Annotated in this window: 360 protein-coding genes, 1 riboswitch and 1 other annotated feature (2 of these 362 cut by a window edge); of the genes, 252 read left to right on the top strand and 108 right to left on the bottom strand. The window is 44.9% G+C overall.

Annotation, left to right across the window (positions count from 1 at the left end; all coding sequences use genetic code 11):
• The 9 genes from FLK61_RS17880 to FLK61_RS17840 form a co-directional block, all read left to right on the top strand.
• On the top strand, nt 1–310 hold the 3' end of the coding sequence (locus FLK61_RS17880) for a flagellar hook-basal body protein (RefSeq protein WP_176010710.1). 506 nt of this gene lie to the left of the window's left edge; the window shows 310 of its 816 coding nt (coding positions 507–816); its start codon lies off the left edge, out of view; it ends in the stop codon at nt 308–310.
• Between the two features lie 13 nt (nt 311–323).
• Nucleotides 324–1,154, top strand: a complete 831-nt coding sequence (locus FLK61_RS17875) for a flagellar hook-basal body protein (RefSeq protein WP_176010709.1) — start codon at nt 324–326, stop codon at nt 1,152–1,154.
• Nucleotides 1,155–1,182: 28 nt separating this feature from the next.
• Nucleotides 1,183–1,551 (top strand): DNA-directed RNA polymerase subunit beta, encoded by a 369-nt coding sequence (locus tag FLK61_RS17870; protein ID WP_176010708.1) that lies wholly within the window; start codon nt 1,183–1,185, stop codon nt 1,549–1,551.
• Nucleotides 1,552–1,901: 350 nt separating this feature from the next.
• Nucleotides 1,902–2,336, top strand: coding sequence for a 3-hydroxyacyl-ACP dehydratase FabZ (gene fabZ, locus FLK61_RS17865; RefSeq protein WP_176010707.1), 435 nt, complete (start codon nt 1,902–1,904; stop codon nt 2,334–2,336).
• 88 nt (nt 2,337–2,424) lie between these two features.
• On the top strand, nt 2,425–2,664 hold the full coding sequence (locus tag FLK61_RS17860; RefSeq protein WP_176010706.1) for a hypothetical protein: 240 nt from the start codon (nt 2,425–2,427) through the stop codon (nt 2,662–2,664).
• A gap of 246 nt (nt 2,665–2,910) precedes the next feature.
• Nucleotides 2,911–3,171: a hypothetical protein gene (locus FLK61_RS17855; RefSeq protein ID WP_176010705.1), complete on the top strand. Its 261-nt coding sequence runs from the start codon at nt 2,911–2,913 to the stop codon at nt 3,169–3,171.
• Nucleotides 3,172–3,234: 63 nt separating this feature from the next.
• On the top strand, nt 3,235–3,555 hold the full coding sequence (locus FLK61_RS17850) for a hypothetical protein (protein ID WP_176010704.1): 321 nt from the start codon (nt 3,235–3,237) through the stop codon (nt 3,553–3,555).
• A gap of 290 nt (nt 3,556–3,845) precedes the next feature.
• A complete protein-coding gene (locus tag FLK61_RS17845; RefSeq protein WP_176010703.1) occupies nt 3,846–4,118 on the top strand; it encodes a hypothetical protein in 273 nt (90 codons plus the stop codon).
• 669 nt (nt 4,119–4,787) lie between these two features.
• Nucleotides 4,788–7,043, top strand: a complete 2,256-nt coding sequence (locus FLK61_RS17840; RefSeq protein ID WP_176010702.1) for a C40 family peptidase — start codon at nt 4,788–4,790, stop codon at nt 7,041–7,043.
• A gap of 42 nt (nt 7,044–7,085) precedes the next feature.
• On the opposite strand, the gene FLK61_RS17835 is transcribed toward FLK61_RS17840, so the two are convergent.
• Nucleotides 7,086–7,916, bottom strand: a complete 831-nt coding sequence (locus tag FLK61_RS17835) for a YusW family protein (RefSeq protein WP_176010701.1) — start codon at nt 7,914–7,916, stop codon at nt 7,086–7,088.
• A gap of 1,057 nt (nt 7,917–8,973) precedes the next feature.
• On the opposite strand from FLK61_RS17835, the gene FLK61_RS17830 reads away from it, so the two are divergent.
• From FLK61_RS17830 to FLK61_RS17805, 6 genes are all read left to right on the top strand, one after another.
• Nucleotides 8,974–9,759, top strand: a complete 786-nt coding sequence (locus tag FLK61_RS17830; RefSeq protein ID WP_176010700.1) for an SDR family oxidoreductase — start codon at nt 8,974–8,976, stop codon at nt 9,757–9,759.
• Nucleotides 9,760–10,096: 337 nt separating this feature from the next.
• Nucleotides 10,097–10,645 (top strand): hypothetical protein, encoded by a 549-nt coding sequence (locus FLK61_RS17825; protein WP_176010699.1) that lies wholly within the window; start codon nt 10,097–10,099, stop codon nt 10,643–10,645.
• Nucleotides 10,646–10,760: 115 nt separating this feature from the next.
• Nucleotides 10,761–11,156, top strand: coding sequence for a hypothetical protein (locus FLK61_RS17820; RefSeq protein WP_176010698.1), 396 nt, complete (start codon nt 10,761–10,763; stop codon nt 11,154–11,156).
• A gap of 431 nt (nt 11,157–11,587) precedes the next feature.
• Nucleotides 11,588–12,352, top strand: coding sequence for an IclR family transcriptional regulator (locus tag FLK61_RS17815; protein ID WP_176010697.1), 765 nt, complete (start codon nt 11,588–11,590; stop codon nt 12,350–12,352).
• A 96-nt stretch (nt 12,353–12,448) separates the two neighbouring features.
• A complete protein-coding gene (locus FLK61_RS17810; protein WP_176010696.1) occupies nt 12,449–14,440 on the top strand; it encodes a YjhG/YagF family D-xylonate dehydratase in 1,992 nt (663 codons plus the stop codon).
• A complete protein-coding gene (locus FLK61_RS17805; protein ID WP_176010695.1) occupies nt 14,440–15,354 on the top strand; it encodes a dihydrodipicolinate synthase family protein in 915 nt (304 codons plus the stop codon). Before FLK61_RS17810 ends, FLK61_RS17805 begins: the two co-directional genes overlap by 1 nt.
• A 1,072-nt stretch (nt 15,355–16,426) precedes the next feature.
• Here FLK61_RS17805 and FLK61_RS17800 read toward each other — a convergent pair.
• Together FLK61_RS17800 and FLK61_RS17795 are read right to left on the bottom strand one after the other, a co-directional pair.
• Nucleotides 16,427–17,950 (bottom strand): gluconokinase, encoded by a 1,524-nt coding sequence (locus FLK61_RS17800; protein WP_176010694.1) that lies wholly within the window; start codon nt 17,948–17,950, stop codon nt 16,427–16,429.
• Between the two features lie 17 nt (nt 17,951–17,967).
• On the bottom strand, nt 17,968–18,825 hold the full coding sequence (locus tag FLK61_RS17795; RefSeq protein ID WP_176010693.1) for a MurR/RpiR family transcriptional regulator: 858 nt from the start codon (nt 18,823–18,825) through the stop codon (nt 17,968–17,970).
• Nucleotides 18,826–18,991: 166 nt separating this feature from the next.
• Here FLK61_RS17795 and gnd point away from each other — a divergent pair, with 166 nt between their 5' ends.
• Entirely contained in the window at nt 18,992–19,891 is a 900-nt protein-coding gene (gene gnd, locus FLK61_RS17790; protein ID WP_176010692.1) for a phosphogluconate dehydrogenase (NAD(+)-dependent, decarboxylating), read from the top strand.
• Nucleotides 19,892–21,031: 1,140 nt separating this feature from the next.
• Here gnd and FLK61_RS17785 read toward each other — a convergent pair.
• A complete protein-coding gene (locus FLK61_RS17785) occupies nt 21,032–23,044 on the bottom strand; it encodes a methyl-accepting chemotaxis protein (protein ID WP_176010691.1) in 2,013 nt (670 codons plus the stop codon).
• 509 nt (nt 23,045–23,553) lie between these two features.
• On the opposite strand from FLK61_RS17785, the gene FLK61_RS17780 reads away from it, so the two are divergent.
• Nucleotides 23,554–25,992, top strand: coding sequence for a bifunctional 2',3'-cyclic-nucleotide 2'-phosphodiesterase/3'-nucleotidase (locus tag FLK61_RS17780; protein ID WP_176010690.1), 2,439 nt, complete (start codon nt 23,554–23,556; stop codon nt 25,990–25,992).
• A 610-nt stretch (nt 25,993–26,602) separates the two neighbouring features.
• Nucleotides 26,603–26,830 (top strand): hypothetical protein, encoded by a 228-nt coding sequence (locus tag FLK61_RS17775; protein WP_176010689.1) that lies wholly within the window; start codon nt 26,603–26,605, stop codon nt 26,828–26,830.
• Nucleotides 26,831–27,164: 334 nt separating this feature from the next.
• Here FLK61_RS17775 and FLK61_RS17770 read toward each other — a convergent pair whose 3' ends face one another.
• Nucleotides 27,165–28,211, bottom strand: coding sequence for a hypothetical protein (locus FLK61_RS17770; RefSeq protein WP_176010688.1), 1,047 nt, complete (start codon nt 28,209–28,211; stop codon nt 27,165–27,167).
• Nucleotides 28,212–28,360: 149 nt separating this feature from the next.
• Here FLK61_RS17770 and FLK61_RS17765 point away from each other — a divergent pair, with 149 nt between their 5' ends.
• Nucleotides 28,361–28,597, top strand: a complete 237-nt coding sequence (locus tag FLK61_RS17765) for a hypothetical protein (protein ID WP_176010687.1) — start codon at nt 28,361–28,363, stop codon at nt 28,595–28,597.
• Between the two features lie 626 nt (nt 28,598–29,223).
• Here FLK61_RS17765 and FLK61_RS17760 read toward each other — a convergent pair.
• On the bottom strand, nt 29,224–30,054 hold the full coding sequence (locus FLK61_RS17760; RefSeq protein ID WP_176010686.1) for a hypothetical protein: 831 nt from the start codon (nt 30,052–30,054) through the stop codon (nt 29,224–29,226).
• A 295-nt stretch (nt 30,055–30,349) separates the two neighbouring features.
• Between FLK61_RS17760 and FLK61_RS17755 the strand changes: the two genes are divergently transcribed.
• Nucleotides 30,350–30,898 carry an RNA polymerase sigma factor gene (locus FLK61_RS17755; RefSeq protein ID WP_176010685.1) on the top strand — a complete coding sequence of 183 codons (549 nt, stop codon included), beginning with the start codon at nt 30,350–30,352 and terminating at the stop codon, nt 30,896–30,898.
• On the top strand, nt 30,888–31,709 hold the full coding sequence (locus FLK61_RS17750; protein ID WP_176010684.1) for a hypothetical protein: 822 nt from the start codon (nt 30,888–30,890) through the stop codon (nt 31,707–31,709). The genes FLK61_RS17755 and FLK61_RS17750 overlap by 11 nt, the downstream gene beginning before the upstream one ends.
• Nucleotides 31,710–32,309: 600 nt before the next feature.
• On the opposite strand, the gene FLK61_RS17745 is transcribed toward FLK61_RS17750, so the two are convergent.
• Entirely contained in the window at nt 32,310–33,749 is a 1,440-nt protein-coding gene (locus FLK61_RS17745; protein ID WP_176010683.1) for a DHA2 family efflux MFS transporter permease subunit, read from the bottom strand.
• Between the two features lie 6 nt (nt 33,750–33,755).
• Complete coding sequence (locus FLK61_RS17740) at nt 33,756–34,574, bottom strand: TetR/AcrR family transcriptional regulator (protein ID WP_176010682.1); 819 nt, start codon at nt 34,572–34,574, stop codon at nt 33,756–33,758.
• A gap of 575 nt (nt 34,575–35,149) precedes the next feature.
• Between FLK61_RS17740 and FLK61_RS17735 the strand changes: the two genes are divergently transcribed.
• The 11 genes from FLK61_RS17735 (at nt 35,150) to FLK61_RS17685 (ending at nt 49,068) form a co-directional block, all read left to right on the top strand.
• Nucleotides 35,150–35,926 carry a MerR family transcriptional regulator gene (locus FLK61_RS17735; protein WP_176010681.1) on the top strand — a complete coding sequence of 259 codons (777 nt, stop codon included), beginning with the start codon at nt 35,150–35,152 and terminating at the stop codon, nt 35,924–35,926.
• A 69-nt stretch (nt 35,927–35,995) separates the two neighbouring features.
• Entirely contained in the window at nt 35,996–37,243 is a 1,248-nt protein-coding gene (locus FLK61_RS17730; RefSeq protein ID WP_176011294.1) for an MFS transporter, read from the top strand.
• 261 nt (nt 37,244–37,504) lie between these two features.
• Nucleotides 37,505–37,933, top strand: coding sequence for a MarR family winged helix-turn-helix transcriptional regulator (locus FLK61_RS17725; RefSeq protein WP_176010680.1), 429 nt, complete (start codon nt 37,505–37,507; stop codon nt 37,931–37,933).
• Nucleotides 37,934–38,048: 115 nt separating this feature from the next.
• Nucleotides 38,049–39,992, top strand: a complete 1,944-nt coding sequence (locus FLK61_RS17720) for an ABC transporter ATP-binding protein/permease (RefSeq protein ID WP_176010679.1) — start codon at nt 38,049–38,051, stop codon at nt 39,990–39,992.
• Between the two features lie 1,190 nt (nt 39,993–41,182).
• Nucleotides 41,183–42,571 (top strand): N-acetylmuramoyl-L-alanine amidase, encoded by a 1,389-nt coding sequence (locus FLK61_RS17715; protein ID WP_176010678.1) that lies wholly within the window; start codon nt 41,183–41,185, stop codon nt 42,569–42,571.
• 401 nt (nt 42,572–42,972) lie between these two features.
• On the top strand, nt 42,973–43,113 hold the full coding sequence (locus FLK61_RS17710; protein WP_176010677.1) for a hypothetical protein: 141 nt from the start codon (nt 42,973–42,975) through the stop codon (nt 43,111–43,113).
• A 372-nt stretch (nt 43,114–43,485) separates the two neighbouring features.
• Complete coding sequence (locus FLK61_RS17705; protein WP_176010676.1) at nt 43,486–44,217, top strand: hypothetical protein; 732 nt, start codon at nt 43,486–43,488, stop codon at nt 44,215–44,217.
• Between the two features lie 356 nt (nt 44,218–44,573).
• Complete coding sequence (locus tag FLK61_RS17700) at nt 44,574–45,101, top strand: RNA polymerase sigma factor (RefSeq protein WP_176010675.1); 528 nt, start codon at nt 44,574–44,576, stop codon at nt 45,099–45,101.
• A complete protein-coding gene (locus tag FLK61_RS17695) occupies nt 45,098–46,015 on the top strand; it encodes a hypothetical protein (RefSeq protein WP_176010674.1) in 918 nt (305 codons plus the stop codon). Before FLK61_RS17700 ends, FLK61_RS17695 begins: the two co-directional genes overlap by 4 nt.
• Nucleotides 46,016–46,424: 409 nt before the next feature.
• Complete coding sequence (locus tag FLK61_RS17690; protein ID WP_176010673.1) at nt 46,425–46,718, top strand: hypothetical protein; 294 nt, start codon at nt 46,425–46,427, stop codon at nt 46,716–46,718.
• Nucleotides 46,719–47,037: 319 nt separating this feature from the next.
• Nucleotides 47,038–49,068 carry a flagellar assembly protein A gene (locus FLK61_RS17685; RefSeq protein ID WP_176010672.1) on the top strand — a complete coding sequence of 677 codons (2,031 nt, stop codon included), beginning with the start codon at nt 47,038–47,040 and terminating at the stop codon, nt 49,066–49,068.
• A 38-nt stretch (nt 49,069–49,106) separates the two neighbouring features.
• On the opposite strand, the gene FLK61_RS17680 is transcribed toward FLK61_RS17685, so the two are convergent.
• Complete coding sequence (locus tag FLK61_RS17680; protein ID WP_176010671.1) at nt 49,107–49,583, bottom strand: GNAT family N-acetyltransferase; 477 nt, start codon at nt 49,581–49,583, stop codon at nt 49,107–49,109.
• A 510-nt stretch (nt 49,584–50,093) separates the two neighbouring features.
• Between FLK61_RS17680 and FLK61_RS17675 the strand changes: the two genes are divergently transcribed.
• Together FLK61_RS17675 and FLK61_RS17670 are read left to right on the top strand one after the other, a co-directional pair.
• Entirely contained in the window at nt 50,094–52,406 is a 2,313-nt protein-coding gene (locus FLK61_RS17675) for a S8 family peptidase (protein ID WP_176010670.1), read from the top strand.
• A gap of 564 nt (nt 52,407–52,970) precedes the next feature.
• Nucleotides 52,971–53,489 carry a GNAT family N-acetyltransferase gene (locus tag FLK61_RS17670; RefSeq protein ID WP_176010669.1) on the top strand — a complete coding sequence of 173 codons (519 nt, stop codon included), beginning with the start codon at nt 52,971–52,973 and terminating at the stop codon, nt 53,487–53,489.
• Between the two features lie 64 nt (nt 53,490–53,553).
• On the opposite strand, the gene FLK61_RS17665 is transcribed toward FLK61_RS17670, so the two are convergent.
• The 4 genes from FLK61_RS17665 to FLK61_RS17650 form a co-directional block, all read right to left on the bottom strand.
• A complete protein-coding gene (locus FLK61_RS17665) occupies nt 53,554–55,587 on the bottom strand; it encodes a methyl-accepting chemotaxis protein (RefSeq protein WP_176010668.1) in 2,034 nt (677 codons plus the stop codon).
• A gap of 509 nt (nt 55,588–56,096) precedes the next feature.
• Entirely contained in the window at nt 56,097–56,252 is a 156-nt protein-coding gene (locus FLK61_RS17660; RefSeq protein ID WP_176010667.1) for a hypothetical protein, read from the bottom strand.
• Between the two features lie 64 nt (nt 56,253–56,316).
• Entirely contained in the window at nt 56,317–56,802 is a 486-nt protein-coding gene (locus FLK61_RS17655; RefSeq protein WP_176010666.1) for a hypothetical protein, read from the bottom strand.
• 180 nt (nt 56,803–56,982) lie between these two features.
• Nucleotides 56,983–58,005: a C40 family peptidase gene (locus FLK61_RS17650; protein WP_176010665.1), complete on the bottom strand. Its 1,023-nt coding sequence runs from the start codon at nt 58,003–58,005 to the stop codon at nt 56,983–56,985.
• Nucleotides 58,006–58,529: 524 nt separating this feature from the next.
• Between FLK61_RS17650 and FLK61_RS17645 the strand changes: the two genes are divergently transcribed.
• The 13 genes from FLK61_RS17645 (at nt 58,530) to FLK61_RS17585 (ending at nt 75,733) form a co-directional block, all read left to right on the top strand.
• Nucleotides 58,530–61,382, top strand: coding sequence for an S-layer homology domain-containing protein (locus FLK61_RS17645; protein ID WP_176010664.1), 2,853 nt, complete (start codon nt 58,530–58,532; stop codon nt 61,380–61,382).
• A 417-nt stretch (nt 61,383–61,799) separates the two neighbouring features.
• A complete protein-coding gene (locus tag FLK61_RS17640; RefSeq protein ID WP_176010663.1) occupies nt 61,800–62,003 on the top strand; it encodes a hypothetical protein in 204 nt (67 codons plus the stop codon).
• Nucleotides 62,004–62,464: 461 nt separating this feature from the next.
• A complete protein-coding gene (locus FLK61_RS17635) occupies nt 62,465–65,563 on the top strand; it encodes a DEAD/DEAH box helicase (protein ID WP_176010662.1) in 3,099 nt (1,032 codons plus the stop codon).
• A gap of 64 nt (nt 65,564–65,627) precedes the next feature.
• The gene (locus FLK61_RS17630; protein ID WP_176010661.1) at nt 65,628–66,212 is read left to right on the top strand and encodes a hypothetical protein; all 585 of its coding nucleotides are present in this window, start codon (nt 65,628–65,630) and stop codon (nt 66,210–66,212) included.
• 385 nt (nt 66,213–66,597) lie between these two features.
• Nucleotides 66,598–67,095: a hypothetical protein gene (locus tag FLK61_RS17625; protein WP_176010660.1), complete on the top strand. Its 498-nt coding sequence runs from the start codon at nt 66,598–66,600 to the stop codon at nt 67,093–67,095.
• A 146-nt stretch (nt 67,096–67,241) separates the two neighbouring features.
• The gene (locus tag FLK61_RS17620) at nt 67,242–67,916 is read left to right on the top strand and encodes an NAD(P)H-dependent oxidoreductase (RefSeq protein ID WP_176010659.1); all 675 of its coding nucleotides are present in this window, start codon (nt 67,242–67,244) and stop codon (nt 67,914–67,916) included.
• A 490-nt stretch (nt 67,917–68,406) separates the two neighbouring features.
• A complete protein-coding gene (locus FLK61_RS17615) occupies nt 68,407–69,090 on the top strand; it encodes a response regulator transcription factor (protein WP_176010658.1) in 684 nt (227 codons plus the stop codon).
• Between the two features lie 11 nt (nt 69,091–69,101).
• Nucleotides 69,102–70,169: a sensor histidine kinase gene (locus tag FLK61_RS17610; RefSeq protein WP_176010657.1), complete on the top strand. Its 1,068-nt coding sequence runs from the start codon at nt 69,102–69,104 to the stop codon at nt 70,167–70,169.
• A gap of 122 nt (nt 70,170–70,291) precedes the next feature.
• A complete protein-coding gene (locus FLK61_RS17605) occupies nt 70,292–71,059 on the top strand; it encodes an ABC transporter ATP-binding protein (protein ID WP_176010656.1) in 768 nt (255 codons plus the stop codon).
• Between the two features lie 5 nt (nt 71,060–71,064).
• Entirely contained in the window at nt 71,065–72,972 is a 1,908-nt protein-coding gene (locus FLK61_RS17600; protein WP_176010655.1) for an FtsX-like permease family protein, read from the top strand.
• A gap of 15 nt (nt 72,973–72,987) precedes the next feature.
• On the top strand, nt 72,988–73,308 hold the full coding sequence (locus FLK61_RS17595; RefSeq protein ID WP_176010654.1) for a YxeA family protein: 321 nt from the start codon (nt 72,988–72,990) through the stop codon (nt 73,306–73,308).
• Nucleotides 73,309–73,434: 126 nt separating this feature from the next.
• A complete protein-coding gene (locus tag FLK61_RS17590; protein WP_176010653.1) occupies nt 73,435–74,259 on the top strand; it encodes a copper amine oxidase N-terminal domain-containing protein in 825 nt (274 codons plus the stop codon).
• Between the two features lie 277 nt (nt 74,260–74,536).
• Entirely contained in the window at nt 74,537–75,733 is a 1,197-nt protein-coding gene (locus FLK61_RS17585) for an S-layer homology domain-containing protein (RefSeq protein WP_176010652.1), read from the top strand.
• Between the two features lie 422 nt (nt 75,734–76,155).
• Here the strand turns inward: FLK61_RS17585 and FLK61_RS17580 are convergent, their stop codons facing one another.
• Nucleotides 76,156–76,890, bottom strand: a complete 735-nt coding sequence (locus tag FLK61_RS17580; protein ID WP_176010651.1) for a Crp/Fnr family transcriptional regulator — start codon at nt 76,888–76,890, stop codon at nt 76,156–76,158.
• A 295-nt stretch (nt 76,891–77,185) separates the two neighbouring features.
• Here FLK61_RS17580 and FLK61_RS17575 point away from each other — a divergent pair, with 295 nt between their 5' ends.
• From FLK61_RS17575 to FLK61_RS17560, 4 genes are all read left to right on the top strand, one after another.
• A complete protein-coding gene (locus FLK61_RS17575) occupies nt 77,186–77,473 on the top strand; it encodes a hypothetical protein (RefSeq protein ID WP_176010650.1) in 288 nt (95 codons plus the stop codon).
• A 624-nt stretch (nt 77,474–78,097) separates the two neighbouring features.
• Nucleotides 78,098–78,919 carry a copper amine oxidase N-terminal domain-containing protein gene (locus FLK61_RS17570; RefSeq protein ID WP_176010649.1) on the top strand — a complete coding sequence of 274 codons (822 nt, stop codon included), beginning with the start codon at nt 78,098–78,100 and terminating at the stop codon, nt 78,917–78,919.
• Between the two features lie 59 nt (nt 78,920–78,978).
• Nucleotides 78,979–79,374: a hypothetical protein gene (locus FLK61_RS17565; RefSeq protein WP_176010648.1), complete on the top strand. Its 396-nt coding sequence runs from the start codon at nt 78,979–78,981 to the stop codon at nt 79,372–79,374.
• 228 nt (nt 79,375–79,602) lie between these two features.
• Complete coding sequence (locus FLK61_RS17560; protein ID WP_176010647.1) at nt 79,603–80,544, top strand: Abi family protein; 942 nt, start codon at nt 79,603–79,605, stop codon at nt 80,542–80,544.
• A gap of 171 nt (nt 80,545–80,715) precedes the next feature.
• On the opposite strand, the gene FLK61_RS17555 is transcribed toward FLK61_RS17560, so the two are convergent.
• Nucleotides 80,716–81,441: an urease accessory protein UreH domain-containing protein gene (locus tag FLK61_RS17555; RefSeq protein ID WP_176010646.1), complete on the bottom strand. Its 726-nt coding sequence runs from the start codon at nt 81,439–81,441 to the stop codon at nt 80,716–80,718.
• Between the two features lie 224 nt (nt 81,442–81,665).
• Here FLK61_RS17555 and FLK61_RS17550 point away from each other — a divergent pair, with 224 nt between their 5' ends.
• From FLK61_RS17550 to FLK61_RS17505, 10 genes are all read left to right on the top strand, one after another.
• On the top strand, nt 81,666–83,552 hold the full coding sequence (locus FLK61_RS17550) for a BglG family transcription antiterminator (protein WP_176010645.1): 1,887 nt from the start codon (nt 81,666–81,668) through the stop codon (nt 83,550–83,552).
• A complete protein-coding gene (locus FLK61_RS17545) occupies nt 83,549–84,004 on the top strand; it encodes a PTS sugar transporter subunit IIA (protein WP_176010644.1) in 456 nt (151 codons plus the stop codon). Before FLK61_RS17550 ends, FLK61_RS17545 begins: the two co-directional genes overlap by 4 nt.
• Nucleotides 84,005–84,036: 32 nt before the next feature.
• Nucleotides 84,037–84,309 (top strand): PTS sugar transporter subunit IIB, encoded by a 273-nt coding sequence (locus FLK61_RS17540; protein WP_176010643.1) that lies wholly within the window; start codon nt 84,037–84,039, stop codon nt 84,307–84,309.
• A gap of 117 nt (nt 84,310–84,426) precedes the next feature.
• Nucleotides 84,427–85,692, top strand: a complete 1,266-nt coding sequence (gene ulaA / locus FLK61_RS17535) for a PTS ascorbate transporter subunit IIC (RefSeq protein ID WP_176010642.1) — start codon at nt 84,427–84,429, stop codon at nt 85,690–85,692.
• A gap of 659 nt (nt 85,693–86,351) precedes the next feature.
• Nucleotides 86,352–87,203, top strand: a complete 852-nt coding sequence (locus FLK61_RS17530) for an HAD family hydrolase (RefSeq protein WP_176010641.1) — start codon at nt 86,352–86,354, stop codon at nt 87,201–87,203.
• A gap of 249 nt (nt 87,204–87,452) precedes the next feature.
• Nucleotides 87,453–87,758: a PadR family transcriptional regulator gene (locus FLK61_RS17525; protein WP_176010640.1), complete on the top strand. Its 306-nt coding sequence runs from the start codon at nt 87,453–87,455 to the stop codon at nt 87,756–87,758.
• Between the two features lie 707 nt (nt 87,759–88,465).
• On the top strand, nt 88,466–89,659 hold the full coding sequence (chrA, locus tag FLK61_RS17520; protein ID WP_176010639.1) for a chromate efflux transporter: 1,194 nt from the start codon (nt 88,466–88,468) through the stop codon (nt 89,657–89,659).
• A 97-nt stretch (nt 89,660–89,756) separates the two neighbouring features.
• Nucleotides 89,757–90,023 (top strand): hypothetical protein, encoded by a 267-nt coding sequence (locus FLK61_RS17515; protein WP_176010638.1) that lies wholly within the window; start codon nt 89,757–89,759, stop codon nt 90,021–90,023.
• Between the two features lie 535 nt (nt 90,024–90,558).
• Nucleotides 90,559–91,194, top strand: coding sequence for a hypothetical protein (locus tag FLK61_RS17510; RefSeq protein ID WP_176010637.1), 636 nt, complete (start codon nt 90,559–90,561; stop codon nt 91,192–91,194).
• Nucleotides 91,195–91,294: 100 nt separating this feature from the next.
• The gene (locus FLK61_RS17505) at nt 91,295–92,020 is read left to right on the top strand and encodes an STAS domain-containing protein (RefSeq protein WP_176010636.1); all 726 of its coding nucleotides are present in this window, start codon (nt 91,295–91,297) and stop codon (nt 92,018–92,020) included.
• Between the two features lie 829 nt (nt 92,021–92,849).
• Here FLK61_RS17505 and FLK61_RS17500 read toward each other — a convergent pair.
• From FLK61_RS17500 to FLK61_RS17485, 4 genes are all read right to left on the bottom strand, one after another.
• Nucleotides 92,850–93,800, bottom strand: a complete 951-nt coding sequence (locus FLK61_RS17500) for a LolA family protein (RefSeq protein WP_176010635.1) — start codon at nt 93,798–93,800, stop codon at nt 92,850–92,852.
• A 536-nt stretch (nt 93,801–94,336) separates the two neighbouring features.
• Nucleotides 94,337–95,341 (bottom strand): sensor histidine kinase, encoded by a 1,005-nt coding sequence (locus FLK61_RS17495; protein WP_176010634.1) that lies wholly within the window; start codon nt 95,339–95,341, stop codon nt 94,337–94,339.
• Nucleotides 95,338–96,012, bottom strand: a complete 675-nt coding sequence (locus FLK61_RS17490; RefSeq protein WP_176010633.1) for a response regulator transcription factor — start codon at nt 96,010–96,012, stop codon at nt 95,338–95,340. Before FLK61_RS17490 ends, FLK61_RS17495 begins: the two co-directional genes overlap by 4 nt.
• Nucleotides 96,013–96,036: 24 nt before the next feature.
• Nucleotides 96,037–96,426: a DUF5367 family protein gene (locus FLK61_RS17485; protein ID WP_176010632.1), complete on the bottom strand. Its 390-nt coding sequence runs from the start codon at nt 96,424–96,426 to the stop codon at nt 96,037–96,039.
• Nucleotides 96,427–96,956: 530 nt separating this feature from the next.
• Here FLK61_RS17485 and FLK61_RS17480 point away from each other — a divergent pair.
• Both FLK61_RS17480 and FLK61_RS17475 read left to right on the top strand, forming a co-directional pair.
• On the top strand, nt 96,957–97,199 hold the full coding sequence (locus FLK61_RS17480) for an AbrB/MazE/SpoVT family DNA-binding domain-containing protein (protein ID WP_176010631.1): 243 nt from the start codon (nt 96,957–96,959) through the stop codon (nt 97,197–97,199).
• Nucleotides 97,199–97,588, top strand: a complete 390-nt coding sequence (locus tag FLK61_RS17475; RefSeq protein WP_176010630.1) for a type II toxin-antitoxin system death-on-curing family toxin — start codon at nt 97,199–97,201, stop codon at nt 97,586–97,588. The genes FLK61_RS17480 and FLK61_RS17475 overlap by 1 nt, the downstream gene beginning before the upstream one ends.
• A gap of 173 nt (nt 97,589–97,761) precedes the next feature.
• On the opposite strand, the gene FLK61_RS17470 is transcribed toward FLK61_RS17475, so the two are convergent.
• The 3 genes from FLK61_RS17470 to FLK61_RS17460 all read right to left on the bottom strand — a co-directional run bounded on the left by FLK61_RS17470 (nt 97,762) and on the right by FLK61_RS17460 (nt 102,835).
• Nucleotides 97,762–99,216, bottom strand: a complete 1,455-nt coding sequence (locus FLK61_RS17470) for a carbon starvation CstA family protein (RefSeq protein WP_176010629.1) — start codon at nt 99,214–99,216, stop codon at nt 97,762–97,764.
• 1,113 nt (nt 99,217–100,329) lie between these two features.
• On the bottom strand, nt 100,330–101,094 hold the full coding sequence (locus FLK61_RS17465; protein WP_176010628.1) for a LytR/AlgR family response regulator transcription factor: 765 nt from the start codon (nt 101,092–101,094) through the stop codon (nt 100,330–100,332).
• A complete protein-coding gene (locus tag FLK61_RS17460) occupies nt 101,078–102,835 on the bottom strand; it encodes a LytS/YhcK type 5TM receptor domain-containing protein (protein WP_176010627.1) in 1,758 nt (585 codons plus the stop codon). Before FLK61_RS17460 ends, FLK61_RS17465 begins: the two co-directional genes overlap by 17 nt.
• Before the next feature lie 91 nt (nt 102,836–102,926).
• Between FLK61_RS17460 and FLK61_RS17455 the strand changes: the two genes are divergently transcribed.
• Together FLK61_RS17455 and FLK61_RS17450 are read left to right on the top strand one after the other, a co-directional pair.
• The gene (locus tag FLK61_RS17455; RefSeq protein WP_176010626.1) at nt 102,927–103,127 is read left to right on the top strand and encodes a hypothetical protein; all 201 of its coding nucleotides are present in this window, start codon (nt 102,927–102,929) and stop codon (nt 103,125–103,127) included.
• A gap of 190 nt (nt 103,128–103,317) precedes the next feature.
• Complete coding sequence (locus FLK61_RS17450) at nt 103,318–104,676, top strand: copper amine oxidase (RefSeq protein WP_176010625.1); 1,359 nt, start codon at nt 103,318–103,320, stop codon at nt 104,674–104,676.
• A gap of 990 nt (nt 104,677–105,666) precedes the next feature.
• On the opposite strand, the gene FLK61_RS17445 is transcribed toward FLK61_RS17450, so the two are convergent.
• The 3 genes from FLK61_RS17445 to FLK61_RS17435 form a co-directional block, all read right to left on the bottom strand.
• Complete coding sequence (locus FLK61_RS17445) at nt 105,667–106,995, bottom strand: TrkH family potassium uptake protein (RefSeq protein WP_249777630.1); 1,329 nt, start codon at nt 106,993–106,995, stop codon at nt 105,667–105,669.
• A 1-nt stretch (nt 106,996) separates the two neighbouring features.
• Nucleotides 106,997–107,665 (bottom strand): potassium channel family protein, encoded by a 669-nt coding sequence (locus tag FLK61_RS17440; protein WP_176011292.1) that lies wholly within the window; start codon nt 107,663–107,665, stop codon nt 106,997–106,999.
• Nucleotides 107,666–108,679: 1,014 nt separating this feature from the next.
• Nucleotides 108,680–110,209 carry a WG repeat-containing protein gene (locus tag FLK61_RS17435; protein ID WP_176010624.1) on the bottom strand — a complete coding sequence of 510 codons (1,530 nt, stop codon included), beginning with the start codon at nt 110,207–110,209 and terminating at the stop codon, nt 108,680–108,682.
• 1,098 nt (nt 110,210–111,307) lie between these two features.
• Between FLK61_RS17435 and FLK61_RS17430 the strand changes: the two genes are divergently transcribed.
• Nucleotides 111,308–114,964: a pullulanase gene (locus tag FLK61_RS17430; RefSeq protein WP_176010623.1), complete on the top strand. Its 3,657-nt coding sequence runs from the start codon at nt 111,308–111,310 to the stop codon at nt 114,962–114,964.
• Between the two features lie 1,010 nt (nt 114,965–115,974).
• Here the strand turns inward: FLK61_RS17430 and FLK61_RS17425 are convergent.
• Nucleotides 115,975–119,082 carry an S-layer homology domain-containing protein gene (locus FLK61_RS17425; protein ID WP_176010622.1) on the bottom strand — a complete coding sequence of 1,036 codons (3,108 nt, stop codon included), beginning with the start codon at nt 119,080–119,082 and terminating at the stop codon, nt 115,975–115,977.
• A 1,088-nt stretch (nt 119,083–120,170) separates the two neighbouring features.
• Between FLK61_RS17425 and FLK61_RS17420 the strand changes: the two genes are divergently transcribed.
• Nucleotides 120,171–121,538: a serine hydrolase domain-containing protein gene (locus FLK61_RS17420; protein ID WP_176010621.1), complete on the top strand. Its 1,368-nt coding sequence runs from the start codon at nt 120,171–120,173 to the stop codon at nt 121,536–121,538.
• 999 nt (nt 121,539–122,537) lie between these two features.
• Here FLK61_RS17420 and FLK61_RS17415 read toward each other — a convergent pair.
• The gene (locus FLK61_RS17415; RefSeq protein WP_176010620.1) at nt 122,538–123,416 is read right to left on the bottom strand and encodes an SDR family oxidoreductase; all 879 of its coding nucleotides are present in this window, start codon (nt 123,414–123,416) and stop codon (nt 122,538–122,540) included.
• Between the two features lie 1,102 nt (nt 123,417–124,518).
• On the opposite strand from FLK61_RS17415, the gene FLK61_RS17410 reads away from it, so the two are divergent.
• Complete coding sequence (locus FLK61_RS17410; protein ID WP_176010619.1) at nt 124,519–125,859, top strand: serine hydrolase domain-containing protein; 1,341 nt, start codon at nt 124,519–124,521, stop codon at nt 125,857–125,859.
• A 915-nt stretch (nt 125,860–126,774) separates the two neighbouring features.
• Nucleotides 126,775–133,053, top strand: a complete 6,279-nt coding sequence (locus tag FLK61_RS17405; protein ID WP_176010618.1) for an S-layer homology domain-containing protein — start codon at nt 126,775–126,777, stop codon at nt 133,051–133,053.
• 566 nt (nt 133,054–133,619) lie between these two features.
• Here FLK61_RS17405 and FLK61_RS17400 read toward each other — a convergent pair.
• Complete coding sequence (locus FLK61_RS17400; RefSeq protein WP_176010617.1) at nt 133,620–134,837, bottom strand: helix-turn-helix domain-containing protein; 1,218 nt, start codon at nt 134,835–134,837, stop codon at nt 133,620–133,622.
• Between the two features lie 143 nt (nt 134,838–134,980).
• On the opposite strand from FLK61_RS17400, the gene FLK61_RS17395 reads away from it, so the two are divergent.
• Nucleotides 134,981–137,266, top strand: coding sequence for a glycoside hydrolase family 3 C-terminal domain-containing protein (locus FLK61_RS17395; protein ID WP_176010616.1), 2,286 nt, complete (start codon nt 134,981–134,983; stop codon nt 137,264–137,266).
• Between the two features lie 446 nt (nt 137,267–137,712).
• Here FLK61_RS17395 and FLK61_RS17390 read toward each other — a convergent pair whose 3' ends face one another.
• Complete coding sequence (locus tag FLK61_RS17390; RefSeq protein WP_176010615.1) at nt 137,713–138,237, bottom strand: DUF3221 domain-containing protein; 525 nt, start codon at nt 138,235–138,237, stop codon at nt 137,713–137,715.
• Nucleotides 138,238–138,740: 503 nt separating this feature from the next.
• Here FLK61_RS17390 and FLK61_RS17385 point away from each other — a divergent pair.
• A complete protein-coding gene (locus FLK61_RS17385; RefSeq protein WP_176010614.1) occupies nt 138,741–139,832 on the top strand; it encodes a hypothetical protein in 1,092 nt (363 codons plus the stop codon).
• 401 nt (nt 139,833–140,233) lie between these two features.
• Here FLK61_RS17385 and FLK61_RS17380 read toward each other — a convergent pair whose 3' ends face one another.
• From FLK61_RS17380 to FLK61_RS17370, 3 genes are all read right to left on the bottom strand, one after another.
• Nucleotides 140,234–140,437 (bottom strand): hypothetical protein, encoded by a 204-nt coding sequence (locus FLK61_RS17380; RefSeq protein WP_176010613.1) that lies wholly within the window; start codon nt 140,435–140,437, stop codon nt 140,234–140,236.
• A 154-nt stretch (nt 140,438–140,591) separates the two neighbouring features.
• On the bottom strand, nt 140,592–140,825 hold the full coding sequence (locus FLK61_RS17375) for a hypothetical protein (protein WP_176010612.1): 234 nt from the start codon (nt 140,823–140,825) through the stop codon (nt 140,592–140,594).
• A gap of 196 nt (nt 140,826–141,021) precedes the next feature.
• Complete coding sequence (locus tag FLK61_RS17370) at nt 141,022–141,486, bottom strand: competence protein ComK (protein WP_176010611.1); 465 nt, start codon at nt 141,484–141,486, stop codon at nt 141,022–141,024.
• 332 nt (nt 141,487–141,818) lie between these two features.
• Between FLK61_RS17370 and FLK61_RS17365 the strand changes: the two genes are divergently transcribed.
• Complete coding sequence (locus FLK61_RS17365; RefSeq protein ID WP_176010610.1) at nt 141,819–142,745, top strand: sigma-70 family RNA polymerase sigma factor; 927 nt, start codon at nt 141,819–141,821, stop codon at nt 142,743–142,745.
• Nucleotides 142,746–142,813: 68 nt separating this feature from the next.
• Here the strand turns inward: FLK61_RS17365 and FLK61_RS17360 are convergent, their stop codons facing one another.
• Nucleotides 142,814–143,764: a nuclease-related domain-containing protein gene (locus tag FLK61_RS17360; protein ID WP_176010609.1), complete on the bottom strand. Its 951-nt coding sequence runs from the start codon at nt 143,762–143,764 to the stop codon at nt 142,814–142,816.
• A gap of 325 nt (nt 143,765–144,089) precedes the next feature.
• On the opposite strand from FLK61_RS17360, the gene FLK61_RS17355 reads away from it, so the two are divergent.
• From FLK61_RS17355 to FLK61_RS20360, 5 genes are all read left to right on the top strand, one after another.
• A complete protein-coding gene (locus FLK61_RS17355; RefSeq protein WP_176010608.1) occupies nt 144,090–144,323 on the top strand; it encodes a hypothetical protein in 234 nt (77 codons plus the stop codon).
• A gap of 76 nt (nt 144,324–144,399) precedes the next feature.
• A complete protein-coding gene (locus tag FLK61_RS17350; protein ID WP_176010607.1) occupies nt 144,400–145,698 on the top strand; it encodes an S-layer homology domain-containing protein in 1,299 nt (432 codons plus the stop codon).
• 1,167 nt (nt 145,699–146,865) lie between these two features.
• A complete protein-coding gene (locus FLK61_RS17345; protein ID WP_176010606.1) occupies nt 146,866–148,662 on the top strand; it encodes an S-layer homology domain-containing protein in 1,797 nt (598 codons plus the stop codon).
• Between the two features lie 1,113 nt (nt 148,663–149,775).
• Nucleotides 149,776–156,489, top strand: a complete 6,714-nt coding sequence (locus FLK61_RS17340; protein WP_176010605.1) for a pullulanase — start codon at nt 149,776–149,778, stop codon at nt 156,487–156,489.
• A 40-nt stretch (nt 156,490–156,529) separates the two neighbouring features.
• On the top strand, nt 156,530–156,787 hold the full coding sequence (locus FLK61_RS20360) for a hypothetical protein (RefSeq protein WP_430708772.1): 258 nt from the start codon (nt 156,530–156,532) through the stop codon (nt 156,785–156,787).
• Nucleotides 156,788–156,983: 196 nt separating this feature from the next.
• On the opposite strand, the gene FLK61_RS17330 is transcribed toward FLK61_RS20360, so the two are convergent.
• A complete protein-coding gene (locus FLK61_RS17330) occupies nt 156,984–158,228 on the bottom strand; it encodes an IS256 family transposase (protein WP_176008377.1) in 1,245 nt (414 codons plus the stop codon).
• Between the two features lie 340 nt (nt 158,229–158,568).
• Nucleotides 158,569–159,522 (bottom strand): nuclease-related domain-containing protein, encoded by a 954-nt coding sequence (locus tag FLK61_RS17325; protein ID WP_176010603.1) that lies wholly within the window; start codon nt 159,520–159,522, stop codon nt 158,569–158,571.
• A gap of 145 nt (nt 159,523–159,667) precedes the next feature.
• Between FLK61_RS17325 and FLK61_RS17320 the strand changes: the two genes are divergently transcribed.
• The 38 genes from FLK61_RS17320 to FLK61_RS17135 all read left to right on the top strand — a co-directional run bounded on the left by FLK61_RS17320 (nt 159,668) and on the right by FLK61_RS17135 (nt 208,762).
• Entirely contained in the window at nt 159,668–161,452 is a 1,785-nt protein-coding gene (locus tag FLK61_RS17320) for a sigma-54-dependent Fis family transcriptional regulator (RefSeq protein WP_176010602.1), read from the top strand.
• A gap of 156 nt (nt 161,453–161,608) precedes the next feature.
• Nucleotides 161,609–162,592, top strand: a complete 984-nt coding sequence (locus FLK61_RS17315; protein WP_176010601.1) for a 2-keto-3-deoxygluconate permease — start codon at nt 161,609–161,611, stop codon at nt 162,590–162,592.
• 66 nt (nt 162,593–162,658) lie between these two features.
• Nucleotides 162,659–163,951 (top strand): four-carbon acid sugar kinase family protein, encoded by a 1,293-nt coding sequence (locus FLK61_RS17310; RefSeq protein ID WP_176010600.1) that lies wholly within the window; start codon nt 162,659–162,661, stop codon nt 163,949–163,951.
• Nucleotides 163,948–164,952 (top strand): 4-hydroxythreonine-4-phosphate dehydrogenase PdxA, encoded by a 1,005-nt coding sequence (pdxA, locus tag FLK61_RS17305; RefSeq protein WP_176010599.1) that lies wholly within the window; start codon nt 163,948–163,950, stop codon nt 164,950–164,952. Before FLK61_RS17310 ends, pdxA begins: the two co-directional genes overlap by 4 nt.
• Before the next feature lie 654 nt (nt 164,953–165,606).
• The gene (locus FLK61_RS17300; protein WP_176010598.1) at nt 165,607–166,407 is read left to right on the top strand and encodes a hypothetical protein; all 801 of its coding nucleotides are present in this window, start codon (nt 165,607–165,609) and stop codon (nt 166,405–166,407) included.
• Between the two features lie 142 nt (nt 166,408–166,549).
• Nucleotides 166,550–167,686, top strand: a complete 1,137-nt coding sequence (locus FLK61_RS17295) for a DUF2812 domain-containing protein (RefSeq protein ID WP_176010597.1) — start codon at nt 166,550–166,552, stop codon at nt 167,684–167,686.
• A 669-nt stretch (nt 167,687–168,355) separates the two neighbouring features.
• Nucleotides 168,356–169,186 (top strand): hypothetical protein, encoded by an 831-nt coding sequence (locus FLK61_RS17290; protein ID WP_176010596.1) that lies wholly within the window; start codon nt 168,356–168,358, stop codon nt 169,184–169,186.
• Between the two features lie 129 nt (nt 169,187–169,315).
• On the top strand, nt 169,316–170,440 hold the full coding sequence (locus FLK61_RS17285) for a DUF2812 domain-containing protein (protein WP_176010595.1): 1,125 nt from the start codon (nt 169,316–169,318) through the stop codon (nt 170,438–170,440).
• 199 nt (nt 170,441–170,639) lie between these two features.
• Nucleotides 170,640–171,008: a hypothetical protein gene (locus FLK61_RS17280; RefSeq protein WP_176010594.1), complete on the top strand. Its 369-nt coding sequence runs from the start codon at nt 170,640–170,642 to the stop codon at nt 171,006–171,008.
• A 327-nt stretch (nt 171,009–171,335) separates the two neighbouring features.
• Nucleotides 171,336–177,386 carry a SpaA isopeptide-forming pilin-related protein gene (locus tag FLK61_RS17275; protein ID WP_176010593.1) on the top strand — a complete coding sequence of 2,017 codons (6,051 nt, stop codon included), beginning with the start codon at nt 171,336–171,338 and terminating at the stop codon, nt 177,384–177,386.
• A gap of 5 nt (nt 177,387–177,391) precedes the next feature.
• Nucleotides 177,392–178,105 (top strand): class A sortase, encoded by a 714-nt coding sequence (locus FLK61_RS17270; protein WP_176010592.1) that lies wholly within the window; start codon nt 177,392–177,394, stop codon nt 178,103–178,105.
• A gap of 903 nt (nt 178,106–179,008) precedes the next feature.
• Nucleotides 179,009–179,533: a VanZ family protein gene (locus FLK61_RS17265; protein ID WP_249777629.1), complete on the top strand. Its 525-nt coding sequence runs from the start codon at nt 179,009–179,011 to the stop codon at nt 179,531–179,533.
• The gene (locus FLK61_RS17260; protein WP_176010591.1) at nt 179,499–179,777 is read left to right on the top strand and encodes a hypothetical protein; all 279 of its coding nucleotides are present in this window, start codon (nt 179,499–179,501) and stop codon (nt 179,775–179,777) included. The genes FLK61_RS17265 and FLK61_RS17260 overlap by 35 nt, the downstream gene beginning before the upstream one ends.
• Nucleotides 179,778–179,911: 134 nt before the next feature.
• Nucleotides 179,912–181,966: an S-layer homology domain-containing protein gene (locus tag FLK61_RS17255; protein ID WP_176010590.1), complete on the top strand. Its 2,055-nt coding sequence runs from the start codon at nt 179,912–179,914 to the stop codon at nt 181,964–181,966.
• A gap of 113 nt (nt 181,967–182,079) precedes the next feature.
• Nucleotides 182,080–183,201, top strand: a complete 1,122-nt coding sequence (locus FLK61_RS17250) for an S-layer homology domain-containing protein (protein WP_176010589.1) — start codon at nt 182,080–182,082, stop codon at nt 183,199–183,201.
• Between the two features lie 27 nt (nt 183,202–183,228).
• Complete coding sequence (locus FLK61_RS17245; protein ID WP_176010588.1) at nt 183,229–184,098, top strand: hypothetical protein; 870 nt, start codon at nt 183,229–183,231, stop codon at nt 184,096–184,098.
• Between the two features lie 147 nt (nt 184,099–184,245).
• A complete protein-coding gene (locus FLK61_RS17240; protein WP_176010587.1) occupies nt 184,246–184,980 on the top strand; it encodes a YveK family protein in 735 nt (244 codons plus the stop codon).
• A complete protein-coding gene (locus tag FLK61_RS17235) occupies nt 184,970–185,680 on the top strand; it encodes a CpsD/CapB family tyrosine-protein kinase (protein ID WP_176010586.1) in 711 nt (236 codons plus the stop codon). The genes FLK61_RS17240 and FLK61_RS17235 overlap by 11 nt, the downstream gene beginning before the upstream one ends.
• A 122-nt stretch (nt 185,681–185,802) precedes the next feature.
• Nucleotides 185,803–186,567, top strand: a complete 765-nt coding sequence (locus FLK61_RS17230; RefSeq protein WP_176010585.1) for a tyrosine-protein phosphatase — start codon at nt 185,803–185,805, stop codon at nt 186,565–186,567.
• A gap of 664 nt (nt 186,568–187,231) precedes the next feature.
• Nucleotides 187,232–189,052: a nucleoside-diphosphate sugar epimerase/dehydratase gene (locus FLK61_RS17225; protein ID WP_176010584.1), complete on the top strand. Its 1,821-nt coding sequence runs from the start codon at nt 187,232–187,234 to the stop codon at nt 189,050–189,052.
• A 159-nt stretch (nt 189,053–189,211) separates the two neighbouring features.
• Complete coding sequence (galU, locus tag FLK61_RS17220) at nt 189,212–190,096, top strand: UTP--glucose-1-phosphate uridylyltransferase GalU (protein ID WP_176010583.1); 885 nt, start codon at nt 189,212–189,214, stop codon at nt 190,094–190,096.
• Between the two features lie 214 nt (nt 190,097–190,310).
• Nucleotides 190,311–191,387 (top strand): DegT/DnrJ/EryC1/StrS family aminotransferase, encoded by a 1,077-nt coding sequence (locus tag FLK61_RS17215; RefSeq protein WP_249777747.1) that lies wholly within the window; start codon nt 190,311–190,313, stop codon nt 191,385–191,387.
• A gap of 5 nt (nt 191,388–191,392) precedes the next feature.
• A complete protein-coding gene (locus FLK61_RS17210) occupies nt 191,393–192,037 on the top strand; it encodes a sugar transferase (RefSeq protein WP_176010581.1) in 645 nt (214 codons plus the stop codon).
• Nucleotides 192,034–192,651 (top strand): acetyltransferase, encoded by a 618-nt coding sequence (locus FLK61_RS17205; protein ID WP_176010580.1) that lies wholly within the window; start codon nt 192,034–192,036, stop codon nt 192,649–192,651. Before FLK61_RS17210 ends, FLK61_RS17205 begins: the two co-directional genes overlap by 4 nt.
• A 2-nt stretch (nt 192,652–192,653) precedes the next feature.
• On the top strand, nt 192,654–193,766 hold the full coding sequence (locus FLK61_RS17200; protein WP_176010579.1) for a glycosyltransferase family 4 protein: 1,113 nt from the start codon (nt 192,654–192,656) through the stop codon (nt 193,764–193,766).
• Nucleotides 193,750–194,859, top strand: a complete 1,110-nt coding sequence (locus tag FLK61_RS17195) for a glycosyltransferase family 1 protein (RefSeq protein WP_176010578.1) — start codon at nt 193,750–193,752, stop codon at nt 194,857–194,859. Before FLK61_RS17200 ends, FLK61_RS17195 begins: the two co-directional genes overlap by 17 nt.
• A 53-nt stretch (nt 194,860–194,912) precedes the next feature.
• The gene (locus FLK61_RS17190; protein WP_176010577.1) at nt 194,913–196,019 is read left to right on the top strand and encodes a glycosyltransferase family 4 protein; all 1,107 of its coding nucleotides are present in this window, start codon (nt 194,913–194,915) and stop codon (nt 196,017–196,019) included.
• Nucleotides 195,964–197,283, top strand: a complete 1,320-nt coding sequence (locus FLK61_RS17185) for a hypothetical protein (RefSeq protein WP_176010576.1) — start codon at nt 195,964–195,966, stop codon at nt 197,281–197,283. Before FLK61_RS17190 ends, FLK61_RS17185 begins: the two co-directional genes overlap by 56 nt.
• A gap of 49 nt (nt 197,284–197,332) precedes the next feature.
• Nucleotides 197,333–198,673: a lipopolysaccharide biosynthesis protein gene (locus tag FLK61_RS17180; RefSeq protein ID WP_176010575.1), complete on the top strand. Its 1,341-nt coding sequence runs from the start codon at nt 197,333–197,335 to the stop codon at nt 198,671–198,673.
• A gap of 59 nt (nt 198,674–198,732) precedes the next feature.
• Nucleotides 198,733–199,941, top strand: coding sequence for an asparagine synthase-related protein (locus FLK61_RS17175; RefSeq protein WP_176010574.1), 1,209 nt, complete (start codon nt 198,733–198,735; stop codon nt 199,939–199,941).
• A 189-nt stretch (nt 199,942–200,130) separates the two neighbouring features.
• A complete protein-coding gene (locus FLK61_RS17170) occupies nt 200,131–201,489 on the top strand; it encodes a UDP-glucose dehydrogenase family protein (RefSeq protein ID WP_176010573.1) in 1,359 nt (452 codons plus the stop codon).
• On the top strand, nt 201,482–202,513 hold the full coding sequence (locus FLK61_RS17165) for a GDP-mannose 4,6-dehydratase (RefSeq protein WP_176010572.1): 1,032 nt from the start codon (nt 201,482–201,484) through the stop codon (nt 202,511–202,513). Before FLK61_RS17170 ends, FLK61_RS17165 begins: the two co-directional genes overlap by 8 nt.
• A gap of 189 nt (nt 202,514–202,702) precedes the next feature.
• Nucleotides 202,703–204,835, top strand: a complete 2,133-nt coding sequence (locus tag FLK61_RS17160; protein WP_176010571.1) for an S-layer homology domain-containing protein — start codon at nt 202,703–202,705, stop codon at nt 204,833–204,835.
• Nucleotides 204,836–204,883: 48 nt separating this feature from the next.
• Nucleotides 204,884–205,426, top strand: coding sequence for a hypothetical protein (locus FLK61_RS17155; protein ID WP_176010570.1), 543 nt, complete (start codon nt 204,884–204,886; stop codon nt 205,424–205,426).
• A 213-nt stretch (nt 205,427–205,639) separates the two neighbouring features.
• A complete protein-coding gene (locus tag FLK61_RS17150) occupies nt 205,640–205,798 on the top strand; it encodes a hypothetical protein (RefSeq protein WP_176007611.1) in 159 nt (52 codons plus the stop codon).
• 177 nt (nt 205,799–205,975) lie between these two features.
• Nucleotides 205,976–206,602, top strand: a complete 627-nt coding sequence (locus FLK61_RS17145; protein WP_176010569.1) for a hypothetical protein — start codon at nt 205,976–205,978, stop codon at nt 206,600–206,602.
• 109 nt (nt 206,603–206,711) lie between these two features.
• Nucleotides 206,712–207,521: a hypothetical protein gene (locus FLK61_RS17140; RefSeq protein WP_176010568.1), complete on the top strand. Its 810-nt coding sequence runs from the start codon at nt 206,712–206,714 to the stop codon at nt 207,519–207,521.
• A gap of 194 nt (nt 207,522–207,715) precedes the next feature.
• Nucleotides 207,716–208,762 (top strand): hypothetical protein, encoded by a 1,047-nt coding sequence (locus FLK61_RS17135; RefSeq protein WP_176010567.1) that lies wholly within the window; start codon nt 207,716–207,718, stop codon nt 208,760–208,762.
• Nucleotides 208,763–209,509: 747 nt separating this feature from the next.
• Here the strand turns inward: FLK61_RS17135 and FLK61_RS17130 are convergent.
• Nucleotides 209,510–210,361: a LysR family transcriptional regulator gene (locus FLK61_RS17130; protein WP_176010566.1), complete on the bottom strand. Its 852-nt coding sequence runs from the start codon at nt 210,359–210,361 to the stop codon at nt 209,510–209,512.
• Nucleotides 210,362–210,479: 118 nt separating this feature from the next.
• Here FLK61_RS17130 and FLK61_RS17125 point away from each other — a divergent pair, with 118 nt between their 5' ends.
• The 5 genes from FLK61_RS17125 to FLK61_RS17105 all read left to right on the top strand — a co-directional run bounded on the left by FLK61_RS17125 (nt 210,480) and on the right by FLK61_RS17105 (nt 216,407).
• Nucleotides 210,480–211,037 (top strand): flavodoxin family protein, encoded by a 558-nt coding sequence (locus FLK61_RS17125; RefSeq protein ID WP_176011290.1) that lies wholly within the window; start codon nt 210,480–210,482, stop codon nt 211,035–211,037.
• 29 nt (nt 211,038–211,066) lie between these two features.
• Nucleotides 211,067–211,870 carry a DMT family transporter gene (locus FLK61_RS17120; RefSeq protein WP_249777628.1) on the top strand — a complete coding sequence of 268 codons (804 nt, stop codon included), beginning with the start codon at nt 211,067–211,069 and terminating at the stop codon, nt 211,868–211,870.
• A gap of 327 nt (nt 211,871–212,197) precedes the next feature.
• Nucleotides 212,198–213,325 (top strand): S-layer homology domain-containing protein, encoded by a 1,128-nt coding sequence (locus FLK61_RS17115; protein ID WP_176010565.1) that lies wholly within the window; start codon nt 212,198–212,200, stop codon nt 213,323–213,325.
• 434 nt (nt 213,326–213,759) lie between these two features.
• A complete protein-coding gene (locus tag FLK61_RS17110; RefSeq protein WP_176010564.1) occupies nt 213,760–215,283 on the top strand; it encodes a nucleotidyltransferase family protein in 1,524 nt (507 codons plus the stop codon).
• A 2-nt stretch (nt 215,284–215,285) separates the two neighbouring features.
• A complete protein-coding gene (locus FLK61_RS17105; RefSeq protein WP_176010563.1) occupies nt 215,286–216,407 on the top strand; it encodes a DGQHR domain-containing protein in 1,122 nt (373 codons plus the stop codon).
• Between the two features lie 399 nt (nt 216,408–216,806).
• Here the strand turns inward: FLK61_RS17105 and FLK61_RS17100 are convergent, their stop codons facing one another.
• Nucleotides 216,807–217,637, bottom strand: a complete 831-nt coding sequence (locus tag FLK61_RS17100) for a hypothetical protein (RefSeq protein ID WP_176010562.1) — start codon at nt 217,635–217,637, stop codon at nt 216,807–216,809.
• Between FLK61_RS17100 and FLK61_RS17095 the strand changes: the two genes are divergently transcribed.
• Both FLK61_RS17095 and FLK61_RS17090 read left to right on the top strand, forming a co-directional pair.
• Nucleotides 217,630–218,193 carry a helix-turn-helix domain-containing protein gene (locus FLK61_RS17095; RefSeq protein ID WP_176007880.1) on the top strand — a complete coding sequence of 188 codons (564 nt, stop codon included), beginning with the start codon at nt 217,630–217,632 and terminating at the stop codon, nt 218,191–218,193. The two genes, FLK61_RS17100 and FLK61_RS17095, sit on opposite strands and share 8 nt — an antisense overlap.
• Entirely contained in the window at nt 218,157–219,023 is an 867-nt protein-coding gene (locus FLK61_RS17090) for an IS3 family transposase (protein WP_176010561.1), read from the top strand. Before FLK61_RS17095 ends, FLK61_RS17090 begins: the two co-directional genes overlap by 37 nt.
• Here FLK61_RS17090 and FLK61_RS17085 read toward each other — a convergent pair.
• From FLK61_RS17085 to FLK61_RS17065, 5 genes are all read right to left on the bottom strand, one after another.
• Nucleotides 218,977–219,336 (bottom strand): hypothetical protein, encoded by a 360-nt coding sequence (locus FLK61_RS17085; RefSeq protein WP_176010560.1) that lies wholly within the window; start codon nt 219,334–219,336, stop codon nt 218,977–218,979. The two genes, FLK61_RS17090 and FLK61_RS17085, sit on opposite strands and share 47 nt — an antisense overlap.
• A gap of 214 nt (nt 219,337–219,550) precedes the next feature.
• The gene (locus FLK61_RS17080) at nt 219,551–220,600 is read right to left on the bottom strand and encodes a hypothetical protein (RefSeq protein WP_176010559.1); all 1,050 of its coding nucleotides are present in this window, start codon (nt 220,598–220,600) and stop codon (nt 219,551–219,553) included.
• A gap of 236 nt (nt 220,601–220,836) precedes the next feature.
• On the bottom strand, nt 220,837–221,760 hold the full coding sequence (locus FLK61_RS17075; RefSeq protein ID WP_176010558.1) for an alpha/beta hydrolase fold domain-containing protein: 924 nt from the start codon (nt 221,758–221,760) through the stop codon (nt 220,837–220,839).
• Nucleotides 221,761–222,649: 889 nt separating this feature from the next.
• Nucleotides 222,650–222,859: a hypothetical protein gene (locus tag FLK61_RS17070; RefSeq protein ID WP_176010557.1), complete on the bottom strand. Its 210-nt coding sequence runs from the start codon at nt 222,857–222,859 to the stop codon at nt 222,650–222,652.
• A gap of 51 nt (nt 222,860–222,910) precedes the next feature.
• Nucleotides 222,911–223,090: a hypothetical protein gene (locus FLK61_RS17065; protein ID WP_176010556.1), complete on the bottom strand. Its 180-nt coding sequence runs from the start codon at nt 223,088–223,090 to the stop codon at nt 222,911–222,913.
• A gap of 296 nt (nt 223,091–223,386) precedes the next feature.
• Here FLK61_RS17065 and FLK61_RS17060 point away from each other — a divergent pair, with 296 nt between their 5' ends.
• A complete protein-coding gene (locus tag FLK61_RS17060) occupies nt 223,387–225,687 on the top strand; it encodes a bifunctional diguanylate cyclase/phosphodiesterase (protein ID WP_176010555.1) in 2,301 nt (766 codons plus the stop codon).
• 165 nt (nt 225,688–225,852) lie between these two features.
• On the opposite strand, the gene FLK61_RS17055 is transcribed toward FLK61_RS17060, so the two are convergent.
• The gene (locus tag FLK61_RS17055; RefSeq protein ID WP_176010554.1) at nt 225,853–226,692 is read right to left on the bottom strand and encodes a nuclease-related domain-containing protein; all 840 of its coding nucleotides are present in this window, start codon (nt 226,690–226,692) and stop codon (nt 225,853–225,855) included.
• Between the two features lie 393 nt (nt 226,693–227,085).
• Between FLK61_RS17055 and FLK61_RS17050 the strand changes: the two genes are divergently transcribed.
• Nucleotides 227,086–228,615, top strand: a complete 1,530-nt coding sequence (locus FLK61_RS17050; RefSeq protein ID WP_176010553.1) for a hypothetical protein — start codon at nt 227,086–227,088, stop codon at nt 228,613–228,615.
• A gap of 972 nt (nt 228,616–229,587) precedes the next feature.
• On the opposite strand, the gene FLK61_RS17045 is transcribed toward FLK61_RS17050, so the two are convergent.
• The 4 genes from FLK61_RS17045 to FLK61_RS17030 form a co-directional block, all read right to left on the bottom strand.
• Nucleotides 229,588–230,313, bottom strand: coding sequence for an SIS domain-containing protein (locus tag FLK61_RS17045; RefSeq protein ID WP_176010552.1), 726 nt, complete (start codon nt 230,311–230,313; stop codon nt 229,588–229,590).
• 112 nt (nt 230,314–230,425) lie between these two features.
• Complete coding sequence (locus tag FLK61_RS17040; protein ID WP_176010551.1) at nt 230,426–231,856, bottom strand: FGGY-family carbohydrate kinase; 1,431 nt, start codon at nt 231,854–231,856, stop codon at nt 230,426–230,428.
• A gap of 12 nt (nt 231,857–231,868) precedes the next feature.
• Entirely contained in the window at nt 231,869–233,347 is a 1,479-nt protein-coding gene (locus FLK61_RS17035; RefSeq protein ID WP_176010550.1) for an FAD-binding oxidoreductase, read from the bottom strand.
• 88 nt (nt 233,348–233,435) lie between these two features.
• A complete protein-coding gene (locus FLK61_RS17030) occupies nt 233,436–234,227 on the bottom strand; it encodes an SDR family NAD(P)-dependent oxidoreductase (RefSeq protein WP_217706297.1) in 792 nt (263 codons plus the stop codon).
• An 875-nt stretch (nt 234,228–235,102) separates the two neighbouring features.
• Here FLK61_RS17030 and FLK61_RS17025 point away from each other — a divergent pair.
• Both FLK61_RS17025 and FLK61_RS17020 read left to right on the top strand, forming a co-directional pair.
• Nucleotides 235,103–235,297 carry a hypothetical protein gene (locus tag FLK61_RS17025; protein ID WP_176010549.1) on the top strand — a complete coding sequence of 65 codons (195 nt, stop codon included), beginning with the start codon at nt 235,103–235,105 and terminating at the stop codon, nt 235,295–235,297.
• A gap of 636 nt (nt 235,298–235,933) precedes the next feature.
• Nucleotides 235,934–237,142 carry an MFS transporter gene (locus FLK61_RS17020; protein ID WP_176010548.1) on the top strand — a complete coding sequence of 403 codons (1,209 nt, stop codon included), beginning with the start codon at nt 235,934–235,936 and terminating at the stop codon, nt 237,140–237,142.
• A gap of 55 nt (nt 237,143–237,197) precedes the next feature.
• On the opposite strand, the gene FLK61_RS17015 is transcribed toward FLK61_RS17020, so the two are convergent.
• Nucleotides 237,198–238,442 carry an IS256 family transposase gene (locus FLK61_RS17015; protein ID WP_176008377.1) on the bottom strand — a complete coding sequence of 415 codons (1,245 nt, stop codon included), beginning with the start codon at nt 238,440–238,442 and terminating at the stop codon, nt 237,198–237,200.
• 423 nt (nt 238,443–238,865) lie between these two features.
• Complete coding sequence (locus tag FLK61_RS17010) at nt 238,866–239,615, bottom strand: DeoR/GlpR family DNA-binding transcription regulator (protein ID WP_176010547.1); 750 nt, start codon at nt 239,613–239,615, stop codon at nt 238,866–238,868.
• Nucleotides 239,616–239,792: 177 nt separating this feature from the next.
• On the opposite strand from FLK61_RS17010, the gene FLK61_RS17005 reads away from it, so the two are divergent.
• The 6 genes from FLK61_RS17005 (at nt 239,793) to FLK61_RS16980 (ending at nt 245,263) form a co-directional block, all read left to right on the top strand.
• Nucleotides 239,793–240,497, top strand: coding sequence for a ribulose-phosphate 3-epimerase (locus tag FLK61_RS17005; RefSeq protein ID WP_176010546.1), 705 nt, complete (start codon nt 239,793–239,795; stop codon nt 240,495–240,497).
• Nucleotides 240,498–241,058 (top strand): 6-phospho-3-hexuloisomerase, encoded by a 561-nt coding sequence (gene hxlB / locus FLK61_RS17000; RefSeq protein WP_176010545.1) that lies wholly within the window; start codon nt 240,498–240,500, stop codon nt 241,056–241,058. It abuts the gene before it with no gap.
• A gap of 27 nt (nt 241,059–241,085) precedes the next feature.
• Nucleotides 241,086–242,255 (top strand): mannitol-1-phosphate 5-dehydrogenase, encoded by a 1,170-nt coding sequence (locus FLK61_RS16995; RefSeq protein ID WP_176010544.1) that lies wholly within the window; start codon nt 241,086–241,088, stop codon nt 242,253–242,255.
• 28 nt (nt 242,256–242,283) lie between these two features.
• Nucleotides 242,284–242,721, top strand: a complete 438-nt coding sequence (locus tag FLK61_RS16990) for a PTS sugar transporter subunit IIA (RefSeq protein ID WP_176010543.1) — start codon at nt 242,284–242,286, stop codon at nt 242,719–242,721.
• A gap of 25 nt (nt 242,722–242,746) precedes the next feature.
• Nucleotides 242,747–244,195: a PTS mannitol transporter subunit IIBC gene (locus FLK61_RS16985; RefSeq protein ID WP_176010542.1), complete on the top strand. Its 1,449-nt coding sequence runs from the start codon at nt 242,747–242,749 to the stop codon at nt 244,193–244,195.
• Between the two features lie 456 nt (nt 244,196–244,651).
• Nucleotides 244,652–245,263, top strand: a complete 612-nt coding sequence (locus tag FLK61_RS16980) for a gamma-glutamylcyclotransferase family protein (RefSeq protein ID WP_176010541.1) — start codon at nt 244,652–244,654, stop codon at nt 245,261–245,263.
• Here the strand turns inward: FLK61_RS16980 and FLK61_RS16975 are convergent.
• Complete coding sequence (locus tag FLK61_RS16975; RefSeq protein WP_176010540.1) at nt 245,260–246,150, bottom strand: hypothetical protein; 891 nt, start codon at nt 246,148–246,150, stop codon at nt 245,260–245,262. The genes FLK61_RS16980 and FLK61_RS16975 overlap by 4 nt on opposite strands.
• Before the next feature lie 498 nt (nt 246,151–246,648).
• Nucleotides 246,649–246,837, bottom strand: a complete 189-nt coding sequence (locus tag FLK61_RS16970; protein WP_176010539.1) for an SE1832 family protein — start codon at nt 246,835–246,837, stop codon at nt 246,649–246,651.
• Nucleotides 246,838–247,009: 172 nt separating this feature from the next.
• Between FLK61_RS16970 and FLK61_RS16965 the strand changes: the two genes are divergently transcribed.
• Nucleotides 247,010–247,213, top strand: a complete 204-nt coding sequence (locus FLK61_RS16965) for a DUF6440 family protein (RefSeq protein ID WP_217706322.1) — start codon at nt 247,010–247,012, stop codon at nt 247,211–247,213.
• A 77-nt stretch (nt 247,214–247,290) separates the two neighbouring features.
• Here FLK61_RS16965 and FLK61_RS20265 read toward each other — a convergent pair whose 3' ends face one another.
• Together FLK61_RS20265 and FLK61_RS16960 are read right to left on the bottom strand one after the other, a co-directional pair.
• Nucleotides 247,291–247,413, bottom strand: coding sequence for a hypothetical protein (locus FLK61_RS20265; protein ID WP_283811863.1), 123 nt, complete (start codon nt 247,411–247,413; stop codon nt 247,291–247,293).
• Between the two features lie 459 nt (nt 247,414–247,872).
• Entirely contained in the window at nt 247,873–248,679 is an 807-nt protein-coding gene (locus tag FLK61_RS16960) for a histidinol-phosphatase (protein WP_176010538.1), read from the bottom strand.
• Between the two features lie 174 nt (nt 248,680–248,853).
• On the opposite strand from FLK61_RS16960, the gene FLK61_RS16955 reads away from it, so the two are divergent.
• From FLK61_RS16955 to FLK61_RS16930, 6 genes are all read left to right on the top strand, one after another.
• A complete protein-coding gene (locus tag FLK61_RS16955; RefSeq protein WP_176010537.1) occupies nt 248,854–249,873 on the top strand; it encodes an extracellular solute-binding protein in 1,020 nt (339 codons plus the stop codon).
• Nucleotides 249,874–249,896: 23 nt separating this feature from the next.
• Entirely contained in the window at nt 249,897–251,045 is a 1,149-nt protein-coding gene (locus FLK61_RS16950; protein WP_176010536.1) for an ABC transporter ATP-binding protein, read from the top strand.
• Nucleotides 251,032–252,687, top strand: coding sequence for an ABC transporter permease (locus FLK61_RS16945; protein ID WP_176010535.1), 1,656 nt, complete (start codon nt 251,032–251,034; stop codon nt 252,685–252,687). Before FLK61_RS16950 ends, FLK61_RS16945 begins: the two co-directional genes overlap by 14 nt.
• An 85-nt stretch (nt 252,688–252,772) precedes the next feature.
• Entirely contained in the window at nt 252,773–254,494 is a 1,722-nt protein-coding gene (locus tag FLK61_RS16940; RefSeq protein WP_176010534.1) for a sensor histidine kinase, read from the top strand.
• A 2-nt stretch (nt 254,495–254,496) separates the two neighbouring features.
• Entirely contained in the window at nt 254,497–254,637 is a 141-nt protein-coding gene (locus FLK61_RS16935) for a response regulator (protein WP_176010533.1), read from the top strand.
• Nucleotides 254,638–254,654: 17 nt separating this feature from the next.
• A complete protein-coding gene (locus FLK61_RS16930) occupies nt 254,655–255,248 on the top strand; it encodes a response regulator transcription factor (protein ID WP_176010532.1) in 594 nt (197 codons plus the stop codon).
• Between the two features lie 137 nt (nt 255,249–255,385).
• On the opposite strand, the gene FLK61_RS16925 is transcribed toward FLK61_RS16930, so the two are convergent.
• Entirely contained in the window at nt 255,386–256,432 is a 1,047-nt protein-coding gene (locus FLK61_RS16925) for a type II TA system antitoxin MqsA family protein (RefSeq protein WP_176010531.1), read from the bottom strand.
• Between the two features lie 58 nt (nt 256,433–256,490).
• The gene (locus FLK61_RS16920; RefSeq protein WP_176010530.1) at nt 256,491–256,841 is read right to left on the bottom strand and encodes a type II toxin-antitoxin system MqsR family toxin; all 351 of its coding nucleotides are present in this window, start codon (nt 256,839–256,841) and stop codon (nt 256,491–256,493) included.
• Between the two features lie 509 nt (nt 256,842–257,350).
• On the opposite strand from FLK61_RS16920, the gene FLK61_RS16915 reads away from it, so the two are divergent.
• The gene (locus tag FLK61_RS16915) at nt 257,351–257,866 is read left to right on the top strand and encodes a MarR family winged helix-turn-helix transcriptional regulator (RefSeq protein ID WP_249777626.1); all 516 of its coding nucleotides are present in this window, start codon (nt 257,351–257,353) and stop codon (nt 257,864–257,866) included.
• Between the two features lie 11 nt (nt 257,867–257,877).
• Nucleotides 257,878–258,085 (top strand) — a binding site (T-box leader).
• Nucleotides 258,086–258,130: 45 nt separating this feature from the next.
• On the top strand, nt 258,131–259,420 hold the full coding sequence (gene tyrS / locus FLK61_RS16910) for a tyrosine--tRNA ligase (protein ID WP_176010529.1): 1,290 nt from the start codon (nt 258,131–258,133) through the stop codon (nt 259,418–259,420).
• Between the two features lie 564 nt (nt 259,421–259,984).
• On the opposite strand, the gene FLK61_RS16905 is transcribed toward tyrS, so the two are convergent.
• Nucleotides 259,985–260,254 carry a DUF3006 domain-containing protein gene (locus FLK61_RS16905; RefSeq protein WP_176010528.1) on the bottom strand — a complete coding sequence of 90 codons (270 nt, stop codon included), beginning with the start codon at nt 260,252–260,254 and terminating at the stop codon, nt 259,985–259,987.
• Nucleotides 260,251–261,624 (bottom strand): MBL fold metallo-hydrolase, encoded by a 1,374-nt coding sequence (locus FLK61_RS16900; protein ID WP_176010527.1) that lies wholly within the window; start codon nt 261,622–261,624, stop codon nt 260,251–260,253. The genes FLK61_RS16905 and FLK61_RS16900 overlap by 4 nt, the downstream gene beginning before the upstream one ends.
• A gap of 327 nt (nt 261,625–261,951) precedes the next feature.
• Here FLK61_RS16900 and FLK61_RS16895 point away from each other — a divergent pair, with 327 nt between their 5' ends.
• The 6 genes from FLK61_RS16895 to rbsB are packed head-to-tail and all read left to right on the top strand — an operon-like array spanning nt 261,952 to nt 267,639.
• Entirely contained in the window at nt 261,952–262,944 is a 993-nt protein-coding gene (locus FLK61_RS16895) for a LacI family DNA-binding transcriptional regulator (protein ID WP_176010526.1), read from the top strand.
• Entirely contained in the window at nt 262,937–263,824 is an 888-nt protein-coding gene (gene rbsK, locus FLK61_RS16890) for a ribokinase (RefSeq protein ID WP_176010525.1), read from the top strand. Before FLK61_RS16895 ends, rbsK begins: the two co-directional genes overlap by 8 nt.
• Nucleotides 263,821–264,219: a D-ribose pyranase gene (gene rbsD, locus FLK61_RS16885; RefSeq protein WP_176010524.1), complete on the top strand. Its 399-nt coding sequence runs from the start codon at nt 263,821–263,823 to the stop codon at nt 264,217–264,219. The genes rbsK and rbsD overlap by 4 nt, the downstream gene beginning before the upstream one ends.
• A gap of 13 nt (nt 264,220–264,232) precedes the next feature.
• Entirely contained in the window at nt 264,233–265,732 is a 1,500-nt protein-coding gene (locus tag FLK61_RS16880) for a sugar ABC transporter ATP-binding protein (protein ID WP_176010523.1), read from the top strand.
• Nucleotides 265,719–266,663, top strand: a complete 945-nt coding sequence (locus tag FLK61_RS16875; protein ID WP_176010522.1) for an ABC transporter permease subunit — start codon at nt 265,719–265,721, stop codon at nt 266,661–266,663. The genes FLK61_RS16880 and FLK61_RS16875 overlap by 14 nt, the downstream gene beginning before the upstream one ends.
• A 16-nt stretch (nt 266,664–266,679) precedes the next feature.
• Nucleotides 266,680–267,639, top strand: a complete 960-nt coding sequence (gene rbsB, locus FLK61_RS16870; RefSeq protein ID WP_176010521.1) for a ribose ABC transporter substrate-binding protein RbsB — start codon at nt 266,680–266,682, stop codon at nt 267,637–267,639.
• Nucleotides 267,640–268,094: 455 nt separating this feature from the next.
• Here rbsB and FLK61_RS16865 read toward each other — a convergent pair whose 3' ends face one another.
• Nucleotides 268,095–268,421, bottom strand: coding sequence for a hypothetical protein (locus FLK61_RS16865; RefSeq protein WP_176010520.1), 327 nt, complete (start codon nt 268,419–268,421; stop codon nt 268,095–268,097).
• Nucleotides 268,422–268,789: 368 nt separating this feature from the next.
• Between FLK61_RS16865 and FLK61_RS16860 the strand changes: the two genes are divergently transcribed.
• The 4 genes from FLK61_RS16860 to FLK61_RS16845 all read left to right on the top strand — a co-directional run bounded on the left by FLK61_RS16860 (nt 268,790) and on the right by FLK61_RS16845 (nt 272,917).
• Nucleotides 268,790–269,815, top strand: a complete 1,026-nt coding sequence (locus FLK61_RS16860; RefSeq protein ID WP_176010519.1) for a LacI family DNA-binding transcriptional regulator — start codon at nt 268,790–268,792, stop codon at nt 269,813–269,815.
• Between the two features lie 206 nt (nt 269,816–270,021).
• Nucleotides 270,022–271,266 carry an extracellular solute-binding protein gene (locus FLK61_RS16855; protein WP_249777625.1) on the top strand — a complete coding sequence of 415 codons (1,245 nt, stop codon included), beginning with the start codon at nt 270,022–270,024 and terminating at the stop codon, nt 271,264–271,266.
• 696 nt (nt 271,267–271,962) lie between these two features.
• Nucleotides 271,963–272,508, top strand: coding sequence for a GNAT family N-acetyltransferase (locus FLK61_RS16850; protein WP_176010517.1), 546 nt, complete (start codon nt 271,963–271,965; stop codon nt 272,506–272,508).
• On the top strand, nt 272,489–272,917 hold the full coding sequence (locus FLK61_RS16845; protein ID WP_249777624.1) for a GNAT family N-acetyltransferase: 429 nt from the start codon (nt 272,489–272,491) through the stop codon (nt 272,915–272,917). Before FLK61_RS16850 ends, FLK61_RS16845 begins: the two co-directional genes overlap by 20 nt.
• 741 nt (nt 272,918–273,658) lie before the next feature.
• On the opposite strand, the gene FLK61_RS16840 is transcribed toward FLK61_RS16845, so the two are convergent.
• Both FLK61_RS16840 and FLK61_RS16835 read right to left on the bottom strand, forming a co-directional pair.
• On the bottom strand, nt 273,659–274,840 hold the full coding sequence (locus FLK61_RS16840; RefSeq protein ID WP_176010516.1) for a tetratricopeptide repeat protein: 1,182 nt from the start codon (nt 274,838–274,840) through the stop codon (nt 273,659–273,661).
• A 36-nt stretch (nt 274,841–274,876) separates the two neighbouring features.
• Entirely contained in the window at nt 274,877–276,064 is a 1,188-nt protein-coding gene (locus FLK61_RS16835) for a tetratricopeptide repeat protein (protein ID WP_176010515.1), read from the bottom strand.
• A 137-nt stretch (nt 276,065–276,201) separates the two neighbouring features.
• Here FLK61_RS16835 and FLK61_RS16830 point away from each other — a divergent pair, with 137 nt between their 5' ends.
• From FLK61_RS16830 to FLK61_RS16815, 4 genes are all read left to right on the top strand, one after another.
• Nucleotides 276,202–276,888 carry a hypothetical protein gene (locus FLK61_RS16830; RefSeq protein ID WP_176010514.1) on the top strand — a complete coding sequence of 229 codons (687 nt, stop codon included), beginning with the start codon at nt 276,202–276,204 and terminating at the stop codon, nt 276,886–276,888.
• A gap of 836 nt (nt 276,889–277,724) precedes the next feature.
• Complete coding sequence (locus FLK61_RS16825; protein WP_176010513.1) at nt 277,725–278,183, top strand: hypothetical protein; 459 nt, start codon at nt 277,725–277,727, stop codon at nt 278,181–278,183.
• Complete coding sequence (locus tag FLK61_RS16820) at nt 278,183–278,728, top strand: Rossmann-fold NAD(P)-binding domain-containing protein (protein ID WP_176010512.1); 546 nt, start codon at nt 278,183–278,185, stop codon at nt 278,726–278,728. Before FLK61_RS16825 ends, FLK61_RS16820 begins: the two co-directional genes overlap by 1 nt.
• A gap of 211 nt (nt 278,729–278,939) precedes the next feature.
• Nucleotides 278,940–279,386, top strand: a complete 447-nt coding sequence (locus FLK61_RS16815) for a hypothetical protein (RefSeq protein ID WP_176010511.1) — start codon at nt 278,940–278,942, stop codon at nt 279,384–279,386.
• 333 nt (nt 279,387–279,719) lie between these two features.
• Here the strand turns inward: FLK61_RS16815 and FLK61_RS16810 are convergent, their stop codons facing one another.
• The 4 genes from FLK61_RS16810 to FLK61_RS16795 form a co-directional block, all read right to left on the bottom strand.
• Nucleotides 279,720–280,265 carry a hypothetical protein gene (locus tag FLK61_RS16810; RefSeq protein ID WP_176010510.1) on the bottom strand — a complete coding sequence of 182 codons (546 nt, stop codon included), beginning with the start codon at nt 280,263–280,265 and terminating at the stop codon, nt 279,720–279,722.
• 39 nt (nt 280,266–280,304) lie between these two features.
• Nucleotides 280,305–280,505, bottom strand: coding sequence for a hypothetical protein (locus FLK61_RS16805; protein WP_176010509.1), 201 nt, complete (start codon nt 280,503–280,505; stop codon nt 280,305–280,307).
• 198 nt (nt 280,506–280,703) lie between these two features.
• The gene (locus FLK61_RS16800; RefSeq protein WP_176010508.1) at nt 280,704–281,339 is read right to left on the bottom strand and encodes a DUF1349 domain-containing protein; all 636 of its coding nucleotides are present in this window, start codon (nt 281,337–281,339) and stop codon (nt 280,704–280,706) included.
• Nucleotides 281,340–281,492: 153 nt separating this feature from the next.
• Nucleotides 281,493–282,203 (bottom strand): GntR family transcriptional regulator, encoded by a 711-nt coding sequence (locus FLK61_RS16795; RefSeq protein ID WP_249777623.1) that lies wholly within the window; start codon nt 282,201–282,203, stop codon nt 281,493–281,495.
• 137 nt (nt 282,204–282,340) lie between these two features.
• On the opposite strand from FLK61_RS16795, the gene FLK61_RS16790 reads away from it, so the two are divergent.
• Both FLK61_RS16790 and FLK61_RS16785 read left to right on the top strand, forming a co-directional pair.
• Nucleotides 282,341–283,690 (top strand): 6-phospho-alpha-glucosidase, encoded by a 1,350-nt coding sequence (locus FLK61_RS16790; protein WP_176010507.1) that lies wholly within the window; start codon nt 282,341–282,343, stop codon nt 283,688–283,690.
• Between the two features lie 79 nt (nt 283,691–283,769).
• Nucleotides 283,770–285,323, top strand: coding sequence for a PTS transporter subunit EIIC (locus FLK61_RS16785; RefSeq protein ID WP_176010506.1), 1,554 nt, complete (start codon nt 283,770–283,772; stop codon nt 285,321–285,323).
• A gap of 580 nt (nt 285,324–285,903) precedes the next feature.
• Here FLK61_RS16785 and FLK61_RS16780 read toward each other — a convergent pair.
• Entirely contained in the window at nt 285,904–286,371 is a 468-nt protein-coding gene (locus FLK61_RS16780; RefSeq protein WP_176010505.1) for a DinB family protein, read from the bottom strand.
• Nucleotides 286,372–286,477: 106 nt separating this feature from the next.
• Here FLK61_RS16780 and FLK61_RS16775 point away from each other — a divergent pair, with 106 nt between their 5' ends.
• From FLK61_RS16775 to FLK61_RS16695, 17 genes are all read left to right on the top strand, one after another.
• Nucleotides 286,478–286,993 carry a DNA topology modulation protein gene (locus FLK61_RS16775; RefSeq protein ID WP_176010504.1) on the top strand — a complete coding sequence of 172 codons (516 nt, stop codon included), beginning with the start codon at nt 286,478–286,480 and terminating at the stop codon, nt 286,991–286,993.
• Nucleotides 286,990–287,430 carry a metallothiol transferase FosB gene (fosB, locus tag FLK61_RS16770; protein ID WP_176010503.1) on the top strand — a complete coding sequence of 147 codons (441 nt, stop codon included), beginning with the start codon at nt 286,990–286,992 and terminating at the stop codon, nt 287,428–287,430. The genes FLK61_RS16775 and fosB overlap by 4 nt, the downstream gene beginning before the upstream one ends.
• Nucleotides 287,427–287,888 carry a DinB family protein gene (locus FLK61_RS16765; RefSeq protein ID WP_176010502.1) on the top strand — a complete coding sequence of 154 codons (462 nt, stop codon included), beginning with the start codon at nt 287,427–287,429 and terminating at the stop codon, nt 287,886–287,888. The genes fosB and FLK61_RS16765 overlap by 4 nt, the downstream gene beginning before the upstream one ends.
• 148 nt (nt 287,889–288,036) lie before the next feature.
• Nucleotides 288,037–289,131 carry a Fic family protein gene (locus tag FLK61_RS16760; RefSeq protein WP_176010501.1) on the top strand — a complete coding sequence of 365 codons (1,095 nt, stop codon included), beginning with the start codon at nt 288,037–288,039 and terminating at the stop codon, nt 289,129–289,131.
• A 67-nt stretch (nt 289,132–289,198) separates the two neighbouring features.
• Complete coding sequence (locus FLK61_RS16755) at nt 289,199–289,489, top strand: transposase (protein WP_176010500.1); 291 nt, start codon at nt 289,199–289,201, stop codon at nt 289,487–289,489.
• A gap of 856 nt (nt 289,490–290,345) precedes the next feature.
• The gene (dcuS, locus tag FLK61_RS16750) at nt 290,346–291,992 is read left to right on the top strand and encodes a DcuS/MalK family sensor histidine kinase (protein WP_176010499.1); all 1,647 of its coding nucleotides are present in this window, start codon (nt 290,346–290,348) and stop codon (nt 291,990–291,992) included.
• Nucleotides 291,989–292,708 (top strand): response regulator, encoded by a 720-nt coding sequence (locus tag FLK61_RS16745; protein WP_176010498.1) that lies wholly within the window; start codon nt 291,989–291,991, stop codon nt 292,706–292,708. The genes dcuS and FLK61_RS16745 overlap by 4 nt, the downstream gene beginning before the upstream one ends.
• 938 nt (nt 292,709–293,646) lie before the next feature.
• Nucleotides 293,647–294,840, top strand: a complete 1,194-nt coding sequence (locus FLK61_RS16740) for an NAD(P)-dependent malic enzyme (RefSeq protein ID WP_176010497.1) — start codon at nt 293,647–293,649, stop codon at nt 294,838–294,840.
• The gene (locus FLK61_RS16735) at nt 294,827–296,155 is read left to right on the top strand and encodes a 2-hydroxycarboxylate transporter family protein (protein ID WP_176010496.1); all 1,329 of its coding nucleotides are present in this window, start codon (nt 294,827–294,829) and stop codon (nt 296,153–296,155) included. Before FLK61_RS16740 ends, FLK61_RS16735 begins: the two co-directional genes overlap by 14 nt.
• 772 nt (nt 296,156–296,927) lie before the next feature.
• Nucleotides 296,928–298,625, top strand: coding sequence for a methyl-accepting chemotaxis protein (locus tag FLK61_RS16730; protein ID WP_176010495.1), 1,698 nt, complete (start codon nt 296,928–296,930; stop codon nt 298,623–298,625).
• 947 nt (nt 298,626–299,572) lie between these two features.
• A complete protein-coding gene (locus FLK61_RS16725; RefSeq protein WP_176010494.1) occupies nt 299,573–301,093 on the top strand; it encodes a response regulator transcription factor in 1,521 nt (506 codons plus the stop codon).
• On the top strand, nt 301,090–302,874 hold the full coding sequence (locus FLK61_RS16720) for a sensor histidine kinase (RefSeq protein WP_176010493.1): 1,785 nt from the start codon (nt 301,090–301,092) through the stop codon (nt 302,872–302,874). The genes FLK61_RS16725 and FLK61_RS16720 overlap by 4 nt, the downstream gene beginning before the upstream one ends.
• Before the next feature lie 176 nt (nt 302,875–303,050).
• Complete coding sequence (locus FLK61_RS16715; protein WP_176010492.1) at nt 303,051–304,358, top strand: ABC transporter substrate-binding protein; 1,308 nt, start codon at nt 303,051–303,053, stop codon at nt 304,356–304,358.
• Nucleotides 304,359–304,567: 209 nt separating this feature from the next.
• On the top strand, nt 304,568–305,443 hold the full coding sequence (locus tag FLK61_RS16710; RefSeq protein ID WP_176011284.1) for a carbohydrate ABC transporter permease: 876 nt from the start codon (nt 304,568–304,570) through the stop codon (nt 305,441–305,443).
• Complete coding sequence (locus FLK61_RS16705; protein WP_176010491.1) at nt 305,436–306,260, top strand: carbohydrate ABC transporter permease; 825 nt, start codon at nt 305,436–305,438, stop codon at nt 306,258–306,260. Before FLK61_RS16710 ends, FLK61_RS16705 begins: the two co-directional genes overlap by 8 nt.
• A 39-nt stretch (nt 306,261–306,299) precedes the next feature.
• Nucleotides 306,300–309,374, top strand: a complete 3,075-nt coding sequence (gene lacZ / locus FLK61_RS16700; protein ID WP_176010490.1) for a beta-galactosidase, LacZ type — start codon at nt 306,300–306,302, stop codon at nt 309,372–309,374.
• Nucleotides 309,375–310,192: 818 nt separating this feature from the next.
• The gene (locus FLK61_RS16695; protein WP_176010489.1) at nt 310,193–310,693 is read left to right on the top strand and encodes a ferritin; all 501 of its coding nucleotides are present in this window, start codon (nt 310,193–310,195) and stop codon (nt 310,691–310,693) included.
• Between the two features lie 53 nt (nt 310,694–310,746).
• Here FLK61_RS16695 and FLK61_RS16690 read toward each other — a convergent pair whose 3' ends face one another.
• Entirely contained in the window at nt 310,747–311,619 is an 873-nt protein-coding gene (locus tag FLK61_RS16690; protein ID WP_176010488.1) for a cation diffusion facilitator family transporter, read from the bottom strand.
• 405 nt (nt 311,620–312,024) lie between these two features.
• On the opposite strand from FLK61_RS16690, the gene FLK61_RS16685 reads away from it, so the two are divergent.
• Both FLK61_RS16685 and FLK61_RS16680 read left to right on the top strand, forming a co-directional pair.
• On the top strand, nt 312,025–312,438 hold the full coding sequence (locus FLK61_RS16685; protein WP_176010487.1) for a hypothetical protein: 414 nt from the start codon (nt 312,025–312,027) through the stop codon (nt 312,436–312,438).
• 334 nt (nt 312,439–312,772) lie between these two features.
• Complete coding sequence (locus FLK61_RS16680; protein ID WP_176010486.1) at nt 312,773–313,057, top strand: hypothetical protein; 285 nt, start codon at nt 312,773–312,775, stop codon at nt 313,055–313,057.
• Nucleotides 313,058–313,503: 446 nt separating this feature from the next.
• On the opposite strand, the gene FLK61_RS16675 is transcribed toward FLK61_RS16680, so the two are convergent.
• The 5 genes from FLK61_RS16675 to FLK61_RS16655 all read right to left on the bottom strand — a co-directional run bounded on the left by FLK61_RS16675 (nt 313,504) and on the right by FLK61_RS16655 (nt 318,013).
• Nucleotides 313,504–314,814: a globin-coupled sensor protein gene (locus tag FLK61_RS16675; RefSeq protein WP_176010485.1), complete on the bottom strand. Its 1,311-nt coding sequence runs from the start codon at nt 314,812–314,814 to the stop codon at nt 313,504–313,506.
• A 159-nt stretch (nt 314,815–314,973) separates the two neighbouring features.
• Nucleotides 314,974–315,867 carry a macrolide 2'-phosphotransferase gene (locus FLK61_RS16670; protein ID WP_176010484.1) on the bottom strand — a complete coding sequence of 298 codons (894 nt, stop codon included), beginning with the start codon at nt 315,865–315,867 and terminating at the stop codon, nt 314,974–314,976.
• Between the two features lie 151 nt (nt 315,868–316,018).
• Complete coding sequence (locus tag FLK61_RS16665) at nt 316,019–316,552, bottom strand: NUDIX hydrolase (RefSeq protein ID WP_347338971.1); 534 nt, start codon at nt 316,550–316,552, stop codon at nt 316,019–316,021.
• A gap of 393 nt (nt 316,553–316,945) precedes the next feature.
• Nucleotides 316,946–317,215 (bottom strand): hypothetical protein, encoded by a 270-nt coding sequence (locus tag FLK61_RS16660; RefSeq protein WP_176010483.1) that lies wholly within the window; start codon nt 317,213–317,215, stop codon nt 316,946–316,948.
• Between the two features lie 135 nt (nt 317,216–317,350).
• A complete protein-coding gene (locus tag FLK61_RS16655; protein WP_176010482.1) occupies nt 317,351–318,013 on the bottom strand; it encodes a YesL family protein in 663 nt (220 codons plus the stop codon).
• A gap of 243 nt (nt 318,014–318,256) precedes the next feature.
• Between FLK61_RS16655 and FLK61_RS16650 the strand changes: the two genes are divergently transcribed.
• The 13 genes from FLK61_RS16650 to FLK61_RS16590 all read left to right on the top strand — a co-directional run bounded on the left by FLK61_RS16650 (nt 318,257) and on the right by FLK61_RS16590 (nt 333,400).
• Nucleotides 318,257–319,186 carry a carbohydrate ABC transporter permease gene (locus FLK61_RS16650; RefSeq protein WP_249777622.1) on the top strand — a complete coding sequence of 310 codons (930 nt, stop codon included), beginning with the start codon at nt 318,257–318,259 and terminating at the stop codon, nt 319,184–319,186.
• 69 nt (nt 319,187–319,255) lie between these two features.
• Complete coding sequence (locus tag FLK61_RS16645) at nt 319,256–320,044, top strand: carbohydrate ABC transporter permease (protein ID WP_176011281.1); 789 nt, start codon at nt 319,256–319,258, stop codon at nt 320,042–320,044.
• A gap of 25 nt (nt 320,045–320,069) precedes the next feature.
• Nucleotides 320,070–321,419 carry an ABC transporter substrate-binding protein gene (locus tag FLK61_RS16640; protein WP_176010481.1) on the top strand — a complete coding sequence of 450 codons (1,350 nt, stop codon included), beginning with the start codon at nt 320,070–320,072 and terminating at the stop codon, nt 321,417–321,419.
• A gap of 145 nt (nt 321,420–321,564) precedes the next feature.
• Nucleotides 321,565–323,367 (top strand): sensor histidine kinase, encoded by a 1,803-nt coding sequence (locus FLK61_RS16635; RefSeq protein WP_176010480.1) that lies wholly within the window; start codon nt 321,565–321,567, stop codon nt 323,365–323,367.
• Between the two features lie 3 nt (nt 323,368–323,370).
• A complete protein-coding gene (locus FLK61_RS16630; protein ID WP_176010479.1) occupies nt 323,371–324,948 on the top strand; it encodes a response regulator transcription factor in 1,578 nt (525 codons plus the stop codon).
• Nucleotides 324,949–325,005: 57 nt separating this feature from the next.
• Nucleotides 325,006–326,820 carry a beta-glucuronidase gene (gene uidA, locus FLK61_RS16625; RefSeq protein ID WP_176010478.1) on the top strand — a complete coding sequence of 605 codons (1,815 nt, stop codon included), beginning with the start codon at nt 325,006–325,008 and terminating at the stop codon, nt 326,818–326,820.
• 164 nt (nt 326,821–326,984) lie between these two features.
• Entirely contained in the window at nt 326,985–328,403 is a 1,419-nt protein-coding gene (gene uxaC / locus FLK61_RS16620; protein ID WP_176010477.1) for a glucuronate isomerase, read from the top strand.
• Nucleotides 328,404–328,420: 17 nt separating this feature from the next.
• The gene (locus tag FLK61_RS16615; protein WP_176010476.1) at nt 328,421–329,467 is read left to right on the top strand and encodes a mannonate dehydratase; all 1,047 of its coding nucleotides are present in this window, start codon (nt 328,421–328,423) and stop codon (nt 329,465–329,467) included.
• Entirely contained in the window at nt 329,464–330,312 is an 849-nt protein-coding gene (locus FLK61_RS16610) for an SDR family oxidoreductase (protein ID WP_176010475.1), read from the top strand. Before FLK61_RS16615 ends, FLK61_RS16610 begins: the two co-directional genes overlap by 4 nt.
• 31 nt (nt 330,313–330,343) lie before the next feature.
• Nucleotides 330,344–330,973: a bifunctional 2-keto-4-hydroxyglutarate aldolase/2-keto-3-deoxy-6-phosphogluconate aldolase gene (locus FLK61_RS16605; protein ID WP_176010474.1), complete on the top strand. Its 630-nt coding sequence runs from the start codon at nt 330,344–330,346 to the stop codon at nt 330,971–330,973.
• A 1-nt stretch (nt 330,974) separates the two neighbouring features.
• A complete protein-coding gene (locus tag FLK61_RS16600) occupies nt 330,975–331,985 on the top strand; it encodes a sugar kinase (RefSeq protein WP_176010473.1) in 1,011 nt (336 codons plus the stop codon).
• Between the two features lie 504 nt (nt 331,986–332,489).
• Nucleotides 332,490–332,924 carry a disulfide oxidoreductase gene (locus FLK61_RS16595; RefSeq protein ID WP_176010472.1) on the top strand — a complete coding sequence of 145 codons (435 nt, stop codon included), beginning with the start codon at nt 332,490–332,492 and terminating at the stop codon, nt 332,922–332,924.
• 2 nt (nt 332,925–332,926) lie between these two features.
• Nucleotides 332,927–333,400 carry a thioredoxin family protein gene (locus FLK61_RS16590; protein WP_176010471.1) on the top strand — a complete coding sequence of 158 codons (474 nt, stop codon included), beginning with the start codon at nt 332,927–332,929 and terminating at the stop codon, nt 333,398–333,400.
• Between the two features lie 54 nt (nt 333,401–333,454).
• Here FLK61_RS16590 and FLK61_RS16585 read toward each other — a convergent pair whose 3' ends face one another.
• The 7 genes from FLK61_RS16585 to FLK61_RS16555 all read right to left on the bottom strand — a co-directional run bounded on the left by FLK61_RS16585 (nt 333,455) and on the right by FLK61_RS16555 (nt 340,011).
• Nucleotides 333,455–334,258: a Cof-type HAD-IIB family hydrolase gene (locus FLK61_RS16585; RefSeq protein ID WP_176010470.1), complete on the bottom strand. Its 804-nt coding sequence runs from the start codon at nt 334,256–334,258 to the stop codon at nt 333,455–333,457.
• 19 nt (nt 334,259–334,277) lie between these two features.
• Nucleotides 334,278–335,069: a phosphonate ABC transporter, permease protein PhnE gene (gene phnE, locus FLK61_RS16580; RefSeq protein ID WP_176010469.1), complete on the bottom strand. Its 792-nt coding sequence runs from the start codon at nt 335,067–335,069 to the stop codon at nt 334,278–334,280.
• Nucleotides 335,069–335,917: a phosphonate ABC transporter, permease protein PhnE gene (gene phnE, locus FLK61_RS16575; RefSeq protein ID WP_176010468.1), complete on the bottom strand. Its 849-nt coding sequence runs from the start codon at nt 335,915–335,917 to the stop codon at nt 335,069–335,071. Before phnE (FLK61_RS16575) ends, phnE (FLK61_RS16580) begins: the two co-directional genes overlap by 1 nt.
• A gap of 14 nt (nt 335,918–335,931) precedes the next feature.
• Nucleotides 335,932–336,729 (bottom strand): phosphonate ABC transporter ATP-binding protein, encoded by a 798-nt coding sequence (gene phnC / locus FLK61_RS16570; RefSeq protein WP_249777621.1) that lies wholly within the window; start codon nt 336,727–336,729, stop codon nt 335,932–335,934.
• A gap of 89 nt (nt 336,730–336,818) precedes the next feature.
• A complete protein-coding gene (locus FLK61_RS16565) occupies nt 336,819–337,799 on the bottom strand; it encodes a phosphate/phosphite/phosphonate ABC transporter substrate-binding protein (RefSeq protein WP_176010467.1) in 981 nt (326 codons plus the stop codon).
• Between the two features lie 142 nt (nt 337,800–337,941).
• Nucleotides 337,942–339,201 carry an MFS transporter gene (locus FLK61_RS16560; RefSeq protein ID WP_176010466.1) on the bottom strand — a complete coding sequence of 420 codons (1,260 nt, stop codon included), beginning with the start codon at nt 339,199–339,201 and terminating at the stop codon, nt 337,942–337,944.
• A gap of 309 nt (nt 339,202–339,510) precedes the next feature.
• Entirely contained in the window at nt 339,511–340,011 is a 501-nt protein-coding gene (locus FLK61_RS16555; RefSeq protein WP_176011279.1) for a peroxiredoxin family protein, read from the bottom strand.
• A 188-nt stretch (nt 340,012–340,199) separates the two neighbouring features.
• Here FLK61_RS16555 and FLK61_RS16550 point away from each other — a divergent pair, with 188 nt between their 5' ends.
• Nucleotides 340,200–340,820, top strand: a complete 621-nt coding sequence (locus tag FLK61_RS16550) for a flavodoxin family protein (RefSeq protein WP_283811862.1) — start codon at nt 340,200–340,202, stop codon at nt 340,818–340,820.
• Between the two features lie 78 nt (nt 340,821–340,898).
• Here the strand turns inward: FLK61_RS16550 and FLK61_RS16545 are convergent, their stop codons facing one another.
• On the bottom strand, nt 340,899–341,534 hold the full coding sequence (locus FLK61_RS16545; RefSeq protein ID WP_176010465.1) for a hypothetical protein: 636 nt from the start codon (nt 341,532–341,534) through the stop codon (nt 340,899–340,901).
• A 107-nt stretch (nt 341,535–341,641) separates the two neighbouring features.
• Here FLK61_RS16545 and FLK61_RS16540 point away from each other — a divergent pair, with 107 nt between their 5' ends.
• From FLK61_RS16540 to tenA, 21 genes are all read left to right on the top strand, one after another.
• Entirely contained in the window at nt 341,642–342,199 is a 558-nt protein-coding gene (locus tag FLK61_RS16540) for a DUF2087 domain-containing protein (RefSeq protein WP_176010464.1), read from the top strand.
• A gap of 674 nt (nt 342,200–342,873) precedes the next feature.
• Complete coding sequence (gene cpaB / locus FLK61_RS16535; protein WP_176010463.1) at nt 342,874–343,713, top strand: Flp pilus assembly protein CpaB; 840 nt, start codon at nt 342,874–342,876, stop codon at nt 343,711–343,713.
• A gap of 11 nt (nt 343,714–343,724) precedes the next feature.
• Nucleotides 343,725–344,870, top strand: a complete 1,146-nt coding sequence (locus FLK61_RS16530; protein WP_176010462.1) for a CpaE/TadZ family protein — start codon at nt 343,725–343,727, stop codon at nt 344,868–344,870.
• A gap of 16 nt (nt 344,871–344,886) precedes the next feature.
• Nucleotides 344,887–346,221, top strand: a complete 1,335-nt coding sequence (locus FLK61_RS16525) for a TadA family conjugal transfer-associated ATPase (protein WP_176010461.1) — start codon at nt 344,887–344,889, stop codon at nt 346,219–346,221.
• Nucleotides 346,218–347,144 carry a type II secretion system F family protein gene (locus FLK61_RS16520; protein WP_176010460.1) on the top strand — a complete coding sequence of 309 codons (927 nt, stop codon included), beginning with the start codon at nt 346,218–346,220 and terminating at the stop codon, nt 347,142–347,144. Before FLK61_RS16525 ends, FLK61_RS16520 begins: the two co-directional genes overlap by 4 nt.
• Nucleotides 347,145–347,166: 22 nt before the next feature.
• On the top strand, nt 347,167–348,096 hold the full coding sequence (locus FLK61_RS16515) for a type II secretion system F family protein (RefSeq protein ID WP_176010459.1): 930 nt from the start codon (nt 347,167–347,169) through the stop codon (nt 348,094–348,096).
• Between the two features lie 65 nt (nt 348,097–348,161).
• Complete coding sequence (locus tag FLK61_RS16510; protein WP_176010458.1) at nt 348,162–348,362, top strand: hypothetical protein; 201 nt, start codon at nt 348,162–348,164, stop codon at nt 348,360–348,362.
• A gap of 116 nt (nt 348,363–348,478) precedes the next feature.
• Entirely contained in the window at nt 348,479–349,873 is a 1,395-nt protein-coding gene (locus tag FLK61_RS16505) for a vWA domain-containing protein (protein WP_176010457.1), read from the top strand.
• A gap of 127 nt (nt 349,874–350,000) precedes the next feature.
• Nucleotides 350,001–351,419, top strand: a complete 1,419-nt coding sequence (locus tag FLK61_RS16500; RefSeq protein ID WP_176010456.1) for a hypothetical protein — start codon at nt 350,001–350,003, stop codon at nt 351,417–351,419.
• 3 nt (nt 351,420–351,422) lie between these two features.
• A complete protein-coding gene (locus FLK61_RS16495; RefSeq protein WP_176010455.1) occupies nt 351,423–352,229 on the top strand; it encodes a hypothetical protein in 807 nt (268 codons plus the stop codon).
• A gap of 29 nt (nt 352,230–352,258) precedes the next feature.
• Nucleotides 352,259–352,642, top strand: coding sequence for a TadE/TadG family type IV pilus assembly protein (locus tag FLK61_RS16490; protein ID WP_176010454.1), 384 nt, complete (start codon nt 352,259–352,261; stop codon nt 352,640–352,642).
• Entirely contained in the window at nt 352,639–353,319 is a 681-nt protein-coding gene (locus FLK61_RS16485; protein WP_176010453.1) for a flp pilus-assembly TadE/G-like family protein, read from the top strand. Before FLK61_RS16490 ends, FLK61_RS16485 begins: the two co-directional genes overlap by 4 nt.
• 20 nt (nt 353,320–353,339) lie before the next feature.
• Nucleotides 353,340–354,020, top strand: a complete 681-nt coding sequence (locus FLK61_RS16480; protein WP_176010452.1) for a hypothetical protein — start codon at nt 353,340–353,342, stop codon at nt 354,018–354,020.
• A gap of 14 nt (nt 354,021–354,034) precedes the next feature.
• Nucleotides 354,035–354,235 carry a hypothetical protein gene (locus FLK61_RS16475; protein WP_176010451.1) on the top strand — a complete coding sequence of 67 codons (201 nt, stop codon included), beginning with the start codon at nt 354,035–354,037 and terminating at the stop codon, nt 354,233–354,235.
• A 251-nt stretch (nt 354,236–354,486) separates the two neighbouring features.
• Nucleotides 354,487–355,857 carry a vWA domain-containing protein gene (locus FLK61_RS16470; protein WP_176010450.1) on the top strand — a complete coding sequence of 457 codons (1,371 nt, stop codon included), beginning with the start codon at nt 354,487–354,489 and terminating at the stop codon, nt 355,855–355,857.
• Between the two features lie 316 nt (nt 355,858–356,173).
• Nucleotides 356,174–357,130 (top strand): nuclease-related domain-containing protein, encoded by a 957-nt coding sequence (locus tag FLK61_RS16465; RefSeq protein WP_176010449.1) that lies wholly within the window; start codon nt 356,174–356,176, stop codon nt 357,128–357,130.
• Nucleotides 357,131–357,617: 487 nt separating this feature from the next.
• The gene (locus FLK61_RS16460; protein WP_217706295.1) at nt 357,618–358,433 is read left to right on the top strand and encodes a pyruvate, water dikinase regulatory protein; all 816 of its coding nucleotides are present in this window, start codon (nt 357,618–357,620) and stop codon (nt 358,431–358,433) included.
• Complete coding sequence (gene ppdK / locus FLK61_RS16455) at nt 358,430–361,072, top strand: pyruvate, phosphate dikinase (protein ID WP_176010448.1); 2,643 nt, start codon at nt 358,430–358,432, stop codon at nt 361,070–361,072. The genes FLK61_RS16460 and ppdK overlap by 4 nt, the downstream gene beginning before the upstream one ends.
• 810 nt (nt 361,073–361,882) lie before the next feature.
• A complete protein-coding gene (gene egtB / locus FLK61_RS16450) occupies nt 361,883–363,139 on the top strand; it encodes an ergothioneine biosynthesis protein EgtB (protein ID WP_176010447.1) in 1,257 nt (418 codons plus the stop codon).
• Nucleotides 363,136–364,071 carry an L-histidine N(alpha)-methyltransferase gene (gene egtD / locus FLK61_RS16445; RefSeq protein ID WP_176010446.1) on the top strand — a complete coding sequence of 312 codons (936 nt, stop codon included), beginning with the start codon at nt 363,136–363,138 and terminating at the stop codon, nt 364,069–364,071. Before egtB ends, egtD begins: the two co-directional genes overlap by 4 nt.
• 828 nt (nt 364,072–364,899) lie before the next feature.
• A riboswitch (TPP riboswitch) is annotated at nt 364,900–365,005 on the top strand.
• Nucleotides 365,006–365,230: 225 nt separating this feature from the next.
• A complete protein-coding gene (tenA, locus tag FLK61_RS16440) occupies nt 365,231–365,917 on the top strand; it encodes a thiaminase II (protein ID WP_176010445.1) in 687 nt (228 codons plus the stop codon).
• 21 nt (nt 365,918–365,938) lie between these two features.
• Here tenA and FLK61_RS16435 read toward each other — a convergent pair whose 3' ends face one another.
• Nucleotides 365,939–366,877: a DMT family transporter gene (locus tag FLK61_RS16435; protein ID WP_176010444.1), complete on the bottom strand. Its 939-nt coding sequence runs from the start codon at nt 366,875–366,877 to the stop codon at nt 365,939–365,941.
• Between the two features lie 410 nt (nt 366,878–367,287).
• Between FLK61_RS16435 and FLK61_RS16430 the strand changes: the two genes are divergently transcribed.
• From FLK61_RS16430 to FLK61_RS16420, 3 genes are all read left to right on the top strand, one after another.
• Entirely contained in the window at nt 367,288–368,166 is an 879-nt protein-coding gene (locus FLK61_RS16430; RefSeq protein ID WP_249777620.1) for a metal-binding protein ZinT, read from the top strand.
• A 405-nt stretch (nt 368,167–368,571) separates the two neighbouring features.
• Complete coding sequence (locus FLK61_RS16425) at nt 368,572–372,297, top strand: S-layer homology domain-containing protein (protein ID WP_176010443.1); 3,726 nt, start codon at nt 368,572–368,574, stop codon at nt 372,295–372,297.
• 291 nt (nt 372,298–372,588) lie between these two features.
• Entirely contained in the window at nt 372,589–374,547 is a 1,959-nt protein-coding gene (locus FLK61_RS16420; protein WP_176010442.1) for a stalk domain-containing protein, read from the top strand.
• 713 nt (nt 374,548–375,260) lie between these two features.
• Here the strand turns inward: FLK61_RS16420 and FLK61_RS16415 are convergent.
• The 5 genes from FLK61_RS16415 to FLK61_RS16395 form a co-directional block, all read right to left on the bottom strand.
• On the bottom strand, nt 375,261–376,550 hold the full coding sequence (locus FLK61_RS16415) for an NAD(P)H-dependent oxidoreductase (protein ID WP_176010441.1): 1,290 nt from the start codon (nt 376,548–376,550) through the stop codon (nt 375,261–375,263).
• 15 nt (nt 376,551–376,565) lie between these two features.
• On the bottom strand, nt 376,566–376,931 hold the full coding sequence (locus tag FLK61_RS16410) for a PTS glucitol/sorbitol transporter subunit IIA (protein ID WP_249777619.1): 366 nt from the start codon (nt 376,929–376,931) through the stop codon (nt 376,566–376,568).
• Nucleotides 376,932–376,994: 63 nt separating this feature from the next.
• Nucleotides 376,995–378,011, bottom strand: a complete 1,017-nt coding sequence (gene srlE / locus FLK61_RS16405) for a PTS glucitol/sorbitol transporter subunit IIB (RefSeq protein ID WP_176010440.1) — start codon at nt 378,009–378,011, stop codon at nt 376,995–376,997.
• Nucleotides 378,012–378,024: 13 nt separating this feature from the next.
• Nucleotides 378,025–378,573 (bottom strand): PTS glucitol/sorbitol transporter subunit IIC, encoded by a 549-nt coding sequence (gene srlA / locus FLK61_RS16400; protein WP_176010439.1) that lies wholly within the window; start codon nt 378,571–378,573, stop codon nt 378,025–378,027.
• A 27-nt stretch (nt 378,574–378,600) separates the two neighbouring features.
• Nucleotides 378,601–378,972, bottom strand: coding sequence for a transcriptional regulator GutM (locus FLK61_RS16395; protein ID WP_249777618.1), 372 nt, complete (start codon nt 378,970–378,972; stop codon nt 378,601–378,603).
• A gap of 183 nt (nt 378,973–379,155) precedes the next feature.
• On the opposite strand from FLK61_RS16395, the gene FLK61_RS16390 reads away from it, so the two are divergent.
• From FLK61_RS16390 to FLK61_RS16365, 6 genes are all read left to right on the top strand, one after another.
• Nucleotides 379,156–380,139: a thiamine pyrophosphate-dependent dehydrogenase E1 component subunit alpha gene (locus tag FLK61_RS16390; protein ID WP_176010438.1), complete on the top strand. Its 984-nt coding sequence runs from the start codon at nt 379,156–379,158 to the stop codon at nt 380,137–380,139.
• Between the two features lie 14 nt (nt 380,140–380,153).
• Nucleotides 380,154–381,164 (top strand): alpha-ketoacid dehydrogenase subunit beta, encoded by a 1,011-nt coding sequence (locus tag FLK61_RS16385; RefSeq protein ID WP_176010437.1) that lies wholly within the window; start codon nt 380,154–380,156, stop codon nt 381,162–381,164.
• Nucleotides 381,157–382,569, top strand: a complete 1,413-nt coding sequence (locus FLK61_RS16380) for a dihydrolipoamide acetyltransferase family protein (protein WP_176010436.1) — start codon at nt 381,157–381,159, stop codon at nt 382,567–382,569. The genes FLK61_RS16385 and FLK61_RS16380 overlap by 8 nt, the downstream gene beginning before the upstream one ends.
• A 14-nt stretch (nt 382,570–382,583) precedes the next feature.
• Nucleotides 382,584–383,939, top strand: coding sequence for a dihydrolipoyl dehydrogenase (gene lpdA, locus FLK61_RS16375; RefSeq protein WP_176010435.1), 1,356 nt, complete (start codon nt 382,584–382,586; stop codon nt 383,937–383,939).
• Between the two features lie 33 nt (nt 383,940–383,972).
• Nucleotides 383,973–384,944 (top strand): sugar-binding transcriptional regulator, encoded by a 972-nt coding sequence (locus FLK61_RS16370; RefSeq protein WP_176010434.1) that lies wholly within the window; start codon nt 383,973–383,975, stop codon nt 384,942–384,944.
• 87 nt (nt 384,945–385,031) lie between these two features.
• Complete coding sequence (locus FLK61_RS16365; protein WP_176010433.1) at nt 385,032–385,376, top strand: bh protein; 345 nt, start codon at nt 385,032–385,034, stop codon at nt 385,374–385,376.
• A 549-nt stretch (nt 385,377–385,925) separates the two neighbouring features.
• On the opposite strand, the gene FLK61_RS16360 is transcribed toward FLK61_RS16365, so the two are convergent.
• The 8 genes from FLK61_RS16360 to FLK61_RS16325 all read right to left on the bottom strand — a co-directional run bounded on the left by FLK61_RS16360 (nt 385,926) and on the right by FLK61_RS16325 (nt 391,868).
• Complete coding sequence (locus FLK61_RS16360) at nt 385,926–386,114, bottom strand: hypothetical protein (RefSeq protein WP_176010432.1); 189 nt, start codon at nt 386,112–386,114, stop codon at nt 385,926–385,928.
• Nucleotides 386,115–386,127: 13 nt separating this feature from the next.
• Nucleotides 386,128–386,682, bottom strand: a complete 555-nt coding sequence (locus FLK61_RS16355) for a Pathogenicity island protein (protein WP_176010431.1) — start codon at nt 386,680–386,682, stop codon at nt 386,128–386,130.
• Nucleotides 386,683–386,847: 165 nt separating this feature from the next.
• A complete protein-coding gene (locus tag FLK61_RS16350) occupies nt 386,848–388,440 on the bottom strand; it encodes an ABC transporter permease (protein ID WP_176010430.1) in 1,593 nt (530 codons plus the stop codon).
• Complete coding sequence (locus FLK61_RS16345) at nt 388,437–389,330, bottom strand: ABC transporter ATP-binding protein (RefSeq protein ID WP_176010429.1); 894 nt, start codon at nt 389,328–389,330, stop codon at nt 388,437–388,439. The genes FLK61_RS16350 and FLK61_RS16345 overlap by 4 nt, the downstream gene beginning before the upstream one ends.
• Before the next feature lie 10 nt (nt 389,331–389,340).
• Nucleotides 389,341–389,964 carry a TetR/AcrR family transcriptional regulator gene (locus tag FLK61_RS16340; RefSeq protein WP_176010428.1) on the bottom strand — a complete coding sequence of 208 codons (624 nt, stop codon included), beginning with the start codon at nt 389,962–389,964 and terminating at the stop codon, nt 389,341–389,343.
• 266 nt (nt 389,965–390,230) lie between these two features.
• Complete coding sequence (locus tag FLK61_RS16335; protein WP_176010427.1) at nt 390,231–390,818, bottom strand: hypothetical protein; 588 nt, start codon at nt 390,816–390,818, stop codon at nt 390,231–390,233.
• Entirely contained in the window at nt 390,805–391,302 is a 498-nt protein-coding gene (locus FLK61_RS16330; protein WP_176010426.1) for a signal peptidase I, read from the bottom strand. Before FLK61_RS16330 ends, FLK61_RS16335 begins: the two co-directional genes overlap by 14 nt.
• Nucleotides 391,303–391,304: 2 nt before the next feature.
• Nucleotides 391,305–391,868, bottom strand: coding sequence for a COG1361 family protein (locus FLK61_RS16325; protein ID WP_176010425.1), 564 nt, complete (start codon nt 391,866–391,868; stop codon nt 391,305–391,307).
• A 229-nt stretch (nt 391,869–392,097) separates the two neighbouring features.
• Between FLK61_RS16325 and FLK61_RS16320 the strand changes: the two genes are divergently transcribed.
• The 4 genes from FLK61_RS16320 (at nt 392,098) to FLK61_RS16305 (ending at nt 399,212) form a co-directional block, all read left to right on the top strand.
• Nucleotides 392,098–392,706 (top strand): hypothetical protein, encoded by a 609-nt coding sequence (locus FLK61_RS16320; protein ID WP_176010424.1) that lies wholly within the window; start codon nt 392,098–392,100, stop codon nt 392,704–392,706.
• A gap of 382 nt (nt 392,707–393,088) precedes the next feature.
• Complete coding sequence (locus FLK61_RS16315; protein WP_176010423.1) at nt 393,089–393,772, top strand: response regulator transcription factor; 684 nt, start codon at nt 393,089–393,091, stop codon at nt 393,770–393,772.
• A 72-nt stretch (nt 393,773–393,844) separates the two neighbouring features.
• The gene (locus FLK61_RS16310; protein ID WP_176010422.1) at nt 393,845–394,780 is read left to right on the top strand and encodes a transglycosylase SLT domain-containing protein; all 936 of its coding nucleotides are present in this window, start codon (nt 393,845–393,847) and stop codon (nt 394,778–394,780) included.
• Nucleotides 394,781–395,456: 676 nt separating this feature from the next.
• Nucleotides 395,457–399,212, top strand: a complete 3,756-nt coding sequence (locus FLK61_RS16305; RefSeq protein ID WP_176010421.1) for a S8 family serine peptidase — start codon at nt 395,457–395,459, stop codon at nt 399,210–399,212.
• Nucleotides 399,213–399,401: 189 nt separating this feature from the next.
• Here the strand turns inward: FLK61_RS16305 and FLK61_RS16300 are convergent, their stop codons facing one another.
• The 3 genes from FLK61_RS16300 to htpG all read right to left on the bottom strand — a co-directional run bounded on the left by FLK61_RS16300 (nt 399,402) and on the right by htpG (nt 403,324).
• The gene (locus FLK61_RS16300) at nt 399,402–399,839 is read right to left on the bottom strand and encodes a hypothetical protein (protein ID WP_176010420.1); all 438 of its coding nucleotides are present in this window, start codon (nt 399,837–399,839) and stop codon (nt 399,402–399,404) included.
• A gap of 175 nt (nt 399,840–400,014) precedes the next feature.
• A complete protein-coding gene (locus FLK61_RS16295; protein ID WP_176008377.1) occupies nt 400,015–401,259 on the bottom strand; it encodes an IS256 family transposase in 1,245 nt (414 codons plus the stop codon).
• Nucleotides 401,260–401,440: 181 nt separating this feature from the next.
• Nucleotides 401,441–403,324 (bottom strand): molecular chaperone HtpG, encoded by a 1,884-nt coding sequence (htpG, locus tag FLK61_RS16290; RefSeq protein WP_176010419.1) that lies wholly within the window; start codon nt 403,322–403,324, stop codon nt 401,441–401,443.
• Nucleotides 403,325–403,561: 237 nt separating this feature from the next.
• Between htpG and FLK61_RS16285 the strand changes: the two genes are divergently transcribed.
• The 4 genes from FLK61_RS16285 to FLK61_RS16270 all read left to right on the top strand — a co-directional run bounded on the left by FLK61_RS16285 (nt 403,562) and on the right by FLK61_RS16270 (nt 406,222).
• Nucleotides 403,562–404,458 carry an ROK family protein gene (locus FLK61_RS16285; RefSeq protein ID WP_176010418.1) on the top strand — a complete coding sequence of 299 codons (897 nt, stop codon included), beginning with the start codon at nt 403,562–403,564 and terminating at the stop codon, nt 404,456–404,458.
• Nucleotides 404,459–404,802: 344 nt separating this feature from the next.
• Entirely contained in the window at nt 404,803–405,105 is a 303-nt protein-coding gene (locus tag FLK61_RS16280) for a hypothetical protein (protein ID WP_176010417.1), read from the top strand.
• 274 nt (nt 405,106–405,379) lie between these two features.
• Entirely contained in the window at nt 405,380–405,580 is a 201-nt protein-coding gene (locus tag FLK61_RS16275) for a hypothetical protein (RefSeq protein WP_176010416.1), read from the top strand.
• A 6-nt stretch (nt 405,581–405,586) separates the two neighbouring features.
• Nucleotides 405,587–406,222 carry a GAF domain-containing protein gene (locus FLK61_RS16270; protein WP_283811909.1) on the top strand — a complete coding sequence of 212 codons (636 nt, stop codon included), beginning with the start codon at nt 405,587–405,589 and terminating at the stop codon, nt 406,220–406,222.
• A gap of 726 nt (nt 406,223–406,948) precedes the next feature.
• On the opposite strand, the gene FLK61_RS16265 is transcribed toward FLK61_RS16270, so the two are convergent.
• Nucleotides 406,949–408,397, bottom strand: coding sequence for an aldehyde dehydrogenase family protein (locus tag FLK61_RS16265; protein WP_176010414.1), 1,449 nt, complete (start codon nt 408,395–408,397; stop codon nt 406,949–406,951).
• A 248-nt stretch (nt 408,398–408,645) separates the two neighbouring features.
• On the opposite strand from FLK61_RS16265, the gene putP reads away from it, so the two are divergent.
• The 12 genes from putP (at nt 408,646) to FLK61_RS16205 (ending at nt 428,581) form a co-directional block, all read left to right on the top strand.
• On the top strand, nt 408,646–410,127 hold the full coding sequence (putP, locus tag FLK61_RS16260; RefSeq protein WP_176010413.1) for a sodium/proline symporter PutP: 1,482 nt from the start codon (nt 408,646–408,648) through the stop codon (nt 410,125–410,127).
• A gap of 346 nt (nt 410,128–410,473) precedes the next feature.
• Entirely contained in the window at nt 410,474–410,653 is a 180-nt protein-coding gene (locus tag FLK61_RS16255; RefSeq protein WP_176010412.1) for a hypothetical protein, read from the top strand.
• A gap of 186 nt (nt 410,654–410,839) precedes the next feature.
• The gene (locus tag FLK61_RS16250; RefSeq protein WP_176010411.1) at nt 410,840–412,144 is read left to right on the top strand and encodes a Zn-dependent hydrolase; all 1,305 of its coding nucleotides are present in this window, start codon (nt 410,840–410,842) and stop codon (nt 412,142–412,144) included.
• Between the two features lie 274 nt (nt 412,145–412,418).
• Nucleotides 412,419–415,175, top strand: coding sequence for a phosphoenolpyruvate carboxylase (gene ppc, locus FLK61_RS16245; RefSeq protein WP_176010410.1), 2,757 nt, complete (start codon nt 412,419–412,421; stop codon nt 415,173–415,175).
• A 557-nt stretch (nt 415,176–415,732) separates the two neighbouring features.
• A complete protein-coding gene (locus FLK61_RS16240; RefSeq protein ID WP_176010409.1) occupies nt 415,733–416,734 on the top strand; it encodes a BMP family ABC transporter substrate-binding protein in 1,002 nt (333 codons plus the stop codon).
• Nucleotides 416,734–418,533, top strand: a complete 1,800-nt coding sequence (locus tag FLK61_RS16235) for a sensor histidine kinase (protein ID WP_176010408.1) — start codon at nt 416,734–416,736, stop codon at nt 418,531–418,533. Before FLK61_RS16240 ends, FLK61_RS16235 begins: the two co-directional genes overlap by 1 nt.
• 19 nt (nt 418,534–418,552) lie before the next feature.
• Nucleotides 418,553–419,230, top strand: a complete 678-nt coding sequence (gene pxpB / locus FLK61_RS16230; protein WP_176010407.1) for a 5-oxoprolinase subunit PxpB — start codon at nt 418,553–418,555, stop codon at nt 419,228–419,230.
• Complete coding sequence (locus FLK61_RS16225) at nt 419,223–419,960, top strand: LamB/YcsF family protein (RefSeq protein WP_176010406.1); 738 nt, start codon at nt 419,223–419,225, stop codon at nt 419,958–419,960. Before pxpB ends, FLK61_RS16225 begins: the two co-directional genes overlap by 8 nt.
• Nucleotides 419,957–420,898 (top strand): 5-oxoprolinase subunit C family protein, encoded by a 942-nt coding sequence (locus tag FLK61_RS16220; RefSeq protein ID WP_176010405.1) that lies wholly within the window; start codon nt 419,957–419,959, stop codon nt 420,896–420,898. Before FLK61_RS16225 ends, FLK61_RS16220 begins: the two co-directional genes overlap by 4 nt.
• 382 nt (nt 420,899–421,280) lie before the next feature.
• Nucleotides 421,281–425,063, top strand: a complete 3,783-nt coding sequence (locus tag FLK61_RS16215; protein ID WP_176010404.1) for a chitobiase/beta-hexosaminidase C-terminal domain-containing protein — start codon at nt 421,281–421,283, stop codon at nt 425,061–425,063.
• Nucleotides 425,064–425,917: 854 nt separating this feature from the next.
• Nucleotides 425,918–427,090: a DUF418 domain-containing protein gene (locus FLK61_RS16210; protein WP_176010403.1), complete on the top strand. Its 1,173-nt coding sequence runs from the start codon at nt 425,918–425,920 to the stop codon at nt 427,088–427,090.
• A 759-nt stretch (nt 427,091–427,849) separates the two neighbouring features.
• Nucleotides 427,850–428,581 carry a sulfite exporter TauE/SafE family protein gene (locus tag FLK61_RS16205; protein ID WP_176010402.1) on the top strand — a complete coding sequence of 244 codons (732 nt, stop codon included), beginning with the start codon at nt 427,850–427,852 and terminating at the stop codon, nt 428,579–428,581.
• Here the strand turns inward: FLK61_RS16205 and FLK61_RS16200 are convergent, their stop codons facing one another.
• A complete protein-coding gene (locus FLK61_RS16200) occupies nt 428,582–429,379 on the bottom strand; it encodes a carbon-nitrogen family hydrolase (protein ID WP_176010401.1) in 798 nt (265 codons plus the stop codon).
• A gap of 98 nt (nt 429,380–429,477) precedes the next feature.
• Here FLK61_RS16200 and FLK61_RS16195 point away from each other — a divergent pair, with 98 nt between their 5' ends.
• Entirely contained in the window at nt 429,478–430,923 is a 1,446-nt protein-coding gene (locus FLK61_RS16195) for a DASH family cryptochrome (protein WP_176010400.1), read from the top strand.
• A gap of 43 nt (nt 430,924–430,966) precedes the next feature.
• Here the strand turns inward: FLK61_RS16195 and FLK61_RS16190 are convergent, their stop codons facing one another.
• Nucleotides 430,967–431,650 (bottom strand): YqjF family protein, encoded by a 684-nt coding sequence (locus FLK61_RS16190; RefSeq protein WP_176010399.1) that lies wholly within the window; start codon nt 431,648–431,650, stop codon nt 430,967–430,969.
• 1,158 nt (nt 431,651–432,808) lie between these two features.
• Here FLK61_RS16190 and FLK61_RS16185 point away from each other — a divergent pair.
• Nucleotides 432,809–434,500, top strand: a complete 1,692-nt coding sequence (locus FLK61_RS16185) for a methyl-accepting chemotaxis protein (RefSeq protein ID WP_176010398.1) — start codon at nt 432,809–432,811, stop codon at nt 434,498–434,500.
• Nucleotides 434,501–434,941: 441 nt separating this feature from the next.
• On the opposite strand, the gene FLK61_RS16180 is transcribed toward FLK61_RS16185, so the two are convergent.
• Entirely contained in the window at nt 434,942–435,265 is a 324-nt protein-coding gene (locus FLK61_RS16180; protein WP_430708770.1) for a metal-sulfur cluster assembly factor, read from the bottom strand.
• A gap of 106 nt (nt 435,266–435,371) precedes the next feature.
• Between FLK61_RS16180 and FLK61_RS16175 the strand changes: the two genes are divergently transcribed.
• From FLK61_RS16175 to FLK61_RS16150, 6 genes are all read left to right on the top strand, one after another.
• Entirely contained in the window at nt 435,372–435,839 is a 468-nt protein-coding gene (locus tag FLK61_RS16175) for an MgtC/SapB family protein (protein ID WP_176010396.1), read from the top strand.
• A gap of 1,328 nt (nt 435,840–437,167) precedes the next feature.
• Nucleotides 437,168–438,379: an ROK family transcriptional regulator gene (locus tag FLK61_RS16170; protein WP_176010395.1), complete on the top strand. Its 1,212-nt coding sequence runs from the start codon at nt 437,168–437,170 to the stop codon at nt 438,377–438,379.
• Nucleotides 438,380–438,591: 212 nt separating this feature from the next.
• Complete coding sequence (locus tag FLK61_RS16165) at nt 438,592–439,971, top strand: ABC transporter substrate-binding protein (protein ID WP_176010394.1); 1,380 nt, start codon at nt 438,592–438,594, stop codon at nt 439,969–439,971.
• 122 nt (nt 439,972–440,093) lie between these two features.
• Nucleotides 440,094–440,987, top strand: coding sequence for a carbohydrate ABC transporter permease (locus tag FLK61_RS16160; RefSeq protein ID WP_176010393.1), 894 nt, complete (start codon nt 440,094–440,096; stop codon nt 440,985–440,987).
• Nucleotides 440,980–441,819 carry a carbohydrate ABC transporter permease gene (locus FLK61_RS16155; RefSeq protein WP_176010392.1) on the top strand — a complete coding sequence of 280 codons (840 nt, stop codon included), beginning with the start codon at nt 440,980–440,982 and terminating at the stop codon, nt 441,817–441,819. The genes FLK61_RS16160 and FLK61_RS16155 overlap by 8 nt, the downstream gene beginning before the upstream one ends.
• A 16-nt stretch (nt 441,820–441,835) precedes the next feature.
• Nucleotides 441,836–443,851, top strand: coding sequence for a beta-galactosidase (locus tag FLK61_RS16150; protein WP_176010391.1), 2,016 nt, complete (start codon nt 441,836–441,838; stop codon nt 443,849–443,851).
• A gap of 112 nt (nt 443,852–443,963) precedes the next feature.
• Here the strand turns inward: FLK61_RS16150 and FLK61_RS16145 are convergent, their stop codons facing one another.
• On the bottom strand, nt 443,964–445,994 hold the full coding sequence (locus FLK61_RS16145) for a putative bifunctional diguanylate cyclase/phosphodiesterase (RefSeq protein ID WP_176010390.1): 2,031 nt from the start codon (nt 445,992–445,994) through the stop codon (nt 443,964–443,966).
• Between the two features lie 202 nt (nt 445,995–446,196).
• Nucleotides 446,197–446,982, bottom strand: coding sequence for a flagellin (locus FLK61_RS16140; RefSeq protein ID WP_176010389.1), 786 nt, complete (start codon nt 446,980–446,982; stop codon nt 446,197–446,199).
• A gap of 188 nt (nt 446,983–447,170) precedes the next feature.
• On the opposite strand from FLK61_RS16140, the gene FLK61_RS16135 reads away from it, so the two are divergent.
• The 3 genes from FLK61_RS16135 to floT all read left to right on the top strand — a co-directional run bounded on the left by FLK61_RS16135 (nt 447,171) and on the right by floT (nt 449,682).
• A complete protein-coding gene (locus FLK61_RS16135; RefSeq protein WP_176010388.1) occupies nt 447,171–447,467 on the top strand; it encodes a hypothetical protein in 297 nt (98 codons plus the stop codon).
• Nucleotides 447,468–447,552: 85 nt separating this feature from the next.
• Nucleotides 447,553–448,083 (top strand): NfeD family protein, encoded by a 531-nt coding sequence (locus FLK61_RS16130; RefSeq protein ID WP_176010387.1) that lies wholly within the window; start codon nt 447,553–447,555, stop codon nt 448,081–448,083.
• A 36-nt stretch (nt 448,084–448,119) separates the two neighbouring features.
• Nucleotides 448,120–449,682, top strand: a complete 1,563-nt coding sequence (gene floT / locus FLK61_RS16125) for a flotillin lipid rafts scaffold protein FloT (RefSeq protein ID WP_176010386.1) — start codon at nt 448,120–448,122, stop codon at nt 449,680–449,682.
• Between the two features lie 45 nt (nt 449,683–449,727).
• Here the strand turns inward: floT and FLK61_RS16120 are convergent, their stop codons facing one another.
• From FLK61_RS16120 to FLK61_RS16095, 6 genes are all read right to left on the bottom strand, one after another.
• On the bottom strand, nt 449,728–449,871 hold the full coding sequence (locus FLK61_RS16120; RefSeq protein ID WP_176010385.1) for a hypothetical protein: 144 nt from the start codon (nt 449,869–449,871) through the stop codon (nt 449,728–449,730).
• A 627-nt stretch (nt 449,872–450,498) separates the two neighbouring features.
• Complete coding sequence (locus FLK61_RS16115) at nt 450,499–452,091, bottom strand: stalk domain-containing protein (RefSeq protein ID WP_176010384.1); 1,593 nt, start codon at nt 452,089–452,091, stop codon at nt 450,499–450,501.
• An 18-nt stretch (nt 452,092–452,109) separates the two neighbouring features.
• The gene (locus FLK61_RS16110; protein WP_176010383.1) at nt 452,110–453,489 is read right to left on the bottom strand and encodes a M14 family zinc carboxypeptidase; all 1,380 of its coding nucleotides are present in this window, start codon (nt 453,487–453,489) and stop codon (nt 452,110–452,112) included.
• 507 nt (nt 453,490–453,996) lie between these two features.
• Nucleotides 453,997–456,078 carry a 5'-nucleotidase C-terminal domain-containing protein gene (locus tag FLK61_RS16105; protein WP_176010382.1) on the bottom strand — a complete coding sequence of 694 codons (2,082 nt, stop codon included), beginning with the start codon at nt 456,076–456,078 and terminating at the stop codon, nt 453,997–453,999.
• Nucleotides 456,079–456,678: 600 nt separating this feature from the next.
• Nucleotides 456,679–458,733 carry a 5'-nucleotidase C-terminal domain-containing protein gene (locus tag FLK61_RS16100; protein WP_176010381.1) on the bottom strand — a complete coding sequence of 685 codons (2,055 nt, stop codon included), beginning with the start codon at nt 458,731–458,733 and terminating at the stop codon, nt 456,679–456,681.
• Between the two features lie 542 nt (nt 458,734–459,275).
• Nucleotides 459,276–460,421 carry an acyltransferase gene (locus FLK61_RS16095; protein WP_176010380.1) on the bottom strand — a complete coding sequence of 382 codons (1,146 nt, stop codon included), beginning with the start codon at nt 460,419–460,421 and terminating at the stop codon, nt 459,276–459,278.
• Between the two features lie 90 nt (nt 460,422–460,511).
• Between FLK61_RS16095 and FLK61_RS16090 the strand changes: the two genes are divergently transcribed.
• Nucleotides 460,512–461,373 carry the 5' portion of an S-layer homology domain-containing protein gene (locus FLK61_RS16090; protein ID WP_176010379.1) on the top strand. Its footprint extends 608 nt past the window's final position, so 862 of the gene's 1,470 nt are visible here — the first part of the coding sequence; it begins with the start codon at nt 460,512–460,514; its stop codon lies off the right edge, out of view.

The following is a 461,373-nucleotide window of genomic DNA, read 5'->3' as shown; positions in this document are numbered from 1 at the left end:
TATTGATGAGGACGAAAATATCGTTGGACAAATAAACGTAGTTGTTATCTCAGATACAGCACAGCTAGTTAAAGAGGGACAAGGCTTCCTTCGCTATGATGGGGATGAGGACATTGTCACTGCTGTAGGTAATCCAGACACGACATATCAACTACAACAAGGCTTTGTCGAAGGCTCAAATGTTAATCCAGAGCGCTCTATGACAGAAATGATGGCAACACTCCGTTCATTCGAAGCGAACCAGAAGTTTTTACAAGCATACGATCAAAGTTTAGAACGTACCGTCAATGATGTCGGTCGAATTGGCTAAGGGGGCATAATACATGAATCAATCGATGATTAACTCATCCGTTACAATGGGACAGATTCAGCATAAGCTTGATACAATCGGTAACAACCTTGCAAACGCCAATACGACTGGCTTTAAACGTAGGGAAGCATCATTCTCAGATTTGTTATTCCAACAGGTAAACAACCAGCGTGTTGGACCTTACGAAGCTGGCAGAGAGTCACCAGAAGGAATTCGCCGCGGTAGTGGTGCGGTTATCTCTCAAACGGCGTTACGTTTTGAGCAGGGTGATATGCAAATGACAGAGCGAGACCTGGATGTCGCACTAACGGCTCCTGGCTACTTCTTCGAGGTTTCACCCACAGAGAATGGAGAAAGACGCTTTACGCGCTCTGGATCCTTCTATTTAAGCCCTGTACCAGGGGTAGAAGGGCAGAATAATCTTGTGAATCAGCAAGGAGAGTTCGTACTTGGAGCTGATGGCAACCCAGTTGTCCTACCAGCAAATCCGTTCCAGCTACGTATCAACGAATCAGGTGTAATCTCAACGGTTGATATCGATGGTAACGAAGAAGAGGTAGCAACACTTCAACTTGTAAACATTACGCGACCTCAGCTTCTTACTAGCCTTGGAGAAAATTATTATACGTTTCCTAACCTAGACGATTTAAACCTCGCGATGGAAGATGTGATGGAGGAAGGTGTCGATGCACAGGTTGTGCAACAGGGAGCACTTGAAATGGCCAACGTAGACACGGCTCGTCAGATGGCAGACATGCTATCGGCACAACGTTTTTATCAGTTTAATTCAAGCGCGATCCAAATGACGGATCAAATGATGGGTATGATTACGAATCTGCGCTAATAGCTTGAGGCAAGGGGACGGAATGCATATGTCAAATGAGACAGAGAAGAACTCACGCAAGGCGCGCCGCCTAGAGCGTGAGGCGGAAGAGAAGCGTAAAAAGAATAATAACGAAGCTTCTATAGAAGAAAGCGGCGATGAAGAGGTTGAGGAGTCTAAAGGCTCTAAAAGCAAAAAGAAGCCTCGTAAACGAAAAGGCCGCTTTCGCATCATCCCAATTTGGATTCGTATTATTCTAGTCATCGCAGCGCTTTTAGGTAGCTTAGTTGTCGGTGCAATGGTGGGATATGGCATTGTTGGTGAAGGAGATAATCCAACTGATGTTTTAAATCCAGAGACATGGTACCACATCTACGATATTATCTTTGACGGCACGCAGTTTGAGCGTGAAAGATAGTACAATGTCAAAACAGCTTACTTCTATAGAGGAGTAGGCTTTTTTGTTTTTGAGTGGAGAAAGGGCGAGGGAGGTGGAGGACAAACCAAGTGCCAGCAGGCGCAAATTAGGCTAAATTAATGCATCCTTCAATTGATTCCATGTAACAGCCCTTACGAGTGACGCACTTTTTCTTTGGATTGATGCAAGCAGCACTCGAAGTGATGCATGGGGACCTTCACTTGACGCAAACCAAGTTGCTTGTAGCAAATATATCTACATAAACGCACTCGCATTTCTTTCTCGCACTTCCAAAATCATATGGTACAATTAACACCAGGTACTAAATGTTCGAAGGAGGAGTTATAAACATGCTTTCAATTGAAGAAATCAAAGATATTATTCCGCACCGCTATCCATTTTTACTTGTGGACCGTATTTTAGAAGTGGAAGAGGGGAAGCGCGCAGTCGGCATTAAGAACGTGACGGCTAACGAGGAATTCTTTAACGGACACTTCCCGGATTATCCGGTTATGCCTGGCGTACTCATCATCGAAGCCTTGGCTCAGGTGGGAGCTGTTGCGATGCTCAAAAAGGAAGAAAACCGTGGCAGACTAGCATTTTTTGCAGGGATCGACGGATGTCGCTTCAAGGGACAGGTGAAGCCTGGTGATCAGCTTCACTTAGAAGTCGAGATGACGCGTTTACGTGGGACAATTGGCAAAGGTAAGGCGATTGCCAAAGTGGATGGCAATATCGTTGCTGAGGCAGAGCTTATGTTTGCTCTAGGCGAAAAACAAGCTTAATGCGTGACAAAAAACAGATGAGGCTTTTGCTTCGTCTGTTTTTTCTGTGTATACTTATTGTAATCATTGGAAGAGAGGATGATGAAGGATGGCCCGGTCACATGCGCAAAAGGTACGTATGAAACAGGTTCGAGAAGGAAAGTTTGATCCAGAAAGAATGCGCAGTCCATATATAAATAGGGATCTGCGAACGAGAAAGACGAAGACTAAACAGGATAAGCTGCGACAGCAAAAACATAAGAACGATCATCTTCGATATGGAGACGATGGTTCTTTTTTGTTGTCCACGTATATTGATAAAAAGGTTGGTCATACTAATATGGCGTAAAGAATCGCAAAGCACGAAGTACCGAGTTACCACACGTTACCCATATGAGGCCATGATAAATCGCGATTTTTGCGTGAGTTTGTGACAAGAAAATGGGAGGGTGTGTATAAAATGTGGTACTTCCTCTAAAAGGGTCATAATATGTTTTGGTTAGGTCGAATCGTGTAATAGACACAACAGAACAGTTGCTAAGAAAGTTTTTAGCGAGTGTCAAAAAATCAACGAGAGTCTCAGGAGGTAGTAATCATGAAGAAAAAGTTTCTTGTCTCTGCATTGTCGAGTGTATTCGCGATTGGCGCATTAGCGGCATGCGGAAACGCAGAGAATGATCCGGCAGGAAATACTGGCATCAACGATCCCGTAATTAATGAGGATACGACAGAGCCAGCTAATGATCCAATGGAAGAAGAGCCGATGAATGAGCCGGCAGATAATGGCATGGAAGATGAACCAGTGAACGACGGTATGGGAAATGATGATTTAACTGACAATGAGTCAAACATGTAAGCAATTGTTCGGCCTGTACCGATAAAATAAAAACTTTTAAAAAACCCTAGGAGGAATTTAATCATGAAAAAGAAACTAATGGTAACAGCACTTTCAGGAATGTTCGTAGTAGGTTCACTAGCAGCGTGTGGAGATAACACAGAAAACGACCCAATGAACGCACCAGCAAATGATCCAGCAACTACAGACAATGGTATGGAAGATAACACAATGAACGATGGTATGGAAAACGACACGATGAATGATGGCATGGAAAATGATACAATGAACGACGGTATGGAAGACGATACAATGGAAGATAATACAATGAACGATGATATGGAAGATGACACGATGGAAGACGATACAATGAACGATGACATGAACGACGACACAGACATGTAATTTCGGTTTTACCCAAATATAGTATAAACATTTCCCCCTCAGAATTGTTTATATCGACCGCACCTATTCAGGTGCGGTTTTTAATATTCCTGTAATAAACCTGTTACACAATATTTACACACGATTTGACAACATTATGAGAAAAAATGGAATAGTTTCTAAAAGCAGCAGATACTATTGTCCCAATTAGTTCGTCGCGGTAAGATGGTCACAGCTCAGAAAGAGCAAAAAAACTGTTTGCCGAATGTTGAAGTTCGCAAACAAATGGAGTTTCACAGGAGGATTTTCTAATGAAAAAAGTTACTTTATCTTTACTAACAAGTGTATTTGCACTAGGTATGCTAGCAGCATGTGGCGGAAACGACGCTGACAACACAACTAACGTAGAAACAAACAACGGAACTGAAAACGTAGAAGTAGACGTTAACGACAACACTTCTAACGACGTTGATGTAGAAGTTGACGAAGACACTGATGCAGACGCAGACGCAGACGCTGAAAATACTGATGCTAACGCTGAAGTAGACGTAGACGTAGAAGACAACGAAGAAGCTGCTGAATAATTTAAACTTCTAAGCCGACCCTTGGGTCGGCTTTTTATTATGACTGAATATAAAAGGAGTGGGTATTTTGGGGAGGGGCACTCTCTTATGGACTTGCGAATTCCATAACTCTGAAACACGAAACATAAAATTAGAATGGGGAACATAACTTCAGAATGAGGCACATAACTAGCGAAAGCTCAGGCACGAAGTCCATAACTCCATAATGCGGAACATAACTCCAAGACGGTGCACATAAACTCCTCCATAAGGAACATAACGCGATAAACCACTCTCACTATGTCCACAATCCCGAACTCCAAATTGCGAAAACCACACGCGGAACGAGCTTTTCACAGCACGACACTACATTATCCTTGATCACTAAAAGCAAACGTATTTATTTTCACGTTCTATCTTCGTGTAAACCCAACGACAGCTAGATGATAAAAATAATCAATAAAAGTACTGATTATAGAATCCTCTAAATGGAAAGAACACTTCTATACCCTCCTGTTCTACTGACAAAACCTCTAAAACTTCATCAAATGTCCTTAATAATTTTCTGAAAAAATGATCTAAAAGTACCTAGCACCTAATCTCAAGTCGAACGATAATGGAAGAGTATTCGTTTAAATGGACGTATTTTAAGCAAAAATTCTCCAAATTGCGCGAGGAGGCGAGTCTATAGTGGTAAGGAAGTCATATGTACGTACCGCACTTGTATCAGCATTTGCAGCAACGGGGGTATTCGTAGCAACACCAACCTTAGCAGAAGCAGCCTTTGGTGATCGTACTCTTTCACTTGGGACTAATCATCAGGATGTGACAACACTCCAGGAAATCCTAAAGGAAAAAGGGTATTACACGCACCATACCATCACAGGAATATTCGGAGACCAAACAAAGCTCGCGGTCGAAGCATACCAGCGCGACAACGGACTCGCGCCGGATGGAGTAGTAGGACCTAAAACGTTCTCCTTATTGAACGGCTCGGTGATTGAATCACAAGAAGTCGCAAACGAAACTATCTCGGTCGCAAGTCAATCTGCCCAAACAATGAATGCTCAACAGATTTTACGAGCTGGTGCAACTGGAGTGGAAGTGACGAAGCTACAGACAGCACTTGCGCAAATCGGCTTCTATTCTTCAGCAACAACGGGAAGCTACGGAGATGCAACAGTTAACGCCGTTCGCAACTTTCAGCGCGCAAGAAGTCTTACAGCAGACGGAATCGCAGGTCCACAAACACTCACGCAACTTAACAGAGAAATCTCCGCTAGTCAGACAGCGCAAACCGTAGCGTCTAATCCAACTGTCTCAACATCCAGCACGGTTCTCCGTCTCTGGTCAGAAGGGGCACAGGTAAGAACGCTTCAAAATAGACTGCGTCACCTTGGTTTCTATACTGGCGGATTAACAGCGATCCTTGGTCCAAAAACGCAGGATGCGCTAAGGAGCTTCCAACGCTCAGCAGGCATAACAGTTGATGGACTAGCTGGCCCTCAGACGTTTGCAGCGATTGAGCGGGCAGTCTCTGGACAAGCCCCTGTAGCGACGCCAACGCCAACTCCGGCCCCATCGCAGCCGGCTAGCCAGCTCCTACGCATGTGGTCAACTGGAGAAGCGGTTAGAAGCCTGCAGACGACGCTACGTGATCTCGGGTACTATAAGGACGGCATAACCGCTACCTTTGGACCGAAGACAGAAGCAGCCGTCATGGCCTTTCAGCGTGACAATAATATTCGTGCTGACGGAATCGCTGGTCCAATGACCTTCCGAGCGCTCGAAAACGGCACACCAGCCGTGACAACACCGCCGCCGACACAAACGAACTCACAGACGCTATTGCGAATGTGGACGACAGGCGAGGCAGTAAGAAGCCTTCAAACATCCTTAAAAAACTTAGGCTATTACAATGCAGGTATTACCGGCACATTCGGCCCGATTACCGAAGCGGCCGTGATAGCGTTCCAACGCGACAATAACATTCGTGCCGACGGAATTGCTGGTCCAATGACCTTCCGAGCACTCGAAACAGGCACACCAGCACCAAACGTGCCAGCACCGCCGCAGGTCGATTCCTCCCAGCTCATCAGCATTCTACGCGAAGGCTCGACAGGCGACGAGGTCCGGCTGCTACAAACACGACTCAAAGAGCTCAACTATTACGCAGGCCAAATATCCGGGATCTTTGGGGCAGAAACAACGTCAGCAGTCCGCCAGGCTCAACAAGCCGCTGGAATCAAGGTCGATGGCGTAACTGGACCACAAACATACCGAGCACTCGAAACGCTGGTTCCGCGTACAGGAAATGCAACACCAGCTCCTAGCACTCCAACGCTACGTCACGGAGTTAGAAGTAATGAAGTGCGTGAGCTACAAAATATGCTGAAATCACTTGGACTCTTTTCAGGTACAGCAACAGGATTTTTTGGAGATGTTACGGAAGCAGCAGTCAAACGATTCCAGTCACAGTGGAATTTAGTAGCCGACGGTCTCGTCACGCAATCAACGTGGTTAAAGCTCGAAGAAGCCTCCTCTGTACATATTGGTCAACCGACAAATCCGGTTGGAGGTGGAAGCTTTAACGTTATTAATTTGATCGCCAACGCTTCTGAATTAATTGGCATCCCATACTTATGGGGTGGCACAACAGTTAGTGGGTTTGACTGTAGTGGATTTATTCAGTATGCCTTCCGTATGACGGGGAAACAGCTTCCGCGTACGGTCGCGGAGCAGTGGAACGCTACATCACCAGTGAGCGATCTACGCGTAGGGGACATCGTTTATTTCGAAACGTATCGAACAGGTCCGTCACATAACGGCATCTACATCGGTAACAATCAATTTATCCATTCCGGCAGCTCGACAGGTGTCTCCATAGCAAGCTTAGATAATTCATATTGGAAGCCTCGTTACCTTGGCGCACGCCGTGTAAACTAAAAATTGCCCTGCTCTCCGTTTAGAGAGCAGGGCAAATATTTATTATTGAACGTCGTGTTTAAACTTGATTTCTTCTCCATCTTCAAACTCAACGTCTACATCAAAATCCTCCACGTCACCTTCATCAATGCCGACCGCAGCCAGAATCTCCGATTTCATTTCTCCAATCGATCGGTCCATGGAAATATCAATTTGACCTAGTAAATTTTCGATCTCCTCTATAGCTTCTTGACCAGTAGTGACTGACTCATCACCATTTTCTCGCTCAATTTCCGCCTCCATATCTGTGCGATCATAGTCATAATCCCACTCTTCACCGGAGAATAATTCAATGTCTAGTGTAAATTCAAGAATATCTCGAGATCCTTCTTGGAGCATAGTCTCATGGTCAAAGACAATCTCCTCGCCAGACATATATTTAACCTCTAAATCAAACCCTTCTACATCCTCTGAGTTAACACCGAGAGTGGTAAGCACTTCATCCTTCATCTCTTGAAGTGGTCGCTCCGTGTTGATCGTTAATTCTGTAAGAAGTGTCTCAATTTCTAATGTCGCATCTTCTCCGACGACAGTTTCCGCTCCGCTTCTCTCGATTTCAGAGTCAGTCGGATCATTACTTTCATAATCAAACTCCCATTCCGAGCCATCGATGAATTCGATGTGAAGATCAAATTCGTCTACTGCCTCCGTATCGGCGTCGTTACCTGATGAGTTGGAAGTGTTTGTATTGTTCTCTGTTGTATTATTGGATTCGTTTGACACCACATCACCAGAAGACGCTGTATTAACCTCTGTAGATGTCGTATTATTCGCTGTGCCACAAGCTACTAAAAATAATGATGTGGCAGCCATTAATCCTACTGTGCGTTTCATAATAAAATCATCCTCCTGTGTTTTTGTTATATCTATACCCTACATGAACCAAATGAAAATGTTCTGATAGGAAAATGAGAATTTGATTAGAATTTTTAAGTGGAGTATGTGAATAAAATCACAAAAAAGTAAAAAAGACATGGAAAAAGCGATGAAGCCTTGGGACGGAGGCTAACATCGCTTATTTCCATTTGTTTGGAAACTAGTTTCCGAACATTTCTATCAATAATGATAGGGGGGAGAGATGAAAGTGGTGGTTTCAACTCTTAGTAGAAGTATACCCATGCCCAAAATTAACTAAACATGTTAAACCGAAAAAAATAAAAAAAGTTTTAAACAAATAAAAAACCAGTTCGATTCTGCTTCTAGTAGCAGTGCCGAACTGGTCCACGCAAATACCATTTATCTACCGAATAAAAGGAGGAACGGTAGACAAGCTTTCAACCAATTACGTTTATTATACTAGTAATATCGAGTGATGGAAAGCTTTTACTGAAAAACTACTTATTTTCTTTTAAAAATTGATCAAATTCCACTTTTTCAATTGCTATAGCTCTCGCTGTCAGCCCTCCGGACACTCTACGACATCCATAGACCGTGTGAACGAACACGGTCTGAAAAGCATCACAAAAAGATTGCGGTCTTTGCAAACTTTTTTAGCTAGCCTTGCCGCTGATTTCAGGCTAGCGGTCGATGCTCTATTAATTTGCGCCTCCTGTGGGATCCGGGAGACCTCTTTCCCCTATGGATTGTCTCCGAACGTCCTCCGGGTCGGTAAGCTTGCGTTTGATTTTAAAAAAGTATAAGTAATGTTTGGGCAATTAAGCTTTTATGAACCGTGAACCATGTTTAAATGCCATTCCATTAGTAACTTATAAATAATGGGAAGTTGAGATGCAAAAATCGTTTCCCCTCCAAGCCTTTCATGAAAGCACCGAAGATCAATGACTATTTGTAGGTGTTCCATCTACATTTTCCTTCGATAATAGAAATGTTTTGAGCTGGCTTTTAATGGGAAGAGCGGAAAATACATTGTATATTTGAAGGAGGAAGATGCATGAGTAAAACGATTTTTATCACAGGTGCAGCGAGTGGTCTCGGTAAAGGTACAGCTATTGGGCTCGCGAAGAACGGACATAAAGTGATCGCATCGGTAGAGACGATTTCGCAGGTGACGAGTCTACGCGATGCAGCGCAAGAGGCTGGCGTGGAACTTGAGGTCATTAAGCTGGATATTACAGATAAGCGCGATCAGGAGCTAATCGGCACATATGACTACGACGTGTTTGTAGCTAACGCAGCTATCGGCGAGGGTGGTCCGATCTCTGAGATCCCGGTCGATCGCGTCCGTGCTATTTATGAAACAAATGTTTTTAGTACGCTTGAAAATGCTCAGATTGCTGCAAAGAAATTCGTAGAGAAAAAATCAGGTAAGATCATCTTCCTAAGCTCGGTTGTTGGAATCGTATCGCTCCCTCACTTAGGCGCATATAGTTCATCTAAACATGCGGTAGAAGGCATTGCGAAAGCGATGAAGGAGGAGCTCGAGGAACATGGCGTGCAAGTTGCAACCATCAATCCAGGTCCATTTGAGACAGGCTTCAATGATCGTATGTTTGAGGAAAAGTGGAAATGGTACAGCGAAGACAGCAATTTCACTCCAAAATCATCTATCGAAGAATCGGAAAAAATTCTGGACGAGCAGTACGACCCTCAGGACATGATCGACAGAATGGTGGAGGTCATTGCGTCAGACAGTCATGCGTTCAGAACGGCGTATCCTAAGGATGTTGAAGATCAGATGAAGGATTATGAGCGTGAGACGTGGGAAGCGAAGGTGTAGGTTGCTTAAGTGCCAATCAGTAACTTGAATCAGCTCTCCGAGCTGTCAGCCCTCCAGACACTCTACGACATCCATAGGGTCAGTGTCTGAGCCTACTCGTCAGGAAGATCGCCTTCCTGCGTGGTCTCAGCCGCTGCCTATTCCTATGGATTGTCTCCGAATGTCCTCCGGGTCAGAAAGCTTGCGTTTGATTTAAATTATGCGCAGCTAAACCTCACTAAATTATAAGTTGAGAACTAGAAGGCGGTTTTTCTAAATTGGAAAAATCGCCTTTCTGTTTCTTGTAAAACGGTAGGATAATAGACGGTTAGGATTATCACTACAAGGAGTGGTATGGATGAGTAAACTGTTTGTGGGAGCAGGTGCCACTGTTCTTCTTATGATGAGTGCATGCCAAAATACAGAAGAAACAAGTCCGCCTGAGAATAACAATGAGGGGAATAATGACGTATTCAATTCTACCCCTGAGAATAATGAAGAGGATACTAACCTATTAGGCTCTGCATCTGAAAATGATTTTCAGCTTGATGCTTACGAAAGTGAAGATGATCCGAATATGATAAGAATAGAATTTAGTTATATTGGAGAAGAAGAGCAGATAGAAATCTATCACTATTCACGTATTATGAATGTTGCCCTTGAGCAAAATGACGAAGTGGTGCTTGGAGTTCCCCTCTCTTTAGATGATCTTGTATCTAGTGAGCTGAATAGAGGAGAGCCACTAGTAGAAAGTGTTGCTGCAGATTCTTTTGAACAAGACACTCCTGAACCCGATCAAGAATATACGTTAACTGTCGAGCCTTATTATTATTTAGATGGTAGTGAATCACGAGAGGCGATCAACACTCCAACATTAGAGGTGGATGTTACATTCGACAACGAATAGTATCCCTGTGTGATGTGAGAAAAGGATAATGTAACAAGTATAGAAACTACAAACTACGTTTGAACATAATAGAGTAGGCGCTTATGTTAAATAACTTGTTAAAAGGAGTTGCGATATGGGGATATTCGATTTTCTTAAGAAAAGTTTTCGGCAGGAAGAATCTACAAAAGAAAAATACTGGTCTCTTTCAACGAACGAAGAGGAGATACTCGATCCAACCTGGGAACAAGTGAAACAAGCAGTAGAGGAAGCGACTCCAGAGAAAGCAGTGTTTGCTTCGCTCGGGTACCTTCATTCAGGTAATGAAATCGAAGTAATTCAGGCGATACAGCTGACCGAAGGGAAAAACGGATTTCGATTTGAAGCACTCCCACCAGGCAACTCCTATGACGCGGGAAACGCCTACATTAAAAATGACTTGTCTCTGGACGAAACACTGAAGCTCTTCGAAGAATTCTATCGTTCTAAGAAGGTTTTGGGGTATAAGAACTGGCTCACGGAAAAGATTTAAGGTAGCTACTTTGAAGAGAAACCTCATTATGTTTGCAGTGCTACTTTTTTTCTCATATGCACTACTAGCTCCTTCAGGTGTACGTCGTTAAAGCTCTTTCAAAGCTAGGCAACGACCTAGCGCCTAGTAACCTATAAATAAAGAGTAGTTGAGGTACAAAAACCGTTATCCTCCGGGCCTCCGAAGCGAAGGCTGGCGTCTCCTAGAGGAGCCCTTTCGCGCACCGAAAATCCTTTCAGGCGGCCACTGGACGACTGAAATAGTTGAGGAAGCTCCTCAGGAAAGCGCCAGCCTGGAGCGCAGGAGGACCGGAGGTCCTGCACTTGACCTTGACCTTAATCACTTGACCTTGAATTCAATCACTTGACCTTGAACTACCCCCACTATGGTAAAATAAACTACCAGAACCCTTAACAGAAAGTGGGATACATATGCCACAACCTAAAAAACTCATCAACTCCCTGCACCGCGCCATGACCATCGTCGACCTCTTTACCGAAAAGCAACCAGCATGGAAGCTATCTGAAATCAGCCGTGAACTCGAGCTCAATAAAAGCACTGTCCACGGACTCTTAAAAACGCTCATGCACCATGGTTATATTGCACAGGATCCAGAGAGCGAAAAATATAAACTGGGACTACGCTTTGCTGAAAAAGGTCATCTTGTAATGGCGGGTCTTGATGTGCGGAGAGTAGCCACCCCTTTTCTCCAGGAAATCACGGATAAGTACGGCGATGCGACGCACTTGGCTGTATTGGACGGCGGAGAAGCGGTGTACATCGAGAAGATCGAGGGTCGCTCGGCTATTGGCATGTACTCGCGAGTTGGCAAGCGTGCGCCACTATACTGTACGGCGGTCGGGAAGGTGCTTGCGTCTGGTGAGAGTGAGCGCGTGATCCAGGAGCTTGCCACTCATCAAACGTACACGACGCACACCGAACATACGATAAAAAATATCGAGGAATTCATCACAAGCATTCATCATGTCGCCAAACAAGGCTATGCGCTTGATGACGAAGAGCTAGAGCTCGGTCTGCGTTGCATGGCCGTGCCGATCTATGACCGCGACAAACGCATCCTCGCTGCAATGAGCATCTCCGGCCCGATCGCGAGGATTACCAAAGCGGATCTTCCGACCATCATATCCGATCTAAAAGCACAGGCACAGAAAATATCCGTACAACTAGGCTATTAAGCAAACCCCGTCTTTACTTAGGTGGGGTTTTGTTATACGCTTACACTAATAAGAGAACACAGTTTGATAATATCAAACAAAACAATGAGGAGGCACATGATGAAGCAGCTTGATGCGATGATGGAGATGGATAAGCAGGTGTTTGATCATATACAAACGAGTGCGAAAGGCGCAGACGGGGCACTACCATTAACGGAGGAGATGCTAACGAACTGGTCGAGCGGAGATTTATTTGGGCTTTCACAAAACGTTGGGATGGGCTGGAAGCCAGATCAGCTGATTGGACAGGAAATCCTGATTCTTGGTACGCAGGGTGGCATTAAAAACGAAGATGGCTCGCCGCTTGCACTAGGCTATCACACGGGTCATTGGGAAGTGGATATCCTTATGAAGGAGGCAGCCTCTGAGCTCCGAGAGGGTGGTAATATTCCGTTTGCAGGCTTTGTGAGTGACCCATGTGATGGACGTTCGCAGGGGACGAAAGGGATGTTTGATTCACTTCCGTACCGAAACGACGCGTCAATGGTCATGCGCAGACTCATGCGATCACTCCCGAGACGAAAAGGCGTTATCGGCGTTGCCACATGCGACAAAGGTCTGCCGGCCATGATGATGGCCCTGGCTTCTTCGCATGACTTACCGACGGTGATCGTACCAGGTGGTGTCACGCTCCCCCCAACGAATGGGGAGGACGCTGGCAAAATTCAAACGATTGGTGCTAGATTTGCTAAACAGGAGATTTCGCTTCGTGAAGCAGCGGAGCTCGGGTGCAGGGCGTGTGCAACTCCGGGTGGAGGCTGTCAGTTCCTCGGTACGGCAGCAAGTGCGCAGGTAGTAGCAGAGGCGCTTGGGATGACTGTGCCGCACGGTGCTTTAGCGCCGTCTGGTCAAGATATTTGGAAGCAGATGGCGCGGCAGTCTGTGCGTGCCCTGATGGGAGCTGTTGCTTCTAAGCTAACAACAAGAGATATCATTACCGATGCGTCGATCCGAAATGCGATGGTCGTTCACGCGGCGTTCGGAGGCTCGACGAACCTTCTCCTGCACATTCCTGCATTAGCGCATGCGGCCGGCTGCCGTGTGCCGGACATTGAGGATTGGAAAGAGGTCAATAAACAGGTACCACGACTTGTGAGTGCCCTGCCGAATGGACCGTACGATCATCCAACGGTGCGCGTGTATCTCGCAGGAGGTGTGCCGGAGGTGATGCTGCACCTGCGTGATCTCGGGCTGCTTGATTTAAATGTGGTTTCTATCACAGGGGAGAGGCTTGGGGATACGCTCGACTGGTGGGAGCAGTCGGAGAGGCGCAAGCTGGTGCGTGAGCGTCTTAGAGCGGATGGTATTGATCCGAATGACGTGATCATTCCGCCAGAGAAGGCAAAGGAGATTGGCATGACGTCGACGATCACGTTCCCGAGCGGCAACATTGCGCCGGAGGGGGCGATCGTCAAATCGACGTCGATCTCGCGCGATATGCTCGACGAGTCGGGAGTGTACTATCACAAGGCGCCGGTGAAGGTATTTGCATCGGAGAGCACCGCGATCAACGCGATAAAGTCTGGTGGTATTGAAGCTTATGACATCATGATTTTAGCAGGCTGTGGACCGTCCGGGACGGGCATGGAGGAGACGTATCAGGTCACCTCGGCCCTGAAGCACCTGCCGTTCGGCAAGCACGTCACGCTCATCACCGACGCGCGCTTCTCCGGAGTCTCGACCGGCGCCTGCATCGGTCACGTTGGCCCCGAGGCGCTCGCGGATGGCCCGATTGGCAAGCTCACTGACGGCGATATCGTTGAGGTCACGATCGACTGCGACAACCTCGATGCCTCCATTCACTTCTTGGGGAGAAAAGGGAGTGAATGTACGGTAGAAGAGGGAGCGCGCCTACTAGAAGAGCGCGTGATGAATCCAATCTTAGCACCGCATCAGGACCTGCCGGACGACACAAGACTTTGGGCAGCCTTGCAGGCGGTCAGTGGAGGTACGTGGAAGGGCAGCGTCTACGACGTCGATAAAATTATTGCAACACTCGAAAAAGGCATGCAGGCAGAACCTCGCGAACTCGCAAAGGAGGAGAAATAATGGTACAGACGAATTCGTTTAAAGGTGTTATCCCACCAGTTTCGACAATCGTTGACGCACAAGGGCACTTGGACAAGGTTGGAATGAAGCGGCTGATCGATAATCTGATTGAACGGGGCGTAGACGGTCTTTTTTTCCTCGGAACGGGCGGAGAATTTAGTCAAATGACGCTAGAAGAGCGTAAAGATATAGCAGAATTTACGGTCTCAGCAGTAGACGGTCGGGTGCCAGTCCTCATCGGCACAGGCGCAACAAGCACAAGCGATGTGATTGAGCTCAATAATCACGCTTCAGAGGTCGGAGCGGACGGTGTTGTTGTTATCAATCCTTATTACGTCAAGCTTTCTGACGAAAACTTGTACCAGCATTTTAGCGAAGTGGCGCGTGCCGCTAAGCTGCCGGTGTTTCTCTATAATTTCCCAATTCTGACGGGGCAGGATTTAAGCGCAGATATGGTGCTCCAGCTCGTGAACGAGCATGACAATATCGTTGGGATTAAAGAAACGGTGAAGGATATCGGACACATCCGTGACATGATCGTCACGGTTAAAGAGCAACATCCAGACTTTCGTATTTTATGTGGCTTTGAGGACCTGTTCCTAAATACGTTAAGTCTTGGCGGTGACGGTATTATTGGCGCAACGGGGAACTTTGCGCCGGAGGTGTCTATTGATCTGTATCAAGCTTTCACATCGGGTGATTTGCATAAGGCACTCGAATTGAACGCGACGCTGGCGTATTTACCGGAGATTTACGGACTCGACTCGCCGTTTATGAATGTGATCAAGGAGTCCATTGTGCTATGTGGATTGGATGTTTCTACGGCGGTGCTTGCACCGTCGAGAGATCTTTCTGTGGATAAGAAGGAGAAGCTTCGTACTATATTGACGAAGTGCGACCTGCTTAAAAGCTAACTAGTTCTAAGAGTAGCCCTTCGGGCTAGATTGATTAAGGGCAAACTAGTTTAAATCAGCTCTCCGAGCTGTCAGCCCTTTGGACACCCTACGACATCCATAGGGCCGGCCTTTGAGCTTCCTCGTCAGCAGGAGTCGACTGCCGTCTCCTCCTAAACGCTTCCTGCGGGATCTCAAAAACCTCTTTCCCCTATGGATTGTCTCCGAATGTCCTCCGGGTCTGCCAGCTCTCTGAGCGGGTTAATGAAGTACTGCTTGTACAAAATCAGTTACATATTATATGTATGAACGAGAACTCTTCTACTTTTAGGAGGGTTCTTTTTTTGTTGGGCAAGATATGCATACGGACAAGGTGGAAATGCAGACGGTCAAAATAAATGCACACAGACGAGGGGGAAATGCAGACAGCGCGAAGGGAAATGCACAACAGTAAGATGAAAATGCACGTCGCGGATGTGGAAGTGCAGACGGACAAAATAAATGCACACGAACGAGGATGAAATGCAGACAGCGTGAAGGAGAATGCACACCAGCAAGGTGGAAATGCACGCCACGGATGTGGAAATGCAGACGGACAAAATAAATGCACACGAACGAGGATGAAATGCAGACAGCGAGAAGAAGAATGCACACCAGCAAGGTGGAAATGCACGCCACGGATGTGGAAATGCAGACGGACAAAATAAATGCACACGAACGAGGATGAAATGCAGACAGCGCGAAGAAGAATGCACACCAGTAAGGTGGAAATGCGCGCCGCGGATGTGGAAATGCAAACAGCCCAAATATCTGCACAAAACTACACTGAAATCAGAGGGTCTAGCACATCGAACTTACAGCAAGCCCTTTAGCAATTAGAGTTTATAAACAGAATAGAAGAGAAATGAACAATATACAAGTGCAAAAATCGTTCTCCTCCGGGCCTCCGGAGCGAAGGCTGGCGACTCCTAGAGAGCCCTTCCGCGAAGCGGAAATCCTTTCGAACGGCCATTGGTTTGGCCGATCGAAAAGCCATCGCAAGCCCTCTCAGGAAAGCGCCAGCCGATAGCGCAGGAGGACCGGAGGTACTGCACTACACCCGCTGGAGCTTCCTAACAGAACCCCCTACAACTCCATACATCTCCCGGAACACTTCAAACATCTTCCTATACACCTCATGCTTCTCCATATCCGGCACCACAACACCCTTCATCGGAATCGACTGCTTGATCGCACGCAAGTCTGTCACTTCACCGACCGCATACAAACTCACCCACGCCGCACCCCATGCCGAGCTCTGGTGGGATACCGGCAGGTGAACCTCTCTGCCGAACATATCGGCGAGCATTTGCACCCATATCTCGGAGCGAGCGAAGCCGCCGTTTGCGTAGAGCTTCTCTGTTTCACCCGTTAAAGCTTCAAGTGATTCTGCGACGCTTAAAATCGCATAGAGCACGCCTTCTAAACCAGCTCGAGCCATGTGGTGGCTTGTGTGCGTGCTACATAGGCCAATAAATGCGCCTCTAGCAGATGCGTCCCAGTGAGGCGCACGTTCGCCGTTTAAATAGGGGAGAAACAAGAGTTGATCCGCCCCAGGCGCCACTTGGTTTGCGGCATCAATTAATACGTCAAAGGGGTCTTGCTGTGTTTCTAAAGCGGCAGTCAATTCGGCGTGGCCGATAGTGTTTTTAAGCCACTCTAATACGTTGCCACCGTTGTTTGTTGGACCGCCGAGCACCCAAAGATCGTCGGTAAACGCGTAGCAGAAGACCTCTTGACGAGAGTCGGTGTGAGGAGCGGCGGACATTTGTCGGATTGCGCCACTCGTGCCGATGGTGATGGCTGTTTCACCCGGGTTAATCGCGCCAATGCCGAGGTTTGCAAGCGGACCGTCGCTACCGCCAGCCACAAATGGCGTGTTTGGATCAAGTCTCATTTGTTCTGCTATATCGACATCAAGACCTGTGAAAAGGTGGGTAGCTGGGACGGGACGCGATAGCTGATTCTCCCGAATGCTCGCTAGCGAGAGCGCCTCCTCGTGCCACTGCCTCGTATAAATATTGAATAGCCCCGTTGCCGACGCGATCGAATAATCGACGGCATCCTCGCCAAACCAGCGCGAGGTGAGAAATTCCTTAATAGAAAGAAATTTTGCTGCCTTCAAATAAGGCTCGTACTTATTTTCCTGCATCCAAAGAAGCTTTAGTAACGGGGACATGGGGTGGAGCGGTGTCCCGGTTGCAAGATAAATGCGTTCGCCTATATCGGTCGCGCGTAGCTCATCCGCGAGGGCCGCGCTACGCCCGTCAGCCCATGTGATAGAAGGGGAGAGGGGCGTGTTGGCGGCATCGACGCAGATGAGCGAGTGCATCGCTGAGGAGAGGCCGACCGAGATGATCGCCTCTTTATCGATTGCGCTACGCGTCATCGCGGTATGAATCGCCTCAATCGCTGCGGCCTCGATCTCGAGCGGATCCTGCTCGCACCAGCCTGGCGCTGGATGCAAGGTAGCATAGCCCACTTCTGCTTCTGAAACCACATCGCCGTGCTTCGTAAAAATAACGGCCTTTGCGCTTGTCGTGCCTATATCAAGTCCCATTACATACTGTTTACTCATAGCTACGTCCTTTCCCTTTACATTCTGGTTCGTGAAATGGCTTGTCGCATTTTCGTAACAGATTCTTGCATTTGTTCCTTTTTGCGAATGCTAACGTTCACATAGAGTGCGTCGATTAAACTGAGCTGCGCAAGGCGCGAAGCGAGTGCTTCGGAGCGGTACTCGGTTTCCTCAGAAAGAGTGAATAGGGCTACGTCGACTTGCTCGCTTAATGGTGATTTGGCGAGCGAGGTGATCCCGATTGTAGGGACACCGTGCTCCTGCGCAACTTCTAGCGTTTGTAAAATGTCGCGATTGGCACCCGAGTGTGAAATGAGTACGACCGCATCCTTGCTTGTAAGCTGCGACGCAGACATCATTTGTAAGTGGGAGTCGCTGTAAGCCGCTGACGGGATGCCCGTGCGAATAAATTTGTGATGAGCGTCCTGCGCGATCACGCCGGAGCCTCCGTTCCCGTAAAACTCGATACGCTGTGCGTTGCATAAAATATCGACGGCTTGCTTCATCTTATCGGCGTCCATCACCGATAGCGTGTCCTCAAGCGTGCGAATGTTTGATTTAAATACTTTTTCTGCAATGCTCTTCTCATCGTCATCCTCATGAATCTTTTCGTGAATATCCTTCACATCATTCACGACCTCAGAGGCGAGCGCGATCTTCATCGCCTGATAGCCCTTAAATCCGATTCTTTTACAGAAACGAAAGACGGTAGCTTCCGCAACATTCAGGTTGTCGGCTACTTGACTAATGCTCGAGTGAATTATTTTTTCAGGATGCTCCATGATGTAGTCGGCAATCACCTTTTCTTTTGCACGAAACTCATGGTATGAGGCCTTAATACGATGTTTACAGAGGCCTTGATCGAACTGTGACATAGCACATCCTCCTATACTTTCAATGTATTTTCTATCAATAGTATAAGTCATTTGAAGAAATAAAAAAATATTTTTTCTTAAATTAGTATTGAAAAAGAAAATTTTTATCCTATAATAGGTCGTAGAGGAAATAATATTTCATTTAATGGACACGAGGAGTGAGCTTATGAAAATTGGATTAATCGGACTCGGCAAAATGGGGTTTAATCTCGGATTAAATCTACTCGATCACAAGCACGAAGTCGTCGCAAACGACGTCAACGAAGCCCAAGTACGAGCGCTTCAAAGCGAGGGAGCAATTCCGGCAGCAAGTATAGAAGAAACGGTGCAACAGCTAGAAAGCGGCAAGCGTGTACTCTGGCTCATGGTACCTGCAGGAGAGATCACGGAGGATCTTGTTTTACGTTTAAATGATCTGTTGGACGCAGGGGACATCGTCATTGACGGCGGAAACTCGAACTACAAAGACTCGCTCCGTAGAGCAGAGCTATTAAAGGAAAACGGCATACACTTTGTCGACGTTGGTACAAGCGGTGGCGTAAACGGCGCTCGCGAAGGAGCCTGCATGATGGTTGGCGGCGATACGGACGTTATCAAGCAAATCGAGCCTATCTTCAACGATGCCACTGTTGAAAACGGGTACCACCACGCTGGCGCACCAGGAAGCGGACATTTCCTAAAAATGATCCACAATGGTATTGAGTACGGCATGATGCAATCCATTGCAGAAGGCTTTGATATTTTAGAAAAGAGCCAGTTTGACTTCGATTACGAGCAGGTCGCAAAAGTATGGAATAACGGATCGGTTATCCGTTCATGGCTCATGGAGCTTACGGAAAACGCATTTTCCAAAGATCCAAAGCTCGATCAAATTAAAGGCGTCATGAACTCATCGGGAGAAGGCAAGTGGACGGTAGAGACGGCACTAGATCTTGAAGTACCAGCGCCAGTCATCGCGCTTTCGCTTATGATGCGCCATCGTTCATTAGAGGACGATACGTTTACAGGTAAGGTAGTGGCGGCGTTGCGTAATGAGTTTGGTGGGCATGCGGTTGTGAAGAAGTAGAGTTAATCAAGAGCTAACTAGTTAGTGCAGCTCTACGAGCTGTCAGCCCTTCGGACACTCTACGACATCCATAGACCGTGTTGTCTTCGCGATCTGAAAAGCATAACAAAAAGATTGCGGTTTGTTGCGAGCTTTTTGAGCTAGCCTTGCAGTTAGAAAGCAGTGGGTGATATTCCCGCTGATTTCATGCTAGCGGTGGATGCTTAACTTTAAAGGAGAATCTTAGCTCTTCGAGCTGTCAGCCCTCCAGACACCCTACGACATCCATAGGGTCAGCGTCTGAGCCTACTCGTCAGGCAAGTTCGGCCTTCCTGCGTGGTCTCATCCACTGACTATTCCTATGGATTGTCTCCGGATGTCCTCCGGGTCTGCCAGCTCTCTGAGCGGGTTGATAAGGTACTGCTTGTTTAAAACTAGTTATACGTTATATGTACGGACGGGAGCTCTTCTATTTTTAGGAGGGTTCTTTTTTGTGTTGGGGAAGGTATGCATACGGACAGGGTGGAAATGCACGCGGAGGACCATGAAATGCAGACGGTTAAAATAAATGCACATGGGCAGGGTTGAAATGCAGGTAGCGTGAGCGTGAATGCACACCAGCAGGGTGGAAATGCACGTCGCGAGCCTCGAAATGCAGACGGACAAAATAAATGCACACGACCGAGGGTGAAATGCAGACTGCGCGAGCGTGAATGCACACTGGCAAGGTGGAAATGCACGTCGCGAGCCTCGAAATGCAGACGGACAAAATAAATGCACACGACCGAGGGTGAAATGCAGACAGCGCGAGCGTGAATGCACACTGGCAAGGAGGAAATGCACGCCGCGGACCGAGAAATGCATATGGTCAAAATACATGCACAAAACTACACTGAATTCAGAGAGTCTAGCACATTGAACTTGCAGCAAGCCCTTTAGCAATTAGGTTTTAAAACGGAATGAGAGAGAAATGAACCGCCTAAATGAGTGTGAAACTTATAGGAGAATGAAGAAGCTTTCTCCTCCGCTTCTACAAATTGAAGAAGCGGAGGAGGGCCTGTCCTTGACCTTGATTTTGACTTCGGTTCGCCGTCGGACTTAACCCTACAGCATAACAAACCGTTCACCTCAAGGAAGGTACCTTTTTCATTCCATTACTAACTAAGACTTAAACTGCTCAATTTGCTGCTTTAGTTGCTCACTTGATTCCTGTAGATCTTCTGCAGAATAGGCAATTGTTTTCAACGCGTTCAGCTGTTCTTCAGCGGATGCACTTACTTCTTCAGATGCTGCAGCACTTTCCTCTATGACTGCAGCAATATCAGCAATAGATGCCAACACTTCTTCTTTATTTTGTTCAATGCTTTTTATCCCGTCAGTCATTTGTGTAACAAGTAGATTCATTTCATCATTGCGTGAGGCAATTTCTTCGAAGGAAGCAACCGTGTTTTCTGTAATAGTAAACTGCTCGGTAGAAAGCTTTCTAGCACTTGCCATTTCCGAAGAGGCAGTAGTCGTTTTCCCCTGAATCTCTTCCATCGAACTGCGGATATGACCAGTAGCATTGGAGGTTTCTTCTGCAAGCTTGCGTACTTCATCTGCTACGACTGCAAATCCGCGGCCGTGCTCACCGGCGCGAGCAGCTTCAATAGAGGCATTTAATGCTAAAAGATTTGTCTGCTCTGAAATAGAAGCTATTGTTCCAACAATGGAGGAAATTTCGTCCATACGTGCTGATAGCTCCTTTACGACATCCTCTACACGACCGATCATGCTATCTGTTTGTTTAGCTTTTATTTGCAATAGAGATGTCTGTTCACTGCCAGCTTGATTTGTCGTGTTTACTTCCTGTGCTTGCTTATTTAATGAGACTGTAATGGCGACAAGTCCAGAGAGCTGATCGGAAAGCTCTGCTGTTTTTTGTGCAGACGATTCTGCTGAGCTCGCTGCATTTGTTGCACCACTAGCGACATCCTGAATCGCGCGGGAGATTTCTTCGCTAGATGCCATCGTTTCTTCAGAGACCGCACTCAGCTGAGAAACAGCATCTGCAGAAGTATGCACCGATTTGCGGACAGAATCCACCAGTGCGCGCAAATTAGTAACCATCGCGTTAAAGCTTGCGGTCAGTTCTCCGGTTTCATCATTGGCTTTTATAGAAAGATGTCGCGATAAATCACCTTTGGCTACGTGTTTCACTTCTTCATTTAGTGCAAGAATCGGCTTCGTAATTCTTCCAGCCAATAGGAACATAGCAGCCGCAGTAAGTAGTAAGAGGATACCTGCAATGATCGCGATATTGCGGAGCAACGAGTTTAATCCGGCATATACTTCTGATTCTGGTAGAACGAGACCGAGCGTCCAACCGTTTTGATCAAGTTGGCTGTGAGATACAATAGCATCTCCCTCTAAAAAAGAAGCTTGTACAGTACCATCATTGATGAAGTTACCACTTATTTGCTCAAGAACAGGATCATCAGCAAGTGTCGTAGCCTCCGGATGAGCGAGAAACGCTCCTGTATCATCCATTAAAAATGCCCAGCCATCCTCTCCCACTTCAAGAGTTTCGGCTATCTGCTGAATTTGCGCTGCGTCCATGTCGGCAGAAATAACTCCGCTAAGTGCTCCATCAGGACCGTAAAAAGGAATGCTCGTTGTGACCAAAACTGTATCCAATGCTTCATCGTAATAAGGCGTTGTCCAAGAAGCTTGACCTGCTTCTGTACCAGTTGTATACCAATCTTGTGAAGGGTAGTCATATTCGGCTGTGTTATATTCATCTGTATAGACAATTGTTTCCCCGTCTTCATAGCTGTAAGGACCAAAATATTCAGTCTCTTCCTCATACGTAAACGGCTCAAACCAGACACCGATGCCAAACGTCGCTTCGTTTAATTGCAACAAACGCGCCTGCAACGCTGCATAGTCTGCTTCTTCGAGCTCAGAGCCTTCCTCTCCGATTATTTGGGCGAGTGTTTCCCCCAGTCGCTGATGTTCTGCAAGCTCCCGCTCCATTTGTCCAGCGGTTTCACCTGCCTGACGCGCAAGGCGCTCCTGAATCTGGTCCTCAATTTCTCCTTTAGCAAAGCTATAGCTTATGGCTGTTATAAAAAGCACCACCACGATCATAAGCGGAATAAAACTAAGTAGCTTCGTTCGAATCGATAGCCTCATGACTCACCCTCCCCGATATTCGTTCTTTTATTTATATCGGAAAAGTGGTGGTAAATCTTGATGGACTTTGTGAGGCCTTAATTGGGTAATAAAGGTTTTTAAAGATAATTTTAGTGGCATTTAAATTAATCCTCTTTTTTAAGGTGTTAAAGAAAATGAGTGCGAGCAAATTTTTCGATATATCAACATTGGATTTCCCCAAAGTCTATTTAAAAAGTTATAAGCTTTAAATTTCTTTCAAAGCTATGCAACGCTCTAACGCCTAGTAACCTACTAATAAAAGAGTGGTTAGTTGTATAAACCGTTCCACTCCGGTGCTGCACCTGCCCTTGACCTACAAAATGGGAAGACTGTTCTCTTTAGGGCAGTAAGTCCTGCACTCGACCTACAATATAAATGAAACCCCTTACTAAAAAAGCTTATCCTCCTATTCCCACCTCTACTACCAAATGGTAAACTATACTTCGGGTACCAAAGTATCCGACAACTAACAACCTTGGAGGGATTGGATGAAGAAGCTTACCATGGGTGCCATGTCAGCCGCGTTACTCGCAGCTACGGTCGTACCTACAGCAGCATCAGCAAACACCGAAGTGACGCCTCAAGATGACACGCATACACTTGCGATCATGGGGACAACAGACATTCACGCACATCTTATGCCGTATGATTACATGACAGATGAGCCCAACAATACATATGGACTCTCTAAAGTCATGAGCGTAGTGGAGGAGCAACGCGAGAAATTTGCTAACACACTCCTTATTGACAACGGAGATATCGTCCAAGGAAGCATTCTAGGAAACATGGAAACAATCTTAAATGACCTGCCAGAGGGCGAGGTTAATACAATCATTCAAGCGATGAACTATATGGACTATGATGCAGCAGCGCTTGGGAATCACGAGTTCAACTTTGGTTTACCGATTTTAGACCAAATGATTGAGACTTCCGACTTCCCGTGGCTTGGTGCAAACGTTTTTGATGCAGATACAGATGAACATGCTTATGAGCCTTACGTGCTACTTGACCGGGAAGTCGACGGCGAGCAAATTACCGTTGGTGTTACTGGTTTTGTCCCTCCACAAATTATGATTTGGGATAAGATCCACCTCGATGGCAACATTTACGTGGATCCGATCGTGGAGACGGCGGAGCGCATTATCCCTGAAATGAAGGAGCAAGGTGCCGATATTATTATCGTCGCGGCTCACTCAGGACTATCTGAATCCGATACGTCGGGAGAAAATGCTGCGCTTGAACTGACCAAAGTAGAAGGCATTGATGCTCTAATTACGGGACATTTACATTACGACTTCCCAGGAGATACAGCTAGATTTGCCGATTATGAAGGGGTAGATCTCGAGAAGGGTACGATCAACGGTGTACCGACCGTGATGCCTAGCTCGTGGGGGCGCTTGCTCGGAATGATCGAGCTTGAGCTTACGCACGACAACGGGGAGTGGGAGGTTGTTGATGGCATGGGCTACAACATCTCGACTGCTGACTATGAGCCGCACCAGGGGATTGTGGATATTGCGCAGGACTTGCATGAGCGCACGATTGAGTACGTGAATGGTCCTGTGGGTGAAACCGCGCGTGAGATGAACACATATTTCGCTCGCGTGATGGATAATGCCGTTGTACAACTTGTAAATGAGGCGCAAATCGATTTTGCCAACACGTTTGTGTCCGGCACGGAGTACGAGTCGATGCCGATTCTTTCGGCAGCAGCCCCATTCCAGGCCGCACGATTTGGTCCAGACTATTACACGAATGTCCAAGATACGCTTGCGATTCGTGACGTAGCGGACATTTATATTTACGATAATACGCTTCACATTGTGAAGGTCAATGGCGCTGACGTGCGTCGTTGGTTAGAGTATTCAGCTCGTCAGTTCAATCAAATTGATCCGACTGAGACGGATGCACAAAACTTAACAAACTTAGATTTCCGTGGCTTTAACTTTGATGTCATTGAAGGTATTGAGTACGAGATTGATGTAACGAAGCCTGTGAACGAGCGTATTGTAACGCTTAACTACAATGGCGAAGCAGTTGATACAGACGACGAGTTCCTTGTTGTAACGAATAACTACCGTGCTTCTGGCGGTGGGGATCACCTTCTTGGCGCAGAAAGCGTAGAGGCTGTGTATGAGGGTACAGAGGAAAACCGTGAAGTTATTATTGAGTATATCCGTAACGAAGGCACAGTAGATGTCCTGCCTTCAAACAACTGGCAGATTAAGCCGTTTGAAGCAGCGGGTCCTGTGACGTTCCAATCGTCTCCTGATGCAGAAGCGTACATTGCGCGCGCTGGTAAGGAAGACTTTATCACGTACTTAAGCGAGGACGCGCAAGGCTTTGGCGTGTATGAGTACAACACGCTTGCGTCTCACTTTGATAGTGAGCCTGCGCCAGGTCCTGGAGTACCAAATCCTTTCTCTGATTTGGAAGAAACAACGTCTGGTTTTTCTTCGATGATGTGGGCGTATCAAGCTGGCATTATTAACGGACACGAAGACGGCACGTTCCGTCCAAACGCAAGCGTATCTCGTGCTGAGGTTGCTACGATGCTAACGCGCGCGCTTGAATTACCGTTTGATGGTGACAAGCAATTCCGTGATGTCGTTCCTGGATCGTTCTTTGAGGACTACATTCAGGCAACGGTTGCAGCTGGTGTCTTCAACGGCATCTCTGACACAGAGTTTGCACCACGTAACCCAATCCTTCGTGGACAGGTTGCAGCGACATTAGTACGTGGTTTTGATTTAGAGGGTACGTCTGAGACTCCGTTTACGGATATCGACGGTTCGTTCTATCAGGACTATGTAGAGACGTTGTATGCTGCTGGTGTAATAAGTGGGGTTTCGGCTGCGGAGTTTGGGACGTATCAAGAGTTGACGCGTCGTGACTTTGTGGTGTTGCTTGATCGTTTGATGAACTAAATGGGTGAGGCTTCTCCTTTTGGAGGGGCCTTTTTTATTTTGTAGGTCAAGGGCAAGGTCAAGTGCGGTCACCTTTCGGTGCCCCTGCGCGGCGTGCGCTACTACCTGTGGATGCTAGCTCAACTATTTTGCCCGTCCAGGGGACGTGCAAAAGGATTTTCGCTGCGCGGAAGGGCTACCACTGGTAGTACGCTCCCGCCGCTTCGGGGCACCTACGGTTACAGTGAATTAGTTGTTAAAGCTCCACTTTTTTGTTGAGGGGCACGAGGCGAGAGGTCGTTGCCTCGCTTTTTAAAAGCTTGAAAGGAAGTAACGCATAAATTATTTATAGGTCAAGATCAAGAGCGGGCACCTGCGGTTACGGTATATTGTAGGTAAAGCCCTACTTTTATGTTGAGGGGCACGAGGCGAGAGGTCGTCGCCTCGCTTTTTAAAAGCTTGAAAAGAGGTAACGCACAAGTTAGGAGAAGTAATCGGCAAAAGAAGTAATGTGTAATTATGAGAAGTAAGGCGGATGTTGCTAAAACGAACGCGGAACGGGCGGGAAACAGCACGGAAGTTGGTTAAAGTAATGTGTAAAAAAGAAGTAACGTAGAAATGTGGAGAAGTAATGTGCATACGGAGAGAAGTAATACGATACCAATTAGAAGTAACGCACAAACTAGGAGAAGTAAGACGGAAGTTGCCAGAACAAACGTGGAACGATCGGAGAACAGCATGGAAGCTGAATTTTACCGATCAGCTTTCACTAATTAATGAGCGGTTTTTAGAAAAGAAACTAAAGCAGGCAGACTCGGAGGACATTCGGAGACAATCCATGGGGGAGAGAGGTCTTTGAGATCCCGCAGGAGGTGCTTAGGGGGAGGCGACAGCCGCTCCCTGCCGACGAGGAAGCTCAAAGACCGGTCCCATGGATGTCGTAGAGTGTCTGCAGAGCTGACTGCTTTTATTAACTGAGGCTCGGAGAGCTGATCTAGACTAGTTGGCAATTGATAAATTTGCTCAAAGTACTGTTTGGAGCTAGATGATACTTAAAATGTTTCGCCATCTATCCAAAGAATGCCTAGAATTATTGCTAATATGAGAAGAATACTCACCAACATTCCTAATAGAAAAAGCATACCGTTCCTTACTTTAGCGTTCATAAACCCCCCTCTCAAATATTACTCCTATTAAATCTCCAACCTTCCGGGTTGAAGCTCGGCCTCGTCTTTGAATATTTCGATGATTATATATACTGGGCCGGCTGAAAACAACACGGTATGATAGTCCGTTTTTAAAAGAATGTTTGTAGGGTCTTGGCTATATGGTTTTCCCTCTGTGTGAGGTAGATGAAATGAGTATAGCTTCATTTCATTAACATCTCCAAACGTATTAAGACTAGCAGTTTGGATATGGTGAGTAGCATAGTAGACTTCTTCAAAAGGTGATCGAGAAGGAGAATAATGATGGTTTTTATTAAACGGCTTCTCTGCGTAATTGACAACAAACGTGTCTACTCCATTGTGATCTTCGTCGGGCTGAAGGAGCACGAATGTTTCTTCGCCAGTATTAGGGTCATATAAATGTATTTCGACATCTGCATAGGAAGTTGCTTCTACGTAACTATCTTGTCTTTGGATGTTCATCAGATCAGAGTAGACGCCTTGTACGCGCAGTCCTTTTAAGTCTTTTAAGCGCATAGGGTCCTTCGGTTTTTTTAGAAGCTTGCTGTCTTCAGTTAGTTGCTTATGTATGGTAGCTCCGAGCTCAACTAAGCTGTCGTTTGAGGAGAGTTCGTTCTCCTTTTCTGAAATGGTGACTTGGAGGTTGACGGGATAGGCGTTGATGGTGATGATCGATTCGGTTGTTCGCAGCACGATGGTTGTTGGGACTTCTGTAGGTGACTGCTTGTATTTGTAGAGGTGCACGTCGACGATTGGATCGGTTACATCCAATCTCGAATCTAGGATGTGATAGTAGGGGAACCGATCGTAGGCCGTATTAAGATTATGCGTGAATGGTGACGTGTTAAAACGAATGCTAAACTCGTCGTCTCCGTCCGCATTTTCGTTGTACGAAATGAGCGCAAAATGCTCTTCCTTTGTCGCGGTGTCCAACCAGTGAATCTCCAAGCTATCCGTTAGTAATCGCACCGACTGATCCTTGTTAATCTCGATCGCGATCGAGTTCGAGTAAATACCTTGAATGTGCTTGCCAATCATGTTTTTTAAACTCATCCTACCCCTTCTTTCTGTGAAAATATGAGATTAGTTTGACTATTGGGTTTGACCATTGTAACATAAAAAGCACAAATAAGTAAAAAAGAGGAATAAGAGTTTAGTAGAGTATTAGCGTGATTTTCTGTCATAGAGAGGGGTTTTGAGAGATGGACTTTTATGAATCAAGGGCGGCGGCGCTCCGCGATCAGGATAAGGCGACGGAAGGGATCGAGATCGGGCCGGGCGAGCTGACGGTGAGATACTTACGGAACGGAGCGAAGATCACGTCGTTGCCGGGCGGAACGCGTGTGGTTGTGCGGCCGAGTAAAAGTAATCCGGACGTGTGGATGTTGGAGTATTATAAGGCGGGTGTGTTGAGCGATCGGATTCGGTATGTGGATTAAGGTCAAGAGCGGTCACCTTCCGTGTCAGACTTTTTACTATGTAGGTCAAGGTCAAAAGAGGTCACCTTCCGGTGCCCCTGCGCGGCGGTCGCAACTACCTGTGAGGCTAGCTCAACTATTTTGCCCGTCCATGGGACGTGCAAAAGGATTTTCGCTGCGCAAAAGAGCGACACTGGTAGTAGGCTCCCGCCGCTTCGGGGCACCTCCGAAATACATATAGTCACTTGACCTTCTATTAAGTTGGGAAGAGCACTAGGCGAAAGGACATTGCCTAGTTTTTTTAGGTTGTCGTGATGGAAGGTGGGGAGTCACTTTCATAGGTTAAATGCTTTTTGTGGGAGAAATAACGTGCAAGTTGCCAGAACGAACGCGGAACGGGCGGGAAATAGTGCGGAAGTTTGTTAAAGTAATACATAAAAAAGAAGTAAGGTAGGAATACGGAGAAGTAATGCGCAAATGGAGAGAAGTAACATAAAATCAAATGGAAGTAACGCGCATTTTGTGAGAAGTAAGTCGTTAAAGAAGAAATGCCTAACGTGAAAAAGTAATACAGAAGATGATAGTAGTAGATTACACATAGATACAAACAAAAAAGAGCTACAACTGAAGTAGCTCTGCGAAAGGATTTATCCTAATGATTTTTGGAGTTCTATAACTCTCTCGAAGGATAAGTTTGTATAAAACGCTACTTTTTCGGGAGCCTCTTTATTGAGAAGCATTTTTTTAGCGATTTCCTCTGTGCGACGAGTTTCAGCTTCCTCTTCTACGAGTTTAATGACTTTCATATCACCAAGCCTCCTTTTGTAAAAATCAGCGTCGTCATCATCTAAAAACTTGTTTGTTACGACAAGAAGTGAAGCGACCAGACGTGCTTGTTGATCTTTATTTGAAATTTCTAGAGCGAGGTTTGCCGCACGTAATGAACGTTCACGCCGAGCATAAACAGAATCCATCAGCGGTAACATGCTAAGTTCCATTTCTTGTTTTTTCGTTAAGGGTGCACCTGCCACGATTTGTTCCTCTAGCTCTTTAAATAACCGATCTCCATCCATGTTCGCTAAATAAATATTTTTTACATAAAAGCTTGAGAGAACCGAATAAGAAAGCTCGCTTTTGGCATGCTTCACACCAGCGCCGTACACGACATAGGTCTCGCACGGCTTGTTAAATCGCTTAAAAGCTTTTATTGAGTATTCGAGAAACCGCACTAAGTCTGCTTGACTACTAGCAACTGTTTGAAACTCGATGTGCAAAAGTGTGTGATTCTCAAGCTCAAATAATACATCAATTTCTTGATCAGTCGTTTCTACAGCAGGAAAATCTGTCGGTAAGCTTCTAACAATAGGAGCTGACTGAATACCGATTGATTTTAAAACCTCTTCCGTAAAGACCTCCTGTAAGCTTTGACGAAAAAAGATATCATAGTTATTACGCGAAATGTTCCGTCCTTTCTCCATAACTACCCTCCTGATACAAATGTCAGGCTTAATTTCAAATTAGGATCAAGAACGAACGCTGTAAAAGGTACCTGCAATATAGCTCTATTATACAACAGACATTCTTTAACCTGCACAGAAAACAAGTCAAAAAATCATCGTCAAGCTTGCTTTTATATAAAAACAAAAGCAGGCAGATTAGAAGGGCTGATTGAAAGCTAGTTGGCACTTATTCACCTAAAATCTTTTCTAAAAAAACGCCTCCTCGCTGAACCCCTTTACGTCTAATAGCGCAGAAATAAAAAGAGGTGATCCGATGACAGATGAAGAGCTCATTACACTTGCCCTCGATGACAACGAGGACGCATTAAAAAGCCTCCATGAGAGGTACTTTGATGTGATATACAACTACGTCTACCTACAAACGCGAAATCACCACGACACCGAGGAAGTCGTGCAGGATTGCTTCTGTAAAATGGCCTTTAATTTGCATTCCTTCGATAATAAATCTACCTTCAAAACGTGGTTTTTCACGATATGTCGGCACACATTACTCGATTTTCATCGTAAGAAAAAGAAGAAAAGCGCTGCACCAACGACGGGGTTATATACCAATATCGCGTCTAATTCGCGGTCGGCGGAGGATGAAGCGTTCCGACATAAAAGCCCCGTGATCGATGCCATCTATGTATTGAAAAAGGACTATCAGGACGTGTTGCTACTTAGATTTGTGCAGGATTTGAGCTTGGCAGAAACCGCGGAAGTCATTGGGAAATCCGTATTTGCGGTCAAATCCCTGCAAAAGCGCGCCGTCAAAAAACTACTGACAATCGTCAACGAAAGGGTGGAGGACTATGGAGAATGAGGAAAAGCGCATTAAACGAGAGCTCAACAACGTGGACGTGCACGCCGACCCGAAGTTTAAACAGCAAAGCTATCAAAAGACCTTAGAGGCGCTGCGAGAGTCGAAGCAAGCGAAGCCGCGCCGCTCCAATAAATCTCGCTACGCTAAGGCAGGCGCAGGCCTCATCGCCGCAGCCGCCATCGGAGGCCTCTTGGTCATAAGCAACCCAGAGCTGACCAACCTTTTCACCTCTAACGGGGAAAATGGGGGAACGCAGCAAACAACGGACAACGTAGCCATCGAGGATTTACCGCAGTATATCGACGTCGAACACGGCGACGACACCATGACATTTGAGCTGTACGACGAACCTGAGCTACTGTTTGTGACGTACTTGCCGAAAGACTTTGAAACATATTACATGTCACTAGAAGACGACAAATACCAATGGATCTCTTTTCATATAGGATGGGAGGAGTTAGAATATGGAGGAAATAATCCAGATGCATCAGGAGTCTTCCAAGGTGGTATTAGCCTCATCCATGATACCGACCTAGAAACTCATTTAGAAGAAATCACTAACGAACCAATGGACAACTCGGAAGAGATACAATCATTAATTGGAGAAAATAATGATTGGTTTCTAAGAAGCTTTTTAAGTGAAGATGTACCTGGTGTAATGTCTGAAACAATAATTGGTGAAAAAGATGAGGATTTATTTATGATAAATGGTGTTTATCACGCTGATGACGTAGAAGAATGGCAAATGATGAGAATGACATTTATAAGAGAATGGAGATGGAGGGATACAGGAGAAAAGCTGATGAAATAGCGATTAAGTCGTATAAAAAGCCGACCAGCAATGTTACTTGCTGATCGGCTTTTTCGTTAATTAGAGTTGTTTTCAAAACAGTAAGCAGAGACTTAAAACTTAACACAGTGGAAGTAATGCGCAAATTGATAGAAGTAACGCGGAAGTTGCCAGAAATAAAGCGGAATGGACGAGAAACAGCACGGAAGTTTGTTAAAGTAAGGTGCAAAAAAGAAGTAACTCGAAAACTTGCAGAACTAATGCGTAAAGTGGAGGAACTAAGGCGAAATGAGCTAGAAGTAATGCACATCCTAACAGAAGTAAGCCACAAAAATAAGTGAAAGCTAACTGTCATTCAGTCAGCTTTCACTTTTTCATTAATCTTTCCTTTAAAGCATAACGAGAGCAGGCAGACTCGGAGGACATTCGGAGACAATCCATGGGGGAAAGAGGTCTTTGAGATCCCACAGGAGGCGTTTAGGGGAAGGTGACAACCGCCCCCCTGCCGACGAGGAAGCTCAAAGGTCGGCCCCATGGATGTCGTAGAGTGTCCGCAGAGCTGACTGCTCTTATTATCTAAAGCTCGGAGAGCTGATCAAAACTAGTTGGCACTTGGGCAATTTAAGAAGCTTCTTCCCGAACTTCTGTATTCGCTGCCTGTTTACCTGGCTTTAAGAAGAAACTCAACACAAGCGCAGCTGCTGCCATGATTAAACTTCCCGTAAAGCCCCACTGGAAGCCAGTCAGCTCTGCCATCTGTGCAACGTCAGCCGAACCAGCATTATTGGAGCTATACAGCTGTGTACCAATACCAACAAACGTAATTAACAGTGCCGTACCGATAGAAGCACTAATCTGCTGCAGCGTATTCGCCATGGCAGAACCGTGTGCGTACCAATACGAGGGAATCTGGTTTAACGCAGCTGTCATGACAGGCATTAGCGTTAGCGAGAGACCGAACATACGGATGGCATAAATCGTTGTTAGGAACGTAAACGACATGTCCATCGACAGTTGTGTAAAGAAATACGTCGTCGCGACGACGATCATAAATCCTGGTATTGCAAGACGCTTCGCCCCGTATTTATCAAACAAGGAACCCGCAATCGGCGACATAATCCCGATGACAATCGCCCCTGGCATCAGCATGAGACCAGACTGAAGCGGCGTGTAGCCGAGCACGTTTTGGACGAACAACGGTAACATTGTTTCTGCCCCGATCAAAGAGACCATGGAGACGAGCGTAATTCCGATCGAGAGCGTGAAAATTGGATAGCGGAAGATGCGGAATTCGAGTATTGGTCTTGGTAGCTTGAATTGGCGGCGGACGAACAGCGTGATGATGACTGCGCCGACGACGACAAGTCCGATGACGAGCGGGCTCGTGAAGCCTTCCTTCGATGCGACTCCGAAGCCGTAAAGAAAGGCGCCGAAACCGGTCGAGGAGAGCACGATCGATAGGAAATCAAACTTTGGATTAGAGAGCTCTGTAACGTTTTTCATAAAGATAAATGCGATCGTCATTGCAAGTGCGACGAGTGGTAGCACGGCGATGAATAGCGAGCGCCAGCTGAAGAATTCTAGCAGGACGCCGGATAGCGTTGGGCCGATCGCCGGTCCGAAGGCGATCACGATCCCAAGTAGTCCCATCGCGCGACCGCGTCGTTCAGCTGGGATGAGGATGAGCAATACCGTCATGAGTAGTGGTAGCATGATCCCCGAGCCTGATGCCTGCACGACTCGTGCGATTAGGAGCATTGGGAAATTTACTGCGAGGGCCGCGATGAGTGTCCCAAGCCCGAAGAGGCTGATCGCCGTCAGGAACAGCTTGCGCGTCGAGAATCGTTCGATCAAGTACGCGGAGATCGGGATCATAATCCCATTTACCATGAGAAACACCGTCGTGAGCCACTGCACCTCGCCTTGGGTCACGCCAAATACTCCTTGAATTGTTGGTAATGCCGTTGCGAGCAAGGTCTCATTGGTGATACCCATGAATGCTCCGATGAGGAGCGCACCTATCATGGCATATTTTTGTTTTTTGCTTAAGTTTTGTGTCATAAGTAATCACTCCTTGTTTGTTTTTATTTGTGATGTATAGCGTCTCCATTGGAGAGATAGACGTTGCACAAAGTCACAGATGTGAAGCGTTTGAACGCGTTCGAGTAAGGCGTCGATAATGATGATGGACGGCTCATCTGTGCTTAATTGTTTGTTCATTTCGTGTAATAACGTTCTCGTATCACGCGAAAGTGATGTGGCTTGTAAAATGTGTTGAACAGTTTCACGTAAGTTGTCTACAGTTACGGGATTCGTTGTTTTAGGCAAAGACAGGTCCGCTTCGACGAGTGCTTCCGCCGCTTTTGTAATGAGGACGCTACTATCGTAAGGAGATAGCTGATCGTCCTGCCACATCATTCGTTGGAGATAGCTGTGAAGCATGCCGTCGAGTAGCATTTCTAGATGATCAAGTGAATTAGTCACTTTTGATGGGAATGTGCGCAAAATAGCATCCTGTCGCCATCGTTTGAGACGCTCGCGGTTTGTACGGAATACCTGGTTCATGGCCTCATTCGTCCCGATTGGATAGAGGGCAAATACTTCGTAAATAAAGCTTCGTTGCTTCAGCACGTAGGTGATTTCCCATTCCATTCTCGCTTGAAGAAGGTTGGCTGAGGTGGGGTGAGTCGGCTCGTTTTCGAAAAGAAGCTGATAAAAGCGATCCATCGTGGCAATGACAAGGTCGTCCTTCGTTTTGAAGTGCTGGTAGAACGCACCCTTTGACATGCCGGCGCTTTTAGTCAACATCTCAATGGATGATTTAGTGATGCCAGCCGACTGAAACTGCTGGAGCGCGGCGTCAACAAGTAGCTCGCGTTTTTGCATATGGGTCCTCCTTTGAGTCTGTGTATAGGGTGTTAATGGGTTGATTTATGTTGGTTGACTGATTAGTCATTATTATGACTTAGCAACCAGAATAGTGTAACACTGTGTGGAGGGTAGGGCAAGAGGGAGTTCAAGATCAAGATCAAGTTCAAGTTCAAGTGCGGTCACCTCTCGGTGCCCCTGCGGTTACGGTACATGATTGGTTGACCCTTTTCTTTTTTGTAAAGGGACGAGGCGTATGGGCGTTGCCTCGCTTTTAGGTCAGAAAAGAAGTAACGCATAAAATAGGAGAAGTAGTGCGGAAGTTGCCAGAACGAACGTGGAACGGTCGAGAAACAGCGCGGAAGTTGGTTAAAGTAATGTATAAAAAAGAAGTAAGGTAAAAATCCCAAGAAGTAATGCACAACAAGGGAGAAGTAACACGAAACCGAATAGAAGTAACGCGCATTTCAGAAGAAGTCAGCCGAAAAAAGAAGTAACGCGCAGAATACAACTGCTATAATGACTGTTATCTAGCAACTAACGGATATATATAAGCATGACAAAAACGACAGAGAAGGAGAGGGATACCCTACATGCGACTGACGGTGAGTAAGTTTGCACAGATTGCGGATACGACTGTTCGGACGTTAAGACATTATCGGCAGCTTGGGATTTTAGTGCCTACTGAAAAAAATGAGCAAGGTCAAATGGTTTATACAACAGAAGAGTTTAAAGCCTTTCATTCGATTAGATTACTTCAAAGCTTAGGGCTTTCATTAAAAGAAATAAAGGAGCGGTCTGAGAAGCCGGGCTATTCGTTTGAGAAAATGATTGATGTGCAAGAGCAGGTATTAATTAGAAAGAGGGAGGCCATTGATTATTCGCTCCAGATGATTAATCGAGTTAAATCCATTAAGGGTGGAGAAAAGGAAGAGCTGGACGAAGAAGTCTTGATGCTTTTGATGAACTCGATGCTTTATGAAGAGGCACAAAGAGACATAATGAAGGATTATTACGATAAAGAAGTCGTCGATCGTATTTTCCCCAAAGATATGAGGAAGCAAAAAGAGATCGATAGGCAAACGCTACAAGTGTTAACCATTGCGAATCGGGCGGTAATGAATGGTGATGCGCCAGAGGATGCGCGAGTGCAGGGGCAGCTTAGAGAATGGATGGACGCGAGCTATGTGAAAGAGTGGGAGGTAGATGAGGCGAAATTGGAAGAATTAACTGCAAGACTTGAGCCGTATACATCGATATTGCCAGCCCATCTTGTGACGTTTTTAAGTGAAAGCTTTGCTATTTTAGCTGAGGAAACGGAGACAGAAAGTTTGCACGTCGAAAAAACCACCAAGAAAATAGATAAATAAACTACTTGCGAGAGACGTTACGTCACACGGTAACATAACATTCATCAAAAGAAATTGAGGTGAATGATGGTGACGCAACAATCTATCTTTAAAAACAGAACGTTTATTTTTATCATGGTCGCAGGATTTTTAGCCATTATGGGGTACACCATGTTTTTTATGACGACTACATGGTTTGTCATATCCGATTTAGGCTCCTCTGAATCATTAGGGATTGTCCTTATTGCGATTACGGTACCGCGACTAGGAATGATGGTTTTTGGCGGTGTACTTGCTGATCGGTTTAAAAAATCGACTATTATGTTTAGTACGAGTCTTTCGCAAGGGATAATGTTACTAGCTATTTATTTATTGAGTAGCACAGACAGTATGACAATGACGTATTTACTCGTTTTCGGCATGTTGTTTGGTACGCTAGATGCATGCTCTGGACCAGCGGGTGCGTCTCTCCTTCCGAAGGTAGTGGCAACGTCTCAAATTCAACAGGCTAATGCATTTTATCAGGGAGCGGCGCAGATTGGTGTCATTGTTGGACCCATATTAGCGGGTGCAGTGATGGAAGCCTCCGGTGTAACAGCTAGCTACCTTATTGCTACGATAGTCGTTCTACTATCTGCTTTCTTCATGTTCCCACCTTTCTTAAAGGAGGGAGACGTGGAGAATACGATCAAGCAAACGCCTTTTAAAGACTTACGAGAAGGCTTCTCGTACATTAAATCGAGTGCTTTCTTAACAACGGGTATTCTCGTTTTGATTACGTTAAACTTCTTTGCATTTGGCGCGATTCAGATTGGCATACCAATTTTAGTCGATTTGCATGGTGGCTCACCGATCAATTTGAGCTATATAGAAGTGTCCTTAGGAATAGGGATGCTACTAAGCTCAGGCTTAATAGGGTCTATAAAAATCAAGCGGCGAGGCGTTACATCCATCGTTGGATTAGTGGCTACGCTCGCTGTCGCCGTAGCGTTCAGCCAAGTCCCTAATCTCTACATCTTAACAGGGCTTGCCTTCTTCATTGGATTCTCCATGACCTTTGTATACATTCCATTCTTTTCTTCGGCTCAAGAAAAAACAGATGCACGGATTATGGGCCGCGTGATGAGCGTTATATTCCTTGCGATGAATGGGTTTGATCCGCTAGCCTATGCAGGCGTGACACTTTTTGTCTCAAACGGTTATAACATTCAACACATTATGCTAGCCTTTGCTTTAACAGGCTTAGTGATTGCCATGATTATTTCTTGGCGAGGAAAATCATATCGACAGGACTATTCAGACGTTCAGGAAAATGAAGTCGAGAGAAAAGCGCTGTAAATAAGGAACTGTCTCTTCTTTCGAGTGGTAACGGGTTGCTGTTGCCACTTGGAGGAGGGGATGCATCCAATAGTAAAAGAACAAAAATTGAAGCTGTGAATAAAATAAACGTTTTGAGTATAGTATTAGAGGCATGCTTTTAATGTGTAATTATCCAAATGAAGATAAATAGTGTTGCATAAAATCATACATAGTGATAAAGTCTAAATATAGTTAGTTTGCCTAACTAACACTTTATTCTTATGAATGGAGGTTGGTAGTATGGATCAACACTTGTTAGGCTTTGTAAACGCCATTGATGCCTCTTTTAAGAAGTTAGTTCAAGAGTCAGTGACGACAGAGGGCATTGCGAAGTTGAGTGTGAATCAGATCCACTATATCGAAGCGATTTCGAAGCTTTATAATCCTACTGTAACGGACATTGCGAATGCGATGAACTTATCCAAAGCCTCTGTTACTGCAGGTATTAACAAGCTTGTAGAGTCAGGCTACGCGAAAAAGATGCAGTCCACAGAGGATAAGCGGGTGTTCTACGTGTCTCTTACAGATAAGAGCGCATCCTTTATTCAAGCGAAAACATTTGCTGCTCAATCGTTTGGTAAAAAGATTGAAGAAACGTTAACACCAGAAGAAGCAGAGCAATTTAAGACAATCCTAATCAAGCTTACACGTGCCTTCAAGGAGAAGTAAGCTTGTAGGTTATCATGTAGTTAGTTTGCCGAACTAACATAAACCAACCCTTTATAGTTAGTTTGTCTAACTAATATATTTTCTGTCCAAACATCAAAAGTGGGAGTGATGATGTATGTCATTTATTAAAGTCAATCAGGTTAAAAAATCGTTTAAGTTAGGGAGGGGGCAGGTGCAGGTATTGCACGGAATTGATGCGTCCTTTGAAAAGGGAGAACTTGTATCGATTCTCGGGGAATCTGGAAGTGGGAAGTCGACACTCATGAATATTCTTGGTGGGATGGATCGCGACTATCAAGGTGATGTGAGCGTGGATGGCGAGTCGCTGAGTACGATGAGTGAATCGCAGTTAGACGATTATCGGAAGGCGCGCATCGGCTTTATCTTTCAGAGTTTTAATCTCATAAGCCACTTAACTGTGCTAGACAATGTGTTAGTGACGATGGAAATGACGAAATTAACGAGAGAGGAGAGGACTCGCAGGGCAACGGACATCTTGACCGACATAGGTTTAGGCGACCACCTGCATAAGCGACCGAATCAGCTGTCGGGCGGGCAAAAGCAACGTGTGGCCATTGCTCGTGCACTTTCTAACGATCCGGATATTATCTTAGCCGATGAGCCGACAGGTGCTTTAGATCAAGAAAATTCCGAGCAAATTATGGATCTGTTAGAGTCGATTGCAAAGCGTGGGAAGCTTGTTATTACGGTGACGCATTCCGAGAAAGTGGCAGCGCGGAGTACGCGTGTCATTACAATGGCGGATGGGAGAGTAATTGACGTCACTCAGAAACAGGTGGCGTATGAGCATACGAGTGAGACGACGCAGGTTGCATCAAAAAGCTTAAACCCATTGACTGCACTCAAAATGGCGGCAAACAACGTGCGTATTAATATAAAGCGTAATCTGCTCGTGAGTTTTGGAGGGGCAATCGGAATTTTGAGCGTTATCTTGATGCTCGCAATTGGCTCGGGTGTAACGGATTATATAAACGACCAAATTAATGAGAGCTTAAATCCGACAACGATCCAGGTGACGAGCGCGTCCTCAGATTCGTCTGATGCAGCGGAATCATTTGTTCCTAATCCTTTACCTGAAACTGTCGCCATTTCAGAGGAACAACGAGAGATTGCGCAGAACTTAGATCATGTCGTTGCGGTTGAAGATGTGTACACAGCGATGCTATCAACGAGTGTCAATTTAGATGAGACTACCGTTGATATCGTATCGTTTGAAACAGTAAGTGAGACAACATCAGAGGATCAGCTAGTAGCAGGAGCACTGCCCGCAGACGATGAACTCCTCGTATCTGAAGGGGTTGCTCAAAAGCTTGTTGAGGACTCAACAGATTTAATTGGGGAAACGGTATTCTTCTATTTAAATACAACAGATGATCAAAATCGTCCTCAAGTGTTAGAAGCGGAATTCGTTGTTTCTGGCCTGAGTGAAGCGCGCTTGAATCAAGACACGGCCTACGCAACATACGCGGATGTGGAGGCGTTATTTGGGGATGAGGCCACACTTCTGCCGACGCAGCTAAATATCGAGGTCGATGATGTAGCGAACGTGGATGCGGTAACCGAAGCATTAGAATCGGAGGGCTTTACAGGCACTGGCGTTGGCAATATCCTGTCGCAGGTGACCATGTACTTGCAGATGGCGACGATGCTACTTGCTGGTATTGCAGCGATATCCCTCATCGTATCAGCCATCATGATCATCGTTGTGCTATACATCAGCGTCGTCGAGCGCACAAAAGAGATCGGGATTTTACGAGCTATCGGCGCGAGGAGAAAAGATATTAAACGAATCTTCTTTGCCGAAGCGGCGATACTCGGGACGATCAGCGGAATTATCGGGGTTGTCGGAGCCTACATTGTCTCTATTTTAGGCAACAACGTCATGGAGCAAACATTTGAAGCAAGTTTGATCAGCATGAACCTCGGCTATGCCGTAATCGGAATCGTAGTTAGCATCATCATCAGTATCATCGCTGCCATGATGCCAGCAGCAAAAGCATCCAAGCTCGATCCAATCGAATCGTTGAGGTATGAATAAAAACAGGGGAGAGGGGGCCACTTTTAGTGGTCCTCTTTTGTATGGGGAAAGTAGAAATGGGAGAAGTAAGCCCGGAAAGAAGTAGTGCGCAAATTGAGAGAAGTAAGGCGGAAGTTTCCAGAACGAACGCGGAACAGTCGGGAAACAGCACGGAAGTTGGTTAAAGTAAGGTATAAAAAAGAAGTAACGTAGAAATATGGGGAAGTAACGTGCAAATGAAAGCGAAATAACACGAAAGCAAATAGAAGTAACGCGCATTACAGTAGAAGTAAGCCACAAAAAAAGAAGATAGCAACCCAGTAGTAACACGCACCCAAACAAAACCCCCCACCATAACCTGACCAACAATCAACAAAAATCTCGCCGCACGTTCAACAAAGTGTCACAATCTGCAAAATACGATGCCAGCTCCAAAAACAAGCACGACACTTCAAAAAGCACCGTAAACCATGCGACAAATTGCCTCACAGCGACCGCAGTCGCACCTAATATTTCCATTGTGTTACAAAAAACATGTCGAACGTAGCATAAGAAAGTTTCGATAATTATGGTAAACTGACGATGCATCATGGAAAGCAATGTAATTGTATGGAACAGAGCACAAGGTTTACACACATATAAATTAGGTTATAGCTCATTAAGAGCGTCTAATTTTTTCAACAAAGGACGGTCAACTGTTGCGCGTCAAAAGGCGGCACCGTCCGGATTTTGTCACTTGTACCGTGGGGACGGCGCGGGTAGCGGATATGATTCGCACACACATCTAAGATATATCCTCTTTGAAATGCCCAAATTGCCCCTATACATACAAAAGACCGGACCACCGCAGCAAGTACGATGAGTCGATCAACAGAGATCGTCCTTCACACGTACACTGACGCTCGGCCACTCATGATCGAGAGATAGCAGTGACCGCTCGCCGATACACACACCTGAATGCAGCCCGGACCGCGTATTGCCCAATAACCTGCAGTTTGACGACAAACGCACCGGACCGCAGCATCGTAGCACTCACTAAAGCTAGCAATCAAGACGTCACGTTATCCTCTATCGTGAACCACTACTAATGTTTACCATTCAAAGCTACTTAGCACAAGCCTCCGTAGCATAATTGCAAAGCGCTATTCCATGGTGCGCTGACTTTTTTCGTTTAACAACGAAGAAGCAATTACATGAAGACGGAGGGTACTATGCGAAAACTTACATTATTAATGGTGGCTCTCACCATGCTGTTTTCACTCGTTGGACTTAGCTTTGCTCCGCAGTCTGCCGAAGCGTCTCGCTTCAGTGATGCGAATCAAGTAGAAGTCCTAAGGCTCGCAGAAGACGGAATCGTGAGAGGCGTTGCGCCAAATCAATTTGGACCACAGCAAAACGTAACACGCGCAGAAGCAGCAGTCATGATTGCTCGCGCACTAGGAATCGAAGGACGAGCAGGTGGAAACTCCTTCTCTGACGTCCCATCGACACATTGGGCAGGACCACAAATTGCGGCAATGGCTGAACGTAACCTTATCGGAGGTTATTCTGACGGAACGTTCCAACCAAACCGTACACTATCTCGCCAGGAAATGGCGGCCATTTTAGGACGTACGTTTAACTACGAAAGTGTTCGTAGCTCATTCTTTACTGACGTACCACCATCACATTACTACTATCAAAGCATCCGCATTTTAGGTGACAGCGCTATTACTGGCGGTTACCCAGACGGAACATTCGGACCAACTCGTACAATCAACCGTCTAGAGTTCTCTCTTATGATGGCTCGTACACTTTATCCAGAATACCGTCCAGAGGTTGCTTCTGTAGGACTATCTGGATCCATTGCAAAAGGAACAGTTATTAATTCAGACACGTTAAATGTTCGACCAGATCCATCTACATCGCACGCTCCTCTAGGTGCAATCACAAGAGGGACGGAAGTAAACATTCACGAGTTCGTAGGCACTTGGGCCCTCGTTTCGAACGATAATATCCGAGGCTACGTCTCTACAAGCTATTTGTCGGTTACATATCCACCGGGCTCAGGCTCGCTAGCTGGTCGTGTAATTATGCTTGATCCAGGCCATGGCGGCTCCGATCCAGGTGCTGTTGCAAATGGTTTACAGGAAAAAGAGATCAATCTTGATGTCAGCCTGCGCACAATGCGTAAGTTACAAAACGCTGGTGCGACAGTACTCATGACTCGTACAACAGACGTATTCCCATCCCTACAGGATCGTGTACGTATGGCAAACAACTCAAACGCAGACATCTTTATCAGTGTCCATGCAAATGCAGCGGCATCGACGTCTGCTCGTGGATCAGAAACATTTTATGATACGACTTACCGTGCAGCGGACAGCCGTCGCCTAGCGCAGGAGCTTCAAGTAGAAATGCTTGATAAGCTTAATACGGTCAATCGTGGCGTAAAAACGCAAGGCTTCTACGTTATCCGTAACACGCGTATTCCTTCTGCATTAGTGGAACTTGGATTTATGACAAATCCAGCAGAAGCAGAGCGTATGAAGACTTCCGCATTCCGCGAAGCTTCAGCCGAAGCGCTGTACCAAGGTATCGTAAATTACTACAGAAGATAAGTAAGCCAAAGCACCCTCGCAAATCGCGAGGGTGCTTTCTTCATCGTTATAGACCGGAGTGGGAAGTCCATAAATCCTCAATAAGGCACATAAAACTAAAATGTGGAACATAACTTTCAAACAGGGAACATAACTCCAGTATTAGGAACATAACCTCCAAGTAAAACTCATAAGTTAGCTGCTCATACACACCCACAAATAAAAAGTGTCACATAGAGGCAGCCGGCACTTCATACTCTTGCTCTCAAGCACCAATGAAAGGTCAATATCATTACTATAGAAGAAAAAAACTAAGCGAATCAAAAGCCAGCCATTAATAAACCTTTTGACAAATAACCAAACCCTCCAGCAACTATCGCCAAAACATGTTAAAATGGGAGTAACTAGGAGGGTTTATACGAATGAATATCATAGATAACCGTGGAGAAGCTCACGAATGGATGCTCGTTATAACAGCGATTCTTTCTGTCATTACGATTCGTAAAATTACAAAACTAGAACGATACAAAAAACGATTAGCTGGCACATTTAAGCCATACTAAACCTTCCTTTTTAGGGAGGTTTTTTTCATCTACTGTAGCTTCATTTAAGTTGGGACTTGGTTTTCGTACATTACGCATTACTTCTCTACTAATGCGTGTTACTTCTATTTCTTTCCGTTCAACTTCTTCTACTTTTCGCTTTGTTTCTCCACACTTCTGCATTAATTCTTTTTTGCGACTTACTTTTACTAGTTTTCATGCTGTTTCTAGCTCGTTCCACGTTAATTTGAGCAATTTACGTGTTACTTCACACTATTTACGCACTACTTCTTTTAAGGCAGACTTCTCGAATTTCCATATACTTTCTAAAAACATGTATCTCATGCCCAGTAATAACGTCTAAGTAGGTGATAGGTTAAAGGGGGACAATACATGCTACATCATAAAACAAATAATAGAAATAAGGTCGTGATCGGAGTAGGTGTAGTTACAATAGCGTTGCTAGCTGGATTAGCAGTTGAAAAAGAGTTTGATTCCACAAGCGAGGTAGCAGAAGAAACCTATATAGAGGAGAATTTACTGGTAGTTGAAAACGAGTTAGTAGATGATAACTCCGAGAACGCTATGAACTTAGAAGAAGCTCACGATGCACCACCTTTTCAAGAAATTGAGGCGCTAAGAGATGGGGTGCCTATTATGTACACGTTTAAACGTCTCGCTCCTGAAACGGCTCCATTCATTACTTATCTACCAGAAGAGTATGAAGGGGAATTCACCTATGATGAAGAAGAGGGAATCACGATTGGAGCGTTCTCAACGAATGAAAGTGACTTCTATAGAGAGGTTACACTCACGTACGTAGAAGAGCCACTTACGGAGGAAGTCTTTCACACTTACCATGAAGAGATACGTAAGAATAATGTCGGAGGAGAAGTCAACGTTTCGGAGTTAAATGAAGATGACTGGACCGACTACCATATTTGGACTTGGTCAGAAGATGGGTGGTCATCTTCCACGTATATTAGCTCTCACAAAGATAATCATGTCGTTATCCATGGTTCATTTCCATCAATGGGCTCGGAAGAATGGGGAAATAGAGAGCGAAATTCACTAGTCAACGAATGGATCTGGACCGATACGGGAGAAAAGTTGCGACCCTTATAGCAATACGTAAACAGAGAAGTCAACAAACGCTTCTCTGTTTTATTCATTCTATACCCGTCACTGAAGGCGCTCCGGAGCGGCGGGAGTGGTCTCCTAGAGGGGAACTCGCGTATCTGAAAATCCTTTCGCACGGCCTATGGCCGGGCGAAATAGTTGAAGTAGCGCCTCAGGAAAGACACTCCCAGAGCGCAGGGGCGCCGGAGGTGCTCGCACTTGACCTCCAGAATGGAAGTAATGGCGCCCGCACTTGACCTTATCCTTGAACTTAACCTTAAAAAAACAACGACTCCTTTCCAAATCCTAAGCGTCTAATAAAGTGAATGAAAAGTGAGGTGACGATGATGGAGGATGAACAATTGGTTAAACTCGCACTTGATGGCGACGACGACGCACTCCGCGAGCTACACGGACGCTACGTGCAGCACATCTACAGCTACGCGTACATGCAGGTCCACAACCATCATGATGCAGAGGAGATTCTACAGGACGTCTTTTGGAAAATGGCGCGAAGCCTGCACCAGTTTAAAGGTAAGTCCTCATTTAAAACGTGGCTGTTTACCATTAGTCGTAACGTAACAACCGACTACTTACGTAAAAAGGCGCGAGATAAAACCGTTGCAACAGATGAAATAGAAGCAAAAACAACCGCATATGCCCAGTCAGCTGAAGAGGAAGTGTTAGCGGGAGATGACGATCTAAAAGAAGCAATGAAACTGTTAAGCGAGGATCATCGTACCGTGCTGTCACTCCGTTTTATCCATGGCTGCTCGTTAATGGAGACCGCAAAGGTGATGCGTCGGACCGTATTTTCTGTCAAGGCGATGCAGTCGAGGGCGAGTAAGAAGCTTGCGGAGATTTTGGCTAGAAAGGTGGGAGAGGCATGACGAAAAAGATCGAGAAGGAGCTCAAAAACATGCAGATTCGCGTGCCAAAACGTGCGCACGACAGGAGCTTGGAGCGGGCGATGGCTGGCATCAGCGAGGCGCGTAAGCACGGCAGCGGTCAGAAGGGCGGCAAAAAGATTGCCGCAGGCGTCGCGGGCACCCTCGTCGCAGCGTCGATCGGCGGCATCCTCGTCTTGAGCGAGCTCGGCGGCGACACGACGCCAGTGCCTGGAGATAATGAGCCGGGTGAAAATAATGTAGACGTGGAGAATGAGGCGATGGAGGATAACGGGGTAGAGAATGAAGTCGTTGATAATGAAGGAATTGACGATGCCAACGAGCCAGAAGTGGAGGATACGGAGCCCGCGGTCGAAATCGACGCGCCAGAGACGAAGGAAATCGTGACGATGCAAGAAGGCATGGAGCAGACGGATACGTATCAGTTGGTCAGCTCCGAAATGGCGCCATTCATTACGTATGTGCCGGAGGGGTTTGAGGGAGAATTTGAATATATAGAGGAAGAGGCTGCGACTGTCGGAACGTTTTTGCGTGAGATGGATGGTGTGCTGATTCGAGCAACCATAACCTACGTAGAGGAGCCTTTAACAGACGAGATCTTAAGTAACCATGGCGAGCAGTTTGCACAATGGGAAGGCGATATTCAGATGACCTATTTAGGCGATGATTACTTAGCGAACGCTGCGGCTTGGATAGAGGAGCTTCAAGTTGCAGCGTCAGATGAGGATAATTTAGGTTCAGAAACGTATTTCGGCAAGCATGAAGACAACTATTTTATGATTAACGGTACATTTACTCAGGAAGCTGCCGAAGGATGGGCATCAGTAAGAGACGTCATCTTTGATGAATGGATATGGACGGATACGGGAGAAGGATTGGAAGGACAAGAGGATTAACTTATCTATTAAGTACCATCTAAAACGCGAAGAGAGGAGGACTCTTCGCGTTTTTTGTTTAACTAGGGTGTCACACTAGGCGAAAGTTCTGTCTATCGGAGTAGCGAAGTCCATAACTCCAAAATGCGGCACATAACTCTCAAATAGGGAGCATAAAACCAGAACGAGAAACAAAACTCTACCTCAAACCTATACCTCCCATTAAATATAAGTGTTACGCGGAGACAGCTGGCACTTGGTTACCTTGTTTTATAAGTACTTCAATACACGTATGATATTTCTAATGAAAGTACGTTTACGCTATTACTATCCCAATCACTCCCCCTAATAACAACCTAAATATTTCTATCTTTTTCCTTCTCTAGCGACTATACTAAAGTCAAATAACTCTTTGTAGGGGGCTCCCACAGTGGATAATAACACTAAGTTTTACGCTTTTCTCAGTGTTTTGACATCATTAATAGGCATCATTTTACTATTCTCTAGTGTCTATTATGGAATTATGCTAGCGGACTACGTGATCCTTAGTCCATACAGCTCTATAGACATGTCTATTTATGAGATCGCGGTTGGTAAATATACGAATGCCTTTTTCAGCGTCGGCCTGGTAACTCTTATCGCTGGCTTAGTGGCACTATTCCTTCTCTTCTTCAAACGTATTACAAATGCGGATAAGCAGACAACAAATCATGAGAATGCTTAACCCTTATCTTCGAGAAAAACGAGAGCCTTTTTTAAATCAAGGTAGCTCTTTTTTTTTTTGCATCATGATCCTGTTTATTATCAATAAAATTCCCAGTTAAATAAACCTAATAATAATTAGCTCAATATTCTGAAAAATAGTACTATCTATCTAGACAGGATACATGCTGAAGAAGTAAGATGAAGGTGAGCATCTAAATAAGATTATTAATTTCATGACTACTATTATTCAGTTGCATAATTCTATATACATGAATGTACCATTAACCGTCTCACATTATCGTAAAGTATTTTAGGAGATGTAAAAGGAGGGGGATAAAATGGCTACTAAAACACGTTTAGATATATTCGAAGGTGACACAGTCGCTCAAGCTATTCAACTCGGCTTAGCAGAGCTTGACATTAATCAAAGTGAAGCTGATATTGTTGTTATTCAAAATGAATCGACTAAATATTGGGGAGTTAAAAAGCAAAAGGCAAAGGTTAAAATAACAAAAAAGCAACGGGATAATTGGGAGGATTGGATTTTAGATAAGGTTGGAGTTGGCTCGGGAGAAGTCGATCCTATTAAACGAGAAACTCACACTCATTTAACAGGTAGGGTGTGGATAAAAGACGGACACATCCAGTTCCAAGCATCGCCTACCGTTAAACCAATTCTCGTCGTTCCAGATGAGATCACTGTTTATAAAAATGACAAGCAAGTAAAAGGGAGAACAGCTTTAACAGAAGGAGACAGGATTACGTTTGATCTCTCACCAACTGCCGTTGAAACGACCTGGAGCGTTCGTTTAGATGAGGCAAAGCAACAAGTCTCCCTCCGTGTTAACCCAGGTAAGTATTATATACCAAGTCTTAAAGATGAGTTACCAACTCACACGCTTAACCTATCCATTCATCAGAACGAACAAGTAAATAATCAGCTTTCAGAGAACGATGTATGTAAACAGTTAGACTTGATGGGAATTGTACATGGAATAAATCACGATGCCATTAAACAGGCCTGCGCAGCGACTTTATCTCTCACGATTGTTATTGCAGAGGGAGAGCAACCTAAGCATGGTAAGGACGGGGACGTCACGTTTTTAATTGATATGTCTGAGCGCTCTCTACCTTTCTTAGAAAATACAGACGGGACGGCTGATTTTAGAGAGTCCTCATATATCCCATCTCTAAAAGAAGGAGAAGTATTAGGTACGGTTGTTGAACCGACAAAAGGAGAGGACGGGCGCAGTCTTTATGGAGATGTCTTAAAAGCTAGCGATGGTCATCCCGTCATCGTAAAGCCAGGTAACGGCGTCGAATTTGTGGATCAAGAACAAAAGGTAGTTACGACACAAAGTGGTAGACCTCACATCGAAAGACTCGGAAGAACGGTTAAGATATCAATCATGCCAAAGCTGACGCACCGAGGTGATGTGGAGGTCTCTAGCGGAAATATTCATTTTATTGGAGATGTAGAAGTGTTAGGAAGCATTAACGAGGATATGCTCGTCCATGCAGAAGGACAAGTTGCCATTTATCGTCATGTGATGCAAGGAATCATACAAGCAAAAAGCGATATTACCATCAACGGGAATGTAATCAGAGGCTCTCTTGTGGCAGGTAAGGATAATTCCTCTTATGCTGAATTAAACAAGCAACTACAACCTTTTGTTGATCATTATGTGCTATGCCTTCAATCGATCAAGCAATTGGCTAAAAATCAAAAGTTTATTGAAATTATGAAGCAACACGGAAGTTTAAATCCTGTGATCAAGTTGCTATTAGAATCATCTAACAAAAAATTACTTCATTCATCTGCCAAGCTTGTAGGAACCATCTATTCTCTAGAACATAAAATAGACAAAAGGTGGAAAACATTTGCGAACCAAATTGAAATGGGTCTTCTTAAATTTCATTCAAAAGGATTTCAGACGATTCAAGAAATGGAAGAGCTTCATCAGGAAGCCGCGGCACTGCTAGATTATATCTCGGTGCCGTCTCAATCTTCTGCTCATGTGAAAATTAATTACGCAATGAATAGTACTATCACCGCAAGAGGCGACGTGATAATTCTAGGCAAAGGTTCTATTCATACGAATGTGGAGGCTGGAGGTAAAATAAAGGTTAATGGGAAAGCAATTGGGGGGCGCCTAATTGGCAAGAAAGGAGTGGAGCTTGAACAGGCAGGCTCTCCTGCAGGAGTTCCAACGATTGTTCAAACTGACGATGAGGGTGTCATTGAGATCGCTACCTGTCATCCTGATGTAGTGATTATAGTTGGTAAGCACACGTTTAAAATAGTGAAAGAGGAAGTAAACATACGAGCCAGGCTAAATACGCAGGGTGAGCTCGTTTTATATCGATAGACACGGACAAACAACGCCGTCAAACGGCGTTGTTTGTTTTAAGTGACCGCCTTTTTAAACAAGACGCGAGATTGTCCTTTGCCATCATAATCAGTAAAGACAGACACACCGTTATCCGTCGCATCCCCCTTTTCGACCTCAAAGCCTATTCGTGTATGAAACGCGATAGAGGCTGTATTAATAGGAGAGGTAACAGCTCGCACAACAGTAGCCCCTTTTGCTTGAACTGTTTTAAAAAACTGCTCATAGAGCTGTTTGCCGACTTGACCGCGCCTGGCATTCGGGTCCACTCCGATAAAATGAACGTACGCCTCCTCAGGATATAATTGAGACATAAATCCACATAAGAACCCCTGTATCTCACCGTTTTCCTCCATAATAAAGCTCGTATCAGTAAAATGAATGAAAAAAAGCTTCGGAAGCATGTCGCTCATTTGCCTTCCACCCCACCACGCATCCATAACAGAGTGAATGGTTTGGTAGTCGGCAGGCTGGATATTGCGTATCTTTTGCATAGTGGCCTCCTAATTGGAATTAGTTAGGTTATTATAACATAAACATTAGTTGCTAAACCCACGCGGAACGGGCATGTAACAGCACGGCATTTGGTTCACTGAGGGTTATAGAGGCTGGTAATGGATAACCAGTAGGGAAAAACGGATAATCAAGCACGATTTTCGGATAATGTAGTAGCGTAAACGGTTAACCGAAGCCAGATCCCGGTTAATCGAGCAATGATTCCGGTTAATTAAAGCGCCATTCCGGTTAATCAAACCCATAATCCAGTTAATCACCCCACACCCCTCCACCCCAAAAACTTTCTCCACATAATTACAGATTCCATATACCTTTTTGCCTAGAATTCCTTTAGAATGAAAGGTATACAGCAATAAAAAGGAACCTTTTGGAATCTACATCGTACGTTTTATTGATGATACATATGAGAATAAAGCGTCACACCGCACCGAATCGCACCGAAGTAACCAGCCACTACCACTATCACCACGGGGGAGCGTGAAGACAAAATGAGGGACACTACCATCTTTACACGAAGTATTGCACTTATCTTAGCTTTACTACTAGTACTACCAGGGGGATTCACAGCATTCGCAGAGTCCGACTTTGATTCCGATCTGCAACAAGCGCCAACAGAAGCGTCAACCCAAGCACAAACAACGGATGCCACACTACTCACATCCGAAACGCATCTCATCAGCTTCACCGAAGATATTCGCACGGACGTCATTACCGCTTACGGCGGCACGATCACCGATGAACTCGATGCAACTGGCATCGTCATTGCAGAGCTCACGCAACCAACCGCCGACCTGATCGCAAGCCATCCAGCTATCAATGCGGTCGAAGAGGACCACCCTGTCGAAATCGACAACGCAAGCTCTCACACTACAACTACACGCACTTATGGACACACAACGATTCGCGCTGACATTCCTCGTGACGTTGGACTTACTGGTCAAGGCGTCAAAGTGTCGATCATCGATACAGGCGTATCAACGACGCATCCCGACCTAACCGTCACAGACGGCTACAATTTTCTGTCTAATAACTCGAACTATGATGATGACAACGGCCATGGCTCGCACGTAGCTGGTATCCTCGCAGGGACAGGGGATCCAGCAGCTAACGGCGTTCGCGGAGTCGCGCCAGGCGTTGAGATTTATGCCGCAAAGGCGATGGATTCGACTGGTGGGGGGAATCACTCGACACTTGTTCGCGCCATCAACTGGTCGATTGAGAAGAACGTCGATATTATCAACCTCAGCCTCGGTAGCCCGCGCACGAGCTCTGTCCTAGAGCAGGCTGCTCAAGCAGCGACAGATCGAGGGATTCTACTCGTTGCTGCGGCAGGGAACTTCGGAAGCACGACAGCAGGCACGACGACGGTCGATTTCCCGGCGCGATACAGTAACGTCATCGCAGTAGCGGCAACCGATCAGCAGGATAATCGTGCAAACTTTTCTGGGTACGGACCAGAAGTAGAGATTGCCGCACCAGGCGTACGTATTTACAGCGCAGACCGCAATAACACATACCGATTACGCGACGGCACATCGATGGCAACGCCGTATGTAACGGGTATGCTTGCGATTATGAAGCAACAGGATTCCACCAAAACAGCAAGACAGCTTCGCCTGCAACTAAGAGACTGGGCAACGCCACTAGGTACTTCCCAGCCAAATTCAGCAACAGGCTTCGGACGCATCCAGTTCCCGACCAATCTACAAGGACCACTTCAAGGTGTCCTTACAGTTGACGCTGAAGTGACAGCGCGCACGACACAGCAGGCAACGGTCAACATTACGTGGACGGACCGCGATCGCACGCAGAGCGTTCTCTACGAAGTACGACGTAATGGCACGGTTATTTATGAAGGACGTAACCGAAGCTTCCAGGATACAGTCAGACAAAACGGCGACTATACGTATGCGGTTCGCACAAAACGTAACGCTAACACATCGGCACCAGTAACGAAAACGATCCCTGTTCAGCTAGAGGACCGTGAGCTCGCACCGAGTCAATTGACGGCGACACTCACAACGATCTCCAAAGAGGAAGCGGTCATCGAGGTAATCTGGACGGACGATCCACGCAGTCAGCAAGTTGACTACATTTTACGCCGTAACGGTCAGATCATATACACGGGCATGGGCACGCGCTTCGTTGATCGCGTCAACGCCGACGGTGATTACACGTACGATATTCGCGCCAGACGCTCGCCCACCAATATCTCCGAGCCACGCGTCGCTACAGATCTGCGCATTCGCCTAGCCGATCAGTACGCCGAGATTTTAGGGCGTTATAGTGATGTGGCGGAAAATGCGTGGTATCTGCAATATTTAGGACCGCTCAATCAGCAGAATTTGATCCGTGGCTATCAGGATAATACAATCAGACCGACGCAAGCGATCACGCGAGCAGAGGTAGTAACGATTCTAGCAAGACAGCAAAACTGGGGAGCAGGGACGACCACGACGACGTTCAGTGACCTACCAGCTACTCACTTTGCACGAGGTACCATCGCTGAAGCGGCACGCCGCGGAATCATTAGTGGCTATAGTGACGGCACCGTACGACCAAACGCACCTGTTACACGTGGAGAGCTCGCGGTCTTCCTAAGTCGCGCGTACTCATACCCAGCAGTTCAGCCAGTAGGTACGTATCCAGACTTACGTCCACAGGCCTTTTATACAGGAAGCGTTAACCAACTAAACGCAGCTAACATTATCGGAGGCTATCCGGACGGTACGATCCGTCCAGACCAAGCTGTAACGAGAGCCGAATTCGCAGCGTTCTTGCAGAGAACATTGCTTCAGTAATCGCGCGCTCTTTGCGCGATTAGAAACCTGTTGATGCTCTTTTTCACTTTGTAGGTCACGTGCGGCACCTTCGGCGCCCCTGCGCGTCGGTTGCAACTACCGGTAGTGGCTTACTCAACTATTTCGACCGGCCAAACCAATGGCCGGTCGAAAGGATTTTCGTTGCGCGAATGTGTTACCACTGGTAGTACGCAACCGACGCTCCGGATCGCCTTCAGTGACGGTTATATCGTACAATTGCTAGGCTTTTTATAGGAAGTACTCACAAAAAACGAGGCGAAGATTCTTTGCCTCGTTTTTCTTATGGAGAAAGGTAAGTATGAGATGTTTATATTTTTGTGGCTTACTTCTCCCAAAATGTGCATTACTTCTATTTGGTTTCGTATTACTTCTCCGCATTTCCACCTTACTACTTTTTTATGCATTACTTTAATCAACTTCCGAACTGTTCCAAGTCCGTTCCGCGCTTTTTCTAGCATTTTGCGTGTTACTTGTGTAAACTTGCGACATACTTTCAAATCAAACACGCCTACAAAATCACAGTCCCAACCAAGGAGGCTCCCCGTGGAGATCAGACAGCTTACTGCGAAAGACGCAACAATCTACCAATCTTTAAGACTTGAAGCACTACAATCTGCACCAGAAGCTTTTGCCTCAAGCTACGAAGAAGAAGTCGACTACTCAAACGAATTAATCGAACATAGGCTCACACAACAAACATCCTACACACTAGGTGCCTTCGAAAACGATCACCTCGTAGGAATGGTCACATTGATTTTCAGTCCCAAGCGTAAGATAGCTCACAGAGCCTCGATAGTAGGCATGTACGTCGATGCAACCGCGCGAAAAAAGGGAGTAGGGGATCAATTAGTAAAAGAAATCATGGTAAAAGCAAACTCCCTTCCTCAAATTGAAAGCCTGCATCTATCCGTCACAGCAACAAATGAGCCGGCAAAAGCACTCTACAAACGCCACGGATTCACCACCTACGGTTTAGAAGAGAAGGCACTTAAAATAGACGACGTGTATTACGACGAAGAATTAATGATCAACTACCTTCCAAACAAAACAATAGAGCGTTAAAAGGGATCAACGAGACTTCCTCGTTGATCCCTTCGTTTACTTGTCCAATCCATTCGAGTCCAATTTAATACCTAAAATGCTCGACTTTCTCCTGAAGCTCCTCCGCCATCTTAGATAGCTCCTGTGCAGCAGCTGCCACTTCTTGCATGGTCGCCGCTTGATTCTCGGAGGCATGCGCTACTGACTGAGCTTGAGTAGCAGTATCATCAGACAACGCCACCATCGAAGCATTCGAGGCTTTCACAACCTCTACATTTGACTCCATGTCGCGAATAGAGTGTTGTACAACTGACATACGCTCTTGGACAACCGTCATATCCTGCGTAACCGTGCGAATGACATCACCGACATCGTGTACAATTGTCGCTGTATCTGTAGCTAAGTGGTTGCTAGATTCAATCATTTCTACAGACTCCATTGTTTGCTCTTGCGTTTTTCGAATCAAGGAACTAATCTGTTTCGAGGCTTTACTCGTGCGATCCGCAAGCTTATTTACCTCATTTGCAACAACGGCAAAGCTTTTACCATGCTCCCCAGCACGAGCAGCCTCAATGGATGCATTAAGCGAGAGTAAGTTCGTCTGCTCCGCAATATCTGTAATAAAGGTCACAATGTCACTGATCTCCTTCATATGATTATCAAGGCTTTTAATAGACGTAGCAGATTTATTCGTCTGCTCTCGCAAGCCTTCCATTCTCTCAACAGCCTGAGACATTAACTCCGCGCTCTGCTCTGTGCGCTGCTTCGAATCGCTAACCTCTCGCTTCATTTCCTCCATCGATTTGCCAGCCTTTTGCATACCAGCAACAACCTTTAGCGTTGCGTCATTCGACGCCTTAACCTGCTCAGCTTGTTCCTCTGCACGCTCGTGAACAATTTGAACGGATGCTGTCACATCGTCTGCTTGTGTGGTCACTTCGACTGTACTAGCCGTTAATTCCTGCGACGTAGAGGCAACAGTCTGAGATTTTTCAAAGACATCAGCGATCAAGCTCGACAGTGCGTTAGACATTTGTCTAACAGAAAATTGGAGCATCTTCACTTCATTATTTGACTCTTCCTTACCATTATCAGACTCGAAGCGCAAATCTCCAGCCGCAACACGAGCCACCGCACTGGAGGCTAACCCTATTGGTTTGGTGAAAGAGCGGGCAACAAAAGTAGCTAGCACAATGATGAGAATAATACTTCCAACCACAATTCCCCAAAATAGTATGCTATAAAAGGATTGTAAGTCGTTTGCTTCTCCAAGAGCGACGTCCTCTGGTACCTCTAAAACAAGTCCCCAATCTAAGCGAGGAATATAAACAAATCCTGCTAAGACAGTAGTTCCATTTTCGTTTTGATAAACAGTAGTCCCACTCTCATTAGCCTGCACGCGCTGCGCTACTTCGGTTTCGAGTGGAGGTGTCTCTTCGGCTAATTCATCAATGAGACTGCCTTCCATATCAAGGAAATAAGCTTCTATCACTTCTGTGTTTAAGGAGGCTACACGTTCAAAAATCGTACCGAGTAAAACGGCGCCTCGAACGACTGCAACAATCTCACCTGATTCATCCACCACAGGCGTGGCAACAGTGATAACAAAATTTCCAGTTGCCCGTGAGACAAGTGGCTCGGAATAAGAAGGCTCGCCACTACTAGCTTGTTGAAACCAATCACGATCAGCAACATCAAATTCATTTGCCGCAGTTTCGGATAAGACAGTTGTGTTTCCGTTCTCATAAGTTACACCGGCAATACCTAAACCATCTGTACCTACAACGTAAATCGTATCATAAATAGGCTGCTCTTCAGCTAAAGCTTCTAAATACATACTCATACTGTCAAAATCAAGAGCGGCGGTCTCCTCCAAAGAGGCGATATAGCTCATGTCATTCATCCTAGAATCGAGCCATGCCCCTATAAAATCTGCGTTTGCTTCGCTAATCTCGCCAAGATGTTCTAGTTCTGTTTCAGCAATAAATCCTTGTGTAGCCTGCATTTGAGCATTGCTCGTGATACTTAAGGATAAAATCGGAATAAGGGCAATAATCATAAACCATACCAGTAATTGTAGGCGAAGTGGAATTCCACTTTTCTTCTTTTGAGCCGACATCGTAACCCCTCCTAATGCAAATGGATGAAAACTTTCCTAGGCTTTCTGGTGAAAATCAATAATGAACACAATACTTTATAACCATGAATTAGAAAAAACCAAATAGAATACCCGTCTTTATATGTATATTATCGATATATTTCGACAAAACATTAATACTTTATTGAAAATTCTTTAAATTTATCGAAAGTACTTTAAGAACATATAATAAAAAACTCGCGTATAGATGATTGAATCTGTCAATATAGTAAACCTGTACGTTTCGATCTGGGAATCTCAATAGTAGAGGGAGTAACCCATCATAGTAATGAAAAAAGCCAAAAGGCAGGAGACAACTCCTCTCCACTTTTGGCTTTACCTCTGTTTATACACTAGCGAGCAATTCTATTGATAACCCATAAGTTTAGTACACACGCATTTACTATGGTAGAAACTCGATACAAAATAGTTAATTAAAATGAATAACCACATATAAAACACGATTACCTAATCAATTAAAGAACCTCAACTCAGCCCCTAGCCATTCTACCTTTTTTAGAAACGGCATACAAAACTAACACAACAATAAATACACCCAAAGTAAAGTAATTCGGCCACGCTGCATCTGCGAAAGCAAAATGAAAGAGTGCAGAGAGACCGATCAATACGAGAAGAAGACCAAACATCTAATCTACCTCCAAATCTATGTAATAGATACGTTCGATATATGGGATCCTGTTTAGTTAGTGTTCAACACTCTTCATGAGCAACACTGATCTCCAATAGATGATCCTTCCAACCGATCTCCACATAATTAAGACCGACCATTGCAGTAATCTTCATAGCATGGCGCTTTGTTTTCAAAATAATGGTGTTACATTTATCAGGAGGAGTCGTTTCATATCGATATAATGCCAGCTCCTTAACATCGTCAAATAAAGAAAAACATTCATCTCGAATGTGGTAAGTGAATTCATTGGGCTTTAAATCTTTATTAGTCGTGAAGTTGGAGGTGAAAGGAGTACTAGCATAAGAGACAAGAAAATAATCGTCGCCTTTGGAGTCCTGCTCTTGTTGAAGTAAAACGAAATGTTCATCACGAGTATCCGTATCTAACAAATGAACCTCGATATCTCCCGTTCCTAATCGATAAATCCCACTCTTTTCTCGATACGTATTTAAATAACTGGTGTACATACCAATTATCTTGTTCCCAAGCATTTCTTTTAGCTTCATCCTATCCCTCCTTGCAGGCTAGCAGTCTGCTCATCAACTAAACGAGTATATCCGTAATTTTACCATTTCAATTCTCATTACCCAAATTGCACGTTTACCATCGACTCCCAAAAGGTAAAGAACCTTAACATATAAAAAAGACGACCACCGATTGGTGACCGCCTTGTCATACGAATTTAGTTAGTTCATCACACGGAACAGCATAGACGCTGCTTCTGCTTTTGTTACATCATTACCTGGACGGAACGTGTTGTCCTCATAGCCACCGATGAATTTATTGCCAGCCATCGCACGAATAGAGGAGTATGCCCAGTTGCTCGCATCAACGTCTGTAAATGTCACAGTAAATGCCGCGCGATCATGAATGCCGAATGCTTTCGATAATGTCGCTGCAAGTTCTGCACGAGTCACAACTCGGTTCGGATGGAATAATCCATTACCTACACCTGACATAATGCCAGCTTCGTTTACTGCAGCAATCGCGCTAACGTTATCACGACCAGCTACAACATCTTTGAACGCGTTAGTATTAGAAGTCTTTAAACCCTTTGCCGCAGCAATCATTTCTGCAACCTCTCCACGTGTCATCCCTTTACTAGGAAGAAAGCGTGACTGTTCGTCGCCTTTTACAATACCTTTCATTGTAAACGTATGAATCGCTTGGTGAGCCCAGTGACCAGGCTTCACATCATGATATTCTCCTTTAGGCAAAACAGGTAGCACGTCCGCTGTCTCTGCCTTTACCTCAACAAGATTATCTTCAAATACTCTTCTTGCTCCTATGTATCGAGAACCCCAATAGTAAGGATCATTTATGTCTGAGATGATAATTCCTCTAGATGAAGAAGCGTGAATAAATTGATTCCCACCCATATAAATACCTGAGTGACTAACTCCGCGACCACTTGTATTGAAAAAAACTAAGTCGCCTTTTTGTAAATTTGATTTTGCAACGTGTTGACCAGTACTGTATTGCTCACCAGTTGTACGTGGCAATGAAATACCTGATTCATTAAAGACGTAGCGTGCATATCCAGAGCAATCGAAGCCTGCTGGAGTGGTACCACCGAATAGGTAAGGTACACCGATGTGCTTTTTTGCGTTGTTGACAATGTCGTCTGCTGTAGAGCCTGCGGATGCTGTTGCTGGAAGTAGACTAAAGATCATAACGAGCGCTAAAAACCATGTTCCTAACTTCTTCAAGCTAAATTCCCCCTGCGATATGTACTAGTTTATTGGATAAAACCGTGTCGTTTTTGCAACATAAACAGAATCTTACCACATAAATTGTGCGAAAATTATTACAGTATGGTAACAAAGTATGAATCCATGAAAATAAGTCTGTCGAATAGTTGTGTAGAATAGTGAGATAATAAGAAAGATTTCGAGAGGCATTATATAGAAGCTATAGGAAAAACTCTATTTTTACACAATTAAATCGTAAAATCTCTATGCATACTTTGCCAATTAGTGTAGAATTGAGACATTAATTGCCTAATAAACCCATGACTCTCACAGCAATCTATGGAAATCTCTCAATCTTGTTGTCAATTCACGCATAACAATGGTTGACAAGACTTTTTGTGGAAATTATACTTAGTCTTGCAGGTTAATATTGGGCAAAGCTAGATTATGAGGCTTTATCTCTATTAAAAAGGGGTACAGCTTACATGAAATAGCAAACCCGTACATCTAAATGTACATAACTAAAAGGAGGAATTACGAACATGGCTTATCAACCAAAGTCTTACCGTAAGTTTTTAGCAACATCAGTTGCTACAGCGCTAGTAGCTACAGCAGTAGCTCCAGCAGCAAGTGCAGACACATCACAATTCAGTGATCTAGTAGAAGGTGCATGGTACCAAGATGCAATCAGCTACGTAGTATCACAAGGTTACTTCCAAGGTTTCCCAGATGGAACTTTCCAACCAGGAGCTTCTTTCACTCGTGCTCAAGCGGCATCAGTATTTGCTAACATTTTAGATTTAGATACTACTGGAAACGCTGACGGATTCCCAGACCTAGTAGACGGAGCATGGTACCAAGGTGCTGTAGCTGCAACTGTAGAAGCTGGAATCTTTAACGGTTATCCAGATGGAACTTTCCGTCCGAATGCAGACATCACTCGTGGTGAATTTGCTGCATTAATGGTTCGTGCTTACGGACTTGAAATGGATGAGGATGCTGAAGGAATGACATTCCCAGACGTTTCTGCAAACTACTTTGCAGCTGACGATATTGCAATCCTTGCTTCTCTAGGAATCGTTCAAGGTCTTCCAAACGGAAACTTCGGACCACAAGAAGATGTAACTCGTGCTCAAGGTGCTGCATTCATTTACAACACTGAGATCATGGAAGATGAAGTTGAGCTTCTAGAAGTAGCTAACGTTACTGCTAACAGCACAACTGAATTTGACATCACTTTAGCTGAAGCTTTAGCTGAAGGCGTAACATTAGAAGAAGCAGCTGGACGTCTTGACATCAGCGTAGTTCTTGCTGACGGAACTGTTGTAGTACCAACCGCAACTGACATCTCTTTAAGCGAAGATCGTACAGTTATCACTGTTGAGCACGCTGAAGATGATCTAAACGGACTTGCTGGTACTTTAGTAGTTAATGGCTTTGAACTTGAGTTTGATTACACAGCTCTTGCATTAGTAAACGTAGCTGCAATGACTATGAATGGTGTAACTACAGTATCTGCTGACGTTACTGGTGGTAACGCAGAAGGAACTGAAGGAATGATCGAAATCTTCGCTAATGGCGATACTGATGCAGATGCAGCTGCTTCTGTTGACGTTGAAGTTGAAGACGGAATGGTTGAAGCTATGTTCCGTGAACTACCAATCGGTGAGCACGTAGCACGTGTTACTGTTGGCGACGTTACTGAAGATGTAGAATTCGAAGTAGTAGCAATCGAAGTAGAAGAACTAGTAGGAACTACTGAAGTTGTCGACAACGACACTGAAGAGCAATTCCTTGAGTTCACTACAAATGGTGAAATGCTATCTGTTGCATACCTAGAAGCATCTGGTTACGATGTAGAATTCCTAGCATCTGAAGATGTATTTGAAGGTGGAAACGATACTAGCGAAACTGGTGAGCTAGCAGATGATTTAGGAACACTAACTTCATTTGATTATCAAGTAACAGCTACAAAAGACGATGAAACAATAACTTCTGCTGTTCAAACAGTACAAGTTCGTGACTTCGAAACAACTGTAGCTCAAATTGATTCTGCTGAAGTAGTATTCGGAGCAGGTGTTACACTTCAAAGTGGAACATTGACTACATCTGATGAGAATGTTTCAATCGTAAACATTGCTGGTCAATTTGAAGATGGTGGCGAGTTTGAAGCTGCTGGAAACGAATTAGATTTCGAATTTACAACTTCTAATCCTAACGTTGCTCTAGTTGACGAAGATGGAAACATTGTTCCTGTATCTGCTGGTAATGTTACCATTACTATCGAAATGGACGATGTAGAATATGATCTAAATCTTACAGTTGCAGATGAAGACCGTATGGTTGATTCTGTTACAACTGAAAAAGAAAACATTGGCCTAGTAATTGGCGCAACTGATAACTTCATGATCGAAGTTACTGACCAATTCGGCGATGCAGTAAGTGGTTTTGAAGCGTCATTCGCAGACGTAGAAAACGCTGATGACGACGTTATTTTGACTGCTGCTAATGCAACTACAAATAACGAAGGTACTGTTACAGTAAATGTTGCAGCGGATGCAACAAACGAAGGTTCTGGAACTCTAGAACTAGTAGAAGCTGGCGATTTAGATGAAGAAGTTCTTCTATCACTTGATGTTTTAGTTGATGGAGATACAGATGTTGCAACTCGCCGTATTGAGCTAGATGATTCTAGTGAAGACCTTCAGCTAGATGTTAATACTTTTGCTGAAGATCAAACTGTTACACTTGTTCTTAACGAATACAACGCTGCTGGATTGAAGATTGGTGGATTTGACTTTGATGCTAACCCTCAATTCGCTATTTCTTCTTCGAACACAAGTGCTGCAACTGTATCTGCCGGTAATGCAGACGGAGAATTCACTGTGACTGCTGGAACTCAAGCTGGAACAGCAAACATCCGAATTACAGAAGGTGCAATTACTCGTTACCAAACTGCTGTAACAGTAGTTAATACTACTCCAGCAATCACTGGCTTTACGTTTGCTTCTAACTTAGAGTTAGTAGATGAGCTTACAGGTCTATCATTTGCTGATATCGTTGGCTCTGTAGCATACTCTGGAGTACGTGGAGACTCTGAACCAACTTACACTGTTGATGGAGATGGACGTCTAGTTGTAGAATTAGTTTCTGAAGCAGATGATACTCAAAGAGTACTTGTAGGTAGATTTGATGCTATTTCTACTGACGTTTCTGGAGCAGAATTTATCGAAGTTGATCCAGTAGATGGTGAAGCAACTGATAGAGATAACTTTGCTCTTGTTGCAGACGCTGGTGAAGAAGGAACTGTTGTTCTTCGCTTAACTCGTCTTAACAACGATGGATCTTCTAGAGGCGTATTTGCTACAACTACAGTCTCTGTAGATCTACCATAAATCGTTAATTCTCTTTAACCTTTAGCCACCGCATAGCGGTGGCTTTTCTTGTTGTTTAGAAAACTATAAAACTCTATTTCTTTGAATAACTTTTCAGTAAAATAGATGGTAAGTGGAATGGATGATGAAAAAGTTTTCAGATGTTATCGAAAAAATCTATCGGATCATTTTGATGGCTTTTGACCACTTCATTTTGATCGCTTCTCAGAGAAGTACTGTGCAGATATAAAGAAAATTCACGGTGCCAGTCACTTGTCGAATTATGTAATTAAGGTCGGATAATCTTGCTATCTTATTACAAAATCAATGACTCCCTTCCTAGGATTGTATTATTCATATCTCGTGCAAAGAGTTTTTATTTTGGTTTCTCAGCAGAAGAATTGGCATAAGGGAGTGAGTAGGCAGGTTAATCTTTATATGACGAGGTTTGGGCTTTATGTTTATCAGGATGAAATGCGTCTGTCGATTGATCAGATTGACGGTGATTACTGTATTAACGAGAAGCTCAGGGCGATGGCGATTGTTTATACAATTAGGGGGAGATCGGCTAGTATGCTACTTGTAAAAAAGTCCGTCCGAGCCATGTTTACTCTCACCTTCGTATACCATCTAGTCGTATGACATCACTTGTGAATGAACTAAGTTGTACCGATAGTCGGAGTGTTTGAGCTAGAAATCGTTAAGCTAAAGCAGAGAGAGGTCGTTCAGTTAGAAACTCTACATGATGAGGAGATACAACATTTCTGTGATTTGTATACGTTCTATGTGACAAGAAAGCGTGAGTAAAATAAAGATACACATAATGCATGAAGTCTTCTTTGCCAATTGGCCAGGAGGCTTTTTATTATGGGTTAATAAACGTGAATGTTTAAGTCTTAGCAGATTTTTTATAAGTTGAGCAAGAATGAAGGCTTCACAGATAAATAGGCTAGTAGCTATGACGCTAGATTAGGTCATTAATATTATATATTGTATTAAAATTAACAATTAGTAAGTCTATTAGTCTATAATAAATAATAGATACACACGAAACTATTACTACTAATCAATTAATAATTCTAATGATATAAAGGAGACGTTATATGTCTGAATTAAACGTAAATATATTAAAAGCTTGGCATTTCATTGAATCATTACACACGCCAATTGTACCAAAGAAGAAAGGGACTTGGTCTAAAGAGATTTTTACAGACAACACAAGCAGAAATAAACTTCGGAGATTATATGAGAACGAACAAACATGGCAACCTGCGGAGTTACATGAATCAAAAAAAGAAATCTCTTATCGCTATTATAGACACATTTTTAAAGAATTCCGTTTGATTGAGTTAATAAAGACGAAGCTTGGTGATGAAGAAAAGCTTATTAACAGAGGTATCGAAGAGCTTTTTAGTTTAACGTTTTCCGTGGATCAAAAAGGTCAGTACATAGCCGATTCACTCTTTGTCCCATTCTCCCTATTTTTCATCACCAAAATCAATCAAGCAGATGTAGTTTATGACTCTTTAGCAAATGAGTTTAAAGAAGCCCTCAATAACTTTGAAGAAGGATTGAAGGAGCTATTATTAGATGGTGTTACCAATGAAACGATGAATAAAATTGATGTACTTTTTGCAAGGTATTTCTTTGTCATGCCCCAACTGGAGAAATGTAACTACTTGGAATACGTTATTATAAGAAAAAATCAGCAACAACCAATTGATTATTTTAATAGCTTTTATTTAGATGATCTTGAACAGGCAATGACCAAGGTCAATCAAGAGCCACTCCAATCCTATTTAACAGGCAATAGCTCAAATAATCGCATTGATATCGATGAAAATAGATCATTTATCGAAGAAATCACTCGACCAGCGTTAATTCCCAATGGGCGTTGGCCTTCACCTGTTGCCCATAAACTCTCTCTTATGCAACAGGTTGCTGTAAACACAGTATTAGATAAAAAACTACCTATTAGTTCCGTTAACGGCCCTCCAGGAACAGGAAAAACTACTTTGCTAAAAGATATTTTTGCAGATCTTTATGTACAGCGTGCCGAGGCGATGATTTCCTTTTCTCATCCCCTTAATATGTTTACAAAAGTGGGAGAAACAAGGGGGTTAGGACCTAACAAACGATCCATGTATTCACTTCATCAAAATGTTGCAGCATTCAATATGGTAGTTGCATCTAGTAATAATGGGGCGGTTGAGAATATTTCATTAGAGCTACCCATGCTTACTCAAATAGGCGGGTGGAAGAAAGACGAAGATAAACTTCATGAGTTTGAGAAACGATACATAGAAGAAGTGAAACAGATTAATATGTTTACAGCTACAGCGGAATCATTATTAGATAGTAAGAAGGCGTGGGGAGTATTTGCAGCGAAGCTAGGTAGATCTAAAAATATAGACGACTTTGCTAATGCTATAGGAGATAAACAAAACCCATCTTCACTTAAGGCATTATTAGATAGTGAGAATGCTTCAGTTGAGGATTGGAATGATGCAGTTAAGGAGTTTAATGTAGTACGTAATCAGATTCACGTTCATAAAACAAAGTTAGAGCAGTTTAATGAAACGCACCATAATAACGCTGACTTATCTATGTCTATTGAACAGCTAGAGAAGGACCAGCAAGGACTTGTTGAAGAAAAGAAGACAGTTGTAGAAGAGTTGAGAACTTTTGAAAGAAAGCTCTTAGAATTAAATGAACAAATCAAACAAGCTCCCGCTCAAACCTGGTGGAAGAGGGCGTTGAAGTTAAAGAATAAAGCACTCGATGATCTTCTTATCAAAAAACAAATTTTTGTTCAGCAAGTGACAGACTCAGGCAAAGAATTGCATTCTCTAGAAGGCAAAGAAGCTCATCTACAGATCTTATTAAATGTGCAAAGACAAAAATTTAAAAGTTATGAGAGTGAACTAGCCAAGCTAAGTAGGGAAAAGGTTGCCTTTCCCAACGATGCATTTTGGGAAGAAACTCCAAGTGCATATGATACAAGACAAAAGGAGTCGCCGTGGATTAGCGATGAATTGAATTATTTAAGAGGATTACTTTTCATTAAAGCTGTAAAAGTTCACAAGATAGCTATTCTTTTATCAAAAGGACCCATTTTTAGTGCCATTGACACGATTAGGAATCGTAAAAACTTGAATGTTAATATTCCTGAAAACAGAGCTTTTTTAGCTAATATGTGGGATATCTTACACCTCGTAACTCCTGTTATAAGCTCAACGTTTGCAAGTATACAAAGAATGTATAAGGGAATTGAAGGGAAGCCAATTGACTACTTATTCATAGATGAAGCTGGACAAGCTAGCCCTCAACAAGCAGTGGGTGCAGTCATGCGAGCGGGACGCGTCATCGCTGTCGGAGATCCCGTTCAAATTGAACCGGTTGTCACGATGGACGAGGTACAGATTGAGGATATTCGAGCGCATTTTGAAATAGATGAAAGGTATGTTGGATCAAAGGCATCTGTGCAAACATTAGCCGACGAAGCAAACCCTTATGGCATGTATAAAAAGGCAGCAGATCTATGGATTGGTATGCCGCTATGGGTGCATCGACGTTGTTTAGATCCAATGTTCTCTATTGCAAATAAGATGGCATATGAGAATAAAATGGTGCTAACAAATAGCGAAGCTGGAGTGACAAGCTGGATAAATTGTGTTGGAAAAGCTAAAAATGCTCAGTTTGTAGAAGAACAAGCAAATTACGTCGCGCAAAAAATAGTAGAAGCATTTACTGAAGCTGGTGCGCCAGTCTGCAAGGAAGATAAATTTCCAAACATTTATGTTATTTCTCCATTTACAGCTGTAAAATTTGAAACGATTAAGATAGTGAAAGCAAGACTGAAGGAGTTATTTAAGGACTCCGAAGAAAACATGAAAAAAAGCATAGAATTCTGGATCGCTAAGTCAGTCGGAACCGTTCACACATTCCAAGGTAAAGAAGCAGATATCGTTTACTTCATAACTGGCACAGATGAGAATACGGACGGAGCAGCAAACTGGTCTTGTTCTTCAGTAAATATTCTGAATGTGGCGGTAACGAGAGCTAAAAAAGAATTTCATTTAGTCGGGGATTATGAGAGGTTTGAGAATAAAGAATTTTATCGAGTGATTGCTGAGCATGCGGAGGTAGTGGAGAGTAAAAGAGAGTCTCTAACTAGTGAAGACAATTTGTTAAAGGTTTAAAATCCTTCCCGAAGTAACCTAACACGACAACATAATTATAAGAAAGGATTGAGATTGCATTATAATGAGTGAAACTGATAGTTTAAAATTGAGTCCATCGTATAAGCACAAGGTTATTCAAGGATCATACAGTCGAGCTAAGATATACAGAAAATTGCGAAAGATAGCTAATGAGAGATATAAATTAATTAACTATCGATTAAAAGGTGAACGTAAAGCCCTTTTTAAAACTGATATAAATAAAGATATATTTTTCAAAGAATTTTTACAAACTAATTTAAATTTATATGAAATGGAAGAAATAAGAGATTACTATGATTCTTTTTCAAAGATTTATAAAATTAGTGGTAAACTGGTTTCATCATATATGATGGTTTTATTAACATCGATAGTGTCGTTAACATTAGCTGTCTTCACACCTTTAATTTCTGGGCATGTAAATATAGACATTGAAGTCACAAAGAATTTAGATCAATCAGTAGCGTTGGTAAATGAGCTGGTAAATGACTTTGGAAGCAGAGTTTTGATAATATGGAGCATCATTTTTATAACTAGTTCTATTTTAATGCAGTTTCACATTAATACAAGGGCGAAAGTAAAGACACTCAATTCTCTAATCGAGAAAAAAATTAAAAGCATTAAACAGTAGTTTCGAGTGCCTATCTATTTTCTAATTATGTAAATGTACATGGGGTAATCTTGCTGTCTTATTATAAGACCAATGACTCCTTTCACGGGAGTATACTATTCTTATCTCGTGAAAGGAGTTATTGCTGTGGTTTTTGAACAGAGGAATTGCATAAGAGAGTGAGAAGGTAGATTAATAAATTTGTGACGAAGCATGGGCTTGAACGTTATCGGGATGCGATGCATCTGCTGATTGATCAGATGGATGATGAGCAGTGTGGGAGTAAAAAGTTGTGGGCGGCGGCGATTGCGTATGCGATTGGCGAGGAGACGGGTTGGTACACGACTAGTAAAGAACATGTTCGTCCGCGTAACGTTCACTCTCACTTTAAAGTGTCAGCTAGTCGGTGCAATCGAGTATGCACGACCTGCGTCGGATCGATACTGTTGGAGTGTTTGAGCTAGAGGAGTATGAGATCTTTGAGCGTGAGAATGAGGAGATCGACATAGACTTCAAATCGTTAGAGCAGTCTATAAAGCTAGAAAACAAGCTTAAGCGCTGCTTTCGACTAGAGTTTGACATTCATACTCCTCAGGCTGATATAGACCATGAAATTTATCGTTATGATGAAGCTCGGGAAGGAGCTTTTTATCAAGATATTAGACGAATCGCACATTCTAGGATGAGAGTACTTACATCTGAATCAGCAGTTTATGAAGGGCTATTTTCTATGGTGATGGCGGAGATCGTCGATATCGTGGAGGTGGGGAACGGGAAGATAAAGCAAAGAGAGATCGGTCATTTGGAGGCTTTAGAAAGCGACGAGCTAAAGCAACTGTGTGAGTTGTATGCGTTTTATGTGACAAGAAGGCGTAAGTTAAATATTGAGGTAAGTAATGAGTAGAGCTCTCTGACCTGTTGGTGAGGGGGCTTTTTGTTTTGTCGTCGCGTAGGTGGTGGCACCTAATTAGTTGACTCGGCGTATTAGTCGAATGATAAAATGACACATAGCAAACCAATCTATTAATATAAAAAGTGAGGTTTTCATAAATGAGCAACGTAGAAACAACCAAACAACAAATCCTAGATGCATTTCATTTTCGTCACGCGACTAAGAGCTTTGATGCAAGCAAGAAAATCTCTGAAGACGACTTTAATATGATCTTAGAGACTGCTAGACTATCGCCAAGCTCTGTGGGATACGAGCCGTGGAAATTTTTAGTCGTGCAAAATATGGAGCTACGCGAGAAGATCCGGGAGGTAAGCTTTGGTGCGCAGGGACAGTTTCCGACGGCTAGTCATGTCGTGATCATCCTTGCTCGCAAAGGATTAACGGCTACCTCTGATTATGTACAAGACTTGCTTAAGAATAAGAAGAGCGTGCCCGAGTCCATGGTGGATGACATCACGAGAGCCTATGAGAACTTCCAGAAGGTCGATCTGAACCTGTATGAAAGCGATCGTGCGCTCTTTGACTGGGCGAGCAAACAAACGTATATCGCTCTAGCGAACATGATGACTTCCGCTGCGATGATAGGCATCGATTCGTGTCCAATAGAAGGGTTTAACTTAGAGAAGGTAACCGAGATCTTATCGGAGGAAGGACTGCTCGATACAGAGGAGTTTGGTGTCTCTGTTATGGCCGCGTTTGGCTACCGAGAGAAGAATCCGGAGCGTGCGAAGGAACGGTTGGATATGAAGGAGATCGTGCAGGTAGTGGAATAAGTAAAAGAGATTTGAAAAAGCCCTATGCTCTTAATTAGAGAGCGTAGGGCTTTTTGTGCGTGCGAGTATGTGCTCAGGAAGCTATTCATCTTAGTGGTTAATGCTTCTATCTGCATGAGCGTATGCAAGCCTCTACCGACATCGCGCTCCATTCATGACCTCCTTCTATATTGCAGATAAAAAAAGAGGCTAATTAACAAGGAAGCAACAAAGGCACCTATCTGAATTTCATTCGGGTTAAGAAAAGATAGCACAAGGAAAACGACTCCGACTACCAGCATGACGATTGATAACAGTAAAGAAACGTTCATCTTCTCATTCCCTTCTAATACGCTAGTTTGATGTTCTCCGTTACTAGTTATATAACCTATCAACATATGAGTAAACCTACACGCATCAGCCTATCCGACTTACACAGTTACACCCTCTGTTGTTAATTCACTGGAATAACTATAGAATTAAACCAAGAAGGTAAAAAGGGGAGGCACGTATGGACAAGAGCATTTTTATTATCGAAGACGATATGCTTCTATTACAAGCCTTGAAGGAAACGTTGACGCAATGGTCGTATGAGGTGACTAGTCCTACCGACTTTGGAGAAGTGATGAAATCCTTTACAGAAGAGCGCCCACATTTAGTCATCATCGATATCCAGCTTCCGAAGTACGACGGCTTTCACTGGTGTAGGGAGATACGTGCGGTATCGAAGGTGCCGATTATTTTCTTATCCTCACGTGATCATCCGATGGATATGGTGATGGCGATGAATTTAGGGGCGGATGATTATATTCAAAAGCCGTTTAATAAGGATGTTCTCCTTGCTAAAATACAGGCAACCTTGCGCCGAACGTATACATATGAAGAAGCGTCCGCCGATTTCATCGAATGGAATCAGGCGATTCTTGACCTGAAGACTGGTGGGGTCAAGAAGGGTGGACAGACGATTGATTTAACAAAAAATGAATTTTTTATTCTATCCGTTTTAGTGAAGGCGACGAATACGATTGTTTCTCGCCACGAGCTCATGAGAATGCTTTGGGATGATGATCAATTTATTAATGATAATACGCTGACGGCCAACATGACGAGGCTACGGCAAAAGCTATCTACGCTTGGCCTTGCGGATGCGATTGTGACGAAGAAAAGTCTTGGATATATGGCGACGACTCTTTAGGAGGACAAAGCATGTTTTTTGCGTACCTACTTTATAAAAAAAGCTGGATAGCGATGATTGGATTCCTGCTCCTCCTTACGAACGGGTTACTATACTTCGATGCGGGGATTCGCGTGGATGATCAGTCGCTTATCTACTTAAATGGCTTATTTATTATGACTTGCACCGTGTTTTTCTTCTGGCGATATACTCGAGAGGTGCGCTACATACGGTCGCTCGCTCTGAGTACGCAGGAGGTGGAGGATGACTGGGCGGAGGCACTTCCGGAGCCACGGAGCGCATTTCCTGACAAGTACCTGCATGCTAGTTTGCTACGAGTGGCAGAGCATCATAACGAGAAGCTTGAACGTCATCAATCTGCACATAGGATGCAGACGCAGGATGTCGCGTCCTGGGTGCATGAAGTAAAGGCGCCTCTGACGGCGATGAAAATTACGCTTGATGCGAATCAGTCACATGAGTTGGCGCAAAAGCTACAGCCGTCATGGCTGCGGATACACCTGCTTATTGATCAACAGCTGTACCTGTCACGGTTAGTTGATTTGGAGAAGGATTTGCTACCAGCCAAACATCACGTCATCGACATCGTCAAAGAGGAGATTCGGGAGCTTGCGACGTGGTGCTTTGAGAAGGATGTAGCGATTCATATAGAAGAACAGGACGAAGCAACGGCCTATACGGATAAAAAGTGGTGTGGATTTGTCATCAGACAGCTGTTAACGAATGCGATTAAATATAGTCCAACTGGTGGCGAGATAACTATTACAAGCGAATATGACCCGGAACGAAAGAGTACGCGAGTGACGATAAGCGATCAAGGACCTGGCATTGCTGCGCATGATCTTCCTCGTATATATGATAAAGGCTTTACTGGAGAAAATGGGCGAGTCCAACATGCCGCAACGGGGATGGGGCTTTATCTTGCAAAGGAAATCAGTGACAAGCTTCATGTGAAGCTACAGGCTGACTCGGCGGTTGGAGAGGGGACCTCGATGTCGATTCGCTTTCCACCGGATAATCAACATGAACTACTTAGACGTTCAACGGGATCTACGAAGCAGTTAGGCGAGCATGCCTGATTGCTTTTTTTGCAAGGTGACAAAATCATCACATTGGCGCGTGATTTATCACCTGAAGCATGCGACTGGAACGAGTCGGTCAGCTACACTTAATGTAGATCAACAGTAATGGAGTGATACGCATGGTAAACGAAGCAAAGGCATCTGTCCTAGTGGCAGAAGACGTTCATAAATACTATGGATCAAGGGTGAACGTCCAGCACGTTCTAAAAGGGATTCATTTACGCGTTAGTGAGGGAGAATTCGTTGGCATTATGGGACCTTCAGGCTCTGGTAAAACGACGTTATTGAATCTGTTAGCAACGATTGACCGTTTTTCGAAAGGGAAGATCCAAATTAATGAGCATGACTTAGCGACATTAAAAGCGAAGGAGCTCGCAGACGTGCGTCGGAAGCACTTAGGCTTTATCTTTCAGGACTACAATTTGCTCGATTCGTTAACGGTGAAAGAGAATATAATGCTTCCACTATCCTTGACTAGCATGAGTAAAAGGCAGGCGCAGACAGAGTTTCATACTCTGGCAGAAATGCTTCAGATCAACGAGCTACAAGATAAGTATCCGACGGAGATATCGGGAGGACAAAAGCAACGCACCTCCGCAGCAAGAGCGCTTATCCATTCCCCATCTATCGTATTTGCGGATGAGCCTACAGGCGCACTTGATTCAAAGGCCGCATCAAATTTATTAGAGAACCTCCACACGATCAATCAAGTAAGGGACGTCACGATCGTCATGGTGACGCACGATCCACTTGCATCAAGCTACTGTAATCGCGTCGTGTTTTTAAAGGACGGAAAGGTGTTCTCGGAATTATACAAGGGAGATAAAACGAGAGAAGCCTTTTTTAAGGACCTCCTTGATATGCAAGCCGTTTTAGGGGGAGGGTGAGCCACATGAAAACATCTACCTTAGTGTTGCGTAGCATGAAAAAGAATATCAGCATGTACTACCTCTACTTTTTTGCGATGATCTTTAGCATCAGCCTCTACTTTATTTTTGCCACGCTACAAAACGATCGCACGGTCATGAACATGGTGCAGGCGAGCACGAACTTTGCGACAAGCTTCCAAGTAGCCGGATTTCTTCTTATTAGTATTACAATCGTGTTTACGATCTACGCGACAAATATCTTTATTAGACGGCGTAGCCAAGAGATTGGTCTTTATCAGCTAATAGGCTTGTCGAAGGGCTGGGTCGCGCGCGTCCTCATTCTTGAGCACACTCTGTTAGGGATCGGCGCGCTGCTCGTAGGGCTTCTAGTTGGTGCACTCTTATCGCGGCTCTTCCTTGTTCTGTTTGTTACGATGATTGGTCTTGAGGTGACGTTTGGACTCACCTTTTCTGTCCAAGCACTCGTGCAAAGTCTCGCGGTGTTTACGTGTCTGCTCGCTGTGACCGTCGTACAAATTACGTGGACTGTCTATCGTAGCACGCTTTTACAGCTCTTCAAGGCGAATCAGCATGGGGATGCCATCGTCAAACGTCCAACGATTGTATCAGCACTACTTGGTGCAACCGGGCTAGCCTTGATTGTGCTTGGCTACTTTCTTTCTACCTTCATGGTCGAAAATGCGGATGACTTGCTTTTATTTATGCTTGCTGTTATTGCTAGCACGATAGGTGGGACGTATCTCGTTTTTCGTACATCCATCGGATGGCTGTTATCGATGTTTCGTCAAAAAAAGAATGGAGATCTTGGACTCTACAACAGCCTCTCGGTCGCGCCACTCATGCATCGGATGAAGGGCAACGCCAATTCGCTCACGCTTATCACGGTCCTGTCGGCGATGACGATCACGATGATCTCACTCTCCTTCTCGCTCTATTACAACACCGAGGAGGACACGAGGATCGCCATGCCCTATGACTTTGCGGTCGAAAATATGGGGGAGGAAGCGGCAACGATAGCAGAGCAATTGAACGATGTACAGATCGGTTTTGAGTCTGGTCAGATAGAGGCAGTAAGGTTCCTCGGGGCATGGGAAGAAGGTGCGAGCACCGTGTTTTTACTGCTTCCAGCGGAGCAGGTGGTAGAAGCCGGATTAAACGTCGCCATTCCGAATGAAGGAGAAGCGATTTACTTTAACTCTCGCGCTGTTATTGAGCAAACGGACGTAAGTCTGCCTATTGGCGTGCAGGTTGGTGACGGAGGTGCGGAGGCCTTTACGGTAACGGACTTTAAACTTGAGAATGCGATGAACTATCGCTTTTATGGGAATCAGATGGTGGTGAATGAGGAGACGTTTGAGCAAGTGAGAGGAAGCTTGCAGGAGGAGGCTGCGGTCGAGTCAGAGGAGCTTGTGTACGATACGTTTCAGGTCACGGACGAGGAGCGATCAGATGTGGCGTCTGCCATCTTTTTATCCAACGTAGAGGACGATGCGTTTTTAACGGACTTTTACTCTGATTACGAGAGCGCGCGCCAAACGTTTGGACTGCTTATCTTTATCGCCGGTATTTTAGGCTTTGTCTTTATTTTATCGACGGGGAGCATTTTGTACTTTAAGCAAATGACGGAAGCGGAGCAGGAGAGATCGTATTATGTCACGATGCGTCAGCTCGGATTCCAGGTCAGTGACATGATGAAGGGCATCAGAAGGAAGCAATACGTCGTGTTTTTACTACCGCTTGGAATCGGAATTCTGCACGCAGCGTTCGCGCTTAAAGTCGGCTCCGTTCTGATGGCCGCAAGCATGCTTACGCCTATTTTAATCAGCATGGCTGTCTACATCTTGATCTACTTGATCTTTATGATGATTACAATTCAGTACTATAAAAAAATCGTGCAGGACGCACTTTAGGAGGGAGGAGTTACTATGAAAAAGTGGATTATTGTAGCGGGAGTTGTGGTCATGGTGTTTGCGAGTGTGTACGTTATTTTCGCCGAGACAATCGATCGCTTTAATCCATTTATCTCGGAGGAATTTGTGTATGTGCAGATTCAGACTGAAGACGAAGCGAGGGATGATGATGGACGATATAAATATGATGTGGAAGGCGTGAATGCAGACGGGGAAGAGAAGCGCGTTGTATTTAGCACAAGCATCGAACTCGAGCCCGGTGAATACGTACGTGTGCTTGCGAAGGGGCGACACGCGAGTGAGTATACGTTTATTGAGGAGGGGGAGATGCCTTAGGAGTGATAGGTTAAAGGTTGACTATAATGAACTAGTAAATAAACAAAATATTCTAATTATTTATACGTTTATTCCTCTCTCAGGTGATATAATGATAAAAATAAGTACGATGAGGGAGGTCTTTTTGTGGGGAAACGATTATTTGCTGTAGTAAGTTTTGTTTTAATTGTAGTAGCTTTTTGGTCAATAAATACGGTATCAGCAAGTGCCGCCTCAGTCGTGATTGACAATCAAGTGCAACGCTATGATCAACCACCGGTAATTATGAATAACAGGACGATGGTGCCTATGCGAGGGATATTCGAGTCGCTTGGTGCAACGGTGGAGTGGGATTCACGAACACGAATTATTGTTGGACGGAAAGGACCGAATCAGATTGTTTTGCAAGTAGGACGTAATGAAGCGATTATAAACGGTAGAACTGTTAGACTTGAAGCACCTCCTATCGTAACTAGTAATGGACGGACGCTCGTCCCGTTGAGATTCATAGGTGAGACCTTAGGCGCGAGTGTGAATTGGCAAAGTAGTAATCGGACTGCATACATTACAAGGCGTGGTAATATTCAAGTATTAAATAGATTTGTAGATGACGGATATTATCACGTGACTAATTTTAATGATGGAACACGTGTTGTAGTAACTGAAGGTGGGCTCGCTGGAGGAACTGATGAAGTAGAATACTTTTTTGTGGGTATTTTCCCAGCGGATTCGTTTCAAATGAATCAAATTAATTTTAGTGGTTACAGTTTAACGAGTCGCCAAATGGAGGGACAACTTGATTTTACAGGTACTTATCTAGGATACTTAGAGAGTTTAAAGTTGAAAGGTCCATTGCAGCTAGTGAAAGGGGATTTACACACAGGCGGCGTCTTCTTTTATGTTAATGACGTGGTGTCAGAGCTTTATATGTATACGGAAGATCGATCAGCGCGAATATATCCGGGATATTAATATGGAATTTTTAACAGATCATTGTTTAAGTAGTTTCTCGTAAGGGCATGTTTTGTAGATTACTTAGATTGTGATTTTAAAGAACTCTCTAAAATAGGGAGTTCTTTTTATGTTTAACAGGCATAAATGTAGCAATTCAACCGATTTTTAATCTAATATTTTGAACTTAAACAAATAAATGTATTAAATAATTACTTATTACTTTGGTTTTCCTGTATAATTAGTCTTAAAGAATCAAACAAAAAGAACTACTAATTTAATTGAAGGAGATGAGAAGATGAAAAAATCATTGTTATCACTATTTATTGCGCTTGCGCTAGTTTTTAGTATTATGCCTTCTATTTATGCCATGTCAGATGTCAATGTGGGTGACTGGTTCTATCAAGATGTAACTTATATACAGAATCAAGGATACATTCAAGGATTTCCTGATGGGACGTTTAAGCCTCAGACTCATGTTACTAGAGAACAAGTTGCACTTATTTTAGGAAGATATGCTTATTCATCCCCACCGGCGATTCGTTCTACTTCATTCTCTGACGTTGGAACCAATTCGCAAGCGGCACCCTACATACGAGCGTTTTCGGATCAGGGTATTATAAACGGCTATCCGGATGGTACATTCCGCCCCAATCAGACCATAAAGCGCGGAGATATGGCAATGATTATTGCCAAAGGATTTTTGCAGGAAACCCCTGTATCGATGACGCAACCACGCGACACGAGACCAGGAGATTATTACTACCATGCTGTTCGAAAGCTATATGAGGCAGGTGTGTCGCAAGGGTATCAAGACGGGCGATTCTTACCTAATGAGCCAGTGACTAGAGCAGAATTTGCTGCGATTGTTCGTCGGGTAATTGCGTATAATGACGCATATAGAGCGGGCGATATTGATCCAGCGGACGATATTGAAGTAATACTATCTGACGTGTTAACAGCTGGTGATGAGCTTCATGGAACATTTGGCTTAGCCTATTTTAATAATCAGTCGTTTGATTCGGTAAAAGCTAATGTCACGGGCTATGCGACTACTTGGTATATCGAAAATATCGCGCGTAAGCTATTTGATGATGGCGCTTATTGCTATGGGTGTGACGCGGCTATTTATCCGTTTGACCATCATTTTTCTGTACATGGAATGTATCGTTTAGAAGCACCAGATCGGTTAGAGGTGGAAGTAGCTTATTTGGATGGAGAGATGTATGATAGCTACTTGCAAGATTATACACTTTTAAAACGTAATGGTCGTTGGCTCATTGATGATACGTTTGCGAAGGGCTTCCCTCAAGACTACAGATTTAGCGTGTCGCAGTTACAAACCCATTTAGAGGACAATGTAAATTTACGTGTTGTGCGATATGAGGGAGGAGCATCAGCTTATCAAGGTATGGCAGGTCCGTGGTATAAGTACCGCTTGTCAGACGGATCTATTCAGTATGTTCATGCCGAGTTAGGTATGTTAGGTTATTAAAATTGTTTTGCGGGCAGAACTCACTCGTTAGGAGGAGTTCTGTTTTTTAATTTTGATAAGAAAGATAAGAAGTTATATAGACTTAATTTAAATATTGATTCATATTGTCTTCGTGATAATTGTTCAGGTTTAAATAAGTGTATGTGTAGTTAGGAAGTATAGCTTATTAAAATGAAGAAATGAAGAGGAGTAAAAATCTCTGACTAAAAATTGTATTTTGTGACATGCATCACAGCATAATTGAACAAAACCTTTTAAACTATCAATAACGGAGCGCAACTAGCCGTTGGCTTAAGGGAAAACCGCAAGAGGGAAACCGAGCCCCCTCTTGCGAATCCCTCAACTATCCCCCTTCACGTTACATACCAATTCTATTTTCCTCACAAAAAAAGCGGAATCCCGTTAAGACTCCGCTGCTATTCTCACACCGTGTACGAACGATGCCAGATGCGGGCCTCGTCCTCTTCGTGTTTGGACGACCGCGCCATCTGTTTAAGTTGGGCATAATTATCGATATAAATGAGCTTTTGGCGAACGTCGATAATCTTCTTTTGCTGGAGCTCGGTTAATACTCGAGATGCTGATTCGCGCGATATCCCAATCATATCGGCTACGTATTGGTGTGTTATTTTTCGATTGATAAACGGTATGCCCTTCTTCGTGCCTTTAAAGTTGTAATACATGTCCATAAGCAGGTTCGCAACTCGCACGCGTGCGTTAAGAAAAGCCAGATAATCAATTTTACGATTCGCTTGCACAAGACGCTCGCTCAATACATAAATGATGCGATTATATAGCTTGGGATACTTCTCTAAAATCGGCTGAAGTCGCTCCCGTGTTGTGGACCAAACAACCGTGTCCTCTAAGGTGCGAACGGATGCGGTTCGTTTTTTGTCATAATGGAAGATCTCTAGCTCCCCAAACGTTTCCCCCGGTAACTGATGCCCTAGGATAATCTCTTGGCTGTCTGACTCTCGCAGGATCTTGACGGATCCCGACTTCACGATAAACATAGATTCACCATCGTCTCCTTCATGATAAATCGTATGCTCGCGCTCATAACAGCGCTCTATAAAGGCTTGCTCGACGAGCTCTCGGTCGTTCCTATGTATAATAGAATGAAAAAACGTCGTATCTATAACGGATTGATACATCATTGTCCTCCTCTCAATAATGGCACACATACTCGTTATGCAAAACTACCAATCTATGGCGGTTATGGATGCAAAAAGTGTTATTGTCTTGATTGTAGTACTAAATAGATTCCTAATGTTGGATTTTTATCGTCTTTTTCCATTTAGACACAATTCGAATAGGGATAGACTAGGTAAATTGTCGTTGTATGTAGTTATTAAATGAGTTTATCTGGATATTGAGGAAAGGATGTGGAATAAAATAACTAATTGCCAAGTAGACGAGCTCTTAAATCCCATTGTTTGACACTGTAACCTAATGAATGGTAGGTTCGCTGTAGGAGGTGGAGAAGTTCGTTTTGCAGGATGGCTCAACACAAGCGTTAATCAGCCGATCCTCCGAGCAAGCGACTTCGATACAATGTCAGTCAAAGCACTCATCCAACCGAACGTATTCCTCGTCATGATCACGGGAATCACCATTGGCCTCGTCTTTCTCGTTCCGACAATCGGCGCCTGGTCGATCCTATTTATCCTACCGGTCCTCGTGCTACTAGGAATTCTCATGGTCGTCAACAATCAAAAATTGCGAGACTCCAACCAATAGCGAGCAGCCGTCTTTCATCAAGCGGCTGCTTTTTGCTATGCACAGAAAATCGGGTGGGAGTGCTAGGATTAGAGGAAGTGACATGCAATTCGGGTGAAGTGACGTGCAATCCGCTGGATAATGGCAGAAGTGACATGCAATTCTTGAGAAGTGACACGCAATCTGGAGATACCACAGAGAAGCGACATGCTCTACGAGCCGAAGGTCAGCTTTACATAGGGGCTATATTGGCTGGCAGTTGGGCAATCGGAGGATCTTTGAGAGAAGTTGAACGCATGTTGGAAGAACGTAAACACATGTTGCGATTATGCAAGAAAACCTGAACGCATGTTGCCAAAAGGGACAAGAAGTTGAACACACTTACTAGACGTGCACAAACTAAGTTGCCAAGATGCCAGCCTCTCAAAACCCTCGTAAACACCGTCATGAAGGCGTTCATTCGTGTTTTTATTAAACCGTCAAGTATCCAATGATTCTATTATAGATAGTCGCAAAAAATTTTTTTTAAGGCGCTAGCCTTATTTTCTGTCCCGATGTGTAAAAATGTCTAAAAGTGTATATGCAAGGTGTGCATAAGGTGCTAATATATGTCTGTAAAAACTAAATATTGAAGGAGATAGTATTATGTTAAAACGTTTTATTCTGTTCGCTTCTATGTTCACGTTGTTCATGCTGAGTTTTGGGTTACATATCACGGCGGCCGAGGCTGCGACAGTGAGGATTGATAACCAGGTTCAGCGCTATGATCAGCCGCCTCAGATTATTAAGAACAGAACACTGGTGCCAATGCGTGGTATTTTTGAGTCACTTGGCGCGACAGTTTCGTATGATGCAAAGACAAAGAAGATTACCGGTCGCAAGGGGCCGAATGAGATTGTGTTGCACGTAGGCAAGTCTACGGCGACGATAAATGGTACGACGGTTAGACTTGATGCACCGCCGACAGTGACGAAGAGCAATCGCACAGTTGTACCACTTCGCTTCATCGGTGAATCCCTAGGCGCAAGCGTGCACTGGACGCAGGCGACTAAGACCGCTAATATTACTCGCCGAGGAAACGTGGAAGTGGTGAATCAATATGTAAGAAATGGTCTGCACGTGACAAACTTCAATGACGGCATGCAGGTTACGGTAAGAGAGCCGAAGCTTTATTCCGGTGATAGCGACATTGAGCAGTATGTGATGCAAATCATTCCAGCTGATACATTCCGATTAAATGAGCTTGAGTTTTTAGGATACAGTGATTATTATGATGACTTCGATTTTGATATCGGATTCGAAGAGACTGGTTATAACACGATGGAAAGCTTGAGATTTAAAACGCCACTTAGTTTAACAAAGGGCCGCGCTGTTAATGGCTCAAGCTTCTTCTTCGTAGACGACTACATGACAGAAGTGTATATGGTTACAGAAGACCGCGCAGCAATGCTGTACCCAGCAAACTAATCATAAGTAATGATGATGAGAACGCTCTTCCTCCTGATGGGGGTGGGGCGTTTTTTTTGATGGGGTGGGTGCGATTATCCGGAAACGGAGGAACATTAACCGGAAAGGAGTTGCGATTATCCGAAAGCCGAGGAACATTAACCGGAAAGAGAGTGCGATTATCCGAAAATGGAGGAACATTATCCGAAAAGGAAGTGCGATTACCCGAAAACGGAGGAACATTATCCGAAAAGAGAGTGCGATTATCCGAAAATGCGGGAACATTATCCGGAAAGGAAGTGCGATTATCCGAAAGTGGAGAGACATTATCCGGAAAGAGGGTGCGATTATCCGAAAGTGGAGGAACATTATCCGAAAAGAGAGTGCGATTATTCGAAAGTGGGGGAACATTATCTGGAAAGGAGGAGCGATTATCCGAAAACGGAGGGGCATTATCCGGAAACGGAGCCAGATAAATCAAATCTAGAGTAGGATAGAATTTCTTCATACATATAGTCATCACGAGGGAAGTTGTCGGCTGGCAGTTGGGCAATTAGAGAGGTCTTAGTATTGTATAGGCGGAGTTTGTACATACTTCCTTCTCAGTATGGCTAGAAAGTCCTCTTAATATGTCTTCATTCTCTTTACATATGAATTTTTAGTCGGTAAGGTGTTTATTAAGAGAATGAATGAGGGGGATCACATTGACTAATGGCACTGAAAAAGTACCAAAAAGGAAACTTAGTTTTGATGAGATGATTCAACATCTTGAATATAAAAATGTAAAGTTTAATCTGATTTCTAAAGAAGATGCAAAAGAGATTTTAGAAACCTCCAATTACTTTTACAAAATCACGGCATATCGCAAAAATTTCGAAAAAAATAAACATGATAAATACGTTAATTTGGACTTTAAATTATTGCAGGATTTAGCAACTATCGATATGAGATTACGTTATTTAGTATTACAAATGTGTTTAGATATTGAACATAAAATTAAAACAAAAATACTTGCAGATATTACGAATGATCCATCAGAGGATGGGTATAGTATTGTAAAGGACTATTTAAAAAAGGATAATAGTTCCCTAAATGATTATATGAAAGCACTCAATAAAAAAAGCCACTATAATTATGGGTTATATAATAAGCACCATAACGATGCACCAATTTGGGTTTTGTTTGAAGTGATGACTTTTGGAGCACTTGTGAAATTTGTTGAATATTATTACAAACGTAAAAAGGAGCCTCGTGCTTATAAGGAGATTCAAGAGGTCCTTCGGTATGCAAAGAATATCCGAAATACTGCGGCACATAACAGCCCTATTTTAATGGATATTACTCAAATGAAACAAATTGAACCCACGCTTATAATCAAACCAATTACTAACTTTGCTAAAAAATTAGAGGGCTTATCTAAAAGTGCTAGAATTAAAAGGCTCACTAACAGAAAAATTCATGATTTAACGGCACTAATTTACATTCACTATACTTACATTGATAGTGCAGGCATTAAAAATGCTCGTTACAAAGATCTCCAAGAACTTTTAGAACGCACGAAAAAGCTAGAGGGAGCATATGATAATCAAGACTCATTAATTGCAGTATATAAGTACTTCAAGAAGATAATTGACTATATTAGATAAGATATGTATAATTCTATCTAAGGAAAAAATCGGTTCGCCCGGTTTGTAAGGGTGGGGTCTTACTTCACCTAAGTTTATCGTTAAAGCACCTGTCTAATAACTTTTAGACAGGTGCTTTTCTTTATGAATAAAAACGGTTTAATATATAAGTAAGACGTAACAGCAACCCACCTACCAAAACGTCACGATATCCAAGACCCCGATCACGATTAACACCGCACCAGCCACATATTGCACGTACCTTCCAACGCGACGACCCTTCTTTACGAGCGCGCTGCCTGCGCCTAAAAACCAGATCGAGCCTATTATAAATAAAAACGGTAGCGCCGTGCCAACGGCGAAGACTGCTGGTAATGCCCCGCCTACGGAGCTCGTGAACGTGAGCGGCATGAGCAGACCAAAGAACAGGATAAACATCGTTGGACAAAATGCTAGCGAAAAACTAAAGCCAAGCATAAATGCGCCGCCCTTCCCCTTGATCCTCTCCGTCCGCTGCCTCCACAACGATACTGTCTGCGTCAGTCTAAATGCCCCAATCATATAGAGGCCCATGATGATCAGAGTTGGCCCGACAATTCGTCTTAGCCATGGGAAATAGGGCGTTAATTCTCGTTGAAATTCTTGGCCGATTAGCCAGACAAGCGCCCCTAAACCGGTGAACGCCACGATTTTACCAAGCGTATAAAAAAAGGTCTCGGGCCACGAGATGCCTTCGCGCAGGCTCCGCGATCCATACAGCGTGATGGCGCTGAGGTTGCCGGAGAACTGGCACGGGGCGAGCGCGCCGACGATGCCAAGCACGAACGCGAACACGATCGGCGTGGACTCGAACGCGAGTGCGGCGTTCATGAACGGCTCGCGCAAGATGGCGCTAATGCGCTCGACGTAGTCAAACATGGGCGTACCTCCTCAAGCTATTTTGGGATAGAAAATGCGGTCAGTCCGCGCATTGTTAGATATATTCACTGTACCATACGTATATGAGTGTGAGGCAAGTGTGGGGTAATCACATACAGCCCCATTTAATTTCCTTCAACGATTATTGAATGAAGTCAGAATGTAAGCGTATTCAATTTATGTTGCATGCAGGCTATACTGTTTGTAACGAGGAGGTGAGCAGCGTGAACGAACGAAGGAGACAGCTTATACAAATGGTTGTAAGCGGTAACAGTCACATGAAGCTAAAGGAGCTTGAACAATTGTTTCAAGTCGGGGAAAGGACATTACGGTATGACTTGGCAAAAGTGGCTGACTGGCTTCGCGATTATGATATACACCTCGAGCATGTGCAGGGGAAAGGCATGTGGGAGTTAGCGAAGGATCCTCAACCGGAGGATGTACGAGAAGCGTTAGAGGCGATTACCTTTTTAGGGCGTTCGGTTGGATTTGAGGAGAGAGTGTTAATCACCATCCATGAGCTCCTGATTCAACATGATTGGCAGAGCCTTAAAACAATCGCAGAAGAGCTTGATGTTAGTAAAGGGACTGTGTTGCAACAGATGGAGCAAGTAGAGAAGTGGTGCAATGCCTTTCACCTTGAGCTTGAGCGAGGTCGCAAAGGCTTTATACTAACGGGTTCAGAATTTGATAAGCGCCTTGCGCTACTGAGCGTCATGGAGCAGCTTGGTGACATGTGGGACACGGTGAATCCGGTCATTAACCTCAATTGGGCGGACTTAACGATGAAGGACATTGATACATCCTACGAGATTCTTGAGCAAAAAGCGGCTCATGCCGTTAATCACGTTTCCTACTTTCGTGTGTGGATTCTACATGTGCAGCGCAGTCGCACGGATAATTGGATCGAGCCAGAGCGGGAGCTCCAGATTCCGCCACCGTGGTTTTGCGAGGTGTGGGAGGAGCTGAGCGAGCTCGCCTCACTAGACGTGCGTGCGGAGGAGGTTGCCTTTGCTTACACCTACCTCTCGGCGCGCGGCAGTTTATCAGGGTTTATCCAGGAGCAAAAGCTACCTGACGACCAACCCTTCGAGCTTTTTTGCGAAAAAATTAGTACACGGCTTGGGCTTACAGGACTTACTCGCAAGCAACGTAAAAATATATACGGCGACTGGCTTGCCTGCAAGGCGGCCACCGACTATACGATCAGCTACCTACATCCTTTAAAGAAAAAAGTGGAGGAACAGTACCCCTTTATTGTTGCTCACGTGTGGGAAGTGATGACGGAAGAGATCATCGTGGATAAGCGTGTCCGACTAGATAGTCTGATTCCATTAATCATTGGCTTTGCGGCAATCTACGAGAAGTCCTCGTATGAGAACGAACGACATCAAATCTGGGTGGTTTGTCCAAACGGAATTGCAGCAAGTAGACTGCTCAAGGTGACACTTATGAAGCATTTTCCTCAAATAGAGGTCAAGGAAACGCTCGGGGTCTCGGATTTAAAGGAGATGGAAGGATGGGACAGGCCGGACTTTATCATCTCGACGATCACGTTGCACGATTGCTCCTATCCATACGTCATCGTCAAGCCAGTGCTGTCGAAGGAAGAGCTCAAAAAAATTGATCAGTTCATGCAACAGACGCCAAAAAAGAGCATTGCGCTTGATCAAACAGAGGCCTCCTTATCAGTCGCGGCACTCATTCCAAACGAGCGCGTGGCGGTAACGGGGAGCACGGATTTAGAGACGATCATGCAAACCGGGGTCGCACTGTTGGAGCGAGAAGGGTTTGTGACGAAGGAGTTCTTAGGCGACCTGCAAGAAACCGTGTATGAGAAGGAATATTTGTACGAGTTGATTCCAGGACTACTATTTATGCATACGCATTCTGATCATGTAGAGAAAGCAGGATTTAGCTTAGTACATTTAGAGACTCCTTATCAAAAGGGAGACAAAATCAATTCGACAGCTGTGTTGTTTATGGCGACGCCGGATAAAACGGCGCACGTACCGCAACTACAGTATTTATATCAGCTCATGATGAATGAAGAACGCGTGCAAGAGCTACTTCACGTTGCACACTATCAATCAGGAGGGAAGAACGGATGAGTAAGTATGTCTTACAAGAAGAACGAATCCAGTGGAGAGACTCTGCCATGTCATGGCAAGAAGCGATTAAAATAAGCGCAGCTCCGCTTTTACAAGAAGGCGTTATTAAAGACAGCTACGTGGATGCCATGATTACAAACATTAAGGAGCTAGGTCCTTATATTTTAATTGCACCAAAGGTGGCACTGCCACATGCACGACCAGAGAATGGGGTGAATGAAGCAGGATTTTCGTTAACGGTATTCAAAGACCCTGTGATTTTTCCGGCAAAAACGAATGGAGCGGGGGAGGAAGCGAACTTATTTATTTGTCTTGCGGCAGTCGACTCGGAGTCACATTTGTCGATGCTCCAAAAGATTTCTGGTTGGCTCTCGGATGAAAAGACATTGCAAAACTTAACAAAGGCATCATCACAAGAGGAAGTATCTCGCATTGTGGCGAGCTTTCAATAAAAATTCAGATAAAAAACGAGGAGGAAATTAGGATGAAAATTTTATGTGTATGTGGAATGGGTTTTGGATCAAGTTTAATGCTGAAGATGACGGTGGACAAGGTCATTCAAAAGAAGGGTATCGATGCGGAGACAGATGCAACGGATATTGGTACAGCAGGAAGCATCGCGTGTGACTTAATTTTAACAAATAACGAATTTGCCTCTCAGCTCGAAGGCGGACAAGCAGAAGTACGTGCCGTGTTAAATATGGCAAGTGAAGACGAAGTAGGCAAGGCAATCGACGACTATTTAGCGTCGAAGTAAGTGTGGGGCTTACGCAGGGAGAGGAAAGCTTACGCAGGGTGCAAAAACCACATTCACCACACAATCTGCGTACGGAACCAAACGAATAACACATCTACCTGAGGGGGTATGACAGCAATGGGTTTTTTCGAATTCCTAATGAATGAGATACTAAGCTTGCCAGAAGTGTTAGTAGGTCTAATTGTTTTAACAGGGCTCGTGTTACAACGTGCGAAGTTTGCTAAAGTATTTTCTGGCACAGCAAAAAGTATCATTGGCTTTGTTATCTTAGGGGCCGGAGCCACCGTTATTATTGGCTCTCTCGATTCATTAGGCGGTATTATTCAGGATCGGTTTAGCATTCAAGGGGTTATTCCAAACAATGAGGCAATCGTCGCGCTCGCGCAACAGACGCTCGGGACCGAGACAGCGCTCATTATGGGATTTGGTTTTATTGCGAATATTTTATTTGCTCGCTTTACGCCATTTAAATACATCTTTTTAACAGGGCATCATGCCTTCTTTATGGCAGCACTTTTATCCGCCGTATTAGGCTCATCTGGCATGACTGGAGTAACACTCGTTGTGACTGGATCTGTTATTTTAGGAGCCGTGATGGTCATCATGCCTGCGATTGCGCAACCATTCATGCGCAAAGTAACTGGTGGCGATGAGATCGCGCTCGGTCACTTTGGCACAATTGGCTACGTATCAGCAGGGCTTGTAAGTAAGTATGTTGGTGACGAAAAGAAGTCAGCGGAGGACATTAAGATTCCTGAGCAGTGGTCCTTCTTGCGCGACTCCTTGATCGCAACAGCATTAACGATGGTTGTGATGTTCTTAATTCTTGTTCTTGTTGCAGGTCCAGACGTCGTTGCGCCTTACGCTGGCGATCAAAACTATATCATGTTTGGTCTGATGCAAGGGATCACGTTTGCTGCAGGTTTTAGCATCATCATGGCTGGTGTTCGCATGATCTTAGCGGAGATCGTTCCAGCCTTCCGCGGGATCGCGGAAAAGCTTGTGCCAGGTGCTAAGCCTGCGCTTGATGTACCGATTATTTTCCCTTATGCTCCAACAGCGGTTATCATCGGTTTCCTCTGTAGCTTTATCGGCGGTGTGATCAGCATGTTCTTCCTTGGCATCTTCTCACTCGCACTCATTATCCCAGGGCTTGTGCCTCACTTCTTCACGGGAGCGGGAGCTGGCGTGTTTGGTAATGCGATGGGAGGAAAAGTTGGTGCAGCCGTTGGCGGATTTACGAACGGTGTCATTATCAGCTTCATTCCAGCCCTATTACTGCCTGTATTAGGTGGACTAGGCTTTGAGAATACGACGTTCGGCGACTCCGACTTTGGTGTCATCGGAATCCTAATCGGACTTTTAGCGAATTTGTTTAGTTAATGACGAGAGGTAATCCGTTCGAAGGTGGAGGTTATCCGAAAATAAGGCTAGGTTATCCGTTCAGAGGGTGCAGTTATCACAAAATGCAACTCGGTTATCCGTTCATAGAGTATGGCATGCTTTAATAGTCGAGATTCACCTTACTTGGGGGCTTGTCGGCTGGCACTTGGGCAATCGAGAGGCTCCATAAATGGAAGTTGAACGCATTACATGCGAACGTGAACGCACTTGACGGAAATGCGAGAGAAGTTGAACACATTATTCGAGAACGTGAACACACTTTGCTAAAAACTAAGAGAAGCTAAACACACTAACCTAAAGGAAGCAAGATCAAGTTGCCAAAATGCCAGCCGTTTCCGCGAGGAACAGCTCCGATGGGAGAAGTGACACGCAATTTTTGAGAAGTGACGTGCAATCTGTGGAGATCTGCTAGAAGTGACGCGCAATCCGCGAGATACGACACGCAATCTCGCAGAATTCCAGAGAAGTGACACGCTTTGCCGATAGCTCAAAACGAGCGTCATTCTGTAACGAGTACGCCACTTCCACTGTGAGGCGTACTCGTTATTTTCTGTCCCAAAGCTCCTTCACTCGAGATCGCATCGTGATTATAGTAAGCTAAAATAAGCAGCAACCAAGCTTTTAAAGGAGAGGTACCAATGATTACAGCAGTCGCATTAGATATGGACGGGACGCTACTCGATTCCAACCACGAGGTGTCGGAGGATACCGTGGCAATTCTACAAAACTTCCAGCAGCGAGAGGGCCTTGTGATCCTCGCAACGGGACGCACGCTTCGCGAGGTGCGCGATGTCCTTCCACCCTCGTTTCGTCCTGACGCAATGGTTGGGGCGAATGGGGCACTCATCGCCGTGGCCGAGGACGGCGCGATGGGTGAGCCGACGCATCACACGATTCAGCCGGAGCTCATCAGCAAACTGATCGATGGCGCGCGCGAGCATGGCGTGTACTACGAGATCCATCCGGCCGAGGGCCAGCGGTTTGCCTTAGCATCCGACCGCGAGCTGATCGAGAGCCAAGTCCAAGATCTCGAGACTACGAGTGTCGAAAATCACGAGGCAAAGTCACGTAGAGAAGCGGTTGAAACTAAAATCGCTTGGCTCGACGAACTGCCACAAAGTGGCAATGTAAAGGCGTATTTTTTCGCCAAAGAGCAGCAGGACATGCGCGCATTTATTAGCTGGTTAGAGGAATTAAAAGAGACGGAAGACTTCTCCACCTCATCGTCCTCCTCCCACAACGTCGAAGTCATGGCGCATGGCATCAACAAAGCAACGGGCGTGAAAGAGCTATTGCGACACTTCGGTCACAGCGTGGACGGCTTACTCGCAGTAGGAGACGCCGGCAACGATCTGCCACTCCTCCAGCTCGCAAACGTCGCCGCCGTCATGAAGAACGGCAACGACGACGTCAAAAAGCAAATCGGACGAGTCACAGAGTTTACCAACGACGAAAACGGCCTCGCCCATTTTCTGAAGCAGCATATATAAAGAAGACCAGAAGAAAGGCAGATGCTCAGGCAACTGCCTTTCTTCTGATTTTGGGCAGGAGGGGAGAGATTGCGTACGCAAATAAAAAGAGCCCTCACATCATCACTTTGTAAAGGTTATGTTAAAATCCTCTACCACTCTTGAATCCATTCAACCCGCCTGCTACCCTAATAGTATCGAAATCCGATATTACTAATGCAACACCAAGCATCCAGCACCATCATGTCGTACCAAAAGGAGCCATTTACTATGGAAGATCGCGTCCTGCGCAAGCTATTCCTAGGCTTTATACATATTCACATCCTGCATCACGCAAGCGAACATCCCATCTTCGGCCAGTGGATGCTCGACGAACTCCGTGAGCACGGCTATCGGATGAGCGCCGGCACCCTTTATCCGATCCTGCACAGCATGGAGCACGACGGCCTCCTCGCCAAAGAGGAGCAAAAAGTCGCCGGCCGCACCCGCAAATACTACACGACTACTCCTAAGGGGGAAAATATATTAAAAGAAGCCAGAACAAAAGCATACGAACTATTTAAAGAGATTAATTAAGATTAGTTGCCAAAGTGCCAACTAGTTTCATCAGCTCTCCGAGCTGTCAGCCCTGCGGACACTCTACGACATCCATGGGGCCGGTCTTTGAGCTTCCTCGTCGGCAGGAGTCGACTGTCGTCTCCTCCTAATCGCCTCCTGTGGGATCTCAAAAACCTCTTTCCCCTATGGATTGTCTCCGAATGTCCTCCGGGTCTGCCAGCTCTACGAGCAGGTGAAAGAGGAGCGTTACACAATAAAGCTTTTGGTTTTTAATAGCACGGCAGTTGGGCAATTAGGTTTTATGAACCGTATGCGAAATTAATGATCCGTATAGAGAGTTTATGAACCATATAACAAAAGAATGAACCGTACAAAAACTTTATGAACCGCACACAAAATCTATGAACATTGTACCCAATAGCTACACTATTACTGAAGTAAAAGCTAGGCAACGCACCAACGCCTAGTAACCTATAAAACAAAGAGTTCAAGTTGAAAAAACCGTTACCCTCCGGTCCTCCGAAGCGAAGGCTGGTGTCTCCTAGAGGGGCACTTTCGCGCAGCGAAAATCCTTTCTGACGGCCATTGGTTTGGCCGACAGAAATAGTTGAGCAAGCCCCTCAGGAAAGCACCAGCCGGGAGCGTAGGAGGACCGGGGGTCCGACCTTGAACTTAGTCACTTGACCTTGACTTTAAGACAAAAACCCAAAAGAAAGGTGAACCCAATGCCAAACTCTAACTCAAATATCGTAAAGCGACTAATTGAAATCCTCCTCGTCTCAACAAGACTCGGCTTCACCTCGTTCGGAGGACCAGTCGCACACCTCGGCTACTTCCACGAAGAGTACGTCCGACGACGCAAGTGGCTCGACGAAAAAACCTACGCAGACCTAGTAGCGTTATGTCAGTTTCTCGCCGGCCCAGCAAGCTCGCAGGTCGGAATTGGAATAGGCGTCATACGCGCCGGAATCCTAGGCGGTATCGTCTCCTTCCTCGGATTCACCCTGCCATCCGTCATCGCGCTCATCCTATTTGCAACCGTCCTGCTCGGGTATGGAATCGCCGACACAGGCATCATCGACGGCCTCAAAATCGTCGCAGTCGTCGTCGTCGCACACGCCATATTGGGCATGGCCAAAAATCTCACCCCTGATTTGAGAAGAAAGACGATAGCCCTCTTCGCCATCGTCGCCGTTTTACTTTGGTCGACCGCGTTCACGCAAGTAGGTGTCATCCTGATTGCAGGCTTAGTCGGATTCCTCCTGTATCGCAACCAATCGATCGACGACGCAGGAGAGGACTTTAAATTCCCGATTTCACACCGTTTTGCAGGTGTATGTTTAGCACTCTTTTTCGGACTATTAATCGCGCTCCCAATCCTACGTGAAGTAACAGCTCACGATTGGGTTGCCTTGTTTGACAGCTTTTACCGCGCCGGCTCTCTTGTATTCGGTGGCGGCCACGTCGTGTTACCACTATTGGAACGCGAATTCGTTCCAACAGGCTGGCTCACAGAAGCAGAATTCCTAGCCGGTTACGGCGCAGCTCAAGCTGTTCCAGGTCCATTATTCACGTTCGCCGCCTACATTGGCGCCGTTATCGGCGGCTGGCAGGTCGGCTTACTAGCTACAGTAGCTATCTTTTTACCGGCATTCTTATTAATTTTAGGTACACTACCATTTTGGAACACGCTTCGTAAAAACGCGAAAGTAAAAGGCGCACTCATGGGCGTCAACGCGGCCGTCGTTGGTATCTTAATCGCCGCTTTGTACCAACCAATTTGGACAAGCTCGATCCTAACAGCGCTCGACTTCGCTTTCGCCGCAGTCCTATTCTTCATGCTCGTCTATTGGAAACTCCCACCGTGGGTGATCGTTCTAACTGGAGCAGTAGGCGGCTTCCTCATGACGTTGATTTAATAGAAAAGCAGGCTGGTTGTATGACCAGCCTGCTTTTCACGTATACGTTTATATTTTCTCAAATAGGAAATCCCTACCTAAAAGGGGAGATATGCACATGGCTAAAGTAATCGCAGGCTCGATCCTGCTACTCACGGCAAGCATCCTATTCATCGGCAACTATTTAATCGGCGCGATCATTGCAAATGGACAAGGAATCAGTAGCACAGAGACACTTGCATGGATACTGACAGGATCCATGCAAGAGTACATCCCATATCCACACTACCTCTCCATCGTAACGTTCATCGCAGGCGTAGCCCTACTCGTATGGGGACTCGTAGAAGATACGATGTTAAAAACAAAGGCAAAACCCCCGGCATAGTATAAGTAGGCCAGGGGTTTTGTGCTGTATAAGGGAGAAAAAACTTCAAGATGCCAAAACCAACGCGGAACAAGCCCGTAACAGCACGGCAGTTGATTCAATTAATTCAATACCTGTAAAAGGATCTATAAAGAATGAACCGCATACGGAATTTATGAACCGTATGGAGAAAGAATGAACCGTATACGGAATCTATGAACCAAATGGAAAAAACAATGAACTTCAAATTTACCGTTCCCGAAGGTGACCCGAAGCGACGGGAGTGGACTCCTAGAGGGGAACTCGCGTAGGTGAAAATCCTGTCAGACGACCCGTGGGCAGCTGACATAGTTGAACTAGCGCCTCAGGAAAGACACTCCCAGAGCGCAGGGGAACCGGAGGTTCCGCACTTGACCAAGAACTTGACCTCCAGAATAGAAAAAGGGGAACCGGAGGTTCCACACTTGACCTTGAACTTAATTAGATAAACTTAATCATTTAAACTACGCTATACTAAACCTACACCCATATTTTCTCAAAAAGGAGCAATGATCCCATGCAACTAAAATCCTACATCCTCCGCACAAGCCGCCTCCTCAGGCAGCCGCGCGTTACATACACAGACGACGAAATCACCGCCTACAAACGCCTACTCAGCCAAACCGCCGAAGGCACAGTCGAGCCGATCGCCTACGACGCGCTGTACCCCAAACACCGCTTCCTCCAGTACGTCGCCGAGCGCACCGACACCGTCCTGCACGGCTCCAACAATCAGGACATCCGCCAGTTCGAGCCGAGAGACAGCACCCTCTTCACCGGCCAACCGATCAAAGCCGTCTTCGCCGCAAACGATGGCACGTGGCCACTGTTTTTCGCCACCCAAAATCGTCGCGACTACCACGGCAGCATCCGCAACATTTGCATCAAAACCGATCAAGCCCGCTACTACTACTTCTCTGTGGAAAACCGCACAACGGACGAATGGACAGACGGAACCGTCTACCTATTGCCCAAAACCACATTTAAGCAGGGAGGCATCAAAAGTGAGTGGGTCAGTGAGCAACCAGTGAAGCCGTATGCAAAGCTTGCAGTAACTCCTGAAGACTTTCCGTTTTTAGAGAAGGTTAGCTATCACGAGAAAAAGGATCCAATATGGCGTACGCTACTTCGTGCATTTTTTGTGAAAAAATAGAGGTTTAAGGATAGATTTGGTAGGGAAGGGTACACGGATTACATAAAGCGCTCTCGCGCATATAGAAAAACAGATTTCCTACTAGAAAGGAGTTTCCTTAATGAGCATTAGACATGCGGTTTGGACACAGTTTGTTCCAGCATTTATTTGGGTTGTAAATTCCGATATGGTGTACATAGAGTGTGACGGTATAAAGATGAAAGAATCGAACTTACAGCGCCACGAAATTATTGGAAAGTCTATATCCGATTTTCACAAAGAAGATCATTCGGGCCCTAATATGATCGGTCATAGGCAAGCATTTGATGAAGGAAGCTCTCACTACACGGTTGACTTTGCAGGTCGGGATTACGAGGCGCAATTGTACCACGTCCCGGACGAAGATATTGTCGTTGGGGTGGCGATGGATCAGACCGAAAAAAGAGAGCTCCAGGAGCGCATTCGCAGGCAGGACTTGGACATACTCGAGTACTCTGTACCACTGGTACCGCTTTTGGATCACGCCGTCGCCATTCCGATCGTTGGCGTATTCACTCGCGAAAAAGCATCCTACATTCAATCAGCGGTTGTCACAAAGATTGTGGAGTTTGAAGGTGTGGAGAACGTTGTCATCGATTTCTCGGGTGTACCGTCGATTACAGAGGATGGAGCAGTAGCGTTCAACGAGCTTTACCGAGTGTTTAACTTACTCGGTTTTCGCACCATCGTAACCGGCATTCGTCCAGGGCTTGCGATTACGGTGCAGTCTAAAAATCACGTCATTTCATCAGACAATATTTACTCAAGTTTAAAGACTGCAATTAAAGATCTGTTGCAAACCAGGTAAAAAAGCAGGTGTCCTTCTTGGCGAAGGCATCTGCTTTTTTGGTGTCAGGTATAGTTTGATCAAGTGCCAACTAATTTTACACAGCTCTCCGAGCTATGTTGATCAAGTGCCAACTAGTTTCACACAGCTCTCCGAGCTGTCAGCCCTACGGACACTCTACGACATCCATGGGGTCGGCTTTTGAGCTTCCTCGTCGGCAAGGACCGCGTACTTTGCGGTCTGAACTAGCATCGCAGAATGCGCTCTTTGCAGTCTGAGCTAGCCTTGCACTTAGAGAACAGAGGGTGATTTTGCCGCTGTTTTCAGGCTAGCGGTCGATGCTCTATTAATTTGCGCCTCCTGTGGGATCTCAAAAACCTCCTACTCCCATGGATTGTCTTCGAATGTCCTCCGGGTCTGCCAGCTCTGCGTGCAGGTGAAGAGAAGCGTTCGGGTATAAAGGTTCTGGGTTTTATAGCACTGCAGTTGGGCAATTGGATTTTATGAACCGTATACGAGGTTTATGAACCGTCTGCAAAATAAATAAACACGATGCACATAATCGAACTTTTTCATCTCTAAAAAACTAGGCAACGACCTTTCGCCTAGTAAGTAAATAAAAAAAGCTGTTAGTAGAATGAAAGAACTGTTACCCTTCGGTCCTCCGAAGCGAAGGCTGGTGTCTCCTAGAGGAGCACTTCCGCGCACCGAAAATCCTTTCTTGCGGCCATTGGTTTGGCCGCAAGAAATAGTTGGTTGAGGTAGCACCTCAGGAAAGCGCCAGCCGGGAGCGCAGGAGGACCGAAGGTCTGCACTTAACCTTCAATATTCAAAGTCTAAGGTTCTCTTATTATCCAATCGTATCTTCAAACGAACCGTCCACAACTTCCACATCTTCCGGTGCTTCAAACAAGCTCTCATCAAAATCAGGATCAAGCTCATAGTCAGTCACGGTACTAATCGTCGTCTGATCTCCTGGCGATTCTTCGCCAGCTTCACTGCTAGTTACAGTTTGGACTTCATAATACGTGTCTTGGTCAAACCAGTGCTCGGACACTTCGCCGTCCATTTCCGCACGTACGTGATACGTATCGTAGCCGTTAATTTCCTCCGTGCCTTCATACGTAAGCTCGGCGTTCATTAAGATATCCTCGAGCTGGAATGCCCATTGTGAAAAGTCGACTGACTCTTCTTGTTCAATAGGTTGTTCAAAACGAATGGCCTCGGTGTCACCTTCATCATACGTAATTTGATAAGTTGGATCATCCAGGTACGTAAATGAGTAATTCATTGGCTCTTCTTCCGTAAACTCTTCGCCGTCTTCCGTGCCTTCTGACAATGCTTCCACTTCTAAACGGTTATAATACTCTCCGTCTTGAATGAATTCCCAATGTGTTTCAGTAATGTACATATTAATTTCACCTTCGGGCATGCCTTCCATGTCCATTTGCTGATTAATTTCACTCTCCAGCGTAAAATGGAGGCTCTCTAAATCATCAAAGAGTGCAATCGCATTTTCGACAATCTCCTGAGGATCATGATCGCGGTTCTCGTCAATCAAGCCAGAGGGAGTAGAGGCGCTGGATTCCTCATTCTCATTTTCATTCATAATGTCTTCGTTATTATTCTCGTTGATATCGCTTTCATCGTTGGCGGGCGAGTTGTTAGCGCCAGATTCGTTTTGACCAGCAGGCGTATGACCGGCATTCTCATTATTTATAGGATCTCCGTTCGTCTCGTTATTCCCGCAAGCAGCAAGCGTCAGCACAGCACCGAGCGACAGGATAAGATGTTTTTTCATACATGTAAGTCTCCTTCCAGTTATATAACATATCTTTTCCATTCACTTTTTGAAACAACGTTAAACGTGCGATTTACATGGAAGGGAAAATCCGGAATAGTCGGACACCTTTAGTCCGGCTATATAAGTCGGGGCGGGGTTCGTCTAAATAAAAAGAAGCACCGACCAAAAGTGTTTGGTCAGGTGCTTCTATTCTGAAGTGCAAGTGCAGGTGAATCAAGTGCCGTGCTGGGAGAGCGGAGAGGAGTAGAGTTTCTGGATAATGTAGCCTTGTTTTCGGATAATGAAGCTCCGTTTCCGGATAATCGAAGAACGAATCCGGATAATGAAGCTCCGTTTCCGGATAATCGAAGCACGAAACCGGATAATGAAGCTCCGTTTTCGGATAATCGAAGCACGAAACCGGATAATGAAGTCCCGTTTCCGGATAATCGAAGCACGAAACCGGATAATGAAGCTCCCTTTAAGGATAATCGAAGCACAAAAGTGGATAATGATACCTCACTTCCGGATAATCGACCCGCACTCTCAATCAATCACACCCTCACCTCAAACGTCACGCCTGCCTCAACGGAGCTACTTACCTTAATTTCTCCACCGACCTGCATGAGTATCTCCCGCACGATGGCGAGGCCGAGGCCGGCGCCATCACGCGTGCGTGAGGTGTCTACTTGGTAGAAGCGCTCAAAGATGCGCTCCTGTGCCTCAAGTGGGATGTGTCCCACGTTGTGCACTCGCACGACTGCCCGTCCATCTCTCTCATCGTGCCACAGGCGCACAGTAATCACGCTGCCACTAGGCGAAGCCACGAACGCATTGTCGACAAGGTTTTGCCATACGTGAACGAGTAAACGCTGTTGGCTCGTGATGGTAACGGGCTCAAGCTCAATATCGAGCTCCACGGGATTTTGACGGCAAAAGGGCTCGAAGGTGAGCAGGACTTGGCGGATTTGCTCGGCTAGATCGAAGGTGGTGGCTTGTTCGTGCGTGCTTTCGGTTTCGATTCGGGAGAGCTGGAGGAGGCGCGATGCGAGCTGGTGCAGGCGCGCGGCTTCGCTCTCGATGACGCCGGCGAATTCGCGCTGCTCGTCGCGGCTAAAGTCCTCCTGCTGGAGCAGTTCGGCATAGCCTTGAATCGAGCTTAACGGCGTTTTGAATTCGTGGGAGACGTTGGTGACAAACTCTTGTCGCAGGCGGTCCACGCTTTCCAACGACTCGGCCATGCGGTTCATGTCAGCGGCGAGCGCACCGATTTCATCGCGACTTGTATACGTCGTCCGCGCCTCTAAGCGCCCAGCAGTCACTTCACCGGCCATGTGCCGAATCTCTTCGAGCGGACGCGTGATAAATCGCGCCGCGAAGGTGATAAAGATCGCGTCCAACACAATCGACAACAAGAGCACGAGCCCTATACCAACGGGCGAGAGCACAGTTTCCACAAATGGAATCACGAGCACGACAGACAAGATCGCCACAACAAACAGGATCGTCACGACCGCGAGCGTCAGCTTTACTTGGATCGAGAATAAAAATCGCTTCATACGCACAGCTCCGCCTTGTAGCCAAGCCCGCGCACCGTCACAATCTCAAACTCCGCGATCTCCTCCGTGCGCCGCCGAATCTTCTTCACATGACTATCCACCGTCCGACTATCGACATCCGCATCCAATCCCCAAATCTCCTCCAACAGCTCCACGCGCGAGAAGACCCGCCGCGGATAGCTAAGCAGCTTATACAGTAGATAAAATTCTTTCTTTGGGAGGAAAATCGTGTTGGAACCTGCTTCAATTGATAGCGATTCGTAGTCGACGATCACGGTTCCAATCGTAATCCGTTTTTCGGCTGTAATGCGGGCTCGTCTTAGTAACGCCTGAATTCGGAGCGCCAGTTCCTGTAGCTTGATCGGCTTCACGATGTAATCGTCGCCTCCAGCCCGAAAGCTTCGCTCCATCGTCTCCATATCTTCTTTGGCGGTAACGACAAGCACAGGGGTTGTCATCTTTGCATCCTGCCAAGCTTCCATCAAGCTGATGCCATCCATCTCAGGCATCATGATGTCGCATAGAAGGAGATCCACGTGGTTGTCCTCCAAAAGGGCGAGGGCTTCTAGTCCGTTTGTGGCTTCAAGGACGGTGTACCCTTGTTTCTTCAAAAAGACGTGTATGAGTCGGCGTAAAGACTTGTCGTCCTCGACGAGTAGGATGGTGATCATGCGGGCTCGTCCTCCTTTGTGTGCTTATGTTTTTGAGCGAATGTAGGCGATTAGTAATCCCATGCCGGCACCCCACATGATCCAGCTTGCGCCATAGTGGGAGACTTGATAGGAGCTGTGATAGAGCTCGCGGAAGAATGCCATTGCAAGTCCATCTAATAATAGCGCGACCATGGTCATGATGCTTACGGCCTCAAAGGTTTGATTGCGTTCAATGCGCAAGGCGGCGATTGTAATGGCGAGAAAAAATAGGAGCACAGGTATGGCAAGAAGAAAGGCCATGGTGATTCTTATAGCTTCGCCGTTGAAGAAGAAATCTCCTGTAAACTGCACCATCAGTGCTGCTGTGAACCAGAATACGACTCCGAGTATGACGAGACCAGTTGTTTGTTGCTTCGTAAAAGTGTTGGACATGTAGATCATTCCTTTCGAATGTGGTGTGTAGGTAGGACACAGATGAAGAATAGCAGGTGAATGTGACGCCAGTGTGACGCATTGGGAGGTGGATATGAGGAGGCTGTGGGTGGGTTTGTGGATGGTGGGTTTTGGTTAATTGGGTGGGGTTTCTGGTTAATCGGGGAGGGTTACGGGTTAATTGAAGAGAGTTTTCGGTTAATCGGGGTGAGTTACGGGTTAATCTAGGTGAGTTTCCGATTAATTGCAGCACGTTTCCAGCTAATTGAGCGGCGCTTTCGGTTAACCTAGGAAGCGCGGGTTGCTTAACTGCCGGTTTGTAAGGGCTTAGACGAGGTGATGACAATGCAAAAAAAGTATCGAACTTGGTTCGAGGCTTGTATTTAGTCGATAAAGACTATGTAAGTAATCGTATCTTAAAGTATTCACATATCCTTTTACTAACTTGCCATTTACGTGATAATTAAATATAATTGTTATAACAATTATATAATAAAACACATATCATAAATAAAAAGGAGGATTTCAACATGGAGCGAAAAGTAACGAAAATTGGCAACAGTTTAGGTGTTACGTTTCCAGCGGACTTGCTAGAGCGTTTGGGAGTAAGACAAGGGGATACTGTGGTGATGGAGGAGCAGGATGGTGCACTTCTAATCCGCAAAAGTCAAAAAGTGGAGCTACCTAAAGGGATCAGCCCCGATTTTTTTGATACGTTAGATGCGAATATGACAAAATATGATCAAGCAATTAAAGGTTTGGTAGAGCGCTAATGAGGTTTCTCACCGAAGAAGAAGTCATTGCAATAAATATGCTCGTTATTGAGCGCTATAGCCCGGGCGAGCCGGTAGGTGTCAGGTATCCAGAGCTTCTAGACTCGGCGTTGAATCGGATGAAGCAGTCTGCTTTTGGGGAGCCAGCCTATCCGACGATCTTTAGTAAAGCAGCGGCACTCGTCGATTCATTGTCTAAAAATCATGTCTTCGAGAATGCTAATAAACGCACAGCACTCGTAGCAATGCTTCAATTTTTATCCTATAACGGTCTCACCTTTGACATGGATCAGCAACAGGCCGAGGACTTTATCGTCGACATCGTCAATCACAAATTCACCTTTCATGAGATTGCACAAAATATCGAATCACACTGTTCCACCAAATAAAAAGCCAAGTGTGCAGAGCACACCTGGCTTTTTGTTTTTCATAAAGTGGCGCTATGGCAATTTGAGAAAGAAGAGCATGTGAATCAAGTGCCGTGCTGGAAGAGCGGTAGAGTTTCTGGATAATGGAGCTGCGAATTCGGATAATCGAAGCCCCATTTCCGGTTAACCGCCCCCTACGACGCCTTCTCCTCGTAATCGGACACGTCGACCTCGAGCGGTAGATTACGCTCTCGTTGTTTATTACCTTGACGGAAGAACATCACAACGAGCACTGTTGCTCCAATGATTCCGCCTGTCCACGCAACTGGCCACGATAAACCAAATCCAATTTGTGCATTTAAAATGTAGGTGATAACCATGACGAGCATGAAGGCTCCTGGTATCAGCGCGATAAAATAGTTTTTCCTCGCAATGTACAGATACATTGCCCCAACGAAGAGTGCGATCACAGCGGTCGCCTGGTTCGCCCAGCTGAAGTATCTCCACAATAGGTTAAAGTCGATTTGCGTAAACACAACAGAGATTGCAAACAGCGGTAGCGCGATCCATAGACGGCTCGACACTTTTTTCTGTGCAATTGAGAAGTACTCGGCAATGATCATTCGAGCGCTTCGGAACGCCGTGTCGCCGGAAGTAATCGGCAGCACGATAACCCCGATCACGGCAAGCGTACCAGCCACTGAGCCAAGTAAGAGCGTCGATACCTCGGTTACAACTGCGCCCGGTCCACCGGCAGCAAGGATCTCATTGAGTCCGACCGGCCCGTTAAACAGGCTCATCGCCGCTGCGGCCCAGATCATCGCAATAATACCCTCTGCAATCATCATGCCATAGAAAATCTTGCGACCCTGCGGCTCCGCTTTTGTTGTGCGAGAGATAATAGGTGTTTGCGTCGCATGGAATCCAGACAAAGCCCCGCATGTAATGGTAAAGAAGAGAAGCGGTAAAACAGGTGCATTATCAGGATGTAAATTAGATAGCGTAAGCTCTGGAATCGGCGCCCCAGTAAAGAGAAGCATCGCCCCAACACCCGCTGAGCTCAGCAGGAGAATCGCACCGAAGTACGGATAAAAACGACCGATAATCTTATCAACAGGCATGAGCGTCGCAAAAATATAGTAGATAAAAATAGCAGCTAAAATAAATCCAATTGCGACACGACCATCAATAAGCAGGTGAATCAGACTTGCAGGCGTCGATACAAAAACCGTACCAACAAGAAGCAACAGAAGAATCGCAAACGCGTTAACCACGTGCTTCATCGCCCCACCTAAAAACTTACTCGCTAAAGCGGGCAGGTGAGCACCCTTATTACGAATCGAAATCATCCCAGTGAGATAATCGTGCACAGCACCGGCAAAAATACACCCAACAACGATCCAAATAAACGCCACCGGACCATAAAGCGCACCGAGAATCGGACCAAATACAGGCCCCGTCCCCGCAATATTCAGTAGCTGAATCAACGAGTTCTTCCTCGTATTCATCGGAACATAGTCGACCCCATCCTGATTCACATAAGCAGGCGTCGGACGCGCATCCTTCACACCAAACACGCGCTCCACAAACTTCCCGTACGTAAAATACCCAACAATTAGCAAGGCAACCCCAACCATAAACGTAATCATGTGCCTGACCTCCTCATAATGTATGCGTTTACATTCATTATGACGGCTCAGGCTCTTTTTGTGAGAAAATCGGGCCAACACGCCTAATATGGAGGCTGACATGCCATTTTTGCAGGTTGAGGTGCAAGACCTCCGGTCCTCCTGCGCTCCCGGCTGGCACTTTCCTGAGGTGCTGCCTCAACTATTTCAGTCGTCCAGTGGCCGTCTGAAAGGATTTTCGGTGCGCGGAAGTGCTCCTCTAGGAGACGCCAGCCTTCGCTCCGGAGGACCGGAGGGTAACAGTTGTAATTTTTAATAAAAAAATTACAAGGCGCAAAGGCGTTGCCTAGCTTAGGAAAAGCTTTTACGCTCATTTACAATGAGCAAATTCTGCTTACGGTACATAAAGCTTCTATACAGTACATAAACGTTCAGCATGGTACTTAAAGCTCTTATACGGTACATAAACATCGATTTGCTAGAGAGCCACTTATCTTAACCCACAAATCACACGAAAAAAAGCCGTTCCAAATAAAAGGAAGACTCTTTTCTAATGCACTCTTTAAATCAAACGCAAGCTTACGGACCCTATGCCGAGAGTGTCTGGAGGGCTGACAGCTCTACGATTGATTTAAAAGAGCATCCTTTTTTGGGAAAGAAAGTTTTTCTTAACAAGTTTTTCAGGTTTTTGATAAGTGTCTCTTTAGTAATATAGAATTTATGAACCGTAATCAACATGAATGAACCATAAACCAGGTATCAACACGATTTCAATAGCAAAAAGCTAGGCAATGAACTTGCGCCTAGTAATCTATTATTGTAGGTAAGTTTGATTTAAGTGTTTCAGTCTTCCCTTTAAAGAAGCTCTAGAGGAGGCAGACTCGGAGAATGCTCGGAGACAATTAGCAGGAATAGGCAGGGAATGAGACCACGCAGAAGGGCGATTAGGAGGAGACGGTCGTCGACTCCTGCCTGACGAGTAGGCTCAGGCACTGACCCTGCTAATGTCGTAGGGCGTTCGCAGAGCTGACTCCTCTTATAAAATTATTAGCTCGAAGAGCTGATTTAAACTAGTTGGCACTTTAGCAATAAAGCCCGAAGGGCTGCTCTTAAAACTAGTTAGCACTTGATAAACTAAAGCGACAGCGCAGCCCTAAGGCCCTTCACATAATTCCGACTCACCGCCAACTGCTCCTCCCGACCAACAAGCTCCAGCTGGTACGCCCCATTAAACCAAGGCGACAGCCGTGATACGAAATCCAGATTCACCAAATAACCTTTATGAATACGGAAGAAATGAAAGGAAGCTAACCGCTCCTCAAACTCCTTTAACGGAGCCTTTGCTTCATAGTCGCCGCTTGTGGTGACAAGCTTCGTCCTTTTTTCATCCCGGAAGAGGTAAAGAATCTCTCGGGGATCGAGGAAAATGATCTCGCCGTCGGACTCGATCGAGAGACGACCGGGCGCGCCGGGAGTAACAGAGGCGCGGGCTCCAATCAGCTCACTCTCAGGCGAAGCCTCCTGCACACCAAAAGCCACCGTAATCCGACGCACCGTCTCAGCAATCGCATCCTCTTCGTACGGCTTCAAGATATAGTCAAGCGCGTTGTGACGAAACGCCTCGACGGCAAAGTCCGGATACGCCGTCGTAAAGACGATGTGTGGCACCTTTTTAAGCTCACGCAACGAACGAGCGGCATCTAGGCCATTCATACGCGGCATCTCCACGTCTAAAAACACGACGTCTGGCGTTAGCTGAAGCGCCTGCATGAGCGCAGATTCACCAGTGTCCGCCTCACCAATCACCTCAATCACGGGATGTACCTTTAATAAATGTTGTAGTTCCTCGCGACTATAGCGCTCATCGTCAACAACGAGTGCTTTAATAGACGTGCTCATGCGCAAGCTCTCCTTCCTCGGCAGGCACTGTAAATGCAATCTCCGTGCCCTGGCCTTTCTCACTTTTAATCTGCAACGAAGCTGTCTCCCCAAACATCATCGTCAACCGACGATTCACGTTATATAAAGCAAGACCAGCTCCCGAATCCGACTCTACTAAACGCGAGCCAATTTGTGCGAGGCGTTCGGAATCCATACCCGTTCCATTATCCGCAACGTGAATCGAGACCTCCTGCCCAACGCGCCACACCATCACGCGGATCACACAGTTCGCATCACGCTCTTTAAATCCATGCTTAATCGCATTTTCTACAAGTGGCTGAAGGGAGAGGGGAGGCAGAAGCGTCAGGTTAGCCGCCGGATCAATCTCGTAGAGCACCTCCAGCCGACCGTCAAACCGCGTCTCTTCTATGGACAAGTATGCCTGCACGTGCCGAAGCTCCTGCTCAAGCGTCGTCGTCCGCGCAGTCGCCGCAGACATATTTTGACGCAAATAGTGTGACAACGAAATCAACGTCTTCCGTGCGAGCGCCGGCTTGATCCGAATCAACGAACTAATCGTATTCAACGTATTAAACATAAAATGCGGACTAATTTGCGTCTGCAATGCCTTAATCTCCGCCTCCTGCGCAAGCTTGCGCGCCTTATCTGCATCTGCAATCTCCAGCTGCGTGCTCATCATCAGACTGAGCCCGCGAATCAGCTCCGTGATCACACCCGTTATATCTTTTTCCGTGCGAAAATAGAATTTAAGTGTGCCAATCGTGCCCCCTCGCTGCGTGAGAGGCGCAATAATCACGGCTTCTAGTGGGCAGCTCGCTTCTCTGCAGGAGATCGACTCTTTCTCTATGAGGGCTAATTCGCCTTTTGCGATCACGTTTTTCGTCGACTGCGTCTGAATGTCACTCCCAGGTAAATGATGATCGGCACCGAGTCCACTGTGCGCTAATATTTCGGTACGGTTTGTCAACGAGACGGCACTCGCATTAATCTCACGGTGAATGATCTGTGCGACGGCTGCCGCCGACACACGGTCAAGCCCATTGCGTAAGTACGGCAACGTCTGATCAGCAATCCGCAACGTTTTCTGTGCCTGAAGGGCTCCGACACGATCCTGCTCGTTGGCGACGCTCTTTATAATGAGGAGAACGAGCGCGCAACCGAGCCCGTTGGCGATAATCATCGGCACGCCGATCATCTGCACGAGAGCAATCGCGCTCTCAAGCGGGCGCGCGACAGCAATGATAATTGCCATCTGCATTGCCTCCGCGATCATCCCAACAAGGAGCGCCGTTTTGACACTCACTAACTTCTTCTTTTTATAGAAATAACCAGCGAAAAGTCCAGCAATAATCGTCGCGAGTCCACACGAGAATCCAGTGAAACCTCCGAGCGTAAACCGGTGCACGCCGGCAATCAGACCTGCACCGAGGCCTACCTTGTAGCCCCCGAGTAACCCCGCTATCACGACACCAATCACGCGCGAGTTGGCAATCGCCTCATCAGACGCTAGTCCGGAAGCCCAACGATTAAACTCGAGGCTTTCCGTACTGAGGCTAAGCCCGGTGTAGGTGCCGATGATGCCGAAGCATCCAAAAAACACGATCGCGGTAAAACGTTGCCTACGATCAAGCTCGTGGCGATCCATCATCTCGCGAAAAAACGGTAGTCGCGTCAGCACGAATACAATCGTTACAATAATCCCAACACGCTCAATCATCGTCAACAACAGCATCCACATGGGGCCTCGCCTCCTTTTTGATAGCGTTTACTTGTGTTTTTATCATAGCGAACGGAGGTGGGAAGATCAAGGTGGTGGAGTCACTGGGTTTTTGGATAATGGAAGGGCGAATCCGGATAATGACGCCACGTTTTCGGATAATGGAAGGGCGAATCCGGATAATGAAGGCCAGTTTTCGGATAATGAAAGGGCGAACCCGGATAATGAAGGCCAGTTTTCGGATAATGGAAGGGCGAATCCGGATAATGAAGGCCAGTTTTCGGATAATGAAAGCGAGAATCCGGATAAATGACGCTATCTTTACGGATAATCGAAGCTCCTACTCCAAAACCCCCACCACATTGCCCCTCGACCACCCTCCAAAAAACTCAACTTTCACAAAATAATATTTATTTCTACAAAAAAGTGATCCGCTTTCATGATCGTAACGTTATCTAGGGTAAGACCAAGCAATTAATTAACCTAAAAGGGGAGATTTACACATGAAAATGTCTAAGAAAAGTCCGATTGCAGTACTGTTAGGAATTTCATTACTTATGCCAACAGCGGCACTAGCGCACGATCATTCCACTGATTCTGGGGACCACGGCGGGGCGATAGAGTCGAGCGTTTCGACGCCTGCAGCTGAGCTACGTATCACACTTGATACGGCGCTCACAGAGCACGCATTCCTCGCGATCGAAGCCATGCGCAAAGGCGCTGACGGCGCAGCAGATTTTGATCAAGCGGCTGGCGCATTACTCGCAAACTCCGATGATATCGCTGCGGCAGTATCTTCAGTCTATGGGGAGGAAAATGGAGCGGCATTCCTTGAAATCTGGAATTCTCACATTACGTACTTCGTTGATTATGTAGTAGCTACTGGTGAAGGTAACCAAGAAGGTATCGACCAAGCATTAGCAGAGTTAGAAGAGTACAAGGTTGAACAGGCAGCGTTCTTTGCAACTGCTACAGAAGACCGTTTACCACAGCCGGCACTTGAAGAAGGGTTAATGATGCACATCGATGACCTTTTAGAAGTGTTTGATGCATACGTAGCCGGTGACTTTGAAACGGCTTATACAGGAGAAAGAGAAGCAATTCACCACATGAGCATGTTCGCAGAACAGCTTTCTGTAGCAATTGCTGATCAATTCCCAGACGTGTTTGAAGGGACAAACCCTGACACACCAGCGGTTGATCTCCGTGCAGACTTAAACTACATTTTCACCGAGCATGCAGGCTTAGCAGCTATGGCAATGCAGGATGGAATCGACGGAGCGGACAGCTTTGATGCATCAGCAGGCGCACTATTTGCGAACTCTGACGACTTAACGGCTGCAGTAGCATCTGTCTACGGCGACGAAGCTGGAGATGCATTCCTTGATATTTGGAACTCTCACATCGGCTACTTTGTTGATTATGTAGTTGCAACTGGTGGAGATGATGAAGCAGGACAAGAGCAAGCGCTAGCAGACCTTGACGAGTATATCGTTGAGCAAGCAGCATTCCTAGACGCAGCAACAGAAGGTCGCGTCCCAGCTGAAGCATTAGAAGAAGGCTTAACAGCGCACGTTGGTCAGCTTGTTACAGCATTTGATGCTTATGTGGAAGGCGACTACGAAACAGCGTACACAAACATCCGCGAAGCTTATGCACACATGACAATGCCAGCTGAAGCACTATCAGCAGCAATCGTTGACCAGTTCCCTGAGCTATTCACTGGTGCTGAAATGCCAGAAGAAATGCCTCGTACTGGTTTAGGTGGCTCGCAAACACTACCATACGCTTGGATCGCACTAGGACTACTACTAGCAGCAGCTGGTACAATCATGATCACGCGTACTCGTAAAGAACAATAAGTATAATAGTAGAAAAGCCACGTGTGCTCCTTGCGCACGTGGATTTTTTTGGTTTTATGGAGGTTGAAGTCAAGGTCAAGTGCGGTCACCTCCGGTGCCCCTGCGCTCTGGGGCGTCTTTCCTGAGGCGCTAGTTCAACTATGTCAGCCGCCCAGGGGTCGTCTAACAGGATTTTCACCTACGCGAGTTCCCCTCTAGGAGTCCGCCCCATCGCTACGGGGCACCTACGGTTACGGTGGATAACGTGACTGGCAACCCTCTTTTTATTGGGGGAGGTCAAGAGCAAGGTCAAAACCTCAACTAAATCTCTGAAGCTAGCATCTTTGTAAGTTGGAAAGGAAAGTTGTTTTGTTCGTTTGGGGAAGAGGTGACTTCAGGTTGAGAAGGCTTTAGTAAAGAGATGAGTTGCCGAAGTGCTTGCTGTAAAAGCAAAAGTGCCTGATGACATGCACTAAATAGGAGCGTGTGCATTCTTGACCCGTGGGCGTCCATTTCTATGGTGTAGACGTGCATTTAAGGTAGCGTGGTGTGCATTTCACCTTCGCAGATATGCATTAATTATGAACGCGTGCATTCCGCAACCGTAGGCGTGCATTTCCATGATGAAGATGTGCATTTGAGGTTACATAGTGTGCATTTTAAACCGATTCATCCGCATTACTGATTTAACAGCAAATCTTTGGTTTTATTCATCATGATTTTTCAATAAAAAAGCGAGGCATGCTCTAACGCCTCGTAATGAAACAAATAGAGGGGGAGAGTTAGCCTCACTTATATGACCGTTACCGCAGGTGACCCGAAGCGGCGTTTGCGTAACTATCCGTGGTAGCCCTTCCGCGCAACGAAAATCCTTTCTGTCGGCCATTGGTTTGGCCGACAGAAATAGTTGAGTAAGCAACCACAGATAGTAGCAAACGCCGCGAAGGGGAACCGGAGGTTCCGCACTTTACCTTGAACTTAGTCACTTGACCTTGACCTAAATCTCTCAACCTACCCCGTAAACACATCCTCTTTCGGGTAGCGCACGTTTTTATGGCTTGCCTTAGCGAGAGCGAATGCAATACTTACTGGACCGAGGCGCCCTAAAAACATCAGCCACATCAACACCATTTTGCCTGTATCGGTTAAGGAATCCGTGATGCCCATCGATAGGCCGACGGTCCCAAAAGCAGAGAACGCTTCAAACACGATGGTCAAATACGGCGCGGTTTCCACCATAGACAGCACGAAGATGCTCACAAACACGACGCTCAAGCTTATGACGACGATTGCGAGCGCGCGGATGACAATGTCGGCTTTGATGGCGCGGCTGAAGGCGACGGATTCGCGAGCCCCGCGCAGATAGGTTACGACGGCAAGGACGATGACGACGAAGGTGGTCACCTTGATCCCGCCACCGGTCGACGCGCTACCTGCGCCGATGAACATCAAAAGGAGCATGAAGGTAATCGTCGCAGGCTCCATCGCGCCGAAGTCGAGTGTGTTAAAGCCGGCTGTACGTGGCGTCACGGCCTGAAAGTACGTTGCCCAAAACTGCTCCCCCCAAGTCAGCGCGCCGAGTGTCGCTGGATTGCCGCGCTCAAGCAGGAAGAACATAAGCATCGCCACGACGTTGATCGCAAGCGTGCCGACGAGCATAATCTTGGAATGAAGCGCGAGCCGCTTCATGTGCTTCGTTTTAACAAGATCGTACACAACCGTGAATCCGAGACCACCTGTGATAAACAGGATCGTGATGATCAAATTCACGACAGGATCCCCAATATAACGCGTCAGGCTGTCCGACCAGAGCGAAAATCCCGCGTTATTAAACGCCGAGATCGCATGGAAGAGGCTCTGGAACAACCCTTCTGCGAGCCCATATTCTGGCACCCACCGTAGAGCTAAGATAAACGTCGCGAACAACTCCATCGAGAACGAAAAGATGAGCAGCACCTTCACGAGCCGAATGATCCCCCCAAGCGACGGCTGGTTGAACGACTGCTGGATCAAGAGTCTTTCGCGTAAGCCAAGCCTCTTGCCGAGCGCCAGGACGATCAGCACCGCAAACGACATCAAGCCAAGCCCCCCGAGCTTGATCAGCGCCATGATCACCACCTGCCCGAAGCGCGTAAACACCGTCCCCGTGTCCACGACCACAAGTCCCGTCACAGTCGTAGCCGACGTCGCCGTAAACAACGCGTCGATATAGCGCACCGGCTCCGTGCTCGCGATCGGCAGCCACAGGAGCACCGAGCCGACCAAGATCGCCAAGCCAAATACGACGGCGAGAAACTGGGGTGGATTGAGCTTATCAAAACGAGCAAAAATATTGTACACGCTACATACCTTCTTCTTCGAAGCGAGCTAGGTCCTTTTTATGACCCATCACAACAAGCAGCTCACCTTCTTTAATTTTGTCTTCAGGTGCTGGTGAAATGTTCATCCCTTTCTCGTTACGGTACGCTAGAACGGTAATGCTATAAGCGGCTCGAAGATCGAGCTCGGCTAAAGACTTCCCATGTAACTTGTCAGAAGCAAGCAGTTCAATAATACTGTATTCATCGGATAGGTCGATGAAGTCAACGATTCTCTCTGACGACATGTTGTGCGCAATACGAATCCCCATATCAAACTCGGGATGCACAACAAGGTCGGCGCCAATTTTATCAAGCACCTTTTGGTGATACGCATTCTGGGCCTTCGCCCATACTTTCTCAATGCCGAGATCCTTTAGAACAAGCGTGGTTAAGATACTCGCCTGAATATTGTCGCCGATTGCCACAACGACGTGGTCAAAGTTGTTGATCCCACTGTTTCGTAGTACGCCTTCGTCGGTACTGTCCGCCTGCACGGCGTGCGTACAATATGGGGCAAACTCTTGCACCTTTTCTTCCTCTTTATCGATTGCGAGCACTTCGTGCCCAAGCGCATGCAACTCTTTGCAGATACTGCCGCCGAAGCGGCCAAGGCCGATCACGGCGAACTGTTTCTTTTTGGAGTTTTTCATTTTTGGTTTCATCGTAAGTTTCATATTGAGGTCCTCATTTCAAATAATGTTGCTGAAATGAACATACTCCTGTTGGGAGGGAGTGTCAATAGGCGGTTGGCTTTGTGGTGGGGGAGGTCAAGATCAAGGTCAAGTGCGGTCACCTCCGGCGCCCCTGCGGTTACGGTGGTTGAGGTGATTGGCAACCTTTTTTTATGGGGAAGGATAAGGTCAAGATCAAGAGCATGGTCAAAACCTCCATCGAATCTTTGGAGGTAGCTTCTTTGTAGGTTGGAAAGGAAAGTTGTTTTGTTCGATTGGGGAAGTGTAGACACTAGGTCGAAAAGGCTTTAATAAAGGGATAAGTTGCCGAAGTGCTTGCTGTAAAAGCAAAAGTGCCTGATGACATGCACTAAATAGGAGCGTGTGCATTTCTTACTCATGGGCGTGCATTTACATGGTGTAGACGTGCAATTAAGGTGTCGTGGTGTGCATTTCACCTTTGTAGGTATGCCATTAATTATGAGCGTGTGCATTCCTGACCCGTGTACGTGCATTTACACGGTGTAGACGTGCAATTAAGGTATCGTGGTATGCATTTCAGCTTCGTAGGTATGCATTAATTATGAACGCGTGCATTTCACACCTGTGGACGTGCATTTACATGATGAAGATGTGCATTTGAGGTTACACAGTGTGCATTTCAAACAGATTCATCCGCATTACTGATTTAACAGCAAATCTATGGTCTTATTCACCATGATTTTTCAATTAAAAAAAGCGAGGCACGCCCTCACGCCTCGTCCGTCATCAAACAAATGGGGGAGAGCTAACCTCACTTATATGACCGTTACCGCAGGTGACCCGAAGCGGCGTTTGCGTAACGATCCGTGGTAGCCCTTCCGCGCAACGAAAATCCTTTTGACCGGCCATTGGTTTGGCCGGACAAAATAGTTGAGTAAGCAACCACAGATAGTAGCAAACGCCGCGAAGGGGAACCGGAGGTTCCGCACTTGACCTTAATCCCTAATCACTTTACCGTCTCCGCCTATTCACACGCCACGCCACAAACACAATAAGCCCAACTGACACTAAAAGCGGCAACGCCACGTCAATCACCGTCCGCTTCGCTCCCTCCTCAGAAGACGTTGCCGCAATCGGCAACAATGTTTCTAAAAGAGGATTCTCGATATAGCCCCAACGATCCTCGATCATCACAGCCGCGATATCCTCAGAGAACGGCATACGCGCATCAGCCGCAGTAGCCTCACTCGAGCGCGCAATAGCCTCCACCTCGAATGGGAAAACCACCTCGCCAAACTCGTTAATCAGACCAATCCGCTGCTCCATATCCAAAGCGACAGAAACACCGTCCGAGAAGCCAGATAGCGACATAAACGGAAGCAGCTCGACCGAATCAGATTCAGGACTATACATCCACACGCGACTAGGCTCCACAATAAAAATAGCCCCGTCCTCTGTGATACGAACCTCCATAATATACGAAGCATCAAGCTCAGGCTCAAGCTCCGTCACATTCATGACAAGCTCACCCTGCGCATTCACAAGTAAAAACTCCTCGCCTTGCACAACGCCTAATAATCCACGCTGGAACGTCGAGGCACCACCAGTACTCACAATACGATCGTAAGCCGCATCATGCACAGGCTCGCCAGAACCATCAATTAACCACTGCTCAGAGCCACAGTAGACAACCATCACCTCGTCCTCTACCGTCACCTGATCGCAGCGACCATCCACATTTACCTCTAGCAACCGTTGCCCCTCCGTGTTGTAGGCCACAATCACATCATCCTCAAACACCGGAATCACGCCGTTCCGAGGGATCCCCGCTAGCGATACGTCGTCCATCACAAGCTCCCGCTCTACAAACACATCCGCTGCGCCATCCTCCTCAAAGCCAACCGCAAATCCGCTCCACTCGCCGTAAAGCATCGCATACTCAAATGGAATCAGCTCGTTGCCTTCTCTGTCTATTGCTCCCCATGATTCTTCTTCAGAAACCGCAAAAAACTCCTCATTAAAAGCAGCAAACTGCCCACTTCTGTTCAATACATCATACTCTTCCTTCGAAAAGACGCGACTGTACCCCTGATGTAGTGCCGCGCCGTCTTCGCTTGGCGCCAGCAGCACCGGCTCGCCGACTTCGTCGATAAAAGTAAGCAATCCGTCGCCTTCCTCATCAACAGCCGCAAGGCCTCGGAAAAACGTACTCGCTGTTTCAAACGTCGGCGGTACGACCTCATTTCCGGCAGTATCTATATACCCGAACCCCGATGAGGTTTCCACCAAAGCAAGCCCTTCAGAAAACGGCTCGACCTCGTCATATGGTAGCTCGGCTAAAATCTGGTTGTTGCGGTCGATGAGCTGCCAGTTGCCGTTTAATTCAACGGCTGCGACGTCCTCATAGAAGGGCTGAACGCTGTCATACTGGGGCTCGATCATATATGGTGTTTCATTCGTTTCGTTGTTTTCGTTCGCAAGTGTGGGCGTTGCGAGCATGCTCATGGCAGCGCCGAGTAAAATAAGAATGCGAGTTTTCATCTTGCGGACTCCTTTCAAAAACGTGCAAATTTGTCTGCTTTTAGCATACCATATTTTTGTGTTGCTAAGTGCCAACTAGTTTAGTTCAAATACACCTACCTTAGCTCTCCGAGCTATATTACTTAAGTGCCAACTAGTTTTAAGAGCAGCCCTTCGGGCTAGATTGATAAAGTACTAACTAGTATTACGTGCAAGAGCATTAGCTCTTCGAGCTAAATTGATGAAGTGCCAACTAGTTTCACACTGCTCTCCGAGCTGTCAGCCCTGCGGACACTCTACGACATCCATAGGGCCGGTCTTTGAGCTTCCTCGTCGGCAGGAGTCGACTGTCGTCTCCTCCTAAGCGCCTCCTGTGGGATCTCAAAAACCTCTTCCCCCTATGGATTGTCTCCGAATGTCCTCCGGGTCTGCCACCTCTACGTGCAGGTGAAAAGAGGGGCGTTTACCAAATAGGTTTAGGTTTTTATAGCACGGCAGTTGAGCAATTGGATTTAATGAACCGTATGAGAAAAGAATGAACCGTATACGAGATTTATGTACCGTATAAAGAAAGAATGAACCGTACGCAAAATAAATGAACTTCGAAGCATTTAATGGAACTGTTTCATCTTTAAAAGCTAGGCAACGATCTTTAGCCTAGTAAATAAATTAAAAAAGGGTTAATAGAATTTAAGAACCGTTACCCTTCGGTCCTCCGAAGCGAAGGCTGACGTCTCCTAGAGGGGCCCTTTCGCGCAGCGAAAATCCTTTCTGTTGGCCATTGGTTTGGCCGACAGAAATAGTTGAGCAAGCCCCTCAGGAAAGCGGCAGCCGGAAGCGCAGGAGGACCGAAGGTCTGATCTTGATCTTCATTATGTAAAAACTTCTCCCATTAGGTCCAATACCATAAGTGACCAATTACCTCTTGCTTTCTAATCAGTATTCTTTTACCATTAACTATAAGAAAGCGCTTGCATATTAATATTCTATCAGCACTTCATACAAATTGCATTTTTTATACCTATTAATGCAAACGATTGCGCAAGCAAGCAAGCAAGCAAGCAAGCAAGCAAGCAAGCAAGCAAGCGCTGACTACTACAACAGGGAGGGTTTATACGTATGAAATCTACTTGGAAGAGGCGTTCGTCGATGTTTCTAGCCGGAGTCATGGGGCTTAGTTTGTTCCCAGCGGCGGCAATTGGACAAAGTGACGTGAACACGCAGGACACGGAGGCACCGGAGGACGGACATTTACGCGTCCACTACGATGCAGGAGATACGACGGTATCGACGCTTGGCGTTTGGTATTGGAATGGCGCGAAGACGCCAACGGATCAGCTATTTGATTGGCCAGGGGAGGCGCGATTCTCTACTGATCGGATGACATCCTTTGGACCGTATTATGACATTGAACTAGCCGATGGCGCAGAGCGACTTGATATGCTCGTCAACAATAATCGAGGCGATAATTTGACGGGTGATGTCGCAGTCAACATTATTTCCCCGGAAATGAACGAAATTTGGATGAGTGCAGATGGTACATACACGCTGGCAGAACCAGTAGAGTTAGACGATAATACCGTACGAATTCACTATAGCCGTGAGGATGCCAACTACGATAATTGGGCAGTGTGGAGCTGGGGAGACGTGGCGACACCGTCTGAAGATGTTAATGGATGGCCAGATGGAGCGACTGATTTTGAAGAAGTAGGTCGATATGGTGCGTACGTAGATATTGAACTACAAGAGGATGCGGAAGAAATCAACTTCCTATTTCTAAACAAAGCAACAGGCGATCAGTCAGGGGATATGAGCTTCTCGGAGCTACAAAACTCCAACCAAATTTTCACACGTGACACAGAGGATATGGCTTACAACAATCCATACTTTGCGTCGCTCGAAGGCATGAGTCATGCAGAAGTTCTCTCGACGGAAAAGATCGAAGTAAGCTTTACCGGCACGGATTCGCTAGACGCGGAGACGCTCCAAGAAGAAATTACGGTAACGGATCGCGAAGGGAATGAGGTCGCGTTAACAAATGTCACGATCGACAGCGATTCAGCGGTCACGCTTTACGGTGGCTTTGACCTTGACGCAGCGCCATTTACGATTGAATATAATGGACGCACCGTTCAAGCACTTGTCGGCTGGCGTTTAAAGGATGAGCTATTTAGCTATGATGGAGAGCTTGGACCAGAGCTACACGCAGACGGTACCGCGACGTTAAAGCTATGGTCACCGAGCGCGGACAATGTTACTGTGACGCTTTACAATAAAGACGATCAGTACGATATCGTCGCAGAAGACGTCGAGATGACGCGCTCCGATCGAGGCGTGTGGGAAACGACGCTTACAGCGGCAACGACTGACGTTGCGGATCACACTGGCTATTACTACCACTACATGATTGAGCGCGATGGCGAGATTGTCGAAGGACTTGATCCATATGCGCCATCGATGGCGACGTGGGATAGTGTGAATGGCGATGAGCACGTTGGGAAAGCAGCAATCGTCGATATCTCTTCAATCGGACCAGAGCTTGATTTTGCAGAGATTGACGGATTTGAGAAGCGGGAGGACGCGATTATTTATGAGCTGCACGTTCGCGATTTCACATCAGATCCATCAATTGAGGATGAGCTTGAGAGCGAGTTCGGCACGTTCAACGCGTTCGCAGAGCGCCTAGATTATATCGAGGACCTCGGTGTGACGCACGTGCAGCTTCTACCTGTGATGAGCTATTTCTTCGCAGATGAGTACAACGCACGTGAGCGCATGCTCGAGTATGCATCAACGCAGACAAACTATAACTGGGGCTATGACCCACACAGCTATTTCTCCCTATCAGGAATGTACACAACAGATCCTGATGATGCGGAAAAGCGGATTGAAGAGTTTAAGCAATTAATTGATGAGATTCATGAACGTGGGATGGGCGTCATCTTAGACGTAGTCTATAACCACACAGCTCGTGAACATATTTTCGAAGATTTAGAGCCAAACTACTACCACTTTATGGACGCAGATGGCACGTCACGCATCAGCTTTGGTGGTGGACGATTAGGTACGACACACGAGATGTCACGACGTATTTTAGTAGACTCCATTATGCATTGGGTCGAAGAATATAAAGTCGACGGCTTCCGTTTTGACATGATGGGCGATCATGATGCAGAGTCGATTCAAATTGCGTATGACACAGCAAAAGCAGCAAATCCAAACATCGTCATGATTGGCGAAGGCTGGGTCACGTACGTTGGGGATGAAAACTACCCAGACGTGCAACCAGCAGACCAGCAGTGGATGCAGGATACAGAAAGCGTCGGATCCTTCTCAGACGATTTCCGTAACGAACTAAAATCAGGCTTCGGTAGTGAAGGCGAGCCACGCTTTATTACAGGTGGCGCTCGTAGTATTGAACGCATTTACAACAACGTAACAGCAAATCCAGACAACTTTACAGCAACAAATCCAGGAGACGTCGTGCCATACATCGCAGCACATGATAACTTAACGCTACACGATGTCATTGCACAATCGATTCAAAAGGATCCAAAGGATCACCAAGAAGAGATCCATCAGCGTATCCGATTAGGGAACGCGATGGTGTTAACGTCTCAAGGAACAGCCTTCTTGCATGCAGGTCAGGAATTTGGACGCACCAAGCAGTTCCGTCATCCAGACTTCCAAGGACCAGTTGCGGAAGGAATGGAGCCTTACAAATCAACATTTATGACAGATGAAGACGGCAATCCATTTGAGTATCCATACTTTATTCACGACTCGTATGATTCCTCGGACGCCGTTAACAAATTCGATTGGGACAAAGCAACAAATGCAGAAGCTAACCCAATTAACGGACTTACTCGTGAGATGACAGCCGGTATGATCGAGCTTCGTCGCTCAACCGATGCGTTCCGTCACGCGACGATGGACGATATCGACGAGAACGTGATGATGATTGATGCACCAGAGATCCAGGACGAGGATCTTGTGATCGGCTACCGCGCGGTTGATTCTAGTGGTTCGGAGGCGTACCATGTCTTTATCAATGCCGACAGTGATGCGCGCACGCTCTCTTTGCCTGTTGATCTTACAGGTGGCGATGTTATTGCGGACGCAGATGAAGCGGGCGTAAACGCGGTTAGCCAAGAGAATGGGTTTGAGCTTACGGCTACGGACATCACGATTGATCCACTCACATTTGTGATTGTGCGTACGGATGCGTTTGACTGGCCGGCGGGCGAGGCGGCACCGTCGTTTAGCGACTACGATTCGACTGAGCGCTACTACGGCGAGATGCGCGATCTTGTGCAGGCTGGTGTGCTTCAGGGCTATCCGAATGGCACGTTCCGTCCGTACCAAGATGTGACGCGTCTGGAGGCTGGCTTGCTGCTGGCTCGTCAGTTAGAGCTTGCTTTGGACGAAAATGTGGAGGTACCGTTCTCTGATATTGCGGATGACTTCAAGTATGCGTCTGAGCTTGCTGCTCTAGCGGATGCGGATGTCTTTTTAGGGGATGAGCATCAGCGTTTCCTTCCTTCTAATGGGTTAACACGTGGGGAGGCTGCGGCTATTCTTGTTCGTGGTTTTGGACTGAGTGAGTCGGCACCGTCTGTGCCTTTCACAGACATCGCGGGTCATCAGTTTGAAGAGGAGATTGGTATTTTGTACGGAGAAGAAATCACGATCGGTGCAACAGAAACGACGTTTGCACCAGATGCGACGCTAACGCGTCTGGAGCTTACGCTCATGTTGCATCGTTTACTTCAGTAATATTTCGGGCCCCTTCAGCTAGCGCTGGAGGGGCTTTTTGGTTGCTTAAGTGCCAACTATCTTTACGTGCAGCCCTTCGGGCTAGGTTGATGAAGTGCTAACTTGTTTCACGCTGCTCTCCGAGCTGTCAGCCCTGCGGACACTCTACGACATCCATTGACCGTGTGGGCTTCGCGGTCTAAAAAGCATTACAAAAAGGTTGCGGTTTGTAGCAAGCTTTTTGAGCTAGCCTTGCTCTTAGAAAACAGTGGGTGTTTTTCCCGCTGGTTTCAGGCTAGCGGTTGATGCTTAGCTATAAAGGAAGGTGTTCACACTCCGAGCTGTCAGCCCTGCGGACACTCTACGACATCCATAGGGCCGGTCTTTGAGCTTCCTCGTCGGCAGGGTGCGGCTGCCGCCTTACCCTAAGCGCCTCCTGTGGGATCTCAAAGACCTCTTTCCCCTATGGATTGTCTCCGAATGTCCTCCGGGTCTGCCAGCTCTGTGAGCAGGTGAAAGAGGGGCGTCCACCAAATAGAATTAGGTTTTTATAGCACGGCAGTTGAGCAATTGGATTTTATGAACCGTATATGAGATTTATGTACCGTATGGAGAGAGAATGAACCGTATACGAGATTTATGTACCGTATGAAGAGAGAACGTACCGCACACAAGATTTATGAACCGTATGCAACTAAAATGAACGTCGAAGCATTCAATAGACCTGTTTCATCTTTAAAAACTAGGCAAGGCTCTTTCGCCTAGTAAATAAATTAGAAAGGGTGAGTAGAAGTTAAGAACTGTTACCCTTCGGTCCTCCGAAGCGAAGGCTGGCGTCTCCTAGAGGGGAACTTACGTGCAGCGAAAATCCTTTCGAACGGCCATTTGTTTGGCCGATCGAAATAGTTGAGCAAGCCCCTCAGGAAAGTGCCAGCCGGGAGCGCAGGAGGACCGAAGGTCCGCACTTGACCTTGACCTTCAATCTTCAAAACCCAACCCAAAAAAAGAGGCCCACTAGGGACCTCTTCATACTACTCAACAACAATCGTTTCTCCGCCACCTTCACGAGGAAGGAAAGAGTGGTCACGTGATGCTTCTTCTACCTCTTCGAACGCCCAGTGCGTCGCTGGGACGTCTGGCCAGCTTGGTGTAGTTACACCGTAAAGTGGTCCGCGTTCAAAGGTGCGATTTAGCATGGTAACAGCCTCGGCGCGAGTAATGTTCGCGCGTGGTCGGAACGTTCCATCACTGTATCCTTGGATGATGCCTAGTTCTTGAATCGCCGCAATATCGCCAGCGCCCCAATAACCAGATACATCAGTGAAACTCGATTTTCCTCCACCTACGCCTTTATAGCGAGCAATCACGGCCGCTAGCTCGCCTCGAGTGATCGGCTCATTTGGGCGGAAGGTGTCGTCGCTGTAGCCTCCAAAAATGCCTTCAGCCTTAAGGAATCCGACTGATCCAGACGCCCAATGCGTCGCAGGGACGTCGGTGAAACCGCTTGTGCCTGGTGCATCCTCAAATCCAAGATTACGAGCGAGCATCGCCGCAACCTGCACACGCGTGATGTTTGCGCTCGGACGGAAGGAGCCGTCGTCAAAGCCTCGGATATAGCTCTCGTGGAAACCAGGTTCAACTGGCGTGACAGGATCCTCTAACAGTTCCACATTTAAAACAGTGAACGTGGAGAATTTTTCTGTTGTAAAGCGGATGTAAGTTTGACCATCTCGATCAAACACTTCGACATCCTTTAATTCCTTCGTGCCGTCACTGTGCTCAATAAACATTTTAAGTGTGCGAGTTCCGTCAGTTGGCACATCGCCTGTTGGGACAGGGAATTCAAGCTCGACGAGGCGTTCCTGCATGTTCGTCTCAATCGTCATTGGACGACCGACAACGAATAAACTATCAGGAGACCCCACGTTTTCTGTCACAAGATCATCGGATTTAGCGCGATTCTCGACTGTGAGCTTGCCTTCATCATCCTTCACGGGACGGAAAAGGAAGAAGAGATCTTCGTCGAAATCAAGTAGGGAGCTATTTGAGACAATGACGCGTCCGTCGTTTGTTGCGATTTCTAAGCTAAAGTCAGCGTCTGCAAATTGCGCAAGGATCGCTCGAGAGATGTTGACACGTGCATTTGCTACTTCATCATCAGCATCCGGGAGCACAATACGCACCGTCGTACGGTCGGCTTCTCGTAAACGTTGGATCAACTGAGTCGCTTGTTGATTCGTCATCGTAACCGTGTCACTAAACGTCCCATTGCCGTTTGCGACGCGATTAATTGGAATCTGCACAGAAGGCGTTCCATCCGCACCACCGTCAGCCGGAACCGTTGGGCCTACTGGAGGCGCTGGTGGTGTAGGGTTGCTAATTGGCGCAAGCTCGTATGCTCCGCGATCGATCGTGTTATTGCGGATGCGGTCGTTATTAAGTATATCTCTTTTATTTGGTGCAAATATGTTGTTCCCAGTATCTCTTGCTTGAGCAAATGTAGAGATTGTTCTATGAGGTTCTAAACCTGTGTTCTCAAAAGGAATAGTGGCTACATAAGTATTCGTATCATTTATTCCCAAAGAATAAACATGATGACCATATAAAAATATGTTGTTTTCTGCACGATCAAAAGTGTTGTAGGAAGCGTAATCGTTAAAAATTGAGTTGAAGGCTTCTACATCCGTTTCAGAGTAATGACCATACAAATCTATCGTGTCATAGAAAGAACTAGCAACGGTTGTATTTAAAAACACAGTTTTTGATGGAAGATAGATATCGCTTATGGTAATTTCGTTATTATCTAAAGAGCTAGCCCAGTAATAAGATTTCTTGGCTTTAATTACAACATTCGAAAATGTTAAAAATCCGTTGTTGTCTATTGCTTTATTTGGTAGCGGAGCAGATGTGAAAACGTCAGTAAGGTGGAAATAATCCATACCAAACTCCATTAGCTTTAAGTTCTCTAAACGAATTTGTGCACCATTTCTTACTGTAAGAGGAGCATTCCAATTGTAGTTATTATTATAGTCATAATCATAAACAATGGAATTTCCATTAATAGTTGCACCTTTCCCATCTATGTGCACATTTTTATTGATTTCTAAAGGTGCAGTTAGATTAACTGTGTTGACATCATTAGCAAACGTAATTCTGTCTCCATTTTTAGCATTATCAATTGCGGCGCGAAGTGAATCGGGTCCATGATCATTTCCATTCGCAACAGTATGATTGACAGATGCTACTTCATAGCCAGCAATAATTTTGTCTGAGCCTGTTAATGAAGGAATATCTAGTATTTCGTTCACTACTTTATAAGGAGCTTCTCCTATGATTTCTTGCCACTGGTAGTCAGGTCCATTGTCTTTAAATAATCGCACAGTTCTGTTTTCTGAATCAGGCGGAGAAAGTGCAATGTCTGAGATACTATCGACTTTTACGCGTGCGCTGAATTCAAATGTTTCCTCTGAATTCGTTTCTATATTAAATGTGTAAGGAAAAACACCGTTTAGATTGCTAATAGGTTTGATAAGTGTTGGATACTTTAGGTTACGTTTAATAGCAAGTGTGTTACCTTCTAGCTTATTAATTTCTTCTTTAGAGACTTTAACGATCGAAGTAGCACCTTGTGAATAGAAAAACTGGTCAGCAGGTTCGTTAGGAATAGTGACTATGAATGGAGAGTCATTTTCCATCCCATTTGAAGTTCTAATAATGAATCGAGCTGGTTCATCAGAAATGTATTTATCCTCCGCATAAGGTTTATATGCGTAGATAGTTAAGTAATAAGTATTATCGTCACTAGTGGAATAATTATAATCTTCAAAGTGACTAGTTCCAACTAAGTCAATGTAATCTTCATGATCACTTGTTAATCTTGGTGTAATATCATCTTTATCAAGCGGCTGAGCGAATGATCCTTGGCTCACATTCACTAAGAAATTTAAGTCCGTATCAGTTGGATCAGCACTTGTTTCAATAAAGAATTCTAAGTCATTATTAAATTGTAATTCAATGTCTGTCACCTTCGGAATATTCGTCGGGCCTCCATTCGCACTAACCGTCGTACCTAAAACTAAAACTGCCAGCAAGCCTACCATCATTACTAAGAGTAATCGAGCTGTACTCTTCCCTTGCATAACACCATCTCCTATCAATAATAGTCTCATCATCTACTGCATTGGACAGAAAATATGGATACTTCGTTCGCTAAAATGAACAAAACACCCCCTCCAAAACTCACAATATTTTGCAAAATCATACCATGTAAAATATTGATTAAATATAGACTTTCCACCTATTTGAAAGAATGATAAGACTAGTTTATTAGTATTTATTATCATTAAATTCCTTAAAAAAGATATTATTAAGAATAAAGTTCGACATTTTTAGCGATCTACTTACAAATATACCTAGTAAGTGACTTCTTACATTCTATCTATTTTAGAGTAGCTCTACTTGCTAGGTTAGGTTAACCAATTGCCAATTAGTTTTAAGCAACTCTCCGAGCCGTCAGCCCTGCGGACACTCTACAACATCCATAGGGCCGGTCTTTGAGCTTCCTCGTCGGCAGGACTCGACTGCGTCTCCTTCTAAGCGCCTCCTGTGGGATCTCAAAGACCTCTTTCCCCTATGGATTGTCTCCGAATGTCCTCCGGGTCTGCCAGCTCTGCGTGCAGGTGAAAGAAGAGCGTTTACCAAAAAGATTTGGGTTTTTATAGCACGGAAGTTGAGCAATTGGACTTTATGAACCGTATGAGAAAAAAATGAACCGTATAGGAGATTTATGTACGGTATGAAGAAGGAATGAACCGCATACGAGATTTATGAACCGTATGCAAAATTAATGGACGTTGAAGCATGTAATGGAACTGTTTCATCTCTAAAAGCTAGGCAACGTTCTGTCGCCTAGTAAATAAACTAAAAAAGGGTTAGTGGAATTTAAGAACCGTTACCCTTCGGTCCTCCGAAGCGAAGGCTGGCGTCTCCTAGAGGGGCACTTCCGCGCAGCGAAAATCCTTTCTGACGGCCATTGGTTTGGCCGTCAGAAATAGTTGAGCAAGCCCCTCAGGAAAGCGCCAGCCGGGAGCGCAGGAGGACCGAAGGTCCGCACTTGAACTAGACCTTGACCTTGACCTTGACCTTGACCTTGACCTTGACCTTGACCTCCAACCAAAACAATGTCATAATTTGTTAAATGAACGTCAACCGACAGGAGAGGGACAATTTGACCAACCACCGCCAAAAACGGCTTACTATAGCAACAATCTGCCTTAGCTTTATTCTAACCCTACTACTCATCACACCGACCGCATCAGCAAAAACCGTCTACCTGCAAGAAAAAGCCCTCAAATTTGACGTCCAGCCAGTCGTACAAAACAGCACAACCTTCGTCGAATTAAGAGGACTTTGTACAGCGCTCGGACGCAGTGTCTCATGGGATTCCTCAACGAAAAAAACGACCTGCGAGGCCGAGGGAAGCTCGTTTAGCTATATCTCAGGCGCGACTACATACGAATTAAATAAACAAACGGTTTCTTTCTCCACACGGCCGCGCGTGATAAACGGCCGCACGATGCTTGGGCTTCGTGAGGTTTCTCGCGTATTCGGAAGAGATGTGCACTACCTCTCTGAAACGGGTGATATTATCCTTTACAAAGATGGTCTGACGGACAATCAGAAGGCGTCGCTCATCGATAGTCAGGTGAAGAAGCTTGCGGATGCGCGCAAATTTAATGGTTCGGTCGCTGTGCAGCGGCGCGGTGATCTGCTGATGTCTGGTGGCTACGGCATCGCGAACGCATACCACTCGATCGGGAACAAAACGCATACGCCGTTTGCGATTGCGTCGATTACGAAGGGGATCACGGGGATTGCGGTGATGCAGCTCGTGGAGGATGGCAAGATTAATTTGAACGACAAGGTCAGCAAGTACTTGCTGAGTGTTCCAAACGCTGGTCGGATGACTGTGCGTCAGCTACTTACGCACACGGCTGGGCTTCCATGGGAGGCGCCGAACTATCGCGCGGTCTCAAGTCTCATTTACACCCCGGGCAACAGCCAGCGCTACAGCAACGTCGGCTATCAGCTCCTAGGCGATATCATCGCGCAGGCGTCTGGCATGTCCTACGGTCAGTATGTGCGCGAGAATATTTTTGAGCCCGCTAAGATGTCCGGTGCCGGCTTTGACATTAATATCGTCAACCCGTCGATCCGAGCGTTCGGCTACGAATACACCAATGGTCGTTATGTGAGAAAAACTCGTAACTATGCCGCACGTGGTGCGTCAGGCAGTATCTACGCGACGGTTATCGACCTAGCACGACTAGATCAGGCGCTTCGTGACGATACGCTTTTGTCTAGGAGCACGTATAACACGATGGTCGGTCGTCACGCAGGTGATTGGGGCTTCGGCTGGCAGGCATACCATGCGCCAGACGGGCGAGTAACACAGCTAGAAGGTTCTACTGATGGCTATCGTACTTACATTCGCCGCCATGAGGGACGTACCTTTGCGATCATCGTTCTGGCGAACGACGAGCGGTCGAAGCCTGCTGTGGTGGGGAGTCTGATTGAGAGTATTATTCGTCTCTAACATAGACCCTTAGGTCAAGAGCAGCCCTTCGGGCTGATTAATAAAGAGCTAACTAGTTTAGTTCAAGTGCGTAAGCTCTTCGAGCTTCAATTGCTTAAATGCCAAATAGTTTAAATCTGCACTTCGAGCTGTCAGCCCTGCGGACACTCTACGACATCCATAGACCGTGTGGTCTTCACGGTCAGAAAAGCATCACAAAAAGATTGCGTTCTTTGCGAGCTTTTTGAGTTAGCCTTGAAGTTAGAAAGCAGTGGGTGATTTTCCCGTTGATTTCAGGCTAACGGTTGATGCTTAACGTTAAAGGAACGTGACTTACTCCAAGCCGTCAGCCCTGCGGACACTCTACGACATCCATAGGGCCGGTCTTTGAGCTTCCTCGTCGGCAGGGTGCGGCTGCCGCCTTACCCTAAACGCCTCCTGTGGGATCTCAAAAACCTCTTTCCCCTATGGATTGTCTCCGAATGTCCTACGGGTCTGCCAGCTCTGCGTTTGATTTAAAAAGTGCATAAGGTAAGAGCCTTCTTTCTTCGTGGAAGAGGCTCTTTTCTTGTGGTTTTTAAGACCTTTGATGGCTGGATCTTTAGTAATTTCGGGTTTATGTACCGTATAGAAGATTTATGTACCGTATTTAGAAAGAATGTACCGTGTGAGAAATAAATGTACGGTACTAAGCTTTTATGTACCGTATACAAATTTTATGTACCGTGAGCAGATGGAGCACGTTTATCTGCTTATTAAAGGTCTGAAAAGAAGAAGCTAGGCAAGGAACTTTCGCCTAGTAACACCCATAAAAAAGGGTAACGGCGTCATATAAACACCGTTACCCTTTGGTTCTCCGGAGCGGAGGCTGGCGTCTCCTAGAGGACCCTTACGCGAAGTGAAAATTCTTTCAGCCGGCCGCTGGACGGCTGAAATAGTTGAACAAGCCCCTCAGGAAAGCGCCAGCCGGGAGCGCAGGAGGACCGAAGGTCCGTACTTGAACTCCATTATCTCAAACTGTTACCCATTCACAATCGTACCACCGTTAACATGCAACACCTGACCCGACACATAAGACGAATCCTTCGACGCCAAGTACACGTACGTCGGCGCTAGCTCCGCCGGCTGTGCTGGACGACCACTTGGGTTATCCGTACCGAACTCTTTTACTTTATCCTCTGGGAAAGAAGCCGGAATCAGCGGCGTCCAAATCGGACCTGGTGCGACCGCGTTCACTCTTATTCCCTGGGAAATAATATTTTCTGACAGCGAACGCGTGAATGACACAATCGCACCATTCGTCGCCGCATAGTCCATCAGCACCGGCATACCCTTGTAGGCCGTCACCGACGCCGTATTGATCACCGTGCTACCCTCGCCGAAGTGCGGCATCGCGGCCTTCGTCAAGTGGAAGAACGAGAACACATTCGTCTGGAACGTCCGCTCCATCTGCTCCTTCGAAATATCCTCAATCTTCTCCTGGTAGTGCTGCTCAGCCGCGTTGTTGACGAGACAGTCCAACCCGCCAAGCTCGTCCACCGTCTGCCTGACAGCGTCCTGGCAGAACGACTCGTCGCCAATATCTCCTGCTATGAGTAAACAACGTGAACCGTATTGTTCAACTGCCTTCTTCGTTTCCTGCGCATCCTCATGCTCCTCAAGATAGACGATGGAAAGCTTGGCGCCTTCTTTTGCAAAGGCTATCGCAGCGGCTCGACCAATACCACTGTCGCCCCCAGTAATTAAAGCCACCTTATCCTGGAGCTTCCCACTACCTTTATAGTCGGGATCATCATAAATAGGCTGCGGATCCATTTTATGCTCGTCACCTGGTTGACGACTTTGCTCTTGACCTGGCTGACCATCTGTTTGACGTTCGTTGAAATCAGATTGACTCATGATATATCGCTCCTTCAGAATAGTTTATTGTGATTTGTCACGTACTGTGGGTATAGCCAATAGCTTCCACCTCTAAACATCACTAAAGAAGAAAGACACAAGTACCTACTTCATGAGTTACGTAGACATGCAAAACGACGTGCTATGTACAGAAATAAAGGCAGAAAGTGCTAGCTAATTTAAATCAGCTCTTCGAGCTGTCAGCCCTCCGAACATTCTGCGACATCCATAGGGTCGCCGTCTAAGCCTACTCGTCAGGCAAAGGCAGCCTTCCTGCGTGGTCTCAGCCACCTCCTAGTCCTATGGATTGTCTCCGAATGTTCTCCGGGTCTGCCAGCTCGAAGAGGGAGTGTTTATAAAGTTAAATACTTAAATTCCCTCATCATATATTGCTGATTTGAAAGTAATGTTCCGGATCTCGTGAATATGTTCCTTAACTAACTTTCATGTTCCGCATTTCAGAGTTATGGGCTTCGTTCTCTAATTTCACTGAGTTATGTGCCTTATTTGCTTTTTATGTTCCTAATTCCAGAGTTATGCTCCCCATTTATAAGTTATGGACCTGATCCCAAACCTCTATGGAACCAAGGGCAATCACAGCAAAGCCCTTCATTAACCTTGCTCTAATATGGTTTATCTTAAAAGTTAGTTGCTCCTATAGCCAATCCGTTACGAAAGCAAAGGAAGGCAGCGAAGGGCCTGCTACTCTAAATAAAAAAGTGGAAGTGTTACATACTATCAATTAAAACCGCCTTCGGTCCTCCGAAGCGAAGGCTGGCGTCTCCTAGAGGGGCACTTCCGCGCAGCGAAAATCCTTTCGAACGGCCATTGGTTTGGCCGATCGAAATAGTTGAGCTAGCCCCTCAGGAAAGTGCCAGCCGAGAGCGTAGGAGGACCGAAGGTCCGTTCTTGACCTTGCCCTTGCACTTCATCACTTGACCTTAACTCTCCTCAAAAAGTCCCGCTTCGTTACAGTTTGGTTACATTCCCATTACTTGTTCAAAAGTCCCTAGTGTTAGACAGAAAATGAGACTATAATAAAAACCGTGTTCAAAAATCTGGAATAAACCTTAAAAGAATGTGGTTAGAAATGAGGGAAAGAATGAAACGGAAGTACATACTACTTACAGCACTACTTGCCCTACTAGTGGCATTTCAGTTGCCAACACAAGCTGACGCAAAAGGCGTCTTCGTAAATGATGGACAAGCAACCTTTGATATTGACCCAATTCTACAAAACAACACAAACTTTATTGAATTACGCGGATTGTGTCATGCAATCGGTTACCAAATTGGTTGGGACCAAAGCACTCGTACAGCGTCTTGTAATGGACCAACAGGCACCTTTAGCTTCTCTTTTTTAGACAATTATTACGTATTTAATGGGAATCGAGTCAACTTCGCGAATAACCCACGTAACATTCAGGGGCGCTCGATGATATCCCTCCGCGAGGTTTCTCAAGTATTCGGATTCCGTGTGCACTGGGTGCAGCAGACCGGCGATATTTTCCTCCTAGAGCCTGGGATCTCAGATGCGTCGAGAGGGAAATTGGTAGACGCGTTTTTGACAAATTTGGCGCGTCAAAATAAATTTAGTGGCTCGTTAGCAGTCCAGAAGCAAGGACAAAAGATCGTGTCCAACGGTTATGGAATGGCAAATGTTGGCGCAGGCATCCGCAATACGGCTGATACGCCATTTGCGATTGCGTCGATCACGAAGGGCTTCACGGGCATTGCGATGATGCAACTGCAGGCTGATGGTAAGTTAATGCTATCCGACTTCCTATCAGACTATGTGCCAAACGCACCGTTTGCGGACCGCATTCGCCTGTCGCACCTGTTAACGCACACGGCAGGCTACCCGTGGGAGCCACAAAGCGTGCGCGCGCTCCTATATGAGCCAGGCACGGACCAGCGATACAGCAACATCGGGTACCAGCTTTTAGGCGAGGTCATTGAGGCTGCGTCAGGCATGTCTTACGGCGAGTATGTGACAGAAAAGATTATGAAGCCTGCGGGCATGACGAGAGCAGGATTTGATATCAACACTCTCTCTGCCAGAGAGCGCGCAAACGGCTACGCGTTTGTAAACGGTTCTTACGCGCCACGCAACCGTGATTTCGCAGCACGTGGAGCATCAGGCTCCTTATATGCATCAGCAGAGGATCTATTAAAGCTTGATACAGCAATGAAGAACAATAGGTTACTCACAACATGGGCATATAACCATATGCTAACGCGCCACGCAGGTAGCTGGGGCTACGGTTGGCAGGTGTACAACTCTGCCAACGGACGAGTGAGCCAGCTGGAAGGCTCAACAACAGGCTACCGCTCCTTCATCAAGCGCAACGACGGCATGAATTACACCGTCATCCTGCTAGCAAACGACGAAACAGTGAACACATCGTTCATCGGAACAACAATTGAAAGCATCATCAGATAACGTAGGCCGCTCCATCCATAGGATGGGGCGGTTTTTTTCTGTTGGAGTGCTTGTGAATGAAGAGCCAGCTGTTAAGTGCGAGGCAGATCGGGTTATTCGCGTGGTTGAAGGTCAAACTCGCGCGATGGAGGTTTAATTCCGCGCAGTTAGGCCTTAGATGTGCGCGATTAAATTGAGCGTACGCAATCAAGCCGAAGATTCGCGCGGTTGAAGGTCAAACTCGCGCAATGGAAGTGGAAACCTGCGCAGTTAGGCCTTCGATATACGCGATTAATTTTGGTTTACGCAATCAAGCCGGAGATTCGCGCGGTTGAAGGTCAAACTCACGCAATGGAGGTAGAAATCTGCGCAGTCGGGTCTTCAACTTGCGCGATTAAATTAGGTTTACGCAATCAAGGCGGAGATTCGCGCGGTTGAAGGTCAAACTCGCGCGATGGAGGTGGAAATCTGCGCAGTTAGGCCTTCGATATGCGCGATTAAATTAGGTTTACGCAATCAAGGCGGAGATTCACGCGGTTGAAGGTCCAACTCACGCAATGGAAGTGGAAACCTGCGCAGTTAGGCCTTCGATATACGCGATTAGATTGAACTTACGCAATCACGCCGAAGATTCGCGCGGTTGAAGCACAAACTCGCGCAGTGAAAGAGAAAATCTGCGCAGTTGAATCATCCCCACCCTTTCTCTTCCATATTTCTACTAACTTCGACAAAACTCACCGTGCACAAAGATACAAGTATCTTGGTAAATTGTCAAAAACACACACTTTATCACAAAAAATTCAAAAAATCATAAAATTCTGTGTTATAGTTTTTTCATAAAAAATGTATATGAAAGCAGCCTCGATGTCTCTGTTGCACAATCGCGTAGGAAGTAGCAAATACCACGTATCTCAGAGAGAAGGAAGTGACAAGGTCATGATCATCAAACTTGTTATTATTGCTGTAAGCCTGTTTAGTATGTACATCGTATCCCCACTTGTGCCAAGCGCGCATGCGAGCCTCGATCCGCAGCAATACGCAGCGCAGGGCCAGAGCACGCAAACCATCCAGAGCACAACAATCTACAAACCTGCCCAACAAGTTAACCCCATCAGCCATATACCAAAACCGTACTCAGACGTCAGCGCACGCGACTACTACTATGGACCGCTCCTCTACGCCACCGAACAAGGCTGGATCAGAGGTGCCGAAACAGGCCGCTTCCTGCCACGCGCAAGTCTTACACGCGAGCAAGCAGCCGCCATCCTACATCGTTTGCTCGATCCCGGGCTACCACTACCGGCTGAGACACAGCCCTTTACCGACATACCAAACACGCATCCCTATTTTACCGAAATCACACGCATGCAACGCGCAGGCGTTCTAACAGGGTATCCCGACGGTAATTTTCGAGGCACAAGCACACTCACCCGAGCTGAAATGGCCACCATCCTAACACGCGCCTTCAAACTCGAGCACGTCGATGCACCGACACCTTTCACAGATATAGGTTCACATGCTTTGGCGAGAAACATCGTCACACTCTTTCACACCGGGTTGACGAACGGCCGCGCTAACGCAACGTTCGCGCCAAATGAAGACGTAAGCCGCGCAGAGTTTGTCACGCTCTTACAACGCGGTGTCGAATCAGTACACACCCTTCAAATAGCGATCGATGACGTCATAGAAGAAGAGGACAGCGTCCGCATCCTGTTTTCTCAAACGGGAACGGATATAAATGAGCTGACGTTCGCTGCGACGAACGGCAGAGAAACGGAAACGGGCGGAGTCCGCTTCACGCGCGGAGCCTCGGACATGGAACAGGCAACGCTCACGCTACCAAAGTGGGAATCCTTCACCATCAGGCTCACCAACAGCGTCGGCACTATCGTTTTCGAGGAAGCGATCGTCCTCTCAAGCGAACAGGACGAGCCGATCACGCTGTTTGTGGAAGAGCCCGGACTAACTGACGGAACAATTGCTGTCGACAGGTTAACAACAACGCCAACCTTCCGCGTCGAAGGCGATCAAGACGCGCAGGTGACGCTTGCGCTCAGCAACGGGTTTACGGTGGAGCGTATGCTCACGGCAGGAGAACCTCTATTGTTTACGCTACCCGAGCGTGCGTGGCGGTCGCAAAGTGAGAACCGTCTTACGGTTAACGCGAGCACGGTTGTGGACGGCGACCGCTTTACGACAGAGGACGAGGTGATTCAAGTTCCGCGTTTCCCACTCGCTACGCCAAGCATGGCGAGCTTTACAAGCTTAGAGCAGCAAATCGACTTTTTGGCGGGCTCTCGCACGGTGCAAGTGCGCGTAGCGCCAGATGGGTTAGAGCAAATTGCGGTAGGCAATACCTTCCGTTTGGAAAACAATCGCAGTGTGCCGATCCGCACGGTGTTGACTGCCGACGAAGTGGCTCGGGAGCAGGTTGGGGTTCGTCTTAATGAGGCGGCGCTTATGCGGTTTCTCACCAGAGTCAATGATGTCGTGATCCTTACGCCTGTGCTGGCGGACGAGGTCGAGCAGATGCGCGGTGGGGAAGTGCGAATTACGCTCACGGAGGCGGTGCTGCGCGGCTTGCGAGGTCGAGTGTCGGCGGCGGTGGACGCGCGGATTTGTGAGCTCGTGTCTTGCGTGCCAGTTGGACCCGAGCCTCCGCCGGTGGACCCGGAAACGCCGGAGGAGCCCGTTGACCCAGTAGACCCCGAGGAGCCGGCGTCCTTGATCGGACTTACGATATTTAGAGACTTGCTGTCGCTCTCGTTGCTCCAATCGGGCGGTGTGATTGCTCAAATTGATTTACTCGCGAGTGAATTTTTATCGGTTGGCGATGAGCTTACTGTGACGCTTGCTGGACGCGAGGTGAGCGTCGTGGAGCTCACGGAAGAGATGCTCGTAGCTGAGAAGGTAGACGTGACGCTTCCGATTACGCTCGTGCGCGAGTTAGGTAGCCGGGCAACGACCGATCTTGCTGTGAAGCTGTCTCGCGAAGACAGGGAGGACGAGACGGTTGTCGAATCGCTAACATTCCCGATCTTCCAGGAGGTCGCAACGGTAATTCGCGCGCTAAATCCGGCTGCGCTTCTGGAGAATCTTTTTGGGACCACGCGCACGATTCGTGTTGATCTGCAGCTTGATGAACTCAATCATATCGGCCCGGGCGCAGAGCTTTTCATCGCATTTAGCCAAGGGGTTCCGGCTCAGCAAATCGAGCTGACGCTTGGCATGATTGACGATGGTTTTGTGGATGTGAAGATTGAAGAGCCGCTCGCACAGACACTTCTTGGCTCCTTGACGGTTGGCACGACGCTTGAAATCACACCGTCCATCGAGTTTGAGGAGGTGGTGACAGTTGGCCAGCCTTACGAAGTGGAGATCACGCGTGGTCTTCTTGACGACCTCCGCGATGTGATCGGCGATATCGTCTGCACGATCCCGCTCCTGTGCCCACCGGATCAATCGGATCCGTCTGACCCTGAGTCCTTGATCGGGCTTGAGATTGCGGACATAATCACCCTTGATTTGTTGAGAAACAATGGGGTCATTGCGCGCATTGATTTACTGAATCGAGAGCTCGTAAACGTCGGAGACGATCTTACCGTCACGCTCGGTGGGACCGAGGTTCGTGTGATTGAGGTGACAGAATCCATGCTAGATGCAGGTATGGTTGATGTCACGCTACCCATTTTCCTCGTGCGCCAGCTGGGCAGTCGCGCTGTCGCAGAGTTAGAAGTGACGCTCGAGCAGGACGGTCAATCCGTCGAGACATTAGTGCGCGAAGTAACGTTTCCGCTTTTTGAAACGATCGGGTCTGTTATAAACGGAGCGTCGAGTCTAGATATCTTACAGCGTTTATTAGGAGAGGATCGTACAGTTCGAATTGATGTGGAAGCAGACTTAGAGGACCTATTGCACGTCGGTCCAGGCGCTCAGCTGGAGCTTGATTTTAATGGTGTTATTGATGCACAAACAATTGATATAACGGAAGAGATTTTGGAGGAAGGCTTCGTCGAGGTAACGCTACCGCAGAATTTAGTGACGGAGCTATTAGAATCGCTAACAGTTGGTTCGAGCGTTTCGATTACACCAACAGTGAGTTATGACGGGGAAGAAACAGTCGGTGAAGCTTTCACCGTCGTGATAACAGAGGGCCTCTTAGTGGAACTTGGCAACACGATTGGTGACATCGTCTGCTCGGTGCCGTTACCAATTCTATGTCCACCGGTGACGGATCCAGATCCAGTAGTACCAGACTCGTTGATTTCGTTAAACGTGGTTGATCTCATCTCGCTGAACCTCCTTCGAAATGAAGAGACAATCGCGACGGTGACCTTATTAGATACCGACTTTTTAAACGTGGGAGACGAGTTTGAGGTGACGGTAGGGAGTATTACTGTTGATACTATCGTTCTCACTCAAAGCATGCTAGATAATGGCGAAGTAGATATCTCCTTACCGCTAAGCATCGTGCGACAACTAGGTAGTCGAGCATCTGAAACGCTTGCGGTGTCGTTGAATTTAGAAAACCGAGATGAGGAGATTGAAACAGAGCTTGTTTCGTTCCCACTGTTTGAAACAGTTGAATCTGTTATAAACGGAGCGACCGAACTAGCTATTTTACAACGTCTATTAGGAGAGGATCGCACGATTCGAATTGATTTAGACGCTGACTTAAACGACCTTCTCCACTTTGGACCAGGTGCGCAGTTAGAGCTCGATTTTAATGATGTAATCCCAACACAAACATTTGATATAACGGAAGAGATTTTGGAGGAAGGCTTCGTTGAAGTGACACTTCCGCAGAATGTAGTGACACAGTTATTAGAATCCCTAACAGTTGGTTCAAGCATTTCTATCATCCCGACAGTCACTTACGAAGGGGAAGAAACAATCGGCGAAACGTTCGCCGTCGAAGTAACAGAGGATCTCTTGGCGCAACTTGGCAACACGATTGGAGACATTGTCTGCTCGTTACCATTACCAATCCTATGTCCGCCGGTGACCGACCCAGAACCGAATCCAGACCCAGACCCGCCCGCAATACCTGATTCACTGATCTCGCTAAACGCCGTCGACACACTCACTCTAGACCTACTCAATAACGAAGGCGCAATCGCCATGATACAGCTAAGTGAGCCCGAGTTCCTAAATATCGGCGATGAGATTACCTTATCCATAGGCAACACAACAATCGCTACAATCGCACTTACACAAGCCATGCTAGACGACGGACAAGTGCCTATCACATTACCGAAAAATATCGCACGACAACTAGGTAGCCAAGCAACGACTAACCTAGTTGCAACACTCAAGCAAGACGGACGCAGTGACGAATCACAGCAAACAACACTCACATTACCACTCTATGAGCAGCTCCAACCTCTTTTCGTCACAGAAAATGGGGAGACACTGCTAACGCAGTTACTCAGCGCGAATCGTAGCATCGACATTCGCCTAGGTAACACAGCAAGCGACCTCCTCCACATCGGGGCAGGCGCAGAGTTACAGCTCGACTTTGGTGGCAAAATAGACGCGCAAACCATCCTAATCACAGACGCCATGATCGAAGCAGAAATCGCCACCGTCAAACTAACGGACGAACAAGTAACCGAGCTCGTCGGTACGCTACGAACAGGCGACACGCTCACTATCGTACCAAGTGTGATCTATAAAAACCTAGATGCAATAGGAACGGAGCTTACCGTCCCAATCACACAGAATCTCCTCCAAAGCCTGCGCGACGCAGTTGGAGACATCGTGTGTAGCATCCCGCTCGTATGCACGACCATCACCGCAAACGAGCTCACCTTAGCATCGCTACTCGCAGGTGATGACGTGCTACAGCTCACGGACGTGGATCCCGGAACGTCCATTACCGTGATGGCAGGCAGCGTCACCCTTGTTTCTGCAGAGGTAGTTGGAGAAGAGGGCGTTGCAATAACACTTGCGTCGCTCAAACGCCTTGAGGGCGGCGAGACACACACGCTCACCGTGCGACTCACAAACGCTGACGTGACGCGCGAGTTTACGGTCGACGTCACGCTACCCGAGCTACCGCTATTCACGCCGGTGCTAGGGCCGGTCGCGAGCACCGTGGATGCATTGACAGGCGAGGAGCTCGTGCGGATCGCGCTCACAGACTCCGTCGACGGCGTGCCGCTTGTGGGCGATGAGATTGTTTTAGAGGTCGCCGGACAAACAATCACTCGGACGCTCACGCAGGCCAACTTGGACGCCGGAGAGCTCGCCGTGTCGCTAGAGCAGCTAGACCTCGAGGGTGTAGTGGAAGCGTTAAGTGGAGCGGAGGCGACTGTGCCAATCCGGGCAGTCCTTACGAGAGGGAGCGAGTCGACCGAGACGGTCGCAACGCCACTCGTGTTTACCCGTGAGGTGCTAGTTGATTTGGGGGAAACAGTCGGGACACTTCCTACCATTTTGTGTGAGCGATTTGAACTCATCTGTCCACTTCCGGTAGTCGGTGTAAGTTTTGTTGAGTCGTTCGGGAACGCTTCGGCAGATCCGCTCGCCTTAGTGGACAGGGATGCGCTTCGCGTCACCCTACAAGACGGCAGACTGCTCGCGGGAGACCGCGTGCAGCTGTTGGTAAATGGAGCGGTGCTACGCTCCTTTGACGTAGTAGCATCTGGTGACGGACTGGATCAATCAGTAAGGGTGTCTGCCGAGGAGCTGCTCACGATCGGTAGCGGCGCTGATTTACAGGTAGAGGTTGTAGTTTTGCGTAACGGAGACGCAGTCGCTCGCTCCTCCGTTCTAGCGGGCGCGCTCCCGCGCTTTCCGCTGAGGACTCCGGAAGTCGTGCGAGTGAGCGAGAACCTCCTCGCTGGCCTCCTAAACGCCACAGCCGACTGGCGCATCTCGCTTCAGTCGCTGAGCCCACTCGACCAGCTTAACGTCGGGGATACGGTACGATTAACGGTAAACGGAACAGCGTTCACCCATGTTGTAACAGCCGAGGATATCGCAAGCGGAGAGGTAAGAATCAGGCAGACAACAGGGCTACTAAGTGGGATTGTTAGTACGCTTGATGGGTTGCTCGGTTCTTTGATTGGAACCAGATCGCAAGACGTTGTTGTGAATGTGGACCTAGTAGGTGCAGGTGGCGTTACGCAGCAAGGTACAGGGGTGAGCTTAGTTGTAAGTAGAACAAAAGTGGCGCTTCTACCAATTAGTACAAGCGTTACGTATAAATAAAGGTAAGGGAAGAAGGGCTCGTGTCTCTTTAGTGGACACGTGCCTTTTTCTCGTAGGGAAAGTTGAATGAAGAGCTCAACTAGCGCGAGGGGGGGGGGGATTGTGTTTAAGATACAGTGGCACTTCGCGCAAATCAGTGTTAGATATGCGCGATTAATTTTGGTTTACGCAATCATGGCGGAGATTCGCGCGGTTGAAGGTCAAACTCGCGCGATGGAGGTAGAAATCTGCGCAGTCGGGTCTTCACCTTGCGCGATTAAATTAGGTTTACGCAATCATGCCGAAGATTCGCGCGGTTGAGGGTCAAACTCGCGCGATGGAGGTGGAAATCTGCGCAGTCGGGTCTTCAACTTGCGCGATTAAATTAGGTTTACGCAATCAAGGCGGAGATTCGCGTGGTTGAAGGTCAAACTCACGCAATGGAGGTGGAAATCTGCGCAGTCGGGTCTTCAACTTGCGCGATTAAATTGAGCGTACGCAATCATGCCGAAGATTCACGCGGTTGAGGGTGAAACCCGCGCAATCACGCCCTATGATTGCGCAATTAGCTCCCGAGCTACCCCACCTCACCCAACCCCATCCCGATACTTCTTCGGCGTCACGCCAACAGCCTGCTTAAATACCTTCGTAAAGTAGCTTTGATCGTTGAATTGGAGCCAGGCGCATATTTCCGAAATAGGGGAGTCCGTCATCGTTAATAGGCTCTTCGCTTCGTTAATGCGTGCCTCTAGGATATAGGCACTAAGTGACTGACCAGACTCGCGGCTGAATAAAGAGGATAAATAAGATGGGTTTAAACTTACAGCGGTGGCGACTTTTTTGAGCGTCAGCTTTTCGTAAACATGATTTAATACATAGTTTTGCGCGAGAATAATTTCGCGTTTATGCCTGCTATAACGTCGCTTCTCGACGAGACGTGCAAAGGTAAGATAGGCCTCGCTTAATAGAGCATCAATCCGCGCGTAGTCGGTGATCTCTTCAATACGCTGGATGTAGTGGTCACTTAGTGTGTAGGCTTCCTCGGAGTTTACGCCGCCTGCCATGGCAGAGCGCGTCGCGATCGTGATGCCTGCGATTCCGAGGTTCTTTTTATTCCGTAAAAAACTCGTCGTTGCGAGCACACCAAGCTGCATTTTTGGCAGACTCTTCATATATGCTTCAAGCTTCTCTGGCTGTCCCTTTTGCAGGAGATCGGAGAACTTCTTCTCAAGCAAAGGATCCTGATGGAAGATCAGCTCTTGCTTTTGCTTTGCGAGCATCATCGTTGGATGAAGCGTTGTGGCAGTCGAATTTAAATCTCCAGCCTTCATCTGATCAGAGCTCAAAATCTCTGACTCTTCGATTCTTTTTTCGAAAAGAAGATAGTGAAGCATCCGAGCAATGTGACGGAGCTCGGACTTAGAATGAACCGGGAGAGAATCATAAAAATCCTGCATCACGTATCTATTTACGAGAAGCTTTTGGTCGCGGACAATGCCGGTGAGCTCGGCAGGAGTTAAACGTTGCGAGACGCTTGGACCGACGATCATAACGCCAACATCCTCTATGTTTTGAAGAAGGTAGGATTCGGCAAAAGGGGATAGGTGCACGAAAGGCATTGTTTTTTGCTCAACGAATTCGAAGCCACAGCCTGATAAAAGGGCTTGTTTGGTTGGGTAAACAGGATTTGCAACCCGATCCTTACCATGCTCCAACACTGTCGCCCCATTCCCGTCCACCACCCTAACGTCCAACGAAAAAGTTGTACTGATTAACTCTGCTACGTCACGAACTTTCTTGATCACGTATCGCCACCTCTTCCTTAAAAGTCCCAAATACATAAAGAAACTACTAAAAAAACAATCATAACACAATAATTATCTCGTGTAATCGTTTACTATTTGCTTAAACAACCATTCTAGTTTCACCAATACAAGGAGGAATTTACATGACAAATCGTGTGAAAGAGCTAGTGGCAGAGATGACAGTGGAGGAGAAGGCTGGGCTATGCTCCGGGCTAGATTTTTGGCATCTCAAAGGGATCGAACGACTAGGGATCCCATCGATCATGGTGACGGACGGACCACACGGATTGCGTAAGCAAAGTGAGGGAGCGGACCACCTCGGAATCAATGATAGTGTACCAGCGACGTGCTTCCCATCGGCGGTTGGACTTGCGAGTACGTGGGACCTTGAGCTGATTCAGGAGGTCGGCGTGGCACTCGGTAAAGAGTGTCAGGCGGAGAATGTGGCGGTGTTACTCGGACCCGGCGCAAATATGAAGCGATCACCACTATGCGGTCGTAACTTTGAGTACTTCTCCGAGGATCCATTCCTCTCGAGCAGACTCGCGACTAGCCATATGAAGGGTGTGCAGAGCCAAGGCGTCGGTACGTCTCTCAAGCACTTTGCAGCAAACAATCAGGAGCATCGCCGCATGTCAACGGACGCCATCATCGACGAGCGCACGCTCCGTGAGATTTACCTTGCGAGCTTTGAGGACGCGGTTAAAGAAGCGAAGCCGTGGACCGTTATGTGTGCGTACAACAAAGTAAATGGTACGTATGCGTCTGAAAACGAGCGACTACTTACCACGATTCTGCGCGACGAGTGGGGCTTTGACGGCTTTGTCGTGTCTGACTGGGGCGCGGTGAATGAGCGCGTGGATGCCCTTAAAGCTGGTCTTGAGTTGGAGATGCCGGCGAGCAATGGTCTTGGCGACAACAAAATTATCGCCGCCGTAAAGGACGGCACACTGTCAGAGGAGACGCTAAATACAGCCGTCGAGCGCGTGCTTGCGATCATTCTTTTAGCGGAGGAAAATAACGTAGAGAATGCCCACTACGATAAAGAAGATCACCACAAGCTTGCACGTAAAGTAGCGGCAGAGGGTACGGTGCTCCTTAAAAATGAGGACAGTATTCTTCCTCTCTCTAAATCTGCAAACCTTGCTGTTATTGGTCAGTTCGCCAAGAAGCCACGCTTCCAAGGTGGCGGTAGCTCGCACATTAATCCAACGAAGCTTGACGATGCGGTAGAAGAGCTTCAAAAGCTGTCAAACGGTGCCACAATTACATTTGCAGAAGGCTATGAGGTTAAGCAGGATGAACCGAATGACGCTCTCGTACAAGAGGCGGTGACAAATGCGCAAGATGCGGACGCTGCTATTTTATTTGTCGGTCTACCAGATCACTTCGAATCCGAAGGCTATGACCGCGAGCATTTAAATATCCCGAGAAGCCATCTTGAGCTGATCCATGCAGTCAGTGCCGTTCAGCCAAATGTTGTCGTTGTACTGAGTAACGGTTCGCCAATCGTGATGCCGTGGCTCGACGAAGTAAAAGGAGTGGTCGAAGCCTACCTTGGTGGACAAGCGGTTGGCGGAGCGATCGCCGATGTCCTCTATGGCGAAGCAAACCCGAGCGGAAGGCTCGCGGAAACATTCCCGGAAGTACTTAGTCATAATCCGTCTTACTTGAACTTCCCAGGAGAAGGCGATCAGGTCGAGTACAAGGAGGGTATCTTTATTGGCTATCGCTACTATGATGCAAAGAAAATTGCACCGCTCTTCCCGTTTGGCTATGGCTTAAGCTATACGGATTTTGCTTATAGCGACCTCGTGGTTTCACAAAAAGAAATCGAGGACACGGGCACGGTAGATGTGTCGGTTACGGTGACGAATGTGGGCGACGTGTTTGGTAAGGAAGTTGTGCAACTATACGTGCGCGTTACGGCGAGCTCGGTCGTGCGGCCGGATAAAGAGCTGAAAGGCTTTGATAAGGTGGCACTTGAGCCTGGCGAGTCGAAGCGTGTGACGTTTACGCTCGATAAGCGTTCGTTTGCCTACTACAGCACGGTGCTCGGCGACTGGCATGTGGAGTCTGGAGAGTTTGATATCCTGATCGGCAAATCGTCCGCGGAGATTGTGCAGGAGGGCACGGTGCACGTGACGTCAACGGTTGCACTCCCGATGACCGTGACGCGCAACACGCCGGCCGGCGACATTTTAGCCAATCCAACCCTAGCGCCTATTTTTGAAAAATGGATGGCGGAGATGAATCAAGATAGCCCGTTTGCAAACATGTCCGAAGACGATGAATCCTACGAAATGTTTCAGGCGATGATGCGCTACATGCCACTGCGAGCGCTCGTGGCATTCAACTCGCAGAAGATGACAGAGACGCATATGGAACAGTTGATTGCCGAGCTGAACGGGGCGGTTGTGGCGAAGTAAGCAAGTAAGTAAGACCTTGCGAGCTGGAGGGCGTAAAGTGCGTGAAGGGCGTGGACTTGACTAAGTGCTGTGTTGGGAGTGCTTTATAAGTTTAGGTCTGGGAACATAAAACGGGAATGCGGAACATAAAACCTGAGTAAGGAACATAATTTTGGAACGCGGAACATAAAACCTGAGTAAGGAACATAACTTTGGAACGCGGAACATAAAAACTAAGTTAGGAACATAACTTCAAAGTAAGGCACATAAAACTCAAAAGCGGAACATTAAACCCAATTAAGGCACATAAACCCAACCAGCCCTCATTCAAAACCGTTAGTTGAATGCCTCAACTAGCGCGAGGAGGTAATTACATGCAATTTATAGTAACCCCACGCGCACGTATACAGGAAAAAGCACCCGATTCTATGCTGAACCGGGTGCTTTCTCTAATTTAATTTAGAATGTTAGCTTTCCTCGTCGCTTACTTCAATGGTAGTTTCCTCTAAAGAATCCGTTTGTTTTAATGTGATTGACCAAGATGCGCTTTGCGGATCAAACGATGTTTCTGCCACCGCATAGAACCAATGATCGTCATCACTTAGCTCGGATAGAGCGGAACGAATGGCCTCAGCCTCTGTCAAGTTGGCGCCTTCAGGCTGATCGCGCGGTACGACTTCAAGTTGATCGAGCGTGCCTTGGCCAGGATAAGAGGTTTCTACGACAGAAAAGGACACGTGAATAAAGTCCCCAACTTGTACGTCTTGATCGTCTGGTGTGAACCAAATGGCAGAGTAAAACTCCTCAATTCCACCGGTATCACTGAAGTCCTGGGCTTCCGAACTAACAAACAGCAGTCGGTCGCCATCTTGAGCCGTGATATATCCAGATTCGTAAGGCTCCTCGATGGACGTGTTGTTAGTTGAGTCGTTGTCATTTGTGCAACCCACTAAAACGATTAACCCGATTAGCATAAGCAGATATTTCATCATCAGATCCCTCCTTACATAATCAGTCGTTGTGAGATGGATAGATGTTACAAAGTGGGTGGGGGGGGTTACGCAATTGTGCCGGAGATTCGCGCGATGGAAGGTAAAACTCACGCGGTTGAGGTGAAAATCTGCGCAGTCGGGTCTTCAACTTGCGCGATTAATTATGGTTTACGCAATTATGCTGGAGATTCACGCGGTTGAAGCACAAACTCACGCAATGGAGGTAGAATTCTGCGCAGTCGGGTCTTCAACTTGCGCGATTAATATAACCCCACGCAATCAAGCCAAAGTTTTACGCAATGAACGCTCAACCTCACGCAATTCAGCAAAAAATCCGCGCGATCATGCCCTCAGATCGCGCAATTAACCAAGATCCACACTATACAGCGTAGGAAAAAGCGTAACACAACCTCTATATAAACCGACTAACTAGGTATAATAGCGGACAAGTTAGCCAGGAATGAAGCCACTTACCCGACAAAGGAAAACAAGGAGGAGATCCTATGAAAAGAGCTCGACTCACGTTTCTCACCATAGCAAGCGCGGGCTTATTAATGGCATGCACCAGTGATCAGGACGAGGCGCAGCAGGAACTGAACGAGCTCGGTAACACTGCTGAATCAGCCGACGAACCGGGCCAAAACGAAGACTCAGCACAGAACGAGCCGGACGATGATGAGCCAACTGAAGCAAACGAACCGAATGGCGAAGCAAACAACGGCGCCACTGAACCGACGAACGAAGAAAACGACAATGCCGAAACCAGCGCAGACAACGACCCAGCATCAGAAGCGACCATCTATAACCCCGAAAATGCCGACGAAGAACGAACCGCGGCACAAGCAAAAGAGGAAAACTATATGGACGCAGGCACGTTTACAGGTGGCGAAATCACCGACGGGAAGAGTATCGGGTACATTGATCACGGCATCCACGAGACCTACGAGCGGCTCGTGATCGACATATTCGACGGGGCTTACGGCGAGCTTACGGGGCCATCGGCGACACCAGCGTACTTCGAGGCAACGCTCGAAGCCTACCCAGCGCGGATCGTCTACACGATAAGCGGCATTCGCGGCCTGCCGGAGGAGCTGCCGACATTTCCGAGAGAAGAGAGCGCATCGCAAGCCGCGTACGAGACAAGTAGGACGGACGACGAGCCAAGCGACACCATGTTCCGGAACGTCACCAGCATTCCACTCTTCGACGATGCGACGATCATGCTCGCCGCCTATCTCAACGAGCCCGCGCTGTTCGAGGTGTTCGAGGTGCACGACTCTGCTGCAATCGTCACAGACGTTACTTCTCTGGGCGAAACAACGTTTGCACCTGTGCATTCCGTACGATCGGCCTCCGTTTCGCAAGAAGAAGACCTGCAAAGCTTAGAGCAGATAAGCGTCGAGTTAATGGAAGTAGATGCTAATCACGTGCGCACCCTGCATAGCGCAGACGACACATTCTTTGTCGAAGAAGGCTACTATGAGTCGGCCGAAGCGGCACAGCAACGCATAACCGAGCTCAATAACAGTGGCATCGAGACAGAATTCTTTGTAGAGGAACGCGCAATGACCGACATCCCACAAAACCTCCGCTAAAGCGGAAGAAAGTTTAAAGAGATAAGCTAACCAAAAGCCGCAAGTGGATAGTGAAGTAACGCTTTCGGTTAATTAGACTGCTTTTCCGGTTAATCGGAGCACGGTTTCGGTTAATTAGACTGCCTTTCCGGTTAATCGAGCCATCCCCGTCGAAGTCACCCACATAAAAAAGCTGGGACAGGTAAATCGCTCCTGTCCCAGCCTCTATCAAATATCAACCCGACCTTCTCCCTCTCAAATAAAGCAACAGCATCGTCACCGAAAAAATAATGACAAACGAAAACAGATACACCGACCAGTCCACACGATCAGCCTCCTTTACTGTCTATTTTCTCCGAAGAGAGAAAGGTAAACGTGTAATTAAAAAACACAGCAACCTCGTCGCTGTGCCCCTCTGCTATTTACTCCACATCCACCTTCGAGATGCCTCGGTTTACCACGAGCCCAAATATAATCATTCCGATTAAGAGTCCCGTCATTACGATAAAGAATATCGCGTAGCCGAACTGCTCGCTGGCCACGTTTCGATACGCGAATTGCCCCATCGAGATTGCGCTAATCAGGAGCGAGATCAGGATAAGAGGGTGGATTTTTGCTGGCTTCACGGCTTTTTCCTCCTTAAGAAACATCGTTCGCATTTCCTCCATTTTAACATAGTTGTAAAAGAGGTGGGAGCAAGACAGCGGATGAATCAAAAGAAAAAACTGCTTCATAGAGTAAGCAGTTTTTGGTAAGAGTATGTAGGTCAAGTTGAGTGGTTTAACGTACTTTCTCTACGCGTAACAGTAGTTCCATGCTAATCCACATGTTATCGATCAAAATCTGTTGAGCCTGCAAGTTAATGGATTCAATCATTCCAATAGCCTGCGAAAAAGAACGATTCTCCCAAAACATGATCATCACAGTTTCGTTTCGTACATAAGCCTCGATGGCTCTGGCGCCCATTAAAGAAAACGCACTTTCCTGTTCGGTGTTCAAAATAATCGGATTCATAAAAACCCTCCCTAAGTTGGAGATAAGCGCATTCATTACTATATAGTGAACGACTAGTATGCTTACAAATACCCAACTTCCCTCTAGGTTAAACCAAATAAAGGATAATATATGTAGATGTACAACTAGATCAATAAAGGTCCTATGTTGTGACAATGTCACAATGTGACGTTGCACCGACCCTAAAAAACAAGCTCTATGCCCGCTGGTAGTGGGCATAGAGCTGCATCATGTGGCTTGTTCGTAAAATCTGATTGTCGATGGTTCGTTTTGATACGGGCACCGTTAGCGTCAAGCCATCGCGGAAGACAACATCAGCTTGACCGTCATGGCGTGACAACGTTTGCAAAACGTGCTGGGGAAAGACCCAATGACACTCCATATTCTGCGGCGAATGCGTAGGGAAGACTGCTAGTTGTTCGATCTCGCTAATCAAAACTGGCGTCTTTTTTTCGTAAGGTAGCATTGACTTTACAGCTTGGACCCGCCCTTCATACGTCGCGAATGCCATCCGGCAAGCCGCATCTATAAGCGAAAAGGCTGGTTGTCTGACGTAGTAACACGAATGTTTTTCATAGACAATGGATTCGTAATTGATGTCATAAGCAGGCATCAGAATCATCGTGTCGGCGTTGATGGTGTAGTGATCGAGTACGTGCATGTGCTGGATGCTCCCTTCACTAATTTGCGCTGAAGGGGTTGCTGGATAAGTTGTTGCGTCGGGTGGAATATGTATGTACCGAGCACGATGATCGCGCCTCCTTTGTTATGCAAATGATGTGCTGTCAGATGCATAGAAATGATGAGGATGTAACCTATTGGGGTTACTAAGTCACTCATATATTCTATATATTACCACGGATTCTTTCGTTTGAGTCATAAAATTTGTAAAAATATTAGTATTTATGTAAAAAGGTCGTGCTGATTGCATGCGATCGCCAGGAGATTACGTGCGTTTGCTTAGAGGAAACGTGTTGTTTAGGCGTTGGCAAGGTGACGAGATCGCGCGCTATGCTTGCTCTACCGCGGAATACAAGCAGAGCGCGCTCTGAGAAGGATCGACCAATGCACGAGGGAAAGCAAGGCGAATTAACGCATATTTCGAGTTACTTAGATGGGATTGTAAGGTTGTTGGAGGGTGAGGCAGGGCAGTTATCCGGAAAGGGGGCTTCATTATCCGAAAATGATGGAACATTATCCGGAAAGGAAGGTGGATTATCCGGAAATGGTGGATCATTATCCAGAAAGGAGCTGCGATTATCCGAAAACAGAGGAACATTATCCAGAAAGGAGCTACGATTATCCAAAAACGTCGAACCATTATCCGAAAATGCCACCCGATTATCCAAAAACAGTTCACAGTTTTCAATCAACACAAATGACACGCTTCAAGCAGATAATCAAGACGACGAATTCACAGACCTATGCCAAAGCTACATGCCGCTTATCCACAAACTTATCAACAAATGGAATCTAGGCGGCGACCGCGACGAATACGAACAAATCGGACGAATCGCATTACACGAAGCATGGACAAAATTTGACTCCGGGCGCGGCTACTTCCCGGCCTATGCAAAAAGCTATGTCCGCGGCCGCATCCAGCAGGAGCTCGAGCGACGCGATCGCCATCAGCAACGCCAAGTCAGCGTCGAGCCAACCATCATGCACGAACTCGCTGGTACAAACGACAGCAACATCGAAGACAACGAATTACTAGAGGACTTTTTAAACAAACACCGCCACACACTCTCAAAGCGAGAGCAACAGTGGTTCCAGCTCGCCATCATAGAAGGACTTAAACAGCGAGAAATCGCGAGTCAATGTGGAGTAAGCACCGAAACCGTCAAAAGCTGGCGCAAATGCGCGCTGATAAAACTCCGTCGCGAAGTAGGTGGTGTTGATAATCTGGCACTTCATTAACTCAATCTCTTAAACTCATTTATCCAAATAAAGAGGATCGTAGCCAAATTAGCTACGATCCTCTTTTGCTAAGTCTTAAACGTATATCGAGCTTTTTGCGTGGAGCCACTAGATTTTATCGCTAACCTCCCGACGAGTCTAAGTGCCAGTTGCGTACTCTCGATCCCCATCCATTGCTTCAAAGCTCGTGTTGCAAAGTGCATCCCAAACAAGTTTTTAAAATCGGCAATAGTCGCAAGATGCATCTGCTTACTTGCAAAGCTACAATCCATACACGTCCACTTGCCCGACACACGCAGCACGGCAAACGAATTGCAACTCGTACAGTGCACACCGTGGATAAGTTCATCCGCCCGGATCATAAACTTTTGCAACACATACTCATGCTTGGGCACCGAGCGTTGCAAAATGCTACGTCCAATCCTCTTCATCACCGCCGTCGTAATCGCATCATTCGGCGTATGCGCATGGATCTGATCAACGACACGCGTCGCATGCTCTACGCGAGAAACGTGAGGAAGACTCTCATCATTCAGTACTGTCGATTCCTTATGAGCGAGCAGCACATGGTGATAGACCGGCAGATTTGTAACAGACTGCTCAGCTAACCATAGTTTGAAGCGGATTGCCTGTCGCTCCGCTTGCAAAATGGGACAGTCAAATACCTCTTCTTTTTCTGGTGTTGTCTTGTGCAACACGGCACGATCAACATCAAATCGCAGAGCACCCTTATAGTTTTTAATTTCTAGCACTAGGGCAAACTGCTGGCATAGAAGTAGCGTGTCTACCTCAAAGTAATGGTCCTGTGAGTGTAATCTAACTTGATGGAATATGTGGTAAGTGGAGGCAGATAAAAAGGATAGTGGGTAATCAACCGATTTTTCGCCAGCGAAGCCAGCTTTGTACTGAGAAAATTGCTCCTCAATTCTTTGATACATCGGATGATTCGTCTGCAACCTTCGAAGGAGAGATTCATATTGAGGGAAAAACGCAGGTGTCTTTCTATGTTTAATGATCATATAACACCTCCCACATTTACAATAGCCTAGCAATTTACACCTGTAAATAGAAAGCCTTCGACAAATTATTACTAGTCTTTGAAAGCTTTAAAACCTAACTGCAGGAGAATAAAGTGCCAGCAATCTAAGGTCAAAAGCGGATAATGGAGCCTCATAAACGGATAATCAAGCAGCGTTTTCGGATAATGGAGCCACGAAAGCGGATAATGAAGCAGCGTTTTCGGATAATGAAGCCACGAAAACGGATAATGAAGCGCTGTTTTCGGATAATGGAGCCACGAAAGCGGATAATGAAGCAGCGTTTTCGAATAATGAAGCCGCGAAAATGGATAATGAAGCGCTGTTTTCGGATAATGAAGCCACGAAAGCGGATAATGAAGCACTGTTTCCGGATAATGGAGCCACGAAAATGGATAATGAAGCGCTGTTTTCGGATAATAGAGCCACGAAAGCGGATAATGAAGCACTACTTCAGGAAAATTCCCCCTCCAATTCCCAAAATGTTAGTAACATTAGCAGTCTTACAAATACCCCTAATGGCATACGCCGTCCGATCTAGATGGGAGTATAATACCTGTAACCTGCGTGCGCTTCGTCGGCACTTGGGTATTTTACTTACAAGGAGGAAGTATAGCATGCGAAGGGTGTTACTCTTGTTTCTCACCATATTATTGTTAGTTCCTGCGACGCAGGTGTTTGCGAATGAGGATCGCACGCCGGTCCAGACGTCATTCCGCGATACGGTCCAGGGTGCGTGGTACGAGCTGTTTGTGCAGCGGATGGCGGCCAAGGAGGTATTCCAAGGCTACCCGGACAACACGTTTAAGCCGCAGGCGAATGTGTCGCGGGCCGAGACGATCGCAACGGCCGTGCGCATCTTGGGTCTCGAGGCGGAGGCACAGGCCGTGCCAGCATCAACGCCACTATTCTTCAGCGATACAAGTGCTGCTGATGGGGAAAAATGGTGGCATGGATATGTAGCGATAGCGCGGGAACAGGGCCTATTTGATACGTCCGAGTCGACGCTCCGAGCAAACGAGCCGGCTTCGCGCGTGTGGATCGCGAGCATGCTCGTCCGCGCACTCGGTCTAGAGCAGCAGGCGCTCGCGCAAATGAATGTGACGCCGCGATTTACGGACGCATCGCAAATTCCGTCAGGGGCGATCGGCTATGTAAACGTCGCTTCGGAATATGGCATTGTCGAAGGGTTACCTGATGGACGCTTTGCGCCAAACAATAACGTCACGCGCGCAGAGACAGCGACGCTACTCGACCGCACGTACGGGGAGATTTTGGACCAAGAGGTAAGTCAATATGTGCGCGGCACGGTCACAAATGTTAACGCAGCGAACCGACAGCTATCGGTGACCACGCTTGAGGGGACGTCGCAAACGTTGACGCTCCGTGATTCGACGCTCGTTCTATTTAATGGTCGCTACATCACGCCAGATCAGCTACGCACGGGCGATCCGATCACCGCGCTGGTTGCTAACGGCACGGTCGCGGAGATCGAGATTCGCTCGTCGACCGCACCGAATGCACCAACTCAAACGACGATTCGCGAGCTCGATATCGACATCGAATACACGAATGGCAATGAGGTCGACCTCGAGTACAAGCTCCGTCGCGGCGGCGCCTATGCCAAGATTGAGTTTGAGCGGAACGACCGTGATACGACCATCACAGGAGATGCCGCTATCCGTCAAATGGAAACCTATTTAACGCAGTGGCAACTATCGCCGAACCTTTCCAATGATGAGGTGTTAGCCCGAGTAACAGCCACCTTTGCCGAGTTCGGCACATGGGACGAGTTTGATATCGAGATCGACTTTGCTAACGGCTCAGAGATTGATTTCGAGCGCGATCGTAATGGAGGAAACGACGACGATGACGACGATGACGACGATGATGACGATGACGACGATGATGATTAAGCTCATATAATAGAGAAAGGTCGCTCCGCATTTAGTGGAGCGGCCTTTTTTCGAGGTTTTGATAGGTGGCACTTCTATTAAACTGGTGAATTCGAGTTGAGTAGTTAATTAGAGGGGATGTGCAGATAATTGAGTAGCGTTTTCGGATAATCAAGTTACGAAAACGGATAATGAAGTACCATTTTCGGATAATGTTGCTACGAAAACGGATAATGAAGCAGTGTTTTCGGATAATCAAGCTACACAAACGGATAATGAAGTACCGTTTTCGGATAATCGCAACCCCATCCCCATCTAACCTACTCAACTACCTCAACCGATACAGTAAAACTTCTCTACAAATCTAATCAATCCACATACGAACCGAATTACAAACCTATAAAAAATCCATATTAATCCATATTATTGCCGCATTCTCACACTCCCCACACTGCTCATCATTCCAATTGAATTTATAAAAGGCCTATAAACGCCTGTATAAAAAGGTTTTCTCCATGTCGAGATAAGTCCTGAAATTAGACACAAACTCCTTCTATAAATACAACGAATGGAAATACAAAATGGATCACTGCTCCACAATTATCTACAATTTCTACTATGATTTACCTATTGGCTCGACATTTGACAACAGTATTCAGTATTTTCCGACAATTAATCTGGATAATCCTACGTAAGCATTCTATACTTTTGTCAAAATTAGTTAAAGAATGTAAAAATAAGTGCCAGTGGTGGTATATTAACAGCGTAGGCACCATGCAATCTATTACATGACTTTAAAGGAGGGCATAGGAGTAAAAACAAGGACTCAAGGATGAGTGCAGATAGTCGCGGCTAGGATTTTTTACATGGAATGAATTCAAAAGGACTGAATTTGCCAAAATAGAATTTCACTAAAACGAATTCTACTAAACCAAATTCACCAAAACCGAATTCAAACGAACCAATCTAGCAACACCAAAATCAGCAACAAAAAAAGCGCAACATTTTACGCAACAAGTAAGGCGCCATCTGCCCAGACAATATGCCATGATCCGCAACCTTTTCAAGAAGCTAACATGGCGCGCATCATCATAATCTCTCATTCTCTCAAACAAGGGCAGGCCAACAACAAAGGCAGTTACACAAATCATTCAGCAAACAAAAAATATCAAAAAGGGAGCAAACCATATGAAAAGACAAATTTTCGCAATCTTTGCTATTTTATGTTTGGCAACAACGATTTTCCCACTGTCGACACTAGCCGTGACCAACAAATACTCGGATATTGATGCTCGTGATTATTACTTCGATTCACTCGTGTTCTTTGATGAAAGAAACTGGATTTCCGGCTTTGAAGACGGTACATTCCGTCCGAAGAACCCATTAACTCGTGAACAGGCTGCGATTTTATTCAGCCGTATATTAAACCTCGACACTCAAAACGTATCTGGAGCACCATTTAATGATATTCCAACGTCATTCAGATCGTGGCGCAACATTGCCGCAACGAAAAACGCAGGGATTCTAGGTGGCTTCCAGGATAATACCTTCATGCCGATGTCAACGATGACGCGTGGACAAATGGCAGCGACAATTAATCGCTCCTTTTTCTTCCGACCACTTCAAACACAGACGCCTTTCTCAGACGTAAACAACTCCTTCTTCCAGTCGGAGATTCGCACGCTATTTACTCATAATATTACAAATGGACGCACGCCAACGATGTTTGTACCTAACGGCGACGTACAGAGAGCGGAATTTATTACTCTTATTAAACGCACGTTTGATTTCCTAGAGTCGCTTGATGTCGATTTGCGTGACGCGCAAGTGAATGCAAATGGCGATACGCTGCTTACTGGTATGATGGACGGTGCCGTTCTTACGCAGCTTGACGTGATTGTTGTAAACGATAGCGGTACACGTGTTGCAGATCGCAACGTGCAGATCAATGCACAAGGTAACTTCCAACTCACGCTTGATGGACTTGTGGATGGGACGTATACCGCGATTTTTACCAATAGAATTGGCGCAATCATGGGTCAAAGTCGCTTTATGATCGAAAATGGCGATCCGATTATCGACGATGGGGAGATTGATGATCCGATGGATCCGATCGACCCAGAAGACCCGACGGACCCAGTCGACCCGGAAGACCCAGCTAACCCTGGCGATCCGACGGACCCAGGCGACCCAACTGATCCTGTAAACCCTGATCGTCCGTTGATTGACCTTGATATTCTAAATCCTGGTTTATTAGATGGGACGATTGATCTTAGCTTCTTGCTTGGCAATAATGCGCTGATTCGCGTGGATCTTTTAGAGACGACGGACCTGCGTAGCGGCGATATTGTGCGCGTGAAGACGGGCAACAGCAATCTGCTGTCTGTGACGCTTACGCAAGAGGATATCGATCGTGGCTTCCGCGATATTTCGCTCAACGTCAGCATTCTTGAGCGCCTCGGCAGTGGCTCGAGTCATCTCTTAAATCTCGATCTTTTGAGAGGAAACAACGTGATTGACCAGACTGACGGGAAGAATATTCTCCTGCCAACGTTCCCAAATCAGCTGATTTCGTTGAATCTGGGTGACGGTTCAAACAATGTGCTTAGCCGTATTTTGAGCGGTGACCGCGCGATTCAGATTGATCTTAATGCAAACGGAATTGCAGACGCAGACGTTGGCGACCGCATCTTCCTTAACTTCACGGGCGGCGCATCGGCAACGATCACGCTGACGCAAGCGGACATTGACCGCGGCTTCGCGGAGTATCGCATTAATCAGAGCTTCCTGACGAATCTGCTCGCTGACCTGACTGTTGGTAGCACCGTCGAGATCACGCCAGTGCTCGATAAAGATGGCACGACTACGACTGGAGAAACCTCGTCGTTCGTGCTCTCACGAGGGCTGTTAGATATTGTCGATGACTTACTAGGAGGTCTGCTTGGAGGACTGTTAGATGGACTGTTAGGTGGTATTTTTAGATAGACTACACGCTAAACCCCGCTACGGCGGGGTTTTTTGGTGGTGGTAAGGCAATGTGGGCGGTTATGACAAAATGGTGGGCGGTTATCACAAAATCCGTTGCAGTTATAACAGAATGAGGTTCAGTTATCACAAAATCCGTTGCAGTTATCACGAGTAGCTAACTCATCCTATACACACCACCACGCTGGGTCTTACAACACGGAATTTGGGCAATGTGATCTGTCTGTAAAAGACCGCTAAACGAACAACCTCAAGTGAACCAAACTCTATGCTACCTCCACAAGGTGGTCTTTACACAATGGCAGTTTGCCAATTTGGACTATACGTTACATCTCTCATTCCTAATGAGAGCTTACAGACCTCGACAAATCCACCTCTTTACATTCGACAATATTGCGCAAACGTGCGCACAAATTGCGCGAATTGCACGACTTCGTACACACCTTCACAATTAGCCAATACACTATCGACTGCCAACAATTGTACTAATTTTAGCAAAGCCTTCTCCATGCTATCCAACACATATAATACCCTTTAAATGTAAAATTAGAGACTTTCACATAATCTAACCACCCTCAAATTACCTATTCATCACGTTTTATCTATCTTGTATATACATAAAACTCCGAAAAATACTTCTTGCGCAATTTTCAGAAAACAATTATGCTCGTTTCTAGAAAGCGCTTGCATTCATGTCGATCTGACTGAAAATGACGAAGCCTCTTTTTATAATTGAAAATGCAAACGGTTTCGCAAAAAACTTAAAACCAGGAAAGGAGTGTATCAATCTGCATCACCTTTAACAAAAGTAAAGTGCGAGGCAACGCCATTCCGCCTCGTGCCCTGAAACTAAAAAGAGAAAGGTTTACAGCGTAACCGAAGGAGACCCGAAGCGGCGGGAGTGGTCTCCTAGAGGGGAACTCGCGTAGGTGAAAATCCTGTCAGACGACCCACGGGCGGCTGACATAGTTGAACTAGCGCCTCAGGAAAGACACTCCCAGAGCGCAGGGGAACCGGAGGTTCCGCCCTTGACCTTGCACTTGACCTTGACCTTAATCTTGGATCTTAATCTCGAAAGTAACAACCTCACCAAAAACTGATAGGGGGACAATTATGCTGAACGTGCACACCAAAAAAGCGACGCGGCGCTCAAGCCTAACTATGGCAATCGTCATGCTATTAAGCATCCTTACCGGGTTTCTGTCACCACTGCAAGCATTTGCAGAAGAAGACGAGCTACTAGCCCAGCAAACAGTAGAGCGCCAGGCGCGCATCACATACGAACGCCCTGAAGGAGACTTCGGCGAATGGAACATTTGGTATTGGGGTAATGGAATTGTCCAAGACGGACCGGCTCAATTTACTGAGTACACATCTACAACGGCAACAGCCTATATTCCTATGGGTGCAAATGCCGCAGGTTTTGGATTCCTACTCCGAGATACGTTAGAGTGGACTGATGACACACAAAAAGACGGTCCAGACCGTAACATCACACTTAACACCCAAGACCCGCTCACAAAAATCAGCGTCACCCAAGGTAGCACGGACACCTTCGTCGTGCCGAGCATTCCTGCTCCAGCTTTAAACGGAGACTCCGCTACTATTTTCTACCGCGACAAAGATCTTTATCTAACCGATGAGATGCACACGATCGAGAGCGCCTCGCTACTCATCAACGGCGAAGAGATTCCGATGACGTATGAGACGAAAAACGAGCGTTTCAACGCGACATTTGACGCGCTACCGAACGGTACGTACGACTACGAATTCCGCGTTACGCAAAACGGCGAGACAACAGTGATTGCAGATCCGTACCACACGGAGTCCACGATCACATTCGCAGACTATGACATGCAAATCACCGGCACGACAGCGCCAAACGCGATCGACTATAACCAAAACGCTGTGCTCACAGTCGATATCACCAATCCCGAAAACGGCGCAATTCGCAGCATCACGGCAGACACGACAGCGCTCGGCGGCCCCGCGGACCTCGAGATTGATCCCGAGATCGGCGCCATCACCGTAGCCGTTGCAAGCAACGTCACGCCAGGCGAGAAGACGATCCCGCTCACACTCACAGACGCCTATGGCAAGGATCATCTGGGAGAAACAACGTTAACGGTGCTTGCACGCGAGAAGACGAACGCACCAGATGATTTCGACTGGGATGAGGCTGTCATTTACTTCATGCTGACAGACAGATTCGCCAACGGAGACCCATCAAACGATGATCCGCACGGATTAAATTATGATGAAGTCCCTGCAGAATACCAGCGAGGCACACCGCAAGGCGGAGACTTTAAAGGGATTACAGAGAACATTGATTACTTAAAAGAGCTCGGTATTAACACGATTTGGATCACGCCAGTGGTGGACAACATTCGTCACGATGCACGAGCGCTCGAAACGCATGCAACATTACAAGAGCATCCATACTTCGGTTACCATGGCTACTGGGCCAATGATTTCACCGACCTCAACCCACACCTTGGAGACATGACCGACTATCACGAAATGATTGATACAGCAGCAGAAAACGGCATTAAAATCATGGTCGACGTGGTCCTTAACCACTCAGGCTACGGACTGAAGCGCGGTGACGCGAACGTTTCAAACCCACCAGCGCAGTATCCAACACCAGAAGAGCGCGCAGTCTTTGACTCCATGCTCCGTCACGACGGTGGCTCAGGCGGAGACATCCGCGGTGAGCTAGCTGGACTACCAGACTTCATTACAGAAGATCCGGACGTGCGCCAGCAAATCGTTGACTGGCAGGTAGACTGGATTGAAAAATCCACGACAGCGAAAGGCAACAGCATCGACTACTTCCGCGTGGATACCGTCAAGCACGTCGAAGACGCAACGTGGCAAGTATTTAAAAACGAACTCACCAACGAAATGCCAGAATTTAAAATGATCGGCGAATGGTTTGGAGCAGGTACAGGCAACTTTGCCGGCCATCTATCCACAGGTATGATGGATTCCCTTCTAGACTTTAGCTTTAAAGGCATCGCGCGTCAGTTCGTCGACGGCAACCTAGAAGCGGCGAACCAAACGCTCACAAACCGCAACGCAACGATCGACAATACGGCAACACTCGGACAATTCCTATCAAGCCATGATGAAGCTGGTTTCCTCCATACTCTCGGTGGTGATGAAGGGAAGTTTAAAGTCGCAGCATCTCTCCAGCTCACAGCCAAAGGCCAGCCCGTGATCTACTACGGCGAGGAGCTCGGACAGAGCGGCGACAACAACTATCCACTCTACGACAACCGCTACGACCTAGCGTGGGACGACGTAGAGAATAACGACATGCTCGAGCACTACCAAAAAGTATTGAATTTTAGAAGCGACCATTCCACTACCTTTGCGCGAGGAAACCGCGTAAAAGTAGCAGGATCAAACGCAGATAAGTACCTACTCGTGGAACGCGCATACGGCGACAACTCCGTCTACATCGGACTAAGCACAGCAAACGAGCAGACGACAGTTACATTAGACGTCGATTCCGCTGATGTGGTCGTCACAGACGCCTACACAGGTAGCGTATTCGAAGCAACAGAAGAACAAACAGTCACACTCACCATTCCTGCTAAAGAAGACGGCGGAACGGTGTTACTGACAGCAGAAGGTGGAGAAATCCTATCTGGCGATACATCTGAACCACCAGTAACAGAAGAAATTCCAGATAACACGCTTCGCGTTCACTTAGAGCGATCGGACAACGTGTTTGACCAGCTTGGACTATGGACTTGGGAGGATGTTGTAAGTCCTTCTACAGGATGGCCAAATGGTTCCGTCTTATTTGAAAACGAAACAGACTTCGGTCGTTACGTGGATATTCCAATCACTGATAACGCACAACGCATCGGTATGCTTGTCAATCACCGCAACGGAAATAACGTATCGGGAGACATTGTCTTCGACCTACTCGCTCCAGAGATGAACGAAGTCTGGATTACTGCAGAAGACGAGCTTTTCTTCTATGAGCCAGTTGATCTACCAGATAACGTGCTACGCATTCACTACACGCGCGCGGCTAATGACTATGAGCCATGGGGCGTGTGGAACTGGGGAGATGTTGTAAGTCCGAGCGCTGACTGGCCAAACGACGCGCTGCCGTTCTCTAATGAACAGGTTGGACGCTACGGAGGCTATGTCGATCTAGAGCTTGCCGAGAATCCGGAGGAAGTTGGATTTTTACTTGTTGAGCGCCAGCAAGGCGGAGCGCAAACAGGTAATATGGTATTTAACCAGCTAGATCAGCACCGACAAATCTTCGTAAAAGAGGGAGTAGATATTGCATTTACGAACCCTTACTTCGTCACACAAGAAGGCATGCGTTCTGCGGAAATTGTGGCAGAGGATACGATTGATCTTCGTTTTTCTGCAACAGGTGGCGTAGACGTTGAACGTCTTGTTGATGAGATTGAAGTGATTGATCGCAATGAGCAGGAAGTCGACGTGGCGAGTGCTACGATAAAAGACGATAAGCTTGTGGCAATCACAATTAATGATTTAGATGTCGAAGCGGCACCGTATACGATTACGTATGATAGTCGCACAGTGACAGCATCTGCTAGCTGGCGCTATAAAGATGCGCTTTACAGCTATGATGGCGAGCTTGGTGCAAGTCTTCACGGTGACGGCACGGCGACATTAAAGCTTTGGTCGCCTAGCGCCGACAATGTGTCGGTCGTGCTTTACGATAAAGACAATCAGGATACAGAGGTTGCTACCGTAGAGATGACACGTGGCGATAAAGGTGTGTGGCAGGTCACGTTGGAGGAAGGAAACACGAATGTTTCTGACCATACGGGCTACTATTATCACTACGCGATTGAGCGTGGCGATGAGACGGTATTAGCGCTCGATCCGTACGCGAAGTCGATGGCGACGTGGCTTGGAGAGCGCGAAGATGAGACGAGCGTTGGGAAGGCGGCGATTGTGGATCCATCCGCAATTGGGCCTGAGCTAGACTTTGCCGATATTGATGGATTTGAGAAGCGAGAGGACGCGATTATTTATGAGGTACACGTTCGCGACTTCACGTCTGATCCGAATATCGCGGAGGATTTAGAAGCGCAGTTCGGTACATTTGCCTCGTTCGTGGAGCGCCTTGATTATATCGAGGACTTAGGCGTTACGCACGTGCAACTTCTGCCGGTGATGAGCTATTATTTCGCCGACGAGTTCAACAGCGACGTGCGCATGCTCGACTACGAGTCGACAAACACTAACTACAACTGGGGCTATGATCCGCACAGCTACTTCTCGCTGTCTGGCATGTATTCGGAAAATCCGGACGATGCCGCAAAGCGTATTGAGGAGTTTAAGAATCTGATTGATGAGATTCACGAGCGCGGCATGGGCGTTGTGTTAGATGTGGTTTACAACCACACGGCACGCGTGCACATTTTTGAAGACCTAGAGCCAAACTATTATCACTTTATGAACGCTGATGGCACACCACGCACAAGCTTTGGCGGTGGACGTCTTGGCACAACACACGACATGGCACGACGTATTTTAGTAGATTCCATTACGTATTGGGTCGACGAGTTTAAAGTGGACGGCTTCCGTTTTGATATGATGGGAGACCACGACGCAAAGTCGATTCAGCTTGCGTATAACGAAGCGAAGGCGTTAAATCCAAATATCGTTATGATCGGAGAAGGCTGGGTCACGTATGCTGGGGACGAAAACGATCCGGACGTACAACCAGCTGACCAGCAGTGGATGCAGGATACAGAAAGCGTTGGATCCTTCTCTGACGAATTCCGTAACGAGCTTAAGTCTGGTTTTGGTAGTGAGGGTCAGCCTCGTTTCCTCACAAACGGCGCTCGTAACATTCAAACGATCTATAATAACCTGACGGCAAATCCAGGCAACTTTAAGGCGACGAATCCAGGCGACGTTGTTCCATATATCGCAGCCCACGATAACTTAACGCTTCACGACGTTATCGCGCAGTCGATTAAAAAGGACCCTGAGTTCCATCAGGAGGAAATCCATAAGCGCATTCGTTTAGGAAACACGATGGTGTTAACCGCACAAGGAACCGCGTTTTTACACGCTGGTCAAGAGTTTGGACGTATGAAGCAGTTCCGTCATCCAGATTTTGATCGTGAAGTTCCAGAAGGGGAAGAGCCGTATAAGTCTACGTACATGGAAGATGCGACAGGCGAGCCGTTTACGTATCCGTACTTTATCCATGATTCGTATGACTCTTCGGACATCATTAACCGTATTGACTGGGAGCGCGCGACGGATAAAGAAGCATTCCCAATCAACACGACAACACGTGCTTACACGAAGGGATTAATTGAGCTTCGTCGCTCCACAGATGCCTTCACGCGTGGCACGATGGAGGAGATCGCGGACAACGTTTCTCTCATTGACGCTCCAGAAATTAACGACACGGATCTCGTGATCGGCTACCGCGCAAAGGATTCAAAAGGCGCGACGTATCACGTGTTTGTGAACGCGGATGATGAGAAACGCACAGTATCAACAGGAGTCAACCTGCGTCGTGGCGACGTACTAGTGGATGGCAAGCAGGCGGGCACAACGCGCATCGCGAACCCAACCGGCTTTACGCTAAACGCGACGCAAATCGAGATCGAGCCACTGACGGCGGTAGTCATTAAGACGCCTGGTCAAAGCGGTAACGGCGGCACGACGCCTCCGGTAAACCCGGTAGATCCTGTTGACCCAGTCGATCCGGTAGATCCAGAAGAGCCGGTGACACCTGGTCAGCCAATCATCGTAAACGATCCGCAGGTGGACGCAGAGGGTAAAATCCCTGTTACAGTCGGACGCGGTGATAAGCAGGTATTATTACCAGCAAACGCACAGGCGATTAATCGTAATAATCGTGTGAGAGTAGAGAGTCAGGAGATGACACTCGAGCTTCCAGGAGCAGTTCTCGCAGCACTCAAAGCGCTAGCACAAGGCGACGAATCCGCACAAATCTCGATCGAGTTTGAAGCGGTCGATCCGTCAGACAGAACGATCGGAGATAACGCTGCATCCGCAGCAGGTGAGATGTACACGTTCACCCTCTCCGTCGTAACTGCAGACGGCGAAAAGCGAGTGCTCAGCAACTTCGACGAGCCCGTGCAACTTAGCCTTCGCATCGCAGATAACGCCGATCCGAACCTACTCGGCATCTATCGCATCAACGATGACGGCACGATCACCTACGTTGGCGGCCGCGTCGCAAACGGCATGATCACGACACAGCTCACAAGCTTCAGCACGTATGCGGTGCTCAGCTACGATAAGAGCTACAGCGACGTGCCGAGCGACTATTGGGCACACGACACGATCAAGCGCCTCTCCGCGCGCCACGTGATCAACGGCTACGAGAACAACACGTTCGCACCGCGCCGTGACGTCACGCGCGCCGAGTTTACGGCGATGGTCGCAAGAGCTCTTTCTCTGGGCTCAACCACGACAGAGGTCTCGTTTACGGACGTTCCTCAAAACGCGTGGTACGCGAGTGAGCTTGCAGCGGCAGTAGACGCAGGCATCGTAACAGGACATACAGCATCACAGTTTGCGCCAAACGACGTGATTACGCGTGAGCAGATGACAGCCATCATCGTGCGAGCATACGCGCACGTTGGCGGCGAGGTAGACTCGTCCGCGGCGTTGGACTTTGCAGACGGTAACGCCGTCAGCACCTGGGCACGCGACTACGTCGCAGCCGCCCAAGCAGCCGGCCTCGTCCAAGGACGCGGCAACGGCAGCTTCGCACCACGAGGCCATGCCAACCGCGCCGAAAGCGCCCAAATGCTGTACAACTTAATCTGGTAACAGTGTGAACCCCCGCCAGCGCAAAGCTGGCGGGGGTTTTATGTGCGGTTGTGACAATGTGGCGGCCGGTTATGACAATGTGGCGGCCGGTTATGACAATGTGGCAGGCGGTTATGACAATGTGGCAGGCGGTTATGACAATGTGGCGTGCGGTTATGACAATGTGGCGTGCGGTTATGACAATGTGGCGTGCGGTTATGACAATGTGGCAGGCGGTTATGACAATGTGGCGTGCGGTTATGACAATGTGGCGTGCGGTTATGACAAAATGGTGGCCGGTAATGACAAAGTGCAGTGAGGTTATGACAAAATGGTGGCCGGTTATGACAAAATGCGGTGAGGTTATGACAAAGTGCGGTGCGGTTATGACAAAATGGTGGTCGGTTATGACAAAATGCAGTGAGGTTATGACAAAGTGCGGTGCGGTTATGACAAAATAGCGATCGGTTATGACAAAACTAGTAAGGGTTTGTCAAATAAACTGTGTAAGTTTCTTACTCCAGGTACTTGGCAGCCCTAGTCTGTAGGCTTTCATTGATCAATAGCTGATTTAATACTTGGGCCCAGTTAGGAACGAAGCCAGTTGCCCATTTCACTTCTAATTCTCTAATCCGTAAAAAGAGTAGTTTTAATAAAGCATTCTCATGGGGGAATGCTCCTTTTTTAGTGACTTTTCTAAAGCTGGAGTGAACACTTTCGACCGCGTTGGTGGTGTACATGATTCTTCGAATCGCACTGCCATAATCAAAAAGCTGTTCAACGTGTTGAAGGTTTCTTCTCCAGACATCAATAGCGCCTGGGTATTGTGTCCATTGCTTCTCAAACTCATCAAAGGCTTTTCGGCAAGCTTTCAAATTTGGAGCACCATAAACGGTTTTAAGAGATTTAGTGAAAGCACGATAGTCTTTATAAGGTACATAACGGACAGAGTTGCGTATTAAATGAACAATACAACGCTGGACCACGACCTCTGGGAAGACGGCTTTAGCGCCTTCTTCTAATCCACTGACACCATCCATTGAAATAAAGAAGATGTCTTCGACACCTCGGGACTTAATCTCATCGAAGATCTGCATCCATTTGTGTTTACTTTCTGTTTCATTTAGCCACAAACCTAAAATCTCTTTTTTACCTTCAAGTGTATAACCGAGAATCGTATAAACGGCATACTTTCTCGTCTCGTGGTGGTTACGAATGGTGGTATACATACAGTCTACAAACAGAAATGAATAACAGCTTTGAAGTGGACGGAACTGCCACTCTTCAAGATCTGGCATCACACTGTCTGTGATGTCTGAGACCATCTCGTGAGAGATGGAAAAGCCATAGATCTCCTCAATTGTAGAGGAGATATCACGTTGTGACATACCTCTCGCGTACATCGAGATTACCTTATCCTCCATCTCAGAGAGATTCTTTTTACGCTTTGGGACAAGAAGAGGTTCAAATGATCCGTCTCGATCACGTGGCACTTGAATGTCCAGTTCACCAGAGCTCGTTTGAAGCGTCTTTTTCCCATAACCATTTCTTCTGTTTAGTGATTCTTTCTCTTCTTTACTGTTAGATTGGTAACCTAGATGGTGATTCATCTCGCCTTTTAGCATAGATTCAAACATTGGACCAAAGATATCTTTAAGGGCTTCCTGCATATCTTGAACGGATTCAGGCTCATACGTCTCTAGTATCTGTTTTGCCAACTCACTCGCTTTAGCATTTCGATCCTTTTTCACCATACCCATCCTCCTCCAACCATATGAATTTATCTTAACAATAAAAAACTAAACTGCGAAGTAAAAGTCGTACGCACTCTTACTTACACAGTTTAGTTTACAAGGCCACTAGTAAGCCACTTCATAAACGAACGTTGTCTCAAATTGCCCAACTGCCATGCTGCACCCTCACATGGGGTTTAACAGAATGGCAGTTTAGCAATATGATCTTAGAATAAAGGACCGTAAAAAGCAGATCTAATTTATAAAACTCTATACGACACTCTAGCAATGGTCTTAACAGCACAGCAGTTTAGCATCTCGCTCTTTATAACCAGATTGCCAAAAGTTCAATCTAATAATCTACCACTCAATTCTTAAAAGTGTACCTCGCCTTACACGTAGATCCACTATGCTTAACAGCAATATTATCCAGCATACGCAAAATAGTTCGTGAGTCCTTAATCCCAACCCACTGCTTCATCTCCAGCGTTGCAAATTGCATCCCAATCAAATTCTTAAAATCAGCAATTGTCGCAACATGCATCTCCTTACTCGCATAACTACACTTTATGCACGTCCACTTGCCCGATGCCCGCAGCACATCAAACGAGCCACACTTCCTGCAATGAACCCCGTGTATCAAATCCTCAGCGCCAATACCAAATTTCTGCAACAAATACTCTCGCTTAGGTACCGTATGTTGCACAATGCTACGACCAACCTTCTTCATCACCGCAGGCGTGATCGCGTCATCTAAACTTAGCGCCTCAATCTGATTAACTACATGCGTGACATGTTCGACACGAGAAACATGAGCAAGTCTCTCCTCATTCAGTATCGTCGACTCCTTATGAGCGAGCAGCACATGGTGATAAACAGGCAAATTCGTAACAGACTGCTCGCCTAACCACTCCTTAAATCGAATAGCCTGCCTTTCAGCCTGTAAAACTGGACAATCATACACCTCGTTTCCTTTTTCGGGCGTTGCCTTATGCAACACCGCTCGTTCTAAATCAAACCGAAGCGCACCCTTATAATTCTTAATCTCTAAAACAAGAGCAAACTGCTGGCATAGAAGTAGCGTATCTACCTCAAAGTAATGACCCTGTGAGTGTAATCTAACTTGATGGAATATGTGATAGGTGGAAGCAGACAAAAAGGAAAGTGGGTAATCAACCGATTTTTCGCCAATGAAACCAGCTTTAAATTGAGAAAACTGGTCCTCGACGCTCGGATAAACCGGATGATTCGTCTGCAACCTACGAAGGAGAGATTCATATTGAGGGAAAAACGCAGGTGTCTTTCTATGTTTAATGATCATATAACACCTCCCATATTCACCATAGCCTAGACAAAATCACCTGTAAATAGAAACCATTCGACAAAATTATTACTAAACTTTGTCAGATTTTCGGGTGAAAGTGTGATAAACTATTGTAAAATGCAACACTTTTAGGAGGTGGACTATGTCCGTTCATGTTTTATTCATAGCCCCATATCGAGGGCTCAAAGAATTAGGTACCCAGTTAGCTTCGGAGCAAACTGACTTAGATATAGTTGTGAAGGAGGCAGATTTGACAGAGGCAATCGCCCTGGTTTCTCAAGCTGCAACCACGGAACGCATAGATTTTATTATTAGCCGCGGAGGAACGGCGCGATTACTGAAGCAATATACATCGATCCCAGTAGTAGAAATTCAAGTCTCTGGATACGATATTATCCGCTCATTAACCTTGATCAAACCGTACAACAGAAAGGTACAGGTAATCGGTTTTCCTAACGTTTGTGAGGGAGTTGTATCCATTGCTGACTTACTCAACATGGATATCGCGTATACGATCGTGCATAACGAGAGTGATGTTAAAGAAGCGGTGAAAAATGCAACAGCAAACGGATCACAAATTATCCTTGGAGATACTGTCACCACTCGAGTCGCGCAAGAGTCTGGCGTTCAAGGCATGCTTATCACCTCAGGGAGAGAAGCGGTAGTTAGCGCGTTTGACCAAGTTCGTGATATGGCGCGTATGGTGAAAAATCAGCAACAGCGCGATTCCGTGTATCAAAGCTATCTTTTGCAGGAGCAGGATGCGATCGTCATTTTTGAAGACGATGGCGAGGTCTATTATTGCAACAGTGCATTTGCAAATATAAATGGAAAGTCTATAGACGATATAACAAGGCAGTTATTCATCGAGTCACCTTGGAAGGATATTTACGATGCGATGTTTACGTATCAAACAAAACAGGCATTCCCAAAGTGGATAACCATTAAAAACAAAACATATCCGCTTCAAAGTGGAAAATTTCACTCTCAAGGCAAAATGTACATGTATGTGAAGCTGAATGCACATTCAAGTGATCGCTCCATCGAATCTGGTGTGCGACTATACCGAAATCCACTGTTCCCAGTTTCCTTTGCGCAAATTGTTGCAAATAGCAAAGCTACTGAAAAGCTTATTGCAAAAGCCAACAAACTTCTCTTAGAGACAGCGCCAATCACCATCATCGGAGAAGAGGGTACAGGGAAGCAGTTTTTCGCGAACGCTATTCACACAGAAGGTTTAAATAGAGAGAAGGATTTCCTACAGCTTCATATAAAGGATAAAATCACGACCGATCTTACACCACTTTTAGAATCTCTAGAAGAAGATCGTAACGGAACAATCTATATAAGAGGCTTTGAAAACCTCGACACTGCCAATCGCGAAAGAATTCTCCAGCTCAAAAAAATCGCGATGGGTACACGATTCATTTTCTCTTTTACTTCTGAAGATCAAATTGAAGAACTTCCGGATGCACATAAAACGTTCCTCATCGAAGGCTCCATTTTGCATATGCCGCGTCTTCAAGAGCGTTCCGAAGATTTAGATGAGCTCATCCGTATCTTCATTGGAAACTATAACTCCTCCTACGGAAAGCAAGTAGTAGGTATAAAGCCGGCTGCACTTGAGCTGTTGCACAATTATTCTTTCCCTGAAAACATTGAACAGCTAAAGAAAATCGTAAAAAAATTAGTCAAACATGCAACAGATAATTACTTATCTGAAGACGTAGTTGCAGAAGTGTTAAATGAGCAAAATACCCCCGAACATAGCGCGCCAATAGATTTATCGAAGACCTTGGAAGATATTACAACAGACATCGTTCACCTTGTAATGAAGGAAGAAAACATGAATCAATCGAAAGCAGCGCAAAGATTAGGGATTAATCGGACGACTTTATGGAGAAAATTAAATAAGGACATTAAATAACGTTGCAAATTGCAACGTTATTTTTATTACGAAAAATAACTATTGCATAATTCAACTATCGGAAGTAATATAATCTTAAAAGCGCTTTCAAATTTGTCTTTTGTGTGAAGAATACCGGTTAATTCTTCGCTCAAACCAACATAGGGGGTATTATTGATGAAGATTAAATCAACTTTAGACCGAATTCCAGGTGGAATGATGGTAGTACCATTGCTACTTGCTGCAATTATCAACACTGTTGCTCCTGACTTACTTCGAATCGGTAACTTTACACAGGCATTATTTGTAGACGGAGCTGGAACGTTAATTGCACTCTTCCTTGTTTGTGCGGGTGCTCAAATTAATCTGCGCAACGTCGGGGTTTCTCTAGGAAAAGGTGCAACGCTCTTAGGGGTTAAGTGGGCAGTCGGTGCGGCAGTCGGTTTACTCGCGTACATGTTTGCAGGAGACAACGGCCTATTCTTAGGTTTAGCTCCGATCGCAATTATCGCGGCAATGACAAACAGTAACGGCGGACTTTATATGGCACTTGTAGGACAATACGGTAAAGAAGACGATAAAGCGGCATACTCTATTCTTGCACTAAATGATGGTCCTTTCTTAACAATGGTTGCATTATCCATCTTTGGCGCAATGGGATTTGTCGACGGACTATTTTCTCTAACTTCATTCATTTCCGTTCTTCTTCCGATTGTCATTGGTATGGTTCTTGGTAACCTTGACCTTGATATGCGTGACTTCCTTGCAAAAGGTAGCGACATGCTGATTCCTTTCTTCGCATTCGCTTTAGGTATGGGTATCAACTTTAACGCGATTATCGAAGGTGGTCTTGGTGGTGTTGCATTAGGCATCATGACAGTATTCTTCACTGGTACAGCTGCTTACCTAGTGTTCAAAGCATTAAAATGGAATCCGATTGTCGGGGTGGCTGAGGGCTCTACTGCAGGAAACGCGGTTGCAACTCCAGCAGCAATTGCAGCAGCGAATGCTTCATTTGCAGGTGTTGCAGGACTAGCCACTGTGCAAGTTGCAGCAAGTGTAGTAACAACAGCAATACTTCTTCCTATCTATGTTGCATTTTTAGTCAAACGTTTAGAGAAGAAGGGCAAGATGACAAAAGAAGGCGAGTACGTAGGTTAATCATAACTAGCTCCTAAGGGTGCAAGTCACCCTTAGGGATCTTTTAATAGACAAGGACTGATTGGTATGCGAATTGGAATAATTGCGGATGATTTAACAGGAGCGAACGATAGTGGCGTTCAGCTGACTAGAGCTGGACTGACAACAGCCGTTCGCTTTCACATGCAAAACAGCGACACGAAGAGTGTTGAGGAAGCACTCGTCATTGATACGGACAGCCGCTCTATTGCTCCTGAAGAAGCGTATAAACAAGTAAAAGAAGCTGCCCAAACGTTACGGGATAAGCAAGTAGAAATCGTTTATAAAAAGCTCGATTCTACGCTTAGAGGCAATATTGGATGTGAAATTGATGCAATGTACGACGTGTATCAGCCTGATTTTGTGATTATTGCACCAGCTTATCCAAAGAACGGCCGTGTCGTAAAGAACGGTGATTTATTGTTGCATTCTACACCACTAGCTGAAACGGAAATGGCAAAGGATCCTAAATCTCCTGTCATTAGCTCTTCCGTGAAAAAGATTGTGCAGAATCAAACAAACCGAGATATCGGTGAAATCAACGTAGAAGTTTTAAGAAAAGGCTATGACTCTGTGCGTAAAGAGCTGGAGAAGTTTAAGAAGGCAGACATCTCTTACGTTATTTTTGATTCAGAAGTAGAAGAGGATTTATTTGCTATTGCAGACTGCATCAAACGATTAGCTTATTCGGTTGTTTGGGTTGGATCAGCAGGCCTTGCTAACCATTTACCAAGAACGTTTGAATTAACGAAAAAGAGTCAATTAGAACCTAGAGACTTAGCTACAGATCCAGTCTTACTTGTTGCAGGAAGCGTCAGTTCTGTAACGAGAAATCAACTTACTAGATTCCTAGAGCGTAAGGATGTTGCATCTGTCGAGTTGCCTTCTCATCTATTAATTGATCCATCTGCTTATAAAGAAGAACTAAACAAGGCAGAGTTGAGAATTGCAACACTGTATGAGCAAGGTAAGAATATCGCTATTTTCTCAAGCGGCTCAAGAGCTGATATCGAAAAAGCACAGGCAGCAGGCAAAGAGCTCGGCATGACGGAGACGGATGTTAGTAATAAAATTGTGGAGCAAATGGGAAGACTGGTTCATACGATCGTTAAAACGCAAAAGTATGCGGGAATTATTATGACTGGTGGCGACACAGCGAAAAAGATTTGCAACGAGATGAATGTGTCTGGCATTCGACTCATTGATGAAGTAGAAGTCGGTGTGCCTCTTGGGAAATTTATCGGTGGACATGATTTGCATGTTGTAACAAAAGCAGGAGCATTTGGATCAGAAGATACGTTTTCAAAAGCGCTGACAGCGTTGAAAGGAGAACCTTCATGACAAAACCAATTTTAGCTATTACGATGGGGGACGCAGCTGGCGTCGGTCCAGAAATTATTATTAAAAGTTTAGCTCATCAGCATGTTTATGAAACAAGCACACCAATTGTAGTAGGTGATGCAAAAAGGTTAGAGCACGCAGCTCAACTTACGAAAAGTGATGCAAAAATCAACGTCATTAACGAGGTTTCTGAAGCGATTGGAGAGGTTGGCACGATTGATTGTATCGACCTGGCGCTTATTCCGAAAGATCTTGCGTTTGGTGAAGTGTCCCCAATCGCAGGAGATGCTGCATATCGCTACATCGAAAAATCAGTTGATCTTGCGATGAAGGGAGAAATCCACGCAATTGCAACAGCGCCACTTAACAAAGAAGCGTTGCACAAGGGCGGACACCTCTTCCCAGGTCATACAGAAATCCTTGCAGATTTAACAGGGACAAAAGATTACGCGATGATGCTGACGTCACCAAAGCTTAAAGTGATTCATTTAACAACACATGTTGGATTAATTAAAGCGATTGAGATGATTAATCCCGAAAGAACATACAATGTGATTAAACTTGCACACGATGCTTTAACTAGAGCAGGAATTAAAAATCCAAGTGTTGCAGTTTGCGGCATTAATCCACACGCAGGTGAAAATGGACTATTTGGCAACGGAGAAGAGGAAGAAAAACTGATGCCTGGTATCGAACGAGCGAAGGCAGAGGGTATTGATGCATCAGGTCCTCACCCAGCCGATACCCTATTTTTCCGCGCGGGTCGGGGAGATTTTGATATCGTTGTTGCATGTTACCACGATCAGGGGCACGGACCGATTAAGGTGCTCGGACTTGAAGCGGGCGTCAATATCACGGTTGGGCTCAATAGTGGCGTGATTCGGACGTCGGTCGACCATGGTACAGCATTTGATATTGCAGGAAAAAATATTGCGGACGAACGTAGCATGTTAGAAGCTATCAAATCAGCCGTTGAATTAGCACCAAAGCCGAGCGCATAAGCTCGGCTTTTTGCTTGCAGCTCTGCGAACGCCCTCCGACATTAGTAGGGTCTGAATCTGAGCCTGCTCGTCGACAGAGATCGACTGCCGTTTCCCTCTAAACGCCTTCCTGTGCGGTCTCATCGTAAGCCTTACTACTAATTGCCTCCGAGCATTCTCCGAATCTGCCTCCTCCTGAGCTTATATAAGCTGGTAATCTCCCCAGTATGAAAATGGAGAAAATATTTTGGAACTGAATGAAGTGAACCGAACCACCACTATTATGAAGAGAAAGCACGTGGTTGTGACGAGCAAGGTGCCGAAAGTGATTAGCAAAGTAGGAGAAATGACGAGAAAGCAAAAAAGCGAGGCAACGAACTCTCGCTCGTGCTATAAACAAAAAAGAGGGAGTGTTAAAGACTAACCGCAGGTGCACCGAAGCGGCGTTTGCGTACTACCAGTGGTAGCCCTTCCGCGCAGCGAAAATCCTTTCTGTCGGCCATTGGTTTGGCCGCCGGGAAAGCCCGTTAAGCATCCACCGGTAGTTGCAAACGGCGCGAAGGGGAACCGGAGGTTCCGCACTTGACCTTGACCTGGATCTCTTGACATCCATAGTAAAAACAATCCTACATAATTCCCACCTATGCTACAATTACCCAGAGGTGATCATTCTATATGAAAAATGCACTAGCACAGACGTTACGCAATCCAAAACTAATTCTAATTCCAATGATTGCTGACACGATTTACTTCCTTTTACTTTTCACTATCTTTGCTCACCTGCTAACGGGAGAAAGAGAGCCGTTTGGATTTAATTTCGACATCCAACCTCTATCTCCAGGACTATCAATGGTGATAAGTGAAAATATACTCACCATGCAAATGACAGAGTATATTGCAAGCCAAAATGGCAGGACCATAACATTACTTAGTTATTTACTCGGACTCCTCCTTATTCCAACCTTTTTACATGGAGGTTTTATAGGCATGATGGCCGCAGTCACTCGATCAGAAAGAGCTGGGTTTCGAGTGTTTCTTAAATCCGCAGTAAAATTCTTACCGCGACTCGCGCTCGTACAAATCATTTTCGCGGCAATTGTAGTGTTGCCGACTTTCTTCTTTTTGCTTGGGCCGGACATTGGTCTTATCATCTATTTTATAGCATTTATATTTTACATTATACTCAGATATATCTACATGTTTTGGGAGTATGCGATCGTTTTTGAGGATGCAAGCGTAGGAGAGGGAGAGAAGTTTGCGATGGCTGCATTTCGTAATCGCACGACACAAACTACTCCAAGTATTTTACTGATCATCGCCATCCATATCACCGCGGGACTTGTATTAAACGCCACCTTCTCGCCAATCGCCGTAGTCATCATTCTACCTATTTATACATACGTCGCAGCAGTCGCACAACTAAACCTGTTTCAAAACTTCACAACCATTCATTTGGTGGAAAATAGTGTTGAATAATCAAACACCACAGTGTAAAAGAGTCGGAACCACCGACTCTTTTTTTCGTACTTGAAATAGAGGGACTTTCCGTTAAATTAGACACAAAACTGGTAATGGGCTAAACTTATGGAAAGATTTATCCATAAAAAGGGGGGATTCGGTGCGCGAAGACACAGTCAAACGCAGGTGGTTATGGAGTATAGACATTCGTGGAACGGAGCTATGGCTAGCCGATTTAGAAGCGCAGGGCTATAGGTTGACTCACCTTGATGCAAAAAGCAGCAAGTTTGTTTTTGAAAAAGCAGAGCCGCGTTATGCAACGTTGATGGTGCGCTATAAGCAAGAGTCGTTAGGTGACAATTGGACGGAAGTAGCCTCAGATGGTCACTGGCAAATTGTAAGAACGACAAAGCCACCAAGTGACAGCGCAACACCAATGTTCGACTCTTACTATGATATAGAAGATAGAAAAACTGTTGTAAAACGCAACGAAAAATTGTTATTGGGATGGATTTTAGCAAGTATAACGATCTTTTTTATAGGAGTATTCACAATAAATTATGTCACTGAGTTATATAGCACACAGTTAAGCTTTGTTACTTTATTTATGTGGTATGCTGTTATGGCCTTTCAGGGGATCTTTTTTGCTTTTTCTGCTTATCTAAGTTTCCTCCTACAAGCACGAACGCAAGAATTACGGCCGGAGGGATTAGACCGAACAAAAGAGGTAAGGTGGAAGCAGTTTAGCTGGTTTAGACGACACACCCATGAGGATGCAGCTCGTTGGCTTGAAGATCAAGAAGCGGACGGCTGGCAGTTATACTCGTGTAGTCGTAATGCAAATCGGTTTGTGTTTAAACGTGCAACACCACAGGCAGTGAGTTATAGCATCAATAGATTACCTAGTGATGCAAAAGTAAACGAGTCAAAGACTGATTGGGAGCATATAAAGAATGGCTCGTACGGAATTATGAATTGGAGTGTGCACCGAAAATACTATGATCCTACGTCTGAGGAAAAGCCTCGTTTCATTAATAATGCGAAAGAAAAGAAAAAAGTTGTAGAAGCTCGAGCTCTCATCGACGGAGGTGGCGCAACATTAATATGTGTACTCATGATGTTACAGCTCTACTTAAATATTTCGACGATCATCGATTCAAGAAACTTAAACTTTAACATGATAAATAATGGAAACCATCTTCTTATTTCGTTGAATTTAGCATTAGGTTTATTAACACTTTTAGTAAGTTTAAACTTTATCAAATATATGTATGAAGTAAGTCGAGAAGTATCTTAGTGCGGAACAAGATAGTCTGTAGCTTCTACTGGTGCTCAGTGTTTGTCTAACTCAATCGTAACTTGATTGGATGAAAAAGTTGATTGGTAACAGTATGTTGCCAGTTGGCTTTTTCTTATTTATTAAAGGTCAAGTGCTTTAATTGCTTAAGTACTAACTAGTTTCGTTCAGTCTTATTAATTCAGAGAGTCCGAGTCTAAGTTCAAGGAGGCAACTCTGCGAACATCATGCGACATTAAAAGTTTCTAGTTAAGATAGGGCGAAGTGAAGCGAACCACCGCTGTTATGAAGAGAAAGCACAGCGTTATGACGCGCAAGATGCCGGAAGTGAGGAGCAAAGTAGAAGAAGTGATGAGAAAGCAAAAAAGCGAGGCAACGAACTTTCGCCTCGTGCTTCAAACAAAAAAGAGGAAGTGTTATTTACTAACCGCAGGTGACCCGAAGCGGCGTTTGCGTACTACCAGTGGTAGCCCTTCCGCGCAGCGAAAATCCTTTCTGGCGGCCATTGGTTTGGCCGCCAGAAATAGTTGAGTAAGCAACCACCGGTAATTGCAAACGACGAGAAGGGGAACCGGAGGTTCCGCGCTTGATCTTGCCCTCCATAGTATAAAAACCCTAAATACTCCCACTTAAATACCACCTATGTTACAATTACCCAGAGGTGATGACATGAATAATGCATTAGCAACTGTCCGGAAACATCCGCGTCTAATGATTTATCCGATGATATTCGACGCAATCTTCTTTACCGTTTTATTTACATATTTATCTGAATTGATTGCACCAAACGCTCGAAATTTCGCGTTTGAATTGGTTTTCCAACCGATTGCACCTTCGCTTGACGCGTTAATTGCAGACGCAGTTATCGTTGATCGTATCGCTGAACTGACGGACGGAACAATAACTAGTTCCCTTTCCGCTAGTTTTGTATGGACTTCTATCCTCCTCAGTATAGTGTACTATGTGTTACGCGTATTTTTGCACGGAGGCTATATTGGGACCATGGCATCTATTGCAAAAAACAACACATCAAGCGAAAGAGTTTTCTTTAAAAACGGACTTAAATTTCTACCAAGACTAATTCTATTAGATTTACTATTTCTGACACCACTTATACTATCAGCTTTATCATTAGTTATTAATGCGTTACTAGGACTTTTCTTACTATTAATTGTATCTATTGCACTCTTCGTCCTGCGTATCCTGTTGATATTCTGGGAATTCACTCTTGTTTCAGAGGACATTGGAGTCGTTGCGAGCGCGAAGCGGGCGCGCGAACATTTCCTCAATCGCACGCATGACACGGTAAAAATCATTTTTGTCGTAATCGCCCTGCACCTTGTGTTTGCCTTTATCTTGAATCTGACTTTCAGTGCCATCGCCGTCGCCATCATCCTGCCGATCTACACGTACATCGCAGCGGGCGCGCAGTATTGGTTTTTCTCCGATCTCACTACCATTCAAGCGGAGGAAAATCCAGAAGAAACACCAACCACTTAGTCGAAAAGAGTCGGAACCCCCGACTCTTTTTTTCGTACTTAAAAGAGAGGAACTTTCCGCTAAGTTAGACACAAAACTGGTAATAGGCTAAACTTATGGAAAGATTTATCCATAAAAAGGAGGGATTCGGTGCGCGAAGATACAGTTAAGCGCAGGTGGCTATGGAGTATAGATATCCACGGAACGGAGCTATGGCTAGCGGATTTAGAAGCGCAGGGCTATAGACTGACACATCTTGATGCAAAAAGCAGCAAATTTGTTTTCGAAAAAGCAGAGCCGCGTTATGCAACATTCATGATCCGTTACAAACAAGAGTCGTTAGGTAACGACTGGACGGAAGTAGCTTCAGATGGAAACTGGCAAATCACACGCACCACAACGCTCCCAAGTGACAGCGAGACGCCTGTGTTCGATCCATACTATGACATGGAAGATAGAAAACCAATAATAAAACGCAACAATAAATTGCTAATGGGCTGGGTAGTAACAGTCATTACGTTGCTATTTACAACAGTGGCAACTGCCTATCATCTTGGTGATCTCTATAGTGAGCAACAGTATACGGCAATGGCTCTATGGTATGTTGCTCTCGTTATGCAGATGATCGTCTTTGCTTTCGGTGTTTACGTGAGTTTCCTCCTGCAGGCGAGAACGCAGGAATTAAGGCCGGAAGGGTTAGATCGGGGAGAAGAGGTCAAGTGGAAAGTGTTTGCCTGGTGGCGCGTGGATTTGCCGGCTAACATAGAGAGATGGTTGGAGGATCAAGAGGCGGACGGCTGGCAATTATATTCGTGTGGGCGTAATGTGAATCGGTTTGTGTTTAAACGTGCAACACCTCGTGCGGTGAGCTATAGTGTGACAAAGTTGTCGAATAAGGAAGAATCGAACATGAGCAAACCTGGCTGGGAGCATATAAAAAACGGCTCCTTTGGCATCATTAATTGGAGCGTGCACCGTGCCTACTATGATCCTGCTACGGAGGAAAAGCCGAAGATGCTTACAAAGCCAAAAGAGAAGAAGCACGTCGCTAAGACTAGGGCGGTGGTTGATGGGGGATTCTCAATTATAATAGGAGTAACGATGGCATTTAATTTTTACAATATGCTATCGATCACGATCAGAGATCCGTTTAACGATTTAGGCCCATTCAGTTTATTTGTTTTACCATTATCTGTCCTCGTAGTAGGCTTCTCATTCGTGAGTGCATTCAATCTGATTAAACACTATTTCGATACGAAACGAGCAGTTGCATAGGAGTAACAGTTAGGCACTTGTCGACTTCGACAAGTGCCTTTTGCGGTTTTTCTAACGTGCATGTGAATAAGTGCCACTTATCAAACCCGGTTAGAGCGGTTGTGAAGTGTAGCTTCTGGATAATGGAGCATCGTTTCTGGATAATCGAAGCACGTTTTCGGTTAATGGAGCAACATTTCCGGTTAATCGAAGCACGTTTTTGGTTAATGGAGCAACGTATTCGGATAATCGAAGCACGTTTCCGGATAATGAAGCCCCGTTTCTGGATAATCGAAGCACATTTTCGGATAATGAGGCACCGTTTCCGGATAATGAAGCATCGTTTTCGGTTAATCGAAGCACGTTTCCGGATAATGAAGCAACGTATTCGGATAATCGAAGCGTCTTTCCGGATAATGAAGCCCCGTTTCTGGATAATCGAAGCACATTTTCGGATAATGAGGCACCGTTTCCGGATAATGAAGCATCGTTTCTGGATAATCGAAGCGTCTTTCCGGATAATGAAGCACCGTTCCCAATTAATCGAATCGCTATTCCCTATGAACACCCTTCCACTCAAAACGCATAAATATGCACTTTATGACATATGTCGACAAGATAGTACAATATACACACAAATAATCCATGCCGTCACCCACGACCCACTCTTCGTTCACTCCAGTCAACCTAAATAGGCTCATATTCCCGCAAAAATTCCCGCCAACAAGAAAAAACATCTGTAAAATGCATGGAATCACTCATATACGGCTGTATGCTACGTATAATTAATCGTCACATATAAAAATACTTGTTGAAAATTGTCGGAAAATTCGTAAACTTAGTATAACTAGAAAGATTTTACTCCTTACTTTCTGGTAATAACTAGCAATTATTTTCTGTGAATGGGGGTAGTGGTATGAAGATCAAACGGTTGATCCTCGTGCTTCTGTGTTTCTTGATCACATTCTCGGGCATGGTCCCAGCATTTGCGGCGTCACAGTCGCAAGGCGTAGAGGGTGATGAACAAGTAGAGGCGCTTGGAACCAATGAAACCGACGATGACATCAGTAGTTCAGCCACGGACACAAATGACGAAGGAGCCAGCACCACCGACACAAGCAACGACGCAACAACATCCGATAATGGATCAAACGACAACAGCACGACCGAGGAGGCGCCAGGCAACGAGTCCGAGACGCCACCGAGCTCCGGCAATGAAGGCGGAGACACCGGGGGCACCGACCCGCCGGCATCTGAGCCTGATACGCCGGTAGAAAATCCGGATGGAGGATCGGACCAAGGTAACAGTGAATCCGAGCCGCCACCAGCTGAAGAACCGACAAACGAAGGCACCGATCCAGAAGAACCAAATCCAGACGAATCAACCAACGAACCAACAAATCCAGAAGACGAAACAACAACAGAAGATCCAGAAGCTCTACCAGAAGAAGACCTAGAAGCCCTTCCAGAAGAGGAAGAAGCGTTAACCGAAGAGGAAGAGCTCGAAGCAGCGCGAGGAGACCTCATCCGAGGACCAATTACGGAAAACATTATCACAAACTTCCGCATGACATTATTAAATGGAGATCCGCTACCGGATCCGATGCCAAACCCAGCGGATCAAACGCTGAACCTGGCAGTATTTTACGAGTTTGCGCTACCAGATTTAAAATACGGAGCTGGCTCTACGTTTACGTTCCAGCTACCGAATGTATTTGCGGTATTTAATGCCGTTTCTGGCTCACTCGCAGATACAGACGGCACGGTGTTAGGATCGTTTACATTAGACACAAACCGTACCGTTGTCCTCACATTTAACGAGGAAATCGAAACCCGCAGTAATGTCACAGGTACCGTGCGGTTTCAGACGGAAATAAGAAAAGATCTTACTGGTGACACGGATCAAGAGATCATCGTGCCAGTAGGACCAGACGGCGGACAGACAGTCGTCATCCCGATCACGTTTAAACCAAAAGTGGCGCGTTCTGTTGATAAGCGAGGTGTACCAAACCGCAGCTTTAACGCAGAGACAATCGCGTGGGAGGTCGACTTTAATAAAGAGAAAAATGCGATCACAAACGCCGTACTCGAGGATCCAATTTTAAGCGAGCTCGGCACGAGTGATTTTGGTAACCAAAAGCTTCAAGGTAACGTGGAGCTCTACTATCTAAACGTGCAACTTGACGGTACCGTGACACAAGGAGGTCTCGTGCCATCAAGTGAATATACGCTCACAGCAACAGACAACTTAGTCAAGGTCGCGTTCAACGGCACCATCACTGACGCGTACCGACTCAAATTTACGACAGAAATCACCGAGGACACGGGCGTACGTTATCGAAATACAGCGACACTGAAAGGAGACGGCTTAACGAACTTAACCGCCTCTGCGACGGTCTCAACAGGACGTGGGCAAACGCTCCAAAAACGTGCGGTTACGTATGATAACGTGAATCAAACCGTCTCGTGGGAGGTAAAGCTTAACTACAACCAGCGTCAAATTCCGGCGGCTAATACGGTTGTGACCGACTACTTTGACTCTGGCCAGTCGCTTATCTCCGACACATTCAAGGTCGAGCGCATCACGCTAAACGTCAACGGCCAAGAGAGTGGTTCGACTGTCGTGGACCCAAGCGAGTACAGCGTCACACCTGACACGCAACAGTCGACGAATCGCAAGGGCTTCCGCTTCCAGTTCAACAGCGACATTAACGAAGCCTACAAAATCACCTATAAAACGAGCTTCGACGAGCGCCTACTTGCGAATGGCACGGCGAGAAACAGCGTCAGCTTCTCTGACAAAACGTCCGAAGTATCTCAAGGCGTCCAACAGGGAGTTCTATTAAAATCAGCAAACAGCCCGAACTATCGCGATAAAAACGTCCAGTGGACGATCCGTATAAATCGCGATAAGCAGGAAATGAAGGAAGTTGTCTTAACCGACGTATTCACAAACGGTGGACTTACCTTCCTACCAAACACGTTTGCACTAACAGGAATTACACCAGATAAGTACACGCTCACCGTTGATGACGCAACACAAGGCTTTAAAATCGTCTTCAACGAGCCAGTTACAAACGAAATCGTCATCACGTATCGCACCGCGTTTGACTATGAAGCGCGAATCAACAAAAACAACCAGCTCATTAACACAGCAAACGTCGTCTGGAAGGATAAAAACGACGTCGATCGAACGCTCCAAGCAACAGCGACGTTCACACCAGACACGTTTACACGAGCAAATGGCTTTAAAGGCGGATCGTACAATGCCGTCACGAAAGAGATCACGTGGAACGTCGGACTGAACTACAATCTACAAACGATCACCGACGTTGTCTTCCGCGACACGGTCCAAGGCGATCAAACGATTCTACCAAACAGCATTCAAATCTTTGAAGGAACGCTTGGTACTGGTCAAAACTCGCTCACAAAAGGGGCCAACGTAACTGCAAACTTTAGTCCGCAAGTAAACGGGCAGGAGATCTCTATCAACTTTGGTAGCATTAACCGCGCCTATATCGTCGAGTTTAAAACATCGCTCGATGATAAGATCATTAGCGCCACGTATCCAAACCGCGCCGAGATCTCATACGCGGAGTCCGAGCAAAAAATCTCGCTACCTGCTACTGTTTCTGTCGCAAATGGAGGCAAGTATACAGGTAAAACAGGACGTCAAAACGGCCTTACAATGGAATGGACGATTACGCTAAACGCTGGCCAGTCCACGCTACAAGGACCAGTCAAAGTGCGCGACATCCTCTCCAACAACCAGATTATTTTAGAGGATGAGCTCGTCGTCTATAGCACCACTGTCAGCGCAAACGGCAACTTCTCAAAAGGCGCTGCACTCACGAGAGGCACCGATTACACCGTGGAGTTTAAGGAGATCCAAGGTCAACCAGCGTTTGACCTGATTTTCCCAGACGGCATCGATACGGTCTATATCATTGAGTATAAGAGCTTTTTGCAGGCGGCCGACAACGACACCGTCAGCAACAACGCCAACCTCTTTATCACCAACCCAGACTTTAACGGTGATACAGACGACTCGCACAGCCAAATCGTCCGCATCACAACGGGCGCAGGTAGCGCGACAGGCGTGAGAGGCGATCTCACAATTAAAAAGCAAGGCGTGAAGGACACCTTTGAAGGCCAGGAGAGCACCGGATTCCTGCCAGGCGCAACCTTCTCGCTCTATGACAAAACGAAGCAATTCCGTATCAAAACAGGTACAACCGACGAGAATGGCGTCCTCACCTTCACTAACATCGCCTATGGCGAGTATATGATCAAAGAGGATAGCGCGCCAGACGGATACGCCGTCCGCGCTGAGTACACGCCAGTCACGCTCAGCAATAACACCGACCCGATCATCATCAAAAACGACAAGATCATAGGCGACGTCGCCCTGACTAAGACCGATACGCATGGGAAAACCACGCTTCAAGGTGCGACATTTAGTCTCTACCGCGTCACTGGGGAAGAGCGCACCGTTGTGGGGTCTAACCTCAAAACAGACGCGAACGGTCGAATCGAAGTAACGGATCTCGAGCCAGGCACGTATGAATTTATCGAGACCGAAGCAGCACCTGATTATAAGCTAGACGACACACCTGTTTCGTTTACGATTAAAAAGAACCAAATTACGGTCATTGAACTAGACAAGGAAAACGAGCTCATCCGAGGCTCCGTTAAGCTTACTAAGGTGGACCGTGAGACGAAGGATAAACTCGAGAATGCCGTATTTAGACTCGTTGATGCAGACGGAGAAATCCTCGGCTACTACACAACAAACGAGAACGGCATCATCATTGTCGAAGATCTCTTACCGGGCAACTATGCATTTGAAGAAGCAACGGCACCATTTGGATTTACAGGCTCCACGGACCGCATTGCATTCGAGATCGTTCGCTCCCAAACGGAGCGCCTAGAGCTTGTCTTCGATAACGACATCATTACGGGATCCTTTACGCTATTAAAGCTTGAAGGAGAACGTGAAAAGGCATTAGAAGGCGCGGTATTTAGCCTCCTAACAGCAGATGGCGACGTCTTAATTGAAGAGCTCACGACGGACGAAAACGGAGAAATTACCGTGACGAACGTGCGACCAGGCTCTTACAAACTGGTCGAAACAAAAGCGCCAATTGGCTACATTCTAGACGACACTCCAATAGTATTTACCGTGACGCTAGGTGGAGCAGAGGAGCTATTTTTCACCAAAGACAATAAGATCAAAAAGGCCGATGTGATCATCATCAAGGTAGACCGCGAGACGGAGGAAGCGCTCGCTGGAGCGGAGTTTACGCTCGCAGACGAGGATGGAAACGTCATCGAGTACGGCATTACAACCGATGAAACAGGTCGCGCAACGATCAAGGAGCTCCGCCCAGGCACCTATAAGCTAGTGGAGACGAGCGCACCAGATCACTACGAAGAGAACGAAACCGTTCACACGATTACGATTCCATTCGATCCAGAGGATGAGATCGAATATACGGTGGAGAACGATATTATCTTAGGCGGCGTGAAGCTAACGAAGGTGGACGAAGGCAATAGCCGACGCGTCCTCCAAAACGCAGTCTTCAACATCCTTGACGAAGAAGGAGAGGTTGTCCGATCTAACCTCACAACAAACAGCGACGGCGTTATCCTCGTGGATGACCTTCGTCCTGGCAATTACTCTTTCGTCGAGACGAGAGCGCCTGGCGGCTACGTGCTAGACCGCACGCCAAAGCCTTTCACGGTCGAAAAGAGTCAGGAAGCGCTTGTTGAAATTACAGCGACGAACCGCCTGATTCGCGGTAGCGTTCAAATTACGAAAACAGATAAGGACAGTAACACGCCACTTGCTGGAGTCGTCTTCGACCTCGTTTCGAGCGGTGGTACGACGATCCAAGCGAACTTGGTCACCGATCAGTTTGGAGTCGTCGCAGTATCCAATCTACTCCCTGGTCGCTACGGATTTAAAGAGGTCCGAGCGCTTGAAGGCTACACGCTAAACAGCACGATTCAGTGGTTTGATATTAGCTCCAGCCAGTCTGGCGTCGTTCGCCTCGCAATGAGTAACGAGCTCGTTAAAGGTCAGCTCGAAATTGTGAAATTTGACGGCGACACAGGCGAAACGCTAGAAGGCGTCACGTTTACACTCCTAGATGCAGATCGTGACGTGGTGGAATCTGGACTTGTGACAAACGCAGACGGTCGCATTGTTGTCGATAACCTCGCACCTGGCACGTACTACGTGCAAGAGGTCGATGCACTCGAAGGCTATGTGCTCAATGAAGAAGCGGTAGAAGTCACGATTCCGCTCGGAGCAACAGCACCTGTCAGAGTCGAGATCGACAACTTTAAGACACGCGGTGAGCTTACGATCATCAAGCACGTCGCAGGCGACACCGATGCGCGCCTCCCAGACGCTGTCTTTACGATTGACCAGCTCGAGGGACGCACCTTCACAACCGACGCAAACGGCGAGATCTCGATCGACGATCTCCTACCAGGCGATTATCTTGTAACAGAAACAACAGCGCCTGACGGCTACGTCTTAAGTGAAGAGCAGTACGTAATCCGCATTACGCTAGACGATCTCGCACCAGTCTTGTTCGTCGCAAACGAACCAATTGACGATGTCCCACCTCCAGACGACGACGTGGATGAAGAAGTCGATCCACCACCTGGAGAAGAGGAAGAGCCACCTGGTGACAACGACGGTGGAACACCTCCAGACGACGTAGATCCTCCAGATGATCCAGAGGTATCGCCAGTAACGGATACTCCGGGTAGAGGTAATAATGGAGGAGGATCAGGAGGCACCGACTCTCCAAGCACACCAGAAAGAGAGAGCGGCTCCAACTTCTTCTTACCACAAACAGGCTACGGCTCCATGTGGCTCAGCATCACGATCGCACTCTTCGCCATGTCACTCGGCGCAGTCTTCCTAAGACGCAGACGCCGCACGGAGCAGTGAGTACGATGACACGCATTCTAGGCTACCTCCTCCTCATAGGAGGTAGTCTCTATCTTGGTTATCTCTTAGTCGGCCAATTCATCGTCGCTCCCATGGCCCTCGGCAACGCACAGGAAGAGGCGCTAACACTACCTTCAGAGCGACTATTTGCGAATCAGAGGGCAGTTGGGTTAGACGAGGTATTGACTGAGGGCTCTGCTGTAGGGATAGCAACAACCGATGACCCTTCCACCATAGAGACTTCGGAGGATATGTTCGATTTCTCGATCATTCAGAGTTTAGATACGTTATCTTTTTCTTACAATCCTAGTTTAGAAACAGTGATTGCCACTATTTCAGCACCATCAGTCGGCATGCATTTACCGATCTACTACGGTACAACCAATGAGCACTTAGCCGTTGGTGCCGCAACCATGAAGCCTGATCAGCGCCTTGGCGTAGAAGGGACCTACGCCCTCGCAGGTCACAATTCACGTAACTCCAGTGCCTTATTCGCACCAATTAGAAGCCTAGAGGACGGCGCTGAAATTATTATATCAGACGGACGCGACACTTACATTTATCGCAAATTCGCCTCCGAAGTCGTCACACCAGACCGCGTCGACGTCATCAACGACCGACCAGGCAACAGCCTCCTCGCCCTCGTCAGCTGCTACAGCGCAGACGGAAGCGACCGCATCATCGTATATGCAGAATTTGTGGAGAAGGTAGAGGGATAGAGAAGTGGGGCGTACGCAGGAGAGGAATTGCGTACGTAGAGTGGAAAAAGCATACGTAGGATGTAAAAATGCGTTCGCAGGATAAAAAAGCTTATCCAACAAGAACCAAGCTGGCACTTAGTAACTAGAGAAGCCCGTTGTCCATGAGGACAATGGGCTTCTTTCAATCTTTTCACAGTTTCTCGGTAATAAAAAAGCGAGGCAACGATCTTTTGCCTCGTAACCCACAAAAAAGATGGAGGATATGCTATCAATATTTGCAAACCGTCACCGCAGGCGACCCGAAGCGTCGGGAGTGGTCTCCTAGAGGGGGGACTCGCGTATCTGAAAATCCTTTCGCACGGCCTATGGCCGGGCGAAATAGTTGAAGTAGCGCCTCAGGAAAGACACTCCCAGAGCGTAGGGGCACCGTCGGTGCCGAACTTGACCTTTAAAATACAAACACAATACCTACCCAAGCATGTCCACCCGCCGCACACTGTCCACGCCAAACGAACTAATTACCCAACCACACAACTTTCTAAACATCAGGAAACCCTCAAAACCCCTTATCCAGCGCGGAATTCTCCAATAAAACTCACACAAATAACGCGAAAATCTACAAAAGCACTAAAAATTTTGTCGAATACCAATCAATTTTAATTTCCAATTATCGCTCTGACCAGGACAAAATTCACTACCAAAAAATCAAATTAATACCTACGTATCAACGTTTTAATACCTAGAAACTAGTAGGAAAATCCACGTCATTCGACATTTTCCCACATTTATCGCGACCAATTACCCCACCTAGTTGTAAAAAATCCCTTAAAAAGACCCTATTCCCTATTATTCTATGCTATACTAACAAATCGAAAGGTAAAATTAATTTCCAATTAACCATGACCATTAGAGGAGAACGACGTGCAACATAAACAGAAACTAATGCTTTTTTACATATTACCGCTCGCTGTGTGGATCAGCGGCATCGTTCTCGCATCCTCGATGTCATATGAAACACAAAACGTTCGGCCACTGCTACAAAACGTCCCAACAGACTGGATCGAACGAAGCTTCTCATGGGTCTCCTTCACATATGGGGATTCCGTCATAAGCCTCCAAACCCGATCAACCGAAGCATTCGCCGAATTTTTCATCCGCAAAGGAGCGCACGTACTCGTATTCGCCATCCTCGCAGTCCTGCTCCTGCGCCTGTTGCTATTTGCGACAAAACGCACGACACTCGCCGTCACCATCACCCTAGTCACCGTTGCAATATTCGCCATCATTGATGAGTACCGCCACCTGCTGCACCCAAACCGCACAGGCATGGTCGAAGACGTCATCCTAGATTTCTTAGGCGCGTGCCTAGGAATCGCAATCTACTTATTAATCATTCGGAGGGGGAAACAACGTGCACACGTCTCGCATGCAAGCAAACGTTTATGAGATGGACCACGGAACCATTAGCATCATCGGCTTCGTTCTCTCTCAAGAACAAGGAATCACTGTTGCATTAACAGACAACAAGAAGCAAACACACATAACTGCAACACCAGACGAGTTCGGCTACTTCGAAATGCTTGATTTAAAAGCCGACGAACTAGACCCAACCATGTTTTTGCAAACCAATGACTTAGACCGAGAACCATTAGTCATCCGAGCTGACCAGTTAGTTGTTGCCAGTCGCTGATGCGACGTCATTATAAATAAAGCCGTTCCGTCAAACGCGCGCCGGCAGCATCCGATCACCTTCTACATAAGCAAGAAATCACGTGATTCACGTAGGAATGATCAAAAAATTTGAAGAAGAGGTGAAGAACCACAATGAAAAAGTACCCAATTAGCAAGAAAGCCATCGCGGTAGCAATCGTTACAACAATGGCAATCACACCATTCGCCACACTAGCACCCCTAGCAGGCGACAGCAGTACAGCTTACGCAAGTGAGGTTGAGGTTGCGGAAGTAAGATCGGAAGTACGAGAATTAGCTGGTAAAGTAACAACAATCTACAGTACGTTCCGCGCTGATACGTCTACGAATGGTGTTCAATCGAGAATAACGTTTGATGCTATTCGCGATAATGTTCGCGATACTGATCTTGCAGAGTGGCAAGAGATTGTAAACGCAACTAATGGAGAGATTTTAGAACTTGATGGCGATGCAGGTGAATTATTGTTTTCTGCTAGATTCGTACAAGGTTTAGCCGAAATTTTTACTAATTCTAATCCTACATCTCTAGAAGAAGATTTAGAGGATTTCATCGCAGAATTTGAAGATGGATTCACAAACGTGTTCCCTGATATTTCAATTGCAGACTTGTTTGTAATCGCTAATCAATTAGAGGCTGAATTCCGCCTTAACAAACCATTTGCAACTGATCTAAGCCGTAACAACATTAGAGCTTATCTAGAAGCTCGTGTTAATGCAGTAGCTGCTCGAAACGATAACGAGTTGCAAGCGATGCTTGATATTTTGAGTGACTATGGAATTACTCGTGACGGTGTTGCATCTATGTTCATTGAGCTAAGAGATACAGTGGCTCCAGCTGATAACCAAACATTCTCTAACACAAGAATGCAACAATTAGCTATTACTCTATTCAGAGCTGCTCAAGCTTTTGAAGAACAACCACCTGTAGTTCAACCACCTGGTGGCGGCGGTGGAGTACCACCAGTTGACCCAGAGGATCCTGAAGAGCCAGAAACTCCAATCGACGATGAAGAAGTAACTGTTCCAGACGACACGACTTCTGAAGAGCGCGTTACAGATCCTGTAACTGGTCAGGTTACAGTAATCACTACGGTGAACGCTGAACAACTTGCAGCACTTCTTGATGGAGAAGAGTTTGATCGCGTATCGTTCAACCTTACTCCAGCAGATGGAGAGTACGCAGTACTTCGCCTGTCTGATGACGTTCTTGACGTGATCCGTGCGGCTAACCCAGATGCAATCATCGAAGTTGCAACACTTGAAGGATCATTCGCAATCCCTGTTGCAGAATTAGACTACACGTCCGTTGATATCAGCGTAAACGAAGTAGACTTCGATGCATCAGAAAACCAAGTAACACCTGTTGCACCAGTAGTCGAATTCCTAGTTGTTGCAACAATCAATGGTCAAGAAGTAGAGATCACTCGCTTCAACGCACCAGTTGAGCGTACGATCACTGCAAACGACGACCTAAGCAATAATTCAGTAGTTGTACGTTTAAACACAAACGGCACAATCACTGGTGTTGCAACAAAGCGTGACGGTGACACAGCAACGTTCACTGGTTTCACAAACTCTCTATACACTGTAGTAGAAAACAGCGTGTCTTACTCCGATGTACCAAGCTCACTTTGGTCATCAGAAGTAATCAACAAGCTATCTACTCAATACATTCTACGCGGTTTCTCTAGCGGAGACTTCCGCCCAACTGGTACTGCGAGCCGTGCTGAATTTGCAGCAATCATCTCTCGCGGACTGAGCCTAACTGGCGGTAGCACGTACATGGGACAATTCACGGACATCGTTGGTAACGAGTGGTTCATGGGTGACCTAGTGGCTGTTACGGACTACGATCTAATCCGTGGTTACGAAAACAACACGTTCCGTGGCAACAACGAAGTTACTCGTCAAGAAGCAGCAACAATCATCGTTCGTGCGATGGAGCTTCTAGGCTATGACTTCGATCTAGATGAGTCTGTTTCTTACACGGACTTCAGTGACAGCGCAGACGTAGCACCTTACGCTCGCGAATCTGTTACGATCCTGTCTCAAGCAGGTCTAATTGAAGGACGTCCAGGTAACAACTTCGCTCCACGAGCGAACATTTCACGTCAAGAAGTAGCGGCACTAGTAGAACGCTTCCTAGTAAAAGCTGACTTCCTAGACTAATCAACATGTGAAAACCTACGAGAGAGCACTCGCTCTCTCCCTAGGTTTTCTCCAAAGGGAACTCGGCCTTTTGGAGAAAACCTAGCAATCTACTAATAAAGGAGCGACATCTTATGAAAACAGCGATGCGCCTATTACTTGCTAGCGTACTCATCCTGTCCTTATTTGCAACACCAGCATCAGCAGCAAACTTCTCTGATATGAAACAAGGAGACTTCGGTCACTCAGAGGTAACTGCACTTGTTGAAAAAAGCATCATCGGCGGTATGCCAAACGGAACATTCGCACCTCGTGCAAATGTATCACGCGCAGATACAGCAATTATGTTTACGAGAGCACTTGGACTTACACGTACATCATCCAATAATCCATTCCGCGACACAGACCGCGCGGCGTACTACTTTAATGACGCGATGGCAGCAGTCGACGCAGGAATCTTTACAGGAGACGCACTGCAACGCTTCAACCCACGTGACACATTGACACGTGAGCAAATGGCATCCGTTATCGTGCGTGCATACAACCTACAGCCAACATCAACGCAAGTTTCACTAAATGACTTAAACGCTGTACACCAAGCACACATTGATGACGTCCGCACACTGGCACAAAACGGCATCACAGCAGGTCGCGCTAACGGTAACTATGATCCCAAGGCACCGGTAACACGCGTAGAATTCGCAATCTTCTTAGACCGAACAATTAAGCAAAATCCGGATGTCGGCGCTCCAACTCCAACACCAGAACAACCAGGGACACCAGAACAACCAGCACCAACGCCAGACCCTGAAGATCCAACAAACCCAGAGGATCCAGTTGACGGACCAGAACCAACTCCTCCAGGTGGCGGCGGAGGAGCACCGGCTCCATCTGAACCATCTGTTATCACTGCTGCATCTTTAACAACAGCAAATGGAACAACAATAACTGGAAGCGTGTCTAACGGAACAACAGTAAGATTTAACTTATCGAACTTACCTGATAGCACAACTTTTAGAAGTGGAACTATTTCAGTCACAGAAGCAGCTACACTAACTACATTTGATGGACCAGTAGCAGACCTGGATGTTACTCAGCAATTAAAAGCAGGAGAAAACAATCTCACAGTAGCTGAAGTATTAGGAAACGCCCAAATTCAGCTCGGTACGATTAGACTTTTTGGTGATTTTACTTTGCCAGGAACCCTAACATCCAACGGCCAAACGACAAACGTACAAGTCATCTTCCAATTCTAGCCTACACGTAAAAGCGAGGAGCATATTATGAAAAAATGGATTACCATAAGCACCATTGCCGGAGTCGCAATCGGCGGCGTCATCTATGCACAGCTACAGTGGACCGACAATATCGAACGCCAGAGCACCGAAGCCGCCGAACTCGTCCGTGAGCAACATAACGGCAACATCGCCATCGGCTCCAGCACACCCAAGTTCGCACAGACCTACGACGCAGGCGGCAACATCATCGACATCGCGACCGGCGGCATCGTCGATCCGATCACGGGAGATATCAAAGATCCTGTCACGGGGGAAACAATTGTAACAGCCGCTGAACGCGAAAGCGGAAGCGCGACTTCTATCGGCCGCACAACAGATGCTCAAGACGAAGACGGTGTAACAGCAAATGCAGGTAACACCGGAGACTCCTCCGGAGACTCCGCCACTTCCGACGGCTCCGCCGACGGAAGCAACAGCACAACCGGAACAGCTGGCTCCAATAACGGCTCGTCCAACTCAGGATCTAACAGTGGTTCATCCGGCTCTGGCTCCTCTAACAGCGGCCTCAGCCAGCAACAAATTATCGACACATACGCACGCCAGTTCCAACAGCTCCAATCACAGGAAATGGGCCGCGTAAACAACCTCGTCACCGAGGCACAGTCTGAGCTTGCCCAAGTTCGCTCGGGCAACTCAAACAAATCGTCATCTGAACTACAGCTCGAATACGTCGGCAAAGTACAAGCGCTCGAAGCATCCGCTGATACACGCTTTAACGAGATTCAAGGACAGCTCAAGTCAGCTTTACAAGAAAACGGACACAGTACCGCACCAGCAGACGAGATTAAAGCCGTCTACGAAGCGGAAAAAGAAAGCCGCCGTCTTGAAGCAGTAAACCAACTATTTTCACAATAACATCAATAATAGTCACGTCAATTATAGTCATATAACTCACGTTACTAACAATTAATAATATTATTTATCAAAATATCCCACAAAAGTACACAAATTGTGATATAGTAATTCTAGCTTTCAATGGGACGCCAAGGCATGGAGGGAATCATGGAAGAAACAATCAGCTTAAAGGAAATCTTGGACGTACTCAAAAAACGGATCGCCATGATCATCGCGATCACTGTTTTAGCAGTATCAGCAAGTGGAGTCGTGAGCTATCTCGTGCTCACACCCCAGTATCAAACGTCAACGCAAGTCCTTGTTAGTCAGGCAGCAACCGGAGCATCGATTCTCTCAGCAGCCAACCCATTTGACTCTGACTCACGCTACATCGACACCTATAACGTCATCCTGCAGAGTCCGTACATACTCGATCAAGTAAACGCAGAGCTTGGCCTGACAACGGATCCAACACTATCCGTCAGACAAGAAGGAGACTCCCAGGTCGTCACCATCACCATCTCGGACACCGACCCTGTGCGTGCGGTTGAAACAGCCAACGTCACAGCAGAAGTATTCCGAACGGAGATTGCCACACTACTTAACGTTGATAACATCCATATCCTCTCCCCAGCCGTGATCGAAGACGCGCTCACACCAGTGAGCCCCAACCCGCCACTTAATATGGCGATCGGGCTTGTCGTTGGTCTCATGGCAGGAGTAGGACTCGCATTCTTACTAGAATTTATGGACAACACGCTACGTTCAGACGACGACATAGAGCAAACGCTTGGACTACCAGTCCTCGGCGCCATCAGCGTCATGGATGAGGAAGAAGATCGCGTCGTCGACGATACCGTCCCAGATGCAGAGATAAAGGGGGACGAACGTTATGGCTCTTAGCCTTTCTTTGAGAAGAAAAAAGAAGGATCACCTAACAGAAAAGCAGCGAAGTCTGATCACGCACTTCTCACCGAAGTCGCCTGTGACCGAGCAATATCGGACGATACGTACCAATATTCAGTTCTCAAGCGTAGAGGAACCAGCAAAAGTCATTACGGTTACGTCTACTGCACCAGGTGAAGGGAAGTCAACGACGGCCGCAAACCTTGCCATCGTGTTCGCCCAGCAAGACAACCGCGTGTTACTTGTAGACGGTGACTTACGAAAGCCAACGTCTCACTATACGTTCCAAGCGGATAATAAGCGTGGACTCACGAATGTGTTAACGAACCAAGCAGCACTCACGGACGTGTCGCAAAAAACGCTCGTACCAAAGCTTGACCTGTTAACATGTGGACCAATTCCACCAAACCCAGCCGAGCTTTTAGCAAGTAAGCGAATGGACTGGGTCTTACAGGAAGCAAAAAAGCACTATGACTATATTATTGTCGACACACCACCAGTACTAGCCGTAACAGATGCTCAAATCCTAGCAAACAAAACAGATGGTGTTGTTCTTGTCACAAGTAATGGCATGACGACAAAGGATAACGCAAAGAAAGCAAAAGAGCTACTCACAAACGCATCCGCCCGTATCCTAGGAGTTGTGTTAAACCGCAAGGATAAGGCGTCAGGTCAGTATTACTATTATGGGGACTAAATAAAAGTCCTAGATAAAAGTCTTATAAAATATCCCTAATAAGGAATTATATGTGGTATGATGTCGATAGATAAGTTTTATAGGATATTGTAAGTGAAAAACAACTGCAAGGGGGACTATCCTTGATCGACATTCATGCACACATTTTACCTGGTATTGATGACGGAGCTGACACACTTGAAGATGCTCTAGATCTTGCCAGAGCTGCCGTAGCGGAGGGGATCGACACGATCATCGCCACACCGCACCACAAAAACGGTAAATACACAAACGATGGAGCATTCATCGGAGAGCTGGTCACAGACCTTAACACCGAGCTTCAGCGAGCAGGCATTCCACTGACCGTATTAAAAGGTCAGGAGCCTCGTATGTACGGAGAGATTTTAGAGGGACTTAAGAGTGGGGAAGTCATCACACTCACGGACACGCAGTATGTGTTTGTCGAACTGCCATTCGACCACGTGCCGCGCTATACCTCGCAGCTACTGTACGACATTCAGCTAGCTGGCTTCACACCAATCATCGTTCACCCAGAGCGCAACGCCGAGCTGCAAGAAAAGCCGGACACGCTCTACCGTTTCGTAAAGAACGGAGCATTAACGCAGGTGACGACAGGCAGTATCGTTGGAAAGTTCGGATCGAAAGTGAAGAAATTTACCGACGAAATCGTGGAAGCGAATTTAACGCATTTTATTGCGAGCGATGCGCATAACACGAAGACTCGAGGATTTTTCATGCAGGATGCGATTGATGAACTGAAGAAGCGTCATAAAAGTCAGTACGTCGATCAGTTCTTACAAAACGCAGAGCGTCTCGTTCGTAACGAGCGCGCGATTGTAGAAAGTCCGAAGACGATTAAGCGTAAGAAGTTTTTAGGTATCTTTTAAGAGAATTGCCACGATTCAGCTACGGACGCACTCTTATACACAGTAACCCACCTGATAGTAGGACACGAGATGTAAAAAAGGTACGTTCAGGTGATTTCTCTAGCACCTTTATCAATGGAGGAACTCGGCTTTGCTGTGGGTGTAAAAGACCTTAGGCGCGAATGTTGCCAATGGTGAGGTGTGAGGACAGGTTAGATGCCTGTTTAAGTCCGATTAAAGATATCGGAGCACAGTGTAAATGAGAGTCTTTCGGGACTCTCATTTGCTTGGCTGTGTAAGTGATGTATGTACAGAAAAAAACGTTAAGCTCTGGTTCCTTGTAAAGGAAGTATAGCTTAACGTTTTTGTTATAAAGAAAAGTTTAAGTGCAAAGTGCGACACCTAAGGTGCCCCTGCGCTCTGGGAGTGTCTTTCCTGAGGCGCTACCTCAACTATTTTGATCGGCCAAACCAATGGCCGATCAAAAGGATTTTCGGATACGCGAGAGACTCCTCTAGGAGACCACTCCCGACGCTCCGGGGCACCTGAGGCAACGGTTCTTAAATATTGGTTTTAAAACATGAAAAAGAAGCTCTTGGGAGCTTTCATTTATTACTATTTATAAATCTGCTAACAATCAACCTATGAACGACACAATACACCTACAAACTGAAGGAGGAATATCGTGAGCTATAAAACGAGGCTAAGTCTACTTATTTCTATTGATTCATTTATTGTTATGTTCTCTATTTTTATTGGTTACTGGCTCATCATGCCGAATGCACAAATCGTGACAACTGCACTTCTTCTTAGCTCTGTTGCACTATTTGTTTTTCACCACATTTTTGCTCACTTATTTAAGCTGTACAAACGAGTGTGGCAGTACGCAAGCATTAAGGAACTATCTGCTATTTTCATGGCAGTGTCCTTCTCCATTGCAGCTCTCGGAATCTTTCAGTTAGTAGCTTTCCAGACAATATTCTCACGAACGCTTCTTATCACTTGGATGCTACATATTCTCTTTATTGGTGCATCGCGCTTTTCATGGCGCCTTTACAGAGACACACAGCTTCGCGTTGATCATACAAAAAAGCGCACGCTAATAATTGGCGCTGGTAACGGCGGCATGATTGTCGCACGTCAGCTCCTTAATTCCGATACGTCTGAGCTTCGCCCAGTTGCATTTATTGATGATGCATCTAGCAAGCAACAGCTCGAGATTATGGGTGTACCTGTTGTTGGTCAAATGGAGGATCTACTTTCGATTGTAGAAACGAAAGTAATTGATCATATCATTATAGCTATTCCTTCCCTTTCTAAAACGGAATTAAACAACATTTTTTCCTTATGCTCGGAGACAAAGATTCGTACGCAGATTATGCCTTCTATGGAAGACTTAATGTCTGGGCGTGTGAACGTGAATCAGATTCGCGACGTACAAGTAGAGGATTTACTTGGTCGTGATCCAGTGGAGCTTGACCAGCGTAAGATTGGTGCTCGTTTATCGAATAAGAAAGTGCTTGTTACAGGAGCTGGTGGATCAATTGGTTCTGAGGTGTGTCGTCAAATTGCAAAGTTTAAGCCGAAGCAGCTTTTATTATTAGGACACGGTGAAAACAGCATTTATGCGATTGAAATGGAGCTTCGTACGTTGTATCCAGAGATGGATATTAGTCCAGTTATTGCTGATGTACAGGATGAGACTCGTATGTATGAAGTGATGGAAATGTTTAAGCCAGATTCTGTGTATCACGCAGCGGCCCATAAACATGTTCCACTCATGGAGCGTAACCCACACGAAGCAATAAAGAATAACGTTATTGGTACGCGTAACGTGGCCGAAGCAGCAAGTGCTGCTGGAGTTGATTCATTCGTAATGATCTCCACAGATAAAGCTGTTAATCCAACGAGCGTCATGGGTGCATCAAAGCGTATTGCTGAAATGGTTGTTCAATATATGGATCGACGAAGCACAACGAAGTTTGTTGCTGTACGTTTCGGTAACGTACTTGGTAGTCGTGGAAGTGTTATCCCACTATTTAAAAAGCAAATTGAAGTTGGTGGTCCTGTCACGGTAACGGATCCGGAGATGGTGCGCTACTTTATGACAATTCCAGAAGCATCACGTCTTGTTCTTCAAGCTGGTGCGTTAGCTGAAGGCGGAGAGACGTTTGTGCTCGATATGGGTGAGCCGGTTAAGATTGTAGATCTCGCTAAAAATTTAATTCGATTATCTGGATTCTCTGAGAGAGATATTCCAATTAAATATACTGGAATGCGTCCTGGGGAGAAGTTGTTTGAAGAGCTTCTTGGTGAGAATGAAGTGCATAGCGAGCAAATATACCCGATGATCTATCGTGGGAAGACACCGCCGGTGAATATGTCGGTGATTGATCGGTTGATTGAGGAGTTTGGGTATATGGAGTCGGATAGATTGCGTCAGCACGTGTTAGATATTGCTCATTTTAGGGAGAAGCATTTAGTTGCGGTGACTGGGGCGAAATAGAACGTATATATAATAGAAGGAACTCGTCATGAAGAGCTTGGTTTTAAACATTCGAACGGCATAAAGCTTTATTGAGTCACAACCTAACGGTTATGTATGGAAAAGTGAGGAAAGAGTTTAGTAAGACGCTATATAATAGAAGGAACTGGGGGAGTTAGCATGAAACAAGTAAAAAAGGCGATTATTCCAGCTGCTGGTCTTGGAACGAGGTTCTTGCCTGCTACGAAGGCGATGCCTAAGGAAATGCTTCCGATTGTGGATAAGCCGACAATTCAGTATATTGTCGAAGAGGCTGTGGCATCAGGCATTGAGGATATTATTATCGTAACGGGTAAAGGCAAGCGTGCGATTGAGGATCACTTTGATCATGCGTTTGAGCTGGAGCAAAGTCTTGCGGAAAAAGGTAAGGTGGAGCTTTTAGAGAAGGTACAACACTCTTCTAAGATGGTTGATATTCATTATATTCGTCAGAAAGAGCCGAAGGGGCTTGGGCACGCTGTATGGTGCGCACGTAAGTTCATTGGCGATGAGCCATTTGCAGTTTTACTAGGTGATGATATTGTACAGGCGGATGAGCCTTGTTTAAGACAGTTGATGAACGAATATGATGAGACTGGTGCTTCTATTATTGGGGTTCAGCAAGTGCCTGATAATGAGACGCATCGCTATGGGATTGTAGATCCAGATAAGCAAACTGGTCGTCGGTATAGTGTGAATCAATTTGTGGAGAAGCCTAAGAAGGGGTCAGCTCCTTCTAATTTAGCTATTATGGGTCGTTACATTTTAACTCCTGAGATCTTTCACTTCTTAGATAAGCAGGAGCGTGGGGCTGGTAATGAAGTACAGCTTACGGATGCGATTGAGAAGTTGAATAGTATTCAACGTGTGTTTGCGTATGACTTTGCGGGTCAGCGTTATGATGTTGGAGAGAAGATTGGTTTTGTGAAGACGACGCTGGAATTTGCGATGCAGGATCCTGGGTTAAGGGATGAGTTGAGGGAGTATATGAGTGGGCTTCTAGAACAAGAGATAGAAAAAGTCTAATAATAGTTATAATAGAGTACCCAAACGTCAGTTGCTGGCGTGGGGTGCTTATTTAATATATTGCAAGACATCAAATTGGTTTTTTAGTAGTTGATTAGATTTTGAATTCTAGCCAAGTACTAGAACACTAATGTGCATTAGTTTTTTTAAGGAGAGAAGAGAATTGAGTAATTCTATTACAGCAAAAGAACGAGTATTTCTTTCGTCCCCTCATATGAGTGATGAGGGCTATGAAATGCAATATGTACAAGAAGCATTCGATACGAACTGGATTGCTCCACTTGGGGAAAACGTAAACAAGTTTGAAAGAGAGTTAGCGGAAAAAGTAGACTCTAAAGATGCAGCTGCTCTTTCATCAGGAACAGCAGCTATCCATCTTGCCTTGAAAGCGGCAGACGTTGGTGAAGGTGACATCGTTTTTTGCTCTACATTAACATTCTCTGCAACTGCTAACCCGATCATTTATCAGAATGCCATTCCAGTATTTATTGATAGTGATTATAAAACGTGGAATATGTGTCCTGATGCTCTAGAAGAAGCATTTAAGAAATATCCTGAGGTTAAAGCTGTTATCCTTGTTCATCTATATGGTTTATCTGCGGATATGGATCGAATTGTTGAGCTATGTAAGAAGCACAATGTTGCTCTAATAGAAGACGCAGCTGAAAGTTTAGGGACTTATTATAAAGGGCAACATACTGGAACATTTGGTGACTATGGGATCTTCTCTTTTAATGGAAATAAGATCATCACTACTTCAGGAGGTGGGATGCTTGTATCGAATAATGAAGAGAGAATTTCTAAAGCTAGATTTTGGGCGACTCAATCTAGGGATCGAGCGAGACATTATCAACATAGTGAATTAGGTTTCAATTATCGTATGAGTAATGTTAGTGCTGGTATAGGGAGAGGTCAATTAAAAGTATTAGATCAACGTGTAGAAAAGAAGAATGATATCTACCAATTTTATAAGAGAGAGTTAAGTGGACTTGAGGGTGTTGAGTTCATGCCCATGAACGAATGGGATAGACCTAACTACTGGTTAAGCGCAATAACGTTGACCGGAAATGTGAGACCGGTTGATATATTTGAAGCGTTGGAGGCTGAGAATATTGAATCAAGACCAGTGTGGAAGCCAATGCATATGCAACCTTTCTTTGAGAAGTATGATTTTGTAGGAACGGATATATCGGAAAAGTTATTTGAGAATGGGGTTTGTCTTCCGAGTGATACCAAGATAACTGATGAGCAGTTGAATCGGGTTGCTGAGATTATTAAGGGATTGTGGTGATAAAGATGGAAAGAACCAAAGGTGGATTATATAGAAGATTTTTTAAAAGACCAATGGATATTGTTTTATCATCATTAGCTATTATAGTTCTCAGTCCAGTTCTACTAATAGTTGCTGTTCTAGTCAGAACAAAGTTAGGCAGTCCTATTTTGTTTAAGCAACAACGACCTGGGTTAAATGAAAAGATTTTTATGATGTATAAATTTAGAACGATGACGGATGAGAGGGATGAACTTGGTCAATTGAGGGCTGATCATGTGAGGCTGACTAAGTTTGGTAGGATATTACGTGCTACATCACTAGATGAGTTGCCTGAACTATTTAATATCTTAAAAGGTGACATGTCAATTATTGGTCCTCGCCCCTTACTAGTTCAATATCTTTCGCTATATAATGATCATCAAAAGCGGCGTCATGAAGTTAGACCTGGGTTATCAGGGTTAGCGCAAATTAGTGGTAGGAACGCAATTAGTTGGGAAGAGAAGTTTGATCTAGACGTTATATATGTAAAGAGTGTTAGCTTGATTGAAGATTGGAAGATTATTTGCCTAACGATAAAAAAGGTGCTTGTAAGAGAGGGAATCAGTTCGCAAACTACTGTAACGATGGAACCGTTCAAAGGTAATTTAAAGGAACGAATAGGGTCATGAAAAATAATCTTCTCATAATCGGTGCTAGCGGACACGGTAAAGTAATAGCTGACATTGCATTGAAAATGAACAAATGGCAGAGTATTGCATTCTTAGATGATAACGAAAGCTTGAAATCTTCAATGGGACTTGATGTGATTGGGAAATCGAAAGATGCTATTAGCCATATAAATGATTACGATATTTTTGTAGGTATCGGGAACAACGATACTCGAAAAGAGGTTCAAGAGAACCTTGAAGACGAAGGGGCAACTATACCAGTGTTAGTTCATCCAAATGCGGTAATTGGAGAACAAGTTGGAGTAGCCACAGGTTCAGCAATTATGGCTGGTGTTGTAATAAACTGCTGCACTAAAATTGGCAAAGGATGCATTATTAATACTGGAGCTACAATAGATCATGACAGTGTAATAGAAAATTTTGTTCATGTATCACCTGGTTCACATTTGGCTGGTACAGTGAGAGTCGGACAAGGGACTTGGTTAGGAATTGGTAGTGTGGTTAGTAATAATTTAAAGATCAGTGGAAGTTGCAAGATCGGGGCAGGGACTGTAGTTGTTAGAGATATAACTGAAGTTGGTACATATATAGGTGTGCCAGCAAGGAGAATATAGTGATGAAGAAAATTTTAATATTGGCAAACAATGATGTTGGATTATATAAATTTAGAAAAGAATTAATTCGAGAATTATTAAAAGAACACGAGGTATATATATCGTTGCCTAATGGTGATTATGTTGAACATTTAAAAAGATTAGGCTGTAATTTTATGGAGACGCCGTTAAATCGGCGAGGAATGAATCCTTTTCAGGATCTAAGTCTCTTAATGAAATACGTAAAGATAATTAAAGAGATTAAACCAGATGTCGTTTTAACATACACAATAAAACCAAATATTTTTGGTGGAGTAGCATGTAGAATTAATAAAACAACATATTTTCCTAATGTTACCGGATTAGGAACAGCGTTTGAAAAAAAAGGTTTAATGCAAAGGATCATTCTATTTTTGCACCAAATTGCATTTAAAAAAGCTAAAAATATATTTGTCCAAAATATAGAAAATAAAAAATTCCTTGAATTAAATGGAATTATAAATAAGAATGGAAAACTTATACCTGGTTCGGGTGTTAACTTAGAGGAATATTCATTGTTGGAATATCCGGAGGAAGAAGAAATAAATTTTGTATTTATTTCACGAATTATGAAAGAAAAAGGAATTGATTATTATTTAAATGCTGCAAAAGCTATTAAAAGTAAATATCCAAAAACTTCTTTTCATGTCTGTGGATTTTGCGAAGAAGATTATAGCGATATATTAAAAGATTACGAAGATAGAGGAATAATAAAATATCATGGGATGGTAACCGACATTCAATCATTATTAAGAAAAATGCACTGTACTGTGCACCCAACATATTACCCTGAAGGGATGTCGAATGTATTATTAGAGAGCGCATCAAGTGGCAGGCCGATTATTACAACTAATAGAAGTGGATGTAGAGAAATTGTAGATGATGGAGTTAATGGGTACTTAGTAATGCAGAGAAACACAAAAGACCTTATAGATAAAATCGAGAAATTTTTAAATAAAAGTAAAGAAGAAAAGCAGCAGTTTGGTCTAGAGGGGCGAAGGAAAGTTGAAAAAGAATTTGATAGGGAAATAGTTATTAATGCATATATTAGTGAAATAGAGTTGATAGGGGAATATTTTAATGGAAAAACCTATTAGAATTTTACATGTATTTGGAAGATTAGACTCTGGCGGCGCTGAGAGTAGGACAATGGATATCTATCGTTCAATAGATAGAACGAAAATACAATTTGACTTTGCAATTCACACTAGTGATGAGTGTTATTTTTCGGCAGAAGTAAGGTCGTTAGGAGGAAAAATTTACAGCTTTCCAAGGTTTAGGAGAAATAACCTCTTTTCCTATAAAAAAGCATGGTCCCAGTTTTTCTTGAGATATAGGTCTAGATATGAGATTGTACATGGGCATCAAACGAGCACAGGCTTCATTTATCTCAATGAAGCCAAAAAAAATGGTATACGAACACGTATTGCTCATGCAAGGAATTCAGATAAGGATAGCGCTGTGAAGAGGTTAACTACACGGTTAGCACGCTTTTATGCAACAGAGCTATTAGCCGTTTCAGCTCCAGCTGCAAAAAGTGAATTTGGAGAGAGACTAATGAGAAGCGGGACTGTAAAAGTCATTCCCAATGCAATAAACATTAATAAATACATTTTTAATGAAAATATCAGACTAATAAAAAGAAAAGAATTTGGACTATCAGATGAGTTGGCAGTCGTTCATATAGGAAGATTCCACAGCCAGAAGAATCACCATTTTCTCTTGAAAATTTTTAAAGAGGTACTCAGAAAAAATCCGAACTCTAAACTTTTTATAGTTGGTGATGGCCCTCTAAAGGATAGCATTAAACAGACAATTATAGAGCTTAAAATAGAAGGATCGGTTGTTCTTACTGGAGTTAGAAAGGATGTAGCCGATTTATTGCAAGCCATGGACTTTTTGATTTTTCCATCTTTATTTGAAGGTTTACCGGGCGTTGTACTTGAAGCGCAAGCAGCAGGTTTACCCTGCATTATCTCAGAAAGCATAACCGATGAGGTTAAGGTTACAGACTTAGTTGAGTATGCTTCACTTAATGAAAGTGAAGAAAACTGGGCCGATAAAGTATTGAGAAAGTTAGATAAAAGTTACCGAAAGGATACATTTGAAGAAATAGCGAATAAAGGTTTCGATATAAATTCTGTTGCAAAATGGTACGAAGAATTTTATCTGAAATTAAAGGGCAAATAGTAAGGGTATTATATTGCCTAAAAAATCAGCAAATATGTATGGAGTTGGGTAAAATGAAAATTGCGTATCTTTCTGCATCAACTGTTCCTTCAAAAGATGCAAACAGCGTCCATGTCATGAAAATGAGTCAAGCTTTTGCAAAAGATGGGCATGATGTTATTTTATATGCTAGACAATCAACTGAAAAAGTTGATGATGATTATTACTATTATGGCGTTGGTAATTGCTTTAAAATAAAAAAATTATCATGGCCATCATTGAGGTTTTTTGGAGGCTTTATTTACGGGAGAAATGTAAAAAAAGATATTCAAAAAAACGAAAAAGCAGATATTTATTATGGTAGGGATTTGTACAGCTTATTGAACGTTTCGTCTATTAAAGGGTCACAAATTTACTATGAAGCACATAAACCTCCAGCGACCTATGTCCACAAAATATTGGAAAGAAGGTTGTTTTCTTTTAAGAATTTTAAGCGCCTAGTTGTTATTTCTGATGCGCTAAGAAAAGAATATCTTAGAATTTTTCCGGAATTAAAGAGTGAAAAAATTGTTGTGGCACACGATGGTGCTGATCTACCAGAACCTAAAATAAACAAAAGTGCAGTAAATAAGGGAAAAGAACAAGTGAAAATTGGTTATGTTGGACATCTATACCAAGGGAAAGGAATGGAATTAATAGCTGAGTTAGCTAAGAGTATACCTAATATGGAATTTCATATTATCGGAGGCAAAGAATCAGATATAGCATATTGGAAAAAACATGTTAACAAAGAAAATATTATTTTTCATGGTTTTGTTTCACATGGGATGCTTGGAGAATATTTTGATCAGCTTGACATTGTTCTAGCCCCTTATCAAACAAAAGTGGCAACATCTGGAGGAGGTGGTGACATTAGTAAGTGGATGTCTCCGTTAAAAATTTTTGAGTACATGGCAAACGGAAAAGCTATTGTTTCATCAGATCTACCAGTCTTACGTGAAATCTTAGTAAATAATATAAATAGCATTCTGTGTCCACCAGAAGATGTTCAAGCATGGAAAGAAGCAATTATATTGCTAGCTAGTGATAAGAGCAAGTTAATAAAATTAGGGGATAATGCAAGAAATGACTTCATTAAGCAATATACCTGGTTGCAGAGGGGACGGAATGTCATTGCATAGTTTATTCCTCTTTTTTATATTGTTCATATTTATTTATGGATGGAAAGTAACTGATATTTTAGATTTAATACTTTTAACTTCAATTTTTTTAATCTTTTATGTGTTTGTACTATTAAGAGCTAGGCTATCAAGACAAATAGTTTTTATCCTTGCAATTTTATATGGACTTTCTTTGTATGCATTTTTAATTATTGCTTTGAATGGGACATCTGAATTACAGTTCGCTATGCGTTCGGCACGATCTTTAATTAATTTTGGTGGCGGAGTTGCATTAGTATATTTGTATCACAGACAACATAAAGAGGAATTCGTCAAACAATTAATTTCACACTTGTTTATTGCTATATTATTACACGGAGTACTTATTATCGCTATGTACCTTGTTGATGATTTTCGTAATGTAATATACCAATTGACCTCGGCACATTCAATCGTTAATAATAATTATCCATTTATGAATGGTCTCAGAATTACGGGTTTAACATATGGTTTGGCATCAACATCAGTATTACAAATGTTCGGAATACTCCTTATGCCTGCAATGCTTTATTATTGGGGAAAAAGTATGTTAAAGAACTCTCTTATAGTCCTTGGTACTGTAATCATATTATTGTCAATTACACTAGCAGGTAATTCTGGACTTCTATTGAGTATACTTTTACTCCCGTTCGTTTCGTTAATGACATTTAGCAGACAAAGAGTTTTAGGCGTTATATTAAAATCAATTAAAATATCAGTACCTAGTATTATAGTTATTGTTCTTTCTCAAAGTGTTTTGTCTTTTATGCCAGATCAATTCCATAGATATACTATTGAAAAAGTTGGTGAAGTGGGTGAAGTGTTTACAAATAGTGGTGAAACAAGTACAACAATAACACTTATGGATATGTATCACTTACCTAATAATGTAACAGTATTTCTTTTCGGTTCTGGAGAACTCGGAAGAGGTGAAGCTGGTAACACTCCTTCGGATGTAGGCTGGATTAGATGGATATTTGCTGTGGGCATTTTTGGTTCGGTAATTATGGTAATTCCATATTTATATGCAATGTGGAAAGCGTTGGGTTTGCGCTCAAAACAGCGATGTTTAAGTGTACTAACCTTTGCTATATTAATCGGGAGCTTTTTACTTCATTTCAAAGAAGTTGGTTTATATAACAGAAATGCTTGGTCAGTTCAATCTGTATTAATAAGTGCTTGCTTATTTGTTTATAACCATAAAAACTTAAAAGAAGATCAAATTGAAGGGGAGAGTACCTTGTAAATATGCGACTAAGAACATAACACAAATTAAATAAAGGATATTGCTATTTATGAATATTAGACAAAAGTATAGAAGCTTAATAAAAGAAGATCTAGTTCAAAAGCTTGCTAAAAATGTTGGTGTACTTTTCAGTGGTAGTGCAATTGCACAAGTTTTGGGAATAATGACTCTAGCAATGACAACAAGGCTAATTGGTCCTGAGATGTTTGGTATCTTAGTAATTATTCAAGCCTATACAGTGATTGTAGATAAGTTAATAAACTTCCAATCTTGGACTGCATTAATAAAGTTTGGTACAGAAGCATTAGAGAATCAAGAACATAAAAAGTTTAAAGGTTTTATAAAGATAGCTACTATTTTAGACCTTGTTAGCGCTATAATCGCTACAGTCGTTGCTTTTTATTCAATACAATGGGTGGGTCAATTCATTGGTTTAAGGGATGAGTATATATTAATAACGCAAATATACTGTTTATCAATATTATTCCATATATCAGGAACTCCAATAGCAATCTTAAGAATTTATGACAAGTTTAAATTAATAGCAATTAATCAAGTAGTTGTAGCTACTATAAAGTTTTTTGCGATACTAGTTTTATTTACTTTAGGGTTAGATAATTTCTGGCTGGTAGTAGCTGTATGGATTATTTGTGAAATTATTTCACATATAGTTTTGATGATTTTAGGGTATACTGTCCTATTCCGAAAGCGAGTTAGGTATTGGTGGAAGGGAAAAACGGATCAATGGAAAGAGTTTTTTAAGTTTACATGTTGGACAAACATTTCAACTACTGTAAATCTACCTGTTAAACAATTTGATGTGATAATAGTGTCTGTTGTTGTTTCATTAGAGGGAGTTGCTATATACAAAATATTTAAGCAAATTGCTGCTATTAGTAATAAAGTTGCTGATCCTGTTTTCCAAGCCATTTACCCGCAGCTAGTTAAGATGATTATTAGTAACGAGCCAATTAAAGCGGTGAAGTTTGTGTTAAAAACTTCAATCTTACTTTGTAGTGTATTATTACCAACCGTTTTTCTTATTTCCATATCGGCTCCAATTTGGTTAGGTTTAATTTTTGGAGAAGTTTTCGCAAAGGCGTGGAAAGTTCTTGCAGTCTATCTAGTGATTGAGATTATCACTCAGAGCCTCATTGGTATACATCCTTTATTTACTGCTATGGGCTTTGTAAAAAAGAATGTTTTTATAATATTAACAGCCAATATTTTATACATTCCTATAGTACTACAATTAGGTGATTCCTTCGGTTTAATTGGAATAGTCACAGCATATGGTGTTCAGTTTTGTATAGTACTAATTATCAAAGCTTATTATATTAATAGATATCTTCAGACCAATAATAGAAAAACAATTGATACTGCTCTATAATGTGAGAAATTTTTAGTCACATAACGAATATTTTAATAAAAAGTAAATAAGGAGTAAATATGGATCTTTCTCATTCAAATTTAAATTCTTTTCTTAAACTAGGTTATTTTCTCGACTATAAAAATACTGATTTCAAAATAGATTTAAGTAGTGTAGATACGATGAAATTCTCTGAATTAAATGAAGAAGAAATTCTGAACATGGGTACTAAACTTTTCTTTGAAGCTCTAGAAAAGAACTTCGTGACTAAAAAGAAACATGTTGTACCTATTAGTGGGGGATTAGATAGTAGAGCAATATTAGCTGGACTATTGGAGTTTACAAATGCAGAAAACATATATACTTATACATTCGGAACTCCAGGTACTCTTGATTATGATATTGGTAGATATATCGCAGATAAAGTTGGTACCAATCACACTAATTATCCTCTTACAGATTATAAATATGAGTTCGGTGACTTAATAGATATATCTAATAGAGTAAGTCAGCAAACGGTTTTATTTCACCACCCTCCAGTAAAAGATATGGACAAAAAGTATAATGGTATGGTTATTTGGTCAGGTTTTTTAAACGGCTTCTTAACGGGTGGAAGAATAACTAATAAACGTTCAAATACTGTGAATGAAGCGAAGGAAGCTTTTTTATTGAGGAACCAATATGTAAAGTCAACTAATTTGTCTAACTCTAGTGTTGAAGAACTTGTAGATTTAGTTGATTTCGAAGCATACCCTAATACTAATTTGGATTATGAGGATATATTAGATGTATTAAATAGGCAATCGAAATTTATTTCTCCCCATGTATTAATGAAAGGTTTTGATTATGTAACTCCATATACTGATCCAGAATGGATCAGTTTTATGTTGGGGTTAAGCCTTGATAACCGAAAAGATCAGTACTTGTTTAAGAAGATTTTATTTGAAATTAATTCTGGTTTATTCTCTAAAAAAACAAAATCTAACTTTGGACTACCTTTAAACGCTCCCAAAGTGTTTACAATATTTAAAAGAATACAAAATAAAGTCTACCAGAAGTTAGGAAGTAACCCTTATATAAACTATTTAGACTTTGATGAGGCTATTCGTAACCGTCAAGATATTAATCAGATTGTTAAGGATTCCGTAGGCGATTTGAAATCTAGAAAGATAATAGAAATAGATCCAGTCTCTCTCTTTAATAAACATATGAACAGGAAAGCAGAGCATTCAGATGCATTACTTATTTTGACGTCATTAGAAATACACTTAAAGGCAAAGGGAATTTGATTTTATTTAGTCAACTAATCATAAGTACCTTGAGAAGTATTATGTTTGTATCGTAAATTGTACTGAGTAAACTGTGAAATTGTGAGAGGGCGTGAGAAAATGAAGTCTAAAACAAGTGCTTGTCACTTGTCGAAATAAGTCTTAATTTGTCGAATGGGAACTTTTAAATACGAAAAAGGCGGTGTTACAATGAAGAAAATCGCAGTTGCCGGAACGGGCTATGTTGGCTTGGTTGCCGGGGTTTGTTTCGCTGAGATGGGTCACAGTGTGACTTGTGTGGATATTGATGAAGAAAAAGTGAATTTAATGAGATCTGGAGTTTCTCCTATCTTTGAAGATAGGCTTGAAGAGCTTATGCAGAAAAACTATGCTGCTGGCAGAATTGAATATACAACGGACTATGCATCTGCCTATGAAGAGGCGGATGCTATTTTTATTGGTGTGGGTACGCCAGAGCAACCTGATGGGTCTGCTAACTTGTCTTATATTGCGACGGTTGCAAGACAGATTGCGGAGTCTGTTGTGAAGGATTGTCTTGTTGTGGTTAAGTCAACGGTTCCTGTTGGAACGAATGATAAGGTTGAGCAGTTTATCAGTGACTTCCTTGTTAACGATGTTCGGGTGGAAGTAGCGTCTAACCCTGAGTTTCTTGCTCAAGGATCGGCAGTTAAAGATACGCTTTACGCAGAGCGAATTATTATAGGTACAGAGAGCACATGGGCTGAAGAGTTGTTAACAGAACTCTATCAGCCTTTTAATTTGCCTATTGTGTCAGTCAATCGACGCTCGGCGGAAATGATAAAGTATGCGTCGAACGACTTTTTAGCATTGAAGATTTCGTATATGAATGATATCGCGAACTTGTGTGAGCTAGTAGGGGCGGACGTGCAGGATGTGGCGAAGGGGATGAGCTTTGACGATCGAATCGGCAGCAAGTTTTTAAATGCTGGGATTGGCTACGGCGGATCGTGCTTCCCGAAGGATACGAAGGCACTCGAGCATATTGCGCAGCAGCACGGTTATGACTTACGAACGGTGAAGGCAGCCATTAACGTAAATACCGATCAAAAGACGATGCTGTATAAAAAAGCGCGTAACCGCTTGATCACCTTTAACGGATTAAAGGTTGCGGTTTTAGGTCTTACGTTTAAGCCAGGTACAGATGATTTGCGTGAAGCAGCGTCATTAGAGAATGTACCTTTACTGTTAGAACAAGGTGCAGATGTGTATGCGTTTGATCCAGTTGGCGCAGAGAATTTTGCTCGTGTACATCCAGAAGGACAGCATGGCAGAGGAAGCATCACGTATGTAGCTAGTGTAGAAGAAGCATTACAGGATGCGAACGTCTGCTTTATTTTCACCGAGTGGGGAGAAGTGAAGGCAGTGACTCCTGCAATGTATAAGAATCTCATGCGAACGTCGCTCGTCTATGATGGGCGCAATATTTATCCTGTTGCGGATATGCAGGCAGTTGGCGTGGAGTATCACTCTATTGGACGGCAGGCAGTTGAGCGCGAGGTAAAGGCATCGGTAACGAGCCATGTATGAGAAGGTAGATCCGAATAAAACCTATCTTATCACCGGCGTAGCTGGATTTGTCGGCTACTATGTAGCGAAGCGCCTGCTGGAGAGTGGGTGCACGGTGATGGGGATTGATAATGTCAATTCGTACTATGACGTTAAGCTTAAGGAGACGCGCTTAGGGTTTTTGGAGCCATTTGATTCGTTCACGTTTGTGCGCGGGGATATCTCGGATAAGGGTCTTGTGGAAGACCTCTTTGCATCGCACCGACCAGAGATCGTGATCAACCTAGCAGCTCAAGCTGGCGTGCGCTATTCGATCGAAAATCCGGATGCCTACATCCAAAGTAACATCGTCGGCTTCCATACGATTTTAGAAGCATGTCGTCATTATCCTGTTGAGCACTTAATTTATGCTTCGTCTAGTTCGGTGTACGGTGCGAATAAGAAGGTGCCATTTGAAGAAACGGATGTCGTTGATTCTCCTGTGTCGCTGTATGCTTCTACGAAGAAGTCGAATGAGCTGATGGCTCATACATATAGTCATTTGTATGATGTGCCAGCAACTGGATTACGTTTCTTTACCGTCTATGGTCCAATGGGACGTCCAGACATGGCGTACTTTGGGTTTACAGATAAGTATTTTGCTGATGAGGTCATTCATATTTATAATAATGGCGACTTCGATAAAGATCTGTACCGAGATTTCACGTATATAGATGATATCGTGGAGGGAATTGAGCGTTTAATTAGTGTACCTCCAAGTAAAGCAGAAGGGGCTGTGCCTCATACGGTGTTTAACATCGGAAATAACAGTCCAGAGAAGCTAATGACGTTTATCGGAGCTCTAGAGAAGGCATTGTCTAACTCTTTAGGTAAGAATGTAGAGTTTAAGAAGGTGTTCGAACCAATCAAGCCAGGAGATGTACCAGCAACCTATGCATCTACGGATAAATTGCAGACAGCTGTAGGGTTTAAGCCGAAGACAACGATTGAGGATGGTCTGCAGGAGTTTGTGGATTGGTATGTGGAGTATTATGGGAAGAAGTAGTGAATAGTTGGATAGAGAAGAAGCCCAACCGGTAGAGATTGGTTGGGCTTCAACTATCTATCTACTTATTTTTGCTTTTATTTTTCTTAATTTTCTAACTATTATTTAATTTATACACCGAAAGGTGTGATAAATTATTACTCTTTCACTACAGTTTTACCAACTAATCATTATGAGGAGAATGACAAAATGAATACATCTCAATCGTATAAAAAGTATTTAGTTGCGTTGGTAAGTGCTTCTTTAGTAGCTCCAGGAACTGTATATGCTCAAGAGGCTGCATTCCCTGTATTTTCTGACATGGAAATAGAAGGGGAAGGTTTGGACGTTATTAATAAGCTTGTATCTACTGGGATTATAAATGGGTTCCCTGACAATACATTTAGACCGAATGCCTCTATTAGCAGGGAGCATGCGGCATTAATGATGTATCGTGCCCTGAAGTTAGAGGGAGCTAAAGATGTTGTCGGGACGTTGTCTGTATTTGACGATGTTGATCCGTATCATCGAAGTGCGGTTGAGATTGCAGCTGTAGTGGAGGCTGGGATTTTTAAAGGATATAACGGTAAGCTGAACATGAATGATGTGATATCTAGACAGGAGATGGCTTCTGTTATTGTACGTACATTTGGATTAACTCTAGATGGGAAGCCAGTTGATTTTACTGATGAAGAGACGATTCATGTTTCGCACAAAAAAGCAGTGAAGATCTTGCAGTCGCAGGGAGTTTTGTTGGGGGTGCCAGTAGGGGCAGGATTACGTTTTGGTGCGAGAGAAGAGCTAACTCGGCTAAGCTTTGCGCTAATGCTAAGTCGCTCCATAGACCGAGTTGAAGAGTTGTTGGAGGACGAAGAGGAGATTGGCGAGGAGGAATTGCCTGAAGTAGAGGTGCCGGTAGATGAGGAAGAAGAGCAAGGGGAAGAAGTAGAAGAGGAGACCGAAGAGAAAGAGCAGGTGGTGCAGCCAGTTCCAGTGGTACCTGTGGTGCCAGAGCCTGGTGGTGGAACTCCAATAGTAAATGAAGCTAAAGAAAAAGAAGCTTGGAGTAAAGGGAATATAACATTTAAAGTGATGGACGATGATGCAGGATATTATAGTCAGGGCAGTTTTGTTTATTTAGACAAAAATGGTGAGTTTAAAGGGTTCGGTTATGGAGATCACCCTGATTATTTAGATGGCAAAGTTCAATATAAAAATCTAGAGTATGTTCAAGATGTTCAATCAATCCAATACTATGTCTTTACGGGAACGACTATGTACGAAGGAATAATTAAAGTAGAGGATTTTAAAAAAGGCGCAAGTATTGAACTAACTAAAGAGGATAAGGAGTATACAGAGATAACCTTGAGCGCTCCGGGAGAAGTATCGGAAGAGAATTTTATTATAGAGAAGATGTATTTTAATGAAGATGATATGAGATGGAGACCAGTTACCCATTGGATGCATCATACAAATGTTTATAACGTGCCGTTAGGAGATTACTCAATTATTTATAGTGGTAGAACTAATGATAATTACTTTTACACACGCTTTGATAGTGAAGAATTTATTGGATATTCTCATTTCAAAAAAGATATTGACCTTGAAAAAATGAAGGTGTTTGATATTGGATTCGATAGGATAAATGATTCTTTCGATCTGGACTGGAATATGGTTGATGTATCTTTTAATTTTGATAGATACTCGGAGATTCCACATTATGTTCATTCTAATATTTTTATCTCATACAATTATAACCCTAGATTTTCATTGTTTTTGGATGAAGATGCGTATATAACTTATATCAGGCTTGAAGCTGAGAATGAGTTAGAGAGTGAGCGGTTGATGGTTTATTATGATTTAGATCCGAGTTTATATTCACAGAACATCTCTTTAAGTAACATTTATGAATTAAGGTATAAAACACCATCTGAAATAATTAACATAACTAGATCAACAAATATATCAGAGTTACTAAACTTGAAGGTTACAGATTCATACGGTAACTATGCTCACTACTTTCCACATAATATTAATGGAGGATCTGAACTTCTAATTAATTATACATTTAAGACTAGTGAAGGAACTTATAAAGATTATAGATCTCTAGTGCAATTAGATTGGATGGACATATACGTTTTACCAGAGGACTTCAAAGGAGAGGTCACTTTAGACATTACGTTTGAAGGGCTAGATATTATAAAAGCACCAGATCAAACTTTTGTTTTTAATGTTGTTAGTGAAGAGGAGTTTCTTGAGTTACCAAGTGCTCGAGCAGAAGCTGAGGGGATTGAAGGTATTGTTTCCGAAGAGATTGAGGTGGGGGACGAGTTCTATAATTGATATTGATTGAGGGAATATCTTACAAAAATTATGAAAAGAGGTACAGAGATGAAAATATCTAAATTAATAAAGGCAGCTAAAGCAGATCTCAAGTTATTGGAAGAAGAATTTAATGAGTTAGTTGCAAAAACTACTGACAAAAAAAGAAGTAGTATTGAGAAGAAGATTAAAATGGATTTAAGTATGCTCGAAGATACTCATTTGAAAGAACTGTATAATAAAAGAAAAGACAGAAAATACGCGAGTATTGTTATTGAAATGTATGCTATTATTGAACAATTAATGTTGAATATATATGAGAAATCGAAGGGTGAAGAATTTGGAAAGTCATCAAATACAAACTCCCAAAATACTATAAAGCTGATCGAAGAAAGTTTAGCAATAAAAGTTGGAGATAAGAAAAGCACTAAATTGTTAGCTCTCTTAAGAAATAAAATTGTGCATGATAAGTTCTCATTAAAATATGCTCGTAAACAAGTAAAGAAAAAAATAAGTGATGGTATAGCTGACACTAATAGTGAACAAATAAAAGAACTATTTAAAAGTTCACGAAATTATATTAAGTTAATTAAATTAAATACTAAAGCTTAGAATATTCTAAAATGGGGTCTAATTACTTTTTTAATTTAATCTTAATTTGTTGAACGAAAAATAAGTGTTATGAATTTTATGAAGTCTGATCGATTGTAACTGATTGGGCTTTGTCTTACTTATCTTTCATTAACTGAAATTCATGATTTTAATGATAGAACTAGTAAAATAATAAAGAAATGTACTTGTAGCGATAAAATAGGTGCCTGTCTCTTGTCGGAATTAGTCTTGATTTGTCGATTCTATGATAGGTGTAATATCTATCATGTTGTGGATATGCAGGCAGCTGTAGGCTTTAAGCCGAAGACGACGATTGAGGATGGTCTGCAGCAGTTTATGGATTGGTATGTGGAGTATTATGGGAAGAAGTAAATTGTAGATAGATAGTGAGTAAGCCCAACCGGTGGAGATTGGTTGGGCTTCTTCACTTTTAAATTAAATAAACTAAATATTCTTAGTTTTAAAGATTAAAATGCTCCGAAAGGTGCTACTAGCCCAATGAAAACGTAGACAATATAAAGTTATACAAGAGGTGCGTATATAAAAGGCATGAAACGATTAATGGTTAGAGTAATTCTTTTAACTCTGACATTCACTACAGTTTATTTCTATCAAACAACTCAACGGATGTCAGAGCAATTTAATGAACAAGAGCAGTTGCTATCAGAAGCTCATCAAAATATTAAAGAGACGGTAAGTGACCATGAAGAATTGGTGGAGAAGTTAACTACTGGTTTTTCCACAGAAATAGAAGTACTTAATGATCAATTAGTAGAATTACATGCAGTAGAAGAGGGGCTGCGACAGGAGGTTGAGGTTTTAGTTCAACGAGAAAGCGATCTTGAGGAGCGGTTGCTGGAATCAGAGCAAGAGGTGAAAACACTTTGCGTGCAATCAGCAGCAGCCAATACTTCAGTTGCGATAGTTGATTCATCGGATGAGGTTGAAGAATTTATCGTGGAGAGTGCTGAAGAATTCTATGAGGAAGAGATTGAAGTTGATACCCGAACAATGGAGATCCAAATGAGGCTTGAGGAAATAGAACGTGAGCTAGCCTCATTAGAGATACAAAAGGCAGGGCTCTTACCTGGATCAGAGAAGCACCAAGCAAACTTGAAAAAGTCGATGAGGTTGATGGAAGGGAAGAGGGGGTTGTTGGTGGAGGTTGGGCAGTAGGTGACTGTTTGAAAGCACTAATTAGATTAGGTTTATTAGCAAAAAATTTTTTTGAAGTTTATGATGGAGCAGTAAATAATTAACCGGTGAGTTTGAGGGGGAATACAAGATGAGTAAGGATAAAATAACAGATGGACTAAAAGCTTTAGTTACGCATCATCAAACTACTATTGTTGAAACTGTAGTTAAATACGGAGCGCAATATTTAAAAGATCGAGGTGCTGAGTTATCAGTTGATTTAGTTACAGATGCAAGTGCCTCCTTAGCACCGGGATTGTTGGGAGTAAGAATGCACTATAAACAATTAAGATTTGAAAGAAACGTAACTCGCCTTATTGATGAAACAATTAAAAGAATAGAGGAAATAGAAAAAAACTTAGAGAATCTAACTACTGATGATAGGAAAAAATGTGACAATTTTTATGGTTATATTCTTGATTTTATAGCTGATGAGCCTCAAGAAGAAAAAATTCATTATTATATGAACGGCTATGTGAATATGACAGCTCATTCAAATATAAATGATGATTTTGTATTTACTTATTATGATTTGTTGAAAGACTTAAGAATGCTAGATTTAGCTGTGTTAAGACAGTACAGTATGACGAGCTTACACGAAGATGATACGTTTACAGCAATAATGAAGCGTTACGACATTTCATATGAACAATACGATTCTGTAAGAGTAAATTTGTCGAGAGTAGGTCTTTTAACAACACGCCATGAGAAGGAATCATTTAACGATTTAGAGATTATAGTTAAGTCCATTGAAAAAATTAATGAGTATCTAACTAGGGCTGCTAAAGGTAAAGGGTTACCTAAATTAGTTGATCCGAAAATAAAGTCAAAGAAGAACTATCAACTTTCTAAATTTGGTCGTGACTTCCACAGTGTATTTGTTGAAATAAGTGAAGAATAAATAAGTAAACATATAGATTTTGAGCCAATAGTCTATAGATAAATCAAGAGCCCTTTTTTTCGGCTACTAATCAAGACACATGAAAATGCTAATTATATACTCAATAATTGTATCTTTAAAAAGCTGTACTATGTAAGTATATAAATGAAAATTACTAAGTATAAAGTTTATTAATAATAAGGGGTGTAGTTATAGTGTCTAATAATGAGTACATAAGGAGAAGTTTTGATAAAAATATTAACTTTTTGAAAAATAAAGTTGCAGTTAAAGAATGTTTTCATGAGGATATTAACTGCTCTGAAAAAATAATTAAAGCTCATTCAATACAAAATAACAAAATATTAGATGTGATTTCAGATAATGGTCACGTTTTAATGTTTAGCCATGATATAAATGAGGAAGCGAAACTAACTTCCAAGATGAAGCTAAAGGGAAGAAAAATAGCAACAACATTTTCAGGTTTTTGTGGTCATCACGATACAAGTTTATTTAATCCGATTGAGAACTCTGATTATAGCTTAGGTAACAAAGAGCAGGAGTTTCTATTTGCTTATAGAGCAATGGCAAAGGAGTATCATGCAAAAAAATCTGTTGGAGAACTTTATAGGTATATTCTAAAACTAATTAGAGAAAAAAAATTCGAAGAGATTAATCAGCATTTTAGAGGTAAAAACACTCCATCAGTTGAGCAGATAATTTTTATGCGAGAATCGATATACCAATCTATAAAAGGAAATGAAGATGCTGAGAAGAGGGCTGATAAGTTTAGAGAATGGTACAACGAATGGTTGTTATTAAGAAAATTTGAAAATATAACAACATATACTATAAAATTTGAAGGAGAATTTCACATAGCTGTTTCCTCAATGACTAATCTTGAAAGAGATTTAGATTATAATTTAATCAATAATTTAAATGATTGGGAAACTATGTTAGCCCCTATCTTCATGACTGTATTTCCTCAAAATGGAAGTACCTATGTGTTATTAAGTAATTTCACAAGAAACAATCGAAGATTCAAAAAATTAATTTCTCAAATTGAAAACAGTAGCATAGAAGAGCAAAAAGTAATCATATCAGACATAATTATCAGTTATATGGAGAACTTCGCTTACTCTCCCGCCTTATGGGAGAATATGAATGATAAAATAAAAAAAGAAATAGAGAGCAAGTTTTTTGATACTATGTTTGAAATTAATAAAGCAATTTCAAAGAAAAGTAATATCAATTTATTTGTTTGAAATATCCAATCGTAAAATAATTATTTTAAAATGCAGGGCTCTGTCACTTGTCGAATTTAGTCTAAATTTGTCAAATGCGAAATAGTAGCTACGAGCGTATATTAAGCCCGACCAGTGTGGTTGGGCTTATACTTTTTAATTGCTACCGATAATAAGCATTTTGGTGCTGTAATAACAACCAAGCTAAAAGTTTCATAAAAAAATCCAAAATAACAATGCCGATAATAAAGAAGAAGCCAGTGCAACATACTTCCTATTCTTACTGTGAACTAAGTACTTATTTTCAATAATAGCTTGAAAAGAAAAGGTTATAACAAACAAAGAGGATAGTAATAAAAAATCGTAAGGAGCAGCTATGAGCGTAAAATTAATCAGCACAAGTAAGACGAGAATAGCGAGAATCGAATAACCAATGAGTGAGGGAATGAAGCCATTCGTGTCACTTAGGTTTATAGAACTCTCATTTTTAATGAGTACCTTTTTTAAGATTTGATGAACAATGACGATTACGAAGAAAAGTATAAGTATTGTATACATGGGGGAAAGTCCTTTCTAGAATAGAGACATAACGTTTAGGATACTTATTACCATTCTGTTCTCTGTTTGATAGGGTCTTAAATCGTAATATTGCAAAATAAGGTATTTTAGGAAGTCATCCTCGCACGTTTAGGTGCTCTAACATAACCCTAGTTCACCAATACTCCCTACTAAATTAAACGTCTACCGATCATATCTACCACAACGTCCTCATTCAATTCCATCTCTCCCCATCAACACATCCAAAAACGCCTCAACATTAATCGACTGCCATTTATCTTTATGGACGGCTGTATAAATAGCAATTGGTTGTTCTGCTTTTTCTTCGATGAGGTCTCCATTTTCGATTTCTGCCTTTACGACAAAATGAGGGAGCATGGATCTGCCTAGGCCTAGGAGCACGCATTTTTTGATGGCTTCGATGCTTGGGAGTTCGACTCGTTTTGCTTCCCTTCCTTCTGTTTCTAAAAAGCTCTCGATCATTGGTCGCCAGCTACAGGTGTACTCTGTCACGAACATGGTCTCTGGGATCGATGTTTGTGCTTTGGCTGCGGATCGTACGAGTGATAGCTTTTCTGGTTTTAATTGCTCGACGCGTAGTTGGGATGGTTGCCAATTTGGGACTTCTATGAGCACGGCTGCGTCTATTTCTCCTTTGATGAATTGCGCTGGGAGGTTATCGTGTATCGATTTTAGCGTCAGCTTGACCTCCGGATAGCGTTCCATGAACTGCTGAATGATGGCCGGGAGCCAGTAAATCATTAGCGATTCGCTTACCCCAATGGTCAGCTCTCCCGCAGGCACGTTCGCTTCTTTGATGACCTCTTTTGATTTAAGATGCAGGTCAATCATCTCTTTGGCGTAGGGTAAATACCGTTCTCCCGTTTGCGTGAGCACAACCTTCTTTCCTAACCGGTCGAAAAGCGGGTAGCCAAGCTCCTTTTCGAGTTCCTTGATGTGGGAGGTAATCGAAGACTGTACGTATCCTAACTCATCCGCAGCCTTTCTAAAGCCTCCCGTTTCTACGATTGTTTTGAATGTTATTAAATGACGAAGCTCCATTCTGTCCCTCCTATCAATTTTAATGATCGTTTCTATCAAAATCATTTAATTTACTGAACAATGTTTCTATTATAAGGTATTGATAGTAGGAAAAGAAGAGGGAGGAAGGCATATGAAGGTGATGGCATTGCTTGGGAGTGCGAGAAGAGGCGGCAACACGGAGTATTTGGTGGATAGGGCCTTAGAAGGAATCGTGTGCAAGAAGGTGCATCTGCTCGATTACGAGATCAACCCGATCGTCGATCAGCGGCATACGGCAGGTGGATTTGAAGAGGTGGATGATGATTATGAAGCGTTGTTTAAGGAATTCATGGAACAGGATATCATCCTCTTTGCAACTCCGTTATACTGGTTTGGGATGTCTGCGCAGATGAAGCTTTTTTTTGACCGATGGAGCCAGTACATGCGAGACGATCGCTATCAGTTTGCGGAGCGAATGAAGCAGAAGAAGGCGTATGTGATCATCACAGGAGAAAATCCGCCTCCGAAGACAGCGGCACTGCCACTGGTCCAACAGTTCCAATACATTTGCGAATACACAGGCATGGAGTTTGTCGACTATATCATCGGCAAAGCGAACAAACCAACGGAGATCCAGGAGGATAGCTATGCGGTAGGGAAGGCAGAGCTGTGGAATGAAGAGTTAAGAGAAGTCTTGCGGTGTGTCGTTATTTGAGTGAGAAGTGATGGAAGAGGAATGGTTGGATGAAGAATCTATTAAATGATAGGCCATGGCTTATTTATGTGATGCTCGCGCTAGCAACAAGTAGCTGGGGGAGCGCATTTATTGCGGGGAGTTACGCAACAGAAGATTTTAGCCCAACTGTGGTGGCGTTTTTCCGATTCTTCTTTGCGTTTGTGTTACTTATCCCGGTCATGCTTGTGATGGATAAAGGAAGTAGGAGACCTAAAGGCAAGGAATGGTGGTTGGTTGGCTTGCTTGGGTTGACGGGAATTGCGCTGTATAATATCGCGTTCTTTGTTGCGACGCGTGATGCGCCAATTGTGAAGAGCTCGTTATTTATTGCTTCGAATCCAATATTGATTGCGGTGCTGTCAGGGATTTTTCTCAAAGAAGCCATCACTAAACGCAATGTTATTGGGTTGGTGCTGGCGTTGACGGGCGCTGCGATCATCATCACAGAGGGGCAGTTCCAGCAGGTGGTCGAGGCAGGCTTGGCTCCGATTGATTTGGTGTTGTTATTTGCTGTCGTGTGCTGGGCGCTGTATAGCGTGTTGGGCAAAGTGGCGTTGCGGAAGTTCAGTTCGATCACGGCAACGACATATGCGGTCGGGATTGGGACGCTGATGCTGTTCCCCTTCGTATTTTTTGAGACGAGCGTGGTAGAGATTCAGCAGGCGAGCTTGTTAACCTGGGGATCCATCTTACATATGAGCGTGATTGTCTCCGTATTAAGCTTTATCATGTATTACCAAGGAATCAAAATGATCGGCGCAGCACGAGCATCGATCTTTATCAACTTTATGCCACTATCGGCCGTGATTTAGCGACGATCCTGTTGGGCGAGCGGTTGATGGCGGTTCATGTTGTCGGAGCGTTGTTGGTTATCAGTGGGGTGACGTATGGGACGTGGAGGGGGAGAGGGATAGGGAAGTGATAGGAGTTGGGGGCTCGGAGGACGGAGAGATCTGTTCTTGGGGTCTTTTTTGTTGTGGGGATTTTACTAGTAAGTGAATAATATTAGGAAATTATAGATATTAGGTGGTTCTTTATAAATGGTTATTATATACTAGTTACAGATATACAATATTTTCTATCTGAGAGGGTGGGGAGTATTGTTAGTAGTAATGACTATGATTAGAGGAGTGGATGGTTTGAGGAAAGTATGGAGTATCATGTTGTTTGTTGTGATGATGGTAGGAATGGCGACGAATGTTGCGGCGAGTGGATTTACGGATGTGAGAGATACGTGGTATGAGACGGAGGTCAATGCGTTAGCTAGTAAGGGAGTAATCGCTGGTACGAGTGCGACGACGTTCTCGCCTGGACAGGATGTGACGCGGGGGCAGTTTGCGGCTTTTGTGGCGCGAGCATTAGACTTACCTTTTGGTGGTAGAAATAATTTTAATGATATTGATGCTACAAATCCTTTTTACATAGAATTGAATGAGCTAGGGCAAGCGGGAATTATGACTGGTGATCAGCAGGGCAATTCGAACTGGAATAGTCCGATTACACGAGTTGAAGCGACGGCAATCATTGATCGAATGTTACAAGTAGAAGGAATTAAGACGGATAGCTATAAGAAACCACTATTCTTCCGAGACAATCATGCTATTCCAGCATGGGCGAATGAGAGTGTGGGTAACATGGTTGGTTTAGAAATTGTAGCAGGGATGCCTGATGGATCGTTTAGTGGGAATGTGAAAGTAAGTCGTGCGACTGCGGCGGTGTTATTGTATCGGGCATTTGAGGTTATTGACAGTGGAGAAGGGAATACAGAGGATTCTGTTGGCGGTGTAAGGTATCTAGGGCCTTCTGTCCAGCATGGAACCGTTCATATGGACTTTTTCGCTAGAAAGTTAGTGAGTGGGGATTGGAAAGAGAGTGTATATAATACAGGCGCATTAGTATACGTACCCGAAGTAGGATATGATCATGTATCTGGCAGATTTGATTTAAGTAGTGATGAAGCTAATACGTTAGTATTTGAAAATTGGATTGGCTTTGATTATGGTGCGGACAAACAGTTAAGGGTAGAGTTGTATTTGTATAAGAGAGAGGATTTATTTAGTGGATGTGGAGAAGGGGATTGCTTTGTTTATGATGGAGTGCTGACTAGTCCCTATGCGACTGTTAACTTGAATGCGCAAGATAGAGTTGAATTCGACGTGAGTGAAGAAGAATTTGACTTAGTAGATTTCCGTGTGGTGTTAACAAGTAACCGTAACATATTGGATGGAATTAGAGATGTGAATATGAGGTTTTCGTTTAAAGACTAGTGATTAAAAGGTAGGTAATGATGTATTAGACTACAAATTTAAACTATATGAAATGGATTCTATTAGTTAATTATTATTTCAAATTTAAAAACTAATAAATAAATTAATGACAATAACTTTTATATTAGTATAAATCTTTTAAAATTAATATGATATGATAATATTACAATAATTAGGTTTTTGGTTATTAAAACTCTGACATAATTTAATGCATTTTAATATAAATAATTATATGACTTTTTTATTCTTATTTCATTATGATACATCAAATCGTATTTTTATTAATGTATATATAGACTTATTATCCATGGTGCAATATTAATATTAAGGTTAATCTATTGTTACTATCGGATATATAAAATAAAGACTTTATTTAAAATATTACTGGTATTAAATTTATTAAAACAAATTTAATTATCTACAGGTGGGACTTTATGACAAATATCTCTAATGATTCATTAAAAGCAGAAATTATTCAAACATATAATTCACATCTTAAAAAAGAATTGGAAATTTGTGCAAATGAAATTTCTGAACTCTTTCGAGTAACTTTTGATAGAATACTCAAAGATGAATCTACGAAGTATTTATTGACACATGATAACGCTGGTTATTTAGGTAATTATTATAAAGTAACACATAGAGTGAAAAGTGAGTTAAGTCTAGGTGAGAAATTAGTGAGAAAAAATGACTTACTTCATATAAAAAACATGATAGATTATAAAGATGATAATAAAGTAATAGAGTATCTAAAACAGAGATATTCCGATTTGATCGGATTGAAAATTTTAGGTGATCTAAAGCAAGATACTTATAATATTATTCAATTAATTAAAGATAATAAAAATAGTTTTAAAAATATTAATCCAGATTATTATATAACATTTGAGAATTTGGAAGAAAAACAAGCAAAAATGAGAAATGGGTTAGATATAATAAAAGTTGACTGTATATTTCATAAAAATGGAGAAAAATATTTATTTGAACTTCAAATTAAAAGTCAATTAATGTCTGCTTGGGGGGACATGGAACATCAGCAATTTTATAAAAATAATAAGTTTTCTATTGTTCGAAAGTCTAACGAACCGATCATGAGTGATATTGGTAAATTACTTGATAGAACAGATGAATTACTATTTACAATAAGATCGTCTGAAAAAAATTATAGTCAAAATGGAGAGATGTGGGAATTTAATTCAAAACTACAATCTTTTTTCTCAGCTAAACTTGAGGAAGTATTAAGTGTGAAAGTAGACTCTCAGTTGTTAGATCTAGGGTATTTCTTACATCTGTTATCTAGATCCATTGACCCTAATTATGGAAATTTAAATTCAAACTTAGATGTTTTTAAATTAATTAAAGATAAGGTAGAGTCAGAAAGAGAGAGTCAAAATCCTATAATAAATAATTATTTAAAACATTGCAAATTCGACTTCGACTTACAAATTATAGAAATAGTAACATTACATTGGTACGAGTCTCTAAATGAAGAGGTCAGCAGTGAAGAAAAATATATCGATTTTCTTAACTGGTACTTAGAAAAAATATTGGAAGTTATTATCCAATTACACACCGTTGATGTTGAAGATAGTATAGTCTTTGATGCAATATTTTATAAAGTTATTGAGGAATCTAATCATAATATAGTTTATAAAGACATAAATTGTTTTACAGAGATTGTAGAATATTATAAAGCTACTAAAGATGTTTATTTAGAGAAGAAAGAAGAAGATGAAGAAGTTTTCGGATTAGAAATGTTTTATGATATAAACTACTTATTTGCAATTCACACTATAAATAATACACCTTTTAAAAGGGAAGGGTTAAAAAATACAGAAAAAGATATCACTCTCCTCGATAGCTTTTTTGATTATTTAAATAAAGAGGCAAAAGGATCTCTAGAAAAATTCCAATTTATTAGTGAAGATATACGTCGGTTCTTAAGAGAGGGCTATTAATTATGAAATATATTGCACAAAGATATAACCAAGGTATCCAGCAATATTATAGCGTTGTAATGGATTTAAAAACTGTATATGATAATTCGAAAGTATTAATTTATAATCAGGATGATTATGGATACCAACGGCCACTTGATGAAAAACATGTGAAAAAAATAAAAAATAATATTATTTCGGGTAATGGCTTATTTCCAACCTCAATTATTTTAAGTGTTAATAGTAATGAGGTCAAAGAAATAATAAGCGATGTAGAGTTTGAAGATATAGCTATAAAAAATGTAGTTTCGATAAATTTGCAAGGAGCATCAAAAAGAGATGATTATTGCTATTTTAGGATTGTTGATGGTCAACATAGACTTGAGGGATTAGCTGAAGCAGCGAAAATAAAAAATGAATTATGGGATTATAAATTAAGTATTATTATTCTTGTAATACCCAATGAATCAAGAGTCATAGAGTTAGATGTATTTAATGATATTAACTCTACACCAAAGAAACTTAAAACGGATTTAGTTATACTAGCTAAGCAAAAATATATATTGCTAGGGCAAAAAGATATCCAGTCAAAAGAAGATATGGAAGAGTATTTAGCGATAAAAATTGCACATATTCTTAACGAAGAAATTAAAGGAAGTGTTTGGGAGAATGCAATTAAATTTGAAAAGGAAATTAACTCGCAGATTGGGATTATAGGCATAGCTGCATACAAAAAAGCTATTTTACCTTTAGTGAAAAAAATTATACACGACGAAGGTGGGAAAGTAATAAGTATTCAAAATTTAGACGATAAAGCTTTAGATTTAGCAGATTATTTTAATCAGGCATGGCAAAAGGTTTACGAGAAATGGGAGAGTTGTTTCAAGGTACAAAGTATAATTATAGAATCTGAGAAATATGATTTTTACTACGATAACTCTTATTATTTGCAAAAAACAACTGGAGTAAATGCAGTTTTTCAATTACTTAATCAATCGGAAAATATTGAGGAGTTTGAAAAAATCATTAATAAAAGCCCGCTTACTGAAGAGGATTGGCTTAAAGGGGGTAAATTATCTGGATTAACTTCAGGTTCAGGATTTAAAAAGGCTGTAATGTTTATTAAGAATGGCAAGACTATATAGCAGATAGTGAATAACGAAAGATTTTAAAAATTCAATTTTAAATTTTTAAGATCCTTTGTATTCAGTATTTAAGAGTACCTTCTCAATTTGAGTTGGTACTCTTAATCGTTTGTTATGTAATAGGGGAATTTCAAGTAATGTATATTTCGATGAATTGGTAATCCATACGGAACAATTGAATTGAGTAACTTCAGAGATATTTGCATTGATTAACGGAACTCTGCTAACTGTACCTTTTGTAAGACATCTATTCCTTGTGACAATTTCAGAGAGGAAATCTGTTCACTATGATGTCTTTAATTGGAACAGACTTATCCGTAATAGGTATTTAAATGGCTCTTTAAATTACTTATCATCTTTTTCATAGATAGGGAGTATGGACATTTGCGTTAGGATGCTCTAGAACTTTACTTCTATAAAATTTTCCACACTCTCAAACTGGTCGCGTTCTTGTTTGGTGAAGTGGACTTCTTTGAACCATTCGCCTTCGTCGTTTTCTTCTGCTATAAAGAGCTCGTAGGAGTTTATATCCTGCATGGTGTTGTCTAAGAGATTTAAGATGGCGGTGACGTCTGCTAATAGGTGTTCGTTATCTTCTGAAAGGCCAGGATACTGATAGCGAACGGTTAACCTAATGCCGGTGCACGTGCCTGCTTCGGTGTACTCCGAGCATGTATAGAGGTGATCCAATTCATCAAATCCAAAACGGAAGCGCTCGTTTGTTGTCTGATTAAAGTCCTCTTCGTACTTTTTTATGGACTCAAAGGTGCCGATGGATCGATTTGTTTTCCGTAAATACGTATAAAGCTCGTCCTCCGTTAGAGCTGTGGTGGAGGCATAGCCGTCGAAGGTAATGGTTGTGTCTGTGCGGAAGTCTTCCACGTAGACGCGGGAAATATCTGCACCGGAGCTCTGGATGAGCATGATTAATTGCTGAAGCCTTGTGATCTCGCTCTCTTGCAGGTTGCCAAGAGGCATAGATTGATTGCTCATAAGATGGAGCGTTTTGAGACTGACGCCATTTTCGTCGCGGTGAGTTGGAATGAAATCTACTTTGATCTCCTGATTGTTTCTACCGCTAAAGCCTAGCTCTTTGATATCTTCGGTGACGAGAGCGAGCTTTTGTAGCTTCTCATAAGCGGCTTTACCGTCCTCATAGGTGTCTTCGCGGTACCGACCCCCGAAAGTTAGAGTAGATAATCTAACTTTCGGGGGTGTTTTTATGGCCAAATATAGTGAAGAATTTAAAATGAAACTTGTTAGCGAATATTTGAATGGAAATCTCGGGTATAAATTATTAGCTAAAAAGTATAATATGCCCTCTCGAACTCCACTACAAAATTGGGTAAGATCCTATAAAACGCAAGGGGTTGAAGGATTAAAACGAAGAAGAACGAATGAGGCGTACTCTGTTCAATTTAAAGTGGATACGATACAATTTATGCTTGAGACAGGTGCTTCTTTTCAGGAAACTGCTGAACAATTTAGATTAAATAATCCTGCTTTAATTTACAGTTGGATGAAAACATTTAATGAACAAGGATTAGGAGGCCTGAAACCAAGATCAAAGGAGCGACCTTCTATGTCTAAAAACAGTAATAAATCAAAGGGAAAAGAAGAGAAGAAGTTAACACGTGAAGACGAACTAGAACGCGAGAATGAACTGTTGCGGCTAGAAAATGCCTACCTAAAAAAGTTGAGAGCTTTTCGAGAGAATCCGAATGCCTTCCACGAAAAGCACAAGCAACAGTGGCGTTCGAACTCAAAGAAGAAGGATACCGATTAAAAGATATTCTAGTTATTGTAGGTATTCCAGAATCAACCTACCACTATCATGTGAAAAACTTTGGGAAAGAAGATCCGGATAGAGAACTAAAAGAAGTCATTACTGAGCTGTTTAAGGCGTTTCATGAACGTTATGGTTATAAACGCATTACCAAGGAATTAAAGAAATCAGCCTGGTGTATTAATCACAAAAAAGTGTATCGACTTATGAGGGAATTAGGGTTAAAATGCGTAAAGTTTATGAGGAAGTCTCGTAGATACAATTCTTATAAGGGTAAGGTTGGAAAGGTAGCGAAGAATCGACTGTCCCGCCGATTTAGCACGCCTATTCCTTTTCAGAAATTAGTAACCGACATTACAGAATTCAAATGTCTAGGAGAAGAGAAATTGTACTTAAATCCACTCCTTGATCTTTACAATGGGGAAATTATCGCGTTTGGTATCAAGAAACGTCCAACATTAGATCTTGTCATGGAACCTTTAAAAGAAACAATAGAAGTACTAGGAGCTCAGGCAACCTATCGTACGACTATCCACTCCGATCAAGGCTGGCATTATCAGCACAACCAATGGGTGAGGACATTAAAAGAAAATAAAGTATTTCAAAGCATGTCACGTAAAGCAACCTGCGCAGACAATGCTTCAATAGAGAATTTCTTTGGTATATTAAAACAAGAAATGTATTATGGAGAAAAATTAGTGAGCTACGAAGAATTAAAAAGGCAGATTGAAGAATATATTTACTGGTACAACCATATACGATCAAAAGAAAAATTGGCTGGTTTTAATCCAGTCGAATACCGAACACAAACCAGCCAATTAGCTGCATAATAAAAACTCTAACTTTTAGGGGTAGCCACCCGCTCACGTATTGGAGAATACCTAGCATGAAGGATCTCTCTGCAGTCACGGTGTATTCGATATCTGAATTGCGGAGAGATTTTACGTCATACTCTGCGGGTGAGCCGAGGCCGGCAGTCCATGTCTGTTCAATCTTGACGAGATCTCCGTAGTTCGACAAGGTGTGGGCGTTGACGAGGCCGATCGCTGTGTAGTTGATAAAGATATAGAAGCCGCCAATGAGGAAGGCTGTTGTGATTAGGGTAATGCGTAGTTTTTTGTTTTTGAAAAATAATTTAAACATAGGGACCTCCGAGTAAGTTGGCACTAGGCACGAGGTGGGATGTTTGCCATGAGTGGTGCTAGATTACGTCTATATAAAGAGTAGCTTATTTTATCGAGTAAGTATATGTAGTTTTTGAGCGGGAAGTGTGATAAAGGATCGGGTTTTTAAAATCGCTCGCAAGCATGTAATAGGACAGTCTCGATTGAAAAAGAGCAGCGACGGGTTCGCTGCTCTAAAACAACTCTTCTATTAGTCCCTCCACTGTCTCAAACTGGTCGCGTTCTTGTTTAGTGAAGCGGACTTGTTTGAACCATTCGCCTTCGTCGTTTTGTTCGACGAAGAAGATTTCGTAGGCGGTTATTTCCTGCATGGTGTTGTCTAAGAGATTCAAGATGGCGGTGACGTCTGCTAGTAGGTTTTCGTTGTCTGGTGTGAGTCCAAGGTGCTCGTAGCGGACGTTTAGCTCAATGCTCGTACATGTACCAGTCTCGTCGAAATCTCTGCATTTATATAGAAAATCCTCGTGCTCGAATCCGAATTGGAAGCGGTTGTTTTGTAATTGGGTCAATTCCTCTCCGTATTTTTCTAGAGATTCAAAGTTGCCGATGGCTGGATTCGTTTTCCGTAAATACGCATAAAGCTCGTCCTCGGTAAGCGGTGTCGTGGAGGCGTAGCGGTCGAATGCTATGGCGAAGTCGGTCCATGGATCCTCGACGTAGACGCGATGAATATCTGCGTCAGTACTTTGGATGAGTGTGATTAGCTGGTGAAGTCTAGTGATCATCTCTTCTTGTATGGTGCCGAAGGAAATGGTTCGATTATTGTAGAGTGTGAGCGTTTTGAGACTGCCGTTAGTCCCGTCTGGATGATCAGGTCGATAATCGAGAATGATGCCATGGTAGTCGGTTCCGCGAAAGCCAAGTTTTTTGATGTCGTCTAAGATTGGGTCAAGCTTTTGAAGTTCTTGTTGGGCTCCTTGAGCTTGTGTGTATGTGTCCTTACTTACGTCCTGTAAAAGGCCGAGGTATAAGGATCGCTCGACAGTGATACGGTATCGAAGCTTTGGGTTATAAAGGGATTGGACGTCATAATCTGCGGGCGAGCCGACATCGGCAGTCCACTTATGCTCAATGGTGACGAGATCTCCGTAGTTCGACAAGGTGTGGGCATTAACGACGCCAATGGATGTATAATTGATGAAGAGATAGAAGCCTCCAATGAGGAGAGCTAGTGTGATTATGGTGGTGCGTACTATTTTTTGTTTGGACCATTTTTTAGGCATAGGAAATGACCTCCGGGTTATAGGTGGCGCTTGGCTACATGGGTGAATGGGGTGCCAGGCGCTTAGTGCTGCGGTGCTCTTATTAACAAATATTACCTCATTATGCGGGCGGTGTATATCTATTGTTTGGGGTTGGTGGGGGATTGATTGGAGGGTCTGCGGGGTGTTCTGCAGACCCTTGTTTGTGTGAACTGGATTTTCTGTCAAAAAGCTGTAGGGGTGGGGATGAGGGTTGTTTAGCTACCGATGATGGCGATGATTTTTTGCTGGGCGTCCTGCGCTTCGGGGAGCGGCATGATCACAAAGACGTGATTCATTTTAGGGTACACGTAGGTTTGGATGTCGATGCCTTGCTCGGTCAGCTTCTTGTCGAGCTTGATGGCGTCCGGGCAAATGATCTCATGTGTCCCAACGAAATGCGTGATCTTCGCGAGCCCCTGCAAGTCACCGTGATACGGGCTGATCAGCGGATCCTTGAGTGTTTTGTCGCCGGCCCAAACCTTCGTTATGACCGTTACGCCTCCAATGGAAAGCATAGGATCACGTTTTTCGTACTCTGGTATAAGCGGATTTTCGAGAGAGAGGTCGAGCGCTGCTGATAATAAAATGATGTCCTTTGGCTGCGGCAGATCATTCTGTTTTAAAAGTTGCGCGAGGCCGAGTGAGATATTTCCGCCAGAAGAATCTCCCATGATCGTCAGCTGATCGGCGCTGTTGACCGTGCTGAGGGTGTTTTTATACAGGGTGAGTAGCTTGGAATACGTGTCCTGGTAGGTAAAATTGGGCACTTTCGGATAAATGGGCGCAATGATTTTTGCGTCTAGCGACTGAGCGAGCTTGTCCATGAGCTTCCAGTGGAACGGGAGCGGCTGCTTCGTCCATGCCCCGCCGTGAAGGTAGAGGATGACTTTTTGCTCGGGGGCGTTGCGGTCATTTATCGTGAACACCTGCATCTCTTCGTGGGTGTCTTCTTGTAGCGAGCTGGTGACGACGCCTTTTTTGATCAGATATGGCTTCGTGTTTTCGATGGCCTTTTTGTTGATCATCTTCGTCGTATTTTTTTCGGTCGAAAATTCTTTCTTCGTTCCTCTTAGAATTAAGTATTTTTCGAGAATACGGCTTTGGATGGAGCGTTTTTTGTTGTAGGTATGTATGGTCATGGGATATTCTCTCCTTTTTGTGATTTTATTATCTCATATTCTGGGGGTGTTTATAAAATGCCAGTGATGAACCGGGGGGGAGAGGGCGATTATCCGGAAATAGGGGATCATTATCCGGAAAGGGTGCGCGATTATCCGAAAATGTGGTGACATTATCCGGAAAGGGTGCGCGATTATCCGGAAATGTGGGGCATTATCCGGAAAGGGTGCGCGATTATCCGGAAATGTGGTGACATTATCCAAAAATGGAGCTCGATTATCCGGAAAGGGTGCGCGATTATCCGGAAATGTGGCGACATTATCCGAAAATGGAGCTCGATTATCCGGAAATGTGGTGACATTATCCAAAAATGGAGCTCGATTATCCGGAAAGGGTGCGCGATTATCCAAAAACGTAGGAACATTATCCAAAAACAGATACAGACTAAAAGAGGCTGCTACTTTTTTCTGGTTTGATAAGTGGCACTTATTCACATGCTCGTAAGATTGTTAGATTTATTGGATAAAGAGTGCGATTATCCATAAACGGAGCTCGATTATCCGGAAATGTAGGATCATAATCCGAAAACGAAGGATGATTATCCAGAAATGTAGGGTCATTATCCGAAAACGGAGGATGATTATCCGGAAATGTAGGATCATAATCCGAAAACGGAGGATGATTATCCGGAAATGTAGGATCATAATCCGAAAACGAAGGATGATTATCCGAAAATGTAGGAACATTATCCAAAAATGAAGAAACATTATCCGGAAAGTCCTCATCATTATCCAAAAAACGCTGTTCGTGGGCGGGAGATGTTTGTGTTGCTGGGTTTTATAAGAGCGTTAGCCTGAGTTTCTGTCCCAAAAAAGTAAAAGGCCCGCCTGCGGCGCGAGGCGGGTTTGGCTATGCGCGGTTTTCTTTGCGGGTGGCGTAGGTGATGAAGATGATGGGGAAGAGGACTAGGGCGATGGGGAAGATGAAGCCGAGGTAGCGGGAGTCTGTGTTCATATACACCGCAAACGCTGGCACGACGACGAGCAAATGGATGCCCAGGTAGGACTTCCAGTATTTTTTGAGTAAGTGATTGCTGCCTTTGGTGGTTGTGTTGGGCATGGGGGTACCTCCTAGTTGTGAGTAGTGGTGAGCGAGTTGCCCGCTTTAGGGCTATAAAATAATGGTTAAGCAGGCGATGATGATCGCGATGCCGGCTGCGACTGATGCATAGGCGAAGATGGTGGATTCTTTTCGGAGGAGCGGGAATAGCAGGATGAAGAATACTCCAGCTGCAAGGGTTAAGATGGTGAGTAGGTGGTACATTCGTAAAATGCCTTCGACGTAATGCATGGATGACACTCCTTTTTGGGTGAGTGGGTGGGGCGGTGCATGGCAGGGCTTGGCGGGCATAGCCGTGCGCTTTAGGTTAGGGTGGAATAATGGCTTCTATTTTCCATTTCCCAAAAAGGTGGGAGGGGAAACATGTTGGTAAAGCTTTGCTCCGATCAATGATTATTACATAATTTGTTTATTTTAAGTGCTGATTGGTATAGTTCTATTTAATATTTTTTTTATCTCTTTTTTTGATATTTACATCTAATATTCTATTTTCATGCCGATATAAGATGAAAAAGGTGGTGATCACCATGAGGGTTATGCGGATAAGGACACTGTCTTTAATTGTAATTGGACTATTTTTAATCTTATTTTTCTTTTTTATTCAATTTTTCATGACGCCTGCGTTGTTAGATGAAGCAAATGAATTTGATGAAAAAGTACTTGATAGTGACGTATCAAGAGTGAGTAACTATCTTACAATGGAATCTGATAACTTAATGAGGCAAAATATCGACTGGTCTATGTGGGACGATACGTACTTCTTTGTGAACAATCAGAGTGATAGTTATATCTCAGATAATCTAGAAAATGACGTGCTGCTTAACAATCGGATTCAAATGATCATCTATCTTGATAGTCAGGGAAGTATTTTTCATTCACATGCTATAGATGAGAATGGTGAGAGCACCTCTGTGTCTTCCTCTTTTTTGGAGAGAGTAACACAACTTGCAACTGATGGGGAGGATGTATTTTTTGAGAGTCTTGATGGTATTCCTGTTTTACTAGCTTCTCACCCTATCACTAGAAATGATCGGACTGGTGAGTCAGGGCTTCTACTCATGGGCAGAATAATTAATGAGGATTATCTACAAACATTAGCAGAGTCACTTTCTTTAGATGTTGCTCTAGCTAGCCCAGAGCGTGATGCGTTTGTAAGTAGCCAAGATAAAATTAGCGCAGACCATATGATTGAGGACGTCAACCAAAACACCATTATTCCTTTAAATATAGCTGCTGATCGCTTTTTTTATCATGAAAAGCAAGCAAATCTATTTAACTTAAAAATACTAGTGAGTGTTGTTCTTCTATCGCTAGCATCCTTATTCTATTTCTTCTTTAAATCCTTTGTTTTAGATCCAGTTAAAAGGCTTGCGGCCATTCTTCAAGAATCTACGGCTACAAATACTAGTGAAAGTCAATTAAGTGGGCCATTTAATATTACAGCAACAGAAATTAATCAAATAGAACTTGAATTTAAACAGATGATTACTAATATTCAATTGGCAAATGAAGAAATCACGGAGATGGCTTATCATGATCAACTAACAAAGCTCAGGAATCGGTTTTATCTTACGAAAAAGTTTGATGAGTTTGTGAATCAGGATACTAGGAAAAGAGCCGTTGTCTTTTTTGACTTAGATGGCTTTAAGAAAGTGAATGATATATGGGGGCATGAAGTAGGAGATTTGTTACTTAAAAAGGTCGCCAAAAGGTTGAAGCGTCATTTTAAGGATGAAAATACTATTATCGCAAGAGTTGGAGGCGATGAGTTCTCGGTCATTCTCCCTTTTGAGGAGAAGGAAGCGATGCTTATTCAAATCACTGAAATGAGAGGAGAGCTTGCACAGGCCTTTCGGCTCGGTTCTATTACAGTTAGTATTTCTGCGAGCGTCGGTATTAGCATGTATCCAGATGATGGTGATCAGTTATCTGGATTGATAAAGAAAGCCGATGAAGCGATGTATGAGTCTAAGGCTAGAGGTAAAAATCAGCTTACGCTATATCAGGATCTTCTCGTCGGTAGTGCATTTACTAAGGTAGAAACGTTGAAGAAGGACGCCCAGTTTGTTTTAGAAAATAATCAGCTTCACCTCGTTTTCCAACCTATATTTAAGGGAGAAAATCCTTTGATAACTGGAGTAGAAGCTTTATTGAGATGGAATCATCCTAAATTTGGTTCTCTTTCTCCAGATTTATTTATAGATCTATTCGAGGAGACTGGTGTGATCAATGAGATAGGGATTTGGGTGTTAAAGGAAGGGATCAGCAAGCTTAGTATGTGGCACCGCAGTGGGCATCGAAGCTTGAGCTTATCGTTTAATTTCTCAAAGACACAGCTTCAATCCTATCAAGCCTTTTTGGATGAGCTTGATAAAGCTCTGAAAGAAACCAATGTTGCACCTTCCTCGATCATTATTGAAATAACGGAAAGTGAAGTTTCTTATTATGACAATGAGCTGATGCATTTTATTAAAGAAATTCAAAAGAGAAACGTCAAAATTGCGTTCGATGACTTTGGTAAGGGAAGCACCTCACTCTCGGGCCTTAGAAAGCATCCAGTAGATGTAGTAAAAATTGATCGCAGCTTTATGGAAAGCATTCCTTTTGAAAACTTTAATGCAAGCTTACTTACAGGAATTTGTACGCTACTAAATCAGCTTAATATCGAAATCATTGCAGAAGGAATCGAAAATGAAGCGCAATTTAAATTCCTATTAAATCATCCTGGAATAAAGATGCAGGGCTATTACTTTAGTAAACCAATCACGCCCGAAGCAGTAACGGAGCTGTTAAGCGACATGGAGGGTAACCAGTCGAAGCTTGTGTGAGTGTGGGGGTGACGTGGCGAAATGCTATGCTGCGTGCGTGGCGTTTTAGGTGGATGTCCAAACGGGGTAGGACCTGGTGGACCTGGTTACAAATAAAGATCTTCTATTTAAAACGAGCACGCTGCCTATCTTAAGGCAGTGTGCTCGTTTTTTACTTTTAATCTTCTAGTTAAGAACGCCCTTCTGATGCTCGTAGCAATAAATCTTACCTGCGAACTTTTTATTTGCTAAGCAGAATTTAGTGACTTTATCTGAGACGGATTTATTGCAAATGGTACAGGTGGAGCTTGGTGATGGAAGAGCGCTTGAAGTGTTATCTTTCAAAGCGCGGGTATGCTCTTCACGCAGCTTTGAGTCAATAATATTTGCCTCGGTAAACGTGTGGTGGATGCTCGCGATATCCTGCTCTGTTAAGAGTGGTTCATTGTGTTGGATCTTCAGAACGGACACTTTGCGATGGATGAAATCAGATAGTTCGACGTCATACACGATTAATTCATCAGACAAGATATGACGATAGTCTAAATCAACCTTGAACGTGCAACGTTTTGTGAAAGATACCATCGAAATGAAGGTATCATGATAACTTTTATCAATTGTTCTTTTAAGAGCTTCTATGTGTCCATAGTTTTGCACAAATGGGTTCATCATTTTAAACTTTCCATTAACTAGCCACGTTTTTCTATCTTTTCCTCCATAGATCGTGCCTTGATAATTCTTTGTCTCAATGGTGAAAATCCCGTAAGGCGTGATCACGACATGATCGATTTGGGAATAGTCTGATTTAGCTTTGGGGTTATGTAGCATGAGATCGCTTAGGTGACGGTACTCCTTAGGCAACTGATCCAATTGAATATCAATTTTGTATTCTCCTAGTTCTCCTTTGCGTTTAGCGATCTCTTCGTTCGATTTTTTAGGCTTTGTAACGGTAGGTGACGTGGTCTTTGGTTTCGTGGCTGCTGGTTTTTTCTTTTTAAAAAAGCTTAAAAATAACAGTTTGGACATCCCCTTCATCTATGTATGGTTAACTATATTGTAGCTTTTTTAGTTATAGTTAACCAGGTCTAATTGCTCATTTATGAGAATGGTGTTTATGAAGTAGGAATATTATATACATGCTACAGGAATTTTCTATGTACAGAGCGGGCATTTAAAAGTAGGAGGCTGTACATAACTTAGTAAGGTTTTGGCACGAAGTCCATAACTTTGAAATGCGGAACATAAATTCAGAATTAGGAACATAAATGCAGGATGCGGAACATAACTCAAGAATAGGGTGGTTTTACCGATTTCGCCACATCTTTTTTGTGTGAGGCACAGGTGATGAATTGTGTCGAAACTTCTTTTATTATATAGTTAATAGTTGAGTGTTAAATGAGAAAGGGAGTTTCTGAATACATGTCTGATGCGATTACTGGTTTAGATGTTGTTGGTCAATTTTTTGCTATTCTGTTATTTTTAGTGCCGATTGTGTTGATTTCACGTTTAGTGGTGGCTGGGTCTCGATTTTCGCCCATACTCATTGTCGTGATCTTGGGGCTTGGCTCTGGATTTTTACTTGAGTTTACAGGCATCTCGACGCCTGGGCTGGCGAATTTGCCATTCATCGATTTGATGGCGGGGACGACGATTATTGCGCTTGTTGTCTCGTTCTTCGTTGGGGGACAGGAGCTGCGTAAGATCCTCTCCAAAAAGTCATTGGAGGAGGAAGCGGACGATATCGTCGATTATTCGGGCGAAAAGCCGGTGGCTGGTACGACACGAACGCAGTTCTTCTTTATCTTACGAGCGTTCTTACTATTGCTCGGAATTCAGACGCTGATGCGCGCGATTTTAGGGACGGGCAATGAGTTCCAATCCTTCTATCCGTTTTTAGCGGTGGTTGGCTTATTCTTGGCGACGTTCTTATTGAATAATAAGGCTCGTTTTGTGAATAAGAAGGGGTATGTGAATAAAGGGATCATCGAGATTATCGGGATTGTGGTGGTGTTATTCGGATCGTTCCATATTTCTGGAGCGGTTGAATCGGTGATTGCACTGCCGCAGATTTTCTTTGCGATGATGATCTCGGCGGCGTTCGGTGCGCTTGCGTACAACTACGTGGCTGGTCCGACGCTACGCGCGCTGTTATTTGCGGGGATTCCCGTGGTGCTTGCGGCGAACTTCTTGGTCGGGGGCTCTCGTATTAGCGAGGCGTTCGCGATTCCGGGCGTTAACGCGGTGCTTGTGTACGGATTCTTTGGACAGCTTCTGTGGATGTTCGGTGGTATCGCGCTGATTATGTTCTTCGCGAAGACGGCGAATGCGCGTAACCTAGCGCCTGGTATGGCCGGCGCGTTGTCTCACTCCGGCTTGACTGGAGCGTGCACGGCTGGTGATTTTGGGAAAACGGCGGCGAGTCGTGCCCCAATTATGATTAATATCCCGTTTTTTGGCCACATTTTCGTATTTTCTATCCTAGCGGTAAGTGCTGAGAGAGGCGCGCTATGGATCGGGCCTGCGATGATTCTGGTTGCGATCGGAATCGGGCTGACGGCGCTTGCGCTGAAGAATCTGCGCAAGGCGAATAATGAAGATCGTAAGGAAGTAACGGCACTGATGCAGTTCTCCTTCGGTTGGCAGATTGTTGCGGTATTTGGTGGACTGTCGTTGTTGAGTTTGAGCTCGCTTGCGATGGATTACTCGGCGATGGCACAGGCGTCGGCGATCTCCCACTTCGGATTATTTGCAGCAATTCAGGAGGGAATGTTTGGAACAGAGGCGTCATTACTGATCCCGTTCATCTTCTCGATGCCATTCCTCGTGCACCCAATCGTGTTCTACATGTTTGGTAAAGCGATGGAGCGAGACGGCGAGATGCCAGTCAAACCAGTATACGTGCTGGCGGCGATCGGACTAGTCGGAGCGCTCGTGGCGTTAGTGTTGTAGGTTAGGGTGATATAGGATAATGCGTTTTTTTGGAGACCCCCGTTCAGCTTGGTGCTGGGCGGGGGTTTTTTGGTTGGGTGGTGGTGTGGTTATCCGGGAAGGAGCTTTGATTATCCGGAAACGGGGCGACATTATCCGGAAAGGTAATGCGATTATCCGGAAACGGGGCATCATTATCCGGAAAGGAGCACTGATTATCCGAAAACACGGCATCATTATCCGGAAAGGAGCCTCGATTATCCGAAAACATAGCATCATTATCCGAAAAAGAGCACTGATTATCCAAAACAACTATAAATTAAAAGACACTATAACTTTGTAGTTGGTTTGATAGGTGGCTCTTATTCATATGCTTGTAGGGTATTGAATTTATTAGGTGGAGGGTGCGATTATCTAAAACGGAGGCATTATTATTCGGAAAGGAGCTTCGATTATCCGAAAACGAGGTGACATTATCCAGAAAAGAGCTTCGATTATCCGAAAACGAAGCATAATTATCCGAAAAGGAGCTTCGATTATCCGAAAACACAGCATCATTATCCGAAAAGGAGCTTCAATTATCCGAAAACACGGCATCATTATCCGGAAAGAAGCTTTGATTATCCGGAAACGGGGCGACATTATCCGGAAACGGGGCGACATTATCCGGAAACGGGGCATCATTATCCGGAAAGGAGCCTCGATTATCCGAGAACATAGTATCATTATCCGAAAACGAGGCATCATTATCCAAAAACCACACCCGAATTTAATCAAATCCTCCACTCAGTTACCTACATACAGCTCCTGCCGACGTGGCGGTGGCTGGCTCTTCAGATTCAACTAGGATCTCTCGCTCGAGCGTAAGGGTAGAGCGTTACGGTTACTCTCGAAATCGCTCCAACTCAATCCCCCAAAAAACAAAACAACACCCTAAGCCTCTTAAGCTAGGGTGTCACCGTTACTTTATTTTCCTCCCAAAAAAGAACCTGTCTAGCCTATCTCCCCGCGCTGCCTGCGAATCAGGAGGCTTACGACTTCTTCGATGAAGATGAAGAAACTGGTGCGTGTTTTTTCGTATGGCTTTAGGTCGGATGCTTGGTGGTACTTGGATAGGTGGAAGACGTAGTCGGGATTGGTGTCTTCGATGTTGACGTATTCTTCGAGTAAGAGCATGATGCTCGTGCCTTGCTGTTTGACGTTCGCAAATAGTCGCTCGAACGAGGAGAACTGGCCGGTGACAGAGAAGACGACTAAGAGCGTCTGATCATCTGCAATACGTTCGGCGAAGCCCTCGCTTTGTGCGACCGTGATATTTTTCTGTGATACGGTAGCGAGCTTGTAGGCAAAATATTCGGCGCATATGAAGGATGGGCCGAGACCGAATAAAATGATTTTTTGATACTGATCAAACGTCGAAACGAAGTCCTCCACAAGTGCATGATCGAAATCAGCTAAAAACTGGGTGAGGCGTTCGATTTCGGATGAGTGCTTTACTGGCTGTTGCGTGACGTTCTCGCCACTATAGTACGTCTTGTATTGTTTAAAGTTTTCAAACCCGAGCTTTCGTACAAGCTTTGACACCTTGGATGGCGACACTCCGCAGTGGTCAGCGGCATCGACGATTTTCATGCGTTGATCCGTTTTGACCAGCTCGGAGAGCTTCTCGTGCACGTCTACTTCGAGGGTTGTTAATTTGTCTGTTACAATTTTAATCACAGCGCAATCCGTCCTTTCTGTGATGGAGCGAATGCATCGTTCTCTCTAATGATTAACTATACAAAAATAAGGCTACAAAGGGTAGCCTTATTCTGCCCGTTCTCGATGTTTCTTAAGAAAAAATAGGGTGCATGCGCTTTAAAATGCTGTCGGTATGCTGTCTCACGTGTTTGACGACGGAATCGTTGACGTTTGTGTAAAACGCGTGATTCCGGGCATCTGTCTCGAAGGTAGAGTCGTTCTGCACGAGAGAACTCGTCGCGGCATCGAAGTCCTCGTAAACGCCTAGATAGGTCGTGGCACAAATGGCGGCGCCAAGGCATGCGACGCTACTACCCTTGCGGCGGTGGACGGGAAGTCCAAAAACGTCTGATAAGATTTGCATCATCACGTTACTCTTCGAACCGCCACCGATGACGACGACTTCTCGCAGATCTAAACCAACTTCGTCCGCCATCGCATCAATATTGTTTTTCATTTCATAAGCAATAGCTTCTAAAATCGAGCGATACATGTGATAGCGCGTATGGCGCTGGTCGAAGCCGATCATAACGCCCTTCCTGTAAGGCGTGTCGGGTGATGCGAGCCAATCGAGCATCGTAATTAATCCATCGCTACCAGGAGCGATGTCCGCTGCGCGAAGGTTCAATATATCCTCGACAGAGACGCCTTCTTGCTCCGCTTCCTTCGTAATTTCCTCACCAATCAACCGCTTAAACCAGCTAACGGTCCAAAGACCACGTCTGATTCCAGTCGATTCGTAAACGAATTTATGTGGAACGGACGCGAGCGTTGGGAAGAACGTTTTGGCGTCTTCAAAGTAATGATCGTGAGACGACATCGCTGAGATAAACGTGCCGAGCGAAATCATAATCGACTGTGGATTCTGAATCCCAGCGCCGAGTGCTTCGACGGCTTTATCGTTTGCCGTTGCCACGACGGGGATCTTACCCAGGCCGAATTCCTCCGCGAGCTCAGCGCGTAACGTGCCGAGCGCCTCTCCGGGCTTCACTAAGTCAAACAGCATGTCGCGCGACAGACCGTTGTCTTTCATAACCTGCTCATCCGTCGACCAATCGAGCGTCTCCCAGTCTAATGGCCAGTAAACTTCGCAGTTAGCCGCGGTATCTCGGTGCTCGCCCGTCATGCGCAGACCGAGGTAGCCGGACGTGGTCGTGACATACTGAACGCTATCGTCCGTATGCTCGTACGGCTTCGAGAGCCGCTCATCCATCCAGCTTTGGACCGGGGAGGCGAGCTCTCCGTCCTCCTGCAAGAGTACGCGACAGCAACGGATCGTGCATAGACCGATCGCTTCAATCGCCTTTTTGTCTCCGTTAAAGTTTGAGAGGCAGTCATCCATTCCAGCCTTCACGCTATCCCATAGATCCTCTTCAGGATGGACGACCACGCCAGGTTTTGGCGTGAGCGTCTCTCTAAGCGTGGCGGATCCAAAGGCGACTTCCTGTCCGTCGAGGTCGTAGATGGCGACCTTTGTGCTCTGTGAACCGTTATCAATCCCCATTACATATCGAGTCGTCATAAGCGTCCTCTCCTACTTGTTGCGAATATACTTCTTGATTTCATTCGGCTGCGGGAAAATCGTGCCGTGGTTCATAATCCCGTTAGGATCAAATGCTTCTTTGAGCTTCTCTAGCATGTAGTAAGCAGAGCCGTGTTCATCCTTCGTCCACTCAGAACGGTACTTTCCAATTCCGTGGTGGTGACACATAGAACCGCCCATTTTAATCGTTTCTTCAATGATGATTTCATGAATTGGGTGGTGGTACGTCATCAATTCTTCTTCAGGCTCACAGTTAATCTCGTAGTTGTACACGAAGTACATGTTCGTTCCGTTTAAATAGCTGTGAGAAGAGTGTCCACCTAGCATCGTTAAATCGTCCGCACGGTCAAATTCGTTGCGAATACGGTTGATAACGTTGTTGTAGATGTGCACCACATTTTCCCAATCAGCAGAGATCTCGGTCGTGAAGCCATCGTGCGTCTTTTTATCGAGCATGTCCTGAATCTCGCGGTCGATGCGGCTCTGGTCCCAGTTAAGGTTGTTGAACCATGTCTCGATCTCGCTCGGATTAACCTTCTCCACGATGCCACTCTCAAACTTTTTAACGGCCTCTTCAATCCCGTGATTCGTCGCTTCGACGATGCCCTTCGGCCCTTCGCTTGTAAAGATCAGCACGCATTTTTCCTTATAAAAGTGCTCGAAGTGCTGGCGCGCATCCTCTTCGGAATAAACGCGAGCAACGGACGGGCGGTAGCCATTTACCATGACTTCGCGTAGGATTTTAATACCAGTTTCTACATCGTCAAGTAGATAGCCATGGAACGTCGTGTTTTCAGGAGAAAACTTAAAGATCTTCACGGTCACTTCGGATACGTAGCAAAGCGCGCCCTCGTTGCCGATAACGATGTGGCGAATGTCCGGTCCACCAGAACGACGTGGGACATTTTTGATTTTAGAAATATGCCCGTCTGGGAAGACAGCTTCAAGACCAACAACCATGTCTTCGATAGCGCCGTATAATGTCGAGAACTGACCGATACTACGCGTCGCAACTAGTCCACCGAACTGTGCTACTGGCTTCGACTGAGGAGAGTGTCCTGTTGTATAGCCAATCTTACGAAGCTCGTCCTCTAACGTTTGTAGCTTAACGCCTGTTTGAACAGTAGCCTGCATGTTGTAGGAATCAATCTTGATAATGTTGTTCATGCGTGAGCCGTCTACAACAAGACTTGTTTCCTTCCAGTTCTCAAGTCCACCTTCTGTACCTGTCTTCCCGCTACGTGGGATCACGTTGATGTTGTTTTCGTTACAGTATTTTAGAATAGCGGAGATATCCTCTTTTGATAGGGGATACACAATCGCAATCGGTGCTGGCACATCGAGTTTGTTCATTGCTTTCGCATATTTTTTGTAGCGGTCCGCCGACGCGTCGTAAAGCGCCTCGTCGTTTGTCTCAACTTGATCTTCTGATAGCATGCTAATAAGGTCGTTAATCATCTGTGTACTCATTTTATCGTCTCCTTTTGGTTTGGTGGTGCTTGATGGTAGTGCTTGCTTGCACGTTTGTTCCTTGCACGTTTGTAGCTTGCGTTTCTCGCTAGCGGACTAAATACCCGCCGTCTATGTTTAAGAGCGTACCGTTGACGTAATTAGATGCGTCGCTTGCTAAATACACAACAGCTCCCATCAAATCTAAAATATTTCCCCAACGATTGGCTGGGATATGGTCTAACACGCGTTGATTGCTCTCGAGATTCGCGCGCGTTGCAGCGGTAACATCGGTCGCAAAATAGCCAGGCGCGATCCCGTTTACTTGAATGTTGTACCCCGCGAGCTCGTCGCAATAGGCCTTCGTAAAGCCTGCTAGGCCGTGCTTTGTCGCCGCATATGCCGGAGACCATTTACCTCCGAGGTAAGAAAATAGGGAGCACGTGTTAATAATTTTGCCGCTCCGCTGAGGAATCATATACTTTGCAACCTCATGCGAGAGCTCAAATGGCGCGGTTAAGTTAACGGACACCATTTTGTCCCACTGTAATCGAGAGAACTTCGTGACATCTGGTTCGTTGATACTGATGCCAGCATTGTTCATGAGGATATCCACTTTGCCATACGTGTCGATGCATTCCTCTACGATCTCACGGCAGGCTCCATCCTTTGTAATGTCGGCAATTTTGAGGTGATAGCGAACACCTTCCGCTTCAACAAGCTCCTTTGTCAGAGGATCATCCTCCATGCTGACAATAAAAATGTCAGCTCCAGCCTTTGCAAGTGCGAGCGTGAAGCCTTGTCCAATGCCGGAGTTGCCACCTGTGACGATCGCTGTCTTTCCCTTCAGATTGAAGAAATCCATACTGAAGTCCGTTATTTTGTGTGCCGGTTGATCCATCTAGTAAAGCCCTCCTTTCTACTTGGTCATGCCCAAGTCAGCACTAATTACGTTAAGTGTAAAGGGGAGGCAGGCAAAGATCAAGCGATATGGTGGAAATTTTTCTTGTTTTTGCGGTTTATTCGGTTATCGTAAGAAAATTTTCCTTTATATAATAGTGCATGAGAAAATCGAGAGAGGTCACCTCCGGTGCCCCTACGTGTCGTTTGCAACTACAGGTGGTTGCTAGCTCAACTATTTCGAACGGCCAAACCAATGGCCGTTCGAAAGGATTTTCGCTGCGCGTAAGGGCTACCACTAGTAGTACGCAAACGTCACTGCGGGGCACCTGCGGTTACGATGTTGATAAGGGATATGAACCCTTCCTCTTTATTGTTAAGGAGCACGAGGCGAGAGTTCGTTGCCTCGTTTTTAAATGAGGGTAAGGTTTCCTCCAAAAATCAAGCTTGGTGAAATACGATATCTGGAAATGTGGTGTGGTTATCAATGAATCGGGTGCGCTTATCCGGAATTGGAGTACAGTTATCACAGAATCGGGTTCGGTTATCACGAAATGTAGAAGAGTTATCACAGAATCGAAGTCAGTTATCACAAAATTAGGTTGAGTTATCCGGAAATCAGGAGTAGTTATCACAAAATGCGGTTCAGTTATCACAAAACTAGGTTCAGTTATCACGAACTTACGGAGCTTCGCGAGGTGGTGGCTGGCTTTTTGTTCGCTCCGTTTTTCTTACTAGGTTGAGGGGTGTTACTTCATATAGAGAGTTAGTGAATGAAGTGCCGGTTATGAAGATCCGGTCGGCGAGGTGGGGAGGGTCTGCTGGATTTTCTGTCATGTGATATGATGGGTTAACTGGTAAATTGGAGGGGATTTTATGAAGGTGACGCGGGCGAGAGTTATCGGATTGCTGGTCGGATTTGTGGTGATCGTCGGGTTGCACGCGCAGGGTGACTATCACAGCGGCGGGGATCCAGAGATCGTGCGGAACTTGTTGTTTGGCGTGTACTTTGTGGTGGCGGTTGTGGTGATGCAGGAGTTGTATGCGTGGGTGCGAAGGTGGCTCGCGTAGTGGAGCGGTAATCCGTTCAAGGGTGGAGGTAATCCGGAAATAGGGTGAGGTTATGACAATGTGGTAGACAGTTATGACAATGTGGTAGACAGTTATGACAATATGGGAAGAGGTTATGACAAAATGCAAATCACAACCGACGAGGTAGCGGCTGGATCTTCGGGTTAACTTGGGTTTAGGCATTAGCGAAAGAGTTTTTACATAGAAGGTGGGTTACAGTGGCTTCAGCAGTTCAGCCACATTTCCTCCCCAAAAGAATGTTTGCAGGGGTTCTGGGATCTGCTATACTTATCCTAATTATTTGGCGATGATGAGGAAAGTACGGCGGTGCTGGCATGTTAGAGACCTCCTGGTGGTGGGAATGGGGGATGCGATGGCCGCGGGAAACAAGTCTCTGAGCTGTGCGAAGGATCTCTCGCTAGGAGGGTGATGGCGCGCCGGGTTCTCCCGTTACAGAGATAGAGTATACTCGCGGGGCATCGCGACGTACTTGAAAAGGCGCCCGTGGCGATACGTGCGCAAACTGGGGTGGCACCGCGAACTTCTTACATACGAAGTCTCGTCCTCAAGGTTAATGAACCTTGGGGGTGGGACTTTTTTTGTTTGGTAAGAAGAATTAGTCGGGAGTGATGCTACATGAATTGGAAGGCTCCGTTTTTACTGTTAGTTGGAGTTGGGATTTCGAATATTGGTGCGTGGGTGTATTTGCTCGCGTTGAACATTTTGGTGTTTACGATGACGGGCTCGCCGTTTGCGGTGGCAGTTTTGTATATGCTGATTCCGTTGGCGTCGCTCGCCACGGATGTGTGGGCGGGGTCGTTTATCGATCGGCTTAATAAGCGGACGATGATGATTGGACTGGATGTGGTGCGTGCGGGGTTGATTTTATGTGTGGCGTTTGTTGACTCGTTGGTCGTGATTTATGTGCTGGTGTTTTTGATCAACATGGCGAGCTCGATCTTTGAGTCGACGTCGCTCGTGTACATGACCAAGCTTGTGCCGGGGGAAAACAGGCAGCGGTTCAATTCGTTGCGTAACTTCATTCAATCGAGTGGCTTTATCATCGGACCGTCGGTTGCGGGAATTCTGTTTGTGGTGAGTTCACCGGAGACGGCGATCGTGGTGAATGCGGTGGCGCTTCTAGTGTCGGCGTTTATTATCATACTGTTGCCGGATTTAGATCCGCGGAAGGAAGACGAGGTGTTTGAACGTGTGACGTTTGCTGTTGTGAAGGAGGACTTGCGGACGGTGCTCGCGTTTGGACGGAGTAACGGCTATGTGACTTGGGTGTACGTGCTGTTTGGGATGTTTGGCGTATTTTTAGCTGGAATTGATTCTCTTGAGGTCGCGTTCGCGACGAGCGTGTTGTTATTTTCTGAATCGGCATATGGATTTTTAGTTGGCATTGCAGGTCTCGGCATGGTTGTTGGGTCGCTGGTAAACGCAGGATTCGCCGCGCGGTTGCGGGTCAGCGTGTTGATGGGAGTCGGAGCAGTCGTGACGCCGGTGGGGTATTTGGTGTTCGCGTTTGCGGAATCGTTTTTGGTGGCGGCGATCGGATTCTTCGTGCTGACGTTTGCGATGACGTTTGCGCACGTTGGATTCTTGACGTTTTATCAAGCGCGGATCCCGGTGGAGATACTGGGGCGGTTCACGAATTTAGTCGGGATGATCGAGGCGGTCGGGGCAATTGTGGTGGTGTTTGGCGTTGGGGTGCTTGCGGAGTGGCTCGGCATTCGGGCGGTGTACGTCGGGAGTTCGGTGGCGTTTTTGGCGTTAGGCGTGTATGTGTGTCGGGTTGTGATTGGGGTGCGTGAGGAGGAAAGAGTGAGGGTGTCTGCTTGATGGTGGGGGTGTTTGCAGGGGAGATCGGGTTTGTCAAATAAACTGTGTAAGTTTCTTACTCCAGGTACTTGGCAGCCCTAGTCTGTAGGCTTTCATTGATCAATAGCTGATTTAATACTTGGGCCCAGTTAGGAACGAAGCCAGTTGCCCATTTCACTTCTAATTCTCTAATCCGTAAAAAGAGTAGTTTTAATAAAGCATTCTCATGGGGGAATGCTCCTTTTTTAGTGACTTTTCTAAAGCTGGAGTGAACACTTTCGACCGCGTTGGTGGTGTACATGATTCTTCGAATCGCACTGCCATAATCAAAAAGCTGTTCAACGTGTTGAAGGTTTCTTCTCCAGACATCAATAGCGCCTGGGTATTGTGTCCATTGCTTCTCAAACTCATCAAAGGCTTTTCGGCAAGCTTTCAAATTTGGAGCACCATAAACGGTTTTAAGAGATTTAGTGAAAGCACGATAGTCTTTATAAGGTACATAACGGACAGAGTTGCGTATTAAATGAACAATACAACGCTGGACCACGACCTCTGGGAAGACGGCTTTAGCGCCTTCTTCTAATCCACTGACACCATCCATTGAAATAAAGAAGATGTCTTCGACACCTCGGGACTTAATCTCATCGAAGATCTGCATCCATTTGTGTTTACTTTCTGTTTCATTTAGCCACAAACCTAAAATCTCTTTTTTACCTTCAAGTGTATAACCGAGAATCGTATAAACGGCATACTTTCTCGTCTCGTGGTGGTTACGAATGGTGGTATACATACAGTCTACAAACAGAAATGAATAACAGCTTTGAAGTGGACGGAACTGCCACTCTTCAAGATCTGGCATCACACTGTCTGTGATGTCTGAGACCATCTCGTGAGAGATGGAAAAGCCATAGATCTCCTCAATTGTAGAGGAGATATCACGTTGTGACATACCTCTCGCGTACATCGAGATTACCTTATCCTCCATCTCAGAGAGATTCTTTTTACGCTTTGGGACAAGAAGAGGTTCAAATGATCCGTCTCGATCACGTGGCACTTGAATGTCCAGTTCACCAGAGCTCGTTTGAAGCGTCTTTTTCCCATAACCATTTCTTCTGTTTAGTGATTCTTTCTCTTCTTTACTGTTAGATTGGTAACCTAGATGGTGATTCATCTCGCCTTTTAGCATAGATTCAAACATTGGACCAAAGATATCTTTAAGGGCTTCCTGCATATCTTGAACGGATTCAGGCTCATACGTCTCTAGTATCTGTTTTGCCAACTCACTCGCTTTAGCATTTCGATCCTTTTTCACCATACCCATCCTCCTCCAACCATATGAATTTATCTTAACAATAAAAAACTAAACTGCGAAGTAAAAGTCGTACGCACTCTTACTTACACAGTTTAGTTTACAAGGCCGGGGAGATCATTGTTAAGAGAGGTCACCTCCGGTGCCCCTGCGCTATGGGGCGTCTTTCCTGAGGCGCTAGTTCAACTATTTTGCCCGTCCATGGGCCGTGCAAAAGGATTTTCACCTACGCGAGTTCCCCTCTAGGAGTCCGCCCGTCGCTACGGGGCACCTGCGGTTACGATGTTTGTAATAGTAGTGACATCTTTCTCTTTTTTGTGAGGAAGAGGCACGAGGCGCAAGACCGTTGCCTCGCTTTTCATTGAAGGCAGCATTATTAGTAGCAGCTACATAAAAAAGAAGCAACCCGCTCCACTTGGGAGGTTGCTTCTTTTTTTACTCTACTACAAAAATATCTTGTTTATCATACAGTTTACGGACAGATTCCTTTACGTTCTCTGTAACGAGGTACGTTAGCTGATTTGTTGGACAAATAATATGATTAGACACTGTATCGAGTTTATCAGACGTTACCATTGCGAGTGTTTTTGTTGAGATATTCACCATTTTTCGCTTGACGAGAGCTTCTGAAATACTAGGTACGCTAATACCGATGTGAGGGTCAATATTATAAACACCCATTATATAGAGGTCTGCGCGAATAGAATCTAATGCTTCGACAGTGTCGATACCTAGGTTGACCATAGATTGTTTAAATAACGTGCCACCTATCATAATGACCTCAATATCTTCGCGGTCTCCGAGTGCCATTGCAATCGGAGGGCTGTTAGTGATTATGGTTGCACGCAATGTTGATGGAAGATTTTTTACAAACTGCAGATTTGTCGTGCCGCCATCAATGAGCAAGACCATGTCGTCATGGATTAATTCCATGGCTTTTTTTGCGAGGCTAACTTTAATCTCATTAGACATTTGCTGCCTTGTTGTAAAGTCGACAACCGGAGGTCCGATGCGGAGAGCTCCGCTATGAACGCGTTTGATGAGCCCCTGTTTATCTAATTCTTTTAAGTCTCTTCGTATTGTATCCTCTGATACAGTTAATCTTCGGCTTAAATCACTTGCAATGATTTTATGCTCGTCTTCTAATATCTCTAAAATCTTTTGCTGGCGTTCCTGTTTAAGCACGGCTTATCACACCTCTTTTATCTAATAATAACTAACTATATTTTAGCACAATTTAAGTGCTTTTAGGAGGAAACACGCAATAAAAACGCATAAAAGCGCAAATATAGACTTTACATATCAAATGGAAGCGCTTATAATAAGTTAAACAAGCAAAAACAAGCACAAGGAGGCATAAAAATGCAAAATAAGAAAGTGGATATTGCACCTTCCGTCATGTGTGCAGATCTTTGTAATTTAGAAGCTGGAGTCAAAGAGATTAGTGACTTAGGGATTGAGTTGTTACATGTAGATATTCTCGATGGTCATTTTAGTCCAAGCATGCCACTCGGCATAGATACGATCAAACAATTAAAAACACGCACAAACATGAAATTCGATGTTCATATCATGTCAAAGAACAATGAGTACTTTATTCAGGAAATGATTGATCTTGATGTTCATCAAATTAGCTTTCATATCGAAACAAGTGATCACGTAGATCGTCACGTTCAGCTTATTAAGCAAAGTGGAATTAAAACGGCTGTTGCATTAAATCCAGCAACGCCGCTTACAGAACTTGAGTATATCTTGCCACTTTGTGACACCGTCGTTCTTATGCTAATTAACCCTGGATTTGCAACGAATAAAAACGAGAAGCAAGTTCCTTACGCCGTGCAGAAGGTGAAAGACCTTAAAAAGATGATCGACGAAAAAGGACTGCAAACACAAATCGAAGTAGATGGGCGCGTATCGTTTGATACCATTCCGGAACTCGTTCACGCAGGGGCGGATATCCTGGTTGCGGGAAGTACGAGCCTATTTTCATCCAAACAAAGCTTAAGTGAAAACAAAAAGGAAATGGAAGAGCAAATTAAAAAAGGTCTATTCGAGGAGGTAAAGTAAGTGACTCACTATCATGAATCTGTAAAAGAGATTACACAAGAGCTTCAGTCGACGCTCGCGAGTGTGAGCGAAGAGGAAGTAGAAAAACTGCTTAAGGAAATTAACAAGGCGAACAAAGTATTTTTTGTTGGGGTAGGACGAGTGTTTCTCTCCTTACAATCTGTAGCGAAAAGACTAGCGCACCTTGGTGTCGACACGTATCTTGTTGGACAGATCACAGAGCCAGCAATTACAGAGAAGGACCTTTTAATTGTTGGATCAGGTAGTGGGGAGACGGCATTTCCACTAATTATTGCAAAGAAGGCAAAGCAACACAACGCGCGAGTTGTCCATATCGGAGCGAATCCTGAGAGTTCCATGAGAGAATTTGCCGATGAATTTGTGCGAATCCCTGTTCAAACGAAACTGGACTTACCGAACGAAATTCCATCTATTCAGCCCATGACAAGTTTATTTGAACAAAGCTTATTAGTGTTAGGAGATACATTAGCACTCATGATGATTAAAGAAAATCAGATCAATATGAAGGAACTTTGGGAATACCACGCAAACTTAGAGTAAGATCGAAATCGGAGAGGGGGATCTACCTTGTTAGCGTTACATTTTGGAGCTGGTAACATAGGGAAGGGCTTTATTGGCTACGTGTTAAGTAAAAATGGATATGATCTTTGCTTTGTTGATGTTAACCAATTGCACATTGACCAGATTAATACGAAACGAAGCTATGACATAGAGCTATTAGATAAGACACGGAGTAAGCAAGAAGTAGCGCCTGCTTACGCTCTAAACAGTATCACGCAAAAGCAGGATGTCATTGATACGATTGCACGAGCGGATGTGATTACGACTTCTGTTGGCGTTGATAATTTGACCAAAATAGCTGCAGTGCTTGCAGAAGGGCTTATGAAGCGGAGCGCAGCCGGCAAGAAGAAGCTGAACGTATTTGCGAATGAGAACGCGATAAATGCGAGTTCTATCCTGAAGGAAGAAGTGTACAAACACGTTTCTGAAAAAGAGAAAGAAGAGCTTGAAGCTTTTACCTCGTTCCCTAATACAGCGGTAGATCGGCTTGCATTATCAAGCACGAGTGAAGACGGAGATATTCTGCTAGTCGAGCCATTTTATGAGTGGGTTATTGACGAATCTGCGTGCATGGATGATGGACTTGCTCCATTAAAAGGGGTGCACTATACGAAATCCTTAGCGCCATACATTGACAGGAAGCTATATATTGTTAATCAAGGACATGCGACGACTGCCTATTTGGGACATTTAATTGGCTACACGACAATTCGAGAATCGCTAGAAAATGACGATATAAAGACTGTTGTCATGGGCGCCATGCGTGAAGCTGCTACCTATGTCTCACTCAAACATGGACAGGATATCGAGGAATTGTATCAATTTGTCGATGTGACGCTAACACGGTTCACCAATCCAAACGTGTCGGATCCTGTCAGTCGCGTCGGTCGAGCTCCGATTCGTAAGTTAGGCGCGAATGAGCGAATTGTCACGCCGGCACTAACGCTAATTAAAGTAGGCCATTCGGTTAAATCTTTGGCAAAATCCATTGCAGCAGGATATTTATTCGACGTCCCAGAAGACGAGGAATCCGCTAAGCTCCAAGACTTTATCCGAGACAATGGGATAGAAAAAGCGGTGCGAACGTTCAGTAAGATTGAAGAAAAGGAGCTTCTTACGAGTATCCTAAATGAATATACGTTTTTAAAAGAAATAGCTGATAGTATATCATCATGAAGAAGAGATTTTAAGGAGGCAGTTAGCTATGTTACAAGACTTATTAAAAGGCAATATTCACTTTAAAGAGGGCATCCCTACATGGGAGGAATCGATCAAAGTAGCTGCAGAACCGCTACTTACAAAAAAACATATTACGGAAGATTATGTACGAGATATGATTCAGAACGTGGAAGAGAATGGCTCTTATATTGTAATCGCACCAGAAATCGCAATGCCTCACGCGCAAAATCAAGGTAGTGTATTACAAACGGGAATCTCCTTTCTGAAGCTAGAAGATAGCGTCATGTATCCCGAGGACAAGGCGGTCAAAGTACTATTCGTCTTAGCTGCCGAAGATAGTGATGGACACCTAGACTTAATTTCCGACTTATCCTCGTTACTCATTGATGATGATGTAATGGAGCAACTTAAGCAATGTACAACGGAAGAGCAGGTGTTAGAGCTAATTGAATCGGTTGAATAATAAAATAACGAAGGAGTTGAGCAATATGGCAAGTGCTGAAGGGTATCAGCAAGGTGAAGATAAGAAGCCGTCTATTCGAGCAAAGATCCAGGCCATGGGTGGCTTCCTCACCAATATGGTGTTGCCAAACATCGGGGCATTCATAGCGTGGGGAATTTTAACCGCGTTATTTATCCCGACTGGTTGGTTGCCAAATGAGCATTTTGCTGAGATGGTTGGTCCGACAATTACCTTTTTACTTCCATTGTTATTAGCCTATACAGGTGGGCGAATGGTTGCAGGGCAGCGTGGTGCTGTCATGGGATCAATTGGTGCAATTGGTTTGATCATTGGTTCCGATATTCCAATGTTTTTAGGTGCTATGATCATTGGACCTCTTGGTGGTTTAATCATTAAAAAGTTCGATCAGCTTATCGAAAATAAGGTACCAGCTGGATTTGAGATGATCGTAAACAATTTCTCTATTGGTATTTTAGGCTTCGGCTTAATGATGATTTCGTATCAGTTCATCGGTCCGCTTATTCAAACGGCAAATGAAGGTATGACGGCGGCTATTCAAGCACTTGTTTCAACAGGGTTCCTACCTTTGCTTTCAATTATTAACGAACCGGCAAAAGTTCTCTTCTTAAATAACGTTATTGACCAAGGTATTTATTATCCATTAGGCTTGCAAGAATCCTTGCAAATAGGCCAGTCCATCTTCTTTACGGTTGCATCTAACCCAGGACCTGGATTAGGATTACTACTTGCATTTACATTCTTTGGTGCAAAAGTGGCAAGAAGAACAGCTCCTGGCGCGATCATTATTCACTTCTTCGGTGGAATTCACGAACTATATTTCCCGTATGTGTTAATGAAACCGTTAACAATTATTGGTATGATTGCTGGTGGTATGTCAGGTATTGCGGTATTCAGCTTCTTTGATGCAGGTCTTGTTGCAGGACCAAGTCCAGGCTCTATCTTCTCCTATTTGGCACTGACTCCAAGAGGTAATTTCCTTGGAATTATTGCAGGGGTCGTGATCGCAGCGGCTGTTACCTTTGTCATCACTGCATTTATTCTAAAGCTCGATAAAAGTAAAGAGGATGACGCTGCTTTCTCTAGCTCACTAGAAAAATCACAGGCTATGAAAGCAGAAGGAAAGCAACTAATGGGCACGGCGTCTAACGAAGCTACAGATGTAACAAAGGTAAACAAGATTTCCTTCGTATGTGACGCTGGAGCGGGTAGTAGTGCACTAGGTGCTACAACGTTTAGAAAGAAGCTCCAAAAGAAAGGCATCTCTGATATTGAAGTAAAACACTATCGCATTGAAGATGCACCTGATGCTTCTGACATCATTGTTGTTCACAAGAATTTATATGATCGTGCTAAAATGGCACACCCTAATAAAAACATTATTACGATCGAAAGCTATTTGAATGACCCTAAGCTATCGGAGCTGTTGGATTCGTTAAGTAGTGAAGAAAAATAGTACGGTCTAGGCGGTACTTATACTAATGAGATTTTTTAGGTGAAATCTAGTCGATTGGTAACGGAATGTTGCCAGTCGGCTTTTTTTGATTAGGATAGAGGATGAGGTCAAGTTCAAGAGCGGGACACCTGTGGTTACGATGTTAATAAGGGTTATGAACCTTTTCCTATTTATTGATGAGGGACACGAGGCGATAGGTCGTTGCCTCGCTTTTAATGATAGTAAGATTATGTGAGAAAGTGAGGCGCGGTGAAATACGAGTATCCGGAAATGTGGTGCAGTTATCACAAAATCGGAGTCAGTTATCACAAACGAACGGAGCTTCGCGAGGTGATGGCTGGCTCTTAGATTCACCTAGATCTTCTGCTGGATGTGCGGAGGTGGGCGTTGTTTTATAGAGATTATGTGAATGGAGAGCCGTTTTATTAATGGCGTTTGGATGGAGATTATGACAAAGTGGGCATCAGTTATGACATTTTGGTTGGAGGTTATGACAAAGTGGGCATCAGTTATGACATTTTGGTTGGAGGTTATGACAAAGTGAGCATCGGTTATGACAGTTTGGAAGGAGGTTATGACAAGATGGGTAAAAGTAATGACAAATTAAACAAAAGTTTTGACAAGGTGTTCGAACAAGATGGCGGTGGACAGCTGCTTTTTAGCTATGGGACGTTGCGTGATGAAGACGTTCAGCGTGTGTTGTTTGGGCGTGTTGTGGAGGTGCGCGAGGCTGTGTTGGATGGACATGCTGCCTATGTGGGGGAGGATGGCTACTATTTTCTCAAAAAAGGAATTGGGGTGATCGAGGGAGCGGTGCTGCGGCTTACGGGCGCGGAGCTTGCGGTGGCGGACCGGTGGGAGGAGGTGCCGGTTTACGCGCGAGTTGCGGTGGATGTGCGGGTCGCGGGCGAGGTCGTGCGTGCGTGGGTGTACGTGCGGCCGGACGCGGTGGGCGAATCGGTGGATTTGGCGCACGCGCAGGGCTCCTTCTCCGCGGGGGAAAAGGAGGCATATGTGCGTGAAGCGCGAGAAATGATGGCGCGGATTAGAGGGGGCGACGGGAATTAGAAATCGTCGTCCTCGTTGTTAGACGGGTCGTTGAATGAGTCCGTGTTGGAGTCGTTTTCGTCCATATTATCTTGGGACTCTTCATCGCGATCCGTGATATTACTTGTGACATCATCTACATCGCCGTCGATGATTTCCATGTGACCAGGCGGACTGAAGAGAGCCTCATCCATGTCGATGTTGAGCGCGAAGGCGATTACCTCCGTAACAGTCAATTCATCGCCGAAGCTTGCTGTTTCGCTCCGAATTTCTACGTACGAATCCTGGTCAAACCAGTGGCGGGCCGTGGATCCGTCTGTCTCTGACTCAATCACGTGAGTCGTATAGCCGTTGACTTCGTCCTCACCGAGGTAGCGGAGCGTGCCTGATTCGAGAATTGCCTCGAATGAGCCGAGATCCATGTTGAACCAAAGCGTGTCCTCCGTAATTTGCGCTTCAGGCTCGTAGCGAATTGCTTCGTCTTCGCCCGAAATATAGTGGAAGGAGTATTCTGGCTCATCAATATCTGTCAGCTGATATGTGGTGAAGTCCATTTCGTTTGAGCTTGTCTCTGTTCGGTGGAAAATATCGTTACGGTCCACAAACGTCCACGTTTTTTCGAACATAGTAGTGCTTTGCTCCTCGTCAGAGTCAGATGACGTGTCAATATTGAGCTCGCGGTAGGCGCTGTCGATGTCGCTGTATGTAGCAATGGCCTGCTCGAGCACCTCGATGGCCTCTTCGTCCTGTTCGGGTTGGGAGCCGGTGTTGTTGTCGGTGGATGAGTTATTTGTTGCGTCTGATTGATTGGTAGTAGCGCTGTCTGTGCCGCCGTTGTTGTCATTGGAGCATGCAGCGAGCGCGGCAAATGCGAGTATCGTTGCGGAAGTACTTAGTAAATGCTTCAAAAATTCACGTCCCCTCAGATATGTCGATTGGTTATATAGTACCAGTACCCGAAAAAGGGTGAGGAGTAACGGGGAATGTTGGGGGATGGTGTGCGATTAAACGGAAGGGAAGGTCGATTAACCGGAACCAAGGAGTGATTAACCGGAACCGAGGTGCGATTAACCGAAACCGAGGTGCGATTAACCGAAAATCAGGTGCAGTTATCCTTTCTCGAGGTGGTGGCTGGCAGTTGGCATTCAATATTGTTTTAATTGGATAGTTCGAGTGTAGGCTGACGGAATGCGAGAGTTAATTATGACAAACTGAGCAATAATTATGACAGCCTGAGCGGTAATTATGACAATCCAACCAATAATAATGACAGTCTAGGTAGGAATTATGACAATTCAACCATCAATTATGACAAACCGACCAACCAACTGATTTTCTAAACTTCCCATATGCAAAAAGCAGCCGCATCTCAATCTGCGACTGCTTTTTGCATTGTTCACTTTTTCCTAGTACCCGCGCAACTCCGCGCGCTTTTTATATAGCTCCGTCAGCTCGGCTTCGATCTCTTTGAGGCGCGCCTCCATTGGTTGCGTGTTGCCGCCGCCGATGGATTCTAGCTTCTCGAGATTGTTTTGGAGCTGCATATATTCGTCCTTTAGCTCGTTCATTTGAGCTTCGACTTCTGGTAGTTGCATGCGTGATTCATCCTTTCTTTATCTGATTGCTCTTAGTGTATCAAAAATCTTAGCTACTAGTCTGCTATTTGCTCGCCCTATATATACAATTGATGAAACATTGAGGAGCGATCAAGCGTAACTAAGGTATTAAGTATCTACTTTTGCGAGTCAAAATGAGAAGGAGTGATTCATTATTTTCCGTAAAAAAGAAGAAAGTCGATTTGAAGAGAGGTTAGTGCAAAATTCTGGCCAAGGTATCATTTATATTTGGGTGGATCGCGAGACGGGTGTCAACTACCTTTATACGTGGACGGCTCAAGGTTGCGCGTTGACTCCTTTGTTAGATGAAAAGGGAGACGTGGTTGTTGAGCAGGTAGGTAAAGCGACAGATTGAATAATCGAGGAGAGAGCGCTGACCGTAAGTGGTTAGCGCTCTTTTTGAGAGAGAAAAACCTGGATAATGCCCCTGGCTTATTCGTTCTCTTCATTCACATCTATAGAGAAAATGCCTTTTTCGGGATCGGCTTTGCCGGTTTCAATGGAGCAGCCAGTAAGTATCATTGCTGAGGCGATAAGGATAAGTAGTTTCTTCATATATGTTCATCTCCTTTAGTTTATATAGATACGTTTGGTGTGGTGATGTGGTTTCCTTTTTTTGTTAGGGGTGTGCGGGTATTTGGTTCGGGAGCTGTGTGGGGAAGTCCATAACTATGGAATGGGGAACATAAAAAGAGGATCAGGAACATAAAAACGGAATGCGGAACATAACCCTTAGCATAAAATCTATTTGTGCTTCATGCAGAACTTAAAAAGTATGAAATACCTTAACTAGCGCGAAGAATATCAGGTTGATCTTCAATAGAGTGGCCTTCGCGTATTAAATAAGACTAATGTGTTAGATGCAGTTAAGACGAGGTGCTATCTGGCACTTTGTTAATTCAATAAATGATTCTTTAAAACAAATCTAGCTTGCTAAATAATTTTATTCGACTTTCCATATTTACTAAAAAAGAAGAGCCCCACGGCTCTTCTTTTCCCATCTATCAACCCTCCCTAAATCTCCACAAATTCTCTCTTTCCTTGCCTAAACACAGCCCATTCTGTTACTCCGACGCCCTTTAATACTCCCGCTACATAGTCATATTCGTAGCCGACTTCCTTTGGATCGTGGCTGTCTGATCCGAATGTGAAGCTTGCGCCACTTTCTGCTAGTTTCTTTATGACCGCTTTGCTTGGAAAAAGCTCCTTGCATTTTCTTAATCCTGACGTGTTGATCTCTACCGTTTTCTTCGTTTCTCCGATTAATTGAATGATTTGATCTAACTTTTCATCTACAAGTTTGCTAGAGATTGCAGGTGCAAATGCCTTTAAGGCATCCATGTGGGCGACGATATCCCCGAAGTCTTCTGCCACCATTTGATAGGTGAGCGTGTAATAATCTAGTAGCTCTTTTTCAACATCCACTGAGGGATCGCTCCAACGCGTCTTATCAAAAATATGCTTTCCGTTAACGTAGTGTACGGCACCGATGTAGTAGTCTAATCCAGCCTCTTTAAACGCACTTTTATACACATCCGTGTGACCTTCAAAATAATCTCCTTCGACACCTAGCAATACCTCAATTTTATCCGCATACTTAGCCTGGGCTTGCTTCATAGCACCTATATAAGCGGAGAACTCTGACTTTTTCATCACCATCCCCGGGAAGCCATCATCTTCTTCTTTGTGAAAAAAGGGGTTATGGTCTGTAATACCAATTTGTACAAAGCCTTGTGAAATAGCAGCTTCGATATAATCGTGTATATCTCCTGATGCATGCCCACATCTATAATGGTGAGTATGTAAATCAACTTTTGTCATTTTAGACGCCACCTTTCGTTTCTTCTAGCGTACCGAGTATTTTGTGACGAGACAAGCAAGGAGTGTGAAAATGCAGAATAGTTGATAAAGTTGAAGGATTTTGGGATATGTAAGCGTTTTAATTACCGCTACACTTAGTGTAATAACAAAATAAGTTTGAGGGGGAAACATGTTATGAAAAAGCTTTCAGGAGTTGTTTTAGCAAGTGCGGCGGTATTACTCAGTTTGTCAGCGTGTAGTGAAGAAGGGTCGGGACAGACGGAATCAGACGAGCTAGTACTATATTCACCTAACAGTGAAGAGCTCATTTCTACTATCGTACCACTTTTTGAAGAGGAAACAGGGATTCGTGTTGAAGTAATCAGTGCTGGGACAGGCGAACTGATGAGACGTATTGAGACGGAGCAAAACTCTCCATACGGCGATGTGATTTTTGGAGGGACAGAATCAGTTCACTTAGAGAATTTGGATCTCTTTCATGAATATGTCTCTGAGAACGACGCGAACTTAATTGAAGAATATCAAAACGACACAGGTAAGGTGACATCGTACGTATTAGATGGGAACGTCCTGTTAGTTAATGAAAATCTAATTGGTGATATCCAAATCGAAGGGTATGCCGACTTACTAAACCCAGAGCTCAGAGGAAAGATTGCCCATACGGATGCAGCAAGCTCAAGTTCTGCTTTTAATCATGTGACAAACATGCTTTTAGCAATTGGTGGCGACTATGAGAGTGAAGAGGGATGGGCATTTGTAGAAGAATTTGTGGATAACTTAGATGGGCGCATCTCAAGTGGATCTGGAGCGGTACATCGCAGCGTAGCTGATGGAGAATATACTGTGGGCTTGACGTGGGAGGATCCGGCTGTTGGATACATTCGTGGAGAGGTGGCACCAGTGAGAGTCGTTCACCCTGTTGAAGGAACGGTTTATGCAGCATCAGCTTCTTCTATCATTGAGGGTGCACCTAATTTAGCAAATGCAGAGAGATTTATTGATTTCCTTCTCTCTGAGGAAGTTCAAAATACGATCGGTGAAAATTTGAATAACAGACCGCTTCATAAAGATGCTGTTGTAGCAGATCACTTAACACCAATGGAAGATATCAACCTTCTTTTTGAGGATCTAGACTATGTAACTGAAAATAAAGACGCAATTGTAGAACGTTATATTCAATTCATCACGAACTAAAAAGGTAGAGAGGGTGTCCCAGCATGAGCATTGCGATCGATTTTAACCATGTAGTAAAAAAATACGGAGACCAGGCTGTCATTCCTGGTCTCTCGATCAAGGTGAAAGAAGGGGAGTTTTTTACCCTTCTCGGACCCTCTGGATGCGGAAAAACGACCTTGCTTCGAATGGTCGCAGGTTTTAATAGTATCGAAGGTGGAGAAATAAAGTTTGATGAAAAGGTGATGAACGACGTAAAGCCAAGTAAACGTAACATCGGTATGGTGTTTCAAAACTACGCTATTTTCCCCCATTTAAGTGTGAAGAAAAACATTGCATTTGGACTTGAGAATCGCAAGACGCCAAAAGCAGAAATAGAGCGACGAGTCGATGAGATTTTAAGAATCGTGCAAATTGAGAAATTTAAAGATCGATTGCCTGAGAATTTATCAGGTGGACAGCAACAGCGTGTGGCCTTGGCAAGGGCTATTGTTATTAATCCAGATGTTTTACTCATGGATGAACCACTCTCTAATCTAGATGCCAAGCTACGGATAGAATTGCGAAATGCGATTCGTAAAATCCAGAAAGAAGTAGGAATTACAACCGTTTACGTGACGCATGATCAAGAAGAAGCAATGGCTGTGTCCGATAGGATTGCTGTTATGAAGGATGGATACATTCAACACGCTGGTACGCCACAAAATATTTATCATCGTCCTGCAAACTTATTTGTTTCAAGCTTTATTGGACGTAGTAATATTCTTAACGCAACACTGTTTGCAACAAACGATAAAACTGAAATCGTCATACACGATAAACACCGCGTTGTATTAACAAATATTCGTCAAGAACTCATAAAAAGTACAAAAACAAATGTACAGGTTTGTGTTCGCCCAGAGGAATTCCTTTTTACGAGCGATACGAATGGCTTAAAAGGGAAAGTACAACGTAGCTCGTTCTTAGGTCTTAACACGAATTACTTTATCGAACTTGAGAGCGGAGAGACTGTGGAGGTGATTCAAGAGTCTGACATTGATACATTGATTCCTGAAGGTTCCGTCGTCTATTTAAAGCTAAATCAAGCCAAAGTGAACGTTTTTAATGAAGATGGATCTGTCAATTTGACTGAGGGTGTGAAAAATGACGCAGCAGGTGAGGTGCAGAGTGAGGTGAATAATGTTGCAATCTAAATCAAATCGAGATATTTGGTCGACGATGACCATCGTTATTTTTAGCGTATATGCATTGTTTCTCTTGTATCCGTTATTCTCCTTATTAATTACGAGTGTGCAAGACCCGGGATCAGGTAGCTTTTCGCTACGTTACTTCTCCGATTTCTTCTCTAGCGCATATTATATGGAGGCACTTTGGAACAGCTTTAAGGTGACAATTGCAGTTACAGCTATATCAGCCTTAGTGGCTGTCCCGCTTGCATATATTATGACGACCGTTAAAATTAAAGGCGCTATACTCGTTACGACACTCATTATCATCTCCTCTGTGTCACCACCGTTTATAGGAGCATACTCATGGATTCTTCTTTTAGGGAGAAACGGAGTCATCACAAATTTCTTTCAAAATACATTAGGTATCCCAGTTCCTGATATTTATGGATTTACTGGAATTTCCCTTGTTCTAGTTCTTCAATTATTTCCACTTGTGTACATTTACACATTAGGAGCTTTAAGAAGTGTTGATAACTCGCTCATTGAAGCTGCAGAGAGCATGCAGTGTACTGGATTGCAAAAGATGTACAAAATTATTGTCCCACTCATCATTCCGACACTCCTTGCTGGCTCCCTTCTCGTTTTCATGCGAGCACTCTCTGATTTTGGTACACCAATGCTAATTGGAGAAGGATATCGAACAATTCCTGTATTAATCTTTAATGAGTTCATTAGTGAAGTTGGTGGAGACGCAGGATTTGCAGCTGCGATTAGTGTCATTGTAGTCATCATTGCTTCCCTTGTCTTCCTTTTACAAAAGTACATTTCTAAAAAGAAGTCCTTTACGATGAGTGCGTTAAAACCAATCGAAGCAAAGAATTCAACTGGAGTAGCGAATATTGTGGCCCACACCTTTGTCTATGGTGTTACCGCTATTGCGCTTCTGCCGAGGATTTACGTGATTTATACCTCGTTTTTAGAAACAAGTGGAACGGTGTTTGTACAACGATTTTCGCTAGATAGTTACTTTATGTCATTTGATCGACTTGGTAGCAGTATTCAAATTACGTTTATGTTAGCTATTGCTGCCATGGTCATCATCGTGATTATGTCTGTATTTATCGCCTACTTGACAGTACGCCGACCGAATAAAATAAACGATACACTTGATACAGTCAGTATGTTCCCATTTATCGTCCCGGGCTCAATCTTAGGTATTGCGTTATTAGCATCGTTTAATAGTGGACCAATCTTACTTGGTGGTACGGCATTTATTATGATTATTTCCTTTGCGATTCGTAGACTGCCATATACCATACGGTCAAGTGCCGCTATTTTAAATCAAATTAGTAAATCTGTAGAGGAAGCCTCTATAAGCTTAGGTGCCTCGAACTTAAAGACATTTGTAAAAATAACGCTTCCTATGATGGCATCAGGTATTATTGCGGGTAGTATTTTAAGCTGGATCAACATCTTTAGTGAGCTTAGTACATCCATCATTCTTTACACTGGTGCGACGCGTACAATGAGTATTGCTATTTATACCGAAGTACTTCGAGGGAGCTACGGAACAGCTGCCGCACTCTCTACGATTTTAACCATCGTAACAGTTCTATCTCTTCTCGTATTCTTCAAAGTAACTGGGAAAAGAGAAGTTGCCATTTAAGAGTTGGATAAAAATGAAGGATTCTTCCTTAGTAACCTTATGATATGATCAGAAGAAGAACCTACACAGGTAAGGAGGCAGACAGATGCCACAGACTACTAGTTTAAAGGAAAAAGTCCGTAAGGCGTTTATGCGCTACACGCTGATTCCATTGCTCATAGTAGCTGTGGCAGTGTCTGCCTTTTTTTACTTCAATTCCTCTCAAATCCTGATCAGGCAAACAGAAGAGGCTGGGCAAGCGTTAGCTGCAGATTTAAGTGAGATGCATGAGTCTTACGCACAGTTTATCGAAGAGACAGCACAAAGTGCCATTGTAATTGATTACCTTGATTTTATGCAGGGAGAGTCTTCACTCTTTCAAGCTTTCTATGAGTTTAATACGCAACAAATCATTCAAAGTGACTTTTTCTTATTCGATAAAAATGAGTCACTTGTTCTATCCAATGCGATTGATGTGGATCAGCTAGCACCAGATCTCGCTGATTACTTTTTGACATCTAAGCGATTACTTGACCGACAGGAGTCGCCTGTTATTAATCGCGTTAATCAAATTCCTTATCATAATGGCAGACTTAGCTCGTACTTGTATGGAGCACAAATCGTTGACGAGAATGAAGAGAAGGGATATGTTTTTTACTTACTGCACGAAGAAGATTTTCTTACATTACTTTTTCAACACCCGGTCAATTTATCAGTGATTACGGATCCATACGATACGATTATTGCAACAAGCAACAATTCGGTCCGAGACTTTTTAAATAAGTATCGGCCAGATGTTGAAGAGGGAATGAACGTGCAAATAAGAGATAATGATTTTGTTCAAGCAAAAGAGCAGATACCTGGATCAGCATTATCCGTTTACACGCTTAATCCTGTACAACAATATTCTAGTACACTTGCGATTATTACAGGCTTCTTTTTAGTTTTATCTTTGTTCATTTTTATCGTGCTACGAGTGTTGTCTTCTAAGCTATCAGACAAGCTTACAGAGAGTATTAACAATATGACGGAATCTATCAATCAGTTCAAAATCGGTAGTAATGATTACTACTTGAAATCCTCTGACGAAGAGGAAATGAATGTCTTAGCCGGACAATTCAATGACATGTTAGATGAAATTAAGCAGTTAATTAGAGAGAAGGAGGAGCTCTCTAAACGTCAGCGCGAATCAGAAATTAAGCATTTAGAGTTGCAGTTTAATCCCCACTTTGTATTTAACGTGTTAGAATCGATTCGCTATTCGATTTTAATTGAGCCTAAAAATGCGGAAAAAAGCATCCTAGCCCTCTCAAAGCTACTTCGTTATAGTGTGCAGAAGAGCGATCAAGAGGTTCTTTTGGTAGATGAACTGAACCAGCTACAGCATTACATTGACTTGCATCAACTGAGGTTTGAAGATTCCCTTCATTATGTAGTTGAAGTCGATCCTATGCTCCAACTACATCAGCATGTTATTCTTCTGCCTCGTCTTCTTATTCAACCACTAGTTGAAAACGCAATAAAGCACGCAGATCCTAAAGGTGAAGCACTTCAAATACATGTACAAATGCGATTAAAACAAAATCAGCTTTTATGCACGGTAATAGATAACGGTAAAACATGTACTTTTGAGAAAGTCGATTTGTTAACTAAAGAATTACAGGATGAAAACAGTTCGGAGATTGGGTTAGGTCTTTACAATGTGCATAGGCGCATTCAACTACTTTTCCCAGATAATAAAGGCTTGGATGTAGCAGTAAATAACGGAGGGCTTCGCGTTTCATTCGAGATGCCGCTGATTCTTACGCACGAGAGGAGTGTAGGATAACAATGAAAAAGGTGTTGCTTGTTGAGGATGAACGGATTATAAGACGAGGACTTGTGTTAACCTTTGACTGGCATAGTCACGATTGCTGTATTGTAGGGGAGGCAAGCGATGGACTCGAGGCGAGCAGGTACAACCTGATATAGTAATTACGGATATTCGTATGCCAAATATGACTGGTATTGAGCTCCTAGAAACGTGTAAGTATAGGACGAATCAACTCTCGATTATCTTAAGTAGTTATGATGAGTTTGACTATGCGAAGCAAGCGATGAAGCTTGGAGCATTTGATTATTTGTTAAAGCCTTTAAACCATGAGGAGCTCTCAGCTACTTTAAAAAAGGCAGTCACTCATTTGGATGAAAGTGGATCAGTAGGGAAGAAGAGCGAGAAAGCGGAGTGGTTTTTTGCAAATGACGCAAAACCTTCCTCTATTTCTAATTCAATTAAGCGAGTGTTAGATTTTATTGATGAGAATTTTGCGGAAAAACTGACGGTTCAAGAACTAGCTGACCATATCGATAAAAGCCCGACCTATCTTCATGGAAAGTTTAAAAAAGAGATGAACCAAACGCTAAGTCAATATATCAACAAAGTCCGTATTCAAAAAAGTATCGAGCAAATGCGAAACGGTGAAGATCACATTTACTCTATCGCACAAAGCGTCGGTTACAGTGATTACAAGTACTTTACGACGGTGTTTAAAAAGTATACGAACCACAGTCCCACGAGCTTTATTAAGTCGTTGCAACTGTAAGCGATTGTTGTAATAATGCCTGTGTTCGCTTATGTTAATTATGTGGTGTGAGAGTGGGAACAAGAGCTAATGATCGTTATAACAACTTTATAGCACATGAAAAGAGCCCAGAAGGCTCTTTTTCATGTGCTTAACTATTACTTCCCGTCCTCACCAAACTCCCTCATCGTCTCCCCATATTCATAAGGGATGAACTCTCCATTCCTGGTTTGTTTATAAGCATCTTCTTCATGTGAATAGTCCGAGATAGTGGACGCGTTGAAGGAGTGAAAGTGATCGATGACCTCTTGGATTGTCTCGATCTCTTCCTTATCTAGTAAGGATAAATCGTATTGTTGATTAGGTTCGATAAATTCACCTTCAAAGTTGTCGAATGGTTGTAAGTGTACGACGTGATTTTCTGTCAGTGCATCGAGCATGAGCAAGTGGTGATAGGGCACCGGGCCGTAGGGGAAATGCTGATAGGCGATACCGGTGATGGAGAGCCCGTATTTTTGATAGCTCTTAAAATCTGAATAAAAAAGGAGTTTCATGAGCTTCGTTTTAGAAACTTTAGGAATGTGGCTTGTCATGTATAAAATAATTGTTGAGAGCTTATTAAAATTAAAATCTGTGTAGCCAGTATATTCCTGATTGACGGCCACGGGGGAATATTTTTTTGTCAGTAGTTCAATTGTGTCCTTTTCATCATCGATGTAAGGCTTTTGGCGAGTTGACTCAAATCGCTGTTGATCGAGCCTTCCTAATGCATGTTGATTACGCGCATATAAGTCGCGGAGGTAGGTAGGATCGTCCTTTGCCTGACGTAAACTGGTGTGATGAGACTTGGATGGGATCGATCCACTTTCATATCTAGCAACAGTTGCTGGACCCCACCCAAGAAGTGCGGCAAAACCTCGTTGTGATAAACGATAGGACTGTCTAATGGCAACAATCTCTTTAGCAGATAGATAGTTCTCTTCTTGGCGAAACAAATCGTAGGCTTTCTCTAAGTTGACAGAATCAAGATCCTCGTCAAAAATGCTCGTTTTACACGTTGTGCAAATGCGAACGGAAGCTAGTATAGAAATTTCTTTACCGCGAACTTTATATGTTTCTTCTGAATGGACAATGGTTGTTGGCATAAAATCATTACACGTGTCGCAGAATTCATTTAACGAGTGTTGATCTAGTTTATTAGTCATCTTGTTCACCCTCTCTATTTCTTTATGAAGACAGCTTATTAGGCTATCTTCTCTGCAACTACAAATTTCTATATGGAAGTGTAAAAGGTCCTGTTGAAGGTTTAAAGGACAAGCAAATACAACCTCGTTTTGGGTGAAGTTTCAGTTTGATGTAGACAATGTCATCATCTATTGGTTTTCCAAATTCCCAAATAGATGTATCATCGCCAATCTTATCAGGTGTAGGACCGCGATCATAGTGGACAAATTTAAGTGTTTGAATCTCTTTTTTGGCTTGAGGAATTGTTAATCCAAGTGCAGCCAATCCATCAAACGTTCTAGGTTCCATTCTAAACTGTCTTGGCAGCATAATAACCTTTCTCATTTCTTTAAGGAATGCATTGACCTCTTGAATGGAACTACTATGCAAGGCGACACCCCCAACATTACTGGATAAGAGTATTATGTCACAACTGAAATAAAAATGCTATCAATTGATATCAAAAAAGTGTGAGGTATTAGTCTTTACATGTTGGTTCTTTGGAGGTGGGGTGCGGTTAACCGAAAACCATTACTTCGGATAGAGTTTAGTCGGTTTTGATAAGTGGCACTTATTCGCATGCTCGTAAGGTTGTTAAATTAACCGGAGACGTTGCTTGATTAACCGAAACCGAAGGTCGATAAACCGGAAAAGAGCTGTGATTAACCGGAAAGGAGCTGTAATTAACCGAAACAGAGGCTCAATAAACCGGAACGGAGCTCTAATTAACCGGAAACGTCACTCAATTAACCAGAACCAGCCCTCCATCATCCGCTTGCTCAAAAACTTCCCTCTTGCTTTATTTTTACTCCTCTGTTAATATCGTTTCATAGCTAACGATCGACGAAATAACGATCAACTTATGAAACAATCTAAGCTTAAACTAATCCAAGGTGGTGGTGTCTATTTATTCGTTCACGGATGAAGGTGCGTTGCTTGAGGAAGAGCGCGAGGCTGTTAATAGGCTTTCGGAGCTACCGGTGGAGTCACTGGATGGCGATGCCATCGCCATGGTGACGTCGATATATAAGGTGGCGCAGGGGTTGCGCAACAAGATGGAGCGCGAGGTGCTCGCAGAGCATGGGCTGTCGTGGACAGCGTTTTCGATGCTGTACGATCTTTGGATTTGGGAGTCCGTCGAAACGAAGAGACTGGCGGAGCTTACCGGGGTGTCGAAGGCGACTGTGAGTAACATCACGAAAACGCTTGAGCGCAAACGGCTACTTGTTAGAGAGACGGACGCGCGAGATCGCAGAATCACGCACCTGCTTTTAACGGATGCTGGCAAGGACTTGATGAGGGAGCTGTATCCGCGGTTTCATCAAGGAGAAAAAGAGATTGCGTCCGGCCTCACCGGAGATGAGCAGAGGCTTGTTGCGTCGCTGATGCGTCGTGTGATTGTGAATATGGAATAATCAACTATATAAGAATAGCATTGAGAGGAAGCGAAGTAGGTGTCATCTCCCTGTTGCAGAGAGTCGGTGGGTGCTGCGAACCGATACACAGGTGAACCGAATTACACTCCTTGAGCTGCCAGCGTGAGTAGCGCAGGCCGGTTAGCGAGCCGTTAGTCGCAGAGTTGGAAGGCTATTGACTTCAAGAAGGGTGGTACCGCGTGTGCGCACGTCCCTTCGCGAGGTTGATAGCCTTTTTATATTTTATTATGGAGGGATACTATTATGGGTCAAAATGTGTTGGAGCAATTAAACGAGGAGCAACGTCTTGAAGTGAAGCGGCAGGTGCGATTGTACGCGCACGGTGCCCAAGAGGTGATCCCGTCGGAGGAACTGGAGCTGAAGGTAGCCCAGTCGGTTTTAGAGGGGCGCCCTCTCAAGATTAAGCTAGGCTTGGATCCATCTGCGCCTGATGTCCATCTTGGACATACGGTGGTGCTAAAAAAGATGCGTCAATTTCAGGACAACGGTCACATTATTCAGCTGTTAATTGGTGATTTTACGGGTAAGATTGGGGATCCAACTGGTAAGTCTGTGGCGCGTCGCGCGTTGACGGACGAGGAAGTGGAGCACAATGCGAAGACGTACTTTGAGCAGTTTGGCAAGGTGCTCGACATGGAGAAGGTGGAGCTTCACTACAATTCAAAGTGGTTGCGCACGCTGTCGTTTGAGGACGTGATTCAGCTTGCAGGTAAAATTACGGTGGCGCGCTTGATGGAGCGTGACGATTTCGAGGAGCGGACGGCGCTCGGTAAGCCAATTTCGCTCCACGAATTTTTCTACCCATTGATGCAGGGGTACGATTCGGTCGTCCTAAAGAATGATATTGAGCTTGGCGGCACGGATCAGCATTTCAATATTCTGATGGGGCGCCACTACCAGGAGAAGTTTGGCGAGCCGAAGCAGGTGGCGCTACTGATGCCGCTTTTAGAGGGGCTTGACGGTGTGGAGAAGATGTCGAAGTCGAAGAATAACTACATCGGCATCGACGAGGCGCCGCGCGACATGTACGGGAAGGCGATGTCGATTCCGGATGAGCTGATGGGCAAATACTTTGAGCTGGTGACGGATTTGTCGGTGGATGAGGTCGAGAAGGTCAAGGCAGACTTGGCGTCTGGGGCGTTGCATCCGCGCGATGGCAAGATGCGTTTGGCGAAGACGATTGTGCGGATGTACCACGACGAGGAGGCTGCGCGTAAGGCCGAGGACGATTTTATCGCGGTCTTCCAAAAGGGCGCGTTGCCTGATTTTATGGATGAAGTCGTGTTTGATTTTGAAGCTGCTGGCGTCGGTGAGAAAAAATCGTCGGGCGCAGGAAACAGTGTGCGTGTGTTAGTGTTGCTAACGCAGCTGAATTTGTTCCATTCGAATAGTGAGGCAAGTCGTATGATTGCGAACGGTGGCGTTCGGATTAACGGTGTGAAGGTAGAGGATGATAAAGCGCGCGTTGAAGTAACGGACGAGATGATCGTGCAGGTTGGGAAGCGGAAATTTGTGAAGGTGCGTGTGGGGTAGGTTGGGGTGTTGTGCTGATGGGGATGGGGTGCGGTGCGGTAGTGCGGTTATCCGGATAGATGGTTCGATAATCCGGAAACAGTTGATCATTATCCGAAAACGGGTGTTCATTATCCGAAAACAGTCGATCATTATCCAGAAACGGGGTTCGATAATCCGGAAACAGTTGATCATTATCCGAAAACGGTGATCGATAATCCGGAAACAGCCGATCATTATCCGAAAACGGTGATCGATAATCCGGAAACAGCCGATCATTATCCGAAAACGGTGATCGATAATCCGGAAACAGTTGATCATTATCCGAAAACGGAGATCGATAATCCGGAAGCAGTCGATCATTATCCGAAAACGGAGATCGATAATCCAGAAACGAGGCTCAGTTACCATATAACCAAATTTAGAAGTCCTCAACATATCTACCAGCCCGAACCAGAACCCGATCAAACAACCGTCCGCCAACGCTCCTCACAGCACGGCACTTAGCAACTCTATCTCTAATACTTCTACACAAACAAGCCCAGCCTGAGAGAGAATCTCCTGGCTGGGCTTGTTCTATAGCTATCATCTTCTTTTAAACTTACTGCCACTACTTTTCTTACGTATTCGTCCTAGTTTGTTCTCGATGCGCTCTGTCTGCTCGTGCGTTTTGGCGGAGTCTAGCTCTATATTACTAACGACCCCGTCCACCGCGTCAAACGTTATCCAGGTACCTTCCTCTGCACCTGCTGGGAGGTCTTCGCGAAGAACATTGAATTGGAGCTGCTCAGACTCAACGAGAATGACAGCGTGCTGTCCGTCTTCTATACGATCGATCACACCTAATTTTTTCATGATGAACCTCCTGCACAGGCTGCGCCCTCGGCGACAATATCGCCAAGTCTACCAGCGGCGATGCCGTTTACGCGAGTAAGGTCATCGACGGAGTTGAATGGACGGAGCGATATCAGTTCCTCGGCCCGCTCAGGACCGATGTGGATAATTCCCTGCAGTTCGTCGAACGACGCGCTGTTAATATCGATACAGCCACTTGGAGTGAGATCCGTTGCGGGCTCTTCCACAGGCTCTTCTTCAACTGGATCTGGGTCGTCCGCTGGCGTAGCTCCGCCGCTAGATCCTCCCGATGATGAAGGCGAAACCGTGCCGTCCGCGCTTGTTAAGACATTCATCTCTTGACCATCCGTTTCTACGATAACCGTGCCGTGCACGTGGGTGCCGTATAGATCAATGCCTGCCTGCTCCACGCGCGTGACGACCTCTTCATGCGGGTGACCGTATGAATTATTTTCGCCAGCAGAAACAATGGCAATGCTCGGGGACACGGCAGATAAAAAGCCCTCGGTTGTGGACGTATTTGAGCCGTGGTGACCAAGCTGAAGCACGTCCGCACTAATATCATAGCCACTATTCACCATCATTTGCTCCGCATTCTGCTCCGCGTCACCAGTAAGCAGGAAGGTAATGTCGCCGTACGTAAACGTGGCAGAGATAGAGTCATCATTTAAATCATTCAAGGCAGAAACAGGGTGGACAATCTCCACAACTAGCGGTCCGACGTCAAAAATATCACCTGCGCGCGGCTCGTAGTAATCGACCCCAGTCGTCTCGATCGCATCTAAGACACGTTCAAACGTTTGAGACGTAGCTGTGGCACCGGACATCCATACTTCCGATACATCGAATTCGTTTAAAATGGTGTCCATCTGACCGATGTGATCCGCGTGTGGGTGACTGCCAATTAGAATGTCGATTTCTTCGATATCATTGGCATGTAAATAATTGACCACATCATTGCGACTGTAATCGCCAGTATCGAATAGAATCGTCGCCTCGTCGAATTCAAACAACGTGGCATCAGCCTGTCCTACATCAATAAAGTGGACGCTTAACGAGCCTAAGTCTTCTGTCGCGCTCGCGATCTGAATGTCTTCGTTGGATGAGTCAGCGGCTTCTTCCTCAACAGGTTCGTTTGCTTCATTTATTTCGTTCTCTGTGTGTGTTGCTTCATTAGAAGTCTCTTCAACCTCGTTCTCTTGAGAAACCTCGTCATTCTCTGATGCAGAAGCTTCGCTTTCGATTTCTTCGTTCGGAGCTACGTTGACGTCGTTTGCGTTTTGCATATCCTCCGGTGTTTCTGTCCCGCAGGCCGTCATAACCAACGGCGCGAGCAAAAATAGCGCAGGGAGCATCCTCGATCTGTTCATCTCTCCACCTCAATCTCTGTATTTGTCACTTACAAAATCCGTATGTCCATGATAGCACTGACATCGCCAGGGGGGTAGGCGATTTTTTGGGTGGGTCCCGTGTTAGGATGTGGTAGTAGGATATTAAACGTTAATACTAGACTACAGGATTATTTAAATCTTGAGATAACAAACTTTAGTATAAAGGTGGCAAAATGAATTTTTAAATTAGTTATTGTAAAACGCTTTCATATCAGATATAATCCAGTTATCAAATTTTTTTAGTTTGATGTGTAACCGGTTACACATGCTAGTACATATCATCTTCACAAGAAAGGAGGGGTTATCATGGCGACGATTAGAGATGTTGCTAAAAGTGCTGGAGTATCTGTCGCAACAGTTTCTCGCGTGCTTAACAAAAAAGGTTATGTGAGTAAGGAATCAGAGAAGGCTGTCATGTCAGCTATTGCGTCTTTAAACTACGAGCCTAACTCTGTTGCAAGGACACTAAATAATAAATCTTCTAGCATGATTGGGCTCGTCGTTCCAGATATCACAAACCCCTTCTTTCCTGAACTAGCTAGAGCCATAGAAGATGTGGCTAACATTTACGGATATACGGTTGTTTTATGTAATACAGATGAGGAAGTTAAAAAAGAGAAACAATATCTACATGCATTAAAGCAAAAATATATAGATGGAATTATCTTAACAACCTCTAGCTTGTCAGACGAAGATTATAGCAAGTTGAATATTCCGATTGTAGCCTTAGACCGTGTGATCGATGATAAAACCCCTTCTGTCTTTTCTGATAATAAGAAGGGCGGAGAAATGGCTACAGAACACTTAATAGCGAATGGATGTAAGTATCTTGCGCATATTCGAGGGCCGATAGGAGTTGGGCCTGCAGATGATCGGTATGAGGGGTTCGTTGAGACAGCTGAAAAGTTTAACGTTCCATATATCGTTGTGAACGCTGATTTTCATCTAGATCGATCTCGCGAAGTAGCAGAAGAATTATTGCGTAATCATCCTAATATAGATGGTATTTTTGCCAGTAGTGATGTTGCGGCCGCAGGAGTAATGAAGGCTGCTCATTCTGTAGGACGTTTGATTCCAGAGAACTTGAATGTGATTGGTTTTGATGGTATTCCTATGGGAACCATGTTAACGCCTGCTCTTACTACAGTGAAGCAACCAATTTATGATATGGGTGCATTAGCAACTAGACTTTTAATTAAGCAAGTCGAGAAAACAAGACTTGATACGTATCACTATAAGCTTGAGACTAAACTAGTTGTGAGAGAAACAACGAAGAATTTGGAGGTATCACATGAGTAAATCTACGATTGCTGTAATTGGTAGTATCAATATGGATATGGTGACAGAGACAACAAACTTCCCAAAGCAAGGTGAAACTGTGCTTGGAGACTCCTTTAAAACCTTTCCAGGTGGAAAAGGTGCTAATCAAGCTGTTGCCGCAGCAAGGTTAGGGGCATCAGTTAGCATGTTTGGATGTGTGGGTGACGATGCGTTTGGTAATGTTCTACTCGACGCATTAAAGCATGATCATGTAAATATTGATAATGTGGAACCGGTTACACATATAAATTCTGGAGTTGCTACAATCATTGTCTCCGATCACGATAATCGAATCATTGTTCATCAAGGCGCGAATGCACATGTAACCCCAGACTATATTGATCGTCATTTAGCTAGCATTTTAGCGAATGACATTGTCATTGTGCAGCTAGAAATTCCGGTGCAAACAGTTGAGTATATTTTAGACCGCTGTCACGGGAAAGTACCAGTTATCATTAATCCTGCACCTGCTCAGTCTTTACCACTCCAGACCTTAGAAAAAGCAACTTATTTAACACCTAATGAGACAGAATATAAGCAGCTTTTTGAACTTAATGACACACTCACTGATAAATTAATTATTACGTTAGGTTCACAGGGCGCTGCCTACTATACCTCTGGTGAAAAAATTAAAGTATTAGGCTTTCAAGTAAATCCGCTAGATACAACTGGCGCTGGAGATACATTTAATGGAGCTTTTGCCGTTAAAGTCGCTGAAGGAGCAACATTAAAAGAGGCAATTCGCTTCGCTAATGCGGCAGCTGCATTAAGTATTCAACAATTAGGAGCGCAAACTGGAATGCCTTCACGAGAATCAGTAGAATCATTTATCCGAATGAATGAGGAGAATGTGACATGAAAAAGCAAGGAATCTTGAACCGAGATATAGCAGGGGTTTTAGCGAAGATGGGGCATACAGATCAGCTCGTTATAGCGGACTGCGGCTTGCCGATACCACCTAACGTGCTATGCATTGATCTGTCATTGAAGCAAGGAATTCCATCATTTTTGGATGTGCTAAATGAAATAACGAATGATATGGTTGTGGAAAAAATAATACTGGCTGAAGAAATTAAAACAAAGAATGTGTATGTACATGATGACCTTCGAATAAAGCTCGGAACTGATATAAAGGTTGACTATGTTACACATGAGGATTTTAAGTTGCAATTAAAGCATGTAAAAGCAATTATTCGAACAGGTGAAACAACACCATATGCAAATGTCATCCTTCAATCTGGCGTTATTTTTTGAAAGGGGTGTAAAGATGGTTATTGATATGCAACATATCGATAAGTCCTTTACTGGCAACCAAGTGCTGAAAGATGTGCAATTTTCCTTAAAAAAAGGTGAGATTCATGCACTAATGGGCGAGAATGGTGCGGGTAAATCGACACTTGTAAAAATTCTTACTGGCATTCATCAGCGTGACAATGGAACCGTATCGGTAAAAGGAAAAGAGGTTACCTATAAACACCCAAAAGATGCAGAATTAGATGGTATAGCAGTTATTCATCAAGAGCTTAATATATTGCCAGAATTAACAGTTGCAGAGAATTTATTTTTAGGCAATGAGCAAACTGTGGGACGTTTTGGGTGGCTTAAAACAAAACAGATGAATCGTCAAGCAGAAGAGAAACTTAGAGAGCTTGGTTTAGATGTCAAAGCTACGGAGCGTGCTGGTAACTTGTCTGTTGGAAAACAACAAATCATTGAAATTGCTAAGTCTTTACTGACGAATGCTGACATCATTATTATGGATGAACCGACAGCTGCTTTAACAGGAAAAGAGATATCTACTCTGTTTAAAACGGTGCGTGACTTACAGAATAAAGGAGTTTCGTTTATTTATATCTCTCACCGAATGGAAGAAATATTCTCTTTATGCCAACGAATCACTATTTTGCGAGACGGTGAGTACGTAGGAACAAAAGTTATATCGGAAACAAGTTTTGACGAGATAGTGAAAATGATGGTGGGACGTGAACTCGGAGGAAGATTCCCAGATTATGACCTTACTCCTGGCAATACAAAGCTTGAGGTTAAAGAGCTGACTCGACAAGGAGAGTTCGAGGGAGCGAGTCTATTTGTAAGAGAAGGAGAAATTTTAGGGATTTCTGGTCTAATGGGAGCCGGAAGATCAGAGTTAGTTGAGACGATCTTTGGCTACCGAAGAGCTGACAGTGGCGAGATTGCGATTGATGGAAATATCACCTCTATAAAAACGCCACTTGACGGTATTCGCCAGCAAATGGGGTTTGTTTCAGAGGATCGAAAAACAAAAGGATTAATTGTAGACTTCTCGATCAAAGATAACTTAAACATCACTAACTTTTCTTCTATATCAAAGAATGGTTGGATATCTAATGAAAAAGAAATGGAGCTTTATCATAGACTTGTTAAAAAATTAGGAGTTAGGCTGGCTGGTCCAAACCAAACGGCAAAATCGCTAAGTGGCGGGAATCAGCAGAAAGTCGTTATAGCAAAGTGGTTAGGACTCAATCCGCGCATTCTTATATTAGATGAACCAACTCGAGGAGTGGACGTTGGAGCGAAAAAAGAGATTTATATGATTATGAATGAACTTGCTAAAGCTGGTGTAGCGATTATTATGGTGTCGTCAGAACTACCTGAGATTATCGGTCTTAGTAGTAGAGTTGCTGTGATGCACGAAGGCAGACTAATAAAGACGCTAGAAAGAGATGAGCTGTCAGAAGAAGGAATCATGCACTATGCGACAGGAGGAGATAAGCATGTTAAGCAGTAAACAGATGAAATCGTTACTTGCAACGATAGGACCATTCATTGGATTATTCTTAATTGTAACCGTCATCACTATTCTAAATCCAAGTTTTTTGTCCTTATCTAACGTTTTAAACGTATTACGACAAGTTTCTATTAATGCACTAATTGCATTTGGGATGACCTTTGTCATTCTTACTGGAGGTATTGATTTATCAGTTGGTGCAATTCTAGCCTTTTCTGGTGCGGTGACAGCCACGTTAATGGCGGCAGGTGTTGATCCAATTTTAGCTATGATGGTCGGACTTTTAGTCGGAGCCATATTAGGTGCTATTAATGGACTAATCATTTCAAAAGGAAAAGTGGCTCCGTTTATTGCGACACTTGCCACAATGACGATTTACCGTGGTCTTACTCTCGTATTTACAGATGGTCGTCCTGTGTCAGGTTTAGGAGAATCTACTTTATTTGAAATGCTAGGCCGCGGATACTTCTTCGGTATTCCTGTTCCAGCTGTAACAATGCTAATGAGCTTTCTAGTGCTTTATCTCATTCTGAAGAAAACAACGTTTGGACGCCGTGTCTATGCGGTGGGTGGTAATGAGGAAGCAGCAATTCTATCAGGGATTAAGGCGGATCGCATTAAAATTTACGTCTATTCTTTAACTGGATTTTTGTCTGCGCTTGCAGGAATCATATTAACATCTCGTTTAAACTCTGCACAGCCAACGGCTGGAACGATGTATGAGTTAGATGCTATTGCAGCAGTAGTACTAGGTGGAACGAGTTTAACTGGTGGACGTGGGTGGATTGTCGGCACTTTAATAGGTGCCTTAATCATAGGTGTCTTGAATAACGGTTTAAACTTGCTTGGAGTCAGCTCATTTTTCCAACAAGTCGTGAAAGGAAGCGTCATTCTATTAGCCGTTCTTTTAGACCGCAAAAAAACTGCTTAAAAGGGGAGAAGTAGACATGAAAAAGGTACTTGTATGGGTGATGTTTGCAGTAGTAGGGATGTTTTTATTAGCGTGTTCAACAGAAGCGCCAGGCAGCGGAGGCAATGCTAACGAAGACACGGATAATACGAGCAACAACGCAGCTGGAAACGATTCAGGAGACGCAGATTATACGGTCGGATTCTCTATTTCAACGCTCAATAACCCGTTCTTTGTCACTTTACAAGAGGGTGCTGAAGCGAAGGCAGAAGAGCTAGGAATCGAAATAATCATGGTTGATGCACAGGACGATGACGCTAAACAGGTGAATGATGTGGAAGATTTAATTCAGCAAGGCGTAGATGTTATTTTAATTAATCCAACCGATTCATCCTCTGTCGTTACGGCAGTTTCATCTGCAAACGATGCAGGAATCCCTGTTATCACAGTTGACCGTGGAGCAGATGGTGGTGACGTTGTCAGTCATATTGCTTCTGACAACGTAGCAGGCGGAGAAATGGCTGGAGATCTTTTAGTTGAACTATTAGGCGAAGGTGCAGAAGTAGCTGAAATTGAGGGCATTCCAGGATCATCTGCTGCGCGTGAACGTGGAGAGGGATTTAATAATATTGCGACGGATGCTTTATCTGTTGTATCCTCTCAGACAGCTAACTTTAACAGAGCTGAAGGTCTAAATGTTATGGAGAACATTTTACAGAGTAATCCCGATATAGTCGGTGTATTCGCACACAACGATGAAATGGCATTAGGTGCATTAGAAGCTGCAGAAGCTTCAGGTATGGACGAACTAGTTATTGTAGGCTTTGACGCAACGGATGATGCTGTGGCAGCGGTAGAGGCAGGTCGCTTAGCTGGAACAGTTGCGCAACAGCCAACTTTAATTGGGGAACAAGCGCTTGAGACGGCGCTAGCGTTCCTTCAAGATGAAGATGTGGAAGACTTTATTCCAGTAGAACTAGAGCTAGTCCGAGAATAAATCAATGGCAAAAGCCCTCGTGCTGATTCATTTGCATGAGGGTTTTTTATATGAATAGAGGCGCGTTAACTTTTGTGATACATACGATAATTTAATCATATGCCTATGTCCTTTGACATGTAAACGGTTGACCAGAATTTTACATAATAGTTCGATTGCTTAATTCCTAGACAGGAGTATATTAGGAAGAAAGGAGTTGAGTGATTATGATTTCATTGCATGTAATTCGCTACGTTTTGATGGGTACGATGGGCGTGACGAGTCTCAGCATCCTAGCTTATCAAGGGGTCGCATTTATTAAAGCATTAGGGTCGCTAAGCTAATTTTTACTTTTTGTTAGACACATATATGCTAGGTATTTTGATGGAGGAGGATCCCAGATTAGGGGTCCTCTTTTTTGTAGGAAGTTTTATCGTCTGAAGGGATGCAGAATGATATACTAGTAAACTTGTTTTCTATAAAAACATATAGGAAACAGCATGCCAAATTAGATATACGCCGCTTATGATAGTCGCAATTACGCCGACGCTTGTGGACACATGCACGTTGTAATGCTTGGCGGATTTCTTATAAATTAAGAAGGCTGCGTATAATAAAACGGCAATTCCAACAGGGATAGCAACGCTCTCTATAAGCATTCCGGTAGGCGTGTAGTCAAATGGAGGGCCGTCAGCTGCCCGGAATTGTCCAGATGAGATATAAATAAAAAGCATGAATTGGGCAACTGCAGTAGCGGCGATAACGAGCAGAAAATAAATGGTATATGCAGATAATTGTTTCATAGGCGTCCTCCTAGAAGCACTTATTATGGAATGGTTTCGATATAGTGTTGCGATTGATCCTATTATATCAAAGTCATCATGGCAAAATAGATAAAAATGGCAAGTGAATAGGTGCCAGCAACCTGAAGTTCTTTCTAAAGCGGGGCGAGCGAACGCAATTTGGGCTCTGTGTACGCAATTTCCTCTCCCCCAAAATACATATTGACGTAGCTTCTCCTCTTAGGGTAGGATAGTGAGCATATACAGGTAGTTAAGCGCTTAACATAACTACACAAAACAGTTAACAATGTGCTTCCCAAACTGCTGGAGCACGCGCGACATTTCTCCAGCAACTGCACCACACAAACCCCACTAGAGGGAGAGACGAGATGAGTAAAAAGCCTACTATGCAGGATGTGGCGACGCATGCGAATGTGTCGATTGCGACGGTGTCCTATGTGCTGAATGGCGTTAAAAAGGTGTCGGATAAGACGAAGGAGAAGGTTTTTGAGTCAATTAGAGAGCTAAACTATTATCCCGATTCGTCCGCCGTGAGCCTGTCGCGACGCAAATCGAACCTCATCGGCATCTTGATCCCGATGCTAGGGGATTCGCCCGCAGCCATGTTTAAAAAGAATATTTATTACAACGAGTTCGTGAGCGGCATCGAAGTCATCTCGCGCAAAAATAACTATGACACCATGATCAGCGGCGTCGCCGAGCCTGAGGATGTGAAAGGCTGGGTCAAAAAGCGCAACCTCGATGGCCTGATTTATATCGGCGAGCTACCCGAGAACCTCTATGAAGAGCTCATTCAGCTTGACGTGCCGCTCGTGCTCATCGACACGTATGCGAAGGAAGCGGCCAATTACAACAACGTGCGCATCCAGGATGAGCGCGGCGGATATCTTGCGACCAAGCATTTGATTGAGCTCGGCCATACCAAGGTCGCTTTCGTGCCTACTAATTTGCAAACATCGCCAGTCGATCTGCATCGTATGAATGGATATAGGCGCGCACTTTCGGAGAGTGGCATCGCTTTTGATGAAGACCTCGTGTTTGAATCGTATGACGTAAAGTTTGAGCAACCTGCGCTCGTAAACCGGATCGTTACCGCGGATCCTGCGCCGACCGGTATCGTCACCGTTTCAGATGTGCTCGCAATCGGTGTCATCAACGAGCTGAAGAAGCTTGGTAAAAGCGTGCCGGACGACTATTCGGTCATTGGATTTGACGATTTGATTATAAGTGAATACATTACACCTCCGTTAACGACGGTTCGTCAGGATATTTTTACAAAAGGACGTACAGCGGCGGAGCTTGTTATTGCATCTATTGAAGAAGAAAGTCATGGTCACAATACGGTTGTGTTACCAGTCGAGCTGGTGGAAAGAGAATCAACGAGAAAGCTATAGTTACTAACGGGTGGGGACACCATGTACCACCCAATTTTTAAACGAATAAAAGAAAGCGTTTTAAAAAAAGCGAATACATGATTTAACGTAAAAAAATTTAAGGGTTAAGTTAAGCGCTTAACCTTTTGAGGGAGGTGGTGGTCGGAGTTGGTTACATGGCTTTGGCGCGTCACGGATTTACACACATAATGAGGAGGAGAATGGATATGAAAAAGTGGACGGTAGTAGTGAGTTTGATGTCGGCGAGCGTGCTCGCGGCGTGTAGTAATGGCGGGGACGAAGGAACAAACGGTGCGAGTGAGGCGGCGGACGGTGAGCCTCGGCAACTGCTGATTTGGGCGAACGATGATGATGAGGAGCATGTGGCGGCGCTTGCGGCGGGATTTACGGAGGAGACAGGAATTGAGGTTGAGGTCGTACCGTTTGCGATGGATGAGCAGGAGCAGTCGATTTCGCTTGATGGACCGTCTGGGCGCGGTCCCGACTTGTTTTATCAGCCTGGCGTAGGTAATTTAGCGCTGACGGGGCTCGTGCAACCGATGGAGGTTGATGAGGAGATTTTGGCGCAGTATTCGGAGGGTTCGACGGAGGCGCTTAGCTATCAGGGCGAGCTTTACGGGCTTCCTGCCGTGGTCGAAACGTTGGCGATGTACTATAATCAGGACGTTATTCCAGAGGCGCCGGAGACGATGGAGGAGCTTGAAGCAATTGCGGCTGACATGACGGATCCTTCTAACGATCAGTTTGGCTTCTTATATCCTGCGACCGATTTCTATTTTTCGTTCCCCTTTATGGCGGGATATGGAGCTTATATTTTCGCAGAAGAAGAAGGGGTCTACGATCAGACGGACGTCGGTTTAGCGAATGATGGCGCGATTCAGGCAGGCGAGATGTTCCAGCGTTGGTATGAGAACGGCTATTTGATGGTCGGGGTAAATAACGATATTGCGCAGGGGCTGTTTACGGACGGTAACGTTGCGGCGATTATTAACGGACCGTGGGCGCTTCGAGAGCTAGAGGAGTCGCTTGGCGATAGTTTAGCAACGGCGCCACTACCGCAGCTCGATAACGGTGAGTATCCGCGCACGTTTTTAGGTACGAAGGGCTGGATGTTGTCCGAGTACTCCGACTATCCAGAGGAGGCAACGCAACTTGCGATTCACCTGACGTCGGAGGAATCGTTAGCGGAATTTTACCGCGCAACGGGCGAAATGCCGGCGAATTCAGCGCTGTTAGAGAGTGAAGAATTCCAGAACGATCCGTTGTTAACAGGCTTCGCCACGCAGCTTGAGCGCGCGGAGCCATTCATCCCACTGCCAGCCCTCTCCGCAGTTTGGGATCCAATGGCCGACGCCCTCGAATTTATTTCAACGGGTGAAAATGTGGAAGAGGCGCTTGAAGAATCCGTAGAAATGATTGAGACAGACATTTCACAGTTTTATACGGAGTAAGTAGGGAGAGTTAATGGGGTGTTGCGCGATTAAATGGAGGTTACGCGATTGAGGGTGAAAGTCACGCGATTCGGGGTGATTTTCGCGCGATGGAGGCGGAAACCTGCGCAGTCGGGCCATCAACTTGCGCGATTAAATTGACGTTACGCAGTTGAGGGTAAAAGTCGCGCGATTCGGGGTGATTTTCGCGCGATGGAGGTGAGAACGTGCGCAGTTAAGCCATCAACTTGCGCGATTAAAATAAAGTTACGCAGTTGAGGGTAAAAGTCGCGCGATTCGGGGTGATTTTCACGCGATTAAGGTGTGAACATGCGCAGTTAAGGGTTCAACTTGCGCGATTAAAATAAAGTTACGCAGTTGAGGGTAAAAGTCACGCGGTTCGGGGTGATTTTCACGCGATTAAGGTGAGAACGTGCGCAGTTAAGCCATCAACTTGCGCGATTAAAATAAAGTTACGCAGTAGAAGGCGAAAGTCGCGCGATTCGGGGTGATTTTCGCGCGGTGGAGACGGAAATCTGCGCAGTAAGGCGTTCAACTTGCGCGATTACAACCCATCCACCCGAGACGCTCTTCCCAACACGCCGATTCACCTAGATCTGACCTAAATCAAAGCGCGCTGCTGAAACAGGCAGTGCGTTATTTTGCTTGTATGTTATCCTAGTTATTGGAAGCACCATCCTGAAAGGACTGACATACATGATACAAGACAACGAACTTACAATCCGTCCTGTCACGGAGCAGGATTTGCCTGCGCTTTGGGCACTTACGTATCGGGACGAGAATCCGGAATGGAAGAAGTGGGATGCGCCTTATTTTGCGCACAAAGCTATACCGTTTGAAACGTATATGGAGAAACAGCATACTCTCGTTAACCAAGAAGATTATTGGCTCATTGAGGTCTCGGATAAAATCATCGGGACGGTGAGCTACTACTGGGAGCACGAGCCGTCGCGTTGGCTGGAGATGGGGATTGGGATTTACGATTCGGCGTATTGGAGCGGGGGCTATGGTACGCGTGCGCTCAAGCTTTGGATTGAGCATTTGTTTGCGACAATGCCGCTTGTGCGTGTCGGCTACACGACGTGGTCTGGCAACTATCGCATGGTCAAGGTTGGCGAGAAGCTTGGGATGACGATGGAGGCGCGGCTGCGGAAGTGTCGCTACTATAATGCCGAGTACTACGATTCGATTCGGATGGGGCTACTTAGGGAGGAGTGGGAGCATGATGCTACGACCGTTTAATACCGCTGATCTACCGCGCATCGCCGAGCTATGGCTCGAGACAAATGTGCGCGCACACGACTTCGTGCCCGAGAGCTACTGGCGGGGCAATCTCGACGCCGTACGCGAGATGCTGCCCGAGGCAACCATCTTTGTCTGGGAGGAAAATAGGGTCATAGCTGGCTTTATTGGCTTGAGCGATTCGTATATCGCAGGCATTTTTGTAGATGCTACGCATCAGTCGAGAGGCGTCGGTCGGCGCTTGCTCGATTATGTAAAGGTGGAGCATGATAAGCTTGTGCTGCGTGTTTATAGGAAAAACGTCCGCGCGAGGGCGTTCTACAAGCGCGAAGGCTTCGTTGAGGTGAGCGAGAGTGTAGACGAAGCCACAGGTGAGGTAGAAGTGATGATGGAGTGGGAGCGGGGGTAACAGTAAGGGTAGCTTGGGTGAGCGGTTATGACAATGTGGTGGGCGGTTATGACAATGTGGTGAGAGGTTATGACAATGTGGTGAGAGGTTATGACAATGTGGTGAGAGGTTATGACAATATGGTGAGAGGTTATGACAAAGTGGCATGCAGTTATCACGAAATCAGGTTGAGTTATCACAGAATGCCGGACAGTTATCACGAAATTGGGCTGAGTTATCACAGAATGCCGGGCAGTTATCACGAAATCAGGTTGAGTTATCACAGAATGCCGAGCAGTTATCACGAAATTGGGCTGAGTTATCACAGAATGCCGGGCAGTTATCACAGAATGCCGGGCAGTTATCACAGAATCGAGTTCAGTTATCACAATCTACTAAACGCTCTAAGCGGTTGATAAACAAAGATCGGCAGAGGCTCGCGAGCCCCTGCCGATTTATTCACATAGGTTTAAACACTATGTGAAACGTGCATCAGAGTATGACCAATTACCTCGTCATCCCCCAAGCTCCGTCTCCTATAAACTATCTCCAAAAAAGACGAGCAATAGAATAGTAACTATAGTAAAAGTGACAGCGTAAATAAGTATCGAGCGTTGGTTCATTAAATTATAACCACCTTCGTTTAAAAATTGTAGCTAGATTCTGATACATATTACTACTAATTTAAAAGCTCATTTTGAAAAAGGTACACGCAATCTGGTGGAGACGGTAGGAATCGACCCCATATTACGCACTCACGTCTTATCTCTGCCATTCTTCATATGCTAGGTGCACGGATGGCTGTAAATTATACCAACTAGTGTAATCGATCTGCTGGTCTTCCATTTCCTCTGTATATTTTACGTAGTAGGCTTCCGTTGCTTCCGTATTTTCATCTAATAGATTCATAAAGAATAGCGCGTGTACGTGGAGATCTACGTTAATAGGAAAACCATACAAGTCATCATCTTCTACTAATTTTTCTTCAAGTGATTGGATAGCAAGCTCACGGTCGCCGTTCCAAAACTCGTTCCATGCCTCGCCTAAATAGGTGTGCGTCGTCCCGTTATTTTCTCCAGAAGCCCAAGAGAGAAAGTCGATGTAGAGAAGGGGTGAATCGACCTGAGCGAAGTCGTGAAACTGCTCCATGAGGCGCTTAGCTGCGACGAAATCATGACGAGAGGCCTCGAGCATCGCCATGTCGATAAAGCCCCGCTCTCCAATGACGTGGTAGTTACTCGTGTCGGCGGCTAATTCCTCAAACAGCACGAGACGCGTCGGAGCCTCAAAAATACCGATGACATCTATCATATCTTCGAGAGAAAGTCCTTCGCTAATGAGTGCAGGGAAGGCTGACACCCAGATGCTGTTGACAGCTTCAATGCCTCGACTCTCAAATCCTTCGCCCTCCATAATGGCGTTAAACTCCGCTTCCGCAGTATCCGCGTAGCCACTCGCTTTCTCTACGTCACCAGACAAATAGCTAAGCTCCGCCATCGCCTTTACCAGATTTAACGAACGCTCCTCCAACCGCTCGAAATGCACGAGAGCTTGTTCATAATCATCAACAAAAAACAGTGCGTGCCCCATCAATTCGTTGGCTAGCTGATGATTTTCATCGGCTGCTAAGACTGGCTCGAGTATCTCGATGACAGATTCGAAATCCTTATACGCAATGACTTCGAGTGCACGATCGACCTGAGATTCTATTTCTTGAGAAGAAAGAGGTTCGATGTCCTCCACCTCTGTGTCCGTTGTTTCGTTTGCTTCGGTATGGGTGATGTCGTTTGTCACCTCATTAGTTATGTCGTTTGTCACCTCATTAGTTATGTCGTTTTGTGCTTCGGCTCCGCTCGAGATCTGTTCTCGAGACTCCGATTGAAGGAGGAAAAAGCCGGTGATAACGGCTACTACGATTCCAAGTGTTAATAATACTTTTTTCATGTAAAGATCTCCTTTGCGGACTGTTATACCAACTAGTTACTCCAGGCCCTCATTCCATAAACGATATGTGCGTTCAAGTGAAGGGTATAAACTATAGTGATCTATATTGATACCTTCGATTTCTGGATGCTCTGTGAATAACTCATAATAATACTGAATTTGGTCCGTGTCCTCTGCCGCGATGTTAATCATAAAGAGCGCATATACAATCCTTACGACATCATAATGATTAAAACCATTTTCTCCAGTGATTTCTGCTTCAAGTAGCTCAAAGGCTTGCTCTCGATCGCCATGATAAAATTCGTGCCAAGCTTCTCCTATGACTGTAGCAGTTGTTCCCTCTTCACCCGTTTCTACATAGGCTTGCCACGAATACACATCCATTGCTACTTGCGCTTCTTCGATATAAAAAGGAGACTCGTTTTCATTAAAACGCTCTACGTAAGTTTGAGCCACGATTGTAGCATCTTCAAAGTTATTAGCAATCGCCATATATTCACCAAGGACCTCATACGTTTTCGCGCTTAGCGTATCTTCTTCATTCGAGTTGTTTAATGCAGTTGAAAATAGCTCCATCTGAAGCGGTGCATAAAATAGATTCATGAGTTCGTCGAGCTCACTTAGCGTCCAGTCACTTTTTGCCACATGTATAAAGCTTGGAAATTCCTCGATCCATGCACGGTGAGCGCCCTCAGGAAGGACGGAATCGTACTCCGTCGCCTCATGCGCCAGCGCCATTTCATCAGCGTAAGCCGCCGCACCTTCCAAATCATCTAATAAATAGCTCAGCTCCGCCAGCGCCTTGTACTCAAAAACACTCGGATCTGACTGACGCTCAAAGTAATCACGTGAGTCCTCAAATTCATGCAACATAAAGCTAGCGTAGCCCGCCAACATCAATGCCTCCTCATGCTCAGGGTCTGCCTCGAGCACAGCCTCCAAGTAAGGTAGCCCAAGATCGTAGCTCTGAATCGTTAGCCAAGACATCGCGTCCTCCATGGTCGCTTCAATCTCTTCTTGAGAAGAAAGCGGTTCAATGTCCTCCACCTCTGTGTCCGTTGTGTCCTTTGCTTCGGTATGGGTGGTGTCGTTTGTCACCTCATTAGTTACATCGTTTTGTGCTTCGGCTCCGCTCGAGATCTGTTCTCGAGACTCCGATTGAAGGAGGAAAAAGCCGGTGATAACGGCTAACGTGCTGACAGTAAGTAATCCTATTTTCCTCATAGAAAAGAACCCCTCTCTAAAACCAATATATAGTAAAAGTATAGCTTAATTTACGGCTGGACGATAGGGCGGATGGCGTTTTACTGGGAGAGAGTTTAGGGAATAGGAGGAGAAATGGATAAACATTCCTTAGGAGGATGATGATGAAAAACAGTCGTGTACTACTAAGTGTACTTGCTATGTCGGCATTCGTTGTCGCGTGTGGAAATATTAATGATGATTCGGATCCGGGGGAGGCGATGGTGCGTGACGCTATTGAGCGCCACGGGGAGACGGACTCGTATTATGAGAGGATTGCAACGACAATTCCGGGCGGTCATACGAGCATTTTTGCCACGTGGTACGTAGAGACAGACGATGGAATTAGTTATCGAGAAGATGCCTATTCAGGCTCGCAAGGCTTAACGCGGATGGTCATTTATGATGGTAAAGGCGTGACGGTGTATAACGACACACAAAATGCCTACTACCAGTTTGAAGAGGAGCTCCCTTACGAGGATCGCTTAGCGCAAAGCGATCTTGCCGCAGAGCTGAGTGTTCACTTAGCAACCTCTGAATTGACCCTTGCTCGAGAAACGATGGTCAATGGTCGCGCAGCAAATCACGTTGTTTTCAGCGATGAAGGCGAACGCTACGAATATTGGTTTGACCAAGAGACATCGTATCGGATTCAGGAACGTCAGGTTGGCGAAAGTGGCGATACGTTGAGAACGGTAGAGGACTATACATTGGGAATTAATTACGATGATGACGTGTTCACGTTGTCGGAGGAGTTTTTAGAAGGAGTGAGTGAGCGCAGTGGAAGGCCGGAGAATTGGAATTAGCTAGGGGGAGTGAGGTTGGGCGATTGTGGGTGAAAGTCGCGCGGTTCGGGGAGATTTTCGCGCGATGGAAGCGGAAATCTGCGCAGTCGGGCCGTCAACTTGCGCGATTAAATTGAAGTTACGCGATTGAAGGTGAAAGTCGCGCGGTTCGGTGTGATTTTTACGCAATGGAAGCGGAAATCTGCGCAGTCGAGCCGTCAACTTGCGCGATTAAAATGACGTTACGCAGTTGAGGGTGAAAGTCGCGCGATTCGGGGTGATTTTCGCGCGATGGAGGCGTGAACTCGCGCAGTAAATGGCTCAATTTGCGCGATTAAAATGACGTTACGCAGTTGAGGGTGAAAGTCGCGCGATTCGGGGTGATTTTCGCGCGATCGAAGCGAAAATGTGCGCAGTTGAACCGTCAACTTGCGCGATTAAAATGACGTTACGCAGTTGAGGGTAAAACTCGCGCGATTCGAGTAGATTTTCGCGCGATGGAGGCGGAAATCTGCGCAGTCGAGCGGTCAACTTGCGCGATTAAATTGAAGTTACGCGATTGAAGGTAAAACTCGCGCGATTCAAGCAGACTTTCACGCAATGGAAGCGAAAATCTGCGCAGTCGAGCGGTCAACTTGCGCGATTAAATTGAAGTTACGCGATTGAAGCAAAAACTCGCGCGATTCAAGCAGACTTTCACGCAATAGAAGCACAAACCCACGCAATAAGCCCCCTCAACTCGCCCCCTCCCCATCATCTCTCCCCACCATAGCAAACGTAAACCAATCCGTACATCCATTTAATTGGGATTTGTGTTACAATAAAGCAAACTCAACGAAATCGAGGTGCTCTACGTAATGTTTGTAGCTATCTTTTCTTTAATTGCCGTACCGTTCCTCGTCCTTTTCCACCAAATCGGGCATGCACTAGGAGTTGTACTAACATCAAAATCTGAGGCGCGAGTCTATCTTGGACCGGCAACAGAGCAAAATACGCGTACATTCTCCATCGGAAGAATTCACTTCCACCTGATCCTCTCATACGAAGGATCCGTCCAGTGGGACACCACGCTCACAAAAGCGCAACGAATCGTTGCATACGCGGGCGGACCACTCATGACGCTCGTCCTCACAGGACTGCTTTGGTACATCGTTACGATCACACCGGAAGGCAACTTTTGGATGAATATAGCAAACGGATTTTTCCTCATAGCAGCAGTCATGCTCATCCTAACCGCAACACCAATGGCCTACCCGCGCTGGGCCAAAGCGCGAGCATCCGACGGACTCCAAATCATTCGGGCGGTGAGAGACTGATGGCAACGCCGAATCAACCAAACAAGCCCCAGCACGCACTCGTCATCGGAGGCACCGGCATGATGGCCGAGGTCTCCCTTTGGCTTGCCCGCACCGGCTATCGCGTCACCGTCATCTGCCGCAACAAGGATCGCGCCGACACCCTCAAGCGCACCGCGCCGCCAGACACCCTGTGCACACATCTCGTCGACTATAATGATACGACCAAGCTCACCCAAACCCTTACTTCGGTGAGAAAATCTAGTGGAACCGCTGACTTAGTAGTTGCATGGATTCATTCCAATCCAGAAGCAGTCCTCCAACAGGTCGAGGACCATCTCGTTCAAGGTCAGCCATACAGGCTCGTCCATGTAGTCGGCAGCAGTTCCAACCTAGACGCCATCCGAGCAACGATAAACACACCGCCAACTTGTAGATACCAACAAGTACAGCTAGGCTTCATATTAGAAGACACCCATTCAAGATGGCTCACGCATGCAGAAATCAGTAGCGGTGTGATTAAAGCGATTAAAACTAGAGATGACGTAACTGTTGTTGGGCGCTAACACCGTGGGAGAGGAGACCGTGAATGGTGGAAAGTGATAGGCTGGATTCCACACCATATTTTTGTCGAACGAAACATGGTACGAAACAAAAATTTAGAATTTTCTATCATGGATGATTGTGGTATTATGACGGTATTATGGTAAATGCATCTTGCTAATTCGGGGGATTTGCAGTGTATTTATTAGGAAAACCTCTAGGGGGCGAGATGGAATGATATTTAATGGGACGAGTAATGCTGCGCTTAATCTGGTTGGTGCACGCATAAAAGGGCACGACGAGGAATTTGTGGTAGGGTTCCCACGTGTCGCGGTTGGAATGTGGGATGTAGAGACAGGGATGGTAGGCGTTGATGAGACAGAGGATTGTTTAATAATGGACACGGAGGATTCGGAGCGCGACCCTCATTATCTTATGGCAATGACTGTCCCCATACAGTCACAAACGGTCGAGCGTGAACGCGCATCCGAGCAGATTATCGGCGAGTATGAGGACTTTCATCGATGGATCGCAGCAACTATGAACTCTCAGGTCGAGTGCCACCGCGATGAGCTGAGCAGTCTAGAATGCTCTGAGGCCGAGGTAGAGCGGAATTACCTTCTTCGTGAGCTGGAGAAAAATAGTCGAAGTCGCTTGAACGCAGCGATGGAAATGTGGTAGCGTGAGTTAGTGACGGCTAAAATGGGACGATGGTTGAGAGAGTTTAAGGGCTTTGTTGGAGCAGAGGAGCGGTAATGACAGTTTGGGTGAAGGTAATGACAAATTGGACGAAAGTTATGACAAACCGCTAAACAATTATGACAAAATCGCCAGAAATAATGACAATCGAGCTAATAATAATGACATTTCCCAACTGAATAATGACAGATCTACATACAATAATGACTTTTCAGCAAATAATTATGACAGCCCCTCCGCTAATAACGGCAGCCGATAAATAAATCACACCGCCTACAATAACCGCCAGCGACTCCCAACGTCGCTGGCGGCTTCTTAATGCTCCGATATGAATCGGAACAATTCGGAGTAACTATATTCAGGATTATCTGTTTGCAGTTCGTTGTTCGCAATAGGATAGCCAAACGTGAGCGTTAAAAGCGTCTCTTCCTCCGCACCGTCGACAGGATAATCTGGCACAAAACCAGCAATATGGATCGATTCATCGCGTGCGCGGCGCACCGTCTCCTCGTAGCCGATCGGATTATTTAAATCAACAAACGGAAGAATGCCGGCTTCCGTGCCAACAAAGAAGATCGGAGTCTGCATGTCCGGATACATCGCCACATATTCTGGCTCAGCAGCTTCGGCGAGATGCTCCTCCATCACAAGGATACCGTCAAAATCATTCGGCGCCTCCCCATGCACATTTTCTAAGTTAACCGGCGTAAACTCCACCTGATTTTCTCGAATATCAGGCTCATCACCCACAATCCCAAAGCTCAGCGCAGGCCCGTCATAGGCATCTTCCTCCTCCGCCGAGCCACACCCAGCAAGGATCGCAGGCAAAGTCAGCACGCCAAGAGCATGAATCATTCTCATCAAATCTCAACCTTTCTTCGGAGAAAATATCGTAACACATTAAGAAAACTCATAGCCGAGTTTTCTGCCAATTAGGTGCGCGCAAAACGTCGACGTTAGACTCATGAGAATAAGTAGCGCAGGCGCAAAGCTAGTCGAAGTCTCAGGATGAAGTATTAAAAGCGCGAGCGCGCCCACAATCAGTATTATAGAAAAAACGTAAAGTGAATTTTTAAGCGAGTTCAGAGTAGCAGTAGCCATCAAGAAACCCTCCTTTGTATATATTTCTTATAACCTAAAGACAGGATAAGGAAACATATAGTTGGGAGGGTATGGTAATAAGGGATGCTTCATAACGTGGGTGAAAGGAGGTTGAAAACGCGGTGAAAATCACACCGCGTGCGCAATTAGCGTTCTGCGTACGCTTTTTCTAATTTGCGTACGCAATCCCCAACTTCCTCACAGATACGCTACTGCCGGATCGTTTGGTAGCTCTTCAATTACTAAATAGTCGAAGCGAACAACTTGGTTTTCTCCCTGGGGACTACACGCGTAGAGGCCTGCCATTACAGAAGCGTCGTCCTCACCAATCTCGAGATGGGCGATGCGGATTTGTTGCCAGTTTTCGCCGTCCCAGGATACATCTACATACACATTTTCGCCAATGCGCGACATACGATAAAAGAGCTCCGGCTCGGCGGGCGCCTCGACGTGCTGGGTTGACCAATCGGAGTAGCCGCGGTTTGTGACTACAGCACCAAGTTTACTGTGGCCTTCCTGAATGAATTCAAGTGACGCCTTCACCCACACGTCTGCAGACACGCGAATCATCAGGCCCGCTTGATCATACTTCGCGTTCGGTACCATCTTCACTCGCGTCGTCATGCGGAAGTTTTTTGAGGTCGTAATGTGGAGAAAATGTCCGTTATCCGCCTGAAAACCATAGTGCGTCTTCTGCCAGTAATCGGTCTCCTTATCCGTATATAACACGAGCTGATTAGCCACCGTATCTACCTTCCACGACGATGGTTCACTGCGCCAAGAAAAGGACTCGTGAAGCGAGTCTGTCAAAAAATGTTCCTCTAAAATAGTCATAAAAAAGCCTCCTTCTATTCATGAAAAGATTAATTCGCTTAAAAAAGATTGTTAAAGTGCTTAATTAAGAGGCGAAGAAAAGGGTAAAAACGTTACCTTAAAGGTGAATCTACACCTAAACTTAGAACATTTAATCCTCAAGTTAAAGACTTATCAACCATTCCTTGTAGCCGTTATCGTAAATTTATACTCATCACTCTTAAAGTATAGCTCCGTATACTCAAACACCGTCTCATCAGTAAACATCGACGATAGCTCAACTTTTAAAATGGGAAGGCCCTCCTCCAATCTTAGGAGCTCGCGGATCGACTCGGACGGCATGATTGGAAGCACCTGCTGGTGGCTACTGCTGATTTTGAATCCCTTCTTTTTCTCTATATAATCGTATTTTGAGCCAAGCATGATTTCATAAGATAGATCAGGGAAGAGGCTAACAGGTAAATATGTGTCTTCAACAACTAGTGGAATATCATCAACAAGGCGCAGTCGTCGAATAAAAAAAACATGCTCGTCTTCAGACAAATTTAATATATGTTGAATGAAGTCCGGTGGTTCTTGCATGGAAAAGGTAATGATTTTTGACTTCGTCTTTTTAGAGAGCTCCCCCATTTCCTCGGTAAAACCCTTCAAACGGTAAATATCATGTGACACCATTCGCTCACTTACATATGTCCCGCTTCCTTGTACTTTATATAATAAGTTCTCGTCAACTAGTGTCTTGATTGCCTGTCTTACAGTTACACGACTTGCGTTAAATGTCTCGCACAACGAGGCTTCGGTGGGAATCGACATACCTTCTTTCCAGTTTCCTTGAATGATTTCTTGTTTCATTTTGTTTGCAATTTGTTTGTATAATGGGCCCACTCGCTACACCTCCTAAACGTTTGTATGCCTATATTCTACTAAAATATTAGAAAACTGCAAACGTTTCCTTGACATGAAATCTATATTGTATTAAATTTGTATTATACAAATAAGACATAAATAAAAGGGTGATAATCATGAAAAAGCAAAATCTAGTTATTGTCGGCGGTGGAAGCACATATACCATCGGGATGATCATGAGCTTGATTGAAGAGAAGCGTCATCTACCATTAAACAACGTTGTATTTTATGACACGAATGAAGAGCGCCAAAGTCAAATCGCTCAGGCTGCGGAAGTGATTTTACGTGAGAAATACCCAGAACTAAACTCATTTAGAGCGACAACAAATAAAGAAGATGCATTCAAGGACGCAGATGTGGTTTTCGTCCAAATAAGAACGGGCGGATTAGCAATGCGTGAGCAAGACGAGAAGATTCCGCTGAAGCACGGGGTCGTTGGCCAGGAGACGTGTGGACCGGGTGGTATGGCTTACGGGCTACGCTCGATCGGAGATATGATTACGCTAATTAACGATATTCGTTACTACGCGCCGGACGCCTGGATTTTGAACTACACGAATCCTGCGGCGATTGTGGCGGAAGCGTTACGTCGCGAGTTCCCGGACGATAAACGTCTATTAAACATTTGCGATATGCCGGCTGCGATTATGGTGAGCTACGCGAAGATGCTGAACCGTGAGATTTGGGATTTAGTGCCGGAATACTTCGGACTTAACCACTTTGGTTGGTTTACAAATATCTTTGATAAAGAAGGAAATAAGTTAACCGATGAACTGAAGCAGGCCATTACGCAAAAAGGTTTCCTCCCAGAGGACTCGGAGATTGCGAACGATCCGTCTTGGATCAACACGTTTAAACAGGTCGAGAAGATGCTAAATGATTTCCCGGATTACCTGCCAAACACGTACCTCCAGTACTACCTCTACCCGGAGGACATGGTCAATAAGGAGTCTGTCGACAACACTCGTGCGCGTCAGGTGATTAACGGTCGCGAGAAGCGTGTGCACGGGCTTGCTGATCAGATTGCGGCGAATAATTCGACAGAAGGCGTGGAGCTTGAAGTCGATATTCACGGATGTTACATGATTCGCGTTGCCGCATCACTTCTCTATAACAACCGCGAGACATTCATTGTTATTACAGAAAACAATGGGGCAATCTCCAACATTCAGGACGATGCGATGGTAGAGGTGCCGGCTGTACTAACGAGTGACGGACCAAAGCCATTAGCTGTTGGACAGATTCCAACGTTTGAAAAAGGCTTAATGGAAGGGCAGTTAGCCTTTGAGAAGCTTGTGGTAGACGGTTGGTACGAGAAGAGCTATCAAAAGCTCCTTCAAGCATTAACGTTAAATCGAACGGTTGTTGATGCACCGAAGGCACGTGCGATATTAGACGATTTAATCGAAGCAAACGCAGGCTACTGGCCAGAGCTTAAAAGACAAGTGGCTGCTTTACAGGCATAGGGAGCAGAAGGCAGGAGTACGCTCCTGCCTTTCTAAAAAAGATAGATGATAGCGCTTTAAAAATGGAGGGGAAACAGCGATGAATTTTGCATTACTTCAGAAGTTTGGTAAGTCATTGATGGTACCTGTCGCCTTGCTCCCGGCAGCTGGTATTCTGCTCGGTATTGGAGCTGCTTTAACAGGACCGCTAGCTGACTTTATTCCTGCACTTCAGGGAGATACAGCAACGGCGATTGGATCTGGGATGTCTGCAATTGGTCTTAGTATTTTTGAAAACTTGCCCGTTATTTTTGCAGTTGGTGTCGCCATAGGATTGACCGGCGGGTCTGGTATTGCAGCACTCGCGGCTTTACTTGGTTATATCATTATGAATCAAACGATTTCACTCGTCTTAGGCTTAACCCCTGAAATGGCTGCTGACGCTGGTGAGTACGGCATGGCATTAGGTATTCCGACGCTTGAAACAGGCGTGCTTGGTGGTATTATTGTTGGTTTAGTTGCCGTATTTGTTTATAACAAATTTAGACGATTCCAGCCACCTGAAGTCTTAGGATTCTTTGCTGGTGATCGATCCGTAGGTATTGTGATGGTATTTGTATCTATTATACTTGCGTTTGCTGTCATGCTTGTTTGGCCCCCAATTCAAACAGGAATTGACGCAATGGCAAATGTAATAGCTTCAGATTCTACGAACCCGATGTACGTTGGGCTTTACGGGTTTTTAGAGCGAGTCTTAATTCCAACAGGACTCCATCATATTTGGTACGCACCTTTCCTATGGACGTCACTTGGTGGTACGCAAGAAGTAGCCGGTCAGCTTGTTTCAGGTGACCAGTATATTTTCTTAGCGCAGATTGCTGAAGGTGTTGACGTTACAGCAGGTCGCTTTATGGCTGGTAAATTCCCAGTTATCATGTTTGGTCTGTTAGGTGCTGCGCTTGCTATGTACCGTGCAGCCGATAAGAAAAACCGTCCAGTTGTAAAAGGAATGCTTATCGCAGCTGCTGGTACGGCATTCTTAACTGGAATTACTGAGCCAATTGAGTTCACGTTCCTATTTGTTGCGCCACTTCTATTCGTAATTCACGCAGTACTTGCTGGTATTAGCTTTGCTGTAACATATATGTTAGACGTCCAGCTCGGTTGGGCTGGTGGCTCCGGATTCATTGACTTTATTTTAGTCAACGCAATTCCTGGAACGAACAACTGGTGGATGAACCTTGTACTCGGCGCGATCTTCTTCGTCATCTACTACGTGATTTTCTCCTATTCAATCAAGAAGTGGGATCTTGCCACACCAGGCCGCGGTGGTCAGGAGAACAAGCTCTTTACGCGTAGCGATTTTAATGAAAAGAAGGAAAAAGGCGCGAACAAGAGTGGTGGCTATCAGGAAACAGCAGCGGAGATTTTAGAGGCACTCGGAGGCGAAGAGAATATTGACTACGTCGACGCATGCTTCACGCGACTTCGCGTAACGGTAAACGATCCGAAAGAGATCGACGAGCCTCGTTTGAAGGAACTTGGTGCAGCCGGCGTAATGAAGTACGATAAGAACATCCAAGCTGTGTTTGGTGGTAAGTCGGATCTGTATAAAAATGAGATTAATGATTTGTTAGAGAAGAAGGAAGCGTAGTTTAGTTTTTGGTGGCGCCCTCGTGTGATGCGGGGGTGCTTTTTGTGTGTGGTGATTTTTAGGGAAGGAAAAGACCATGATCAAGGTCAAGGTCAAGGTCAAGGTCAAGTGCGGTCACCTTCGAAGCCCCTGCGCTATGGGGCGTCTTTCCTGAGGCGCTAGTTCAACTATTTTGCCCGTCCAGGGGACGTGCAAAAGGATTTTCACCTACGCGAGTTCCCCTCTAGGAGTCCGCCCCGTCGCTTCGAGGCACCTGCGGCTACGGTTAATACATGATGCTTCGTCCTTCATTTTTTGTTTAACGTACGAGGCGGACGGGCGTTGCCTCGCTTTTTTGGACAAGGTGGTGAGGGGTGCTAAATTCGGAGGCGGTCGTGCTAAATTCAGATGATGTTGTGCTAAAAAGCAACGATTTTGTGCAAAATTGTAAATGGATTAGGTGGTGGGCGTGCATGTGAGGTGGACTGTCTTTATTGAGAGGACGAATTAGGTAGGTTGAGATAGATAAGGTTACTACAGTGCCAGATGTTGCCACGTGCGGGGCTTTGTAGCATGGCAGTTGGGCAACTTAACATTCTTTTTATTGATAGTTGAGCGCACCTCGAATTTGTTCAAAGTGATGAAGATCGTGTTTGGCTAAGCCATTTAGATAGGTAAAGAGGGTTAGCTCTGTTTCTCCGATATAAAAGGTTTGTTGCCACTTGTCATCGGGGATGCTCTGTACGTCTGCTATTAAAGTTTGACGGGATGTGACAAAGACTTCGATTATCTCTTGTTTAGAAACGACTCTTGCTTTAGCGGCAGCTTTTTCGTTAACTTCGTTTGCAAGAGGTCCTTTTGGTAAAGCGCCTGTAGTGAATAAGAACGGAAGTCGTTTCGTTGTAACGAATTCATCCCATGGAATGAGGTGAGCTAATACTTCTGCTACTGTCCATTTTTCTGGTGCAACAGGTTTACGCCAAGATTGCTCGGAGACAGATTGGAGTGATTGTACAAAGCGTATGGAGCTTTCATAATGCTGTAAAAGCTGTTGTTTTTTCAAATTCATAGTGGGGGCCTCCTTAAAAACGTTATCCTTATCATAGCATGAGTTTCGACTAGATATCACGTCCAAAAATGCTTTATAATGTAAATTAATAAGAGGGGGGATGCACATGGAGCGGATTGCTATTGTAGGCTCAGGAGGCGCTGGTAAATCCACGTTCGCGCGCCGTTTAGGGAGGGCGATAGGGCTTGAGGTCGTGCATTTGGACACGCTGATGTGGCGACCGAATTGGGAGCTTGTGTCGCGAGAGGAGCAAAAACAGATTCAGCTAGAGCTACTCGCTTCGCCAGATGGGTGGATTATCGACGGAAACTATGGGTTCACGATGGAGCTCCGTCTTCAAGCAGCTGACACTATTATTTTTCTCGACCTGCCGCGCTGGCTCTGCATGACTCGCATCGTCAAGCGACGTATTCACTACCACAATCGCTCGCGGCCGGACATGCGCGAGGGCAATAAAGAACAGCTTACGCTTGAATTCCTAAGATTTGTTTGGGGATTTAAGAAAAACAAACGACCGCAAATTAAAGGGCGGTTGCAGAAGCTTGAGAATGAAAAGCGAGTGGTTATTTTGCATTCGAGACGTGAGGTAGAAGCGTTTTTGAGAGGAGTGGAAGGGGCTTGATAAAGGGGATCAATCATCTGTTGTTTTCTGTGAAGAATCTTGAAGAGTCGGTACGATTTTATGAGCAAGTCTTTGACGCAAAGCTGCTCGTAAAGGGGCGGACGACTGCGTATTTTGATGTGAACGGGCTGTGGCTGGCGCTAAATGAGGAGCCAAGGATTCCGCGAACGGAGATTCACAAGTCGTATACGCACACGGCGTTCTCCGTAGAGGAAGCGGACTTTGATCAGCTATATCAAAAGCTTGAATCGCTAGGTGTGAACATATTGGATTCACGACCACGCGATGAGCGCGATAAAAAATCGGTCTACTTTACAGATTTGGACGGGCACAAGTTTGAGTTCCACACCGGGACGTTGCAGGATCGGCTCGAGTATTATAAGCAGGATAAGCCACATATGGCGTTTTATGATGACGAGGAGGAGAGCGAGAGATGAAATCATTATTCCTCTATAATTGGCAGGTAAGAGAGGAGTGGTTTGCGCTATGCGAGCAATTGCCATGCGAGGAGCTCCTCAAACACCGTACAGGCGGAGTAGGAAGCATTTTAGCAACACTCATACATATAATTGACGTCGAATACAGCTGGTTTTGCGCAATTCACGACAAAGAGGATCGACCAATCGAAGCCTCTAGCTTCCAAACAATCGAAGCAGTAAAAGCTCTATCCGACAGCCTTCAGTCTGAGCTTCAATCCTATTTACATGACGATATGGACCGAGAGTCGCAGCACTTAGTAGACGTTCCTTGGGATAACGCCATGTATTCACGAAGTGCGATCTACGCTCACCTAATCGCCCACGAGATCCACCATATCGGACAACTCTCTGTCTGGGCGCGGGAGGCACAATTAGAGCCAGTCTCTGCGGGGTTTGTTGGGAGGAAACTAGGGTGAGAGCTCCATATTTAGTTATGCTTAAAGAAGCAATTCAACTCTTTCTTTATAATCACTCACCATCTAACGATATTTATTACACTGATAATATCGTTACGTATACGAATTACTATAATTACAGTATACTGTATAGGAAGAGGTGATTAAGGTGAAGCAGCCACATAAACTACCGATGCTACCATTAACATTTGATTCGGAGACGGAGCTACTTTTCTATAAAAAGGTCGTTCACGCAACGGCGGAAATTGAGAAGCTTAAGCAAAAATTGCATTATTCACTTGTTAATGAATCATTTATCCAGCTCATGACCCTGCAGGAATCGGTGCAATCTACTAGAATAGAGGGTACTCAAGTAACGTTTAGTGAAATGCTTGAAGATAAAGTGGAACAATCTATGAATTCGGAGCGCGTTGAGGTGCGGAATTATCAAGCTGCATTAGAAATGGGAGTAGATTTAGTAAGTGCAGGAAATCCAATCACCGAACGACTTATCCGGCAATTGCATGAGATGTTAATGAAGGATGCTAGAGGTTCTACTGCAGCGTCTGGTTCCTATAGAAAAATACAGAACTTCATTGGACCTACTAAACACTTAAAAGATGCTACGTACATTCCACCTGAGCCTCAAGAGGTAAATGCGTTAATGGCAAATTTAGAGCGTGAAATCAATGGTCACCCTTATATAAATATAAAAGATGATATACATCCACTAATTAAGGCTGGTATTATTCATGCTCAGTTTGAATCTATCCATCCGTTCCTAGATGGAAATGGACGCCTTGGGAGAATTTTAATTGTGCTTTACTTGTTAAAAGAGGAAGTAATAGACTCTCCTTTATTTTTCTTAAGTGAAGAATTAGAGAAAGAGAAATTTAAATACTATGCCATGCTAAATGGTATTCGGTTAGATCCGCCTGACTGGAAGAGTTGGCTCCTGTTTTTCCTACAAGCAGCTGAAAAAATGGCATCTAGGCAATACAGTAAACTAGACGCAGCTGAGGAGTTATATAATAGCGGCAAGAATGAACTCGTCAAGGACTCGCATAAACAAATCTGGGGCGCTATGTTTAAAAGACCTATTGCTAATGTTGAGCAATTGTCTGAAGGGACGGGACTTGCCTTATCAACTGTGCGTAAGGCCCTGCGTGAATTAGTAGACCGCAGAATGATTTACGAAGACGACCGCAAGCGCTACAAACGATTCTATCATTATGATCTCATTTCAATTTTAAATGACCGCTAATTGAAGAAAATTGCTGAATAGAAACTTCAGAGATGAAGTAATCATTTAAAAGGGGCTAGTTACGTAAATGAAAAAACACAGAGATAAAAAGGTGAAGGTGGACATAGCAGCTCGCGTGATATTTGATAAAGAATCCCCGGCAGAAGTAGGCAAAGAAATCGGTGTATCAGAGAAGGTAATTTTAAAGTGGGTTCAAGAATTTCGAGATGGAGTCCAAGCCGCGGGAAAAGCAGATCTAGAGTACGATAGTGAGATGAAAAAAATCCGCGCTCAAGAAAAAGAGATCGCTAGATTAAGAGAAGAAAATGAAATCTTGAAGAAGTTTAACGAGTTTGTGGAGAAGCGGAATGAAAAATGACGTCCTTATTAGCCATGCGAGAGGTAGCAACTTCATTACGCTACCTCTTTTACCTGTGAGTAAAACGAAACACCATCTGGACACGCAACCTTCGTCTTTTTAAACAGAATGGCTCTTCATTCACATAAATCTCTCACCTTACTAAACGTCTAATCACGATCAGCATGCCTAAAAATACTTATTACACGCCGAACAGTATACTGGGTCCGCACGTTTCACCCTGCTTTTACACGAGGGACACTCCACAAACGAGCTCTTCTCATGCCCCAAACTGCTCGCGCCTCTCGTAAACACCCGATTCATCAAAAACAACGACTTGAACTCATACTTCATCCCCAAATATATCGCCAGCGCCAAAATGATCAGTCCAACCCAAAGCATTACCCATCATCTCCAATCTTTTTGATAGAAAATAGAGTCGACATCATTATTAAGTAACCCACATTCCTTTATAGGGAAAAAGGTGAAACTAACTATCTTTTAACAAACATTCTATAGTTTTACTAACCCTCTTTCCCATCATTAAAACCATAAAAATTCCAATTGCTAACAGCCATGCTACTCAAAACGGATAATCACCAAGCAAAAGCGGATAATCGAGCCCCGTTTCCGGATAATCACCGGGTAAAAACGGATAATCGAGGACAATTTTCGGATAATCACCGGGTAAAAGTGGATAATGGAGGCCTGTTTTCGGATAATCACCGGGCAAAAACGGATAATCGAGCCCCGTTTTCGGATAATCAAAACCCGCCCTCCCGGACCGCACCAAAATACGCTACACTTAACCGTATACATAATGCGCCGTGCAAAAGACTATTTTACCCAACTGCCAGCCACTAAAAGGAGGACCAATATGACAGCGCCAGCAGCCACCACACCAGCACCACCAACTGTCCCACCTAAACGACCACGCCGCCGCATCTCCCTGCGCGCCGGGCTTATTTTACTCGTCGTCTTTGTCGTCGGCATCTCGCTACTACTTACTGACCTACTCATCAACCAGTTTGTTGGCGACAACATTTTGGCCGAACAGGAGCGGAAGGGACAGACGCTCGCGCAGATTGTGGCGCAGGAGGAGCGCGTGATTGAGGGACTGCAACAAGGTGACGTCGACACGATTCAAGCATACGCCGAGCGCGTGCGCGAGACGTCTGGCGTGTTGTTTGTCGTCGTCATGGATATGAATTCAACTCGATTTTCTCACCCTACAGTGGAGCTCATCGGGGAGACGTTCGTCGGCGGAGACGAAGGGCCCGCGCTACGCGGCGAAACATACAGCTCCCAGGCCGAGGGAACGCTCACTGTCTCCTTGAGATCGTTCGCGCCAATCTATGCGCCAACCGGCGAACAAATAGGTGCTGTGTCCGTCGGAGACTCCATGGAGTTCATTGAGGAGCAGCTCACCGCGAACCACCTCATCATCTTAACAAGCTCGCTCGTCGGACTCGCCGTTGGCATCACCGGCGCCGTGCTCATCGCGTCGTACGTGCGCCGCATCCTCCACGGACAGGAGCCACGCGACATTGCTCGCACCTTTGAGGAACGCAACCGCATGCTCGAATCCGTGCGCGAAGGCATCATCGCCGTCGACCACGCCGGCACCATCACGCTCGTCAACGAAGCCGCCCGCACGCTCTTCACCCGCGCCGGAATCGACGCCGAGCCAGTCGGCATGAAGGCCGTCGACCTCTTACCTGAGACCGGACTTTTTCGCGTGATAGAAACCGGGGAGGCGGAGCTCGACCAAGAGATGCAACTGAACCAGCTGACGTTACTGATCAACCGGGTGCCACTCGTCTTAGGGAACGAGATCGTAGGTGCGATCTCCACTTTTCGGGATAAGACAGAGGTGAACGCACTTGCGGAGCAACTAACCGGGGTCAAGCTTTACAGCGAAGCGCTCCGAGCGCAGTCGCACGAAATGAAGAACAAGCTCCACGTCATAACAGGCATGCTCCACAATGAATCATATGAGGAGCTCCGCGACTACGTAAGCGAGCTCACGAAGCTCGAGCAACCGAATGGAGAAGTCGGTCTTCAAGCATTTAAAGACCCTGTATTAGTAGGATTTATGCACGGGAAATATAGCTATATGAGAGAGAAGCAGGTCGACTTCCACGTACGCTGTGAAACAGAGATACCGATTCCGAAGGATCGCGCGCTGAACCACGCCTTCATTACAATCGCAGGGAATCTGATTGATAACGCGGCAGAGGCTGTTTACAATCAAGAGGTGCGTAGCGTGTCTACCCTTGTTTCTCACAAAAATAGGGAGCTTATGATTCAGATCTCGGATAACGGGCCTGGGCTCTCGGATGAGGTGCAGGAGCGGCTGTTTGAGAAGGGGTTCTCGACGAAGGGCGCGGATCGTGGCTATGGGATGCATCTGGTGCTGTCGACGATTCAGGCGCTTGGCGGGACGATTACGATTGATACGAGTCGCGGGCGTGGGACGACGATGACGGCGACGATTCCATACGAGGAGGAGGATGAGGCATGATTCATGTGTTAATTTTAGATGATGATCCGATGGTGGCGAGGCTAAACGAGATGTACGTGCAAAAGGTCGACGGATTTGCGTCGGTCGGCGTGGCGCATTCGTTCAAGGAGGCATCGCGCGTGCTCGCGGACAAGCGCGTCGACCTACTCCTTTTAGACATCTACATCGGGACAGAAAATGGATTGGCGCTCTTACAACAATTGCGGACAGAGAGCGAATGGGATGGGGACGTAATCCTCATCACGGCGGCGTCTGATATGGCATCGGTGAAGCGAGCAATGCATTTAGGAGCGGTGGACTATATTATGAAGCCGTTTGACTTCGATCGATTTCAGGAGGCGTTGTACAAACATAAGCAACGTAAGCGCATGTACGACGAGCACGAAGAAATTGATCAAGCGCGTCTAGACGATGAGTGGTTCCCCCAGTCCAAAGACGACATGCGCGAGGAGCTACCAAAAGGCTTATCTGACACGACGCTGTTGCGTGTGATTGAAGGCGTTGTGGCGCTAGACGCATCGTCTTTCTCAACAGAGGAGGTCGCGGAGAAGATTGCGATCTCGCGGGTAACGGTACGGAAGTATTTGAAGTATTTAGCGGAGGAAGGCTACATCAGCGAGAGGCTGACGTATGGGAGTGTCGGCAGGCCGCAGCATTTGTTTTTGGTGGATGAGGAGCAGGTGGAGCGGTTGCGTTTGAGGGTTAAGTTCAAGTGATAAGTTCAAAGGCAGAATCTTCGATTCTCCTACGCTCCCGGCTGGCGCTTTCCTGAGGTGCTTGCTCAACTATTTTGCCCGTCCAGAGGCCGTGCAAAAGGATTTTCGCTGCGCGAAAAGGCTCCTCTAGGAGACACCAGCCTTCGCTCCGGAGAATCGAAGGTAACGGTTCTTTACTAGCACGAACACTTTTTTAATTACATTACTAGGCGAAAGGGCGTTGCCTAGCTTTAAGAGCACCTCTTGCTCACGGTACATAAATCTCGTATATGGTACATAAACTTCCCATAGCGTACATTTAGTAGATTAATTGGCGCTCAACGTACATTTATTCTGAATACGGTACATTTATTTTTTATACGGTACATAAAACTTGAGTACGGTACATTAATCTCAAATCCGGTACATAAAAATCTCAATTGCCAAACTGCCACTTATCTAAAACCATATATTTAAACAAAGAAGGGCTTTCCCACAAGAGGAAGGCTCTTTTCTTATGCTCTTTTTAAATCAAACGAAGAGCTGGCAGACCCGGAGGACATTCGGAGACAATCCATAGGGGAAAGAGGTTTTTGAGATCCCACAGGAGGCGCTTAGGAGGAGACGACAGTCGACTCCTGCCGACGAGGAAGCTCAAAGGCCGGCCCTATGGATGTCGTAGAGTGTTCGGAGGGCTGACGGCTTGAAGAGCAGATTTAAACAAGTTAGCCCTTAATCAATCTAGCCCGAAGGGCTGCTCTTGAAAATAGTTGGCACTTAATAAATATAGCTCGGAGAGCTAAGGCACTTAACTAGTTAGCACTTGATTAAATTAGTAAAACTGCTTTTTTTATTTACAAAACACATTCTTAATTTTCATTAACTAGTCACCCTCTTTGCAATCGGTTACAGTTAGGTCAATCACAAACTGAAAGCGGTTTCTTAGGAGGAATTTAGATATGGCAATAGATCGATACGAAAGCAGAGCAGTAAAACTACACGAACAACTCAAAGGAAAGATAGAAGTCACAAACCGAGTCGAGATTCGGAACGAAGAGGATTTGAGTCTCGTTTACACACCAGGAGTTGCAGAAGTATGTAAGGCAATCGAGGCGGAGCCAGAGCGCATGAACGACCTCACAGCGCGCGGTAGCATGATCGGCGTCATCACTGACGGCACAGCAGTCCTCGGACTCGGCGACATCGGCCCGAAGGCAGCCATGCCCGTCATGGAAGGCAAATGCATGCTCTTCAAAGCCTTCAGCGGACTCAACGCCTTTCCGATCTGCCTAGACGAAAAGGATCCCGAAAAGTTAATCAGCATCATCAAAGCCATGGCCCCTACGTTCGCTGGGATAAATCTAGAGGACATCTCTGCACCACGATGCTTTGAGATTGAAGCAAGACTAAAACGAGAGCTAGATATCCCAGTGTTTCACGATGATCAGCATGGTACAGCGATCGTCGTTCTTGCAGGACTAATCAATGCGCTAAAGCTCACAGGACGCACGCGTGAGAAGACGAAGATTGTTATTAACGGAGCCGGCGCTGCTGGTATCTCTATCGCAAGACTACTGCTGAGCGCAGGCTTTACCGATATTACGCTTGTTAGTTTAGAAGGAATCGTCGCAGAAGGTGAAGAGTGGTTGAACAGTAGCCAAAAAGAAATGGCTATCTGGACGAATGTCGATAACAAGCGCGGAACACTCAATGACGTGATTGAAGGAGCAGATGTCTTTATTGGCGTATCCGGTCCAAACGCGCTTCGTCCTATGCAGGTGAAGCGGATGGCAGAGCGAGCGATCGTCTTCGCTCTCGCGAATCCGGTCCCAGAAATCTATCCAAATGATGCCCTTCGTGCAGGTGCCGAAGTTGTGGCAACTGGTCGCTCCGATTTCCCCAACCAAGTCAATAATCTCCTGGCATTCCCGGGAATCTTTAAGGGCGCAATACGCTCAGGGGCAACGGATATCACGGTCGATATGAAGCTTGCGGCAGCGGAAGCAATCGCGTCACTCATCACGGATGACGAGCTTGCGGCGTGGTATATTATCCCTGGATCATTGGAGCAGAAGGTAGCGGATGTCGTGGCAGACGCGGTGGAAGCGGAAGTACACAAATACGAAGGAGGAATGAAGGATGGAAGCAGCTAAAAAGCACGAGGAGCGTAAGTTTGAGGTAGCCCCAGAGCCTGAGGTAAAGCAGGAAGAAAAGAAGGGGAAGGTGTCCGTCTTTCATATTCCCCTTCCCGTGTTTGGAATTGTGCTTGCGTTAACGATCGCGTCGATCTTCACAGAGACGCTCCCAACAGGAATGATCGGTAGCTTACTTGTCATGATGGTATTAGGTGAAGCGCTCGGCTGGATCGGTGATCGTACACCGATCGTCAAAGGTTACCTTGGTGGTGGCGCGATCGTCGCCATCTTCGGATCAGCGTACCTTGTGTACAGCGGAATTCTACCACAGCCGGTTGTCGAGCAGGTTGACGGATTCATGACAACGGGCGGCTTCTTAGATTTTTATATTGCAGCCCTTATTACAGGTAGTATTCTCGGCATGAACTCTCAAATGCTCGTTAAAATCGGACTTCGCTACTTCGCCCCAATCTTCGGTGCGATTATCGGAGCGGCTTTACTAGCAGCACTGATTGGTCAACTAGTTGGCTTCTCGATTCAGGATGCTGTCTTAGTTATCACGCTTCCAATTATGGGGGGCGGAATGGGAGCAGGTGCTGTCCCAATGGCACAGATCTACTCCGATTTCCTCGGTCAGCCAGCGAGCTATTATATCTCGATCTTAGTACCAGCCTTAGCGCTCGGTAACGTGTTTGCGATCGTCTTCGCGAGCATGCTCGATAAGCTAGGCAAGCGCGTCCCATCCTTGTCTGGTAATGGCGTCTTAATGGATGGCTTTGAGGAAACAAAGACGACGTCTACGTTTAATTTGCAAAAGCTTGGCGTTGGTGTGTTAGCGGCACTACTATTCTTTACACTCGGACACTTAATCGGTGCTGTTGTTCCCATTCACCCGTATGCGATCATGATCATTCTTGTTGCAGCGGTGAAAATTATGAATCTCATTCCTGAATCTATTGTCGAAGGCGCAAGCCAGTGGTACCAATTTGTTGCAAAAGCGTTTACGCTCGCACTTCTATTCGGTATCGGCGTAGCGTACACGGATCTTGGAGCGGTGCTAAACGCATTAACACTTCAATATGTATTGATCGTCTTTGCAGTAGTAGCAGGTGCGATGATTGGTGCAGGTGTCATCGGTCGTCTAGTTGGTTTCTATCCAATTGAATCTAGTATTACGGCAGGGCTATGTATGGCAAACATGGGTGGTACAGGTGACGTAGCCGTACTATCTGCAGCTAAGCGTATGCAGTTGATGCCTTTCGCACAGATTGCTTCTCGTTTAGGTGGGGCGGTTATCCTGTTGATTGCGGGACTGCTGATTACGTTGTTTTAGATAAGAGCTAACTAGTTTTAAGAGCAGCCCTTTGGGCTTAATTGATTAAGTGCAAACTAAACTAGTGCCTAGCTCTCCGAGCTAGATTGATTAAGTGCAAACTAGTTTAAATCTGCTCTCCGAGCTGTCAGCCCTCCGGACACTCTACGACATCCATAGAGCCGGTCTTTGAGCTTCCTCGTCAGCAGGAGTCGACTATCGTCTCCTCCTAATCGCCTCCTGCGGGATTTCAAAAACCTCTTTCCCCTATGGATTGTCTCCGAATGTCCTCCGGGTCGGTAAGCTTGCTCTTGATTTAAAAAGTGAATAAGATTAGGGTCTTTCCAATATGGAGAGGCTCTTTTCTTATGGTTTTATGGATTAAGTTAAGTGGCTTTTAGGTAACTGAGGCTTTTATGTACCGTGTGGAGAGAGAATGTACCTTATAGAAAATTTATGTACCGTATGAAAGAAGAATGCACCGTATACCAGATTTTATGTACAGTTAGTAAGTTTGACACCAGATTCTTCTAAAGTTTTCTTAAAGCTAGGGCCTGATCCTGCTAATGTCGGAAGGTCTTCGGAGAGCTGACTCCTTGACTAAGAAAAGCGTTAAGTGGGAGCGTAAGAGAACCGAAGATTCAAAGTATTATATAAGACATTAATCATATATATCCTATTAGTATCACAATATAATAGTTCTAAATTCACATAAAATTAATAAAAAAAGCTAGACTTTAATACTATTACTCCCTATAATCAATGTGAATAACTCATAGGAGGAAACATGTGGATGAACATATTTAAGGGTTGGAGTATCGGTTCGAAACTGACTGGTATTGTCAGTACTATTTTACTTATTGTTGCTATCACGATTGGGGCTGTCACTTTCTTTCAAGTTTCAGAAGGAGTCAAAGAAACGGCTGTGCAAAAAGCTAGAACGGATTTGGATTTAACATATGCCTATATGGACGCGCGGTATCCAGGAGGTTGGGAGTATAGCGATGGACAACTGACGAAAGGTGATGTCGTGATTAATGATAACTTTGACATCGTCGATGATATAGCAGGCTTAACAGACGGGCTTGTCACTATTTTTGCAATGGATACACGTGTTGCAACGAACGTGCAAGTGGATGGGGGGCGTGCTGTCGGAACGCAGGTGTCTGACTCTGTTAACCAAACCGTTCTCCAAAATGGAGAAAATTATTATGGGGAGGCAGATGTAGCAGGCAGTCTGATTCAGTCGGCTTATCGTCCTATATTAAATGCAGATAACGATATAATTGGAATATGGTTCGTTGGAGCGACACAGGAATACGTCGATAGCGTCATTTCATCTATGATTACAACATTTGCGATTGCGTTACTTATTATCACAATTCTTGGTGTTGTAACGGCTTATCTGTTTGGCAAGCGAATTAAAAAGCGTCTTTTAACTGTCGCACAGGCTATGCAGGCAGTTGGTGCCGGAGATTTTACCGTTTCGATCGCAACTTCAGCGAACGACGAGATCGGATCACTTCAAAGCGGCTATGAGAAAATGCGTTCGAATCTCCAAGCACTTTTATCACGTGTGAATGAATCTTCTGATGAAGTATTAGCATCATCAACCGAGCTTTCAGCTTCTTCGGATGAAACAACAAAAGCCACTGAGCATATTACCGAATCCATTCAACAAATTGCGGAATATGCAGACGAGCAAGTGAACAGTATGGAGAATATGGAACAAGCTGTAGCTAGCTTACAGCAAGGTTTTTCTAACATTACAACTAATGTTTTTCAAGCAGATGAGACATCGGTGCGATTAAACGAATATGCAACGGACGGAGAGAAAAACATCGAGGAAGGCGTCTCGAAAATTCGTGAAATTGACAAGCGTGCAAGCGACTTAGACGTACGACTGACGTCTCTAGTAGATAAGGCAGCAGAAATTGGGGAAGTGTTGAGCCTTATCACAGCAATCTCTGAGCAAACGAATCTGCTTGCGTTGAACGCAGCAATCGAAGCAGCGCGGGCTGGCGAGCAAGGAAAAGGATTTGCCGTGGTCGCTGATGAAGTCCGCAAGTTAGCGGAACAATCAGGTCAGTCTGTGGATGAAGTTGCAGGGAAATTAAAAGACATCCAAGTCGAAGCTAATCAAGCAAAGCAAGAGATGGATGCGAATAATCAGGCCATCTCAGAGGGGATCACAACGATTGACCATGCTCGCTCCACGTTCGGTGATATTCGTGAGCAAGTAACGACAATGATCACTCAATTCGACTCTCTCAAAAGTGCGACACAGGAGATGGATGCGTCACGAGCACAACTGCTCGAAACGTTGGCAACATCCAAGTCGTTGTCACAAACAACGGCTAAATCCTCTGAATCTATTGCTGCTGCAACGGAAGAGCAGCTAGCTTCGATGGAAGAAGTATCGTCGTCATCGGAAATGCTGAGCACGCTTGCTGATGAGTTAAAGCAAGAGGTGACGAAGTTTACTATTTAGGTGTGGTTTGTTTCAGCTCTATGAGCTAAGTTGATAAAGAGCTAACTAGCTACGTTCAAGTGCTTCAGCTCTCTGAGCTTTAGTTGCTTAAGTGCTAACTATTTTAAGAGCAGCCCTTCGGGCTAGGTTGATTAAGTACTAACTAGTTTAAATCTGCACTTCGAGCTGTCAGCCCTCCGGACACTCTACGACATCCATAGGGCCGGTCTTTGAGCTTCCTCGCCCTGCAGGGCGCGGCTGCCGCCTTCCCCTATGCGCCTCCTGTGGGATCTCAAAAACCTCTTTCCCCTATGGATTGTCTCCGAATGTCCTCCGGGTCTGCCAGCTCTGCGTTTGATTTAAAGAGTTCATAGAAAAGAGCCTTCCTCAATGGGAAAGCTCTTCTTTGTTTGAAAAGATTGTTTTAGATAAGTGGCATTTTGGCAATGGGGATTTTTTTATGTACCGCATTTGAGATGAATGTACCGTACTCAAGTTTTATGTACCGTATAAAAAATAAATGTACCGTATTCGGAATGAATGTACGTTGGGGGCTACTTTCTCTATTAAATGTACGCTATGCGAGATTTATGTACCGTATAAGAAATTTATGTACATACACAAAAGAAATGTACCGTGAGCAAGAGGTGCTTTAATAGCTAGGCAACGATCTATTGCCTAGTAATGTTTTTAATAAAGTGTTCGTGCTAATAAAGAACCGTTACCTTCGATTCTCCGGAGCGAAGGCTGGTGTCTCCTAGAGGAGCCCTTTCGCGCAGCGAAAATCCTTTTGCACGGCCTCTGGACGGGCAAAAAGCCCGCCAAGCTCCTCAGGAAAGCACCAGCCGGTAGCGCAGGAGAATCGAAGATTCTCAAAAAGCCCTACCTAGTTTTTTCCTCAAAACTTTAGTAAACTTTATTAATTCCTCACAAAACCAATCTACAACTCAAACGGGACGGTGACATACATGAGCACAAACGGACTCTTACGAGTGATGGTCGTAGACGACGAACACCTTATTAGACAAGGCATCAAGCACTATTTTAACTGGGAAGAGAAAGGATTCACGATCGCAGGCGAGGCCTCGAACGGACAGGAAGCGCTCAACATGATCGAGGACATTGATCCACACATTATCGTCACAGATATCGTCATGCCCATTATGGACGGCGAAGAATTAACGAAGCGCGTAAAGCGCGACTATCCAGCGATTCAGATGATTGTACTCAGTAGCTACGGAGAATTTGACTACGTTCGCGCCACGTTTCAGCTTGGCGTGGTGGACTATATTTTAAAGCCAAAGCTCGAACCAAAGACATTATTGGATGTCTTAACCGTGGCGGCAGAACGTGTGCAGCCAAGCGTCATGGATGAAGGACAAACCCATGCTGCTCGAACGCAGGCGTTGCTCGAGAAGATCCTCCTAGGTTTTGCAACAGATGCTGATTTTGAAAGCGGTTTATTTCAAGAGGCATTCCCATATGAGGCTTTTTTACTTATGCGCGAAAGTAGGAAAGAACAAAGTACTACGTCGCCTATGGACCAACTAGTAAACGGCTTAGACACTAGCAGGACCATTCATATGAGCCTCCAATTAAAGGATGGAGATACCCTTCATCTGCTACAGGCAAATGATAGGGAGGCGTTGCAACGTTCAGTTGTGGCGGAATTACCGACTCGCACCGTGGTGTGTAGTCGTGTTATGACAAACCCTATGGAGCTTGCGCAGGCAGCGTCGCAGCTTGAAGCATGCATGAAGCAGGTTCATTTCTATTTTCCTCAAAAACGAGTGGTGGTTGCTGGGGAGCTTGATTTGACGCAAGGTCACGAGGAGTTTGACGTGGATGCCTATATGCTCAAGCTCCGCGAGCAGCGCTATCAGGAGGCGGCGGAGGGGTTGATCACACACGTGCAGGCGATGATGCAAACGCCACAGCTCGGACCGAATGAATTCCGCACGTTCCTTACGCACATGATCTTTACGACGGCTATCATCCTACACGCCCAACCTGCTGCGGGGGAAACAATTGAGAAGGAGAAATACACATATATGACGGCAATTAACGAAGCCGAGACGGCTGAGCGGGCAACGGAGGCATTAACCGTTTTCCTGCAAAAAGTGACGCCAGGCGTGCGTACGAAGGATACGCATGACACGAATATGAAGCTCCTGCAGGATTATATCGCGGAGCATTATATGGAACCACTTAGTTTAAAAGAGCTTGCGAGTCACTTTCATTTTCATCCATCGTATTTGTCGAGTTATTTTTCGGCGCACAATAAAGAAGGATTTAGCGAGTATTTGACGTCGATCCGAATAGAGGAATCGAAAAAGCTACTCAAGCACTCAGGCATGCCGATTGCAGAGATTAGTCATGAGGTTGGGTACTCGGATCACAGTTATTACTGCAAAGTCTTTAAAAAAGATACAGGTGTGTCGCCAAGTCAATATCGACGTGATTATCTGCTAAAGGGACAAGAGAAATGAAAACGATGAAGCAAAAGCTACGAGAGCAAAGTTTGTTTTGGAAGCTGTTTGTCTTAACAGTTGTCATCGTCGTATCGGTCACGCTCGCGACGACGTATCAAACGATTCGCATGGCCGAGTCGTTATTTATTGATACGTTTAGTATTACGAACGAAAAGGTGTTAAATCAGATTACAGGTACGCTTGATTCTTATAACTACTCGGTGATAAGGACCTCGAATCAGCTGCAAAACAGCGTCAATATGCGTAACATGCTTTCGCAGGCTCAATCAAATAGTGACATGATGAATGTGTATTATGATCTCTACAATAGGCTCGAGGCGGTTAAAACGACGCTTGACCCATACGAAGTGACGCTACGAGTAACGGGGGTAAATGGCGTGACGCTCTCAACCGGTCGTCCACTTTGGGAAGACACGGAGCAGAGTCTGCAGCTTCAAGGGATGATCGAAAATCGTCGTGAGGAGCCACGTCGCATGCACTATGACTATATTGAATCAGAGAATGAGCCTCGCGAGCAGCTGATTGTTGCCTCGACACAAATCATGGACCGCATTACGGGCGTGATTTATGGTGCGGTCTATTTGACGATTCGAGAAGAGGACTTTCGCGAGTTTTACTCTCGCTTTACAAGCCCTGGTAACGATGTGTTTATGCTTGATCAATCTGGGATCATCGTATCTAGTAATCGCACAGAATTAATTGGGACCCAGTCGATTGAGCTGTTGCAGCACGTTCGAGGAATGAATGGAGCGGACTACGTAAACGCTGAATTCTTAGGGGAAGAGCATATTATCGTGCAAGAGGAAATTCCTGCGTTTGATATGCATATCGTCAACACAATCGATAGAAGTGTCGTAACAGAAGGTGTTATTGATCGCAGTCGTATCATCTTCACATCAGGGGCGATTGCGCTCGTTGCGATACTGATTATTTATATTTTTTCCCGCAGATGGACGGGGGCACTCTCGCGTTTAGTCACACAAATCGGGGATACGTCGAAGTATGAGTTTGATCAGAAGGTGTCGGTTGTTGGCACGTATGAGACGAAGCAAATTGGTCTCGCGTTTAATCATATGCTTGATGAGTTGCATGCGTATGTGGATCAGCTGGTGACGACGCAAAAGCAGAAGCGAAATGCCGAGCTTGAGAGCTTACAGCAACAAATTAATCCGCACTTTTTGTATAACACCCTTACCTCAGTAAAGTTTATGATCTCGCAGGGGAGTAAGGAGGAAGCGGCGGCGACGATCACCTCGCTGATCTCGCTTTTACAAAATACGATCGCGAACGTCAATGAGATGAACACGGTGAATCAGGAGATTGATAACTTGAAGCACTACGTGTTTATTAATCACAGGCGCTACGGCGAGCGCGTGACTGTGAACTATTTTATTGCGGACGATTGCAAGGAGATTCCTGTGCCTAAGCTCTTTTTACAGCCGTTTGTCGAAAATGCGTTTTTCCATGGCTTTAATGAGAAAAAGTCTGGCACGATTAATGTGATGGTCTGGAAAGAAGCCAACAAGCTGTTTGCAGAGGTGATGGATAATGGGGATGGGATGGTGCTTCAAAAGGATAGTGCGTTCCCAGAGAAGCGTCAAAAGCGCCAGCAGTTCTCGGGTGTTGGTATTCGCAATGTGCATGAACGGATTCAGCTTATTTATGGTGACAGCTTTGGCGTACAGCTAACGAGTGAGCCACAGGAAGGGACGCGTGTTCGGATTGAGCTCGGCGTTTTAGAAGGGCAGGATCAGCAACAATCTCCTCCTGCACCTTAATATTTTCCTAAAAGCTAAAGATAGTACTAGTCATAAAAAAAGCGCTTACAAAAAGGGGTGAAGATATTCCAAGTCTGCATTGAATTATTCCTAACGGGCGAGTAAGAGAGAATGATAATCTTAGCTTACAGTAAGTGAAGCGCTTACAAATATGAATGAATCCAAGGGGGATTATCATGAAAAAGTATCTAGTTGCAGCTGGTTTAACCGCGACAGTTTTACTCGCGGCTTGTGGGAATGATGGAGCAAACGGTGCAGAAGAGTCCACTGGCAATGAGGGTGGCGACGCGTCGGCTGATTCGATTGAGGTATGGGCATGGGATCCAAACTTTAATATCGCGGCACTTGAGATTGCAAAAGAAGAATACGCGGAGATTAATCCTGACGTAGAAGTGATGATTAATGAATTTGCACAGGATGATATTATTCAAAAGTTAAATACAGGGTTAAGTGCTGGTACTGGTAGTGGACTACCGAATATCGCGTTGATTGAAGATTACCGTGCACAAAGCTTTTTACAGGCATATCCAGATGCCTTTTTCCCTCTAACAGATTTCTTCAACGAAGAGGACTTTGCATCATATAAAATTGCGCCAACGAGTCTTGAGGATGAGCATTATGCGATGCCTTTTGATACTGGAGTAACTGGACTATACATTCGTACAGATTATTTAGAAGAAGCAGGCTATGATCCAGCTGATCTACAGGATCTAGACTGGAATGAGTATATTGAAATCGGTCGCGATATTAAAGAAGCGACTGGCAAGCAACTGTTAACAGTTGACCCGAACGACTTAGGGCAAATTCGCATGATGATTCAAACAGCGGGTAGCTGGTATTTAGAAGAGGATGGCGCGACGCCAAACTTGGAGAATAACGAAGACTTAAAGATGGCGTTTGAAATTTACAAAACGCTTGTCGATGAAGAGCTTGGTAAGCCAATTTCAGACTGGAGCCAATACTTAGCGGCATTTAACAGTGGAGAGGTTGCATCCGTACCAACAGGTAACTGGATCACGCCATCTGTGCGCGCAGAAGAATCTCAGTCTGGTAACTGGACAGTACTACCTTTCCCTAAGCTCCCTGGAGCAGATGATGCGGTTAACGCGTCTAACCTTGGCGGTAGCTCATGGTATGTCTTAAACGTAGATGGGAAAGAAACGGCAGCTGAATTCTTATCTGAGACATTCGGCTCAAGTGAAGCGCTGTATGAGGAGCTGATTACAGAGGTTGGAGCACTAGGTACTTATCTGCCTGCAGCATCAAGCGACGCGTATCAGCTAGAGGATGAGTTCTTTGGTGGCCAGCAGATTATCTCGGACTTCGCGGAGTGGTCGGAACAAATTCCACAAGTAAACTTTGGGTTACACACGTATTCCATTGAGGACGTGCTTGCTGTAGAAATGCAAAACTACTTAAACGGTAAGGATATTGATGATGTACTTGCTGATGCACAAAAAGAAGCGGAAGCACGCTTAAACTAAATGGAAGCCTCATAGTAGGAATTGGAAAGAGCCTCGTGAACATGTGTTGCGCCAGAGTAGATGTGAACTAGACACCTATTCGGCACCGTTCCGACGCTCTTTTCTGTTATTAACCCTTAGGAGTGACGATAATGGAACCATTACGAAAAGTGGAAACACAAGAGGCGACGCTTCAAGCGGTGCCACCAAAAGAGCCTAAAAAGAAGCTCATGTCTTACAAAACAAAGAATGCCTTAACGGGCTGGATGTTTATTGCCGTTGCAGCCATCCTTATTACAGTCTTTTACTTTTACCCCATGTTCCAATCGCTCCTGCTTTCGTTCCAATCAGGTGCTGGGACAAACCTAGAGTTTGTTGGATTTGCCAACTACGTAAGGTTATTTAGTGACCCAACGTTCCTTACTGCCTTAACGAATACGGTTATTTATTTACTCGTACAAGTACCTGTGATGATTTTCTTCGCACTGATCATCTCCGTCATGTTAAATAACGATAAGCTTAAATTCCGCGGCTGGTTTCGTACCGCTATCTTCTTGCCGTGTGTGACATCTCTTGTTGCCTACTCGGTCATCTTTAAATACTTATTTGCGTCAGATGGTCTTGTTAATATGGCGCTATTAAACACTGGGATTCTGCAGGCGCCTATTCAATGGCTGACGGATCCGTTCTGGGCGAAGGTTCTTATTATTATCGCAATCACATGGAGATGGACAGGATATAACATGATCTTTTATCTATCCGCTCTGCAGAATATTGATAAATCGATTTACGAAGCAGCAAAGATTGATGGGGCGAATGCGTTTCAGTCGTTCATTAAGATTACGATTCCGATGCTGAAGCCAATCATTTTATTTACCACGATCATCTCAACAATCGGAACGCTTCAGCTCTTTGATGAAGTCATGAATATTACAGGTGGTGGACCAGGGAATGCGACTTTAACCATTTCGCAGTACATCTATAACCTCTCCTTTGAGTACACGCCTAACTTTGGATATGCAGCAACTGTCTCCTATGCCATTGTTGTATTAATTGTCTTCTTCTCGATCTTACAATTTAAACTGGTAGGTGACAAAAATGACTAAATTAAAAATGGGTGCGATGTATACAGCGTTAACGATTATTTCTTTAGTATCGATCTTTCCTTTCATTTGGATGATTGTTAGTGCGACGAATAGATCGGTTGATGTGACGCGCGGTCGGATTTTCCCTGGCACGCATATCTTTGAAAATCTGCAGAACCTACTCAATCAAGTCAACCTTGTACCTGCCTTGATGAACTCCGCAATTATTGCAGTTGGTACAACCGTGCTTGCTCTCTTTATCGGCTCCTTAGCGGGCTACGGATTTGAAGTATATCGTAGTAAAAAGAAGGATATTGTCTTTACTATTTTACTTCTCTCGATGATGATTCCATTTGCAGCGCTTATGGTGCCTTTATTCCGTATGTTTGCATCAATTTCGTCCGTGATTCCGTTCATCGGGATTGATACGTTGCCAGCGGTCATGCTACCTACTGTTGCGACAGCATTCCTTATCTTCTTCTTCCGCCAAAGCACGAAGATGTTCCCACGCGAAATGATTGAAGCGGGAAGAATGGATGGCTTGTCGGAGTTCGGTATTTTTCTCCGTATTTATGCGCCAACGATGAAAACAACCTATGCAGCAGCGGCGATCATTACGTTTATGGCAAGCTGGAATAACTATTTATGGCCACTTGTGGTGCTCCAGTCGCCAGGTAATCAAACGATACCACTACTCATTTCTAATCTTGGATCAAGTTACTCACCAGACTATGGCGTGATTATGCTCGCGATTGTTATTGCCACGATTCCAACGGCTGTTATCTTCTTTTTCATGCAAAAGCACTTTGTTGCTGGTATGATGGGATCAATCAAGTAAACGCTTTCGGAGGGGTCTGACCTCTCCGAAAGCAGATTTATGAAACAGGAAGGGACGATCATTGTGACGACTAAACCAACTCTTACATGGCTTGCGGACCCAGAAGTATTTGCGGTAAACCGCCTGCCTGCGCATTCGGACCATAGCTTTTATGAGACATACGAGGAGGCGATCTCCGAGGGAGAGATGCGTCTGCGCCAATCGCTCAACGGTAGCTGGCGTTTCCACTACACGACAAATCCAACGAGCCGCCCGGCAACCTTTTTTGAGGTAGACTATCCGACTGCTGGCTGGGATCAGATTACGGTGCCCGGTCATATCCAGCTCCAAGGCTACGGCCGCCCTCAGTACGTGAATACGATGTATCCGTGGGATGGCGTTGAGTATCTGCGTCCGCCCGAGGTATCCGAGACGCATAACCCAGTGGGGAGCTACGTCAAAACCTTTACCCATTCTTCGGGAGAAAATAAAGGGGAAACGATCCTCACCTTTGATGGCGTGGAGACTGCTTTTTATGTGTGGCTGAACGGTGAATTCGTTGGATACAGCGAGGACAGCTTTACACCTGCTCATTTTGATGTGACGGAGTTACTAGTTGATGGCGTGAACAAACTAGCAGTAGAAGTGTATCAGCGAAGCTCAGCAAGCTGGCTCGAGGATCAGGATTTTTGGCGCTTCTCCGGTATTTTTAGAGATGTGTATCTTACACATACGCCAGCTGTACATATGACGGATGTCCATCTAACGGCTACGTTGGATGAGGACTATCAGGACGGAGAGCTTACGGGTATTTTCTCAAGTTGGAAGGTATTAGCTGAAGGCTCGGCACTGCGGGTGACGGTTTTAGATCCTGCTGGTGATACGATTGCTGAGGCTGATGGCGAGAAGCATGACTCTGCGTTTCACGTGAAAATTCCGGTGGAGGCTCCAGAGAAATGGAGCGCGGAGAAGCCGGCATTGTACCGAGTGATGGCAGAGGTCATGGTTAATGGGAAGACGGTCGAGGTTATTCCGATGAAGGCTGGATTTAAACGCTTTGAAATGATCGATAAGGTGATGCATCTTAATGGGAAGCGCATCGTGTTTAAAGGGGTAAACCGTCACGAGTTTAATCCAGAGCGCGGGCGTTCGGTGACGATGGAGGATATGCTTTGGGATATCCAAACGATGAAGCAGCACAACATTAATGCGGTGCGCGCCTCCCATTATCCAAACCAGCACGCGTGGTACAAGCTGTGTGATGAGTATGGATTGTACGTGATCGATGAGATGAACCTAGAGTCGCACGGTTCGTGGCAAAAGCTTGGTCAAGTAGAGCCATCGTGGAACGTACCTGGTGATAAGCCAGAGTGGAAGGAAGCGGTGCTGGATCGTGCTGCGTCCATGTATGAAAGTCACAAAAATCATCCATCCATTCTGATTTGGTCGTGTGGCAACGAGTCCTATGCGGGTGAGGTTATTTTGGCTGCGAGTGAGTACTTTAAATCCGTTGATCCAGATCGTCTCGTTCACTACGAAGGCGTGTTTTATGTGCCTGAGCTTGGTCACACGAGTGACATGGAGAGCCGTATGTACGCGAAGCCTGCGGATATCGTTGCGTATTTAGAGGACTCGCCAACAAAGCCATACATTAGCTGCGAGTACATGCACGCGATGGGGAATTCCCTCGGCGGTATGGAGAAGTACACCGACCTTGAGGATCGCTACGACATGTATCAGGGTGGCTTTATTTGGGACTATATTGACCAGGCGCTTTACAAGAAGGATCGTTACGGGGAGCGGTTTTTAGCCTACGGCGGCGATTTCGGCGACCGCCCAACCGACTATCACTTCTGCGGCAACGGCATCGTCTTTGCCGACCGCACGCTCACACCTAAAATCCAAGAGGTCAAATACTTATACCAAAGCCTCAAGCTTCACGTGACAGAAAAAACGGTAACGCTTCGTAACGACTACCTATTTACTTCTACCGATGATTTTACGTTTAAGGTACGAGTAGAGTGCGATGGGTATGCGGTGTATGAAGAGGAACTTTTGGTACCAACTGTTGGTCCTTTAGAGGGAAGTTCGGTTGAGCTGGGAGTTCCGAGTGAAGTGATGGCAGAGGCAGGTGTTTATTCGGTAACTGTGACGGCTCATAAACGTGAGGCGACGCTATGGTCGGAGGAGTTATTTGAAGTAGCATACGGAGAGCACGTTTTTGCTGTGGAGGCAGAGAAAGTGGTGCGAGCTCCGTTTGATCGCGTGCGTATAGCAGAGGGTGACGTCAATATTGGCGTCCACGGCGATGACTTCCACGTGATTTTTTCAAAAGCAATGGGTAGCATTGTATCGATTAACTACGGAGGACGTGAGGTAATTGAATTGCCACCATTCCCAACGTTCTGGCGTGCGACGGTGGACAACGATTTAGGACGTGGCCAGCACCGCACATCAAGCGCATGGTACGCGGCGACGTTCTCACGCGAGGTTGTCGGTTTTGAAGCGGAGAAGCGTGATTCGAGCTATGCGGTGACGTTCACGTATGGATTTACGAGCTTGCGTGACGTAAAGGTTCGCGTGACATACGAAGTCTTCGGTGATGGCGCGATTGACGTAACGGCTCATTATTCCGGCGCAGAAGGACTGCCTGTCATGCCTCAGTTTGGTTTGACGTTTAAAACGAGCGCAGACTTTAGCGAGCTTGATTGGTTCGCGAATGGCCCGGCGGAAAATTATGTGGACCGTCAAGGCGGAGCGCGGTTAGGACGTTTTTCTAATACGGTAGTTGGAAATGTAGCACCGTACTTGATGCCGCAGGAAACGGGCAATCGTACGGGCGTGCGCGAGCTTTCGGTAACGGATAAGCGTGGAGAAGGATTTGTCGTGTCCTCTGTTAAAGGTGGCGAGAGCGAAGCGGTATCCTGTAATGTGATTCCGTACACGGCGCTCGAGCTCGAGAATGCGTATCATGCCTTCGAGCTACCGCCAGTCCACTACTCGGTTGTTACAGTAAGCGCGATGCAAATGGGCGTTGGTGGTGATGACAGCTGGGGCTCGCCTGTTTATGACGAGTACTTGTTGAAGCCGGAAGTGGAGCAGGAGTTCCGGTTTAAGTTAGATAGGAAGAAATAGAGCGGATTATATGTAGGAGCCGGACCTCTGATTGATGGGGTCTGGTTTTTTTTGATGGAGGTAATGCTTTTTAAGGTCAAGGTCAATGTCAAGATCAAGGTCAAGTGCGGTCACCTTTCGGTGCCCCTGCGCGTCGTTTGCAACTACAGGTGGTTGCTGGCTCAACTATTTCGATCGGCCAAACCAATGGCCGTTCGAAAGGATTTTCGCTGCGCGAAAGGGCTACCACCAGTAGTACGCAAACGCCGCTCCGAGGCACCTACGGTTACGGTATATAGATTGTTCATCTTCCTCCTTATAGTTTGGGTTTACGAGGCGTTAGGTCGTTGCCTCGCTTTAAAGACCGAAAAAGAAGTGGATCGAAAAATGGGAGAAGGAAGGCGGAAATTGCTAGAACGAACGCGGAACGGGCTAGTAACAGCACGGAAGTTGGTTCAAGTAATGTGTAAAAAAGAAGTAATGAAGAAATGTGGAGAAGTAGAGCGAATAATGAAAGAAGTAATGCGGAACGACGTGAAAGTAACACGCATTTTGTGAGAAGTAAGTCGAAAAGTAATAGAAGTAAAACGCAGCTTCATGAAATTAAACCGCATCTACTTAAATCAACAAACAAAAAATCCACCACACTACTTGACAGAACATTCTCCATATAATAAACTAAGTTTGCAGTGATATTGATAATCATTCTCAACTACACACATAGTTAGCCAATGTATTTCCCTCTTAGTTGGTATATAATAGAGAGTGATTATCATATCCATTGCAACAGCGTGTAACTCTATTTTCTCCCCAAAAAAATCTTAGGAGGGTACGCGAACATGATTAGCAAGGAATTAGTCACAGAGCTTAACAAACAGATGAATTACGAATTTTACTCCGGGCATGCCTATTTAGCGGCTGCTGCCTACTGCTCGAAGGAGAGCTTGGACGGCTTCGCTACGTTCTTTTTAGCGCAAGCAGAGGAAGAACGCCAGCATGCGATGAAGTTTTATACCTTTATAAACGACTTAGGGCAAGAGGCAGTGATCGCGGATATTCCGCAGCCGAAGACAGACTTTGCCTCCGTGTTAGACGCGTTTGAGCAGTCACTTGCGCATGAGAAAGAAGTCACAAAGCGCATCTATAAGCTAGCCGACAGAGCGCTAGACGAGCGTGAGCACGCGACAATGACATTCTTAAACTGGTTTATCGAAGAGCAGGTCGAGGAAGAAGCGTCGTTTGATGCCATCATCCAGCGCCTCAAGCGAATCGAGACGGACAGCAACGCCTTCTACATGCTAGAAAACGAGCTTGGCAAGCGCTCCACCCAAAATCCATAAACGATCGAAGCCTGTAGGAAGACCATTCTTCTTACAGGCTTTTTTTCTTTGGGCTAAACCTCAATAGGCTCCGCGTGAACGTGCACGTCTAGGACATGGTGCTTCCTCTTTATAAGTTCCTCAACGTTAGTCGAGACGTCATGGACCTCTTTAAAAGAATACGAACTGTTCACCTCTATGACCAAATCGACGACAAGGCTACTTCCATAATAGCGAGCTTTCACATCTTTCACATTGACGACATCATCTACGTGATTCACGGTTGAAACAACGCGCGTCAGCTCCTGATTTTCGACCCCATCAGTAAGGGCATGGGAGGTACTGCGGAAGATGCCCCAGGCGGTGTGGCAGATGATGAGGCCGACGAGAATCGCGAGTAGGGGGTCAAGCCAGTAGAGACCAAACTGCGATCCGATAATTCCAAGCGTCGCACCAGCACTCACGAGCGCATCGGAGAGGTTGTCCTTCGCAACGGAGTCCACTGCGCGGCTTTTCGTGCGCTTGGCTAGGGCGCGATTGTAGAGATACACGCCGATCATGACGACAAAACCAAGCGCGCCAACAACTGCTGCGATGGCGTTTGGCGCCTCTGTTGTCGGCGTGAGGAAGGAGCGGCCGGCATCGACGAGCACCTGTAGCCCGACGACCATAATGATAAACGATGCAACGAGCGCAGCGATCGACTCTGCCTTCCAGTGGCCGTATGGATGATCACTATCTGGCGGCTTTTGAGAAACTCGGAGACCGATGAGCACGGCGATCGACACGACAATGTCCGTAACGTTGTTAAAACCATCCGCACGAAGCGCGATGGAGCCAGCATATATACCAATTGTTACTTTTAAACTAGCGAGTAGTAAGTAGGCAAGGAGGCTTATGATCGCGCCTCGTTCGCTCTGTTTGAGATTGCTATATTTCTCTTCCACGTTTATCTCCACCTATTCGTTTCGTACGTGCTAAAAAAGTATAGCAAGCAGAAGTCGAGTGGGTCTATAGCAACCTTTTTAGCCGTTGCTAAACTAGTTGGGAGGGCAGAAAAGTGTTTGCTCCCGGCAACTTTTTGGGGTTAATTAAACGTTTGTTTAAGGGAGAGGTTAAGAGATTGAGGTCAAAAGAGTGAGTTCAGGTGCAAAAACTTTCGGTTCTCCTTCGATTTCTGGCGTACGTGTTTGGCAAGGTCGACTATTTTGGCGCGTGGAGAGCGCCAAAAAAGATTCTCGGATGCTTGAAAACTGAGTTATTTAAATAAAGCCTAATCGAAAAAAGGTTAAATTACTATTATTTGTAACTAGCTTTAGTCAAAAAGCGTCTAGAAAGGAGGAGGTGATATTATGTATAAAACTCTCTTGTTTATAGTTATGTTATCTTTATTTAGTGCATGTGGGGATAATGATTCAAATAATTACAACACAGTAATGCTAAATAACAGTGAGGAGGAAAATAATAATGAAATTAATGGTTCGAATACTATAACAGGTACCTATCTTGGCATTAGTGAGAATAAACTTACTATTGATATTTCGGATTACCTAGACGACCTAGCGGAGTCAGAAGGAGCAGAACGAACTTCTACGCAAATTATAATTTATATTGAATATTCAAATGATATTGATTTAATTGACTTAAATAGTGAAAAACTGAATGTTAATGATTTACACTTAGGTGACACCGTTTATTTTGATACTAATGAAACGCTTCAGGATAGTATTCTAATAGATACTAATCGTATAACGGTCGATAGATAATTGGAAATTAAATAGAAATATAAATTATGAGTACTCAAAATATTTTCGTCCAAGAGCCCGATTTACATAGCGCGGCATCAGATTTCTTAAGAGAGATATTTAGCTTACATGAATACACTTTATTGAACATTGAAGAAATTGTTATTAAAACAATATAACTATATTGATGTATCAGTCATCATAAATGCGCATACTTGATTGTAATTGAGGACAAAACCTTTATAAAGAATTATTCGAATCAGCTAGAAAGGTACGTGAGTAAAGCTAAAGGTGAGTTCAAAGAACATTAGATTTTGGCTGTGAATTTTGGGATTTTTGGTGGCATGTAAAAGGTTTGGATCACTACTATTTACTTCAAGAGGACCGACTTTGCATCAAAATAAATACAGAGAAAAATCCTGAAGTGAGCACGAGAGAGTACTCAAAGACATTACTCAATACAGAGTTACTGCTTAAGCTTAAAAGACCTAAATCTATTCGGCAAGGTAAAGTTGTAACAATTGCAATTATAGAGGACTATTTGCAAACAGACTCTAGTGGATTAGTAAACGTAGAAAAGACGGTGAAAGTTTTAAATAAATGTAAAAAGATTCGTGTTGAAGTAGTGCCGATTGGCTAAACAATGGCTTTCATTTAAATGCAGGAATCAATGCTAACGTGTGCTTATACTCCGTTGGTGCTTTATAAAATGGCAGTTGGGCAATTGAGGAGTCCTTAAATGGTGGACTGTGTATGTGGGAAGGACCTTTTGAGAGAAGTTGGACGCATTGTTGGAGAAGATGAATGCATTATCCAAGAATGTTAACGCACTTACAAAATGCCAGCGATCATCCAGCGCCTTAAGCGAATCGCGACCGACAGCAATGCCTTTTATATGTAAAAATGAGCTAGGAAAGCACTCCCACCCAAAATCCATAAGCGAACGAAGCCTGTAGGAAGACAACTCTTCTTACAGGCTTTTTTCTTTGGACTAAACCTCATAGGATCTGCGTGCACGTGCACTTGACTGAAAAAAGCTGATTGCACTGCGCTTCAGCCAAGTTTCTGTTTGATTCATCGATCGTCCTAGCCAGCAGACATCGTCTGGCCCTTCATCAGTAGCTGATTGGAAACATTGGATAAGTTTGTCGTCGAGTCTGCGAGCTCACGGACTGATGAAACAATTTGATCCACTTCCTCTTTATTCGACTGAAAAAGACTGCTGTAGCTCTTCATTTCATCTCGTACACTGGAGAAACTCGATTTGACGTTCACCATATTCTCATCAGATTCTACTGTGGCTCGATTCATCGTTTCAAGAGAGGTGACGAGTTGATCCGTATTAGTGGTGCTTTCCAAAGCGAGAGCAATGATCGACTGCGTGATCGTCTTCGAATTTTCGGCCAGTTTCCTTACTTCATCTGCTACGACAGCAAATCCTTTTCCGGCCTCACCGGCACGCGCCGCTTCTATGGACGCATTCAGTGCCAGAAGATTAGTCTGTTCAGCAATATTTTCGATCTGTCCTGTCATTTCGGAAATGCTTTTTGAGATGCGCTGCATTTCCTCCACCATGCCAGTGCTGGCATTGACCTGTTCACGAAGCACTCCGAAAGAGCCCGTCATCTTTTCAATATTCTCGCCGCTTTGCTTCGTGAGCGCGAGGACGTTCTGGCTCCGCTCCATGGTGCTTCCGGTAGCCGCTCCCATCTTTTCCGCCCGCGAAGCCGTTTCTCCGAGTGAGGCTTCGTTTTCATCCACCATCGCTGCAAGTTCCTGACTGAGGGCACCGAGCTCCTGCTGGAGGTTCTGCTGCTCCTGATGAATGGCATTCAGCTCATCCATTTTACTGTTCAGGTACGTTTCCACAACGAGCTGGGAGTCAAAATTCATCACGTCGGTAATCGATACTAAGATATCGGAGAGCTTCTCCGCGTCATTAATATAGCGAGAAACGATCTGCGGGATGAGCAGGCTGTTGAATGCCTGATAAGTGGCGAGAAACCAGGCCACAGGAAGGTCAGCGCCTTTATGCGTTGCACCGATCCGCTGCCGCACCTGAACATATTTTTCATCGATGGTGCCTTCAAATAGCGTTGCCAGGTACATAGCAAACACATCCTTCAGCCTTTGCCGAGTAGAATGCTCCTCTGCGATTTGACGAAGTTCCTCCACCGTGTAAACGTGTTCAAGAACAAGATCTAGAAAATCGTCTTTGATCTCAAGAATGTAAGGCTTCACTTCCTGAAGCAGTGCAAGCTTTTCTTTCGTCACATTCATATAGCGCAGACGCTCCGTGAGTTGACTGCTTTCAAGACGAATTCTGCTTCCTTCTGCATAAGACAACGTAGGTTCAAAGCGAGTAACAGGGGCTGTGCGGAACGAAAATATTCCCATCAATCATGTCTCCTTCTGATTCTTTTTTCATAGGTTAATTATACCTCTTTTACGCAAAAATAGTACATAAATAAGAAAAAAGAATCAGTATTCCTGTATTATTGGATATTATGCCAAACCAAACAAGGACCGCCCAGGTGATGGGCGGTCCTTCCTCATTTACATCTCGCCTTTTAACATGCTTTCAGCCATCGAACGCATATCCGAAAGTCCTGATACAAGGGCGTATTCTGCTACAACGAGCGCACGCTTTGCGTCGTGAGCAATGATGTGTTCGATCATGTTTGGCCACGTGCGTCCGCCAGCCGCAACGTATGCTGCAACTAGCTTCTCGAGACCATCTCGACCAAATAGCTGGTAGTGAGCGACGAAGTCGATCGCCACATCCGTTATGGCAACCTCTGTCCAATCAATCATACCCGTTACCTCGGCATTCTCATTAATTAGAATGTGACCTGGATGCAGATCCCCGTGTGTCAAACCGACGAACGTTGGCCAAAGCGCATCATCTTGAATCCAGCGCTGCCAACGATTCCAGAGCTCGTCATCAATAACAAAGTGCTCCTTTACCTTTTCTATACGAGCCTTCATAGAGGCTTGTAAATCAGCTGGCGCAACCTTCTCCATGCTAGCCTGTTCAAATGGCGTCGTGTCGACGCTGTGCAAGTCGGCGAGTGCTCTGCCGAGCGAATTGTAAAATGCATCGGACACATTTTTTTCATCCAGCGCCCAGACATAGCCTTGAATCTCCATATCAATTGTCGCTGCTGGTACACCAGAAAGCTGCTTATACGCGATCAGCTCAGGTGAGAAAATCGTCCACTCTGGCACCTCAACGTCTACATGCTGTGCCATTAAATCGAGCGCGTGCTTCTCCTTCGCTGCATGACGCATCGACTCCTTCTGACGCGGAATCCGTAAGATCCACCGCGCGCCATCAAGATCCTCCACGTGCGCAACGCGAAAATCAACGCCAGATTCATTAATTTTTACCGTATCCTTAATTGCGAGCTCATGTCGAGCCGCTAATTCAATAATCTCCTGTTTATCCATATCAATCGCTCCCTAATTAGAATGTGCGTAGGTGAGCGAACTACCGAAGCCTCCCGTGAAGCATCATCATCATCAAGCCTCCTTAAGTGGGGTGCCTCTATCATAAAGGCTCTTTGTGGCTGAATCAACTATTCTTTTTTGGGGAGAAACATTAGCGGAAGTTCTTCCAATTGTGCATACCTGTATCGGTTTTAGTGGCAAAGAGCAGTCGAATGAACGCTTCGCTATGAGGCAGAAAGATGCCTTGCTCGATCAACTCTAAAATGTCGTCGCAGGTAGCGAAGCGAGCGCGCTGCACCTCGTCTGTTGGGAGTGGCAGATCCTCAATTTGGACGGGATAGTTGATCACGTAAAAGTCATCGAAGCCACGATCAAAGTTAGCGGTCAGCGTTGGTCGTCTATTCTTAAAGGAGAGACGAATACCGAGCTCCTCGAATAATTCTCGCTCGGCAGCCTGTTGGCTCGTCTCGCCGGCAAGTGCGCTTCCGCCCATCGAGATATCCCACAACGAAGGCCAATTATCGCGATTTTGCTGGCGCTGCTGAATCAGCATTTCGTTGTTATCATTAAAGATAGCGACATGCACAACGAGGTGATAGTCACCTGGTTTGAAGTCTGCACCACGCTCGATCTGTCGGCCAGTTTTATTACGGTGTGCATCGTAAATGTCCCAAAGTTCCATCATGTAAGCCTCCTTATGTAAGTGATTGCCTATTCATTATGACAGATTTTGGTCGGTGTTGGGGGAGGATTATGATGAGGGGGAGTGTGATTATCATGTAATCGGATGAGTTATTACAGAATCGGGTGCAGTTATGACAGAATGCTGAGTAGTTATGACAAAACAGCCGAAGGTTATGACAAAATGCCATGCAGTTATGACAAAATCGAAGAAAGTAATTATAACCACCGCCCTAGCGATTGCCCGTGCCATATACTCTGCACCGGCCTGATCCACCCTGATACCAAGCGAATCAACGGCCACTCAGCGCGACCAAATCCAGCCCTCTCCGCGCAGCACGGCAGTTCAGTCACCTCTCCATAAACGCAAAAAAGAGAGCTACTTAGCGCTCTCTCGTTACTTGGATAGATTCATTTTCTGTTTTGCTTCTGGTGCGATCGTTTTTCTAAACAGTTTGAGGATGAGGAATGACACGAGTTTCCACACAAAGAATGCAATCGCGAATCGTAGCGCGAATTCTCCGATAAGGTAGAGCCATTCTACGCCTTCGGGCATATACCAATTGATTTGACTGATGGTGGCTCCGGTGGCGACACCTAATGCAAATAGGGTTGATGTCACGAAAGCGAGCGTATATTCACCGACTGATACACGTTGCGTCGTCAAAAAGGGCACCTCCTGTCATTATCTAGTCTATGAATGGAATACCCTTTTTGTGGAAAAATAAACGGCTCTATGTGTACAATACCCTCGCAATTTAGCGTAAACTCGGCCACACTCCTAATTCATTGCCCTATACACTCACGCTTCTGAATGTAAGGTTTTAGTGGTATGTGATGGTGCAACGCCTTTCTTTAGCTCTACTTGTCTAAAGGTACGAAGTGCGGTCATCATTACAAAGAGAGCAAACAGGCTGACGCTAAAGAATACAATCAGAATAGGAAATAGTAATGACACAAACGCAATAACAAAAACACTTGAGGCCATGGTAAAGGTGTTTAGAGGACTAACTATCATGACTAAACAGGCATTTTTGAAAGTTGGTACTAGTTTATGATTGTAGTGAATGTAGGACGGGATAAAATAAAGGATTGTTAGTCCTAATAATATTGCTACCATCAACATTGGGTAATAAAGTGCTTGAAGTAGCGTATTTTCAGTAGTCATGAAAAGCTGTAAATATAGAGCGAGAGAAGTTGCTACGATTGTTAAACAAATACCGATACCATTTGCCTTAAAGAATTCTCCTTTAAATACGTGCCAAAACTTTTTGGTGATCGAGAAGCTATCTTTCTCGATAAGTAGCTGTCTTATCACCGCAAATAATGCGATTGTTGCAGGGGAAATACTAAAGATAATGAATCCCGCAAACGTAAAAAAGATCCATAGTATGTTTAGGTAAACAATTTTTGCAAACCAGTCTGAAAAGGTGTAAAAGAAGGCAGTAAATCCATTTTGCTTCATTATAAAACTCCCCTTTACGCTAAATTCTAAAAATACTCCAACACTTATTTTCCAAATGTATAAATAGATTGATTAAGAATTGTAAGTGCTTACAATATTGTAATGTCAGTATACGTGGCAAAAGTGGATGACAACAATCCTCCTTGTGTAAGTGGTAAAAATATTACCTAACAAGTAAAGATAGTGCGTTGTTTAGCTGAAATTTATACACGTATAATTAGCTCATAAGGGAGGTGAGCTATTGTGAAGGCAACAATAGACCAAACAAATGAAAGCGGTAACAAACCGAAGAAGAGAAAAAAAGGAAAGCATAATGCTTCTGGTTATCTATTCGTCGCACCTATGATGATCGGAAGTATCATTATCATTTTTTATCCAATTGTAGCATCGTTTGTTTTAAGCTTGACCGACTGGAATCTGATAACTGGCTTTGATGGAGCTAACTTTATAGGTCTTTCAAATTTCGTCACCTTATTTCAAGATTCCATCTTTTTAAGAGGTCTTCGTAATAACTTAATTTTACTGACTGTCGTTCCAATAGGACTTTATTTATCGCTAGTCCTTGCAGTTATTATTAATAAGTATGTATTTGGTAAGGATGCTTTTAAGGTTATTTATTTTATGCCTTACATCTCAAGTACAGTAGCGGTAGCCCTGATTTTCCGAGTGCTTTTCCACCCTTCGGATGGGCCAATTAATCAATTTTTACTATCTGTAGGATTTGAGAATGTACCAGGATGGATTGCTTCAACTACCTGGTCTCTACCTTCAGTTATGATCATTATTATATGGACACAAATTGGACTGCAGTTAGTGCTTTATTTAGCAGCACTTCAAAATATCCCTCAAGAGCTTTATGAAGCGGCTGAAGTAGATGGAGCATCTGCGTTTTATAAGTTTAGAAAAATCACTGTACCACTCGTAACACCAGTCACTTTTTTACTTCTCATTCAAGGATTAGTAAACTCGTTTAAGGTGTTTGACTTAATAAAAGTATTAACAGACGGAGGTCCAGCAAACTCCACAAATATTCCTGTTCTTTATTTATATCAGCAGGGTTTTGAAGAATTACGAACAGGCTATGCGTCATCGATCGCCGTTATCTTATTCTTAATTCTTGTAATCATAACGTACTTACAGTGGATTGGTCAGAAGAAATGGGTCAACTACTAGAAAGGAGGAGATGACGTGAGTAAGCAGATAAAAAAAGCAACTGTGCACAAGTTATTAGTTACCGCCGGAATGGCTGTATTAGGAATTTTATTTTTACTTCCGTTTGTTTGGATGTTGTCCTCCTCGTTTAAACCGGAAGGTGATGTATTAACTTATCCGATTGAGTGGATTCCTCAAACTTGGAATGCAGTAGAGAATTATCGAGAAGTTTGGTTTGGTCGTAGCTCATTTGCTTTATACTATTGGAATTCTATTAAAGTCACGCTCTTAACAACATTTGTATCAACAGCCTTTTCGTGTCTAGCAGCATATGCGTTTGCAAAGATGACGTTTAAAGGGCGAGATTTACTCTTCATGCTCGTGTTATTAACCTATATGATTCCACCTCAAGCAATTGTGGTGCCGCAGTACTTACTATTTTCTTCAGTTGGATTAGTAGATTCGCACTTAGGACTGATTTTACTCAATAGTTTTAGTGCATTCGGAACCTTCATGTTGAGACAATTCTTCTTATCTATTAATGACTCTATTATTGAATCAGCTAAGATTGACGGCGCGGGAGAATTCCGAATTTTCTTTAAAATTGCTTTACCACTTGTCGTTCCAGCACTAGCTACGTATTCCATTTTACGATTTATATGGACATGGAATGACTACCAAAATCCACTGATTTTCTTACGATCAGAGGAGCTTTATACGATCCAAATCGGTATTTATCAATTCGCTGATTCACATGGCGCCATCTATTCGTTGATGATGGCAGCGGCAGTATCCTCAATTATTCCATTACTAATCGTATTTATTATTGGTCAAAAACAAGTGATCGATGGCATCTCATTAGGTGGAGTTAAGGGGTAAAATAAACATAACGGAGGGGTTCTAAATGACAAGTATGAAAAAGAGTTTACACCTAACATGGATGGCGGCACTAACATTAGTAGTAGCTGGTTGCGGTGGTGGAGACAATGAGGGAAACGCTCCAGCTGAGGGAGAGGCTAATGGCGCGACCGAAAGCGAAGAGCAAGTAGAGCTAAACCTTTATACATGGATTAACGAAGAGAATGGTAACTGGCAAGCAACAATTGAAGCATATGAAGAAGCGAATCCTAATGTAACAATCAATATGAATACGTTGGTCGAAAATATGGATGCGCGTGATTACTACCAGCAGTTAGATTTATTGGCTTCGTCTGGTGAAGAACTTGATTTAATCATGTTGTCTAGTTCACAGGATTTATCTAGACGAGCGTCACTTGGGATGTTTGCTCCTTTAAATGAATACTTTGAAGAAGAAGGAATTGATATTGACGAAGAATACAATATGGGGGCAACTCCTTCTGATGACGAAGGGAACTATTTTGGATTGCCTATGAAGTACAACACGTACCTTGTCATGATGAATAAAGATCACTTAGATGAAGCGGGTCTTGAGATCCCGACTGATTGGACGTGGGATGACTACCGAGAGTATGCAAGTGCGCTAACGGAAGACGGGAGATATGGTTCCTATTTCCATACGTGGGATACTATTTGGAACGTGACGTATTTACTTAGTAAAGAAAGTAACAACCTATTAATTCAAGAAGACGGTAGCTCTAATATGGAAGATCCGGCTATTGAGGCATCCCTGCAACTACGCTATGACTTAGAGCAAGTTGACCAATCGTCAGAGCCGTTTGCTAATGTTATTTCTCAGGACTTAAACTATCGTCAGCAATTTTTCCAAGGAAGTGCAAGTATGGTTCCAATCCCAAGCTTTATGGTAACAGAGTGGGGTGGGCATAGCGCGGAATTCCCAATAGCTTGGGCGCCATGGCCAAAAGAAAATGCAGACGATCCACAGTATCGATATGCATCATCAGATAGCATAGCTATTGGTAATCAATCAGAGAATAAAGAAGCAGCATATGAATTTATTAGGTGGATGTCAACAGAAGGAATGCTTGAGCAAAATAAATCGATTCCTGCTTGGAGACAGACTGATTTAGAAGAGGTTGTTACAAATCTTGCTAGCACAACAGACAATCCAGAAGCCATTCACATTGAATCGCTCTTGCACGTATTAGAAACAGGAGAAGAATCTGAGCAGTTCTTACCCCCAAGCTACATGGGCGAAGTTTACTCAGCTTATGGTACTGAGGTACAACGCTATCTACTAGGTGATCAAGATATTGAGACGACGCTTGAGAATGCTACACAAGAAGTACAACGAACAATTGATGCAAACAATTAAAGGAACGAATGCTGGGGCAAGGGAAATTATTCTATTGCCCCTTTCTTTTAAACAACGTAAGGTGAATAGTAGGTAGACTGAAAATAGTCTAAATTTCGACATTTAAAAAAGGTCGATCATCTACTATAAAAATGGGGTGCAAGTGATGGAGATAACAACACGATCATGGAGAGATTTATCATTACGAAGTAGGATTATTCTTTCCTCCATCATTTGTATTTTATTACCTATTATTTTGTCGTTCATTTTAATGAATGTTCGTATTCAAAGTGATTTAATGGACCAGGCTGTTGCGCAATCGCAAAATACTCTGAACACGCTTGATATTCAAGCAACAACCTATGTAAATGATTTTTTATATTTATCAAACTTCTTAACGTTTAGCGATGAGACGAAGTCTGTATTAAATCGCAATTTGATTAGAAGTGAAACAGGTACTATTACGAGAGAATTAAATGCGTTAGATCACCTTGAAATAACACGGACAATGGAAGATGTGGTCAATCTACTCTCGCCCGCCTATATCACGATCGTACTTCAGAACGGATTTATCTACACAAACTATCAGATGGAGGAGTCCTTAGCATCTAACTGGATAGACGCGTTTGAACAAAAAAGAAACAATGACTATTTTAATGTGGACTGGGTAGGCGTCCATGAGAACTATGTGACGAATCAGCAGTCGAGCTATCCATATGTGATATCGATCTCTCGAGTGATTAATTTATCAGAACGTGCTAATGCGTTGCTAAACATTAGTATGCGCGAAGAGCCAATTCAAACCCTTCTAAGTGAAGCTACCATTTATCCAGACCAAGAGCTTTTTGTTGTTGATTCGGATGGGCTTGTTATCTCTCATAGTGAGAACAGAGCGACGATGACGCCATTTTTATACGCCGAAGCTCTAGATGAAGGTCATATATCTACTGTTTTTACGGAGCAACGAAAAGACTATTTAATGGTGCAAAAGCCGTTCTCATACGGGAGTTGGCGGTTAGTCAGTCTCGTGCCTGTAGATTCAGCTACTAGCAATATTCAAGCGGTGACAGGGAATGTCCTTAGCTTTTTACTATTTTTCTTCCTTGTATTCCTTGTACTCCTTATTTTTATGATTCGCGTGATGACACATCCACTCGCAAGATTGAATCGTGTGATTAAGGAAGTAAAGAAAGGAAATTTAAAGGTCCGGTCAGGAATTAAAGGTACAAAAGATATCGAACAGCTAGGAGAGTCTTTTGATCTAACACTTGATATGGTAGAGGACATGATTTTGCAAGTAAAACGTGTAGAGAAAAATAAACGGAAAGCAGAGCTTGAACTATTACAAGCGCAAGTTAATCCTCACTTTCTATTCAATATACTAAATTCGCTACGACTAAAAATTATGCTTAACGGAGATAAAGAAAGTGCAAAACTTATTCAATCTTTATCGCTTCTTTTACGGATGACAATTAATCGAAGTAATGAATTTGTTTCACTTAAAGAAGAAATAGAACTTGTAGAGCACTATCTAGATTTGATGAACTTTAGAAGTAAATCAAACATTAAACTCGTAAAGCATCTTGAGAACGATACGTTAGCCATCTTTGTCCCACGATTTTTACTACAGCCGCTGATTGAGAATTCGATTAATCACGGATTTGATGATAAAAGTGGCACGATCATGATTGATTCAGAGCTTCGTGAGGCAGATATGGTGATTCGAGTCATGGATGACGGGAAAGGGTTTGCCAAAGAGGATTTAGCTCTGATTCATCATAATTTGTTAGGTATCACACAAACAGAAGAGAATAATCAACAAAGGCGCTCCTTCACTGGGATTGGTATTAAGAACGTGTATCAACGGCTTCAATTCATGTATGGAGAAGAGCTACGCGTATCGATCGACAATCGAAAAGAAGGCGGCACAGCAATTACTATTTCCATTCCGATTAAAAGGGAGGCTTAGCATATGTACAAAATCATTCTTGTTGATGATGACTACTACGTACTGGAATTTTTAAAGACAATGGTTCCTTGGCAAAGCCTAGGATATGAAGTAATTGGTGTGTTCGAGGATGGTGATAAAGCTTTAGAGGTTGTAAAAAAATCACATGTCGATGTTATCATGACCGACATTGGTATGCCTAGACTAGATGGGATTTCACTCATTAAAGAGGCAAAACAGCATCGGGAAGGAATCCATTCAATCTTTCTAACTTGTTACGATGAATTTGATTATGCACATCAGGCGATCAAGCTTAATTCATTTGAATATGTCTTGAAAGAGAAAATGGATACGACGATGATTACCGATATCGTATCTAGATTAAAAGATGAGATGGACAAGAAGAAACAGAAAGATAGGGAACTTTCCAATATCCGCTTTCTTGTGAAAGAGAACCTCACTGTGCTTCGTGGTAGGCTGCTTGACCATCTCATGCGAAAGCCTCCAGCGATAGTGAATGATTGGATTCAAAAGCACAAAGCGGATTTGAATTTGGACCTGTCCATGACTCACTGCACTCCAGTACTTGCATTTGTTGATTCCTATGAGGCGCTACTTACAGATGATTCTTATGCATTCTCTGTAGAAAATATTGTGATGGAAACGATCAATCAGTACGGAAAAGGGTTCTGTTTATTTGATAAAGAGGACAAATTTTATCTATTTTTTGACGAGATAACGATCTCTAAAAAAGTGCTACTTCAACGAATTAGTGATAATTTAAATACTTTTATGAATGTAACTATATCCGCCATTATTGGACAACATTGCGTATTCCCTCATGAAGTCTCGTTAGAGTTAGCTACCCTACAACAAGCTGAAGAACAGCGCTTTTATTTAAAGCAAGGTGAAATAGATGAAAGAAAGTCTTCCTCTTCGTTAGGCGCTACCATTTTTGAGCAATTACGTCATACGAATAGTGAGCTTAAAGAATTGTTGTTACTAGAAGACAACCAGAAGCTTCACTCATGGCTAGAGATTCAATATGCGATTATAAATGCAAATCAATTTTCAGCAAAACAAGTGAGGAATTGGGCGCACAGCTTCCTTTTAGACATCGAACGAACGATTCAAATGATGCAAGAAGACAAGGAAGTATTCCGATTAGAAAATGAATCTAATGAGGTTCTTCACGTTAAGACAATGTGGAGACTATATGAAATCTTAAAGAATGCAATAGCCAAGGCTGCCGAGATGGTAAAAGATATTCATCGTCATTCATCTAAGCCAGAAATTGTGAAAGCAAAAAAGTATGTCATGTTACATCTAGATAAGAAGATTACGTTAAAGGATGTCTCGGAGCATCTGCACTTAAACCCGAGCTACTTTAGTAGGTTGTTTAAGCAACAAACAGAGATGACGTTTATCGACTTTGTCAATAAAACAAAGATCGAACGTGCAAAAGAACTCATGGATCATTCGCAGGAAACGGTGGAATCAATTTCAGACATGCTCGGTTTTGAGAGCAAAAGCTATTTTTTAAAGGTATTTAAGAAATATTACGGAGCAACTCCAAGTCAGTATAAAACGATACAGCGATAAACGTAATAGGAAACGTTTAAAACGATAATTTTTAGTTGAATAAAAAGGAGAGTTCGAATGCTATATCCTATTTTTACGGAGACAAGAGGCGTACTAAATTTAGGTGGAATTTGGGAGTTTAAGCTTGATGACGGTCGAGGATTAAAAGACAAATGGTTTGAACAAAAACTAACAGATACCATACCAATGGCAGTCCCAGCCTCGTTTAATGATATAGGTGTGAGCGGTGAAATTAAGAATCATGTGGGAGATGTATGGTATGAAACCGAAATAACCATTCCCAAGGTTTATAAAAATGAACGACTAGTTCTGCGTATTGGAGCAGCTACTCATAAAGCTAGTGTTTATGTAGATGGCGTTTTTGTTGCAGAGCATAAGGGCGGCTTCTTACCGTTTGAAGTGGAGCTCTCATCTGATAGCGAGAAGGCTAAACGTCGTATTACGATCGTTGTTAATAATATTATCGATGATTCGACACTTCCTGTTGGAGTTTATGAAGAAGAGGAAGTCGAGGGTATTGGGAAAGTTGTTCGTAACATGCCGAACTTTGACTTTTTTAATTATGCAGGCTTACAACGACCGATCAAGCTCTATACGACACCTCGTTCCTATATAAAAGATATCGAGCTTGTACCACAGGTTACGACTGATGGAGGTCTCCTTTCTTACCGTGTTTCAACCGTATTAGAGTCAGTGGAAGAAGACTATCTTGTAGTGGCGCAACTGATCGATGAAGAAGGAAAGAACGTTGCGACAGGAGAGGGATTACAGGGTGAGATGTCGGTAAGTGATCTACGTCGGTGGGAACCACTTAACGCTTATTTATATACATTTAAAGCCACTATCATGAAGGGCGAGCAGCTTATCGATACGTACGAGGAGCCTATTGGATTTCGATCAGTAGAAGTACGGGATGGCAAGTTTCTCATTAATGATAAACCGTTCTATTTTAAAGGCTTTGGAAAGCATGAGGATTCTCCGATTGCGGGGCGTGGCTTTAACGAAGCTGTTAATGTGATGGATCTCAGGTTAATGAAGTGGATGGGGGCAAATTCGTTTAGGACGGCACATTACCCTTACTCAGAAGAGCTCATGCGTCTTGCCGATCGTGAAGGCATTGTAGTCATTGACGAAACGCCAGCAGTTGGCGTCCACTTAAACTTTTCAGCAGCTTCTGGTGGTTTTACGAAAGAAGACAGCACATGGAGTCGTATAAAAACATTTGATCATCATAAAGATGTGCTTAATGACATGATAGCTCGCGATAAAAATCATGCGTGTGTCGTCATGTGGTCAGTTGCAAACGAAGCGGCTACGGAAGAGGAAGGTGCTTACGAATACTTTAAACCTTTAGTGGAGCTTACGAGAGAGCGTGATCCTCAGTCGCGACCAGTTATGATTGTTACATTTATTAAGTCCACGCCAGAGCTTGATAAAATAGCTGATTTGATTGATGTACTAGGATTCAATCGCTACTATGGCTGGTATGAAAATAGTGGAGAACTGGATGTTGCCAAAGTAAGGTTAGCTGCTGAATTAGCTGCCTGGGAAAAGCGTTGCCCCGGAAAGCCAATGATGATGACAGAGTATGGTGCTGATACGATTGCTGGTTATCACGAAATCGTGCCAACGATGTTTACGGAAGAATATCAATCGGACTACTTAAAAATCAATCATGAAGTCTTTGATCAAGTACCAACCTTTATTGGGGAGCATGTTTGGAACTTTGCAGACTTCGCTACAAGCCAAAACGTTCGCCGGGTAAATGGAAATAAAAAGGGCGTTTTCACAAGAGAGCGTAAGCCTAAAAATGCTGCGCATGAGCTCCGTAAACGTTGGACTGCGATTGATGATTTTTACTATAAAACGTAAATTTTTCAGGGGAAGATCGACTAACTTACGTGCAATAAACGAATATAAGAAATCAAAAAGCTCCCGTTATACCAAATAAATGAATATAGTTTGTTAATTGAATCAACTAAGTAGTATAATTAAAAACAATTGAAAGCGTTTTTATAAAACTACTTTTCGAAGGAGTGACACACGTGATTACAGACGATTTTTTACTGTCGAATGAGGTGGCGCGTCGCTTGTACCATGAGGTGGCGAAGGATTTACCGATTATCGATTATCATAATCATTTGAGTGCGAAGGAGATTTATGAGGATAAGAGCTACGCGTCGATCACGGAGCTTTGGCTCGGTGGTGATCACTATAAGTGGCGTGCGATGCGTGCGAATGGCGAAGCGGAGCGATTCATTACTGGTGATGCCCCTGATGAGGAGAAGTTCCAGGCATGGGCGCGCACGGTACCGAATACGCTCGGCAATCCTCTGTACCACTGGACGCATCTTGAATTAACTCGTTTCTTTGATTACAAAGGGCTACTATCTGAACGCACGGCGGAGGATGTGTTCAATCACACGAACACTTGCGTTCAAAGTGGCGAGCTGTCGGCTCGGCGCATGCTCGAGATGCAGCGCGTGGAGTTTGTTGGGACGACCGATGATCCGACCGACGATCTTTCCTACCATCGTAAGCTACAGGAGGAGGGCTACGCGGTTACTGTCGCTCCTTCCTTCCGCCCGGACGTGGGACTCGCGATTGAGGCCGACACGTTCATCGATTGGATAGAGCGACTTGCCAAGGCTTCTGGCGTAACAATCAACACCTATCACGATCTTCTTGCTGCGTTAGAAAATCGGGTGGCGTTCTTCTCAGAGAGTGGGTGCAAGGCATCGGATCACGGCATAAACGAGATGGTTTACGAGCAGGCAACAGAAGAAGAGGTAGCAACGATTTTTGACGCGCGACTTAAAGGCGCGAGCCTGACTGAAAGCGACGTTCGTAAATTTAAAACCGTCACGCTCCAGCAACTAGCGATGCTTTACGAACGAGAAGGTTGGGTCATGCAACTACACATTGGACCGCTTCGCAATAATTTCACAGCAAAGCTTCATACGATAGGTCGTGATGCAGGCTTTGATGCGATTGGAGATGCACCGCTTGCAAAGCCATTAAACGCCTTCTTAGATTCATTAGCTAGCAGTGGTACACTGCCTAAAACAATTCTGTACACGCTTAATCCTCGTGACAATGTGATCTTAGCAGCAACAGCCGGCAACTTCCAGGAGGAAGGCGTTCCTGGCAAAGTACAGGTCGGAACGGCTTGGTGGTTTAACGACCATCACGATGGAATGCTTGACCAAATGAAGACGTTAGCGAACGTTGGGCTTCTGCGTCACTTTGTGGGTATGCTCACTGATTCACGCAGTATGCTGTCGTTTACGCGACATGAATACTTCCGTCGCATCCTTTGTGACTTGCTCGGAACGTGGGTTGTGGAAGGCAAAATTCCAAACGATCAAGAGCTTTTAACCGAGTATGTCGAAGGAATTTGTTATCACAACGCTAAACACTATTTTCAGCTGACAAAAGAGACGATTTTACGATAACGATAGGAGTGAGAAGGATGGAGATGAGCTTTCGCTGGTACGGAGAGGACGATCCAGTCACGCTTGAGCAGATCAGACAAATTCCAGACATGGAGGGGATTGTATCCGCGATTTACGATATACCCGCAGGAGAGGTGTGGCCGGTTGCGCGCATCACAAAGCTCAAGGGGGAAATCGAGGCGCACGGCATGCGTTTAAATGTAATCGAGAGTGTGCCTGTCCATGAGGAAATTAAGATGGGGTTAGATTCACGAGATCAGTGGATTGACAATTATAATGAGACGATTCGAAACTTGGCGAAAGCAGGTGTGAAAACGGTTTGCTATAACTTTATGCCTGTGTTTGACTGGACGCGGTCAGAGCTTGACGCATCGCTACCGGACGGATCGAACTCGCTTAAATACGACGAAGCAACGGTCACAAACTTGGATCCACTAAGTGGGGAATTGACGCTACCAGGCTGGGATTTATCCTATCAAACGGATGCGCTTCAATCGATTATGAATCAATATCGCTCCATCACAGAGGATCAGCTCATGGACAACCTCATCTACTTCTTAGAGCGTGTTATTCCAGTTGCTGCGGAGGAAGGTGTATTCATGGCCATTCACCCTGATGATCCACCATGGGGCATTTTTGGACTTCCTCGCATGATGAAAAATGTTGATAGTGTGCGTCGCATGCTGTCAGCGGTCGATGACGTGCATAACGGGATTACATTCTGTACAGGATCGTACGGAGCGAATCCGGACAATGATTTAATCGAAATTATCGAAGTGGCTAAAGGGCGCATTCACTTTGTCCACGCGCGCAACGTCAAGTGGACAGGCGAGAAGTCCTTTCAAGAGACAGCGCACTCTATTAACGCAGGCTCCCTCGACATGATCGGCGTGATTCAAAAGCTCGTTGCTGATGGCTATACGGGACCAATTCGTCCTGACCACGGTCGCATGATTTGGGGAGAAACAGGACGCCCAGGCTACGGTCTATACGATCGTGCACTTGGCGCAACCTATTTGAACGGTATCATCCACACAGCAAGAGGGTTAGGGGTGAGTTCATGACAGTTCCATTTCACGTAAACGTAAAGGATAAAGTCGTTGTCATAACTGGTGGCTCCGGCGTACTTGGATCCGTCATGTGTAAGGCATTAGCCGAGCTTGGCGCTAAAGTGGCGATCCTGTCACGGCGCAAGGAAGCGAACGAAGAAATTGTGCGTGAGATTCGTGAAGCGGGCTTTGAAGCGAGCGGATTTATCGTCGATGTACTCGATGTACAAAAGCTCGAGCAGGTTAAGCAGGAAATCACTGAGCTATATGGGAGCTGTGACATTTTAATCAATGGAGCAGGAGGCAATGATCCGAAGGCAACTACATCAGAAGAAAAGATGACGATGGATAGCTTAAATAAAGGCGACGCTCAAACGTTCTTCGATTTAGATCCCGATGCCGTGGAGTGGCTGTTTCGCCTAAACTTTATTGGAACGCTCCTGCCTACGCAAGTGTTTGCAAAAGACATGGTAGGGAAGAAAGGCGCAACGATTATTAATATTTCCTCGATGAACGCGTTTCGTCCACTCACAAAAATCCCAGCCTATAGCGGAGCGAAAGCTGCTATTAGTAACTTTACGCAGTGGCTCTCCACGTACTTTGCGGACGTCGGCATTCGCGTAAACGCGATTGCGCCAGGTTTTTTCTTAACGGCACAGAATGAAAAGCTGTTGATGAACGAAGACGGATCCTACACGGAGCGCGCTGAGAAAATTTTAAGCCAAACACCACAAGGGCGCTTTGGAGAGGCAGAAGAGCTGCTCGGTACGCTGCTCTGGCTTGTTGATGAATCGTCAAGCTTCGTAAACGGGATCGTTGTACCTGTGGACGGCGGATTCTCTGCCTATTCAGGCGTGTAGGTTAAATGATAGAAGAAGGAGGAATGAACGCATGCAAATGCTTACGATATTAAACGAAATGGCAGCTCATAAACTCGCTGTTGTTGTACGAGGCAACACAGTAGACGAAGCGGAGCAAACTGCCGCAGCCTGCTACCGAGGCGGCATCCGCGTGTTAGAAGTCACATTTACGGTACCGGGAGCGGATGAGGTCATGAAGCGCCTCGTGAAATCGTACGACGATGCGATGGTCGGAGCGGGAACAGTTCTTGACGCAGAGACCGCCCGCACGGCCATCCTCGCTGGCGCACAGTTTATCGTCAGCCCAGGGTTTGACGAAGCGACAGCGAAGCTCTGCAATCGCTATCACATCCCTTATTTACCGGGCTGTATGACGATTACCGAAATGCTCACCGCAACAGAATACGGTGCGCAAATCGTTAAATTATTCCCTGGCCAACAATTTTCTCCCGAATTCATTCGTAACGTCAAAGGCCCGCTCCCACACATGAACATCATGCCAACAGGCGGCATTAATCTGGATAACATGAACGAGTGGATCGATGCAGGCGCAGTCATGGTCGGGGTCGGTGGCGAGATCACGAAGGGCGCAAAGACAGCCGATTTTGACGCCGTCGAGGCCGAAGCCGCTAAATTCGTCCAGAAGCTAAGGGGGGCGTAGCATGGCACGAGTCGTAACCTTAGGCGAGATGCTCATGCGCCTGCAAACGCCTGATCGGGGCAAACTCTCGCAAGCCTCTACGTTTAACGCCTACTTCGGAGGAGCCGAAGCAAACGTCGCTATCGGGCTAAGCCACCTCGGCCACGACGTCCGCTACGTGACTGCACTCCCCTCCGGAAATCCGTTAGCCCACGGGATGAAACAACACCTGCAACGAGCGGGCGTCCACGTAGATTGGATTTACGAGGGCGGTTCACGTATTGGGGCGTATTATATAGAAGAAGGATACTCGTTAAAGGCAAGTTCTGTCGTCTATGATCGCGCGCACTCTTCGGTATTGGAGCTCGCGTCTGTGGATGTTGATTGGGCGGGGTTGTTTGCGGATGTCGACTGGTTTCACGTTTCCGGTATCACGTGTGCGCTCTCAAATGAGCTACATACGTTTGTGAAGGTGGCGATGCAGGAGGCGCATGCACATGAAGTAAAGGTGAGCTTCGATTGTAACTACCGAAGTAAGCTATGGTCCGCGGAAGAGGCAGGCGCCGCTTATTTAGACGTGTTGCCTTATGTAGATCACTGTTTTGCAGGGTGGAAGGACTTTGCATGGTTGTTTAAGTGGGAGGCAGAGGGTGAGACATATGAGGAGCAGTTAAAGGCCTATTATGATCGTTTACGCGATGAATATGGCGTAGCATCGTGTGCGTCCACGAAGCGTGAGATCGTTGGTAACAACCGCCATGAGCTCCGCGGCTACTTTTATGATGGTACCGAGTTAGTTGCTGGGGAAACAGTAGCGTTTGATGTCATCGACCGTATTGGTGGCGGTGATAGCTTTGCCGCAGGGGTATTGCATGGAATGAGCGGTGGAGATGGGATAGATGCTAATACTATCATTGAGTTTGCGGTCGCCTACAGCGTCCTCAACCACTTCGTCCGCGGCGACCAAAGCGACTACACGGTAGCAGACGTAACACAATTCATACAGAACCAGTCCGGCGACGTCGTAAGATAGACGCCGGGCTTTTTGGTGTGGGGAGGTTGGCGGTAATGACAAAGTGGCGAGAGGTTATGACAAAATCAGGTTGAGTTATCACAAAACGAGGAGCAGTAATCACAGAACCAGGCTCAGTTATCACAAACCGAGAAGCAGTTATCACAAATTCCATACGAGTTATCACAGCTCAAACGCTGCACCCACTTTATCCATCCCATAAACCAATCGAATCAACTGCCACTCAACGCGATTAACCCCAGGTATTCCCGCGCAGCACGGCAGTTTATTCATCCTTTTTCTGGATAATTTGCACAACATGCTCGCAATTTTGCACAAACCCCAAGCATTTTGTCACAGGGCACTCCGATTTCAGCACCACCTCTCGGCATTTAGTCACAACGGCATACAAATTCAGCACCCCCACCTAAATTCAGTACAACTCCAAATCTACCACTCCCATCACACAATTTCGTCACTTTACTTTCGTCAGTAGATTAGCTATGATCAATTTGGGTGATGTAGATGGGGGACAACCAAAAGCGTATTGAATTGCTTCTTACGGCAAGCTGGGGCGTTGCGTTTATTGCAACATTAGGCTCTCTATTTTTTTCTGAAATAAGAGGATTTATTCCTTGTGAGTTGTGCTGGGCACAGCGGATTTTTATGTATCCGATGGCGATCACACTCGCGATTGCGACGGTGAAAAAGGACGCGACGCAGGCCTACTATGCACTACCGCTTGCGGTTATCGGAGCAGGGATATCCACGTATCACTATTTGCTACAAAAAGTACCGGCACTCCAAGAGACGAGCAACATCTGCGGGATCGTGCCATGTAATGCGCAGTACATAAACTATGCTGGATTTATTACAATTCCATTCTTAGCGTTAACGGCATTTATACTAATTATCATTCTGCTAGTTTATGTGATTAAGCTATCAAAGGAGCCAAACTAATTATGAAGAAAATACTTCTATTCGGTGGTATTATTGTCGCGATATTTATCGCGCTCACAGTTGTAACATCACAGCAAAATCAACAGGCAGCGGAGGGGAACCCGTTCGGCTTAGACACGCTCGAGCAGGAGACAATCGCACAGCTCGATGATCCACTCTACCAAAATATCATTCTACCGACTGAGCTTGAGCAGCGTCTAGAGGAAAATGGGGAGGCAACTGTTTACTTTTACAGTGGTCAGTGTGCAATCTGTAACGAAGTGTCGCCTTATCTCATTCCAAAGGCAGAAGAGATGGGCGTCGACCTAGAACTCTTTAACGCGCTAGAATTCGGCGATGAGTGGGGCACGTACGGAATTGAAGGGACACCGACTGTTATTCACTTTGAGGACGGACAGGAAGTCCAACGCATCGTAGGTGGACATACAGAAGAGACGTACGAGCAGTTCTTCCAGCAGGTCGTATTAGCAGAATAACGAACACAAAAAAGCAGGCTCTCCACAAGGAGGTCCTGCTTTTTAACATTCTTACTACGTAGCCTGAGGAAGCTTAAAATAAAGGTTCATGAAGTTTGCAACCGCGTTATTCTCGTGAGAATCAATGAGCAAATCAGCTTCGACCTTTACTGCAGGAGGCGCGTTTTTGACCGCAATACCTAAGTCTGCCACTTGCAGCATGTCGATATCATTATAATAGTTACCAAATGTGATCGTCTGCTTCATCGGTACCTTCAGTTCTCTCGTCAAATGCTCGAGCGTTCTTCCTTTACTCGTATTGGCTGCATGGATATCGATCGTCTGTGGACTGCTTGCGTAAATTGACCACCGTGGAAAAGCTTGAACAAGCTCGTTCCAAACGGGTAACAACTCCTTTTCCTCCACCATTACCGTTGTTTTAGCAATGGAATGAAGAGGAGAAGCGGGCGATAAGACATGAATGTGAAAGTCCTTGTTGGAGCGGTACCATTCATAGCGAGTAATCGTGCCTTCATCTACATGAAATGCCCCATCTGCAAGCACGTGGAAATGATACTCCTTTTCTCGCAAATAGTGAAGAAGCTCCTTACTGGACTCACTCGAGTAAGTGCGAGTAAAAATGGGACGATCGCTTCGTGGGTCATAGAGGCAAGCGCCATTATACGTAATGACAGGTAAGTCAATCTCGAGCTTCTCTAAAATAGGCTTCGTCATCATGGGACTGCGACCAGTTGCAACAGTAAAATAGTGACCAGCGTCTCGCAGTGCTCGCACCGCTTCTACTGTCGCATCAGTCACATTCCCATATTCATTTAAAAGCGTGCCGTCAAGGTCTGATACAAGCAAATGTCGATGCATGATCGTGCCTCCTTCCGTTTTACTGAGCAGCGCGAAGGTTCGCTGTGTCTGCTCGTTTCTGTAAATAGCGAGTAAGTAGCTCTGCCGACAACACCATAGCAAAAATCACAAGCGTCACTCCGAGAACTTGATCGTAGGCCATAACGCGTGAGGCGCGAACAAGCTCCCAACCGATCCCACCGGCTCCAACTACACCTAACACAGCCGAGTATCGAATATTAATATCAAAGCGGAAAACAGACCAAGAGATAAATATGCTCATAATACTTGGAATAATACCTTGCATAATAATTTGTACTTTAGAAGCACCTGTTGCCTTTAGTCCATCGATAATGCCCATATCAATTTCTTCGATTGCCTCCGCGTAAACCTTCACGAGCATGCCGATGCTATTGACTGCAAGAGCTAAAATACCGGGAGTTGGACCGAGACCTACTGCGATAATAAATAGCAATGCCCAAATCAGTGCTGGCACGGCGCGTACGAAAGCGGCGAATCCTTTAACCGCATAGCTGATAGAGATATGTGGAGCAAGATTTTTAGCTGCGAGCATAGCAAGCACGATGGAAAAAATGATGCCCCAAAGCGTGCCCATAACAGCAATTTGTAACGATTCCACTGCTGCACCAAACACATCAATAGGCTCGTTTAACGTTGGTGGGACCATAATTCCTAAAATATGCTGAACGCGACCAAATGCATCAAAAATAACAGGATCAATGATGCCTACCTGCAATAAACTGAAAACGAAAAAGAGGAGAAACAAGCTGATATAAATGTAGCGAGTAGATCGCTTATAGTGCGTGTGCATTAGATAATCCGCTCCCTTATTTTAGCCGTCGCAAACTCAACAGCAAGAATGAGACCAAAGATCATGAGAATTCCAACGACTGCTCGATCATATTGGAACAAGTTTAAGTTCCCTTGCAGAGCATATCCAATACCACCAGCTCCAATTAACCCAAGTACAGCAGCCTCGCGAATATTTAAGTCCATTTTGTACAAGGACCATGCTACAAAGCCAGACTTAAACTGTGGCCAAACCGCCTGCCCCATGATTTGAAACCAGTTAGCACCAGTTGCACGAACGGCATCGACCTGTTTCTCATCAATCTCCTCAATCACATCCGCAAACGCCCGACCTAAAATACCAATACCAGAGATCGCTAGCGCAAGCGTTCCAGCAAGTGTCCCTAAACCGAAAGCAACGACAAGCACCATCCCTAAAATAAGCGCAGGCACAGCACGCAAGAAGGCAACAATAGAGCGACTCATAAAGGCAATGGACTTATGAGGAGTTGTATTCGATGCAGACATAAACGCAAAAAATAACGAGGCGATAACAGACAGCACCATCCCAGCAAAACTCATATAGATCGTCATGATCGCCGGACTTAAATATTGAGGAATAGCAGTAAAATCTGGACGAAGTAAATTCTCCACAATAAATCCTGTCATACTGATTGGTCCGTAGTATAAAATAGACAAACTAAAACCTGTCCCGTACCAGCTCCATCCAACTAAAAGCAATAAAATACTCCATATGACAAGGTGAGACTTCATGACATATTTTTTACGCCTTGATAGCTCCGCGTAATAATCAATAGAAGGACTCTGTTCCTCTGTTTTAACCTTCAGCTCCCGAGCAAGAGATTCCACTTGGATACGCCCCCTTATTTTTTATAGTATAGGTAGTCAATAATGCCATCCGTAAGCTCTCTCGGAGCCCCATCAAATACGACCTCACCCGCTTTAATTCCGATAATACGGTGAGCAAACTTTTTCGCAAAATCCACTTGGTGAAGGTTAACAATAGACGTCAGCCCGTCTTCCTCACACACTTGTTTTAAGTAGTTCATCACATTTTCAGACGAAGAAGGATCAAGACTTGCGATTGGCTCATCCGCGAGCAGTAAAGAAGGCTCCTGAATAATAGCGCGAGCAATCCCAACGCGCTGTTGCTGACCACCTGAAAGCTCATCTGCACGTTTGAACATATGCTCCTCTAGACCAACACGACGAAGCACCTCAAATGCCTTCTCCGTATCCTCCTTCGAAAAACGACCAAAGCTACCCTTCAACGTCGGCATATAGCCTAAACGCCCGTGCAACACATTATGATACGTCTGCGACCGCTTAATTAAGTTGAAATGCTGGAACACCATCCCAATTCGGCGACGAATCTCGCGAAGTTCCTTACCGCGAGCACGCATCACATCCTGCCCCTCAAACACAATAGACCCAGCAGTCGGCGTATTTAACCGATTTAACGAACGCATAAACGTACTCTTTCCAGCCCCACTAGGACCGATAATAGACACAAGCTCCCCCTTTTTGATCGTAAGCGAAATGCCCCTAAGCGCCTGCGTGCCGTCCGGGAACGTCATCTCTACATCTTTTAGTTGTAAAACCGCATCAGACACTTCCTCTGGTCGATCCGTAACAGCTGACATAGTCGTTTGACCCATCATAAACACCCTTTCCACCACAAATTTGTCTCACCGATTGAAAAAAGAAATGCTGCATCAAAGACCGATGCAGCATGGCTCTTGCATATCTGCTACTCTAGTAATTCTTCCGGACTTAAGTTAAGAGCTTCAGCTGTATCTTGAACAACCTGATAAACAGCGGGGTCAACTTGGAAGTAACCACCTAAATAACCGCTCTCTTCAAGGAATTCACGTCCTTTTTCGTCTTCGGACATATCAAGGAATGCCTGTTGAACAGCGTCCTTAAAGGATTGTGGAAGATCACCTTGGATGACATATGGTCCACCAGGGATTGGCTCAGACTCATGAAAAATATTCAGCTGATCAAAATTCTCATGATCATTCACTCGGTCAAATACACGCTCGATACATGTGCTACATACGCCAGCCGCTTCTACATCTCCGTTTAGTACAGAGTATAAAGACGCTTCGTGGCTACCAGAGAAGACAACGTCAGATGGGAACTGATCGACATTATCCATTGTTAAGCCGATTTCGTTAATGAGCATAGCCTTAGGGAATAGGTGTCCCGATGTGGAAGCTGGATCCGCATATGCTAGAGAACGCCCCTCGATGTCTTCTAATGAATCGATTCCATGCTCATCAAGCGTAATCATTTGAGCTGTGTAATAAATGTCGTCCTCCGTACCACCCTCTTCACTTACAGGAATAGCAAAAGGTTCACCATTTGCGCGTTCTGCTGCTACTAAATAAGAGAAAGGTCCGAATGTGGAAGCATGAAGGTGTCCATTTGCCATTGCTTCAATTAATGCTGTGTAGTTTGTCGCATTGTAAAGCGTCACGTCAACATCTAAATAATCTTCTAAGTACTCGATCATCGGCTCGTAGCGATTAGTTAGCTCAGCCTGATCCTCTACAGGAAGAAGTCCAAAGATAAATTCTTCTGGCCAATCCGAACGATCTTCTGAACCGTTTGATGCTTCAGCAGTCTCTGCGCCTAGTTCGTTTACTTCACTGTTGTTGTCTGTCCCACATGCTACTAACGTCATCGCAGCCGCAGCTGCAAGTGTTCCACCCAAAAGCTTTTTCATCGTGTTGTTGCCTCCCTATACATTTTGTTTACAGGTCTCATCATATACGGGGGGTATTAAGGAACTATTAATCTAATGTTTAATTGTGTAAGGGTTTTGTGAACAAATGTTCAGTATATGAATGAATTATGAATTGATAGCGTTATTTAACATATCTTTCAACATAATGAATATTTGCTTGAGCTAAGGAATCAGAGGTACGTAACCAATAGATACCACAAATAATAAACAACGCACCGATCCCGGCATAAAGCGCCTGCATCCCAAACCATTCGGCAGCGATATATCCCGCGAGTGGTCCAATCGCAGCCCCTAAATCCTGCGCGACAGAAAACGAGGTCATCATCCGTACACGGGAGGTTTGCTCCGATGCCTCCGCAGCAATGGCTAAGTTAAACACTTCTAATGCAGTAGCAAGTAGTTGGATGAGTAGTACGACTAAAATAAATATGACCAGTGGGATAGGGAGTGGTAGCACTATAAGTAGTAGTCCTGTTAGGAGAAAGCTTGCTGCGAATAGGGTTTTAGGCGATCGACTTCTATCCGCCATTTTGCCAAGCGCTGGTGATAAAAAGCCTTCCCAAAGCACTCTGACAGACTGCAACAAGCTGCCCATTGTGGCGACTCCTATGAGAAGGGCTCCAATCATCAATCCTTCGGTCATATGTCCGTCGAGTAAATAGGTGAGCGTCGATTTTAAGACGCCATCAAACACGATCGTCAAAGCCATTGCGCTTACTAATAGAGAAACAATAAAACGCATGCGTAATAATTGTGCGTACGAGACTTCGACCCGCTTTTCCTCCTTAGATGGGATAGTTAGTCGTACATTCGACATAAACGGTAGGAGAATAAAGGTTGCGGCACTAGCTACAGCAAAGCCTATCATGACTGGCATTAGGCCAATTTGGTCAAGGAGAATGGCACCGATCAGGGTACCTAATAATGCGCCCGTGCGAGTGATGCCTTTATGTAAACCAAATAAATAACCGCGATCCTCGCTCGACGCAAGTGTAGGGATGGCGAGGTAGGCTCCGAGTTTTAAGAATGTCCACGCAACACCCCAAAGGATGCGAGCAGTGAGCAGCCAAACAAATCCAAAGGAAAAGCCATAGGCAAGTGTCGTCACAGTTGCTAGTGCCATGGCAATGTAAAATCCGTGCTTGTAGCTAATGTACTGGTAAAGCCAAGCTACAAGTGGGTTTAGAGGTAGTCGAATAATTCGATTTACAGATAAGAGGACACCAATTTGCCAAAGTGCGGTCAGACCGATTTCCTGCCACATAAGCGGTAGCACGATGTACATCATCGCGTCCCCAAATAGTGAAATAGCAGTAGCAGTAGCCATGATAATGACGTCACGTTTAGGAGAATAAGTTGCAGAGTTTGTAGAAGGTGACACAGGTAGGACTCCTTTTTTTGTATAACCGTAACAAAGATTTGAAGTCTCATGTTAGTAGAGGAGAGATTCTTAATAAAACTAACATTCTGTTCATATTGCGGTCACGTTCATTAAAAAACGTTCATATTGGGGATAGGGTGGAAGTTAATGGTTGGGAGTTAACTTACTTTTTGAAGGCGTGTTCCGTTTCGTGGGGATTTTTGCGAAAAGCGTTCACGTTCTCGGATAATGCGTTCAATTTTTTACCACATGCACGGTTCCTCCCCACAAAAAAGTCAGGCAATGTTTGATCGCCTGACCGTCATAATGTTATGTTAAATTTTTACGAATGTACTTAATAATTTTACGCAGCTCATTCACGTGCGGCCGTCCAAATGGACTCGTTTGACGTTGCTGATAAAGTAGCTTTCCGTTTTCGTCTGTTAAGAAATAAGCAGGCTCGCCGTGATCTCCGTGATCCTCATATGGGGCATCATTCGTATGGCGATGGACGCCGTAAGCTTCTAAAAAGCTATAGTCCTCATCCATTAATATAGAAAAGGATAGTCCTTTGTCATCAATTAGTTTCTGCAGGTCATTCTTATTGTCGTGCGAGATAGCCGTCACCCGAATGTTGTGCTTCTCAAAGTAGCTTATGCTTGATTCAATATCCTCAAGCTCCTCCTGACACACAGGACACCATGATCCGCGGAAGTAAATGATTAGTTGCCACTCATCCGATCCTTTTGTGTCAGAAAATGTGATTTGCTCTCCTGTTACAGATGGTAATGTGAAGTCTGGTACTTGTTCATTTAATTTAAATGTTGTCATCATTGTCACTCCCTATATTTTGGTAACAATTATCAATTACCCGAGGAGTGACAACCTAAAACGCACCAAGGTCCAAATAAACAGGTTTAAAAAATAGTTTCATTTTATTATAAATTAGTTATACAAAACCTGTTAATTTTCTCAAAAAGGGGGTATCTGTAGCAGTACAATCGAGAGGAGGATGACCAATGTCAGCTATTAAAGCAGTTGTGTTAAATGCATCATTAAAGTCGTCTGGCGAGGAATCCAACACGGAGGTTTTATCGGCAGAAGTGCTAGAACTACTGGAGAATGAGGGAGCGGAGACGGAGATGATCCGGCTCGCAGACTATAATATTGCATTCGGAATCGCAGAGGACATGGGCGAGGAGGATGAGTGGCCACAAATTTTTGAGCGAATTGAAGCCGCAGATATCGTTATCATCGGCACCCCTCTATGGCTTGGCGAAAAGAGCAGTTTAGCGACACTTGCTATCGAGCGACTATACGGAAGTAGTAGTGAAACGAACGATAAAGGTCAAGCGATCTACTACAATAAAGTAGCGGGTGTTGTCGTTACTGGTAACGAGGATGGCGCGAAGCACGCAGCAGCCTCTATTCTATACGGACTTTCACATATCGGATTTGTCATCCCACCTAACGTAGATGCGTATTGGGTTGGTGAAGCAGGTCCAGGACCATCATACATCGAAGGCGGTAAGGAAAACGACTTCACAAAATCACATGTAAAAATGCTCGCGTACAACACGCTTCACCTAGCAAAAATGCTAAAGGCACAGCCAATTCCGGCTGAGGGGAACGTGATGTAAACAAAGCAACATACTTAATAAAGGCTATCCGATGAGGGTGGTCTTTTTTTGCGCGAAAAAATCCCCAATAAAAGGGGATTAAGACGGTAAAAGCTCCTCAAGATCCAGTGGAATCTCCCAAGCATCTAGCTCTAACACGGTATATTCTTGGTCATCATAGATAAAGTGAGCGAACCATTCCCCGCTCGCATGAAAAATGATCTCGCCAGACTCTTCATTATAAAATTCGGCTAACACATTTTCCGTCCATTCAAGAGACATACCTCTGCTGGAAGGATAGGATGAAATATCGCTGAGTTCAATATTTTCAGCTGTGAAATCGCCTTCTGGATCCTCGATTTCATAAACAAACGAGACATGACGACCGAAATAGGTTGTCTCCTCCCCCTCATAAAACTCTTCAATAGAAGCTGTGTGAGCACCAGATGAATCGGAGGCACTAACGGGCTCTCTCAACTCTGGCGTGGTGGTCACCCCAAAGTTCTCAGGATCTACAGATCCATCATCAATCGACATTCGGAGCGTTGCAAACAACTCCTCGACCTCCTCATAGGTAAGAACAGGCGCATCCTCCCCAAGATCAGTCGATTCACCAACAGGCGAATACGAAATATCATACTCCTCCCCAAGCGCCTCTATATCCTCTTCCGGCGAACTACAAGCTACTAGTGGGAGAAACAACGCAACACTTCCTGCCATCCATTTTTTCGACATATAACCCCTCCATTGGTATGTGTATTTCCTTTTCTTTGTAAAAATAAACGACTTTACAATTGTATCTAATTAGTTTAATATCTAATTAGATGAAAGGGGTTGTTAATATGCAATTGGATCGTTTAGTTGCGTTTCACAAAACGTTAGGAGATAAAACGCGCTTACGTATTTTAGCGTTACTTAAAAAGGGGCCGCTTCACGGACAGGCTCTAGCAGGGAAGCTCGGGTTAAAGGCTCCAACGATTACTCATCATATGACAAAGCTACGCGAGATTGGTCTTGTCTCACAGAGACGAGACAAAAATACGATCTATTTTCACCTAGAAGAGGATCGGCTGGCACGTATGTCCTCGGCAATTTTGAATTTGTCCGAGCCAGAATTTGTTGTCGGGGATGAAAAGTCGAAGGTGGTCGCAAACTTTACCGATGGATCAGGTAGGCTGACGCAGTTGCCGGCGCAGCGCAAGAAGCGATTGATGCTGCTTGAGTATATGTTACGAGGGTTGGAGCAGGGTCGTGCGTATGAGGAGCGCGAGGTAAATGAGCACATTAAGCAGTTTTACGATGATTATGCGACGGTGCGCCGGGAATTTATTATGTCGCACTTCATGTTTAGGCAGGACGGGGTGTATGAGTTAAATCCTCGTGATATGTGGCCGATTTAGAAGACAACCAAGTGAGAGCTACTCACTTGGTTATTTTGCGTGTTAGAAGGACAGTTCTAGGTGCTTCGGAGAGAAGTGAGGCGCAATGTTGGAGAAGTGAAATGCAATTTGAAGAAAATCACGAGTAGCGACGCGCAATTCGCAAGAAGCGACACGCAATCTGTCAAAACTTAAGAGAAGTGACACGCAATCATATAGAGGAACGAGCAAAAGTTGCTATGTGCTAACACCTCGCAACGATTTCGTCCATTCAGTGCGGACAGTCCAATTAATAAAGACATTCAATACTTATGTGGGTATGTGCTTGTCAACTTATCTGTTTGTCGAACAAGAAAATTCGAATGAACACAAACTATCATTTTGTCGAATTTTGTCGGTGCAAATATAAAAAACACAAGATATTACATGTGAGTATAGTCACAAAATAGACACAATGATTTTTGACAGTTTTCGAGATTGCTATCCTAAAGAAGTATTAGAGGGGGAAATTTGTCGCTTTTTTCGTAAAGGTTTTGTCGAATAGCTCAAAATTAGTGGAAGATCTTGCTATGATGATACATGTTATTCCACCGGGTCTCGAAGAAGTTACAGGAAGATTCACAATCTTACCCCTAACAAGCTTTCCCTCGTTTCCTCAAGTGGATATGTAGTTGGACGAAAGAGAGAGGATAGCCATGCTGGATTCGAAAAGAAAAGCAATGATATTTTTATCGCTCGCATTTTTATTAGCGATTGGAGCGGGATTTGTTTATTTACAGAAGGTTAGTCAAATGAATGAAGAGCTTGGAGGCATGACGGAAGTGTTTGTCGCCGGGCAAGATATATTCTCTCGTGAGCTCATCAGGCCTGAGGATGTGAGTGTGCAGGCGATCCCGAATCGCTTTGTAACGGATTCTCATATTACGAATGTTGATGATCTGAGGCAGAAGGTTGCGTTAGTCCCACTCTCCGAAGGGGATCTCTTAACGCAAAATATGCTAAAGGAATTTGATGATACACAGGAACAAAATGATCGATTGATCACCGTGATGGCTGGGAACAATGTGGTGTTTGACCAACAGTTAGATGCCATGGATCTCGTCGATATTATTGTATCCGATACGTTTAGTGGAGAGGCTGCGACGACTCTTTTTATGGAGGATGTACTTGTAGCAAGAGTTGCTACATCAGGTGGGGAATTCCAAGGGGTGCAACTTGAAATGACCATCGAGCAAGCGCAAGCATTTATCCATAGACAAAACTACGCAGACCAGCTTCGTATCATCAGATCTACCGCAGGTTCATCGGAAGCGCCGGTGTCACCAGATGAGGTAGTGGACGAATCGGAGGAAGCAATTATAGAAGAACCAGAAGCAACACCTAACGAAGAAGGTAACCAAGTAGAGGAATCAGCTGATCAAAATGAATCAACAGAGGAAGTGCCTGCCGAACGAGGCGAAACAACAGAACCAGCCGAAACAGAACCAACTGATTCAACCGAACAAAACAACGAGACGACACAAAATGAGAGCTAGGTGAACCCGACATGGAACCTTTATACATGCTAATAGTAAGCGACGATATAGAAATGGGACAAGAAGCTTTGAAGCTAAGTGAAGAAGCATTCGCCGTTAACTTAGTGGCAAAAAAAGAAGCGATTGTCGAAATCGACAAACGTACTCCGGACATTTTGCTCGTTGCAGATAACCAAGCAGTTAGTGGTGCGGAGACGATTCAAACGATCGCATCTGACTACAATATTCCTTACATCATTTTTCTTGGACTAGAAGAAGATTTTAATGGTCTGCGCGACGTGATTAGAGCGGGCGCGGATGAATATTATTTATACCCTCAGGAGCTAGATAGTCTCCGTCATAAATTACCTGCACTACTCACTACGATTCAATCACAAGAAGAATCGGCGTCTACAATCCAAGCATTTAAGCGCGGGAAAGGAAAGGTGTTTTCCTTTTTTAGCGGAAAAGGCGGGAGCGGAACAACGCTACTTTCTCTCTCATTTGCTCAAACCCTAAAGCTAGAGTCCACGGCTCGCGTGCTCTTTATCGATTTAAATATGCAATATGGAGGTGCGGAAACGTTCTTTGGTCTTGAGAGCAATCGCTCATTAGCCGACCTCCTTCCAGTCGTTGACGAACTGAACGAAACGCATATTCAGCACGTGCTGGAATATGAGAAGCGCTCCAAGCTCGATATGCTACTTAGTCCATGTGATGCAGAGTTTGCGGAGGAAGTAACAGAGCGATTTATTTCCAAGCTTATACGGACTGCAAGACGAAGCTATGACTTTGTTATTTTAGATCTTCCGCATGGCATGAACGTGTCGACGTACACTGCCATGGAGGAGTCAGACAAGATTTATTACGTTCTCACGCCTGATACACCATCAATTCGAACCTTTCAGCGTGTCGAAAATCTGTTTGATCAGCTTTCTATCAAGCGAGAAGAGCGTCTCGAATTTTTCTTAAATAAGGTTAGTCGAGACAATGAATTAAATAAGTCAGATTTGCAGTCTTTGCTGACGTATCCAATTGCGCTTGAGGTGCGATTAGACGTGAAGGGTGTGCAGTCGCATGTCAACGTAAGTGAGCCCATGCATAAGTCGCAGGAAGAAAAGAAGCTACCTGGAGCTGCAAAGGATATTCGGAAATGGGTGCGAGCCTTTTTGAAATAGAGAGGAGGAGATGTAGATGTCGCTTTTTAAGCGCGAAGAACGAAAGAGTCAGGATACTGCTACCTACAGCGCTAATGAAGATAGCTACTTAAATCAGCTTGTCGATCACTATAAGACGAGACTCCTTCAAGAAGCCAACTTAGAGCATTTAACAAACTTAAGCCAGCGGGAGATGCGCCTTGCCATTGAGCGCTTCATTACGCAGTTTATGAACGAAGAGAAGGTTATTGTTACTCGTCATAAAAAAGAACAGCTATTAACGAGAATAATCGATGAATCAGTAGGTTTTGGACCTCTCGAATCTCTCTTAAAGGACGATACGATTACGGAGATATTAATTAATGGACCAGATCATGTCTCGATTGAGAAGAATGGTCGATTGCAGCAGATTAACTTAACCTTTCGCAATGAGGAGCACTTAAGACACATTATTGATCGCATTGTAGCTCCGATTGGACGTCGAATTGATGAAAGTTCACCGATGGTTGATGCAAGGCTTGCTGATGGCAGTCGTGTGAATGCCGTGATTCCACCTGTGAGTTTAAACGGGACACTGCTTTCTATTCGTAAATTTAGGAAGGAGCCATTTACGTTAGATGATCTCATTCAAGGCAGTTCCATGACAGAAGACATGCGTACCTTCTTAACGGCTCTTATTCGCTCTAAAATCAACACGGTTATTTCGGGAGGGACAGGAAGCGGTAAAACAACGCTTTTGAATGCGCTAGCTCAAGCGATTCCAGAAGGAGAACGCGTTATTACCATTGAGGACTCTGCCGAGCTCAACTTAAATCGTGGCGATGTAGTAGGTATGGAGGCCCGCCCTCCTAACGTCGAAGGGCGAGGGGAGATTACAATTCGTCAGCTTGTTAAAAACGCACTCCGTATGCGTCCTGATCGCATTATTGTCGGAGAGGTTCGTGGTGCCGAGGCGTTTGACATGCTTCAAGCCATGAATACGGGTCACGAAGGCTCGCTGACGACCGTCCACGCTAACTCCGCTCGAGATGCGCTGAGTCGTATCGAAGGAATGGTTATTATGGCCGGAATGGACTTGCCTTCTACCGTTATCCGCGAGTACATTGCAGGAGCCGTTGAGATCATTATCCAAGGGATGCGACTCTCTGATGGAAGGCGTCTCATTACCGCTATTAGTGAGGTGGCAGAGCAAGACGGTCGCATGGTCATTCACGATATCTTCACTTTTGAGCGCACAGGAGTCTCCGAAGAGGGGCGCGTTTTAGGCGAGCATCGTCCTACTGGCTATGTGCCTGCTGTGTTAGATCGCTTAAATCGCTTCGGACAGAAAATAGAGCCGACGCTATTTGAGACAAAGGAGGAGGTCACATGACAGGCGCCTTTTTAGTCGGAGCAAGCGTCATCCTATTTTTGATTGGCATGATGTACCTATTAGATTTCCGAGCACAAAAGAAGCTTTGGAAACGCAAAGTAACAACTTGGTTTACTGCAACGGGTAAACGTAAAAGTGCCATCGTCCTGCTTGGAGATCGGTTTGACCAATCTAAGTATGCGAAAAAAATGGAAGCAAAGCTTCGTAAAGCAAATATTGGACTGACTCCCTCCGAGTTTTACGGCATGCTAATCGTTGGAGCAATGGCGTTAACACTTGTGATTGCGAATGTTCTTGGCTCTTCTTTGCTTTTATCGCTCGTGATTGCAGGGGCGCTTTTATGGGTGATGCAGATCATTCTGTTTTCGCTCCGCAAAAACAAGTATCAGGATCAATTAAATCAGCAGCTTGCCGAAATTTGCCGCATGCTCTCTAATGCAACGAGATCTGGTATGACGATTCAGCAGGGAATTGATCTTGTCGCACGGGAGATGAACTATCCTGCAAGTGAAGAGTTTGCCCGTGTTTCTCAAGAGATGCGTTTGGGAGTCGATTTTGACCGAGCGCTAATCAAGTTGCAAGACAGAGTGGATTCCAGAGACTTTAAGCTCTTTATCGCTACCTTACAAATTCAAAAGCGTGCAGGCGGTAATTTATCAGAGGTATTAGAAGAGATGTCGATGACGCTTGAAGAGAGAAAGATTTTGCAACAAACGATTAAAACGATGACTGCGGAACAAAAATATATCGCATGGATTCTTCCATTGATGCCGATTTTTATCGTGTTTGTCATGAATACGATTGTTGATGGGTTCCTAGAGCCTATCTTTACGTTAGTGGGAGGAATACTCGTGACCATATTTCTTGTATGCACAATTGCCACCTTCTTCCTTATTCGCAAGGTGACAGACATACGCGTTTAAGCGCACATTTGGAGGTGACAACATGGATGCATTAGCGATATTTACTGTCATATTAACGTTACTTTGCTTAGCGATTGGACTTAAAGAATATTACACGTTTCGAGTTGCAAAGATGGAGAAGGTATCACACGTTAGAGAGCTAATTGGAGCAACGGAGCAGAAAGAATCAAAAGGAAAGCTATCCGAGCGAGTCATGGCTAGAATCGCGCTTTATGCGGATGATTTCTCTGGAATTGGGCAGCGCGTCAACTTCTTTAGTGAACCTCATGATATCGAACAGTTGTTAAGACGTGCTGGACTATCGAAGAAGATGACAGTAGAAAAGCTTCAAGGCTTAAAGATGTTTTTCTTTTTCTTTGGATTATTTACTGGGTTCATTCTCTTATTAATTGGATTCCCATTTGCGATATACAGTATTGTTTTCCTCCCACTAGCAGGTTATTTAGGGACAATCCTTTGGCTTAAGAATGTGGCGAAAACAAGACAGGAGCAGCTTCGCTATGATCTACCAGATTTTTTGGACACGGTAAGTGTAACCCTTCAAACCGGAGGAGGACTGGACCAAACATTAAAAGAAGTAGTTACCTATTTCGATGGTCCGCTCCAAGAAGAGTTTGCTAGATTCAATCAAGAGATTGAGCTAGGAGTACCACGAGAGCAGGCATATAGAGAGCTTTTAAACAGGAATGATAATCCCGAATTTCAATCGTTGATTAAATCCTTAATGCAAGGGATGAAGCTTGGTGTCCCAGTAGCGACGACGTTTAAGCATCAGGCAGAGGATTTACGCACGATTAGAAAAGAGCAAGTAAAGGAGAAGGCCGCGAAAGCCTCTCCTAAAATCACTCTGATTACCACTTTTTTAGTCGCACCATCGGTCATTCTATTGATTGCCGGACTCATGATATTAAACATGTTCTTTGGCGAAAATTCGATTTTAGATATGCTGTAAAGTTGGAAGGTCCGTCTACAGAGTGGGCGTTCAAATATGATATTACATTCAAGGAGGAGTTACACATGAAAAAACTTAGAGAGATGTACATTGAGGCTGTTAGCCATTTGCAGAACGAAAAAGGATCACAGTCCTTAGAGTGGATCGGAATTGCTGCTGTAATTGTAATTGTAGTAGGGATGATTTCAACTGTTTTTGCTGGAGACACAGAGTTTGGAGAAGCAATTAAAGATCGGCTAATCTCCTTTGTTGAAGGTATCGGTTAAGCAGAAACGTACGACTTTCCCCATTTTGGGGAGGGTCTTAGGAAGGAAAGAGAGAAGCTCTTTTTTTCCTAAGACTTAAAAAGCTTCGATCACTATGACAACTGGAGGCAACATTCATGAATAAATCATTAGCTTTAAGCGCTACTGGCTTACTTTTATTAGTAGGGGCGTGTTCTGACAATAGTGAAGTAAACGAGCAGGTAACATTAGATAATAACGACATTTCATCGGAGTTGGGGAATGAGCCTAATGAACCGAATGAGATCGAAGATGTTTCTAATCAGCCTGAAGAAAACGAAGTGGAGCTATCATTTGAAGATCCAGGCGTGCCGTATATTCCTACAACGATGGAAGAGGTGCTAAATTTTCCAGCTGGAGAGTTTGAAGGAGTAGATCCGAACGAGTCAGAGGACTTTGCGGAAGTGCTAAGCACTATGCCAGAACTTTCAGAGGAGGCGTCAGCGGAAGATTTAGAGACCTATGTCACACATTTAGCGACGCTTGTGGCACCGGCTTATCCAGATCCCAGGCTTTTAGCAAACCGTTGGGATCAGCTTAGCTTTTTGGCACCGAATGAAGATGGGGAGCTTGGACCTGAAGTAGCAGAGCTAAATGTAGAGATTCTTCTTGATGCAAGCGGGAGCATGCGCGACGAGCTCGAGGGGACGGATAAGATGACGATTGCGAAAGAGGCAATCGATGGTTTTGTGTCTGAGTTGCCTGAGGAGGCGAATGTGGCATTACGCGTTTACGGTCATATAGGAGAAGACTCGGAGCTCTCGTGTGCAACGATCGATCGCGTCTATGACTTGCAGCCATATGAAGAGGGTGCTTTCACGGATGCGTTAGGGAGCGTTGAAGCAAATGGCTGGACACCTCTTGCGCATGCTATTGAAACTACGAGTGACGATTACCGGCAAGGTTCAGAGGATGCGACGAATATGATTGTCGTTGTAAGCGATGGAATGGATACGTGTGGCGGAGATCCTGTAGCTGCAGTGGAGGAATTAAGTGAACTCAATGTCACACCGATTATTTCGATTATCGGATTTGATGTGCCGGCTGATGAACAAGGTCAGTTAAGAGATATGGCTCGTGCAGCTTCAAGTTCATTTGCTACTGCAGACGACCAATCGCAGTTGATCGCGGAACTAGATCGAAATTTGGAAATTGCGCAGGCATGGACCATGTTTGAAATAGAATCTTTCCGAGAGATTGAACAAGCTAGAATTGATCAGAATGGCGATGTCTTACAAGAACGAAATGAATGGCGTGGTAAAACACAAGAAGAAAATGGCCATATGTTTACTGTGATCGACTATCTCATGGAAGAAGGGAAAATTGACCAGGCGCATTATTCAGATATGAGACATTTAGTTAGTGATCGAGCAAGTGCTGCCTACGATATCGGTGAAGAAGTCTATGGGGCTCTATACGATGCCAATATAGAAAATCGGGATAGATTGTTAGAGGAACTCGATGAACTTATTGATCAGAAGGATAATAACTAATTTGATAGAGTAGGAATTTCTTTCATTCTTTTAGTAATCAGATTGTTTTTAGTTGTGAAGGTTGAAGCGAAAGCCAGTGCTTAAGAAAGTCAGTATTCTTGCGAAAAAATGTGCGGAGGGGACGTAAATGAAAAATCAAAACCGATCTTGGCTAGCTCTTGTTATAGCAAGTATCTTTATTATTATGCAGCTTGGCTTTCCACTGATCACAATTGCTGTGAGTCCATGGCAAGGAAATGATTGGCAAGGAAGTCCATGGCAAGGAAATGAATGGCAGGGTACACCATGGCAAGGTCATGATTGGCAGGGGAATGACTGGCAAGGTGATGACTGGACAGGTAACGACTGGCAGGGGGATTCACCGCAACAAGGTAATTCGTGGAGCGGCAATTCATGGAATGGTCAAGGTGGAACAGGCGATTCATGGAATGGTAATCCGTGGAACGGTCAAGGCGGATCAGGCGGAACGTGGAACGGAGATCCATGGAATGGTCAAGGTGGAACAGGCGGAACGTGGAACGGAGATCCATGGAATGGCCAAGGTGGAACAGGCGGAACGTGGAACGGAGATCCATGGAATGGCCAAGGTGGAACAGGCGGAACATGGAACGGAGATCCATGGAATGGTCAAGGAGGAACGGGTGGTCCTTGGACTGGTACACCAGGTGATGGTGGAATGTGGAATGGAACTCCAGGTTCAGGAACTCCATGGAACAATAGCCCATGGCACCAACAAGGCCCAAGTGTTGGTCCAAGCAGCCCACTTCCTGCCCAACAGAATGGTGCAACACCTAGCTGGAATCCAATCACTGGTGAATGGGCGACATTTGAGGGAGAAGGCTATTATACGGTTGGACTCCCAGAAACAGAGTATGACTGGACGAAGTTTGTTGTGAAGGATCTGGCTGGTGGTGTTATAAGCACCATGGATTCAGAAAGCTTTACACGTGGTGATATTAGTCAAGGACTCATGCAAGCAACGTTTAAAACATTAGTTACTAATGATAACGCAGCAATTAGTGCTGGATTCGATACAGTATCGCACGCTCAAACCCTCCAGACAGGAGCGCAAAGATTTAATGAGCTGTATAATTATTTAAGACCGGTTGATAACGCTAGAGGTGCAGTAGCTACTACATTATCAAATGGAGCTTCAACTGCTAGTTCGACAGGTGCGTTTAAAGCAGTAAGTAGTTTAGGCGTTGTGGGCGGTGCTTTAGGACTTGGCTTCGGTACATACGATGCTATACAGAGTTTTTCTGAGGGAGATACCCTGGGAGGAATAGGAAGTTCAGGTAGTGCCTTAATGGGAGCTGGTACCATCGCATTAGCAATACCTGGTGGACAGGCAATAGGTGCAGGGTTAATAGCAACTGGAGCTCTTTTATCTGCAAGTGCGGGTGTAGTTAAGATGTGGAGAAATCGAGAAAAAATTGCGCAAGATGCTAAAAAGGTCTGGAACTCTGTAGCGGATACAAAGAACAAAGTAACAGATGGAGTAAAGAACTTATGGGAAGGTACGAAGTCGTTTTTTGGGAGAGGATAACGTATGAAGGTAGCTAAAAAGTATAAAAAGTTATTGGAGTCTTACAGCGTTTTTCCATATAAGATAGAAGAGAATGGAGAGTTATTCTGGTATATCCAATACGCGCGCATGGGTAATCCAACAGATGCATTAGTAGTGGATCAGTCTGAAAATGTGATTAAAAATGATCAAGCGAAGCAAATTGCTCGTCGAGTTCACATGTATGACTCTTGCATGATTAATTTCGCAAGTTTAGATCAAATGGCACAAAAGTCTCAAAGCGCTGCTCATGAAATGATCAATGTTTTAGAACAACTATATGCTTTAGATGACTCAAAAGACTTGATTAAAACGGTTCAAAACGCATTTATTAATCAAGTTAATCTACAAAAAGAATTAGTTGGGCTACGAGATGAAATTATTGAGTTAGACAGGAAAGTTGTACAGGAAACGGGTACTTTAACTGAAACAGATGGGAATCTTGCAGACCAGTATGAACGGAAATTTAAAGAAATTGTATACAGGCAGTCTTTAGGAATCTATCGAGTAATACATGATGCTAGGGAGCTTTGTCAAATAATTTCTACTTATAAAGATCGCTCGTCTAATGAGGAGGAGAAACAGTCATATATATTAGCTCACAAAGTACTTTCAGATGCTACGACAAAATCAAATGAGGGCACTTTGAAAAAGTCAATAGATTCTATAGAGGGAGACTATCCTCCATTAAAACAGCAATCCTATGAAGCTCGTGTGGAAGAGCTTTTAGAAGCAAGAGATGAGAATGTTCGCATGTTAAGAAATAAGTCTGAAGCGTTAATTCGTAATTAAAGAACGATCTATGTGAGGAGAAGATGACGATGAAAAAACGACTGTCAGAAAGGGGATCTGCCTCAATCGAGTTTATTGCGATGGTGCCACTTTTACTCATGCTACTAGTCGTCATATGGCAATTCTTTGTCGCTGGATTTGCTGTGTACAATACACAGGCTGCAGCAAATGATGCTGCGAAGGTGTACGCCGCGACTAACGATGTTGGACTAGCTCAGCAGGAAGCGCAGCGTATGCTCGATACGAATAAGCATGTGTCAGGAAGCGTAGGGATCTCTGGAGGCGGAAGCGGTGGAGAGTTTACTGCTACCGTCCAAGCGGATTTTCAAGTTTCCTTACTTCCGAGACAAGTACTCGGCTACAGCACCTCAATCCCCATTGAACGCACGGTCACAGGGAGAGTGATGCAATGATTCGCAACGAACGAGGCAACATGACGCTCTTAACTGTGGCGGCTACTGGAGCCATGATTACATTGTTCTTGATCGTATTTAGCTTTGCAAACGCCCTGCTCGTCAAGGGTAATGCGTCGTCAAGCGCTGAGCAGGCCGGGATCGCAGCAACAGCCGTCATTTACGAAGCCGTTAATGACGCCATTGATGAGTATGATGAGCAGGCATTGATGGAGCTTGAGCTCGAGATAGATGTAGACCCCACCTTAACCATCGATTTGGGTGAAACAAAGTCACTACGCGAGCGCATTACGGATCGAGCAGAAGAGGATTCTAGAGACCGGAGTCCAGCTGAAAAGTCTCGAGCTGCTTTAAATGAAGTCATAAGCAATGAACTACGTGGTGGCAACGACGAGTTAGAGGAAATCATCTCGGAGTATGTGTTGGCAGCGATTCCTGAATCCGTGCAAGCTGCAAGAGCATTAATCGAAGCAAACAACGGTTCCACACGTGATGGCTCTATTACATTCTTTAGAGAAAGGCAACAGATCGAGGTAGTTGCCTCATCAAGAATGGAGTCTCTCATTTTTGATGAATTGATCGGAGAAGAGGAGCGGTTTGTGACAGATGAAGGCTATGGTCCAGTCGTACCGTTTATCGATTATATAAACTGGAGCCCAATCGAACAACAATTTTAGGCGCAAAGGAGCGCATGCTGATGAACGTATTCTCAGAATCTACTAGTATTTACTCTAAAAATATAGGGCGCATTATGCTATTAAGTATTCTCATAGTCCTCCCTCTTTTATTGCTACACATGTTTTTAACAAACTATTTATATGTCTTTTCAGCGACACCTGGACAGGAGTTTGTTGTTGATGGGACAAACGCCTTTTTGATGATTTTCTTCTTTCTTTTAGCTCAAATACCTTTTATTTCTTTCTTTCACAATGAGATAGAAGGCGAGGAAAAACTTCTACGACGAGCACTACTAACCTTCGTTGAGAAGGGGCTCCCCCTTTACTTATTTTCGATTTTATTTACCGTCGCGATTATGACAGGCATTCTTTTCTTTATCATTCCAGGAATTATTATTCTTACATTTGCGTTTGCAGTCCCATATATCACGATCATTAGAGGCCAAACCGTACGCCGAGCATTTGGAGCTGGCCTATTAATAGGCAAAAAACGATTCTTTCGGTTACTTGGAGTCATTTTATTTGTAGGATTTGTTGAGATCTTACTCTCTCTTCTTGCATCTCTCGGTATTCAAACCGTGACCGATAGCTACCTCGCCGTAGCAGGAACATCGATATTACTAAACATGATCTTTCTACCATTCTTCGTACTATTACTCACCCTATTTATGAAAAAATGGTCGGAAGAACTCTCAATTTAAGGACTGATGGACAGATGGACAAGAAAATCAAACGCTGGAATCGTATTTATCTATTTTTATATATTGTATTGTACGGATTCGCTGTACCAATTGGTCTACTTGTATTCTTGTTTTTAGAGGATGAAAGCTTTCCCGTGGTACCTGTAGTGGTAGCCTTCGTGCTACCTATTTTGAAGCGCCAGCACATGGAGCGTCTGCGAAACGAAGCACCTTAATAGAAGCTAGGCGATCTTAGATCGCCTAGCTTTTCGACATAGTGGAAGTTGAATGCATAATGGAAGAAAGTAAACGCATGTTGCGGAAATTCGTGAGATGTTGAACACATTATTCGAGAACGTGAATACACTTTGCGAGAAAAGTGGAGAAGTTGAACGCAAGAACCATATGTAAGGTAAAAACACATAGAAGAAGGCATTAAAACTATAGGTAAGCCGTAAACCAGATTTACAATCGGAGGGGAATCATCATGAAGAAGTCACTGCTTATCAGCGGATCAAGCATGCTACTCCTTATTGGAGCCTGCTCCAATAATAGTGAAGAGGCAACGATAGAGGAAACGACTAACGAGGAGATTGCATCGGAGCCGGCGAATGAGCCGGACGAGGTGGAGGAAGTTTCTAATGAGGTTAATAGAGAAGAAATGACGCTTGAAGATCCTGGGGTACCGTATATTCCATCTTCGATGGAGGAGGTGCTGGCGTTCCCGCCGGGGGAGTTTGCTGGGATGGATCCGCAGGAGTCGGAGGAATTTTCGGATGTGTTGGCGTCGTTGCCGGAGCTTCGGGAGGATGCGTCTGAGGAGGAGCTGTTGGCATATATCACGCACCTAGGAACGCTTGTGGCCCCGTCCTATCCGGATCCTCGCTTGCTCGCAAATCGCTGGGAGCAGATTAGCTTTTTGACGCCGAATGAGGATGGAGAGCTAGGGCCTGAGCTTGCGGAGCTGAATGTGGAAATCTTGTTAGACGCGAGTGGCAGTATGCAAGAGGAACTGGATGGCACGGACAAGATGTCGATCGCGCAGGACGCAATTGATGGCTTTGTGTCGGAGCTGCCAGAGGAGGCGAATGTGGCGCTTCGCGTTTATGGACATATTGGAGAGGATCCAGAGCTGTCTTGTGGCACGATTGATCGCGTGTATGATTTACAGCCGTATGAAGCGGACGCGTTTGCGGATGCGCTAGGGAGCGTTGAGGCGAATGGCTGGACGCCGCTTGCGCACGCGATTGAAACAACAAGTGAGGATTACCGCAATGCCGCGGAGGATGCGACGAATATGATCGTCGTCGTGAGTGACGGCATGGACACATGCGGCGGCGATCCGGTTGCGGCGATTGAGGAGCTGAGCGAGTTAAACGTGACGCCGATCATTTCGATTATCGGATTCGACGTGCCGGCGAATGAACAGGGGCAGCTTCGAGATATGGCACGTGCAGCATCGAGCTCGTTTGCGACAGCCAATGATCAGGCGCAGTTGATCGCGGAGCTGGATCGGAATGTGGAGATCGCGCAGGCTTGGATGAGCTTTGAAGCGGAAGCTCGCCAAGAGGTAGAAACTATGCGCGGCGAACAGGCTACGGAGATTTTAGAAGAACGAGGAGAGTGGCGCGTTACTTCTCAAGATGAAAGAATCACGATGAGGTTTGTTATTGACTATTTAATTGCAAATGAAATCGTTGATCAGTCTTTAGCGTCTGATTTGCATGCTTTGAGAGAAGAGAGAGCAAGTGTGTCTTATGACATTGGCGAGGAATTCTATGGATCTCTTTATGATGCTAATGTAGAAAATCGGGATTCGATGATGGAGGAATTGGATCGGCTGACGGAGCGTGAGTAGGGTACGAATAATTTGTGCGTCTTTTTTAATTGTTTGGAGAAACCAAACACAGAATTGAAGTTATCAAACACGGAATACGTAAAAAGGCGAGAAACCAAACACCAAATCGCAGTTAGCAAACACAAAACGCGAAAAAAGCATAGTTACCAAACACAGGAGAGCGACGAAGTGCAAACGTTGCGATGTGCTTTCTGCGATGTGGGGGAAATCATTACGAAACTGCATTTACGTTTTTTTTCTACCTGAGAAAGTTTATAAATAGACGAACGTGTGTTTTTAGTGTAAGGTAATGGAAATAGCTATGGGAGGTGCTGCGTTGGTTATTAAGCCACGGAAAACGCCCGTATCTTTTCGACATTTCGATGCTCTTATTAGAAGGCTTGAGGTGCGGCACCCGCTTGTATGGCAGGTCCAACAGGACTACGACAACGCCAAAGCGGGATTTGCTGGCGAGGAGTCGCTCGACTTCCAGCTAAGCTTGCTGCGCCCGGCCGAACACTACATACTGCACCAGGTTCGTTTACAAGTAAACGAGCACGTTTTTGAGATCGATACGCTGATTGTGTATAGCAACATGATCGTTATTCTAGAAGTGAAAAATTTTAGTGGCAGGCTCGATTTTTGCGACGAGCTCGGACAGCTCGTGCAACATCGTAGCAAGGAGGAGCCGCGTGCTCTCCGCTACCCGATGTCCCAGCTTGAGCGACAGCAGCTGCTTTTACGTGAGTGGCTCGCCAAGCATTTTCCTCAGAAAATCGAGGTACATGGGTTCGTCGTATTGGTGAATAGAGCTTCTATTGTGCAAGGCGGAGACTTGATTGATGGCTTAGTGCGAGCGGATAAGTTGCCATTTGTGTTGAATCGTCTTGCTTTAGTAGAAAGAAAACTGCGGTTAGAGGCAGTAGATCAGAAGCGGTTAGCTATGAAAATTGCGGGTGCTTGCAAGGAGCCGTATGTGGATTTAGTGGAGTGGTATGCGATAGAGAGCGAGTACATCCGAGGTGGCGTCTACTGTAGCTCGTGCAAGTCTTGGCATGTGGAGAGGTTGAGAGACCGCTGGTGCTGTAAGTCTTGTGGGCATGTGGATAAGGACATGCATAAGGAGGTGCTTCGTGATTACCAGTTACTGTTTGGCAATGTGATCACGTGTAAAGAGGCGTGTCGGTGGTTGGGGTTGAAGAAAGGAACTTGTTTAAAACTCTTAAAGGATATAAGTGAACCGACTTCGTTAAGCCGGAAGAAAGTATATTATTCGTTGAAGTCTCTTACCTAGGTGAGAGGCTTTTTATTATGGACATTTGTTGGAGGTGCTACTTGGAGAAGATGTTGAACACATTATTGGAGAACGTGAACACACTTTACAGAAAACCCAAAGAAGATGAACGCACCTACAAAATGTCAGAGCAAAAGTTGCCATGTGCTACCGCCGCGCGGGGTCTTCGTAGAATGGCAGTTGGGCAATTAAGTAGGTCCATGAGTCGCGGACAGTGCACATGGACAAGACAGAGATGGACTGTTATTTAGTAAGTTGAACACATTATTAGAGAACGTGAACACACTTTGCTGAAAATCGGGAGAAGTTGAACACATTCTCGGAGAACGTGAACACACTTTGCAGAAAACCCAGAGAAGTTAAACACACTTACATAAAGAAAGCGCTCTTAAACCTTGCAATAAATTCAGAAAATTCCCCTTGCTTTTTAATGTGACATACTTTATTTTAATAGTATGACATAATAACAAAAAAGAGGTGAATTGGCGTGGCTCATTGCGTGTTTGTAGTATCTGATTCTGTTGGGGAAACGGCTGATCGGCTTGTGCAGGCGGCACTTACGCAGTTTCGTGCGGCGGTAACGATTGAACGGTATTCATTTGTAACGGATATCGATATGCTCGAGCGCATCGTTGTTTCTGCAGCAAAAAAGGGAGCAATCATTGCTTATACCTTTGTCCTGCCGGAGTTACTCGTGCAGGTGACACGGCTCCAGGAGGCGCATGACGTGCAAATGGTCGACTTGATCACACCGATGATGACGCTGATCCAAGATACGGTCCAAGAAGCGCCGCGCGCAGAGCCGGGCCGAATGCGACGGCTAGATGAGGACTATTTTAAGCGAATGGAAGCCGTAGAGTTTGCGGTGAAATATGATGATGCGAAGCGAGTCGAAGAAGGCATCAAGCAGGCGGATCTTGTACTCATAGGCGTCTCACGCACGTCGAAAACGCCCCTCTCCATGTACCTCGCGCATAAACAGTGGAAGGTGGCGAACGTGCCGCTGGTACCTGAAGTGGCGGTACCGAAAAGCCTCTTCGACCTCCCACGCGGACGATGCATTGGGCTGACGCTATCACCAGATAAGCTTAAGCAAATCCGCACAACGCGAATGAAGTCCATGGGAGCACCATCGACTGGCACATATGCGAGCTTTGAACGCATTTTAGAGGAGATGACCTATGCGGAAACGATTATGAAACGCGTCGGCTGCCCGACGATTGACGTGACAAATCGAGCTGTTGAGGAAACAGCGGAGTACATTGTAGACATGGTGAATATGGAAAGGGGAATCCGACTATGACAACGCAATTCGTGTTTGACTTCGCTACAACGACAAAGGTGACAAAGGAACTCGCCGGAGGAAAGGGCGCCAACCTCGCTGAGATGACGCGGATTGGGCTACCTGTACCGCCTGGATTTACGATAACAACGGAGGCCTGTCTGCAATACGATGCGGCAGGACGCAAACTACCTGACACCATCCGCGAACAGACGCTAACAGCACTCGCAGAGCTCGAAGCTAAAACCGGTAAAAGACTTGGTGACAACACGAATCCACTGTTTGTTTCTGTCCGGTCAGGGGCGGTTGTGTCGATGCCGGGGATGATGGATACTGTGCTAAATCTCGGCATGAACGATGACACGGCGCGTGCGTTTGCCGAGCAGACGGGGAATCCGCGGTTTGCTTACGACTGCTACCGTCGCTTTTTGCAAATGTTCTCCGATGTCGTGCTCGGCGTTGACATGTTTTACTTTGAACGCGAGCTTGAGCATTACCGCGAGCAGAAGGGCTATAAAACGGATCCAGAGCTCACGGCCGACGACTGGAAGGAGCTCATCCAAACCTTCAAGCTTATCGTACAGAAAAAACATAAACAGCCTTTCCCAGAGGATCCACACGAGCAGCTTATGCTAGCGGTTGCCGCTGTGTTCCGCTCGTGGTACAACGACCGAGCGATGATTTATCGCCGTGTGCACCACATTCCACATACGCTTGGAACGGCCGTCAACATTCAGTCGATGGTCTTCGGCAACATGGGAGACACGTCCGGAACGGGAGTAGCATTTACGCGCAATCCATCAACAGGAGAGGCGACATTATACGGCGAATACCTCGTTAACGCACAGGGAGAGGACGTTGTAGCGGGTATTCGCACGCCGAATCCGATCGCGGAGCTTGCGTCTGCGATGCCGGACGTGTTCGCTCAATTTAAGGAGACATGCGAACGCCTTGAAGCGCACTACCGTGATATGCAGGACATTGAGTTTACTGTAGAAGATGGCAAGCTTTACCTGCTACAAACGCGAAATGGCAAGCGTACGGCCGCAGCTGGTGTTCGTATTGCCGTTGAAATGGTACGCGAGGGTATTCTGACCCGTGAAGAAGCGCTTCTACGCGTAGACGCGGACCAAGTGGACAAACTGCTCCATGCGCGCATTGATGATTCCGTTGACCGCGATGTGTTTGCAAAGGGATTACCGGCGTCACCGGGCGCTGCGAGTGGCGCAATCGTCTTTTCCGCTGACGATGCGGCGAAGCGAGCGGCCGATGGCGAGCGCGTGATCCTCGTCCGCCCAGAGACGACGCCTGATGACATTCACGGGATCATCGCGGCCGAGGCCGTGCTCACGACTCGAGGCGGCATGACGAGCCACGCGGCGGTAGTCGCTCGCGGCATGGGCAAAGCGTGCGTCTGCGGTTGTGAGGAGTTAAACGTCGGCGAGAATACTCTCTCTGTCGCGGGAGAAACGTTAGTGGAAGGTACGATCATCACGCTTGACGGAGGCACCGGGGAGGTCTACATCGGCGAGGCGCCGATGGTGATGCCAGAGTTATCGGATGAATTTAACGAACTGTTAACGTGGGCCGATGACGTCCGTCGCATGATGGTTCGCGCAAATGCGGATCAGCCACTAGATGCAAAACGTGCAGTTGAGTTTGGAGCAGAAGGCATCGGCCTTTGTCGGACGGAGCATATGTTTATGGAGGCTGACCGAATTCCAGTTGTCCGCGAGATGATTTTTGCCAAAACGATGACGGAGCGCGAGGCGGCCTTGCAACGTTTGGAACCTATGCAGGAAGAGGACTTTTTTGGATTATTCGAGGAGATGGGAGGTCGTCCTGTTACGATTCGCTTATTGGATCCACCGTTACACGAGTTTCTCCCAGACAAGGAGGAATTGATTGTGCGGGTGACGGAGCTTGGGATTACGGGTGAACATCCGGCGGAGCTGACGGAGAAGCGGCGGTTATTGTCGCTTGTGTCGGAGCTTGAGGAGAAGAATCCGATGCTTGGTCACCGTGGCTGTCGTTTAGGGATGACGCATCCTGAGATTTACGCGATGCAGGCTCGTGCGATTTTTAAGGCGGCGGTGCGATCTGGCGCTGTGCCTGAGGTGATGATTCCACTTGTTGGTCATGTGAATGAGCTTGCGGCGATGCGTGCGGTTGTGGAAGAAGAGGCGGCGCGTGTGGAGGCGGATCAGGGTGTGACGCTGACGTATACGGTCGGGACGATGATTGAGGTGCCGCGTGCGGCTATTACAGCGGATGTGATTGCGGCTGAGGCGGACTTTTTCTCCTTCGGGACGAACGATTTGACGCAGACGACGTTTGGCTATAGTCGTGATGATGCGGAAGGGAAGTTTTTGACGCAGTATGTGGAGCGGGAGACGTTGCCTCGTAATCCGTTTGTGCATATTGATGAGGATGGCGTTGGTCGCTTAGTTCGGCAGGGCGTGGAGCTTGGTCGTGGGTCGAAGCCTGGTTTAAAGGCTGGTATTTGTGGGGAGCACGGTGGCGATCCGGAGTCGATTGATTTCTGTGAGCGTGTTGGGCTTGACTATGTGAGTTGTTCGCCATACCGGGTGCCGACGGCGCGGTTGGCGGCGGCGCAGGCGACGCTTCGGTTGCGGTCAGGGGAGACGGTGGAGGTTTAGAGTGAGGGTATTTTGTAGGTCAAGAGATTAAGGTCAAGTGAGTGAGGTCAAGACCAAGGTCAAGTGCGGTCACCTTTCGGTGCCCCTACGCGTCGTTTGCAACTACCGGTGGTTGTTTGCTCAACTATTTCGAACGGCCAAACCAATGGCCGTTCGAAAGGATTTTCGCTGCGCGAAAGTGCTACCACTGGTAGTACGCAAACGCCGCTACGGGGCTCCTACGGTTACGAATTATTGTTAGTAAAACCTTCCTCTTTTTTGTGGCTACGAGGCGAAAGGGCGTTGCCTCGCTTTTCTTTAAGAATAGGCTCTATACTTGAGTAATAATGTGCACTGCGTGAAGTATAAATCATGTGAATAAAACCAAATGCGTGCTGTGAGTGAGGTAATGCGTACGGCGGCACCTTCTTTAGTTACGGTAATGATAAGGATCGGTTCACCTTCTATTTAGAGGAGGTGGGCTTTTTTGTAGTGGGGAAATATATCGCAAGTGAGTATAAGTATGCCGCATCGAAATAGAACAATGCCAAAAAAGATGTATGCCCCATCAAGGAAGAACGATACCATAAGTTAATCAGTCTGTAAGATTACCTACCTGAGAATTTACAGCTTCATCACATTGCCTACATATTTTCTAAATAATGTGATTACATAATTTGAGAATGGGGTAAATATACAGGGAGAAATTAGCAAATGGGGAGGAGACGAGCTTTGTTGTAGTTCGTAAAAGTCTGCAATAAAGTACCAGTTGTCCATTCGAAGGCCTTAGTCGATTTACGAATAAATCAAATAAGAAAGCAGGGATCAGATATGCAGGTTAAGAATAGCCAAAAGCTGTTGCAACGTTACATGGACGTTCGTGGATACTCTCATAAGCTAGTGGAAAACCTAGAGATTGAAGATTTTTTATTGCAAGCAGCAACGCATGTCAGCCCGACCAAGTGGCATTTAGCCCACACCACGTGGTTTTTCGAAAAATTTATCCTCGAGGCATACATAGATAGCTACGAGCATTATAACGAGGTATTTTTGTATCTATTTAATTCGTATTACAAGCGCATCGGTAATCCGCATCCGCAGTCTGAGCGTGGGCTCATCTCGCGTCCGACTGTGAATGAGACGATGGCGTACCGAAAGCATGTTGACACCCATATGAAGGAATTGCTCTCTCAAGATCCTGATCAGCTCGATCCGAAGCTTCTTGAGGTACTTGAGATTGGTCTTCAGCACGAGCAACAGCATCAGGAGCTGATTTTAATGGATCTGCTCTATAACTTCTCGCATAACCCAGTGCCACCAGCTTTTTTACCTGAATCTTCAGAAAAAATGGGTGAAGCACCAGCCCTTACATTCCATACTTTTGAAGAGGGGATGACAGAGGTTGGACATAGTGGAGACGGGTTTGCGTTTGATAATGAGGAGCCGCGTCACCGCACGTTTTTACATGCGTTTAAGCTCGCTAATCGTCCCGTTACAAATGGAGAGTTTATGGCATTTATTGAAGATGGAGGCTACGAACGCGCTGAGCTATGGTTGTCTGATGGTTTTCAAACGGTTCAGGATGAAGGGTGGAAGCATCCCCTTTATTGGATGAGACAAGACACTAGCTGGATGATGTTTACGTTAGGCGGAACGGTCGATATTGACCCAGATGCGCCAGTCTGTCACGTGAGTTTCTATGAAGCAGATGCTTATGCGCGTTGGGCAGGAAGAAGGTTGCCGACGGAATCGGAGTGGGAGCATGCGCTAGCAAACGAGGTCATCGAAGGCAACTTTATGGAGGATATGGTGCTCGCTCCAACGTCCCTTTACAGTGGCAAAATGTTTGAAAAGGCATATGGTGATGTATGGGAATGGACACAAAGTCCATACACGGCCTACCCGAGAAGCAAGCCATTAGAAGGTGCTTTAGGCGAGTACAATGCCAAATTTATGTCCAACCAGTTAGTGCTACGCGGGGGCTCCTGTGTAACACCGCTGTCCCATATTAGACCGACGTATCGCAATTTTTTCTACCCACAAATGCGCTGGCAGTTTAGCGGCTTTAGATTGGCGGATGATGTATGAGAATAGAAAAGGTAAGTCAACACGGCATGCTCCAAGGCTTAATGTCTGAGCCGAAAACCATCTCGGCGAAATACTTTTATGATGAGCGCGGATCAGCGTTATTTGAAGCGATCACCGCGCTACCTGAATATTATCAAACGCGCACGGAAGCGAGCATTCTGGAGGCATCGCTACCAAAACTCGCGTCATACATGGATCGTCCGGTGACACTGATCGAGTACGGAAGTGGCAGTAGCGCAAAAACGCGAATTTTACTCGAGCACCTATCGAACGTCAACACGTACATTCCAATCGACATCTCAGAGGAATTCCTGGCCCAAACCGTGCAACAGCTAAGCCTAGACTTCCCAGCAATTCGCGTAACCGGCGTCTCGGCAGACTACACGCTACCAATCACCCTACCACCTTCTCAGTCAGAAAAGCGGGTCGTGTTCTTCCCAGGCTCTACGATTGGTAACTTTGAACCAGATGAGGCAAAAGCATTTTTAGCAAACAGCCGTCACATGCTACATGCAGGCGACTTATTTTTACTCGGTGTCGACCGTAAAAAAGATGTGTCCGTCGTCGAAGCAGCCTACGACGACTCCGCCGGAGTAACAGCTGCATTCAATAAAAATGTCATTGCCCGTTTAAATAGAGAAACAGGTGCGAAGCTAGATGAATCAGCTTTTTCACATGTAGCTTTCTATAACAAGCGCAAAGGCAGAATCGAGATGCATTTGAAGGTCAGGTCGGATCAAGACATGCAGGGCTTAGGCGCTGGCATTCAGTTTAGTGAGGGCGAGCTCATTCATACGGAAAACTCGTACAAGTTTGACGAGTCCGACATCCACGAACTCGCTGTCGCAGCAGGATTTACAGTGAGGGAAATTCTCTCTGACGAAAAGGAATACTTTAGCGTCTGTGTGCTAGAAGTGCCAGGAGCGGAGTAGAGGGTATAGGTAGATGGAGCCCGTGAACGAGAGTGTTCACGGGCTCTTATTTGTGCTGGTTTAGGGGGAGGAGGCACGACGGCGAAAGGATTGCGCAAGTTGGAGGGAGAATTGCGTAAGTTGAAGCGCCGATCGCGTGAAAGTAAGGGTCAACCGCGCGAAAAAGCAGTCGAACTGCGTAACGCGGAAAAAACCGCGCAAGTTGGAGGGAGAATTGCGTAAGTTGAAGCGCCGATCGCGCGAAAGTAAGGGTCAACCGCGCGAAAAAGCAGGTGAACTGCGTAACGCGAAAAAAACCGCGCAAGTTGAAGGGCGAACTGCGTAAGTTGAAGCGCCGATCGCGTGAAAGTAAGGGTCAACCGCGTGAAAAACCAATGGAACTGCGTAACGTGGAAAAAACCGCGCAAGTTGAAGGGCGAACTGCGTAAGTTAAAGCGTCAATCGCGTGAAAGTAGAGGTCAACCGCGCGAAAAACCAGTCGAACTGCGTAACGTGGAAAAAACCGCGCAAGTTAAAGGGCGAACTGCGTAAGTTGAAGCGTCGATCGCGTGAAAGTAGGGGTCAATCGCGCGAAAAAGCAGTCGAACTGCGTAACGCGGAAAAAACCGCGCAAGTTGAAGGGAGAATTGCGTAAGTTAAGGCGCCGATCGCGTGAAAGTAAGGGTCAACCGCGCGAAAAAGCAGGTGAACTGCGTAACGCGGAAAGAACCGCGCAAGTTGGAGGGTGAACTGCGCAAGTTAACGCGACGCTAGCTTAAACCAAATCCCCCCTCACCATCCAAGGTAAATAGTTGCAACATTTCCACTTATTATGTATGATGGACATAGAATATCCACTAGGGGAGCCGAAAGCCGGCTGAGACGACGCGTTTGCGTTGGACCCTTTGAACCTGATCTGGTTGGTACCAGCGGAGGAAAGTGGTTAGGTCGTGCTATGGCGCAGCCTCTCTTTCCCGTGATCGCGAGAAGAGAGGCTGCGCTTCTTTTTCGTGGTGACGTAGGAGCCTGTTGTTGATTAAAATGGACGCGTTAACAAAACGTGCTTGTCAAACAGCTCGGCACTTGATACACCTCGCCTCGCCTTTCCTTATCTTTAGCGTTCTATCCAACCGAAAGGACTACTAGTGGTATTCTCCAATTAAAAAGGAGGAATACGAAGATGAATTTTTCGGATCAGTTACGACAGGAAGCAGCGCCAATTTTTGATGCAATTATGGAGCATCCGTTCGTGCGAGGCATTGCGAATGGCGACGTGCCGAAAGAAGCACTAATTCACTACGTGAAGCAGGATTTTGAGTACCTCACGACATTTTGCCGCATTTATGGACTCGCTATTTCGAAGTGTGAGAACCGCGAGGACATGATTTTCTTCCGCGATCAAATCTCGTTTGTGCTTAACGACGAGATTCATCCGCACAACAATTTTTGCGAGGTCGCCGGCGTAAGCTATGAAGACCTGCAGAAGGCCGCGCTCGCGCCGACCGCTCATCACTACACGCGCCACATGCTTCAAGCAGCCACTACAGGCTCTTTGGGCGAAACATTAGCAGCGCTTGCTCCATGTCCGTGGACGTACTGGGAGATCGGGCGCAATCTGATGAACGAAATCAATCCAACAACCGACCATCCATTTTATGACTGGATTACGTTTTATGGAGACAAAGACGTTAGTTTGATTACAGAAACGTTTAAACAGAAAATAGATGCTTGTGCAGAAGCGGCTGGACCAGCGGAGCGTTCTCGTATGATGGAGCACTTCCTCATTAGTACACAGCTTGAGCATCAGTTCTGGACGATGGCCTTTGAACAAGAGAAATGGCCCGTTCCAGAAGGCGTTCTAAAATAATCGATAAACAAAAAAAGCCCCTTAGCGGGCTTTTTTTGTTGCCATAATTGGAGCAGTGCGACCCGATTTTCTCGACAAAAAGCTGTGTAAGGTCATGCCTATCATAATCAGCAGAAGACCGAGTATCGCGATGCCGCTTGGGAGTCGGGTAGAGAGGAGAAGGACTTCGCCGACCATAACGAAAATCACCTGGGTCGACTGCGTTGCCTCGACGGCTCCGAGTCGTTCGCTATCGCCGCGAACACGATCGGTTGCGATGAAGAACAGCGTCGTTGCGATAACGCCAGACGAAACGCCGACGATAAAGGCTTGAAGCACTTGACTCGCGGGCGGTGGGCCAACGGTTACGAGACCAGCTCCGGCAAGAAGTAGCCAAAACGGTGTCGTCATAAGCGTCATGCCAAGTATGCGCTGAAACGTGTCAAGGCGCCCGTCAACGAGCTCCATCATTTTGCGGTTGCCAAGCGGATAAGCAAATGCAGCCAAAACAACTGGCAAAATTCCTGCAAGCATCGAGAGTTGCAGACCATCCGCGTGCTGCCACTGAATCAGCACAACGCCGGCAAATATAATGAGCGAGAGCATAAGCGACTGCACGGCAAGCTTTTGCTTGAGGAAAATCGGGCCGATCAGAATCCCGGCAACGATCGTCAGCTGCCACGTTCCGGCTATGAGCCAGCCAGGTCCATAAGCTGCTGCATATGTAAGAGGTACATAAAAGAGCACAAAGCCAACGAAGCTCCAGCCGAGCCATGATAACGGTGCTTTTTTTATTTCAGTGAAGATTTGGCTGAGGTTACGTCTGAATAGGACAAGTAAAAGTAAGAAAGGGATCATAAATAAAAAGCGTAGGGACGAGCTCCACAGAAAGCTGCCGCCACTTAGTTCCATCGAGCGGTTCAAAATGAATGTGACAGCAAAAAACATGGAGGCCAGTATGCCGATTGCGATTTCTTTCATTGTGTATGCCACCTTTAATGAAGTTGTTGGTTTTTACTATACGCCTAGTTGTTGGAAAATGGAAGAGTTTGTTGCAGGGTGAAAAGTTAAAGACAGAATAGAAGGTGAGGGTTCACTAACTTTTGAGTGCAGTACATAAAACATGAGTACGGTACATTCTTTTCTAGAAAAATACGAAGATCCTGGTTGCTAACTGCCATGCTATCAAATCCTTAAAGAAGGTGCCCTTTCATATTAATCGTCTTCATGCATTACTCTCTAAGCAACTAGCACCTAACGCGACTTTAGATAGAGAGTTTACAAGAAAATAGGCATATTACTTTTATTCATAGACTTGCTTGACGTTTCTGTGAATAAGGCGTATAGTCATAAATCGTAACGATTACTATTTACAAAAGGAGCTTATACACATGAAAAAACAGACAATGCTTATCGGTTCTGCGATGACTGCTGCTTTGCTTTTAGCGGCTTGTAATTCTAATGACGAAACGTCAGGAAACGAAGCAAACACAACGAACGTTGCAACAGAAGAGGCTAACAACATGAATACTGAGAATGAGCCTGTTGCAGAGAACGATACGAATGTAGAGGAAGAAGAGCACAATCACGATCATAACAATGATCATAATCACGACCATAACGATGATCACAATCATAACGATGACCACGACCATGACCATGATCATAATCATAACGATGACCACGATCATGACCACGACCACGCGCACGGGCATGAGCTAAGTGAAGAAGAGCAAGCAATTTACAGCGGCTATTTCGAAGATGATCAAATTGAAGACCGTGAATTATCCGATTGGGAAGGTGAATGGCAGTCTGTCTATCCTTACCTTGTTTCTGGAGAATTAGATGAAGTCATGGAGCACAAGGCGAGCGAGAGCGATTCCATGACGGCTGAGGAGTACAAAGAGTACTATGAAATCGGCTACGAAACAGACGTCGATTATATGACGATCACAGAAGACTCGTTCACATTCACGTCCGACGAAGGCGAATACACGGCTACATATAGCTACGATGGATATGAAATCCTCGAGTATGAAGCGGGCAACCGCGGCGTACGCTTTATCTTTGAAAAGCAAGATGGAGACGAAGACATGCCAGCATTCATTCAGTTCAGCGACCACAGCATCTACCCAACAGACGCTCACCACTTCCACCTCTACTGGGGCGACGATCGTGACGCGCTACTAGACGAAGTAACAAACTGGCCAACCTACTATCCAGCTGACATGGACGGCCACGACATCGCACATGAGATGATTGCCCACTAATTATTGATAGAAAATCGAGTTAAATCCTATGTATCTATTTCCCCCTTAAAATAGATGAGAAGCCCAGACGAAAGATGTCTGGGCTTTTTGCTATCCTAAGAATTAATACCTATCATAAAAGTGAATTGGCTCCTTTGTTTAGTTAAATATAATCACGGTATAAAGTGAAAATCTGGCAAAAAGAGAACGGAGACCTGATTATAATGGATCAGATATACAAATGCTATCCAAAATCAGGGTTTTACTCTAGCATTGTATATGATGTGATAAAAATATCCAATTTACTAAAAAAATGTTTGATTTTAGGTAGTTGCATCCCATAAAATAGTTATAAAGGATTGCTTCTTAAGCGCTAAATGCGGCAAACCTAACAAAATATTTGTATTTATGGGAGGAATATCACGTATGTATCAACCAAAATCGTATCGTAAGTTTTTAGCCGCATCATTAAGTGCTACTATGGTAGCATCAGTGGCTCCAGGTGCTGTTTTCGCTAATGAGCATGCTCATAGTTTCACAGACATTGATCTCGAAGGAGAGAATCTAGAGGTTATTGAAAAACTTGTTGAAGCAGGAATCATCAATGGTTTCCCAGATAACACATTTAGACCACACGCGTCGATCACACGTGAACAAGCAGCGCTAATGATGTACCGCGCATTAGAGCTTGAAGGAGCAACGGATGTAGTAAACACACTATCGCAATTTAACGACATAGATCCAAACCACCGTAGTGCAGTAGAAATCGCAGCTGTAATTGAAGCAGGCATTTTTAAAGGCTACAATGGCAACTTACATATGGGAGACGTGATCTCCAGACAAGAAATGGTGTCTGTTATTGTGCGCACATTTAATCTAGAACTAAACGGAGAAACAACTGAATTTGTCGATGAAGATACGATTCATGTTTCTCACATTGAAGCAGTGAAAATCCTACAATCATGGGGCGTACTTCTTGGAATGCCGCACGGCGACGGATACCGCTTCGGAGCATCAGATGAACTAACACGACTCGCATTCTCACTCATGCTAACTCGCTCAATCGAGACAGTCGAAGAAATCGAAGCTGAAGAGCCTATCGAAGACGAAGAAGATCCAGAGGATGAGCTACCGGGCAACGAGGAAGAAAATGACGACGAGCAAGTAGATGAGGAAGAGGAAGAAGAAGAAGTAACGCCAGCACCACCAGGGGATGGGTGGAGTCCTGGACCTGTTGGACCAGGGCCCATAGTGACGCCGGAAGATCCAGAAGAAGAAGAGGAAGAAGTTTCTGAGCCAACGATTGTGAGCGTTAGTCTTGGAGAAAATGCAACCGTTGAAGTCAATGTTGGAGAAACACATGAATTCCCAGAAACGGCTATTGCTCAACTGTCTGATGAAACTAGTGAGTCAGTTTCAATAAACTGGAGAAATAGATCTATTAGATTTGACGAACCAGGGATTGAGGTTTTTGAAGGTTTTGTAGAAGGATTTGATCAACCAGTAACGCAGACTGTTAGTGTTGTACAAGAAGGCATTGAGCTTTCTGAAGGTGGAACAGCTGCTACAGTATCGAACGCTGAAGGTTTTGGCACAGCTTTAGCTAACGACGCGCTATCTACGATTTTTGTGTCAGCTAGTTTTGATTACGAAGGTGAACCGGCTCGATCATACACAAATGTAGAAGTTGCTGAAGATGTGAATGTTGATTTTGGCGGAAGTTCATTTACAAGCATCTCAATCAAAGGTAATTCTGACATTAGTAATGTTCATGCTAACTCGGTAATGATTACAGGAAATGATGTCTCGTTGACTAATGCAGAAGTTTACTATGATTTAGAAGTTGAAGGGAACAATGCAAACATCACAGATAGTGAGGTAGGAGACATTACTGTTGGTGCTAACGTTACTAACATTACGCTAAATGCTGTTCAAGATACTTCTACGAGTGTGCACACGTTTAGTGGCGGGGGAGACAATAGTGTTAACCTTGAGGCTGGAACAGATTTGAATGGAGAAGTAATTATTGACGCTGAAGACGATATTAAATTCACAGGTGATGGATTATTAACAGGTCTTGTTCGCCATACGTCTGAAGCTACTCTATATATGGATGCACAGGCGAAAGAAGTAGTTATAGAGGCACCTAGTGAAGTTTATGTAACAAAAAATATTAATACATTTATGGCTAGGGTTAGTGAAGTTAAGGTATTTATTGATGAAGAAGAATTAATTACTAATGCAAACTACCGTGAAGGTGAGGATGCTCCGACAGTATCTTCTATCATAAATGTAGATGAAGAGATAGAAACAATGAGTATTTCGTCTTCAAGCACAGGGTTAAGCTTTAATAGTGTTGTGGACAAAGTTGCTTTTAACCACTACTTAAGAGTTGCCGGAGTACATTTAACTAATAATTTAAAGAATCAAGGGAATACGAATGGAAAGTATCCAGTTGAGGTTTATAATGTTTTTGCTGAAGTGGTGAATAAAGCAAACGAGTTAGACTTAGAAACTTTATCTCAAATCGAGGTTGATACGGAAACTGATATTGTCTTAAAAGGTATTCGTGATTTTAGTAATGGTAGAGTATTTTTAGATGACTCATTCCGCGACATTCGCTCGCATGTCCGTGAACAAGAGAGGCTACTCAACCGTTCAACACGTGGTAATAATCCGGGACAGTTCGAGGAAAATGCATATGACTACTTCAAAAAACTCGTAGAAGATGCAAGAGAAGAAGTTGATGCCGCTGAAATGTCTGCTGAGCGTATCGAGGAATTAAAAAATGAGCTAACACAAGCACGCGAAGAATTCCTTAAAGCTTATAATCCATTATGGTGGGAGCCGAAGGAAGATGAGTGGACTGAGGGCCGAGTGACTTTAAAGTTACTAGATGAAGAGGAAGTCCGCTATTATGGAACGACTTTCGTATATTTAGATGAAGAAGGAGAATTTTTAGAATATGGTTTTTGGGAAAATGCTTCATTTGATGGGCATGAAATAAGCCATAACAGATTAGCTTATTTAGATGATGTTCATACTATTTATTATTTCACCAATACTTCTTCGACTATATATGACGGTACATTTACTGTCGAAGAGTTTAAAAATGGTGTTGATATCGAATTAACTAGAGAAGGCAATGATTACTCTCAAGTTACATTTGATGTTACAGAAGATTTTACAGAATACTATGTAAGTTTAGGGAAAAGTTACACACGTTCAGGCGGAACTCCTTTCAACTTCTCAGTGGGAGTAACATCAGATCAACCTTTATATATTCCTCATGGCTCGTATTTTTCTAATATTGAAGGTCGTATTGAAGATAAATGGTTCCTCTCCCATAATAGGAACCAACTGATTAATGATGAATTTACTCAATTCATTGTAAATCCAGAGAATTTAAAAGACGTTGACATCCGTTTTGATAAATCAACCATTGCAGATGGACTAAGTTGGAGCCTAAATTATGCTTTCTTAGACTATACTAGATATGGTATAGATTATTTCTATACTTCATTTATTAATTTTCACAACAATTTTGAGGATTCGCAAGCCCTTTTAATAGATGAAGATGCAATAATTCGTACTGTATCTCTACAAGCCAAGCATCCTTCTAGAAATGAAACATATTATGTTAATATGACTCCAGCCATCAATGATGGTTTAAAAGCAATATTAATGGATACAGCATTTGAATTAAATTATTCAGACCTATATGAAGAGGGTATGGATATTATTCCAGGAACTAATCTAGCAGAAATTCTAAATCTTCGAGTTGTAGATTCTTTTAATAATCATCTTGATGACATAAGTTTTGATTTAGAAAATGAACGGTATTATGCGGACGTAGAAATAACAATTTCATCAGAAAATGAAAGTAATACTTTTAAGCGAAGCTTAGGCTATATGGGTTATTTATGGACAGGCTTTTTACAACATGGATACACTGGCGAGGTAACACTTGATATTAATTTCCCTGATATCGACGTTGTTTTACCTCCTGACCAAACCTTTACGTTCAACATGGTTAGTTACGAAGACTACCATAACAACGAAGGCACCGAAGCAACACCAATTGAAAACGACGAAGTTATCTACGAAGAAGTAGAAGGCGAAGTTAGTGCAACGATTGATTACAATAATTAAGTAGTTTGTTAATGAGCGGGACGAATTTTCGTCCCGCTATTTTTAAAGTTTGCAGATGACTTATTGAATGCTAGAGACATAGATTTGAGCTCATCCTCGAGAAACCAAACACAGAATCCGAGTTACCAAACACGAAACTCGCAAAACGACGAGAAACTAAACACAGAATTCAAATTACCAAACACACCCGCCAATATCACAAAAATAGCCAGCACCCACCCAAAAAAATCACCACCCCCAATACCCATTTCCTGTATACTGAAAATAGATATTTCGAAGGAGGTACATAGAATGAAGCGTCGCATCATTATTTTTCTCGCACTACTACTCGTTTTACCAATTTTAACACTACCACAGACCGCTGAAGCATCATCATGGCCACACGTTTCGCAAGGAAACAATGCACTGAAAGCAGGGCAATATTCACAGGCTGTGACTCACTTCGAGCGCGCACTGCGCATCGATCAGCACGCCAGCACATATCGTTCACTAGGCCAAGCTCATGAGGGACTTGGGAACTATCAAAAGGCAGCCGACGCTTACTACAAGTCTGCCGACGTATTCCAACGCATGGGCGACATCAACACATACAACGCCGTCAAAAACCTCGCTGACGAACTCAACACCGAGATCGGCCTTTACGTTACAGAAACCGGGCAAGCAACAAGCGGCAGCGCACTCTACGAACCTTCAAGCGGCATGTACTTCGGCGCTTATATTGAAGCTGATCAAATCCGCAACGTACAAGGAACGCATTATAATGACTTCAACTACATGATGAATAAGCAACACTCCATGTACTTTGACTATCATCGCTATGGCGACGGCTTTCCAAAACAGTTCGCGGAGCGTGTTAAAGCGCAGGGAGGAGCTATACAAATTGCGCTTGAGCCACTGCAAGGACTAAACGCAGTCAAAGACGACGCCTACCTCCGCCAATTCGCACGCGATGCGAAAGCAGCCGAAGTACCAGTTTTCCTTCGATTCGCCTCTGAATTCAATGGATCGTGGGTGCCATGGCACGGTAATCCGCAACAATATATTAACAGCTTCCGACTCGTTTCACGCGTCATGTCAGAGGAAGCACCAAACGTTGCGATGGTCTGGTCACCGAGCGCATCGCCAGCACACTCTATGCATGAGTATTATCCAGGAGATGCAGCAGTAGACTGGGTCGGCATTAACGTTTATTCAACGCCGTACCTAAACGGTAACGCCAATCAACCAGCAATCAGACGCGATCCATTAGACCGCATCGACATCATTTATGACACGTACGCACACCGCAAGCCGATGATGATCGCAGAGTTCGCAGCAAGCCACCACACAAGTGTCGGCAATCAAGACATGACGCGCTTCGGACAGATGCGTCTTAAAAGCTTTTACCAAGGACTCAAGCTACGCTATCCAAACGTCAAAGCTGTTAACTGGTTTAGCGTCGATACCTTTTCTGCTAGAAATGTACCAAACGAACGCCGCCTGAACAACTACAGCCTTACAGTTAACCAGGCAATCATTAACACATATAGACGCGTGATCGCCGACGAGTATTTTCTCACAGATGTCGTGAACGGCCCCCACGCGAAGGAAGAGACAGCAAGCCCATTCGTAAGCGCACTCGACGGCACAATCGTCCATGACACCATCACCGTCTCGACGCACGCCAAAACCTATGACCCATACGTCAGCCGCGTCGCGTATCGACTCAACGGCGGCGATCTCAGTAGCACAACCACTTATCCTTACAACATCGACATCCGCAGAGGTCACCTACGAGACGGCGCCAACACACTCGAAGCAATCGTCTTCGACAGCCAAGGTCGCGTCGCCGGCCGCGAGCGAGCAACCATCACGCGAGGCCAGGACAGAGCAACCTTCCGCGATGACCAGCTCGTGCTGTATGTAGGATCCGATAGGGCTTATACGGGGAAAACCACATCACAGCTCCTACAGAAGCCCTTTGTCCGTAATGGAAGCACGCTTGTCCCTCTGCGATTTATAAGCGAATCCTTTGGCGCCAACGTGACGTGGAAGCAGGCAGACCGCTCGATCACGATCGAGCTTGGTGAAGACACTATCCGATTAACGGAAGGCTCCATTTACGGACGAGTAAACGGCACACAAAAAACGCTCCGCCAAGCGCCAGTTATCGTTAACGGAGTCACCTTTGTGCCGATCAGGTTTGTCAGTGAAGAGCTAGGAGCTGTTGTGCAATTTGAAGCTCCGCGTACGGTTAACATTTTCAAATAAGTTAAGGGTCGAATCTTCGATTTTCCTGCGCTTACTGACGGACGCGTTCGGCAGGGCTACCTCGACTATTTCACACGGCCAGCGGCCGTGTGAAAGGATTCTCGGAAACGCTAAGTGCTCCTGCCTGAGTCGCCGTCAGACGCTCCGAAGAATCGAAGGTAACTGTTCTAAATCTTTCGAACCCTGTCCCTTTAGTTTCATTACTAGGCGAAAGATCGTTGCCTAGCTTTTTATAAATGCAACTGAGTTTATAAGTACTAGTGATTGATTTATTATCTATTAGGCATAAAAATCTGATTTTCACAGTGGCACTCATCTGAACCATAAAGCCTCACAACAAAGAGCCTTCCAACCAAGGAAGGCTCTTTACTTATGCACTTTTTAAATCAAACGCAGAGCTGGCAGACCCAGAAGACACTCGGAGACAATCCATAGGGAGAAGAGGTTTTTGAGATCCCACAGGAGGCGTTTATGGTAAGGCGACAGCCGCACCATGCCGACGAGGAAGCTCAAAGACCGGCCCTATGGATGTCGTAGAGTGTCTGGAGGGCTGACAGCTCGGAGTGCAGATTTAAACTGTTAGGCACTTAAGCAATTGAAGCTCGAAGAGCTGAAGCACTTGAACGAAACTAGATGGCTCTTAGTCCTCTAGCCCGAAGGGCTGCACTTAGCTAGTTAGCACTTAGTCATCTTAGCTCGAAGAGCTCAAGATGCTAAAACATCTCATCCTGCTTCGCACGCAAATCCCAAATAAACGTATCCTTCTCCGCCTCCACATCCGCATACGTAATCACAGAACCTTTTGCAACATCATTCTTCATACGCACAGCGCGATGCACAAGCCCAATCGGTAACGCATTCATCGACTTCGCCTCTTCATACTCATAGAGCTTCCCATACACTGTGAATTCCCCGATACCGTCGAGATATTCTCCAGCCTTCAAGTCGCGCTTTGCGACTGTCACCGTTTCGCCAATTAAGCCAGCGTAAGGGGCGATAGTTGGCTCTCGATCAATAAACGCCTTTGCGACAGATAGTGGAGTCTCGAGACTCGTTAAATGATATGGACGATAGAGGACGTAGTGAGGTCCTTCACCCATGCTCAAGTATGTCAGCTCGTGCTTTACTTCTGGCTTGTCGGATGTCACGATCGCAAATACACCTGGCGCAACGCCGTTCACGTAATCAACGATGCCGTGCTTCGAGATCTTTCCTCCATCCTCTACTTTACGGAAAATAGAAGGGAGGTCCTTCACCGTGCCGACATGTCCATGCATCCCAGGCTGGTCTGGCACGTAGCCAGTTGCGTTTGCGACAGCATTCATTTCCACCATTGTTTTAGTACCATCTTGGAAGGAGGCAAGCATTTTTGGATTTGCGCCTTTGCGAATCGCTTCGTCGCGGGCGATATCTGGGTTGGACTCTAAGTTTAATGGGTTGTTTTTGCCTTTACCAAGTGCGACAACATCAAAGCCAAGCGCATCTGCAAAGTCGTATAGCTCCATGACAGCACCTGGTTCATCACCGGCAGAGCCCGTATAAACCACGCCTTTATCAAGTGCTTCTTTATATAAAATAGCGCCAACTGTAATATCAGCCTCCACGTTAAGCATGACGATGTGCTTGCCGTGTTGGATCGTATTCCAAGCGAGCTCGGCGCCTAAATTTGGTACGCCTGTTGCATCTACGACAACGTCGATGGCATCTGTTTCGTAAGCGAGGGATGCATGAGACGTGGCGACGTAGCCGCCAGACGTAATGATGTCATTGGCCTCCGTTGCTTCGCTTGCTTCTTTAATCGAGTCTGCCGCGACACCAGCCTTATGGTAGCCATCATGGACATTTTGCAGATTGATGTCTGCTGTGAGAGAGACCTTCATGCCTTTCATCCCCTCAATTTGCGACATCATTCCTTTTCCCATTTGACCTGCACCAATGAGGGCCACCTGAATTGGCTTACCCGATTCCTCTAATTTTTGTAGTCTGCGATTCATTCCTAGCATACGAAAACGTCCCTTCTAAACTGCAATAATTTTAATTTCTTCATTCTCTTTTGGTAGCGCAAATGCTTTATCTTCTAAACAAATATTTCCTGGTAGATCAGAGCTTGATTCTCCGTTGAAGAAAAATGTCGCGTGACCTAATTCACGAAGCGTCTCGTTTGCTTTCGAACCAACAAATAGAATTTCATAGCGTTCGTCGCCAATAACAAGGAAGTCCCCAGCGGCAACATCATCCTTTATGTCGCGATTATTATGAACGACGGCGATCTCCTTTAATTCTTTTGGTACATCCTCGTGGAAGAGGATCATCATTTTTTCCTGTAAAAAGAGCTCGCACTCGGCTCCAATGCTTGTAACGGTTGAATGTAGTTTTGTCATCATGAGAAACTCCTTTAAAAATCTATTTTTCCGCAGGGTAGCAGAGGGCCACCCCGCGGGAAGTGCTTATTGATAGATAAAAAAGCTTAAGAAGTAGGCAATCACAACGGCGATTGGACCAGTGATAACACGGGAGAAGAGGACGGCAGGCACACCGACTTGAATCGTCTCTGGCTTCGCTTCACCAAGTGTTAAGCCTACTGGCACAAAGTCTGCTCCAACTTGTGGGTTGATCGCAAAAAGTGCTGGTAATGCGAGTTCTGGCGGAATATTTCCACGTCCAATTTCCACCCCGACAAGTACCCCTACAACCTGTGCAATAACGGCACCAGGTCCAAGTAGTGGGGAGAGAATTGGGAGCGAGATGATAACAGATAAGATTAAAAGACCAACGATATTTCCTGCGAGTGGCGTTACGACGTTTGCGATAAAGTCTCCAATACCTGTGTAGAGAATAATCCCGATCAGCATCGATACGAATGCCATGAAAGGAAGGATGTTTTTAATAACGGTCTCAATTGTTTCACGACCGGCTTGGTAAAAGACGCTAACGACGTTACCCATGCCACGACCGAAGCGCTCAATGAAGCCGGCCTTACGTGGCTCTTTATACATCGTCGATGCTTTTTGACGTGCTTCGTTTTTAATTTCAGTTGCGGTCTTACCACTTGCAGCTTGAGTGATCGACGGATCAGCAGCCGCCTCAGACGCATCAACAGAGTTAATATCCTTCTCACGGACACCAGATACAAAGTTTGTCTCCTTAATAAACTGAGCGAGTGGACCTGCTGGGCTTGTGCCGTGAAGATTGATCGTCATGACATCATGCTTTGGATAAATGCCACAGCGAGCGGTACCGCCACAGTCAATAACAGCCGCAGCCATTTCGTCATAAGGCACGCTATCCGTGAACCCATCGATTGCAGTAGCGCCAGTTTTATCTGCAAGGTCTTGCGCGACAGGATGAATTCCACCTCCAGTTACAGAAACAACGTATTTTTTCTTCTCATTAGGGAGGATCGTAAGCGGTCCGCCCCAGCCACCAGAGCCTTTAGTAATTTTTACAGCACGAAAGTTTGTCATGATTAGTCCCCCCTTATCCTAGCTTCTTTTCTGAGTCATCGAGCATGCCTTGACGCTTCATCATACTGACAGTAATTAGCTCCGTTACAACACCACGAATTAAGATAACGATAATACCAGTTAAGAAATACATAACAGCTAGTGGTCCAAGTGACAGGCCAAGCGTAGTCAGTCCAGCGGCAATACCCGTGAAGACGAAAAGCTCGGCAGGGTTTGCGTGTGGAAAGAGTCCTGTAATCGGGTGTACAAATGATACGGCAGAGTCATAAAAAGCGGGCTTTTGCTTCTCAGGTAGGAAGCGTCCGAAGGTGTACGCCATCGGGTTTGTTAAAAAGAAAACGGCGAGAATAGGAAAAAGCGTGTAGCGTAAGAAGAAATATTTCGTCAATTTTTGCGCAAAGCGCGTGATTCGTTCTTCTCCGACAAATTTAATAAAGGCGTTTACGGCTGTGATAAGTGTGATGAGTAGAGGAATGATCCCAGTTACAAGACCAACAAACGTTTCTCCACCCTGCTGAAACATACCAATGAATCCTTCTGCGAGATTTACAACGAAATCCATGCTCCTTCACCTTCCTTTTTCAGTTAATTAAATCTTTTGCTCGTTAATCTTCTGCACGGCCATTTCCACTGACGATAGCGTCTGCGCATCGTTAATGGAACCTTTGACCTCATGGATGTTTTTTCCGACAATGTCTTGATAAGCCTTAAATCTAGAGAACACAGTAACACCTTCCATCTTTCTTGCTTCGACGATCGTGCCATCTACGTCACTCACAACGATTGTGACAATTCCCTTACCGAATCTTCTTTTTTGGACACCAACACCTAAGTAGCCAGAATCACGTGTACTAAGCTCCCTCATCGTTAGCTGATAGTTTTTCATTTGATAGTGAGCCATGAAAAACTGCAGTACCCAAATTCCTGCAAAGATGATGAAGAACCATCCCCATGCAATCACGACGTCGCCCCCTTCGCGAAATAATTTACAAATGTTCGAATGTGTTACTATTGTCAATATAAAACGCTTTCATTGACTTGTCAATAGTATTTTTCTGAAAATTCTAACTTGACATATCATCTCACACGCACTACGATAATTACAAATGTAACAATAAAGAACATTTGATAAGGGGGCACGATCATGAGGCAAGCACTTCCTGATTTCATTTCTAAAGAGGCATATAAAACGTATTACAAGCAAATGTGGCTCGTACGTTTTTTTGACGAAAAGGTAGATGAGTTTTTTGCAAAAGGACTCATTCACGGAACGACTCATTTAGCAGTAGGACAAGAAGCATCCGCAGTCGGCGCGTGCGCAGTATTAGAAGAAAAGGATAAAATCACGAGCACGCACAGAGGTCACGGTCACTGTATTGCAAAGGGTGCCGAAGTAGATCGAATGATGGCAGAGTTGTTTGGTCGAACGACAGGATATTGCAAAGGCAAGGGAGGATCGATGCATATCGCCGATCTAGATAAAGGAAACTTAGGAGCTAATGGCATTGTTGGTGGAGGCTTCGCCATTGCAACTGGCGCGGCACTTACTTCTCAAATGAAGCAAGAGGGCTACGTGGTGCTTTGCTTCTTTGGAGATGGGGCTACTAATGAAGGGAGCTTCCACGAGGCTCTTAACTTAGCATCTGTATGGAAGCTACCTGTCGTCTTTATTTGTGAAAATAACCAGTACGGTATGTCGGGTTCTGTGAAGGATATGATGAACGTGGAGCATGTGGCAACGCGTGCAGAGAGCTACGGAATCCCAGGCAAAGTAACGGACGGTAACGACATCTTTTCTGTCATGACGGATGTGAAAGAGGCTGTGGATTTAGCAAGAGAGGGTGGCGGTCCGAGTTTAATTGAATGTAAAACGTATCGCTGGAAGGGTCACTCGAAGAGCGATGCGAAAAAATATCGCACGAGAGAAGAAGAGAAGGAGTGGCGTAATCGAGATCCGATTAAAGCGATGAAAGAGGCGCTGGTTGAACATGGGGTGGCGACGGAGGAAGAGTTAGACAAGGTTCGTCAAGAAGCGAAGCAAGAAGTAGAGGGTGCAGTTGATTTTGCAACGGAAAGTCCGGAGCCAGGGCTTGATACATTACTTGAAGACGTGTACGCCGACGCGTAAGGAGGATATGACGGATGAGAGAAATCACCTATTTAGAAGCTGTCAGAGAAGCAATTAGTCAGGAAATGCGAGCGAACGAGGATGTCTTTATGCTTGGAGAGGACATTGGTGTGTATGGAGGTGCATTTGGCGTTAGTCGTGGCATGATCGAAGAGTTTGGTCCAGAACGAATTCGCAATACACCGATCTCTGAGGCGGCGATTTCCGGGACGGCCGTTGGTGCGGCGTTAACAGGAATGCGACCAATTTTAGAGCTACAGTTCTCCGATTTTATTACAATTGCGATGGATAACTTAGTGAACCAAGCTGCAAAAATTCGCTATATGTATGGCGGGAAAGGGTCTGTTCCGTTAGTTGTCCGCACGCCGAGTGGATCTGGTACGGGAGCCGCTGCCCAACACTCACAAAGCTTAGAGGCGTGGATGGCGCATGTTCCAGGCTTGAAGGTAGTGCAACCATCATCTGCAGCGGACGCGAAAGGATTATTAAAAGCGGCGATTGATGATCCAAACCCAGTCATTTTTTACGAGCATAAGCTTTTATATAAAACGTCTGAACATGTGCCAGAGGAGCCATATTCGATTCCGTTAGGCAAGGCAGATGTGAAGCGAGAAGGGAAAGACGTCACGATTGTTGCGACGGCAATCATGGTGCATCGCGCCTTAGAAGCGGCTGAAAAATTAGCGGCAGACGGCATTGAAGTGGAGGTTATTGATCCACGGACGCTTGTCCCATTAGATACAGAAACGATTATTGACTCTGTAAAGAAAACAGGTCGAGTCGTCATCGCGCATGAAGCAGTAAAGCGCGGCGGCTTCGGAGGAGAGATTGCCGCAACGATTGCTGAGAGTGACGCCTTCGACTTCTTAGATGCACCGATTAGAAGACTCGGTGCGGAGGCGGTTCCAATTCCTTATAATCCAACGCTTGAAAAAGCAACGGTACCATCTGTGGAATCGATTGTGGAAGCGGTCAAACATACGCTACCTGCTTCCTTCAAAAAGGGGAGAGAGTTGCATGCCTAAAGAAATATTCATGCCAAAGCTGAGCAGTACGATGGAGGAGGGCACCTTTCTCCAATGGTTCGTGGAGGAAGGCGAAGAAATCGAGATTGGCGATCCACTATTTGAAATTATGACAGACAAAATTAACATTGAAGTAGAAGCTTACGAAGAAGGCGTCCTGTTAAAACAGCTCGCCGAGCCAGATGACACCATTCCTGTAAACGGAGTGGTTGGCTATATTGGAGAACCGGGTGAAGCGATACCGACTCAAGGCGAAACTCATTCAAATGAAGGTGCTAACGCAACGCACGAGGAAGATCTACACGAGGAAGACGATGAAGCACCGGCAGAGAAACAGGACATCAACAACGTCGACAAAGCGGATGTAAATGAACATGGGCATGTTCGTGCTACACCAGCAGCACGTCGTGTTGCGAGAGAGCGAGAGCTTAATCTCTTTTTAATAGAAGGAAGCGGACCGAATGGACGTATTCAGGAAGCGGATGTAGAGCAGGCTCCAAGTACTGGCCATGCGGTTACTTCATCGAAAAAAGAAGAAGGCGAAGCCTCATTTGAACCAACTTCTGTGAAAGCAACACCGCTCGCAGCTAAAATTGCTAATGCATCTGACCTCGATTTACAAACAGTAGAAGGAACAGGTGCCAACGGAAAAGTTCGTAAGCAGGACGTTGAAAAGAGCATCCATCAAACATCTGAAGAAGTGTCAGCCACTACTAAGAGTTCAACAACGAAGCTCTCCGGCATTCGCAAAATCACAGCCGACCGCATGCTAGAGAGTGCAACAACTATTCCACACGTAACGCTCACGATTGATGTCAATATGACGGAGATCGTCACACTACGCAAAAAACTCTTACCAATCGTAGAAGAAGCAACAGGAGCACGACTATCCTACAATGAGCTCTTCTTATACGCAGTCGCTAAAACACTACCAAAACACTTAAGCTTAAATGCGACATTAGAAAACAACACCATCACCACATATGAGAACGTTCACTTAGGTATGGCCGTCTCCGTGGAGGACCAATTATTAGTGCCAGTTATCAAAGACGCAGCATCTAAAACGGTAACAGAACTCGTACTAGAGGCAAAACAGATCCAGCAACAGGCAAAAGCAAACAAGCTATCACCAGATACACTAAAAGGAGGCACATTTACCGTCTCTAACCTAGGTATGTATGGAATCAGAAGCTTTACACCAATTATTAATAAACCACAAACCGCTATTTTAGGAGTAGGCGGACTACGAGAGGAATTACAGCTACAAAACGGACAACCAATCGCTGTGCCATACACGACGCTTAGTTTATCCTTTGACCATCGCGCAGTGAATGGAGCGCCAGCTGCCGCGTTTTGTCAGTCGCTAAAGCGCACATTGGAAGAGCCGTATACGCTGTTTTTATAAAGGGAGGAATAGGGATGCACGAGCAGGATGTGATTGTGATTGGAGGTGGTCCGGGCGGCTATGTGGCGGCGATTCGGGCGAGTAGCTTCGGGCAGCGGGTGACGCTGTTTGAGGCGGAGAAGCTTGGCGGGACGTGTCTTAACACGGGATGTATCCCGTCTAAGACACTGCTTAGACACACGGAGGTGCTATATGAATTAGCGCACGCTGCGGCATTTGGAATCCATGTAGGGAAGCCTGAGATCGACTGGTCGGTAATGCAAAAACGGCAGGAGGATGTTGTGAAAACGCTACGAAATGGCGTCCAGCACTTGCTCAAAAAGAGTGGCGTAAATGTCATCCGAGAGCGAGCTGTCGTCACTGGCAAGGACGGCGATACACACACTGTCGAGGCGGCAGGCGAGACATTTAAAGCGAAAAGCATCATCCTCGCCATGGGATCCACTCCCGTCATCCCACCTATTCCAGGCCTCGGCGACTATGATACGAGTGACACGATCTTCTCGCTTCAGGAGCTTCCCGCGTCGATGACCATTGTCGGTGGCGGGATCATCGGGATCGAATTTGCGACGATTTTTAGCTCTCTTGGCGTCGACATCACCGTCGTCGAGCTCGGCCCGCGCATTATGCCAACCGAGGATCCAGATGCAAGCGAGCTCATGGCCAAGCTGTTAACAGAACGAGGCGTGCGCATCGTCACAGAAACATCCGTTACGCGCGTGGACGGACAGACGGTGCACCTAAGCGACAACACAACCGTCACAGCCGAGCGACTCCTACTCGCCACCGGCCGTAAGCCAAACACATCAGCCGTAGCGGATCTCGGGCTTGAGATGACTGGTACAGCCATTCAAACCAATACTTTTTTAGAAACATCGGTAGAAGGAATCTATGCAATCGGCGACCTCAACGGTACAGTGCCGCTTGCGCACACGGCAAGCGCAGAAGGACTAATAGCGGCTAACAACGCAAGCGGACGAACAAAAGAACAGATCGACTACGACCAAGTACCGCGCTGCGTATATACCCTTCCAGAAATTGCGAGTGTCGGGATCACGGTAGAGGAGGCAGAACGTCGTGGAATGTCCGTACGAGCGGTGAAAACGCCAATTCGTTCGAACGGAAAAGCCCTCGCAGCAGGAATAACAGAGGGATTTGTCAAACTTATTGCGGAAGAGACATACGGGGAGATTGTTGGAGTTGTTATCGTGGCTCCACATGCTACGGACATGATTTCGGAAGCGACGGCATATATGCAACTTGAAGGAACCGTGACAGAGCTTGCAAAGCTTGTTCATCCACACCCAACGCTATCAGAATCAATATTCGAAGCGGCAAATAGCTTTCTTCACCTAGGAATTCACCACTAAGTCTAGTATGATGTTTGGGAGGTGAGTAAGATTATGGGTAAAACAGCAGACGACCGTCGGACAATGGTAAAGGTCGCCAAGCTTTATTATTTTGAAGGCATGACACAAGCACAGATCGCAAAAATTATTGGTGTCTCACGACCTATTATTTCAAAGCTACTAACACAGGCACGAGAAACAAAGGTTGTAGAGATTTATATTAAGGATGAATATGCACACACGGTAGATGTGGAGCTTCAGCTTGAAAAAAGGTACGGATTAAACGAAGTCATTATCGTTCCTAATAAGGATTTAAATGAGGAGCTAACACGAAAGACGTTAGGAAAGGCTGCTGCCTCTCATATTTCTAAAAAGGCAGGTAGTTTATCGTCGATTGGAGTAAGCTGGGGCAAGTCGGTCGCCGCGTTTGTAGAGGAATATCCGTTTGAGCGTCAGGACTCGCTCCACGTTGTGCCGCTCATTGGAGGGATGGGACGCAGTCATTTACAGCTCCACTCGAACATGCTTGCGTTAAAGCTTGGGGAGAAGCTAAGCTCGTCGTGTAGCTATTTATACGCTCCTGCAATGATGGAAAATATGAAGCTTAAGGAGCAACTCCTTTCGTTTGATGATATCTCGCATGTATTAGATGAGGGGAGAGACGTCGATATTGCGGTTGTAGGTCTTGGTAATCCTTCTGTGAATTCGACGATGGAGGAGATTGGGTATTTATCATCAGATGATATCCAGTCGCTTATTGACTCTGGTGCTGTTGGTGATATTAATTCTCGCTTTTATGATGTGAAAGGAGAGCCGATAGATCATTCGTTAAACGATATGATTATTGCGTTATCCTTGGAGGATTTGAAGCGTATCCCTGAAACGGTCGCAATCGTGCAGGGAGTAGATAAAGCAATTAGTATTCATGCAGGGCTATTAAATGGCGCAGTTAACACGTTAATTACGGATGATGAGACAGGTCGCGAGCTGTTGAAGTATGGAGATAAGCTTGGTCTTGGTAGATAGTCTGAGCTGTTACTGAGCCTACGGCGTGCATTTTTAGTAAAATGAAGGTATACATTGTTACTTGTGATGGGAAAGGAGAGGGTGTACGTGATCATTAATCATGTAGAAGCCGATCTTTATTGCATCGACTGTAAGGAGGAGACTCCTCACGAAATCGTGTATGTGCAGGATAAAATATCGTATATTCGATGTTTAGAGTGTGAGCGTGCGATTGAGATTGATCGTAATCTAATGCATGAGTACGGAAAGCATATGTATAGAAGTATTGCGAACAAGCCAAAGCAGTTTACGGAGGAGTACCGTCAGGATTTGTCTAACTTTTTATTTAAGTTGCCGGTACGAATTATAAGTAAGCCTTATCGTTTTGCGAAGGATTTTACGAGAGACGTAAAAGAAATTCGGCGTTATAAGCATGAGCATAAAGAGAAGTAGGGGCTGACCTTCTGGTTGGCTTCTTTTTTGTGCAATTCCTAAAGCTTCGATTGCTTGGATCCCAACTGGTTTTAAGAGCAAATGACTCAGCTCTTCGAGCTTCAATTGCTAAAGTGCCGACTAGTTTAGTGCCTAGCTCTTCGAGCTAGATTAATGAAGTGCTAACTAGTTTAAATCTGCTCTCCGAGCTGTCAGCCCTGCGGGCACTCTCCGACATCTATAGGGCCGGTCTTTGAGCTTCCTCGTCGGCAGGGTGCGGCTACCGCCTAAGCCTAATCGCCTCCTGTGGGATCTCAAAGACCTCTTTCCCCTATGGATTGTCTCCGAATGTCCTCCGGGTCTGCCAGCTCTGCGTTTGATTTAAAAATGAGCAAGAAAAGCGTCTTTCTTTAGTGAAAGGCTTTTATTTTGTTTAAAAAGATGATTTTGGATAAGTGACCGTTGACCAATTGAATAAGTTGAGGAAGCACCTCAGAAAAGCGCAAGTCGAAAGCTCAAAAGAATAAAAGATTAGAATTAAGACTTGCACGATAAAAAAACACAGCCCAACTAGGAAGTTGGACTGTGTTTTGCATTATTGATTAAAGATAGAATGCCAATCAAAATAACGGGTCCTGATATTAATAGGTTTAACAAGATGTTTGCCTCAATGTAAATAGCAAAGAACCCGAACAAAAAGAAACCTGCAACTAGATAGAGTGCTGTGATTGGTTTAGAAAAGTGAAACGGCGTTGCCATATGTCATCACTCCTTAATTAAAGCAGCTTGCAGCTGCACCGGTCATTGCACCAGATACGCCTCCAACAACTGCGCCTGCGACAGTTCCAATTCCAGGAACCGCGCTGCCTACACCTGCTCCAGCTAGACCGCCGCCACCTGCTCCTCCGGCAGTGCCAAGAGAACATTGAAGCCAGCTTTGTGTTGTGAATTCTCCAGGTCCTGCTCCAGCGGCAACAGCTAATGGATCAATAACTTGAACTTCGACATAGTCGTCTTCGATCGTGTAGTTTAAGTTAACTAAATCTCCTTCTTGATCCGTTGTACTTTCAGGTAATTGTTCTGATTCCCCAGTTGTGCGATCAACTAAAAATGTCCCATCTGCTCGCACTTCTGGTTCGATGTTTTCTCCATAGTATATTTCCATTGTACTCTCATTGGCAAACTCATAGTAAACCTCGTTTGCCCCAACTTCATTAGCTACCGTTGCTTCATTTGCAGCTACGCTTGGCATAGTTGCAAAGGAGGCGGAGATGAGTAAAGCTCCCGCAGCCACCACATTCGTTAGTTTTTTCGCTTTGTTTTGCATGTCATCCTCTCCCTTGGTATGAAAATGTTGTACAGGCATACCTTACCATGGAAAAGAATCGGAATAGTTAAATGCGAGTCTGTTTTACAAAGTATCATCTTAATTTGATGCTAATTTGACATCGTCTCATGATACGGGACTTTAGAGTTACAGGATTTGTCCTATTTAAATATCCCTCTCCTTAAACCTCCACATTCCAACGCTTGCTAAGAGCAAGGCTACAGTAGAAATGAGGATGAGCGTTAGGGTTGAAACGGACTCCAACGGTACGTCGCCTACAAAGCTGAATGGGGTTGCGTAGCCAGCCCAATCTGGTAGTTGAAAGATATCTCCTAAATAGGCAACGACAAAGGTGTAGGCGAGAAAGGCCCAGATAAAGGCGGTTGCTTTAGGGAGAACTCCGACTAGTAAGGCGCTTAAACCGATTAATACAAGCATTGCTGGATAGTAGGCGAGTGTTGCTCCATAAATGGTGCTAAGAGCTAGCCCTCCTTCGACTACCGCGTTGCCTGTAGTATAAAGCCCTAATGCTGCGGCTGACATCATAAAGAAGGCAGTTAAGGCTGCGACAAGAATAAAGGACAGGATTAGCTTAACCCGTGCTAAGGGACGAGCAAGCAATAGGTCCAGTCTCTCCTTTTTTTCTTCTCCGCGGAGCCGGTTAAACGACATGATCGTTGGAATAGCAGATAAAAGAACCAGCACGATGATTAACATCGGCATGAATGCCTCAATAAGAGAAAGACTGCCCTCAGCTGCTAGCATTTGTGAGAATGCTTCATTCTCTGCAAAAAAAGCGTCTAGGTCGCCGAGTACTGAGCCGTAGGATGCCCCTGTGACAAAGAGAACGAGAATCCAAATGGTAAATGACGTGCGCTGCAGTCGGATTATGAGACCAAGTGGGTTACGTAAAAGGGCAGACCCGTAAGACTTACCAGAGCGCGACGCGATCATGCCACGGCCTAAGTCTCTTCTTACATAGAATACAAAGGAAGCGCTACTAGCAAGTAAGAACAAGCAGACCATTAAAATGAATGGGAGCCAGTTATTAGCGGCGTATGCTTCTGCTTTTGACACCCAGCCTAAAGGAGAAGCCCAAGATAAATCTGGGTTACTGATGTCTGTGACAGCACGGACGAGATAGCTTGTTAGAAGAACGGCGAACGCCATGCCGGACGTTCCTCTCGTATTTTCTGACACTTGAGCGAATATTGCTGTGATACCTGTGAAGACAAGGCCAGTGCCGGTGAGGGCTAGCCCATAGAGAAGAGAGCCTTCGAGACCCATCGTCTCAATTTGTAAGGCGTAAAGTCCGGCGGCAGTTGTGATGCCAAGGATCACGTTGATCGCAATCATGACAATCATAGCCGCAACAAGAGGAGCGGCACGACCGATCGATAGCGCGTGTAAGAGCTCCATACGACCATCCTCTTCGTCAGCGCGAGTCAAAAAGGTGGTGAGCAAAATGCTCATAGCACCAACTGCGACGGCTGTAAATAACAGCATTTGATGGGCGGTCATGACGCCGATCGTGTAATTGTTGAGGTCGGCAGGTCCAAGCATCGCGATCATCGCCGGGTTCTCCATCGTTTGGGCCATCGCGTTAATCTCCGCCTCTGAATCGTATAGGCCGACGAAGGAGAGTGGGGTCGCGACAGTAAGCGTGATAATTGACAGGATCCAAATGAACGCACGTAATTTGACTGTTTTTAAGAAGAATTTGGTCAGCTGCCACGTATTAGCTACGTACGCATTCATGCTTCATCACTCGTTTCATAGTGGCGCATAAAGAGTGTTTCGAGCGTTGGCGGTGCGCTCTCAAGCTTTTTGACGCCATACGCGCTAAGAAGCTTTATAACATCATCTAAGTGATCCGTGTCGACTTGGAAAGAGGTGCCTTCCTCGGTTTGAACCACATCATGGATGAAATGATGTTCCTCAAGATGTAGCGGTTTCTCTGTTTGCACGAGCATGTGCGTGCGAGTGAGGTGTCGCATATCTGTGAGTGACCCAACCTCAATGATCTGTCCTTCGCGAATAATTGCTACTCTATCGCACAGCTTCTCTACCTCAGACAAAATGTGGCTAGAGAGGAGGACGCTTTTCCCCTCTGCCTTTACCTCGCGAACGCAGTCTTGGAACACATTCTCCATTAGTGGGTCGAGTCCGGACGTTGGCTCATCCAAGATATATACATCTGCATTGGTCGAAAAAGCGGCGATAAGCGCGACTTTTTGGCGATTCCCCTTTGAGTATGTGCGACACTTTTTAGTAGGATCAAAGTTAAAACGTTCGATAAGAGTATCGCGTTTCTCTTTATCATAAGAGGTGGTACCAGAGAGTTTAATAAAGAGGTCGATTACTTCTCCTCCAGTAAGGTTAGGCCAGAGGTGAACGTCTCCTGGCACATATGCGAGACGTTTATGGATTGAGACGGCATCTTTGAATGCGTCTTGACCAAATATCGAGATTGTTCCAGAAGTAGGCTTAGTCATACCTAATATAGAGCGAATCGTTGTTGACTTACCAGCACCGTTAGGTCCGATAAAGCCGAGAACTTCGCCTTTATTGAGCGTGAAGCTAACGTCTTGCAGAGCAGTAAAGGTGCCAAACTTTTTGGTGAGTTGGTCAATGTGTATGAGTTCCATGGGGAGCCTCCTAATTGGATGATGTATAAAAGCTGCTTCTTAAAATCTTCGAATATTCCTTCCACTCTTTAATCGCTTCTTCACTCAAATCTGTCATAGGAGCAGCGGTTGCTAAAAGCTTTTTACCGAGTCCATCTAACGTCCATTGAATAATCTCCATTGCCTTTTGTTGATCGATTTCTGGCTTAAATAAGCTCCAGTCAATATTCTCGAACGTAATCGCTAGGGAATCCTGAGTAATCTTTGCGTAAATAGGTTGAATCGTTGGGGCGACCTCAGTCGACTGCTCTCGCAAGGAAGCGAGAATAAATTCATTTAAAAGCGGATACCTGTTTTGGTAATCGTATTTTACTTTTACGATATTATCGATTCGTTTAAAAAAGTCACGCTCTTTGAGGTCAATAAGGTCATAAAGCTCATTTGTCTGTTCGATAGATAGGTCGACAATATAAAGGTAGAGGTCTTTTTTTGTACCGAAATAGTGGAAGAGGGATCCTTTTGAAATGTGCGCCTCCTTTACAATGCTATTAGTGGATGTTTTATCAAACCCATCCTCAATAAATACATTCATGGCTGCGTTAATAATTCGATGTTGCTTTTCTTCAGGGAGATTTGTGAAGCTTTCTGATGGCATCGTCATGCCCTCCTTTGAGCTGTGTAAGATCGTGATGTATGGAAAAGAGTAGGAGAAGAAATGTACATTGACCAAAATGGTCAATTTGAGTATATCGTATATTGACCAGATTGGTCAATGAGGTAATTTTAGATGGAGGGATCGATCAATAGGAGGTATGAAAAAGGATTGCAAAGAAAAAAGGAAAAGCGTGATGATTTTTCTAAAAAAGATGTTTTAAAGTGGTTTGTAGAGGGGTAGATATTCCTATGTCAATAATGGATATTTTAAGGAAGTGTTACTGTGACGGGAATTCTGCGATCTAGCGTACTATCAATTGTTATCAGTAAATGCCCGGTATAAGTTCCACTTGGGTATGTAATTCCTGGTATAGCTCCTACTCTTAATAGACCTCTATAAACGAATGTGCTTATCATAATGGTTTCATCAGGAGAAAAAACAAAGGTTCTTTCATTACTCATGCTCATTCTATTCATTCTGTAAATAAAATAGATATCTTCAAGGTCAGATAAGCCAACCGTATTTGTTGCTATTACTTTAACGGACACACTTATTGAAGACGTTGACTTATTTTGTAGAACAACTGTGTTTGGAAAATCATTTGCAGGTAGGACGCCAATCATAGAGCTAGGTAACCTACCATAATTAAGCGCTAAACTCTGATTTTCTCCAGTAGCAATTCGAGTAGTTTCATTCTCAGCTGTTCCAGGTAACAAATTGACGAAAAATAATGGATCAGTTGCTGTGGAAGCGTGGATATGGAAAGAATCTCGAGCCTCAAAGGAAGCGCTCGAGATCGTTGCAGATACGAAAAGCATCATAAATAAACAGCTAATAAACTTAAGATACCGCATTAACTTCAGGCCTCTGTTTACGCGAGGGGATTGCCAACACTGTAACGAAGCTAGCGAGACTCAGTAGTATAAGGAAATATAAATAAGGTTGAACGAGATTCACGACATATCCGACATAAGGCAGATGTGTGACGTACGCGCCATTTAATCGGTCTGGAGTGACAGGATACTGATCAACTAAGGTATTTGCATCACCTTTCGTCTTGATCGTTTGTGAAGTCACGTCTACTTCTAACACACGGTGAAGGACGTTTTGTCCGACACCAGCGTCAGTAAAGAGAATGATATCACCACTAGCTACCTGAGAAAGAGTAACGGGTTTAGTAAAAACGATGGACCATTTAGGTACGGAGTTATCCATACTATCACTAATTACGACAGAGCCTGAAAGAGGGCTTAGGACAAGTACTGACGCAACGATGGCAGCTAATGCAAGGAAGCTTACTAGTAATGTCATCATAGTGGATCTCACGTTTTTACTCATAGTTATCTTTCACCTCCGGCTAATTGTTCTGCATATATCGTAAAGGTAAACGATTCTGTTTGATTTTGATACGTATTATCTGCCTCTGTTGGTAAAGCAAGTGTGATGGATAGATCTACTGAATCGCCGGGCGCTAATTCAAAGAAAGGAATAGCAGTCGTTTCGGTAATATCAGAGATTTGACTAGATTGTTCAGAGAAAGATAAAGGAGCACCATTGTTCGTAACACTAATACCATCTATAGTCGCAAAAAGACCATTGGAACCATCCCAAAGGACAGTACTGTCAGTTGTGTCGTCACGCGAGAAGTAGCCATCAAAGATGAAAGGAACAGAGCCAGTGTTAGCAACAGTTATTGTCTGAGTGCGGAAGTCTCCAGGAATCATGTTATCAATAGAAAAATTGATGTCAGCTTTGTTGTCGATAACTACGTTGAGTTCAGCTGTTTCCGTCTCATTTGGGGTTGTTGTATCCTCATCATTAAATATAGCCGTCGTTTCGCCAATGAATGTGAAGGACAACAAAAGTATGAATACAGAGAAAACCGTAAGCACTCGTTTTACCATAAAGTCCACTCCTTGTCATTTTTTGTAACTCTCAATATTTGGATTTACCCAGGAATAGACATCTTTAAACAAGAGACTTACTATTTTTTACAAGGTTTTTATGCAATTGTGAAAATAATCCATCAGTAATAGTCCCAAATTTTACTTGATAGTCCTATACTTGAAGCGTATACTAAAATTACATAAATTTTGCTTTCTAAACCAGTTCATTATCAGGGGGATAATATAAATGATTACGACATTGCGAGAGTCGATAAAACGCGACATTGAACGATTAGTAGAGTCAGAAGTCCAGCACGTTCGTGAAAGATTTGAAGAAACGCATCAAACGATCGAATTGACGGATGAATTATTTCTTGAAGATTTTATCCACTCCTTACCTACCTCAACAGGGGTTTATTTAGTTTCCCTAGATCTCACTTCCTACGCCAGGACCGTTGCTCCAGCCCCATGGATCAACGAGCTCCTTTTTGATTGGAATCAAACCCCGGGAAGAGTACCAAAGCTTTCTCAACGAGTATTACGAGAAGAATATGGCCCTTTGCATGAGACAGAATTAGCAAATATGCCGTTTTATTTAGGGAAAGTACGTAATAGAGAGATTGCACCTAAAAATGATGGGATACAAGGTAGAATTAGAGAACATCTCATTCGTCCTAAGAATACGAATACGTATTCTATGAGACTATCCGATCAGCCTACTCGACTAAAGCTATCTACGAGAGTCCATATTAAATATTGCGAACTAGAGGGATATGGGACAGATGATCTTTATTTCTTAGTAGAAAAAATGGAGCAAGAATTGAGAAATGAAAAGGCATATATTATTGGAGGATAAATCTCCTAAAAGCACGCATACTGAACCAGTATGCGTGCTTTTTTATGTCATGAAGCCCATTATGCATAACGTGTGTTGACTATAAATAGTTATCGATACATTAATACGATATCGAGTCAAAGTAAATTTTCCTTTATCCTTTATTTAAAATGTGGCTATGTGATGCATTTTAATTATGGGGAAGGTCTAGTCACAAGGCATTAACTACACGTATAATTGAACCTGTATACATGCATACCTACCCTTTATTATCCAATTTAATGAACTGATTGTTGCATTTACACTATAACAAAGTACCAAAGTTGCTTTTCAATCTAGGAATATTCTTGCTATTCTATTAATCTAAATAAAGGACAATGTAACATGTGGAAAGGGTGACAAAATGATTCCTATGGACACAGTGGGCAAACAAATACTATTTCATTCGCCGCAAGAAGACATTTTTAAACAAGCGATGCAGCAATTGCCTCAACTATCTAATCTTCATGTTTCTAACGCGGAATGGATTCCGGATATTTATCAGTATGACATCATGTTTTTTTATGTAGAGGATCCAATCACAACGTATCGAACCCATTTTAAGCAAACATCAACGGTTAAATGGTTTGATAAGAGTATCGTACTAGTTACGAATACAGATCGAATGGAAGAATCTATTTCTCTATTAAACTTCCCAGCTATTAAGGGAGTCGTATCAGTTACATATCTAGAAGCGAATATGAGTACAATCATGAAAGAACTAGAAAACGGCTCGTTTATTCTAGATTCAGGTCTGTATTCACAAGTCTCTACCTTTTTAATGAAGCAGTACAAGCGTCGAGAACCAATCAGTCGATTTGAACTAGATTATACACGCGTGCCTGTAAGAATGTCTCAAAGCGAAAGAGACATCCTTCAACTGCTTTTGGATGGAAAAGATACAACGACGATTGCAAAAATGCTTTATTTGAACACGACTACAGTAAACAGTTACATAAGTAAGTTAATTAAACGTTGCGAAGCAAAGGATCGCACCGACCTCGTTGTTTCCTTAATACGCAAAGGATGGGTTAATTCTGTGAAATAATCGTAAGAGCTGTTTGCGTCATGCAAGTGTGATACACTACCTTTACATTGATATGAAGGGAAGACTTGAAGAATGGCTAAGGTAGTGCTCGCGACAGTGTTATTTATATTTGGGGTACTTCTTTTTTCAGCAATGTTTGCTGATTTTTTTGAAACCACGCCTTCCACTACAACCTCTGTAGAGCAGGAAGTTGGTCTTACAAATCCCTCTTACTCAGAGATTAATCAACTGTTAACTGATAAAGCTCTTGAGAATAATGTCCCACCGGAAGTAGTAAAAGCGGTCGCCTATCGGGAATCTCGTTGGCGCCAATTTGAAGACGGGGAGCCACTCATAAGCTTTGATAATGGGATAGGTATTATGCAGGTGACCGATACTGGCTATGATACAGACAGACTTAAGACAGATATTTCGTATAACATTGATATTGGCATTGAGATTTTATTAGATAAAGCTGCTATGGCAGGTAGTACACTTCCGACAATTGCTAACGCAGATTGGCGCGATATTGAATACTGGTATTTCCCTGTGATGGCCTATAACGGACTAGTTCATGCTAATAGCCCAATCATTCGTGCGACTGGTGAACGTAATCAGGATGCTTATCAGGAACGTGTCTTCCAGTCCATACGAGATTTTAATCCTAATATCTCTTTATCGCCGATCACGATTAGTCTTGAAGACTTAAACTATGATGAGAACTATTTGCTTCGTTTTGAAACAGACGTCCTTACTCTTGACACGCTCGGACAGAGTAGGTACACGCTAGAGGAAGGCGAGGAACTAGTTGTCGTTGAAAATGGAGCGAGACTTCATGATCGACCATCTGATGAGTATGCAGAAGTATCTCAAGTAGAACAAGGAGACGTTGTCACTTTGCTAGATGTCGTACTTCCTGAGGATTCGCACTTTTCTGGACGTAATCAAATCAGTAAATCAGCACCATGGTTTTTAGTTGAGTCATCTGATGGAGACGAAGGATATATGGAAGCTTACACACTTGAATAAGTAGCACAGACCTTCACTTTTTTATAGGTGAAGGTTTTTTGTTTATTAGAGTTGATCGCGGTCAATAGTGGAGGCTGTGCGGGCAATAGTGAAAAGCGTGCGAGCAATAAGAAATCACAACACCGACCAATATCGAAACCCTTACTAGTAATCTATCCCTGCTAGAAGTGTATATACACCCTTCTTTATCCATTTGCTGTAAAATAACCTCTCACATACTTTTATCCTATATTCAAAAGTGAATCCTCTGAATTAGTTAATTAGACTCAGTTTACCAGTATCTTCGTTACTCGAAACACCTCTAATATAGTGAATTTTCATTCAATTACGCCTGTAGCCTAATAAAATGTGGGATAAGTCTTAGAAAACCCCTGTCTAAATGAGACAAAAATGAGTTCTTCGACCCTCGAAGTAAATCTTCACCGTTCGCCAACGCTTTTCTAAAAAACATGAAAAATGCCAGATTCTATATAGAGAAATACACATTCTACCAGGATTCACCACTTTGTAACATTATGTCGAAATATTATCAAACTAGGTTAATAGGAGTATCGACTTATCACCTACGTATAACTTTAGTTATATTCTCGCAATTGACAACAATCTGAAAGCATTATACTTTTAAACTGCTTTCTGTGAAACTAGCAGGGGTAACTAATTTAAGGGGAGCGATCACATGAGTAGAGGATGGAAGGGATTCACGCTAATTTTGCTTTCGCTATTACTACTATTTTCGTCATTCGGAACGGTAGCGGCGAATCCAAATATGGGGCAACAACTAACAGAGCAAAAGCAATATGGGTTAGAGAGCTTTGATGTTAATCCCGATGAGAGAGTTCGGGTGTTTATCGAGCTTGAAGAAGAGCCAGAGGTAGAAAGAGCAACACGTCGAGGTGTTAAGCTTGAGGATCTACCTGCCGCTGAGAGACGTAATGCACGAGCAAACGTTGAGCAAAGTCAGCGCAAAGCGAAAGAGCAAATCGAAACAAGACAGATCGATATAGACTTTTTAGAAGAAGTAACGGTTGTAGCTAATGGATTTAGTGCAGAGCTAACGTTTGAAGAAGCGCAAAAGCTCGAATCTATTCCTGGAGTTAAAACTGTAGAACTTGTTAACGAATATGAGCGTCCAGAGGCGCTTCCAGATACAAACTATGGCGCGGAAATCGTAGAAGCGATTAAGACGCGTGAAGACTATGGATATTACGGAGAAGGCATGGTTATTGGAATCGTGGATTCCGGTGTTGATCCTGCTCACCAAGACTTCGTATTAAGTGAGGGTGTTGAACAAGCCATCACGGAAGAAGATGTAGTAGCAGCGGACTTACCAGGTTCTTATTTCACAGAGAAGGTACCTTACGGTTGGAACTACATGGATCAAAATAACATTATTCAGGACATTGCACCAGGAGCAAGTGATCACGGGATGCACGTAGCAGGTACTGCAGGTGCAAACGGCGATCCGGAGAACCGTGGAGTACGCGGAATTGCTCCAGAAGCACAAATTTTAGGCTTGAAAGTATTTGGTAACGACCCAAATATCCCAACGACTTACGGAGATATTTATGTAAAAGCAATGGATGACGCATTAAAGCTAGGCGTAGATGTATTAAACCTTAGCTTAGGCTCTACGGCTGGATTTACAAATCCAAATAGCCCAGAAGCACAGGCTGTACAGCGTGCGAAAGAGAACGGCGTTATCGTATCGATTTCAGCTGGTAACTCGGCGCTCTTCGGTAATGGATATCTTTCTCCATTCCTACAAAATCCAGATGTTGGATTAGTTGGCGCGCCATCAGTATCGCCAGCGTCTATCTCGGTTGCATCGAGTGAAAACACGATGCTTCAATCAGAGGTACTGCGTGCTGAGGCTGATTCTACAACAGAGCTTGTTGGTTATGGATCATTCTCACAGGCTAACCCAACGAATGTATTTGGCGAAAATGGGGCAGACGTGGTACACGTTGGCTTCGGAACGCCAGCTGAGTTTGAAGGTGTCGATGTAGAAGGAAAAATTGCATTGATTTCTCGTGGAGAAATTCCATTTGTGGATAAGACGTTGAATGCGCAAGCAAATGGCGCAGTTGCAAGTATTATTTATGATAATGCACCAGGACGAATTAACATGGCTTCTGATGGAGCCATTACGATTCCACACTTATCGATCACACAAGAAGATGGTCTTACGTTAGTGTCTCTACTAGAAGCAGGTGAGACAGTGACGATCTTCTTTGACGAAGCACCAGAGGCAGTAGCGAATCCAACTGCTGGTCAAATGTCTGATTTCTCTTCATGGGGATTGACTCCTGAGCTTGAGTTTAAGCCAGAAATCACAGCTCCAGGTGGACAAATTTACTCCACATTAGAAGAAGGAGAGTATGGTGTGAAGAGCGGTACGTCCATGGCAGCACCGCACGTAGCAGGTGGGGCAGCTCTAATTATGGAGCGAGTGGACGAAGAATTTGGCTTTACTGGACTCAATCGTTCGGAGTTTGTACAGAAACTATTGATGAATACAGCAGAACCAAAGCTTGATACAATCGGTCGCGACGATGCGTTCTATTCCCCACGCCGACAAGGTGCAGGAGAAATGAATCTGTATGCAGCAGCATCTACGCCAGCGTACGTCGTTGATGCATCAACAGACCAAGCAAAAGTTGCACTGAAAGAGTTCCAAAATCAAGCAAGCTTCGATCTAACTGTTTCGAACACAGCTGATGAAGCGATTGAATATGAGCTAGACCTTTCGTTACAAACAACAATGGGTGACAGTGGATTCTTTATTAATAACGGTAGTGCGGCTCTTGAGAATGCGGACGTTGCAGTAAGTGTTGATGGCTCTGCAGCTGACACGGTTGTCGTACCAGCAAATGGCTCAGCGACAGTATCTGTATCTCTTGATTTAACAAATGCAGAGGCATATCACCTAGGTGTTGGCTATCAGCCAGCAAGCGAATTATTCCCGAATGGGTACTTTGCAGAAGGGTTCGTTGAGTTACATGACGTAACCGATACGTATCCATCACTAAGCGTACCTTATGTAGGCTTTAACGGAGATTGGAATGCAGCACCTGTTGTTGATCCAGGTCTCTATGAGCCACTTGGGGTAACGTTCTATCAGCAAACAGGACTTGTTCGTTCTGCGGATAGCTTCTATGTAGGCTTTGATCCAATTAATGAAGCGTACCAAGCTAATCTTCAAGCGTTCAATCCAGCTGAGACATCAATCTTCCCAGTTGTCTCCTTCTTGCGTAATGCGCGAGTGGTGGAGTACAACGTCTTAGACGAGCAAGGCGAGCAACTTCGCCGAATTCGTACGGAAGAAAATGTGCGTAAAAACTTCTTCGACCGTGGAGCGGGTGCACAGGCTACTCCTGTGAGAGCTGCTACGTGGGATGGTACTGTACGTAATCAACCGGTGGCGGATGGCCAGTACTTCATTGAGGTACGTAGCCAAATTGCATTTGATGGTGCTGATTTCCAGAGCTACAAGCTACCAATTTACGTAGACACGGTAGCACCAGAATTTAGTCAAGTAACCTTTGATGGCGAAGAATTACTCTTTGATGTAAGTGATGTCGGCGTTGGGGTCGCGTATGTCGAAGTACTTGTTGATGGGGAAACTGTCGAAGTGGTTAGCCCAGAAGCAGGAGCAGTGGCAGTGGACGCGGAGAATGTGTCGGTAAGAGCGGTTGACTTTGCTGAGAACGTGTCGGAGGTTGTGGATGCGACGGAGCCTGGCCCAGTTGAGACGGGATTCCCTCAAATTTACATTGATACTCCGGACTTATTAGCGGCGTATGCGACTAGCGAGATTATCGTGAGTGGTCGTATCGAAAATGCAACGAACCTGTCTAGCTTTACGGTTGGCGGCGTTGATGTTGCGACGTCATTTGATGAGGAAGAGGGTTATCACACATTTAACCAGACGTTCTCTCTTGAGGACGAGGTACATCGCTTCCAGTTTGTCGCTAAGACAGCGGACGGTCGGGAGAACTCTATTAGTCGTCAGTTTATCGTGGATACGACAGCACCGGTAATTGAGGTTGGGAAGTACAAAGAGCGTGTGAATCGAAACACGTCTGAAGTGACACTTCCAATCACGATTTCAGATAACTTTGACGATCTCAGGTTTTATGTTGATGGAGATGAAGTATTCTACAATAATTTCGATGCTCCATACGAGAAGAGAAGTATCTCAGAGCAACTTGACCTGAAATTCACTCTTGCGCCAGGTCAAAACACGTTCGAATTAGAGCTTGTTGATTTAGCTGGTAATACAACCGTTGAGACAATTTCTATCGAACGCCGTCAGCCAGGCAATAACGGAAATGGGAACGGGAACGGCAATGGAAATGGAAATGGAAATGGTAATGGCAACGGTAATGGAAATGGTAACGGGAATGGAAACGGCCGTGGCAATGGAAATTGATAAGTAGCTTTTAGTAATGAAGAAGGGACCGATGTTTATACTCGGTTCCTTCTTTTTACGTGCAAAGAACGTCTACATGCAGACAGCGCGAGAGAGAATGCACACCAGCATAGAGGAAATGCACGTCGCGGAGCTAAAAATGCAGACGCTCTCTATATGCAGCTGTTGATTAAACAAAATATCGTTCGACTATTTAATACTAAAGCCTGCGAGGCTGTAATAGTAAAGGTGTACTTTTTGAGGGTGAATGAACGTGATTAATACGTGTATAAAGAAAAGAACTAAGAGAACGGTTGTTAGAACAGTTGCACCAATATGAGTAGATTCAGCCAATAGACGGCTTAATAGCCAAGGCGAGAATACTAATACAAATTTTACGACGTACGGCGTTATTTTCTCAAAACGAGTAGGGTATAAGAGAAGGATTCGTTCACCGAGGGTTTGCTTAGTCAAGGTAGGGATGAGTAGCCAAACGATGATGAAACCCGCGGATACTAATGGAATCTCTATTTGGATTGGTGGCTCTGGAGCAAAAAAGGTGTATAGAAGCCACGATGTACGAACGATCAGGTAATCGATACTAAGTGCAGCAATTTGTTTGAGAGCAAGAATGGAGTTAGTTTGCATGCGGATTCGCCTCCTTAGATGAGTATAAGTATAGCGGAGGGGTGGTGATGGTGGGAAGTGATTTGAGATGAGGAGGGAGAGGGAGAGGGAGTGAAAGGTGAGAAAATTTAGTGAGAGGAAAACCGAATGGAGTGAGCGGAAAACCCGGGTTTGTCAAATAAACTGTGTAAGTTTCTTACTCCAGGTACTTGGCAGCCCTAGTCTGTAGGCTTTCATTGATCAATAGCTGATTTAATACTTGGGCCCAGTTAGGAACGAAGCCAGTTGCCCATTTCACTTCTAATTCTCTAATCCGTAAAAAGAGTAGTTTTAATAAAGCATTCTCATGGGGGAATGCTCCTTTTTTAGTGACTTTTCTAAAGCTGGAGTGAACACTTTCGACCGCGTTGGTGGTGTACATGATTCTTCGAATCGCACTGCCATAATCAAAAAGCTGTTCAACGTGTTGAAGGTTTCTTCTCCAGACATCAATAGCGCCTGGGTATTGTGTCCATTGCTTCTCAAACTCATCAAAGGCTTTTCGGCAAGCTTTCAAATTTGGAGCACCATAAACGGTTTTAAGAGATTTAGTGAAAGCACGATAGTCTTTATAAGGTACATAACGGACAGAGTTGCGTATTAAATGAACAATACAACGCTGGACCACGACCTCTGGGAAGACGGCTTTAGCGCCTTCTTCTAATCCACTGACACCATCCATTGAAATAAAGAAGATGTCTTCGACACCTCGGGACTTAATCTCATCGAAGATCTGCATCCATTTGTGTTTACTTTCTGTTTCATTTAGCCACAAACCTAAAATCTCTTTTTTACCTTCAAGTGTATAACCGAGAATCGTATAAACGGCATACTTTCTCGTCTCGTGGTGGTTACGAATGGTGGTATACATACAGTCTACAAACAGAAATGAATAACAGCTTTGAAGTGGACGGAACTGCCACTCTTCAAGATCTGGCATCACACTGTCTGTGATGTCTGAGACCATCTCGTGAGAGATGGAAAAGCCATAGATCTCCTCAATTGTAGAGGAGATATCACGTTGTGACATACCTCTCGCGTACATCGAGATTACCTTATCCTCCATCTCAGAGAGATTCTTTTTACGCTTTGGGACAAGAAGAGGTTCAAATGATCCGTCTCGATCACGTGGCACTTGAATGTCCAGTTCACCAGAGCTCGTTTGAAGCGTCTTTTTCCCATAACCATTTCTTCTGTTTAGTGATTCTTTCTCTTCTTTACTGTTAGATTGGTAACCTAGATGGTGATTCATCTCGCCTTTTAGCATAGATTCAAACATTGGACCAAAGATATCTTTAAGGGCTTCCTGCATATCTTGAACGGATTCAGGCTCATACGTCTCTAGTATCTGTTTTGCCAACTCACTCGCTTTAGCATTTCGATCCTTTTTCACCATACCCATCCTCCTCCAACCATATGAATTTATCTTAACAATAAAAAACTAAACTGCGAAGTAAAAGTCGTACGCACTCTTACTTACACAGTTTAGTTTACAAGGCCGAAAACCCACACCACAAAAAACACGAAGCCTCCCCTCAAACCGAGGGAAAACTTCGTGCAAATTAATCATCACTTAATCAAACCTACTTCATTAACTTACTCACATCATTCGTGAACGCTACTGGATCCTCAATTGGAAGACCTTCGATAAGAAGCGCTTGGTTATAGAGTAAATTTGTATACAGCTTAAACGTTTCTTTGTCTTGATCAAACGTTTGTTTAAGAGAGTTGAATACTTCGTGGCTGTAGTTAATTTCTAATACTTTGTCCGCTTTGACGCCTTGGTTGTCAGGCATTTGCTGAAGGATTTTCTCCATTTCAATCGTTACTTCTCCTTCGGCAGTTAAGCAGACTGGGTGAGATTTTAAGCGTGTTGAGATTCGGACATCCTTGACCTTGTCAGCTAAGAGACTCTTCATTTCATCAAAGAGCTCTTTATTCTCAGATGCACTCTCTTCTGCTTCTTTCTTTTCTTCTTCCGACTCTAGATTTAAATCTCCACTTGCGATAGATTTAAACTCTTTGCCTTGGTATTCGCGCATCATTTTAATCGCGAATTCGTCCACGTCCTCTGTGAAGTACAGTAGCTCAAAGCCTTTATCCTTTACTAATTCCGCTTGTGGGAGCTTTTCCATACGGTCGATCGAGCTTCCCGTTGCATAGTAGATGAATTCTTGCTCTTCTGGCATTGCCTCTACATAATCAGCTAGAGAAACTAATTTTTTCTCCTTCGAAGAATGGAAGAGAAGAAGATCTTGGAGGTCCTCTTTATTTTGGCCGAAGTCACTGTAAACGCCGTACTTGAGCTGGCGTCCAAACGCTTCGAAGAATTTCTCATAATGTTCGCGGTCATTCTTTAGCATTTTTTTCAGCTGGGATTTGATTTTGCTCTTAATATTCTTCGCAATCATTTGAAGCTGTCGATCATGTTGCAAAATTTCCCGGGAAATGTTGAGGGATAGATCCTCTGAATCGACCATTCCTTTCACGAAGCTGAAATAGTCAGGTAGTAAATCCGGGCACTTTTCCATGATTAAAACGCCGCTAGAGTAAAGCTCAAGACCTTTTTCGAAGTCCTTCGAGTAAAAGTCAAACGGTGTCGTCTCTGGAATATATAAAATCGAGTTGTAGCGAATGGTACCGTCGACATGAATATGCTCGTAGGCAAGGGGCTTGTCGAAGCCATAACGCTTCTCTTGATAAAAGTTTTCGTAGTCAGCGTCTGTAAGCTCACTCTTATTCTTTCTCCAGATCGGCACCATGCTGTTGATCGTTTCTTCTTCGATCGTTTCAACTGTTTCTTCACTATCTTCCTGCTGCTCGTACTTCGTTACATCCATTTTAATTGGATAGCGGATGAAGTCAGAGTACTTCTTAATAATTTGCTTCAGTCGTTGTTCATCTAAATACTCATCAAATGATTCCTCTGCATCCTCTTGATTTTCCTTGAGGTGAAGGGTGATGGTAGAGCCAACAGCGTCGTAATCAGTAGGTTCGATAGTATAGCCGTCCGTGCCGTTTGATTCCCAGCGGAATGCTTGGCTTGAATCAGCAGACTTTGTCACAACCGTCACGCGATCTGCAACCATAAAGGCGGAGTAGAACCCAACGCCAAATTGGCCAATGATATCATGCCCATCTTTTGCTTCATTTTGTTGCTTAAAGGCAAGGGAGCCACTGCGAGCAATCGTCCCCAAGTTTTCTTCAAGCTCCGCCTCGTTCATACCAATTCCTGTATCGACGATCGTAAGCGTTCTGGCCTCTTTATCAGCAGTTACCTTAATATAAAAGTCATCTTGGTTAAACGATAGCGATTCATCGGTTAACGTGCGATAGTACATCTTATCAATAGCATCACTTGCGTTGGAGATGAGCTCTCGTAAAAAGATCTCCTTTTGAGAGTAGATCGAGTTAACCATCATTTCTAGCAGTCGTTTGGACTCGGCTTTAAATTCCTTTTGCGCCATAGAAACATCGTTCTCCTTTCGGTTTGCAGGTGTATTTTTAGCACTCGACATACCGGAGTGCTAATCCATGATTAATTGTACTAAAATGGACAGTATTGTCAACCGCTGACGTGTTTTCTTCAAAAGAAAGAGGGAAAATATACAACTTAGTAACTAGTTATGTTATAAGGAAAGAAGGATAATACGTAGGACTTGGCGAAGAAGACACAAGAGAATGCTGTAAAAAGGAGCGGGCGTATGACGACTGGATACAGAATTGGTGTTGATATTGGCGGCACATCCATAAAAGCAGGACTTGTAGCAGAGAACGGTAGAATAGTAGATTATTTAGAGGAAATGACACCGCGCGAACCTGACGAGGGTGTAGCAGTCATTACTCATATGGTAGGAAAGTGGACGGCAGAAACAGAGCATGAAATTGGAGTTGCGGCACCTGGACCGATCGATGTTGGGCACGGGAAATTTTTAGATCCACCTAATTTGCCGAACTGGCACGGCTATGAGCTCATTCGTGTATTAGAGGAGCGAATTGGACGAGTGTGTTTATTTGAGAACGATGCGAATGCCGCAGCTGTGGGCGAATACCTTGCTGGAGCGGGAAAAGGCTCCTCGAGCTTAGCGTATGTCACGATCAGCACTGGTATCGGAGCAGGATTTATTGTAGGAAAATCAATTCTTGTAGGTGCTCAATCTAACGCAGGTGAAGTAGGGAATATGATTATTGCGGATCACGGACCAGATTCAAAGGGAACAAATATTGGATCATGGGAATCGCTCGCTTCAGGCACTGCGCTTCATCATATTGTAAAAGATAAGCTTGGAGCAGACGGCGGTGCAGAGACCCTTTTCAAGCAAGTGCAGGAGGGGAATAAAGAAGCAAAAGTCATTTTCAACACGTGGCTGGAGCATGTTGCAAGCGGTCTTGCAAACATCATACATACGATCAATCCTCAGGTTATCCTACTTGGCGGTGGTGTCATGAAGGCTGACAGTCTCATTTTAGATGAGCTGATCGCGGCTGTTAAGAGAAAGGTATATGAGAGCCTAAAAGATTATATCGATATTAGGAAGGCATCACTCACACACGTTGGAGTGGTAGGAGCTTCGCAGCTCGGAATCGTGAAGCGAATTTAACACGATTTACGCGTTTTTAACGGAATGATTATACTAGATTTACATTTGTTCTATACACTAAGTGTGTAATCCCTTAGATATCCTTGTATTCCCTCTTTGAGAAATGCCCCTGCATTTCTCAAGCCATGATAGCCACTTATTCGGAATCTCCCTCGATCCGAATAAGTGGCTATTTTCTATTTATCTGGAAGGAAATCTTGATAGTACTCTTCTAATTCCACTATTACAAAAAAATGTCATCAACAAGCGTCAAATTATTGGAATTTAATTATTTCTAAAAAAATAAATAAATGGTACAATTGTTTTAGGCAATTAGTAATTGAAGGGAAGGGGATTAGATAAATATGGCTAGATTAAGATCGTTTAGGGGGGACTTTTACGAGGGTACACTCGTTATACTAGATATCGCAAGAGAATTCCCGTTAGGCGAAAAGTACTATTCTGGGGTTTTGCTTGACGAAGGGAAGGACCCAGAGTATCAATGGGTAAGCGAGACTGATCAACGTATCGTCCAAGGGAAAGAAAGTCACATGTATGTTAGTCCCTTTTTGAAGCCACTAGGCGGAAGAGTTGGACTAGGTACAAAGCTTCGGGATATTCTTGAAAAAGGCCCGGTGCATGCTCATTCATTAAGTGATTGGAAATAAGCTCAGTGTAGAAAAGCTATCTCTTCATGCAGAGGAGGTGGTTTTTCTATTTGTTTTGAGGAAAGAGCTGCTGTTAATAATAGAGTAGTAGTGGTCAATAGCGATAGCGGTGATCAATAAGAAAAATAAGAGAGATTAACTACATAGTTCTACATCACCTCAACTATTTTTTCTGTCACGAAATAGATTTGTAAGTAGTCGTATCCCTCTATTATTCATGATAGAATATGAGAAGAGCGCAAATGCCTTATCAGGAACAGGGGTGACAAATAAGATGAGATTAACTAAAGGTCATTATGTAAAATTAGAAGAAGCAGCTGTGGAGATTATGCATCGATTAAGCGATATTTTAAATATTAACTCTGTTTACGTCGCACGCAATGATAAGCAGCATGTGACAATCCAGCACGCCTACAATCGCGATGTAAAAGTGATTGAGGTCGGACAAGACTTTTTATATGAAGACTCCTACTGACAATTCATTGAGAAGAAAGGCCGTGAGCCGTTCGTCGTTGAAAATTTAAAGGAGCATGACTGGACAAAAAATATGTCTGTGACAGATGGTTTAGGTGGTGGGACATTACTCGGGGTACCTATTATATCAAGCGATGGTACGAGCTACGGCACACTTTGTGCGATGGATCCGAAGCCTAGAACATTCACACGTGAAGAGATCCAACTATTTGCGATAATGGGTAATTTATTTGGATACGTGATTGATGTAGATGAAGAAAAACAACGAACTCAACATGCCGCAGTGCCTTTAGTGGAGATTGACGAAAAAGTGTGGGTCTTACCTTTGACTGGATCGATTGATGAGGTGAGAGCACAGGTCATTTTAGATCATCTATTAGAGGTATGCGCGGGAGAATCAACGGAATATGTCGTACTAGATATTTCTGGTCTAGTCGATGGAGATAAAACGATGACTGTAAAGCTCCATCATATGATTAGTTGTTTACAGCTAATTGGGACGGAAGCCATTCTTACTGGGGTGAGACCAGATCAGGCGGTAGCTTTGCATAAACAAGCCTTTGCTACGCAGTCTATTACGATTTCTGCTACCTTAAAGGATGCGATGGAGCACATTGGCTATCGAATGGATCGGGATAAATAATAAAGGCCTTAGTTGCTGTGTTTAACTACGCAGGGCTAGGGCTTTTTTTTGTGTGAGAAAATAAGGGGGGGAAGAGAATCTTCGATTCTCCTGCGCTCCCGGCTGGCGCTTTCCTGAGGAGCTTGCTCAACTATGTCAGCCGTCCAAGGGCCGTCTGTCAGGATTTTCGCTGCGCGAAAGTGATCCTCTAGGAGACGCCAGCCTTCGCTTCAGAGAATCGAAGGTAACGGATCTTTTCTTGCATAAACACATATTACATACTATGCGAAAGAGAGTTGCCTAGCTTTAACAGTACCTCTTGCTCACGGTACATAAATCTCGTATATGGTGCATACATTTTCTATACGGTACATTTATTTCTATTACGGCACATGAAAATCCTAGTTGCCAAAGAGCAATCTGTCTAAAATCATCTCTTCAAACAAAATAAGAGCCTCCCAATAAAGGAAGGCTCTTTTCTTATGCACTTTTTAAATCAAACGCAGAGGTGGCAGACCCGGAGGACATTCGGAGACAATCCATAGGAATAGGCAGAGGCTGAGACCACGCAGAAAGGCGAACTTTGCCTGACGAGTAGGCTCAGACACTGACCCTATGGATGTCGTAGAGTGTCTGGAGGGCTGACAGCTCGAAGTGCAGATTTAAGCTAATGTGCACTTTAGCAAATAGCCCGAAGGGCTGCTCTTAACTAGTTAGCTCTTCATTAATCAGCCCAAAAGGCTTCTCTTAAAACGGGTACTCTCTTCTAACTCCCTGCACGGAAACCCATTTTTCTGTCGTGAATTTATCTAATGCCCATTCGCCACCAAAGCGACCAAGACCAGATGCCTTCTCGCCTCCAAATGCAGCATGAGACTCGTCGTTGACTGTTTGGTCATTAACGTGAATCATACCTGTCTCTACCTGCTTTGCAAGCTCTGTCGCGCGATGGATGTCCTTGGAATGAATGGCTCCGCTAAGTCCATATGGAGAGTCATTCGCAATATCGATCGCTTCCTCTTCCGTACTAAACGGAATGATCGGCGCGATTGGACCAAAGATCTCGTTTTTAGCTAATGGCATATCGTTGGTTACATCACGGACAACTGTCGGTAAAAAGACTAGTCCTTCTGCTTTACCTCCAGTTAATACCTTCGCTCCAGCCTTCACTGTCTCGTCCAAGTCCTTCTCCATACGTTCAATTTGATCCTTATTAATGATTGGACCAATAACAGTCTCTTTTTCAGTAGGATCGCCAGACTTCAGTCCTTCGACTCGTTCGACGAATTTATCAATGAAATCGTCGTAAATACGCTCATCTACTAAGAAACGATTCGTACTCATGCAAATTTGCCCTTGATGCAGGAACTTACCAAAAATCGCACTATCGACTGCTTGGTCTAAATCTGCATCTTCTAACACGATAAAGGCGTTGTTACCACCAAGCTCTAAAGCTGTCTCTTTAAGATGCTTCCCTGCAAGCTCGGCAATATGAGCGCCGACTTCCGTTGATCCTGTGAAGGAGATCACCTTCGGGATAGGGTGCTCAACAAATGCGTCGCCTATCTCTGAACCACGACCGGCAACCATATTAATTACGCCGTCTGGAGCTCCTGCTTCGGAGAAAATATCCGCTATTAACGATCCTGCCGTTACAATTGTTTCGGAAGCAGGCTTTAACACAACCGTATTACCGGTTGCAATCGCTGGAGCTACTGATCGCATGGAAAGGTGGAACGGGAAGTTCCAAGGTCCAATTACGCCAATGACCCCTTTTGCAGAGCGATACACACGGTTTTCCTTACCAGGAAAGTCAGACTCCATAATTTGTCCCTTTGTACGATATGGGAAGGAGCTTGACTCCTTAATAATATTTAAAGCAGCACCAAACTCAATCGTCGCTTTTGTGATAGAGCTTCCGGATTCCTTCACTAGCCAGTCGATGATCTCGTCCTTGCGCTTCTCCACAATTTTAGCAACTTCATTTAATAGCTCAGCGCGCTCGCTCGGAAGCGTCTGTCCCCACTCTTTTTGCGCACGTTTAGCGGCTTTGTAAGCTGCATCGACATCCTCATCAGACGCTGAATACATCGTGAACAAGTGCTCATTCGTATATGGATTATAGTTGCTAAGTTCCTTCTCGCTCTTGCCATCTACCCACTTACCGTCTATAAATTGCATTGCAAATGTTGACATGTGGTGCCTCCTCTAATTCTTTTAGTCATACTACGAGTGATACCCGTATTTACTAGACTAAAACAATATAGGACAGAAAATACGGTAGCTTCGCTCCACCTGACAAGCGTTTAAAGAGTTCCAATATTTTTTCTCCAAAAGTAGCTCAAGAAAAGGTATACTTGAAATAATAGAATATTACATATTTTCTGAAAGGAGGGGTGAGGTAGGGAAGATTATCATAAAAGACAGCGAAGGGGGAACGTACGATGGTAGATAATTCAACGCCAATTATCATTACGTTTATTGTGTATCTTGTCGGAATGCTCGCGCTCGGGGTGATTGCTTACCGACTTACGACGAATCTGTCTGATTATGTGTTAGGAGGCAGGCGGTTAGGGCCAGGAGTAGCGGCTTTATCAGCTGGTGCCTCAGATATGAGTAGCTGGCTCCTATTAGGACTGCCTGGAGCGCTTTATGCATCCGGGTTAGTAGAGGCATGGATCGCCATTGGACTTGCGGTCGGTGCGATTGTGAACTGGATGTTCGTTGCAGGAAGGCTGCGCTCCTACACGTATATAGCTGGAGATTCGATCACACTTCCGGACTTTTTTGAGAATCGATTCAAAGACACATCAAAATCACTACGAATCGTATCTGCACTACTTATCCTTATCTTTTTTACCTTCTACACGTCATCAGGGCTCGTTGGTGGCGCCGTTTTATTCGAAAGCTCGTTTGGACTCGATCAGCAAACAGCCCTGTGGGTTGGAGCGATCGTTATTATTTCCTATACGTTTTTAGGTGGATTTCTTGCCGTCAGCTGGACAGACTTTGTGCAAGGAATTCTGATGTTTTTAGCATTAATCATCATTCCGATAGTTGCGATCATTGAATTAGGTGGTCCAGGTGCTACGATTGATCAAATTAGCGCAATTGACCCGCAAAACCTAAGTCTTGGTGGCGTCGGTGCGATTGGTATCATTTCGTTGATCGGCTGGGGTCTCGGCTACTTCGGTCAGCCTCACATTATCGTCCGATTTATGGCGATCCGCTCAATGAAGGACCTGCCAAAGGCACAGGCAATCGGTATTGGCTGGGTGCTCCTTGCGATGACTGGAGCGGTACTTGTTGGTCTAACAGGTATTGCCTACTTCGCCGATCAGCCTTTAGAAAATTCAGAGACAGTCTTTTTAGCGTTTACTCAAGTGTTGTTCCATCCGATTGTAGCTGGTGTGTTACTGGCGGCTGTTTTAGCAGCGATCATGTCTACCATTGATTCACAGCTGCTCGTATCGTCATCCGCTCTCGCGGAGGACTTTTACAAAGGGATGATCCGTCCAAACGCTTCACAGAAAGAGCTTGTTTGGATCGGACGTGGCGGTGTTATTTTAATTGCGGGGATCGCACTACTCATGGCTCAAAATCCCGATAGTACCGTTCTTGAACTAGTAAGCTACGCGTGGGCTGGACTTGGTGCTACGTTTGGACCACTCGTATTGTTCTCGTTGTTCTGGAAACGCATGACGAGAAATGGGGCACTTGCCGGAATGTTATCCGGAGGTGGTTCCGTTATCCTTTGGATCTTTATCAAACAGGACACGGGCTTCTTCTCCCTCTATGAATTAGTAGTTGGATTCGTTGTCTCCTGTATCTTTATTGTATTATTTAGCTACATTGGTCCACCTCCAACTAAAGAGATGGAGGAAGAATTCGAAGCAGCGCGTGTGATGGATAGAGATCGTACGTGATAATGGAGGAAGGTCGGGGCTTAAGAGAGAGCCCCGGCCTTTTTTTGGGGTGGGTGATCGCAGGGTGCACCGTTAACTGCGCGGGATATTAACTGCGCAAGTTGACGCGTGGATCGCGCGAGTTGGAACGGTGATCGCGTGAAAGTAGAGAGGGAAACCGCGCGAAAAACAGCCTGAACTGCGTAACGCAGAAAAAACCGCGCAAGTTAAAGCGTGAATTGCGCGAGTTGAAGAGGTGATTGCGTGAAAGTAGAGGGAAACCGCGCGAAAAACAGGTCGAATTGCGTAACGCAGAAAAAACCGCGCAAGTTAACGCGTGAATTGCGCGAGTTGGAGGGTGAATCGCGTGAAAGTAGAGGGAAACCGCGCGAAAAACAGCCTGAACTGCGTAACGCAGAAAAAACTGCGCGAGTTAACGCGTGAATTGCGCGAGTTGGAGGGTGAATCGCGTGAAAGTAGAGGGAAACCGCGCGAAAAACAGCCTGAACTGCGTAACGCAGAAAAAACCGCGCAAGTTAACACGTGAACCGCGCAAGTTAGAACGGTGATCGCGCGAAAACAGAGGATAACCGCGCGAAAGTCAGCCCGAACCGCGCAAACACACCCATACACGCGACTCCACCGAAAAAACCGCCCCCCAATTTGTCCGATCTACCAAAACAAGCTACAATAAAGAACTATTACTAGCTCGCGAAGGAGGCACCATACCATCATGACAACGTACATAAATGAATTTTACGAAAAGCTACTAACTGACTATGATTACTCATTAGATCGGAACGGAGTGTCAGGCGAAAGACTAGCGCGACGTTTACAGGAGCTAGCTAAAATAGGACTTACACAGGATAACGGCTCGAATCGACTCGCATTTTCACCAGAAGAGAAGGCGGCGAAAGAGCTTGTAGCAACTTGGATGAAAGAGGCCGGGCTCGACGTGCGTACAGATGGCGCGGGGAATGTGATCGGTAGGCTAGAAGGGGCGTCCCCCAAAACCATTCTTTCGGGATCGCACGTGGATTCGGTACCAAACGGTGGTCATTTTGACGGACCACTTGGAGTGTTAGCGGCTTTAGAAGTCGCCGAGGCTATTCGTGCGTCTGGCAACACGCCTGCAAAGTCGTATGAAGTCGTGATTTTCTCAGATGAAGAAGGGGCTAGATTCCAAGGTGGCATGACGGGAAGCAAGGCATTTACGAGAGAACTCGAATTCTCCGAAGAGGTTGATAGACGTGATTCCACTGGTACGAGTTTTGACGATGTCCTCCGAGCGCAAGGTCTCTCGTTAACTAATGCAACAAGCATCAATAATGATTTGTCTCTTTATGATGCGTACGTGGAGATTCATATTGAGCAGGGGAAGCGGCTAGAGAAGGCTGGTCTGTCGGTTGGCGTGGTGACGGGGATTGCTGGTCCGACATGGCTACAAATTACCTTTACTGGCGAGGCAGGTCACGCAGGCAATACGCCGATGAATGATCGCCGAGATCCGCTCGTAGCAGCAGGGGCGTTTGTCTCCAAGCTCCCCAATATTCCTGGTCAGATCAGTGACTCGGCGGTGGCAACGGTCGGTCGTCTCGAGGTGCATCCGAACGGATCGAACGTCATTCCTGGCAGCGTCACCTGCACAGTCGACATGCGCGATATTACGGTAGAAAATAAAGTGGCACTAAAGCAAGCAATCGAAGAGCTTCTAGAGGAGACAGCAGCCACATACGGAATCGAAGTATCAAGCTTTGAAAGCACGTCGATTGCTCCACTGAAAGTAGCGGATGATTTGCAGCAGACTGTCGGAGCTGCTATCACTAGTGAGCTTGGCGTGGAACCTATGTACATTCCAAGTGGGGCAGGTCATGATGCGATGATTATAGGAAAGTATATGCCAATGGCGATGATTTTCGTACAAAGTAAAGACGGGGTTAGCCACAATCCGAAGGAATGGACCACGCTTACGGACTGTGTCTCCTCTGTGCATGTATTAAAACATGTCGTAGAATCGTTTGCGTCGAAGGAAACCTGATCATACGTTGCTCTCAAGCGCTCAAACACAGTAATCTAGGAGCATTTAACCTAATACGTAGAAACTGACGAAATAGTAAGAAAAAATTGATTACTTCGTTAGGTTTTGTTACGATATAACTTATCTGAGAGAATGATAGTCGTATGGCTGAAGTGGGACAGTTTACGTCTTCGCGGACATAAATTGTCCCACTTGCGCATTTCTCTCGACTTTTCTATCACAAGCAAGTAGGGTAAGGTTAGCCATACACAGATTTCATTAGGAGGTTACACGCATGGTACAAACAACTGATCCAAACGTCCAGCTTCGTAATGATGTCAAGAAGCTTGGGAACATTCTCGGTGAAGTGCTGAAAAAGCATGGTGGCGAGGAATTATTCCAATTAGTAGAGGACATCCGTGAGAAATCAAAGGGCCTACGTGAAGAGTTTGACGAGGCTACATATGACGAGTTGATGGGAGAAATCACGAAGCTTGAATCACCGCTTCGTCAAAACGTCATTCGAGCATTCTCTATCTATTTCCACTTAGTTAATATTGCTGAACAAAATCATCGAATCAGACGCTCGAAGGAGTATCGTCTCCATAAGGACGAGCTTGTGCAGTCGAATTCGATCGAGAGTGCCATTCATACATTAAAAGATGATAACCATTCGGAGGAGGTCATCCAACAGATCTTAGATGACCTCTCCATTGAGCTTATTATGACGGCTCACCCAACGGAGGCTACAAAGCGTACCGTGCTTGAGATTCAAAAGCGTATTTCGACTATTTTACAAAAACTCGATAATCCGTATCAGCCGCACAAAAAGCGCCGCAATCTTGAGGAGTCACTTGAGAATGAAGTAACAGCGCTTTGGCAAACAGATGAGCTTCGCCACCGTAAGCCTACAGTAATTGACGAGGTAAAGAACGGGCTTTATTACTTTGATCAAACGTTGTTTGACGTACTTCCAGCTGTGCACCAGGAGCTAGAAGATCAATTAAACGAGTACTTCCCCTCTAAAGAGTGGAAGGTACCGAACTTTTTACACTTTGGATCATGGATTGGCGGAGACCGTGATGGGAATCCGTTCGTCACACCAGATGTGACGTGGCAAACGTTAAAGCTACAGCGTGAGCTTGCTATTAAAAAGTATGACGAAGCCCTCGTTGAACTGATGAAGCGTTTTAGTCATTCAACAAGTCGTGTGGAAATTGATGCTGATTTCATTCAAAACGTAGAGGAAGAAGAAAAGCATTTTCTAACCAAAAAAGATATGTGGCCGTTGGAGCATGAGGTATATCGCCGTAAGTTTGCGGTCATCTTAAAGCGTCTGCGCCAAGTCGGGAAGGGCAGCAAGAGTGCCTACGACCACTCGGAGGAGCTCCTACAAGATCTCTTATTAATTAAAGAAAATGCGTACAAGCATCAGCTACCGGGTACGAATTTAAAGAAGCTGAATAAGCTGATTCGTCAAGTAGAACTATTCGGATTCCACCTAGCGACGTTAGACGTGCGTAACCACAGTGGGGAGCACGAAACAGCGATTGCCGAGCTTTTAAAAGTCGTGCAAATTGAGGATGACTATGCCTCGCTTTCAGAGAAGAAAAAGCAGAAGGTACTTGAAAAAGTATTAAAGGATCCTCGTCCACTTATGTTAATGAACGAAAAGTACTCCGATGAGACGACGGAAATCTTCGACGTATTTAAGCTAATCGAACAGGCGCACCGTGAATTCGGCAAGCGTTCGATTGAAGTATATTTAGTGAGTATGACGCAGTCATCTAGTGACCTACTAGAGGTGCTCGTACTAGCAAAAGAAGCGGGCATTTATCGCGTTCACGTTGATGGAACGGTAGAGAGTAACCTGCATGTTGCACCACTTTTAGAGACAATCGATGACCTTATTGCTGGTCCTGAAATCATGAAGACGCTGTTTGATATGGAGGTGTACCGCAACCATATTACGGTTCGCGGAGATCATCAGGAAATTATGCTAGGTTATTCCGATGGAAGTAAGGATGGCGGTACATTAACCGCTAACTGGAAGCTATTCAAAGCGCAGCAGGAGATCCACGATATTGCGCGAGATTACGATATCGGGCTCAAATTCTTCCACGGTCGCGGTGGCTCACTCGGACGAGGAGGCGGTCCGCTAAACCGTTCGATTGTATCTCAACCGGTGGAAACGCTGCGCGACGGGGTAAAGATTACCGAGCAGGGTGAGGTACTATCCTCTCGTTATTTACTCGGAGACATTGCTTTCCGTAACTTAGAGCAGGCAGCGTCTGCGCTTGTACAAGCAACGTCTAAATTGCACAGCTCCCAGCAAACAGATCTAAAGCCAGAGTGGGAAGAGGCAATGGAGGAGATTTCCGAGCACGCACTGAAGAAATATCAGAGTCTTGTGTTTGGCGACAAAGACTTCCTTACTTACTTCCGCCAAACAACACCGCTAAACGAGCTTCGTGAGCTTAACATCGGATCCCGTCCGATGGCACGCAAAAATAGCGATAAGTTTGAGAATCTGCGCGCGATCCCATGGGTATTTGCATGGACGCAGTGTCGTCAAATGCTCCCAGCTTGGTACGCGGCTGGTGCTGGACTTGCTGCCTTCGCGAATAAGGGTGAAAAGGAAGTAGAACTGCTTCAAGAAATGTACGAAAAATGGCCGTTCTTTGAATCGACGATTAACAATCTTCAAATGGCCCTCATGAAGGCCGATCTAAAAACGGCTCGTCATTACGTAGAGCTTGTGGAAGATGAGAAAATCGGGTCACGCATTTTTGGTGAAATTACGAATGAGTTTGATACAACACGTGAGATGATCTTAAAGATTGCAAAACAGCAGGAGCTTCTTGATCATGTACCTAACATTCAAGGCTCTGTTCATCTTCGTAACCCATACGTAGATCCAATGAACTTCTTACAGGTTGATTTAATTAAAAAGCTACGCGAAACAGCTGAAGAAGACCATTCAGAAGAAATTCTTACAGATGTCCTTCTAACAATCAGCGGCGTTGCAGCAGGGTTATTAAATACAGGTTGATTTAGAGGGAGAGCTCGCATCGAGGTGCGGGCTTTCCTATTTATTGTGGGAACGGATGTGGCAACTTAGGAGAGTTGTTTGTCACTCTGGAGGGAGTCCATAACTCGGGAATGGGGAACATAAAACTTAAATGGGGCACATAATTTTGAAATGCGGAACATAACTCAGAAGTAAAGAACATAACTTTACAGGAGGTCCATAACTCAGAAGTAAAGAACATAACTTTACAGGAGGTCCATAACTTCAGAATGCGGCACATAACTCCTCATTTAGGAACATAAACCTTACAGGAAGCACATAACTTCACGCAACAGACACCATTATCTCTAAACAGAACTGTTACCAAACCTAGTGCACCTCTCTCTACGAGACAATAATCGGCATGTCATTCACCTGACATTAATAAATCAACGCAACTTATACTATAAAAAAGCTAAAAAACTCACAAGAACGGCAAAAAATTGTTGATGATTGTTAGACCGTGTCGAGGATTGTTTGATATGATAGTAAAATAAAAAGAAAACTACCATATTTTCTATAAATGGGGGGAACGCCAGGTGGATTCATCTAGACAATCAAATTATATTTTACTAGGAGGCACAATCCTAGCCATCTTGACGATCTCATCATTATTACTATTATCTAATCAACTCTTCACAGGATCTAACTCCTCGAATGAGGAGCTTGTTAACGTGCACATTTTAACGACCGATAGCATAGCTGACTCTAGTTGGGGTAGCGAGGCGTATAGGAGCCAGCTACTTATAGAGGAGAAGTTTGATGTCGCAACGGAATTGCATAGTCATTTAACGACACCTGGGCAAATTGAGATGCAAATCAGAAGAGCGGGTAATGCCGAAGTAAACGTTGTTATTGGCCATGGTAGGGAATTCTCTGATATCTTTGCTGCCCATGCATTGGATTACCCTAAGACAACATTTGTCACGATTCATGGCGAACCAACTCACCCTAATCAAGCTTCATATACGTTTGATGTCACTAATCTGGAAAAATACATAGGTCTTGCAGGGCTTCAGAAATCCGAGTCGAATATAATAGGAGTGCTCTCTATGGTTGGGGATTGGGAGGGAGAGGATACGATGACGAATTTTGTACGTCAGTATGATTCTCGTGCCGAGATCATCCACGAAACAGTCCCATCTCGTGATGATAGTCAGGCAGCTCTTAGGCAGTTTAACAAACTTGTTCAAGACGGTGCTGATGTGATTTATACGCGAGGCAACCTATTTAACCGCTTTGTAATTGAAGAAGCAGCTGAGCAAGGCATTTATATTGTTGGCTTTATTGAAGATCAGTCGTTTTTACAAGAGGAGACCGTTCTTACAAGCTTACTTATTCATATTCCTGAGGTGTACGAAAAAATCATGCAGGATTATATGACTGGAGGCATGGAGTCAAAACAACATCTCCTTACAGAAGAAGATCTTGTATATAGCCTTGCGCCGCTCGGTCCAATGTTTACAGAAGAGGAAGTATTGTTTATAACAGAAGAGATGGAAAAAGACCCGATGATTCACGTAATATCCGGAGGAAACTAATGAAATCATTTGTACCGCGTTTAAGTCTTCGCTCAAAGCTACTTTTGTTTTTACTATCCATGACAGCCCTGTTTACATCGCTGTCGTTTTTTTTCTTACACACGATTTCTAACGTACAGTCAGCTAATGAAACACTTGTATTAGAAGAAGTTCCGGAGCTTATTTGGCTTTCTCACTGGGAAGCGGATATGCACCGTAAGCGTCAATTCGTTGAATTTGGCTTTGATAATGATTTTTGCTGTGATTTTACGAATCGCTACGAACAGATCAGGCAAGATTCGTTTGATTTGATAAGAGAGATAAACGGGACCCTTCCAGATCAGCTTCAGTCCTTAAGTACTCAAATTCGCTTAATGGACTTTCGGATTATTAATGATGTCCAGGCACTTTTGGACATTGGGAACATTGCTGCTGCAAGAGAGAATATCTTAACCACGTATTATCCCCAAAATGAGCAAATAACCGAGCTTATTCAATCGAAAAGAGAGCAGGTGATAGCATCTTTGGAAGCAGAGCAAAATACCTTTAGCTCAGCAATCGATGGTATGCTCGTATGGCTAATTGCGATCACGATTCTTGGTCTTGGTGGCTCCATTTGGCTTTCCTACTGGCTGAGTGCTAAACTAACAAGACCTCTCGAGAATATGCAGGAAAAGCTATATGATATCTCTCAAGGTGACTATGGACTGCAAATGAATGAAGGCATTAATCAGCCTGAGCTACAGTCGCTCACGGCTTCTATTAATCAAATGTCAGAGAGTTTAGAAGCATCCTTTACGACCATTACGGAGGAAAAAGAGTACCGTGAGAACGTATTAAACGCGTTGCCTATTGGCATAGTAACAGCTGATAAAGAGCGAAAAGAAGTGTTCATGAACGAGACTGCAAGACGGTATTTAGGAGAGGTGTTTCAAGAGGATCATCCTAATCAACATCGTTCGAGCTATGAACGTCGTTTTTGGAATGTATTTGAATCAGAAGGGACGTTCCATAACATAAAAATCCCGATAAAAATGAAAGAAACAGAGCAGATTTTCTTGACGTCTCAATCTCCGCTTCACGTTGAAGGAACGAAGGACGTTGGAAAAGTATTTTACTTTGTCGATATCACTGACACGGAGAATCTTGAAAACAAGGTTAAGCAGGCGGAGAAATTGGCTTTAATTGGAGAACTAGCTGCTGGTGCAGCGCATGAAATTCGCAACCCTCTAGCAGTAATCGACGGCTTTTTGACCTTAATGAATCAATCTTTAGAAGAGGAGCAACTCAATAAATATCACGTTCCCCTCCTTCTTAAAGAGCTTGAGCGTATAAACTTTATTATCGAAGAAATGCTCATGCTTGCGAAGCCAAGTGCACCACGTTTTCATAAAGTAAAGCTTGAGACGATGATGAATGATATTATCCCGTTACTTAAGGGACAGCCTAACTTTGCACAGATTAATATAGAGGTTGATTTGGAGCCAGTCGAGTTAGATATGGATGTAGAGCAGTTAAAGCAGGTATTCCATAACTTAATTCGTAATGGTGCTGAAGCGATGGATGGTAAAGGGACAATTTATATCAAATCAGCGCGTAAGAATAATACGTATTGCGTAGATATTATTGATAATGGACCTGGTATTCCAACGCATATCGCTCAGGACATATTTGCGCCATTCCTTACATCTAAATCTCGAGGGACTGGGCTTGGGTTAACGATTGCACAGCGAATTGTAGACACGCATAATGGCAGACTATTTTTAGAGGAAACGTCTTCTAATGGGACGACCTTCCGTATTGAGCTTCCGATAGACTAAAAGGAGGTAGCTTAAAATCATGCGCATGCAACCACTTGGAGATAGTGCCATACGAATAGAGGTTGGTCAAACGATCACAATGCAAACAAACAGACGCATTCAAGATATCTATCACCTTTTAAAGCAACGACGAGAGTTTGAAGAGATCGTACCGACTTATACGGCAGTCACTGTGTACTACAATCCGTTTAGTCAGACGTATGATGAGATAAAGCGAGTGATTGACATGACGCTTTCTACTTACAAACATGCGCGGCACATTCCTCATACGAGAGTGCATACAATTCCAGTGTGCTATGAGGAGACAGTAGCTCCAGACTTACTCGCGGTTTGTGAAACAAACAAGCTGACGGTAGAAGAACTTATTAATCTTCATACGAAGCCTGTTTATTTTGTTTACATGCTCGGCTTTTTGCCGGGCTTTGCTTATTTAGGTGGATTACATAAAAAGCTCCATACACCAAGACATAGTAAACCGAGATCATTCATTGAAGCGGGGTCTGTTGGGATAGCTGGTGGTCAGACAGGAATTTATCCAGTTACCTCACCAGGAGGCTGGAATATTATCGGACGCACTCCAACAAGCTTATTAAAATCGGACGAGCATCCGCCCGTATTACTGCGAGCATTTGACTGTATTAAATTTCGATCAATATCTTTAGCACAATTTGAACGGGAGGTGAACAGTCATGATTGACCTTAACTGTGATGTAGGAGAAGGATTTAACGATGAACATGTGTTTCCGTATATCACCTCTGCAAACATTGCGTGCGGAGCTCATGCAGGCAGCCCTGAATTGATGCTTCGAACGATTAAGCAAGCCAAAAAGCATGGTGTAGCAGTTGGTGCACACCCAGGTTTCCTAGACAAAGAGGGATTTGGGAGACGAGAAGTAGAAATTGAAGAAGAGCAGCTCGTGGCTATCCTGATGTATCAGCTAGGTGCCATGCGAACGTTATGTGAAGCTGAAGGAATAGAAATGAAGCATGTGAAGCCTCATGGAGCGCTTTATAATATGGCGGTTCGTCGAGAGGACTATGCCCGGGCAATCGTGCACGCTGTGAAGAATGTTGCTCCTCGCGCCACGTTAATCGGTCTCTCTACTAGTAGCATGCTCACACATGCTCGTAAAGAAGGGCTGAAAACGGCAAACGAATTTTTTGCTGATCGTATGCTAGAGGCAGATGGAACGTTGACTCCAAGAAGTGAGACCAAAGCCGTCATACAAGATGAGCACGTCGCAGTAGCTAGAACAATCCAAGCCATACAGGATGGCTATGTGCAAGCAAGAACTGGGGAGAGTGTATCTGTGCAAGTAAATACGATTTGTCTCCACGGTGATTCCCCTCGAGTCCAAACGTTTGCCGCGTCTCTTCGCGAAGCACTTAAAGCCGCAAATATTCCTGTTGGAGCAGCTAATTTATGAGAGAAAAAGCCGTATTTTATGTAGAAAAACCAGGGTTGTATTCGACTGTACAAGACTTAGGGCGAAGTGGTCACCAAGAGTATGGGATCGTTGTAGGTGGTGCGATGGATACGTGGGCCCACAAGCTTGCAAATAAGCTAGTTGGTAACAAGTCGTCGGCTGCTACTATAGAAATGACGCTACTTGGTCCAACGCTTCGTGCATTAGAGGATGTTACAATTGCAATTGGTGGTGCAGACTTAGGAGCTACAATTGATGGAAACCCACTTATGCCATTTAAAAGCACGCATATTAAAAAGGGTTCACTTCTCGCCTTTGGTGAAGTGAAGTCTGGCGTTCGCGCCTATTTAGCGGTAGCTGGAGGGATAGCATCTGAAAAAACGCTAAATAGCAGATCCACATATGCTTCTTTAAACGCTGGATATGAGTTAGCTCGTGGTCAAGAGCTTCACAGTTACTTATCCAAAAACACGGTTAGATCTGGTAGAAGACCTGTAGCATCTCTACTAGACGTTTATCAAGATAAATCTTTTCGCGTAATCACAGGTCCGGACGAACATGCATTTGTCGATGAACAAGTGAAGCGATTCTTTTTGCAAACCTATACGATTACGACCGAGTCTGATCGAATGGGATATCGTTTAACGAGCGAGCGCCCAATTAAACCACTCATTGCGGATATTATTTCCGACGCAACGACAATGGGGACGATTCAAATCCCTGGGGAAGGGTACCCGATGATTCTTTTGGCGGATCGCCAAACGACTGGCGGTTATCCCAGGATAGGTACGATTGCTCGTGTTGATTTGCCAAGGCTTGCTCAAAGAAAGCCCGGAGATAAAATTAATTTCGAACAAATATCCGTCCAAGATGCACAGCGAGAGCTTCGAAAGATGGAATCTATATGGAAGAGATTCTCTATTTTTGCTGACTCATAAGAAGACGAATTATACAGACTTAAGTCTTATTTTTTTGAGATTATTACATGAAATGAGTATTTAGACGTGCTTTTAATAAACGTATTATAAGATAACGGTTTCATTTAGCAGTTCATGTACTTATTATTACTAATTATTACCTTTTAAATAGTACATGTTGGTAATAACACAATGTTAAGAAAATAGTGAATTCCTTCATTAATAAGACATACTCCGTCAAAGAGTATGTCTTATTTGTCTAAAATGAGTCTTTTTCCACGGAACAATGTTTATGCCATTGGCATGACAAGGCTTTGAAGCTATGGGAAAGAGAAGAAGCCTTTGCTATACTTGCATTGCTCAACGTATGGGCAAACTACATAGGGTATGGGGAGGAATTTGCTTGAAGCTTCAGTGGAAAAACATTCGTAAAGTTCTTGCAGTAGGCTTAGTGTTTATCTTACTTATGACAACATTTATGCCAGCAGCAATGGCGAATAACGGTAAAGGCAAAGGCAATGGCAATGGAAACGGTGGACCACCTGCACATGCGGGCGGACCAAATCGAGTTGTAGAAAGCGTGGAGCAGGTTGATGCAACTAGCTTCCAAGTGACATTTGATAAAACGTATCCAGCAGGGATTCACCCAGACAGAATGATTGATGTCGCATTCATTTTTTCTGACTTAACAATGGTAAACCCTAAAATTACTGACTATGAAGTAGTAAAAAAGAATCGATCCGTTGTGACGATCGAACATAAAAATGATGATTTAACTGGGAAGGCAGGGACGATCTCTGTTAATGACGTCACGGTAGATTTTGACCTTCGTGAGGAAGAGGAGCCCGTTGACCCTGAGGATCCAGCTGATCCTGAAGACCCAACAGACCCAGAGGAGCCAGTAGATCCTCCATTTGATGGATCGACGATTGCTGAAGTAAAGCAGGCAGATTTAAATACGTATCACCGCGTGCGTGGGGAAGTAACTGCAGCATTTGAAGCTGGTGGTCAAACGAATATGTACATTCAAGATGAGACTGCAGGTATTCTTGTACGCGGTCCAGGACTGGGCTCACAGTATGCAATTGGTGACCTTGTCGAATTCGGAGGTAACCTTGAAGCATTCCGTGATTTCCTACAAATTATCGTATCAAGCACAGATGGTTATTCGGAGCTTGTACGAGCTAATGTAAATAGTGTGCAGCCTGAGCTCGTTACTGCTGCAGAGTTTACAGAGCGAGCAGAAGAGCTTGATGCACAGCTTATCCAAATTCAAGATGCATCTGTTTTAAGCAACACAGCGTTTGATGACTTTGATGCAGAGGATGCTACTGGAGCATTCCGCGTTTTAGGGTCAGATGCAAACGTTACGGCAAATACAGATTATGATGTGATGACTGGTGTCGTCAACTATCACTTCTTCGAGCATAAGCTCATGCCACGTTTTGATGAAGACTTAATTGAAGATATTTCTGTCGTACAACCAGTCGTAGCAACTCCAGGCGCTGGTGAAGTTGCTGTCGGGACAGAGGTTCGTCTATCTACATTTACAGACGGAGCAACAATTTACTACACAACAGATGGCTCAACGCCAACGGCAGATAGTGACGTATATTCAAGTCCTATCACGATTACTGCTGACACGACCATTCGTGCCTTAGCTGTAAAAGATGGCCTGACGGAGAGTGTTGTAAGAGACTATGCTTACACGGTTCTTGCAGAAGCAGGTTCCTTACAGATTTATGATATTCAAGGAGCTCAGCACATTTCTCCTTACGAAAATGCAGTAGTTCGTGACGTACCAGGTATTGTTACGTACACACGCAACAATGGATTCTATTTCCAAACTGCAGAATCTGACGGTAACGTAAACACGTCAGAAGGTATCTTTGTTTTCTATCCGCAGCATCAAGTAGCTGTTGGGGATGAAGTTGCCGTTGATGGACGTGTAACGGAATTTGAAGAACAAGGCTTTGATGGTAACGATGATTTAACAACGACTCAAATCGTTGGATCAAGCGCCGACGTGCTATCACAAGGAAATGATCTTCCAGCACCAGTTGTTATCGGTGTGGACCGCGATATTCCAAGTGAGCTTTTAGCAAATCCTAACGCGTATGATATTTACGATCCAGCGACATTTGATGCCGAAAACAATGCATTAGACTTCTATGAAAGCTTAGAAGGAATGCTTGTAGAAATTCCAGGTCAGGTGACGATCACTGGACCACAAAAATACAATGAGTTAACCGTTGTCTCTGAGCAATTCGGACTTGAGAACCGCACGGATGACGGAGGCGTTTATTTAACAGAAACAGACTTAAACACGGAAATCATGTTTGTAAATGCACCGTTTAACTATGTAGCAAAAACAGGTGATTACTTTGAAGAGTCGATTCAGGGAGTTGTCGGTTACAACTTTGGTAACTTCAAAGTCCAGCCTGTAGGCGCCTTGCCTGAGCTACAGGATGGTGGCGCAGAGCGTCGCGAGAATACAACTATTGAGTTTGATGAAGATAAGCTGACAGTTGCAACATATAATGTTGAAAACTACTACAACGGGGTTTCGGCAGAAAAGACACGCCGCCTCGCTGCATCTATGGCAAATGAACTAAATGCTCCTGATATCATCGGTTTAGTCGAGGTCATGGACAACGATGGAGCAACTGACAGTGGCAACACAGACGCCAGTGAGAGCTATCAGCGTCTTATCGATGAAATTCAGCTCCTAGGTGGACCACAGTACGGATTCACTGATATCGCACCAGTTGATGGTCGCGACGGTGGTATTCCAGGCGGTAACATTCGCGTCGGCTACCTCTACCGCACAGACCGTGTAGCTATTGCGCCAGGTGAGAAGGGTACTGCAACAGATGCGCTTGCATTTGACGAAAATGGAGAATTAAACTATGTATCAGGTTTAATTGATCCACAAAACAGTGCGTACCGTTCTTCTCGTAAGCCAATCATGACAGAGTTTATCTTTAAAGGAGAATCTGTTTATGTGGTTGGAAACCACTGGAACTCGAAGCGTGGTGACTTAGCGCCTTTCGGTATGGAGCAACCGGCAACACAAGGAAGCCGCGTTCAGCGTGAAGAGATTGCTGTTCTCGTCTCTGATTTCATCGCGGAACTTAAGCGTAATCAAGAGGACGCAAACGTCGTAGTACTAGGTGACTTCAACGATTTCCCATGGTCACCACCACTGCAAGCGTTAGAGAATGATGGCATGCTTTACAATGCTATTTATGAAGTAGACCGTAATCAACAGTTTACGTATAGCTTTAACGGAAGTTCTCAATCACTAGACTCTATCTACGTTTCTAGCCACCTACAAGAAGGGTTAGACGTTGATGTTATGAATATTAACTCGCAATTCATGGAAGTGCACGGCCGAGCAAGTGACCACGATCCAATGCTTGTTCAACTGACGCTACCAAACATTGATCCAGATTTCGATCTTGGTGACGTGGAGGCTCCAGTCATCACATTCGAGGACGATGCGTTAAACGCTAGCCCTCGTATCGAAATCGCAGCAGGGGAGACGCTTGAGATTCCAGCAGTTACAGCAATCGATAATGTTGATGGCGACGTAACGGATCAAGTAGCGGTTGATGCATCAGGAGTCGACACGACTCGCCCAGGTACGTACTCGATTCGCTACACGGTGACAGACGCAGCCGGCAACACAGCAGTGAAGCTACTAACAGTCGTTGTCACATCTGTATCCGAGCCGATCGAGAACCTCTCCAATGCTTCTTTTGAAAGTTGGAGCGGTGGTTTACCAGAAGGATGGTTTGGATCATCTTCTAACTTTGCGCAGTCACGCGTTGTACAATCTGACGAAGCTCGCTCAGGAGATTCTTCTGTCCAGCTCGTTCGTGATAACACAACTCACCAACGCTTCTCCTCAGCAGATTATTCGATGGAAGCAGGCGCAACGTATGACGTATCGTTCTGGGTAAAAGGACAAGGCGAAGTACGAAACGCTGTCTTTGCACCAGGCTATTTCGGTAATAACTATGGTACGTATTCTGCGTATACAATTGTTGATTCAGACGAATGGCAGCAAGTAAACTGGAGCTTTACAGCACCGGGTGCAGGAGATATGCAACTGATCTTCTCTGTACGTAACACACTTGGCGATCATCTATTAATTGATGACGTTGAGATCACAAAGCAATAAATGATAGTACCCCCGTTTCCTTTCTTAGGAGGCGGGGGTTTTTCATCGCCTTCAAACTATAGATGCTGAAGTGCCAACTAGCTAAGTGATTAGTGCAGCTCTAGCGAGCCAGAGCTGCTAGAGTACTAACTAGTTTTAATCGTATGGAGTAAGAGGAGTCAGCTCTGCGAACGCCCTACGACATTAGCAGGGTCTTACGATAAGCCTACTCGTCAGGCAGAGGTCGACTATCGTCTCCCTCTAAGCGCCATCCTGCGTGGTCTTATCGCAAGCCTGATCCTGCTAATTGTCTCCGAGCATTCTCCGAGTCTGCCTCCTCTTAAGCTTCTTTAGAAAAAGTCCGAAGGGACACAGTCCTTTCATTAGTACCTTGAACTCCTTATTTTACAGGTTACTAGGCGTGGTGCGTTGCCTAGCTTTTAGCTAAGGAATAGTGTTGCTAGTAGCTGCAACGTTCATATAATTTGTATACGGTTCATAAAATCTAATTGCCTAACTGCCGTGCTGTAAAATCCAAAAGTTTTGCAGGAGAACGCTCCTTCTTCACCTGTACGTAGAGATGGAAGACCCGGAGGACATTTGGAGACAATTCATAGGGGAAAGAGGTCTCCCAGATCTCACAGGAAGGCGGTTAGGAGGAGACGGCAGTCGACTCCTGCTGACGAGGAAGCTCAAAGACCGGCCCTATGGATGTCGCAGAGTGTCTGGAGGGCTGACAGCTCGAAGAGCTGATGGAACTAGTTGGCACTTTATTTACATACGTGTAGAAAGCATTCGTACCACCCAAACCTTATTGCCCAAAACCCACATCCCCTGTACAATAGAAGAATCTGGAATACAAAAGGAGTGGCACCATGACAGCTATTAACCAAAATGAACGCATAGCTTCACTCGACGTCATCCGAGGCTTTGCCTTAATCGGAATCTTAATCGCAAACGTATACGCCATGACGTCACTAGGCTTTTTTAAACTAAGCTACGGCATCCCCGTTGCTGATGAAACACAGCTTGATTCCACCATTAGATTATTAATCAATCTATTTGTAGACGGATCCTTTGTCTCCACATTTTCTTTTCTTTTTGGTGTAGGCTTTTATATCTTCATGACTAGAGCTGCTCAAAAAGGATTGCCGGAAAAAAGACTTTTCCTAAGAAGAATGGCAGGACTCGCCGTGTTTGGACTACTTCACCTCATTTTCTTTTGGGTAGGGGACATCCTCTTTACATACGCCTTATCGGGAATCTTCTTACTCTTTTTTCTACGCGTAAAGGCAAAAACAGCACTCATCTGGGCAATAGGACTTTTAACACTATTCTTTTTAATCCTAGCCTCAAGCGCGCTCACACCAGAGGCATTTTTGACGCCCATGCAAGCTCAGGGTATGCAACTCATTAGCCAAGCTCAAGCTGCTTACGCAAACGGTATATCCGTGGAGTGGTTCCGATTTAGACTTGAGAATGAAGTATCTATGGTCGTATCAGGTGCACCATTCCTCATTCCGTACACATTAGGACTCTTTTTACTAGGCTTCTATGCTGCTAAAAAAGAGATCTTCGTCGATCTAGCTAGTAAACGTACATTATTTAAACGACTCGCAATCATTGGATACATCACAGCAATTCCATTTATGGTGCTACTATTATTAGCACATCCAGCAAGCCTGGAGACAGCAAATGGCATGTTCTTATATGACGTTATCCTACGAATCGGCGCACTGCCACTTGCACTCGGCTATATGGCAACCCTTGTGCTAATCGTCAGCGCAGGCAAACTAAAAGGATTAACTGCGCGACTAGGAGCAATGGGACGCATCGCATTAACGAACTACCTCATGCATACCGTCCTAATTGTTCTCTTCGTTCAATTGACCGGCTTCTTCGGCCAAATCAGCATGGCACAAAACATGCTCATCGTAGCAGTGATCATCGCCTTACAGCTCTGGCTAAGCCCACTGTACTTAAGCAAATATCGCTACGGCCCAATGGAGTACATCTGGCGCAGAATCACCTACGGCAAACTATCTTAATAAACAAAGAGACGGACAAGAGCTATTCATGCTCTCATCCGTCTCTTCTTTTTGAAAAAAATATAATCTTGCGGCATCAAATTCAAGATGAAGCTTTCAAACTGTGTTACCATCTATGAAGCAAACTCTTTCGTCACTTTTTAGATCAAACTGGCTGGAATTTAGTTTTCAGTATCGATTCTCCTGCGTTCTCGGCTGGCACTTTCCTAAGGTGCTAGCTCAACTATTTTGCCCGCCCAGCGGTCGTGCAAAAGGATTTTCGCTGCGCGGAAGTGCCCCTCTAGGAGACGCCAGCCTGTGCTTCGCAGAATCGAAGGTAACGGATTTTTAATTACAAGAGCCCATGCCTTTAATTCTTATAACAAGGTAAAAGGTCGTTGCTATACTTTAAGGATTTTTAATTTATTTATTGTATTTATGTTCTTTTTAAATCAAACGCAGAGATGGCAGACCCGGAGGACATTCGGAGACAATCCATGGGAGTAGGAGGTTTTTTGAGATCCCACAGGAGGCGTTCAGGGTAAGGCGACAGCCGCACCCTGCCGACGAGGAAGCTCAAAAGCCGACCCCATGGATGTCGTAGAGTGTCCGGAGGGCTGACAGCTCGGAGAGCAGATTTAAACTGGTTGGAACTTAATCAATCTAGCTCGAAGAGCTAGGCACGAAGGCACTGAACTAATCAGCACTTCATCAATCTAGCCCGAAGGGCTGAAGCACTTGAACTAAACTAGATAGCACTTAACCAGAAAGGACACACCTATGCTACTCGAACTCTTCTTCATCTTTTTAATCTTACTCGCAGGTAGCTTCATCCAAGGCGTCAGCGGCTTTGGGTTCGGCCTGCTCGCCATGAGTTTTTTACCGTTACTCTTCACCGTCAAAGACAGCACGCTTCTCGTTGTCTCACTCGCACTCATCGTGTCAACAAGCATTGCCGTACAGCTCTATAAGCACATTAAATGGCGTGCCCTTTTAGTCATGCTAGCGGCCGCATTTGTCGGGAGAATAGGTGCCTTTTTCATCCTATCCAACTACGGGGAACTACCGATCATGCGCGACTTCTTAGGAGCCTTTTTAATTCTCGTCGTCATCTACCTCTTCTTCGGAAAAGGCCTAACACGATACGTTCCTCGAGTAACGGCTCCTCTTGCGATCACGCTTGGTGCGTTAGGTGGCTTCGTTGGAGGCATTTATGCTGTTGGTGGACCGTTCTTTGTCTTTTTACTTATGCTCATGTTTAAGGACGACAAATATGCCTACAGTGCAAATCTGCAGGTCACGTTTGTCTTTACGAACACAATCACCGTGTTACTTCATGCGTTAAACGGTGATTTCACGAGTAGCTGGCTCCTTTATTTTGCTGTTGGCGTCGTTACCGTATTAATTGGTACACGTCTTGGTGTCGCGTGCTTTACCTATGTTTCTCAAGAGAATACGAAGCGGATCGCAGGCGTGATTGTTGCGATTGCGGCGATCAACTTCCTGCTCTAGCTAGAGGCGATACAGATCTTTGCGTCTATCTTGGAAAACAGGGATATTCTCTCGCACCTCGTGAACGTCGTCGGTCTCAATTGTAGCAAAGAGAAGCTGCTCAGTATGATCGCCTTCTTGTATCACGTTACCGAGTGGATCAATCACAAGTGATTTGCCTCCAAATTCATTGTTAGGATCGGAACCAACACGATTGCAGGCAACGACAAAACACTGATTCTCAATCGCGCGCGCAATTAACAAAGAGCGCCACTGCTCAATACGAGGAGCAGGCCATTCGGCTACAACGTAAAGGGTATTCGGCGTCATTTTAGGGTGGATCATTTGCGTGCGTACCCATTCAGGAAAACGAATGTCGTAGCAAATCAGACCAGCGGCTGGTCCAGACTCTAGCTTAAAGAGACCGCCTTCTTGACCTTCGCTTAAATACTTCTCTTCGTTCATCAAGCGGAATAGGTGAGCTTTACTATACTCCTTCGCGATAGCGCCGTGACGATTAAAGACATACATCGTATTAAAAATGCCATCATCCGTCTTTTTTGCGACGGAGCCAGCAACGATATTGATGCGATAATCTCTGGCCAGTTTAGAAAAATACGTGATCGTATCAACGCCTTCTTCGTCAGCCAGTTCATCCATTTGATCAAGCGCATAGCCTGTTGTAAATAGCTCGGGTAACACGATAATATCAGCGGCTTTACTTGCTGCTTGTTCGATCCATTCCTTTACACGTGCTTTATTTTTTTCTGGATCTGCAAATGCAATATCCATTTGTGCGATCGCAATATTCCATTCCATGTAAAAGCCTCCTATTTGTTTTTTTTTAGTATACCATGTAGCGTTTCTACTCATAAGTATAGGGGAATATCCGATATTAGATAGAGGAGGGATGAGAGATGGAATTCGTCTGGTTTAGAAATGATTTGCGTATACATGACCATGAACCACTTTATAAAGCTTTAGAAGGAGATCAACCGGTGATTGGTGGCTATCTATTTTCCTCTCGTGCGCATGAGTGGTCAGAAGCCGGCTTTCGGAGACAGAGCGCAAAGCGGTCTCGTTTTGAAGTAGAATCTTTATTGGCGCTCCATCAACAGCTTAGTCAGTTAGGAGTGCCGCTTTTATTGCGTGAGGGCTCTGCTATGGAGGAATGGCGTACGTGGTTAAACGAACATAGCATTACGCGCATTCATGCTTACACACATCCTGGGTCGGAGGAGCGAGACGATGAGCAGGCGCTCAAGGAAATCGCAGAAGAGTTTGGCATACAGGTGATATTTTATGAGGGAGATACGCTTTTACATCCGGATGATTTGCCGTTCGAGATGGAGAAGCTTCCTGGTGGCTTTACGAGCTTTCGTAAAAAGATCGAGGATAAGGATATTTTGCCAAGAAAACCATTGCCTCCGCCGTACGAGCAAACCCCGTTTATGCTTGAAGAGCAGGAGAAGAGTGGCAAGGAGCTGATGAGTCGTTTTAGAGAGCTTGAGGCGTCGATTTATGTGAGCGGTGGCGAGCAGGAGGCACTTCGTCGGTTGTATGATTACTACTATGGCTCTAAACATGTGCTGACTTATAAAGAGCGTCGTAACGGCATGCTCGCGATGGACGATAGTTCGAAGTTTTCGCCGTGGCTTGCTAATGGTTCGCTGTCTCCTAGGACTGCCTACTGGAATTTAAAGCAGTTTGAAGAGGAGCATCGTGCCAATGAGTCCACGTATTGGCTTTGGTTTGAGCTCCTTTGGCGGGACTACTTCCACTTCCTTTTACGTCAGAAGGGGGACAAGCTTTTCCTCCAGAGTGGGGTGCAGGGTATGGAGGTCGAGTGGGAGAAGGATATTACAGTATTTGATAAGTGGCGCGATGGAGAGACGGGCTATCCGCTTATCGATGCAGCGATGAAGCAGCTTTCGGCGACAGGCTACATGTCGAATCGAGCACGACAGAACGTCGCAAGCTTTTTGACGAAAAACTTAGGAATCGACTGGCGCTGGGGCGCTGCCTGGTTTGAGTCACAGCTGATTGATTACGATCCTGCGAGCAATTATGGCAACTGGCAGTATGTTGCGGGAGTTGGAACGGATATGCGCAAGTTTCGCGCGTTTCACGTGATCAAGCAAGGGGAGCGCTACGATGAGAAGGGCGAATTTGTACGCTACTTTTTACCCGCATTAAAGCATGTGCCAAACGAGTACATTTATGCACCGTTTCGTATGCCAGAAGATGTTCGCAAGCAGGCGAATGTCCAACTAGGAATTGACTATCCGTTCCCGATTGTGAATTTGCAGGAATCGTTAGACAAGCGTCAAGAAGTCTATAAACAAGCGACATTTAAGAAGTAAAGAAGAATGGAGCACCCGCTGTGGGCGCTCCTTTTTCATGTGATTAAAGGCTAATCCGCTTAATATATTTTGCGGTCACTGGGATTTTTCTCGCATAACGAATGTGAGGAGTCTGGTCATTTAACTCTACGGGCACAGGAGAGAGGTCAAGTAGGTTGCTATGATGGAGCGTCACATGCGCCTGCTGGAGCGGCCACGGCTCGTGCGCAATCTCGCCTACAAACACATTCTTACGCCCGTGCGAATAAAAACGATAGCGCTCCGTCGACCAATAATCAAACGAGTCGCGCGGCGGACTCAAGACATCTCCCTTAGGTCCATAGCTTGCGGCAAACGAGTGCGGCTGATTCGTGCGTCGGTGAGAAAATGTCGTCGCATTCTTTCCTTCCGAAACAAGGATAGACGCGTTTTTATAGGGGAGATAAAAAAACGAATTTGCCACTTTATTAGCAAGACGACTCGTTGCGTCCAGATAAAAAAAGTATACGCCAGGTCGCCCATTAACCGTCACGTATGTCCGAAGATTGAGCTCCGGAAACCGTAAGCTAGACAGACGTGGCAATTTCGTAAGAGAGATATTCGTCATCAAAAACGGTACAACGCCAAGATAGGCGTCGCCGTGATACGTGTCGACCTTCATTCCGACAGGTAGCTGCGCCTGAATGTCATCAGGATTAACGCTGTAGTGCATAAAAAGCACGTGTTCCCAAGTCATGGTGAGCATCATGGTGGCCTCCTCTAGGTAGTTATTGTATGTAGTATAGCTTCTTTTGGAGGAAAATACGTAACAGATGCTTTCAGATCGAAGTAGTGATTCTTCGATTCTCCTGCGCTCCAGGCTGGCGCTTTCCAGAGGGGCTTGCTCAACTATTTCGATCTGCCAAACCAATGGCCGATCGAAAGGATTTTCGCTGCGCGGAAGTGCCCCTCTAAGAGACGCCAGCCTTCGCTCCGGAGAATCGAAGGTAACGGTGCTTTAATTGCACGAACACTTTTTTAATTACATTACTAGACTAGGCCGAAAAGCGTTGCCTAGTTTTGACACTACCTCTTGCTCACGGTACATAAAGCTCGTATATGGTACATAAATTTTCTATATGGTACATAAACTTCACATACTGTACATTAAATAAAGGAACTAGCCCTCAAGGTACATTCATTCCGAGTACGGTACATTTCTTTTGTATACGGTACATAAATTTTTAGTACGGTACATTTACCTCAAATACGGTACATAAAACTCTCAATTGCTAAAGAGCAACTTATCTAAAACCACATATTCAAACAAAGAAGAGCTTTCCCACAAAGAGGAAAGCTCTTTTCTTATGCTCTTTTTAAATCAAACGCAGAGGTGGCAGACCCGGAGGACATTCGGAGACAATCCATAGGGGAAAGAGGTCTTTGAGATCCCACAGGAGGCGCTTAGGAGGAGACGACAGTCGAGTCCTGCCGACGAGGAAGCTCAAAGACCGGCCCTATGGATGTCGTAGAGTGTTCGGAGGGCTGACGGCTTGAAGTGTTACAATTCTCCTTTAAAGTCAAGCATCAACCGCTAGCCTGAAATCAGCGGGAAAAGCATAAGGGCAAGGCTAGCTCAAAAATGCTCGCAATGACCGCAAGCTTTTTGTGATGCTTTTTAGACCGTGGAAGACCACACGGTCAATAGATGTCGTAGAGTGTTCGGAGGGCTGACAGCTCGAAGTGTAGATTTAAACTGTTTGCTACTTAGGCAATTAAAGCTCGAAGAGCTTTAGTATTTGATCTAAACTAGTTAGCCCTTAAGCAACCCACATTTTCAAGAAAAATACATAATTACTATTTACCCAAACTACACTTAGTGATAAAGTGAACAAGTGCAAATATCATAGTAACTTAGGAGGATAACATGCTTCGCAAAATGACGATATTAACAAAGTTTTACCTAGTAATCCTGTCGGTAGTCCTACTTCTCTCAGGAGTGCTTATGGGTATTACATTCACAGAGGTACGCGCAGGAATAGAACGATTTGCTTCAGAGAAAGCAGAAAGTGATATTGCGCTAGCGTCTAGTTACATAGATGAGCGATTTGAGGGACCTTGGCAGATTGTAGACAACGAGCTTTATAAAGGCGACACACGAATGAATGAGAACGAAGAACTGATGGACACGATCGGCGACATGACAAACGGTCTCATCACGATTTTCCAAGGCAGACAGCCAATCACCACTAACCTCATTATCGGTGGCGAACGCGCGGTGAGCGTGGAGGCGACGGGCGAGGTGACAGAGGTTGTTCTAGAGGACGGGATGCCGTATTCTGGTCAGGCTGACATTCTTGGCGATGAGCTATCGACAGCCTATTTACCGATCACTGCCCCTGACGGAGAAATTCTAGGGATGCTATTTACTGCAACCTCACAGGAAGCAGTCAATACGATTATTTCCGACATTGTGACGAAGGTAGTTGTGGCAGTTGTTATTGTGATCGCAGTTATAGCAACCTTACTAGTACTCTTTACGCGGAAAATAAAGCAACGTATTAACACATTAATTAAGCAACTAAAGCTTGCGGGTGCTGGTGATTTGCGTGAAACAGAAGCAGATCCTTATCAGGATGAAATCGGAGAGATTTCGGCAAGCTTTTCCATGACGAAATCCCAGCTGAGAGAGCTGTTCCACGAGGTTTCTCACGCATCAAAGCAATTGGCGGATTCATCTGTACACTTGACGATGACGAGCGAGCAGTCGGCCAAGGCGTCGGAAGAGGTGGCAAATACGGTCGAGGATATCTCGAAGGGTGCAATCGATCAGGCGCACGATACGGAGCAGGGCACAGAACAAATGCAGGAACTTGGCGGATTGGTCGAGCAGGAGCAACGCTTTGTGGCGCTAGTCAATGAGGCGACGGCTGAGATCGGAAAGCTGAAGGATCAAGGATTAGGGCTTGTGCAGGAGCTTGTGTCGAAGACGGCGGATACAGATCGAATGTCTCGCGACGTACATGCGATGATTAGCGAGACAAGTGAAAATACAGAGCGCATCGAGAAGGCAAGTGGGATGATTCGCGCGATCTCGGAGCAGACGAATTTGCTGGCGTTGAACGCGTCGATCGAAGCAGCGCGAGCAGGTGAAGCAGGTAAAGGCTTTGCAGTTGTCGCAGATGAGATTCGAAAGCTCGCTGAGCAGTCGAACACGTTCTCGGAGGAGATTACGACGATTATCGGCGCGCTGTCCGCTAAAACGAGCGAGGCAGTGAAAACGATGGAGCAGTCGAATCAAGTTTCCGCTGAGCAATCGGAGAGTGTCGCAAAAACGACGGACACGTTCCGCGATGTGGCGACGTCGATTGAGCGCATGCGCGAGTCAGTTGGCTCATTGAGCGACTCAGGCGCAGAGCTATTGCGCAAAAAGGAGAGCATCCTCTCGATCATGGAGAATCTATCTGCGATTTCGGAGGAAAATGCAGCGAGCACGGAACAAATGTCAGCAGCAATCGAGGAGCAAACCGCCTCGATCGCAGAGGTAGCTGAATCAAGCGAATCACTAGGCGAGCTAGCGCAGAAACTAGAGCGGAACGTAGGTAGGTTTCAGTATTAGGGAAGGTGGAGTCGTTGGTGTGTAGGGGAGTTATGACAAACTGGCGGTAGGTTATGACAATTTGGTTGGAGGTTATGACATTTCGGTATACAGTTATGACAAACTGGTGGTAGGTTATGACATTTCGGTATACAGTTATGACAAACTGGCGAGAGGTTAGGCATTACGCCAACAATTATGACAAAATAGCTGTCAATAATGACAGTGTGGCAAGGAATAATGACAAAGTGCCTTTCATTTATGACAAACCACTTGTTTTTTATGACAATCCGGCCATCATTTATGACAAATCGCCAATCAATTATGACAACACGCTGAACCGATCGCACCGCACCTCTCAACATTAACATTACCATCAACCCCAACCACCCAACCCGCGCACCAAACAAAAAAGAGGCTCGGATCACTCAATCCGAAGCCTCTTCGCTTTAATCACAAACCCTATTCATGAACGCCTAACGCAAGCTTCGCGTAGCGTGACATCATGGATTTGTCCCACGTTGGACTCCATACGATATCGACATCTACCTTACCAATTTCTTTAAATTCTTGAAGCTCCGTTAGTGCCATTTTAATGTCGTTTACAATCGTTCCTGCAAGTGGGCAACCCATTGAGGTTAATGTCATGACGACTGTAGCGTTGTCTTCTTCGTCAAGTTTAACGTCGTAAATGAGACCAAGGTTTACGATATCGACACCCAGTTCAGGATCGATAACCTTCTCGAGCTCGGCCATTACGCGCTCTTTTGTTTCTTCTTTAGACATGACCATTCCTCCTTTTCTTCTATCATACTAAAAATAACGTTGCAGTTAAACCATACAAGGGTATTTACTATAGATAGCACAATTGCGTTCAAGGGGGCATATCAAAATGGAAGAACTACTTGAAAGTATCACGCCTTATCTTATTATGATGGGCCAAATTTTACTCAGTGCAACGCTCGGCTTTATCATCGGCTGGGATCGCTATGCAAAAAGTAAACCAGCAGGCATTAAAACATATATGTATGTGTGTATCTCCACATGCCTTATCACACTCATCTCGATCTATAGCGTCACGCAATTTGCGGAGATGGCAGACAACGTCATGATGGATCCCATGCGATTAGCCGCACAAATCGTCTCCGGCCTCGGATTCTTAGGCGCAGGCGTCATCCTAAAGGATGGATTGAACGTAACCGGACTCACCTCCGCAGCCATGATCTTCTTCGTAGGCGGCGTCGGCATCGGCATCGCCACAGGCTTCTACGCCATCACCCTCATGGCCGTCGCAACCTCCGTCATCTTCTCGCGCGTCGGGAATATTATTGAGGAAAAAGTGGACGGACGTTCGACATAATTGTAACGTAGCTTCTATACCACTCGTCGAGAGTAAACATTTAGGAACGCTTCTAATACCTCCGGTTCGAACAACCGAAGGGTGACAGTAGGAGAACCTTCGATTCTCCTGCGCTCTCGGCTGGCACTTTCCTGAGGGGCTACCTCAACTATTTCGATCGGCCAACGGCCCCTCGAAAGGATTTTCGGTGCGCGAAAGTACCCCTCTAGGGGACGCCAGCCTTCGCTCCAGAGAATCGAAGGTAACAAGTAATTAATAAATCGAACGCTTTTTTTAATTACATTACTAGGCCAAAGAACGTTGCCTAGTTTCAAAAGCAGTCTGCATCTTAACAGAAGCAAACCATGCTCACGATACATATCTCTCGTCTAAGGTACATTAATTTTTTATAAGGTACATAAATCTCGCATAGCGTACATTCATTCCGATTACGGTACATAAATCTTGAGTACGGTACATTTACCTCAAATACGGTACATAAAATCCTATTTGCCAAAAAGCCACTTATCTCAAACCCATCATTCTAAACAAAGCGGAGCTTTTCTACAAAGAGGAAGGCTCTTTTAAATCAAACGCAGAGGTGGCAGACCCGGAGGACATTCGGAGACAATCCATAGGGGAAAGAGGTCTTTGAGATCCCACAGGAGGCGCAAATTAATGGAGCATCGACCGCTAGCCTGAGAACAGCGTCAAGATCACCCACTGTTCTCTAAGTGCAAGGCTAGCTCAGACTGCAAAGAGCGCATTCTGCGATACTAGTTCAGACCGCAAAGTACGCGGTCTTTGCCGACGAGGAAGCTCAAAGACCGGCCCTATGGATGTCGTAGAGTGTCCGGAGGGCTGACGGCTCGGAGTGTTACGATTCTCCTTTAACGTATAGCATCAACCGCTAGCCTGAAATCAGCGGGAAAACCACCCACTGCTTTCTAAGGGCAAGGCTAGCTCAAAAAGTTCGCAAAGAACGCAAACTTTTTGTAATGCTTTTCAGACCGTGAAGACCACACGGTCAATGGATGTCGTAGAGTGTTCGTAGGGCTGACAGCTCGAAGAGCAGATTTAAACTAATTAGCACTTAATCAATTTAGCCCGAAGGGCTTGTTCTTAAAAAGCTGGGTGGCAATTAGTCATCTTAGCCCAAGGGCTGCTCTAAAAACTAGTTGGCACTTAGGCAATTAAAGCTCGAAGAGCTTTAGTTCTTGATCTAAGCTAATTGGCAATCCATTCACCCAAGCTTCTGTCCCAAAATAAAAAACTTAATAAAAAGCTTTTACAAAGTTGCTTATGAAAACGTATACTTATACCAAGACAAGCGTGTAGGAGTGAGTGCGATGGTATTGAATGTAACTGGCAGCTTTCAGCTGATGAAATCGTTAAATCGTTCTCTTGTGCTAAACATTATTCGCACAGAGACACAAATCTCCCGGACAGAAATTGCAAAACGAGCGAAGCTAACTCCGCCGACTGTATCGTCCATCGTGAGCGAGCTCCTTGAAGAAGGGTTAATTCGTGAAGGAGAAGCGGGCGCATCTAAAGGCGGACGTAAACCAATCTTACTCTCCATTAACGTAAACAATCACTATATTATTGGTATTGACGTAGGGACAGAAGAAGTTCGCGCTGGACTTACGAACCTCAATGCAGACGTCATGGCCTTGCATCGTAAAAAGCTTGTGCCAGGTCTTAAAGCGCATGAGTTTATGGAAATTATTGAAGAGCTAATCGAAACGATTCTACACGAAGAAACCGACTTTTCTAAAATAATAGGGATAGGTATTGGGATGCATGGAATTGTTGATCCGGAGCGAGGCGTGAGTGTGTATGCGCCACACTTTGGCTTCGAGGAAATGCAGATGAGAGAGCAGCTCGAGGCGAGATTTCATTTGCCAGTTAAGGTCGAGAATGATGCCCGCGCGATGGCGTTAGCAGAGCTCTGGTTCGGTGAGGGAACGGATGCGTCGGACATCGTGGTCATTAACGTAGGGGACGGAATCGGTGCCGGATTTATTGTGAAAGGTCGCCTTTATCATGGACGCGACCAGATTGCCGGCGAGATCGGACATATGATTGTGGACCTGAACGGACGGCAATGTACATGCGGAAGCTATGGATGTCTGCATACGGTGGCAAGTGGAATTCGCATTCGAGAGCGTGTCTTACAAGAGCTCACACTGGGACGCAAAACAGCGATTTTAGATCTCGTCCAAGGGGATAAGCACGCGATTACTGGGGAGACCGTCCATCAAGCTGCGCTTCAAGGCGACGCCTATGCCATTGAGGTGCTTGAGGAAGCGGGACGGTTCCTTGGAGTGGGAATCACTAATCTCATCCATATGGTTAACCCCGATAAAATCATCATCGGTGGTGGTGTCTCTAAGGCGGGGGACTTCATATTTACTCCTTTACGTGAGCTTGTTGAAAAGCGGGTAATGACGAAATCGGCAAAGCGGACAGAGATCATTCCATCTAAATTGGAAAACAAAGGAACAATGATCGGAGCAGTGACGCTTGTATTAGCCGAACTATATGACTATTCATCTTAATATAAAAATACGTAAAAAAAGCCTTTTCATTTTGGGAAGATTATGATAAATTGATTTTAAGTTATTAATTTAAATTAAAAAAGTTAGCTATCACGATAGGACAGCGCTTAAGTCTGCAGTAGACCATCAAGATCCATTTTTCACCCAGCAGGCGTAATCGCTTTTCTTTATAAATTGCGTGTAAGCGCATTCAAAAACAAGGGGGAACTAACATGAAACATTGGAAGATGATGCTTGCAACTGCACTATCTGTATCTGTACTTGCCGCATGTGGCGGTAACGATGGCGGAGACGCTAACACAGACACAAACACTGGCACGAACGCTGGCAACAACGCGAATACAGACACAGGCAACAACGAGGGGAACGGCGAAGCAGCTGCATCTGATATCTCAGGCGATGTGACGATCTGGGGTTGGAACGTAGCAGCATTTTCGATGGAGCTTGCAGTAGAAGGCTTCCAAGAGCAGTACCCTGACGTAAATGTAACAGTAGAAGATATTGGACGACTTGACTTATACGATCGTTTAACTGTTGGTCTTGCATCTGGGGGATCAGGTTTACCAGACATCACATTAGTAGAAACAGATCGTCTAGACAACTATATTAGTGAATTCCCAGAAGGGTTCATGAATTTAACAGAGCGTGGCTTCGATGAGTATGAGAGTGCATTTGCACCATCAAAAGTCAACACAATGAAAAATGGAGACGGCGACTTCGTTGCTGCACCATGGGATATCGGTCCAGCCGGTGTATTCTACTACATTCCTCATTTTGAAGCAGCTGGTGTAGAACCAGAATCCATCGAGACGTGGGATGACTTCATGGAGGCTGGAGTGGCGATTGAAGAAGCAACTGGCTCACAAATGGTACCTGGCGATATCGCAGCGGATGATGCTCTATTCCGTATGATGCTTAACCAGCTAGGCACTTACTACTTTGATGACGAAGGCAACATCAACTTAACGTCAGACGAAGCAGTTATGGCACTGACAAAGATTAAAGAAATGCACGATGCTGGTCTTGTAGCGAACGTTAGTGGCTGGGATGGCACAGTAACGGCTACAGTTAATAATCAAGTAGCAACTGTACCGTTTGGCGTATGGTACTCCGGTACAATCATGGATCAGGCTCCAGATCAGTCTGGTGACTGGGGAGTGTTCCCACTTCCAGCATTTGAAGAGGGTGGCAACCGCTACGCAAACCTTGGTGGGTCTGACTTAGCAGTGATTAACTCTACTGACAATCCAGACGCAGCGTACGCGTTCCTTGAGTACTTCACAACAACAGTTGAGCCTCAAATTGCAGCACTTGATGAGTATGGTATCTTCCCATCTCTTCTAGAAACGTATGAAGATCCTTTCTTCTCTGAAGAAGACGAGTTCTTTGGTAGCCAAGCTATCTGGGGTACATTTGCAGAGATTGCAGAAGGCACACCAGCAGCAAACTACACAAGTGACTACGCTCGTGCATTCCGTTATGCATCTGATGCACAGGCAAGCGCACTATTGCAAGGTACAGACCCAGCAGAAGCACTACAAGCTGCAGCTGATCAGCTAGCAAACGAAACAGGTCGTGAGATTAACGAATAATTGAAAAGAGGGGGCTGCCCAAATTGGGCATCCCCAACTTTTTAGCCAAAAAGAAACTTAGTAAAATTAATTAAGTTAGTATGGTGTCTGATCATAGACGCCCAAGAGGGGAGTTACCAAGTATGGCGAAGCAGGCTACGTCACCAAGACGTAAATGGGTTACACCAAAAACCGTACCGTATATTTTCATTTTACCAGCGGTATTATTGTTTATCGTTTTTACGCTTTATCCCGTTATTTCATCGTTAATTTTAAGTTTCCAAACGTCATCAGGAGGCGTATCATCATTCGCTGGACTCGATAACTATCGTCGACTATTTAATGATCCACTTTTTTATCGTGCACTTAGCAACACATTTATCATTTTAATTATTCAAGTACCAATCATGTTGACGCTTGCGGTCATTTTGGCTGTATTAATGAATTCGGTATTACTCAAAGCAAAGTCCTTTTTCCGAATTGCGTTTTTCATGCCAGCAATCACGGCGTTAGTAGCTTACGCGATCGTATTCCGAATGATTTTAGATCAAAATTATGGTTTTGTGAACTATTTTATTTCCTTCGTTGGCATTGATCCTGTTCCATGGCTCAATGATCCGTTTTGGGCGAAAGTAGCTTTAATTGCTGCAGTAACGTGGCGTTGGACAGGGTATAACATGGTTATTTTCTTAGCTGGACTACAAAATATTTCAAAGGACTTATATGAAGCGGCAAGTATTGATGGGGCAGGAAAGATCCGTCAGTTCTTCTCTATTACGCTTCCTCAACTACGTCCAATCTTTTTATTCACATTTGTTTTATCAACAATCGGAACGTTGCAACTCTTTGATGAACCGTTTATTTTAACGCAAGGTGGACCAAATAACTCTACCTTAACGATATCTCTGTACTTATACCGTGCAGGATTCCAAAACTTTGACTTTAACTATGCTTCGGCAATTGCATATGTACTCGTGATTATCATTGCCACACTATCGTGGCTCCAATTTAAAGTGGCAGGTGATCGAGATGACTAATAAAAACAAAGGCAAGCAACTACTAGGCAAAATCGGCATGTATACGCTCCTTTTTATCGGTGTAATCGTCTCGCTCTTTCCTTTCTATTGGATGTTTATTGGAGCGACAAACCCGTCAGGAGCCATCTTTAGTATTCCGCCCAACTTAACGCCAGGCGGACACTTTATGGAAAACCTACGTAACTTAAACGAGTCAGTTGGTATCTGGCGCGTTGTAGGGAACTCGTTGTTTATTACACTAACATTCACGATTCTAAGTGTGTTTATTTGTTCAATGGCAGGCTATGCGTTTGCTAAGTTTAAATTTGCAGGTCGTGAATTCATTTTCTTTATGCTGTTAATTGCGATCATGATTCCGTATCATGTAACGATCATTCCACTCTTTAGAATGATGGGCTCACTTGATTGGATTAACACCTACCAAGCGGTTATTTTACCTAACTTGGCGTATCCATTCGCGATTTTCTTAATGAGACAAAACATGCGCTCCATTCCAGATTCCCTTCTTGAGGCAGCTCGCGTGGATGGTGCTGGAGAATTCCGTATTTTCTTCCGCGTTATTATTCCAACAATGCGTCCAGCGCTTGCAGCTGTTGCGATCTTCCTCTTTATGTTCCAGTGGAATAACTTCCTCTGGCCGCTCGTTATTTTAGGAGATCCAGATATGGCGACGATTCCGGTTGCCCTATCAAGGCTTAATGGGATGTCTCGAATTGACTACGGTCAAATTATGTTAGGCACAACTATTTCAACCCTACCAATCATGGTATTTTTCTTACTACTACAAAAGCAGTTTATCTCCGGTATCCTTGGTGGATCGGTGAAGGAATAAGGGGGGGCTTTACGCGATGTTTATTGGTGTAGATTATTATCCAGAGCAGTGGCCACGAGAGCGCTGGGAGACAGATTTGAAATTAATGAAGGAGCTCGGAATTAATGTGATTCGTATTTCCGAGTTTGGTTGGACGCTTATGGAGCCGGAGGAGGGCACCTATGACTTCTCCTTATACGATGATGCGATCAAGCTCATAACAAGCTATGGGATGAAGGTCGTATTAGGGACCCCGACCGCAACACCTCCTGCCTGGCTGATTCAAAAGTACCCAGAGGTTCTTCCCGCGGACGAAAATGGAGTAACCATAGGCTTTGGAGCAAGGCGACATTACACAGTCAATAGTAAAACGTATCACCTATTATCAAAACGAATAGTAGAAGCGATGGCAAAGCATTACGGAGACCATCCAGATGTGATCGGCTGGCAAACAGATAATGAATACGGTCACGAGAAGTCCGATCGAAGCTATTCAGAGGTTGATCAAGAAGCGTTCCAGGAATGGTTACTGCAAAAGTATGGATCACTTGAAGAGTTAAATCACCGATGGGGCACCGTATTTTGGAGTCAAACGTACGACAACTGGTCACAGATTCCCGTACCGCGAAAGGTGTATCAAGAGCACAATCCGTCTTTATTGCTAGACTTTAATCGCTTTTGTGCAGACGCCTACACAGCGTATAACCGCATGCAGGTGGAAACGCTACGCGAGCACATTCGTGAAGACCAATTCATTACACATAACTTTGTGTATACAGGACTTGCGCAGGATCAAAAGGCAATTGCCGAGGATTTAGACTTTATCTCGTTTGATAATTATCCTGTTTGGGGCGGGCTTGCTGAACCAATTAAACCAGCTGCCATTGCAAGACAGCACGATCTTTGTCGTGGGACGAAAAACGGCAAAGGCTACTGGGTGATGGAGGAACTCTCCGGTGCACAAGGCTGGAGTCAAATTGGTTACTTGCCTCGTCCAGGTCATTTAAAGCTTTGGACGTATCAGGCGATCGCCCGTGGCGCAGAAGCCATTGTGTATTTCCGTTGGAGAGCAGCACGCTTTGGCACAGAGCAGTTTTGTCACGGTATTTTAGATCATGATGGTGTTCCTCGCCGCAAGTATAAAGAAGTAAAAGATGTGATTGACTCCTTAAAGCGTCGTGGAGATGACTTGATTGCGGCGGACTTCCCAGCAGAAGTAGGCTTCTACCATGACCCTGAGAACGACTGGGCGTGGCAAATTCAGCCTCAGTCGGATCAATTCGACTTTATTCAAGAGTTTTTACGCTTTTATGAGCCAGCTCACGCGTTGCAAGTCCAAGGCAACATTATTCGCGATGACGTCGATTTATCGGCGTACAAAGTGATTGTCGTTCCCATCTATTTTCTGACGAAAAAAGGGTTTAATGAAAAGCTTGAGCAATTCGCAAGACAGGGTGGAACGGTGATCTTTAGCTATCGAACAGGGGTGAAGGATCAGGATAATGTGGTGTCTGAGAAGACATTGCCTGGTGAGCTGTCCAACATGTGTGGAATTGAAGTCCATGAGTACGATTCGCTACGCGGAAGTCGTTCGGCTACAGTCAAAGGTACCGCCGCTCCGCTTGAAGGCTTATCAGCAGAATCCTCCGTATGGTGCGACTTTATAGAGCCAACAGAGGCTGAGGTACTGGCAACTTACGAGGATGACGAGTGGTTTAGTGGTCGTGCAGCTATTACGCGTAACTATGTTGGTCGAGGTCAGGTCTATTATATTGGAACAGGTGTTGATCGTAGCATGCTGCTTCCTCTTTACGAGGCGATTTTTAAAGAAGCTGGCATAGAGACAACAGATACACCGGAACCAGTTGAGATGGTCACGCGTGTTGGTGACGATGTGACATATGTGACCGTGTTAAACCATAGCGTGGAAGAGAGCTTTGATGTTAAGCTGCCTGCGGGCAAGTGGATAGATGCATCAAACGGGGAAGAGACGTTTGAAGGTACGCTCACGTTAAAGCCGTTACAGAGTATTATTTTAGAATCGAGCAATTAAATGAGTATGTTACTAAGCCCCATGCCAACGCATGGGGCTGTTAATGTTGATGGGGGCGTAACTAGTCGAAGAGGACCGACATATACGTCAGCCCTCTTAATGAGTAAACTAGTTAGGAGGTCATGTCGTTTGAGCATTCAAACGAAGAAGTGATGTCATTTGCTGGTACAGGCTTTTGATAGTAATAGCCTTGTGCATATTGACAGCCCATTTTTTGCAAAAGAATGGCCTGCTCTAATGTTTCGACACCCTCACAAACTGTTTCCATATTAATTGTTTTAGCAAAATCAATAATGAGCTTCACAATCGCGGCGTCTTTCTCGCAGTCTAAAAGACTGTCTATAAAGCTTTTATCAATTTTAAGTGTATTAATTGGTAGCCTCTGCAAATACGTTAACGAGGATAAGCCAGTGCCGAAATCATCTAGTGCTATCGAGAATCCGATGGAGCGAAGCTCATCCAATGATTTTTCTGCTCTTTCGATGCTCTGCATCATAGATGTTTCTGTAATTTCAAATTCAATCTGAGATGGATTAATACTGTGGGCTCTAATGATCTCGATTAATCGTTTATTACTGTCCGGTATTTGAAAATGAGTCGGAGAGAGGTTAATGGCAATCTGATTAACAGAGTGCTTCTCCTCCTTCCATAATACTAGCTGCTCACATGATTGTTGCACGACGTATTCCGTTAATTGCATAATAAGTCCATGTCGTTCAGCCAGAGGTATAAACTCTCCCGGAGAAACAAAGCCGAGTTTAGCGCTATTCCACCTTGCTAGCGCTTCGACTTTGTGTACCTCTAGTGTCTCGAAGGAGACCTTTGGTTGATAAAATATGTCTATTTCTCCACGAAGAATAGCTAAACGAAGCTCTGTTAAAAGGATATCTTCACGTTGTTCAGCTTCTTTTTGCTCATCGTAAAACATAATATTGTTTATTGGATCACGTCTTGCTGCACGAAGAGCAATTTCGAGCTCCTTATGCAATTTTTGTAAATCTAATTCGTTTTTGTTGAGGTGTGTAACTCCACAATTTAATGTGATATCGATTTTTTCATCAGATTCAGGAAACTTATAGGTGAAATTTGATATCAATAGTTTAAGGTTAGCACGCAGTAGCTTAGGATCTAATTCCTTCATAAAAAATGTAAAGCGGCTTCCGTCGAGCTTGAATAATTTTGTTTGAGAGGAAGTACGGTCTTTAACGGTTTCGCCTAGACCGACTAGAATATCATCTCCTATATTCCCTCCATAGCTCTCATTAATTAAAGTAAAATCCTCAATATCTAAAATAATAGCAGACCCATAGTGTTCGATGTCTTTAGGTGATAGCTGATCAAAGCTTCGTCGATTTGGTAATCGTGTAATTGGATCACTATAGTGTAATGCCTCTGCCCATTTCTTTTCGTTTATAAGAATGAACTGCACGCCGATAAAAATAATGCCTGTAGCAAATAATGTAGTCGCGCCTAATATCGTATTATCTTGAACGGGAGTAGGCTGAATAAGGGAGACTAGATCCGGTGGGAGGCAAAACTCGGACCCGCTCATTCCTGTGTAATGCATGGATGAGATCGCTAGCCCCATCAAGACAGCAATACCAGAGCGAAGTGCTAGAGAATTTTTTCCCTTTGTAAAGGAAAATAAAAAGAGTGCAACAAATGATACGACGATTGCGATTGCAGAAGCGGTTGCTACATAACCTACATCATGCTCGATTACTCCAGCAAACGTAATCGCCCTCATACCTGCATAGTGCATCGCTACGATCCCAAGGCCCATTGTGATACCGGCGATGAGAATCTTTAATCTAGTAATCTTTGTTTTATGGATGACAAAAAACGCAATAAAGGAGGCAATAATTGCTGGAATGATTGATAGGGCTGTAAGAATCCAGTCATACGTTAGTGGTACGTATAATTGGAAAGCAGCCATACCAATAAAATGCATTCCCCATATAGAGACTCCCATCGTAAGAGCACCTATGGCGATCCACATATACGAACTTTTAGTCGTATCTTTTTGTGAAAGTCGGTTGTTGATTTCGATTGCAACAAAGGATCCGATAATTGCGACAAGGACAGAAAATACAACGAGTGGCCAGTTATACAGTGTATCAAGTACGAGTAGAGATGATTCCATTTAATAAGTCCTCCATAGTACGATCCTCATGTAAGGAGTAGTGTGTCAAATTTATAATCGATATTACATAACATGGTTGATTTAACCTATATAAAGCGTATCACGTTCACATAAGAATGGATAGATGATAGTGCTAAATATTCACGCTCAATATATACTTTCCCTGAAATAGTCCTATTAAACGTTTGAGATGACTTTTATTTTATGCTAAAAGTTGAATGGCCATCCCACTCATTCCAATGCCAAGCTTTTGGGCGGATAATTTAGCTTGATACATGAGCATATATTGATGATGATCGGTTATGGCTTTCGCAATATCGGTGTCACGGATCCTTGATTCAGCGTTTGTTGTTTGAAGAAGCATTGTTTGTGCTAAGCTACCTGCGTAGTTAAGTCGATTGTCGGTAGCACCTAATGTGCTTCGTCGATCAGATAGTTGAGATATAGAATGGTCTATTAACGAAAGTGCTGCCTGAGGATTAGAACGTAAGTCAATGGAAGCTAATCCAAGATCTTCGGACAAGCTAGAAGGAATAGATGTGGAGAGAATAGTTCCATTTGAACCTGCTGTTTGTTTGTTCGTAAAGGTTCCATCAAGTAAAGGTTGCGTGTTAAACTGGGTATTTCGACCAATAGAATCAATTGTTTCACGAAGTCCGTCAAACTCTCGCTGTAGGATACCCCGATCGGATTCAGTCAGCGTACCGTTGTTAGCTTGAACACTTAGTTGACGCATTCTTTGTAAAATGTCATGAGAGGAACCGAGCGCGCCGTCTGCAGTTCGGATTAACGACTGAGAGTCTGAAATATTGCGTGCCGTGACACTATTACCACGAATCTGGCTACGCATATTCTCTGAAATACCTAAACTAGCTGCATTTTGAGCGGCGCGAAAAAGACGGTCAGACGAGCTTATCTTAATCATGTTTTTATACAAGTCAACGTTGTTGCGAGTAGTACCTAGCATAAAAGAAGCGTTATTCATCATGATTGTCACTCCTTACCTAGTCTTTTTGTCACTTATATACCCAGCTGTGAGATAATATTACGTCTATTATACCTAGGATGGAAGGTGTGGTAAAGATTTAGCCACCGACTATCAAAATAATTTTCTGACTACAAAAATTCTTACTAATAGTCTCATCTGCCGTATACTAATGATAGGAGGTGGCACCGATGTGGAGATGGTTTAGAAATAGATCGCTTAAAAAGGATGAGGCAAAAACCCCGGAATCTATGATGGAGGATTTAGTGCTTACGCGCGAGCAAGAAATTGAGCAGCTTACCTTTACATTAAACCGCCAAACGGCTGCCGTGAAGCGGCTAGAGAAGCGAGTAGCGGAGACTGGTGATGAAGAGTTAAAAGCGCGCCTAAAGCATGAGAGAGAGCATCGACTTCGCATCTTAAAGCAAATTAAGACAGCGCGTGAAGAGGTAGCGAAATTAAAAGAAAAAAAACGTGACTTATTGTGAAACGTTGAGCTGTGTCAGTCGTAACTATATATAAGGAGTTACATATCTGACACTAATTTCATCAAAAGGAAAGGGGGAGCATCGAATGGAGATTGCAGGTATTCCGATTACGACGATTTATCTAACACTATTAGTCGTGGGTGTTGCACTGACGATTTTGTATATTTTTGTTGGAGAAGTGTTAGAAGGCATTTTAGATATAGGAGACGGGGCGATAAACCCTGTTACAGCGATAGGCTTTGTTACATTGCTTGGTGGTGCAGGATATATTTTAGAGCTCGTATTACCTATTTCAAGCGGACTTGTACTTGGTCTAGCATTTATTCTTTCTTCTATATTAATTGTACTTGTGAACTATTTTATCATTTTACCGGTAAAACGTTCGGAGAAGAATATGTCATTCTCCATTCGTGATCTGATTGGTCGAGTTGGCGAAGTGTATACGTCCGTGCCAGCGCATGGTTACGGAGAAGTAATTATTAGGCGTACACACGGTACGATTTCGAAGCCAGCCAAAAGCTTCGATGATGTTCCATTACCTGAGGGGACGAAGGTACTTATTGTCGACATCGATGAAGAGGGCGTGTTCCTTGTTTCTGAATATGAAGAAGAATGATAGGTAGCTTGATTATTTGTAAAGGAGAGGATACATATGGAAGCGATTATTATCGTAGGTATCGTGGTGGGTGTCGTCTTTTTAATGCTACTTGGCGTCTACTTTACGCGTTACCAGACGTCTGGGCCGAACGAAGCGCTGATTGTCACAGGTAGTTATTTAGGAAAGGGCAAAAACATCTCGGAGGACTCTGAAGGCAAGAAGATGAAGATCATCCGCGGTGGAGGTGCCTTTGTTGTACCTGTATTCCAACAGTACGCAAAGTTTAGCTTAGCGAACTACAGCCTAGATGTACGCACGAGTGGGGCGTACACGGAGCAGGGTGTACCTGTATCCGTTGATGGGGTTGCGATCGTCAAGGTCGGCTCTACGATGGAAGAGGTTGCAACGGCAGCCGAGCAATATTTAGGTAAAAATACTGCTGAATTCGAAGAAGAAGTGCAAGACGTTCTACGCGGTCACTTGCGTTCGATTTTAGGTTCGATGAGCGTAGAGGACATTAACAATAACCGTGAGCGTTTTAACCAAGAAGTACAGTCGGTTGCGTCACGTGACTTTAACAAGATGGGTCTTGAGATTAAATCCTTTACCCTTCAAGAGGTAACCGATGCGCAAGGCTACTTAGACTCTCTAGGTAAGCCACGTATTGCGGAAATCAAGCGTAACGCTGCGATTGCAGAAGCGGAGCGTAAGAAGGAAGCGCGTATTGAGAACGCTCGTGCCGAGCAGGAAGCAAAAGCGCAGGAATTAATTCGTGATACGGAAATTGCAAACTCGGAAAAAGAGCGCGAATTAAAAATTGCTCAGTATAAGCGTGAGCAGGACCAAGCGAAGGCCGAAGCAGACCAAGCTTACGAGCTACAGGCTGCCAAGTCGAAGCAGATGGTTACATCCGAGCAGATGCAAATCCAGATCATTGAACGTGATCGTCAGATTGAACTAGAAGAGCGTGAAATTGTACGTCGTGAGAAGCAGTATGACGCAGAAGTTCGTAAAAAAGCCGATGCGGATCGCTATGAGCAGGAGCAACGTGCAGAGGCAACGAAGGTTCAGCAAATGCGTGCTGCGGAAGCATCTCAGTACCAAATTGAAGCAGAAGCGAAAGCAAACGCGGACGCAGAGCGTTACCGCGGGGAATCAGAAGCATCTGTTATCCGTAACCGTGGTTTAGCGGAAGCGGAAGTTATTCGTCAGAAGGGTGAAGCGGAAGCCGAAGCGAAGATGAAGCTTGCGGAAGCTTACGAGCACTATGGCGAGGCGGCAAAGCTTGCGATGATCCTCGATATGCTTCCAGCGTATGCGAAGGAAATCTCTGCTCCACTAAGCGCGATTGACAAGGTTACTGTCGTGGACACAGGTGGATCAGGCAATGGCAAGAATGGTGGCGCAGGCAAGATGTCGAGCTATGTTACAGACCTTATGGCTACCCTGCCTGAGAATCTTAAAGCTGCATCAGGTATTGACGTGCAAGGTTTGTTGGAAAATCTATCCGGTGCACCTGAGAAGAAGGCTGTAAAGGTATCGGATGATGAGGAAGCTGGTTCTTCTGCGGAGGAAACAACGTCGACGGAAGAAAGCGTAAAGGAAGAAGCTCGTTAATAGAGTGAGTTTTTGATAGTGAAGCCGGAGGGAAGGGCCTGGAGTTTAGGGTCCTTTGCTTCGGTTTTTTTGTTTGCTGAGGTGTTTAAGTTTAAGATCAAGGTCAAGATCAAGGTCAAGATCAAGATCAAGATCAAGATCAAGATCAAGATCAAGATCAAGATCAAGATCAAGATCAAGTGCGGTCACCTTTCGGTGCCCCTGCGCTCTGGGGCGTCTTTCCTGAGGCGCTAGTTCAACTATGTCAGCCGCCCACGGGTCGTCTGACAGGATTTTCACCTACGCGAAAGAATCCTCTAGGAGTCCGCCCCGTCGCTCCGGGGCACCTGCGGTTACGGTGTAAATCACCTATTAAATATGCCTATTTTGTTAGATGACGAGGCGTTAGAGTTTGCCTCGCTTTTTAAGATCGAATAGAAGTAATTCGTATTAAAGGAGTGGTATGTCGGAAAAGAAGTAAGTCTCAAAGTGGGAGAAGTAATGCGGAAGTTGCTAGAACAAACGCGGAACGGGCGAGAAGTAACGTACATAATAGTGGAAGTAATGCGGAAAAAGAAGTAAGCCGCAAAATGAGAGAAGTAAGGTGGAAGTTGCTAAAACAAACGTGGAACGGGCTAGTAACAGCACGGAAGTTGGTTCAAGTAGGTCGTAAAAGAGAAGCAACCGGAGCCTGGCAGTAGTATGACGCATGTAAGGAGAAGTAACACAGAAATGTGTACAAATTAAAGCATACAAATAAAAGCATCACATCTCTTCGCACAGTAAGTGAAGAGGTGTGATGCTTTAGCGTTCGCAAAGTCCACAAAGTCTGAGGTCTTAGTTAACTCTCAATACGCGGCCTTTGCCCCAGTCTACTGGTTGGCCGAGTGATTCTGCTATGAATCGAACGGGGACGATAGTTCGTCCATTGACGGCTGTCGCGGGGACATCTAGCTGTACTTGCTGATCATCTATGTATGCCGTTGTGGAGCCAAGCGTCAGCTTGACGGAGCGGTTTTCCACTGCTCCGTTGTCCTGACGAATAGCTCCCATTACGTGAATAGATTTAGCTTGTGGGTCGTACGAAACCTGAACGCCTAGCTGTTCAAACAGCTCTCGTACAGGGACTAACAAGCGGTTGTGTTGCATAACTGGTTTTTGTGAATTAAAACGCAGTAGCTGACTATTGACCGTTACGTGCATCAGCTGATCCTGTGTTTTAAAGACCGATTCGCCAATGTGAGAAAGTGCCACATAACGATTGCCGTTATACATAAATCCGTCAACGCCGTTCAATGGACGATTAACTCCATTTTGTGAGCTTGGTAATTTGATAGGATCAATCGTAATTGGTGTCTTACCTTCATCCCTGTTAGAAGCGCGCGTGATTGCTGTTTGCATCATTGTGCGAGTGTCAGAATAACGTGACTCACGCTCTCCTCGAAGGACAACGGACACGTAAGTATTACCATTCGTTTCAGCAAAGCTGACTAAGTTAAAGCGAGACGCGCTCGTATAACCCGTTTTTCCTCCTGCAATAAATGGAGCAAAGTGTGGTGACTCGGAGCGTTGCTGATGATTAGTTGTGCGCCACGTGCGAATGACAGGTGCGCCGCTCGCATTGCGATAGCTTGCCGTATATGATGGCGTGCTCATGATTCGTTTAGCAGCGTCATACTCGAGTGCGGCAAACATCACGCGTCCAATATCCGCTGACGTGGAGTAGTGGTTCGGATGATGATAGCCGTGTGGATTCGTAAAACGAGTACCTGTCATGCCTAGCTCCTGCGCTTCACGATTCATCAGCTGAACAAAGTTTGAAACGCTACCGCTAATATGCTCGGCAACTGCCATAGCAGCATCGTTACCTGATGGAAGCATGAGACCGTAGAGTAGTTGCTCTAGCGTCATGCGGTCACCGGGGCGGACGTTTGCTTTAGAGCTATCATTAGGAACGCTCGTTACGGCATTGGATAAGACGACGGTATCAGATAAATTCCCATATTTAAGTGCAAGATAGAGTGTCATTACTTTTGTTGTACTAGATGGATACAGGCGAACGTTTGTATTTTTACTGTACATCACATTTTCCATACTATTCTCAGCGATAAGAGCACCTTGAGCCTGCACGCGTAGGTTAGCGGCAAGGCGATCAGAGGACTCATTGACCGTTTGCTTCGGCATGAATGGTGTGAGTGGTGCAGCTCCATCGCTAATTCTAAACGAATGCAAATCATCCGTATTAATGTAAGAAACGCCGTTGAAGGTGATCATCGGGTTAGTTGCTAAAATCTTTTGATTGTCTGATTGAATAAAATACGGCTCAACGTCTGCACGAATGTTGGAAGAAGCGAATGCCTCACTTGGAAGGAAGAGGCTAACTGCTAAAATCCACAGGATGACTGAAGAAAAAATCCGCTTTGCATGCATAAATGAACTCCTTTTAAATTAGTTTGTAATGATAACAGTAGAAGTTGACTGCTCCCAATGGACGTCCGCTCCTAATAGTTCAGAAACAAATCGAATTGGTACCATCGTACGGTTGTCGATCATATTCACTGGAGAATCGATCGTAGCTCGCTCTCCGTTCACATCAACGTTAGTTTGATAAAGCGGAAGCTTCATCGTCACACCATCACCATAAATGGTAGCGGTGCGAGAAGCCTGATCCCAATCTACAGTTGCCCCTAAATTTTCGACCACACCACGAACGGGTACAAGCGTCCGACCATCTAACACAACAGCGCCAGGCTGAGCGGTGTAAGGGACGTTATTGATCGTTAGGTTAGCAGGGCGAACAGTTTGGCGTAGGCGATTTAGGTACGTGTTATGGCTTTGCTGCGCTACATATAGACCGACCTCGCGATTTTGATTCCAAATAGCAGGATAGAGGCTAAGTGGTACATGGGTATTCCCGACATACGGAGCAAGCTCAGGCGTGAAAGCAGGCTTTTTATACGTGTTGATAAACCAGTCCGTGTAGCCACCGCCAGAGTAAGAGCCGTGCTGCCCCATCAAACGATAGCCGGTCAACAAGCTGATCGCTCGAGCGTGGACACGATCACGTGATAGCTGAGCACCGCGCTGGTTGTAGTGCCAAAAAAGGATTTGTCCACTACTGTGGTAGGACACGGCCATCTCAGGTCGTACTCGCTCCGTCAGTCGAATAACTGCCTGAGTCTCAAGCTCAGAGTGAGGCGCAGTCCCACGATGATTTTCGTGAGAAGGGAAGCCCGGGTCATTCGGTATTGTGGTCCAGCCAGCGTTAAACTGTCTATTTAAATCAACCCCACGAGCGTTTGCCTTCCAGCGCTTAAAATCACGACTCCCACCATTCATACGAATTATGCTAGCGTGATTAGCGCTCGGAAAAGCCTCAAGACCGCGCTGCTGCAAGGTTACACCATCCGGATTCATCATCGGCACAAACCAAATCTTATGGTGATCCAGCACCTGCCGAACGTGATATCGCCCTATAGAAGAATTACTCGAGTAGGCACGCGCATACTGATCGATCATATCCATCGTCAAATTCGTCGATATCCACTCGCGGGCGTGATTCGAGCCATTAATATAGCTCGTCGACAGCCCCTTCCCGACAGAAACCGCATAGATGTTCCTCCCATAAGCAGTGGTACCTATAACCTCGACAGATATCAGATCAGGATAGCGCTCCTCAAGTCGCTGCAAATCCTGCTGCATAATCTCGTATGTATACACTTGGTTTGGGTTAACAATCGCAGACGCCTGCGCGTCATCACTAGTAAATAGAAAGAAGAGGAGTAACGTAACGATGGCCGTACTTATGTAAAGAAGTTTATGACTCATACATTCCCTCCCTGTAAATGAATTCCTAATCCAAGTGTACAGAATTGTGAGAGAAAAGAGTAGTAGTTTAAGAGAATTTTACATGACATTTTGATTACATGGTAGGATAATGCTCAACAATGATTGGGTGATGGTACATAGAGGGGCCGGAGGTGAGGTCTATTTGCTAATTGACGTACTAGATTCTGGTAGGATTATGCATATGTTGACTAATTACAGTATCCCGAGAGCTGATTGCCAGGAGTGCCATCTAGTTACAACCTAAATTGCCTAACTGCCAGCATTTAAAGCCTCTTTTGTAAAGCTTTATAACAGTTTGTGATAACTCTATCGTGCGAACGTAAAGCTAAACTGTGCGAACGGAAAACTGAACTATGTGAACGTAAAACTAAACTGTGCGAAAGGAAAACCGCACCGCGCGAACGGAAAACCACCCAATAAAAAACGCGAGAGCCAGCAGCTTCGTCCCAAGCTGCCGGCTCTCGCGCATCTATCTACCTATCTACCTTACTGAACTGTCCACGTATAGAGGAAGTATAAAATCTTTGCAGACTGTTCACGAAGTGCAACACCACGTGGGTCTAGCATGTTACGGTCGTCGCCTTCAAAAATACCTAGTCCAACTGCAGCTGAGAAGGAATCACGTGCAAACGCGCTAATGTCATTTGCATCGTCAAACGCAAGCTCAACCGTTGTATCAGGCATATCATCTGTTAAATATTGATACACACGGACTGCAAGGACAGCCATTTCTTGACGAGAAATTACGTCGTTTTGGCGGAACGTTCCATCTTCATAACCAGTTACAAGTCCTGCTTCGTAAAGGGCAGCTACTTCTGCTCCTAGTTCACCAGTTAAATCTAGTGGTAAGTCTCCACCGCTAAACTCTAAGTCTAGCACTCGGCTAATCAATGCGCTGAACTGCCCACGCGTTGTTTCGGCCTTAGGAGAGAAGGTAGTTGCAGATGTACCGTTGATATGTCCAGCCTGATAAAGTGCATCGATGTAAACGAATGCCCAAGACTCTTCGTCTACGTCAGCGAATGGGAATGGTGCTGGCTCGATTGGCGTCTCGTCCTCACGCTCATCGATATTCTTCACTTGAATGCGACCCTCTGTTGCATCGTAATCAACCGCACCCTCAGCGTCCATCAAATACTCGATGTAAGAGAACATCGCGCCTACAACTGGACCTGATAATTCAGAAACAAGGGTAGAGTCACTAAAGTCATAGCCGTCTCCACCTTCGTACATGAAGTTATTAATCGCGATTGTGTACGTGCCAGTTGGAAGAATTGGCTCACCGTCAACGAATAGATCAACGTCCTCGTAGCCACCTTCGTCATCTGTGTAAACAATATATTCTAAACCAGAAGTCTGTAAGTCTATTTGGTTACCAAAACTATCTGCACTTCTAGTGAAAGAGTGAGGGAAGATATCCTTCAACGCTTCACCAGTCATTTCAATAATCGTAATTTCGTTGTTAAATGGTTCTGTTGTGTAAATACTTTCAGCAGTGATATCTCCAGCTGCGATATTCGCACGAAGTCCACCGTTATTTGTTAAAGCAATGTCTGTCTCTGCATCAAAACGCATCGCGTCTGTCCAGAAGTTACCTAAAGACACGTCCATTTCCCAGCGAGCATCACGGTTTAAGCCAGTGTTTGTCACACCAACTACCTCAGATAAAAGCTCATCAGTAGCAGTTTCATATCCTTGTACTAATGCATCAACCTCTTCATTGATTAGGCTTTCGTCAATGTCAGCAACAGGCTGAAGGTATCCGTCTACAGATACGTCACCAGTAGCCTTATCAAGCTCAAGCGTGACGTGACCTACGTTACGAGCGTCTCCACCAGTTTGTACGATTGGTGTACCGTTAACCACTTCAGGCTCTTGAAGCGCTGTGTGAGAGTGACCACCAATGATTAAATCAAAGATATCAAACTCTTCCGCAAGCTCGCGGTCTGCACTCATACCGATGTGATTTAACGCGATTAGAATGTCTACTTCGTCGCGAAGATAGGAATACTCTTCAACTGTATCTGCATAATCCATAAACTCAATGCCAGCATATCCTGATGGGCGGGTAGCTGGAGGATTTTGCGTAATACCTAGTACACCGACAGAAACATCGCCGAACTCATAAATTTCGTAAGGTTCAGGTTGCTCAATTGCAATAGATTCATCGACAACATCCATGTTTGCTGCGATCCATGGGAAATCAGATTCAGCATTACGTGCTGCAAAAGCGTCTTGACCGTAATCGAATTCATGGTTACCAATAGTCATAAGATCAAGGTTCATCGCATTTAATAGCGTTACCATTGGCTCGCCTTCTTGTAGATCGACGACTGGACTTCCACTGAAAATATCTCCAGCATCAAGATAAAGATCGTGCTCCGCTTCGTCGCGCACAGAGTTAATGAACCCTGATACCTTACCGAAGTTTGCAATCTTCGCGTGCATGTCATTCGTGTGTAGCACATCTAATGTAAACGTTTGATCATCCGCTGCTGCTGGGTTAGCAGCTAATAAACTTAGCGGAAGAAGCGCTGCAAGCGCTACCTTTGTAGCATGCTGTTTCATGTGTACATCTCCCTTAAATATGTATTTTTATGTGATTGTGTCACACTACTAGCTTACGTAATAACCTAATTGAAAGCAATGACCATTCTGGAAATGGAAAGAAAGGTTAGTGTTATTCCCATAAATGAACCAAAATTTCGCTTTACGAAGGACAGTGTCTAGGTCAATTATACTATGTGAAGGTTTGGTGCGCGGAATGTAGATTCGATCGCGCAAGTTAAAGCTGCGATTGCACGAAAAGTAGCATCGACTGCGTAAGTTGAGTAGGCAACCGCGCGAAAAGCGGCGTCGACTGCGCTAGCAAGAAAAAACTGCGCAAGTTAGAGGAAGAACTGCGTAAGTTGAAGCGTCAATCGCGCGAAAGTAAGGGTCAACCGCGCGATAAAGCAGTCGAACTGCGTAACGTGGAAAAAACTGCGCAAGTTAGAAGAGGAACTGCGTAAGTTGAAGCTCGGATCGCGCGAAAGAAGGGAGCAACCGCGTGAAAATCGGCACGGACTGCGCAAGAAGAAAAAAACCGCGCAAGTAGAGCAAGCCTCACACAAAAAGGCCGAGACAACATGAAATTCTCGTTGTCTCGGCCTCTCTCGTGCTATTACTTTATTCAGCGTTTATTAATTCATTTACGTAATACGTCACTTTTGCTGTTTGATCACGTAATGCATAACCGAGAGGTTGTACCTGCGTTTCTGTCATACCGCCGATAATTCCTAGCTCAACGGCTGTTTGTACACTCTCGCGAGCATAAGGGCTTATTTGGTCTTCGTCCGCAAACGTTAGTGCAGATCCAACTGGGAGCTCATCCGCTACTGCATAGTCTAGCGCACGAATCGCCATCACAGTCATCTCCTGACGAGATATTACCACATGTTGACGGAACGTACCATCCGGATATCCTTCGACAATCCCAGCTTCTACTAAAGCAGCGATCTCTGCACCGATATCCCCTCGTAGATCAAGTGGAAGATCTGCTCCATCAAACTCTAGATCCAACAAACGGCTTAACATAGCAGAGAACTGTCCACGAGTTGTTATTCCTTTTGGAGCAAACATCGTTTCTGACATACCATTGATGATCCCATCAGCATGTAAGGACTGGATGTACGCATAAGCAAAGTTAGATGTTGGCACATCGATGAACGGGAAATCGACAGGTGCAGGTACTTCTGGAGTCTCGCGCTCATCGGCTGGGAAAATCCCGATACGGTTCTCACCAGCTTCGTCATAATTGACTTCGCCATCTAACTCTTCAATGTATTCAAACATGGCTTGCGTAACAGGTCCAGCAAGCTCTTGTATTAACGTAGAATCAGTGAAATCGTAGCCTGATCCACCCTCGTACATAAAGTTGTTAAGCGCAACCGAATATGTTGCTGTCAAATCAAGTGGCTCGCCGTCGCGGAATAGATCAATATCAACAAGCTTACCGTCATCATCGACGTACACGATATAAGCAAACCCGGAAGCCTGAAGATCAATCGAATCCGATCGATTGAAGGAATAGATTAAGACTTCTTTAAATGCCTCACCAGTCATCAAAATTTCAGTCACTTCATTATTAAACGGCTCGACCGTATAAATATCATTCGCAGTAAGCTCACCGGCAGGAATGGATGCGCGCAGACCGCCATTATTTGTCACAGCAAAATCAGCATCTACTGCATGGCGCATCGCGTCTGTCCAAAAGTTACCTAAAGACGTATCGCGATCATAACGAGGGTCACGGCTCAAGCCAGTCTCTGTCGTACCAACAACTTGGAAGAGTAGCTCCTCAGAATCACTAATGTACGTCTCGACCATCGCAGCAACTGACGCGTTTACTTCCGTAATCTCGTCAACCGGCTGTAAGTAGCCGTCTACCGTCACGTCACCACTAGCCTGATCAATCTCCACTGTCACGTGCCCAACATTCTCTGCGTACCCGCCCGTTTGGAAAATAGGAGTACCATTAACGATTTCAGGTTCAGTAAGGGTCGTATGAGAGTGCCCTCCGATAATTGCGTCAAAATGATCAAATTCCTCGGCAATACGCTGATCCGCACCGAATCCAACGTGCGTCAGTGCAATGAGGATATCCACTTCATCGCGTAAGTAATCATATTCTTCGATAGTGTCGGAGTAATCAGCGAATTCAAGACCTTCTACTCCAGCTGGACGAGTTGCTGGAGGGTTTTGCGTCAATGATAATACGCCGACAGAAATATCATCAAACGTAAAGATCTCATACGGATCTGGTTGCTCAATTGGAATAGTAGGATCTGTTACGTTTGTATTGGCTGACAGCCAAGAAAAGTCCGCTTCTGCCTGACGGGCAGCGTAAGCTTCTTGCCCATAATCAAATTCATGATTCCCAATCGTCATCGCTTCAAGACCCATTTCGTTAAGTAGGGTGATGATCGGCTCACCTAGAGGTAAATCGACAACCGGGCTACCGCTAAAAATATCCCCAGCGTCTAGGTATAGAGAGTGGTCCGCTTCTTCTCGAACACTATCAATAAACCCAGAGACCTTTCCAAAATCCGTGATCGTTGCATGTAAATCATTCGTATGTAAAATGTCGATGCTGAGCGTATCCTCCTCAGCAAGTACGTTCGGCGCAAGCACCGCGCCGAGTGTCAAAAGTGATGCAGCAGTTAATGCGGTCTGTTTAAACATCCTTTCACTCCTTCAAGAAAATAATTGGGGACAATTGCCACCTTCCTTAGCCTATCGAAATAAATGAATGGCAACAATGAACCTTTTGGAACATTTTTTGTTAGGAGAAATTTATAATTTGTTTATATTTAGGCAACAATCTACATAAAATTCAAACATTTATTTAATCAAGTGCAAGCATAGTCAGAGCATAAACACCTGAAGAACACTATTGGAACGGAAGCTCAGAAGGGTTAATGAAGTAGTAAAAATTCAGAGGAGTGTAAAGTGGGTTTTTATGTACTAAATTGGTATAAAAGGGTGTTAATTAATGTTTAGATGAGAAATTGGAGAATGATTTAGACGAGTAAATGGATGATGTACATTTTATGTTCCGCGGCGTGCATTACCACCATGCTGGTGTGAATTCTACATCGCGCCGTCTGCATTTCCACCTCGTTCGTGTGCAAAATGTCACAGGCCTCACACAAACAAAAAGAAGAGGGAGCTCAATTCTCCCTCTTCTTTCATTTCAATCACACTATTTTCTGTCCAAAAAAATCCTACTCCGAATGCTTCTCTTTATACGGAATTTTCTTAGGAGAAGCTCCGAAGAATGTCCACGCTCCTGGAATGTACTTCATCGACAATCCGACGATGATCCACGGGATTGCTAAGGCAGATACAAATCCACCTACTACCCAGGCGTGATACACCATTGGGTTACTGCCTGGATCAATCATGCGATAGAAGTAAAGGACGAGTGGGTGAGAAATATACACACCAAATGACACAACACCTAAATGAATCAACGAATTGACCATAAAGCGTGGCCACTTTGCGTACACGACATATGCGACCTGTAAGATAACTAAAGCAGTCGGCAACGTGTGCAAATTCCATAACAATGTATAAATACGGGAATCAACAATTGCATCCTGCGTACGCACGATATACCAAAGATATACGTGAGCAGAAGCGGCAGCAGCCCAAAAGATCCATAGAGGGAACCAAAACAAAGCTTTCTTTGTAAAGAGTTCTTCTTTTTTGACCTTAAAGTAGCCAACAAAGCGGTCGTAGTAGATTCCGAGATAAGCACCTAGGAAATAGTAGCTCGTATACCAGATTGCTAGGTTACCAGGAGTCGTGTTGCGTAAATAGAGGTTGTTATAAATAACAAACGACCACTGAATCACGATCCCGAGCCAAAATAAGTTTTTAGCAATAATCGGCCACTTTTTAAATGCCCACAAAAATAGCGGGAATAGGAGGAAGAACTGCACGCTAATAAAAACAAAGTATAAATGCGTCCATGCGTTTCCTGTCATGATGTCATTTAACAGCTCACCCGCCATGTACCGAATCGAATCAGCCGAGTTATTCGTATACGCGTTAAGCGCAAAATAAATCGTCGAAAAAATGATATAAGGGATTAAAATATAAAGTAATCGCCTTACGTAGAAATTTTTAACAAGCTTTTTTGTTAACGGTCGATGATAATAGTTATAGAAGAGTACGAAGGCACTTAGAAAGATAAATGTTGTCGTACCAATCTTAAAAAACGTATTTAAAAAGTTATACGTAGACCAATATCTCGAGCCTTGATCGAGCTGGAACACAATAAATGACGTAGCGTGCACGATAATAACACCAATGATGGCGATGGCACGTACGACGTAAAGTTCGTCTATTTGCTGTCGTTTGAGCATACAATGATCTCCTTCTGTAAAGCATTTGACTCTGTATCATTATAGTACACTTGCCACTAGTTTCAAGACGAAAAAGGGAGGAACACCATAATGAGGACAAAATACATAGCAATCATTCTTGTACTAGCTACTATTTTAGTGCCAGGAGCTACCCATGCACAAAGCTTTACAGACATCAATCCTACGCAATTTTACTCCCACGAGATCGAGGTGTTCCGCACACTTAATCTTTCGCAGGGTTACCCAGATGGCACCTTTCGTCCAGACAACTCGTTAACTCGGGCTGAGGCAGCTGTCTTCTTCGAACGTGCACTCTCTCTGCCACCTGCCACAGGCACGACTCATTTTTCTGACGTTGATAAAACGAGCTTTGCCTATGACGCTATTCAGCGCGCGAGGTCTGCAACTATCATTGAGGGCTTTCCAAACGGAACATTCCAACCAAACGAGTCCTTAACGAGAGGGCAAATGGCAATTATGCTAGCTCGCGCCTATTCGCTCGAAGCAACAGATGCGGCTTTCATCGACGTACCAAGCAACCACTATGCCAAGGGTGCTATCGACCAGCTCGCAGGCTCTCTCATTACAAACGGTTACCCTGACGGCACGTTTCGCCCGAACACCACGGTTACACGGGGCGAATTTGCCGTCATGCTCATCCGCGCGATCATTTTTGATACAGCAGGAGAAGAGAGGATAGCTCGGACTGCGCAGGAGCTACGCGCAACGATTCCAACACTTACTGGCGATTGGGCGGAGCGCACCACAATCGAGCGCGCCCAGGCGTTCTACCGCACGCATCCAAAACTTACTCCTTATCTACCCGACCTTTCTCTGGCAGAAACAACGTTAGAGCTCCAAAAGCAAACAAAGCTTGCTCCACTTACACGAACACTTGAAGGAGACTATACATCTGGTAGATGGACTGAGAAGCTATTTAGCTATGAGGCAC

The sequence above is a fragment of the Paenalkalicoccus suaedae genome (assembly GCF_006965545.2).
Classification (GTDB): domain Bacteria; phylum Bacillota; class Bacilli; order Bacillales; family Salisediminibacteriaceae; genus Paenalkalicoccus; species Paenalkalicoccus suaedae.
This window is presented reverse-complemented; position numbering and strand designations above follow the sequence as displayed.

What these genes read in the sequence shown, in the direction of transcription:
- FLK61_RS16605 (WP_176010474.1), top strand. Translation starts at nt 330,344, where the DNA reads ATGCAAATGCTTACGATATTAAACGAAATGGCAGCTCATAAACTCGCT.
- FLK61_RS17655 (WP_176010666.1), bottom strand. Translation starts at nt 56,802, where the DNA reads ATGAAGCTAAAAGAAATGCTTGGGAACAAGATAATTGGTATGTACACC.
- FLK61_RS16285 (WP_176010418.1), top strand. Translation starts at nt 403,562, where the DNA reads ATGACGACTGGATACAGAATTGGTGTTGATATTGGCGGCACATCCATA.
- FLK61_RS17680 (WP_176010671.1), bottom strand. Translation starts at nt 49,583, where the DNA reads ATGCAAAAGATACGCAATATCCAGCCTGCCGACTACCAAACCATTCAC.
- FLK61_RS17270 (WP_176010592.1), top strand. Translation starts at nt 177,392, where the DNA reads ATGACACGCATTCTAGGCTACCTCCTCCTCATAGGAGGTAGTCTCTAT.
- FLK61_RS17470 (WP_176010629.1), bottom strand. Translation starts at nt 99,216, where the DNA reads ATGATTACGTTTATGGTTGGGGTTGCCTTGCTAATTGTTGGGTATTTT.
- FLK61_RS17290 (WP_176010596.1), top strand. Translation starts at nt 168,356, where the DNA reads ATGAATAATGCATTAGCAACTGTCCGGAAACATCCGCGTCTAATGATT.
- FLK61_RS17715 (WP_176010678.1), top strand. Translation starts at nt 41,183, where the DNA reads ATGCGAAAACTTACATTATTAATGGTGGCTCTCACCATGCTGTTTTCA.
- FLK61_RS17245 (WP_176010588.1), top strand. Translation starts at nt 183,229, where the DNA reads ATGAAAAAATGGATTACCATAAGCACCATTGCCGGAGTCGCAATCGGC.
- FLK61_RS16495 (WP_176010455.1), top strand. Translation starts at nt 351,423, where the DNA reads ATGAAGGTAGCTAAAAAGTATAAAAAGTTATTGGAGTCTTACAGCGTT.
- FLK61_RS17080 (WP_176010559.1), bottom strand. Translation starts at nt 220,600, where the DNA reads ATGCCTAAAAAATGGTCCAAACAAAAAATAGTACGCACCACCATAATC.
- srlA (WP_176010439.1), bottom strand. Translation starts at nt 378,573, where the DNA reads ATGGATTTCGTTGTAAATCTCGCAGAAGGATTCATTGGTATGTTTCAG.
- dcuS (WP_176010499.1), top strand. Translation starts at nt 290,346, where the DNA reads ATGACAGCGCCAGCAGCCACCACACCAGCACCACCAACTGTCCCACCT.
- FLK61_RS16740 (WP_176010497.1), top strand. Translation starts at nt 293,647, where the DNA reads ATGGCAATAGATCGATACGAAAGCAGAGCAGTAAAACTACACGAACAA.
- FLK61_RS16695 (WP_176010489.1), top strand. Translation starts at nt 310,193, where the DNA reads ATGATTAGCAAGGAATTAGTCACAGAGCTTAACAAACAGATGAATTAC.
- FLK61_RS17545 (WP_176010644.1), top strand. Translation starts at nt 83,549, where the DNA reads ATGAGTAAGTATGTCTTACAAGAAGAACGAATCCAGTGGAGAGACTCT.
- FLK61_RS17525 (WP_176010640.1), top strand. Translation starts at nt 87,453, where the DNA reads ATGGAAGATCGCGTCCTGCGCAAGCTATTCCTAGGCTTTATACATATT.
- FLK61_RS16735 (WP_176010496.1), top strand. Translation starts at nt 294,827, where the DNA reads ATGGAAGCAGCTAAAAAGCACGAGGAGCGTAAGTTTGAGGTAGCCCCA.
- FLK61_RS17255 (WP_176010590.1), top strand. Translation starts at nt 179,912, where the DNA reads ATGAAAAAGTACCCAATTAGCAAGAAAGCCATCGCGGTAGCAATCGTT.
- FLK61_RS16250 (WP_176010411.1), top strand. Translation starts at nt 410,840, where the DNA reads ATGACAACGTACATAAATGAATTTTACGAAAAGCTACTAACTGACTAT.
- FLK61_RS16840 (WP_176010516.1), bottom strand. Translation starts at nt 274,840, where the DNA reads ATGAAAAAAGTATTATTAACACTTGGAATCGTAGTAGCCGTTATCACC.
- FLK61_RS17845 (WP_176010703.1), top strand. Translation starts at nt 3,846, where the DNA reads ATGAAAAAAGTTACTTTATCTTTACTAACAAGTGTATTTGCACTAGGT.
- FLK61_RS17640 (WP_176010663.1), top strand. Translation starts at nt 61,800, where the DNA reads ATGACGAGGTTTGGGCTTTATGTTTATCAGGATGAAATGCGTCTGTCG.
- FLK61_RS16345 (WP_176010429.1), bottom strand. Translation starts at nt 389,330, where the DNA reads ATGGAACTCATACACATTGACCAACTCACCAAAAAGTTTGGCACCTTT.
- FLK61_RS16265 (WP_176010414.1), bottom strand. Translation starts at nt 408,397, where the DNA reads ATGTCAACATTTGCAATGCAATTTATAGACGGTAAGTGGGTAGATGGC.
- FLK61_RS16655 (WP_176010482.1), bottom strand. Translation starts at nt 318,013, where the DNA reads ATGAAGCAAAATGGATTTACTGCCTTCTTTTACACCTTTTCAGACTGG.
- FLK61_RS16105 (WP_176010382.1), bottom strand. Translation starts at nt 456,078, where the DNA reads ATGAAACAGCATGCTACAAAGGTAGCGCTTGCAGCGCTTCTTCCGCTA.
- FLK61_RS17585 (WP_176010652.1), top strand. Translation starts at nt 74,537, where the DNA reads ATGAAAAAATCATTGTTATCACTATTTATTGCGCTTGCGCTAGTTTTT.
- FLK61_RS16210 (WP_176010403.1), top strand. Translation starts at nt 425,918, where the DNA reads ATGACAGCTATTAACCAAAATGAACGCATAGCTTCACTCGACGTCATC.
- FLK61_RS17490 (WP_176010633.1), bottom strand. Translation starts at nt 96,012, where the DNA reads ATGATCACCATCCTACTCGTCGAGGACGACAAGTCTTTACGCCGACTC.
- FLK61_RS16925 (WP_176010531.1), bottom strand. Translation starts at nt 256,432, where the DNA reads ATGACTAATAAACTAGATCAACACTCGTTAAATGAATTCTGCGACACG.
- FLK61_RS16305 (WP_176010421.1), top strand. Translation starts at nt 395,457, where the DNA reads ATGAGTAGAGGATGGAAGGGATTCACGCTAATTTTGCTTTCGCTATTA.
- FLK61_RS17370 (WP_176010611.1), bottom strand. Translation starts at nt 141,486, where the DNA reads ATGCACGTACTCGATCACTACACCATCAACGCCGACACGATGATTCTG.
- FLK61_RS17140 (WP_176010568.1), top strand. Translation starts at nt 206,712, where the DNA reads ATGAGTAAGGATAAAATAACAGATGGACTAAAAGCTTTAGTTACGCAT.
- FLK61_RS17175 (WP_176010574.1), top strand. Translation starts at nt 198,733, where the DNA reads ATGGATCTTTCTCATTCAAATTTAAATTCTTTTCTTAAACTAGGTTAT.
- FLK61_RS16295 (WP_176008377.1), bottom strand. Translation starts at nt 401,259, where the DNA reads ATGGGTATGGTGAAAAAGGATCGAAATGCTAAAGCGAGTGAGTTGGCA.
- tenA (WP_176010445.1), top strand. Translation starts at nt 365,231, where the DNA reads ATGAATTTTTCGGATCAGTTACGACAGGAAGCAGCGCCAATTTTTGAT.
- FLK61_RS16205 (WP_176010402.1), top strand. Translation starts at nt 427,850, where the DNA reads ATGCTACTCGAACTCTTCTTCATCTTTTTAATCTTACTCGCAGGTAGC.
- FLK61_RS17835 (WP_176010701.1), bottom strand. Translation starts at nt 7,916, where the DNA reads ATGAAACGCACAGTAGGATTAATGGCTGCCACATCATTATTTTTAGTA.
- FLK61_RS17825 (WP_176010699.1), top strand. Translation starts at nt 10,097, where the DNA reads ATGAGTAAACTGTTTGTGGGAGCAGGTGCCACTGTTCTTCTTATGATG.
- FLK61_RS16430 (WP_249777620.1), top strand. Translation starts at nt 367,288, where the DNA reads ATGAAAAAACAGACAATGCTTATCGGTTCTGCGATGACTGCTGCTTTG.
- FLK61_RS17770 (WP_176010688.1), bottom strand. Translation starts at nt 28,211, where the DNA reads ATGAGTTTAAAAAACATGATTGGCAAGCACATTCAAGGTATTTACTCG.
- FLK61_RS16220 (WP_176010405.1), top strand. Translation starts at nt 419,957, where the DNA reads ATGAGAGAAAAAGCCGTATTTTATGTAGAAAAACCAGGGTTGTATTCG.
- FLK61_RS16825 (WP_176010513.1), top strand. Translation starts at nt 277,725, where the DNA reads ATGTTTGTAGCTATCTTTTCTTTAATTGCCGTACCGTTCCTCGTCCTT.
- FLK61_RS17040 (WP_176010551.1), bottom strand. Translation starts at nt 231,856, where the DNA reads ATGACGACTCGATATGTAATGGGGATTGATAACGGTTCACAGAGCACA.
- FLK61_RS17745 (WP_176010683.1), bottom strand. Translation starts at nt 33,749, where the DNA reads ATGACACAAAACTTAAGCAAAAAACAAAAATATGCCATGATAGGTGCG.
- FLK61_RS16595 (WP_176010472.1), top strand. Translation starts at nt 332,490, where the DNA reads ATGGGGGACAACCAAAAGCGTATTGAATTGCTTCTTACGGCAAGCTGG.
- FLK61_RS17675 (WP_176010670.1), top strand. Translation starts at nt 50,094, where the DNA reads ATGAGGGACACTACCATCTTTACACGAAGTATTGCACTTATCTTAGCT.
- FLK61_RS17355 (WP_176010608.1), top strand. Translation starts at nt 144,090, where the DNA reads ATGGATAATGAAGCGCTGTTTTCGGATAATGAAGCCACGAAAGCGGAT.
- FLK61_RS16860 (WP_176010519.1), top strand. Translation starts at nt 268,790, where the DNA reads ATGAGTAAAAAGCCTACTATGCAGGATGTGGCGACGCATGCGAATGTG.
- FLK61_RS17630 (WP_176010661.1), top strand. Translation starts at nt 65,628, where the DNA reads ATGAGTGAAACTGATAGTTTAAAATTGAGTCCATCGTATAAGCACAAG.
- FLK61_RS17330 (WP_176008377.1), bottom strand. Translation starts at nt 158,228, where the DNA reads ATGGGTATGGTGAAAAAGGATCGAAATGCTAAAGCGAGTGAGTTGGCA.
- FLK61_RS17160 (WP_176010571.1), top strand. Translation starts at nt 202,703, where the DNA reads ATGAATACATCTCAATCGTATAAAAAGTATTTAGTTGCGTTGGTAAGT.
- FLK61_RS16545 (WP_176010465.1), bottom strand. Translation starts at nt 341,534, where the DNA reads ATGTCGAAAAAATGGATGGCAGGAAGTGTTGCGTTGTTTCTCCCACTA.
- FLK61_RS16815 (WP_176010511.1), top strand. Translation starts at nt 278,940, where the DNA reads ATGATATTTAATGGGACGAGTAATGCTGCGCTTAATCTGGTTGGTGCA.
- FLK61_RS16115 (WP_176010384.1), bottom strand. Translation starts at nt 452,091, where the DNA reads ATGCATGCAAAGCGGATTTTTTCTTCAGTCATCCTGTGGATTTTAGCA.
- FLK61_RS16350 (WP_176010430.1), bottom strand. Translation starts at nt 388,440, where the DNA reads ATGAATGCGTACGTAGCTAATACGTGGCAGCTGACCAAATTCTTCTTA.
- FLK61_RS16170 (WP_176010395.1), top strand. Translation starts at nt 437,168, where the DNA reads ATGGTATTGAATGTAACTGGCAGCTTTCAGCTGATGAAATCGTTAAAT.
- FLK61_RS17870 (WP_176010708.1), top strand. Translation starts at nt 1,183, where the DNA reads ATGTCAAATGAGACAGAGAAGAACTCACGCAAGGCGCGCCGCCTAGAG.
- FLK61_RS16630 (WP_176010479.1), top strand. Translation starts at nt 323,371, where the DNA reads ATGTACAAAATCATTCTTGTTGATGATGACTACTACGTACTGGAATTT.
- FLK61_RS16830 (WP_176010514.1), top strand. Translation starts at nt 276,202, where the DNA reads ATGATGATGAAAAACAGTCGTGTACTACTAAGTGTACTTGCTATGTCG.
- FLK61_RS16985 (WP_176010542.1), top strand. Translation starts at nt 242,747, where the DNA reads ATGGCAAGTGCTGAAGGGTATCAGCAAGGTGAAGATAAGAAGCCGTCT.
- FLK61_RS16155 (WP_176010392.1), top strand. Translation starts at nt 440,980, where the DNA reads ATGACTAATAAAAACAAAGGCAAGCAACTACTAGGCAAAATCGGCATG.
- FLK61_RS17110 (WP_176010564.1), top strand. Translation starts at nt 213,760, where the DNA reads ATGACAAATATCTCTAATGATTCATTAAAAGCAGAAATTATTCAAACA.
- FLK61_RS17025 (WP_176010549.1), top strand. Translation starts at nt 235,103, where the DNA reads ATGAAGGTGACGCGGGCGAGAGTTATCGGATTGCTGGTCGGATTTGTG.
- FLK61_RS16585 (WP_176010470.1), bottom strand. Translation starts at nt 334,258, where the DNA reads ATGCATCGACATTTGCTTGTATCAGACCTTGACGGCACGCTTTTAAAT.
- FLK61_RS16485 (WP_176010453.1), top strand. Translation starts at nt 352,639, where the DNA reads ATGATTCGCAACGAACGAGGCAACATGACGCTCTTAACTGTGGCGGCT.
- phnE (WP_176010469.1), bottom strand. Translation starts at nt 335,069, where the DNA reads ATGCACACGCACTATAAGCGATCTACTCGCTACATTTATATCAGCTTG.
- FLK61_RS16195 (WP_176010400.1), top strand. Translation starts at nt 429,478, where the DNA reads ATGGAATTCGTCTGGTTTAGAAATGATTTGCGTATACATGACCATGAA.
- FLK61_RS17415 (WP_176010620.1), bottom strand. Translation starts at nt 123,416, where the DNA reads ATGAGTCAATCTGATTTCAACGAACGTCAAACAGATGGTCAGCCAGGT.
- FLK61_RS17385 (WP_176010614.1), top strand. Translation starts at nt 138,741, where the DNA reads ATGAAAAGAGCTCGACTCACGTTTCTCACCATAGCAAGCGCGGGCTTA.
- FLK61_RS17780 (WP_176010690.1), top strand. Translation starts at nt 23,554, where the DNA reads ATGAAGAAGCTTACCATGGGTGCCATGTCAGCCGCGTTACTCGCAGCT.
- FLK61_RS16100 (WP_176010381.1), bottom strand. Translation starts at nt 458,733, where the DNA reads ATGTTTAAACAGACCGCATTAACTGCTGCATCACTTTTGACACTCGGC.
- FLK61_RS16765 (WP_176010502.1), top strand. Translation starts at nt 287,427, where the DNA reads ATGAAATCATTATTCCTCTATAATTGGCAGGTAAGAGAGGAGTGGTTT.
- FLK61_RS16850 (WP_176010517.1), top strand. Translation starts at nt 271,963, where the DNA reads ATGATACAAGACAACGAACTTACAATCCGTCCTGTCACGGAGCAGGAT.
- FLK61_RS16325 (WP_176010425.1), bottom strand. Translation starts at nt 391,868, where the DNA reads ATGGTAAAACGAGTGCTTACGGTTTTCTCTGTATTCATACTTTTGTTG.
- FLK61_RS17850 (WP_176010704.1), top strand. Translation starts at nt 3,235, where the DNA reads ATGAAAAAGAAACTAATGGTAACAGCACTTTCAGGAATGTTCGTAGTA.
- gnd (WP_176010692.1), top strand. Translation starts at nt 18,992, where the DNA reads ATGAAAATTGGATTAATCGGACTCGGCAAAATGGGGTTTAATCTCGGA.
- FLK61_RS17495 (WP_176010634.1), bottom strand. Translation starts at nt 95,341, where the DNA reads ATGAAGCGATTTTTATTCTCGATCCAAGTAAAGCTGACGCTCGCGGTC.
- FLK61_RS17465 (WP_176010628.1), bottom strand. Translation starts at nt 101,094, where the DNA reads ATGAGCACGTCTATTAAAGCACTCGTTGTTGACGATGAGCGCTATAGT.
- FLK61_RS16615 (WP_176010476.1), top strand. Translation starts at nt 328,421, where the DNA reads ATGGAGATGAGCTTTCGCTGGTACGGAGAGGACGATCCAGTCACGCTT.
- FLK61_RS17785 (WP_176010691.1), bottom strand. Translation starts at nt 23,044, where the DNA reads ATGAGGCTATCGATTCGAACGAAGCTACTTAGTTTTATTCCGCTTATG.
- FLK61_RS16160 (WP_176010393.1), top strand. Translation starts at nt 440,094, where the DNA reads ATGGCGAAGCAGGCTACGTCACCAAGACGTAAATGGGTTACACCAAAA.
- FLK61_RS17360 (WP_176010609.1), bottom strand. Translation starts at nt 143,764, where the DNA reads ATGATCATTAAACATAGAAAGACACCTGCGTTTTTCCCTCAATATGAA.
- FLK61_RS17215 (WP_249777747.1), top strand. Translation starts at nt 190,311, where the DNA reads ATGAGTGATGAGGGCTATGAAATGCAATATGTACAAGAAGCATTCGAT.
- FLK61_RS16140 (WP_176010389.1), bottom strand. Translation starts at nt 446,982, where the DNA reads ATGATGAATAACGCTTCTTTTATGCTAGGTACTACTCGCAACAACGTT.
- ppc (WP_176010410.1), top strand. Translation starts at nt 412,419, where the DNA reads ATGGTACAAACAACTGATCCAAACGTCCAGCTTCGTAATGATGTCAAG.
- FLK61_RS16675 (WP_176010485.1), bottom strand. Translation starts at nt 314,814, where the DNA reads ATGGGAATATTTTCGTTCCGCACAGCCCCTGTTACTCGCTTTGAACCT.
- FLK61_RS16905 (WP_176010528.1), bottom strand. Translation starts at nt 260,254, where the DNA reads ATGAAAAAATTAGGTGTGATCGATCGTATAGAAGACGGACAGCACGCT.
- FLK61_RS16410 (WP_249777619.1), bottom strand. Translation starts at nt 376,931, where the DNA reads ATGATGACAAAACTACATTCAACCGTTACAAGCATTGGAGCCGAGTGC.
- FLK61_RS16315 (WP_176010423.1), top strand. Translation starts at nt 393,089, where the DNA reads ATGATTCCTATGGACACAGTGGGCAAACAAATACTATTTCATTCGCCG.
- FLK61_RS16755 (WP_176010500.1), top strand. Translation starts at nt 289,199, where the DNA reads ATGAAAAAACACAGAGATAAAAAGGTGAAGGTGGACATAGCAGCTCGC.
- FLK61_RS17570 (WP_176010649.1), top strand. Translation starts at nt 78,098, where the DNA reads ATGTTAAAACGTTTTATTCTGTTCGCTTCTATGTTCACGTTGTTCATG.
- FLK61_RS17105 (WP_176010563.1), top strand. Translation starts at nt 215,286, where the DNA reads ATGAAATATATTGCACAAAGATATAACCAAGGTATCCAGCAATATTAT.
- FLK61_RS16370 (WP_176010434.1), top strand. Translation starts at nt 383,973, where the DNA reads ATGGGTAAAACAGCAGACGACCGTCGGACAATGGTAAAGGTCGCCAAG.
- FLK61_RS17375 (WP_176010612.1), bottom strand. Translation starts at nt 140,825, where the DNA reads ATGAATCCGATTATTTTGAACACCGAACAGGAAAGTGCGTTTTCTTTA.
- FLK61_RS16130 (WP_176010387.1), top strand. Translation starts at nt 447,553, where the DNA reads ATGGAGATTGCAGGTATTCCGATTACGACGATTTATCTAACACTATTA.
- FLK61_RS17240 (WP_176010587.1), top strand. Translation starts at nt 184,246, where the DNA reads ATGGAAGAAACAATCAGCTTAAAGGAAATCTTGGACGTACTCAAAAAA.
- FLK61_RS16415 (WP_176010441.1), bottom strand. Translation starts at nt 376,550, where the DNA reads ATGCTAGGAATGAATCGCAGACTACAAAAATTAGAGGAATCGGGTAAG.
- FLK61_RS17165 (WP_176010572.1), top strand. Translation starts at nt 201,482, where the DNA reads ATGTATGAGAAGGTAGATCCGAATAAAACCTATCTTATCACCGGCGTA.
- FLK61_RS20265 (WP_283811863.1), bottom strand. Translation starts at nt 247,413, where the DNA reads ATGAAGAAACTACTTATCCTTATCGCCTCAGCAATGATACTTACTGGC.
- FLK61_RS17830 (WP_176010700.1), top strand. Translation starts at nt 8,974, where the DNA reads ATGAGTAAAACGATTTTTATCACAGGTGCAGCGAGTGGTCTCGGTAAA.
- FLK61_RS16720 (WP_176010493.1), top strand. Translation starts at nt 301,090, where the DNA reads ATGAAAACGATGAAGCAAAAGCTACGAGAGCAAAGTTTGTTTTGGAAG.
- FLK61_RS17820 (WP_176010698.1), top strand. Translation starts at nt 10,761, where the DNA reads ATGGGGATATTCGATTTTCTTAAGAAAAGTTTTCGGCAGGAAGAATCT.
- FLK61_RS17510 (WP_176010637.1), top strand. Translation starts at nt 90,559, where the DNA reads ATGCAACTAAAATCCTACATCCTCCGCACAAGCCGCCTCCTCAGGCAG.
- FLK61_RS17060 (WP_176010555.1), top strand. Translation starts at nt 223,387, where the DNA reads ATGAGGGTTATGCGGATAAGGACACTGTCTTTAATTGTAATTGGACTA.
- FLK61_RS17315 (WP_176010601.1), top strand. Translation starts at nt 161,609, where the DNA reads ATGAAGATTAAATCAACTTTAGACCGAATTCCAGGTGGAATGATGGTA.
- FLK61_RS16940 (WP_176010534.1), top strand. Translation starts at nt 252,773, where the DNA reads ATGCCACAGACTACTAGTTTAAAGGAAAAAGTCCGTAAGGCGTTTATG.
- FLK61_RS16330 (WP_176010426.1), bottom strand. Translation starts at nt 391,302, where the DNA reads ATGAGTAAAAACGTGAGATCCACTATGATGACATTACTAGTAAGCTTC.
- FLK61_RS16710 (WP_176011284.1), top strand. Translation starts at nt 304,568, where the DNA reads ATGTCTTACAAAACAAAGAATGCCTTAACGGGCTGGATGTTTATTGCC.
- FLK61_RS16565 (WP_176010467.1), bottom strand. Translation starts at nt 337,799, where the DNA reads ATGAAAAAGCTTTTGGGTGGAACACTTGCAGCTGCGGCTGCGATGACG.
- FLK61_RS17020 (WP_176010548.1), top strand. Translation starts at nt 235,934, where the DNA reads ATGAATTGGAAGGCTCCGTTTTTACTGTTAGTTGGAGTTGGGATTTCG.
- FLK61_RS17190 (WP_176010577.1), top strand. Translation starts at nt 194,913, where the DNA reads ATGAAAATTGCGTATCTTTCTGCATCAACTGTTCCTTCAAAAGATGCA.
- FLK61_RS17645 (WP_176010664.1), top strand. Translation starts at nt 58,530, where the DNA reads ATGGCTTATCAACCAAAGTCTTACCGTAAGTTTTTAGCAACATCAGTT.
- FLK61_RS17055 (WP_176010554.1), bottom strand. Translation starts at nt 226,692, where the DNA reads ATGTCCAAACTGTTATTTTTAAGCTTTTTTAAAAAGAAAAAACCAGCA.
- FLK61_RS17340 (WP_176010605.1), top strand. Translation starts at nt 149,776, where the DNA reads ATGCTGAACGTGCACACCAAAAAAGCGACGCGGCGCTCAAGCCTAACT.
- FLK61_RS17765 (WP_176010687.1), top strand. Translation starts at nt 28,361, where the DNA reads ATGGACTTTTATGAATCAAGGGCGGCGGCGCTCCGCGATCAGGATAAG.
- FLK61_RS16880 (WP_176010523.1), top strand. Translation starts at nt 264,233, where the DNA reads ATGGTTATTGATATGCAACATATCGATAAGTCCTTTACTGGCAACCAA.
- FLK61_RS16730 (WP_176010495.1), top strand. Translation starts at nt 296,928, where the DNA reads ATGAACATATTTAAGGGTTGGAGTATCGGTTCGAAACTGACTGGTATT.
- FLK61_RS16180 (WP_430708770.1), bottom strand. Translation starts at nt 435,265, where the DNA reads ATGTCTAAAGAAGAAACAAAAGAGCGCGTAATGGCCGAGCTCGAGAAG.
- FLK61_RS17635 (WP_176010662.1), top strand. Translation starts at nt 62,465, where the DNA reads ATGTCTGAATTAAACGTAAATATATTAAAAGCTTGGCATTTCATTGAA.
- FLK61_RS17435 (WP_176010624.1), bottom strand. Translation starts at nt 110,209, where the DNA reads ATGAAAACTCGCATTCTTATTTTACTCGGCGCTGCCATGAGCATGCTC.
- FLK61_RS16135 (WP_176010388.1), top strand. Translation starts at nt 447,171, where the DNA reads ATGTGGAGATGGTTTAGAAATAGATCGCTTAAAAAGGATGAGGCAAAA.
- FLK61_RS17855 (WP_176010705.1), top strand. Translation starts at nt 2,911, where the DNA reads ATGAAGAAAAAGTTTCTTGTCTCTGCATTGTCGAGTGTATTCGCGATT.
- srlE (WP_176010440.1), bottom strand. Translation starts at nt 378,011, where the DNA reads ATGACAAACTTTCGTGCTGTAAAAATTACTAAAGGCTCTGGTGGCTGG.
- FLK61_RS16820 (WP_176010512.1), top strand. Translation starts at nt 278,183, where the DNA reads ATGGCAACGCCGAATCAACCAAACAAGCCCCAGCACGCACTCGTCATC.
- FLK61_RS17180 (WP_176010575.1), top strand. Translation starts at nt 197,333, where the DNA reads ATGAATATTAGACAAAAGTATAGAAGCTTAATAAAAGAAGATCTAGTT.
- FLK61_RS17610 (WP_176010657.1), top strand. Translation starts at nt 69,102, where the DNA reads ATGTTTTTTGCGTACCTACTTTATAAAAAAAGCTGGATAGCGATGATT.
- FLK61_RS17325 (WP_176010603.1), bottom strand. Translation starts at nt 159,522, where the DNA reads ATGATCATTAAACATAGAAAGACACCTGCGTTTTTCCCTCAATATGAA.
- FLK61_RS16355 (WP_176010431.1), bottom strand. Translation starts at nt 386,682, where the DNA reads ATGCAAAACAAAGCGAAAAAACTAACGAATGTGGTGGCTGCGGGAGCT.
- FLK61_RS16335 (WP_176010427.1), bottom strand. Translation starts at nt 390,818, where the DNA reads ATGCGGTATCTTAAGTTTATTAGCTGTTTATTTATGATGCTTTTCGTA.
- FLK61_RS17395 (WP_176010616.1), top strand. Translation starts at nt 134,981, where the DNA reads ATGACAAATCGTGTGAAAGAGCTAGTGGCAGAGATGACAGTGGAGGAG.
- FLK61_RS17210 (WP_176010581.1), top strand. Translation starts at nt 191,393, where the DNA reads ATGGAAAGAACCAAAGGTGGATTATATAGAAGATTTTTTAAAAGACCA.
- FLK61_RS17390 (WP_176010615.1), bottom strand. Translation starts at nt 138,237, where the DNA reads ATGATGAAATATCTGCTTATGCTAATCGGGTTAATCGTTTTAGTGGGT.
- FLK61_RS16705 (WP_176010491.1), top strand. Translation starts at nt 305,436, where the DNA reads ATGACTAAATTAAAAATGGGTGCGATGTATACAGCGTTAACGATTATT.
- phnC (WP_249777621.1), bottom strand. Translation starts at nt 336,729, where the DNA reads ATGATGGGTCAAACGACTATGTCAGCTGTTACGGATCGACCAGAGGAA.
- FLK61_RS16505 (WP_176010457.1), top strand. Translation starts at nt 348,479, where the DNA reads ATGAATAAATCATTAGCTTTAAGCGCTACTGGCTTACTTTTATTAGTA.
- FLK61_RS17605 (WP_176010656.1), top strand. Translation starts at nt 70,292, where the DNA reads ATGGTAAACGAAGCAAAGGCATCTGTCCTAGTGGCAGAAGACGTTCAT.
- FLK61_RS17760 (WP_176010686.1), bottom strand. Translation starts at nt 30,054, where the DNA reads ATGGAGAAAGGACGGAACATTTCGCGTAATAACTATGATATCTTTTTT.
- FLK61_RS17200 (WP_176010579.1), top strand. Translation starts at nt 192,654, where the DNA reads ATGAAGAAAATTTTAATATTGGCAAACAATGATGTTGGATTATATAAA.
- uidA (WP_176010478.1), top strand. Translation starts at nt 325,006, where the DNA reads ATGCTATATCCTATTTTTACGGAGACAAGAGGCGTACTAAATTTAGGT.
- FLK61_RS16190 (WP_176010399.1), bottom strand. Translation starts at nt 431,650, where the DNA reads ATGATGCTCACCATGACTTGGGAACACGTGCTTTTTATGCACTACAGC.
- FLK61_RS17685 (WP_176010672.1), top strand. Translation starts at nt 47,038, where the DNA reads ATGGCTACTAAAACACGTTTAGATATATTCGAAGGTGACACAGTCGCT.
- FLK61_RS17345 (WP_176010606.1), top strand. Translation starts at nt 146,866, where the DNA reads ATGAAAAGACAAATTTTCGCAATCTTTGCTATTTTATGTTTGGCAACA.
- FLK61_RS20360 (WP_430708772.1), top strand. Translation starts at nt 156,530, where the DNA reads ATGTGCGGTTGTGACAATGTGGCGGCCGGTTATGACAATGTGGCGGCC.
- FLK61_RS17595 (WP_176010654.1), top strand. Translation starts at nt 72,988, where the DNA reads ATGAAAAAGTGGATTATTGTAGCGGGAGTTGTGGTCATGGTGTTTGCG.
- FLK61_RS17620 (WP_176010659.1), top strand. Translation starts at nt 67,242, where the DNA reads ATGAGCAACGTAGAAACAACCAAACAACAAATCCTAGATGCATTTCAT.
- FLK61_RS17195 (WP_176010578.1), top strand. Translation starts at nt 193,750, where the DNA reads ATGGAAAAACCTATTAGAATTTTACATGTATTTGGAAGATTAGACTCT.
- FLK61_RS17300 (WP_176010598.1), top strand. Translation starts at nt 165,607, where the DNA reads ATGAAAAATGCACTAGCACAGACGTTACGCAATCCAAAACTAATTCTA.
- FLK61_RS17275 (WP_176010593.1), top strand. Translation starts at nt 171,336, where the DNA reads ATGAAGATCAAACGGTTGATCCTCGTGCTTCTGTGTTTCTTGATCACA.
- FLK61_RS16665 (WP_347338971.1), bottom strand. Translation starts at nt 316,552, where the DNA reads ATGATGGAACTTTGGGACATTTACGATGCACACCGTAATAAAACTGGC.
- FLK61_RS16845 (WP_249777624.1), top strand. Translation starts at nt 272,489, where the DNA reads ATGATGCTACGACCGTTTAATACCGCTGATCTACCGCGCATCGCCGAG.
- htpG (WP_176010419.1), bottom strand. Translation starts at nt 403,324, where the DNA reads ATGGCGCAAAAGGAATTTAAAGCCGAGTCCAAACGACTGCTAGAAATG.
- FLK61_RS16310 (WP_176010422.1), top strand. Translation starts at nt 393,845, where the DNA reads ATGGCTAAGGTAGTGCTCGCGACAGTGTTATTTATATTTGGGGTACTT.
- FLK61_RS16185 (WP_176010398.1), top strand. Translation starts at nt 432,809, where the DNA reads ATGCTTCGCAAAATGACGATATTAACAAAGTTTTACCTAGTAATCCTG.
- FLK61_RS16775 (WP_176010504.1), top strand. Translation starts at nt 286,478, where the DNA reads ATGGAGCGGATTGCTATTGTAGGCTCAGGAGGCGCTGGTAAATCCACG.
- FLK61_RS16935 (WP_176010533.1), top strand. Translation starts at nt 254,497, where the DNA reads ATGAAAAAGGTGTTGCTTGTTGAGGATGAACGGATTATAAGACGAGGA.
- FLK61_RS17145 (WP_176010569.1), top strand. Translation starts at nt 205,976, where the DNA reads ATGAAACGATTAATGGTTAGAGTAATTCTTTTAACTCTGACATTCACT.
- FLK61_RS16275 (WP_176010416.1), top strand. Translation starts at nt 405,380, where the DNA reads ATGAGATTAACTAAAGGTCATTATGTAAAATTAGAAGAAGCAGCTGTG.
- FLK61_RS17350 (WP_176010607.1), top strand. Translation starts at nt 144,400, where the DNA reads ATGCGAAGGGTGTTACTCTTGTTTCTCACCATATTATTGTTAGTTCCT.
- pdxA (WP_176010599.1), top strand. Translation starts at nt 163,948, where the DNA reads ATGACAAAACCAATTTTAGCTATTACGATGGGGGACGCAGCTGGCGTC.
- FLK61_RS16165 (WP_176010394.1), top strand. Translation starts at nt 438,592, where the DNA reads ATGAAACATTGGAAGATGATGCTTGCAACTGCACTATCTGTATCTGTA.
- FLK61_RS17035 (WP_176010550.1), bottom strand. Translation starts at nt 233,347, where the DNA reads ATGAGTACACAGATGATTAACGACCTTATTAGCATGCTATCAGAAGAT.
- FLK61_RS17755 (WP_176010685.1), top strand. Translation starts at nt 30,350, where the DNA reads ATGACAGATGAAGAGCTCATTACACTTGCCCTCGATGACAACGAGGAC.
- cpaB (WP_176010463.1), top strand. Translation starts at nt 342,874, where the DNA reads ATGCTGGATTCGAAAAGAAAAGCAATGATATTTTTATCGCTCGCATTT.
- FLK61_RS17615 (WP_176010658.1), top strand. Translation starts at nt 68,407, where the DNA reads ATGGACAAGAGCATTTTTATTATCGAAGACGATATGCTTCTATTACAA.
- FLK61_RS16380 (WP_176010436.1), top strand. Translation starts at nt 381,157, where the DNA reads ATGCCTAAAGAAATATTCATGCCAAAGCTGAGCAGTACGATGGAGGAG.
- FLK61_RS17075 (WP_176010558.1), bottom strand. Translation starts at nt 221,760, where the DNA reads ATGACCATACATACCTACAACAAAAAACGCTCCATCCAAAGCCGTATT.
- FLK61_RS16855 (WP_249777625.1), top strand. Translation starts at nt 270,022, where the DNA reads ATGAAAAAGTGGACGGTAGTAGTGAGTTTGATGTCGGCGAGCGTGCTC.
- FLK61_RS16390 (WP_176010438.1), top strand. Translation starts at nt 379,156, where the DNA reads ATGAGGCAAGCACTTCCTGATTTCATTTCTAAAGAGGCATATAAAACG.
- FLK61_RS16235 (WP_176010408.1), top strand. Translation starts at nt 416,734, where the DNA reads ATGAAATCATTTGTACCGCGTTTAAGTCTTCGCTCAAAGCTACTTTTG.
- FLK61_RS16610 (WP_176010475.1), top strand. Translation starts at nt 329,464, where the DNA reads ATGACAGTTCCATTTCACGTAAACGTAAAGGATAAAGTCGTTGTCATA.
- FLK61_RS16805 (WP_176010509.1), bottom strand. Translation starts at nt 280,505, where the DNA reads ATGGCTACTGCTACTCTGAACTCGCTTAAAAATTCACTTTACGTTTTT.
- FLK61_RS16475 (WP_176010451.1), top strand. Translation starts at nt 354,035, where the DNA reads ATGGACAAGAAAATCAAACGCTGGAATCGTATTTATCTATTTTTATAT.
- FLK61_RS17565 (WP_176010648.1), top strand. Translation starts at nt 78,979, where the DNA reads ATGGGGTGGGTGCGATTATCCGGAAACGGAGGAACATTAACCGGAAAG.
- FLK61_RS17460 (WP_176010627.1), bottom strand. Translation starts at nt 102,835, where the DNA reads ATGTGGATGCTGTTGTTGACGATGATTGAGCGTGTTGGGATTATTGTA.
- FLK61_RS16790 (WP_176010507.1), top strand. Translation starts at nt 282,341, where the DNA reads ATGAAAAAGCAAAATCTAGTTATTGTCGGCGGTGGAAGCACATATACC.
- FLK61_RS16420 (WP_176010442.1), top strand. Translation starts at nt 372,589, where the DNA reads ATGAAGCGTCGCATCATTATTTTTCTCGCACTACTACTCGTTTTACCA.
- FLK61_RS16590 (WP_176010471.1), top strand. Translation starts at nt 332,927, where the DNA reads ATGAAGAAAATACTTCTATTCGGTGGTATTATTGTCGCGATATTTATC.
- fabZ (WP_176010707.1), top strand. Translation starts at nt 1,902, where the DNA reads ATGCTTTCAATTGAAGAAATCAAAGATATTATTCCGCACCGCTATCCA.
- rbsK (WP_176010525.1), top strand. Translation starts at nt 262,937, where the DNA reads ATGAGTAAATCTACGATTGCTGTAATTGGTAGTATCAATATGGATATG.
- FLK61_RS17005 (WP_176010546.1), top strand. Translation starts at nt 239,793, where the DNA reads ATGCAAAATAAGAAAGTGGATATTGCACCTTCCGTCATGTGTGCAGAT.
- FLK61_RS17430 (WP_176010623.1), top strand. Translation starts at nt 111,308, where the DNA reads ATGAAATCTACTTGGAAGAGGCGTTCGTCGATGTTTCTAGCCGGAGTC.
- FLK61_RS16640 (WP_176010481.1), top strand. Translation starts at nt 320,070, where the DNA reads ATGACAAGTATGAAAAAGAGTTTACACCTAACATGGATGGCGGCACTA.
- FLK61_RS17155 (WP_176010570.1), top strand. Translation starts at nt 204,884, where the DNA reads ATGAAAATATCTAAATTAATAAAGGCAGCTAAAGCAGATCTCAAGTTA.
- FLK61_RS17185 (WP_176010576.1), top strand. Translation starts at nt 195,964, where the DNA reads ATGACTTCATTAAGCAATATACCTGGTTGCAGAGGGGACGGAATGTCA.
- pxpB (WP_176010407.1), top strand. Translation starts at nt 418,553, where the DNA reads ATGCGCATGCAACCACTTGGAGATAGTGCCATACGAATAGAGGTTGGT.
- FLK61_RS17515 (WP_176010638.1), top strand. Translation starts at nt 89,757, where the DNA reads ATGGCTAAAGTAATCGCAGGCTCGATCCTGCTACTCACGGCAAGCATC.
- FLK61_RS16225 (WP_176010406.1), top strand. Translation starts at nt 419,223, where the DNA reads ATGATTGACCTTAACTGTGATGTAGGAGAAGGATTTAACGATGAACAT.
- FLK61_RS16520 (WP_176010460.1), top strand. Translation starts at nt 346,218, where the DNA reads ATGACAGGCGCCTTTTTAGTCGGAGCAAGCGTCATCCTATTTTTGATT.
- FLK61_RS17600 (WP_176010655.1), top strand. Translation starts at nt 71,065, where the DNA reads ATGAAAACATCTACCTTAGTGTTGCGTAGCATGAAAAAGAATATCAGC.
- FLK61_RS16745 (WP_176010498.1), top strand. Translation starts at nt 291,989, where the DNA reads ATGATTCATGTGTTAATTTTAGATGATGATCCGATGGTGGCGAGGCTA.
- FLK61_RS16360 (WP_176010432.1), bottom strand. Translation starts at nt 386,114, where the DNA reads ATGGCAACGCCGTTTCACTTTTCTAAACCAATCACAGCACTCTATCTA.
- FLK61_RS17070 (WP_176010557.1), bottom strand. Translation starts at nt 222,859, where the DNA reads ATGCCCAACACAACCACCAAAGGCAGCAATCACTTACTCAAAAAATAC.
- FLK61_RS16300 (WP_176010420.1), bottom strand. Translation starts at nt 399,839, where the DNA reads ATGCAAACTAACTCCATTCTTGCTCTCAAACAAATTGCTGCACTTAGT.
- FLK61_RS17440 (WP_176011292.1), bottom strand. Translation starts at nt 107,665, where the DNA reads ATGAAAAACTCCAAAAAGAAACAGTTCGCCGTGATCGGCCTTGGCCGC.
- FLK61_RS16540 (WP_176010464.1), top strand. Translation starts at nt 341,642, where the DNA reads ATGCAATTGGATCGTTTAGTTGCGTTTCACAAAACGTTAGGAGATAAA.
- FLK61_RS16810 (WP_176010510.1), bottom strand. Translation starts at nt 280,265, where the DNA reads ATGAGAATGATTCATGCTCTTGGCGTGCTGACTTTGCCTGCGATCCTT.
- FLK61_RS16950 (WP_176010536.1), top strand. Translation starts at nt 249,897, where the DNA reads ATGAGCATTGCGATCGATTTTAACCATGTAGTAAAAAAATACGGAGAC.
- FLK61_RS16645 (WP_176011281.1), top strand. Translation starts at nt 319,256, where the DNA reads ATGGCTGTATTAGGAATTTTATTTTTACTTCCGTTTGTTTGGATGTTG.
- rbsB (WP_176010521.1), top strand. Translation starts at nt 266,680, where the DNA reads ATGAAAAAGGTACTTGTATGGGTGATGTTTGCAGTAGTAGGGATGTTT.
- FLK61_RS16480 (WP_176010452.1), top strand. Translation starts at nt 353,340, where the DNA reads ATGAACGTATTCTCAGAATCTACTAGTATTTACTCTAAAAATATAGGG.
- FLK61_RS17775 (WP_176010689.1), top strand. Translation starts at nt 26,603, where the DNA reads ATGTGCATACGGAGAGAAGTAATACGATACCAATTAGAAGTAACGCAC.
- FLK61_RS17450 (WP_176010625.1), top strand. Translation starts at nt 103,318, where the DNA reads ATGAAAATGTCTAAGAAAAGTCCGATTGCAGTACTGTTAGGAATTTCA.
- FLK61_RS16835 (WP_176010515.1), bottom strand. Translation starts at nt 276,064, where the DNA reads ATGAGGAAAATAGGATTACTTACTGTCAGCACGTTAGCCGTTATCACC.
- FLK61_RS17505 (WP_176010636.1), top strand. Translation starts at nt 91,295, where the DNA reads ATGAGCATTAGACATGCGGTTTGGACACAGTTTGTTCCAGCATTTATT.
- FLK61_RS16865 (WP_176010520.1), bottom strand. Translation starts at nt 268,421, where the DNA reads ATGAAACAATTATCTGCATATACCATTTATTTTCTGCTCGTTATCGCC.
- ulaA (WP_176010642.1), top strand. Translation starts at nt 84,427, where the DNA reads ATGGGTTTTTTCGAATTCCTAATGAATGAGATACTAAGCTTGCCAGAA.
- FLK61_RS16945 (WP_176010535.1), top strand. Translation starts at nt 251,032, where the DNA reads ATGTTGCAATCTAAATCAAATCGAGATATTTGGTCGACGATGACCATC.
- FLK61_RS16515 (WP_176010459.1), top strand. Translation starts at nt 347,167, where the DNA reads ATGGATGCATTAGCGATATTTACTGTCATATTAACGTTACTTTGCTTA.
- FLK61_RS16340 (WP_176010428.1), bottom strand. Translation starts at nt 389,964, where the DNA reads ATGCCATCAGAAAGCTTCACAAATCTCCCTGAAGAAAAGCAACATCGA.
- FLK61_RS16875 (WP_176010522.1), top strand. Translation starts at nt 265,719, where the DNA reads ATGTTAAGCAGTAAACAGATGAAATCGTTACTTGCAACGATAGGACCA.
- FLK61_RS16510 (WP_176010458.1), top strand. Translation starts at nt 348,162, where the DNA reads ATGAAAAAACTTAGAGAGATGTACATTGAGGCTGTTAGCCATTTGCAG.
- FLK61_RS17425 (WP_176010622.1), bottom strand. Translation starts at nt 119,082, where the DNA reads ATGCAAGGGAAGAGTACAGCTCGATTACTCTTAGTAATGATGGTAGGC.
- FLK61_RS16470 (WP_176010450.1), top strand. Translation starts at nt 354,487, where the DNA reads ATGAAGAAGTCACTGCTTATCAGCGGATCAAGCATGCTACTCCTTATT.
- FLK61_RS16895 (WP_176010526.1), top strand. Translation starts at nt 261,952, where the DNA reads ATGGCGACGATTAGAGATGTTGCTAAAAGTGCTGGAGTATCTGTCGCA.
- FLK61_RS16530 (WP_176010462.1), top strand. Translation starts at nt 343,725, where the DNA reads ATGGAACCTTTATACATGCTAATAGTAAGCGACGATATAGAAATGGGA.
- FLK61_RS17540 (WP_176010643.1), top strand. Translation starts at nt 84,037, where the DNA reads ATGAAAATTTTATGTGTATGTGGAATGGGTTTTGGATCAAGTTTAATG.
- FLK61_RS16280 (WP_176010417.1), top strand. Translation starts at nt 404,803, where the DNA reads ATGGCTAGATTAAGATCGTTTAGGGGGGACTTTTACGAGGGTACACTC.
- FLK61_RS17795 (WP_176010693.1), bottom strand. Translation starts at nt 18,825, where the DNA reads ATGTCACAGTTCGATCAAGGCCTCTGTAAACATCGTATTAAGGCCTCA.
- FLK61_RS17860 (WP_176010706.1), top strand. Translation starts at nt 2,425, where the DNA reads ATGGCCCGGTCACATGCGCAAAAGGTACGTATGAAACAGGTTCGAGAA.
- lacZ (WP_176010490.1), top strand. Translation starts at nt 306,300, where the DNA reads ATGAAACAGGAAGGGACGATCATTGTGACGACTAAACCAACTCTTACA.
- FLK61_RS16200 (WP_176010401.1), bottom strand. Translation starts at nt 429,379, where the DNA reads ATGGAATGGAATATTGCGATCGCACAAATGGATATTGCATTTGCAGAT.
- FLK61_RS16150 (WP_176010391.1), top strand. Translation starts at nt 441,836, where the DNA reads ATGTTTATTGGTGTAGATTATTATCCAGAGCAGTGGCCACGAGAGCGC.
- FLK61_RS17725 (WP_176010680.1), top strand. Translation starts at nt 37,505, where the DNA reads ATGGATCAACACTTGTTAGGCTTTGTAAACGCCATTGATGCCTCTTTT.
- FLK61_RS17480 (WP_176010631.1), top strand. Translation starts at nt 96,957, where the DNA reads ATGGAGCGAAAAGTAACGAAAATTGGCAACAGTTTAGGTGTTACGTTT.
- FLK61_RS16990 (WP_176010543.1), top strand. Translation starts at nt 242,284, where the DNA reads ATGTTACAAGACTTATTAAAAGGCAATATTCACTTTAAAGAGGGCATC.
- FLK61_RS17120 (WP_249777628.1), top strand. Translation starts at nt 211,067, where the DNA reads ATGAAGAATCTATTAAATGATAGGCCATGGCTTATTTATGTGATGCTC.
- FLK61_RS17475 (WP_176010630.1), top strand. Translation starts at nt 97,199, where the DNA reads ATGAGGTTTCTCACCGAAGAAGAAGTCATTGCAATAAATATGCTCGTT.
- putP (WP_176010413.1), top strand. Translation starts at nt 408,646, where the DNA reads ATGGTAGATAATTCAACGCCAATTATCATTACGTTTATTGTGTATCTT.
- FLK61_RS16175 (WP_176010396.1), top strand. Translation starts at nt 435,372, where the DNA reads ATGGAAGAACTACTTGAAAGTATCACGCCTTATCTTATTATGATGGGC.
- FLK61_RS17130 (WP_176010566.1), bottom strand. Translation starts at nt 210,361, where the DNA reads ATGGAGCTTCGTCATTTAATAACATTCAAAACAATCGTAGAAACGGGA.
- FLK61_RS17875 (WP_176010709.1), top strand. Translation starts at nt 324, where the DNA reads ATGAATCAATCGATGATTAACTCATCCGTTACAATGGGACAGATTCAG.
- FLK61_RS16715 (WP_176010492.1), top strand. Translation starts at nt 303,051, where the DNA reads ATGAAAAAGTATCTAGTTGCAGCTGGTTTAACCGCGACAGTTTTACTC.
- FLK61_RS17665 (WP_176010668.1), bottom strand. Translation starts at nt 55,587, where the DNA reads ATGTCGGCTCAAAAGAAGAAAAGTGGAATTCCACTTCGCCTACAATTA.
- FLK61_RS17250 (WP_176010589.1), top strand. Translation starts at nt 182,080, where the DNA reads ATGAAAACAGCGATGCGCCTATTACTTGCTAGCGTACTCATCCTGTCC.
- FLK61_RS16550 (WP_283811862.1), top strand. Translation starts at nt 340,200, where the DNA reads ATGTCAGCTATTAAAGCAGTTGTGTTAAATGCATCATTAAAGTCGTCT.
- FLK61_RS17310 (WP_176010600.1), top strand. Translation starts at nt 162,659, where the DNA reads ATGCGAATTGGAATAATTGCGGATGATTTAACAGGAGCGAACGATAGT.
- FLK61_RS17320 (WP_176010602.1), top strand. Translation starts at nt 159,668, where the DNA reads ATGTCCGTTCATGTTTTATTCATAGCCCCATATCGAGGGCTCAAAGAA.
- FLK61_RS16435 (WP_176010444.1), bottom strand. Translation starts at nt 366,877, where the DNA reads ATGAAAGAAATCGCAATCGGCATACTGGCCTCCATGTTTTTTGCTGTC.
- FLK61_RS17555 (WP_176010646.1), bottom strand. Translation starts at nt 81,441, where the DNA reads ATGTTTGACTACGTCGAGCGCATTAGCGCCATCTTGCGCGAGCCGTTC.
- FLK61_RS16145 (WP_176010390.1), bottom strand. Translation starts at nt 445,994, where the DNA reads ATGGAATCATCTCTACTCGTACTTGATACACTGTATAACTGGCCACTC.
- FLK61_RS17485 (WP_176010632.1), bottom strand. Translation starts at nt 96,426, where the DNA reads ATGTCCAACACTTTTACGAAGCAACAAACAACTGGTCTCGTCATACTC.
- FLK61_RS16110 (WP_176010383.1), bottom strand. Translation starts at nt 453,489, where the DNA reads ATGAGTCATAAACTTCTTTACATAAGTACGGCCATCGTTACGTTACTC.
- FLK61_RS17015 (WP_176008377.1), bottom strand. Translation starts at nt 238,442, where the DNA reads ATGGGTATGGTGAAAAAGGATCGAAATGCTAAAGCGAGTGAGTTGGCA.
- FLK61_RS17050 (WP_176010553.1), top strand. Translation starts at nt 227,086, where the DNA reads ATGTCTGATGCGATTACTGGTTTAGATGTTGTTGGTCAATTTTTTGCT.
- chrA (WP_176010639.1), top strand. Translation starts at nt 88,466, where the DNA reads ATGCCAAACTCTAACTCAAATATCGTAAAGCGACTAATTGAAATCCTC.
- FLK61_RS16970 (WP_176010539.1), bottom strand. Translation starts at nt 246,837, where the DNA reads ATGCAACTACCAGAAGTCGAAGCTCAAATGAACGAGCTAAAGGACGAA.
- FLK61_RS17580 (WP_176010651.1), bottom strand. Translation starts at nt 76,890, where the DNA reads ATGATGTATCAATCCGTTATAGATACGACGTTTTTTCATTCTATTATA.
- tyrS (WP_176010529.1), top strand. Translation starts at nt 258,131, where the DNA reads ATGGGTCAAAATGTGTTGGAGCAATTAAACGAGGAGCAACGTCTTGAA.
- FLK61_RS16635 (WP_176010480.1), top strand. Translation starts at nt 321,565, where the DNA reads ATGGAGATAACAACACGATCATGGAGAGATTTATCATTACGAAGTAGG.
- FLK61_RS17410 (WP_176010619.1), top strand. Translation starts at nt 124,519, where the DNA reads ATGAAACGGAAGTACATACTACTTACAGCACTACTTGCCCTACTAGTG.
- FLK61_RS16500 (WP_176010456.1), top strand. Translation starts at nt 350,001, where the DNA reads ATGAAAAATCAAAACCGATCTTGGCTAGCTCTTGTTATAGCAAGTATC.
- floT (WP_176010386.1), top strand. Translation starts at nt 448,120, where the DNA reads ATGGAAGCGATTATTATCGTAGGTATCGTGGTGGGTGTCGTCTTTTTA.
- FLK61_RS17705 (WP_176010676.1), top strand. Translation starts at nt 43,486, where the DNA reads ATGCTACATCATAAAACAAATAATAGAAATAAGGTCGTGATCGGAGTA.
- ppdK (WP_176010448.1), top strand. Translation starts at nt 358,430, where the DNA reads ATGACAACGCAATTCGTGTTTGACTTCGCTACAACGACAAAGGTGACA.
- FLK61_RS17235 (WP_176010586.1), top strand. Translation starts at nt 184,970, where the DNA reads ATGGCTCTTAGCCTTTCTTTGAGAAGAAAAAAGAAGGATCACCTAACA.
- FLK61_RS16600 (WP_176010473.1), top strand. Translation starts at nt 330,975, where the DNA reads ATGGCACGAGTCGTAACCTTAGGCGAGATGCTCATGCGCCTGCAAACG.
- rbsD (WP_176010524.1), top strand. Translation starts at nt 263,821, where the DNA reads ATGAAAAAGCAAGGAATCTTGAACCGAGATATAGCAGGGGTTTTAGCG.
- egtD (WP_176010446.1), top strand. Translation starts at nt 363,136, where the DNA reads ATGAGAATAGAAAAGGTAAGTCAACACGGCATGCTCCAAGGCTTAATG.
- FLK61_RS17575 (WP_176010650.1), top strand. Translation starts at nt 77,186, where the DNA reads ATGAATGGTAGGTTCGCTGTAGGAGGTGGAGAAGTTCGTTTTGCAGGA.
- FLK61_RS17095 (WP_176007880.1), top strand. Translation starts at nt 217,630, where the DNA reads ATGGCCAAATATAGTGAAGAATTTAAAATGAAACTTGTTAGCGAATAT.
- FLK61_RS17170 (WP_176010573.1), top strand. Translation starts at nt 200,131, where the DNA reads ATGAAGAAAATCGCAGTTGCCGGAACGGGCTATGTTGGCTTGGTTGCC.
- FLK61_RS16525 (WP_176010461.1), top strand. Translation starts at nt 344,887, where the DNA reads ATGTCGCTTTTTAAGCGCGAAGAACGAAAGAGTCAGGATACTGCTACC.
- FLK61_RS17750 (WP_176010684.1), top strand. Translation starts at nt 30,888, where the DNA reads ATGGAGAATGAGGAAAAGCGCATTAAACGAGAGCTCAACAACGTGGAC.
- FLK61_RS16930 (WP_176010532.1), top strand. Translation starts at nt 254,655, where the DNA reads ATGCCAAATATGACTGGTATTGAGCTCCTAGAAACGTGTAAGTATAGG.
- FLK61_RS17710 (WP_176010677.1), top strand. Translation starts at nt 42,973, where the DNA reads ATGAATATCATAGATAACCGTGGAGAAGCTCACGAATGGATGCTCGTT.
- FLK61_RS17805 (WP_176010695.1), top strand. Translation starts at nt 14,440, where the DNA reads ATGGTACAGACGAATTCGTTTAAAGGTGTTATCCCACCAGTTTCGACA.
- FLK61_RS16095 (WP_176010380.1), bottom strand. Translation starts at nt 460,421, where the DNA reads ATGCTCAAACGACAGCAAATAGACGAACTTTACGTCGTACGTGCCATC.
- FLK61_RS16320 (WP_176010424.1), top strand. Translation starts at nt 392,098, where the DNA reads ATGATTACGACATTGCGAGAGTCGATAAAACGCGACATTGAACGATTA.
- FLK61_RS16425 (WP_176010443.1), top strand. Translation starts at nt 368,572, where the DNA reads ATGTATCAACCAAAATCGTATCGTAAGTTTTTAGCCGCATCATTAAGT.
- FLK61_RS17530 (WP_176010641.1), top strand. Translation starts at nt 86,352, where the DNA reads ATGATTACAGCAGTCGCATTAGATATGGACGGGACGCTACTCGATTCC.
- FLK61_RS16670 (WP_176010484.1), bottom strand. Translation starts at nt 315,867, where the DNA reads ATGGATAAACAGGAGATTATTGAATTAGCGGCTCGACATGAGCTCGCA.
- FLK61_RS17800 (WP_176010694.1), bottom strand. Translation starts at nt 17,950, where the DNA reads ATGAGTAAACAGTATGTAATGGGACTTGATATAGGCACGACAAGCGCA.
- FLK61_RS17810 (WP_176010696.1), top strand. Translation starts at nt 12,449, where the DNA reads ATGATGAAGCAGCTTGATGCGATGATGGAGATGGATAAGCAGGTGTTT.
- FLK61_RS16490 (WP_176010454.1), top strand. Translation starts at nt 352,259, where the DNA reads ATGAAAAAACGACTGTCAGAAAGGGGATCTGCCTCAATCGAGTTTATT.
- FLK61_RS16955 (WP_176010537.1), top strand. Translation starts at nt 248,854, where the DNA reads ATGAAAAAGCTTTCAGGAGTTGTTTTAGCAAGTGCGGCGGTATTACTC.
- FLK61_RS17740 (WP_176010682.1), bottom strand. Translation starts at nt 34,574, where the DNA reads ATGCAAAAACGCGAGCTACTTGTTGACGCCGCGCTCCAGCAGTTTCAG.
- galU (WP_176010583.1), top strand. Translation starts at nt 189,212, where the DNA reads ATGAAACAAGTAAAAAAGGCGATTATTCCAGCTGCTGGTCTTGGAACG.
- FLK61_RS16785 (WP_176010506.1), top strand. Translation starts at nt 283,770, where the DNA reads ATGAATTTTGCATTACTTCAGAAGTTTGGTAAGTCATTGATGGTACCT.
- FLK61_RS16555 (WP_176011279.1), bottom strand. Translation starts at nt 340,011, where the DNA reads ATGACAACATTTAAATTAAATGAACAAGTACCAGACTTCACATTACCA.
- FLK61_RS17030 (WP_217706297.1), bottom strand. Translation starts at nt 234,227, where the DNA reads ATGGATCAACCGGCACACAAAATAACGGACTTCAGTATGGATTTCTTC.
- FLK61_RS17065 (WP_176010556.1), bottom strand. Translation starts at nt 223,090, where the DNA reads ATGCATTACGTCGAAGGCATTTTACGAATGTACCACCTACTCACCATC.
- FLK61_RS16900 (WP_176010527.1), bottom strand. Translation starts at nt 261,624, where the DNA reads ATGAACAGATCGAGGATGCTCCCTGCGCTATTTTTGCTCGCGCCGTTG.
- FLK61_RS16780 (WP_176010505.1), bottom strand. Translation starts at nt 286,371, where the DNA reads ATGAATTTGAAAAAACAACAGCTTTTACAGCATTATGAAAGCTCCATA.
- FLK61_RS16960 (WP_176010538.1), bottom strand. Translation starts at nt 248,679, where the DNA reads ATGACAAAAGTTGATTTACATACTCACCATTATAGATGTGGGCATGCA.
- FLK61_RS17735 (WP_176010681.1), top strand. Translation starts at nt 35,150, where the DNA reads ATGCGACTGACGGTGAGTAAGTTTGCACAGATTGCGGATACGACTGTT.
- FLK61_RS17205 (WP_176010580.1), top strand. Translation starts at nt 192,034, where the DNA reads ATGAAAAATAATCTTCTCATAATCGGTGCTAGCGGACACGGTAAAGTA.
- FLK61_RS17695 (WP_176010674.1), top strand. Translation starts at nt 45,098, where the DNA reads ATGACGAAAAAGATCGAGAAGGAGCTCAAAAACATGCAGATTCGCGTG.
- egtB (WP_176010447.1), top strand. Translation starts at nt 361,883, where the DNA reads ATGCAGGTTAAGAATAGCCAAAAGCTGTTGCAACGTTACATGGACGTT.
- FLK61_RS17405 (WP_176010618.1), top strand. Translation starts at nt 126,775, where the DNA reads ATGATCATCAAACTTGTTATTATTGCTGTAAGCCTGTTTAGTATGTAC.
- FLK61_RS17720 (WP_176010679.1), top strand. Translation starts at nt 38,049, where the DNA reads ATGTCATTTATTAAAGTCAATCAGGTTAAAAAATCGTTTAAGTTAGGG.
- FLK61_RS16800 (WP_176010508.1), bottom strand. Translation starts at nt 281,339, where the DNA reads ATGACTATTTTAGAGGAACATTTTTTGACAGACTCGCTTCACGAGTCC.
- FLK61_RS16385 (WP_176010437.1), top strand. Translation starts at nt 380,154, where the DNA reads ATGAGAGAAATCACCTATTTAGAAGCTGTCAGAGAAGCAATTAGTCAG.
- FLK61_RS17660 (WP_176010667.1), bottom strand. Translation starts at nt 56,252, where the DNA reads ATGTTTGGTCTTCTTCTCGTATTGATCGGTCTCTCTGCACTCTTTCAT.
- lpdA (WP_176010435.1), top strand. Translation starts at nt 382,584, where the DNA reads ATGCACGAGCAGGATGTGATTGTGATTGGAGGTGGTCCGGGCGGCTAT.
- FLK61_RS17500 (WP_176010635.1), bottom strand. Translation starts at nt 93,800, where the DNA reads ATGAAAAAACATCTTATCCTGTCGCTCGGTGCTGTGCTGACGCTTGCT.
- FLK61_RS17085 (WP_176010560.1), bottom strand. Translation starts at nt 219,336, where the DNA reads ATGTTTAAATTATTTTTCAAAAACAAAAAACTACGCATTACCCTAATC.
- FLK61_RS16725 (WP_176010494.1), top strand. Translation starts at nt 299,573, where the DNA reads ATGAGCACAAACGGACTCTTACGAGTGATGGTCGTAGACGACGAACAC.
- FLK61_RS16685 (WP_176010487.1), top strand. Translation starts at nt 312,025, where the DNA reads ATGTATAAAACTCTCTTGTTTATAGTTATGTTATCTTTATTTAGTGCA.
- FLK61_RS17815 (WP_176010697.1), top strand. Translation starts at nt 11,588, where the DNA reads ATGCCACAACCTAAAAAACTCATCAACTCCCTGCACCGCGCCATGACC.